Origin of the sequence: Rhizobium johnstonii 3841, assembly GCF_000009265.1 — a bacterium.
Taxonomy (GTDB): Bacteria; Pseudomonadota; Alphaproteobacteria; order Rhizobiales; family Rhizobiaceae; genus Rhizobium; species Rhizobium acaciae.
The window spans coordinates 517,315-870,021 of record NC_008378.1; the positions used below are offsets into that span (position 1 = coordinate 517,315).

The window sequence follows — 352,707 nt, forward strand, 5'->3', positions numbered from 1 at the left end:
GATCGAGGTCATGATCGCCCGCGACCTCTTGCCTGTGCTTTCGACGTTTTTCCTCGATGCCGTTGGGCAGGGGAAGAAAATTAGCGGGGTCGCCATCGGATACGACGGCCATCGCTTCGGCCTCGATGCCGAAGAGGCCGCCCCACAGGAATTCGACACGCCGGGAGAAAACCGGTTGTCGGATGAAGTAACCCCGAGCCGCAAGCGCACTCGGGGAGCAGCGAGAAGAAAGGCAACTACGCCTTAGACGCAACTAGGCACTCAACCGCCAACAGGAGAGCTGACAGCATGCCGATTTATCTTCAGATCGACGGTATCCAGGGGGATGCTACCCACGAGCAGCATCGCAAATGGATGGATATCGAAGCCATCCACTGGAATGTAGCCCGCAACATGAACACGTCCGCTGGTTCGGCGGCGAACCGTGAAGCTTCCGAGCCGACCGTTTCGGAAGTGATCCTCACCAAGGTCAGCGACTCCTCGTCGACCAAGCTTTTCCAGGAGGCCTGCTCGGGCCGTACCGGCAAGCGCTCCGTCATCCATCTCGTCACCACGGGCAATCCTGGCGACACCTATATCGAGTACTCCCTCGAAAATACGCTGATCGCCAGCTACTCGATCGATTCCAACGGCGACCGCCCGGTCGAGACGATCAAGCTGAACTTCACCAAGATGGAAGTGAAGTACACGCCTTACGACGACAAGCACTCGCCGCAGTCGCCGATGATCGCTTCTTACGATCTCGCGACCACCAAGGCCGCTTAAGGTTTCCCGACACAGGCAGTGCCAGCCCTGGCTGGCACTGCGACCCGTGTTTTCGGTTGTCTTTTCCATTCCTGGGGGAGGCCAATCAAACAGCTGTTTTCGCAGATGAGTTGAGAGACATCCTTGCGCTTTAGACAATGGAGATGATCGTGTCGGCTGCAACTGATCGTTTGAACGATATTCTTATAGAATTGCCCAAGTACAAATCCCAATGGGAGACGAATGTCGCCAATCCCTATGTGCGGGCTTACGATCTCGCCATCGACAATTACCAGAAAACCACAAAGGCCCAGGAAGCCCGCGACCGCATGCTGGCCGAGCTTTTCGTGTTTTCTGCTTCGGTCCTGACGGGCAGCATCATGATGGCCGCCTTCGCCACGACTTCGGTGCGTGTGCTGGCGGGGCGCACGGCGCTACGCGTGATCTGCAACAACAATCTCAACCGCACCTTCGACCTGATGCATGCCGCCGCCACCAGCAAGCCGGTGATGTTTGCGCTCGGTGGCGTGCTCGACGAGGCCAAGAAGCTCGCCAACAAGCAGGTGACCAGCGCTGCGGAAAAGCTGACGAGCAGCGCGCCGATCGCCTCTGCGCCGACCGCCCTCAATTTCATGACGCGGATCGCCGATTTCATCGACACCAACCACATCTGCGTGCATGATTTCGTCAGGGGCGTGCAGCAGGACAATTCGATCAGCGAGGCCAACAAATCCAGGCTTGCCGATCTGGTCGGCAAGACGCCGTTCTGCAATCCGCCGGAGAGCCGGCGCGTCGACGAAAACAGGCTGTCCCGGAAGATGGAGCTCTTGTTCCACATGAGCGCGGTTCTGGATTCCGACAAGCTCGTGACCTATGTGCCTGCCACCGGCGGGACCGCCGGCGGCATGGGCCGGGATATCGAATACAGCAAGAACGCCATTCCGCAGCTGCCTTCGGCAACGGATTATCCGAAGGCCACTTCGCCCCGCTTTATCGGCCGGCCGCTCCAGCCTTTCGAACCCGGTCAGCGTGTCGAATACGACAATATCGGATCGGTCGTGCGGGATCGCATCAATACGCTCAGCCGTCTTACCGGCAATTCATCCTTCTATCCCGAGCAGAATTTTGCCGAAAAGCTGCTGGTCGACCCCACAGGCAGCGCGCAATTGGCGAAGGCGGAGCAGATCATCAACCGTCTGTCCACCGAAGCGCGGCCCAAGCAGCTCACCGACGTCAGGATGATCTGAGGGGTGTCGATGCTGTTGACGGATCTCCTGAAGCCGCACGGATTGATGGGTCGTATGCGCTGGCCGCTGGTTGCGGCCGCTCTCGTCTGCGCCATGGCCGCAAGTGCTGCCGGCATGGTTGGCGCGTCTGATACCACCGATCAATCCCTGCTTCAGATCGAGCAGGTGGCGTCGCGCCTTTCCGGCACGCCTGCCGCTGTCGAAAATGTCGCGAAGGCTGCGGCCGATCGGGGCATTTCGGCGACTTCGGATGCGCAGCCGCTGCTTGAAACGGCGGCGCGGTCTTCCTTCAAGGCCGACAGCATGCTTGCCGAAATATCGAAAGCCGTGGGTGAGGCAGGCGACGGTGCCGCTGATCCGAGGGCCTTCGCCAAAACGGCAGCGGCTCTGGAAGAGGGACAGACGAAGGTCGCTCGCATGTATGAAGCGCAGGACCAAACAACGGCGAAAGACATCGAAACGCGTCTTGCCAACCCGGACAACGGTCCGCGTATCAGTCGGCTTGCCGATCTGATGGCCGGCCCGGATCTCGCCGTGGACACCGCTTTTACCGCACAGCTCATGTATCTCTGCCTTGAGGCTCTTTCCAATTCCGATGTCGAGACACTGGCGTCCGCTTCAAAGGACAAGCTGCAATCCGAAATGCAGGGCGTGATCTCGTCGCTGCGTTCGAAGAGCGAGAACGAAAAGCCGGTTCCCAAGGACATAGCGCGGGCGAACGAAAAGACGCGCCTGGCCTTTGTGCTGGCCACTCTGTCTCCGGAAGACGTCTCGGTGCTGACGGATTTCTACGAGAGCCCGGGTGGAAAGGCCAAGCGCGACGCGCTCATCGAAAGTTACAGGCGGGCGTCCGATCAGGCCAATACCGAAATGCTGGGGCAGTATTTCCAGGCACTGGCGGATTTTCTCAAAACCCATCCTCCGACGCAACAGCAGTAGTAATTCGGCTCCCAAGACGGAACGTGATGTTATGGACGATTTGCAATCCCTCGCCGCGGATTTCATCCAGGCGAACCGTATTCTGAAGATCGTCTCGCCGCTCGGCGAAGACCAGCTTCTGCCGGAGCGGGTGACGATCGAGGAAGGTATTTCCTCGCTCTTTGAAATCAGGCTTTCGGCCCGCGCCAAGAAGCCGTCCGTCAAGCCGGAGGAACTGATCGGCCGGCTGATGGATGTCTCCGTCGAGGTGCAGCAGGGTGACGATGGCGGCGGCGTGCGCCGGCCGTTCAACGGCCTGGTGACCGAACTCAACGAGGGGCCGCCCATCACCCGCGGCCTCAGATCCTATTCCATGGTGCTGCGGCCGCAAATGTGGCTCCTTTCGCGCCGTTCCGACTGCCGCATCTGGATGGATAAGACCGCGGTCGATATCGTCGAGACGCTGTTTTCCGAGCACGGCATCCCGGCGCCGGATACCTCAGGCGTGATCACACCACCGCCGCCGCAGCATTATTCGGTGCAGTGGAACGAAACGGACCTAGCCTATCTCACCCGCCGTTTCGAGGAAGACGGCCTGTTCTATTGGTTCTCCCATGAGGACGGCAAACACAAGCTGCATGTGGCCGATGGTGCAAGATCCTGGCTCGGTCCGTCGCCCTCGGCGCAGGGTGAGGGGCGGGTTCGCCTCGCGCAAGGCTCCTCGGATCGCAACCATATCAACGAGTGGAGCCGGCGCTATTCCTATGTGCCGGGCCAGCGGGCAGGCGCCGACTGGAATTTCGAAACGCCGCGCATGGTGCCGGGCACCATGACCCCGTCGCTGGTGCAGATGCCGGAAGCGACCAAGCGCGAGCTTTACGAATATCCGGCGCGCATTTCTTCCGTGACCGAGGCGGAGCGGGCGGAAAAACTCAGGATGCAGGCCTCCGAAGCAGATCACGACCGGGTCTTCGGCGCCTCCACATCCCGCATTCTGGAGGCGGGGCGCCGCTTCACCCCCTATGAAGTCGCCCATCCCGACCACGTCTATGAGGAACATGTGGTGGTCAAGGCGGTGCATACCGTCGTCGACCGTTCCTACGAGACGAACAGCAACGAGCCGGAATACACGAACACATTCGAGGCGGTGCCGTCGCGGGTGGCGATGACGCCGCATCGCGAGACGAAACGGCCGCGGATCGAGGGCACCCAGGTGGCGATCGTCGCCGGCCCTTCCGGCGAGGAAATCCATCCCGACCAGTACGGTCGCATCAAGCTGTGGTTCCCTTGGGATCGCAAGGCCAAGAAGGACGGTTCCGACACCTGCTGGGTGCGCGTCAGCCAGGTCTGGGGAGGCGGGACCTGGGGCGCCCAGGTCATCCCGCGCATCGGCATGGAGGTGATGGTCGCCTTCGTCGACGGCGATCCCGACCGGCCGCTGGTGACGGGCGTGGTGCCCAATCCCAGCAATGCAGTTCCTTACGACCTGCCGGCCAACAAGACGCGTATGGTCATGCGCTCGAACACGCATAAGGGCACTGGCTTCAACGAGATGACGTTCGAAGACGAGTCTGGCCAGGAAAACATGTTCTTCCATGCGCAGAAGGACCAGACGACGCGCGTACTGAATGACCGCACCAAGCGCATCGATCGCCACGAAGTTTCGGCGATCGGCGCCAACCGAACGGTCGAAGTCGGCGGCAACCAGAAACACGAAGTCGGCGGTTCGATGAACACCGTCGTCGGCGGCACGGGGCCGATGGCAATGGCGCTTATGGGGGCTGTCAGCGGTCTTTCCGGACATACGGCCGGGCTGCTGGCGCAGGCTGGGCAAATTGCAGGCGGCGGTGGGCCGGGGCTTGCCGCCTTTGCCGGCACGCTTGCGTCGTCGGCGCTTGGTTTCCTAGGCGCCGGTGGTCTTGGCAGCCGTGAAGGGGTCGTCTCGGGGCCAAGCCCGCGCGCCGATGCCGGTACGGCACTTGCCGGTTCAGGGACCGGTGTGGGCGATGCCGCCTCCGGCCTGTTTCCGCTGCCCGGCATCATGAACACCATCGTCGGCTCGTTCAAATCCGACACGATCGGCATCGCCCGCGCCGAGCAGATCGGCGTCAGCAAGGTGACCAATGTCGGCCAGACATCGCTGGAGAGCGTCGGAAAATTCAAGAAGATCGCCGTCGGCGAGGAATTCGTCATCGAATGCGGCGATTCCAAATTCATCATGAAGGCGAATGGCGAAGTGATCATCCTCGGCAAGACGTTCAACTTCGTCGCCACCGAACACTTCCAGATGCGCGGCAAGCCGATTGATCTGAACTGAGGAGGAAGTTCGCTTGGACCTGATCAACCGGCTTCCCTTTCCGGCTATGGCCTTCCGGCAATTCGACGCGAATGGGGATTTGGATTGCGTCGTGTCGGTTCGCGGCACTTTCGTTCACCGCCAGGGCGATGCGCTCGCCATCGCCTCGAAACAGGAAGACTTCCAGTGGGAGGATGCCTATGACGGCGATCCCCATGCCAGTCCTCTCCTGCGTCAGACCGATCTCACGCCAGAGAAGGTCGGAACCGACATCACTTTCCTCGGCAATGCTTACGCCCCGGGCGGCGAGCCAGCACCTTCATGGCAGGTCGGCCTACGCGTCGGGCAGCTTTCCAAAAGGCTCGAAGTCCATGGCGCGCGCTTCTGGCGCCCCGTCGTCAAGGAGAAATGGGCAGGCTTTTCGGCAAAAGAAGCAAAGCGCGAGCTGACGGATTGGCAACTGACCGAAGCCGAGCCGGCATCTTCGGTGCCGATCTGCTGGAGCAAGGCATATGGCGGTCAAATTCCCGGTACGGGCGACCCGGAAAACGAAACGCCAGCCGATGTCGAAGCGCGTAATCCGCTCGGTTGCGGCATCGTCAATCTCGACATGCCTTGGGATCAAGCGCCCGTCGCGGCGCCACAAATCACGTTGCCTGGCGAGAAGTTGAACTGGCGAGAGCCGGTCGAGCCGCAGGGACTGGGTCTCGTATCGCCCTGGTGGCGGTCCCGCCAGCAACATGCCGGCACCTATGACGATACTTGGCTCAACGAGCGCCACCCGCTTCTGCCTAGGGATTTCGACGCACGCTTCTGGCAATGCGCTCATTCGGATCTCGTTGTTATGCCGCATCTGATCGGGAACGAAGACTACCAGCTGGATCATCTGCACCCCAGCTTCGCCCTAGCCGCAGGGCGACTGCCGGGAATCACGCTGGGGGTCCGATGTGTCGGTCATGGGCGCGATGAGTGGTATCTGCTCTCGCTGGACGGCGTGCAACTCGACTGGCGGAACGATAGTCGCGTGATGCTGACCTGGCGGGCACGCTTTCCCCTTCAGGAGGCCGGCGAAACATCGCTGACGTTGACGCGGGTCCAAGTCAAAGCGACGGCCGATGCTGACGCCGATGAGGTTGCGGCATGAGCATCCCGCGCGACAATTACGTCGGCGAACCCGACTATCCGGCGACCTGGACGACCAGGCAGCCGCGCGAAGGTTTGCGTGATCTTGACGAGGCAAAGATCGTCTCGCTGTCGCCGGATGTTTGCCTGACGCCGGTCGGCTCCTCGGTTGTCCCCATCCCGTACCCGATCGTCGACTATTGCGGGCACGACATGGGATATACGCCTTCCGTCCTCTTCACCGGCAAGAAGGCCATGGTCATGCGATCCCGTACGACGCACGTCCATGGCGATGCGCCGGGAACGAGAAAGGGTGTCAAATCCGGCACCGTAGAAAATGTTTGCGAACCGATCGAGCATGCCGACCAGGTGCGCGCCGAGAGTTCTCATGTCATCCGGCATCTCGACCGCTTCTGGATGAACAATCGGAATACGCAGGGCGAAGCGATCTTCGTGCGTGGGACGCAGACATATGCGCCGCCGAAAGACGATGATCCTGTCCGAGGATCGCTGCGCTGGAACGGCAGCGATGAAGGCAAGATCATGAGCGATGCCTCGCCGGAGCTGCTGGTGATGGGCGCACAATATGCGCAGGCAGCACCGGCGACGGTACCTCAAACGGTTCCTGCGCCAGTTCGACCCGCCCCGGTGCCGCGACCCCCGGGGCAGGTCATCCGGCCGAATGTTCCACAGTGGAATAGGCCTCCACCCCGGCCGACCATCAAAGTCGGTAAATGGGTCGGAAGGCTCGGCCGATTTGGTAGGGCAATGACTGGTATCGGAGCTTTTATCGAGGGTATGTGGCCAACCTCGACGGCAATGCCGTGGTATGATGAAATGCCACAAGATGATTTCGAACGGGCGCTTTTCCGGAAGGCACGCGAACTTGAGGAGCAAGGCGTCGACGTTGATGACGTTCAGGAGTGGTTCCGATCCGAGCGCGCAGAGAACGCACGACGCCGGAGGCAGCAGGAGACAGAAGAACGGCAGCAACCGCAACCTCTACCCCAGACGCAGGGTGCGCGCGTTGATGAGGAAGGCTCACAACGTCGATGCATTGTTGGCCCCTACGAGGAGATCGAGCCGATATGTCGGGGCAATGCTCACCATATCGTTCCTGATATGGCCTATCGATTAGGGCGGCGACCTGGCAAATCCGAATATGATTCCACAGAGAATCGTATTCCCAACGCACCGACGCTTAACCAGGGGATGTCGATTTGTTTGCTAAGTCGGCAGCACGGAAGCGATAGCGAAGGATTGCATGGAATACTTCGACAACGGTTTGCAGAACTCGCAAGCCCTGTACCGGGGACAGCGCCTATGGGGGCAATATTAGCTGAAAGTATCAAAGTGATCGAGGATATTCCGGATTTGCCGGAAGAATGCAAAGCGCTAGCTACAGCCATGGCAACAGGCCAGGTCGCGTCAAAAACCGGATTTGCCGCTCCTGGGCGAACGAGGGAACGGCCACTTCCGTCCGGCGAAGCCGAAACAGTACTGAGAAGGGGACATTATTGATGAACGGCAGTGACTGGAAGGCAACAATTCAAGCCGCTGTGGCGTTTGATGTCGACCGCTTTGCGATATGTGTTGGCGAGCTTGAATACGATGATCCATTTACTGCGATCATTTCTTATGATGGGCGATTTTCTCAGCCGTGGAGCAGAACGGATGTTCAGCGCGAGATCGTCGATATCAGCTATATGGGAGCCGATCCTACGGAAGACCATGTCCCGGTAGCGCTCAGCAACGAGGGCGACGTCTATGTGTTGAAGGACGAGCATGCGGAGCGATCGAAGATCCCCGGAGCTGGGATTCTCAGCGAAGATGCTGAGGGTTTTGGGGCAGTCCATACGCTGGTCGTAGATGGACATAGCCAATATGTTGTCGGGGATAGCCGTCAACTCTATCGCAGAGAGGGCTTTGGAACATGGCAACGGCTTTCTGCGAACAAATCCCGCGAGGACGGTTATGAGGCCGAACATTTTGGAAAGGCGATTTCCTTGGACGGTTCGCTCATCGTCGAAAGTGTTCAAAGACCTTATTCTGCACCAAGCGCTGCGCAGCTCGATCCCAAAAGCTGGGAAAATGTCAGCCCGGAGCAGTTCCTGAAGATGATGAAGGAACAACGGTCCGAGCGCGTTACAAGGCCACGCATCCAACGCGTGTATCATTATCTCGACGGCGGTTTCTCACGATTATCCCTCCCCGAAGATTGCGTGATTAGAGGGCTATACCGCGACCCGGAGCAGCGTATTTGGTTTTTGGGCGGGGGAGGTCTGATCCTGCAGGGAACCATCGAAGGAGGATTTGAGAAGGTCGGCTTCCTCGGGGATACGGAAACGTTGTTCAGTGCCGCGTGGTGTCGTTCGGAGCTTTTTGCGGCCACAGACGACGGTCTTCGCCGATTTGACGGCCATAAGCTTGGCATCGTGAAACCCAAACTAAATTCCGCAGCTATAAACCGAAATATTCCTGCACCTCTGAAAATTCAATCTTTCGATAACACGCTGATATATTTCGACAGGAAGCATGGCGTGTGCAGGTGGGACGGGCAATCCTGGGATTGGTACGAGATCCCGCCGTCACTTCTGCAACGCGAGTTCAAAGGCTTGCCTGCCAGACAATAGGGCTCGTCTATCGTATCCTTGCAGCCATACCTGTTCATGGGCGGACATCGTCAGTACAGCCACCGGGATGCGGAGAAAGTCCCTGATCGCGATTTGAAGGAGGTACGACTGACCGCAGCAGTGTTTTTTGAAGCGCTAGGCAAACCCCACGAGTCCAGGAGGATTTCCGAGGCCGAAGCGGAAATTACCGCCACTGAGGAAGAAGATTTCGAGGAGCTCTACGGAGCATGGGAGCCAACGCTTTATGCCGCGGCCATGGCGGATGATCGATATTTTGCGCTTTTGATTGGCGGCCCGCGCTGGGACGATCCCTATACCATCATCCTGACGCGCGACGCGGAAGCGCAGACATTCTCGCGCCTCGATGTGCGGCGGGAATTGCGGGATGTCAGGGTCGTGCCGCGGGCCGGTGATGCAGGTGAGCCGTCTTATGTGACGCTCAGCCTGAACGGCGACATTTATGTGATCAGTCCCAAAGGCGCGGAGCATTCGGTCATTCCCGGGACCCAGGCCGAATCCGATGAAGCGCCGGAGATCCTATTCACCTCCATTCTGCCGGTCGGGGATCAATGGCTGGTTGCGGGCGGCGAAGGTTTTCTGAAGCTTGGCAAGGACAAATCCTGGCAGGATGTCTCCCCGTCGCCGCCGACGGAATATCCCTACAAAGTGCCCGATTGGACTATCCTCGGGACTAATCAAAACGGCGATATCTTCATTGTTGGCACGCAGGCGGCGAATGCGCGGCATTTCAATCTCTATCCCGGCCACCCTCTCTATCGGAAGGATATGCCTGATGAAGAGCGCTTCGAATTGAAGAAAAAACTTTACGCCGAAATGGACAGTTATCCGCGTTTGAAAACACTTTTCACCGGTCGGCCCGGCGCCTGGAAGCAGCAGGTGTTACCGGATCGTATCGCCCGGTCTCTTCCCGCTTATTCCTATGTTGCCGATGTCGAGAGCGACGGAGGCGAAGCCGACTATGTCATCGGTTCCGATGGCCTGGTGATGAAGGGTAATCCGCAAGCCGGCTTTACCGACATCTCGTCCATTGCTGACCGCGAGAAGAATTTCAAGGACGGCGTTTGCTGGCGCAACGAACTGATCCTTGCAACCGGCACCGAACTGTTCCGGTTCGATGGCCATCTTGCAAAGCCATTCGCGCCCAAGGTGAAGATGCGCTCTGCCCCCTTCGTGCTGCAGCCGAGCGCGATCTTCGTTCAAAACGACAAGCTCTACGTGTTCGACTACGGGCTTCGCTATTACACATTCGATGATCAGGGTTGGAATCAGTACGACATTCCGAAAGAGCTTTCGCAGAGGCCGTTCAAGGGTGGCGGCGGGAAAGGACCGCCTTGACCATATCGAGCGGCTGACGAGCATCTGGAGCCAATATGTCTGCTACCCCCCGGCGCCCCTTACAGGAAATATTGGATGAATTCGGACCGCTCAAAGACGGTATGGCGGTTGCTGCTTCGCAGGCTGAGGGCTATCGCGGGAAGCTGCCTGACGCGATGGTTGATTTCTGGATTGAGCATGGTCGCGGGCAATGGCGCGACGGTCTTTTCTGGATCTGCGATCCTGAGCCGATCATGCCTGTCCTGCATGCGCTGTTTGCAGGCGATCCGGAATTCGACGCCGCAAGAATGGTGCCCTTCATGCGTGATGCGTTCGGCGAAGTCAGCGTCTGGCATCCGAAGTTCAAGCTGATCACGCTCAAGATGAATCTCGGCACCGTCACCACCACAGACATTACCACCCACGTCATTGAAGGCGTACCTCCCTTCGACGACGATATGGCGGTAGCTGCCGCCGTGGACGCCAGCGTTTTCGATGGTCGTGGCTGGGTGGATGCTACCACTGGCAAGCCCGTTTTCGATGCGGTTCGCCGGCGACTTGGGCCGATCAGCGCTGATCAGGTCTATACTATGGTCCCGCATTTCCGCCTCGGCGGCGATGGCGCTGCCAGGGATTTTTCAATCGGCGGCTTCATCGAATATCTGGGCGTTCTGGCGCAGATAGGATCCTTTACGCTCGAACGCTATATCGATCCGAAGCAGGGTGGCCGAGGACCCTTTGGACATCTCGAGGCTGTCCGTACGATCGGACACGACCGTCTGATCGATAGGGACACACTATGACCGACACCGACACAAAGCTGTTGCGGACATTCATCGCCGACGAGAACGAAGCCTTTGCCGATCGGCGCCAGGGAAAATTCTGGCCTGCCAATCATTATCGCATCGGGCCCCTGGCGACCAAAGCTTCCGGGCTGCTCGATCCGAACGAGCAAATCGATTTCTATTTCCATTTCATGCGCATAGCCGGCGGCGCACCCTCCGTCGGAGACAGGGAAATGCCGCTGCTGCTCGAGGCCTACCGGCGCATGCTGCCGTTTCTCGATCTTGGCGGTGTCATCCCGATGTCGCGGCGGCACAAATTGCTGTTCGTGTTCGGTTTTGACGATACCGGCGCCCTGCCGAGCGGCGAGACGATTTCGGCCAAGGCGCTGAAGGCGCGGCTCAAGCTCATCGCGCAGGTCGGCAATTATACGACGATGCCTGCCCAGCGCGACAAGAAGGCAAAGTTTGTTCCTTTCGCCTACGAGGCGGTGCGCATTCTCGAGGTTTTCCAGCATCTCGGCTATCGCCACGACCGACGTTATGGCGAAGACCTCTACGATGTCACCAATCTCAGCTTCTGGGGTATGGTGTTTATCTGCCTGCTCAACAAGGCGACCCGTGCCGATCTTGTTGCCGATATGATCGAGGGCAAATATGATCTTATGCGGCGCGTCGAGCAACTGGCGATGCTGCACCGCTATATCGAGACAGTCCTGCCGGATATCGAGCCTGACGAAGAGCGTTTCCGCTCGCTGGCGCGGCAGCTCAAGGGCATCGAGCTGGCGCGCCGCAATGCCACCGAATCCGTCGCCCTGGCGCAAAGGCTGGGCCTGCCATTTGGCGATGACGAGGAGTGGGAAATCCATATTGCGGTCCCGCTGCGCGGCACCGAAGGTCATCCGTTGATCGCCAAGAACGTCGTGCGATTGCAGATCCGGCCGAACCCGGACTGGCAGTGGGAGCTGAGCGCGCGCATGGCCGAGCGTGGAGAGTACTCGGAAAGCGAAACAAAGAACTACCGGAACGATCTCGGTTTCCCAGTTCTCGGGCGCGGAAATCTTCATGCCTTTCCGACATGGCTGAGACAGGTGCGTGAGAAAAACGGGCTGGATTTCGACACCGGCGCCGCCGACATTCGTGTGGGCCGCAAGCGGGCGGCAGCCAAACTGCTCGTTCAATGGCTGGAGAGCTGAAAGCCGTGCCACGACCGCAGTGGCGTCGTGGCACGGTGACGGCTGTAAAACCGGCTCAGAAGGGATAGTGCTGGGCGGAATCCTCGACCGTGATCCAGCGCAGGTCGGTGAATTCGGCGATCGCCGCCTTGCCGCCGAAGCGGCCATAGCCGCTGCCCTTGACGCCGCCGAAGGGCATTTGCGCCTCATCATGCACGGTCGGGCCATTGATGTGGCAGATGCCGGATTCGATCCGCGCTGCAACGGCCATTGCCCGCTGGACATTCCGGCTGAAGACGGCCGATGACAGGCCGTATTCGCTGTCGTTGGCGATGCGGATTGCTTCTTCCTCACTGGTAACGCGAATGATCGGCTTGACCGGGCCGAAGGATTCTTCCGCATAGACGCGCATCTCGGGCGTGACGTGATCGAGCAGCGTCGCCTCGACCACGGTGCCGGAGCGCTTGCCGCCGGCCACGAGCTTTGCCCCCTTGGCCGTCGCATCGGCAATCAGCTCATCCATTTTCTTCGCCGCGTCGAGGCTGATCAGCGAACCGAGAACGACATGGCCGCGCGGATCGCCGGCCGGAAGCTGGCTGGCGCGGGCGGCCAGTTTGGCGACGAACTGGTCGGCGATCGTCTCGTCGACGATGATGCGTTCCGTCGACATGCAGATCTGGCCCTGGTTCATGAAGGCGCCGAAAATGGCGGCATTGACGGCACCGTCGATATCGGCGTCGTCGAGGATAACCAGCGGCGCCTTGCCGCCGAGTTCGAGGAGGGCGGGTTTGAGATGCCTGCCGCAGGTCTCGGCGATGATCTTGCCGACCTTGGTCGATCCGGTGAAGTTCACGCGCTTGACGGCCGGATGGGCAATCAGCGCGGCGACGATCTCGGGCGCATCCTCCGGCGCGTTGGTGATGACATTGACGACACCCGCCGGCAGGCCGGCTTCGGTCAGTGCCGTCGCGATCAGCCGGTGCGTGCCGGGGCATTGTTCGGAGGCCTTGAGGACGACGGTATTGCCGCAGGCGATCGGCATGGCGATGGCGCGGGTGGCGAGAATGACCGGCGCGTTCCAGGGGGCAATCGCCAGGCAGACGCCGGCAGCCTGGCGAACGCCCATGGCGAGCGTGCCGGGTTTGTCGGAAGGGATGATTTCGCCTGATATCTGCGTCGTCATGGCGCCGGCCTCGCGCAGGATGTTGGCAGCGAACATGACATTGAAGCCGGCCCAGGGCGCGGTGGCGCCCGTCTCCTCGATCATCAATTGGGTAAACTCGCCCACCTTGGAATCCATGATATCGGCGGCCTTCATCAGGATGGCGCGGCGCTGGCCGGGGCCGGTCTTCGACCACGCGCCGAAGGCGGCGGCGGCCGCATCGACCGCAGCGGCAGCATCGTCCAGGCTTGCCGCGGCGGCGCGGCTTGCGAGCTTTTCGGTGAAGGGATCGATGCGATCATAGGTCCGGCCGCCGGAGGCCGCGCGGTCTGCGCCGTTGATAAGCAGGGAAATATTCATCGGAGGTCTCCTTGGGACAAGAACTAGAAGCCGAGGACTTCGGCGTTGATGGAAGCTTCGAGGCCGCCGTCGGCGGCAAGATTGGCGCCGTTGATCCAGCGTGCGCCATCCGAGCAGAGGAAGAGCACGGCGGGCGCAATATCGGCGGAGGTGCCGGCGCGGCCGACGCGGGTAATGTCGCTATCGACCCTGGCGTCGCCGAGCACGGCGCGGAACTGCTTGAGAATCGGCGTTTCCACCGGCCCGGGGCTGACCGCATTCACCCGGATGCCGCGGTTTTTGAACAGCGGCTGATGGGCCGCCCGCATCGTCCAGAGCAGCAGCAGCTCCTTGGAGAGCGGATAACCTTCCTCGTCCTTGAGGCCGTGCTCAGTAACGACCGCCGCCACCTCGGGAAAGCCTTCAATGGCGGTGAGCGACTTCGCGCGCTCGAGATTGGCGCGCCAGCCGTAGCCGGCGATCGAGGCGACGTTGACGATGGCCCCACCTTCGCGCAGGCGGGGCGCCACGGCTTCGGACAGGGCGCGAAGCCCGTAGAAATTGACGGCGAGTGTCGAGACGACCCCGGTGCTGCCGGAAAGGCCGGCGACATTGGCGAGTGCGTCGAGGCGCGCCGGAAGCTGCGCGACGATCTCGGCAACGCCAGCGGCGGTCGAAAGATCGCCCTTGATGAAGGCAGCGCTTCCACCCACCGGTTCGCGCACATCGACGCCGATGACCTCGGCACCCATCTGGCCGGCCAGCTCCGCCGTGCGGGCGCCGATGCCGGAAGCGACGCCGGTCACCAGGATCGTTTTACCAAAAAGCATGAACGTCACCTTTCGCAAGAGAGTCCGGAAATAAGCCGGCTCATTCTTCCCATTTGATTTTATGCGGGCCGGGCAATTTCAGCCGATAGCCGACCGGCAGAAGTTGAAAGTCGAAGCGGCGCTCGATTTCGCCCCAGAGGCCGCGTGGCAGGTAGAGCGAGAAGATCACGGCGGTGGCGCCGAGGCCGATCAGGTACCAGACGCCGGCTGAACCGAAGACGGTCTCGATCACGAAGAACAGGATGGCGCCAAGGATCGCGCCTTCAAACTTGCCGATCCCGCCGACTAGCACCATGAAGATCATGTAGGCCGTCCACTGGACGCTGAAATAGGTCTTCGGCTGGAAGGTCGTGGCGGTCGCCAGCCACAGGCCTCCGGCGACCGCGATGCCGAAGGCGGCGAGCACGAAGAGCAGTCTCTTGGTGGCGATCACGCGCACGCCGACCGAGGTTGCCGCCTCCTCATTGTCGCGGATCGCCTGCATGGCCGCACCTGCGCGGCTGCGCATCAGCATGAAGAGCGCGCCGAGCAGGGCGGCCATGGCCGTCAAGGCGAGCCAGTAGATCGTTGCCCGCCGCGTTGCGCCGTCATAGACGTTGAGCGAGATCAGCGAGGTTCCCGTTTCCCCCTGGATGAGCCGGTCGAGGTTGACGAGCAGATGGGCGAGTTCCGCTATCACCCACATGCCGATCGCGAACTCGCCGCCCTTCAGGCGCAGCATGAACAGCGATAGCGGGATCGACAGCGCGCCGGTCACGATCGCGGCGGCAAACAGCGAGACGAAGGGATTGAGCCCCGCATCCGCCAGGCGGATGGTGAAATAGGCGCCGAGGCCGAAGAACACCTGCTGGCCGACCGAAACGAGCCCACCGAAACCGGCAAGCGCATTCCACATGGCGGCAAGGATCACGTAGATGAACAGGGCCGTCATCCGGTCGATCGCGCCGGCGCCGAGCACGGCCGGGGCAAACATCAGCAGGACGAGCACCGCGGCCATGCAGCCGAGCGCCACCCGTGACGATTTCGTCCAGCGTTCTATCGATATTCCGTTGGAGGCAAGGGTCGCGTTGGGGCTCATGTCGGGCTCCGGAGACGGGTGCGCAGGGAGGCGGCAAGTTTGTCGAGAACCGGCATGCCGAACCGGGATAGCCTGACGAAAAGCACCAGCAGGAACACGGCATGGCCGCCGATCAGGAAGCCTTGCGGATGCAATTGGGCGCCGAGCGATTGGGCAAGGCCGAGAACGATGCCGCCGGCAAGTGTGCCCCATAGCGATCCCGCTCCGCCGATGACGGCCGCCTCGAAGGCGAAGAGAAGCTGCGGGCCGCCGGAATAGGCGCTGAAGGTTGCCCGCATGCCCAGAAAAGCACCGGCGATCCCGACCGTGACCATGGTGATTGCGGTGGCGACGGCGTTGACCCTGCGGGCATCGATGCCGACCAGCCCCGCCGTATCGGGATCTTCCGCCGTGGCGCGGATCGCGCGACCGAGCGCAAAGCGGCTCAGGAAGAACTGCAGCCCGCCGAGAATAAGGACTGCCGTCACCATCATCATGACGGCAAGTTTGCCGACGTAGATGTGGCCCGGCAGTTGCCAGGAAGCATAGGACAGGTTGCCGATGAACGGCGCGAGCGAGCGGGTGTCGGCGCCGAACTGCTCGAACAGCAGGTTGTCGATGACGATCGACAGGCCGAAGGTCGTGAGGATCGGCAGCAGCGTGCCGCCGCGGGCGCTGCGTTCCAGAATGAAGCGCTGCAACAGCCAGCCGACCGCGGCCATGACCGGCAGCACGATCAGCAGGCCGGCGAAGGGCGGAATGCCGGCTTTGGCGGCCAGCAGCCACAGCCCGTAAGCGGCTGCGACCGCCAGGCTGCCATGCGCGAGATTGATGATCCGCATGACCGAGAACATGAAGGACAGGCCGCAGGCGATAACGGCGTAGTAACCGCCGAGCAGAATGCCCTGGAGCAGGGTGTTGATCACGATGCGCTCCTTTCGCCTGATGTCCGGTGCAATCCGAAATAGGCTTGAGTGACATGTTCGCGCGTGACGGCGGCGGCCGGCCGATCGAGGACGATGCGTCCTTCCAGCATGCAGATGACACGGCTTGCCACGCTCATGGCGCGGGCGAGATCCTGCTCGACGAGCACGATGGTCGTTCCCGAGGTGAGCAGCGCCTGCAATTGGGCGTAGACGCGGTCGACGACCAGGGGCGAAAGCCCGAGCGAGACCTCATCCAGCAGAAGAATATCGGGATTGCTCATCAGCGCCCGGCCGATGGCGGTCGCCTGCTGTTCCCCGCCCGAAAGATGTCCTGTCTTGGCGTGACGGCGCGGTTTCAGGTTCGGAAAGGCGTCGAGGACGCGATCGATACTCCACTCGCCCTTGCGGCCGGAGCTCTTTCCGAGAAGCAGGTTCTCTTCCACCGTCATCTGCGAAAACAGGCGCCGGCCTTCCGGCACCAGGGCGATGCCCTTGGCGATCCGCTTGTGGGACGGCACGGCAGCCAGATCTTCATCGTTGAGGAGGACGCGGCCGGAGGATGGCAGGTGGGCGCCGGCGATCGATCTGAGCAGCGTCGTCTTGCCGGCGCCGTTCGCGCCGACCAGCGCCAGCACCTCGCCCCTGGCAAGATCGAAACTGACCCCGCGCACCGCCTGGAGCAGGCCGTGGCGGACGTCGAGGTCGCGGATGGAGAGAAGGCTCATGCGGGCGTTCCTCCGAGATAGGCCTTGACCACCTCCGCATTGCTCATGACCATTTTCGGTTCGCCATCGGCGATGATCCTGCCGGCGTCCATGCAGATCAGCCGCTCCGCCACCTGCAGGAGGATATGAACGATATGTTCGATCCAGACGATGCCGATGCCGCGGCGGCGCAGTTCCAGGATGGTTTCCACCAGTTCGCTCGCCTCGCCATCGGTCAGGCCGCCGCCGATCTCGTCGAGCAGCATCAGCCTCGGCTGCGTGGCAAGCGCACGGGCAAGCTCCAGGCGTTTGCGGTCCAGCAGGCCGAGCGTGTCGGCGGGGCGGTTGGCGACGGCGAGCATGCCGCAGAGCGAAAGGGAATCGACCACGCGCTCATAGGCCTCGTCGCGGCTTGCGGCATTGCCGTGCGACGCGGCGACGAAGACATTTTCGAAGGTCGTCATGCCGCCGAAGGGCTTGGGAATCTGATGGGTCCGGACGAGCCCGGAGCGGCAGCGTTCCGCCGCCGTCCGGCGCGTGACGTCGACGCCGTCGAAGGTGATGCTTCCTTCATTCGGCGGGAAGGCGCCGGCGAGCACGCTGAGCAGGGTCGTCTTGCCCGCGCCGTTCGGCCCGACAATGCCGATCGCTTCGCCATCGCCCATGGAAAAATCAAGATTCTCCAGCACCACCAGCGCGCCGAACCGCTTGTGGATCCCCTTGGCCGAGAGAAAGGCTCCCCCCGGCCGTCTTTGAGCTTCCCGCTGCAGCACTGTGCGTTACCCGTTATAGGCGGTGAGCTTGGCGCCGACCGGGACGTTGGGGTCGGTGGCGTTTTCGGTGACGACGTAGTCGAGCGCGAATTTCGAGCCCTCCGGCGCTTTCACCCATTGCGTGCCGATGATCGGTCCGGGAGAGACGTTGGCGACGGGACCGCTGGTGAAGTCGACCTTGCCGGCGATGGTGGTGGTCTTCAGCGTGCTGATCGCCTTGGCGACGGCCTCCTTGCTCTTGACGTCTGTGCTGGCCTTCAGCGCATCGAAGCCGGCGTCGAGAAGCGCAAGGCTGGCGCCGAGCTGCTGCGTCCACTGCTTGCCGCTGGCCGTTTCATAGCCGTCGGCGAGTTCGGTGCCGGAGACGCCGGTGAGCGTGGATTTGTAGGGGAAGGCCTTGTGCCAATAGGCGGCGCTGCCGATGTTCAGGCCGAGATCGCCCAGCGCCTCGATGTCGGAGGGAAACAGGCCCGTCTTGGCGATCTGGCAGATCTTGATCTGCTGGGTGAGGCCCTGCTGTGCGGCCTGACGCCAGAAGGCGGCGAAGTCAGGCGGTATCGGGAACGAATTGAAGATCTCCACGCCCTCCTGCCTGAAGAGAGCGATCTGCGCCGTAAAGTCGGTGGTTCCGGTTTCATAGGCGCCGGGATCGACGATGGTGAAGCCGGCCTTGGAAAGCGCCGGCGCCAGATGGGTGCGGATCGCATTGCCGTCGGCGTCGTTGGGATACATGACGCCGACCTTCTTGTTGGTCTCGATCAGGTTCCATTGCGAAACATAAGCCTTGTGGAACTCTTCGACGCCGAAGCCGAAATGATAGGTCCACTTGAACGGCGAGGGTGCGCCCGGCTTGGCGCCGCGGCCGAAATACCAGGCTTCCCAGGGCATGACCGTCGAGAGGCAGGGAATGCCGGCCGCCTCGCAGGCGTCGGCCACCGGATTGATGGTTTCGGGCGTCGACACGGCAAGCATCAGGTCGATCGCCTGGTTGTTGATCAGGTCCTTCGCCAGCTGGCCGGCGCGCGAGGGATCGGACTGGGTGTCCTGGTCGAGAATGTCAACCTTCCAGGTCTTGCCGCCTGCCTGCAGGCCGTTCGCCAGGGCCTTGCGCGCCAGTTCCAGCACGTAGCCGTCCGTCTCACCGAAGCCGCCGAGAGGGCCGGTGCGCGGGCTGATGAAGCCGACCCTCAGCGTATCGCCGCTCTGAGCAAAGGCCGTGCGGCCGGAAAGCGCCAGCGCTGCACCGCCCGCCACGGTCGATGCGATGAAAGAGCGGCGGCTCAGCGATGCCGCGTTGATTTTTCCGCTGCGGAAAATGTCGTTCATGAATTCATTCCTCCCTCTTGATGCGGGCCTCCCAGCCCGGTCCCAGTGTTCATCTCGGCCGATCTATTCAGATCGGGTAGTGCCGTTTTCCCGAGGCCATGGTGATCCATCGGAGCTCGGTGAATTCATCGATCGCCGCCTTGCCGCCGAAGCGGCCGTAGCCGCTTGATTTGACGCCGCCGAACGGCATTTGCGGCTCGTCGGAAACAGTCGCCTCGTTGATGTGGCAGATGCCGGATTCGAGCCGCATGGCAACGGCAAGGGCCGCATTGACGTCGGCGCTGAAAACGGCGGCCGAAAGCCCGTACTCGTTGTCGTTGGCAACCGTCACGGCCTCGTCGACGCTGCCGACCCGGATAATCGCCGCGACCGGCCCAAAGCTCTCTTCGCGGTAGATGCGCATGGCAGGCGTCACGTGATCGATGACGGTCGCGTCCATCAGCGTGCCGTTGGCCTGGCCGCCGCAGACGAGCACTGCGCCCTTCTGCAGGGCATCATCGACGAGCGACCTGACGCGGCGCACGGCCTCAGTGTTGATCAGCGTGCCGAGCGGCGTGTTGCCGTCTTTGGGATTGCCGGCGACAAGGGTTGCGGCTTTCGTCCGGAACTTGCCGACGAAGCCGTCGGCGATCTCGTCCATCAGGATGATCCGCTCGGTCGACATGCAGATCTGGCCCTGGTTCATGAAGGCGCCGAAGGCGGCAGCGCTCACGGCCTCGTCGATATCGGCATCGGCAAGGACGATAAACGGCGCCTTGCCGCCGAGTTCGAGCAGGCAGCGCTTGAGATGCCTTGCCGCGGATTCGGCAATGATCCGGCCGACACGGGTGGAGCCGGTGAAGTTGATGCGGCGCACCGCGGGATGGGCGATCAGCGCATCGACGACGGCTGCGGCATCGCTCGGCGCATTGGAAACGACATTGATGACGCCGCGCGGAAAGCCGGCGTCACGCAGGACGTCGCCGATCAGGCCATGGGTCTTCGGGCAGAGTTCAGAGGCCTTCAGGACGACGGTGTTGCCGCAGGCAAGCGGCATGGCAACGGCGCGGGTGCCGAGGATAACAGGCGCATTCCAGGGGGCAATGCCGACGCAGACGCCTGCCGGCTGGCGGACCGCCATGGCAAGGCTTCCCGGAATGCCGGAAGGAATGATCTCGCCGGATATCTGCGTGGTCATCGCCGCCGCTTCGCGAAGAATATCCGCGCCAAGCCCGCAATTGATCGCCGCCCATTGGGCGGTGGCGCCGGTTTCACCGGTCATGGCGGCAATGAGTTCGGATGTGCGGGCCTCGAGGATATCGGCTGCGGCATTCAGAAGCCTGCGCCGTTCGCCCGGGCCGGTCTGCGACCAGTCCGGAAAGGCGGCGGCTGCTGCATTGGCTGCCCTCGTCATGTCGGCAACGGATCCTGCCGAGGCGATCGTTGCGACATCGCCGGTCAACGGATCGATGCGTTCGAAGGTGGCCCCTTCGGAAGCATTCATCGCCTCGTTGTTGATCATCAGCTTTGCCGAAAACACTGGTCCACCCATTCGTCCCGCATTGGCGCCACGTGATGACGCTTGCATTGTTGCCATGGGAGAAAACGAGCGGACGCGGCGCCACGAGGGCAGCCTGACCGTTCCTGCATCTGTTGAAGAGCCTCCTCCCAAAGGCTGGTGAAGAAGAGGTTACGCCGATCTGGCGCGGATGGAATGCGATTTATTGGGTTAATATTGTAATTATCCGGCGTTTGCCGCATTGTTTGTCATGGGAGCGGAGGAGAAGCGTTGGCGACGGACGGGGGGATTCATCACTATGCCAGGGGCGAGTGGCACGCTCCGTCGCTGTCGCACCGGCGTATCCGTTTCCAAAAGGGGATCTATGCCGATTTCCACCATTTCCTTCTGCTCGGCGAGGGGAGTGGGGAGCTTCATTTCGACAACGGCGAACATCGGCCGCTGCACGGACCGCTGCTTGCCTTCCTGCCGCCGCAGGCGCGGTGCGACCTGTCGATATCAGCCGGAACCGCGGCTCATCTGGTCGGCGCTTCGCCGCAGATCATGGTCGATGCGATCGGCGACAAGGTGGAATCCTATTCGCTGCGCATCTTCACCGAACAGCGAAAGCTGGTCGAGGCATTGGATCCCTTGACGGTCACTGAAATCCGCCCGCTGATCTCGGGCTTCGTGCGGGAACTGGGCGATCCCACCCGCTCCTCCTGGATGGTCGCATCCGCCTATATCAGGCTCATCCTGATGGCGCTGTGGCGCGGCTCCGATGGCGAGAGAAGCGAGCAGCGCGGGCAGGGCGAAGTGGGATCGATCCTGCAGAGATATCGGCAACTGGTCGAAGCCGGCTTCCGCCAGCACCGGCCGATCAGCGATTATGCCGCGGAGCTGGGCGTCACAGCCGACCGGCTGCATTCCACCTGCCAAAGGGCGCTCGGCCGCTCGCCGATCCAGCTCCTGCATGAACGCGTGGTGCAGGAGGCGAAGCTTAGATTGGAGCGATCGGCCCGCAATATCCAGGAAATCTCCGACAGCCTCGGCTTTCGCGACCCGACCTATTTCAGCCATTTCTTCAAGCGCAAGACCGGCCTTTCACCCGCCGGCTACCGCGAGGTCGCCCGCGCCTCGGCCGGCTCGGAAAACAGCATGCTGTCCTCGGGTTATGCGGATTGGCCTTAGGTTCGGGGCTCATTGGTCAAAGCAATGGCTTGCCAATCTCGGGTCACACAATCATGCTGCCGGAATCGTAAGCCGCGTAGGACTGCGATGCGCCGGAAGCAGTCGTTGCCCCGGCTTGAAGGAATGACCGATTTGGGGCCGACGGCGCACCGTCCGCTGCGAGGGCACCTGGCACGAGAGCGGACATGCGAGGCCTCGGTGCGAAGGTCCGGGATCGGCCCGGAGCAGTCGTAGACCACGAGTATGACGTACGGCTCGATTTGGCGCTCATCGCGGACGTCGCGCACCGACGCCTTCTCGACGCGAGTTAACCGGAAGTTCGCGTAACGACGGTGCCTCTCGCTTTCACAGGGAGGGGCCATGGGTGATCAATTTCCAAGCCAAGAGCCCGTAGGTCGATGGACGAACGGGCTTTTGCAGCGGATTGCCGTCACGAAAGGGCGGCGGTTGAACAATTGCAGTCTATCCAGACGATTTCGACGGGCGTCGCCGAAAGAGCTGATCCCAGATGTCGTACCCCGCAGGGACAATCCCGATCAGCAGTGCAGCGGCCAAATCGAACCGTGGAACAAACGCCAGGATGACCGCGCAGAACGCGACAAGCGTCACGAATGCAAATACTGCAAAAAACCGGCTTCTGTTCATCGGTCTATCCTTTCGGAATGGGCCAGACACTGCGTCATCTCTGTCCTCCATAGAGTAGATTCGGCAGCATGTAGACGATGCTCGGGAACAGATAGATGAACACCATGCAGAGAATGACGATCAACATATACGGCATCATGCCGCGGAAGATGTCTGTCAGTTTGACATGCGGAGGCGAGACGCCCTTCAAGTAGTATGCCGACATCGCCATGGGTGGTGATAGGAAGGCCGTCTGCAGGTTGATTGCCACGAGGATACCGAAGAACAGCGGATCGATCCCGAAATGCGGCAGCAGCGGAATGAAGATCGGGATGAAGATGACGATGATTTCAGTCCATTCCAGAGGCCAGCCGAGAATGAAGATGATGATCTGGGCCAGGATCAGGAACATCAGCGGCGACATGTCCAGGCCGGTCACGAAGTCACTGATGAACTGTTGACCGCCGAGATAGGCGAATACCGATGCGAAGGTCGCCGAACCGACGAACAACCAGCAGACCATCGCGGTCGTTCGCGCCGTCAGATACACCGACTCCTTCAGTCGCTGCCAGGTCAGCGCCCGATAGGCCGCAGCAAGCGCCAGTCCCCCCAATGCGCCGATTGCGGCGGCTTCCGACGGCGTTGCCAGGCCAAAGAGAATGGCACCCAGCACCGCAAGAATCAGAAAGGCGAGCGGCGCGAAGGATGTAAGCATCATCCAGGCGAGTTGGACCGGCGTGTGCTCGCCCACATCTTCTTTCGTTGGCCGCGGCGCCAGTTGCGGCTGCAGGATTGCTCGCACCACGACATAGATGAGATAAAACCCCGCCAGGGCGAGGCCGGGCAGGAGCGCCGCCGCATACATTCGGACAACCGAGATCCCGGAGGTGGCCGCATAGACGATCAGCAGGATGGAAGGCGGGATCAGGATCCCGAGCGTGCCGCCCGCGCAGATCACGCCCGTCGCGTAGCGCACGTCATACTTTGCCTTCAGCATCGCTGGTAGGGCGAGCAGTCCCATCAACGTCACCACGGCCCCGACGATGCCGGTTGCCGTGGCAAAGAGTGTGCAGGTGACCAGGGCGGCGACCGCCATCGAGCCGGGCACCCGGCGCGTGACGTTGAATAGCGTCGAGAACAGCCGATCGACGATGTTGGCTCGCTCGACGATGTAGCCCATGAACAGGAACAGCGGGATAGCCGTGAGCACGTCGTTCTGGATGACCGAGTAGGTCTGGTTGACGAACAGATCGAAGATCCGGTTGTTGAAGAAACCGCCGATCCAGGTCTGCGCCAGTGTAGCGGCATCGCCGCCGGATTCGAGCGCGCGGTCATAGCCGCGCCACATGCGGCCGGCATCGAAATAGGCATAGTATCCGAAGCCGACACCCAGAGCCATCAAGGTGAACGCCACCGGGAAGCCGAGGAAGATGGTGAGGATCAGGATGAGGAGCATCCCGACGGCAATATGTGCATCCGTCATTGAGCGTCCCGATCCCGTGGTTCACGTCCAGCGTCAAGTTCCCGCGACGGAAGGAAACCCTCGTCCTCGGACTTGAGCACGTCCAGGCTTTTTGTTTCCAGTAGTACCTTTTCCAGTTCTTCGACATCTTCGGCCTGCTTCGGCCATTCGCCCGTCCTTATGCAGAGAATGCAGCGGAAGACCTGCGCCACGCCCTGCAGGAACAGGAGAATGCCGGCGGCGACGATCACGGCCTTGAACTGGAAGATCGGCACACCGGCGGGACTGTTGGAACTGACCTCCAGGTAGCCCCAACTGCGTGCGGCATATTTCCAGCCCGAGAACACCAGCGCGGTTATACCGGGAAAGAAAAAGATGAAGTACAACACCAGTTCCAGCCTGGCCTGCGTGCGCGGTTTCCAGAGCCGGTAGATGAAGTCGCCGCGCACATGGCCATCACGCGAGAGGGTATACGCTCCCGCCATCATGAAGATCGTTCCATAGAGCATGTAGCTCAGATCGAAGGCCCAGGGGGTCGGCGCGCGAAAGAGGTAGCGTGCAACAACCTCATAGCCGACGCCGAAGGCCATGATGAGTATCCCCCACGCGAACACCTTGCCGAACCACGCCGACAAATCGTCGGCGAATGCAATGTAACGGAGCATGCAAGCGCCTCCCTAACCTCGATGAGGGACGAGGCCCGGAAATACCGGGCCTTCACCATCTATTTTCCGAGGTTCAATTTTCCGGGGAAATAGTGCTCATAGGCGAGTGCGAGATCGGCGGAATTCATCAATTCGTAGTACACGACCCTCTCCACCCACTGCCGCTGACTGTCGAGCACCTTCTTCATGAACGCATCCGCTTCCAGCGTGGGGATGATCGCATCCCAGGCCTTCAGTTGCGCATCCAGAATTTCCTTTGGAGTGCGGTGCACGGTCACGCCATGTTCGGCCTGGAGTTTTCGAAGGTCGCTTGAATAGTTGTCCATCGCGGACGCTGTATTCGCCGTGCTTGCTGCCTCCACGCCATATTCCAGGATCGCCTGCAGATCGTCAGGAAGGTCGTCAAACACATCCTTGTTGAAGAGGAACTCGAAAGATTCGCTCGCTTGATGGTAGGACGACAGCATGTAGTTTTTGGCGACATCCTGCGAACCAAACCGTAGGTCAGAGGAGGGATTGTTGAACTCGAAGGCGTCGATGACGCCTCGCTCCATTGCCGGCACGATCTCGCCGCCCGGAAGTTGAGCGACGCTCATGCCCATATTCTGCATGAGATCGGCGGCGAGCCCGACCGTGCGATATTTGAGGCCGTTGACGTCGTTCACGGTCGCGACCTGGTTCTTGAACCAGCCGAACGGCTGCGCGGGCATCGGGAAGCCATAGAAGCCGTAAAGGTTCAGCCCCATGATGTCCTGGGTGAGTTCTCGGTATAGATCCTTGCCGCCACCTTGATGGAACCATCCGAGCATGGTGGTTGCGCTGCCGCCAAATACCGGCCCGGTACCGAAGAGGGAAGCTGCCTTGTGCTTTCCGTACCAATAGACCGGAACGGTGTGGGCTGCGTCGATCACGCCATCGTTGACGCCGTCGAGCACCTGAAACGCGCCGACGACCGTACCGGCAGGCATTAGTTCGAACTTCAGGCGTCCGCCGGACATTCGTTCGACCCGTTGCACGTACTGGCGGGCAAAATCCATCCAGATGTCCGACGCGGGCCAGGATGTTTGCATTTTAATGACGGTGGGTGCCTGGGCCAGCACGGCCGGGGCGGCAAGAGCCCCAACTGCGGTTACTCCAACGAGCGTAGATGCTCCCAGCAACTCTCGACGCGATACTGCCTTTTTGGTCATTGTTCTTCCTCCCTGGATTGTAGTCGAATTCTCCCTGCATTTCCTGGTAGTCTGCTAAGTTGAACAAGAGGCCTCCCAACCTCTTCCTGATCAGTATCAACAACTGATTGTTCTCATTTGTCAATTATGCACACTTTTTGCAATTCTGACAGACGTTCAAGTGTTGTTGATGACAGCTTGGGGCTGTGGTCCAACGGCCAAGGCCCAGTACCGCTGCTCCGCGTTGTCCGGACTACCTCCAGCTTAGAAAGAAAAAGCTGCTTTCGCCCGTCGACGATGAACTGGAGCCATGTGCTGAACTGGAACTATGTGCTCGTTCTTGATCGCCTTCGTTCCAAGTCGATTAAGCCGACGAGAGCCGACGTCCACACATGGCGCACAGATGTCGTCTCGTCAAACCAATGCTATGGCCGCTTTCGGGGAGCGGCAACAATTGCCTCTATGACCGAGAAGAGGCGCAGCTGCCGAACACTGATTGCCCAATGAAAGTCCACAAAAGGCCCCTTAGCGGAAACCGCTCAAGTTGGCTTGACGTCAAAAAGCAGACGAAGCTCACGACAGTGCAAAAATCCTCACCTCTCTCCCGATGCCCTGAAGTTCCGCCATCCGGGAGGCCGATGTGATGCCGCTGTCGCGCAGGATCTCTGAAACCTGGGCATCCTCGACGATCGCCTCCGTCGTCATGATCACATTGGGATCGGCAAGGCCCTGGACGCGGGAAGCGATATTGACGGTTTGGCCGAAGTAGTCCTGCCGGTCGTTCAGGTTGACGGCGAGGCATGGTCCCTCATGGATGCCGATCTTCAGGAGAAGGTCGTCGCTGCCGTGTTCGGCATTCAGCCGAAGCATCGCCTCCCGCATCTTGAGTGCCGCCGCCACCGCACGGTCCGGGCTCGGGAAGGTGGCCATCACGGCATCGCCTATGGTCTTGACGACGGCTCCGGCCTCTGTGGCGACGATCTCGTGAAGAACCCGGAAATGCGCCCGCACCAGATCGAAGGCGGCAAGATCTCCGACGCGCTCGTAAAGCGCGGTCGAGCCCCTCAAGTCGGTGAAGAGGAAGGTCAGGCTGGTGATCTTGAGGCGCTGGTCGACGTCGAGTGTGTCGGTCCGATAGATGTCGCGGAAGCTCTGGTTCGTCAGCAGCCGCTTGGCTGTCAGAAAAGGCCGCCTGCGGCCCAGCAGGTCGTGCAGCTCTTCTCCTGCGATGCAGACGTTCGGCACCACTCTGCGATCGGTGTGGTTCTCAAGCGTGAGCCGCAGTGAGCCAGGACGCAGGGTCAGCGTTTCGTTCAGCGCATGCGTCCGACTGATGATCATCGAGAGGGTTTGACGTTCGTCGGTGGGCTCACCCTGCACGTCGATGAACTGCGCCGAGTGTGTCACCGGATCGAAGATGATGACGAACTGCGCCGGCAGTTGCAGGGAGACGAAGGCCTTTTCGCCCGGAGCCAACTCGATCATCTCCAGCTGGATGCGCGAAAACCTTGCTTCGAGATCGTCAGGCAGGTCGACCCCGGTGCTGAAGAAGATCTGGCGGTAGTACTCGAGCGGCGGCAACCGATCAGGATCGTGACCGGCAATCCTGCGCACGCGCGGGCTGACCGTGAACGTGACCTCGACCATCTCGTCGAGGGTCGGTTCGTATCCGGCGGCGCAGAGCGCGCAATGGTACGTCTCGTGGACAACGGTTTTGAGGGTTGCGCCGCTGTCGAGGACGCCGCCGCATCCCGGGCAAAGGACATTCCAGGTCATCTCGAATGCGCCTATGCGGGCTGCATGAAGAAACGCGGCGATGGTTTTCTCTTGGTCGAGATCATGCTTATCGGCGAAAGCGAGCGCATTGATGCGATTGAGTTCACGATCCGAGCCATGCGTGACGACGTTTTCGATGCACTCGACCGTCTGCGGGTCAGCCGCCTGTCGCAGGGAGGCAAAAAGGACGTCCACTTCGCTCATGAGACAAGTCTCCGTGTGCAGAACCCACGGCGGACAACGCCAGGATGGGGATCATAACACGGGGGTTACCCAATAGAAATCTAAAGGCTTGGATGCTGCTTGCTTCCCAAGCGAAGGCGGGTTTCAATTCCCCTTGTATATCCGCTTCAGCGCCGTCAGCAGCGCATCCAATTCGTCGCGCGAAAACAGGTCGATGAAACGCTGCTCGTGCCTATCGATCAGCGCACGCGCCCGCGCGAGCATTGCGTGTCCCGCCTTCGTCAGATGAAGTTCCTGGCGCCGGCGGTCGGCCGCGGAGGGGCGGCGCTCGATCAGGTCGCGGGCTGCCAGCCGGTTGACGAGGGCCATCATCGTCGCCCGGTCGGTGCCGAGCGTATTGGCAAGGTCGATCTGCGATGCGCCCGGATTGCCGGAGACAAGTTCCATCACCGCCAGCTGCTTCTGCGTTAGCGCCAGTTCCTCCATGGTTTCGGCGAAGTCGCGATAGACTGCGACATGCGCCATGCGCAGATGAAATCCCAGCAGGTCGCCAAGCCGGCCGACGTCGAGGCCCGGCGTCGCGGGCGCATCTTCGCCCTCGAAATCGTCCCGCGGTGATTTTGTCGCCATCGTTCGTTCTCGTCTCATCCAGGCGCCATAACCATCAAAATCAGCGGGTTAGTCAATATCCGTATTGCGGATTTCCCTGCGCCATTCGAGCGATCGGATTTGCCTTAAACAGCCTCTTGCATCCTGCCGGGAAAAGATATTAGTATGTGTTGCATACGAATTTGATGCCTGCTGCGGGGAGCGGCGGGCATGGGAGGAGAAAATGGCGCATTCCTTTTCCGGGATGGCTTCGTCGGCGGATTGCGGACTGGTGACGGATGATCCGATCCTTTACCGCGCCCGCGTCGCACCGGGCCGTCCGGCTCTGTTCGAGATCGCTACCGGCCGGCAGCTCACCTATGCCGAACTCGATGCGCGGATCGCCTGCTGCGCGGGCTTGCTGAGCGATGTGCTTGGAGCGCGCCGCGACGGGGCGCGTGTCGCCATGCTGGCGCGCAACTCCGTAGATTCGATCGTGCTTGCCTTTGCCTGCCAGCGTGCCGGCGCCATCTACGTGCCGCTCAACTGGCGCCTCAACGCCGCCGAGCTTCGGCCGATCCTTGCCGATTGCGCGCCGGCTCTGCTCGTTCACGACGAGGAGTTCGCGGCAACCGTCGCCAACCTTGCGGGCGCCGATCCCGAGATGGCGGTGATATCGATGGCCGACGGCCCGGCCGGGTTCGCCGCGCGGATCGAAGCGAGCCTTCCGGCCGCTCCGGTGCCCGCCGATGCCGATGGACCCTGCGTCCTTCTCTACACCTCGGGCACGACGGGGCAGCCGAAGGGCGTCGTTATCACCCGCCGCAACGCCTTTTTCGCCGCTATCAACTTTTCCGTCGTCGGAGAGATCGGGCCGAGATCCGTCGCGCTTTGCGACCTGCCGTTCTTCCACACGATCGGGCTGATCGCGGTGGCGCGTACCACATTGATGCTGGGCGGCACGCTTGTCGTCTCCGACCGCTTCACCCCGGCGCGCACACTCGCAGCCCTTGCCGACCGTCAGCGTGCCATCACCCATTATTTCGCCGTGCCGCAGATCGCGCTCGCCTTGCGCAACGATCCAGCCTATAGCGCCGCGGCTCTGGCCGGCCTGCATGCGCTCTTCGTCGGCGGCGCGCCGCTGACGCAGGCGCTGATCGAAAGCTATCTCGATGACGGCGTTGCGCTGGTCAACGGTTACGGCATGAGCGAGGCCGGAACGGTGCTGCACGTGCCGATCGACCGGCGCGCCGTGCAGGACAATCCCGGCAGCGTCGGTCTTCCGGCGCCGTTGCTCGACATTCGCATCGTCGACGAGGACGGCCGCGAGGTTGATGAAGGCGAGATCGGCGAACTCTGGCTGCGCGGGCCGGCCGTGACGCCGGGCTACTGGAACAAGCCTGAGGAAACCGCTGCCGCCTTCACCGACGGCTGGTACCGCACCGGCGATCTCGGCCGACGCGAAGCGAACGGCTTCTATCGCATCGTCGACCGGCTGAAGGACATGTACATCAGCGGCGGCGAGAATGTTTACCCCGCCGAGGTCGAAGCAGCACTCGCAAGTCATCCCGATATCCTCGATGCGGCGGTCGTCGGCATTCCCGATATCCGATGGGGCGAATGCGGCGTCGCCTATGTCGTGCTGCGGCCGGGTGCTGCGGCAACGGGCGATGAGATCGCCGGCCATTGCGCGGCAAGGCTCGCCGCCTTCAAGCGTCCGGCGCGCATCCTCTTCGTCGAGGCCATTCCCCGCACCGCCTCCGGCAAGGTGCAGAAACATGTCCTGCGCCAGTTCCATTCCGACGAAACCCTTCAACGACAGGCCCTGTGAAGCGGCCCCCCGGCATCACGCCGAAACCCATGGAGTAACCTCATGACTGAAGACAAATCGCCGGTTCTGGTCGAATTCGACAGCGGCATCGCCTTCGTGACCCTCAACCGTCCGGAAAAGCGCAATGCGATGAATCCGGCGCTGAATGCCCGAATGCTCGAAGTGCTTGACGAGCTCGAGGGCGACGAGCGTTGCGGCGTCCTCGTCCTGCGCGGCGCCGGCGAATCCTGGTCGGCCGGCATGGATCTGAAGGAATATTTCCGCGACAATGACGACAAGCCGCGTGACGTCACGCTGAAGGCGCGGCGCCAGTCCGGCAACTGGTGGGGCCGGCTGATGTATTTCGAAAAGCCGACGATCGCCATGGTCAACGGCTGGTGCTTCGGCGGCGCATTCACACCGCTGGTTTCCTGCGATCTCGCCATCGCCGCCGAGGAGGCAAATTTCGGCCTCTCCGAGATCAACTGGGGCATTCTGCCGGGCGGCAATGTCACCCGCGCGGTCGCCGAAGTGATGCGCCATCGCGACGCCCTCTATTACATCATGACCGGCGAACTGTTCGGCGGACGCAAGGCCGCCGAAATGGGTCTCGTCAACGAGGCGGTGCCGCTGGCGGAGCTGGAAATCCGGGTCCGCAAGATCTGCGCCAGCCTTCTCGAAAAGAACCCGGTGACGCTGAAGGCCGCCAAGGACACCTACAAGCGGGTGCGCAACCTGCCATGGGATCTCGCCGACGATTACATCTACGCCAAGCTGGAGCAGATGCTGTTTCTCGACAAGACCAAGGGGCGCGACGAGGGGCTGAAACAGTTCCTCGACGACAAAACCTATCAGCCGGGGCTCGGCGCCTACCAGCGCGACCGCTGAGCACGGGTCCGGTTCGCCGGGCCGTTCACGAGCCGATCATCGGGAGGAGTAAAGCAATGAAAATCCATGCCGCGGTGGCGCGTGCGCCCCATACGCCGTTTTCGCTGGAAAGGCTCGATCTGGAGGAGCCACGTGAGGGTGAAATCCTGGTTCGCGTCGTGGCGACAGGGGTTTGCCACACCGATATCGTCATGCGTGACCAGCACCTGCCGGTGCCGCAGCCGGTCGTGCTCGGTCATGAAGGCGCCGGCATCGTCGAGCGTGTCGGGCCGGGCGTTGCCAAGGTCAAGCCCGGCGATCACGTGGTCATGACCTTCAATTCCTGCGGTCATTGCCCGAGCTGCAACGATCACCAGGAGACCTATTGCCACGAATTCTTCCCGCGCAACTTCTTCGGTGCGCGTGCCGATGGTTCGAGCGGGCTCTCATGCGAGGGAGTGCGGGTTCACGGCAATATTTTCGGGCAATCCTCCTTCGCCAGCCACGCGCTGTGCCATGAGCGCAATATCGTGAAAGTGCCTGAGGATGCCGATCTGGCGTTGCTCGGGCCGCTCGCCTGCGGCATCCAGACCGGCGCCGGCGCGGTCATGAACGCGCTGAAGGTCGAGCCGGGAAAGGTGCTCGCGGTTTTCGGCATGGGCTCCGTCGGCCTTGCCGCGGTGATGGCGGCGCGGATCGTCGGCGCTTCACGGATCATCGCCGTCGATGTCAACGAGACGCGGCTGGCACTTGCGGCGGAACTCGGCGCGACCGACATCGTCAACGGCAAGGCGAGCGACGCGGTTGCCGCAATCATGGCGCTGACCGGCGCCGGCGTCGATTATTCGATCGATGCCTCCGGCGTGCCGGCCGTCATCGACCAATGCGTGCGGGTGCTGGCGCCGCGCGGCACCTGCGGAATCGTCGGGGCCTCGCCCCATGGCGCGACGCTGACGCTCGACCTCACCCATATCCTGTCCGGCGGACGCCGGGTCCGCGGCATCGTCGAGGGCGATTCCAATCCCGACGTTTTGATCCCGTTGTTGATCGACCTCCATCGGCAGGGCCGCTTCCCCTTCGACAGGCTCATCACCTTCTATGATTTCGCCGACATCAACCAGGCGGTGGAGGATTCGGAAAAGGGCATCGTGCTGAAACCGGTCGTGCGTCAGCCGGCCGTCTGACACCGTTCAAGGGAGGAAACAATGAACACCATCACCGCAATCGCCACCGATACCAGCCCCGATGTCATGAAGGCGCTGCTTGACCGGCAAAGGGCGTCTTTCCTGAAGGAAGGGCCGCCAAGCATCGACACCCGCATCGATCGCATCGACCGCGTCATCGCTCTTCTCGTCGACCATAAGGATGCGATCGCCGCTGCCCTGTCGGAGGACTTCGGCAGCCGCAGCGTCGAGGCGAGCCTGCTTCTCGATGTCTTTACCTGCGTCGGTTCGCTCAAATATGCCAAGGCCCATCTTGCCGAATGGCTGAAGCCCGAGCAGCACGAGGCATTGTTCCCGGACGCGGTGGCCGAAGTGGTCTATCAGCCGAAGGGGGTTGTCGGAATCCTCAGCCCGTGGAATTTCCCTTATCAGCTCGCCCTGGCGCCGCTTGCCGGCATTCTTGCCGCCGGCAACCGCGCCATGATCAAGCCGTCGGAGGTGACGCCGGCCTCGGCCGCCTTGATGGCGGAACTCATTGCCGGCGCCTTCGACGAAACCGAAATCGCTGTCGTTCAGGGCGGACCGTCGGCGGGCACGGCCTTTACTTCACTTGCCTTCGACCATCTGATCTTCACCGGCGGAACCGCGGTCGCCCATCACGTCATGCGCGCGGCGGCGGATAACCTGACGCCGCTGACGCTCGAGCTCGGCGGCAAGTCGCCCGTCATCGTCGGCCGCTCGGCCGACCTCGCCGACGCGGCGCGCCGCGTCATGACCGTCAAGACGCTGAACGCCGGCCAGATCTGCCTTGCGCCGGACCATGTCTATGTGCCCGAGGAAAGCGTCGAGGCCTTTGCCGGCCACGCGGTCGCGGCGGTCGGCGCGATGTATCCGGCGCTGCAGGAAAATCCCGATTACACCTCGATCGTCAATGCCCGCCATCTCGCCCGCATAGAGGGCCTGATCGACGATGCCAGGGCCAAGGGCGCGAGGATCGTCGAGATCAACCCGGCGGCGGAGAATTTCTCCCAGCAATCGGCGCACCGCATGCCACCGACCCTGATCCTCGATCCGACGGAAGAGATGCGCGTGCTGCAGGAGGAAATCTTCGGACCCGTGCTGCCGGTCGTGCCCTATCGCGATATCGCCGACGTCATCGATCGTATCAATGCCAGGCCGCGCCCGCTCGCTCTCTATTACTTCAGCCAGGATCAGCAGGAGGAGGCCCGCGTCCTCGACAATACGACCTCCGGCGGGGTGACGGTCAACGACTGCATGAGCCACGTCACGGCGGAAGGCCTGCCCTTCGGCGGCGTCGGCCATTCGGGCATGGGCGCCTATCACGGCAAATTCGGCTTCCTCGCCTTCTCGCACCCGCGCGCCGTCTATCACCAGAGCAGGATGGTGGAAGCGGAATACATGATGCGGCCGCCCTATGGCGATGCGATGCGTGGCTTCTTGGCGGCAGCGATCTGCAAGTAAGAGAGAAGTGGCGGACGGGGCCATCGGCAACCGCGGCTGCTGGCGGCATTGGATGGCCCTGCGGGGCCTTTACCTCATCGTCGCAGTGGTCGCGGCTTTCCTGTTGTCGCGTTGCTGGCGACCAGCCTGGAGACGCAACTGCTGACGAATATAGGCTGACGGGTCTGCGATTTAACGAAGCTCAAACCAGTATTGCCCTATGATTGGTTCGGTACATGTATTGGAAGGTGGATCCAACGCAGTGAATGGCATCTGGACGCAATTCGGTGGCAACCTGTCATTCGTGTGCCTGGCGATTTCGCTCTGGGCGCATTTCTCGATCCAATTTCAGAGTCGTTCGGTCACACAGGAAAAAATCGCCTTCGGAATCATAGCCGGCGGCGCCTCCATCGGATCCATATTGCTGGCCGTCGAAGTCAATCCCGGCATCTATATCGACATCCGCTTTTCGCCGCTTGCTTTGGCGGGCATGTTTGGCGGACCGATCGCAGCGGCTTTTGCCGCGTCGCTGGCGATGGTCTTCCGCTTTGCTGTCGGCGGCACGGCAATGATCGATGGCCTGATCGCAATTGCTGTCGCAACCGGGATTGGCCTGGCTGCCAATGTCTGGATCCGGAGGAGATCTGCCGAGCTCATGGACGTTGCGCTGCTGAGCCTCGCGCTCGGCGTTGCACTTATCGTATTGATGGCGGTGCTTCCCACACTGGTGCACGCCCGCGTATTGGCCATCATCGGTCTGCCGATGACGGTATTGAACTGCCTGGCGACGGCGCTGTGTGGTTTCGTTCTGTTGAAGACGCAGCAATGGGAGCTGGAGCGGAGCATCTTGGTGACCGCGTTTTCGCAGTCGCCCGACTATCTCTACGTGAAGGACAGAAACAGCCGGTTCATCACCGTCAATGAAAATATGAGCCGCCTTTTTCGTTTCAGAACCACGGCGGAGATGACCGGATTGTCGGATTTCAATCTTATATCGCGGCCGCGCGCCGAAGAATTTTACTATCTCGAACAGCAGGTCATGGACACCGGGGTGCCCCTGATCGACTCCGTCGAGCGTATCGAAGACAGATACCTGCTCGCCTCCAAGGTGCCGCTGAAGGATAGGCAGGGACGGGTGATCGGCCTTGCCGGCGTCACGCGTGACGTGACGGAGCGGACTGCCCTGGAGCGGGAATTGCGCAAGAGCAAGAACCTGTTGTCGCATGCGATGGCCGGCATGTCCGATGGCATCGCCATGTACGACAGCAAGGGTTTCCTCGTTTTTTGCAACGACCAGTATCGCACCGCCTTTCCGCTATCCGGGGACGCTCGCGTGGTTGGTGCGCATATCAGCGACATCCTTCGCCGTGTTGCCGAAACCGGCGAGCGCACCGGTATCCCGGACAATGACCGCGAGGAGTGGATCAAGGCCGCTAGCGCGACGTTGCATAGCAACAAGGACGAAGAGGTTCAGCTTCACAACGGCGACTGGCGCAGCATCCGGACAAGGCTTGCGGAAGACGGCACGGCGATGGCCGTTGTCTCGGACATCACGGCGACCAAGCAGGCGGAAATCGCCCTCAGGCTGTCGGCGGAGCAACTGAGGAATCTCGCCGAGACCGATGGGCTCACCGGCATCGTCAATCGCCGGGCCTTCGACGAGGCTTTCGCCCGCGAGACCGCCGGCAGCGCCAGGAAAAACACGCCGTTCAGCCTTCTGATGGTCGATATCGACCGCTTCAAGGCCTATAACGACACCTATGGTCATCCCGCCGGAGACCAATGCCTGCGTGTCGTCAGTAAGTGTCTGCGCCAGTCCGTAAGCCGCCCGGCAGACATCGTCGCACGCTACGGCGGAGAGGAATTCGTGGTTCTGCTGCCTGCAACCAGTGCGAAAGGGGCAATGATCGTTGCCGAGCAATTCGCGCGTCTCCTCAGCCAGGAGAATATCGTTCATACGGGCAGCGAATTCGGACGGGTAACCGCCAGCATCGGCATATCCTGCGCGACGGGGGCCACGTTGAGGCTCAACCCGAACCGCCTCCTGATCGAGGCCGATGCCGCGCTCTACGACGCCAAGACGCAGGGCCGCAATCGCATCCTGGCACATTCGCCCGAGGAGCGGCACTCCATGAAGGACGTCGGTTAGATCGAATCCTTGATAGGTTTTTCCTATCGAGCCATCGCGCGTGCGCCCTTGATGTTTTCCCCGCTTCGACAATACAGGGCGCATGGACACAAAATTCATTGGTAAGAAATCGGCGGCAGCCGGCGGCTGGGGCGCTTTGAAGAGCTGCGGCAAGCGGTTGCTGCAAAGCGGCATGCCGATTTCAGGGGCGCGGACGATGCTGAAGGCGAACCAGCCGGATGGTTTCGATTGCCCGGGCTGCGCCTGGGGCGATCCGGAGCACGGATCGTCGTTCGAGTTCTGCGAGAACGGCGTGAAGGCCGTCGCCTGGGAGGCGACAGAGAAGCGGGCCACGCCCGCCTTCTTCGCGGAAAAGACTGTATCGCAGCTTCGCCAGCTGACGGACTATGAACTGGAACTCAATGGCCGCCTCACGCATCCGATGCGCTACGATGCGGCGAGCGACCGCTACCTGCCGGTCGCATGGGAGGATGCCTTTGCCGAGATCGGCAGCATTCTGACGGGCCTCGACAATCCCAACCGGGCGGAATTCTACACGTCGGGCCGGGCGAGCAACGAGGCCGCCTTCCTGTACCAGCTGTTCGTACGCGTCTACGGCACCAACAATTTTCCCGACTGCTCCAACATGTGCCACGAGGCGAGCGGCATCGCCATGCGTCAGGCGATCGGGGTCGGCAAGGGGACCGTGTTGCTGGAGGATTTCGAAGAGGCTGATGCGATCTTCGTGATCGGGCAGAACCCGGGCACCAACCATCCGAGGATGCTCGGCGACCTGCGCCGGGCGGCCATCCGCGGCGCGCGCGTCGTCGTCTTCAATCCCATCCGCGAACGCGGCCTCGAGCGCTTCTCCGACCCGCAGGACAAGGTCGAGATGCTGCGCGGCGGTTCGACCGATATCGCCAGCCTTTATCTGCAACCGCAGCTCGGCGGCGACATGGCCGCGGTGCGCGGGATGGCAAAGGCCGCGCTGGCCGCGGAAGACGCAGCCGTCGCTGCCGGTCTGCCCTCCGTTCTCGACCATGCATTTCTCGCCGAACATTGCGCGGGTTTTGCGGAATACCGGGCAGCCGTCGAGGCGACGAGCTGGGCTGAGATCGAGGACCAGTCGGGACTGAGCCGGCAGGAGATCGAGCGGGCGGCCGATGTCTATATCGGCGCCCAGCGGGTCATCTGCACCTGGGCGATGGGCGTGACCCAGCATCTGCATTCCGTCTCGACGATCCGCGAGATCGCCAACTTCATGTTCCTGCGCGGCAATATCGGCCGGCCGGGTGCCGGCCTTTGCCCGGTTCGCGGCCATTCCAACGTGCAGGGCGACCGCACCGTCGGCATCAACGAAAAGCCATCGGACAATTTCCTCGATGCGCTGGAGAAGCATTTCCGTTTCACCGTCCCCCGCGAACATGGCCACAATGTCCTTGCCGCGATCGGCGCGATGCTCGACGGCTCGGCCGAGGCCTTCATCGGGCTTGGCGGCAATTTCGCCCGCGCCACGCCCGACAGCGCACTCGTTGAAAAGGCGCTTCGGCGGCTGAAGCTGACGGTGCACATCGCGACCAAACCCAATCATTCGCATCTCATGCCCGGCGAGACGGCCTTCATCCTGCCGTGCCTCGGGCGCACCGAGATGGATCTAAACGCGGCGGGCAACTCCCAGCTCGTGAGCGTCGAGGATTCGATGAGCATGGTGCATGGTTCCGCCGGCATCAATCGTCCGGCCTCACCGCATCTCCTCTCGGAAGTCGCCATCATCGCCGGCATTGCACAGGCGACGGTCGGCTCCGCCGTGGTCGACTGGGCAGAACTCGCCGACGACCACGACCGCATCCGCGATCATATCGAGGCGACCATTCCAGGCTTCGAAAACTACAATGCGCGCCTGCGCAAGCCGCGCGGTTTCCACCTGCGCAATACGGCAGCCCATCGCGAGTGGGATACGCCGGCAGGCAAGGCATCATTCTCTTCGGAGGCGCTTCCCGACGAGACGGTGCATCAGCGGGCGCGAAAGGGCGAAGGGCGTTTCGCCCTGCAGACGTTCCGGTCGCATGATCAATACAATACGACGGTCTACGGTCTCGATGACCGATATCGCGGCGTCTATGGGGAGCGGCAGGTCATCTTCATTCATCCAGCCGACCTGAAGGCGATGAATGCCGAGGCCGGTGACCGGGTCGACGTGGTCGGCGAGCATGATGACGGTATCGAGCGCATCGCTGAGAATTTCCGCTTTGTGCCCTATGACATTCCGCGAGGAAGCATCGCGGGTTATTATCCCGAACTGAACGTGCTCGTGCCGCTTAGCAGCGCGGGTACGGAAAGCGATACGCCCACCTCGAAATCCATCATGGTTTCCTTCCGCCTGCGAAAAGCCGCGTGAGCGAAGAGGCGTCCGACGTCGATCGTTTTCTTGCCCTCGTCGCTGCGGCGCAAGGCAGGGATACCAGGCTGACATCCATCCAGGCCGGTCTCCTTGTCGCCGCGGATCTGGGGATTGCCCGGGACAGCCGCGCCTTTGCGCGCATACTGGGGATCGCGCATTCTCTCGTGCTCAGGGAACTCAACGTCCTGGCGGAACGCGAAGACGTGCTGCAGATCGTGAAGCGGGATCCAAGGACGATGAGAGTGCACTACACATTGCCGCCGCGGGACGAGACGTAAACACCTCCGCGCCGCAGGCCACGGCCGCTAGCGGCGGATCACGCGCTTCCTGGTGTCGGAGGGGTATTCTCCATATGTGGTTTTATAGACTGCGGAAAACCGGCCGAAATGAAAGAAGCCCCATTTGAGGCAGACGGCCTTCATGGTCTCCTTGCTTTCGGGATCGAGCAGTTCCTGGCGCGCGGCACGTAGCCGAAGCGTCAGCAGATAGGCGGCGGGAGAGGTTCCTCTGAACGCACGAAAACCGGTTTCGAGCGCCCGGCTGGATACGCCGGCCGCTTCGGCCACCTTCGGCATGGTGATCGGCTGATCGATATTGGTGTGCATGAATTCGATCGCTCGGCGGACATGCCGGGGCGCGATCAGGGCCGGGCCATTCTGCAGGAAATGCGACAGCCGGTGCGGCACCAGGCGCACGACCAGATCGGCGAGCGCCTGCGTCATATGCGCCATGGCGATCGGCGACTGCAGCAAGGGGCCATCGTCGCGCATGCCTGAGATGATCGTCTCCGTGAGATTGCCGATCAACCGGCCTTCAGGCTTGGACAGATCCAGTTCCGGCAGCAGGTCGAGGGAGCCGCTGAACGGCATCTCGAACGTCTGGCCGATCGTCTGCAGGATGACGGGCCAGTTGATCAGCAACTCGTCGATGACGTTCGATTGCCCATGCATGATGACGCTGTTGGGTTCGAAATTGTTATAGAGAAGCAATTTTCCTTGCCCGGCCTCGGCGATGCGGGACGATCCATAGGTTACCCCCATGCCGCCGCTGCGCGGCACGACGATCGACAAATACTCCGCCGTATCGGCGGTCGGCTCGATATTGAACTGAAACTCCGCCTCATGATAACCGGTGAGTAGGACGGCTTTTTCACATACCGAGAAATCCAATCCCCAATGGAAGTCCTGGGCGCGGCCGACAGGCTCTGCATCAAATGCGCCAAAAGCCCCCCCGAGCGTTTCGACCATGTTGTCGAAGGACGAACCGCTAAATCGAAATGAAAATGGCGCAGCGCTATTTTCCGTCATCCTGCTCCCATTGTTCGATGTGGTTGTTTCGACATACCCTTCTCCACCGCTCGCAGGCCAGCGCGCGGCGCTTCATCAGAGCCGGATGAGCGGCCTTGGATGTATATTAGACGATTGTTGTATAGAGTGCAGCAGCTTGTAGCGGAGCAGGTCGATCTCCGCGTGATACCGGCATCGAGATCAGCGGTTTGTCCCAGTTGATGCAGGCCGAATTCGGGCATGGTAGAGGTCAAAAAGACCAACCCGTTGAATGCATTAGTTCCCATCCAGATCAGGAACTGACAGAACCCGCGGCCATTGGCAAGACGTCACGCTGCCGGCGATGACGACAACCCGCTGATAAAACGATTAAGCTGAAGGTGCGATTTTACAGCTGTCTCCGCCACGCCACAGGTTCAACCGCGGCGATCTGGCGAGATGCGCATGAGCTTGTCGAGAATGCCCCATTTGAGAGCCGCGCAGTCGCCTGCCGAAGGGTCTTAGTGGACCGCTTAAAGAGGGCCTTCGGCAGGCAGACAGGCATGCAGGCATACGCACGGGATGGAGTGCGTATGTACGAGCCCTTCCATCCTTTGGGGGTGATGGATGGACGGGCTTGGCTTTGGGACCGCAAACCATCATGGCCTTGGTCGAGATTGATCTTACTGTTCCTCAGCTATGGAGCAATTGTCACGTCCCGATTTTGTCGGCCAACCGGCTTTTCGTGACGCAGTCTGGACTGACCTTGCGCAAAATGTATAGGTAAGCACTTGCTTGAAAGCTGCCTGTCTTGCGCAACGAGCTGCGGAAAGTGGATAGAGATCTTCAATTTCCCAATGCGCACCAACGATGGGAACTTCGGCATGATGCCGCCGGGCACGATGCATTCGGTTCTTTGAGTTGAGTAATGATTTTCTTACTGAAGGCGCAAGCGACGGATCGTTTCCAACACGCCTATATCGATTTCAAGGCTATCGGTTTCCGTGACGCTCGCGGGCATCGCTCTGTCTCCGGGGATGCGGACTCCCTTGGAACGCAGCCGTTCCAATTGGGCCTTGGCGCGCTCCGGGAAATCCGAATCCGCGGCCATGGGGAATAGCGCGATCACGGTCATTCCCGCATTCACCGGGTGTTCGCCCGAAAGAAAGTGGCCGGCATCGAGCGACCACGCGGCACCGGAAAGACCCGCAGAAAGCATCTCGACGATAAGGGCGATATTGGCGCCCTTATAGCCGCCGAAGGGCAGGAGAGCGCCGAGCATCGCCTTGACCGGATCGGTGGTGATTGCGCCGGTCTCGTCGATGGCCATGCCGTGAGCGATCGGCGACTGTTCCTTTGCCGCCTCGGCAAGAGTTACGAAGGCCGTGGCACTCGTCGCCTGGTCGATGACGAGGGGCGGCAAGGGTTCGGGCAGAGGCAGGCCGAAAGCGAGCGGATTGGTGCAATAGACGCGCTCCCCGCCCTCGGCCGCCGCCATCAACGCCGGTCCGTTGGCGGCGGCGATGGATATCAACCCGTCCTGGGCGAGACGCCGGACGTAATATCCCAATTCCCCGGCGGTATAGCTGTTTCTTTGCGTGAAGACTGAAATGCCGAAGGTTTTCACGCGCGTCGTGAAGTCGTCGTAAATGAGGTCAAACCCGAGCTGCGCTATGCCGCCGTCCGCATCGGCCTGGATCAGGGCCGGCAGCACATGGTTGAAGCGGGGCTTGGCGTCTCCATTGATCCGCCCGTCGCGCAGACTGGTGAGATAATCGACGAAATGCGGAAAACCGAGCTCAGTGCGCCCGAAGCAGGCGGCCGACAGCGTCGCATCGACGAGCGCCTTCGCCATGGCCGGGCTGCCGCCGCAGGCGAGGCAGGCTTCGAGCGCCAGGTGGCGGAGCTCGCCGATCGGCATTCTTATCCTCTGCCCGGCCATCACAGCTCCAATGCGGCTCGTCCGCCCAGGCCGATCAGCGAAAACAGACGCGAGAAGAGTTTTGACATCGTGATTCCCAGGCGTCAGGCGGCCGACTTCCCAGTTCCGGAGATGGCGACGTGCCTGATATCGGTGTCGCCAACAAAACGGAAAGACGGCCGCATTTGGAGCGTCAAAGTGCGACCGAGAGGGCGCTGTCGCGTCGGGGGGCCACCTCCTGCGAGTTCACCATCGCGCCCGCGAGCTGGCGGAAGGTGACAAGCCCCAGTGCTTCCCCAGATGGTGAAACCACCCTGGCATCGTCGTGCGCCGCCGATGCCAGGATCCGGACGGCGTCTTCGACGGTCGTGCCGGATGCGATCGTCAATCCGCCTGGCACCGCACCGGAATGCAAGGATGTCATGATGGCATCGACCTGGATGACCCGGCCTCGATTGACCTCCTTGACGAAGTTGGCGATGTAGGCGTCGGCCGGACGCAGAACGATGTCCTGGCTGGTGCCCTGCTGGATGACTTCGCCATCGCGCAGGATCGCAATCTGGTCGCCCAGCCGAAGGGCTTCGTCAAGATCGTGGGTGATGAAGACGATGGTCTTCTTGATCTCCTTCTGAATGTCGAGAAGGACCGTCTGCATATCGGTGCGGATCAACGGATCGAGCGCCGAATAGGCCTCGTCCATCAGCAGAACCGGCGCATCGTTCGAGAGGGCTCGTGCCAGCCCGACGCGCTGCTGCATACCGCCCGATAGCTGGTTGGGATATTTGCTCTCGAAGCCCTTCAGGCCGACCCGCTCCAGCCAGCCCATGGCAACGTCAACGGCTTTCGAGCGCTCCATGCCCTGCACTTCGCGGCCGAAGATGGTATTGTCGAGAACATTCCGGTGCGGCAGAAGCGCGAACTTCTGAAACACCATTGCCGTCTGGTGCCGGCGAAACGTCCGCAATTCGGTCTCGTTCATTTTCACCACATCGACGCCGTCGACAAGCACTTCGCCGGCGGTTGGATCGATCAGACGGTTGATGTGGCGGATGAGCGTCGACTTGCCCGAACCCGAAAGGCCCATGATGACCTGGATGCGGCCCGAGGGTATCTCGACATTGATATCTTTCAGGCCGAGCACGTGGCCGTGCTTTTCGTTGAGCTCGGTCTTCGACAATCCTTTTTTGACGGCATCGACATGAGCGCCAGGATTGGGACCGAAGATCTTGTAGAGGTGGCGGATCTTGATGCCGCCGAAACGTTGATCAGCCATGGACGATCTCCCGATGCTTCTGGAGCCGCTTGCCATACGCCTGGCTGACCCGGTCGAAGATGATGGCAATGCCGACGATGGCAAGGCCGTTGAAAATACCCAGGGTGAAGTACTGGTTGGCGATGGCCTTCAGAACCGGCTGGCCAAGACCCTGGACGCCGATCATCGAAGCGACGACGACCATGGCGAGCGCCATCATGATGGTCTGGTTGATGCCGGCCATGATAGTGGGAAGCGCCAGCGGCAGCTGGACCTTGAACAGCTTCTGCGAACTCGACGTTCCGAACGCATCGGCGGCCTCGAGCACGTCCTTGTCGACCAGGCGGATGCCGAGGTCGGTCAGCCTTATCATCGGCGGGATGGCGTAGATGACGACGGCGATCAGTCCCGGCACCTTGCCGATGCCGAGCAGCATGACGACAGGGATCAGATAGACGAAGCTCGGCATGGTCTGCATGACGTCGAGGATCGGATTGATGATGCGCTGCAGCCGGTCGGAACGCGCCATCAATATCCCCATCGGAATGCCGATGGCGATGGACAGCACGGTACAGACGAAGATCATCGAGACCGTCCGCATCGTATCGTCCCACATGTCGAAATAGCCGATCAGCAGCAGTGTAACGAGACAGCCGAGGACGACCTTCAGGCTGCGGCTGGCAAACCATGCGATGACAAGGATGATTGCCGTAATGATCGGCCACGGCGTCTGCGTCATGAAGCGGTCGGCGGCGATCAGGAAATGCTGCAGCGGGGAGAAGAGGCTTTCGATCGCGTCGCCATAGGTGCGGGTAAATGCGCGAAAACCGTCATCGATCGCCTTCTTCAGATTGCGAAGGGCGTCGTCATCCATATGCGGGAATTTATAAAACCATTCCATTCGGTTCCCCTTTTTCTTCAAAGAGCCGTGGCAGTCTTTTTGATTTTATCGGCAGCGAAAGGCGGTGCGCATCAAGCGCACCGCAATAGTCGGCGTTAGAGCATGATGCCGAAAAGTGTGAGCGGTTTTCGGACGACATCATGCTCTCACTATTCAACTTAGAACAGGATTCAGATTTTAGGCCGAACAGGCCTAAAATCATCCTGTTCTAGAGAGCAGCTTCGATCTTCGTGGCTGCCTCAGGCGAAACCCACTTGCTCCACAGGTCCTTGTTTTCTTTGAGGAAGTGCTTGGCACCGTCCTCGCCGGTCGCCTGGTTGTCGGTCATCCAGGCCATCAGCTTGTTGACCGTGTCGTTGCTCCAGGAGCGCTTCGTCAGGTAGTCCATGACTTCAGGGCCGACCTTTTCCGAGAAAGGCTTTGCAACCAGGGTGACGATCTTGTCGACCGGCCATGCATTCGGCTTCGGATCGGGGCAATCGGCAACGGTATTGCAGCGCTTCCATTCGGCGGCGTCGTTCGGAACGCCGGCTTCCAGCTTGACCATCTCATACTTGCCGAGCAGCGCGGTCGGCGCCCAGTAGTAGCCGGCCCAGCCTTCCTTGCGTTCGTAGGCCTTGGAGATCGAACCATCGAGGCCAGCAGCCGAGCCGGTATCGACGAGGGTGAAGCCGGCCTTGTCGGCTTCGAAGGCCTTGTAGAGCTGCGTGGTCACGACGGTGCCGCCCCAGCCCTGCGGCCCGTTGTAGATGGCGCCCTTCTTGGAATCTTCAGGATCGGGGAAGAGTTCCGGATGCTTCAGCACGTCGCCGATGGTCTTGATGTCGGGATGGGCGTCGGCCAGATATTTGGGAATCCACCAGCCCTGCACGCCGCCATCGGGCAGCGGAGAGCCGACCTGGACGATCCGGCCTTCTTCCGTTCCCTTCTTGACGACATCAGGCAGCAGGTCGATCCAGGCCTCCGGTGCGATATCCGGCTGGCCCTTTTCGGCCATGGAGGTGATCGTGGGAACGGTATCACCGACGGTGATTTCCGCTTCGCAGCCATAACCTTCGTTCAGGATGAACTTGTCGAGGTTGGAGAGAACCTCCGCACTCTGCCAGTTCATGCTGGCGATGGTCACCGTGCCGCATTCGGCGGCGCTGGCGAAAGATGCCCCGCCGATCAGGCCGAACATCAGACATGTCGATGCGAATAGTTTTTTCATTCTCGTTCCCTCTGTTTAGCGGCCGGTTTTGCTGAGCGGGGCGCCGCAGGACCCACTCCAACGGTTGTCAGGAAGCGTCTCCCATACTCACCGATTTCTTGAATGCCGCCGATAGTCCCTTCGCGACCGAAGCGTCGAACCCGGCAACGCGCATGCCTTCGATGGCTGCCGCAGTCGTGCCGCGATAGCCGACAAAGGTTTCAACGACGTCATCGGGACATTCGTCGTGGCGCTCCAGCAGGCGGCCGGCGCCTGTGATCACCGTGTTGACGGCGCGGCGCGCAATCTCCGCCGGCAGGCCGTTTGCGACGGCGTCGCGCATCATGGCTGCCGCGAGCAGTGCCGGGAAAGCCGGTCCGGAACCGGAAAGACCGGTGAGGTAATCGATGTCGCTTTCCCTTGCGACCTCGTCCTCAGATCCGCATGCCTGAAAAATCGCGCGGACGAGTGCCCGGTCGTCTTCGGTGACATCGCGCGCGCCAATCCACGGCGTATAGGACTTGGCCACTTCGGCGGCGGCGTTCGGCAAAGCGCGGATGACGCGACCGGTGTTGTGGCGCTCGGAAAGCGCGTCCAGGCGGATGCCCGCCATGACCGAGATGATGAGCTTGCCGCCGGCATCGACATCGAGAGCATGCCAGTCATCAGGACGGACGGAGAGAAGGATCACGTCCGAACGGTCGGCAAGCGCCTGATTGTCGGTGGTCAAGAAAGAATTCGGGAAGCGGCGCGGCTGCTCACTGCGATAGGAAAGGGAGAGATTTCGAGGTTCGACCAGGCCGGCATCAAGGATCGAGCCGGCGATTGCTCCGCCAAGCCAGCCTCCGCCGCCAATGATACCGATCCTCAAGGAAACGCTCATCCCGGCCTTCCCTAACCCGGCCTGTAGCCATGCCGGGAGAAGAAGCGATCGAGCTCCCTCTGCTGCGGCACTTCGCCGGTGTAGATCGCGATATATTCGGGAATCCGTTTCATGCGGACGGCGAGTTCCTCCTTGGCTTGCATGGAGATGTATCCGATCTGCACGAGGTAAGTTGTTCGCGCTCGGACATCCGATGTCGCTTCTGGTAGCCCGAAGCGGATAAACATGCGCTTGAGCGCATCAAGCCGAAGCTGGTCGGCTTGCCGGACCTCGGCGAGAATCTCGTCGGACTGCAGCGCCCAACTGCGCACTGCGAATTCGAACCTGGCGTCGAACAGATCATTGTTGAGCCAGCAGTCGAAGACGTTGAGCATCGCCTCGGCGAGCGATTCGGCGTAGGCTTCGGACTGCTTGACGATATTGCCGGTGTTTTTGTCGCGCCACCGCGCCACGAGCCCGGCCAGCAGTTCCTCCCGGTCCTTGAAGAACCAGTAGAAACTCGTGCGCGAGAGGTTGAGCTTCTTCGCCAGCGGCAGAATTTTCACCGAATCCACGCCGGAATCCAGCAACGAGTGGTAAGCTGCTTCCAGCCATCCCTCCTGTGATCCGCGCCAGCCGGTGTCGTTCAATGCCTGATCCATGGGCTATCTCCTATCAAATTATCAGGCCGCGCACAAGGAAAATGTACATTGGTGTCGAAAACGGCGACCCATATGTTTTCAATATTGACACATATGTACATTGTGCTTAGCGTCTGCCCTGGCGTTTTTTAATCCGGAACCACAGCCCATGTCGAACGATCCCCTTCTTCAGCCCTATCAACTCAAGCATTTGACGCTACGCAACCGTATCATCGTGACCTCCCACGAACCGGCCTATCCGGAAGACGGCATGCCGAAGGAGAGGTATCGCGCCTATACAGTGGAGCGGGCAAAGGGCGGTGTGGCCTTGGCGATGACGGCAGGCTCGGCCGCGGTTTCCAGGGACAGCCCGCCGGTCTTCAACAACCTGCTCGCCTACAAGGACGAAATCGTGCCCTGGATCAGGGAAATGACCGACGCCGTGCATGAAGAGGGTGCGGCGATCATGATCCAGCTCACCCATCTCGGCCGGCGCACGCGCTGGGACAAGGGCGACTGGCTGCCGGTGGTGGCGCCGTCGCATCATCGCGAGGCTTCCCACCGCTCCTTCCCGAAGAAGATGGAAGATTGGGACATCGAGCGCATCATCAAGGATTTCGCCGACGCTGCCGAGCGCATGAAGGCGGGCGGCATGGACGGTGTCGAACTGGAAGCCTATGGCCACCTGATCGACCAGTTCACGTCGCCGCTCACCAACGAGCTCGACGGTCCCTATGGCGGCTCGCTCGATAACCGTTTGCGCTTCTGCCTCGATGTGTTCAAAGCGATCCGGCAAAGGGTGGGGAACGACTTCATTCTGGGCGTGCGCTACACCGCCGACGAATGTCTTCCCGGCGGCACCGGCAAGGGCGACGGCATCGAAATCTCCAAGCGCCTGAAAGAAAGCGGCCTGATCGACTACCTCAATGTGATCCGCGGCCACATCGATACCGATGCGGGTCTCACCGACGTGATCCCGATCCAGGGCATGGCGAGTTCACCGCATCTCGATTTCGCCGGCGAAATTCGCGCCGCAACCGATTTCCCGACCTTCCATGCCGCGAAAATCCCTGACGTCGCTACCGCGCGCCACGCGATCGCCTCCGGCAAGGTCGACATGGTCGGCATGACCCGCGCCCACATGACCGACCCCCACATCGTCCGCAAGATCATCGAAAAGCGCGAAGACGATATTCGACCCTGCGTCGGCGCCAATTACTGTCTCGATCGCATTTACCAGGGTGGGGCCGCCTTCTGTATCCACAATGCCGCCACCGGCCGCGAACTGACCATGCCGCATATCGTGGCGAAGGCTGAGGCCAAGAAAAAGGTCGTCATCGTCGGCGCCGGCCCGGCCGGTCTGGAAGCGGCGCGCGTCGCCGGAGAACGCGGCCACCAGGTCGTCGTTTTCGAAGCGGCGAACAATCCCGGCGGCCAGATCCGCCTCACCGCCCAGAGCGAGCGCCGCAGGGAGATGATCAGCATCATCGACTGGCGCATGAGCCAGTGCGAGAAATACGACGTCACCTTCCACTTCAACACCTGGGCGGAGGCCGATACCATCGCGGCCGAAAATCCCGATGTCGTCATCATCGCGACCGGCGGCTTGCCGCATACCGAGGTTCTCGCCAGCGGCAACGAGCTGGTGGTCTCGTCATGGGACATCATCTCCGGCGACGTGAAGCCTGGAACCAATGTGCTGATCTTCGACGATGCCGGCGACCATGCCGGCCTTCAGGCGGCCGAGTTTCTCGCCAAGGCAGGCGCCAAGGTCGAGATCATGACGCCGGACCGGTCCTTCGCGCCCGAGGTCATGGCCATGAACCTGGTGCCCTATATGCGGTCTCTGCAGAAGCATGACGTGACCTTCACCGTCACCTACCGTCTCGAAGCCGTCGAGAAGAGCGGCAACCAGCTCGTCGCCCATATCGGCAGCGATTACGGTGGGATCGCCAGGCAGCACAGCTTCGACCAGATCGTCGTCAATCATGGGACCATTCCGCTCGATGATCTCTATTTCGAGCTGAAGCCCAGCTCGAGCAATCTCGGCGAGATGTCGCACGACCAGCTTCTTTCCGGAGAACCCCAGTCCGTCATTCGCAATCCTGATGGCAAGTTCCAGCTGTTCCGGATCGGGGATGCCGTCGCCGCACGCAACACGCATGCCGCCGTCTATGACGGACTGCGCATCGCGAAAGATATCTGATCGCAGGAGCGGACCGCTTGCCGGCCGATCGACTCGGGAGGTGATGACATGAGTTTACGCAATGAAAGCCTGCAGATTTTCCTGGATGCGGCTTTCGTGGCTTTCGACCAGTTCGCCAAAGCCCCGGAAGCCCGCCGCTCGGTCCGTCAGATGTTTGCGGCGCTGGAGCGCCCGGGGGCTGCGCGGGCGGGAGAGGGAAGCCGATTGCCCGTGTGCGCTCAGCTTGATGTAGCGCTCTCGATCGATACGTCCTATCCTTCGCTGACGCAATTGATCGAGGGGTTCAAAGGCATCGAGCCAATGCTTGAATGGCGCCGGCGCACCAAGTATGACCACACGGCCAGCGACAATTTTGTCGATGGGCATGCTAATGCGATGATCATCGGCCCGGGAGGATTGGAGGAACGGAGCGACCTGTGGATCGGCGTGACGTTGATGGCGCCTCAGGTGCGCTATCCCGACCACGTTCATGCGCCAGAGGAGGTCTACCTCGTACTGTCCGAGGGAGAGTTCCAGCAGGGGGAAGGGGACTGGTTTTCGCCCGGCATCGGCGGATCCTTCTACAATGTCCCCGACATCAAGCATGCCATGAGGTCGCTCGACACGCCGCTCTTCGCCTTCTGGGCATTACTTGCCGAACGGCCAGCAGTTTAGAAATAAAGGGGGTTGCCCATGAAGATACTCGTCCCAGTCAAACGGGTTGTCGACTACAACGTGAAGATCCGGGTGAAGCCGGACGGCACGGGTGTCGAGCTTGCCAATGTGAAGATGTCGATGAACCCGTTCGACGAGATCTCGGTGGAAGAGGCGCTGCGGCTGAAGGAGGCCGGCAAGGCCGAGGAAGTGGTGGTCGTCTCGATCGGCCCTGCCAAGGCCGAAGAGACGCTGCGGACGGCACTTGCCATGGGCGCCGACCGGGCGATCCTGGTCGAGACCGACGATCAAATCGAGCCGCTCACCGTCGCCAAGATCTTGAAGGCTGTCGCCGATGCCGAACAGCCGGGGCTGATCATCGTCGGCAAGCAGGCGATCGACGACGACAGCAACCAGACCGGCCAGATGCTGGCGGCATTGATGGGAATTGCCCAGGCGACCTTCGCCTCGAAGATCGAGATCGGTGACGGCAAGGCTCAGGTCACCCGCGAAGTCGATGGCGGTCTGCAGACGATCGAGATCAAGCTGCCGGCGGTCGTCACCACCGACCTGCGCTTGAACGAACCGCGTTATGCCTCGCTGCCGAATATCATGAAGGCGAAGAAGAAGCCGCTCGACAAGAAGAGCCCTGATGATTTCGGCATCTCGACCACGCCACGCCTCAAGGTGTTGAAGACCGAGGAGCCGTCCGGCCGCAAGGCCGGCGTCAAGGTCAAGTCGGTCGCCGAACTCATCGACAAGCTCAAAAACGAAGCCGGCGTGCTGTAATCAGTTGGAACAGGAGCCATCATCATGACCATTCTTCTTCTGGCTGACCACGACAATGCAAGCCTGTCCGACCAGACCGCCAAGACGCTGACGGCTGCCGCAAAGATTGCCAAGGACCAAGCAAGCGATATCCACATTCTCGTCGCCGGCAAAGCTGCCAAGGCTGCTGCCGATGCCGCCGCCAAGCTTGCCGGCGTCTCCAAGGTGCTGCTGGCCGAAAGCGACGAACTCGCCAACAATCTGGCCGAACCGCTGGCCGACCTGATCGTCTCGCTGGCCGGCAGCTACGACACGATCATCTCGGCTGCCACCTCGGTCGGCAAGAATGTGCTGCCGCGGGTCGCTGCCCTTCTCGATGTCGCCCAGGTCTCGGAGATCATCGAGGTGATCTCGTCCGACACCTTCAAGCGGCCGATCTATGCCGGCAATGCCATCCAGACGGTGCAGGCAAGCGACGCGAAGAAGGTGATCACCGTGCGCACCGCCTCCTTCGCCTCTGCACCGGAAGGCGGATCGGCCACCGTCGAAGCGATCCCGGCGGTTTCCGATCCGGGACTGTCGACCTTCGTCAGGGACGCGCTGTCGGCCTCCGACCGTCCGGAATTGACCTCTGCGAAGATCATCATCTCCGGCGGCCGGGCGCTCGGCTCGGCGGAGAAGTTCAGGGAAGTCATCCTGCCGCTTGCCGACAAGCTCGGTGCTGCCGTCGGTGCATCCAGAGCGGCCGTCGATGCCGGTTATGCGCCGAACGACTGGCAGGTCGGCCAGACCGGCAAGGTGGTGGCGCCGCAGCTCTATATTGCCTGCGGCATTTCAGGCGCCATCCAGCATCTGGCCGGCATGAAGGATTCGAAGGTCATCGTCGCCATCAACAAGGACGAGGAGGCGCCGATCTTCCAGGTCGCCGACTACGGATTGGTCGCCGATCTCTTCGACGCCCTGCCGGAATTGCAAAAGGCGCTCTAGCGGGGGAGACCGAACGTGGCGCGCGTCGTGGGACGTCCAATGAAACCTGGTGCCGACCTTCTCCTGCACGATGACGAGAAGCCGGCATACATACGGCTGCACGACATCGGGAGGGAAAGACGTTCTCGGCCGTTGCAGGAATTCCTCAATGATGTCGGCGGGCTGATGTTGTCGGCCGAGGCTCCTGCCGTCGCCAGTTTCGTCGCGGGCAAGGTCCTCCAGAAACTGCTCAAGACCGGCAAGGTGCGTCCGGAGGGCGGGCCTCTTCCCGGCGCGCCCGAAGGGCTTGATGACGCCATCGGCCATCTTGCAAAATCGGGACGGAAATACGAGGCGATCGCCGGCCAGTTTCAGAGTCTCGCCGACAAGCTGCTCTGGAGACGCGGCCGCTCCGGTCCGTTCGCAAGCCTGAATTTTGGCAATACGCACTCCCATGCCGTCATGGTCGGTCCTGGCGGCATGGAGGAACGCGCCGATCTCAGGGTCGGCGTGATCTATATGGATCGCTATACAAGATTTCCCGACCATGTTCAGACGCAGCCCCGCGCCTTCATTCTGCTTTCGCCGGGTGAAATCCGCCTTGGCGATTCCGAGTGGTTCTCTGCTGGTGTCGGTACCGTCTTTGCGAATGACGCCGGCGAATCCTTCGCGATAAGATGCACAGCCCGGCCGCTGCTAGCGGTCTGGTGCCAGGTTGAGCGGGAGAGGTGATGGGGTCCTTGGCGAAAATGAGCCTGAGATGAATGAAAAGCGCGAAGGCGAGAGCATGAAATCTCGGCTGTGACGCAGCAGCAGATCGGTGAGAAGCCGGCCCCTTCGAATATGTAGCATCAGAATTCAATTTAAGAGGAAGGATATCAAAATGGACGTTCGCGCCGCCGTTGCCGTTCAGGCAGGAAAACCGCTCGAAGTGATGACCGTGCAGCTGGAAGGCCCGAAGGCCGGCGAAGTGCTGGTGGAGGTCAAGGCGACGGGCATCTGCCACACCGATGATTTCACCTTGTCGGGCGCCGATCCGGAAGGCCTCTTCCCGGCCATTCTCGGCCATGAAGGCGCCGGCATCGTCGTCGATGTCGGCCCCGGCGTCACCTCGGTGAAGAAGGGCGACCACGTCATTCCGCTCTACACCCCGGAATGCCGCGAATGCTATTCCTGCACCTCGCGCAAGACCAATCTCTGCACCTCGATTCGATCAACCCAGGGCCAGGGCGTGATGCCGGACGGCACCTCGCGCTTCTCGATCGGCAAGGACAAGATCCACCACTATATGGGCTGCTCGACCTTTTCGAACTTCACCGTGCTGCCGGAGATCGCCCTTGCCAAGGTCAATCCCGACGCTCCGTTCGACAAGATTTGCTACATCGGCTGCGGTGTGACCACTGGCATCGGCGCCGTCATCAACACCGCCAAGGTGGAGATCGGCGCCACGGCGATCGTCTTCGGGCTTGGCGGTATCGGCCTCAACGTGCTTCAGGGCCTGCGTCTTGCCGGTGCCGACATGATCATCGGCGTCGACATCAACCCTGATCGCAAGGCCTGGGGCGAAAAGTTCGGCATGACCCACTTCGTCAATCCGAAGGAGGTCGGCGACGACATCGTGCCCTATCTCGTCAACCTGACGAAGCGCCACGGCGATCTGATCGGCGGCGCCGACTACACCTTCGACTGCACCGGCAACACCAAGGTGATGCGTCAGGCGCTGGAAGCATCGCACCGCGGCTGGGGCAAGTCGATTATCATCGGCGTTGCCGGCGCCGGCCAGGAAATCTCCACCCGTCCGTTCCAGCTGGTCACCGGCCGCAACTGGATGGGCACCGCCTTCGGCGGCGCGCGCGGCCGCACCGACGTGCCGAAGATCGTCGACTGGTACATGCAGGGCAAGATCCAGATCGATCCGATGATCACCCACACAATGCCGCTCGAAGACATCAACAAGGGCTTCGAGCTGATGCACAAGGGCGAAAGCATCCGCGGCGTGGTCGTGTACTGAGCCATGAAGACGATCTCGACCGAAAATTCTCATGGCGGCACCCAGGGCGTTTACCTCGATCGCTCGGACGCCTGCGACTGCGACATGACCTTTGCGGTCTTCCTGCCGCCGCAGGCCAAAGCACGGAAGCTGCCGGTTCTATGGTACCTTTCCGGTCTGACCTGCACCCATGCCAACGTCATGGAAAAGGGCGAGTATCGGCGTCTTGCCGCAGAACTTGGCATCATCGTCGTCTGCCCCGACACCAGTCCGCGGGGCGATGCCGTCCCGGACGAAGCTGATAATTGGCAGTTCGGCAAGGGTGCCGGCTTCTACGTCGACGCCACCGAGCCGCCGTTCGTACAGAACTATCGGATGTACAGCTACGTCGTCGATGAATTGCCGAAGCTTATCGCCGCCGAGTTTCCGGTCGACATGGACCGACAGGGCATCTTCGGACACTCGATGGGCGGACATGGCGCGATCACGATTGCGCTCAAGAACCCCGGACGCTTCGGCAGCTGCTCGGCCTTCGCTCCGATCAGCCACCCCTCGGTCTCCGGTTGGTCAAAGCCGGCATTCCGGAAATACCTCGGATCGGATGAAACGGCCTGGCGGGCATATGATGCCTGCTCGCTGATCGAAGATGGGCACCGGTTCCCCGAATTCCTCGTCGACCAGGGGACGGCGGATAGCTTCCTGGAGGAGGGATTGCGCCCCGAAGAGCTCAGGCAAGCCTGCGAGACGGCCGGCATCAGCCTGCGGCTTCGCATGCAGGAAGGCTACGGCCACTCCTACTTCTTCATTTCGACATTCATGGAAGACCATCTGCGCTGGCACGCGCGGAGGTTGGGAGACTGATTGCAGAGCTTGGCCGGGCATATCGCAAACGGCCCAGAAGGGGAGGAGAAACCCATGACCAGCATAGCCATACATCCGGCAGTGGATTCAGGCTTTCGGGCGACTGACGCTGCTTTCGCAGGCGGGACGCTCGTCTGCAAGTGCGCAAGCAACCCCGTGAAGGTCAGGATCAAGAGCGACATCGCCCACAATCATGCCTGCGGTTGCACGAAGTGCTGGAAGCCCGAGGGCTTCGTCTTTTCAGTCGTGGCCGTTGCGCCGACCGAAAGCATCGAAGTTCAGGAGAATGGCGACAAACTCGCCGTCGTCGATTCCACAGCCTTGATCCAGCGCCACGCCTGCAAGGAATGCGGCGTGCATATGTATGGGCCGGTCGTGCGCGAACATCCGTTCCAGGGATTGTCGTTCGTCCATCCGGAACGCTTTCAGGAAAGCGGCTGGGCGAAGCCGGGCTTTGCGGCCTTCGTGTCGTCGATCATCGAAAGCGGCTTCGACCCCGCGAAGATGGATGCTGTCAGGGCGCAGTTGAAGACGTCCGGCCTCGAGCCTTACGATTGCCTAAACCCTGGCCTTATGGACTACATCGCAACCTGGATGGCCAAGAAGAGCGGCGTCCTGGCCGCGTGATTTGACCCAGGGGAGCGCCGACGCGGCGCTCCCCGACAAACCGCCGCTATCCGGATATCGAGATATTCCGTGATGCCGCGCGCCGGTCTGCCGGCGGCCAGGCTTCCGACGCCTGATGATCGAGGTTGATGCGCATAAGAACCGCATCAGCCTCGACTGCCAGAAATTCTCACAGACCCGCCACGATAATCCGCTTGGGGAACTCCGCGTCGGCCGTCGCCGCGGAACGTCGATCCTGGACAGCGCTTTGAAATGACGCCTGACGCGCGCCGGGGACACTTTACGCGGCATCATTGTGTATTTAAGAAATACTAATTGTGTACGCAGAGTACACAATTATTGACTCGTCACGGGAGGCGTGCCATCTTCACGGCGTAGAGCAACGAGCGGCCGGAGAGCGACGATGGCGAAGACACCGAAGAGCAATCTCTACGAAGATCTGAAACGGCAGATTTTGACGATGGAGCTGGATCCGGATGCCGATCTGGACGAGGCCAGTTTGAGCGAAAAGTACGGCCTCTCCCGGACGCCGGTCCGCGACATATTCCGTCGCCTTGCCGGTGAGGGTTATATCGACATCCGCGAGAACAGGGGCGCGCGGGTCATCCCGATGAACCACTCCACCCTGCGAAATTTCTTTCTTGTTGCGCCGATGATCTACGCGGCGATCGGCCGTCTCGCCGTGCAGAACTTCAAGCCTACTCAGCTTTCAGACCTGAAGCAGACTCAGGAGCGGTTCCGCGCCGCGAGCGAGAACATGGACGTTCTGGCGATGGTCCTCGAGAACAATCGCTTTCACGAAATCTTCGGCGAGATGTCAGGCAACGTCTATCTGCAGCCGAGCCTGGGCCGGCTGCTCATCGACCACGCGCGCATCGGCCACACCTTCTTCCGGCCGAGGAACGAGGACATGAAGCGGCGGCTTCAAGTGGCCGTTGGCCATCATGACAGCTTCATCGATGCGCTCGGCGCTCACGACGAAAATGCAGTCGTCGACCTCGTCTTCGAACACTGGGAATTGTCCCGCGAGAACATGGAAATGTTCATCGCCCCGCAAGGCCTCAAGGCGGACGCCTTCCTCGGCGGCCCCGCCACGCAATTATTGGAGAAATCGTCGTGAAGTTTGAGGGGATCTATACGCCGGCGGTGACGCCGCTCGACCAGAATGGTCAGATCGACAGGGCTGGATTTGCCGCCGTGCTCGAATCGCTGATCGAGGCGGGCGTCCACGGCATCATCGTCGGAGGCTCGACGGGCGAGTACTACGCCCAGAGCAGCCAGGAGCGTTTCGAGCTCGCGGCCTATGCGAGGGAAGTCATCGGCACGCGGCTGCCGCTCATTATCGGAACCGGCGCCACGCGGACCGAAGATTCGGTCGAATACGCAAAGGCGGCGAAGGAAATCGGCGCGGATGCAATCCTGGTGTCGTCACCGCCATACGCGCTGCCGACCGAACGCGAGAATGCGGTCCACGCCCTGACCGTCGACCGCGCGGCGAACCTGCCGATCATGCTCTACAACTATCCGGCCCGCATGGGCGTGATGATGGGCGAGGAGTATTTCTCCCGCCTCGGCAAGTCCAGGAACGTGATCGCCATCAAGGAAAGCTCCGGCGACATGGGCAATCTGCACCTGCTTGCCCGGAAATTTCCGCATATTGCTCTGTCCTGCGGATGGGACGACCAGGCGCTCGAATTCTTCGCCTGGGGCGCGAAGAGCTGGGTCTGCGCCGGCTCCAATTTCCTGCCGCGCGAACATGTCGCCCTCTACGAAGCCTGCGTGCTCGAAAAGAACTTCGACAAGGGTCGGGCGATCATGATGGCGATGCTGCCGCTCATGGATTTCCTGGAGTGCGGGAAGTTCGTTCAATCGATCAAGCACGGATGCGAATTGATCGGGCTGAATGTCGGATCGGTCCGCGCGCCGCTGCGTCCGCTCAACTCCGAAGAAAAGCGAACCCTTCAGACCGTCGTCGCCACGTTGAAGCGCACGGTCGCCCAGATCACCTCGGGAGTAAATCATGCATGAACCCTTGACCGCCTCCGAATACAAGGCGATCGCCGCCGGCCTTCAGTTTCCAACGAATGCCTTCATCGACGGCGCATTTCGTCCGGCCAATTCCGGGCAGACATTCACCTCGACGAATCCCGCGACGGGCGAGGTTCTCGCCGAGATCGCCGCATGCGACGCCACCGATGTCGACGCCGCCGTCTCCAAGGCAAAGCAAGCCTTCGACGACGGCCGCTGGCGGCTGCGTTCGCCAGGCGAACGCAAGGCGGTGCTCCTCAAACTCGCCAGGCTGCTCGAGGACAATCGTCACGAGCTCGCCGTCATGGAGAGCCTCGACAGTGGCAAACCGGTCGGCGAATGCCAGACGGTCGATGTTCCCGATACCATTCACACGATCCGTTGGCACGCCGAACTGATCGACAAGCTCTATGACAATACCGCGCCTGTCGGCGCCAACGCACTGACAATGATCGTGCGTGAGCCAGTCGGCGTCGTCGGATGTGTGCTTCCGTGGAATTTTCCGCTTTTGATGCTGGCCTGGAAGATCGGCCCGGCGCTTGCTGCCGGCTGCTCGGTGATCGTCAAGCCTGCACAGGAGACGACGCTCACCACGCTGCGCGTCGCCGAGCTTGCCCATGAAGCGGGCATTCCAGCCGGCGTGTTCAATGTCGTGACCGGCGGCGGCAAGGAGGTCGGCGAGCCGATCGGCATGCACATGGATGTCGATATGGTGGCCTTCACCGGATCGACGCCCACCGGCCGCCGCTTCCTGCGCTATGCAGCGGACTCGAACCTCAAGCGCGTCGTGCTCGAATGCGGCGGCAAGAACCCCGCCGTCGTCCTCGACGATGCCGAAGACCTGGACCTCGTTGCCGAGCAGGTCGTCAACGGCGCCTTCTGGAACATGGGCGAGAACTGCTCGGCCACGTCGCGTCTGATCGTTCATTCCAAGGTCAAGGACGAACTGCTGAAGCGCATCGGCGCCTATATGCGCGAATGGAAGACGGGCGACCCGCTCGACCCTGCAAACCGCATCGGCGCGCTTGTCAGCAAGGCCCATTTCGAGAAGGTGAAATCCTTCCTCGACGACGCCAGGAAGGAGAAGCTGACGGTCACCCACGGTGGTGAAACGCATGGCGGCATCTTTATCGAACCGACAGTGGTCGAGGGTGTGACGCCTGCCAGCCGTCTTTTCCAGGAAGAGATCTTCGGGCCGGTGCTTTCGGTGACCACCTTCAATTCGCTTGCCGAAGCAATCGCTCTTGCCAATGACACGAATTACGGTCTGACGGCGTCCGTCTATACCGGCAGCCTGAGGAACGCCATCAAGCTCTCGCGCGAGATCCGCGCCGGCGTCGTCACCGTCAACTGCTTTGGCGAAGGCGACGCCAGCACGCCGTTTGGCGGCTACAAGGAGTCCGGGTTCGGCGGCCGCGACAAGTCGGTCTTCGCCCATGACAACTACTGCGAACTCAAGACCATCTGGATCGATGTCTCGGAACGCTCGGTCGATGAGACCATCCGATGACCCGCCATGTGATCAAGCGCTTGCCGATCGACACCGGCGTTTCGGGATGGGAGGCGATCAGCGAACGCGCCTTTCCCGCAACAGCGCTTGAGCACGACATTACCGCGGACTGGCTAATCGTCGGCGGGGGGTTTGCCGGCCTGTCGGCGGCGCGCCGCCTTTCGCAATTGCGCCCTGAGGACAAGATCGTCGTCCTCGAGGCTCGCGAAGTCGCCAAGGGACCGGCCGGGAGGAATTCCGGCTTCATGATCGACGTGCCGCACAATCTGTCGTCAGGCGAATATTCGGTGGCCGACGAAGAGGCGACCAAGGACGAGATCAGGCAGAACCGTCTGGCGATTTCCTTCGCAGCCGATGTCGCGGCGGAATACGGCCTGTCCAGGGAAACCTTCGACCCGTCTGGCAAGGTGAATGCGGCAGCCTCCGAGCGGGGGCTCGGGCTTAACGACAACTACAGGAAGTCGCTCGAAAAGATCGGCGAGGAGCATCGCGTTCTCGATGCCGATCAGATGCGGGAGATGACCGGCTCGCGCTATTATCGCGGAGGGCTCTATACGCCAGGCGCCGTGATGATCCAGCCCGCCGACTATATTCGCGCCCTGGCGCGGGGACTTAGCTCAAAGGTCGCCATCCACGAGCATTCGCCGGTGCTGGAGCTTTCGCGCGAGGGCAGGTCCTGGAAGGCGAAATCCGGCCGAGGATCTGTTTCCGCGCCGAAGGTCATTCTAGGCGTGAACGGCCATATTCAAAGCTTCGGCCATTTTCGCGGACGGCTGATGCACATCTTCACCTACGCGTCGATGACATCAGCCTTTTCCCAGAACGAGTTCGGCGGCGATGTGACGGGCGCAGATCGTTGGGCGCTGCTGCCGGCCGACCCGATGGGAGCGACGGTTCGAAAGATCACCACCGATGGTCGTTCGAGAATCGTCATCAGGACGAGGTTCACCTACGACCCGAGCCTCCAGGTGTCCGAGAAGCGGGTCGCCGGCGTGGCGGCCGAGCAGCGCCGGTCGTTCGACGCGCGCTTTCCCGGACTGGAAAGCCTGCCGATGGAATATAGCTGGGCGGGTGCTCTGTGCCTCAGCCGAAACCATGTGCCGGCATTCGGCGAGGTCGAAGAGGGGCTTTTTTCCGCCTGCTGCGAGAATGGCCTCGGCACTGTCAAGAGCACGCTCGCAGGGATGATGGCGGCCGATCTGGCTGCCGGCGCGGGTAGCCCCGAACTCGACCGATACAGGAACCAGCCGGAACCGAGCAAATTACCTCCCGAGCCCTTTGCGTGGCTGGGGGTCAATTCGGTTATCCGCTTTCAGGAATTGCGTGCAGGCCGCGAGGGATGATCTCTCGCCGCGCAATATGAAGACTGCCCGCTCGCAGACTTCAATGACAATGGGAACGAAAAACAGGAGTAAGAACAATGAAGACTTTGTGGAAGGCGCTCTGCGCTGCTGCGATGATCGGGGTCAGCATCCTTCCTGCTCGCGCGGAAGAAAAGACGATCACCATGGGCACGATGTCGTGGGAGGACCTGACGCCCATCACCGGTATCACCAAGAAGGTTCTCGAAGACGCCGGCTATACGGTCAAGGTGACCGAGTTCTCCGAATGGGGCATCGCCTATGCCGCTCTCGCCAAGGGTGACATCCAGGTCCTCACCTCCCAGACGGACTATGTTGCGCAGGACTACTGGGACAAGAACAAGAACCGGCTCGAGAAGATCTCACCCGTTTCGCACGGCCTCTATCAGGGCGTCGCGGTTCCTAAATATGTCCCGATCGACTCGCTGGAACAGCTCAATGAAAACGCCGACAAGTTCAGCGGCAAGATCATCGGTATCGAACCAGGCGCCGGCCTGATGCGCGATACTTCGAACGCGGTCAAGGATTATGGCCTCAAGCTCCAGCTCGTCGAGGGCAGCACCGCCGCGATGACGGCGGCGCTGAAGTCCGCCTATGATCGCAAGGAGTGGATTGCGGTGACGATCTGGGAGCCGTCCTGGATGGTCCAGAAGTACGAGGTCAAGTACCTCAAGGATCCGAAGGGCGTATTCCCGCCGCCGCAGAGCTATTACTGGATCGGCCACAAGGGCTTCTCCGCAGAGAACCCGCATGCGCGTGAAGTGATGGCCAGTGTCTACGTGCCGATTGCCGACATCACCGCCATCAACGGCGCAGTCAATGAAGGCAAGACCATGGACCAAGCCGTGCAGGATTGGATCGGCGCGCATGCCGACCTGATCAAGCGCTGGGAAAACATCAAGAAGAACTAAACGCGTCGTGGCCGTCCGATCCGTCGGGCGGCCACCCTGAAACCTAATGAAGAAGCCAGCGCTGAATGGCTCAATGGGGATCGCTATGAAAACCGTAAATGCCGATATCAATGACGTCCTGATCGACTGCCAATCCCTTTGGAAAGTCTTCGGTGACAAGTCCGCTGCGGCAATGAAGTCGATCAAAGAGCGCGGCCTCGGCAAAAAAGAGGTCCTGAAGGAGTTCAACTGCGTCGTCGGCGTGTCCGACGCGAGCATTGAGGTCCGGCGCGGCGAAATCTTCTGCATCATGGGCTTGTCGGGAAGCGGAAAATCGACGCTCATCCGCCTTCTCAACAAGCTGATCACGCCAAGCTCCGGCAAGGTCCTCGTCAAGGGACGCGACCTCGCCGACCTGTCGCCGGTCGATCTCCGGCAGATGCGCGCCAGGAACATCGGCATGGTGTTTCAAAGCGTCGCTCTGTTGCCGCATCGGACAGTCCTGGAAAATGCGGCCTTCGGCCTCGAGGTTCAGGGAATTGCCAAGCCGGAGCGAAACAAGATCGCCGTTGCAGCGCTCGAGAAGGTCGGCCTCGCCGACTGGGTGAATCGATATCCGAACGAGCTTTCCGGCGGTATGCAGCAACGCGTCGGGCTGGCCCGCGCGCTTTCTTCCGACCCCGAGATCATTCTGATGGACGAGCCGTTCAGCGCTCTCGATCCACTCATCCGGCGTCAGCTTCAGGACGAATTCCGGCAGCTGACAAAGGCCTTGGGCAAATCCGCGGTCTTCATCACCCATGATCTCGACGAGGCGATCCGGATCGGCGATCGCATTGCGATCATGAAGGACGGCGTCATTATCCAGACCGGCACGGCAGAGGAGATCATCCTCAACCCGGCGGATGCCTATGTCGCCGAATTCGTCGCCGGCATATCCCGCCTTCATCTGATCAAGGCGCATTCCGTCATGCGCAGCGTCGCCGAATTCCAGCAGAGCGCGCCGAATTCCGACATCGCCTCGCTGGCGCGCACGACGCCGGACGCCGATATCGACGAACTCATCACATTGACGATGCAGTCGGAGCGCGATGCCATCGCCGTCGTGGACAATGATCAGATCGTCGGCGTGGTGACACCACGCAGCCTGCTGATGGGCGTCAAGGGAACCTCCACCCACGATCTCACGGCGGCGTCCCACAACTGGAGCTGATTGACATGGATAGTTCAGGCTTCACCGATCTTTTTGATGAATGGACGGACTCGGCGCTCGAGTGGGTGAGCGACAACGGCGAATTCCTTTTCGATTCCATCAGGCAGCTTCTCGAAGGGCTCTATGACGGGATCCTCTGGCTCCTGCAGCTTCCGCCTTTCTACCTGGTCGCGCTGATCGTGGCGCTCATCGGCTGGCGGCTGGTCAATGTCTGGTTCGCTCTGCTGAGCGGCGCAGCACTGGCGCTTTGTTTTTCCATGGGGCTCTGGCCGGAGACGATGAGCACCCTGGCGCTGGTATTGACCGCAACCGCACTCGCCCTGGCGATCGGGATCCCGATCGGGATTGCCGCCGGTTTCTTGCCCGCCCTCGATCGGTTCATGGAGCCCGGCCTGGATCTTATCCAGACGCTTCCGCCATACATCTACCTGCTGCCAGCGATCGCCCTGCTCGGCTACGGACCGGCGACGGCACTGATCGCGACGGTGATCGTCGCCGTGCCGCCGGCGATCCGCCTGACCTCTCTCGGTATCCGGATGACGCCCAAGGAGTTCATCGAACTCGGAGAGGCGCTCGGGATGACGCCGGCGAAGATGTTCTTCAAGATCCGCCTTCCCTTTGCGCTGCCGAGCATCATGGCAGGCATAAACCAGAGCCTGATGATGGCCTTCGGCATGGTCGTCATCGCCGGCATCGTCGGCTCCGGCGGGCTCGGCGAGACGATCTATGGCGCGATCAGAACGCTCGACATCGCGACCTCTATCAATGGAGCGATCGCCATCGTGGTACTGACGATGGTGCTTGACCGGATAACCCAGAGTGCAGCTCGCTTGGGAACGGGGAGGAAGTCATGAACCCATCCATCCTGCAGTTTTCGCCCGGCGCTTTCCTGGCGCCGTCAGTCGATTGGCTCAACACCAACCTGCATCCGCTGTTTGCGGCGATCAGCTATCTGATCGAAGCAGTCCTTTCCGGATTCGAGGCGCTCCTCCTCTTTGTGCCGCCCTATGGGCTTATCGCGATGGTCGTCGTCCTGGCATTCGTCGCCGTCGGTCTGCGCGCCGCGATCCTTGCGGGGCTTTGCCTGGGGTTCTGTCTCCTCATGGGGCTGTGGACGGCATCGATGCAGACCCTCTCCCTGGTCACTGTCGCGGTTCTGATCTCCGTGCTCATCGCCTTCCCGATCGGCGTCCTGTGCTCGCGCCACAAGACATTGGAGGCAATGGTTCGCCCGGTTCTCGATGTGATGCAGACCGTGCCGCCGTGGGTCTATCTCATTCCTGCGGTGATGATCTTCAGCCTTGGACGCGTGCCGGCAATCATCGCCACCATCGTTTATGGTATTCCGCCGATGCTCCGCCTGACCACGCTGGCGTTCAACCAGGTGCCGAGAGAATTCGTGGAACTCGGCAGCGCCATCGGCGCGCCGCCTCGTTCGGTGCTTTGGAAGATCGAGATCCCCTTGGCCAGGCAGACGCTCCTGGTTGGGCTCAACCAGTGCATCCTTCTGTCGCTGGCGATGGTCGTATTGGCCGGGCTCGTCGGCGCCGGCGGTCTCGGCGCGGAGGTGACGCGCGGCCTGACGCGCATGGAGATGGGGCTTGGCCTGCGGGCGGGCCTGGCGATCGTTGCAGTCGCCCTCCTGCTCGACCGACTGTCCCGCGGCCTGCTCGACCGCGACAGGCCACGGAAGGCAGGATGAGCAAGGACATGAAAAGATGAGAAACAGCTTCTTCTGTATCGATGCGCATACCTGCGGCAATCCCGTCCGGCTCGTCGCCGGAGGCGGTCCGCTGCTTCTGCATGCGCCGATCAGCGAGCGACGGGAGATTTTTGTCCGGGACCATGACTGGGTACGCCAGGCGCTGATGTTCGAGCCAAGGGGGCACGACATCATGTCAGGCGCGATCATCTATCCGGCCTATCGGGAGGATTGCGATTTCGCCGTGCTTTTCATCGAAGTGAGTGGCTGTCTGCCGATGTGCGGCGCCGGCACCATCGGCACCGTGACCGCCGCGATCGAGGAGGGGCTCGTCAAGCCGCGGGAGCCCGGCCGGGTTGCCATCGAGACGCCTGCAGGAAGGGTCGACGTCACTTATGAGGAGAAGGGCGGATATGTCGAAACCGTTCGTCTCCACAATGTTGCGAGCTATCTTCATGAGGCTGATGTCGAGGTCGATGTGCCGGGAATGGGCCGTCTGCGCGTCGACCTCTCATATGGCGGCAACTATTATGCAGTCATCGAACCTCAGGAAAACTGGAGCGGGCTCGACGGCATGACCGCATCCGACATCGTCGGTTGCAGCCAGAAGCTCAGGTCAGCGCTTGCCGATATCTGCGATCCCATTCATCCCGACGACGCCAGGATCCGCGGCGTGCATCATGCCATCTGGTGTGATCTCCCCGTCAACGACACTTCGGATGGGCGTTGCGCGGTCTTCTATGGCGAGAAGGCCATCGATCGCTCGCCGGGCGGCACCGGCACTTCCGCCCGCATGGCCCAGCTCTATGGGAAGGGACGGCTTACCGTCGGGTCGAGATTCCGGCATGAAAGCCTGATCGGAACCGTCTTCGAGGGCCGGGTCGAAGCCGAGGCACGCATTGGGCCTTATAGCGGTATTCTTCCAAGCATCGGAGGCTGGGCACGCGTCATCGGGCACAACACCATTTTCGTTGACGATCGGGATCCGCTAGCGCATGGCTTTCAGATCCGATGAGCGCGTTTCGTCTGAAAAGACGGGCGGCGCGGTAAGAGGCGGCAAGGAGATGACTATGCGACCCGAGCAGCATCGACGGGCAGATGACGCCGCGAAGTCGGCTGGTCGGCTCAAGGTAGGCTTCGTTCTGGCGCGATCGTTCACGCTGTCCGCTTTCGCGCTCTTCGTGGACACACTGCGGCTTGCCAGCGACGAGCAGGATCGTTCCGGAAGGGTCCTTGCCGACTGGCAGGTGATTGGCAGCACGCGGCACCTGATCACCGCGAGTTGCGGTGTCCAGGTCGCTCCGACGTCCGATTTCGTCGATCCGTCGAAGTTCGATTACATCGTGGTCGTCGGCGGCCTTCTGACGGTGGAGAACCCTGTCGACCAGGAGACCATCGCTTTTCTCAAGCAGGCGGACGCCAAGAAGGTGCCGCTGATCGGCGTGTGCACGGGGTCGTTCATTCTTGCTGCGGCAGGCCTGATGAACCGGCACGAATGCTGTGTGAGCTGGCTGCATTACAAGGAGTTTCGGGAGCGGTTTCCTGACCTCAGCGTTCGTTCCGACCGGCTCTTCAATCTCGATCGCCAGCGCGGATCCTGCGCAGGCGGCAGCAGTTCCGCCGACATGGCGGCATTGCTGGTCAGGAAATGTATCAGCCGCGACGCCGAACGAAACGCGCTGGAGGTGCTTCAGATCGAAAAGGCCCGGACTTCAGCGGACATACAGCCCCGGCGTCCGCTCTACGACGACTATGACGACGCCCGCGTCAAGGCGGCAATGATTACGATGGAACAGTTCGTCGATGGCAGCATGTCTATACAGAAGCTTGCCGCCACGGTTGGCCTGTCACGGCGCCAACTGGAGAGGATTTTCATCGACAAGACGGGGATGTCTCCTGCCAAGGCCTATAATCGTGTTCGCATGGAGCGGGCGAAATCGATCCTTGCCCAGTCGAAGGCGCCGTTGATTGAGATCGCGCTGGATGTCGGCTTTGAAAACGCCTCGCAGTTCACGCGAACGTTCAAGCGCACATTCGGGCAAACGCCATCGCAGCATCGTGCCGCTTCGAGAGCGCACTGAGCCCGCAATCTCGCAACATTTAAGTAAGTCCCTGTTATGCCGGCGTTCAGCGCTCGATGACCAGATCGCTGAGCGGCTTGGAGCAACAGGGCAGGAAGAAGCCGGCGTCGATTTCCCGCTGACGAATTCCGCCATTGTGGTTCATGTCGACCGTGCCTGACGTAAGTTTCGACTTGCAGGTGCCGCAGACGCCATTCGCGCAGGACGACGGGATCCTGACGCCTGACTTCTTCGCGCATGAGAGCACGCTCTGGTCGCCGGAGACGTCGATGCTGCGCGCCTGCTTCGAGAAAGTGACCTGAAAGACCTTGGCAGCTGCCTCCTGAACCGCGGGGATTTCGGCTTCGTCGACGACTGCTGCGTCGAAGCTTTCCTCCAGGTAATTCGAGCCGGGCACACCGAGTTCGGCGGCAATGCTGCGCGCGGCGGCCATGAACGGGGCGGGGCCGCAGCACATCACGGTTCGCTCGGCGATATCGGGAACCGCAAGCCGCATGTAGTCTTTCGAAATGCGACCGGTCAGACCGGGCCAGGACGGCTCGCCGGCCACGGTCTCCGGGAGGAAATGGAGGCGAAGGCCTTTCAGCCTGCGGGCGATGCAGGCCAGTTCGTCGCGAAAGATCAGATCCTGAGGCGTCCGTCCCGCGTGCATGAAGACGACGTCGGCAGGTTCGCAACTGTCGGCGAGTTCCCGCAGAATGGACATGACGGGGGTAATGCCGGAGCCACCGGACAAAAGCAGAAGCTTGCGTCCCGACGTCTCGGGCCTGACGAAGTGGCCGAGCGGCCCGTTCGCCTTGACGGTCGCGCCGGGAACTAGAGTGTCATGAAGCCAGTTGGAGATCTTTCCGCCGGGAACGCGCTTCACCGTCACGGAGAAAGCGTTCGTCCGATGCGGCGAGGAGGAGATGCTGTAGCACCTGTTTTCAGCATCTCCATCACGTTCCAGGTCGAACAGAAAGTACTGCCCGGCCTTGAACGCGAACCGCTTGCCTTCACGGGAGGCAAAGGTGAACGTCTTTACGTCGTGGGTCTCCTGCTGGACGTCGAGGCAGACGAGCGCGTCGTCGTCTTCAGGGTTCCAGACGTCGTCGAGGGCGGCCCTGGCTGCAGGCATCTGCGGGCTCCTAGTATCCATGGGCGCGCATCCGATCGATGTACCAGCTGGCAAACTTGTCGAGGTTCGTCTCGGAAAAGCGGGAGTAGGGGCCGGGCTGATAGGCCGGGTCGAGAGTGCCTGCATGGGAGCGCGCCACGAGATCGGCGTCCTGGTCGGTAGTCGCGACCCAGACATCCGTCAGTTTGTCGAGATCGTAATCCACGCCTTCGACGGCGTCCTTGTGGACCAGCCACTTGGTTCTGACCAGCGTCTTGCCCGCCGAGAGCGGGATGACGGTTGCCACCACGGCATGGTCGCCCATGAAGTGGTTCCAGCTGTTGTGGCCCCAAAGATGCGTGTCGCCGAGATCCTTGCGGGTCATGTGCCCAAGAAGCTTGGAGGATGCGGCGGTGGCGTCGTGAGTCTGGGATTCGCCGGCGCCTGCGATGATCAGCCGCTGGGTGCGGAAATTGGTGGCGCAGTCGGCGAGCTGCTCGACGGCCGCCGAGGGGAAGCCGTCAGACTCCCACGCGTTCGTCCGCTCTTCATACAGCCTGAAATGCTCCTCGGCCTGTTCGCGATCCTCCGGGCTCAGCGTCTCGGGGTCGAAGCCGAAGTCGAGATCGACGAAGGAGACGCAGAGCTCCGGATGGTTGGCGGAGCAATGGTAGCATTCGCGATTGTTTTCCATCGTGAGCTTCCAGTTGCCATCCTCGATGACATCCGTTTGGAAGGCAACCTTTGCGTTCCGGATGTCGTAGGGGGCGAGGCGCTCGGTCATGGCCTGTTCGAGGATAGCGATGTCCTCGGGCGGATTGTCGGAGAGACAGACATAAATCAGTCCGCCGATCGATTTGAAAGTGACGGGCTTGAGGCTCCGACACTCCTTGTCGAAGTCCTTGCCCATGTGAGGCGCGTACCTGAGTTCACCCGTCAGTTCATATGTCCAGGTGTGATAGGGACAGACGAGTTTTGAGACGATCGTCTTGCCCGGATCGAGAAGGCGGGAGCCGCGATGGCGGCAGACATTGTGCAGGACGCGAATTTCTCCGTCGTCGTCACGCAGAAGGATCAGGCTCGTCTTGCCGATATCGATCACCGTGGCATCACCGGGTTCGGGAACATCGCAATCGAGACCGACGCAGATCCAGTGATTGTGGAAGAAGACGTCGATGTCTGCTTCGAACACGTCTTCCCTGACGTAAAGGCCCGCCGGCAAAGAGTGACCGTTGGCACGAGCGTCGAGAAGGGCGGAAATGGAAGATGGGAGCTTGTTTAGCATCAGAACCTCTTATGCGAGAGTTTCCCGAGATTGCCCTTGCAGTGCCGTTGTTTCAACGGCATAAAAAATCAGGTTCGCATAAGTTATTGTCATGCGATGGGGAGTTCTGTGATGCACTTTAGAAGACGGATCCCGTCGCTGACGGCACTGGTGACCCTGGAGGCGGTGCTCAGAAAGAAGAGCTTCACCACGGCTGCGACCGAATTGGGTGTCACCCAGGCGGCGGTCAGCAGGCAGATTGCATTGCTGGAGGAGGAGTTCGGCCAGCCCTTATTCGTGCGCAAGCATCGAGCGATCGAGCCGACGGCGGCATGCATCAACCTCGGAGCCACGCTGGCCAAGAGCTTTGCCGATATTGCCGAGAGCGTGGAAGCGCTCCAGTCGCGCAGCCAGGACGTGTTGACCATAGGGGCGACCGTTGCATTCTCTTCCTTCTGGCTGCTGCCGCGGCTGGCCGAATTCCGCCGGGCGAACCCGGGCATCCTGGTGCGGGTGATATCCCAGGACAGCCCGATCGCTCTCGACGATGGAGAAGTCGATGTGGCAGTTCGATATGGTTTGCCCCCCTTCAGCGATAGCACCGTCATCGCCTCGCACGGCGACGTCATCTGCCCCGTCTGCTCTCCCGACTATCTCAGGCGTCGCGGAGATGGCGCGCTCGGCTCCGCCGACGAATTCATCGAAACGGACGTTCTCGATCGTTCCTGGTATAGCTGGGCGCAGTGGTTTTCGCTCACCGGCGCCAACCTCGAGGTAAAGCCGTCGCTTCGGTTCAACCACTACACCGAAACCATCGCAGCCGCGCGCGCAGGGCAAGGGATTGCATTGGGATGGCGTATGCTGGTGGGCACCTTTCTGGAGGATGGAACCCTGGTGCAGGTCGACGGCGGCGAGCTTGCCGCGGAGGATCGTTACAACGTGATCGTGCCCGTCAAAGCCAAGCGAAGCAACGCACGCGACCTTGCCGCCGCCTGGCTGACGGCATCATTGCACGGGTGATCGAAGCGTAGTCACAAACCCAGCCCCACGGTTGCCGTTCGGTGAACGCCTTTAGGGACGAAGGCGAAGCAATCTGCCAGTCCCAGGAAATCGGCCGCCAGGTGAATGACGGAAAGCCACATTTCCGTTCCCTGCAAGCTCGGTTCACCACCATCGGCAAACGGGAATCCTTCGCCATCCCGCCATCTATCCAGCGCCCTTGAGATGACCTTGCGGGCGATCGCCTCCCCGTCGGTCCGCCTGTAGTCGGTCTGCCGGGCAATCAGCAGCAGAGGATGAATCGTATCGAGCAGGTTGCACGCATTGTATTTTGCAGCAACGAAGCCCTTGTGGTTGCGATAGTTGAGATGAACCGTTTCGAGTGAGGCGTGCGGGTGGGGAAGTGCCACGCCGAACTGGGCGTAGGTGCCGCGAGTCAGGCGATAAAAGCCGTTCACCGGTTGAAGCCATCCTTCCGCCGCGGTCGGTTCACCCCACAGTCCTGAAACGCTGTTGGCGTTGCGGCCCAGCCACTCGAAGAGCGCCTGCCGTGAACGCCTGATGCCGAAATACCTAGCATTGAAGTACATGGCGGTTCCGATCGCATCGACCACGCTTCCGGCGTGCCATGCACGGGTCGACCAGGGCAGGGCGCTCAGCCATTCATCCAGCTCCCCGGCTCCGAACTCGACCGCATGGACCAGTTGGCGTGGACCGGAACCAAGCAGTTCAAGCGCATAGCCAACCGCAAGGACGTTATAGAGCGCCTTTGAATCATCCCTCAGCGCCTTGCCATGCATGCGCGCATGCTCTTCCGGGAAAAGGCCGGTCTCTCGGTCCTGAAGACCTTGGAGACGCTCGACTGTCTCCGCCGCATCGAGATCGGGCGGCAGGTGGCCGAAGCCGGCAGCGATCTCGATTGCATCGCAGAGATGCCGGATCGCCGGTCTGCGGATGCCGTCCGCTCCCAGCGATTCATAGGATCCTTGCGTTTTCCAGCGTGCCAGGATGTCCGGCCACTGGTCTTTCGCTTTCTGGCCGAGCCTCACCAATTGATCTTCGATGTCGCCAGTGCCGGCTTTCCGGGGCGTCGAGCCTCGGCTTCGCAGCACCCGGGCGGGTACGCCACCGGCAATCGACATGGCGGGAATATCTCCCGTGACCACAGCTCCGGCGGCGATCACCGCGCCGTTTCCAATTGTTGCGCCATCGAGGATCACGCAATTGGCGCCGATCCAGACATCGTCGCCGATCACGATGCCGATGCTGACGACACCCTGTCGGTGTATAGGAACGGTCGGATCGCCGAAGCCATGATTGAAGCCGACGATCGAGGCATGCGAAGCAATCCGCACGCCATTGCCGCACGTCACCGTGCCGGAAACACAGGCATAGGGATTGATGGTGCAATCGTCGCCGAGGATCACATGGCCGCGAACGAGCGCGTGCCCGGCGATCCACGACCGCTCGCCCATCGTTAGGCTTTCGGTGAAGATTGCGGCATTCTCGGCGATGTAGGACGTCTCGGCCAGCTCCGCACCGCATGATCGTCTGAGTTCCGTCTTTCGGGCGAGGTGAGTGGGATGACGGAGGTCAGACGCAATGTGTTCCCACGTCAGGTATTGAAGCCTGCGCGCTTCCTTCTCTTCGCTCACTGACGATTGCGGGCTATTGACGTGATCCATTCTGCTCCTCATTCCCGGGTTCAACCGCCGAATAATCGTCTGCCTTCAGCGATCAATTGCCTCGCTGCATCAGAAGGCCTGATCCGTCCAAAAGCAAGACTTCCGGCAATGGCGGCGCAGCCCTCGTTGAAATGGTTCCAATTGCTTTGATCGGGTCCGGCCTCCCGGCGACCGATGCGATCGCAAGCGCTCGTAGCGCTTTGCCGTGCGGCCGTGGCGTCCGGGTTCGCGATTTGCAGAGACGTCATGTGCCACCGATCATCGGCAACGCTGGGCCATCTGGAAACCTTGAGGCGAGTTATGCCGCGCTCAGAAGTTCAGCGCTAACCGGCATTCCCATATGAAAGCCCTGGACGCGGTCGATGCGAAGATCCTTGAGAAGGGAAAACTGTGCTGCAGTTTCGACGCCTTCCACCAGGATCGTATTCCCACGATTGCGGATGAGAGCAATCATGTCCTGAAGCATCATCAGACCGCGTGGGTTCGAGCAGTCGTGGAGGAAGGTTCTATCGACCTTGACCGTCTGAAACTCGATTGCCCTCAGCCACGACAGGCCCGCGAAGCCGCAGCCGAAGTCGTCAAGCCAGATCTCGACGCCGAGTGCCCGCAGATCGGCAATGCATTTAAGCACCTCCGACTGCATGTCCATGTCCAGGCCCTCGGTGACTTCCAAGGCCAGTCGCGACCCGCAGACCCCGCACCGAGCAAGGATATCAGCGACACTGGCAGCAAAGCCGGGGGAACGCAGTTGTATCGGTGACACGTTGACGCTGACGGTCGCCATGCGATCGGTCATCAGTATATCACGGCATGCCGTCTCGATCGCCCATCTGCCCAGTTCGAGGATAGCGCCACTTCGTTCTGCAACCGGAATGAATGTCTTCGGCGAAACCGCCGTGCCGTCCGGCATCCTGAGGCGCATCAAAGCCTCGACAGCTCTTGCTTTCCCGTTCGTCACGTCGAAGATCGGTTGGTACACGAGCGAGACCAGTTTGCGATCGATGGCGGCCGCCAGCAGCGGGACGAGCTTACCAGCATGGTCGTCGGGGCGAGGCAACAGCGGATCAAAACTACGAATGCAGTTTCGGCCACTTGCTTTGGCATTGTAGAGAGCGAGGTCGGCTTCACGGACTATTCGTTCAACTTTCTCTCCAACTTTCTCGCGGGTGAAGGCGACACCGATGCTGACGGTCACGGTCGACATATCATCTGGTCGCTCGTCGTGAGCAATCGCAAGAGACTCGACTTCCATTCTAATCTTCTCGGCGAGAGTCATCGCGACCTTGGGGAGGGCAGCCGGCATGACCACGATAAACTCCTCGCCACCATACCTGCCGATCATGCCATCGGACGACTCTACAACCGCCTTCAGCGCATTGGCGATGACAGTCAGACATCGGTCTCCTTCCTGATGTCCGTAGCGATCATTGAAGCGCTTGAAAAAGTCGACATCGATGAGGAACACGGAGAAGTCGCGGCGTTCGTCTTTCCAGGCGGCCCAGCATTCGTCTAGCCGCCGATCCAGGGCGCGCCTGTTGCTTATGCCCGTCAGGTAGTCAGTATGTGAAAGCTCGAGCAGTGACCTTCCACGCTCGGACGCCTCCCAGTGCTGGTGGCGAGCCTCCGCCGCGTTCAACAACACGTTTCGACGCTCCACGTTCAATCGCCAATTGACGAAAGACGTGAAGGTAAAGCACGAAATGTAGAACATCCCGAAGGCAAGCTTGTAGGTTTGGCTTGAAGGAAAAAATTCCACGATCGTAATGAAAAATGCGCATAGAACGAGGCCCGAGGTGATCACCGAAAGCCGGAACGGGAAACTGAAAAACAGGTTGGCGCCCATCATGAAGATGGCGCCGAATATCATGTAGTATGACATGGCGGTGACGTCGCGGGTGGCAATCGCCGGATAAAGCCAGCCTACATAGCCCACGAGCAGTGCTGCGGCGCATGTGATGTCGAGCCAAACGGTTTTCGCATTTGCCAGTCGCAGGATTTCGAACGCCAACAGCGCGATCGTTGCAACGGCGAATCGCGCGGCGATCGTCACAGGGGCAACATCGGGGATCAGCCATCGGTCGGGAAGTGCAAAGGCCACATAAACGGCAACCGCCATCCAAAGACCTTGCCGTGAGCTCCGCCTCCGGACAGCATCATTTTCAGTTTTCAGAGATTTGAGGGCCTCGGCGAATGAAAAGCTGGCGGTAGATTCGTCACTCTGGACATTAGTGCAAGCCGCGATCATGCAACGACGCTGGCCTGACAGCCATCTAAAGTATGTTGAAAAGTAAGCCATACTTCGGCGCCCTCCAAAATCGCGTTCGGCAATCTGCAACCGGTTTGTCTTATTGCTTAGCTTTGTTAGAGGGGTAGCATCTGACCCGCAAGAGTAGAATTACCCTTATCCCGTGTGGATTCTAGTCGCATCCTATTTCGAGGTTGATTATGCTTAACGCTATATCAAGGGGATCTCGAAATGGCACAAAGCCTGGTCTTGGACGGTGAAAGTCTTGTTGCGCCCGGCGAAATTCGTCGGGTGGCAAGGAGGGTTGCCGCCCCAGATCCCGGCCACCTGATCGTTGCCAGAGCCGAGCTCGCCCTCAGCCTTGACGTGTCGATCCGTCAGTTCAAGTCCGGCGTCGAGCCCAATGCGATCATCGAGCGTCTTGCCGAGGCCTTGCACCAGATACGGCGGCGCTTTCATCCGGAGGTGTGGGACGTCATCGTTCCGATCGCGCAATCCCATCCCGTTGCTCACTATCTTCATCAAGATCCATTGACCCGCTGGTCGTTTGAAAAACCGCGCGGCTATTCTGGCGACGCACGCCTTCTCGACTTCATATACGGCCGACCTGAAATCGAGGACGCCGTCTTGTCATCGAGCAACTTGGGACGTTCGATCTACGCCTACACTCGAAATGCTTCGTCATCCGTCGCGGTAAGGGAGCGTCGAGACATTCTGGCTCGCCGCGTTGACGAAATCGCTTCGGCCCGGCCTGGTTCCGCCGAAGTCCTCGCCATTGCTGCCGGGCATCTTCGCGAGGGGCCGTTGTCGCGCGCTCTCAGCGCCGGGACGATCAGACGCTGGGTGGCTTTGGATCAAGACCCGATAAGCGTTGGAACCGTCGCCCGCGATTTCGCCGGCACGTCCGTCGAGGCGGTGAACGGGTCGGTCAAATCCCTGCTCGGTGGAAGGCATGCGCTGGGAATGTTCGATTTCGTCTATGCCGCGGGTCTCTACGACTATTTGCCGGACGCGGTAGCCGTCAGGCTGGCCAGGAAGTGCGTCAGCATGCTGAAGCCTGGCGGCACATTCCTCTTCGCCAACTTCTCCCCGGAGACGGACGTCGATGGCTATATGGAGACCTTTATGAACTGGGCGTTGCTGTTGCGGTCAGAACGAGAGATGGGCTTGATCGCCAGTGAAAGCGTGACCGGGGCGGATGTGAAGGTGTCTGTTTGGCCCGGCTCAAACCGCAGCATTGTCTACTGTGAAATTCAAAAACCGGAGTAGGCCGCACGTCTGCCGTCCGATCCGGTAGTCTTTGGGTAGTCCGTTAGTTCAAAATCCGGGGGCGACCCTGTCAGAGGCTGCATGAGAAAGGGCGTGGCTGCTCTCCGCCACGGCCTTTGAGCTGTTTATCGGCCGGGACAAATGAGACGGCCCATGGCTGTGTCCAGTGTGGTCGTGCCCTTCACCGGCTCGCCCTCGAACCGGATCCAGCCTTCGTTGAAGCCATCGATCATACGCATCCGCGGGAGGGGGTTCTGCATGCCCTGATCGGTGAAAATCTGCTCCCAGGTGTCGCGGGCGACCGGCTCCGCCCGGACGGGTTTGCCGAGGATGGATGATAGGACAGCGGCGATATCGTTGGGCGTGACGCCCTCTGGCCCCATCAACTCGACGACCTGTTTGCCCACCCACTCGTGCTGCAGCAGTTCTGCCGCCTTGGCTGCGACGTCGAGGACAGAAACCATTGGATAGGGCTGATCGAGCGGCTGCAGGAAACTCGAGAAGACACAGGTCTCGCGCGCCGGCGCGATATCCCAGGCCGTGTTCTCCATGAACCAGCCGGCACGCAGAAAGGCGATTGGCATTGGCAAGGCAGATAACGTCTGTTCGACGAGACCAAGCTGGCTCAAGAGGTTCGGTTCTCTGGCCTGCGCGCCGATGGTGGAGAGGCAAACGACCTTGGCGGGACGAGACGAAAGAAGCGCGGTCTTCAGGGCCGCAATGACAGCGCGCACTTCCATAAAGCCAGGGGTCGGATCGAAGGTCGGCGGGATCAGCAGAAAGACGCCGTCGGCGCCGGCGAAAGCCTTGGTGAGCGCATCGGCGTCGGTCATCTCGGCCAAGGCCAGTTCCGCGCCTTTTTCCTTCCATTCCGCTGCTTTCTCCGCATTGCGCGCGACGGCGCGTATCGGCACCCCCGCCTTCAGCAGACGCGCGGCGACAATGCCTCCGACTTGGCCTGTTACTCCGGTGATCACAAACATGGTTAGACTCCTTTGCTTCCTGCACCGCCAGCAGGTTGGCGGTTTGTTATGCTGATCATGTCCTTTGGCAGCATTTGACTGAAGCGCGCTTCTGTCACATGATTGGTGACTAAAAATCACGGATGCCCGATGTTTGACGGACGATTATTGAATGGCGTGAGCGTACTGGCCGCCGTTATCGAGAGCGGAAGTTTCGCGCGGGCGGCGGAGCTAATGGGACTATCGGCCTCGGGTGTCAGCCGCGCCATTTCCCGACTGGAGGGGCGGATCGGTCTGCGGCTGCTCGACCGGACAACACGCACGATGCGGCTCACCGATGACGGCGCGCGGTTCTACCAACAGGTGGCCCCACTCTTGAGCGGCATCGAAGAGGCTGCGCAGACAGCTGTTGGCGCCAGACAGGCGGTGCGTGGCCGACTGCGAGTCAATGTCGACCCATATTTCTCACGCCTTGTGCTCGGCCCGCGGCTCGGCGCCTTCCTCGACCGTTACCCGGATATCCAGATCGAGGTCATCACCCGCAACGAGATCGGCGATCTTGTTGCTGATGGCATGGACGTCGCTGTGCGCTTTGGCGAGCCTGCACAACGGTCGCTTATTTCGCGCCTGTTGATGCAGACGCGCGTGATCACGATTGCGGCTCCCGTTTATATCGAGCGACATGGTCGGCCGGGCCGTCCACAGGATTTGAGTGAGCATACCTGTATCCAGTTCCAGGACCCGCTGACTGCAAGGCCTTTCGAATGGGAGCTTCGGCGGCGTGAAGAGGTCGTCTCGATCGAGACCCGCAGCCGCATTTTAGTCAACGATGCCGGCACGACCTTGGCGACCTGCCTTGCGGGGATAGGCATCGCGCAAGTCTTCTCACTCGGGATGGCGGATTATCTGAACAATGGGCAGCTCGTGAACCTCTTTCCCGACTGGTCGGACGAGACATTCCCGCTCTACGCCTTCTATCCCTCGCGTCAGCATGTTCCGGCTAAGGTCAGGGCCTTTATAGATTTCTGCGTCGAGATCATCGAATAGACGGAGGCGCCCCGTCGAGCGCCTCTGCTGGCTTAAGCCGGCCGCGGCTTTCTGGTTCTGGAAGTATCGTCTATGGGGTTCTTTCATGCTTGGGCGGAAGGCGAATTGCTATCTCCGGCCATAAGGCCCTTGTCATATGCGTTCTATGCGGACCGGATACTCGCCGCGCACCAGCAACGGCTCGAAGCCATCGTCGAAGCGGCCGAGCCGGATCAGCCCGTCCCAGCGATAATCCGCATGGAACAGGGCCAGATTACCCCACGGTTTGAAGTAGCAAAGGTCGCCCGGCTGCTCGTTTCCGAAAGCACCGCTGCCTTCTTCGGTCAGCTTGCGCGGCAGATGGACGATCTTTTCGTTCCTGCCGTAGTCCTCGATCTTAAGGTTCAGGGGCAGGATGGAAACGAGATCGCGCGCCGTCGGATTGTTGGAGAGTGTCGCGGTCAGGGTTAGATTGTTGAAGCCTATCCTGATCCTGACGCCTGTAGCCTCGGGACTTGCCGGGCCGCGCTCGTCCTGCCCTTGCGCCACGAGAGGGAGAGCGGCGGCCGCCAAGGTTCCGCCCAGCACCGCGCGACGGCTCATGAACTTGGATGTCATCGACATGGCGCGCCTTCCGTCAGACAGGTTGAGCCGTCGGCCGGAACAGGATTTCGTTGATGTCGACATCGTCTGGTTCGTTCACCGCGAAGGCGACCGTTCGGGCGAACGTGTCCGCGCTGATGGCGATCTTGCTGACGAACTCCTTGGTGCCCGCCTGGATGTCCTTTTCGCTGATGTGTTCGAGGAGTTCGGTACTCACTGCGCCGGGTGAAATGATCGTGGTGCGGATATTGTACGGCTTCACTTCCTTCCGCAGCCCTTCCGAGAGGGCGCGCACGGCGAATTTCGTCGCGCAATAGACGGTGGCACCCGGATCGACCACATGACCGTAGACGGAGGACACGTTGATGATGTGCCCCGACTTCTGCGCCTTCATGTGCGGAAGCGCTGCTGCGATGCCGTAGAGCACCCCTTTGATGTTCACGTCGATCATGCGATCCCACTCGTCAACTTTGAGCCGTTCGAGCGGCGCAAGTGGCATCAGGCCGGCATTGTTCAGCATCACGTCGATGCGACCGAACGCCTTGACGGCCGTGTCGACGAGCGTCTTGACTTGATGTTGATCCATCACGTCGGTTTGGACTGCCTTGGCTCTATAGCCCTTGGCGGACAGTTCCTCAGCCAACGCAGCGATGCGCTCGCTACGCCGCGCGCCGAGGACGACGGACGCGCCGCGCTCGGCAAGGTGACGGGCGGTGGCTTCGCCAAGCCCGCTGCTTGCCCCGGTGATGACGACCACTTTGTTTTCAATTCCTTGGGACATGTGATGATCTCCTGTTTTGAGGTTTCTGAAGGTTCAGGAAAGGCGACTGGCGAGCGCGGCGAGGACAGCCGAACCGGCGAGAAGGCAGGCGGCCAGAAGGAAGGTGCTCCACCATCCCGCGGTGTCGAAGAGCATGCCGCCAGCGAAAGCACCGCCTGCAATGGCCAATTGGATCAACGCCACTTGCAGTCCACCTGCCGCTTCCAACTCACCAGGAACGATAGCGGCCATCCAGGTATTCCAGGCGACCGGAAGCGGCGTCGAGAAAAATCCCCACATGACGAGCAGGGATGCCGTAACCGCCGCGAACGGCCCGAGAGCGATCAGCAGCAGGGCAAGGACCGCAAGAGCAGCCGGCAGTCCCACGAGAACCAGGAGGAGGTGGCGCCGGGGGATGAAGCCAATGACGGAGGTTCCAGCCAGTCCGCCGACGCCAAGGCCGAGAAGCACCATGGACAGAACATTCAATTCCAGTCCCGTGACGCCTTCGAGGAACGGGCGAAGATAAATAGACAGAGCGTTCTGGCCGATGAAGGCGAGACCGGTCGCCGCCATTCCTATCGCGAATGTGCGATTGCGCAGCAGCCCGAATATTCTGGCCACCGACGCGGTGGATGTCGCCGGCATCCTCGGCAGGACCACCAGTTGCCAGACGAGCGCTGCTATTCCGATCGGCACCGTAATGAAGAATGTGCCCCGCCATCCGATCAACCCGCCCAGAAAACTCCCGAGCGGCGCGGCAAGGACGAGGGCGAATGCGGTGCCGCCTTGAAGAAGCGCAATGGCCTTGGGCAGGTCACGGTCTGAAGCCAGGCGTGCCAGAATAGCCGTCGACAGCGACCAGAAGCCGCCGATCGAAACGCCGACCAGGGACCGCCCGACGAGAAAGACAGGGAAGTTGGGTGCGAGGGCAACCGCCAGGCTCGATGCGACAAGAACCGCCGTATAAAGCAGGACGACAGACTTCCGGTCGATCCTCGCCAGGAAGGCATTGCCGAAAAGGCTGGTGATGACCGCAAAGACTCCCGATACGGTGATCGCCAATCCGGCTTGCCCCTCTGACACAGAGAGGTCCCTGGCGATCGGGGTCAGAAGGCTCACAGGAAGAAATTCCAATCCCACCAGAAGGAACGTGAGAAGCGAGAGACAGGTCACAGCAGACCACGAGGTCGCCGTGTCGTCCGTCAGTGAGGTCTCATTCAATGTCAATTCGACGGTCATGCATGTGCTCCTGTCCGCTGCCCGATAGATAGCCGGACTGGTTTTGCGCGACTAGAAGCTATAATCTGAACGTCGTGATGAAGGAGATTCAACAATGCGGCGCGACGAGTTCACGGAAATGCGTGCGTTTCTGGAGGTGGCTCAGGAGCGGAGTTTCACCCGCGCTGCATCGAAACTGGGAGTCACGCGCTCGGCGCTGAGCCATACGATCAGCGCGCTCGAAGCCCGGCTTGGCGTCCGGCTTCTCTCCCGCACGACGCGTGACGTGGCTCCCACGGCGGCCGGTGCCCGGCTCATGGAAAGTATTCAGCCGCATTTCGAGAGCATCGCCGCCGGGATCAGTGCCCTCGGCGCGCTGCGCGACAAGCCTTCGGGCACAGTCCGCCTCGTATGTCCCGATGATGCCGTCGAGCTGGTCTTCCGTTCGAGGCTGCCGGCATTTTTACGGGATTACCCCGATATCACCGTGGAACTCATCGTCGACAACGGTTTTACAAATATCGTCGAGCGCCAATTCGATGCCGGCGTGCGGCTCGGCGAAGCGATTGCGCGCGACATGGTGGCCGTTCGCATTGGACCCGATATCTCTTACGCTGTGGTCGGATCAACCGATTATTTTGCGGCCCGCACTGTGCCTTCGACCCCGCATGACTTGACGGACCACAATTGCGTCAACCTGCGTCTTCCGACGTCAGGCGCTCTCTATGCCTGGGAGTTTGAAAAGGATGGCCGCGAGTTCAGCGTACGGGTGGAAGGCCAGCTCGTGATGAGCAACATAGGGCCGGCGATCAATGCCGCTCTCGATGGGGCGGGGCTGTCTTATGTGCCGAGGGATCTGATCAGGCAATATTGTGACAGCGGTCAACTGCACGAAGTGCTGGCGGACTGGGCGCCAACATTCCAAGGCTATCATCTCTATTACCCCAGCCGGCGCCATCCATCCCCTGCTTTCTCCGCCTTCGTTGAAGCTTTCCGCTACCGGTATCGGTAGCGGAAAACAGGCCGTGCGAAGCAGCGCAACCCGTCGCGCCTCTTGTTCATCGACAATTACCGGGCGCTGTCGATGATGGCGCCACCGTCGGGGGTAAGGCTGTATCCCGTAATGAATTGGGAATCCTTGCTGGCCAGGAACAGCACCACCGGGGCGATGTCGTCTTCCGGCGAGCCGAAACGAGCAAGTGCGCTCATCGGTGGAGGAACCTCCTTTTCTGCTGCGCCCCAAGTGTCCGCTACCGGCAGAACGTTGTTCACGGTGATCTTGTCGGCACCCCATTCGCGTGCCGCCGTGCGAGTGAGCGCGCGCACCGCCTCCTTGGCCATGTTGTACGGGCCGTACCCGGCCAATCCAATCGTGCCGGCCATCGACCCGAAGTTGATGATCCGCCCTTCTCCGCCTTCTCTCAGATGAGGATAGCAAGCCTGCATGAAGCGTAGATATGCGATCGGCCCGGTGTCGAAGTTCCGTTGCAGCTGCTCGACCGAAAGGTCGATGACTGAAGACAAGACCGCAGAACCATCGAAAGCATTGTTCACGAGAATGTCGATGCGGCCGTATTTTGCGACAACCTTGTCCACCGCGGCCGTGATCTGATCGGCTTCACCGACGTCGCAGACGACGCCGAGCGCGGTGCCGCCGGCTTCGGCGATATCCGCGACAACGCGTTCGACGCCTTCGGATGTCAGCGAAAGAACTGCGACCTTCGCGCCTTCGGCCGCAAACAGCTTTGCGGTGGCGCGGCCAATGCCGCGGCTTGCGCCAGTGATGACGGCAACCTTCCATTGAGTCGATCCATGTGTATCTCCATTTGATAAGGCTTGGGAATCGTCGAGGCGTCAGAGGACGGCGGCCTGGACGTAAGGGGAGGGGACGTCGCGAACGTCGTTCTGCGTGATGAACGAGGCGATCAGCAGCGCCAGGCCGATCGCCGCTGGCAGGGCGCCGACAGGTTTTCGAACGCCGATATGCGCGAGGCCCGATAGCAGCAGGTGAAAGAAGATGCCCGCATAGGCGAGATCGCTGAGCGGGACGCTGACGCGCGAAAGGATCGCGAGCGGGCCGAGGATCTTAACAATGACCATGAACGGAACGAGGTTGTTGGCGCTGTATCCGAGTTCCGTCAGCGCCTCACGAACCCACTGTTTCTTTGTGGCATACATGTAGGCTGAAGCGAGGTAGAGCACGGATAGAAGTGCCGTGCTGATCCAGTATCCGTAAAATTCAAGCATAAGCTCATCCCTGTCGCTGCTCACGCAGCAACATTCCTCTCGTCGAGTCTGTCGGTTTCTATGTGAGAGGCGCTCCTTTTACTGCGCCCTTGATGCACGGACGGAAAATGTCGTCTAAGGTCTATCTTTGCAAGTAGGATGAATTACTTGCAGCTAGTATGGAAAACCAGACTATGGCCGATGGCGAAATCAATATGCATGAGGAGATGCGCCGCGCATTCGCGTTGCTCTCCGGCAAATGGAAGCTGGAAATCATGTGGCTGCTCCATCAGCGGATCCACCGGTTTGGCGAACTGAGAAAGGCTATTCCCGGCATCACCCAACACATGCTGACGGCGCAACTCCGCGAGCTCGAAGCAGACGGACTCGTGTCCCGCACCATCTTTGCGGAGGTTCCTCCGCGCGTCGAATATGAGATCACGCAAAAAGCGCGGGGCCTCGGTCCCACCATGGAAGCCTTGACGGCATGGTGGAATGAGTACGGAAAGAGTGTGCCAGTGAAACCGAGCACACGCGGTCGGAAAGCGAGAGATGGCTGAGCTGCCTGTGGGTCGATTGCTATCCCTGCCGCAACCGCTTTAGCTATCGCTTCATGCGAATGATCGGAATGATCACATTGGCGCGTCAGCCGATGACAGCTATCGCAGTTCGCCCGGCGGCAAATTGGACCGATTATGCGCAGCTTCGGTCGGCGCGCGTGTTGGATTCTCTCCAGCAACTCACCGGCAGCTCGTCATAGCCTCCCACGGATCACATTCACGAAAAACTCGAACCGGACTTGTCCCAGCCTTCCTTGACCGTTTCCATCGCGACATTCGTCGATGTGCTGGCAACGTGGGGCAGCGTCGAGATGCGCTCGCCGAGGACGCGGCGGTAGCGGCCGATATCGCGCGTGCGGATCTTCAGGAGATAGTCGAACCTGCCGGCGATCATATGGCACTCTTCGACTTCGCTGATCTTCTTGATGGCATCGTTGAAGCTTTTCAGCGCGTCCTCGCGGGTATCGGAAAGCTTCACCTCGACGAAAGCAATATGGTCGAGCTGCATTTTCGACGGATTGAGGACGGCCTTGAAGCCTTCGATATATCCTTCGCTGATCAACCTTTTGAAGCGGATCTGGCACGGCGTCTTGGACAATCCGACACGCGCGGCCAGATCGGTGATCGACAGCCTGCCGTCCTCGGTGAGTGCGGTGAGGATCTTTCTGTCGAACTGGTCCAATTCACTAAAGATGTCGGTTTCAGTAGCCATTTGAACTCTCGCGGGCGGATTAATAAGTTCATACAGCCTGGAAACTGTTGAAATCAAGTGAGATTGCGATTTGTGATTATGATAGATTATCCGCCGGGCAGAAGAGTGCTGAAATCGGTATCGGCGCCGCGCTCAACACGGGGATCATTCATGCATAACAAAGAAACGGATGACGATCGCGCGCCGGATTTGCTCGCGCACTACCGGCCGCTGGCGATCAGGGCCGTGGCCGCGGCGCTCACCCTCAAGCGCGACAGACCGGAGGCGCGCCCGCTGCGAGAGACGGAATATTCCGGCCCAGCTTGCACGGACGATGCGCAGTGGGACGACGAGCCCGGCATCTCGTTCATCCGTTAAACCAGATATCGATTGATAGGTACCTTCATGTTGAACGCAGCGATGGACCCCGCCCCCTCCAACGATCCGACCGACGGCGCGCCATTCTCGGCCTTTGCCCCACCGATCCGGCCGCAATCCGAACTTCGCCAGGCCATCACGGCAGCCTATCGCCGGCCGGAAACCGAATGCCTGCCGCCGCTCGTTGCCGCAGCGCGCGTCTCCGAAGCAAAACGCTATGACATTCGCAGCACGGCCCGCAGCCTGATCGAGGCGTTGCGCGCCAAGCACAAGGGGACCGGTGTCGAAGGGCTGGTGCAGGAATATTCGCTTTCCAGCCAGGAAGGCGTGGCGCTCATGTGCCTCGCCGAAGCGCTGCTGCGCATTCCCGATACCGAAACCCGGGACGCGCTGATCCGCGACAAGATCGCCGAGGGTAACTGGACCTCCCATATCGGCGGCGGAAAATCCATGTTCGTCAATGCCGCCACCTGGGGCCTCGTCGTCACCGGCAAGCTCACCTCGACGGTCAACGACCGAAGCCTGTCGGCAGCGCTGACGCGGCTGATTGCGCGCGCCGGCGAGCCGGTCATCCGTCGCGGCGTCGATATGGCGATGCGCATGATGGGCGAGCAGTTCGTCACCGGCGAAACGATCGCAGAGGCGCTGAAACGCGCCCGGCCGCTGGAAGCGCGCGGCTTCCGCTATTCCTACGACATGCTGGGCGAGGCAGCGACGACGGGCGCTGATGCCGAGCGTTATTACCGGGATTACGAAAAGGCGATCCACGCCATCGGCAAGGCGTCGGACGGGCGCGGCATCTATGACGGCCCGGGCATATCGATCAAGCTTTCGGCCCTGCATCCCCGTTACGTGAGGTCGCAGGCCGGCCGGGTGATGAGCGAGCTGCTGCCGAAGGTCAAGGCGCTGGCCGTTCTCGCCAAGACCTATGATATCGGCCTCAATATTGACGCGGAGGAGGCCGATCGGCTGGAGCTTTCGCTCGATCTCCTCGAGGAGCTTTGCTTTGCCCCTGATCTTGCCGGATGGAACGGGCTGGGCTTCGTCGTGCAGGCCTATGGCAAGCGCTGCCCCTTCGTCCTCGACTACATCATCGATCTCGCACGCCGCTCCGGGCGCCGGGTCATGGTCCGTCTCGTCAAGGGCGCTTATTGGGATGCGGAGATCAAGCGTGCCCAGCTTGACGGTCTCGACGACTATCCGGTCTATACCCGCAAGATCTTCACCGACGTCGCCTACGTCGCCTGCGCGCGCAAGCTGCTCGATGCTCCGGATGCGGTCTTCCCGCAATTTGCCACCCATAATGCGCAGACGCTCGCCACGATCTATCGTCTGGCGGGCCCTGATTTCACCGTCGGCAAATACGAGTTCCAATGCCTGCATGGCATGGGCGAACCTCTCTACGACGAGGTTGTCGGAAAGGAAAAGCTGGACCGGCCCTGCCGGATTTATGCGCCTGTGGGAACGCATGAGACGCTGCTCGCCTATCTGGTTCGGCGTCTTCTGGAAAATGGCGCCAATTCCTCCTTCGTGCACCGCATCTCCGATCCGAATGTCTCGGTCGAGGCGCTGATCGCCGATCCCGCCGAAATCGTCGCAGCCATGCCTGTCGTTGGCGCGCCGCACGCGCAGATCGCCTCGCCGCGGGCACTTTACGGCAATGCCCGGGCCAATTCCGATGGTCTCGATCTCTCGAACGAGGCCACCCTTTCGGATTTGGCTGATGCGCTCATCTCCACGGCTGCTGCCCCGTGGCATGCGCTTCCCCTCCTTGCCGACGGCTCTACGGATGGGGTGACGCGCGATGTTCTCAATCCTGCCGATCACCGGGATGTCGTCGGCACGGTGACCGAAGTGAAGGTCGAGGAGGCAGCGCGTATCGTTCGCATGGCTGCGGAGCATGCGCCGCAATGGGCGGCCGTGCCGCCGGCCGAGCGTGCCGCCTGCCTGGAGCGGGCGGCCGATATCATGCAGGCCCGCATCAAGGTGCTGATGGGCATTGTCATGCGCGAGGCCGGCAAATCCGCGGCCAATGCCGTCGGCGAGGTGCGTGAGGCCATCGACTTCCTGCGCTACTACGCCGAACAGGCGCGCAAGACGCTGGGCCCCTCGCATGCGCCCCTCGGCCCGATCGTCTGCATCAGCCCGTGGAATTTTCCGCTGGCGATTTTCACCGGACAGGTCGCCGCAGCCTTGGTGGCCGGCAATCCCGTGCTTGCCAAACCTGCCGGCGTCACGCCGATTATCGCTTCGGAGAGCGTCAAGATCCTTCACGAGGCGGGCGTGCCTGTCGGTGCCCTGCAGTTCGTCCCCGGCAGCGGCCGTCTCGGCGCCGGTATGGTCGGGGCGGAGGAAACGGCAGGCGTTATGTTTACCGGGTCGACCGAAGTTGCCCGCATGATCCAGGCGCAGCTGGCGGAACGGCTGTCGGTGAGCGGCAAGCCGATTCCGCTGATTGCCGAAACCGGCGGCCAGAACGGCATGATCGTCGACTCCTCGGCTTTGGCCGAGCAGGTGGTGGCCGACGTCATCGCGTCAGCTTTCGACAGCGCCGGTCAGCGCTGCTCGGCGCTCAGGGTTCTCTGCGTTCAGGACGATGTCGCCGACAGGACTCTCGCCATGCTGAAGGGCGCCTTCCGCGAGCTGACGATCGGCCGTACCGATCGCCTGAGCATCGATGTCGGCCCGGTCATCAACGACAGCGCAAAGGCGGAGATCGACCAGCATATCGAGCATATGCGCGGCTTGGGCCGCAAGGTGGATCAGCTGCCGCTGCCCGAAAGTGCCGCGGCGGGAACCTTCGTTCCGCCCACAATCATCGAAATCAAGTCCCTGTCGGACCTGACGAAGGAGATCTTCGGACCGGTTCTGCATGTCGTCCGCTTCAAGCGAAACGGGCTCGACCGTCTGATCGACGACATCAACGCATCGGGTTATGGTCTCACATTCGGGCTTCACACCCGGCTTGATGAGACGATCGCGCATGTGACCAGCCGCATCAAGGCCGGAAACCTTTACGTCAACCGGAACATCATCGGCGCCGTCGTCGGCGTGCAGCCGTTCGGCGGCCGCGGCCTGTCGGGAACCGGTCCGAAGGCCGGCGGTCCGCTCTATATCGGCCGGCTGGTGCAGCGTGCGCCCGTGCCGCCGCAGCAGGATTCCGTCCATACGGACCTCGCCCTTCGTGACTACATCGTCTGGCTCGACAAGAAGGGCCTGTCGGGCGAGGGGGAAGTGGCGCGTGGATATGCGAGCCGCTCGGCGCTCGGGCTCGAACGCGAACTCACCGGTCCGGTGGGCGAGCTCAATCTCTACGCGCTCCATCCCCGCGGTCGTATTCTCCTCGTGCCGCAGACCGAAGGCGGGCTTCATCGCCAGATTGCCGCAGCCCTTTCGACCGGCAACCACATCGTCGTGGACGCGGGTTCCCTATCGAAGTCAGTCCTGGCAGACCTTCCGGCGGCTGTCGCCGGCCGGATCTCCTGGACCTCGGATTGGGAAAAGGACGGGCCGTTCTCCGGCGCGCTCGTCGAAGGGGATCGCGACAGGGTTCTCGCCGTCAATCAGAAGATTGCTCACCTGCCCGGTCCGCTGCTGCTGGTCCAGGCCGCGACGAGCGAGGAACTGGCGAGCGATCCCGAAGCCTATTGCCTCAACTGGTTGCTGGAGGAGGTGTCGACGTCGATCAACACCGCGGCTGCCGGCGGCAATGCAAGCCTGATGGCCATCGGCTGAGTAACAGGACGAGGGCGCAGAAAATGCGCCCCCGAAACTCTAGACGGAAAAGAGGCCCTCTTCCCGGAATTCAATCTCGCTTCCTCGGCCTATACGGCGTCGGGCGGCGATCCGCTGGCGACACGGTATTGCCGGCGTGAGGAACGACGATTGGAAAGGCAGTTTCGGGAAACCTCGCCGCCTTCATGTACTTGCTCGAACAAGTCTTTCCAGGTCATGGCATCCAAGGACTCTACGACGGCCTTGCGGCCTGCTTTCCCCTCCACAGGTTGCCGTCTTCGTCCGCAAGCGCCCCACCTCGACAGGCATGAAGAAGCCCATCCCAAGGATGTTCATGGGCAAAAGGCGTGTTCGGTCGTGCAGTGCGCGTAAAAGCCGCTTGACAAAAAGCGTTCTCCGCGACTATTGGGTAATCGATCACCCAAGGAGGATGGTGCGGATCGTGGCAGTATCTCTTTCTGACATCGCGGAACGTGCGGGCGTCTCGGTAAAGACGGTTTCCGGTGCATTGCACGGCGGCTCCGCCCGCATGTCGGACGATAAGCGCCAGAAGGTCAAGGCCATTGCGGAAGAGCTCGGCTACGTGACCAACCTTGCGGCGCGTGGCGTGCGACAGGGCTGGCTGCCGCTGGTCGGCGTTGTCTCCGACGGCCTCATCACTTCGCCCTTCGCCACCGAGATCGTACGTGGCCTCGACGGGGCGGCCCGCAGCGCCGGCATGGCGGTCTTTGCGGTCAACCACCGCAGCGGCCAATCTATCGGCTCGGTGCTCGACGAGGTGCAGCAGTTCCGGCCGCGCGCCGTTGCTTATGCCGCCATGTACCACAAGGATGTCGCGCTGCCGGACAGGTTGGCGGGCGCCGTCGGCGTCATGATCAACTGCCGAGAGGCTACCGGCCGCGTCACCGCGCTGGTGCCGGACGAAGAGGGCGGCGCGCGGGAGATCGTGCGTTATCTCCTCGTCGCCGGCCGCCGGCGCATTGCCTTCATCAACCTGCCAGGCATTCTCGCTGGCACGCTACGCGAGATGGGGTTTCGTGCGGCGCTTGGGGAGGCGGGCATCGACCACGTCGGGGTGTTTCCGGCGGTGCGCCGCAGCGTCTACAGCGACCGCGCGCCAAGCCTTGTTGCCTCTCATGTGGAGGCGCTTCTCAAATCCGGTCAACGGCCTGACGCCATCTTGTGCGGCAATGACCGCGTGGCGATGGAAGTCTATGCGGCGCTTGCCCGCGCCGGCCTTCGCATCCCGGATGATATCGCGGTGGCAAGCTTCGACAACCAGGTCGAGATTGCCTCGCGGCTGGACCCGCCATTGACGACGATGGCCCTGCCGCACCGCGCCATGGGCCGCCTTGCCATGGAGATCCTCCTGACCGAGCAGCCCGAACCGCCGCATCTGCATAAACTGCCGTTCCATCTGGTCGAACGGGCATCCGTCTGAACATCGAATAGTGCCAAACAGGAGGAGAATACGAAATGAGGATTTTAATGGGTAATCGTTTACTTTCCGCACTCTTAGCGTCCGCTGCCCTGGTCGCGACCGCGGGTTTCGCCGAGGCGAAGACCGTCATCCACGTCATGCACCAGGGCGATCCCGGCTGGGTGAAGGCCTATGGCGACGTTGCCACCCGCTTTGAGGCCGCCAATCCCGATGTCGACATCGAGATGATCTACGCGCCGCACGATGCCTATAACGAAAAGTTCAGCGCCGCCGTCATGGCCAAGCAGCTGCCCGATATCATGGAACTCGATGCTCCGTTCCTCGCCAATTATGTCTGGTCCGGCTATCTGCAGGCCGTCAAGCCGCTCATTGACAAGGACCTGCTCGATGACATGACGGATTCGAATATCGCCCAGGGCACCTATCCGATCGACAAGGACCTCTATGCGATCGGGCTCACCGACTCCTCGGTCGTGCTCTACGGCAACAAGAAATATCTTGAAGCCATTGGCGCCCGCATTCCGAAATCGGTCGATGATGCCTGGACCCGCGAAGAATTCGAAGGCTATCTCGAAAAGCTTTCCAAGCTCGAAGGCGTGAAGTGGCCGATCGACACCTTCCGAGGTTACGGCATCAAGACCGAGTGGATCACCTATGCCTACGGCCCCCTGCTCGAAAGCGCCGGCTGCGACCTGATCGACCGCAAGACTTGGAAGGCCAGCGGCACGCTCGATGGCGAGGCCTGCGTCAAGGCGCTGACGATGATGCAGGACTGGGTGAAGAAGGGCTGGGTCGTGCCGACTTCGTCGGGCACCAACCAGTTCTACGCCGAGGGACAGCCGGCCGCGCTCGCCATGGGCGGCCACTGGTTCTACGCGGAGGCATCGGCAGCGATGAAGGACAATATCGTCGTCATGCCGCTGCCGAAGATCGGCGACAAGGGCGTGAGCCCGAACGGAACCTGGATCTGGGGCATTTCCGCGACCTCGGAAAACCCTGAGATCGCCGGCAAGTTCCTGAGCTTCCTGCTGAAGGACAAGGAGTACCGGGAGTACGCCAAGACCCAGTCCGCCTATCCGGGCTTGAAGAGCTTCGCCGCCGGTTCCCCGCTCTATGCGGAAGGCGGTCCGCTCGCCGTCGCCTTTGAGCAGGCTTCCAAGACCGCGATCGCCCGTCCGCCGCACCCGGCCTATCCGACGATCACCTCGGCCTTCATGCAGGCCGTCGACAAGATCTTCAACGGTGGTGACGCGCAGGAAGCGCTGACGGCCGCTGCCAAGAAGATCGACGAGGATATCGAGGACAACGCCGGCTACCCGCCCTTCGACGAGCAGCAGTAAGGGGTTTTGACGGGGGCCGGCTCGTCCTGCCGGCCCTGGACCATCTCGGGAGGATGACCGATGAGGAGGAAACAATGACTTTGCAACAGACCTCCACGCCCGCTTTGCGACGTCCGGCCAAACGCCGCGACAACAAGCGGCTCTGGCAGGAAATGGCGATGATCGCGCCTGCCTTTCTGCTTATGGCGATATTCCTGATCACGCCGTTCCTCTTGTCCTTCTGGACGGCGATGACCAACCAGCCGCTCGTGCCGCGCCCGACGCCTGTGCGCTTCGTCGGCCTCCTGAATTTCGAGCGCGTCTTCACCGATCCGCTGTTCTGGACCTCGCTGTGGAACGTCACGCGCTTCACCGTCTGGGTGCTGCCGCTGCAGTGCGGCCTCGCCTTCCTGACCGCGCTACTTTTGCATCAGAAGCTGCCGATGCAAAACCTGCTGCGCGGCCTGTTCTTCCTGCCGGCGATCACCTCCATGGTGGTGGTCTGCGTCATCTGGGGCACGCTTTTCCAGTATCCGAGCGGCCCGCTCAACCAGATCGTCGGTTTCCTTTCCGGCGGCACGATTCAGCCGATCGACTGGCTCGGCGACCCCAACTGGGCGATGTTCTCCATCGTGTTGCTTTCAGCCTGGCAGGCCTATGGCTTTCAGATGATCATCTATCTCGCCGGCCTGCAGGGCATTCCCGAAGAACTATACGATGCAGCCCGCATCGACGGGGCAAGCGCGCTGCGCCGCTTCTGGCACGTCACCATGCCCGGCCTTCGCCCGACCCATGTCTTCGTGCTGGTCATCACCACGATCCAGGCCTTCAAGCTCTATACGCAGGTGGCGATCCTCACCCAGGGCGGCCCGAACGAAAGCACCGAAACCGTTGTCCACTACATGGTGCGCGCCGGCTTCGAGGAGCAGAAACTCGGCTACGCATCGGCCGTTTCCGTCATCCTCTTCGTCATCGTTCTTCTGATCGCGCTCCTGCAACGCAAACTCCTGAGGCGCTTCGATGTCTGATCTCGCTTTGACCCAGCCCGTCCCGCTGGCAATCGCAAGGGGCAACGGCAAGAGAAGCCTGCGCATCGTGCAGAGCCTCTGCATCCTGGTCATCGCGCTGGTGATGATCTCGCCGCTGTTCATGCTGCTGATCGCCAGCCTGAAGGACGACCGCTTCCGCATCCTCGCCGACATGGGCAGCTTCCGCGCCTTCTGGGTGAGCGACCCGACCCTGTCGAACTACAAGGAGATCGCCCATTTCTCCGGCGAGCTGGCCTATGGCCGATATCTCTTCAATTCGCTGGTGATCCTCGGCGCCACAGTCGTCTCGGGACTGGTCGTCAATTCCATGGCGGGCTTCGTTCTCGCCTGGGGCTCGCTGCGCGGCAAGGCGGCGCTCTTGGCGCTGGTCGTCGCGCTCTATGTCATCCCGCAGGAAAGCATCATCATGCCGCTCGTCGTCATGATGTCGCGGGCGGGGCTGACGGATACCTTCGCGGTGCAGATCCTGCCCTGGGTGGCAAGCCCGCTCTATGTCTTCCTCTTCTACCAGTTCTTCGCGCAGCTGCCGAAAGAACTCTATGAAGCGGCGGAAATGGACGGCGCGTCGGCCTTCCGCATCTACCGGTCGATCTACATGCCTCTCAGCCTGCCGGCGCTCGCCACGGTCTCGATCCTCATGGGCATCGAAAGCTGGAACCAGTATCTCTGGCCGACGCTGGTCACCCAGACCGACTATGCTCGGCCGATTGCCGTCGCCATCGCCACCTTCTTCGGACAGGACAGCATCTACTGGGACCGCGCCATGGCCGCCTCGGTGCTGATGATGATCCCGGTCCTCATTCTCTATCTGGCTTTCCAGCGCTGGTTCGTCAGTTCATTCGTCGGCTCCGCCGTGAAAGGTTGATCATGTCTCTGCAGGCAAAATCCGAAACGTCAGCACCTGAAACCATTGAAGCGGAGCTGCCTGAAGGCACGGTGCTGCATCTCTGGCTGAAGGCGCGCCATGCCGGCGTCGAGGCGAAGCTCTTCGTCGCCGTTGATGGCAACGACATCGGCGAGCCCTCGACCCGCCGCACGGGGGAATTTGAGTTCTTCGCTGTGACGCTCGCGAAAGGCGGCCGTGCCACACTGTCCTATGATGCGACAACCACAGCGCTCTCGGTCGCTTACGCCTTTCGGCCGGAAACCGTGATGAAGGAGGGCATCCGCGTCATGCACAGCGATGCCCGCACCGCCGCCCCCGACGTGCCCGACAGCTACCATTTCCGCCCGCCCTTCGGCTGGATGAACGATCCGAACGGTTTTGGACGGTTCGGCGGAAACGCTCACCTCTTCTACCAGCATTATCCTCATGAGCCGCGCTGGAACACTATGCACTGGGGCCATGCCGTCTCGAAGGATTTCGTCCGCTGGAGGCATCTGCCCATGTTCCTCTTCCCGGCGGCGCATCTATCGGAAAAGGACGATGGCCGCGGCGGTGCCTTCTCCGGCTCGGCGATCCCCGGCTCCGGCCCGGAAGGCGAGGAGATCCGGGTCTTCTACACTGAGCATGTGCGTGACCGGCAACCGGAAGAGCAAATCCAGCTTTCCGCGGTCAGCCGCGACGGCATTGTCGCTGGCCCGTCGGAAATCGTGATGCCGCTGCGCCCGGAAGGCTTGAACCTCACCACCGATTTCCGCGACCCCTATGTCTTCAAAGCCCCGGACGGGCGCTGGAAGATGCTGCTTGGCAGCCGCGACAGGCAGGGCGGCGTCGTACTGCTCTACGAAACCGCAGACGCGCAAGGCGCCGATGGCTGGACCTTCCTTAGCATCCTCCATCGTGAGGACGGTTTCGGCATGACGGCGGCGGAATGCCCCTGCATGGTGCCGCTTTCCGGCAAAAACGCAGAACCCCGCTGGGCGCTGATCTTCGGTCTGCTCACCAGCCGCGACCCGGCCACCGGCCGCCGCAACCTCACCTCCGTCACCGTCGGCGGTTTCGATGGTCGCACCTTCACTGCGGAGTTCGTGCAGGAGTTGGATTTCGGTTCGGATGCCTATGCCTTCCAGGCCTTCGTCGATGGCGACGAGCCGGTCGGCATCGCCTGGCTCGCCAACTGGACGGATTTTTCCAAGAAGGACGACTTCCCGACGACCATGACGCTGCCGCGCCGCATGCTTCTCGACGGCGACACCGTGCTGACCCCGCCGGTCGCAGCCGTCGAAAGCCTGCGTCACCAGTTGCTGGACGACACCGCGCTTGCCGCCGGCAAGACCGTGCCGCTCGGCACCGGCGCCGTCGAGATCGTGCTTGATCTCACCGCGCCGGGCGCCGCCTTCGATCTCACCTTCGATCATCCAGATGTCGATCTAGGCGTGAAACTCGATGCCGATGGTCTGGCGATTGTCTTCGACGCCCGCACCGGTATGACGCCGCCACGTTACGTCGCCACCGGCGCGAAACCGTCCAGCCTGCGCATCTTCCTCGATGCCGGCTCCATCGAGGTCTTCGCTGACAACGGCCGCTGGACGGGGTCCAAACGCATTCCGGGCTTTGCCGCCGCACGTTCGGCAACGCTCGCCGGCGCCGTCGCCGGGGCCGGCGTCTGGCAATTGAAACTGTGAGAGAGGACAGACAATGGCATCGGTAGCGATCGACCGGGTTCAGAAACAATACGGCGCGGCCTCCGTTCTCCACGGAGTTTCCGCAGATATCGAGGACGGTGAGTTCGTCACGCTCGTCGGGCCGTCCGGCTGCGGCAAGTCCACGCTTCTGCGCATGCTGGCGGGGCTAGAGGATATCAGCGGCGGAGAAATCCGCATCGACGGGCGCGTCGTCAACGACGTCGCGCCGAAGGAGCGCGATATCGCCATGGTGTTCCAGTCCTACGCGCTCTATCCGCATATGACGGTGCGCGAAAATATGGGCTTTGCCCTGAAGCTGCAGGGGCGCGATAAGGCGACAATCAACAAGCTGGTGAGCGAAGCCGCCGGCATTCTCGCACTTGAACCCCTGCTGGAGCGCCTGCCGAAACAGCTTTCCGGCGGCCAGCGCCAGCGCGTCGCCATGGGCCGCGCCATCGTACGCCATCCGAAAGTGTTCCTCTTTGACGAGCCGCTGTCCAACCTCGACGCCAAGCTGCGGGTGACCATGCGCAGCGAGATCAAGGAGCTGCATCAGCGCCTTGGCACGACCATCGTTTACGTCACCCACGACCAGATCGAGGCGATGACCATGGCCGACAAGATCGTCGTCATGCGCGCCGGCCGCATCGAGCAGATCGGCAAGCCGCTGGATCTCTACGACCGTCCAGATAACACCTTCGTCGCCGCCTTCATCGGCTCGCCGTCGATGAACCTCTTCGAGGGCGGCATCAGCGACGGCAGCTTCCGTATCGGAGGCGGTGTTTCCCTGCCGCTTCCGCCGCAATTTAGTCACAGCGCGGCGCGCACCTACGGCATCCGTCCTGAGGACCTCGACATTGCGGAGACGGGCATTCCGGCCACCGTGCTGACTGTCGAGCCGACCGGTGCGGAGACCCATCTTTCGGTGCGTGTCGGCACGCAGACGGCAACCATCGTGCTGCACCGGCGGGTGGATATAAAGCCCGACCAGCAAATTCACCTCGCGCCCAAATCCGAGAAAATCCACCTCTTCTCCGCCGAAGGCAATCGGATAGGCTGATCCCCCGGCGCCTCTCGCTGAGCCGCGTCCGTCATTTGACGGGCGTGGTTCGGTGCCGGTGCCATCCAGCCTTGCGACGTCTTGGTATTGGGTGTTCGGCCCTTCAGTTGATCGAATTGGCCAATTGCGCGGCGATCTGTTGCCACGGTTCGAATCTCTTCAAGAGCACCAAACGGGCGGGGCTTAAGGCTCAGTCGTGCCGAGTGCTGCGAGTCTTTCTCGCAACACCTATGTGGGAACTGGTATCTCGGAAGGATTTGGCTGGATTAGAGCGTTTCAGTTACGGTATCCGTAGGACTGCGAAGCGATTTGCGCGAGCGGGACAGCTAGACAGCACGTCCGCATCTCCTAAAGCAGGACCTTGATGAACGCGGATATGATAGCCGCCAGGGCGGTGGAAAATGGATTCCATGCGATGGATTGCGGGAATTATCGTCGCCATGACAATGCAGGCGTGATCACGATCGAGATAAAGAGGATGTCATTCCTCCTCATCGATGAGAGGCAAGGATTGCGACCGCGCCTCATATCGCGGTTGTTCAAAGACATATCCCTCACAAGCGGGAGCGGCCGCTTGCAGGGTCTTCTTCGTGACCGCAATCCCAATCATTGAGTCCTGACGCGATTACCACAGCCCAGCCAATTTACGCAGGCGGCCGACCGGCGGTATCAAGTTGCCATGCCAATCAGCAAGGCAATAGCGATCCTACGGGACGGGTGGGCATTCGCACGATCCGGCCTGTATCGAAGCTCTGGAGCGAGCACTTGCCAGGACGACGTTGCAGCGGGTTGCATAGCTCGTTCGCCGCTCAGCAAACAGAGGCTGTGATCGGCTGCAAGACTGACCCGAACACCCGCCTGCGGACGCCCGAAATCCGTTCGCTGCAAGGTACCGACGGCGGCGACGAAATAAACGATGTATCAAAAGACCGAAATCTGCACAAATGCAGGTCCACGCACCAATGCCACTCCGGAACTGAGCATTAGCGGTCGAAATTCCGTTTCCTGCACATCTCTGCCAACGTCATTTTATTGGGATTGTTCGCAATTGGTCGGCGCCATTCCGACCGCCGGCATCGCTCCAACTTTTGACCGTCAATCATCCTTTTGCCGCATCCCTCCAGGCGCGCTCGAACGGCAGGCGCCAGGCGTGCGGGGCAATGAGTTGGTGGATCGACTTCGGCCCCCAGCCGCCCTGGTCGTAGAGGCGTACGGGCGGTGGGTTATCGAGGAGAGGTTGGGAAACCTCCCAGAGCCGCTCAATACCCTCGGCCGTAGTGAACAGCGTGTGGTCACCGCGCATGGCGTCGAGGATCAGACGCTCATAAGCCTCCAGAACTTCGCCAATCAGGCCGGTTTCGCTCATGGCGAATTGCAGCGAGAGCTTGTCGAGCCGGAAGCCCGGGCCAGGGCGCTTGCCATAGAAGGAAAGCGAGACCTTGGAGGAATCAGCGAGGTCGAAGGTGAGGTGGTCAGGGCCCTGTGCCCCCACGCCAGATCCCGCAGGGAACATCGATTTCGGGGGCTCGCGGAATGCGATCGAAATAATGCGCTGCCCCTCGGCCATGCGCTTGCCTGTACGCAGGTAGAAGGGCACTCCGGCCCAGCGCCAGTTGTCGATCGCGCATTTTAGGGCGATGAAGGTGTCAGTGTCGCTTTCGGGATCGACGCCAGGCTCATTACGGTAGCCAATGTATTGGCCGCGCACCACGTCGCGCGGCTCAATCGGCAACATGGAGCGGAACACCTTGTTCTTCTCTTCCGAGATTGGCGCAGGCTCAAGCGCAGTGGGCGGCTCCATCGCCATGAAGGCGAGGATCTGGAAGAGGTGGGTCACCACCATGTCACGATAGGCGCCGGTGGTCTCGTAAAAGGCGGCGCGAGTGGAAAGGCCGAGCGTCTCCGGGACGTCGATCTGCACATGGTCGATGAAGTTGCGGTTCCAGATTGGTTCGAACAGGCCATTGGCAAATCGGAAGGCCAGGATGTTTTGCGCCGGCTCCTTGCCGAGGAAATGGTCGATGCGGAAGATCTGCTTCTCGTCGAACACCTCGTGCAGCTTCTTGTTCAGTGCAACGGCACTAGCAAGGTCCGTACCGAAGGGCTTTTCCATGATGATACGGGAGCGTTCAGTCAGCTCAGCCTGGGCGAGGAGTTGCACGGCTAGAAGGGCGGCACTTGGTGGCACGGATAAATAATGCACGCGCCGCGTCTCGGCGCCCAGTGCTTCCTCGGCCCTGTCGACCGCTTCCTTGAGAGCATTGGCGCCTGCTGCGAGCGGGACATAGTCGAGCGATGCGGCAAACGCTTCCCATTCGGACTGCGAGAACTTGCGAGTCAAGAACTTGTCAAGCGAGTCACGGGCGATGGTGCGGAAGGCATCCGCGTCGATATCGTCGAGCGAGACGCCGATAATGCGGCAGCCTGGGATGAAGCCCGCATTGGTGAGGTGGAACAGCCCGGTCAGTAGCTTGCGCCGTGAGAGATCGCCTGTTGCGCCGACGAGCACAACGACCTGTGGATAGCCAGGGCCAACCCGAGTTGAATTCTTGCGCAAAACACTCATCCTCAAGTCTTCCGTTGTCCCTTGGGGATGGAGGTCGACCCCAGCTCCGCGCTGCCGCGAAGCGGCTATCTTCGTGCGTGATGGCATGACGTTGAAGCTCACCCCTCTGAGGTTAAATAGAGGCATGGATTGCGTAGCGGAGCAAGGGGGCGGCGATACCGTCCCGAAGTGCCGCATCTTAGCGACTTCGGTCGCTCGTTTGTCGACTTTCTCGATACCAAGGTCTTGAGCACCTCATTTAGTTAGATGGCCCAACTCAGAGGCGCAGGGCGGTCATTGACAGCAAATTCAACGCTGCCAGCGCTCGGGGCTCCGATATCAGTTGCCTTTGAATGCCGTTTGTCAAAGATCGAGTTTTGTAGTCAGGGCAGCGTGCCATCCGAAGGTGACGCCCTCGCCAGCCAGCCATTCAAACCGTCGAACCTTGCTGCGTATTAAGGCCAACAGGATGGTCACGAGTTCGAACCTTTCAAGGCGGCCAAGCTGAAGGTGCCCAGAGGGACGAAAACGCTCCACCATTCACCTGCCGGGTTCCTTTTGTTTTCTGCCTGACCGAAGAGGCTTGGGCTTGGGAGCGCGTGGATCAATTTCTGCGAATAAAGCTGAAACGTTCACCGAAAGAACCCTCGCAAACGCCTCGAGCGTTGCGACGGTGACATTTTCCATGCCTCTCTCGACCCGTCCGACATACGAGCGGTCGATCTCGGCCTCGAGAGCCAGTCTTTCCTGAGAGAGACCTTTGGCCACACGAAGTCGTCTGAGATTCCAGCCGATGGTTTGTCGAACGTCCATCCCATAACAAACGCATATTCACGGCTTGACAATCGACGGACTGATAGTCCCATATTAAAGCTGCAAAAAAGGACGCTCCCATGGAACTCCGTCAGCTCTCCTACTTCGTCGCGGTGGCCGAGGAACTGCACTTCGGCCGGGCGGCCGCCAAGGTGCGCATCGCCCAGCCGGCGCTCTCCAATCATGTGCAGGCACTGGAGCGCGAACTTGGCTGCGCGCTGTTCATCCGCTCGACCCGGCGGGTGGAACTGACGCGGGCAGGGGAGATCTTCCACGAACGTTGCGTCGGGATCTTGAGCGAGGTCGATCTGAGTGCCGAGATCACCAGGGCCGTGGCCGGCAAGACGATCCGGCAGATCAGGATCGGCACCGTCTATCCGGCGACCACCGGCGTGCTGCCGGCTTTTCTTGGAAAGATCGCCCGCAAGTATCAGGATATCCGCATCCATATATCAAGCGGCAACACTGGCGACATCATCCGCGGCCTGGAGAACGGCCAGATCAATCTCGGCTTCATCAGACCGGTGGAAAACATCGGCTCCTTGCGCTTCTCCTCGATCGCCCATGAGCGTTATCTGTTGGCGGTGGCCCGCAGCAACCGGCTGGCGGAACAGGCGGAGATTTCCATCGACGATCTGCGCGGGGAAAAGATCATCGCCTTCAATCGCAAGAACCTCTCCTACACAGAACGGTACTTCAACGAGAAGTTCGAGGAATACGATCTGACCCGCAACATCGCCTACAGTTGCGACGACACCTATTCGCTGGTGTCGCTGGTCTCGGCCGGCCTTGGCATCGGCTTTGCGCCGGAATGGACCGAGGGCCTGCCGAACCGGGCCTTCGAGCTGAAGGCGGTCAGGGGCATCGACTTCAGGATCGGGCTTGGTGTCGCCTGGAATAAAGAGGATCCAACCGCCTCGCGCGACGACATCGTCGATATCGCCCGCTCATTGGCACGGCCGGCCAGGTAAACGATCTGCGCTGCGGTTCAGCTGTGACGCGAGCGATGTGACGCCGCCTCGCGGATCTGCCATGTCCGCCTGCGTCTAAACCTCCCCTGCGATTGCGGGCGATCGCGTCCTGCCCCGGCTTTTGGTCCTGCCAGGCTCGCGCCGCCGGCAACGGCTTTGCCGTCCTCCACTGCGTTTCGGCCCTGCGGGTGCAGGCAGCACTTGCTGCCTGGCTTTCGGACCGCCGTAGCAGGTCGCGATGGCCGCGACCTCGAAACGGAGGTTCCAACATGAGCAGGAAGCAATCCAATCAACGATCCGATATCTACAGCCGCATCACCAACACGATCATCGCCGACCTCGAACAGGGCGTGCGGCCATGGACCAAACCCTGGACGACGGGACATGCGACAGCCGAGGTCAGCCGGCCACTGCGCCACAACGGCCAACCCTATTCCGGGATCAACGTCCTGCTGCTGTGGTCGCAAGCCATCGCCCGCGGCTTTGCCTCATCACGCTGGATGACGTTCCGCCAGGCAATCGAGCTCGGCGGAGCCGTTCGCAAGGGCGAAACCGGCACGACCATTGTCTTTGCCAGTTCCTTCATCCGCACAGAGACGACCGATACAGGCACCGAGATCGAACAGGATATTCCATTCCTCAAAGCCTACACGGTGTTCAACACCGACCAGATCGCCGGTCTCGACGGCTGCTTTGACGACGTCGCGCCTCACCAGGATCCGCTGAGCCGCATCGGCGATGCCGGCCGCTTCTTTGCCAATACCGGCGCGCTGATCCGGCATGGAGGGACAGCTGCCTATTACGCCGCTCAGCGTGATTACATCCAGATGCCATGCCTGGATGCCTTTAGGGACGATGCCGCCTATGTCGCCATCCTCAGCCACGAGATCACCCACTGGACCGCTGCACCGCGACGGCTTGATCGCGATCTCAGCCGCTACGCAAAAGACCGGAGCGACCGCGCCCGCGAAGAACTGATTGCCGAACTCGGCAGCGCGTTTCTCTGCGCCGATCTTGGCATCGTCCCAGAGCTCGAACCACGCCCCGACCACGCAGGCTATCTCGATGGCTGGCTCAAGGTTCTCCACCACGACAAGCGTGCCATCTTCTCGGCGGCAGCACATGCGCAGCGCGCCGTCGACTACCTGCATTCCTTGCAGCCGGAACTCGACGAGGAGGAGGAGGCGTGAGCCGTCTCTTCCTTCACTCAACTGTCTCCTGCGGATACCGATCACCGCATGACCCGATAGCCTCGCGACCGCTTCTTGCGTAAAAGGGTGAGCAGGAGATCGACGGCTTTTGCCTCGCTGTCGAAGACGTGGATCTTCTGCTGCCCGCGGCTGCCGATGCGTCCCCAGCTGCGCACCAGCGATGTCCCGCCGAAGAGGTTCGGCTCGATCGACAGCGCGTAATAACGAGCCATGTTCTTCGATGGATCGATACGTTCGATGTAGAGACGATAGGGCTCTCGTGTCATGCCGGCAGAATCGCAAAGACCAGGCGGCGGCGTCCAACGACATTTGTGAATCGATGAGGCCCGATCGATTCACGTTGGTGATGTCGCCTCGTCAGATCTGTGATGCAGTGAACAATCCGGAAAATTCCGGATCGGCATAATATCGCAACTTTGTCGCAACGATCGGCCGCTGGCCGGCGATGAACAGCAGCTCGGTCTCGGCATGCATATTGCGGACTTCGTCGGGCGTCAGCAGCGGGCGGCCGACATGCTGCTCGGCAAAGGAGAGGCCGCTCTTTTCCGAATCGAGTGCACGGGCCGCCGTGTTGAACACCACGGTCTCCTGGCCAAGCAGATCGGAGACCAGACGGGCGCTGTCGTGATCATTGACCCCGAACACTTGCAGCACGCCGGCGTTGGACAGAAACGTGCCGGCGCGCTGGCGATAGGTGGCGCGCAGCTGATGAATGTCCTGGACGATTGGCCAGAGTTGCACACCGTAGCCTGCCATCAATCCCATGGCGCGTTCGATCGGCGCCAGATGACCAAGGGCGGCAAACTCGTCGAGAAGGTAGAGAACAGGCGGCGCGGATGGATGCGGCGAGGGTGCGGTCCGCGCCATCTCGGTCAGGCTCTGGGCCACCAGCAAACGCAGCCAACGCGAATAGGCCGCAAGCCTGTCTGGCGGCAAGACCAGAAACACGGTCGCCTTGTCTGCCTTGAGGTCACCGAACCGAAAATCCGATCGTGACAGCACCTCGGTCATGCGCGGACTGTCGAGGAAATGCGTATGTCGCTGGGCCGCCGACAGCACGCCGCTGGCTTCGCGATCCGACTTGCCGAGATGGCGGTTGGCGGCACGGGCGACCAAGCCGTTCACCGCGTCACTGTCCTGCATTGCGTCCAGCACGGCACGGAACGCTTCTGGCGCCAGCGTCAGCAAATGCCTGAGCGTGGTCAGCGTGCGCCTGTCGTCCGACTGGCTGGCGATCACATGCAGCAGCAATCCCGCGATCAGCGCCTTGGCTTCCTCGTTCCAATGGGCGTCCCCCGAAAGACCGGGTTCGTCGAACACCAGTGCGTCGGCCAAGGTGGAGACGTCTTCGGCGACATCGACGCTGTCTTTATCAACGCCGTCCATCGGATTGAAGGCAGCCGAAGGTCCGCCGGTGACGCCGAACGGATCGAGGATATGAACCGGCCCGAACTTCTCTCGTGCCTCACCGGCGATCTTCGCATTCTCGCCTTTCGGATCGATGCAGATGATCGAGCGATCGGCTGTCAAGAGGTTCGGGATGATGGTGCCGACACCCTTGCCGCTGCGCGTCGGCGCCATGGTGAGCAGATGAGCCGGTCCGCTATAGCGAAGAAGCCGGCCGGAGTTGTTCGCACGGCCGATCAGCAATCCGCCTTCTGCCTTTGTCAGAGGCGCAATCTCTCTTCGGCCGGCAAAGCGCGCCGACCCATGCGTGTCGGCGTCGCTCGCTGTCGCGAAATGCGTGATCAGCGGCTCGGACAAAAACCGGATAAGCAGCACGACGGCAAAAAGCATGAATATCCAATCGCCGATATGCCAGATGACGTCACCTCTGCTGCTGCCAAGGATCACGCGTCTGAGGTAGTCGATCCCGAAGTAGACGGTAACGATGACGATGACATAGCCGACCGCACCCTTCAGGAACGACCTGGCATATCGAAGCGGAAAGCTGATGAACGCGACGATGGCCCAGAGCGGATCGCGGGCCGCCATGTGCATCATGTTTGCGAAGGCAATCTTGATCTGGCTGGCATGGATCATCATACCGCACTCCCACTGCCGATATTGCCGATAGTCGGCTCATTTGCCTGCGGCTTCAGCAGATCGTCGAACAGATCCCGATCGCCATCGCGGGTGAGGAATTTTGGCAGTTCGGATCTGAGCCAGGCTGCCAGTCCTCCGCCGATGTGAACGTCGCGGTCATTCGCAAGCCGATGCAGCACCAGGGCGCCGATCAGCACCTTGCGGCGCGTATCGATGGCGCGCTCCTGCTTGCCGAGACGGATCTGCAATGTCTTGCGCTGCGCCTCCAGCTGGGCGAGCCGTTCGCCGATGGTTTTGCGTGCCATGATGATCTTCTCCCTTGTTCCCATTGAGCCATTGGCCGCGGCAATGAACGGAGGGTGTCTCCGCTGCCGGCGTGCCTCGATCGAGGTTGTCTCGACGAGCGGCCTTTCGAAACCCGCAAATCTGCGCGTGGAAGCAACCGGCTGAACGGCTTACGAGGTCATGGGGAGATTGCCGCGTGCTCCCACCAGTGCCCGAAGGAGCAAAGCGACGAAGGCACAAGGGCGCACTTACGAGTTGCGGGGCAACTCAAAGCGCGGGCCGGCGGCCCGCTAACAAAGGGGACAAGCGATGGCGATCTATCATCTCAGCATGAAGCCGATCGCCCGCAGCGGTGGCCGCAGCGCCGTGGCGTCCGCCGCCTATCGTGCCGCCGAGCGGCTGACGAACGAGCGTGATGGGCTGACCCATGATTTTAGCAACAGGACAGGTGTCGAGCATGCCGAGATCGTCTTGCCGGCTCGCTCTTCTGCCTATTGGGCGATGAAGCGATCCGCCTTGTGGAATGCCGCCGAGCGTGCCGAGAAGCGAAGTGACGCCCGGATTGCCCGCGAATTCGAAATCGCCCTGCCGCACGAACTGACGCCGGATCAACGCCTGGCGCTGACGCGGGCCTTCGCCGCCGATCTCGCCAACCGCTACGGCGCTGCCGTCGACTTCGCGATCCATCGGCCAGGCGAGGCAAGCGATATCAGAAACAGCCACGCGCATCTGATGATGACGACGCGCCAGGTGACGGAAGCCGGTCTTGGCGACAAGACGTTGCTCGAGCGGGAAAACAGGTGGCTTCTCGCCAATCACCTGCCGCCATCGCAACTGCAGCTGAAGGATCTCAGACAGGCCTGGGAGCATCTTGCCAACACGCACCTTGAGAGGGCCGGCCTCGATATCCGTATCGACAACCGTTCGCATCTGGAAGCCGGGATCACGATCGAGCCGACCGAACATGTCGGTGTGCATGCGACTGAGATCAATCGGCAGGGTGGGGCAGTCTCGCGCGTCCGCATCTCACCGCAATCGGCCGAGCGAAATGCCGAGACCATCCGGAGGCGCCCGGATGAAATCCTGAAGCTGATTACCAACGAAAAGAGCGTCTTCAACCGCTATGACATTGCCAGGGCTCTGCATCGATACGTCAATGACGATCCGCAAACCTTCCAGAACGCTTTTGCCGCGGTCATGGCGTCGAAGGCTCTCGTCGAGCTCAGACCCGACAGTTCAAGTCTTCGCGGTCGTGACGGCGAGGCACGCTATTCGACGGTCGAGATGGTGGCGATCGAGGGCGTGATCGCCAGCAATGTCACGGCGATGAAGGCGCGCCAAAACCACGGTGTCTTCAAGCGGCATGTGGATGCCGCGATTGCCGAACAGGACAGATCGATCCAGGCGGGAAATCCTTCACCGGGGCAGGGGCTGTCGGCGGAACAGCGCCAGGCGATCGAGCATGTCACGGGTCCCGGTCAGATCGCTGTCGTGATCGGCTTTGCCGGTGCCGGCAAGAGCACGATGCTGGCGGCTGCCCGGCACGCCTGGGAAGCGCAAGGTTATCGTGTTCATGGCGCGGCATTGGCCGGCAAGGCGGCGGAAGGCCTGGAGCAATCGTCCGGGATCGCGAGCCGCACCTTGGCATCGTGGGAATATAGCTGGCAAGCTGATCGCGGTCGGCTCAATGCTCGGGACGTCTTCGTCATCGATGAGGGCGGCATGGTCGGCAGTCGTCAGCTCGCCCGCTTCGTCGACGAGGTCAAACGGGCCGGCGCCAAGCTCGTCCTGGTCGGAGATCATGAACAGCTTCAGGCGATCGGAGCGGGCGCACCGTTCCGGGCGATCGCCGAAGCCGTCGGCCATGCGCAACTGTCGGAAGTCCGACGTCAAAGAACCGATTGGCAAAAGCAGGCCTCGATTGACTTCGCATCTCACCGGACCGCAGCCGGACTGTCGGCCTACGAGGCACGGGGAAGCGTTCATCTGAAGACGGATCGCGCTGAAACGCTGAAGGCGATCATTGCCGATTACGTCGCTGACCGATCGGCCAATCCCAACGACACGCGCATTGCCATGGCCCATCGACGCGACGACGTCCGCGCCATCAATGCCGGCATTCGCGCTCAGTTGCAGGAGCGCGGTGAGCTGGCAAAGGGTAGCCACCCGCCTGGCGATAAAGGTGAGGAACTGAGCTACCAGACCAACAATGGGAAGCGATCCTTTGCACGTGGCGACCGCATCGTCTTCCTGGAGAACAATCGCGATCTCGCCGTCAAGAATGGCATGCTGGGCGAGGTGATCGCCGTCGCGCCGGACGCAATACAGGTTCGGCTTGACGGCAAGGCGCAGACGCCAGATGGGCAACGCCAGGTGATCATTCCGGTGAATAGTTACCAGGCCTTTGATCACGGCTACGCCACGACGATCCACAAGACGCAAGGCGCTACCGTCGACCGGAGTTTTGTTCTGGCGTCGACGACGATGGACCGGCATCTGACCTACGTCGCGATGACCCGTCATCGCGAGGAGGTGCAGCTCTATGCGGGACTGGATGCGTTCAAGACGCTGCGCTCCCTGACGGAGGCACTCAGCCGCTCAGGCGTGAAGGAGACGACGCTCGACTATACGCATGACTTTGCCAATCGGCGCGGCATGGAGGATCGCCGGGGGCAGGGCGAGAGTGAGGTCGCATCTCAGGGAATCAGCAAAGGGATACAGCACATTCCGGACACGGCGGTTCCCAAGCCACTGCAGGAGCCGCGGCCGCCGACACCGCTCGCAGCCCGCAGCATCGCCGATGGCGGCTCTCCGCACCAAGACCGCAATGACGATGAACGCCGCGTGCTCGTTGCGGCCGTGAAGACCTATGCGATGAGCGTGGAAGCGGTTGGACGGTCAAAGGCGATGCCGGCATTCGACCGAGATTGGGCCGCGGCAAAGCAGCTTGCGCCGCAGGTGTTCAACGACGCGCCAGCGGCAATGGACGTGTTGCGCGGCCGCATCCTCGATGAGAACGCCGATCCGGTCGCGCTCGCCAGTCAACTCAGCACTTTGCCCGAGGCGATCGGTGCGCTGGCCGGCAAGACCGGCCTGTTCGGAGACAACGCCGAACGCAAACACGCGCTTTCAAGGATCGATGCGCTGGCGTCGCATGTCCGCCAATCCGGCAAGACCTGGCAGCGTCGCCTCGCAGCCGAATGCGGCGCGGAGCGCTGGAAGCGGGAAAAGCAGGACGTGGTCGAGGTTCTGGGCCCGAGCCGCCGGAGCGAGGCGCTGCTGCGCCAGCTCGATGATCTGCCCTATGCCGACAAGGCAAAGTTCGTCGAGCAACTGGCGGGGACGCCGGAGGGCCGTCGCGCGCTTGCCGAGGCGAAGGACATCGTTACTGCGATCGAAACGCGCTTCGGTCGCGCCGATCCCTCAGATCTCGCAGAGCAGCTGAAGCGAATGGGGCCGGGTCGGGCTGGGGACATCGAGCGGATCAGCCAGGTTGCTCGCCTTGCCGATCGTAGTCATCGTGCGGAGCTCACCCAGCAGATGGAGTTGAAGCGATCACTGAAGCGCGGCAAGTCCTTGGGGCTTGGGATGTAGACGTCTTGGCTCGCCCAGGGATTTCGAGGAGCTGCCTGTCGTTTTGCGAGCCCTGCCCTTGGGTCTCGCCGCCTTTGGCAAATTCAAAAGTCGCGTATCCGCGCTGGCGAGAGACGCAGTTCCGAAGGCCTGCCGCCCTCGCGGCCGCGCCGGCGCGCGTAACCACGCCGGCATTGACCCGCTCCGTGATCAACGCTCTCTCGTATTCGGCAAGCGAGCCGAACAGGCTGACTAGAAACGCACCATGCTGATTCCTTGTGTCGATCGCCTCCGTCACAAAGCGTAAGGCGACGCAACGTACTTCCAACCCTCAAACGATATGGATCAGGGGAGAGAGCGATCGACCTAACCGCTCGGGTTTCCAGACAACCGACACCTCGCCGTTGCGCAATTCCTTGAGGCAGGTGTTCCAAATCTGTCCGACTAGTAACACAACGTTCGCATCATTCCCTCAAAATTTGGTTTGCTGCGACATCCTTGTCCTTCTAGGGACGTTTTAACAGAAGAAGTAATGTGGGGTGCAGGAGATCTAGTGCTAGATCCGGTATAGGTCGAGCATGCCGAGCATATGATAGAAGTTATCCATATTATGGCGATTTTCTGTACAGCGTTCACTTGACTTCCTCCACATCATTGCTAGGGCTCCGCCCCGGCGTTGTATCCTCGACATTGCCTCCTCAAGCCGATCAGAGGCTGGTTTTTGCCGCGATCGATAATCAAAATATGTCGTAGTGACTACGCAGGTTTGAAGCTTTGGATCAGCTTTTTGTTTTCTGGTGTACCGGCGTTTTGACCTGCTTTGACCAGCCGTCCGTAAACTTTGACTATTCAAAGGAGGACCGCATGCCGCTGAAGATATCTATCGTTTGAAACGGATCTTTCGGTTGCCGCGAAGCCGATATCATCGACGATTGCGGTCTTGTTGTGCGCTTTAACGATAGTCGGTCCGTCGGGAAGGGTGGCTGCGCACCGACGTGATCGCGGTCTGCACGGCCGGCCGGCGCTCTCGATAGTTAGATAGCGCTGGTGGCGCGAAAAGCCAACGGTCGCGTCGGCCTCGGAGCTTTGGTGCATGCGGAACGCAATGAAGTTCACGGAACTCAAGACGAAACTTGATCCGGCGCTGGATGACTTTTCGACGACTATACCGCAGAGTTTGCGATGTTTGCCGCTGAGACCGAAAAGACCGTCAAGCGCATGCCACCACGACCGGATCTCCAGCTTCAGTCAATATCGTCCGAGAGTTCCGTCCTGCCGAGCTCCGGATTGATGGCGATCACTTATGTAATTGAAGAGGTGTCGAAAACCGGGACCAAAATTTCCTGGCAAGCTAGAGATCGACAGCGACAGCTCGTCACCGAATGAAGATGAGATTGCGTACCGGATTGATAAGAACCTGCAAATACTTTCAGAATGGCCCGTTGCGTTGCGACTGTCGGACCAATCGCGGTTACCAAGGAATGGTTGTTCCATCATATGCGAAGAAACCGCCCGTATGGTGTGGTGTCAAATCGTCCAGCATCCGCAATATTCGCTTGGCGGCTTCATCAGGCGCTGAACGCGGGTGGTCCGATGCGAATGGATCGGACAGTTGAGTTATGACGGTCCCGGGATGCACGGTCACAAGCAAGGACAATGGGTTCGCCCGGGCCACTTCTATTGCGGCTGTGTGAACGATCTGGTTGAGCGCAGCCTTCGACGAGCGATATGAAATCCAGCCTCCCAGCGCATTGTCGCCGATCGATCCCACCCGCGCCGATAGGAGGGCGAAAATTACCCGCTTCTTCTTTGCGAGCAGCGGAACGAAGTGCTTGACGACGAGAGCGGGTCCAACGGCGTTGACGGCAAACTGGGCCATCATGGCATTTTGCGAAATCTGGCGTATCGACTTCTCCGGTCCCATGCCGTCAATCGTCAAAGCACCTGTGGCACAGATGATGAGATCAAACTCATTCGACTTGAGCATGTCCGCCGCGCGCTGCACGGAATTCTCGTCCGTAAGGTCGAACCCGTTCTCTTGACGAGAAAGGCGGGCAACCTTCGCGCAGTTGCTGTCCATTTCCAACTGCCTCGAAATCGCATTTCCGATTCCTCCGCTGGCTCCAGTGACCAAGGCAGAATACCCTGCATCTAATGATCGCATCAGCGTTTCGGTCATCCGGGGTTCTCGAGATTGCGATTCATTGTCGTCAGGAGGCCGGTTTCAACCGCGGGCCAGCATTGTGAAACGCGCCTGATCCGATACAGATGCTTCGAACAGTCCGGCGAACGCGGTTGTGAGCGTCTTGGCTCCCTGCTTCCGGATGCCGCGCATTGCCATGCACATGTGCTCCGCCTCGATCATGACGGCGACACCTTTCGGGCGTAAGCTTTCTTCAAGAGCTCTCGCGATCTGAGCAGTCATGGTTTCCTGGGTCTGCAGCCTGCGGGCATAGAGATCGACGAGCCTTGCCATTTTTGAAAGACCGAGCACGCACTGCTCGGGAATGTATGCGATATGAGCAATCCCATGGAACGGCACCATGTGGTGCTCGCAATGGGAATGAAACTCGATGCCTCTGACGAGCACCATCTCGTTGTAGCCACCGACTTCGGAAAAAGTCTTCGAAAGCACATCCTGAGGCTCCGTTGCGTATCCGGAGAAGAGTTCGCGATAAGCCTTTGCCACCCGCTTCGGAGTATCGAGCAGACCTTCGCGTGATGGATCGTCTCCGGCCCAGCGTATTAGCTTACGCACCGCTTCCTCAGCCTGGTGTTGAGTTGGACGTTCCGAGGCAGCCACCGGGCATGCATTGGTGACAATGGCATCCATAAATCTCTCCGGAATTAACAAGCGACTGAGCTTACGTCCCTTGCCGGGTTCCGGATCAAAACTGCCGATCTGCAAAGTAGCGCAACTGTCAGATTGGTTCTGGATACGCTGGTGGTCTGGATTTGGTGAAGAGGTCGTGATTGCGACAGTCGATTTAGTGCGGACCCTGTTGACTTGTTCCGTCACCTGCAACCAGTGCTCAGGCCACCTGTCGGATATCTTTTGGTATGACGTTTCAGCCGTTCAGCCAAAGCAAAGACGCGTTCAGCACGGAAGCAAATCCCACCCATAGCGCATAGGGAAAGAAGCAAAAACGCGCGACCTTATCTCTTGCTATCGCAATAAAATAAAGGATGAGAAGCAGTAGGCAGAGGATGACCGCCAGGCCTAAAGACATTGCATGCGCCCCAAAGAATAGTGGCGTCCACAGCCAGTTCAGTATCATCTGCCCAATCCAGATCTTGATGGCCCGGCCTTTGACGCCCTCGATAAGCCACGTGCGCCAGCCCGCAATTGCAATAAGGATATAGAGTGTGGTCCATGCCGGACCGAAAATCCAATTTGGCGGATTGAAAAACGGCTTGTTCAATGAGGCATACCAGGCCCCTGGTTGAATGGTTAGGCCGATCACCAGCCCGACGCCGATCACGACAAGGAGAAAGAGGCCCAGCATCATTGCGCTGGTTGTGCGGTAGGAGGGCATTGTATCTAATTCTCCTGAAAGTCCATCAGCGCGTCAAGGGATATTGCCAGTCTGTGTTTTCTCTTCACTGCTGTGGAAACTCAAGCTTGCGAACGTCGTAGCCGAGTTCGCGCGCCTTGTTGATCATTCGATGCAGCTTGTTTTTCGAGGGGATGTTCCTGGAGTAAATCCACAGGTTCGTCATCGACGGGTTGGCGCTGATAAACCAGGATTTGTCAGGAGATTTATACAAGACCCAATAGTTGAAAGTGATCAGCCAGGGGTATCGAACCTGCATCTTCGCATTTGTTGTCCCGAAATCCTGGATGGTCCCGGTGCCGCGGACGGTCTTCAGTCGACCTTGGGGCGTGTCGACTCTACAACCGTCTTCGATGAGAATCTCATCTGGCGATTTGCCTTGTCGGTAGCTCGAATAGCCCGCAACGCAGCCGTCGGTCAGGAACATCGGTGTCCGCCCGACCTCCAGCCACGTCCCGCGATAGTGATCCCGTCCCACTTTAATCACGTTGGGTGTGGCGTACGCAGCGGCGGCTTCGCCAAGGATGAAGAGCACCGCCAGCAGAAGCCGGCCCGCACGATTGAGACAATGTTTCATGAATACCTCCCCGGTGTTGGGTGCTCAGGCACCGCTGAATAAAGCCTCGACTGGCGTGAAGTTCCCGCATATCGCAGCGTTACGAAGGCCATCAGACTTGCCACGGCGAACGCGTTCAAGTTGAGGAGTATCGCAAGGTCTGTTTGCGTCCAAACGTGCAGCGGCGCGCCGATAAAACCCCGTGAAAACACGAAGGCGGCAAAAACGAGGACAGCCATTCCACGTTGCCACCACTGTTCGTCTTCTCGAAATGAGACTGCAACGAGCATTAAGCAGGCCGCCAGAAACAACTCAGTACCGGAGTGTTGGCCAAAGAGCTTCGTTTCGAACAGAGTGTCAAACGTACCGACCAGCGGAAGGGCGATCCTTGCAGACAGCGGCGAACGCCGGGCTATAAAGGGGATCGCCAGAAAGAGCGGCGCTGCGGCTAAGGTGCCAAGAGAAGCTGTTACGCCATTGCCTACCAAATACCAAATGTAGAGCGGGTAAAACGGCTTGTTCAGGAGAATGACCCAAGCAACCGTTACGGACGCCGTTGTCAATGGATCAAGCTTGGCATGTGCAACTGCCATCATGGTGTTCGTCCCAGAAGGTAGTGGCCGACACCCCAGATAGCGCCCCTGTCATGGCCGAACATGCCAGCCGTCGAAAGAAAGAACAGTCTCCAACGGCGCTGCCAAAGAGATGCGTCCCGGCCGTAGATCTGCCTTAAGACTGGCCGGATGCGATCGATGTACCGATCGAAATTGGCGAGCCAGTCAAGAGAAGTGCGGCGATAATGCGTGCCCGACCAGCGCCATTCCATTTCCACTTGGAATAGATCGCCGAATCGGTGCGGCAGGTCATGGGCCGGCATGATGCCGCCGGTGAAGAAGTGCTGGGCGATCCAATCGGCAGGGTCGGCGCGGTCGAAACGATAGGATCGGTCTTTGTGCGTGAAGATGTGCAGGAACAGCTTGCCGTCAGGCTGGATCCAGCGGTGCACCCGCTCTAAAAGCGCCCGCCAGTTCGACATATGCTCGAACATCTCCACGGAGACGACGCGGTCATAACGCTGGTCGGTGGCAAAGTGGTTCATGTCGGCGGTGATGACGCTCAGGTTGGTCAATCCGAGTGTTTCGGCGCGGGCAAGGATGTATGCGCGCTGAGAGGCGGAGTTTGATACCGAGGTGACGCGCGAATTCGGGAAATGCGTGGCGAGATAGAGCGACAGCGAGCCCCAGCCGCAGCCCAGCTCAAGAATACTCATGCCATCTTCGATGGCGGCGTGGTTCACGGTCTCGGCAAGAGCAAAGGTTTCGGCCTCGTCAAGCGTCGTGGTATCTGTCGGGTATAGACAGCATGAGTATTTTGTCTGCGCCCCGAGCGCCAGCGCGAAAAAGGCGGCCGGCACCTCATAATGTTGGCGGTTGGCCTGGTCAGTATGCGTGGCGACCGGAAAATGCCCCATCGTGTCGACAAAGACCCTCTCGGCCTCAGCTGACGTCGCCGCCAGTCTGCGCTTGGTGCGGTTGCAGAGGAGCTCGATGCCGGCGAGCGTCATGCTGTCGTTGAGCGGGGCTCGCTCGGCAGTCTTGATAGCGAAAGCCATCACATTCATCGCTCATCTCCTTGTGGGCGCTGTCTTCGAGGTGCTGGGAAAAAGGCGTTGACGCGGCTCTGCAGGGCGCGGAACTTTTCGCCGCGCGAGCGCAGCATGTGCTCTTCGAGCGGGGGGATGCCGGAGACATGAACGAGCAGCCAATACATCAGCAGCGGTGCGAAGATCGACAGCCAGCTCGAGATTGGCGCTGCAATCGCGAAAAGTGGCCAGCAACACCAGAAGAGCCATTCGAAGAAATAGTTGGGGTGGCGCGAATAGCGCCATAGGCCAGCCTCGCAGACCTCTGTCTTCGCCTGCGGTGTTTTCCGGAAGCGCGCCAGCTGCACGTCGGCGATCGCCTCGCCGACCAGCGCAACAGCAGCGATCAAGACAGCGATCCCATCATGCAAACTTGGGAAGGCGATATCATTGTTCGCTGCGAGATAGACGGCCAGCACGAGCACGAATGCCGCTAACGCCTGGATCTGGAGAAAGAGGAATAGCCGCCATGCGGCGCTATCACCCCACTCCGCTATAAGCCTTGCATAGCGGGGATCTTCGCTACCGCCTCTGGTACGTGACCCGATATGGCCGCCGAGCCTCAGTGCCCAGGCGGCGATGATGATCATGAGGGCGATGCGACGATCAACGTCCCCATTCGAAAAAAGCGCCGCGGTCATACCGCCGACGCCTACCGCGGCGGTCCAGATCGTATCGATCCAGCCACTCAAGCCCGTGAAACGCTGAATCGCCCAGGCGATGGCCATCGCAAGCGACAACAAGATTGCAATGAGAACTAGAAGAGACAAATCCATCGTTTTTCCATCGGGTGGATTGCTAACGAGCTTCTCTACGGCCTTGCACACAGATCAGTTTTTCCGCGCGCCTGGAAATTCCTCAAAAAATTGCGCAGCCAGCAAAACTAACCTGAGCTCCTCTTCGTAGAGGCGGTCTGAAAACAACTGCATTGAGAGCCGGCAACGGCTCACACCGAGAGGTTATATGGAATTTGATAATCGGAACGCTGGCGGACGGCGCCGGAATATAGCCGTGGTTGGAACCGGCATTTCAGGCCTTTCGGCAGCTTGGCTTTTGTCTCACCGCCACGATGTTACTGTTTACGAGGCTGCGAACCGGATTGGTGGTCACAGCAATACGGTGGAGTTCGAGAGCGCGAGCGGACCAGTTGCGGTTGATACCGGCTTTGTTGTCTATAACGAGGTCACGTACCCGAATCTGACAGCTTTGTTCCGCTTGCTCGACGTGCCGACGGCTGCGTCCGACATGTCATTTGCCGTTTCGCTGAACGATGGTGCCTTCGAATATTCCGGCGGCACCGGCCTCGGTTTATTTGCTCAAAGATCAAATCTCGTCAGCGCGCGCTTCTGGTCGATGATACGGGATTTACTTCGCTTCTATCGCACCGCACCGCGCGATCTTGCTATGATGGGCAACATGTCGCTTCATGACTACCTATGCCGCAACGGCTATGGTCGACCTTTCCGCGACGACCACCTCTATCCGATGGCCGCCGCAATCTGGTCGACGCCGGCCATGGAGGTGGGCAACTACGCTGCTGCCAGCTTCGTGAAATTCTGTCGCAATCACGGCCTTCTCGAACTCTGGAACCGGCCAATCTGGCGAACGGTCAAGGGTGGCAGCCGTGAATATGTGTCGCGCATTGCCAGCCGTTTCGCCGACCGGATAAGGCTTTCGACCCCGGTGACGGCCATCCGCCGGCTGTCGGGGCGAGTGGAAGTCCGGGATGCCGGGGGTGCAAACCAAGTCTTCGACGACGTCGTGATTGCCACCCACGCGGATCAGGCGCTCCGCCTGCTGACTGATGCAACGGACGACGAACGGCGCATCCTTGGTGCGTTTCAATATTCGCGCAACGAGGCCGTGCTCCACGGCGATGCCAGCCTCATGCCGAGGCGGCGCGGTGCGTGGTCAAGTTGGAATTATATCGCCGACACCGAGGATGCACCCGCACAGCCGTCGATCACCTATTGGATGAACAGGCTGCAGCCACTTGGCGCAGCGCCTCCAATATTTGTGACCCTCAATCCACGTCGCGAGCCGCGCGCTGACAGCGTTATTCTGCGTGAAGTCTACGACCACCCTGTCTTCGACCTTGGAACAGACAGAGCTCAGCACGAAGTCTGGTCGCTGCAGGGGGTAGGCAATACCTGGTTCTGCGGCGCGCATTTCGGGTCAGGGTTTCATGAAGACGGCATTCAAGCCGGGCTCGCGGTCGCTGAAGATCTCGGCGGCCTGCGCCGGCCCTGGCAGGTAGCGCAGGAAAGTGCCCGGATTATTCGCAAGCCGCTGATTAGGCCCATCGATGTTCCGATCGACGGGACAGTGCTCGCATGACACCGGAATTTCGACCAAGTCCCAGTCATCCGGCCTTTATCCGCGCAATCCACGCACGGCACAGGCTAACGCGCATCGTTAAGAGTCATCCATCTTCGGGCGTATCGGCGCCGCCTGTAAAAATTGTTGTTCCCACGTCGGATACAGACCGGATTCCGTCTCAGCTGGAGATTGAAGTCTATGAGCCCGCTTGAAGATATCTCTGGCGAGCAGGTCTCGAATCTTCCGTCAATCACAAGTCTTGGCGCCATTGTGGTAGCGCATATGGTCCGCAGCCTGCGGTTCGGCGCGCTTAGAATCGCGCTGCTATCTGGGGCGGTGGTCGATAAAGTCGGCCCCGAGCCCGGGCCTGATGCAACGCTTAACATGGAGCGCTGGCGGGCGATCCGGCGTATGGTCACCGCCGGCGATATCGGCTTTGCGGAAGGCTATCTCGAAGAGGACTGGACGACCCCGGATCTGACAGCATTGATACGGCTGGCCGTCAAAAACGGCGATGCGCTGTCTCTGGCAATCGACGGCAATCAGGAAAGGTTCGACGCCTATCGCGGCAGCATCGACTTCATCCGGAAATATGTCTTTCCCGGTGGCTTTCTGCCATCAGATGAGGTGCTAAGGGCTGAAAAATCTGAAGCTGACCGAGATCGAGCATTTCGGCAAATCCTACGCCCGAACTCTGCGTGAATGGAGGGTACGTTTTCACGCGCGTTGGTCAGCGATCGCTGACCAAGGATTCGACGAGCGCTTTAAACGGCTCTGGAACTATTAGCCTAGTTACTGCGAGGCGGGCTTTGAGGAACGAAGCATCGATGTAGGCCTTTACACGATCGAACATGCTTGAATCGCACCTTAAGGAGAAACGGAATGAACCCGATGATGCCGATGGTCGTAGTTTTGGCTATTGGGGCTGCAAGCATGGCAGCGGCTGCTGACATCAACGGTCAGTGGGCGCGAGGAGACGGAAACGCAAAGGTGAAGATCGCACCGTGCGGTTCAGATGTCTGCGCTGTCAACACATGGATCAAGCCGGGGACGCCGAAGGAGAAGGAAGGCGACAAGCTTGTGATGTCGATAAGACCAGACGCCGAGGGTAGCTATTCGGGCACCGCTTTCGATCCGCAACGTGACATGAGCTACAAGCTGACGGTCACCGTCGATGGCAACAAGATGACCACGAAAGGCTGTGTGGTCGCTGGTTTGCTTTGCAAAGCTATCGACTGGACGCGCATTGACTGAGGTGCAGGATTTGTAATGAGAAAAAATGTGAAAACCTATATTGTCGCCTATCTTGCAACGCTGATCGTTTTCGTCGCGATTGATTTCGTCTGGCTTGGAAGCATGGCAGATCGCCTTTATCGCCCAACTTTGGGCGAAATGCTGGCCCCTGAATTCAGGCTGGCTCCGGCCGTCGCCTTTTACCTCATCTACGCGGCCGGACTGACGTTTCTGGCTGTCAGGACAGGCTTGATGTCTGGCTCCGTGGTCACGGCCGCTCTATACGGCGCCGCCGTTGGCTTTACAGCGTACGCAACCTACGACTTAACAAACCAGTCGACGCTTAAAAATTGGTCGACGACTCTAACGATGGCCGATTTGCTTTGGGGTAGCGCCTTATCGGCTGTTTCAGCTGGCGCGGCTTTTTGGATTACGCAGCGCGTTGTGGGAACACTGGATAAGACGTGATGAGGTTCCGTAGGGGATATGCTGACTTCGCATTGGCAGATGATCCGTCGCGTGTTCAAATTTTTCATGTCGCTTTTTTGATCCGCTCAGGTTCTCACGCGTAATCCACGTCATGAACATGCGATTACCGTTCCGATCCGGACTACGTCGAGGGACCCGTGCTAAGGCAGTCGCCTGGCACTTGCCGGGTTTGGAACGAAAGGTCGGCGCCTTGGAGGAAGAGAAGCAAAAATTGGATGCCGCACGGATCAATTCATTGATGTCGGCCGTGGGAAAGTCGCGCGACATCGACTCATTCGAAATTCTGTACAGGCACTTTTGCCCACGCGTCCGTTCTTACATGGCCCGTCTGACGAGAGGCAATCGCATACTCGCTGAGGAACTGACCCAGGAAACCATGATGCGCGTCTGGTATAAGGCGGCGCTGTTCGATTCATCAAAGGCGCAGGCATCGACCTGGATATTTGCGATTGCGAGAAATCAAATGATCGATGCTGCCCGCAAAGGTGCCCATCCCGAATTCGACGTTAACGACCCCGCATTTGTGCCAGATGAGATGGAAGCAGCGGACGTCAAGATTCAGCGGCAACAGAACGCGCAGGAGCTGCATAATGCGATGCTCACATTGAAACAGAAGTACGTGGAAGTCCTTCGGATGTCATTCTTCGACGGTCTGACCCACACAATGATAGCAGAAAGACTAAACCTCCCACTTGGAACGGTAAAATCGAGGATACGGCTTGCATGCGAGAAATTGCGGATGGCGATTCAGGACGATGCCAAATGATTGAACACCATCTGGATGACGACATGCTCCTGCACTACTCCGCCGGGACACTGGCGGAGGGTTGGAGCGTCGCAGTTGCGACCCACCTCGCACTTTGCCCGTTATGCCGCACGAATCTTGCGATGCTCGAAAACGTGGGGGGCTACTTTCTTGAATCCCAAGACGCAGGCAAAGACGATGTGACAGCAAGCTGGCAAAGCCTCCGAGCGAGGATTGAAGCTGGTGAGATCGAGAAAGTCGTGCCAATCAAGAAGCACACAGCCGCCAACAACACTTACCCCGAGCCACTGAGGTCTTATATCGAGCAAGCTGGCGGGTTGAAGTGGCGCAGACTGGGTCGCGGCGCAGCGCAGATGATTATACCGACCGACGACAATACGACGACCGTCCGATTGCTGAAGATTCCTGCCGGTCAGCCCGTTCCGGAACATTCCCACGAGGGCTCTGAACTGACGCTTGTTCTCGATGGCAGCTTCAGCGATGAAGTCTCGACGTTCGCGCGAGGCGACGTCGAAATGGCAGATGGCGATCTCATGCATCAGCCACGAGCCAGCGCCGGAAAAGACTGCATATGTCTTGCCGTCACTGACGCGCCTCTGCGCTTCAAAAGCAGGTTTGTGCGCTGGCTGCAACCTTTGTTGGGAATCTGATCGTCAATAGAAATCACGACGTCGAGAAGCACACAGAAGAGCGCCTTTGAGGTGCCGGGACGCTATGGCGTCCCGGCTTTCTATTGCAAGATCAGTCGGTTGATTTGTCTGGCGTTTCTTCGATACCTGACCGCCATCCGAGTTCCTCGCATAGCTTTTCTCCAGCCGTTATCCCTGTTCGGAGGTCTTGAAAGGGGCCTTCAAGAATTGTGGTTTCGCCACGAAAGACCACAATGACATTTTTGGTCACCGGATCGTAGAAAACCGTCATTCCATACTCATAATTCACGATCTGCTCCTTCCCTGACTTAACAGGGGCCGGCGGGCCGGCGCCGACCCCCTGCGGACCTCACTCGGGTCCGCATCAGCTCCTGGGGTGCGGAGCCGGTCCGATCGCGGGTAGGACTTCCGCTCGGAACGAATGTTTTACGTCAAACAGCTCCGGCAGATCAGAACCGTTTCAACTCTGTTGACGATACCAGCAATTTCATTTCGCGGCCGCCCATCGGGTACCGCATTGAGATGGGAGGAAACATCGAGGAGTCACTGAAGGCTAATGTCGCCTTGGTGAAGGTCTTCCGTTGATGATCGCGGCCATGTTGATCGTCATCAATACCAAGGTGCGCAGTCTGTCTACGATGACGATGGCAATGCTGTCCGCACCGCTTGGCCTTTCTGGGGTGGGCCCCACCTTGTTCTTGTTCAATCAGCCGTTCGGCCTCAACGCCATTCGGGTTGATAGGACTGGCCGGTATTTTGATGCGCAACACCCTGATCCTAACAGAGCAGATAAAGGAGAACCGGGCGGCAGGCCTTGTTGATTATCACCCGTCATCGAGGTGACGGTGCAGCGGACACGACCCGTGATCCTGACGGCTCTCGCGGCGATCCTCGCTTTCTTCCTCTGGCGCATTCTGTGTTCTGGGGGTCGATGGCCTATACGCCGATCGGCGAACGACCCCGTGATGATCCTGCTCTTCCTTCCTACCCTCTACGCTGTGTGGTTTCGGATCACACCACCCAAAGTAGACGGGAAAGCGCAAGCGATCGAACGTCAGGCGCAGCCGATGGCGCTCGCGGCGGAATAGGCGCCTTCGTGCCACGTACCATGATCCCGCGGGGCCGCTCGGGCACGGAAGTCGATATGTGGCGCCAACGTATACTCGATGTGGCGGAACAGCACTTTCGCCACATCGGTTTTCAGAAGACGACAGTGGCCGATATTGCGAAATGCCTGAAAATGAGCAGCGCGAATGTATACCGTTTTCCCCTCCAGGATGGCGATAAATGCCTCAATATCTCCCACTTTCAGACCGCCGATATCCGCAAGGCATCGCCCGCCGCCCGCCCGCCGATGTCCCTGGTTTCCTGAGGGGGATGTCTCCTGAGCGGACGCCTTCGGAGATCTCTCCGATATGCCAGGGAACCTGGGTGCTCAATGAGAGCAGGCAGAAGGTGATTGCTCAGGCTAAGGCGTGCCTACCAGTGCAGCGTTCAGGCCGATGGTTCCCTTATCGACCGCGTCGAGAATCGGTTGGTATTCATGCCGCCGCGTGCCATCCATCGCGGATATGGCGGTAGCCTTCGCGATAGACCGCTTCCGGTGTCTCGGAAAAGTCGCGCCAGACCTTTGTCGCGGCGGCGAGCTCCTTGAGCGCCCTGCCGAAGGCCTCGATTGTCAGCCACCCGTCGTAGCCGCTCGCGCGTAGCGCCCTAAACGTCTCCGCCCAGGGAATGTTGCCGCGCCCCGGTACGCCGCGGTCGTTCTCCGAAATGTGAACATGCACGATGCGGTTGCTGTTTCGCGTGAACGCGCCGATGGGGTCGGTCTCTTCGATATTGCTGTGGAACGTGTCGTACATGGCGCGGATATGCGGATGTCCGACCGCGTCGATATGGACCGCAAGATCGTCCATCGTGTTGAACAGGTAGCATTCGAAGCGGTTCAGCGCCTCAAGCCCGATCGTTACGCCGTGCTTTGCTGCATGATCGCCGATCGCGCGTTGTGAGGAAATCGAGCGCTTGAGTTCCGCCGCGCTCGGCCCGCTTCCTGAAAATTTGCCGAGCGTCGAATGCAGCGGCCCGCTCAGCATCGTTGCGCCCAGCGCATCGCTGCAGTCGATGGCCCATTTCATGTAGTCGATGCCGCGTCTGCGGGTCGCAGCGTCGGCGGCGATCAGGTTCATTTGCGGATCGCCCATGGCGGAAACGGCGGTCCGTTCCAGGCCGATCCGGTCCAGCATGTCTGCCAGCCGATGGTAGTCGTCGGGTGTGCCTGAAAAGATCGGGATCTCGACACCGTCAAACCCCGTATCCTTGATGTCGCGTAACAGTGCCTCGTGTTTCCGGCCGACACTTGTCGTCCAGAGGAACATGCACATGCCGATCTTCATCTCCCCTCCATTTGGCCCTGCTGCCACTGTGCGACGATTTCAACGCCCTATTACTTTTCCAGATCTGGTCATACCAAATCTTCGAATTTGGTCAAGCCAGTTAATTGCACGCTTGGGATGCCGGATTCGCGCCTAAGCGGGAAATGCAGGATTAAATATCGATCGTTTAAAGAGATATCGACCTTTTGGCCCCGTCTTGCAGAGGGTTAAGAATTGAGCTAGAGCTTTCAAATAACGAGAAGTGGCCAAACCAGATTGCCGAAGGCGGCGAGAGTGGCCAACGATAACATGACCTTTGCCGCCCGATTGGCGGTGAACCGAGCTGCACCTGTCTGGGAGGACCTCATGCATCTTTCGACACATAACTGGATGCGGGCCGAACCGCTCGCCGTCACGCTGAAGCGCATCAAGAAATATGGCTACGAAAGCATCGAGATATCCGGCGAGCCGGCGCAGTACGACGTCCACGAGACGCGCGCGCTGCTGAAGGAGCATGGCATCCGCTGCTGGGGCGCCGTTACGCTGACGCTCGGCGAGCGCAATCTTGCCGCCAGGGATGAAGGCCAGCGCGCCAGGTCAGTGGACTATGTCAAGAGCGTCATCACCATGGTCAGCGAACTCGATGGCGAGATCGTCACCCTGGTGCCGGCGACCGTCGGAAAGGTGGTGCCGGATGGCACCGAGGAGGAAGAGTGGACATGGGTGGTGGACGCTACCAAGGAGTGTTTTGCCCATGCCCAGAAGAGGGGCGTGCGCATTGCCGTCGAGCCGCTCAACCGCTTCGAGACCTATTTCTTCAACCGTGCCGCCCAAGCGCTGGCGCTCGCCGATGCCGTCAGCCCCGAATGCGGGGTTTGCCTTGATGCCTTCCACCTGAACATCGAGGAGGAAGACATGTATGAAGCGATCCGGCTCGCTGGAAAGCGCCTGTTCGATTTCCACGTCGCCGATAACAATCGGTTTGCCGCCGGCCTCGGCCAGCTCGACTGGCCGAAGATCATCGGCACGCTGAAGGAGATCGGGTACGACGGCGCCGTCACCAACGAATTCGTCGCTCCGGTCGACCGCACGCCGGCTTCAAAATATCCGGACATGGTCGAGCGCAACCCCGTCGACATTCCCCCGGAGCAGCTGAAATTTATCCAAGACCACGGCTCGAGCCTTCTCACTGAGAAGTTCTACGACGATCAGATGCGGATCACTGCCGAGACGATCCTGCCGCTGATCAAGTGACGAACGGAAAGACATATGCCCTGCGGCTCGCGGGCCGTGAGGGGCAGGGGATCCGAGACATGCGCATCAAGACCATAGAGGCCTGGTGGATTAAAATTCCCATCGAGGCGAACCGTCAGCACCGCAGCGACTTCGGCCGACTGACGACCTTCGATAGTGCGATCCTGCGGATCGAAACGGACGACGGCATCGTCGGCTGGGGAGAGGGCAAGAATGCCGCGGGCAGTGCGGGCACTTATGGCACGCTGGTACACATGCTCAATCACGAGATTGGGCCGAAGCTCATCGATCGCGATCCCGCCGACATCTCCACAATATGGGAGATGCTCTATAACGGCGTACGCCACGAGACGGCGGCGAGTTCGGGTCACGCCATGCCCGAGATCGCGCGGCGCGGCCTGTCCGTCGCGGCGATCAGCGCGGTCGACATAGCGCTCTGGGACATTCTCGGCAAGTCGCTCGGCGTCCCCGTCTGGAAGCTGCTGGGTGGGCGCAAGGCGGACAGGTTGCCCGCCTATGCCTCGGGCGGTTGGGAGAGCGTGGACCGGATCGGCGAACAGCTCCGGTCCTATGTCGCGGCCGGTGGTTTCAAGTCGGTCAAGATGCGCGTCGGCGCGATGGATCGTGCGCTGCATGTCTCGGCATCGCGCGTGCGGGCGGCTCGCAAGGCAATCGGCCCCGACGTCGACCTGATGGTCGATGCGCACGGCACCTATACTGTTGCCGAGGCAAAGCGCTTCATCCAGATGGTCGCCGATTGCGACCTCGCCTGGTTCGAGGAGCCGGTGATAGCGGATGACAAGCCGGGCATGGCGGAGGTGCGCGCGGCTGGGAACGTGCCGATCGCTGCGGGCGAGAGCGAGGCGACGCGTTTTGCCTTCCGAGATCTTGCCATGCTTCGGGCCGCCGACATATTCCAGCCGGATCCCGCCTTCTGCGGCGGCATTACGGAGGCGATGCGCATCAGTTCGCTCGCCAGCGCCTTCAACCTCCGTTTCGCGCCGCATCTTTGGGCCGGCGCGCCCTGCTTCTTCTCCGGCCTGCACTTGTGCGCCGCTTCCCCGGCAAGCTTCATCATCGAATATTCGCTCGGCGCCAATCCGATGATCCACGATCTTGTCGAGGACACTGTGTCGGTGAAAGACGGTATGGTAGAGATCCCGGACAGGCCTGGCCTCGGCTTCACGATCAATCAGCGGGTCCTGGAGACTCACGCGCAAAGACAGTGACGATGAAAGAAAATTCCCTCCTCTCCGATCTCGCGGCCCATCTTTTCTCGAACTCGAGCGGCAACGGCCGTACGCCTTCGGAGCGAGAGCTTGCGGAGCATTTCGGCGTCAGTCGGGGCCAAATTCGTGAGGCACTGGCCATTCTGGAGGCCATGCGCATCGTCGAGCGCCGGGCCAAGTCGGGCATCTATCTGACGACCACGGAGGCGAGCGTGGAGGCAATGGCGCTTTTTGCCCGCGCCGGCGTGCCGCTTGATCCTATCCTGATCTACGAGACCGTGGAGCTTCGCAAGATCCATGAGATCAAGGCCGCGGAGCTCGCCTGCGATCGGGCGACGGAGGAGAATTACCAGCACTTGCGCGATATCCTCGCGGCGTCGGAGGCGAAGCTTGCCGCCGGCGAGGGGCTGGCGCGCGAGGACCGAGATTTTCATTTGGAGATCGTCCGGGCCACCAAGAACAGCGTCTTCCATCGGGTGTGCAGCGTCTATTACGTCATGGGCGAGCACCGCCTGCCGATCTATTTTGCCGACGCCGCCCGCAGCCGGCGCTCGCATGAGGAACATATCCGCATCTACGAGGCGCTGCTTGCCCGAGACGGCAATCTGGCCCAGGCGCTGATGAGCGCACATCTTCAAGGTGCGGAAAGCTATTGGAAGGGTCTCATCGGTGGTCCAGCGACGTCAGCCGGATAGGCGCAACCGGCGGGAGGGCCGATGAGCTTCATCTTTTCCACACATCCCCTGCACCCTGCGGCCAAGTCCATGCTTGAGGCTGCGGGTGATCTGCGCGTCGCTTCCGCGCCCGATCCCGAAACGTTGCTTAGAGAAGGCCGCGGCGCGGGCATCGTCGTCGTACGCGCGCCGATCCCGCCGGCCTTCTTCGAGGATGCGCCGGCGCTTCGCGCTGCGATCCGCCATGGCGCCGGGCTCGATATGGTGCCGTTGGATGCGGCGACCCGCGCCGGCGTGCTTGTCGCCAACGTCCCGGGCGCCAATGCCTCGACTGTCGCCGAGCACGTCTTCCTCGTGACACTGGCCCTGCTTCGGCGCTTTCGCGCGATGGACCGCGACCTGCGTCAGAGCGGCTGGGCGGCGGGCCGCGCCCAATCGGACACGGCCGTCGACCTCGCCGGCCGCACCATGGGCATCATCGGAATGGGCAATGTCGGCAAGGCGATCTTGAAGATCGCGAAGTTCGGTTTCGGCCTGGAGGTGGTCGCCACGAGCCGGTCGCCGGAAAGCGTGCCGGACGGCGTGCGTTTCCTGAAGATCGATGAGCTTGTGGCGACGGCCGACATCGTGTTGCTCTGCTGCCCGCTGACGCCGGAGACGACCGGCTTGCTCAATGCCGGTCGCATCGGGCGCATGAAGCCCACGGCCATTCTGGTCAACGTCTCGCGCGGCCCCGTCATCGACGATGCGGCGTTGATCGAGGCGCTGCGCGATGGTCGCATCGGCGGAGCCGCGCTCGACGTCTTCGCAACGCAGCCGCTGCCGCTCGACCATCCCTATTTCGGCTTTGACAACGTCATCGTCACGCCGCATCTCGCTGGTCTGACGGAAGAGAGCATGATGCGCATGGGAACAGGCGCGGCGAGCGAAGCCCTGCGCGTCATCAAGGGCGACTTGCCCGTCAATTTGCGCAATCCCGAAGTGGTAGAACACTACCGCCGGCGCTTTCCCGCATAGCGCCTCGTCGCGACAACTCGAAATGCTCACTGCCCCTGCCGTGCCGCCGAGACCGCTGGCATCCTTCGGACCGATCAGGTCAGCCCGCGTGCCGCAGGCTTACACCGCTTCCGGCGTCAAACAGCACGACCTTTTCCGGATTCCACGAAAAGCGAACCGTATCCTCGATCCGAAGCGCCGTCTGTGTCGGCACGGTCGCGTGGATGAACTTCTCGCCGGTGCGCAGCGTCACGATCTTTTCGACGCCATGGTTCTCCACGTCGTGGACCCGTGCTTCGCCGGGCGCGCCGCTGTCGAGAAAAATGTCTTCGGGACGGATGCCGAAGGTGAGCGGGCGACCGTCTGTCGCGATCCCGTGTCCGTTGCCGAGGGGCAGCCGATAGCCCTCGCTGGCCACTGCCTCGCCGCCGGCGAGCGTGCCGGCGATCAGGTTCATCGGCGGCGAGCCGACCGCGCGCGCGACGAAGGTGTTGACCGGGTTTCCGTAGATCTCCTGCGGCGTACCCGTCTGCACCAGTTGACCATTGTTCAGTACGCCAATCTTGTCGCCCATCGACATGGCCTCTATCTGGTCGTGAGTGACGAAAAGGAAGGTCGCGCCGAGGTTCATCTGCAGGTTTTTCAGCTCGGTGCGAAGTGCCTCGCGAAGCTTCGCGTCGAGCGCCGAAAGCGGTTCGTCCATCAAGAAGACCCGCGGTTTGCGCACGATGGCCCGGCCGATCGATACGCGCTGCATCTCGCCTCCCGACAGCCGGTCCGTCTTGCGGTCGAGCAGATGTTCGATGCGCAGAGTCTTGGCAACGCGGTCGACGCGCTCCTTGATTTCTCCGGGTTCAACGCGGCGGATACGGGACTTCAATGGAAATTCCAGGTTTTCCCGCACCGTATAGCGCGGGTAAAGCGAATATTGCTGGAGCACCAGGGCCACGTCGCGCTCGGCGGCACCCCAGTCGGCGACGTCCTGCCCGTCGATGAAGATCTGGCCTGCGGTCGGCTTCTCGAGACCGGCGATCAGGCGCAGCGTCGTCGTCTTGCCGGCGCCGGTCTGTCCGAGCAACACGAAGAACTCGCCGTCAGCAATGTCGATGTTCAGGTTTTTCAGCGCCGTGTGGCTGCCGAAGGTCTTGGTGATGCCCTTGAGTTCGATATGCGCCATCAGAGTCTGATCCCCAGCGACGAGCCGGTCGCGGTGTTGAAGAAATGTGCCTGGGCGGGGTCGATGCGTGCCCAGACGGCTTCGCCGGGACCAGGCACGAAACCGCTCTTGGTGCGTGCCCTGATCATCTGGTGGCCGACCTTCAGGTCCACGATGTCGTGCGAGCCGAGAGGCTCGATGATATGCGCCTCGACCGGCATGAAACCCTCGCGGGCCTCGCGTGAAACAAGCACGCCCTCAGGCCGGACCCCGAGTGTCAGCTTGCCGTTCTCGGCCCTTGCGTCAGAGAGGCGGTTGGCCAGCACGGCGGGGAACTCGAAGCCCGTCGTCCCGTCGCCGACCTGCACGCTGGTATGGCTGCCCGTTTCGCTGACGGTCGCCGGCGCCATGTTCATGACCGGGCTTCCGACGAACTGGGCGACGAACGTGTTGGCGGGTTGCGCATAAACCTCTTCCGGCGTGCCGACCTGCTGAAGGATGCCCTCGTGCATGATGACGATGCGGTCGGCGAGCGACATGGCCTCCACCTGGTCATGCGTCACGTAGATGGTGGTTGAACCCTGCTTGATATGCAGGCGCTTGATTTCCGCCCGCATCTCCTCGCGCAGTTTCGCGTCGAGCGCACCGATCGGCTCGTCCATCAGCATGGCCTTTGGCCGTCGCACCAGCGCGCGGCCGATTGCGACCCGCTGCATGTCGCCGCCTGACAGCGCCGAAGGCTTGCGGGCCAGCAGACCGGTGATGCGCAGCACACCGGCGATCTCGCGGACCGACGCATCGACATCGGCACGGCTCATCCGGGTAGCGCGGAGCGGGAAGGCGATGTTCTCGTAGACCGTCATGTGCGGATAGAGCGAGAAGGATTGGAACACCATGGCGATGTCCCTGCCGGATGCCTTGATATGCTGCACCGGCTGACCGTCGATCAGAATGTCGCCGTCGTCGATCGTTTCCAGCCCCGCGACGGCGCGCAATGTCGTCGTCTTTCCGCAGCCCGATTGTCCAAGCAGCACGATGAATTCATTGTCGGCGATGGCGAGATTAAGGTCTTTGATGACCTGGACGGCACCGAAATATTTCTGGATCCCGAGAAGTTCTATCTGCGTCATGAATGGCTGCCTTCGTCTGGTTGCGCGTCCCGCGGGATTTTGGTCGTCACCATGAAGGCAATCAGTCCGACGAGCGTCATCGTCATGCCGTAGCGATGCAAAAACAGGTTCCAGGGCTGGCAGAGCGCGATGATGCCGAGGATCATCAGATACTGCGAAGCGGGTTCGAGATATTTCTGGTTTAAGGCGCGGAAGGTCATTTGCGGATCGCTCCGAAGCTCATGCCGCGCAGGAGATGGTTCCTGAGCAGGAAGGTGAAGATGGCGACCGGTAGCAGGAACAGGAACGTGCCGGCGGCAATGACCGTCCAATCCGGCAGGCCTGAGCCGACCTGGCTCGGAATGAAGGGGGGAGCGGTTTGCGCGCGCCGGTTCGTCATGATCAGCGCAAATGCATATTCGTTCCAGGCCGTGATGAAGCAGAAAACCGCGGTCGCGGCGATGCCGGTCGCCGCTTCCGGAATGACGATCTTGAAAAATGCCTCCATCCGCGTGTAGCCGTCGACGAGCGCGGCCTCCTCGTATTCCTTCGGGATCTCGTCGATAAAGCCCTTCATCAGCCAGACGGAGAAGGAAAGGTTGAAGGCCGTGTAGAGGATGATGAGGCCCCAATGCGTGTCGTTGAGACCGACGACACGGTACATGAGGAACATCGGGATCGCCACGACGACGGGCGGCAGCATGCGCGTCGACAGGATGAAGAAGAGAAGGTCCGCCTCCCCCTTCACTTTGAAGCGCGAGAAGCCATAGGCTGTGAAGGTCCCCATGCCGACAGCCAGCACCGTGGACGTGATGGCGACGATCAGCGAGTTCATGAAGCGGTTCGGATAGCCGGAGGGCTGCACCTCGCCGCGGCCGGAGCGAACGATCTTCTCGCCGCCGTCGAACACCATCCGCTCCCACCAGGGCGCGGCGGCATATTCTTCAGGAGTAGGCGCCCCGCGCAGTTGCGAGCGCTTGGTGAAGAGCTTCACGAAGGGCGAGAGTTCCGGCTCGAAGAGCACCGTCGGCGGAATGGTGGTGGCGAGGTTGCGCGGCTTGAAGGCCGTCGAGGTGATCCAGTAGATCGGCGCCAGGAAGATCAGCGTGATGACCAGTACGGCGGCGATCGCCACCCGGTTCAGCGCGCGTTCGGAGCGGGTTTGGACGGCAGCCATCTCAGCGCTCCTTCACTTTGTTGAGGTACTTCACGTAGATGTTGGTGATGGCGAGAACCATGACGAGCACGATGTAGGCGAGTGCGCAGGAGCGCCCCGTCTGCCATTCCTGGAAGGCCATCTTGTAGAGCCGGATGGAGATCACCTCGGTCGTCGGTTGGCTGGTCAGGATGTAGGCGAGGTCGAAGGTCTTGAAGGCCTCCATCGTACGGAAGATGATTGCGATCATCAGGATCGGCGCCACCAGCGGCAGCGTGATGCGGAAGAAGGTATAGAACGGCCCCGCCCGGTCGATCGCCGCTGCCTCGTAGAGATGCTTCGGCACGGCCGAAAGGCCGGCAAGCGACAGCAGCATCACGAAGGGCGACCACATCCAGATGTCCGTGATTGCGACCGCATAGAGCGCCATGTCCGGATTCGACAGCCACTCGAAGGAGCCGAGGCCGAGTGCGTAGTTGATGATGCCGAAGGACGGGTCGTAGAGCAGCTTCCAGAAGAGGCCGACCACGGCCATCGAGAGCATCATCGGCAGCAGCAGCAGCGTCGTCAGAAGACCCTTCAGCGGGATATCGCGGTTGAGCAGCATCGCGGTGCCGAAGCCGACGATCACCTGCCCCGTCACAGAGACGATCACATATTTCGCGGTAATGGCGAAATTCGACCAGATGAAAGGATCGTTCAGCAACTCGCGGTAGTTCTGCAGACCGACGAAGTTGGCCGGCGCGTTCGACGAAGCGCGAAAGTCGGTGAAGGAATAGCCGAGCGAATAGATCAGCGGAAAGATGTTGAAGACGATCAGGAACAGGATCGTCGGAATGATGAAGAGATTGCGTATCCGGATGTCGCTCATGCCGCGAGATGCGGCACGCGATTTCGTGTCCAGCGATGTCATGACTGCGGTGGCCAATCCTCTCCTCCTCCGAGAGTTCGGCGCGCCGGATGCCGGAATGGCATCACGATGCGCGAAGTTGATGCCGGGCGCCGCGCCCTCTCGAGCCGCGCCTTCGGCGCGGAGATGCAGAATGAAATGGGAGGGGCCGCGGCCCCTCCACTGAGCGCGCTTGCTACTTGTGGCGTCCGTATTTCGCGAACGTCGCGTTCCAGTCCGCTGCCAGGGATTCGAGCGCTTCCTTCGCCGTGCCTTGGCCGGCGGTGACGAAGGGATAAATGCGCTGGTTCATCTGGATCAGCAGTTCGGCATATTCAGGCGTTGCCCAGAAGTCCTTCACCTTGAACATCGTCTCGTAGAAGGCCTTGTTATAGGGTGTCGCGTTCTGAAACTCCGGCGATTCAAGCACCTTGGCGCTTGCCGTGTAGCCGCCGAGTTCGGCCCACCGCTTCTGGGTCTCGTCCTTGATGAACCATTCGAGGAATTTCATCGCCTCTTCCTGGTTTTTTGAGTATGAGATGACCGATATGCCTTGGCCGCCGAGCGCTGCGAATTGCTCGCCGTTCGGGCCTGCCGGATTGGCAAAGAAGCCGGTAACCTTGGCGTTCGGGTTGGATGCCTCGTTCACCAGGGCCGGGAAGAAGGCGAAGTAGTTCATGCTCATCGCCGCCAGGTTCTCGGTGATCGCCTGGTTGTTCTCGACGAAGAAGGACTTGGCCCAGCCCGGAGGTGTAAAGCCGTAGAGCTCGCGATAAAGCTCGAGCGCCTTGACGTTCTTCTCGGAATTGATGATGCCGTCGACCTTGTAGCTCTGGTAGTCGCCGAGTTCGCCCCCAAACGAGAAGATCGCGTTCTCGACACCCATGACGAGGCCGTCATAAGAGTTGTCGGTGTAGATGGCGATTCCGTATCGCTTCTGGTCTGGACGGTGGAAGAACTCGGCGATGTCACGCATCTCTGCCCATGTCTTCGGCGGGGCGAGGTCGTAGCCGTATTTGGCCTTGAACGCCTCCATCTCCTTGGGATCTTCGAACCAGTCTTTGCGGTAGGACCAGCCGACGGCGTCGCCTTCGGCCGGAATTGACCAGTATTTTTTCGAGTTCGACGGATATTCGGCGTAGTATTTCACTGTTGCCGGGGCCATCACCTGGGTCAGATTGTGCTTGGTGAAGAAGTCGGTCAGATCGACGTAATGGCCGGCTTCTGACGCTGCCCCGATCCACTGGCTGTCGCCGACGACCATGTCATAGGCTGAACCCTTGGCGTTGAACTCGGTGAAGGCCTTGGTCTGGAAGTCGGCCCATGGTGTGGTCTCGACCGTGACCTTGACGCCGGTTTGAGCCTCGTATTCGTTGGCGAGTTCCTGAAGGTAGTTTGCCGGGTCCCACTCGGCCCAGAAGATGGTCAGTTCCTGGGCCTGTGCGGATGTTCCGCAGGCCCACATCAATCCGACACCGGCCAACAGACCGGTCATAGTTTTGCGCATAACGTTTCCTCCCATTTATGCACGCTTCCCGCTTCATCGCGGGCCTCCCGATCTGGCTTCCCGATCCTCCTGGGTGGTGTTCGTGCTGGGGTCCTCCTCGACCCCTAGCACGTTTCAGATCTCAAGCCTGAATGTCATTACCTTGATCTGGTATTACCAAATGCCATTATCGTCAAGCGCAACCTCGGAGAGCTTTCATCAAAGGCTCGTCTTCAGGCTTTCGACGTCTTTCCCCCGCTTTTGCGGGCCTGCCGACGCAGTCTTGTCGGTCCGTCTCACATTCATCATCGCCGATCCAGACCACAATACAAGAATATATTACCGGCATTGGTCTAACCAGTTGGTGCGCCAAGTCTGGGCACGCCACGTCATGCCTCGCTCCCTGCCTGCCGTAATGCGGTATCGACTAGCGCCTTGGCCGCCCACTCGGCAACAGACTGCGCGCCCTCCGAGGTCAGGCCCCAGATATCCTTCAATACGATCAGCACCTCGACGCCGAAGACAAGCGAAAGAGCCTGTGCAAGGCGTTCCCGGGATTCGGGCGGCAATGTGCCCTGCAGGGGGGCAGTCACGCTCTTCAGCAGGTCGATCCGGTGGCCGCGCTTGAACAGCGGCTCGTTGCCGAGCGTGCCGGCCTGGCGCTGCGCCCACTGGTCCAGCGAAAGTTTCAGCGCCGCCTTGAAGGTGGCCTCGAACTCGTCGATGCGCGGCATCGCGGTCGCCAAGAGGTCGGCAACGCGGGTGCGTGCATCCGGACTGTCGGACGACCAACTGAGTATCGGCCCCAGAGCCTCATCCACCACGGCATGCACGAGCGCGGCCTGGCTCGGAAAGTAACGATAGGCCGTCGCCCGCGACACTTCGGCAGCCTCGGCGACTTCACTTACCGACGGAGTGATGCCGGACTGCATGAGCCGCGTTGCCGTTTCGAGCATCAGTTTTCGCGTTCGGGCACGCGGGCCTCGCTCGGTCCTGGCTGTTTCGTTCTGTTGACGTGAGACATCCATGTCTTTATGATACGCACGTCTCACAATTTTGCAAGGGCCCGTCGCTTTGCCCCGAACGTGAGATATGCCGGGAGGAAATCCACCCGGTCGCGGAGGGGAAATGAAGCAGATCTACGTGGTCGGCACGGCCGACACGAAGGGCGAGGAGCTTGCGTATCTGGCCGCTTGCATCGAAGCGGCGGGCGGGGGTGTTGTCCGCGTCGACGTCGGCATAGGCGAGCCTGCGACCGCCGTCGATGTGAAGGCCGACGCAGTGGCGGCGTGCCATCCGGACGGGGCGGAAGCCGTTCTTGCCAGCGGGGACCGCGGAACGGCGGTCGAGGCGATGGGCGTTGCCTTCGCGCGCTTCCTCGTGGAGCGCCGGGACATCGCCGGCGTCATCGGTATCGGTGGGGGCGGGGGCACTTCGATCATCACCGCAGGCATGCGCCAATTGCCGCTCGGTCTGCCAAAGATCATGGTCTCGACGCTCGCATCCGGCGACGTCGCTCCCTATGTCGATGTTTCCGACATCGTGATGATGCCCTCGGTCACGGACATGGCGGGCCTGAACCGGCTGAGCCGCGTCATCCTTCACAACGCCGCCCAGGCGATCACCGCCATGGCCAGCCGGCCGGCTGAGGTGACGGCATCGAAACCGGCCCTCGGGCTTACCATGTTCGGCGTTACCACACCTGCCGTATCCGCCATGGTCGAGCGCCTCCGAGCGGACTATGATTGCCTGGTCTTCCACGCCACAGGCACGGGTGGGCGGGCGATGGAGAAGCTTGCCGACAGCGAACTGGTCTCAGGCGTGCTCGACATCACGACGACCGAGGTCTGCGACCTGCTTTTTGGCGGCGTCCTGCCTGCCACCTCGGACCGTTTTGGCGCCATTGCTCGCACGGGCTTGCCCTATGTCGGCTCGGTCGGTGCGCTGGACATGGTGAACTTCTGGGCGCCGGAGACCGTCCCGGAGCGTTATGCCGGCCGGCTTTTTTACCGCCACAACCCGAACGTCACCTTGATGCGCACGACGCCGGCCGAATGTGCGCAGATTGGCCGCTGGATCGGCGACAAGCTCAATCTCTGCCACGGCCCCCTACGCTTCCTCATTCCCGAAAAGGGCGTTTCGGCCCTCGACATCGAAGGCGGTCCGTTCTTCGATCCGCAAGCCGACGCCGCGCTTTTTGCCGCGCTCGAGGCGACGGTGAAGCCGACGGCATCGCGACGTATTATTCGCCTGCCGCTCCATATCAACGACCCGCACTTCGCCGAGGCCGCCGTCGCGGCCTATCGTGAGATCGCCAACCCCTGAGAGACAAATCGATGCCAGCCATACCGCGCAAGACCATCCTCGAAAAATTTCACGGCATGATCGCAGCCGGCGTGCCGATCGTCGGCGGCGGCGCCGGCACCGGCATCTCCGCCAAGGCCGAGGAGGCTGGCGGCATCGACCTCATCATTATCTACAATTCCGGGCGCTACCGCATGGCGGGGCGCGGTTCGGCGGCCGGACTGCTGGCCTATGGCAATGCCAACGAGATCGTCAAGGACATGGCGCTTGAAGTGTTGCCGGTCGTGAAAAAGACGCCGGTTCTCGCCGGCGTCAACGGCACGGACCCCTTCGTGCTGATGCCGCGCTTCCTCGCCGACCTCAAGGCAATGGGCTTTTCCGGCGTACAGAACTTCCCCACAATCGGCCTCTTCGATGGCCGGATGCGGCAGAGTTTCGAGGAGACCGGCATGAGCTACAATCTGGAGGTCGAGATGATCGCCACCGCCCACGGGCTCGACCTGCTGACGACACCCTATGTCTTCAACGAGAGCGAGGCTGTCGCCATGACCGTCGCCGGCGCCGACATCATCGTGGCGCATATGGGCGTGACGACCGGCGGCACGATCGGGGCCACCTCCGGCAAGTCCCTCGATGACTGCGTCGATGAGATCACCGCGATCACCAAGGCGGCACGTTCCGTGCGCGACGATGTCATCGTGCTCTGCCATGGCGGCCCGATCTCCATGCCGGAGGATGCGCGCTACGTTCTCGAGCGTTGCCCTGGCTGCCACGGCTTTTATGGCGCAAGCTCGATGGAGCGCCTGCCGGCAGAGGCGGCAATCCGCAAGCAGACGGAAGATTTCAAGGCGCTCGCGATCGGCGCGGTCGTCTGAGGAAGGATGTGGAGGAGGCGGTTTCATGGTAAAGGACAAGTACTTCATCTATCCGAAGGATGTGAGCGCCTTCGGCTTCGACTGGGGCAAGCTGTCGCTGACTGTGGCGCCCGAGGTCAACGGCGCCAGCCGGTTTTCCGGCGGTGTCGTCGAACTGCCGAGCGGCGAGGGCCATTCCCGCCACAATCATCCTGGCGCGGAGGAAATCATTTTTGTGATTTCCGGCGAGGGCGAGCAGATGGTCGAGGACGAGACGGGTAATCCGATCACGCGGAAGGTCGCCAGCGGCTGCACGATATATGTTCCGGAAAGCCGCTTTCATTCGACGAAGAACACCGGCGACGGGCAGATGCTCCTCTTCGTGGTCTACTCACCGGCGGGGCCGGAGCTTGCGCTTCGCGATTTGCCGGACTTCCGCCTGCTGCCGCCAGGCTTCTGAGGCGACGCATCCATTTTCTGGGAGGAAAGACAATGAACGACAATGCAGGGCAAACAAGGCAGGCCGCCGTGACGCCGTTCGATACGGCCAAGCTCGACCGTCTCATGGAGGAAGCCGGTATCGACGTCGTCGTCGCCACCTCCAAACACAATACGCAATATCTCATGGGCGGTTATAAGTTCATCTTCTTCGCCGCCATGGATGCGATCGGGCATAGCCGGTACCTGCCGATGGTGATTTATGAAAAAGGCGCGCCCGATCACTCCGCCTATGTGGGCAACCGCATGGAGGGCGCAGAGCACCAGAACAATCCATTCTGGACGCCCGCCGTGCATACGGCGACCTGGGGCACGCAGGATGCCGCCGGGCTCGCCGTCGAGCACCTGAAGAAAATCGGCAAGACCGGTGGGCGCATCGGTATCGAGCCAGCCTTCCTGCCATCCGACGCCCGCGACCTGCTTGCCTCTCGGCTGGATGGCGCTCGATTTGTCGATGCCACGCATGTGTTGGAGCGGTTAAGGGCCGTCAAGACGCCGGATGAACTGGCAAAGCTGAGACGCGCCTCCGAATTGATTACCGACTCTATGCTGGCGACGATCGCGGCGGCCCGCGCCGGCTCGACGAAGTTGGAGATCATCGAGCAGCTGCGCCGGGAGGAAACGAACCGCGGCCTGCACTTCGAATATTGCCTGCTGACCCTTGGCTCCAGCCACAACCGCGCGGGCTCGCCGCAAGCCTGGGTCGAGGGCGAGATTCTGTCGATCGATTCCGGCGGCAACTATCACGGCTATATCGGTGACCTCTGCCGCATGGGTGTGCTCGGCGAGCCGGATACGGAGCTGGAAGACCTTCTGGCCGAAGTCGAATGCATCCAGCAAGCGGCCTTCGCCAAGGTCAGGGCTGGGGCTGCGGGCAGGGAGATGATCGTGGCAGCGGAGGCCGAGCTCAAGGCCTCGCCGTCGGCGGCCTTCACCGACTTTTTCTGCCATGGTATGGGCCTCATCCCCCACGAAGCGCCTTTCCTCATGACGAACCACCCCGTCACCTATGATGGCATCGATGCCGACAAGCCGCTGGAAGCCGGGAGTGTGATCTCGGTCGAGACGACGATGCTTCACCCAAAGCGCGGATTCATCAAGCTGGAGGATACGCTTGCCATCACCGATGGCGGCTATGAAATGTTCGGCGACCGTGGCCGCGGCTGGAACCGCGGCGGAGCGTAATTGCAGGCCCAACCGCAAACAAGGCCCGGCGGATGTAACCTGCCGGGCCTCTTGTTCCTTGGTGCCGTCGTCTCAGGTGTGGTGGATCTCCGTTCCCAGCACCTTCAGGCATTCGCGGATAAAGGCGGCGAGCGCCGTCCAGCCCTTGGCTGAAACCATCGTGCCATCGACATAGGCTTCGGTTGGCGAGAGGTCGATATAGGTCCCGCCCGCCAGGGTGACCTCCGGTTCGCAGGCCCCAAGCGCACCCACCTTCTTGCCGCGAACGACACCGTCGACCGCGATCAGGATCTGGACCCCGTGGCAGATGGTGAAAATCGGCTTCTTCTTCTCGTGGAAATGACGCACCATTGCCTGCACCCGCTTGTCGGTGCGGATATATTCCGGTCCACGCCCGCCCGCGCAGTAGACGGCATGATACTGGTCGAGCTGGTTCTCGGCCTCGGAAAACGTCTTGTTGATGGTGACGTTGTGCCCGAGTTTTTCGGTGTAGGTCTGGTCTCCCTCGAAATCGTGCAGCGACGTCCTGAGGATGTCGCCGGCCTTCTTGTCCGGGCACACGACGTGCACAGTGTGGCCGACCGCCTCCATCGCCTGCTGATAGACGAAGATTTCGTACTCCTCGGTGAAATCGCCGGTGAGCATCAGGATTTTCTTGCCTGGCATGGGTTCTCCTCCTCGTTGTCAGGTCGGGCAGGTCCTTGCCCGGCGCGGTTGCTCAGATTTCGTCGAATGCCGGCAACAGCCGGTCGCGCGAATGTTCGATATGAATGCGCATTGCGTTCGCAGCCGCGCCCGGGTCGCGCGCCGCAAAGGCATCGAGCAGCGTCTGATGCTCGGCGAGCGCCTCCTCGGTGACGCGGCGATGGAACATCAGGCGGAAGATATGGAAATGCGTGTGCTGGAATGTCAGCATCTCGCGGATCAACTCGTTGCCGGCAAATTCCATGATTCGGTCGTGAAAGATGGCGTCCTGGCGAGCGAAGGCCGAATAGTTCGCTCGTTCGTCCCTGTTGTCGCTGCGTGTCATCACGCCCGCGGCCTCGGTGAGAATGGCCAGCTTTTCGTCATTCATCGCCTCGGCTGCCTTCGCAGCGCCGGCGGGTTCCAGCAGCAGGCGCAGTTCATAGAGCTCGTCGAAGCGGTGGCGCGTGATCTGCGGCGCGGCACGATAGCCAACGAGATGCTGCTTGACGACGAGGCCTTCGCCTTCAAGCCGGCCGAGGGCTTCGCGGATCGGCGTATGGGAGACGTTGAACTCCTTGACCAGGTTGTCGACCGTGATGCGCGTCCCCGGTGCAATCTTCAACGACATGAGCTGGTTGAAAATTGCCTCGTAGACGTCGCCCGCCAGGCTGTTGGCGCGCGGTATCTGGGTTGTGCCCGTTGAGGGTTCCTTCGGTCTCGTCGAAATCATCTGCTGCCTTGCCTCTTGACAGGTTCAATCGCTAGCACGATGCTGCGGCCAAGACAATCCTATATCCTATACGATTTAATATAGGGAGGAAAAATCATGCGCGTATCCGAAACGGCAGCGCTTGCGCTTGCCACCCGCCTGCTGGAAGAGCATGGCGCACCGCGTGACCATGCGGCCCTGCAGGCTCGCGTCCTGGTAACGGCGGAGATGAAGGGGCACCCCTCGCATGGCCTGTACCGGCTTCCGCGGCTGGTCGAACGGATCGAGCGCGGGGTCATTGACCCGCAGACGAAGGGCACCCAGCGCTGGCGCGCGGATGCGGTGCTGGAGGTGGAGGGTTCGTCGGGATTTGGCCCCGTCGTCGCCATGGCCGCGATCGAGCGGCTAGCGCCTCACATTCCGGATCTTGGCATCGGCCTTGTCGCCGTGCGCAATGCCAACCATCTCGGCATGCTTGCGCAGTATGTGGAGGCCATCGCCGCAATGGGTTTCGTCGGCATCGCGCTCTCGTCGAGCGAGGCGCTGGTCCATCCCTTCGGCGGTACCCGGGCCATGCTCGGCACCAATCCCATCGCCATCGCCGTGCCCACGGCCGAGGAACCGCTCGTGCTCGACCTGGCCACCAGCCTCGTGCCGATGGGCAGGATCCATCATCACGCGGCGACCGGCAGACCCATTCCCGAGGGATGGGCGCGCGATGCGGCCGGCAACCCGACGACCGATCCGGGGCGTGCGAAGGCCGGCGCGATTGCGCCCTTCGGCGACGCGAAGGGCTACGGGCTCGGCATAGCCATGGAGCTGCTGGTGGCAGCTCTTGCCGGCTCGGCGCTCGCGCCGGATGTGCGCGGCACGCTCGACAGCCAGTCGCCATGCAACAAGGGCGACGTCTTCATCTTGATCGAGCCCAGTCTGGCGCCGGGACTGCCGGCGCGACTGTCGACCTATCTCGATGCCGTGCGCGGTTCACCACCCGCCGGCGCTGGCGAACCGGTTCTCGTCCCGGGCGATCGTGCCCGCCGGCGGCGGGCGGCGGCGAGCCGCAACGGGTTCGAGATCGACCAGCGCCTCTGGGAAGACCTCAACGCGCTTTCGCGCCCTCGCATTCTGGCCTTCGAGGGACAAGGATCATGAGCCTCTTTGCCGCCCTGAGGCTGCCGCAGGAAATCCTGTTTGGCGTCGGCCAGCGCCATGCGCTCGCGAGCGTCGCCAGCAGAACCGGCCGGCGCGCACTCGTCTGCACGGATGCGCGTTTTGCCGCAACACCGGTCTTCGCGGAGATGATCGCCGCGCTCGAAGCAGCCGGCATTGTCGTGCTGGTGCATGACCAGACGCTGCCGGACGTGCCGCAAGATACGGTCGCGGTTTGCGTTGAGGCCGCACGCGGTTTTGAGCCCGATATGGTGATCGGCATCGGCGGCGGCAGCTGTCTCGACATGGCGAAATGCGCTTCGCTCCTGCTCGCTCACGGCGGCGCGCTCGCCGATTATTACGGTGAGTTCAAGGTGCCGGCGCCCGTTCTGCCGGTCATCGCCGTGCCGACGACGGCAGGCACGGGCTCCGAGGTGACGCCGGTCGCGGTTGTTTCCGATCCTGACCGTATCCTGAAGGTTGGCATTTCCAGCCCATATCTCATCGCCGCAGCGGCGATCTGCGACCCGGAACTGACCTTGTCCTGCCCGCCTGGGCTTACGGCGATTGCCGGTGCGGATGCGTTGACGCATGCCATCGAAGCCTTCACGGCCATGCGCCGCCCCGGCGATCCTGAACTCGCGCAGCAGCATGTCTTCGTCGGCAAGAGCGATCTCTCCGACCAGTTCGCGCTGCATGCCATCCGGCTCCTCAGCCGGAGCTTGGAAAAGGCCTTCGTCGACGGCTCCGACATCGATGCGCGCGCCGATGTGATGATGGGCGCGCTCGCAGCCGGCTGCGCCTTCGGAACGGCGGGCACCGCTGCGGCCCATGCCGTGCAATATCCGGTCGGTGCCTTGACCCATACGCCGCACGGCCTCGGGGTTGCGACCATGCTGCCCTATGTGATGACATATAATCGCCGCATCGCGAGCGCGGACATCGCCATTGTCGGTAGGGCGCTCGGCCTCGATCCGACCGGAGTGGAAGACGACGCAACGGTTGCCGATGCCGCGATCGGCGAGGTGAGCCGCCTCTTCGCCGCGATCGGCATCGCGCCGACACTTGCCGGGCTCGGCCTGCCGGAAGACAGGATCGACTGGGCCGCGGAGCAGGCGCTCGGCATCGGCCGGCTGATCAAGAACAATCCCCGCTCCTTCGATGCGGCCGCCATGCGCGGCTTGGTACGTGCCGCCTATGACGGCGACCTGGCCGCTTCCGCCCTCTGACCTGGGAAACCATCATGAACCTCAACCAGCATTCTCCGCATCCAGACCACGATTCCTTCGAGCTCAGCGCGTTCTCCCGCGGCCTCTATATTGGCGGCGCCTGGCGGCCTGCGGCGGGCGAGGCTCGGATCGAGGTGATCGACCCCTCGACCGAGGCGGTCATAACCGCCGTGCCGGATGCGACCCTTGCGGATGCGGCAGCGGCCGTGGAGGCTGCCGCACGCGCCGCGGAAAGCTGGCGCGAGACTCCGCCGAGAAAGCGTTCCGAGATCCTGCGCCGCTGCTTCGAACTTATGGTGGAGCGCTCCGAAACGATTGCCAGGCTCATTTCGCTCGAGAATGGGAAGGCGTTGCGCGACGCGCGCGGCGAGGTGGCCTATGCGGCGGAGTTCTTTCGGTGGAACGCCGAGGAGGCGGTGCGCATCTCTGGTGAGTTCGGCCTTGCCCCGGCCGGCGGAAACCGCATCGTCGTCGATTACCAGCCTATCGGCATCTGCGTTCTCATCACACCGTGGAATTTCCCGGCCGCGATGGCGACCCGCAAGATCGCTCCTGCCCTTGCCGCAGGCTGCACCGTCATCCTGAAGCCGGCGAGCGAGACGCCGCTGACGGCCTATGCACTTGCGGCTCTCTACGAGGAGGCTGGCGTGCCGCCGGGCGTCGTGAACGTGATGACAACATCGACGCCAGGCCCCGTCATCGCCGCGATGCTGGCCGACCCGCGCGTGCGAAAACTTTCCTTCACAGGCTCGACGGGCGTCGGCCGCACGCTTCTGGCGGAAGCGGCGAAAAATGTCATCTCCTGTTCCATGGAACTCGGCGGAAACGCGCCGTTCATCGTTTTTGACGATGCGGACATTGACGCGGCGATCGAGGGTTTGATGGTCGCGAAAATGCGCAATGCGGGTGAGGCCTGCACGGCTGCAAACCGCATTTATGTCCAGTCCGGTATCCACGATGCTTTCGCCGAAAAATTTACCCGACGCATGGCTGCCCTCAACGTAGGCCCGGGTGCGGATACGGATACGGAATGCGGGCCGATGATCACGCGCAAGGCGGTGGAGAAGATCGAGCGCCTTGTTACCGACGCCATTTCGCGCGGCGCGCGCGCCCTCTGCGGCGGACGAACATTGGCAGACCGCGGCTTTTTTTATCCGCCGACGGTGCTTGTCGATGTTTCCCCGGCCTCCGACATGGGTTGCGAGGAGATTTTCGGTCCCGTCGCGCCGCTCTACCGTTTCGAGAGCGAGGCCGAGGTCATCGCTGCCGCCAACGATACGGAATATGGCCTCGCCGCCTACATCTATACCCGCGACATTGGCCGCGGCATGCGCGTCGCCTCCAAGGTCGAGGCCGGCATGATCGCGCTTAATCGTGGACTGGTCTCCGATCCCGCCGCTCCCTTTGGCGGTGTGAAACAGAGCGGCCTTGGACGTGAAGGAGGGCAGCATCACGGTATCGCGGAGTTCATGGAAGCCAAGTACATTGCGACAAGTTTCTGAGGGAGGAACCTGTGGCCGCCGATCCGTTCCGCATTCGTGACCATGTCGCAGATTTCGACGCGATCGTCGGCGATATCCGTGCTCGTAGCCTTGCAACGCGGCGCACTGTCGCCATGGAGGCCAACATCGCCTATGGGGCTGGGCCTGGCGAGACGCTCGATATCTTCCTGCCAAACAGTGCCGGCTCGGACATGCCGATCCACATGTTCATCCATGGCGGCTATTGGCGGATGTTTTCCAAGGAGGACTATTCCTGCGTCGCTGAGACCATCACCGGCGCTGGCGCGGTCGCAGCCATCGTCGATTATTCCTTGATGCCCACGGCGAGAATGGACGTCCTGGTTGGTCAGGTCCTGAAAGCCAAGGCTTTCCTGCTGGCGCATGCCGATCGTTTTGGCGCCACGTCAAAGCGGTTTTCCGTCAGCGGCCACTCCGCCGGTGCACATCTTGCAACCTTTCTCTTCCATCGCTCGCCAGCGCCTTCGGGCGTAGTTGCTGCTTTCCTGCTTGGCGGGCTATACGATCTCGAACCCTTGCAGACGTCTTTCCTGCGGGACGAGATCGCCTTGAGCGACGAGGAGGTGCGACGGTTTACGCCCATGCATCACGAGCACGATCCAGCAACGCGTGTCGCTATCATGACCGGCGAACTGGAAACTGATCCGTTCAAAATCCAGGCAAACGCGTTCAGGGACATTCTTGCCGCCCAAGGGCTTGAGGTGCGGGCATCGAAGGTCACAGACGGCAATCACATGAGCACGGTACGCGATCTCGCCGTCGCTGGCACGCCTGCGGCGGCAGCATTGCGCGCCTTGATTGCCAATAATGCCGGTGAGGAACCGAAGCGATACACCTTCCCTTGACCGCCGGTTTTTCGTGAATCGAAGTGTGATGCATCGGCTCCTATGGCCGGTACCAAGTCGTGCCGATCCGCGTCGTCGAACGTCGCGCAAAGGCCGACCGTGTCCTAAAAATCGGCGACTTTGCCCCAGGCGGATCCCCCGAAGCGGTCGGGGTGGTAAGGCCTGGGATCGACGATCGGCTCATCGCCCGTGACGATATCGGCAATCAGATGTCCGGCGCCCGGCCCGATGCCGAAGCCGTGGCCGCTGAAGCCGGCAGCGAGGATGAAACCGGGTAAGGTGGCGATCTCGCCGATCCCCGGTACGCCGTCGGGCGTGCTGTCGATATAGCCTGCCCAGGTCGCGCTGATATCGGTCTTCTTCAAGGCGGGCAGAAGCTCGAGTGCCCGCGCATGGGTGAGGGCAATGGTGGCCTCGTCGACCGTCGGGTCGAGGACGCGCATGCGCTCCATCGGCGTCGGTCTGTCGAGCCGCCAGCGTGCCAGAGATTCGTGGCCGGAGCGAAACCCTTCCAACCCGCCGGGTGCGAGACTGCGCCAGCGCCGGGCGAACATCGGCAGGAACTGCCGTGCGAAGCGGAACTGCTGCGGCGTCGGATCGACTCGGGCGCGGCCGCTGATCGCCAGCGTGTGGCCGCCATCGCGGCGTCGCGTCACCGAAACGGCGGATGTGTGCAGCGCATCCGGAAGGCTGCCTGCGCCCGGAGATACGGAGAGGATCGAGGAGCGTATCGAGGCTTGCGGAAATCGAATGCCGAGCTGGCGGCAGAAGCAGGAGGCCCAGGCGCCACCGGCGAGGACCGCGATTTTCGTGCGGATCGTGCCGTGCTCGGTGACGACGCCCGAGAGCCTGCCGCCTTCGACGTCGAGGCCGCGGGCAGCACAGGACTGATGCACCGTGCCGCCGAGTTTCAGGATCGCACGGGCGACGGCCGGCGCAGCGCTCGCCGGATCGGCGGTGCCGTCGGTCGGCGAAAAGACCCCGCCTTTCCATGATGTGCCGGTGGCATGCCCGCGTTCGGTTGCCTCTGCGCTGCTCAGCATATGCGTCGTGACGCCGACCGAGCGGGCGAAATCGCGCCAACGGGCCCAGCCGGACAGTTCCTGGTCGCTATTGCTGAGATAAAAGAGGCCGCAGCGGCGGAAGCCGGTGTCCTCACCGGTCTCAGTGGCGAAGCGCTCCCACAGATCGAGGCTCTTCGTCGACATCGGCAATTCGCGGGCGTCGCGGTTCTGCTGGCGGCACCAGCCCCAGTTGCGGCTCGATTGCTCGGCGCCGATCAGTCCCTTCTCGATGAGGGCCACCTTCAATCCGCGCCGGGCGAGATAATAGGCGGTGAAGACGCCGACGATGCCGCCACCGATGACCACGACATCAGCAGTGGAAGGCAGTTCCGGCGTGGTGTCGACGCGGTTGAGCGGTGCGGGCATGGGAGAATCTCCGTTTTAACCGTAGTGTAGCGGATCCGACGCCACGGCTTTGCCGGAGATCGGTTGGTGGCAGCAGAAGATTCCGTGTTGGGAGGACGCCAGCAGCCGTTTGTGCTTCGGCCTGTCTCGTAACGCGATCGACAGGCCAGCATCCTGTGTTAAGGTTGATGCCAGAAAGTAGCAGCATAATATGCTGTGTGATTGGCGATCTCGAGCAAGTGAGGGCGTGTGGGATGAAACTCGACCGGATCGACGTAAAAATTCTCTACGAACTGCAGAAGAACGGCCGCGTCACCAATGTGGAACTCGCCGAACTGGTCAATCTCTCGCCGAGCCCCTGCTTGATGCGGGTGAAGAAGCTGCAGTCGGAGGGTTATATCGAAGGTTATTCGGCCCAGATCAACGTCAGCAAACTGGGGCAGACGCTGACGGTGTTCACCGAGATTACCCTGAAAAACCACCGGCAGATCGACTTCGCCCGCTTCCTGGCGGCGATCGAGAAGGTCGACCAGGTGATCGAATGCCATCTGGTTTCGGGCGGCTACGATTATCTGCTGAAATTCGTCACCGCCGGGATCGACGAATACCAGACGATCATGGAGCGCCTCACCGATATGGACGTCGGCATCGACAAGTATTTCAGCTTCGTCGTCCTGAAATCGCCGATCATCAAAGCCCACATGCCGCTAACCACCTTGTTTCCGCATTAGCCGGCGAGAGGACCGCAGCCGGGCACCCGCTCAAACGCAAGATTTCGGGGTTCCAGACCGACCTCACCCCGTTGTCTTTCCCCGATCCAACCGGTCCTAAGCAGATGCCGATTCTCTGTCGCAGGTTGTTCTCCCTGTAACAATAAGCTTCATACTGATTGGAAGGACTTGCGACAGAATTTCGGGCTTGCTTTCCAAAGCCATGTTCGCTGCCACCTGCAGATCTCGTGCCGTGGTGCCCAGGCTTTTCAACACGACCTGACCGGGTGCGCGCCATGTCTGGCAAGCGTGCAGGAGATCGACGCTCAGTGCCGGCAATAGGCCCGCACCAGTTCCGGATCCTGCTGGAGCCCGTCGAGCCAGGCCGGATCGAGCGTCGGCACCGATGAGAAGAGCAGTTGCGAATAGGGGTGCTGCGGCGCCTTCACCGTCGAGGAGGTGATTTCCTCGACCTTCCTGCCTCCATACATCACGACGATCTCATCACAGATCGCCTCCACCACCGAGAGGTCGTGGCTGATGAAGATGTAGGAGAGGCCGAGTTCGCGCTGCAACTCCTTGAGCAGGTCGATGACTGCGGCGGCGACCACCGTGTCGAGCGCCGAGGTAATCTCGTCGCAGAGGATCAGCTTCGGATCGGCGGCGAGCGCCCGCGCGAAGTTGACGCGTTGCTTCTGCCCACCCGAGAGTTCGCCCGGCCGGCGATGGCGCAGGTTGCGGGGCAGGCGCACCATGTCGAGCAGTTGATCAATCCGGGCGTTCCGCGCCTTTCGATCCATGCCGTGGTAAAAGACCAGAGGCCTGGCGAGGATGTCCTCAACCGATTTTGCCGGGTTGAGTGCGGTATCGGCATATTGGAAGACGATCTGCATCTCGCGCAATTGATCGCGCGAGCGTTCGCGCGCGTTGCGGCGCAGTTCCGTCCCGTCGAAGACGATCTTGCCGACTGCCGCCGGCAGGATGCCGGCGATGGTCCGGGCAAGCGTCGACTTGCCGCAACCGGACTCGCCGATGATGCCGAGATTGCGGCCTTTTTCCACCTTCAGGCTCACGTGCTCGACCGCGCGAACGAGCGGCAGGCCGTCAGCCTGGCGCTGTCCATAGCCCGCGACCAGATCTTCGATCCTCAGCAGTGGAGCCGTCGCGGGTTCGGCGGAGCCAACTGCGCCGCGCGGTTTCGGCTCGAAGGCTGCGAGCAGCTCCCTGGTATAGGGGTGCTTCGCATTGTTGAGGATCTCGTCCGTGGTGCCGGCTTCCTGGGTCTCCCCGCCTTTCAGGACCACGATGCGGTCCGCGATCTGCGCGACGACGGCAAGGTCGTGGGAGACATAAACGCCTGATATGCCGCCCTTCTTCATGACCGACTTGAAGGCGCGCAGCACTTCGATCTGGGTCGTGACGTCGAGCGCCGTCGTCGGCTCGTCGAAGATGACGAGGGTCGGGTCGCCGATCAGCGCCATGGCAGCGGCCAGACGCTGCAGCTGGCCGCCGGAAACCTGGTGGGGATACCGGCTGCCGATCGTCTCGGGGTCCGGCAGGGACAGCGCCCGGAAGAGCTCGACGGCTCGGGCGCGCGCCTGGTCCGGCGACATCAGCTGGTGAATACGGGTGACTTCGATCACCTGGTCCATGATCGATGTGGCCGGGTTGAAGGCGGCAGCTGCCGATTGCGGGACATAGGCGACTTCGGTGCCGCGCACCTTGGCGCGCTGCTTCTCGCTGAGCGTGACCATGTCCTTGCCGCCGACCGAAACGCTGCCGCCGGAGATGCGACAGCCCGCACGCGTATGGCCCATAAGGGTCAGGGCGATGGTTGTCTTGCCCGAGCCGCTCTCGCCGATCAGCGCGACGATCTCGCCCTCGGCAACATCGAGGCTGACACCCTTGATGATTTCGACGCGTCGGCCGGAATCGGTGGTGGCCTCGACCTTCAGGTCACGGATTTCGATGAAATTGCTCATGACACACTCCGGTCGCGGATTTTCTGCGGCAGGTTGTCGATCAGCAGGTTGACGCTGATCGTCAGGCTGGCGATGGCGAGCGAGGGAAACATCACCGCCGGCGCACCGAATGGCAGGCCGCCGATGTTCTCGCGCACGAGCGCACCCCAATCGGCGTAGGGCGGCTGGACGCCAAGGCCGAGGAAGGAAAGTCCGGAAAGCAGCAGAACGATGAAGACGAAGCGGATGCCGAGATCGGCAAGCACCGGTCCGACGATGTTGGGCAGGATTTCCGAACGAATGAGATAGAGGGTGCTTTCGCCACGGATGCGCGCGACGGTGATGAAATCCATCGCGTTGATGTTGACGGCGAGCGCCCGGGCGAAGCGGTAAGCGCCTGGGATGTAGATCACCGACAGCGTCATGATCAGCACCGGAACCGAGGAGCCGACGGCAGCGACGACCACCAGGCCGAACAGCTTGCTCGGGATGGAGTTAAGCGCATCGAGAAAGCGGCTGAGGATCGTGTCCAGCCAGCCGCCGGCGACCGCTGCGATCATGCCGAGCACCACGCCGCAGAAACAGGCGATCGTGACCGCCGCCAGCGAGATGCCGACCGTATAGCGCGCGCCCATCAGAATCCGCGAGAGCATGTCGCGGCCGAGATAATCGGAGCCGAGCCAGAGTTCCCGGCTCATCGGGCCGAAATAGTCGAGATCAATAATCTCGCCGACGGGGTAGGGGATGACCCATGGTGCGAAGATCGCGACGAGCGCCCATAAGAGGATCACAGTGAAGCCGATCGCGCCGACGATGTTGAAGCGATAGCCAAACCGGGTTCCGGACAGCCGGCCGGAGGTGGTTTCAGAACTGGTCATGGTCATCGGAGCCTCGGATTGGAAAGGATGGCGATGATGTCGGCGATGGTGATCAGCAGCAGATAGCCCAGGCAGAAGATCATCGCGCAGCTCTGGATCAGCGGCAGGTCGCGGGTGGCGACGGCATCCAGCATCAGCTTGGCGATACCGGGATAGTTGAAAATGGTCTCGACGATGATCACGCCTCCAAGCAGATAGGACAGCGAAAGCGCAACGGCATTGACGATCGGGCCGAGCGCATTCGGCAGTGCATGGCGAAAGACGATGCGCGGCCGGGAAGCGCCCTTCAGCAATGCCATCTCGACATAGGGCGTGTTGAGCGTCTCGATGACAGCCGCCCGCGTCATGCGGATCATCTGGGCCGAGACGACGAAGGTGAGGGTGATCACGGGCATGGCATAGACCCGCAACAGATCGGTCAAACTGTGGACCTCATTGGCGAAAGAAAGTGCCGGCAGCCATTTCAGATAGACGGCAAAGATGAGCGCCGCGGAGGTCGCGACCATGAACTCCGGCACGGAGATGACGCCGATGGTGATCACCGTGACAATCCGGTCGTAAAGGGTGCCGCGCAGCATCGCCGCAGTGATCCCGAGCGTCAGCGCGATCGGTACGGAGAAAAGCGCGGTGACGCCGGCAAGTTTCAGCGTGTTGACGAAGCGGCCGGCGATGAGAGCGGCGATCGGCATGTCGTTGGCATAGGAGGTGCCGAGGTCGCCTTGCAGCAGCCCGACTAACCAGCGCAGGAACCGAAAGAGCGCCGGTTCGTCGAGATGCATGGCCTTGCGCAGGCCTTCGACGGCTTCCGGGGTGGCGGCTTGGCCGAGCAGGATCGTCGCCGTATCTCCAGGCAACAGCGTTGTCGCGAAGAAGACGGCGAAGGAGACGATCACCAGGGTGATCACGGCGACGAACAATCTGCTCAGTACAAGGGATAAGACCTGGCGGTTCACGGGCGTCTTCCCTTTGCGTTCGAGTTGAGTTCCATCAAGGCAGATGGACGAACTGGGGCGCGGCTGCAGCCCCAGTCTCCTTTGCTGCATCAGGCTTCAAGCCAGACATATTCCGCGAAAGCGTATCCCATCTGGCCGCCGAGCGGGTTGGCTTCCAGGCCCTTGAGCTTGGCGGTCGTGGCATCGACGTTCGAGATATAGGCCGGAATGATAGTGCCGGCTTCCTGGGCGACCATGCCCTGCATCTCGTTATAGATCGTCTTGCGCTTGTCTTGATCGAGAGAGCCGCGCGCCTCGATCAGCATCTTGTCGAACTTCTCCGACTTGTAGTGGCTTTCGTTCCACGGAGCGTCCGAGGTGTAGAGCAGGGAGAAGAGGATATCGGGTGTCGGCCGCGGGTTGATATTGCCGAAGTGGATCGGCGCCTTGAGCCAGTAATTGTCCCAATAACCATCGGATGGCACGCGCTGCACATCGAGCTTCATGCCGATTTCGGCGCCGGCCGCCTGGATGATCATGGCCATGTCGATAGAAGAGCTCGCCGCATCGGAAGCGATGATCGGAATGGACTGGCCAAGCACGCCGGCCTTTTCGAAGTGGAACTTCGCCTTCTCGGGATCGAAGGCTCGCGCTTTCAGCTCTGCGTCATGATAGAAGTTCGCCGGCGAAACGGGTTGATCGTTGCCGACTTCACCGAGACCGCGCAGTGCCGATTTGACGATCTGTTCGCGGTTGACGAGATATTTCATGCCCTCGATGAAGTCCCGCTTGTTGCCGGGCTCCATATCCAGTCGCATGTTGAGATTGGTATAGTTGCCGGACGTCGTCTTAGACAAGGTGAAGCCGTCGCCCTGGGCCTCGACGAGGCGCATAGAGCGCGGATTGATCGTGGCTGCGAGATGGATGTCGCCCGCAAGCAGTGCGTTTACACGGGCATTGTCGTCGCTGATCGCGAAATATTCGAAGGAATCGACGTTCGGGCCGGATTTCCAGTAATTCTTGTTCTTGATCCCGACCGACCGAACGCCTGGCTCGAATACTTCCTTGACGAAAGCGCCGGTGCCGTTGGCCTTGGTGAAATCGGTCGTGCCGTCGGAAACGATCATGAAATGATGCATCGACAGAATGGTCGGCAGGTCGGCATTCGGGCTGGCGAGCGTGATCTCGACGGTCTGTTTGTCGATGGCCTTGAACCCGGTCATCTGGGCGGCGATCTTGGCGACCTTCGAACCGACGGATGGGTCGAGATGGCGCTTCAGCGAGAAAACCACGTCATCGGCGGTCAGCGGCTTGCCGTCGTGGAAGGTGACGCCGGTCTTCAACTTGACCGTCCAGGTCTTCGCATCCTTGGACTCGATTGCGTCGGCAAGCTCCATCTGCGGCGTGCCTGATTTGTCGAGGAAGGTAAGGCGGTTATAGAAGGAGCAGCACCGGACATAGTCGGTGGAGAGCGACGCCTTGGCGGGGTCGAGCGTATCGGCCGTGGAGGACGACCAGCCGGCCGCTTTGAGCGCGCCGCCGGAAACGGGCGTGGCGGCGAGCGCCTTGCCGGCACGGCCAAGCACGAGCCCGCCGGCTGATATGGCCACGCCGCCCGCAAGCATCATATGCAGCAATTCACGACGGGTGGCGCCACGACGAATGGCGCTTTCGACCATGGCGTCGTCGGAGCTGGTCCAATTGGTGATTTTGTCGTTCATCTCATTCCCCTTTTCTTGTGTGGCGGGCTGCCCGTTGCGGGCAGGCCCGATCTGCTTTCAAAGTCGGGCGCGCGCAGCGGCCACGGCATCGGCAAGGCCGGCCATGGAGGTGAAATGGTAATCGGGTTTGGTGAACTCGGCCGGTTCGATCGTGCCGCCGTAACCCTTCTCGGCATGCCGCCGCTCGATCCAGCAATTGGTCAGCCCGAGTTTCCTGGAAATCCCGATATCGTGGTACTGGCTCTGGGCGACATGCAGGATGTCGTCCTTCGAATGTCCTTCCGAGGCGACGTAGTCGAATACCTTCTCGAAGAAGGCGGGATCGGGTTTCTCGGTGCCCGTATCATCCGCGGTGAAGGCGGCATAAAAGGGATTGCCGAGTTCCTTCTCGAAGAAATCGAAGGCCCAGCGGCGGGCGTTGGTCATCGCCACGAGGCGGTAATCCTTCGCAAGACTTGCCAGCGCCGCGGCGCTGTCTGCAAAACCCTTCCAGCTCTTCGCCGAGTCCCGCAGCCGTTCGCCATATTTTTGCTCAGTGGGCAGGCCGAGCTTCGGCGCGATCGCAAGGTAGACGCGCACGAGGTCGTCCGGAAAGAGATCGGCATCCTTGGAGTAGCGGGCTGCGCGGTAGAGGCTAAGCGCTTGCTCGCCGTCGACTGTGCTTCCGACCTCGGCCGCGATCTCGGCGAAGCAGGTCTTGAGGCCGCCCTCGAAGTCGATAAGCGTGCCGACGACGTCGAAGGTCATGTATTTGAATTCCGAAAGGCTCTTGCTCACGTGAATTCCCCAGTGTTCGGCTCCGATGGGAGCTCGGCTTCTCGAAGAAGAAAATTCTGTTCCGCTGGCGGGGTCATTGTCCCGCTCTTGTATGGGAAGGCCCGCATCTGCCGGGATCCAGGCCTTTCGTTGTCTTCAGTTTGTCACCTGCACTGCGCCGGATTCGCCGAATAGACGCCATGAGGCGGCACAAAATACCGAATCTGACGGTTTCCCGATATTCTCAGGCCTGCAGCGCCCGACGCACATCCGGGTCCTCCAGCGTCTCGTCCAGCGTCATGCGGGTGCGCTCGACGATCGCGTCGATCTCCGTTTCGGTGCAGCAGAGCGGCGGCGCATAGCCGAGCACACCATTGCCGAAGGCGCGGATGACGAGGCCGTTCTCCCAGGCGCGATCGAAGATACGGCGGGCGGGTTCGGCAGATGCCGGCAACGGCGTTTTGTTCACCTTGTCGACCACGAGCTCGACGGCGGCGAGCATGCCGCGGCCGCGGACATCGCCGACGAGCGGATGATCCCTCAGAGAATCCAGGCCCTGCATCAGCCGCGCACCGGCCCTGAGGCCGTTTTCGAGAAGGCCGTTTTCGTAGAGCTTCAGGACTTCCAGGCCGACCGCGGCGCTGACGGGATGGGCCGAATAGGTATAGCCATGGCCGACGGCAGCAGCACCCGCGCCCTCGGCAATCGTTTCATAGACGTGATCGGCCATCAAGACAGCGCCCATGGGGACATAGCCGGAGGTGAGGCCCTTGGCTGTCGTCATGAAATCGGGCACGACCTCATCCTCGGTGCAGGCAAAAAGCGGGCCGGTGCGGCCAAAGCCGGTAATCACCTCGTCCGCGACAAAAAGGATGTCGTGCGAGCGGCAGAATTCACGCATGGCTTTCATCCAGCCTTTCGGCGGAACCAGAACGCCGCCCGAGCCCTGGATCGGCTCGACATAGAAAGCGGCAACGCGTTCCGGCCCGATCGCCTCGACCTTGCTTTTCAGCGCCGCAAGCGAGGCGTTGATGATCGCCTCCGGATTGTCGCCCACCGGGTTGCGATAGGCGTAGTGAGACGGAATCTTATGCTGCCAATCGAATGGAACGCCGAAGCCGGCATGGAAGGCAGGCAGCGCTGTCAGACCCGCACCGACCGTCGAGGAGCCATGATAGCCCTGTTCGACGGAGATGAACTGATCGCGCTCGGGCCGTCCACGGGCATGCCAGTAGTAGCGGATGAAGCGGATCGTGCTGTCCACCGCATCGGAGCCGCCGAGCGTGAAATAGACATGGTTGAGATCGCCCGGTGCGCGGTCGGCGAGTTCGCCGGCAAGCCGGATCGCGGGCTCTGAGCCGAGGCCGAAATAGGCCGTCGCATAGGGAAGCTCGCGCATCTGCCGGGCTGCTGCCTCGACGATGCTTTCGTGGCCGTAACCGGCATTGACGCACCAGAGGCCGGCGAAGCCGTCGATCAGCTGCTTGCCGGAGGCGTCGGTGACCGTCGCGCCCTTGGCCGAGGCCAGCACGCGCACGCCAAGCTTTTCATGGCCTCGATAGGAGGCGACAGGATGAATGAGGTGGGCGCGATCGAGTTCGATGAGGGAATTGCTGTACATGGAGATCTCCGGATCAGCCGAGTGCCTGGCTGGCGAGGGCAAAGGTGGTGGCGGTCGGATCGGCGGTGTCGCGAACCAACGGCTTTTTCATGGTGATTCCGCCGCCGACATGGGCGAGCCCCTGTTCGGCGAGCCATGGGGAAAGCCCGGTCTCATCAGTGGTGTCGACCCTGAGGAACCGTCCGGGCCGTCTGGCGATGAAATGTTCGATGAGTTTCCTGGCCTGCCCGAGGTCGGCGGCCACCACGGGTCCGATCACTTCGCCGCGGCCGAAGGGACGCAGGCAAGCGAACCCGGAAACGTGGCCGTCGCGGCGAATGACGGCGAATGCGCCGATCCCGGCGAAATAGGAGAGCAGCCCTTCGCGATCGGCGCCGAAGGCAAGTCGGTCGAGGGCTACGATAGCAGGGAGGTCGGCGTCTGTAGCCGCTTGCGTTTCCGCCGACGCGGCGATGTCTCCGGCAAGGCCCTGATGTTGTGCCACGGTTCCCGTCTCGTGGAAGCCAAGCTTCTGGTAGAGCGGCAGGCCTGCCGTCGTCGCCACCAGCCTCAGCGGCCGGTCTCCGGCGATCAGCAGTGCGGCGTCCATTAGCTTGCGGCCGAGGCCCCTGCCGCGCATCGTCTCGTCGACGATGACCATGTTGATGGTCGCACAATCTTCCTTATACGGCGTGACGAGGACGGTGCCCACGACCTTGCCGTCCTCGACCGCAACCATCCCGTCGCTCAAGGCGAGCGCCAACTGCCAGTCTTCCGTCCGATGCGGCCAGCCCGCCTGTCTTGAGAGCGCGACGGCGGCTTCCAGATGGTCGGGGCCGAACGGGACGATTTCGATCTGACTTGCTTGCATGGGAGCGTCCTTCATGTCGTGCCCGCCAGTCTGGCGGAGCGCCGGCGGGCAGATCGTCTGAAGGCCATGGTTCAAGCAGTATCTTATGGCTTTGCTGTCATCGGCCACCGCATCTTATGCTAGAACCGATCGATATCATCGGATCCGGGGCCCGTCAGTGCATCATCGCCAGCGCTGCCGTAAAGAAATCTTCGCCTCCGAAGTTTCCTGATTTCAACGCCAGAAGCATATCGCCCTGGGCATTGCCGACGGTGCGCAGCACCGGCACGCCGGGCGCAATCTCCGGGCCGATAAGAAATGCCGGAATGGCGAGCCGGTCGACGGCAGCGCCCGAGGTTTCACCGCCGGCGATCACAAGGCGCCGCACGCCTCTCTCCACCAGTTCGGCTGCGATGATCGACGTCGCGGTTTCGATCGCGTGGCCGGAGGCCTCTCGTCCGTACAGCGATTGCAGCCGGGATACGGTTTCAGGCGCCGCACTCGCGGCGATGACGACGGGGCCGGCGGAGATGCGCTCTCCGGCCCAGGAAATCGCCGTGGCGATCTCATCCGGACCAGCAAGCAGCCGCTCCGGATCGAGCCGCAGGACGGGCATCGACCGTTCGGCGACGTCGAGCTGATGGAGCGTCGCCTTGGAGCAACTGCCGGCAACGATCGCTGAAAGTCCGCCCACGGGGCGAATGGCGTCCGCCGTTGTCGCGCCGCCGGAGGATATCCGGCCGGAGCGGACGAGCGCACGGGCCAGGCCGAGGCCGAGGCCGGACGCACCGGTGGACACCGGCGTTTCGAGAGCGACCTCGCCGAGCGTTTCAAGATCCCGTTCGAAAATCGCATCGGCGATAACAGCGGTGACGCCTGCGGTGCGAAAGGAATCGAGCCTCGCCTTGACGGCGCCGGGTCCGGCCGCGATGGTCGTGAGATCGATCAGCCCGACAGCGTTGCGCGATTGGCGGGTGAGAACCCGAACGAGATTGGCGTCATGCATCGGATTGAGCGGGTGGTCCTTGAGCGGGCTTTCGTTCAACGGTTGTCCGCCGACGAAGAGATGGCCAAGATAGACGCTGCGCCCTGTTTCTGGAAAGGCGGGCGTCACCAGCACGACGCCGCCACCGGCCGCCTCGCTCAATGCCTCGGTGACCGGACCGATATTGCCGGCATCGGTGGAATCGAAAGTCGAGCAGATCTTGTAAAGCACATGGCCGGCGCCCCGCTGGCGCAGCCATCGCTCGGCGCTCGCCGCAGCCGCCACGGCGTCCGAGGCCGGGACGGAGCGGATCTTCAGGGAAACGACGACGGCATCGACATCCGGCAGGGCGAGCGACGGGTGGGGGATGCCGACCGTCTGCACCGTGCGCAGGCCGTTCTTCGTCAGTGTGTTGGCAAGGTCGGAGGCGCCCGTATAGTCGTCAGCGATTGATCCGAGGAAAATAGCCATCGTCTAGCTCCGTGCAAAAGGTTTGAACCAGCCAAGACCGTCCAGTGTGTGGCCGCGCGGGATGTATTCGCAGCCGACGAAACCGTCATAAGCCAGGCGGTCGATTTCGCCGAACAGATAGGGATAGTTCAGTTCCTCCCCCTCAGGCTCATTGCGTGACGGCACGCTGGCGATCTGGATATGGCCGGTGATCGGCAGCAGACGTCGCAACGCCATAGTGACGTCGCCACGGATGATCTGCCGGTGATAGATGTCGAACTGCAGCTTCAGGTTCGGCAGGCCGCATTCGGCAATCAGCCGCTCGGCCACGCCGAAGTCGTTGAGGAAATATCCCGGCATGTTTCGCCCGTTGATCGGCTCGAGCAGCAGATCGATGCCCTTTTCCGCAAGCCGCCCGGCGGCATAGGTGACGGAGCGCCGATAAGAAGAGGCGGCGTCTTCGTCATGACGGTCGGCGATGCCTGCCATCAGGTGTAACCGTCTGACGCCCGTTGCCGCCGCATAGTCCAGTGCCCGCTCGACATCGGCTTTCAGCGCATCGAACCGTCCGGGAAGAGCGGCGATGCCACGTTCGCCTGCTGCCCAGTCGCCCGGCGGCAGGTTGAACAAGGCCTGCTGCAGATTGTTGCGGGCAAGCCGTTCGGCGATCGCCTCCGGAGCGGCTTCATAGGGAAAAAGGTATTCGACGGCGGCAAAGCCGGCATCGGCTGCGGCGTCGAAGCGATCGAGGAACGACCATTCGTTGAACATCATCGTCAGGTTGGCGGCGAAAACCGGCATGTCTAGCGTTCCTTTTAGAGGCTCTGCGGCTCTTTGGTGGAGCTGGGCAATTCAGCGCCGGAAAGCTTGGCGTAGAGCCGCGCGAGCGAGGAATCGTCGTCACGGCCCATGCCCGCCCCGGAGGCGGCCAGATACATCTGCAGGGCGGCTGCCGCGAGCGGTACCGGATAACGCTCGGAGCGGGCCATGTCTTGGACGATACCGAGATCCTTGACGAAAATCTCGATGCTGCTGAGCGGCGTATAGTCTCCGGCCAGCACATGCGGCACGCGGTTTTCGAACATCCAGGAATTGCCGGCCGAAGCCGTGATCACCTCATAGACCTTGTCGAGGTCGAGGCCCTGCTTGGCGGCAAAGGTTATGGCCTCACAGGCGGCCGCGATGTGCACGCCGGCGAGAAGCTGGTTGATCATCTTGAAGGCAGCACCTTTTCCGGCCTCGTCGCCAAGCTCGTAGACCTTGGCGGCCATGGCGTCGAGACCCGGGCGCGCCGTATCGAAGGCCTGTCTGGAGCCGGATGCCATGATCGTCAGTTCGCCACGCGCCGCCTTGGCCGCGCCGCCCGAAATCGGCGCGTCGAGATAATGCAGGCCGAGAGCCTCCGTCCGCTGTGCCAGATCGCGCGCGACGGCGGGATCCATGGTGGCCGACGAGATAAAGACGGCGCCGGGCTTCATCGCATTTGCGACGCCTTGGGGCCCGAACAGCACGGCCTCGGTCTGCGCGCCGTTGACGACCACGGAGACGACGATGTCGGCATCCTTTGCCGCAGCGGCGGGGGTCGCCGCGCCCCGTCCGCCATCGGCGACGAAGCGGTCCACCGCCGCCGGCGTGATGTCATATCCAACGACATCGAGCCCGGCGCGCTTCATCGACTGGGCCATTCCAAGCCCCATGGAACCAAGACCGATGACGGCCGCGATAATGTCGGGACCTGAGTTTTCAGCAAGCGGTGACATGAGGAGCTTCTCCAGTCTTGTGAGAGAGGTCTGCGCCCCTCCGGGTACCATCCCGGAGGGGCTATTGTTCAGCGATTGACGCTTTTCGCCGGAACCGTCAACACGGCCAGCGAACCAATGACTAAGGCAGCCGCCAGCAGATACATGCCGGCGCTGTTGGTGCCGGTAAAGTCTTTGAGATAGCCTACCAGAAACGGCCCGAGAAACCCGGCGAGGTTGCCGACCGAATTGATCCAGGCAATGCCGGCCGCAGCGCCCGTGCCGGCGAGAAAAGCCGTCGGAAGCGACCAGAACAGCGGCGCGCAACTGATGGCGCCGGCAGCAGCCAGCGACAGGCAGACAATCGAGACCGTCGTGCTCGTCGCCATCGTCGCCGCGACGAACCCACCGGCGGCGATGAAGGCCGGGACGACGAGGTGCCAGCGGCGTTCGCGCAGCCTGTCGGCGGAACGTCCGAGCGCCAGCATCACGACGAATGTGCAGATATAGGGGATCGCGGAAATCAGGCCGATATTGAGGTTTCCGTTGACGCCCGAGGCCTTGACGATGGTCGGCATCCAGAAATTCAGGCCATATTGCCCGAGCACGAAGCAGAAATAGATCAGGCACATCAGCCAGACGCGACGGTCGGTCAGCGTTGCGCCGATGCTGTGCGGGCTTGCTGTCTTGGCCCGGTTCTCCGCCTCGATATTGGCCGTCAGCACGCGCTTTTCCTCATCGTTCAGCCATTTCGCGCCCTGGATCGTATCATCAAGGTAGAAGAACGTCGCAACGCCGAAAAGAATAGCCGGAATGGCTTCGATCAGGAACATCCACTGCCAGCCGGAAAGTCCGTGCGTGCCGTGGAAACTATCCATCAGGAGACCCGAAAGCGGATTGCCGAAAATGGCGGATATCGGGATCGCGGACATGAAGGTGGTGATGATCCTGGCGCGGCGATGGGCCGGGTACCACGCGGTCAGATAGAGAATGATGCCGGGAAAAAATCCGGCTTCGGCAACGCCCAGCAGGAAACGGAGGACATAGAAGACGGTTTCCGAAGAGGTGAACATTAAGGCGGCGGAAATGATGCCCCAGGTGACCATGATGCGGGCGATCCACACCCGCGCGCCAACCTTGTTCATGATGATGTTGCTCGGCACTTCAAACAGAAAATAGCCGATGAAGAAAATGCCGGCGCCGATGCCATAGGCGGCTTCCGAGAGGCCGAGCTCGCTCGACATCTGCAGCTTGGCGAAACCGACATTGACGCGGTCGAGATAGGCGACCACGTAGCACAGCATCAAAAACGGTACGATGCGCCAGAATACCTTGCCATAGGCACGGTCTTCGAGCGTCTGGGCGGGATGTAAGCCAACAACTGGCGCTTGCGTCTGCAGCGTCATGATTTTCTCCTCCGATTGTTGCCGCGGTCTCCTTGAGATCCTACCGCGGCACGCCATGCCACTTTTTGGCAGCGCTGCCATTCTTATTAATCCATTTTGGCAGCGCTGCCAACGGCAAATTGGTAGCGCTGCCAAAAAAACCTTGCTTCTTGGCGGTAGCGGTGAAAGATGGGGCAGAGCGGTGGTCATCGGGCGGGCAGGCCGGGCAACCACCTCAACAGTCGGGTTCAAACGTAACGATGGAATTCAAACATCAACCGACGGTGACGCTTGCCGAGGTCGCGGAAGCGGCCGGTGTCGGCGAGAGCACGGTGTCGCGCGTACTGCGCAACCACGGTTCGTTTTCCGGCAAGACGCGGGAGCGGGTAATGGCCGCCGTCGAGCGGCTGGGATACGTGCCGAACCGGATCGCAGGAACGCTTGCCTCTACCGGTTCGCGTCTTGTCGCCTTCGTCATTCCCTCTTTGTCCAACATCGTCTTTCCCGATGTGCTGCGCGGTGCCAGTGCCGTTCTGGAGGAAAACCGGTATCAGGCGGTTTTCTCCGTGACCGACTATGATCCGGGCAAGGAGGAAGCGCTCGCCGCCGCGATGCTTGCCTGGCGGCCGGCGGCGGTCATGCTGGCGGGATGCGAGCATACCGAGGGCACGGTGAAGATGCTGCGCGCCAGCGGGTGTCGGATCGTCGAACTGCTCGATCTCGACGGCGATGCTCTCGACATCGCGGTCGGCTTCTCGAACCGCGCGGCTGGACGGGAGAGCGCTGCCTTCCTGCTCAAACAGGGGTATCGCCGGATCGGCTATGTCGGTCACGACCTGAACCGCGATACCCGTGCCGGCAAGCGTTTTTCCAGCTTTTGCGAAACGCTCGATGCGCATGACACCCAGCTCGTCGCCCGTGAAATTCTCGCCGGCGCTTCGTCCGTGGAAAATGGCAGGCTGGGGCTGGAGCGGCTGCTTGCCCGGACGGCCGATCTCGATGCGGTTTATTTCTCCAACGACGACATGGCGCTGGGCGGCTATTTTCACTGTCTGGCCGAGGGGATAGCGATCCCCTCGAAGCTCGCCATTTTCGGCTATAACGGCCTCGATATCGGCCGGGCAACACCGCAGCCATTGTCGACCATCCGAACGCCGCGCGTGGCGACGGGGCAGATCGCCGCGCAGCTGATCGTCGCCAATGCACCGCCGCAGGCCGTCGATCTCGGCTTTGAACTGATCGAAGGGGCAACCGCCTAATATATTGGAGGAACTGTCATGTCCGACGCGCGCCTGCGTGAGGAAATCTGCCGATACGGCCGCTCGCTGTTCGAACGCGGGCTGACGCCCGGTTCGTCGGGCAACATATCGTTGCGGCTGGAGGATGGCGGCTGGCTGGTCACGCCGACCAACGCCTCGCTCGGCTTTCTCGACCCGGCACGGATCTCCAGGCTCGATGCCGAAGGCCGGCTTCTGTCCGGCGACAAGCCGACCAAGGAAATTCCGCTGCATACGGCCCTTTACGATACGCGCGGCAGCGCCCGCGCCATCGTCCATCTTCACTCCACCCACGCGGTGGCACTGACCATGCTGCCGGAGATCGATCCGCGCGCCGCCCTGCCGCCGATGACGCCATATTATCTGATGCGCGCCGGCGAAACCGCGCTGGTGCCCTATTATCGTCCGGGCGATCCGGCGGTGGCCGATGCCATCCGCGGGCTGGCGGGCAAGTATTCGTCGGTGCTGCTGGCCAATCACGGACCTGTTGTCGCCGGCGACAGCCTGGAGGCGGCGGTCTTTGCGACCGAGGAACTGGAGGAAACGGCGAAGCTCTATCTGCTGTTGCGCAACCTCAATCCCCGTTTCCTCAGCCCGGCGCAGGTGGCCGATCTCGTCAACACGTTCGGCCTCGACCTTCCGTCGCATCACGATCACGATCACGGCGGCGATTGAAGGCGTCACTCCGCCGGCCGTTGACCGCGGGCAAGCGCGCAACCTTCTGCCAAACCCTGCTTTCGATACGATAGATTCTGCTTCCGATGCCGCCAATTCAGGCGAGTTGCGGGCGAAGCGATGCCTATGATTGTGATAGTTCCGATCGTTCAAGGATACGCAGATGACGACGTTCCGTCCGAAATACATCACCTTCGACTGCTATGGCACGCTGACCAACTTTCAGATGGCGGAAGCGGCGCGCGACCTCTACGGCGAAGAACTCGACGAGCCACGCATGGCGGAGTTCATCAAGAATTTCGCCGCCTATCGGCTCGACGAGATCTTGGGCGACTGGAAACCCTATGCCGAGGTGGTGCACAATTCGCTCGAGCGGACATGCAAGCGCAACGGCGTGACCTTTCGCGATGAAGCCGCCCGGATGATCTATGAGCGGGTTCCGAGCTGGGGGCCGCATTCGGATGTTCCAGCCGGTCTCGCCAAGGTCGCCAAGGAAATCCCTTTGGTCATCCTCTCCAACGCCATGAATTCGCAGATCATGTCGAACGTCGAAAAACTGGGCGCGCCCTTCCATGCGGTCTATACCGCCGAGCAGGCGCAGTCCTATAAGCCACGCTTCAAGGGCTTTGAATATATGCTCGATATGCTGGGCTGCGGGCCGGAAGACGTGCTGCATTGCTCGTCCTCCTTCCGCTACGACCTGATGTCGGCCCACGATCTCGGCATCAAGAACAAGGTTTGGGTCAATCGTGGCCACGAGCCGGCCAATCCCTACTACGGTTATGTCGAAATCCCTGACATCTCGGGCCTGCCTGGCGTCGTCGGGCTCTGACGGAGACACGCGGATGCAGTTCGAATCCTACTGGCACGACACGGCACCAGCCTTTGCCGGCGGCGCTCAAGGCCCCGTCGAAGGACATTACGACGTCGCCGTCATCGGCGCCGGCTTCACCGGGCTTGCCGCGGCGCGCCAGCTCGCGAAGGCCGGCGTCAAGGTCGTGGTGCTGGAGGCCGAACGGGTCGGCTGGGGAGCGTCGGGACGCAATGGCGGCCACCTCAACAACGGGCTCGCCCACAGTTTCCTGTCCGCCAAATCAGCACTCGGCGTGGAGCGAGCCGTCGCCCTCTACAAGGCGTTCGACGATTCCATCGACACGATCGAGGCGATTATCGCCGAAGAGGGGATCGACTGCAATTTCCGCCGCGCGGGCAAGTTGAAGCTTGCCTCCAAGCCGCAGCATTTCGATGCCATTGCCCGCAATTTCGAGGCTGTTCACAAAGAGGTCGATCCGGACACCGCACTTCTGACGGCGAGTGATCTGAAAAGCGAGGTCGGCTCGCCTTTCCATGGCGCCATGCTCTCGAAGAAGAGCGCGATGATGCATATGGGCCGCTATGTCGCCGGGCTCGCCACTGCGGCCGCCCGCCATGGCGCCGTCATCTTCGAAAGGGCGGCGGTGACGGCACACCGGCAGGGCAACGGTCGCCATAGCCTTGCGACCGCACGCGGCACCGTCACCGCAGACCACGTCCTGGTCGCGACTGGCGCCTATACGCCGTCGCTCTTTAATTATTTCCGCCGCCGGATCATTTCCGTCGGCAGCTTTCTGATCGCGACCCGTCCGCTGACCGACGCCGAAATCGCCGCTACGATGCCGGGTAACCGGACCTGTGTGACGTCGATGAACATCGGCAACTATTTCCGGCTGTCGCCCGACAGGCGGCTGATCTTCGGCGGTCGCGCCCGGTTTTCCGCCACATCGGATCAGCGCTCGGACGCGAGGAGCGGCGACATTCTGCGCGCCAGCCTGGCTGAAATCTTCCCGCAGCTTGCCGGCGTCGAGATCGACTATTGCTGGGGCGGGCTCGTCGACATGACGAAGGACCGCTATCCGCGCGCCGGCTATGTCGATGGTGTCTGGTATGCCATGGGCTATTCCGGCCACGGCGCCCAGCTCTCCACCCATCTCGGCATGATCATGGCCGACGCCATCCTCGGCAAGGTCGACCGTAATCCGATCAAGGGGCTCGAATGGCCGGCCGTTCCCGGCCATTTTGGAAAGCCGTGGTTCCTGCCGCTCGTCGGGCTCTATTACAAGACGCTCGATCGCTTCCAGTAACGGGCCGGAGGCAGGACTGGGATGAGCACCTGCGCGGCGCTCAACTATCTGGCCTCACTGACTGGATAGATCCTGAGAATCCCAAGGCGGTTATCAGTCGTGATCGCTGCAATACCCGCTTCATATGCCGCGCGGACGATTGCCTCATGCAATTGCTCGGGTTCGCTCTCTCCGGTAAGGACCTCCAAACAGATTCTCACCGCCGTGAGGAATTCCTCACCATCGTCGGTGGGCCATTCCTTCAGCAACAGTTGGGCAGCCTCGTGAGCGGTACGGATCACCTTGCGATCTTTCCCTTCGGCAAAAACAAGAATTATCGTTGGGAACTTTCTCACCATATCGAATCTCATTGCCCCTGAACTCCGCGGGACGACCAGTGCCAATGCCGGGCCATGGTTCGGACCGAGATTGGCCGCACATGCTCGTCAACCATCTTCCGCGTCATCTCGACAATCACGTGCCTATCCTCCGGTTGGTGGGAAGGAGGAGTTCGCTAGATTGGCTTTTAGCTCGCGGGCTGCCGCCTCAAGGAGTCGCTTGAATTCTTCGGAGGTCACGCCATCCGCGCGCATGACGATAGCGATTAGTGGATCACGAAGAGCTTCAGTTATCGTCAGCTCATCGTTCTTTCCGGCAGTTGCGCCAACGGGGCAACAATATTCCGAGGAAAATAGCGCGATCATGGACATACCTTACATTCGGGGTGTTTTAAGAGAGCGCAGCTCGGCTTGATCGCCTTTGAGGTCCAATATCCATTGGCGTCCCCGGGCGACCGAGTGTCTCGAAAGGCAGTTTTGGGCGATCTGCGACGCGGCAAGGCCGGCGACCAATGGGTTGTCGACGGTGGCCGGCAGGGTGCGAAAGCTGTCGTCGGTTGCGACTTGGGTGGCGCAATGGCAGACGGAACATGCGTCCTCATGCACCAGGACCAAAGGACCTGCCATGCAATAGTTTGCCGAGCGGCCCACATGCAGATGAGGCGGCAGGCCGGCTTTCAATGCTCGGCAGGCCGACAGGAGATCTTGGGCTCGACGAGAATCGTCGCCGGCGAGGATGAAGAACGGGTTATTAGCGTAGTCTGCGATTAACCGCAGCGCCGAGGCGCCTTCCGCAAATTCCGGCAGCGTGAAGACATAAGCCGAGAAACCCGCGGCCAGATGGGTCGCCAGCCTGTCCGTCTTCAGCCAGCCGACATCAGCCTCGCTTGCCCAAGGGAGACGGTTCAAATCGTTCTCATTGATACGATCCGCATCCACGAGAAGGAAATGGCGCGCGCCGAGGGCCGCAAGCTGGATGGCGATCTGTGAGCCCAAGTCGCCGCATCCGATGATGACGAAGTCGATATCGCCAAAGCGTGCGATGTCGCGTTGCCGATGGAGAGGCGTCAGTATGGCGTCGTGGTGATCGATTGCGGCGGAGTCATATTCGTCCTCCGCCGGCATATCGGAAGCCTTCAACGAGACGACGAATGCAGATCGGGTAACATGGGGGCTCTGTTCCTCGACAGAATCGGCACTATTGCCGGTGAACAGAGCCCCCTGGCCGCCCCGCCCAAGGCTGTGGGTGACGAGGTTCGGGAAGTCGACGGACGCGGTGGCGGCCGCCGATAATCGTTTGAACCGATAGTTGACCATCACATCGCCTCCATCTCGCTGGGCGCAACTCCGCGGATCGTCGCGGCGTAGTGACCGTAATCCTCGCCCATCGCATGGTCGGGGGTCTTCACGATCACGTGGAATTTGCCGTCGTACCAGAGGCTGACATTGTCGCCGCTGTCATCGATCTCTCGCCGGCCCATCCGAGGATCGATCGGCTCCTTGCCGCGCAGCAGCATCTGTCCGATATCCCAGGCTTGGCGATCGAGAACTCGCTGGCGCTCGGCAAGATGCGCCTGCCGGTGCGCAATGGGTTCTTCGGCAAGCAACTGGCTGACGAGGAACAAGATCCGACTGCTCCAGGAAGGAATGGCGGCGATGTCTGGGAGGTCGAGGAGGACATCGCCGCCGAGACGTTCGATACCTTTCCGAGCGATGTCGACAAGCGGGACTTGCCGCGCGGCATAGGCGATTATGAATGCCGCTTTCCGGGCGCGGCGCTCAGGATCCGCCTCGGTGGATAGGCATGCCATGCGCAAGGCGCACTCCCAGGGAATGGTGTAGGCCGTATGCAGGATGCTCTCGAGCGTCTGTAAGTCCTTCTTGTATGGGGAAACATATTGGAACTCGCCGGGCAGGGATGCCGCCGCCGATGTCGTATAGAACCCGAGCAGGATATTCCCCGCCTCATGAAGCAGTTGGGCCGCTGTCGCGGCATGATCGCCGGCGCGCAATCTCTCTCTGGAAAGGACGATGAGCGCGCTGCCCGGCAATTCGTTCGAACTCGAAAAGGAGCACTGCGGTTCGCGCCGCACGCCAACGTAAAGGGTGTGCAGGCCGGCGATCAGACGCTGATGGCCGTACTCGTCCAAGTCCGCGATCAATGCGAAGGCCTTCTCCAGATGGTCGGCGATTCGATCCAATTCCGCATCGTCGGTGATCGGATAGCCGGGCCGGGGATAGTCCGGCATGCATTGGCGGAGGAGGGCTTGCATGATACGGCTTCGCACCGGACTTTCGATGTGCACGAGGCCGATGCCGCAAGAGAGCCGGCACGCTGTCTGACGTTCGAGTTCAAGATCCGATGCGATCAGATCCGGCTGCAGATAGCGGCCGACGACCTGCACATCGGGGCGGGCTGCCTGCCATTCCAGACTGCGCGCGAGCGCACCCATCCAGGCTGCAAGTACGGATGAACGGTAAGGGTCGGCACCGACCGGTCCGGCAACCGCTGGCGGAAGCTCCGGCAGGCGAGTGTATCCGCCATGTGCAAGGTCGGGGAAATAACCTGACAGTGCCTCTACCCCAGCCGAACAACCGGCGAGCTTCGAAGCCGCCGCAAGCGTGCGGCCATATTGGAAGCGTCGCTTCAAGAGGTTGCGTGTTGCCACGCGCTGCAGGGAGACGGAACTTGCCATCAGAGGATTGCGCTTGAGCAGGAGGCGCGCCTCATCTGCCAACTGTTGTATGCGGGACGCGGACATCGGCAGCCTCCGTGAGTTTGTCTTCGGGCGGATCAAGGTTGCATGTCGGGCGAAGATGCCCCGGTGCGGGCCGGCTTCGTCGAGCATCGGAACGGTATGTGCCGTCCGTTGAGAGGCACTATTGCCCAAGGGCGTCATTCGCCCGCCAGTACCGCGTTAAAAATCCGTAAAAAGGTCGTAAACAAAGAAAAAGCCCCCTCGATAGAGGAGGCTTGGAATCTTTCGAAAAGCATCCCCGGGCTTCAGATGGCCAGAGCTGCCTGTACCGCCGCCCGCGCATTTGGCAGGCCTGATCCAAAGAAATAGGCCATCTCGACGGCGTCCTCGCTTTCGGCGTTCATGCAATCCGCCGTCAATTTCCTCGTTCCGGGCGCGACAATGGCGTCCAGGCGGGATGCGGTCTTCAGAATCGATTTCACTTGGGGCCCGGAGAGGCGGTCACCCAGATTGTGGCGGCTTTTGTAGGCCCGCTGTATCAGGGCACATAGCCCGCCCACCTGCGCCGCCGCGCCTGATGTGCCTCCGAAGGTGGTGTAGTATCCGCCCCCGATGCCGGGATTGGTTCCGAACGGCACGACGGCCGACCACGGATCGGAGCCATGATCATAGCCGAAAATCCCCGATAGGTCGGTCGTCAGCAGCGAGAAGTGCGAATAGCAGTATTCCCGCGTTCGAAATGCGCTGTAGTCGTGCTGCGCGGCAAATGGAGAAAGCCGGTCGAGGCGCAACTGATGCCTGTTGAAGACCTCCCCGTCGTCGGAGGGGGAGACAACCGTCAATCCTTCGCCGTAATTACTGTAGCCCGAACGGAAACCTTCGACGGTAACGGCTCCAACTGCAATGACGCCGTTGTTGTCGGCGGCAAGATTTGCCGGATAGATCAGCTGGCTCTCGCCACTGTTTCCTGCGGCGCAGACGATCGGGATGTGCCGGCTGATCGCGAGGATGAGTTGTTTGAGGACATGCCATGGGCGATCCGGATTGGAGCCTTTCTGCGCAGCCTTCGGCTCCAGTTCAGGCCCACCCTGATCAGCAAGGGCAATGCGCGTGAACAGATTGGCGGCATCCTGGTTTTTCCACAATTCCAGGTCGGCCTTCAGCTCGTTCTTCGGATCAACGATGCTGTGTTTCGGGTCAGGCAGACCGCGCGGCAAGACGATTACGTCTGCTTTCTGAAGATAGGCGTAAAGGAAGGCCGCAATGAACTGCCTGACATCGTCTTCGAAGGATGTTCTGATCGAGATAAGCCTTGAGAAAGGGTCAACGCCGAAATAGGGGATAACATTGCGATTGCCGCTCGTCCGCAGCTCGTCGCCATTCCCGTAGAAGGCTCCTTCCGGCGGAAGGCTTGGCGTGCCTTCTTCCGCAACAACGGCGGGTTCGCCGACGATCAGCCCTGCGCAGCAGGTACCATGCGACGCAAACAGCGATTCCGGATTATAGAGCCGCCGGAGGACACCCTCCGACGCGGCGTATTCGGCAACCAGATCACCAAGATAGTCCCGATCGTCGTTCGAAAGGCCCATATTGCCGAGCGGAGCAATGTCGAGCCCGGCAAAGAAGGCATGTCTTTCCTCGCGGTCGAAGGACGTGGTCGTATCGAGAATTTCGAGCACGCGGGCGCCGTAACGATGGGTCGTCAAATCGATTGACGCCTCCCGGTCAAGCCGGGTTGCCAGATTGGGATGATCCGGAGATACGCCGACATCGATCAGCGCGACCCGTGCCGGCCGCAACGGGCCGGCGGAAACGATGGCATCCCAGACCGTGCCGGTGATGAGGGGATCGGGGAGCGCGCGTGCGGCGCTCGCATCGGGCGCTGGAGGCATCGGCGGAGCCGATCCGTATTCCGCGTCGACTACGCCAAGAGCAGTCAGGTGCCAGAGATAGTAGTAGTTGATCGGCGCGGGCTCAGGCATTTTTGTTTGATCCGTCATGGTTGTAACCCTATTGAGCAGCGGTTGGAGAATTCAGACCCATTCGTCGTGTACGGCCTGGAACAGAGGCCCGAACGCGTCGTGGAGGTAGGGAGCGAAGCGTCGGGCGAGATCTCGCCCTGCCTGCGTATCGCTCGGATAGTGCAGGCCGGCCCATTCGCGATTTTCGGCAACGTTCTGGGCGATGCGGGCAAGCTCGTCGGTGGCCGGATGTTCCGGCAGGATCGTCGAGAACGCAAAGGCGATCGAAAAGCACTGGAACGAATGGTTGCTGGGATAGGACTCGTGGACCGGCACGGCCAGCAACGGCCGCAGCATGGGCTCGAACTGGTTTGGCCGCAGCCGATTGAACTGGCTCTTGTAGATCAGTCCGACATATTCGCAGGCCGTCAGGATCGCCTGGAAAAGCCCTTCTGTCTGCTCGAAACCGCCGAGATCCTCGATATGCAATGCGCGGGTGAATTCCCCGACGGAGATCGTCGACTCGATTTGGATGTCGGGCAGGCGCCGCACGCGTTCGCGGTCGCGGCGCTGCATGGAGAGCAGCACCGTCGTTTCGAGGCGGGTATAATCCGGGCCGGGCGGCGGAAGTATATCCAGCATTTCCCAGGTGAAGCGCCGCGCCGCGGTATAGGCGTTGCGTGACGGCTGCTGGTGCAGCCTGCGCAGCTCGAAGGAGGGGATAAGCTGCGACACGCCGAGGCTGGCGCCGTCCATCGTCGACTTGTTCTTGTTCTTGTTTTTATTCTTATTTTTGTTCTTGTTTTTGTTCAGCGATGCCTTGTTGAGCACCGACTTATTCGCCACGCTCGTGAGGACCGAGGCTACGGCCATCGTCGCCATCATGGGCCCTGCCAGAGGCGATGCATCTTCACCCGTGCCGGGGAAAAGCGCAGGTTCGGAGACTGCATCAGGTGCTGCCGGCGACGCACCGGCGAGAGGATCGGCACCGGCATCGTCCCTGGGTTCGCATGGGAGGACCGTATCCGGCTCAATCCTGAATTTATAACTGTTTAGAAATAAAACTAATTTTGATTGCGATTCGTGGGCAGTGTCCGCTTCCATTGCAGCCTCCTTGCGCGATGATGTGAAGAATTGTCCGGGGCTCAGCGCAGCTTGGCGCCGGCCTTGAGCAGGCCGTCGATCAAGATCTGGCCGCCGCCTGTGTCGAGCAGCGGATAGCCGCTGCCGCGGAAGTCGTTGATGGAGAAGCCGCCCTCGACTGCCTCAAGACGCTGCAGGTAATGCCGCGCGCTGCCGAGATCGTTGGAATGGGCATGACTGGAGGCAAGATAGCGCAGCAGGCTGTTGAAGTTCGGCCGTGCCCGCAAGGCTTCTTCGCCTGCAGTTATGGCTGCGGCATGATCGCCTGCAAGCGCTGCCGCGATGCATTTGGTCGTATCGAAGTAATATTTATGCGGGCTGTAGACGCCGAGCTCTTGTACCCAACGCGCCATCGCCACCGCCTTGTCGGGCTGGCCTGCATAGCAGTGCAGCATCGCGTAGAGGTCCCAACCGAGCGGCAGGGCCGGATTCAGGCGGATCGATTTTTCGAACAGGTTGGCCGCATAGTCGTATTCGCCGAACAGGAACGAATGGACGTGGCCGACGAGCGCGAGCGACACGGAATTCTGCGGATCGAGTTCCAGCGCCTTGCGTGCATAGGCCTGGGCTTCCTCGATCAGATGCGCGTCCAGCGCGTTGAAACGTTGGCCGACCTGGAAAGTCCGAATGAATGACAGCCAGGCAAAAGTCGATGATCGCGGCTGATACTGGATCTGTTCTTCCAGCCGCCGTTCCGCGTTATCGAGGTCGTCGCGCGACAGCCGAAAAATCGCATTGACGGCGTCGATCAGGAGACCGTCTTGCGACAATCGGCTGTCGGTTGCCTGGATCTCCTGGAAATAGGCCAGCTGATCGACGGCCTGGCTGATCAGCGCAGCGGCGATGCCGAACTCGCCCCGCTCGAACTGCGTGCGGTTGATTGCCTGACTGCCCAGCCAATGAATACGGTTGTTGATCAGGTGCTTCATCACCAGCTCGATCAGCACCATGTCACCATCAAACGTCAGGCGAAGCTGTAGGCATATGGGAAGGCTGATCTGCTGTTCGTTCTCTTCAATATGCGGCAAGGTGAAGGAGAGGTCGGTGACGCCAAAACCCAGCCCATCGATGATGGCTTTTGCAATGAGGTTCTGGAACCGTGTCGCAGCAATTTGTCCGCCCTCTCCGGCACCCACCACGATGGGGGACTGAAGAGCCATCATCCATTGCCAATCACCACCAACCCGCCGCCCATATGGGCCGCTGCTGGCGATGTCCACGGGTTTGCCTGTTCTCGACGTATCCGGGGCGCCTGTTAACGGCAGCAGGGCGGAATGTTTGGCGATATCGCGGCTCGGCTGCTGTCGCGGCTCGAAGACGTCGTGGACTTGTCCTTCATCGAGGCGGCGATACCAGTTTTGCCGTTCCAGCGCCAACCAGTCCTCGAATTCGGGATCGCGGATGTCGATGCCTTCGAGCAATTCGTCGGTGACTTGATCTGGAGACCGCTCCGTCCGAATCATCAGGTCGGTATCGAGCAGGAGTCGGTCCGTATCCAGCCAAACGGTATTCTTATCCGCAATCAAGAGATCACGTGCCGGTCCCAGACTCTTATGAATGTCCAAAAGCGCCTGGCGTAGACTGGCTGCCGCCTGGTCGTCGGAGCGATCGCTCCATAACTTGTCCCTAAGCCAGATTCTCGAGCGCGAGCCCCGGGTGGACAATGCAAGCATTGCCAGAAGAGCCTGTGCCTTTTTGGATTTCGGAGCAACCGACCGCCCCCCGGCGTCCACAAGGGCAAAAGGCCCGAGCAGGAACATCCGAAACGGATAGTGCTCCTTGTTCATGCGATCCACCGGCCCCGCCCCCGCTGCCTCCGATACGCTCGTTTGGCGGCCGGAAGATCTAGCATCCAGGGGCCAGTCTGCCACAACTTCGGCTCCTGACAAGCAACCGGGAAGGGAAACCGGGATTGCGAAATGTAACTCTATGCTATGACGATGATCGAGCTGAAGCATAACCGGTTGAAATCCCTCTGCGTAACTTCGCAAACCGGCCGTAGCATCCTGCCGTCAAAGCAGCGTCAAAGAAATGTTGTTTGGGCACCGTAATTTTGCAGGCATCCGCCAAAGGCTGCGGAGTACTTAAAACGAAGTGTCGGAGTTGCTCCAGCAGGAGCATCGACAGTCGCTCCGATCATCCAGCGCCGGGATGATGTCCCGGCGCTCTTTTGTTTTCCTGTAGTCAGGCGAGCCCGCCGATGTGGAAGCTCTTCATTTCGAGATATTCCTCGATGCCGCACTGCGCGCCCTCGCGGCCAAGACCGGATTGTTTGACGCCGCCGAAGGGAGCGACCTCGGTCGAGATCGCCCCTGTGTTCAGGCCGACCATCCCGAATTCGAGCGCTTCGGCGACACGCCAGGAGCGTTTCAGGCTCCCGGTGTAGAAATAGGCCGCAAGCCCGAAGGGCGTGGCGTTGGCAATGCGGATCGCCTCTTCCTCGTTGTCGAAACGGAAAAGCGGGGCAACAGGTCCGAAGGTCTCTTCGCTGGCGAGCTGCATCTCGGTCGTCGCACCGCCAAGCACCATCGGCACCGCATATTGATCGCCTTCAGGCATGAAACCTGCCGTGGCGAGGATCCTCGCTCCCTTTTCCACCGCATCGTCGACATGTCGCCTGATCTTCTCGATCGCCGCCTTGTTGATCATCGGCCCGATATCGGTGCCTGCATCCGTGCCGGCCCCGACCTTCATGGCCGATACGCGCGCGGAAAGTTTGGCGGCAAAGGCCTCGTAGACGCCGGACTGGACGAGAAGCCGGTTGGCGCAGACGCAGGTCTGCCCGCCATTGCGGAATTTCGAGGCGATTGCGCCTTCCACGGCCAGATCGAGATCGGCATCGTCGAAGACGATGAAGGGCGCGTTGCCGCCGAGTTCGAGGCTGAGCCGCTTGACGCTGTCGGCCGCGCCGCGCATCAGCAGCGAGCCGACGCGGGTCGAGCCGGTGAAAGAGATCTTGCGCACGGTCTGGTTCGCCATCAGTTCGTCGCCGATGCCGGCCGGCATGCCGGTGACGATATTGATCACCCCCTTCGGGATGCCGGCGCGCTCCGCCAATACACCGAGCGCCAGCGCCGAAAAGGGGGTCAGGTCCGATGGCTTGACGACGACGGTGCAGCCTGCGGCGAGCGCCGGCCCGACCTTGCGGGTGATCATCGCATTCGGAAAATTCCACGGCGTGATGATCGCCGACACGCCGACAGGCTCCTTCAGAACGACGATCCGCCGGTCCGCCGTCGGCGAGGGAATGGTCGTTCCGCCGATGCGGCGCGCCTCCTCGGAAAACCATCTGATGAACGAGGCGCCATAGCGGATTTCGCCGCGCGCTTCCGTCAGCGGCTTGCCCTGCTCCCTGGTGAGGATCAACGCCAGATCCTCGATATTGTCGAGCATCAGATCGTGCCAGGCTTCCAGCAATGCGCCGCGCTCGGCATTGGTCTTTGCGCGCCATGGACCAAAGGCCTTTTCCGCCGCCACGATTGCCGCCCTCGTATCGGCTCCGTCCATGTCGGGTACCGTGCCCAGCACATGCTGGGTCGCCGGATCGATCACCTCGATCGTGTGCCCGGCCGCGGCCCCCCGCCATTCTCCGTCGATCAGTCCCTGCTGACGAAGCAGGCTGCTATCCCTCAATCCGTTCATTCTGTTCTCCATTGATCAGCCGAGTGCCGAAAGCACCGATGCCGTGATCGCGTCGGTCTTGTCCTTGCCGGGAATCGAGCCGATGCCGCGTGCCGTCGTCGCCTCGATTGATGCCATCACCCTTGCTGCGGCAGCCGGTTCTCCGAGATGCTCCAGCATCATTGCGCCCGACCAGATGGCGGCGATCGGATTGGCGATGCCGAGATCAGCGATATCGGGCGCCGAGCCGTGGACCGGTTCGAACATCGATGGCGCCGAGCGATCGGGATTGATATTGGCGGAGGCGGCAAAGCCGAGCCCGCCCTGGATGGCGGCGCCGAGGTCGGTCAGGATGTCGCCGAACAGGTTGGAGGCGACCACGACGTCGAGACTATCAGGCGCCATGACCATGCGGGCGGCCATGGCGTCGATATGGTAGCTGGTCACCTCGACATCTGGATATTCCGCAGAAAGCCTCTGGGTGATTTCGTCCCAGAAGACCATCGAATATTTCTGGGCGTTGGACTTCGTCACCGAGGCAAGCTTGCCGCGTCGCGCACGCGCCTGCTCGAAGCCGAAACGCAGGATGCGCTCGACCCCCTTGCGGGTGAAGATCGAGGTCTCGACGGCCACCTCATTATCGGTGCCCTGGTGGACGCGGCCACCGGCGCCGGAATATTCGCCCTCGGTATTTTCACGGATGCAGAGGATGTTGAAGCCATCGGACCGCAACGGCCCTTGCACACCCGGCAGCAGCCGGTGCGGGCGGATATTGGCATATTGCACGAAAGCCTTGCGGATCGGCAGCAGAAGCCCATGCAGCGACACGGAATCCGGCACTTTGCGAGGCCAGCCGACGGCGCCGAGCAGGATGGCGTCGAAGGATCTGAGTATTTCGATGCCGTCGGCGGGCATCATGCTGCCGTTCTCCAGATAGTAATCGCAGGACCAGGGATAGCTGGTTGCGTCAAGAGAAAATCCGTTCAGGCGAGCTGCCTTTTCGAGTACGGCCCAGGCGGCTGCCGTCACGTCGCGGCCGATGCCGTCTCCGGGCAGAAGGGCGATTTTGTAGGTTTTCATCGCAGATCCTCACAGGCTGATGAGCACACTCTTGCTCTTGCGGTTGGCGAGATAGGCGTCGCGGCCGAGATCCTTGCCGATGCCGGACTGCTTGTAGCCGCCGGTCGGCAGGATATGGTCGCGTGAGCGGCCGTAGCGGTTGACCCAGACGGTTCCGGCCTGCAGGCGGCGCGTCACGCGGATGGCACGCGAGAGATCGCGGGTGAAGAGGCCGGCGGCAAGCCCGTAGGCCGGATGGTCGGCGAGGCTCAGCGCCTCCTCCTCGTCCACGAAGGTCTGAATGGTCAGCACCGGTCCGAAGATCTCCTCGAGAACCGCCGGCGATCTTGCCGTCACGCCCGAAATCAGGGTCGGTGCGTAGAAATAACCTTCGCGGTCGAGCCGGCGGCCGCCGGTGAGGCACTCCGCACCGCCGTCGATCGCGGCACGGATGATACCGTCCATGCGGGCGATCTGGCGTTCGGAGATGACGGGCGAATAGTCGGTCGCCTCATCCCAGGTGGGGCCGGGGCGGATGGCCGCCAGCCTCTCGATAAGTGCGGCTGCGAGCGCTTCCGCCACCTTCGCCTCGACGATGAGGCGGGATCCGCAAACGCAGGCCTGACCGGCGTTGGAGAGAATGCTGCCGGCAATTGCTGCCGCCGCAAGCTTAAGATCGGCATCGGCGAAGACCAGTTGCGGGCTCTTGCCGCCGAGTTCGAGCGTCATCGGCTTCACGCCGGTGCGGGCGATGTTGGTCATGATCGCCGCGCCGGCCGCGGTCGAGCCGGTGAAACTGACCTTGGAGATGCCGGGATGTCCGGTGATCGCATTTCCCGTGGTCGGGCCGTCGCCGAGCACGATGTTGACGAGACCGGCCGGCAGGCCGGCCCGCACCGAAAGTTCGGCGAGATAGAGCGTCGAAAACGGCGTCATTTCCGATGGCTTCAGCACCACCGCATTGCCTGCCGCCAGCGCCGGACCGAGCTTCCAGCCGGCCATGGACAAGGGAAAATTCCAGGGTGTGATGGCGCCGACGACGCCATAAGGTTCCGTCATGATCATCCCGAAGTTCGCATCGTCGGTCGGGACGAGGTCGCCGCCTTCCTTGTCAGCGAATTCGGCAAAGAAGCGGATTTGCTCAGCGGTGACGGCGATATCGCCGGCGACGAGATGACCGACGGGCCGTGTCGAGGAGAGCGCTTCGAGCCTGGCGAGGGTTTCCGCCTCGGCTTCGATCAGGTCCGCCCAGCGCTGCAGCGCCACGGTGCGCTCGCGCGGCCGCACACCACCCCAATTGCTTGTCTTCAACGCTTCCCTGGCGGTTTCGACGGCGTGATCGACAAGGGCCTCGTCGGCCAGCGGGCAGCCGGCATAGGCCTTGCCGTCGGATGGACGGTGCATGTCGATGACGGCTTCGGCCGGAACCAGCCGGCCGCCGATGAAATGTCCGACGGGCAGGGAAATCGTGTTCGGATCGAAGCTGAGTGTCATCGCATGTCCTCGGGATGGGCTGAGACAAGCCTAACCGGGGAACCCGAGCAGCATGCGTCGACCGGCGATGCCGCAGCGGCGAAAAATTGCGTTTTCGCCGCCGCCACAGTCAAATCTACGGCGTCACGTCACGGTCACGTAGATCTTGCGTACCGTCTCGATCGTCTTCCAGACGCCAACGAAGCCCGGCTTCATGACGAAGCTGTCGCCGGCCTTGTAGACCACCGGTTCGCCACCTTCCGGCGTGAGTTCGATCAGGCCGGAAAGGATATGGCAGAACTCGAACGTCTCACCCTTGATCGAGCGCGTCTCGCCGGGTGTCGCTTCCCACACGCCGCTATGAACCGTCTCGCCGCGGGCAACGTCCTGCGCCCAGGTTTTGAAGGCCGGATTGCCCGAGATCAGCCGTTCGGGGAGGGGGCCGGACTCGCGCGGCGCGAAGGTCGGGTTGGTGTCGATCGTCTTGAGGAGGGACATGATTTTGCTTTTCCTAGGTTGAGAACTCAGTAGCCGCGGTTGCGATCGACCAGGCCGATCGGATCGACGCCGGCCTGGTGCCGCTTGATGTTGGCGATGACGGCCGCCGCGGCGGTTTCAGGCTGGGTGACGCTCGCAATGTGCGGCGTCAGCAGGATCTTCGGATGGTTCCAGAAGGCGTGGTCCGCAGGCAGCGGCTCCGGATCGGTGACGTCGACGACGGCGCCGGAGAGATGCCCGGCGTCGAGCGCGTCAATGAGCGCCTGATGATCGAGTTGAGCGCCTCGGCCGACATGGACGAGCGTGGCGCCGGCCGGCAGTCCGGCAAAAAGCTCGGCATTCAGGAAGCCGCGCGTCTCGCCCGTCAGCGGCAGCAGGCAGACGAGAATGTCGGTGGTTGCAAGCAGAGTATCGAGGCCGTCGCGGCCGCTCAGGCATCGGACGCCGTCGATTTCGCGCGGGCTGCGGCTCCAGCCCGAAAGCGGAAAGCCGAAGGGCTGCAACCGCTCGAGCACGGCGCTTCCAAGCATGCCGAGGCCGAGCACGCCGATGCGGCGTTCCGAGGCCTGCCTAGGAGCGATCGTCTGCCAGGTCCGGCGCCGCTGCTGGTCGAGATAGGCCGGCAGGTCGCGATGCAGCGCAAGGACTGCCAGCGTCACATATTCCTGCATCATCCTGATGATGCCGTCCTCGACCATGCGCACCACCTTCACCGACGCCGGCACCGCATCGATACGGAGCTGGTCGATGCCGGCGCCGATCGAAAACAGGATTTGGAGATTGCGATAGCGTGCGAGATCCTGCGGCACGGTCCAGGTGATCAGGTAGCGCACGGCGTCCCGTTCGACCGACTTGGGATCCATGGAGAAGGCAATGTCGGGCAGTTCGCGCGCGAAGGCTTCGGCGAATATGGCGCCGCGCTTCACATCGGAATTGAAGAGAAAGGTCATGGCGTCGGTTCCTCGATCATGTCATCAGGCGCAACGGCGGCCGAGTGCCTCGATCATCGCCTGGCAGGCGAGCAGTTCGCCGGCGAGGATGAATTCGTCCGGCTTGTGGGCGCGGCCGATGTCGCCGGGTCCGCAGATGATTGCATCGATGCCTGCGCGCTGAAAAAGCCCGGCCTCGGTGCCATAGCTGACGGCGGCGAGCGGCTCGAGACCGGTCAGTTCGCGGAGCAGAGTTGCAAGAGGCGCATCGGCGGCAAGCGAAAGTGCCGGATAGGCGCTGAGTTCGCGCCATTCCACCTGAAAGCCAAGCTGCGATAGTCCCTCGGCCGCTGCCCGGAGCGGCGCCAGAAGCGTGATCGGATCGACGCCGGAAATAGCCCGCGCTTCGAACTCGGCCTCGCAGGTGTCGGGAATGATGTTGACCGCCTGGCCGCCCTTCAGCGTGCCGACCTGAAGGGAGGAGTAGGGCGGTTCGAAAACATGCTCGAAAGGGCCGCGCGTGAGCCGTTCGGCTTCGGCGCGAGCGCAAGCCAGGACGTCGGTAATGGCATGGATTGCGTTCAGTCCCTGGTCCGGGCGCGAGGAGTGGCCGGACCGGCCCTTGACCGTCAGCCGGGCCGCGGCCTTGCCTTTGTGGGCGCGGATCGCCCGCATGCCGCTCGGCTCGCCGATGATCGCGCCAAGCGGAGTTGCGCAGAGCTCCGGCAGGCGGGCGATCATGTGCGGCACGCCGCGGCAGCCGGCTTCCTCGTCATAGGAAAAGGCAAGGTGGACGGGGCGGCGAAGCGGTGTTTCCGCCAGCACTGGGACGGCGGCGAGAACGGCGGCCAGGAAACCCTTCATGTCGGTGGCGCCGCGACCGTAGAGGCGGTCCGCTTCGGCGCGCAGCCGAAACGGATCGCTGGTCCAGCCGCCTTCGGCGGCGGGGACCACGTCCATATGGCCTGAGAGGATATAGCCCGGCTCCCCCTTCGGGCCGATCGTGGCGAAGAGGTTCGACCGGTCGCCCTCCGGGCCGGGGAGCTCCGTCACGACGGCGCCGTGGCTTTGCAGATAGTGCCGAATCCATGCGACGATCTCGCGGTTCGGCGTGCCGACGACGGAGGGGAAGCCGACGAGCCTTTCGAGAATTTCAATGGCCTGCATCTCCGACCTCACAAGCATGCCCTGCCGCCGACGGAAACGACAATTCGGCCCAGCGAGATGTTAGAGGTGTTTGCAACTGGGCTGAGGGAGGTGACATTTCCGGGCTCTCACAGTGAATGGCGACTCCGGGCCGCTGGATCTGTCAATGAGTCTAGAGGGAGGCGCAGGCGTTACTTGCCGAAAGCGCATCGGGATTTGGTCGATTGTTGTGTTTGCGCAGGCTTCACCAGTGAATTGTATCGAACGATCTGTTCTAATCTGGACGGAGAAGTTTCCGGGCGCAGACTTGGCCAAAAATGCAGCAGGGGGCGGGAGTGAGTGAACTGACATCCGAATCCAGGTTCGTCGATAGTTTCGAGACGCATATCGCCGGGATCGACAGCGTCGCCCTCGACCAGTTGCATGCACTTTCGATGACCGTCGCATGGCCGCATCGCGGTGAGGACTGGCAGTTCCTGCGGGAGTTCGGACAGGGCATCGTGGCGATCGATGACATTGGCCGTATCCTGGGCTCCGCGATGTGGTTTCCCTATGACGCGCAATTTGCCACGGTCGGTATGGTCATCACCTCGCCGCGTCTTCAAACCAATGGCGCCGGGCAATGGCTGATGGGCCACGCGCTGAATCAGGTCGCCGGGCGGAGCCTCGGGTTGAATGCGACGCGCGCAGCGCGCCGTCTTTATCGGTCCCTGAATTTTGTTCGGGAGGCGCTCGTCTTTCAATGCCATGGCGAAGCGATATTGCCGCCGGATGTGGCACCGCCGTCCGGTGCCGTGATACGGGCCGTGGAGACTGGCGATCTGGAAGCGATCGCCGAATTGGATTGTGTGGCCTTCGGCACGGATCGCAAACTGCTCCTGGCCCGACTCATGGCAAGTTCCAAGGGCATCGTGTTGAGCCGCGCCGGCCGGATCGAGGCCTTCTCGCTTTGCCGGCGGTTCGGGCGTGGCCATGTCATCGGTCCCGTTGTGGCGCGCAGCGACGCAGACGCGATCGCCGTCGTCCGCCCGCATGCTGCCGAGCACGCAGGGGCGTTCCTGCGCCTCGACACACGCGAGCAAGGCGGAGCCTTTTCCGATTTCCTCTCCCGCTGCGGTCTTCCCGTCTACGATATCGTGACGACCATGTCGCTCGGTGGCCCTTGGCTTCCGGTTGCCGGACGCGCAGTGGCGCCCGAGCCGAAGACCTATGCGCTCGTCAGCCAGGCACTCGGTTGACGCAAGCCTACTGAAGATCGTTTCGGGTTTTAAGCGCCGGGACAGATGGGGAGGCGGGTCAGAGCCTGCTGACGTTCGAATTCGGGCCGGAACGAGCGGTATTGCCAGAAACCCTCCGGGCTTTCCTTGCGGTACACGGTCTCGAGCCAGAACACTGTGTCATCGGTCGGCAAGACAGGATGCCACGCGTACCATTCCGACCAGATTTTTCCTGCCGGGTCGCTGTCCATGATCGCCACTCGCCTCCTCATCATCGGCGCAACTCGAACATCCGTGCGGCACAGGAGCCGTTGCGATCCCGGCGTGCACGGGCAAATGTTCTATTGTGGAGAATAACAGGGAGAGAATATTCTTCAATGGAGATCATTTTCCCGTATTGCGCGAAGTCTTTCTTGTCAGCGGTCGGGGGATGTTTCAGGTTGTAAGATGTGGCTCTTTGACGAATGATTTCGTCGGTGGATGCAACGCCTCGATTGGGCTTCGGCACCGGGCAATGAGCTGCGGTGTTCAATCACCACTGATCTGTTTGCGTGATAGTTGGATGGCTTAGCTAATCGAACGCAGCCCGAGATAGGCCGCCAGACTGACGGCGGAGAGGGCGATCGTCAGCCTGGGTCTAGCATCGTCGAACATCGCCGCCAGCGAAAGGCCGAGCATCAGGATGACGGATTTTGCCCAAAGCTCCTGATCGGAGACGGTGAAAGCGATTGCCGCCAGAAAGACGGCGCTTGCGACGATCGTCACAGGGGCGGATTTCTCAGCGAGATCGCCGCCTGGGAAATACGGCAGGAGAAAACGGCGCATGCTCAAGCCTGAAGCGACGCTCAGAAGAAGACAGGTCAAGACAAGTTGCAACATTAAGGTCGTCGCCGATCGATCTGCAGATGGCCTTGCGGATGCAAACCGCATGCCAGCCTCAAAGCCGCAAATCCTCATCCGACAGAGGCAATGTCGCCGCCTGCATGGCTATTTCCTCGGCGTCGCGATCCTTTTTTCGGCAATCGCTTGCCTGTCCGGTCCGCGGATGGCGTTTTTTCGTCCGATGCCGAAACCGGCTTGAGCTGATGCAATGATTTTTATATAGAGAATTATCTATCGTCTTAATTCCGGAAACGAGATCTTTTCATTGGACCTCTCATCGATCGAGATATTCCTCGCCGTTGCCAGCGACCGTAGTGTCACCAAGGCTGCCAAGGCTGTCGGGCGGGTTCCGTCGAATGTGACGACGCGCGTCCAGCAATTGGAGGAGGATCTCGGCGTTTCCCTCTTCAGCCGTGACGGTAAGAAGATGACGTTGACACGCGAGGGTGAGACGTTTCTCGGCTATGCCAACCGGCTTATGGCGCTTGCGCTCGAAGCGCGCCAGGCCGTGCGGCCTCTCGCCCCATCGGGGACGTTGCGGGTCGGCACCATGGAGAGCACGGCGGCAAGCAGGCTGCCGGCGGCGCTGACGCAATTCAATCAGATGTGGCCTGATGTGTCGCTTCATCTGACGATGGGAGCGTCCCGCGATCTGACCCGCGACGTCCTGGCTGATGTCCTGGATTGCGCGCTGATTGCCCGCCCGCCGAAGACGATGCGGGAGGAAGATTCAGGTTTCGATGCCGAACTCAAGGCGCTCGAGATCGAGCCGGTCTTCGTCGAGGACCTGTTGATCGTCTTGCCGTCCGGGCATCCCTCTATCAAATCCGCCGCCGACCTGCGTGTCGGGTCGCTCGCCGCTCTAGAGCCCGGCTGCACCTATCGCCGGATCGCCGAAAACTGGGCGCGCAAATCGAGCGCGCTGCCGACGAGCGAACTCGGCTCCTACCACGCGATCCTGGCGAGCGTTGCGACCGGGAATACGGCGGGTGTCATGCCGCGATCCGTCCTTGACCTCATGCATTGGCCGACGCCTGTCCAGACCCATCAGCTAGGCCCTGTCGAGACGTTGCTCGTCTACCGCAAGCATGATCGCCCCAGCGCGTTCAACGCATTCCACGAAGTTCTCAGCGCGACAAAGGGCAGAGATGTCAGGCTGGCGACAAACTAGCCTGCACGCCTCTCTCCTTCGCCGCCAGATAATCCTCGCTCAAATTGGTCTTGTCATGCAGTATCCCGTTTCCCCGAAGGTGGGACCGAGCCGCTTCCGCCGCTTTCGCTTGTTCTCACCGATATTGGCGGGAGCGACCTTACGAGAGCGATTGATTGCATGTCTCGGTGCTTTGCTGGCCATTGGTTTCACGGGCGTCATCAGCGGCTATCTGTTCGGGCAGGGGCCGCATCTTCCCTTGATCGTCGCGCCGATGGGAGCGTCCGCGGTGCTTCTTTTCGCGGTGCCGGCAAGCCCGCTGGCGCAGCCTTGGTCGATCATCGGCGGCAATACCATTTCCGCTCTGATGGGAATCATTGCCGCCTATTTCATTGGTGATCCGATCATCGCGACCGGTGTCGGCGTTTCGCTTGCCATCGGCGCGATGTCCTTCACGCGCTGCCTTCATCCGCCGGGAGGAGCCGCCGCACTAACCGCCGTGCTCGGCGGCCCGGTCGTTGCCGGCTGGGGATTCCTCTTTCCCTTCGTGCCCGTCGCTTTGAACTCCTGCATTCTCGTCGGCCTTGGCCTGCTGTTCCACAAGCTTTCCAAGCGGAACTATCCGCATGTCGTTCCAAAACCGGCAGAGAACACCCATCAGACGATCGACCTGCCATCCATGGTGCGGGTGGGTTTTCGCGAGGAGGATGTCGATGCGGCCCTCGAAGCGCTTGACGAAACCTTCGATATCGACCGGGCAGACCTTGGCCGGCTGTTGCAGCAGGTCGAGCTGCAAGCGGCCATCCGCTCAAACGGCAAGATCAGCTGTGCCGATATCATGTCGCGCGACGTGATCGCCATTGGCGAAGCTTCGGAGCCGGATGTCGCACGGCATCTTCTCTTGAAGCATAATATCCGCACCTTGCCGGTGAAGGACCCAGAGGGTCGCCTCGTCGGTGCTGTCGGCTTGCGGGAGTTGTCCATGGGCACCGAGATAATCGCGCATGCGATCTCGAGGCCGGCGGTGGCCAGACCTTCGGATCCTGCTCTGTCGCTGTTGCCCGTTCTGACGGACGGGCGCACGCATGCCGTCATCATTGTCGATGACGATTACCGCATTCTTGGCCTGATATCGCAGACGGATCTGCTGAGCGCAGTAGCGCGACTGCTGCCAAAGGCAGACAATGCGATTCCGGCGTTGGCCTGAGCAGTCGACGTGGAACGTAGCTGGAGAAAAAATCGGTGCTGATCGAGCGCGATGCAAATGGCGATTTTATCCTGGAATCATCGGAACTGGCGGAGCGGTTCGGCCTGTCGCTGGCCGATCTTCGCCGCCACATGCGCCATGGTTCCGTCGTCAGTTCCGTGGAAATCGGGACTGCTGAACACGAGGGGACGAAACGGGTGTCGCTTCGGCTCGGCAACAGGCTTTGGCAAGCCGTTCTGAACGATGAAAATGAAGTGCAGCAGGAACAGATGACCGTTCTTCGGGGTAAACCCTCCGGACGGCATCCGCGCTGACACAATCATTATGTGTGGTCCCGCGCGGTACTTACTACGCGCAGGCACGGCATTCCCTACCGCTCGCTGGCTTCGAAGAGGCCGCGGGCCGCCTCGACCATCGACTGCAGGTGATCGGGGTCGCGTACGCCCTGCCGGTAAAGCTCGATGATGATGCTCGCCATTCGTTCGGCTTCGTCGCTGTCCCTTGCCACCCCGTAATCGGCGCTGAGCCTGTCGAAGACGCGCTGGCAGGTTTCAAGATCGCGGGAGTCCAGCGGCACCTGCGATCGGTTTTTGATCGTTTGAACCATCTCTATTCCCTCAGATGAGGCCCGCCCAGCGAGGCCGGCGGGCCGGCAAACGCCTTAGAAGTCCATGCCGTGGCCGGCGGGCATTGGCGGCGGCGCGTCCTTCCTGGGTTTCTCGGCGATCATGGCTTCCGTCGTGACGAGAAGGCCGGCGATGGAGGCCGCATCCTGCAGCGCGGTGCGAACCACCTTGGCCGGATCGATGACGCCCTGCGCATAGAGGTCGCCATATTCGCCCGTCTGCGCGTTCCAGCCGTAGGAGAACTCGCTTTTCTCGCGCAGCTTGCCGACGATGACCGAGCCTTCCGCTCCGGCGTTTTCGGCGATCTGGCGAGCCGGCGCCTCGACCGCGCGGCGAACGATGTCGACGCCGACGCGCTGGTCGCCATTGGCGGTCTCGACATTGTCGAGCGCCTTGACGGCGCGCAGCAGCGCCACGCCGCCGCCCGGTAGAATGCCTTCCTCGACCGCCGCGCGGGTTGCATGAAGCGCGTCGTCGACGCGGTCCTTCTTTTCCTTCACTTCGACTTCCGTCGAGCCGCCGACGCGAATGACGGCAACGCCGCCGGCGAGCTTGGCAAGGCGCTCCTGCAGCTTCTCGCGGTCATAGTCGGAGGTGGTTTCTTCGATCTGAGCCCTGATCTGGGCAACGCGACCTTCGATGTCGGACTTGGCACCTGACCCATCGACGATCGTCGTGTTTTCCTTCTCGATCGAGACCTTCTTGGCACGGCCGAGCATGTCGAGCGTGACAGATTCGAGCTTGATGCCGAGATCTTCGGAGATGACGGTGCCGGCAGTCAGGATGGCGATGTCTTCGAGCATGGCTTTGCGACGATCGCCGAAGCCGGGCGCCTTGACGGCAGCGATTTTCAGGCCACCGCGAAGCTTGTTGACGACGAGGGTAGCAAGAGCTTCGCCTTCGACGTCTTCAGCGATGATGAGCAGCGGCTTGCTGGATTGGACGACGGCTTCCAGAACCGGCAGCATCGACTGCAGGTTCGAGAGCTTCTTCTCGTGGATGAGGATATAAGGGTCTTCGAACTCGACCCGCATCTTGTCGGCATTGGTCACGAAGTAGGGGCTGAGATAGCCGCGGTCGAACTGCATGCCTTCGACGACTTCGAGTTCGGTTTCGGCAGTCTTTGCTTCCTCGACGGTGATGACGCCATCATTGCCGACCCTTTCCATGGCTTCCGCCAAAAAACGGCCGATTTCGGCATCGCCATTGGCGGAGATCGTGCCGACCTGGGCGATCTCGGAATTGTTGGAGATCTTGCGGGCGTTGGCCTTCAGTTCCGCGACGATGGCGCCGACCGCAAGATCGATGCCGCGTTTCAGATCCATCGGGTTCATGCCCGAAGTCACCGCCTTGGCGCCCTCCTTGACGATCGCCTGGGCCAGCACCGTTGCAGTCGTGGTGCCGTCGCCGGCGACGTCGCTGGTCTTCGAAGCAACTTCACGGACCATCTGGGCGCCCATGTTTTCGAACTTGTCTTCGAGTTCGATTTCCTTGGCGACGGAAACGCCGTCTTTGGTGATGCGCGGCGCGCCGAAAGACCTTTCGATCACGACGTTGCGGCCTTTCGGGCCGAGGGTCGCCTTCACGGCGTTGGCCAGGATGTCGACGCCACGCAGCATCTTCTCGCGAGCTTCGGTGCTGAATTTGATTTCTTTAGCAGCCATGTCCTCACTCCTTCATAGGCGGCCAGAGCAATTCCAGGAAAAGTGCGACGCGGTTTTCCGTTCGGAATTGCGTTAGAAATAAAAGGTTGGAGCGGTTCTGCGTTTCCATGAAAAGCTGAAACGTTCCGGCATTGACGGATGTCCGCAGGGATCTCAGGCGGCCTGCTTCTTTTCGCCCTGGCTTTCGATGATACCCATCACGTCGCTTTCCTTCATGATCAGCAGGTCTTCGCCATTGATCTTGATCTCGGTGCCGGACCACTTGCCGAACAGGATGCGATCGCCGGGCTTGACATCGAGCGCCAGGATCTGGCCGGCCTCGTTGCGTGCGCCGGGGCCGACGGCGATGACCTCACCTTCTTGCGGCTTCTCCTTGGCGGTGTCGGGAATGATGATGCCGCCCTTGGTCTTTTCCTCTGAATCGACCCGGCGGACGAGAATGCGGTCATGAAGCGGTCGGAACGACATATCTTCCTCCATCGACAACAGTGATGACGTGGTTCCCTAGCCGGACCGGATGACCAGTCCGGGCGGGTGCGCGGGGCTCGCGCGCGAGCCTTGCGAGAATGATTTGGTTCGATGGTTTTGCAATTCAAGAGGGGATAGAAGAAAATTGGCACTCCCTGCCCGCGAGTGCTAGCGCCTGGCAGGGAACAGAAAATCGCTTCCCGCGTTCGAATAATCAAGGCGATGGCGCCGTGCCGGAGGCGAGTGTCGAGCGCCACTGAACTTGAATCCGGATTTCGGCATTCCCAACTCTTTGGTGATCGAGGCTTGCTTGAGCTCGGTCATCGTCCCACGTCTTTTTGGAGTGAGTGACATGGAAGAGAAGACCAATATCATCAAAGACCTCAGTATCGAGGAGCGCGAGGAAATTCTCGTCGATATCGCTCGTACGCTGGAGGACACGGCGCGTGAGGCCCTTGTCGAAGGAAATACGCATTTTGCGGCACTCTCCAACAACATGGCCGAAGCGATCCGCGTCAACGCCGATGAACTCGCCCGTGACGATCCAGAAAATGCCGAGCTCGTATTTCAGCAGGCAACAGCGATGATCTCGCAATTCGAGGCCGTGCACCCCTACCGGATGGTGAGTATGGTCGTCCATTGATCGCCGGATGCGCGGCCCCGCCTCGATCCCGTAAGCCCACGGTGAAGGCCGTCTTGCGATGACGTGCTGTTGACTGCCAGTCCTAGTGTTAACGCTAGGAGTAGTCATATGACGAAGCATCCAATTGAGGTGATCACGTCTGTAGAGCGCCGTCGGCGCTGGTCACGCGAAGACAAAGAGCGCCTCGTCGCTGCCTGCTTTGAGCCGGACGCGGTTATCTCTGAGATTGCTCGCGCAGCCGGTATCCATGTCAGCCAATTGTTCCGTTGGCGCAAGGAGATGTGCCTGATCGAGGAGCCGAAGACCGAGATGGGAACCGTGTTGGTGCCGGTGATCGTGTCCGAGACCGCGTCGGCAGCCTCTCCCGTTCACCCGGAACCGGCCACCACATCCCATCCTCGTCGGAAGCGCAGCGATGTAACGATCGAGCTGGGTCGGGGTCGGCGTGTCCGCGTGGATAGCGACATCGACACCGAGGCGCTGGGCCGGATTCTCGATTGCGTGCTGGGGCTAAGATGATCCCGGTTCCTGTTGGCGTGAAGGTGTGGTTGGCAACAGGTCATACCGACATGCGCAAAGGCTTCCCTGGTCTGTCGTTGATGGTGCAGGAGGCGTTGAAGCGTGATCCGATGTGCGGCCACCTGTTCGTGTTCCGCGGCCGCGGTGGTGGCCTGATCAAAGTGATCTGGCATGGCGGCCAGGGAGCCTGCCTGTTTACGAAGAAGCTGGAGCGTGGACGCTTCATCTGGCCATCAGCGGCCGATGGCACGGTGGTGATTACGCCCGCGCAGCTCGGCCATCTACTGGAAGGTATCGACTGGCGGATGCCGCAAAAGACCTGGCGGCCGACGTCGGCCGGATAAGCAAAAACACTGGAATGACGGGGTCGAATATGATTCCATCCTGTCATGAGCAATGCGACTGAAGAGCTTCCGGACGATCTTGCCAGTGCCCTCGCACTGCTGGCCCAGGAACGCGCTCGACGTGTTGCAGCCGAAGCAGAAGCAGCGACCGCCAAGGCTGAAGCCGCCAGTGCAAAGGCACTCGCAGTGCGTTCCGAGGCGCTGATCGCGCGGCTAAAGCTGGAGATCGACAAAGTTCGTCGTGAAATCTATGGCAGCCGGTCCGAGCGTAAGGCGCGGCTCCTTGAGCAGATGGAACTACAGCTCGAAGAACTCGAGGAAGACGCCGGCGAAGATGAATTGGTCGCGGAGATCGCAGCCAAAGCTTCAGCCGTCAAAGCCTTCGAGCGCAAGCGCCCATCACGCAAACCGTTTCCCGAACACCTGCCGCGCGAGCGCGTCGTAATCGCTGCCCCAACGAATTGCGCCTGCTGCGGATCAACCAAACTGTCGAAGCTTGGTGAGGACATCACCGAGACCTTGGAGGTCGTCCCGCGCCAGTGGAAGGTTATCCAGACGGTGCGGGAGAAGTTCACCTGCCGCGAGTGCGAGAAGATCACCCAGCCTCCCGCACCCTTCCATGTGACGCCGCGCGGCTTCGCCGGGCCGAATCTCTTGGCGATGATCCTGTTCGAGAAGTTCGCCCAGCACCAGCCGTTGAACCGGCAAAGCGATCGCTATGCCCGCGAGGGCATCGACCTCAGCCTGTCGACACTGGCCGACCAGGTCGGGGCTTGTGCCGCGGCACTGAAGCCGCTGCATGGGCTGATCGAGGCGCATGTGCTGGCCGCAGAACGGCTGCATGGCGACGATACCACCGTGCCGATCCTTGCGAAGGGCAAGACCGATATCGGTCGCATCTGGACCTATGTCAGGGATGACCGGCCGTTCGGCGGACAATCACCGCCGGCCGCCCTTTACTATGCCTCGCGCGACCGGCGGCAGGAGCATCCCGAGCGCCATCTGAAGAGCTTCACCGGCATTCTGCAGGCGGACGCATATGGCGGCTACAACCCGCTGTTCAAAGTGGATCGCGATCCCCTTCCACTGACGCAGGCGCTGTGCTGGGCGCATTCCCGCCGCAAGTTCTTCGTGCTTGCCGACATAGCCAGCAACGCCAAACGCGGAAAGAATGCTGCCGCGTTCTCACCGGTTGCGCTGGAGACGGTTAAGCGCATCGACGCCCTGTTCGACATCGAGCGTGAGATCAACGGACTGGCCGCCGACGAACGCCTGCAACGGCGTCGCCGCGACAGCCAGCCGCTTGCCCTAGAGTTCCAGGAATGGCTGCGGGCCGAGCGGGCAAGGCTGTCGCGCAGCTCTCCGGTTGCCGAGGCGATCGATTACATGCTGAAGCGCTGGGACGGCTTCGCGTCATTCTTGGAAGACGGCAGGATCTGCCTCACGAACAATGCTGCCGAGCGAGTGTTGCGAGGCTTCGCCGGACCTGAGTCATTGTGCGCTCCTTCTCTAAGTATCTGTAAACATTGGAAGCGTCTCCGTGTCAGCAATGCGACACGGGCGGCCCTTCAGGGCTATCGCGGCTTGGACCGTCGCAGAAGCCAGGTCGCTGACCCTGATTTGATACGGCGCACCGCGAACCACCTGTTCGGCGGACAACACCTTCATCTTTATCAGATGGCGTATTCGATGGTTAGTTACGCCTAATGCCGCCGCAGCCTCAGTCATGGTCAGCCATTCGCCGTCTTTGTCGGCTGATTTGTACGCGTGGATCGCACGTACCCGCCTTACAGAAGCGACCCGATGGGCGGTCCAGGTTTTTCCTTGCCCCGTTGGCATGCCCATTCGATTCAGCGACGCGGCGATATGTTCATCGGACCAGCGACCAGCCATGCTGCGCATCACCGCCAGGGCATCCTCAGTGGTGGCACAACCGTGTTCACCGGTCTGAGGCTTACGGACCTTGAGTTCCGAATGCTGGCCGCCCTTCCAATGGATCGTCAGCACGACGTCACGCACCGCATCGTCGACATCAACGACAATGTCGGCGATGAGTGTACGCAGCAGTTGCTGGCGCACGCGCATGGTCACATCGGGCGACTCCCAGGCAGCTAAGAGATTGTCGGCCAAGTTCGCGAAAGTGCCTGGATCGACCGCTATTGTCGAAGGACTGTCGGCAGGCTTGCGCTCCTCCAGATCCCGCACGCGGCGTAATGCAGTTTCCCAATTCTTCTCAAGCTGCGCGGCGATGAGACGATTGTCGGGATCGCATGCCGCATAGCGACGCTCAGCCAGGCTGGCCTCGTAGCGAGCCTGTTGTAGCTCCAGGTCGTGAATGTGCCGCTGGTCTTCTTGCCGCTCCCGGTGCATCCGCTCTGCTTCAAAGGTCGCTTCGATCGCTAACGGTTCTACCGCGCGCAACAACTCGCGCGCAACCGCCGCATCGACCTTCGGGCCACCGAACGTCATGCACCGGGGCAAGCCCATCATTAGATTCTGCTTGTCGCAGCGATAGACAGGATTGTGTGGATTGCCCGTATAAGCAACACTCAGCCGCCGCCCACACCGTCCGCAGGTCAGGAGTCCCGATAATAACGCTTTGCCGCCACGGCCCGATTTAGTCCCGCCCGAGCGGCCATAATTATTGAGCGCCAATTGCTGTTGGTTGCGCTCGTACTCGTCCCAACTGATGTAACCTTCGTGATGATCCCGGATCATCACCTCCCAGGTGCCGACAGGCTTGCCATGCCCATAGCTGCGACGCGCTCGTCCATCAACGATGGCAGTCCGCTTCTCGCTCTTCCCATAGACGTAGACGCCGGCGTAGAAGGGGTTTTTGAGGATGCCGATTACATTGCGATAACGGACCGGCGTCCAGACGAAGTTGGTCATGCGCCTTTCATCCGAAGGCCGCGGAAAGTGGATTTGATCTTTCGTCATCGACAGCAGCACCTGACGCGCGCTTCCAAGCTCGTGGAAGCGTGCGAATATAGATCGGATTACGTCTTGCAGACGCAGATCGGGGTCCAGTCCAAGCCCCGCCTCCCGATGCCAAATGTAGCCGAACGGAACGGAAAGTCGCAATTCGCCACGGCGCGCTTTCGATCTGGCGGCATCGAGCATGCGGGCTCTCAGCACGCCAAGTTCGAACTCGCTGATACTGCCCTTCATCCCCAGCAGCAGACGATCATTGGGCCGACATGGATTGTAGACACCATCGTGATCTATGACGCGGGCTTCAACGAGGCCACATAGTTCGAGCAGATGGTGCCAGTCGCGGCCGTTACGTGCGAGCCGTGAGGCGTCGAAGCATAAAACGGCACCAACTTTGCCGGCGCACAGCAGGGCGACGAGACGATCGAAGCCGGGGCGCGCGACCGTTCCGCTGGCGGAGCGTCCGAGGTCATCGTCGATGACCTCAACGTCGAGAAAGCCGCGCTGTCGTGCGACGTCAACAAGGTCATACTGCCGTCGCTGGCTTTCCAGATTGGTCATCACCTGTGACTGAGTGGACTGCCGAACGTAAACGACGGCCTTGCGTTCAAGCAGCACTGTCGGAATCAGATCAGTGCTGATCATCGTTGAGCTCCTCGACGGCCAGACCGGCCGCCTGCATCAGCAGGCAAGCCAGTGTTGATATCGCCTTCTTGCGATCCTTGTCGCTCAGTCCGTCGAGCGTGCGGGTTTTGAATATCAGGTCGAGCTGCCGGCCCGACGCCGGCACCAGCGTGTTGCGGGATCTCATCATCTTCCTCCTGAGTGATTCTATGTTCACCTCGGAAGAGTGCCGCCTTCGCACCGCCTGAGACCAGTCTGTTCAGTTCGATCAGCGCCGCAAGATCGACGCGTGCCGTTCCCATGGTCATGCCGCTGCACACCACAGGATCTATCATCCACCCCGAAATCGCGATCACGACACCTGTCGGTCCCAAAACCTTCAAAAACCGACCTGTCGCTCGTTCTTCGACGCGCCGAACAGACACCTTTTGGCCGAAATACGGATGCCAGCGATAATGGACTTCGACTTCGTCGCCGACATGGGCAGAATGAACGGGGGATTGCCCTCGGCAGGAAGTCATGGCTCTTCGCCGGATCGGATCGCGGCGCTGACCGCGCCGCCTTCATGGCCACGCTGATCATGACGGCCAAGCTCAACGACATCGATCCGCAGGCATGGCTTGCTGACGTTCTCGCCCGCATCGCCGAGCACCCTGCCACGTGCCTCGGAAAACTACTTCCCTGGAACTGGCAGTCTCAAGAAAACGCGCTGGCTGCCTGATCTCTGCATGGCAGCTAGGCTGAATGGTAGACCATACCACTTGTGCCAAGACCTACTTTTCCCGACACGCGAACGTTGCAGATGCCGGACTCATCATTCAAAGTGGAACCAAAGGGGACGATTATGGGCATTGGCGGTTGGTTCAGAGGCGACAGGGGCAAGGATAGAGATGACCAAGGCGTTACGGTCGAGCTGACACCAATCGGAGGACCGCCCGAGCTAGACTTCCTTTTCATCGAAGTTCCGGCGGTCGATATCCTTAGGGCAATCGATGGATGGAAATGGCTGTCTCTGGTGGGTCTGACCGTTATCGCGGTGTCGGCATTTGGCGAGGTATTTCTCCGCGACGGGACTGGTGCTGTCTTTCAAATCGACACGATTGAAGGAAAGCTCTCGAAGGTAGCCAACTCAATCCGTGAGCTGACCGCTATGCTTCAGAATTCGGAGGCAAGAGACGAGCTTTTGTTTGGGGGACTGGTAATCGGCGCTCGCAACAGAGGGCTGATTCTCGAACCCGGTGAATGTTACGATTTCAAAATCGCCCCGATTTTGGGCGGACAAATGAGCGTTGATGAAATTGAGAAGCTTTCGTTCACAGTGAAGCTTCACATTGCGGGCCAGCTCCACGAACAGGTCAAAGATGTTCCCCCTGGAACCACAATCGATCAAGTAACTATTTCGTCTTGAAGTCCACTCTCGATGAATTTTTCTTTAGCCCCTCAATGCATTCGCAAAGAACAGCCATTCCGCCAAGCCATGTCACTCGCGGCCTTCACCGGATGGCTACTCGATCCCCCGCTCAAATCAATCGCCCGCCACGCGGAACTCTCACTGTTTGCGAAGGTTATTGGATCACAATATCGAAAGGTGATCCATGACGACTTTCAAATCCAGCGTGCCGCCCGAGAGCGGCACCGACGACGCGCGGTCCGCCGATACTGAACGGGCCGAGACCGATCGCAAAAGGGCATTGGAAATTGCCCGGCGCAACGCCAGCTCGGCATTAGATCGTGATAGCGGCACCGAAACCGAAACCCCAAGCCTGAAGCTTGCAAAGGAATATCTCAGCCTCGGCGGCCACCGCCGATCGATGATCGACGACAATATCACCGATGTTCGCCAATGGGACGAGGATCCGCCGGAGGCCGAACGGTTCTGGAAGGAACGGGTGGAGACGCTTCCAAAGGATCAACGCAAGCAGGTGGAGGATTTTCTTCCAACCATCAACACGCCCTGAAAGGGCGGCCGAGCCGCTCTTCGGACAGCTCATTCCAATGCGCGGAGCAGATCATGGCTATAGACAAGCACGAGCAGATACGCCAGCGCGCCTACGAAATCTGGGAGGCCGAAGGCCGCCCGGATGGTGCCGACCAGCGCCATTGGCTGCAAGCCTGCGACGAACTGGCCGGCGAGGATGAGCATGAGACGCTGCAGGACCTGCTCGATGAAGACGACAGGGATGATGCGGCACTGCTTCAAGGCGCCGGTGAGAGCGGCGATTTCGATCGGCCACGAACGAGGCCTGTTCAGGCCGCCAAGGCTTCCGTGCCTGACATCGAGATGACGACGGGAGAAAAGCCTTCCCGGCGGAAGATCAGGAAGACCGAGGGACCGTGATCGCCATGCAGCATCTCGACCATGCCATCCAGATCGCTCTCACAGCCCATGAAGGCCAGGCGGACAAGACCGGCCGGCCGTTCTTCGAGCACTGCCAGCGGGTAGCCCTTCTGGTTTCCGGTGACGAGACGCGAACGGTCGCCTACCTTCACGATGCGGTCGAGAAGGGCAATGGCTGGACTCTCGACAGGCTGAGGGAAGAAGGCTTTCCGCCGGCGATCATCTCCGCTGTAAAGGCTCTGACACGGCGGCCGGACGAGCCGGATGACGACTTCGTCAGACGTGCGGCATCAAACGCGCTGGCCTTGCCCGTCAAGCGGGCCGACCTCGAAGACAATCTCCGGCAGGCCGAACAGGCCGGCAAGAAAACGGAAAAATACCAGCGCGGCCTGGATCTCCTGCGCGACATCAGGAACGGATCATAATTTTGCACAGTTCGCAGGTAACGGCCATCGAGGGCGGCAATCGGCGAGCGCCCACTACCCGCCTCCCTGGCATGCACCGAAAGCCGTCTTGGCCTAGTTTCATGCTTTGTTGGTAAACCACACCGTCGGCGCGCCGAGCACGCCTCCCGTGCGCATCGCCGTCTTCAACTCGTCCAGCTTGCTGAATGCCTGCGCCGCTTCAAGCGTGGCAAACTCGTGGGTGACGGTAATATCGTTCGGATTGTCGATGGAGCGATAAACGGCTTGCGCCGTCACCCCATTGGCCTTCTGCACCGGCGAGAAGGCATCATATATCTTGCGCCAGACGGCGTAGTCGGAGACCTCGTGCCTCACGAATAATGTCGTCATATCATCCTCCCGCGTTGCATTTTGCAAATTTGGTTGAGGCGTGTGCTACGATTGCACGAGGAACGTCATGGTCTCCGGCAAGACGCCGTCACTCGCCATCGCATCGGCCGCCGCCTTGGTCTGCATGAAGGCCATCAACTTTTCCATGTCTGCAACGTCCATGACCAAGCCGACGCGGTTGGACGTCTGAGGGTCTGTAAACGTGCGAATGTTCGTGACGCCAACGGGTTCCAATACCTGTTTGCGGATGGGTGAAGCTAGCCAGTGTTTCGTGTCTTTGACGTCGTGATAGATCATTATGGTGGGCATTGCGGTCTCCTTTCATGGCCTCAAATGAAATCTGAGTATATCACGACGAGTGGCTGGATTTTAATTCAATAATATTGCCTGGAATGGATTTTCTGATCCGCTGATCGAATATATCAATGTAATTATTGTAAGTAATCCGAAAATATTATGTTCTTCAGCCGGTTTTGCCGCGCGAAAGTTCCGGAAGTTTGCGACCGCCATCGGAGTGCTTTCAATCGCCTCTGCGACGCCTTGACGTCAAGCGACGCGCCCACGTTCGAGCGGTTGTCTAAGCTTGCGGACTTCACAATATTGGTTGAGGCACCAATCCTGCAATCGAACATGCCTCGGCGCGTCAGAGACAGAGGTTTAGAATGATCGAACGCCAACCATTTGATCTCAAGGCCTATGGGCGCGACATCGGAACAAGGCCATGCTTTATCTGCGGCTTGGTCAGGAACGACCCTGCCTTCTTTCATCATCGCGTTTTTGAAGACGGTGAGACGATCATTTTCCTGAGCAAATATCCCACTCTGCCGGGCTATTGCCTCGTCTGTCCGAAGGAGCACCGGGAGGATCTGGCGCGGGACATGTCGACGGATGAATATCTTCGACTGCAGGAGAAGGTGCATGTGTTGTCGCGCGCCCTCAAAAGCCTGTTCGACGCCGAGCGAATTTATGTGCTTTCTCTCGGCAGCCAACAAGCCAATAGCCACCTGCATTTTCATGTCGTTCCCTTGCCCTCAGGTGTGCCGCTTGAAGAGCAGCAATACCATGCACTGATGGCGGAGCACGGGGTTCTGCAAATCCCTGGCGATCAAATGGCACAGCTGGCGCAGCGCATTGCCGAAGCATACCGTTCAGAGTTGACCGCGCGATAGTCAACCGCCTGGCCCGCGGTCGAAACCCGGAAACCAGTGCCTCCAAGCTACGTCCCGAGGGCGAATGCCGGCACTTGCACGCCTTTCTCGCGAAAGAGGCGCTCCACCTCGTCGAGGCGAGGATAGGCCGGTGGGTTATCGAGCGCTTTTGCCCAGTTCTCACGGCTGGGCAGGGCCATCGCGGCGGTCACGAGCACGGTGGTTCCGGGGCCGATTTCACCGCGCAACTGCGGCAGCAGGGTCTTGGCGTGGATGAGATTTGTGTTCGGTATCGGGCTCATCGCATGACCGGCCCTCCGATTGGGCGATAGATCGACGATGGCGCTGACGTCGGTCTGTCCGTACCAGACGGCCCGGCCATCGCCTACATCGGAGCGGTCGGCATTGAAATCCGCGCGTTCGATCGCAAAGCCGCCCTCGATGGTGCTGAGGGCGCGCGGCGTGGCGATGCGGTGAATGCGAATGTGCCATGGGTTTTCGGGAAGCAGCCAGGTTTCGATGGTGACATCGCTCCAGGGGCGCCAGCGCGAATAGAGCAGGTCGCCAGCGATCAACGCCTCTTCGAGGGTTTCGCGCATGCGGAAATGGACGCCGTCGTCGGAGAGGCCGAGCATGCCGTCGAAGCTTGCGGCGGAGAAATTCCGGTCGTCGGCTTCGACGTTGAAGGCGTAGCGGGTGGAATAGACGAATTTCGAATATTTCTCGTTTGCGCCGAGCATCTTGTCGTGCTGTTGCCCCGAGGAGAGCACGACCACGTTTCCCGGCGTGTGCATGGCGACCATTCCTGCCGGCTTCAGCGCAACCGGCTCCGGGAATTCCGGCTGCGGCGCCTCCTCGGCGGCCCAGAACGGATGATCCCCCGGAAGAGCGAGCGGCAGGAAGAATTTCAGCGCCCAGTAGGGCGAGCCGGGAGAGTTGTAACTCTCGCTCATGAAGAGGTTCGGATAGCCGTAGCCGACGGAAAGAACGCCGTCGCGATCGGCAATCGGCATCGCCGACCACCAGCGGATATGGCGCATGTAATAGCCCTTGATCTCCGCCCAGGGCAGCGCTTCGACGCCGGCAAAGGCAAGCGCGCCCCAGAAGCCGCCCGCCGCAAAGCGGTAGGTCTGGCTGCGGCCGAAGGCAAGGGCCGCGCCATCGGGGCCGAACCAGTGGCGGATATCGCTGGCGAAGATCTCGGCGCGACCCCGGAAGCGATCCTTGCGCGCCTCGTCGCCCTTGGCCAGCACCGCATAGATCATTCCGTAGAAATGCATGGCGAAGGGAATGTAATGATCGACCCGCCGGACCGGCCCGTCGCGATACCAGCCTTCTCCGAGGTCGAAGGCCTCCAGTTCGTCGAGATAGGCGAGGGTTTTCGGGTGATCGAACGCCACGCTCACGCGTTCCAGCCCGAGATCGATGAGCACACGGAAGAATTTCCAGTTATTGTCGATGAATTCCAGCTCGCGCGCTCTGAGAAGATAGGCGGCGACCGTCTTCTTCTCGCTGTCGTCGAGCGGTTCCCAGATGTGCTCGGGCACGAGTGCCAGCGCGAAGCCGACGGCGGCGAGCTCGACCAGCCGCTGATTGCGGTCGGCAAGATCGCCCCAATATTCGGGATGAGCGGGATTGGTGCCGTTCGCCAGCCCGCGGCGATAGAGATCCCAATGCGGAAACGCGCCGCCGCCCGCAACGAGCGGAACGATCCCCCAGAGCGGCCGCGCAAATCCCTCCAGATCCGCCGCCGCCCGATCGAAGATCGCGCCGGCCGCGCCGAGGCGCACACGGGCGCCGCCTTCGGAAAAATACGGCAGCAGCGGCTCGAAGAGATCGGTGACGGCCTTGGCGAGGTCGTCGCGTGTCTTCAGGGGATTGCCGAAAAGCGGATTGGCCCGGGCGGGATCATATATCATTGTCAGGCTCGAAATTCATGAAAAACAGGATCGGCCGCGGGCAGATATTGCCCGCGGCCGTCGACATTTCTGGACGCCTACTTGATGGCCTTCACGCCTTCGGTCATTTCCTTCAGCCCGTCATCGACGGAGGTGCTGTCGGTCATGATCGCGTCATGCACCCGGTTGAGTACGACCTCGATCTTGGCGGCGTTCGGGTTGACCGCCATCTCCAGGTAGGCTTTCGACGGCTTCAGCGCCTCCATGCTGGCCGCATCCTCAGGAAAGCCGGGTGTTGCCGCGATCTTGGCGCTGACATCATCCGTCTTGAGCGCAGGGAAGGTGCCCGTCGACGCGATGACTGCCGCGCCCTCAGGACCGGTGACGAACTTGATGAAATCGAGCGCGGCATCCTTGTGGTCGGAATTGGCGTTGACCGCCAGGCCGGAAATCTGCGCAGCGGTCGTGCCTGTTGCCACACCGTCGGGATGCGGGAACTTGACGATGCCCCAGTTCTTGCTCTTCGATTCACCCGATTTCACCTTGGTGATCTGGGTGCCGACGAACCAGGTCCCCATCGGCAGCATGCCGATCGTGCCATTGAAGAACAGCGCCGAATAATGTGTGTTCGACGTCTTCAGGAAGGCATAGGAGGGAATTGCGCCATCCTTCTGCAGGGTCAGCGCCCTCTCGTACCAGGGCTTCAGGAAGCCATAGTCGCCGTCAACAAGCGTGTGTTTTCCGTCGAGGATGCCGGGCAGCTGAACGGTCGACCGCCAGGTATGCAGAAGCGCGCCGTAGGTCTTGTTGGTGCCCATGCCGCCCGAAAGCTTCTCGGCGGTCTCGTCGAACTGCGCCCAGGTCATGTCATTGGTGGGGTAGGCGACGCCTGCTTTGTCGAATATATCCTTGTTGTAATAGACGACCCAGAAGTCGGAGCGGAACGGCAGGGAGTAGATCTTGCCATCGATGGTCAGTTCCTCGATCAGGCCGCCAAAGGGAGCCGAGTCGATCTTCTGATCCTTCACGAAGCCGCTGAGATCGGCGATGTTACCGGCGCGCACCAGATTGGTGTAGCCCGGCACATCCTTGATGGTGACGATGTCGATGTCCTTGGAGCCGCCCGTCAGCTGCGTCGAGATCATCTGCTGGTAGTCTTGCGAGCCGAGGTCCATCGGCTCGAACTTCACGTTAGGGTGTTTGGCCTGATAGGCCTCGATCAGCGGCTTGTAATAGGCGGTCTTGTCCCAATCCCACAAAGCCCATTTGAGCGTCACGGCGTCCTGGGCAAACGCTGCCCCGGTCGTCATCGCCGCCAAGGTGAATCCTGCCACGGCAAGTTTCACCTTCCCCCCGAATTTATCCAAATACATTCCCGTTCTCCTTCCCTGGATCATCTCTGGATCAGTTATTTTATGAAGCGTCTCGTCTATGCGGTTCGCGGTGCGGCTGTGTTGCGTTTGGCAGGTCTAGAACCGTCACCGCCGCCCGATGGACGCCGAATGCGACGGCGAACATTCCGAGTGAAAAATTGAAAGTTGCCGGCATGAACACCGAAACCGGATAGAAGAGGACATGGGCCAGCCAGAGGCTGGCGGTAAAGGCGAGTGCTGCAAGCGCCGGGAGCGGACGGATGACGGAGGCGAGCGCGGCCAGGCGCAGCAGCCTGAGAGCCGGCAGATCGCGCATCACCATCAAAACGAAGAGATGGCAGGCGAGGACCGCGACGAAGGCGGTGGCGACGAGCGCGATCGTCAGCGGGGCGCTCAGCAACAGATTGTCCCGCGCGCCGGCGCCATAGGTTGCGATCGCATAGAGGCAGACGGCGAGAGCGCCCGCCAGCGCCAGGCCCCAGGCGGTGGCGCGCCAGAAGTAGCGCAGAAAGGCTTCTGTGAAGTCCCGCAGCAGATAGGTGTTGCGGTCTTCCACGAGGGCCACCGAGACCCGGGCCGTGGCGGCGAGCGCTGCCGGCAGCGTCACGACGAAGAGGCCGGCCAGGATGAAGAGGATGTTCAGCTTCACCATCTCCCACCACTCGCGGACGAAGATCTCGGTAAACAGGGCAAGGCCGGTCCTCTTCGGAGCATCCTTCGAAATGCCCGGTCCCTCCCTTGTCCACATGTCCCGCAACCACTGCATAGCCGTCTCCCGCAGGCGTCTCAGTATAAAATCGAGCGTTCCGTTTCCTTGTCGAACAGCTGGGCATTGGTCATATCGGCAACCAGCGTCGCCTCTTCGCCGATATCGGGCCGGTAGCGCGGCGAGACGCGGGCGATGAGATTGCGCCCGCCTGCCACCATGTTCAGATGCACTTCCGAGCCCATCGGTTCGGCCAGCTCCACGACCGCCTTGAGAGGCGCCAGGTTCTCGGGCGCGATGTCGGCCGGCGGCAGCTCGTGGAAATTCTCCGGACGGATGCCAAGCACCAGTTCGCGGCCCTCGTAGGGGGCGATCCTGCCCTTGTCGAAATGAGCAGGCAGCGGCAGTTCCCGGCCGTCGAAGACGGCGACGTAGCCGTCGCCCCGGCGCAGAATGGTCGAGGGCAGCATGTTCATCTGCGGCGCGCCGATGAAGCCGGCGACGAACATGTTGACGGGGCGATCATAGAGGTTCTGCGGCGTATCGACCTGCTGGATATGCCCGTCCTTCATGACGACGATCCGGTCCGCCATGGTCATGGCCTCCACCTGGTCATGGGTGACGTAGATGAAGGTGGCGTTGAGGCGCTTGTGCAGCTTGGTGATTTCGGAGCGCATCGTGCCGCGCAGCTTGGCGTCGAGGTTGGAAAGCGGCTCGTCGAGGAGGAAAACCGCCGGATTGCGCACCATGGCGCGGCCGAGCGCGACGCGCTGGCGCTGCCCGCCCGAAAGCGCCTTCGGCTTGCGGTTCAGGAGATGAGAGATGTCGAGGATCCGGGCGGCGTCCTGCACCTGGGCGTCGATGAAGTCGCGCGATACCTTCCTGAGCTGCAGGCCGAACGCCATGTTCTTGTAGACGGTCATATGCGGATAGAGCGCATAGTTCTGGAAGACCATGGCGATATCCCGATCCTTGGAGGGAACGTCGTTCATGACGTCGCCGCCGATCTTGAGCTCTCCTCCCGATATTTCCTCGAGGCCGGCGATCATCCGCAGCGTCGTCGATTTGCCGCAGCCGGAGGGGCCGACCAGAATGATGAATTCCTTGTCTGCGATCTCGAGGTCGATGTCGTGGACGACGGTGAGCGCACCGTAGCTCTTGTTCAGCTCTTTAAGCGAAATGCTGGCCATCGAGTTCTCCTGAATTCACCAATAGGAAGACCAGCTGCGCGAAAGGCGCGTCAAAGCTTCCATGTAATAATAATCTCCCCAGGAGACGCATTCATCGACACCCTCGCCGCGGCAGGTGTTGAACGGCGATTTCTTCGAATAGGTGGCGTGCAGCACCAGGCCGTTGGAGACGGCAGAGTCCTTGACCGCATAATGATCCGCTAGGCTCTTCACCATGCGCCGCGCCAGCATGCGATAGCGTGCAGCCGGTTCCGGTTCGACGAGATCTGCCATTTCCAGAAGGCCGCAGGCGGTGATCGATGCCGACGAACTGTCGCGCGGCTCGCCGTCGCCGTCCGAAAAGACGAGGTCCCAATAGGGCACCATGTCGGCCGGGAGCCGGTTGAGATAGAAGGCGAGCAGCCGGTCGAAGGTTTGGCGATATTCCTCGATCCGCTCATAGCGATAGGAGAGCGCCATGCCAGCGATTGCCCAGGCCTGTCCGCGCGCCCAGGCGCTGTCGTCCCTGTAGCCCTGCTTGGTGGCGCCGCGCACCGGCGCTCCGGTGACCGGGTCCATATAGAAGGTGTGATAGGTGGAATCGTCCGGCCGAACCGAGTTGGCGAGTGTGGTGCGGGCGTGAATGAGCGCGATCTCGCGGTATTTCGGATCGCCGGTTTCGCGGCTCGCCCAGTAGAGAAGCGGCAGGTTCAGCAGGCAGTCGATGATGTAGCGGTATTCCTCCGCCTTGCCCTTGCGGCCCCAGGCCTGGATGAACTGGCCGATGGGCTGGAAACGCTCGATCAGCTGGTCGGCGGCCAGGATGGCGGCCCTGCGGCCATCCTCGTCTCCGACGAGCTTCCAGGCGGCGATGCAGGAGGGCGAATAGAGAAAACCCATGTCGTGATGGTCCGTCTCGATGCGGTTCACGATCCGATGCAGGAACGACTGGACCTGGATCTGCGCGGCATCCCGGAAAACCGCCTCGCCGCTGTGCTCGAAAGCGAGCCACAGCTCTCCGGGCCAGAAACCTGCGGTCCATTGGTCGTTCGCCACCGCGGGATAGAAATTTCCGACGCTCGAATGGTTCTGCGAGGCATGGGTGAATTGGGGGAGGTTGCGCCTGATCTGCTCGACGGCAAGATCGAGCGCGGCTTTGACCTCCGGATCGGTGATCGGCTGCGGGGCGACGGACGAGACGGCGTTCATGGATTTAACCCTTCAGTCCCGTCGAGGCGATGCCCTCGACGAAGAAACGCTGGAGAGAGAGGAAGACGACGAGAACCGGAATGAGGGCGACGACCGAGGCCGCCATGATGAGCCCGTATTCGGCCGAATATTGCGAGATGAACATGCGCAAGCCGATCTGGACGGTCTTCAGCTCGGTCTTGGTCAGGTAGATCATCGGCCCGAGAAAATCGTTCCAGGTGGTGACGAAGGTGAAGATCGTCAGCGTCGAGAGCGCGGGCTTCGACAGCGGCAGCATGATGCGCGCCCAGATCTGATACTCGTTCATGCCGTCGATGCGGGCCGCCTCGCAGAGCTCGGTCGGGATCGACATGTAGAACTGCCGCATCAGGAAGACGCCGAAAGCGGTGAAGGCCTGCAGGCAGATCAGCGCCAGATGGGTGTTGTTGAGGCCGAATTCGCGCATCAGTAGGAATTGCGGCACCATATAGACCTGCCAGGGCATGGCGATGGTGGCGATGTAGCCGAGGAACAGGGTGTTCTTGTAGGGGAAATTCAGCTTGGCGAAGGCGTAGGCGGCAAAGCTGGAGGTCAAAAGCTGCAGCAGCGTGACGATGATGGTCAGCTTCGACGTGTTGTAGATGAACAGCGCAAGCGGGATCTTCGTCCAGATATCGACGTAGTTCTGCCATTGCGGCTCGGACGGTATCCACTCGATCGGGAAGGCGAAGACATCGCGGCTGAGCTTCAGCGATGCCGATAGCATCCAGGCAAAGGGCATCAGCATGATGAGCGTGACGGCGATGACGATGGCGTAGATCGCGACCGATCTGACGGTGACCTTGCGTCCTGCGATCCTCATTCGCCATCCTCCCTCTGGCGCCGGAACTGGAAGACGGTGACCGCGAGCACGAGGAAGAACAGAACGAGCGCAACCATGCTCGAATAGCCGAGATCCCAGGAAATGAAGGCCTCGTTGTAGATGTGGTAGACGAGGACGAGCGTCGAGGTGCCGGGCCCGCCCTGGGTGATCATGTAGATCTGATCGAACACCTTGAAGGACTGGATCGTCAGCATCACGGTGACGAAGAAGGTTGTCGGCCCGAGCTGCGGCACAGTGACATGGATGAACTTCTGCCAGGAATTGGCGCCATCGAGATCGGCGGCCTCATAGAGCTCCGAATTGATGCCCTGCAGGCCGGCCAGGTAGATGACCATGTAATAGCCCATGTTCTTCCAGATGCCGAAGAGGATCACCGTCACCATCGCCCAATGGCGATCGGCTGCCCATCCCGGCATGTTCTTGGGATCGAGGCCGAGCGTGTAGAGGATCATGTTCACCGGTCCCATTTCGGGATTGAAGATCATGTTCCAGACGACTGCGACGGCCACCAGCGAGGCGACATAAGGGAAGAACATCGCCGTGCGGAAGAAGTCGCGCCCCGCGATCTTCTGATTGAGGAGAACGGCGAGGCCGAGCGCGCAGATGAGCGTCGCCGGCACGGAGGCGACCGTATAGATGACTGTGTTCCAGAACGCCGCGATAAAGGCCTTGTCATCGAAGAGCCGCCAGAAATTATCCAGCCCGGCGAAGGTGATCGCATTCGAACCGTCCCAATGCATGAAGGCGAGCACGAAGGCGAACAGGATCGGGCCGAGCGTGAAGACGGCAAAGCCGATGAAATTCGGGGCAATGAAGGAATAGGCGACGAGCGCGCTGCGTATCCTGCGCTGGCGCTTGGACAAGACGGCGGCCTTTCGGCTTGGGATTGCCGGAGCACCATCCGTCGCGATGACCGAATTCGATAGGGACACCGATGCCTCCTCTTCCTCCCGCAACGACATAGCACATATCCGGTATTGGTCAAACAAGTTCTGAATAGATCATACGAATTTTATGGAAAGCGAAAAATACATATGATAGGTGAGCATGCAGACCAAACACCCATCGATGCTTTTCCGGTACGGGGAGAGACATGTTCAGCGAGATTTCAGGGGAGCTGCCGGATGTGCTGGGCGATTTCACGCCCGGGGCGGTCTGCTCCGATCGCGCCCGATGGAGCACTGTGCCGCAAGCGGTACGGGATCTGGTCATTCAGGAGGCCGAAGAGACGCTTGCGCGCGCCTGGCCGCTGATTGCGGCCTCGGACTACCAGGAGTTCACCGCAACGGGCAACCGCTCGCGCTTCGAGGAGCTTTATTTCACGCGGCGGCGGATGCTGAACAATCTGGTGCTCGGTGAACTCATTGAAGGCAAGGCGCGCTTCCTGCCGAAGATCGTCGATGGCATCTTCCTGATCGCGGAGGAGAGCGGCTGGCAGCTTCCGGCGCATAACGCCTATGAACGAAGCGGCGCGCGCTTGCCGCTTCCCGACAATTCGCAGCCGGTCGTCGATCTCTTCGCCGCCGAAACGGCCGCCCTGCTTGCCACCATCGTCGCATTGCTTCGCGACGAGCTCGACGGCATCAGCCCCGAGATTACGGCACGCGTCGAGCGCGAGATCGAGATCCGCATCCTCTCGCCCTATCTCGGCCGGCATTTCTGGTGGATGGGCCGCGGCGAAGAGCGGATGAACAACTGGACGGCATGGATAAGCCAGAACGTCCTGTTGACGGTCTTCTCCCTGAAAACAAGTCAGCCCACGCGTCACGCCGTCGTCAAAAAGGCGCTCGGCAGCCTCGACGCCTTCCTGAAAGACTATGCCGAGGACGGAGCCTGCGAGGAGGGCGTGCTCTACTACCGTCACGCCGCGCTCTGCCTGCATGGTGCTTTGACCATCCTGGATAGGGTGGCGCCGGGCCTGTTCGGCCGATTTTGGCAACAGCCGAAGATCCGAAACATGGCCGAATATATCGCTCACATGCATGTGGTCGGCCGCTACTATTTCAATTTCGCGGATTCTTCCGCTGTGGTCGAACCCTGCAGCGCGCGGGAATACCTGTTCGGACGGGCGGTCGGCTCTGAGATGCTGGCTGAGTTCGCGGCATCCGACAGAGCCGCTTCAGACAATCCGCACCTGCCCGGGGAATGGAACCTCTGGTATCGCGTGCAGGAACTGCTGGCCGGCCCGACGCTTCCCGCTGCCGCCCCGCCGCATCCTGCATCCGGGCGCGATATCTTCTATCCCGGCATCGGCCTGTTCATCGCCCGCGACGGGCAGTTTTCGCTTGCCGTCAAGGGCGGCAACAATGGCGAAGGCCACAATCATAACGATGTCGGAAGCGTGACGCTTTACAAGAACGGACGTCCGTTCCTGATCGATGTCGGTGTCGAGACCTATACCGCAAAGACCTTTTCGGCGCGGCGCTACGAGATATGGACGATGCAGTCGACGTTCCACAACCTGCCGACATTCGCAGGCGTCATGCAGTCCGCCGGCGAAGCTTTTGGCGCGCGCGATGTCGAGGTTGGGTTCGACGAAGGGAGCGCGCGCATATCGCTCGATATATCGGGCGCCTATCCCCCCGAAGCGCAGCTGCACAGCTACCGCCGCGTCGTTTCCCTGCTGCGCGGCCGCCATGTCGAGATCGTCGACACCTATGACGGCGGCAAGCCGGCGGTCCTGTCGCTGATGACATGCCTGGCGCCGACCGCCGGCCCGGACAGGATCGACCTGGCCGATCTCGGCAGCATTTTCGTCGAGGGCGCCGGCGAGATCGAAATCGACGAAATCGTCGTGGACGACGCCCGGCTGAGATCGGCATGGCCCGAGAAAATCTACCGGCTGCGCCTGCCGTTTGCCGGCAGGCTGCTGAAAATGCGGATCGTCTAGAACCGGATGATTTTAGGCCGGGTCGGCCTGAAATCTGAATCCTGTTCTAAATTAAAGAGTTAGAGCATGATGCCGTCCGAAAATCGCTCACACTTTTCGGCATCATGCTCTGGGGAGGGCGAGCATGGAATTGACGCTGAAGATCGTGGATGCCGATGGGGCGGTGCTGGCGAGTTCCACAGGCCGGGACGAGACGTTCCTGGTCTATCGCCAGAGCTATCGCGAAGGCGATCGCGTGGTCGTGGAGGTCTCCGAGCCTGGGCATGTCTTCCTCTCCCTTGATGGCGCGATCCAGCCCGGCCTGGTCTATATGAAGGAATGCGCCTATTCGCTCGCCGTGCCCTTCGGCGACAAGCGCAAGCCCTATTCGCCGAATGCCTTCAGGGGCGATATCCACCGGCTCTCAGCGCGAAGCACGCGCCCTGACGAGATTGTCCATCGGCGCAATCTCGCCCTGAACCCCTGGGACGATCACGCCAATCGGGCTCTGTTTCCGCATGCGCGCGCCAATGTCGAGACCCGGGGCGAAGCGGTCTTTGCGGCGCGCAACGCGATCGACGGCGAAAAGGCCAACGATGATCACGGCTTCTGGCCCTATACGAGCTGGGGCATCAATCGCGATCCGCAAGCAGCACTGACGGTGGAATTCGGCAGGCCGGTCAGGATCGACGAGATCGTTTTCTATCTCCGGGCCGACTTTCCGCACGATTCCTGGTGGGAGGAGGCCAGCGTCACTTTCTCGAACGGCAAGACCTCCTGCTTTCCGCTGGTGAAATCAGGCGCCGCCCAGGCCTTTCCCATAGAGCCCTGCATCATCGAATGGGTGGAACTGCACGGCCTGATCAAGGCCGAGGACGCCTCGCCCTATCCGGCGCTGACCCAGATCGAAATCTGGGGAACGGAGGCGCCGGAGACCGGGACGTCGCGGTTGCGGTCGAAGACCATTCCGGAAGCGCCGACGGGCGCGCTCGTTGACGACGCTTAGGGTGATCGCATCTCCTTCTGAACAGAGGCCAAGCATCAGCTGTGGAAACCGTGTCGCGCTTCCGCCGGACCGCCTGCCCATGCTAAGGAGGTCGGATGCGACTGCTTGTGGTGGAGGACAACAAGGATCTGGCGGCCTGGCTGGGTAAAGCCCTGCGACAGGCGCAATACGCTATCGACATTGCCCATGACGGCGAGGACGCGGAGCATATGCTCAAGGTGGCGGAGTATTCGGCGATGATCCTCGACCTGGCGCTGCCCAAGCTCGACGGATTGACGCTGTTGAAGCGATTGCGGCAGTCCGGAAACAAGCTGCCGGTCATCATCTTGACCGCCAATGCGAGCCTGGACGGCCGTGTTGCAGGGCTTGACAGCGGTGCCGACGACTATCTCGCCAAACCCTTCGAAATCGCCGAGCTCGAAGCGAGGATTCGTGCAGTGGTCCGCCGCGGACAGGACCGGGCATCATCCGAAATCACCGTCGGCAACCTGCGTTTCTCCGGCGGGACGCGGCAGTTTTTTGTCGCCGACGAGTTGCTGCAACTGACGCCGCGCGAATATGCCGTGCTTGAGCAGCTCGTCATGAAGCTTGGCAACACAGTCTCGAAAGCCGCCCTTTCTGAAAGTGTGTTCGGTTTCGACGACGAGGCGGATCCGAGCGCCATCGAAATCTACGTCCACCGGCTGCGAAAGAAACTCGAGAGCAGTTCGGTTCAAATTGCCACGTTGCGCGGACTTGGTTATCTCCTCAGACATGTCCAATAGCCTCGTCACCAAGGTGGGCGCGACGATCGCGCGGCTCAGCCAGAGCCTGAGGGTGCAGCTGCTCTGCTGGGTGCTGCTGACCCTGTTAGGGGCGATCGGCTTCAATCTTTACGACAGCTTCTGGACGGCTGACGCCACAGCAAAGCTGGTGACGGATCGAACACTTCTGGCATCGGCCCGCGTCATTGCCGAAGCCGTCCGCGTCGATGAGGGCGGCAACGTTCAGGTGGACGTACCGCCTTCCGCGCTGGAGATGTTTGATACGGGCTTCGGCGACGGGGTGTCTTATCAGGTCATCACCGCATGGGGCAGTCTGGTCAGCGGCTTTCCCGACCTGCCGTTGCCGGCCGTCCAGCGGACCGGTGAGGATCGTGCGTTCCACGGTGCCGATGTGCGCGTCCTGATGCTCGATCATCCCGTCGTCGGCCTTCCCGATGACGGCGCGATCTCCGTCACCGTCGCCGTTACGCATAACAGCCAGTATGCGATGCGAAGGCAATTGTGGCTCTCGGACTTTTCGAAGCAGTTCGTGCTCGTCTTCGTCGCAAGCCTGGTGACCATCCTTGGGCTCCAACGGGGCCTGGCCCCTGCGCTGAGACTGCGGGACGCTCTGCGCCAGCGCGGGCGCAACCGTCTCGATCCGCTGCCGCCGGAGATGGTACAGAGCGAACTGCAGCCGCTCGTTCACGCCCTGAACGACTACATGGAGCGCGTCCAGAACCAGATGGCCGCGCAGCGACGGTTCGTATCGAATGCTGCGCATCAACTGCGAACCCCCCTGGCGCTAATTTCGACCCAGGCGAGCGTGGCGGCCCGCGAAGCCGATGCAGCTCGCCGCGACGAGGCGCTTTTCGCCCTTCGCACCAGCACGAAGCAGATTTCGCGTCTCGCCAGCCAGCTACTTACCTTGTCGCGGGCCGAGCCCGGAAGTCGGCGCCCGCGCAGCGATGCGACCGACCTTACGAAGGCTGCCCGCGAGATCCTGGAATCGCATGCCGAAGAGGCGCTCAAGCGCAACATCGACGTCGGCCTGGAAGCAGTGCGCCCTGTCATTGTCGACGGCGACGCGACGATGTTGCGCGAGATGTTGGTCAACCTCATAGACAATGCGATCCGCTATACCCGCCCGAATGGACGGGTGACCGTCGCCGTCGGGCAGGCGGACGGCAACGCCGTGGTGACCGTCGAGGACAACGGGCCGGGTATTCCAAGCGGGGAGCGTGAGCAGGTTTTCGAACGATTCTACCGGGTCATAGGGATCGAAGGCGAGGGGAGCGGTCTGGGACTTGCGATCGTTCGGGAGGTTGTCGAAGGCGCTGGAGGTTCAGTCTCGCTCGAAGATGCGGAAGGCGGTGGGCTCGTCGTGACGGTGCGGCTGCCGCTCGCTTAGACCTAAGTGCATCAAGTGAAAAGAAGGCCGGGCATGCACCCGGCCTTCTGTTCGATCCACCTTGGGAGGAGGTCGATTGGATCACTGGGTATCGAGGTGCTGCTGCGGACGCCATTTCGCCAGGCGGTTCTCGATCAATGTCATGATGTATTCGGCAAAAAGCGTGACGACCATGACGAGGAGGATGGCCGCGAACATGCCGGCCGCATCGAAGGTACCCTTGGCGATCGAGATGAGCTGACCGATCCCAAAGCGGGCGCCGACGAATTCGCCGACGATTGCGCCGATGATCGCGAAACCAAAGGACACGTGCAGACTGGCGAAGATCCAGCTCATCGCCGAGGGAATGACCACCGTGCGGGTGACCTGCCAGTCCGAGGCGCCGAGAATGCGGGCGTTGGCGATCATATTGCGGTCGGCCTCGCGCACACCCTGGAAGGCGTTTGCAAAGACGACGAAGAACACCATGATGAAGGCGAGAGCAACCTTGGAAGGCAGGCCGAGACCCATGATCATGATGAAGATGGGGGCGAGAACGACGCGCGGTATCGAATTGATCGCCTTGATATAGACGGAGAAGATGTCCGACAGGAAGCGGTTGCGGCCAAGACCGATGCCGACGAAGACGCCGGTGATCGAACCCGCGAAGAAGCCGATCAAGGCCTCCTCCATCGTCACCCATAGATTATACCAGAGCGAACCTTCCGTGGTGCCTTCGGTTGCCCATTCGTAGAGGCGCTGAACGACGCCGCTCGGGCTCGAATAGAAGAACGGATCGATCCATTGCATGTTTGAGGACAGCTCCCACATGCCGATCACGAAGACCAGGATGGCGATCTGCCAAAAGCGCACCAGCGTTTTGCGCCGGCGCATTGTCTTCAGCGCCGATGCCTCGATTTCCGTGTCCGAGGTGCCCGGCCGAAACATGGTGGCCGAACCGGCCTCAAGTGTGATGTGTGCCATGATATCCTCCCTCAGGCCGCTTCGCTCGCGCGGCGGTAGCTGGTCTCCACCTCCTCGCGGAGGTCCTCCCAGATCGTCTTGCAATAGTCGATGAAGCTCTGCTCGTAGCGGATTTCCTTCACGACGCGCGGACGGGGGAGATCGATCGTGTAGACCGACTTTACCGTCGCGGGGCCGGCGGTCAGGACATAGACCTTGTCGGCGAGCGCGACGGCCTCTTCGAGGTCGTGGGTCACGAACACCACCGAAGCCTTGCGCTCCGCCCACAGCTTCAGGAGTTCTTCATGCATGACGGTGCGGGTCTGCACGTCAAGAGCCGAAAACGGCTCGTCCATCAGCAGAATCTCCGGCTCGTTGATGAAGGTCTGTGCCAGGGAGACGCGCTTGCGCATGCCGCCAGAAAGCTGGTGGGGATAATGATGCACAAACTTCGAAAGGCCGACGCGGGCCAGCCAGTCGCGTGCGCTCTTTTCCGCTTCAGTGCGCGACTTGCCCCGAAACAGCGGACCGGCCATGACGTTGTCGATGACGTTCTTCCAGGGAAAGAGTGCGTCGGTCTGAAATGCGAAGCCGACACGCGGGTCAATGCCGGTGATCGGTCCGCCCATCAACCGGACTTCACCGGCACTCGGGCGTGCGAGACCCGTCACGAGGTTGAGCGTCGTCGATTTGCCGCATCCGGTGGGGCCGACGACGGCGACAAACTCTCCGCGGGCGACCGTCATGTTGAAATCGCGCAAGGCCGTAAGGGACTTGCCGGTGGGTGAGACGAAGCGGCGGCTGACGTTGATCAGCTCGATCGCCGGGATCTGGTTCTTGTCATTTTGCATGATGATACCTGAGGCGTGCTTTGGGCGCGTGCACGCAATGCCCATGGATCGATCGGGAGGTCGCTTCCGGCTGGAGCCGGAAGCGATGCGACGCCTTACTTGACGTTCTTGACGAATTCCGTCGTGTAGGTCTTGGAAAGGTCGATCTGCTTGCCCTTGACGTTCTTGGAGAACTCCGAGAGCACGGCAAGTACGGTCTTCGGACCGTCTTCCGGCATGACGCCATCGGGTGTGAACATGCCCTTGCCGTCGTCGAGAGCCTTGATGTAGCCGTCCTTGTCGCCGACGTAGAAGTCCTTCGGCATCTTGTCCGCGATCTCGGCGGCGGAATGCGTGTTGATGTAGCGCAGCGTCTTGACGAAGGCGTTGGCGAGCTTCTGTGCCTCTTCCTTGTGCGCGTCGACCCAGGAGGCTTCCATGTAGAGCGAGGCGGCCGGATAGGTGCCACCGAGCGCCTGGCGGGTCGACTCGACCGTGCGCATATCGACAAGCACGCTTGCCTCGCCGGTCTTGATCATGCGCGAGATCGTCGGCTCGGTCGTCATGCCGGCCTGGATCTGATCCTGTTGCATGGCCGCGATGAAGGTGCCACCGGCGCCGACTGGAACCGTCACGACGTCGCCGGGCTTCAGGCCGGCCTTCGAGGCCATGAAGAGGGTCAGGAAGTTGGTGGACGAGCCGAGACCGGTGACGCCGAGGGTCTTACCTTTGAAGTCGGCTGGAGATTTGATGTCAGGATACTTGCTCGAAACCATCTCGACTTCGCCCGGCGCCTGGCTGAACTGGACGATGGATTCGACGAATTTGCCTTTGGCCTGCAGGTCCACGCAATGGTCGTAGAAGCCGACCACGCCCTGGACGGCGCCGGCCAGAAGCTGGTTTTCGGCATCGACGCCGGCAGCTTCGTTCAGGAGTTCGACGTCGAGACCCTCGTCCTTGAAATATCCGAGCGATTCGGCAAGCTTGGCGGGCAGATAGATCTGCTTTTCATAGCCGCCGACCATGATGGTGATCTTATCGGCCGCATGTGCGGCGCTGGTCGCGAAAGATGCTGCGGCGAGAAGCGCCGAAAAAGCGACGGTGTGAAAAAGGCTGCGTGAAGAACGCATGGAAATCTCCTCCTGTGGTTTGCTAGCATCGTCGTCTCGCCACCTTGACCCGTGTCTCCTCCACGATGCTGCCCCTTCCTATGACGTCGAAGCTTTCAACTAGCTTTCAGTCGCGGATGGGTAAGCAGCCCGTCGAATTCCATCCATGCATCCCTCATCGCGGGAGCAACGGGCGCACAGTCATTTCTTAAGCCAGATGCGCCGTCGCTTCCACAGATGTATTTCCCAGACGGATCTCTTTCCGAGCGCATGCGGCAACCATCGCGGCAAGCGCTTCAACGTGAAAATTGCGAGAGAATATGTCCGCGACCGTGATCCCGATCTGGCGGCCGGCGGCGAGCAGTCTATGAACCGACGGGCAGCCTTGACCGTGCCGCGCTCGGCGGGCCGTCATTAAGGCGGTTCCAGGCGCGGCGGAGCTGCCGCGCCGAGCCGAAGCCGGCGCGCATCGCGACGGCCTCCATGTCCAGCCGTGAACCGGCGAGCATCTCGCGGGCAAGAGCCACGCGCATAAGGTTGACGAAATCCGTAACGCTCATGCCCGTCTGCTCGTTGAACAGCCGTGAAAGGTTGCGCGGGCTGGCACCGCTGAGGCGCGCGAGCGAGGCGACCGACCAATCCTGAGAGGGGTTGGCGACCACCGCATCCTGCGCGCGGTGAATGACCGGGTGGATATGGTTGCGACCTTCGAGCCAGGGCGAAAGCTGCGGATCCGAGCCGCCGCGCCTGAGATAGACGACAAGATATCGCGCAACCGCAAGCGCGCAGGCATGTCCCGCCGCTTCGGCAACGATATGCAGCATGAGATCTATGCCGGCGGTGATGCCGGCGCTGGTGAGGCGGTCTCCATCCTCGACATAGAGCCGGTTGTCCCGGACGCGCGCGGTGGGTGCGAGTCTCACCAGATCCTCTATGCAGGCGTGGTGGGTGGTGCAGTCGCGGCCGTCGAGCATGCCTGCTTCGGCAGCGAGCAATGCGCCCGAGCAGATCGAGACCAGACGAATTCCCGGAAGAATGGCGCGCTTCAGCCATGCGACGATGGCAGCCTGCTCGGCGCGTTCCTGTTCGTCCCACGGGCGGTTGTTATCCATCGGGGCATCGGCGCTGCCGGCAATGACGACAAGCGCGTTATCGGGCAAGCGCTCGGGTAACGCGGCGACGCCCGTAACGGCAAGACCGATCGAGCTGCCGACCGTCGCCGATGGGCCGATATAGGTCACGGTAAAACGCACCGTGTGCTGTTCGAGGTTCGCCTTGCGCAGCACTTCGATCGGGCCGGCCACGTCGAGCAGCAGCACGCGCGGCGGCACGACGACGAAGACCGGGATATCGAAGGGCTGCGCGGCGTCGGTCATGCGGCGAGCGATTTTTCGCGCCCGGCCAAGGCCTGTTCGACGGTCGCGATCCGAGCGAAACGGCCCGACAGGACCAGTTCGGTCCGGTCCCGGATTTCCCTCGCGCTCCAGGTGCGTCCTGTGACGTCGGTCATTGGAAAGGTCAGGGTCGCTTCGCCGACATAGTCGACTTGATAGCCGAGATCCGAGGCATGGCGGGTCGTGGTCTCGCAGCACTGTTCGGTGCGGATGCCGGAGACGAGGATACGGCGGACGCCGTTCTCGGTCAGCCACACGTCGAGACCGGAACCAACCAGGGCGCTATGGCGGTTCTTCCTGAACGTCGCCTTGGGAGCGATCCTGAGCGGGGCGAGTGTGCTGACGAACCCGGATGCTTCCGAGAACGGACCGTTTTCATCGACATGGAAGATCTGGATGATGGGTATTCCATCGACTTGCGCGCCGTCGATCAGAGTCTGCTGACGGTCGATATAGGCGGAAGCGAGGTTTTCATCCCAGTAATCGCGGTGTCTGAAGGACTCCTGAGCGTCGATAACGAGAAGGACAGTATCATGGCCGGACATTTTTTGCTCCATGCAGGTTGATCATGAAGTCATATTCGGCGATTTGAAGACAGGGGAAAATGCGCGCGCCGGACAAATAACGGACAATTCGCGCCAATAGCCACGCTCAGGAGCGGCCTTGCGCCAAGAGCCTCGAGCCACATCCGGCGCCTGCCGGCCGTGCGCACATAATCAGTCCGGCTTCCACGCAATTCCGGATCGGATGTCAACTCGTAAAGCTTCGCAGATCCCTCAGCAGGTTGCGGTACCTGGCCTGGCTGCCGACCAGATGGTCGCGCATGGCGTTGCGGGCGGCCTGGTCGTCTCTGTCTGAGATGGCGACGACGATTGCCTCGTGCTCCCTGTGGATCAGCTTTCGATAGGCGGTCTGTTCGGCCGTCCTCGATTCCGGGACGAGCCTCGACTGCGGGATGATCGCAGAGCCCTGCGATTCCAGGAACTGCCTGAACAGCGGATTGTTCGTGGCCTCCGCGATCGCGGCATGGAGCTCGAGATCCGCATCGCGAATGGATTGATCGCTCTCGATGCATTGGAGGATTTTCCGGTGACATTCGAATATCGCTTCCTCCTGTGCCGGCGAGCGGCGTAGGGCCGCTAGGCCCGCCGCCTCGATTTCGACAGGTGTTCTGATCTCGAGGACCTCAAGATCGGAGGCGACGCGGGCCTTGTCGACTTTCCGCGCGGAGAGCGCCGGATCGGCACCGAGTACGAAAATCCCCGCTCCCTGGCGCACCTCGACAAGCCCGTCGGAGCGAAGCGCTGCCACTGCCTCGCGCACGACGGTTCGGCTGACGCTGTGCGTTTCGGTCAACTCGTGTTCACTCGGAAGCTTGTCACCGGCAGAATACTGGCCGCTCAATATGGCTTGCCGGAGGCTTTCGCCGACCTGTGAGACCAGCGACCCGGAGCCTTTGCTGCGATCCTTCATCTGCATAGCCACGCCTGACCCCCGCATCGGCTTTGATCCGCACGCCCGTTCAAACGCGCGGCATTGCGAAATTCACGATTCATCACACATGTATGACAAATTTCTCCATCTTTCAATGGACGAGCGGCGCCGGCGCTTTGTTCCTTGACTGTTTCCGCGGTCCGATGAAAATCCGGCACTGCGCTTTCTCTCAAGCTCCCGACGCTGTACTGGCTTACGGCCATGTCACGACCTTGCTTCACGATGTACAGGCGACTGGATATAATCAAAATTAATCGCTATGATTAGAAGTGATTGACAAGGAGTTTTCGATGGAGACCAAGGTTCTGACCGCCCATGTTCCGCTGTCGCTTGCGCAGAAGGTCGATCAACTCGCGTCGCGGCTCGAACGCTCGCGTGGCTGGATCGTCAAGCAGGCCCTGACGGCATGGATCGACCAGGAGGAGGAGCGCCGGCGTTTGACGCTTGAGGCGTTGGCCGACGTCGATGACGGTAACGTTGTCGATCACCAGTCTGTCCAAGCCTGGGCCGATAGTCTTGACGGCGACGCGCCGATTTCGTTGCCTCGGTGATGGAACTCAAATGGACGAGCAAAGCGGTCTCCGACGTTGCCCGCTTGTACGACTTTCTCGCTCCTGTAGACCGCCTCGCGGCGGCTCGAACCGTCCAGGCACTGACGAAGGCACCTGCGCGGCTTCTTGATCAGCCGCGCCTCGGCGAGCGGCTTGAGGAGTTCGATCCTCGGGAGGTCCGCCGCATTCTCGTCGGCCGTTACGAGCTGCGCTATGAAATCCAGCAGTCGACGATCTATGTGTTGCGGCTTTGGCATACGCGTGAGGACCGATAGAAGCGCTCACAACCGCCTGGTCGACTCTCCGCGCACGAACCTCGGCGTCAGGATAAAATCCTGCGGCGGCTCTGCGGCCCCCTCGGGGCTTGCTATTCTTGCCAGCAGACGTTGTGCGGCCAATTCGCCGAGCTTCTGCGCATCCTGCACCACCATCGTGATGCGGGGTGTGATGACGTTGCTCCAGGGCACGTCGTCGACCATCGCCAGCGATACGTCGTCAGGGCAGCGGAAGCCCATCTCCTGCATCACCTGCAGTGCCGCGAGGCCGGTCATGTTGTTGGCGCCGATGATGGCGGTCGGCCGGTCGCGACGGGTCAAGAGGCGCATGGCCTGTGCATGGCCGCCGGTCCTGGTGTAGCCGCCTTCGACCACCAGCGAAGGATCGATGTCCACACCGGCGCCGGCCATCGTGTTCATGAAGCCCTTCAGGCGCTCGTCGGCAGTGTGCAGGCCGCTCGGCCCGGAAATGAAGCCGATCCGCCTGTGGCCGAGCTGCAGCAGATGTTCGGTCAGGATGGTGGTGGTCAGCGGGTTGTCGGAACCGACAAAATCGCGTTCCGCCCCCTCCACCTTCTGGTCGAACATCACGATCGGGGTTTTGAAGTCGCGCAGGAACGTGGCGTACTCCTCGCCGTGCCCGTTTGCCGCCAGCGCAATGCCGGCGATCTTCTGCGCTTCCAGCCGCTCCAGCAGCGCCCGTTCGAGATCGGCCCTGCCGGAGGAGTCGGCGATCAGGACGAAATAGCCGTGGTCGAGCGCCTGGTGCTCGATCTCTCGACGGATGTCGCCGAAGAACATGTTGCCGAGATTGGCCGAAACGAAACCGATCAACGAGCTGCGTCCGCGCGCCAGCGTCTGGGCCACCGGGTCGATGCGGTAACCGGTCGATTTTATCGCCTGCTGGATGCGGTCAAGCGTCTCGACGCCGACCCGCTTCGGGCTGTTGAGTGCCAGCGAGACGGTCGAGATGGAAACCCCCGCAAGGCGCGCTACGTCTCGTATCGTGGTCATGTCTGTCGAACCGGTTCTAATGCCTTGTTATGTCCGATTTTATTGGTTGGCGCAACATTTATGCTTCAAATCCGTTGTTTAACTGGGTTTAACTTGGTGATCTTGCGATCACGAATTTCGACTTGACAGACATCGGATCAGGCGAGATGATCATTCACCGAACCGGTTCGATATGATGTTGAGCCGGAAAACAGGGAGGAGAAACCTGTGACGAGTTCGGAACGCCAGCCGGAAAATCCGGCATCGGGAGGGGCGGAGAAACACGCCTGGTTCAGCCAGGATCGCCTGGGCATGTTCATCCATTGGGGCCTCTATGCCTTGGGAGCCCGGCACGAGTGGTTGAAGAACCGCGAAGAGCTGACCGACGAGCATTACCAGCGCTATTTCGACAATTTCGATCCCGATCTCTACGATCCCAAGGAATGGGCCCGCCGGGCGCGCCTTGCCGGCATGAAATATGTCGTGGTGACGACCAAGCATCATGAAGGCTTCTGCCTGTGGGACAGCAAGGTGACGGACTACAAGGCGCCGAACACGCCCTGTGGCAAAGATCTGCTCGCGCCGCTTGTCGAAGCCTTCCGCGCCGAAGGGCTCAAGATCGGCTTCTACTATTCGCTGCTTGACTGGCACCATCCCGATTTCCCGATCGACGTTCACCATCCGCTGCGCAACCATCCCGACGCCAAGGCCCTGAATGCCGGCCGTAACATCGCCAACTACGCGGCCTATATGCGCGAACAGGTGCGCGAGCTTCTGACCGGCTTCGGCCGCATCGACATCATCTGGTTCGATTTCAGCTATCCCGGGCGCGAATATCGCGGCCTGCCCGGCAAGGGGCGCGCCGATTGGGAGAGCGAGCGGCTGGTCGAGCTGGTGCGCGACCTGCAGCCCGGCATCATCGTTAACAACCGCCTCGATCTGCCGCCCGGCAGCCTGCCCGACGTAACGACGCCGGAGCAATATACGCCGCGCGTGGCCCCCGCCATCACCAGCCAGGGGGTACTCTGGGAAGCCTGCCATACCTTCAGCGGCTCCTGGGGTTATCACCGCGACGAAGATACCTGGAAAAGCCCGGAACAGATCATCCAGCTGTTGATCGATTCCGTCGCACTCGGCGGCAACCTGCTGATGAATGTCGGCCCGACCGGCCGGGGCACGCTCGATGCGCGCGCCATCAGCGCGCTCGAGGTCTATCAGAACTGGATGGCCGTCAACGGACGTTCCATCTATGGGGCAGGGCCATCCCGCTATCCGGTGCCGGCCGGCTGCCGCTATACCCAGCGCGGCAACCGCCTTTATCTGCATGTCTACAATTGGCCTTACCGCCACATCCACATCGAAGGTCTCGCCGACAGGATCTCTTATGCGCAATTCCTGCACGACGCCAGCGAGGTGCACTGGCTGAGCCATGCCAAAGATGTGGATTCCAATATCGGCGTGACGGTGCCGGAAGGCATGATCACGCTCGAACTGCCGGTCCGGCGCCCGGACGTTACCGTGCCGGTGATCGAGATCGTCCTGAAGGCGTGAGCTCGATCGCACTCGCGTGTCCTTTGCGTTCATGGAGGGAGGAGAAACCCATGAAGGTTCTGAAGAAAACGCTTTTGCTTGCCGCTATAGGCAGCAGTCTTTTTGCCACAGCCGCATCGGCCGAGCAGGTCAACCTGACCTGGCAGATGTGGACCGGCTCCGAAACCGACACCAAGAGTTGGCAGCACGTGGCAGAGATGGTGACGGCCAAGTATCCCGACATCAAGGTGACGCTGACGACGACGGGCTGGGTCGACTACTGGACGCGGCTGCCGGTGCTGGCGGCATCGGGACAGCTCGCCGACATCGTTTCCATGCAGTCGCTGCGCATGCCGAACTTCTATTCGCTGCTCGAGCCCCTGAATGACCGGATCGAGGCCGATAAGTTCGACGTCGCCGCCTTCACCCCTTCGATCATCGGCGGCATGTCCGTCGACAAGCAGCTCTACGGTCTGCCCTACGACGTCGGTCCGTGGGTCATCTATTATAACCAGGATGCGCTCGAAGCCGCCGGCGTCCCGCTGCCGAAACCGGGCTGGACGCTTGCCGAGTTCACCGATGCCGCCAAGAAGCTGACGAAGGACGGCAATTACGGCTTTGGCGTCACTCCGACCAACTATTCGGTCCTGGCCGCGGCCTGGGGCGATAAATACGTCAACGACGCCGGCGAGCTTGACTTGACCCGTGCGAGCGCAGTTGCCGCCGCCGACAGGCTGATCGGATTTGCCGCCAAGGATAAGATCGCGCCGCTGGTTCCCTCGGGTGGCGCAGATCCCGGTGATGTCGTCCAGGGCCGGTTCAATTCGGGCAACGTCGCCATGTATATCGATGGTCCCTGGTCGATTATCGGCATGAAGGACCAGGCTAAGTTCAAGATCGGCCTCACCACCCTGCCGCGCGACGAAGGCGAACTCTCGGCCGTCACAGCAGGCTCCGGCTTCGGTATTTCCACGACCAGCAAGAACAAGGATGCGGCCTGGAAGGCCATTCAGGTGCTGACAAGCCCCGAAGCGCTGACCTATCTTGCCGAAGGGGGGCGCGCGTTGCCGGCGCGCACGGCGGCGCAATCGGCCTGGTACAAGGTGGCGGCCAAGGACATCACCAATGGCGGCGAGGCCATCGACTATTCCCTGGCGCACTCCGTGCCCTACGTGATCACCAACAACTGGGCAGCGGTGGAAAACCTCTTCAACCAGTATTTCCCGCCGGCTTTCGCCGGCAGCGCCGACGCCAAGCAGACGATGGAATCCATCCAGAGCCTTGCGCAGCAATAGAGCCAGCGCGTCCGACAGGACGCGCCGTCGCTTCAAAATCTGCGCATGATCCTTTCGGGAAATCGATTCCGATTTTCGGGTCATGCGCCAGCTCTCGCTGCGGCAGGACCTGCCGCGCATGGAGGAAGACATGTTGCAAAGCGCCGTTGCCGAAGTTCCCTTGCAGCCCGGTCAGCCACGGCGCTTCCTGATGCCGGAGACGCAAACGGCCATGCTGTTCCTGCTGCCGAGCTTCCTCGGCTTCATGGTCTTCATGGCCCTGCCGATCCTGGCGTCGCTGGCGCTCAGTTTTACCAACTGGCAGCTGATCTCGACGCCGTCCTTCGTCGGCTTCCAGAATTATATCAGGCTCTTGACTGTCGATCCGGCCTTCTACACCGTACTCCGCAACACGCTGTTCTTCGCCGTCGAGTATCTGGCGTTGAATATTATCGTCTCGCTGACGCTCGCGGTCTGGATATCGAGCCTGAAGCGCGGCAAGGCGATCTTCCGGGTGATCTTCTTCCTGCCGACCTTCACGCCGACGATCGCAGCATCGGTGGTCTGGCTGCTGATCTTCACGCCGGACGGGCTGGCCGACACCATCGTCCGCGCGCTCGGCCTCGGCCTGCCGAATTTCCTGCTGAGCTCGACCTGGGCCATGCAGGCGGTCGTGCTCGTCACCCTGTGGGCGAATGTCGGCTACAACGTCGTGATGCTCAACGCCGCGCTCGACCTCGTGCCGAAGCATTATCTCGAGGCGGCGACGATCGACGGCGCCAATGCCTGGCAACGCTTCTGGCGCATCCGCCTGCCACTCATCTCGCCGACCGTCTTCTTTGGCACCGTGATGACGGCTATTACCTCGCTGCAGGTCTTCGACGAGATATTCGCGATGACGCGCGGCGGCCCGGGCTCGGCGACGGCGACGCTCGGTTTTGCCATCTACCAGAAGGGCTTCACCAACTTTCAGATGGGCTATGCCTCGGCTCTCGCCTGGGTGATGTTCGTCATGATCATGGCGCTCACCATCCTGCAATTCCACATGCAGCGCAAATGGGTGCACTATGACGATTGATCCGACCTCACTGCATCCGCATTCCGTGTCCCAGCATCGTCACCGCATATTGCGGCGCGTCGGCACCTTCGTCAGCTACGCGGCACTTTCGCTGATCGCGCTGCTTTTCCTCTTCCCCTTCTTCTGGATGGTGTCGAACGCGGTGCGCTCCAATGCCGAGGTGATGGCCGTGCCGGTCCGCATCTTCCCTGAGGAGTATCATTGGGGAACATTCGTCGAAGCCCTGGTTTCCCTGCCGTTCGGAACCTTCCTGTTGAATTCCTTCGTGGTCGCCTGCGGCGTTACGGCGATCGTGATTGCGGTATCCTGCCTGTCCGCCTACGCCTTCGCCCGCCTGAGGTTTCCCGGCCGGGAGGGGCTGCTGCTTACCTATCTCAGCACGCTGATGATCCCGCAGGTGATGCTGGTCATTCCGCTCTTCCTCATCGTCAGCAAGTTCGGCTGGATCAACACCTATCACGGCATGATCCTGCCGGTCGCCTTCAGCTCTTTCGGCACCTTTCTGCTGCGGCAGTTCATCCTCGGCATTCCCAAGGATCTCGACGAGGCGGCGATGATGGACGGAGCTTCGCGCCTGCGTATCCTGGTCACGGTCATCGTTCCGCTTGCCATGCCGGCCATCGGCCTGCTGGCGCTGTTCACCTTCATCGCACAATGGAAGAGTTTCCTCTGGCCGCTGATCGCCACCAGCGGCGTCGAAATGGCCACGCTGCCGCTCGGGCTCACCCTGTTCCAGACACAGCAGGGCACCGCGTGGAACTACATCATGGCCGGTGCGACGATCTCCATGGTGCCTGGTGTCATCCTGGCCATCGTGCTGCAGAGGGTAATCTACAAGGGCATTACCGTCAGCTCCGGCTTTGGTGGGCGCTAATCTTCATAAGAACAAAGATTTAAGCGCATCGCATCAAGTTTGGTGTGATGCCCTTCAAGTCCGGTCGATCGCCGCCGAAATCATATCCTCGCGCTTGACTTTTGCTTCCGGAAGAAAAGTAAAATTTAACCAAAATTTGAAATAACCCTTTCATATTCGAATTGCGCAGGGGAATTCATGAAAACGGCTACGCTTGCATCCATCGCCTTGGCGATATCGATCTCTGCTGCCCATGCCCAGACGATCGGAGTTTCGATGTCCGGTCTCGACAAATTCAGGACGGCGCTTCTAAACGGCGTCGTCTCGCATGGGCAGACGATATCCGGCCTCAAGCTCGTCACCGAGAATGCCAATGGCGACAAGGAGCTCCAGAAGCAGCAGGTGCAGAAGCTCATTGCCGACAAGGTCGACGCGATCATTCTTGCCGTCTCCGATGGCGACCTCGGACCGCAAATGACCAAGATGGCGGCAGATGCCGGTATTCCGCTGGTCTACATCAACAACGTTCCTTCCAACCTGCTGGACCTGCCTGATAATCAGGTGGTAGTCGCCTCCAACGAGAAGGAATCCGGAACGCTGGAGACCAAGCAGGTCTGCGCGCTCCTCAAAGGCAAAGGCCGCGTCGTCGTGCTGATGGGCGAACCCTTCCACGCCGCCGCCCGCGCCCGCACCCAGGATATATCAGACGTCATCGCCACCCCGGATTGCAAGGGCCTTCAGATCGTTGAGCGGCAGGCCGCCTATTGGTCGAGCGATTATGCCGACCAGCAGATGCAGGAATGGCTGCAGGCCGGCGTCAAGTTCGACGCGGTCATTGCCAACAATGACGAGATGGCGCTCGGCGCGATCCGGGCCATGAAGAAGAACAATATCCCGATGAAGGACGTCGTCGTCGCCGGTGTCGACGCGACCGACGACGCGCTCGCCGCGATGGTGGCTGGCGATCTCGACGTGACCATTCTCCAGAGCGCTGTCGGACAGGGCGCTGCCGCTGTCGACGCCGCCGTCAAGCTGATCCGCAAGGAGAAGGTGCCGCGCGAAAACAACGTTCCCTTCGAACTCGTCACACCTGAGAACATTGCCACCTATCTGCCGAAGAGCCAGTGAGCATAAGAGGACTATGATGTTGCATTTCTGGAATAAATTCGGCATTCGCGCACAGATCACCTCCGGCTTTGTGCCGCTGATCCTGTTGATGAGCCTGCTCACGGTCAGCGCGATCTCGGGTATGAACGGGCTCGCCTCGATCTTCTCGTCCTATCGCGCCACGGCCGGCCAAAGTCTCGCCATCTCGGACTACAGCGACCAGCTGAACGAGATTCAGATGTCGGCGGAAGCCTTCCGCTCCACGCCGACGCAGGCTGTCGTCGACCGCTTCCGCGCCGGCGTGAAGGCGTTCGACGCCGATGACCCGCGCTTTGCTGGCAACAAGGACCTGCAGTCCGGTCTTGCGGCGATCCGCCAGGACATCGCCACCTATGGCAAGGCTTTCGAAGAAATAGTTGCCCTGCAGGCCAGGCGTGATGCCTTGATCTCCAAGGTCACCGAATTCGGCCCCTGGACCAGTATTGCGCTCAACGACGTCGTGCGCAGCGCCTGGCGCCAGAACGATGTGCCGCTGCTGCAGATGACGGCGGCGACACTGGAGGCCTTGAACCGCAGCCTCTATTTCTCCGAACGCTTCGTGCATTCCGATGATTTTGCCGCCTACGACACGGCGCAGGCAGCACTGGCCGAAGCGGTCACGCTCAACGAAGCCGCCGCCAAGGCCGCGAAGAACGAGCTGCAAAAGAAGCGCCTGATGGGCGCCGGACAGCTGATGCAGAACTACACCGCCCGTCTCGGCGACATGAAGGACGTGCTGCAGGCCTCGGGCAACATCCGCCAGACGCAGCTCAGCGTGCTCGCGCCGAAAATCTCAGGCGGCTTCAAGGATCTGCAGGCGACTGTTACCGGTGCGCAGAAGACCCTTGATGGTTCGGTGGACGCAACGGTTGCCTCCGCGACCAGCACGACGCTGATCATCAGCGGGCTGCTGATCGTCATTGGCCTCGTCCTTTCCTACTTCGTCGGCCGGTTGATTTCCTCGGCGGTGCGCAACATGGCCCAGTCCATGGAGCAGCTTGCCCGTGGTGAGGAAAGAATCGTGATAACGGGCGTCGAACATCGCCACGAGCTGGGGGCCATGGCGCGTTCGCTGAAGGTTTTCCAGGAAACGGGGCGCGCCAAGCTGATCGCGGAAGCCAATGCCGAACGCGCCCGCCTGGCGGCCGAAGAAGAGCGGCTCCGCCAGGAGGCCGAGCGGCTCAGCGACGCGCAGGTGATGGAGCATGCCTTCCGCCAGATCTCAGTCGGGCTGGACGCGCTCTCGAAGGGCGACCTCACGGTCCGCGTCGGCGAAGTCGACCATCGCTATGTCAGGATCCGGGATCATTTCAACAACTCGGTCGCGAGCCTCGAGGAGGCGGTCGACGCCGTCATTCGCGCGGTCGGCACCATCCGCTCCGGCCTTGCGGAAATCTCCACCGCGTCCAACGATCTCGCCCGCCGCACCGAGCAGCAGGCAGCCTCGCTGGAGGAGACCGTCGCGGCGCTGGGTGAAGTGACCCGCGGCGTCAATGGAACGGCGGAGGGCGCAAGCCGCGCCCAGGGAGTCGTGGCGACCGCCCGCACCAATGCGGAAAAGGGCGGCGAGATCGTTGCCCGCGCCATCGATGCGATGACGGAAATTCAAAATTCGTCGTCCAAGATCGGCAACATCATCAGCGTCATCGACGAGATTGCCTTCCAGACCAACCTGCTGGCGCTGAACGCCGGCGTGGAAGCGGCGCGCGCCGGCGAGGCAGGCAAGGGCTTTGCCGTCGTCGCCCAGGAAGTCCGTGAACTCGCCCAGCGCTCAGCCAATGCGGCAAGGGAGATCAAGCAGCTGATCTCTACCTCCTCGGCGCAGGTCAAGACCGGCGTCCAGCTGGTGGGCGAATCCGGCCTCTCGCTCGAACAGATTGTCGAGCAGGTCACCGCCATGAATGCGACCGTGGCCGAGATCGCTGTTGCCGCCCGCGAGCAGGCGACAAGCCTGCGCGAGGTCTCGGCTGCCGGCGACCAGATGGACAAGGTGACGCAGCAGAACGCCGCGATGGTCGAGGAGACCACGGCGGCCGCCCAGAGCCTGACACATGAAACCGAAAGCCTTGCCGAATTGCTGCGGCGGTTCAGAACGGGCAGCGGCCGGGTATCGGAACATCGCCATTACGCGATGGCATCCTGACGTCCTGCCGATGCAGGCAAGAAAACGCCGCCGCCTCGAAAGGGCGGCGGTGAGCGGTCATCGGCCAGCGTCGCCTCAGTGGCTCTCTGATGCGGGACCGTGAGAGTGGCCGGCAATGCTCTTGCGAACATGACGAACTGCCGCCCAGACGGCGAAGAGCACGAGCGGGATGGCGCCGAGAACGGCGAGCTTCGTCACGTGCGGATCGACCCCCAGTTCGGAAATGCTTTCCAGGCAGATCTTTGCGAGGCCGACGGTGTAATAGGTGATGGCGATGACGGAGAAGCCTTCGACCGCCTGCTGGATATGCACCTGGATGCGCGCCCGCTCTTCCATCGACGTTAGCAGCGACGCGTTCTGATCTTCGAGCTGAACCTGCACGGTGGTTCTGAGCAGGTCTCCCGCCAGGCTCACCCGTTCGGCCAGTTCATCGAGGCGGCGTTCGGCGGCGTGAACCGCGCGGACGGCCGGTTGAAAGCGCCGGTCGATGAAGGTGCCGATCCGCTGGCGCTGCTCGACGCGTTCCTCGCGCAGCTCCGACGATCTGCTTGCGACGATCTCGGCATAGGCTTTCGTCGCGCCGAAGCGGTGGCGGGCGAGCGCGGAGAAATTGAGCACATCCGACGAGAGCTTGGTGACCTCGGAAAGCAGGGCCTTGTCGACCTTGACCGCACTCTGCATATGCGCGATCAGCAGGTCGAGGCGCCGGTCGAAGACGGAAAGCTTCGACACCGTCTCGCGCGCCATCGGCAAGGCCAGCAGCGCCATCATCCGGTATGTCTCGATCTCCAGAAAACGCCTGACCATGCGGCCGGTGCGATAGGCATTGAGGTTGCGGTTGAAAAACAGGAATTCCACAAAGCCGCTGTCGGTCAGCCGGAAGTTCGAATGCACTTCCGCGTCGCCGCCGCCGACCTGAGAGGCGACATAGTCGAACTTCGGTTTTTCTGGACGCTGCCCGTCCTTCTCGTCGCGCACCAGCACGCGGACGGCTGCGATGACCTTCCCGTCGATCTGGCGGCAGCAGGCCTGAAAGGCTTCAGGCGGATTGCTGCCGGGGTCGGCTGATGCCGGAACGACGAAGGTCAGGGTGAGGAACTCGGTATGGGCCTCCCACTTCAGCCGGCCGTCGCCGATGCGGCCGATGCCGTGGTTGCCTTCGCGGGTCGTGGAGACATCCTCCAGTCCCGGCAGGGAATTTGGTATCTGAGGAGGGGCATTTTCTCCGACGATAGCGACGTGCCACACATCCGTGTCGCCATCGAAGTAAAGCGACGGCCGCGCGTGGAGCTCGTTGTGAAGTTCCCTTCGCAGCGGATGCTCGGAGCCCATCGGCATGGAAATGCACCTCTATGCGGTAGACAGTCGCTGGGTCGCCTGATGTAATCGGGTTGCCGGCATTTGTAAGTTGACCATGGCGCCTGCGAGCCGGCGAAGGCCGACAACGCCTATAGCCTCTCCCGAACCGCATGTCACCATGCCTTCGCCATCGGTGCGAAGGCCGGCATTCGCTCGGCCGCGCGTGGCTCCATGACCGCTTCGCCACAGATGACCCGCGATAGACCGCGCATCCGCATCGGTAGATCTCCGGCGTTGCCATCGACAATTCGAAACTGGTCGAAGTGTCCATGGGGAAAGGAAAAGCCACGGCCCTGTTGCGAGGCCGTGGCTGCTGCATGCGCGCATGATGCGGGACAACGCGTGACCGGTTACTTGGCGGCGAGCGCCTCGTTGACCTTGTCGACGTCGGCATTCATTGCCTTGAAGGTCTCGTCGAGGGAAAGCTCGCCGACGATCAGCTGGCTCATCCTCTGGACGATGAGCTGATAGATGGCGGAGGATCCCTTGAGACGTTCCAGGTCCCGGGCTGCCTGCGGCACGCTATTGCGGCTTCCGAGGAAGACGGCCATGGCATCCTTGGCATTCTTGCTCTCGAGCTTGTATTGCGGGTCCTTGATGTCAGCGCCCGTCAGGACGACGTAGTTTTCAGCGATTTCACGCTGGACCTTTTCAGAGCCGAGGAACTCGATGAACGCGGCCACGGCCTCCGGAGACTTGGTGCGCTTGAAGCCGACGATCGCGGTGCCACCGGGCATCGCATAGCAGCCGGCATCGCCGCACGGCGCGCTGATCGCCGTCCAGTCGAAGGCGTCGCCGATCTTTTTCTGGAACGGATTGACCATCCAGTTGCCGGCGAGATAGGTCACGACGTTGCCGTTGACGAACTCGTCGCCCATGTTCTTGTACTGGGTTCCGCCGGCAGCACCCCACATTTCCTTGGGGAAGGAGCCGTCCTTCGTCCAGCCGTAGAGATCCGTGACATAGCGCTTGGCGGCATCGTCGGGGAAGAAGAACTTGCCGTCCTTGACGTAGTTCGAGCCATAGGAGAATGCCGCGCCGGAGAAGCGGTGGCCCGAGCGGTCCATCGTGAAGGGGATCTGGGCACCGGTCGCCTTGGCGACGCGCGCCGAGGCTTCGACGATATCCTTCAGCGTGGCGGTAGGTTTCGGAAGCGGTTCGCCGGCCTGTTCGAACAGCGTCTTGTTGACGAAGGGCAGGTTGAAGGTCTGCGATGCGATATAGCCGTTGATCGACTGCGGATCGTTGACGCCGGGGAAGCGAAGCGTGTTCAGGCTGTCGCCGTGCAGCTTGGCGAAACCATCCGGGTCCTTCATGTAGGGGCGCATGTCGAGGTAATAGGGGGCAAGCTGCCAGTCGGTGATTTTGGCGATATCAGGGCCTTCGCCGACGGCAAGCTGCACTGGCAGCTGCTTGGCGACCGCATCATAGCCCGAAGAGACGAAGTTGACCTTGACGTCGGGATGCGCCGCCTCGAATTCCTTGCTGAGCGCTTCCATCCGCTCGACGTAAGCCTGGTCGTCGTCGGTGAACAGAAAGGTGATCGTCTTGGTTTCCGCCATGGCCGCGCCGGCCCAGGCGAAAGAAACGGTAGCCAGCGCCAGTGCGAAGGCCCCTGAGAGATAGGTTTTCATTTTCATCCTCCCATGAAAACATTTTCATTAATCGCGGCCTTAGCCATCGATAAATCAATTTCATATACTTGACATTCGTTCCGTCAAGCTATTTTCTGCGGCAATAGCGATGTTTTTGAGCGATTTGCAAAAATAGCGCGCACAAAAACCTAATGAAAATATTTTCATAGGATTGCGGAGGAGGCGGTCTGTGAAAGCAGAATACATCAAGCAGCCGGACGATATGGCGCCAGCCTACAGCGTGGCCGAGGGGCAGACGATCACGGCATGGGCCGTTTCCGGCCTCATCGCCAGCTATTTTCCCGGCGAGCCCGCGCCGGCCGAAGACCGCGTAAACTATCGTTTCATCAACGGTTTCGTCGATGTCGGCGACCTGCCCTGCCGCAAGGCCTTCTGGTCGACCATGGTCGGGCGGCCGCTGCTACCCGACACCGCCTGGCCGACCGAAAGCCTCAATCTCCCCGGCCCGAACCGTCGCGTCGAGTTCACCGGCTTCTGGCACGTACCGACGCATCTCAGGCGATGGCTGAAGGGCACGTTCAGAACGGAGACCGCGCGAACGCTCAATCTCAGACTGAAGACCTGCGGCGGCGTTCGCATTTGGGTCAACGGACAGGAGGCGGTGCGCTTCGAACCGTTCAAGCGCAACACCGAGAGCGCAACCGACATAAGCCTGCCGCTTAAAGCCGGCGACAACCGGATTCTCGTCCATACCGAAGACCTCGCCGAGCGCGACACGACATGGTTCTTCGAACTCGAGATGCTGGACGAGGAGCCGCTCTGCGTGCTGCTGCCCGTATCGCTGGACCAGCATGAGGTCCGCGAGCTGGAAGCCCTTGCGCGCGGTGTGCGTCCGGCTCGCGACGTCTTCGTCAATCAGCCGCTGGAAATCATCTTCGGCACCGCGCCCCAACGCGACCTGCCGGTGGAGCTCAAGGTCGTCGGCCATGGTCACGAGCGGCCCGTTCTCGCGCATTCCCGACTGACGCTCAAGGCCCATCAGTGCAGCCTCACGGCCGACGACGTCTGCGGCATTCCGGACGGTTATCATGGCGTCCACATGACGGTCGGCAGCGGCACGGGCTCGGTTACGCGCGTCATCGATGCCGCCTTCATGAGCAGCATTTCGCCGTTGCAGGCCGAGGCGTCGCTCGCCGCCCGCAAGCGGCAGGCACTGGAATACAGCGCCCGCTTCGGCGCCAACCGCGTCGGGCGCCTGATCGCCATGATGGAAACCGGTCACCACGACCAGGAAAGCTTCAACCGCATCATCGATGCGACGCTCGCCTCCATCGATGCACGGGAGGATTGCTCGGATTTCATCATGGTGCCGCTGTTGTGGCTGCTCGGCGCCTATGCCGACCGGATGCCCGATGCCGTGGTCGACCGCATTCGGCATTCCCTTCGCTCCTACCGTTACTGGGTCGACGAGCCGGGCAACGACGCGATGTGGTTCTGGAGCGAGAACCATGTGCTCTGCTTTCATACGAGCCAGCTGCTGGCGGGACTTCTTTTGCCCGACGAGGTGTTTTCGGCCTCGGGCAGGACGGGGCGGCAGCAAGCGGAAATCGCCGCCGAGCGGCTCGGGCGCTGGTTCGACAGCGTCGAAGCCCATGGGTTGGCGGAGTGGAACTCGGCCGCCTATTACCCGATCGATTTCATCGGCCTGCTGGCGCTGGAGCGCTGGGCCGAGACGGCGATGTCAGCACGCGCCCGCTCACAGATCGATCTGATCTTCCGGATGATCGCCCTTCATACGCTCGCAGGCGTTCCCGCCGGATCGCAGGGCCGCGCTTACGACAAGGAGTTGCGCGCCGGCCCGCTGACCGAGCTCGCGCCCTTCGCCCAGGTCGCCTTCGGAACCGGCTGGCTGAACAATGGTGTCGCGGCATTGACCATGTTCTGCGCCGGCAGCTACGAGCCGCCCGCCGATCTGGCCGAGCTTGCGGCGCTCTCGCGCGCAAGAAGCGTCGAAGCGCGCTACAGCCAGGGACTCGAGAGCGGAAAACTCGTGCTGTTCAAGAACGAGGCGGCGCAGCTTTCGACGGTCGTCGATCACAAGACCGGCCAGAAGGGACACCAGCAGCATGTCCTCGACATCCGGCTGGCCGGCCACCCGATGGCAAGGCTATGGGTCAATCATCCCGGTGAGGACGATCCCTGGGGCAATCAAAGGCCGTCCTATTGGGCCGGAAACGGCATCCTGCCGCGCGTTGCCCAGCATCGCGACGTCGCCCTGCTGATCGAGGACACAAGTGACGCACGCCATGCATGGACGCACGCCTATATCGGCCGCGACGGGCTGGACGATCTGATCGTCGAAGACAAGTGGCTCATCGCGCGATCGGGCCGGGGATTTTCCGCGCTCTGGGCGTCGAACGGCCTGGAGCTGATCACCAACGGTCCGACCGCCGGCCGCGAGGCGCGTTCCTACGGGCCGCTTTGCGGCTGGGCCGCTATCGTCGGATGCGGCGATGGCGACGCCTTCAAGGCGTTCGTCGAACGCCTGGGCCAGACGACGGTTTCCTTCGATCCCGAGCTTCGGCGTCTCTCCCTGACGCCGCCGGGCGGCCCGGCGATCGACCTCTCCTATGCCGACGGTCTTTCGATCGGCGGCGAGGCGAGGCCCTTCACCCATGATCAGCCGCACCCGATCCTCACCCACGACAGTGCAGCCTCCGGCGCCGGCACTGACGGGCCGTTCTACTCCTGAAAATATAGGTCTCCAGCATGAACACAACATCTGTCGATAACGCCGCCCTCCTGACGACGATCGATCGCGTGGCAACGGCTTTCAGCCGGCTCAGAGGCATCAAGGAAGGTCTCGTGACGGGAAATTCCGCCTCCGGAATCCAGTTCGACGAATGGGACTGGGAAGTCGGCGTCGGTCTTTACGGCTTCCTGCGGCGCGCCATTTCCACCAATGATCAGAAAGCGCTGCAGGAACTCGTCGCCTGGTATGCCGGCCAGATCGAACGCGGCTTGCCGCCGCGCCAGATCAACAGCACGGCGCCGATGCTGCCGCTTGCAATCCTCGTCCAGCATGTCGACCGTCCCGATTTTCGTGCTCTCGTCGAGGACTGGGCCGAATGGCTCGTCAAGGAACTGCCGAAGACCGAAGACGGCGGCTTTCAGCACGTCGTCAAGGAGCGTCTCAACGAGGGCGAATTGTGGGACGATACGCTGTTCATGGCCTGCCTGTTTCTCGCCCGGGCCGGCGTGCTCTGCGAGCGCAGCGAATGGATCGACGAGGCCGTCTATCAGTTCGTGATCCACACCCGCTACCTTTCCGACCCGGTCAGCGGGCTCTGGTATCATGGCTGGACCTTCAACGGGCGGCACAATTTCGCCAATGCCTTCTGGGCGCGCGGCAATGCATGGATCACCGTCGCCATCCCCGAGCTCTTCGACCTCGTTCCGACGCTTGGCGAGAAGGACCGGCGTTTTCTGTCGAATGTTCTCGTCAGCCAGGTGCGCTCTTTGAAAGCATACCAGCGGCCGGACGGCATGTTCACGACGCTTCTGGACGATCCGTCTTCGCCGCTGGAAACCTCAGCCACGGCAGGCATTGCCTATGGCATATTGCGCGCCATCGATGCCGGCATTCTCGACAAGGACGACAGGGCCTATGCGGAGCGCGCGCTTGCGGCGGTGCTGGCGCAGATCGACGAAGAAGGCGTCGTCCACGGCGTCTCGGACGGCACGCCGATGGGCCATGACCTCGATTTCTACAGGCGCATTCCGAACGTGCCGACGCCTTATGGCCAGGCGCTGACCATGCTGCTCCTGACGGAAGTTTTTCTCGAGAACGGCAATCGCCAATGAGCCCTCTATCTCTCGTCGCGATCGACCCGGCGCAGGGCGACGATACGGTGCGCCTGCAGGCGACCATCGACGGCCTGTCGGCTTCGGGCGGCGGACGCGTGGAGCTCATGGCCGGCATCCATATCTGCCGCGGGCTCCAGCTCAGATCCGGTGTCGACCTTCATCTGGCCGCCGGCGCGATCCTGCGTCCCGTTCCGGACTATGCCGCCTATGCGCATACGAGTGTTTCGGTGATCGCCGAAAAATCGGACCGCGGGATGATCGTTGCCAAGGATGCACGGCGGATCAGCCTGACGGGGGCGGGCCGCATCGAAGCCGGTTGTGAGAGCTTCATTGTGGGAGACGACGAGACGGTGGGAACCTTCATCCCGGCCGAATTTCGGCCTCGCGTCGTCGTCTTCGAGGGTTGCGACGAGGTCGAGATCAGCTCCGTCCATATCTGCCGGTCGCCGATGTGGACGCTGCACTTCGTCAACTGCACCGATGTCGCCGTCAGGAACGTGACCATCGACAACGACCGCCGCCTTCCCAACACCGACGGCATCGTGCTGGATGCCTGCCGCGGCGCCGTCATCGAGGACTGCCGGATATCGACGGCCGACGACGGCATATGCCTGAAGACGAGCATCGGCCCTGATCGTGTCGCCATCGGGCGATGCGAGAATATTCTCGTCCGCCGCTGCTCCGTTCAGAGCCTCAGCTGCGCGTTGAAGATCGGCACGGAAACGCATGGCGACGTCACCAATGTCGTGTTCGAGGATTGCAGCGTCTCATCCTCCAACAGGGCGCTGGGTGTCTTTTCCCGCGACGGCGGCCGGATATCGAACGTAAGGTTTTCGAGAATTGCGGTAGAGTGCCGCGAGACCCCCGATGGTTTCTGGGGCTCGGGGGAGGCGCTGACGGTCAATGTCGTCGATCGTGTCGCGGAACGCACGGCGGGCGCCATCGAAAATCTCATCGTCGAGGACATCACCGGTCGGATGGAGGGGGCGATCACGGTCATTTCGACCTCGTCGGCCGGCATCCGGAACGCATCGTTGGCGCGCATCGCTATAGACCAGCAGCCGGGCCAACTCGGCACGGCGCGGTCCTACGATTTGCGTCCAACGAACGCCGACCTTTCCCCGAAAGCCGATGGCGGCGGCCGCGCCAATGCCTGGACCCGCGGGTCGGACGGGCGAGTGATCGGTCTTGAGCACTATCCGGGAGGAATGCCGGCCGTCTACGTGGCTGATGTCGCCGGGATATCGATGAACGAGGTGCGGATCACGAGGCCGACACCCCTGCCGCAAGGCTGGAACAAAAACGACGCTGTCTTCGAAACGGCGGCACCTGATGGGAGTGGGACATGGCAGAACTAAAACTTTCCAGCGTCAACAAGTCGTATGGCTCGGTCAAAGTCCTGCATGACGTCGAACTCGATATCCAAGACGGCGAGTTCGTCGTCTTCGTCGGTCCGTCGGGATGCGGCAAGTCGACCTTGCTGCGTGTAATCGCCGGCCTCGAAGAGGTCACGGAGGGCGCAATCGCGATCGGGGGCCGCGACGTCAGCGCGCTCTCGCCGGCAGAGCGCAAGATCGCAATGGTCTTCCAGTCCTACGCGCTCTATCCGCATATGAGCGTTCGCAAGAACCTCGCTTTCGGCCTGGAGAACCTGAAATTCAAACGCGCCGAGATCGAGGCGCGGATTGCCGAAGCCGCCAGGATGCTGGCGATCGAACCCTATCTGGACCGGCGCCCGAAGCAGCTTTCGGGCGGCCAGCGCCAGCGCGTGGCGATCGGCCGGGCCATCGTGCGCGAACCTGACATTTTCCTCTTCGACGAGCCGCTGTCCAATCTCGACGCCGCCTTGCGCGTGCAGACCCGGGCCGAGATCACCAAGCTCCACCGTGAGATCAAGACGACGATGATCTATGTCACGCATGACCAGGTCGAGGCGATGACGATGGCAGACAAGATCGTCGTGCTGCGCGCCGGGCGGGTCGAGCAGGTCGGAGCGCCGCTGGACCTGTTCGACAGCCCGCGCAATCTCTTCGTCGCCGGCTTCCTCGGCTCGCCGCGCATGAACATCATCAAGGGCAAGGTCGCTGGCATCGAGGAAAGCGGCGTCGTCATCGATGTGGGCAATGGTGGCAAGGTCGTCAGCGATGTCGATCCCGCCGGCATTGCGGTCGGACAGGCTGTTCTCGCCGGCATCCGGCCCGCGCATTTTTCACGCTCCAGCGAGCAGGGCTTGCCGTTCATCGTCCAGTATCACGAGGGCCTCGGCACCGAGACCTATGTCTATGGCAACCTTGCAGGCCATGACGAGCAGATCATCATTCATGAGGCCGGCCACTTCGCGCCGGCGCCCGGTGATCACATCCTGATCGACGCCGCCCCGGGCCGGGTTCATCTGTTCGATCCCGAAAGCGGCCTGGCTTTTGCCCGGCGGCCCGGGCAGGGGAGGCGCTGAACATGGCGGCGCTCAAGGCAGGTGCATTGCTGTCCCAGACAGGGGAAACGGCGATGAGAGTGGTCGAAGCCCCGATAAATGTGATCGAGCGCATCTTCGGCCGCAAGCGTATGCCATGGCTGTTCCTGGCGCCGAACCTCGTTCTGTTCGCCATCTTCACGTTCCTTCCGATCGCGATCGCGATCGGGTACGCCTTCACCGGCGGCACCAATCTTTTCGTCTCGGAGCGTCCCTTCGTCGGCTTGGATAATTTCCGCACGCTGCTTTCCTGCGGCAATTATCTGCAGCCGGGAACCTGCCAGGAATCGCTGTTCTGGACGGCTGTGTGGAATACGCTCTGGTTCGTGGCCCTCAATGTCGTCGCCACATTGCTGGTGGCGCTGATCACGGCGCTGATCCTCAATCGGGCGATCGTCGCGCGCGGCTTCTTCAGGGCGATGTTCTTTTATCCCGTCCTGCTGTCGCCCGTCGTCATCGGCCTCATCTGGAAATGGTTTCTCGATCGTAACGGGCTGCTGAACGCTTTCTTCCAGATGATCGGCATCCCCCCGGAGATCTTCCTGCTCGACGTCGGCTGGTCGCGCTTCTTCGTCGTCGTGGTGTCGGTCTGGTTCCACATGGGCTTTTACACGCTCATTCTGCTCGCCGGCCTCCAGGCTATCCCGAAGGAACTCTACGAGGCTGCCTCCATCGATGCCGCTTCGCCGCGCCGCACGCTGTTCAGGATCACGCTTCCCCTGCTGGCCCCGAACCTCTTGGTCGTGTTCATTCTTTTGATGATCAAGTCCGTCCAGATCTTCGACGAGGCCTGGGTTCTGACCAATGGCGGCGGCCCCGGCACGGCCAACAGCTTCATCGTCCAGTATATCTACCAGATGGCATTCGGCAGCGATCTTCGCCTCTTCGGTCTCGCATCCGCGGCATCGGTTCTCATGGGGCTGGTGCTTCTGGTTCTCACCCTCATACAGCTGCGCGTCGGCAAGCGAATGGAGTCCTGAGATGAACCCGATCAGCTTTTTCACGCGCACACGCCGGGCCGGACGCATCGATATAACCGACATATTGTCATGGGTCTGGCTGATCGGCGGAACCTTCGTGGTGTTGCTTCCGGTCCTCTGGGCGGGCCTCTCCTCGCTGAAGCCGGCCGCCGAGATCACCCGGTTTCCGCCGACGCTGCTTCCTCGGGCCGCCGTCGAGCAGACCGTGCCCGGCTTCGACAAGCCGCTGAGCCTCTGGAAGGTTACCGTCGACGGCCAGATGCGCGAAATGGCCATGGTCCGCCGCATCGGCCTCAAGGCCCAGATGGTCGATCCCGCAAATCCGGGACCACCCGTCAGCGTCGACGTCAAGGGGATGACGCCGGTGCAGAAGCTGACGGTCGCCACGCAGAATTACACCGATCCGCTAACGCGCTTCAACTTCCTGACCTTCCTCAAGAATTCAGTGTTCGTCACCTTCGTCGCAACGCTTCTGACGCTCATCGTCAACGCCATGGCGGCCTTCGCCCTGTCAAAATACAAATTTGCAGGGGATACGACGGTCTTCGTCATCATCATTTCAACGCTGATGATCCCGCTCGCGGTCGTCATGGTGCCGGCCTATCTCGTCATCGTCGGGGTCGGGCTTGCCGATAACCTCTGGGGCGTCATCCTGCCGACGGTCGCCTCTCCGACCGCCGTCTTCCTGCTGCGGCAATATATGCTGACCATACCCGACGAGCTGATAGAGGCGGCGCGCGTCGATGCGGCGAGCGAATTCTGCATCTTCTGGCGCATCATCCTGCCGCTGACGGCGCCGGCGCTCGCGGTGCTGGCGATCTTTTCCGTACTCTGGCGATGGAACGACTTCCTCTGGCCGCTCATCGTCCTCAACAGCCGCGAGAATTTCACCCTGCAGGTCGGCCTGAATGCATTCCAGGGAGAGTTCTCGGTGCAGTGGCACTATATCCTGGCGATGACGTTCCTCAGCCTGCTGCCTGTCACCGTCGTCTTCCTGTTCCTGCAGAAATACATCACCACGGGCATCGCCGGAACAGGCATGAAATGAGCGGCAAGGCGTGGAGCTAGACCTCCCCGCAATCGCCGAACGACCCCTACCACGTCTTCCTCCCGGCTGAGGCGCGTCGCATTGAACCTGGTTCATGCGGCGCGTTTCGGTGTTTGTCTTTGTGCATGGCTCTCAAAATCGTCGTCCATTTTGTGGGCGGCTCCGCGGCGAGCGTAGCGATTGCCATCGGGGCCGGCGGTCTCCGCGACCTGATGGGCGGCCGTTTTAGGCTATGTTGACGACGATTTCAAAATGCTACGGCGTCCTGCAAATATCACAAAACGGTTTCGAAGAGCGGGATCAGGGCCGCGCCGATTGCGCCGGGGGCATCGGTTATCTGTGCCACGGCAAGCCTGGGAACATCGCGTAAAACGCCATGCCGAGGCAGATTGTTGAAGTCTGTGCGTTCGATCAGCATTCTCGCCAGTGAATGCGGAAGCTCGCCGCCGAGGACGATCAATGCCGGATCAAATATTGCGCAGATCGCATTAATGGCTCGATTGTGGGCCGGCGTGACGCGGTCGACCCACTCCGTGACACCATCCCAGTCCATCAGCTTCTCGTCCTTCAGGTCTCTCAGGGTCAAGTTCGAGCGCCCCTTGGAACGAAGATGTTCAAGCAGGACGCCGAGTGCAGGGCGTTCCTCATAGTCCTGACGTCCGAAGAGAACGGAAAATTCGCCGGCGTTGCCGAAATTGCCGCGAAACGGCATGCCTCCGGAAACCAGGCCGCCGCCATAGCCATGAAGATGGGCGATGTAGGCGAAATCCGCGACATCCCGGCCGACACCGAAAATGGCTTCCGCCAAGGCTGCGGTCCTGGCGACATTGTCTGCCCAGACCGGCAGGCCAAGTTGCTCTCCAAGCAAAGGTGCCAGGTCGATCAATGACCAATGAGCGAGCGGCAAGGGGCAATTGAAGGCCGTCTCCAGCATACGGTGGCCGGCGACGGCCAGGCCGACGCCGAGGACGTCACGCCGTTTGGCGCCCCGGCGGGCAAGAAGCTCTTCGACCGCCGCTTCGATCCGCTCCATTTCAGCGGATAGCGAGGAGCCCGCCTGTGGGATTTCCATTTTTTCCAAAGGCTCGCCGAAACCCATGAGGCAAAGGCCGATCGAACCGACGTTCACGGAGATGCCCAGGGTTAAACACCATTCTTTGCGAAGGGTCAGCTCCGGGCTGGGCGGTCCCGGGCGCCGGGTTTCCGAATGGGAAAAGACGAGCATTCCTCGCTCATGAAGCCGCGCGACGATCCTGTGCAACGATTGCTGGGTGAGATCGAGCGGCTCTGTCAGGTCGGAGCGCTCGATCCCCGGAGACTTCCAGATCAGCCGCAACAGATCACGCTCGTTGCGGGAAGCTACGCGCACGGGTTGTGTGTCTCGCAAAAAATGCGCGGCAACATGGTTTAGCGGATCATACTTCATTTTCGGTTCGTTTTAATTTACACTGTGAGTGTGAACCACATTGGGAGGGCATTTTGCTTCTGTCAAACAGGGAATTCGATCCCCGGTTTGCCGGCTCTGCTTACTTCATCGAGGTTGGCCAAGCCAGCCGAATGACAGCAATTCACGAAGGTGGAGGTGATCGTGCCCCATGCGTTTGGAAGGCACGATATCGGCGACGCAGCGATCTCAAGCGAGATGGAGCGCTTGATAGGCGGGTCGGGGTGTGGAAGAGGAAAGAACCGAGTTGCAGATATCGTTGAGATCCGAAAATACGGCGCGCGCTCCCGAGCGTGACGCATACGGGTTTGCGCCAACGCATGAAGGCAGTGACTTCGAGTCGATGGTTCGTGCCTATTCTGCAGGCTACGGGGTGTTTGGCGCGAAGCCGCTGAGCAACGACCGGGCCTTTGCCTGGGCAGCGGACTTGAGAACAAGTGAGGCATTTACGGCACTTCATTCCGTCTATCAGAGCTCCTGGACAATACGAACGCTCGATGAGACGCCGCAACACCTTGCGTTTTACATTCCGCACACGGGATCCTTCCGGCTGTCCATTGGAAGAAAGGTGGTTGAAAGTGGAGCGGGTCATCTTCTCATGGCCAACAACCACGAAGCTGGCGATCGTTTCATCCAAGGCCCGCACTGCTCGGATGCTCTCTTCCTGGACTGGAAAATTGTCAGGCGAATGCTCGTTTCACTGGTGGAAACGCCGATCCTCGAGTCGCTTGACCTTGAGCCCGTTGTGGATCTCGCAACACCATCGGGTCAGCTTATCGGCAGTCTGGTGCAGACGATCGTGCAGGGCATGCGCAATGGCGGTCCGCTTCTGTCTTCACCTCTGGCCTTGGCGGCGATGAGTGAAACGCTCGCTAACCTTGTGATTCGGTTTGGCCGCCACCGTCTTTCCGGCCATTTGGAAAAACAGAAAGTGTGTTTGGTCGCGCCGTGGCATGTCCGGCGTGCTATCGACTATATGCACGCCAATATCGCAGAGCCCCTCACCATGACGATGGTTGCCGATGGTGTCGGTGTTTCACTTCGCGCGCTGCAAACCGGTTTCAGGGCCTTCCGGGGAACTTCACCGGCCGGTTACTTGCGCACGATCAGGCTGCAGGCAGCCCGCGACCAGTTGCAGGATCCGATGAATCAGCGATCCGTCCGCGAAATCTGCGCGATGTGGGGTTTTTCTCATGCCGGCAGGTTCTCTATTATCTACCGCAGCGCCTTTGGAGAAAGCCCGCGCGATACGCGCCTGCGGGCTGAGCGCTTGCGATAAAGAAGGACGCCGAAAAGTGTGAACGGTTTTCGGACAACATCATGCTCTAGAGCCTTTCCGGGTTAGATTGAAGCATTCTGTGGGCTCAAACGGAGTCGGATGGTCGACCGGCTGGCGCGCGTCGTAGCCCGGCTCTACGGCCAAGCCGGCCGGTCGATCAGCCGGCCCGTTTCAGCCAACCCGAAGGGCCGGGCATCTTCCCGCCAGGATCAAAGGAGATCGGCTCGGACGTACCTGGGGGTATGCCCTTCGCCAATCGCCTTTGCCCTGACGAAAACCTGCTCCGGCAGAATGCTTCAATCTAACCCGGAAAGGCTCTAGGAGCGCGGCGGTGCGATGCTGCCACGCAGGACGAGATGGCATCCGAGTTCCAGGCGATGGGCCGGCCGCTGCGGATCGTTGGCGATCAGCCTCTGTTCGATGAGCGCCAAAGCGGCAGCCCCGAGCTTGTCTGTGGGAACGCTGACCGTCGAGAGCGGCGGACGGCTGAATTCGCCGGGGACGATGTCGTCGAATCCCAGGACAGAAATCGCTTCCGGCACGCGTATGTCACGATCGGCCAATGCCTTCAGGCAGCCGAGCGCCAGATTGTCGGCCGCGCAGAAGACGGCGGTCGCCCCTTTCACCGTGGCATCGCGGTCGAGCAGCGCGTTGATGGCAGCCTCGCCGTGCCTGGGCTCATATCCCTCGGCCTCGACGACCATATTATCAGGCACCGGAAGCTGGGCGGCAAGATAGGCATCGGAAAAGCCGTCATATCGGCGCTGGATCGTCGTGCGGCCTTTCCATGTCAGATGCAGAATGCGGCGATGCCCGAGCGCCAGCAGGTGCTCGATGCCGAGCCGCGCCCCGAAGCGGTTTTCGGGGGTGACCGTATCGACCAGCATGGCGGGGTCTTCGCCGTTGACGATGACAACAGGCATATCGGGGGAGGCGAGGCTTCGGATCAGTTCCGGCTGATCGTCGTTCAGGACCACGATGCCGTCAGCGCGCTCCGCAAGCGCGAGCTGCCTGACCTGCGCGCCGTCGATGCGCCGGCCGGTGCTGACAAAGGGTACGATCCTGATCCCGCGGCGCTCGCACTCCCGTCGAAGGCCGTTGAGGATCGTCCAGCTCACCAGGTTGAGGTCGCTCTCCGGCGCGGCATCGTCGGGAATGGCGAGAAGCAGGACGCGTAAGGTCGCGATCGTCGCTTTCTTCCGCCGGCGGTCGAGGTAACCTAGGCGTTTTGCCGAATCGAGAACCCTCTCGCGAACCTCGACCGTCAGCGGCGCGGTTCCGTTCAGTGCGTGCGAGGCTGTGCTCAGCGATACGTCAGCATCGCGCGCGACATCCTTGAGATTGACTTTGCGTTCCACTTTTTCCGTCACGAATTGAGGTCGTGCCTTCGAAGGCATAGCTAACTCGATGTTTTTACATAAAAACTTCAAAAAATCTACGTGTTTGGCGCGGAATTATTCGTCATTCGGCCATCAGTGAGGTTTGGCAAGCAGGCCGTTGAGCAGCAGGTCGAAATAGGCCTGCAGGAAGGCCTCCTTGTTGGGAGTGGGCACGCGGCGGTCGTCGAATATCAGCCGCAGAACTGTTGTCGTCAGGATGGGCGCGACCACGATTTCGGAGAATTCCACCGGAACTTCGCGAAACTCCCCTGACGCCACACCCTCGAGAATGAGAGAGTCGACCTTGGCGATGATCGGCTCAATGAACTGATCGTGGTGGCGGTCGATCAGGTCGGGGAACCGGTGTCCTTCCGCAATGACGAGCCGCGTCAGCTCGCGGGTCGTGCGATCCTCGGCGATTTGTTCGTAGAGCAGGCCGAGAATGGAAATCAGCCGGTCGGTGGCGCTGCCGCTGAGGCTCTCGGTGATCCCCAGCAGTTCCTGAAACGGCACGGAGAAGTGGTGGATCATGGCTTCGAAAAGCTTCTCCTTCGTCTCGAAGTAGACATACACCGTACCCTTGGTGACGCCGACCCTGTCGGCGATGTCTTCGACGCGTGTGCCCGCGAAACCGCATCGCACGAATTCCTCGAAGGCGGCATCCAGGATCTGGATGGGCCGCAGCGCTTTCTGTTCCGCGCGCGTGATCTTCTTCTGAGCTGCCATTTGCCTCGCCTCCCTTGTTGCGCACGCCCTCGTCCCTGCGGGCGCAAAGCTTCATTGACTAATGGGTCAGTCAATTATATAGCAGCTGCCGTTGAGAGCAAGAGGTCAACTATGAGAACCATTCTGGTCGCCACAGCGATCGTATGCGCCGTCGGTCTCGGATCATGCAGCGATGAGCGCGGGCCGACTGAGCCAACCGCACGGCAGGTCGGTGTCGTCGTCGCCAAGCCTGAGCCGCTGGTCCAAGGTGGCGCGGTCACCGGCGAAGTCCGCGCCCGTGTCCAGACCGATCTGTCCTTCCGCGTCAGCGGCAAGATCGTCGAGCGGCTGGTGGAAGTCGGACAGTCCGTGAAGGCGGGGCAGCTCCTCGCGCGGATCGATCCCGAAGAGCAGAAGGCCGAGCTGGATGTGGCAGCTGCCAATCTTCAGTCGGCTGAGGCGCAGCAAACCCAGGCGCAGCTCGCATACGACCGCCAGCAGAGCCTGTTTCGAACGCAGGTTACGACGCGTGCGGCACTCGACCAGGCGCAGGAGGCGCTTCTGACCGCACAGGCATCGACGAAGTCGGCGCAGGCGCTGTTGGAAACCGCTCAGGATACTCTGTCCTACACAGAGCTGAAGGCGGACGCCGACGGGATGATCACCGCCCGCAATGCCGAGGTCGGGCAGGTGGCGCAGGCCGCCCAGGTCGTCTTCACGCTTGCCCATGACGGCGACCGGGATGCCGTCTTTGAAGTGGTCGAAAGCGCGTTCCTGCGGCCGATCGACGGCGACGGGACCGTGGCCCTTCTGTCGAACCCCTCGCAGAAGATCGCGGCGAAGGTTCGCGAGATTTCGCCGACGATCGATTCCTCCACCGGAACCATCAAGGTCAAGGTCGCGATATCGAGCGACGCTGCGATCCCTCTCGGCGCTCCCGTCGTCGGAAGATTCAATTATGTCTCGCAGGACGTCATCCAGCTTCCCTGGTCCGCCATGACATCCAAGGACGGCAAGCCGGCCGTCTGGATTGTCGATCCCGCATCGTCTGCGGTTTCGGCAAGGGCAGTGGATGTCTCCGGCTACGAGACCGGCAGCTTCATCGTCAAGTCAGGCGTGTCGGACGGAGAGGTCGTGGTGGCCGACGGAACCAAGTTCCTCAGGCCGGGTGAAATCGTGTCTTATGTCAAGGAAGCTTCCAAGTGATTATTCGTCCCAAGATAGTCGCACTGATGATGGGTACGGCCCTGATCTCCTCCTGCACGCCGCAGGAGGAAAGCAAGGAGGAAGCGCCCCGTCCCGTGCTGTCGACGACGGTCAAGCCAACGTCGTCTTCGAGCTTAAGCCTGACCGGCACGATCGAACCGACGATCGAGACCGAACTCGGCTTCCGGATTCTCGGGCGGATGATCGCCCGCAACGTCAATGTCGGCGATCTCGTCAAGAAGGATGATGTTGTTGCCGCCATCGATCCGCTGGCGCTGGAGCTTGCCGTGCGCAACGCGCAGTCGGACGTAGAGAACAGCGACGCCCAGCTCAGGAACGCGGTGACCACAGAGCAGCGCCAGCGCGCGTTGCTGGAGTCGCGCTCAGGCACCGAAGCCTCGCTCGAAGAGGCCGAACAGGCAAGGCGGACGGCGGCCGCAGCCGTCGCCAAGGCACAGGCCAATCTCGACAAGGCCACGGAGCAACTCGGCTACGCGCAGCTTCGGGCGGAATTCGACGGGGTGGTGACGGCGACCTCTGCTGAGGTCGGACAAGTGGTGTCGGCCGGCCAGACGGTCGTGACCATCGCACGGCCGGATAAGCGCGATGCCGTGGTCGACGTACCCCAGGCAGCCGCCCAGAAACTGAAGATCGGCGCGCCCTTCGAGGTGATGCTGCAGCTCGATCCGACCATCCGCACGTCCGGGATCGTGCGTGAAATAGCACCAGAGGCGGAGACCTCCACCCGCACGAGCAGGACCAAGATCGCGCTGAGCGATCCTCCCGCGACCTTCCGGCTGGGCTCGGTCATATCAGCCTCGGCAACCATTGCAGCCGATCCGCAGATCGTCCTGCCTTCCTCCGCAATCCTTGTCGGCAGCGACGGCCCGAGCGTCTGGATCGTCGATGCGCCGGCCAGGAAGGTATCGCTTCGCCGCGTGAAGATCGACGGCGACGTCGAAGACGGCGGCAGCGTCCGCGTCACCGAGGGGCTCGCCCCCGGAGAAAGGGTCGTCGTGGCAGGCGTGCATAAACTTGAAGATGGCCAGGCCATCAGGATCGACCAGGAGATCAGCCAGTGAAATCCTTCAACCTTTCCGACTGGGCGCTCGAACACCGTTCGCTCGTCTGGTACTTCCTGATCGTCTTCATTCTCGCAGGCGCTTTCTCCTACGTGAAGCTCGGCCGCGAGGAAGACCCGAACTTCACAATCAAGACGATGGTGATCACCGCCCAGTGGCCCGGCGCCTCCGCCGAAGAAGTGACGCGGCAGGTGACCGACAGGATCGAGAAGAAGCTCCAGGAACTGGAATCGCTGGATTACACCAAGAGCGAGACCGTTGCCGGCCAGACGACGGTCTTCGTCGAGCTGCTGCCGACGACCAAGGCAAAGGATGTCGCTCCCACCTGGCTGCGCATCCGCAACATGATCGCCGACATCAAGGGCGATTTCCCGACCGGCGTCGTCGGTCCTTTCTTCAACGATCGCTTCGGCGACGTGTTCGGAAATATCTACGCCTTCACCAGCGACGGCCTTACCCAGCGCCAGCTTCGCGATCTCGTGGAAAACGCCCGCTCCGAGGTCCTGACCGTTCCCAACGTCGGCAAGGTCGATGTGGTCGGCGCCCAGGACGAGGCGATCTATCTCGAATTCTCCACACGCCAGATCGCAGCACTCGGGATCGACCAGCAGTCGGTCATCCAGACCCTGCAGGCGCAGAATGCCGTCACGCAGTCCGGCTTCGTCGACGCCGGGCCGGAGCGCATCGCCTTGCGGGTGAGTGGACAATTCACGTCCGAGGAAAGTCTGAGATCGATCAATCTTCGGGTCAACGACCGCTTCTTTCCGCTGACCGACGTTGCCACGATCAAACGCGGCTACGTGGATCCGCCGTCGTCGCTGTTCCGGTTCAACGGCCAGCCTGCGATCGGGCTTGCGATCGGCATGAAGCAGGGCGCCAATCTTCTGGAGTTCGGCGAGGGGCTCGACGCGCAGATGAAACGTGTCGTCGCTGACCTTCCGATCGGCGTGGATGTCCACCGTGTTTCCGATCAGCCGGCCGTTGTCGACGAAGCGGTGTCCGGGTTTACTCGCGCGCTCTTCGAAGCGATCGTCATCGTGCTGATCATCAGCTTCATCAGCCTCGGTCTTCGCGCCGGCATGGTGGTGGCGATCTCCATTCCGCTCGTCCTGGCGATCACCTTCGTGGTGATGGAGTATTCCGGCATTTCGCTTCAGCGCATCTCGCTCGGCGCGCTCATCATCGCGCTCGGGCTGCTTGTCGACGATGCCATGATCGCCGTCGAGATGATGGTGGCCCGCCTGGAGGCGGGCGACGATCTCAGGAAGGCCGCCACCCACGTTTATACGTCGACCGCCTTTCCGATGCTGACGGGAACGCTCGTCACCGTAGCGGGCTTCATTCCGGTTGGTCTCAACAACAGCGCTGCCGGTGAATTCACCTTCACGCTTTTCGTGGTCATCGCGGTTTCGCTGATCGTCTCCTGGGTGGTGGCGGTGCTGTTCACGCCGCTTCTCGGCGTCACGATCCTGCCGAAGACGATGAAATCGCATCACGAGAAGAAGGGCCGCTTCGCCTCGGTCTTCTCCCGGCTCCTGGGCCTGGCGATGCGCTGGCGCTGGGTCACCATCATTCTGACGGTCGGCGTTTTCGGGCTTTCGATTGGCGGCATGGGGCTGGTGCAGCAGCAGTTCTTTCCCAGCTCGGACAGGACCGAGCTCATCATCGACTGGAACCTCCCCCACAACAGTTCGATCGCCGAAACCAACAGGCAGATGGCCAGATTCGAAAAGGAGATGCTGGCCGACAACAACGATATCGATCATTGGACGACCTATGTCGGCCAGGGCGCCCCGCGCTTCATCCTGTCCTTCGACGTGCAGACGCCCAACGTGTCGTTCGGACAGACCATCATCGTCACCAAGGGGCTCGACGTGCGCGACAAGGTGCGGACGGAACTGCAGGATTATCTGACCAAGACCTTCCCCGGCACCGACGCCTTCGTCAAGCTTCTCGACATCGGTCCGCCGGTCGGCAAGCCGGTCCAGTACCGGGTCAGCGGCCCTGATATTCAAAAGGTCCGCGATCTCTCCCAGAAATTTGCCGGCGTCATCGGATCGCACCCGCTTCTGGCGAACATGGTCCTGGATTGGAATGAGCCGTCTCGCGTCGTGAAGGTCGATGTCCTGCAGGATAAGGCGCGCCAACTCGGCGTATCCTCCGAGGATATCGCCACCGCCCTTAACGGCATCGTCGAAGGCTCGACGGCCACCCAGGTTCGAGACGACATCTACCTGGTCAACGTCATCGGCCGCGCCAGGGCATCCGAGCGCGACTCCATCCAGACGCTGCAGAATCTTCAGCTTTCCACCTCCAACGGCAAGGTCGTGCCGCTCTCCGCCGTGGCCAATTTCCGCTATGAGCTCGAGCAGCCGACGATCTGGCGTCGTGACAGGCAGCCCACCATAACGGTCAAGGCGGCCGTCGTCGGTCCGACGCAACCGGCTACGATCGTCGACCAACTCAAGCCCAAGGTGGAAGAATTTCAGAAAAACCTTCCCGTGGGATACAAGGTGGAAGTGGGCGGGGCGGTCGAATCCAGCGCCGACTCACAGGGGCCGATCGTGGCGGTCGCTCCGCTGATGCTGTTTGCGATGGCGACGATCCTGATGATCCAGCTGCAAAGCTTCAGCCGCCTCTTCCTGGTGTTCGCGGTTGCGCCGACGGCCCTGATCGGCGTGGTCGCAGCACTTTTGCTGAGCAATGCTCCCATGGGCTTCGTCGCGATCCTCGGCGTGCTGGCTCTGATCGGCATCCTGATCCGCAACTCCGTCATCCTGGTCGTCCAGATCGAGCACCTACGCAGCGAAGGAATGGCGCCCTGGCAGGCGGTCATCGAGGCCACTGAACACCGCATGCGGCCGATCATGCTGACGGCCGCGGCGGCCACGCTGGCACTTATCCCGATCTCGCGCGAGATCTTCTGGGGGCCGATGGCCTACGCCATGATGGGCGGCATCGTCGTCGGAACCGCGCTCACCCTGCTGTTTCTGCCTGCGCTCTACGTCGCATGGTTCAGGATCCCGAGGGATGAAGGTGTTCAGGCCGAAGCCGCGGCAAAGGCATGAGCATGGGCCTTTACGTCCATCGCATGCGGCCGCCGCGGCGGCTGCATGTCCTGGTCTCCGAGGAGAGAGCTCGATGACGGAACAGCGTTTGAACGGGTTTCCGATGGGAGCCAAGGCGATGCTGGTCGCAATCGGCCTGGCGATGCTCGCCGGTTGCGCCACGAGACCGTCGCCCGATGTGTTGAACCCGGTCCATCAGCCCGTTCATCTCCCAGCTCATCTGAATGCATCGCTTCACTCCGATGAAGCCGCCCCAAGCCGGGTGAGTGTGCTCGCTGCGACGAACAGGAGCCTCGACACCGCACGCGGCGGGTTCGGCAGCACCTGGGCTGACAATCTCACCTACGAGCAATATGCGTTTTCGGTCCCTCCCGGCCGGAAGGACACCGCGATCACCTATCCGACCTCGAGACCGGATCCCGAACGCCAATTTGCCGTCATCGGGCGCAAGCAGCTTGCAAAGGACGCCTTCGTAGAGGAGGCGCTCCGCTCTACGCAGTCCGACGGCACTGTCGGCATCTTCGTGCATGGCTATAACTATAGCTATCAGGAGGCGCTGTTTCGCACCGCGCAGATCGCCGCGGACGCCAACATTCCGGGCTCTCCGATTCTGTTTTCGTGGCCTTCGGCCGCAGCCGTCGCCGGCTATGTCGCCGATCGCGATGCGGCTCTCTCCTCGCGCAGCGATCTCGACTCGCTTGTGACCTCGCTCTCGGCGTCAGGAAAGGTGAAACGCATCATCCTTTTCGGACACAGCATGGGCGGATTTCTGGTCATGGAGACGGTGCGCGAGCTCAAACTGCAGCATCGCGACGACGTCATCGGCAAACTGGCGGTGATCCTCGCCGCCCCCGACATCGACGTCGATGTTTTCCGGTCCCAGCTGAAGGATATCGGGCGGATGCCGATGCCGATATCCCTTCTCGTTTCGAAGGACGACCGGGCGCTGGTGGCCTCGAGCTTCATAGCGGGAGAGCGGGCGCGCGTCGGACGCCTCGATATCGACGATCCCGTCATCAGGGAGGCTGCCTTGAAGGAAAGGCTTCGGGTCATCGACATCACGTCGATCCAGGCATCCGACGGGCTGGGGCATGACCGCTACGCATCGCTCGCCAAGTTCGGCGCGCAGCTTGCCTCCTTCGAAAGTGGCAGGCGGTCGAGCGCCGGTGACGTCGGCGCCTATGTCTTCGATGCCGCCGGCGCCGCAGTCGCAAGTCCGTTTCGTCTGGCCGGGCGTGTCGTCGGCTCGCAATGATGAGAACTGGCCGCTGTTGGCGCGCTGCGCAATCCGGCCTTCGCGTCCTGACCGAATGAAAAGCGCCCGGCAATCGCCGGGCGCCTCATCCGACTGCGCGATGATGTGATCACGATAGGCGAGGCGCAAATTCGTCATGGAGAGATTGATCGCTTGCGAAGCCTGAACGCTCGGCAGCCAATGGGTCGCAATTTCTTCAGTGGAGGCGTTCGTCTTTCGAAGACCGTCGACCGCGAGATAGGCGACAAGACCAAAAAGAAGAGCTATGCCGCTGAAAATCGATAGCAAGCTCGATTTTATGTTTGGACGACGCATCGAAAGTCCTCATCGAACGCCGGCTTCATACCGGGTTGGCCAAGGAATTTTGTATCGAAATGAAATTTAACGATTTGTTCCATATGTAAAAATGCCGTTTACCAGTTTTCCTGAAAATCGCCGCCGCCTTCGTGCTGAGCCTCCCGCTGATTGAGGAAAATGCCTATCGATGCGGCATCAGGAATGACGGGAGCCAGAAATGATGAAGCGCATATTTTCCGCCCTTCTCGCATTGATCCTTCCGATGCAGGTCGCCGTTTCGCAACCCGCCGATGAAGCGGGGGCACGCAAAGCTCGGACTATCGCCCAGCTTCAATCGGAAGGCGTGCCGACCATCGATCATCTGCCGACCATCGAGCCCGAGAGCGAGAGCATCCGCCGAAATACAAAGGCTGTTGTTCAGCGCACGGTTGCTCTTGCGATCGTCGCCGTGAAAGGCGAGACCGGCGACCACGAAATGGGTCAGGCTCTCATCCGGCAGTTCGACGCGGCAAGCTTTTTTACCCCGAAGGAACGGGCGTTCATGGACGATCCCGATCCCACGGATCAGGACCGGGCGAACTTCGCCTGGCGCTACGAGGGCGTGCACGTCATGTTGTGGGCGCTCGGGATCAGCTCCGATCTCGAACGTCCCGACCATATTTGCGACGTGCCATTCATTGCGAACACGCTGCGCAAACTGGGGACGGACGGGTTGATGCGTCGCGCCAAGCTTCGTCCGCAGAAAGAGCTGCTGGACGCCGCCGACCTCATTTACCGCTACGATTGGGCCGCCGTGAACGCGCGGCTGAAGGGAGAGGAGCCACCTGCCGGATTGGACAAGGGCGTGGTCTACGAACGGCATTACGCCCTCAACTGGCTGATTGGCTACATGGACCAGGATTGGGACGATATTTCCGCGGACACGTGATGCTACTGGGCGCCCGGTCAGGCCCCGCACCGACGCGGTGATGCATGTTTTACGAAATAGCATTATGATCGGCTGAGCGCCCGACCGGCGAAGGGATTGGCCCCGCGGATATATGATCCGGTGCGGGATGGAGAGGATAGCTGGATTTGGAACGGCTGAAGGATCTGGAGAGCGATTTCGCGCAGGCAGGTGGCGGTACCACATCGCCTCCGTATGAACGGCCCGGCGTCGTGGCCGCCGCCGTTTACCAGCATGGGCAACGCATTCGCGACATCAGGATAGAAGAGGCCGGCGAATGGCGAAGCCGGGAGAATGCCGTTGTCTGGATTGGCCTGCACGAGCCGGATGAAGTGCTGCTGCACCAGGTTCAGGCCGAGTTCAATCTCCATGCCCTGGCGATCGAGGACGCAGCGCAGCCTCACCAGCGCCCGAAGCTGGAGATTTATGGGGACGCGATGTTCATCGTCGCCCGGACCGCCCATATGAAGGATGACGAAATCGTCTTCGGCGAAACGCATCTGTTCGTCGGTCGCGGTTATGTCGTTTCCGTCCGCCACGGCGACTCGTCCTCCTATCTGGCCGTGCGGCAGCGATGCGAGGCCACGCCGGCGGCACTTGCCCATGGCGAGAACTATATTCTCTATTCCATCCTCGATTTCATCGTCGACAACTACATGCCGGTCATCGAGGTCGTGCAGGAGGAGGTCGAGAAGCTCGAGGATTTGGTGCTGCGCGAACAGCTGGAAAAGTCCGACATCGAGCGGCTTTACCTGTTGCGGCGCAAGCTGCTGCGGCTGCGCAACGCCGTGGTGCCGCTCGTCGATGTCTGTCGGCGGTACGAGCACATCGATCTTCCCGGTATGGATCCCACACTCCAGTCCCTCTTTCGCGATGTGACCGATCACGTGCGCCGGGTTCAGGAAGATATCGATGCGTTGCGCGAGGTCCTTGCCTTCGCCTTCGAGGCCAGCGTGATGATCGGCCAGACGGAGCAGACGGCGATCGCCCGCAAGCTCGCCGCGTGGGCGGCAATCCTCGCCGTTCCCACCGCGATCGCCGGTATCTACGGGATGAATTTCAACGATATGCCGGAGCTGAAATTCCAGTACGGCTATTTCGTCGTGCTTGGCGTCATCATCACCTTGTGCCTGGGCCTCTTCGGTTTCTTCCGTCGGAAGAAGTGGCTCTAAACGGCCGCTGGTTGAGCGCGCGCATCGAACGATATACGACCTTTTCCATCGACGTCATTTATGAGGTTTTTATAAATCTCATCTGTCATCCGCATGGAATTGATATGCGGATCTGCCCATGTCTCTCCGTAAGGAGGATCCGGTCATGTCCCTGGAAAAAGATTTCGGCCATCGCCAAGCCGGCGTTGTTGCAGATCCGTTTGTCGTGCATGACGTGGGCCTCTCCGAGGTGCCGCTGGCAGTTCAGTATCTTGCTTCTTTCATTATGGCGGTAATGGCCACGGCGATTGCCGCCGGCTTCGACCGATATGAGGCCATTCCGAACCTATCGCTGATCTACGTCTTGCCGGTCGTCATCAGCAGCGTGGCATTCGGCATCGGGCCAGCACTGCTTTGTGCACTTCTCGGCGCCTTGGCATACAATTTCTTCTTCACAGAACCCCGCTTTTCGCTTGCTGTCGCGGACACAGCCAATATCTGGGCGATTGCTCTGCTCTTTATCGTTGGTTGCATAACCAGCGCGATCGCCTCCACGAGGAGGCGGGATGCAGCAGAACTCGATCGCTACCGCCGGCGTGAGGAGAAGCTGCAGATTTACGCTCGCCAGATGATTGCTGCAGTCTCCGCACGGGAAGCGACAAGTCTTACTCGGTCCGCCTTGGTCTCTCTCTTTCAAGCGCCCGTCGTCGTCATTCGCGCCGGGAAAGACGACCACCTGAAGATTGAAGGTGAGGGCAACCTTTCTTCCATGGAAGCCGAGGCGGCAAGAACTGCAATGACGTCGCAGTCGATTGTCAACGGCGGCGTTTACCCATTCGACGAATCCCGGTTCGATTTCTGGCCGGCTCAAAGTTCAACCAACCGGGCCGTCGTCATCGGGGTTGCGTTCGATCCGGAGCGTCGTCCGGCCAATCCCGATGCGACGGTCGGGATGATGGGTCTCGTTCTTGCCGCAACGATCGACCGCTGCAATGCCTGAGATGCTCATGCGGGACCACGCCTCTCAGGCTGCCTCATATATGAGATTGGGCGAGACGATCCATTCTCCCGGCTTTAGGGACAGCACATCGATCCTGCCTGCTGGATCCCGCTTCGCGACGCCAACGAAGCGGTAGCGACGCCCATGTGCGTCGAAGACAGACGTTGCAACGGCTCTGCCGGAAACTTGCGCGACGACGGGGCCGTCCGCGCGAATGCCCGAAAGGATGAAGTACTCATGAGGGATGCTTCGGCTGACCATCAGACCGGCCTGTCCGGGCGACGATCTTTCTCGCCCTGTTGCTTGGTCGCATCTGTCGCGGTCAGGGACTCTGGGGCACGTTCGCATGAAGGTGACGACGCTTCCTTTCGGCGCCGACTTTTTCTGATCTCCACGACGAATGGTTTCTGTTGGGGACGCATATGCTAACCTTCTCTCCCGGCTACTCGAAAATGCATTCGACTTGGCCCAGCGGCCCGAAATCGGCGGCAACATGCTGTCCCGCATGAACGCGGAGGACCCTCGTGCAGGCGCCCGTCGCGACGACATCGCCGGTCTGAAGTTGCTTGCCACGAGAGGAGAGGGCGCCAGCCAGCCAGGCCACAGCGTTCAGGGGATGCCCCATAACAGATGATGCATTTCCCGAAATCCCGACCTCCCTGAACAGGAAGACATTGACGTCGAGCTTCCCAAGCGCGGAGAGATCGACCTCAGCCGTCTGACTGCCCCGAACGGTCGCGACGTGCAGACCAAAATCTGCGATCGCGGAATTGTCGCCGGCGAACGCCCGACCCGTGCGACGTCCGATGATGCCGATTGCCGGCCGGCATGCAGCAACAGCATCGGCAACGGTTTCCAGCGAAATGGGCTCGTCAGCATCAGGAAATGCTCGCCGCATCGTGAATGTAAATTCGCACTGGGCGCCGATGACGCCCGGCGGCAATCGAAACACCGCCGTTGCGGATGCAAGCGCGAGAGCCGGGATCGCCGAATAAATCGGCTTGGTGAGCCCCAGCGCACGGCGGGCGGACTCGCTGGATCCGACGATAGCGTATCCCTTGCGCTCAAATCCGAGAGCGTCCTGGGCTAGGGCCTGGATGTCATAGGCCTCCCGCTCGGAGTCGATCAGATCGAGCGGCAGGTCGCAAAGCGCATCATGCAGACGACTTTTGGCAAGGATTTCGGCCGTGGTGTCTTTGAGTCCGAAGTACATCACAGTAACTCCATATCCGTTCAGCAAGTTTTGGATGCTGTTAAGAATGGAGATCAGCCCATAGCTATTCCATGCGCTGGGCGGGCGCGTGAGATTAAAATGTCATAGTGGTCCCAGGGCTTGTCCGATGGCCAGACTATCCTTCCGTCAGCACAGGGCATTCAGCAGCCGATCCTGATGCCTTCGAACATAGTCCATGTCGCTCGAATACAGCTGAGCATCTCCTGCAACCATGTCCTCCACGAATGTCTCATCTCCGGCCGCCGCTCTTGCCAGCATGAAATCGATGAGCGCCTGAAGCCGCCGGCAGATCATCTCGGGGAGCTGGAGCCGTTCCTCCGCCGTCGCCCCATAGGCCGTGCAAAAGACCTCCGCCCGCCGGAGCTGATCGTCGAGGCCGAAGGTCACGTCGGGATTGGCGGGATCGGAGAGCGGCGCCCAGCGGTAAACCGAATAGGCCAGATCCCATAGGCGCGGTGCGGGATGGGCGGTATCGAAATCGATGATCCCGACAGCCTCATGGTCTGCCGTAGCGACGTTGTAGGGCGCATAGTCGCCGTGGCATATGATCTCGCGCGGCTCCTGGGGCGGCAGCATCCATGTCTGGATCTCGCGGTCCGATTCGATAAACCCTTGAGATGCCGAGTGAAAATCGCGTAGAAGCCTGGCGGAGGAAAGCAGCATGCGCTCCGACCCGACAAAATGGTCGCTCAAGTCTTCGCAGACGCGCCCGCCGACATAACTGACGACTTCCTGGTTCCCGGTTATTTCAATGGGATCAGGCGCTCCCGGAAAGCCTCTGCTGCTCAGATGGCGCAAAAACCGGTGCACCGTCGGCGTCCATGCGCCGGAAGGCCTGATCACGGTGTTGCCGTCACGCCAGATCTGCCCGGTTCGTCCGCCCTCCAATAGTTTCATTTTCCGGTCTCCAGACGTCCTCTATGCGAATTTCAGCTTTTCGATATGGGCCTGAACGGTCGCGCCAAGGTTTGTCTCATGGCAGTTCCGGTAGAACGCCACGACGTCGGAAGGCATTCCGTCGGGGATGGGGACGAAGTCTTCAAGCCGCAGGTCGCTTGAACCGCCGAGTTGCGGATCGGCCACCTGGCTCTCGCTCAAACTGCCGACACGATCGGCCAGGGCTTGGAAATAGTCGAGGTTCTTATCCACCGCCGAAGGAGAGTACGTCCGGCCGTGCGCAGGGATAACCAGTCTTGCATCGAGGTCACGTATCCGCTCGAGCGAGGAGCGGATCAAGCGAAGGTCGTCTGCATTTTTGCTCCAGACTTCGGGGATGGGGTATTCCACCGCGTCGACGGCCAGGCAGATGCGAAGTTCGGGAATCCATACAGCGATATGGTCGGGCGTGTGTCCTGGCGTATGAATGAGTTCCAGCGTCAGATCGCCGCCGTTGAGGGTCATCGAGCCGGAGAAGGTGATATCGGGGCCGATGAGGTCGACGTTCCGGAACCTCGACTCCTGGCTCGCCTTGTCCCTCAGGATCTCCTGTGCGGAAGGGTCGCCTAAGCGGTCGAGCGCGGCGGCATGCGCGATAATCGGAGCGCGCCCCACAATGGCGGCATTTCCCCAGAAATGATCCCAATCCATGTGCGAATTGATCACGATCAGCGGACGAGCGTTTGTCTGTGCCTCGAGCAGGTCCAGCGCCGCCATGCAGAGTTCGGGCGTGCCGAGCGTATCGATCAGCACATTGAACCTCTCGGTCCGGACGAACACGGCATCAACTTCGTCCCCCGCCCTGACGATCACGATTCGATCATCGAGTTCGGGATATGAACACAATTCCACCGATGGATTCACGTCTGGTCGCCTTTATTGCAATCGCAGTGATTCATTCGGATACATCAAGTCCCGTTCGGGCGCCTGCTCTTTCAGAACGGGGCGGGGCTTCCCGTCTGATTTGGCTTCCGCTCTACCGGAACATGTACATCCCAACGTCTCATCACGGTGTTGGGCACCGAGGCCGTGCATATGACCATCACGCTCGGTTTCGAGCGGCCATAGCTCTTCGGCGTCCACCGTGTTTCGAGCGGAACCGCGCATCGGGGAACCAGCGTCTTCATGTTAGGCTCCAGCGCGTCCCATTGCTGATGCCCCTTGGCGTTCTCCTGCGAAATGAAGCGCCTGGCCTCCTCGCGGATTTCGAACAGGCCATGCGTGTCTTCAGTGGATCGATCGGTCTCTATGCTCCAGGAGGCGAGGCACAGTGCGCAAGCCGACAGGGCGGCGCTAAGGCGTATCGATCGAAGCAATGGTGCGCAGTCAGCAGCCAAATGGGTCACCCTCCCGGGAAGCGGAAGACTATCCAAATACGGCACAAACCTTCAAGGTCCGTCTGCGGAAATCCAGGGCCTTTGATGCGCGAACGGAGCGCATCCCATCGATCCGGCGCCAGTGCGGCCGACGATGTCTGCACATCGCGAATTGGCAGTTTCAGTGGAACAACCGCGGCCAACGGAAGTTTGCCTTCAAACCAAACTCGAGCGGCGGCCGATGTCAATCTCTCCAAACCAGGGTGTGTTGAGCACCCCACCCCGGATCTATTATGTCAATCCACTCCTTCTTCAGGGTATCGATGCGTGGCGCGAGGTTTTCGACCATGCTGCGGATACCGGTTTCGATCGTGTGCTGACCGCACCTCTCTTCGATCGGGGCGGGGAGCGCAGCATCTTTGCGTCCCAAAATCTGAAGCGCCTCGATCCTCAACTGTCGCTCGGAAGTGCAGTGGAGGATGGGGTGGCGCGCCTGACGGACGCTGCCCGCAAGAGCGGCGTCGCCCTGATGATGGACCTGATGCTCGACGGCAAGGCCCGGGATCCCAAGGCAGGCTTTCGCCCGGTCGATCCAAGGCTCTCGCCATTGGACCCGGCGGAGCCGATGACTGCGATGGGGGCGGAGTCTCGATCCCGGCTGTTGGAAGAATGGGCCGAACGGCTGCGGGGGCTGGCCGATCTCGGCCTCTCCGGCTACCGGGCGCTTGGGATTGATCGCATTGCGCCGGCGGCGTTCAAATCGTTGATTTCGGCGGTGCGCGAGAAGGCGGACGCGCAATTTCTCGCCTGGACGCCCGGCACTGATTTTGGGGCGAGGAGCGCGGTCAAGAATACAGGCTTCGACGGATGTTTTTCATCGATGGCCTGGTGGGATTTCGACGAGAGATGGTTCGTCGAAGAACACCGGGTCCAGAAGCCGCTCGGCTGGCAGATCGCTTTTCCGGAACCGCCATTCGCCAGGCGGATCGCACACGGAACGGAGAGTCGCGAAATCCTCGAACGACGCGCCATAAGGGCGCTGCGCCTTGCCGCCTCGCTCGGCGGCGGCCTGATGGTTCCGATGGGCTTCGAATATGGCGCCGCCACACCGCTCGATCCGACCCATGGGAATGGAACGGGTTTGCGGGGGCTGCGCCACGATCTCGCTTTCGATATCTCCTCCGAAATTCGCCTTGCGAACACGGAGATCGGCAAGGCTCCCCATGCGCTTGCATCATCGCTTCGGCTCATCCGCAACGCCAACGGACCGGTCTCAGCGCTGCTGCAGTCTGAGGCGGAAGACCTTCGTAGCACCGAGAATGTGCGGTTCATCCTGCTCAACAGGGACCTTCGGAAAAGTGCGCTCGCTCCAGTGACCGCACTGCGCGAAGCGGCCTCCGGTTTTCTGCCCGCCGCAGCCGACGGGACGGCTCTGCGGCTGCGGGCAGGGGAGACCCTGGTGGTCGAAGGCAAGGCGCCGGCGCCGATCACATCCCGGCAGATCCTCGACGTCGCTCAGGCGACGGCGTCGCCGCGGCTCGCCATCGAAAACATCATGCCGCAGGTCGACGGCGGGCGCTTTCCCGTCAAGCGGGTGGTCGGCGACACCGTCACCGTCGAGGCGGATATATTCGCCGACGGCCACGACCCGATCGCCGCAGTCCTGCTCTGGCGGCCGCTCGATGCGCCGGATTGGAACGAGACGGAGATGCAACTGGTCGAAAACGACCGCTGGCGCGCCGAATTCCTGCTGGAGCGCATTGGACGCTACGAATTTGCCGTCGAGGCGTGGAAGAACGCGTTTGCGATCTTTCGCTACGAGCTGATGAAGAAGAACGATGCCCGGCTGGACCTGAAGCTCGAACTGCAGGAGGGGTTGAACCTCGTCCGCTCGGCTGAGGTGCATGCAGGTGCCGCGCTCCGCGCCGAATTAAAGGCCCTCGTCGACAGTCTCGAAAGGGCGTCCGATGCCGAGCGCACGACAATTCTGCTCGATGCCGGAACATTGGAATTGATGAACAAGGCGGACAAGCGGCCGTTTCGGCTTCGCTCGACGGCAAGCGCCGTCGATGCCGAACGCAAGGAAGCTGCCTTTGCCAGCTGGTACCAGATCTTCCCGCGCTCGCAGAGCGGCGATCCGGACCGGCACGGCACCTTCGACGACGTCATCCCGCGACTGCCCGTCATCCGTGACATGGGCTTCGACGTGCTCTATTTCCCGCCGATTCATCCGATCGGCTCGACCAACCGGAAAGGCCGCAACAACAGCCTGAAAGCCGGACCGGGCGACCCCGGAAGTCCCTATGCCATCGGCTCCGAGGAGGGCGGCCATGACGCCATCCATCCCGAGCTCGGCGAGTTCGAGGATTTCCGTCGGCTGGTGGAGGAGGCAGGCCGGCATGGCCTGGAGATTGCTCTCGACCTCGCAATCCAGGCGTCGCCGGATCATCCCTGGCTGAAGGAGCATCCCGGCTGGTTCGACTGGCGTCCCGATGGCACGATCAAATATGCCGAAAACCCGCCGAAGAAATACGAGGACATCGTCAACGTCGATTTCTACACAAGAGATGCGCTGCCTTCGTTGTGGGTGGAGCTCAGGGATGTCGTCCAGCTTTGGGTGGACCAGGGCGTCAAGCTGTTTCGTGTCGACAATCCGCACACAAAGCCCTTTCCGTTCTGGGAATGGCTGATCGGCGATATCAGGGGCCGCCATCCCGATGTCGTCTTCCTGTCGGAAGCCTTCACCAAGCCGAAGGTTATGTACCGGCTGGCAAAGATCGGCTTCTCCCAGTCCTATACCTACTTCACCTGGCGCAATGCCAAGTGGGAGCTCGAGCAATATATGCGGGAGCTGACGGAGGCGGCGCCGAAGGAATTCTTCCGCCCGCATTTCTTCGTCAACACCCATGATATCAATCCGGATTTCCTGCAGAACGCGCCGCGCCCGGCCTTCCTGATCCGCGCAGCACTTGCCGCCACCCTTTCGGGATTGTGGGGCGTTTATAACGGTTTTGAACTTTGCGAGGGGCGTCCCGATGCCAAGCGCAAGGAATATGCCGACAGCGAGAAATACGAAATCCGCGCCTGGGACTACGACCGGCCGGGCAATATCATCGCCGAAATCAGGACGCTCAATCGCATCCGGAACGAAAACACCGCGCTGCATTCGCATCTCGGGCTGACGCTGCTGAATGCGCGAAATGACAATATCCTGTTTTTCGAGAAGGCAAGCCGTGCCCGCGACAACGTCCTGCTGATCGCCATCAGCCTCGACCCCCACAATTTCCAGCAAAGCGACGTCGAGCTGCCGCTCTGGCAGTGGTCGCTGGGCGACGGCGGCTCGCTGGATGCCGAAGATCTGATCGGCGGGCATCGTTTCAAGTGGACCGGCAAATGGCAGAGCATCAGTCTCAATCCTGAGGTCCTGCCCTATGCGATCTGGCGTATTCGCTCAAGGGAGGCATGAATGGACACGATGAATGCAGATAGCGCGCCGCAGCCGCTCTGGTACAAGGATGCGATCATCTACCAACTGCACATCAAGTCGTTCTACGACGCCAATGGCGACGGGGTCGGCGATTTCGCCGGCCTGCACCAGAAGCTCGATCACATCGCAGCCCTCGGCGTCAATGCCATCTGGCTTTTGCCTTTCTTTCCCTCTCCGCGCCGAGACGACGGCTACGACATCGCCGACTATGGCAGTGTCAGTCCCGATTACGGGACGGTCGAGGACTTCCAGGCTTTTGTCGACGCCGCCCACCAGCGCAATATCCGCGTCATCATCGAACTCGTCATCAATCACACCTCCGATCAGCATCCCTGGTTCCAGCGTGCGCGCCAGGCGCCGGCGGGATCGCCAGAGCGCGGCTTCTACGTCTGGTCCGATACCGATCAGAAATTTCCGGAAACGCGGATCATTTTCATCGATACGGAAAAATCCAACTGGACATGGGACGCCGTCGCCGGCGCCTACTACTGGCACCGCTTCTATTCCCATCAGCCCGACCTCAATTTCGATAGTCCCCTTGTCATGGAGGAATTGCTGAGGGTGATGCGCTTCTGGCTGGAAACCGGCATCGACGGTTTTCGTCTCGACGCGATCCCCTACCTCGTCGAGCGCGAGGGGACGATCAACGAAAACCTGCCGGAAACCCACGCGATCCTCAAACGCATACGCGCCGCGCTCGATGCCACCCATCCCGGCGTGATGCTGCTTGCCGAGGCCAATCAATGGCCAGAGGACACACGCGAATATTTCGGAGAGGGTGACGAATGCCACATGGCCTTCCACTTCCCGTTGATGCCGCGCATGTATATGGCGATCGCCAAGGAGGACCGGTTTCCGATCACCGATATCCTGCGCCAGACGCCGGAGATTCCAGACAACTGCCAATGGGCGATCTTCCTTCGCAACCACGACGAGCTGACGCTCGAAATGGTGACCGACGCCGAGCGGGATTATCTCTGGGAGACCTATGCATCCGACAAACGTGCCCGCATCAATCTCGGCATAAGGCGGCGCCTGGCGCCGTTGATGGAGCGCGACCGCCGGCGGATCGAGCTGATGAACGCGCTTCTTCTCTCGATGCCGGGAACGCCGGTGATCTATTACGGTGACGAGATCGGCATGGGCGATAATATCTATCTCGGCGACCGGGATGGGGTGAGGACGCCGATGCAATGGTCTCCGGACCGCAATGGCGGTTTCTCCAGGGCAGATCCGGCGCGTCTCGTCCTGCCGCCCGTCGCCGACCCGCTTTATGGCTTTGAAGCCGTCAACGTCGAGGCGCAGAGCACAGACGCGCATTCGCTGCTCAACTGGACGCGCAGAATGTTGGCGTTGCGCGGCAGGCATCCCGCCTTCGGGCGTGGCACGCTGCGGTTCCTTTCACCGGAAAATCGCAAGATCCTTGCCTATCTCAGGGAGTATGAAGGCGAGGTCTTGCTTTGTGTTGCCAGTCTCTCGCGGCTGCCCCAGGCCGTCGAACTCGACTTGTCGAGCTTCGAGGGGCGCGTTCCCATTGAACTGACCGGCATGTCGCCGTTTCCGCCGATCGGCCAGTTGACCTATCTTCTGACCTTGCCGCCCTACGGTTTCTTCTGGTTCCAGCTGACGGCTGATGCCGATCCGCCGGCGTGGCGCACCGCACCGCCGGAACAGCTTCCCGATCTGTTGACGATGGTCCTCCGGCGTAGCCTGCTCGACCTCGTGGATGAACCGGGTCATGCACGTATCCTGAGCGGCGAAATCTTGCCCGCCTATCTCTCCAGGAGGCGATGGTTCGGGGCAAAGGACCAGCCGCTTCAGGCCGCCCGACTGATCTCCGTGACACCAATCCCATTCGCCGACGGTGTCGTCCTCGGCGAGTTGGAGGTCGTGCTGCCGAACCACAGCGAATCCTACCAACTGCCGCTCGCGGTCGCCTGGGACGATGCCCACCCTTCCGCGCTTGCCCAGCAGCTTGCGCTTGGGAGGATTCGCCAAGGTAGACGCGTCGGTTTCCTCACAGATGGATTCGCCGTGGAGGCAATGGCGCGCGGCATTCTGCACGGACTTCGCGACCGCTCGCGCACCACCGGCCGGACCGGCACGCTCGAATTCCTTGGGACAGAACAGCTCGACAGTCTCGATATCTCAGGTGAGCTGCCGGTGCATTGGCTATCGGCTGAACAGTCCAACAGCTCGCTGCTCGTCGGCGACGTAGCGATGATCAAACTGATCAGGCACATCTTCCCGGGCATCCATCCGGAAGTCGAGATGACGCGCTATCTCACCCGCGCCGGCTATGACCACACAGCGCCGCTGCTCGGCGAGGTCGCGCATACCGATTCCAGCGGACGCCGTTCCACCTTGATCATCGTCCAGGGCGCGATCCGCAATCAGGGTGACGCCTGGAACTGGATGCTGAACAATCTGCGCCGCGGGGCCGACGAACTGGTCCTGAACGATCCGGCGGTCCAACCAGACGACGACGTCTTCCGGTCGCTGATCAGCTTCGTCGCGATGGTGGGTCTCAGGCTCGGCGAATTGCATGTCGTGCTCGCTGCGAAGACCGGAGACGAGGCCTTCAGCCCGGTGGTTGCTGGCGACAGCGAGGTCGAGGCGATGAGGAAGGCCGTTGTCGGGGAACTCGCCTATGCCATGTCGAAGCTCGATGAACGCGACGAGAATGCCGATCCCGCAATCGACCTGCTCGCAGCACCGCTTCTCGAGCGTCGTTCCGAACTCGCAGAGCTCGCCGGGACGCTGGCGGAGAGCTCCCGCTATACGCTGATGACACGCACGCATGGCGACTTCCATCTTGGCCAGATCCTCGTCAGCGAGGGTGATGCCGTCATCATCGACTTCGAGGGCGAGCCCGCGAAAAACCTGACCGAGCGCCGCGCCAAGACGAACCCGTTGCGTGATGTCGCCGGGCTTTTGAGATCGCTGAGCTATCTCGTGGCCACCGCGCAGCTCGATAACGACGCGGTCATCGAACACGACAACGAGGTTCGCCGCGAGGCGATCGCTCGCTTCGGGCGCAATGCCGAGGAGGCCTTTCTGGATGCCTATTCGCAGGCGGTCTCCGTATCGAAAGAGCTTGACATGCCGCCCGATCAAAGACGGAGGATTCTCGATGCTTTTCTTCTCGAAAAGGCCGCCTACGAGATCGCCTACGAAGCTCGCAACAGGCCGAAATGGCTTCCGATCCCGCTATCCGGCCTTACCGAAATCGTATCGCGTCTGGCGGGGGTCACAGCATGAATGTTGAGCGCTCGGAACTTCTGGCGGGCATCGGACAGGATGCGCTATGGGCCTTGATCGAGGGGCGCCATGGCGATCCCTTTTCGATCCTCGGCCCCCACCAAAGCGGCGGCATGACGATCGTGCGGGTCTACCTGCCCGGTGCGGAAGCGGTCGATCTCATCGATGCGACGAGCGGCCGGGTGGTTGCACCGTTCAGCATCGCCCACCCGTCCGGCTTGTTTGCGGCGACGGTCGCCTCGAGGACGGGATACCGGCTGCGGATCACATGGCCGGATGCAGTTCAGATAACCGAGGACCCCTACAGTTTCGGTCTGCTGCTCGGAGAGCTCGACCTTCATCTGATATCGGAGGGCACCCACTACAGTCTCAGCCGGACGCTCGGCGCGGTGGCTATGTCGATCGACGGGATATCTGGCGTTCGTTTCGCCGTCTGGGCTCCGAATGCGCGCCGCGTCTCGGTTGTCGGCGACTTCAACGCCTGGGATGGGCGGCGAAACCCGATGCGGCTGAGACCGTCGGCGGGCGTATGGGAGCTGTTCATCCCCCGGCTGGCACCCGGCGAAAGATACAAGTTCGAGATCGTCGATGCTGAGGGGACCTGCCTTCCGCAGAAGGCCGATCCGGTGGCGAGGGCGAGCGAGGCCGCCCCATCCACCGCCTCTATCGTCGCATCGTCGACGCCGTTTCGATGGACCGATGACGGCTGGATGAAGGGCCGGTCCCGGCAAGACAGGCTGGAGGGCGCGTTCTCCGTCTATGAGGTGCACGTCGGCTCCTGGCTTCGCGATCAAAAGGACGGCAACAGGTCGCTCGACTGGGTCGAACTCAGCCAGCGGCTGGTTCCCTATGTCAGCGACATGGGCTTCACCCATATCGAGCTGCTTCCGATCATGGAGCATCCGTTCGGCGGCTCCTGGGGCTATCAGCCGCTCGGTCTGTTCGCTCCCACCGGCCGATACGGGACGCCTGAGGATTTCGCTTATTTCGTCGACCGGTGCCATGGCGCCGGGCTCGGCGTCATCCTCGACTGGGTGCCGGCCCATTTCCCCACAGATGTCTGGGGGCTTGCCCGCTTCGACGGCAGCGCGCTCTACGAGCACGAAGATCCGCGCGAAGGCTTTCACCGCGACTGGAACACGCTGATCTACAATCTCGGCCGCAACGAGGTGAAGGGCTTCCTGATCGCCAGCGCGCTGGAATGGCTGGAGCGCTACCATATCGACGGTTTGCGGGTCGACGCCGTTGCCTCGATGCTCTACCGCGACTACAGCCGCAACGAGGGCGAATGGATTCCCAACCAATATGGCGGTCGCGAGAATCTGGAAGCGGTCGAATTCTTCAAGCACCTGAACAGCATCATTCACGAGCGCTGCCCGCACGCGATGACGATCGCCGAGGAATCGACGGCCTGGCCCGGGGTGACGAAGCCGCCGGAGCAAGGGGGGCTGGGTTTTGACATCAAATGGAACATGGGCTGGATGCATGACAGCCTGAGCTACATCGAGAAGGATCCGATTTACCGGAGTTACGCCCACGGCACGATGACCTTCGGCATGATCTATGCCTATTCCGAACGCTTCATTCTGCCGATTTCACATGACGAGGTCGTCTACGGAAAGGGCTCGCTGCTGACGAAGATGCCGGGCGACGAATGGCAGAAATTCGCCAATCTGCGCAGCTACCTCGCCTTCATGTGGGGCCATCCCGGCAAGAAGCTTTTGTTCATGGGGAGCGAAATCGCTCAGCCGAGCGAGTGGAATCACGACGGGTCGGTGACCTGGGATGTGCTGGACCAGCCTCAGCATGTGGGGATCCAGCGGCTGGTGAAGGATCTGAACGGCCTTTACGGGGACGAGCCGGCATTGCAGTTCGGCGACTTTCATTCCGAGGGTTTTGAATGGGCGGCAGCCGACGACGCCGTCAATTCCGTCCTCGGCATGCTCCGTTATGCGCCCGACCGCGCTTCGTCGGTGCTGGTCATGTCAAATTTCACACCGGTGCCGCGTTACGGCTACAGGATCGGTGTGCCCAGTGACGGTGTGTGGATCGAGCGGATAACGACGGATGCGCGGGAATATGGAGGCTCGGGCCTGGTCAACGGCGCGGTGTCGAGCGAACCCGTGCCCGCCCATGGCAGGCCCGTCTCCCTGTCCCTGACGCTGCCGCCGCTATCGACGATTTTTCTGCAGGGGCCGTCGCCCTGACCGCGCGGCCGCGGAACGGTCATCTCGGTCACGGTTCCATCGTCACCTGAGACGACCATAGACAGTCATCTCGGTGGCGGTTTCACCGTCACCTGAGATAATGGATATGCGGGCGCGAATGATAGGGAGAGGTTTCGATACGGGCCTCGACGGAGAAGACATTCCTTAAAAGATCCTCGCTCAACACGTCCTGCGGCGCGCCGGAGGCGACGATCCTGCCATGCTGCATGATGATCAGCTGGTCGCAGAACATGGCGGCATGGTTGAGATCGTGCAGGGCGACGATGCTGGTAATCGGCAGGCCGGAGACGAGCCGCATCAGGCCGATCTGGTGCTGGATATCGAGATGGTTTGTCGGCTCGTCGAGGATCAGCTCCTGGGGCGACTGGGCGAGCGCCCTTGCGATATGGGTGCGCTGCTTTTCGCCGCCCGACAGGCTCTGCCAGCGATCGTCGCGTTTCTCCGCCATGCCGGCGCGCGCCAGCGCCTCTTCGACCGCCTCTTCGTCGGCCCTCGTCCAGCCCGAGAACATCGATCGGTGCGGAAACCTTCCGAGCTTGACGACGTCGACCACCTTCAGGTTGGCATTGGTCGTCGCATGCTGCTCGACGAAGGCGATCCGCCGGGCAATCGAGCGACGGCTGATCGTGCCGATATCGCTGCGGTCGAGCGTGACGCGGCCGGAATGCGGCCGCTTCAGGCCGGCGAGAATCCGCAGCAACGAGGTTTTGCCCGAGCCGTTCGGCCCGAGCAGGCCGAGCATCCGGCCAGGCTGCGCCTCCATGGAAACGCCATCGAGAATGGTCTTCCTGCCAATTTTCCAGATGAGGTTGTCGGCCTTGATGCTCATGATGCGCGCTGGAACCGGTAGAGGATGATCGAGAAGAAGGGGACGCCCACCAAGGCGGTGACGACGCCGATCGGCAGGATCTGGCCGGGAATGAGGGCGCGTGCGGCGATGTCGGCGAACACCATGAAGATCGCCCCCGCGATGGCGCAGGCCGGCAGGAGACGAATGTGGAGCGGCCCGACGACGAAGCGGGCGACATGCGGCACGACGAGGCCGACGAAGCCGATCGAGCCCACCATGCTGACGATTGTGGCCGTCATCATCGCCGTTAGCGCGAAGAGCACCATCCGCGCACGGCCGACATTGACTCCGAGCGAGGATGCCGCCTCGTCGCCAAAGGCGAAAGCGTCGAGCACGCGGGCATAAAACAGGCAGCCGACGAGGCCGATGCCGACGACGACCGAGACCAGCGCGAATTCCGGCCAGCGCACGCCGCCGAAACTGCCGAGCAGCCAGAACATGACGTCGCGGGCCTGCTGCGCATTGGCCGAGGTGGTGACGATATAGGAGGTCGAGGCGTTGAAGAGCTGCGATGCGGCGACGCCGGCAAGGATGGTGCGATCCGCGCCGCCGCGCGTGCCGTTCGAGAGCAGCGCCACGAAGAAGAAGGCTGCGAAAGCGCCGGCGAATGCGCCGGCCGAGAGCGACACCGCGCCCGAGCCGATCCCTAGGATGACAATCGCGACGGCGCCGGTGGAGGCGCCGGCGGAGATGCCGAGCACATAGGGTTCGGCAAGCGGGTTGCGCAGCAGCGACTGCATGATCGCGCCCGACAGCGCCAGACCCGCGCCGCAGAAGGCGGCGACGAGCGCGCGGCTCAGGCGATAATCCCAGATGACGGTCTCATGGATGCGGTTCAGCTCGATCGCGGTCCATCCGAGCCGGTTGGTGACGGCCGAAAACGTGGTTGCAAGCGGGATCGGCAGGTCGCCGATCCCGACGCTGACGCCAATGGCGATAGCGATGAGGCAGAAAGAGGCGAGGAGCAGTGCGAGGACGGCTCCCAGCTGCCGGAAGATACGGCCCGCTTCAGTCACTTCAACAGACCGAGAGCCTTCAATTGGCCAGCCACCTGCTCAGCGCCGTAGACCGTGCGGACGGTCGGGTTCATGGCCTGGCCGTCCATGATCACGATCGCCTTGTTCTTGACGGCGGGGATCTGGCTGACGGCCGGATCGGTGTTCAGGAAATTGATCTTGGCCTCCGGCTTGTCGAGTTCCCAGCGGTTGCGGTCGAGACTGGCGACGACAATGACGTCGGGATTGGAGGCGATGATGCCTTCCCAGCCGAGCGTCGGCCATTCTGCTTCCGCCGATATCGCATTGTGGCCGCCGAGCAGGTCGGCGATAAAGCCGGACGCGCTGTTCTTGCCGCCGAGATAGGCGTCGGCCGACGGACTGGGGCTGGAGAACCAGAAGACGTAGGAAAGGTTCTTGCCGTCCTTCGAAACGCTGGAGCGAAGCTTGGCTTCGCGCGCCTTGAAGTCGGCGATCAGTGCCTGGCCGCGATCGGCGACATCGAAGATCTGTGAGAGTTCGTCGATCTCTTTGTAGAGAAGATCCATGTTCCACAGCTCGGCGCGGCTGCCGTACTGGTCCTTGACGTCCTTGGTGCTGAGGCAGGTGCTGGGCGAGAGATAGGTCGCGACGCCCACCTTGTCGAAATCTTCGCGCTTGGCGATCTTGCTGTTCGGCCCGACCAGGCTTGGCAAGGCCACCGCCACGAAGTCGGGATTTTCGGCGAGCATCGATTCGAAGGTCGGCATCTCGACGGTCAGAAGCTTGACCTTGGCATTGGCTTCTGCGAGCTGCGGCAGGACCTTGCTCGGCCAGAAGGCCGTGCCAGCCATCTTGTCCTGAAGGCCGAGCAGCAGCAGAATTTCAGCGCTGTTCTGGCCGAGGCCGATCACCCGTTCGGGCGCCTTCTGGAAAGTCACCTGCGCGCCGCAGTTTTCCAGTGTCAGCGGGTAGGTCGTCGAACCGGCCAAAGACGGATTTGCGGCAAGGCCGATGATGGCGGAGAGGCCGCAGGCGGCCAGAAGCGATTTAAGGCTGGTCACGAAGAAATTCCCCGGTGCGTGAGTATATCCGGCCGCCGTATAGCCTCAGAAACAGGCAGAAAACAAGACCAAACAAATCAACTTATCGCAAAATTGCAGCGCATTGCGGCGAGGGCAACGTGCCATCATCCGTTGAACTGCAGCAGCGTTCGCCGTCTAAACAGGGCTGACCGGTGACAGCGACTTGCTGTAGACTTCGAGGATCGCGGCAAGCTCCTTGAGGATGCCGGAGAGCGGAAGCGTGCCCTTTCTGTTGAACGCCATGTCGTCACGTTCGAAAAGGGCAAGGCAGATCTCGTTCGAATCGTGGCGCGACTGGTAGGCGAGACCGTCCGGCCGGTCGGCATGGTCCCAAAGCGCGTCGGTCCAATGGCCGCATGGTTCGTAAGGGCCGGTGGAAATGGCATTATCGGTGCCGAGTGCCTGCAGGCCGGTTCCGTGCATGCGCACGATCCTCAGCGGTCTGATACAGCTGAGTTCGCTGATGGCGCGGGTGGTGATTTCGGTCATGGACACCATCAACCGCTGGGGATTGCGCAGGATCGTCTCCACAAGCGCTCCCCTGCGGCTCATCCCGACATAGAGAATTCCGAAACGTCCGCTGGCGCTGTCGAAACGATTGGTGGCGGCAATCCCGGGGCCGGGTCCAAAGAAGATGGGATCGAGATGCGTCCGATGGACCCTATGGAGAACCTGCCCGGCCGCAATGAGGTCGATCGGCAATGGCGAATGGGCGAGCCAAGGGGGCGGGGGCAGTGCAGCTCCCGACGGCCCTCTGCCTGCATTTGCCGGCATCAGGCAAAGCCGTCGGAGGTTTCAATGCGGATCAGACGCCGGACTGCTTCACGATCGCCGTCGCGGAGCGCCTGCAGGGCTGTCCGACCACCGAGAGCCGTATCGGAAGCAAGCAGAAAATCCAATGCGACCCAGGGACCGGCGGCGGCAAAACCACGCACGACGTCGGAAATCCCCCCGATCACCTCACCTTGATCCAGCTGGCAGAGCGGATAGCGCCAGTCGCTGCCCTCGCGTACGGCAAGCAGCGTGCCAGCCCGCCGCCTCTTGTCGACCGCCTGCCTGCTGATGCCGAGGATACGTCCGGCGTCCTCGGCCGACATCGTCCCTCCGGCCCGTTCGACAAGATTTTGCCGATGCTCGACGTTACGAGCCAGCGCCGGAACCAGCGGGTCGAGATCGTTTATCGCTGCGCCCACCATATCCGAGCGGCTGAGAAGCTGTGCCAACGAACCGGCGTCGGTCGGGGCTGAAAGCGCGTCGGCGAGGTCCTTTGCCGGCACATTCGCCGAAATGCGCTCCAGCGCCGATGTCGCACGCCGCAGAAACGCGGTCCTGATGGAATTCGGCTCTTCCTGCACTGTGACGGGACCGGATGCGTGGCGGGCCATTGAGCGGCTCCTCGGTTGACAAGGTATTTATATGGTTATTCATGGTATGAAGTCAACCTCTGGTGTGGTGCTTGGATGGCCGTGAAGAGGAACGGCCGGCCCCGATCCTCGGTGCGGGATCGGAAGCCAATTCGCCCCGATGTCTACAGCATCAAGGTAAAGCTCTCAAACATGTTCAGGTCAGCTTTGCCACGAGCTTGGCATAGTCCGAAAACGTCAACCGTTCGCCTTTCCTGCCTGCCTCCTCGGCGAGCTGCAGCACACGGATGGGGAACAGGATTGCGGCGCGGTTGGCGTCCGACAGTTCATGGTCGTCGTCCTCCTCGACTGCCTTTGTGGCTTTCGAGAGCGCGGCATTGAGTTCCCCGCTGGTCAGCAGTTCCTTCTCGACGATCGCATCACATATCGCCGCCATGGCCATGATCAGGCCCTTGAGCTGGAGGTTGGCCGTATTCATGAGAACTCCGAGGAAACGAGAGGATCTGCGATGGTGACGCTCCGGCGCCTCGCCGATTGCGCCGGGGATATTGCTGCGTCAGTCCGTTTGAACCGGTCGGATCGTGTCGATGGTGACCACACCGTCGACGATCCCGCGCATGACATCGCGCCTGTTCCGATCAATCTCGATGACGGTGTAGAGCTTGTCGTCCCGAAAGGCGCTGGCATTAACCGTCGTCACATCCTCGGCGGGAGCCGCATCCACTTCCATGAAGTCGAGTTCGCGCGCCGCTGCGACGATCCTGGCGTCACCGGGCGTTCTGGCGGCGACGACGACGGTACCATGTCCGGGGGAATTGTCCCATCGCGGATCGTCGGGTGCGGCGACCGGCTCCAACCGGTAGATGTTGAGCATCTCGCCGCCAGCGTCGGGCGACGCTTGCACAGCCGCATCCTTAATTTGCGCCTGGCTCTCGACCGACTTTCCAAAGGTGGTTGGGCTGGTCGCGTTGTTGATCTCTTCCTTGCCTGTCCTCGAGACGTTCGACATGTCGCTCTCCATTGTCAGGACTGAAACGACAGCCGGCAGGCAAGTGTTCCCCCGCGCACGAAAAACCGCAAATTCCGGCCAGACGGTTTCCAGCGGGCATTTTCGATACCTGCAACTACCGGGCTCATTTTAAGCGTTGAATCATGATAAGCTGTATACGGGAAGGCCCATACCATTTTCTGAGTTGAGCGCTAAATTACCGATCGTCGAAGAGGGGGATTTTCGTGAGCAACCAAACTAGCGAATTCGCGCGCGAAAGCGTTGCGGTAGACAGCCTCAATGGGCATGACCACAAAACAATGGCGTTCGACGACGCCAGCGCACTTCTGGAAGTCCTCGTCGCGGTCAGGCGCGGCGACTTCTCCGTACGGATGCGGTCCGACCTGACAGGCCTCACCGGCAAGGTCGCCGATGCCCTCAACGACATCATTGCCGCCAATCAGCGCATGGCCCAGCAGCTCGAGCACGTCGGGCAGGTGGTCGGCCGAGACGGGCGAACGAGCACGCGCGTGCGTTTCGGCCTGTCGGACGGCTCCTGGTCTGAAATGGAAGGATCGATCAACGGTCTGATCGACGATCTCCTGTGGCCGACGACGGCCGTCACGCGCACGATCACCGCGGTCGCCAAGGGGGATCTCTTGCAGACCGTGCCGCTCGACGTTGACGGGCGGGCGCTCAAAGGCGAATTCCTGCGCTCGGCCGATATCGTCAATACGATGATCAAGCAGCTGAGCGTCTTCACATCGGAAGTGACGCGCGTCGCGCGCGAGGTCGGCACGGACGGAAAACTCGGCGGTCAGGCGCAGGTGCCGGAAGTGACCGGTGTCTGGAAGGACCTCACCGAAAGCGTGAACTCGATGGCGTCGAACCTGACGGCGCAGGTGCGCAATATCGCCGACGTCACGATCGCCGTTGCGAATGGCGATCTTTCCAAGAAGATCACCGTCGACGTGCGCGGCGAAATCCTGCAGCTCAAGGAAGCGATCAACACCATGGTCGATCAGCTCAGATCCTTCGCTTCGGAAGTGACGCGCGTCGCGCGCGAGGTCGGCACCGAAGGCAAGCTCGGCGGACAGGCCCTGGTGCCGGGCGTCGCCGGCACCTGGAAGGACCTGACCGATTCCGTCAACGCCATGTGCGGCAACCTGACCGCCCAGGTCCGCAACATCGCCCAGGTGACCACGGCCGTGGCGCGCGGCGACCTGTCGCGCAAGATCACCGTCGACGTCTCGGGTGAAATCCTGGAGCTCAAGGAAACCATCAACACGATGGTCGACCAGCTGAACGGCTTTGCCGGCGAGGTGACGCGCGTGGCACGCGAAGTGGGCACCGAAGGACGGCTCGGCGGCCAGGCGCAGGTGCCGGGCGTCGCCGGCACCTGGAAGGACCTCACTGACAACGTCAATTCCATGGCCTCGAACCTGACCGCGCAGGTGCGCAACATCGCCGAGGTCTCGACCGCGATCGCCAATGGCGACCTGTCGAAGAAGATCACGGTGACGGTGTCGGGAGAAATCCTCGAGCTGAAGGAAACGATCAACACGATGGTCGATCAGCTCAATGCCTTCGCGTCGGAAGTGACGCGCGTTGCCCGTGAAGTCGGTACCGAAGGACGGCTCGGCGGCCAGGCCAATGTGCGCGGTGTCGCCGGCACCTGGAAGGATCTGACCGAGAATGTCAATTCCATGGCCGGCAACCTGACGGCGCAGGTGCGCAATATTGCGGACGTCTCGACCGCGATCGCCAATGGCGACCTGTCGAAGAAAATCACCGTCGACGTGAAGGGCGAGATTCTCGAACTGAAGGAAACCATCAATACGATGGTGGACCAGTTGAACGCCTTCGCCTCCGAAGTGACCCGCGTCGCCCGCGAAGTGGGCACCGAGGGCCGGCTCGGCGGCCAGGCCAATGTGCGCGGCGTCGCCGGCACCTGGAAGGACCTGACCGACAGCGTCAATTCCATGGCCTCCAACCTGACCGGGCAGGTGCGCAACATCGCCGAAGTCGCGACTGCCGTCGCGCAGGGAGACCTTTCCAAGAAGATCACCGTCACGGTGTCGGGCGAAATCCTCGAACTGAAGGAGACCATCAACACGATGGTCGATCAGCTCAACGGCTTTGCCGGTGAGGTGACGCGTGTGGCGCGCGAGGTCGGCACCGAAGGACGGCTCGGCGGCCAGGCCAATGTGCTCGGCGTTGCCGGCACCTGGAAGGATTTGACCGACAGCGTCAATTCCATGGCGGGCAACCTGACGGCGCAGGTGCGCAACATCGCCGAAGTGTCGACCGCGATCGCCAATGGCGATCTGTCGAAGAAGATCACGGTGTCGGTCTCGGGCGAAATCCTCGAGCTCAAGGAAACTCTGAACACCATGGTCGATCAGCTGAACCGCTTCGCTTCCGAAGTCACGCGCGTCGCGCGCGAAGTCGGCACCGAAGGCAAGCTCGGCGGTCAGGCGCAGGTGCCGGGTGTCGCAGGCACCTGGAAGGACCTCACCGAAAACGTCAACTCCATGGCCTCCAACCTCACCGGTCAGGTCAGAAACATCGCCGAAGTGACGACCGCCGTGGCGCGCGGCGACCTGTCGCGCAAGATCACCGTCGACGTGAAAGGAGAAATCCTCGAACTGAAGAACACCATCAACACGATGGTGGACCAGTTGAATGCCTTTGCCGGCGAAGTGACGCGCGTCGCCCGCGAAGTCGGCACCGAAGGCAAGCTCGGCGGCCAGGCGCAGGTATCCGGCGTCGCCGGCACCTGGAAGGATCTGACCGACAGCGTCAACTCCATGGCCGGCAACCTGACGGCGCAGGTGCGCAACATCGCCGAGGTGGCCACCGCCATCGCCAATGGCGACCTGTCGCGCAAGATTACGGTCGACGTGCGCGGCGAAATCCTGCTCTTGAAGGATACGTTGAATACCATGGTCGATCAGCTTCGCTCCTTTGCCGGCGAAGTGACGCGTGTTGCCCGCGAAGTCGGCACCGATGGCAGGTTGGGCGGCCAAGCCGTCGTTCCCGGTGTCGCCGGCACCTGGAAGGACCTGACCGACAACGTCAACCTGCTCGCCGCCAATCTGACGACCCAGGTTCGAAACATCGCCGAAGTGACGACGGCCGTGGCGCGCGGCGACCTGTCGCGCAAGATCACCGTCGACGTGAAGGGGGAAATCCTCGAACTGAAGAACACCATCAACACGATGGTGGACCAGTTGAATGCCTTTGCCGGCGAAGTGACGCGCGTCGCCCGCGAAGTCGGCACCGAAGGCAAGCTCGGCGGCCAGGCGCAGGTGCCTGGTGTCGCCGGCACCTGGAAGGATCTGACCGACACCGTCAACGTCATGGCCGCCAACCTGACCGAGCAGGTCCGCGGCATCGTCAAGGTGGTGACGGCGGTCGCGAACGGCGACCTCAAGCAAAACCTCACCGTCGCATCGAAGGGTGAGGTGGCCGCCCTTGCCGAGACCATCAACAACATGACCAACACGCTTGCGACCTTCGCCGATCAGGTGACCACGGTTGCGCGTGAGGTGGGCGTGGAAGGCCGCCTCGGCGGTCAGGCGAATGTTCCGGGTACTGCGGGAACCTGGAAGGACTTGACCGGCAACGTCAACTTGCTTGCCGCAAACCTGACGACGCAGGTGCGCGCCATTGCCGAGGTGGCGACCGCCGTCACCAAGGGTGACCTGACGCGCTCGATCAAGGTCGACGCGCGCGGCGAAGTGGCCGAGCTCAAGGACAACATCAACACGATGATCGACAACCTCCGGCTCACCACCGAGCGCAACACCGAGCAGGACTGGCTGAAGACCAACCTGGCGCGCTTCACCAACATGCTGCAGGGGCAGCGCGACCTGACACTGGTCGGCAAGATGCTGCTGTCGGAGCTGGCGCCGCTGGTCGGCGCCCATCAGGGGGTCATCTACCAGGTGGATGCCGACGAGCGGCAGCCGGTCCTGTCGCTGCTTTCCGTCTACGCGAAAGGCGGCGAGGCGGCGCACCCGGCCCGCCTCGAATTCGGCCAGGGACTTGTCGGCCAGTGCGCCAGCGACGCCCGCCGCATCCTGGTCACCGACCTTCCCGACAACGTCGTTCCGATAAGCTCCGGCGTGTTCATGACCCTGCCGAGAAGCGCCATCGTTCTGCCGGTGCATTTCGAGGGGCAGGTGAAGGCGGTGATCGAGCTTGCCTCCGCAGGCGAATTTACCGAGCTGCAGCTGTCCTTCCTCGATCAGCTGACGACATCGATCGGCATCGTCCTCAACTCGATCGAAGCGACCATGCAGACCGAAGGCCTGCTCAAGCAGTCCCAGCAGCTCGCCGCCGAGCTTCAGACGCAGCAGCGCGAGCTGCAGCAGACCAACGAGCAGCTCGGGCAGAAGGCGCAGCAGCTGGAGGAGCGCAACGTCGAAGTCGAGGCGAAGAACCAGGAGATCGAACAGGCCCGGCGCGCGCTGGAAGAGAAGGCGACCGAGCTGGCGCTGACATCGAAGTACAAGTCCGAATTCCTCGCCAACATGTCTCACGAGCTGCGCACGCCTTTGAATTCGATTCTCATTCTCGGCCAGCAGCTGGGAGAAAACCCGGATGGCAACCTCTCGGGCAAACAGGTCGAGTTCGCAAAGACCATCCATGGCGCGGGGACCGATCTGCTGAACCTCATCAGCGACATCCTCGACCTGTCGAAGATCGAGTCAGGAACGGTCTCGGTCGATGCCGAGGAGATCTCGGTCAGCAACCTGCTCGAAGTCATGGCCCGGCCGTTCCGGCACGAAGCCGAAAATCGCAACCTGTCGTTCGCGGTCGAGGTCGGCGCCGATATCACCAAGAGCATCATCACGGATTCGAAGCGCCTCCAGCAGATCCTGAAGAACCTGCTGTCGAACGCCTTCAAATTCACCGCGCAGGGCGGTGTGACGCTTCGCGTCGCATCGGCAACGAGCGGCTGGTCGTCCGACCATCCCTCGCTCAAACACGCGCCTTCGGTCATTGCCTTCGAAGTCGTCGATACCGGCATCGGCATACCGCCTGAAAAACAGCGCATCATTTTCGAGGCGTTCCAGCAGGCGGATGCCTCGACAAGCCGCAAATATGGCGGCACAGGCCTCGGCCTGGCGATCAGCCGCGAACTGGCAAACCTGCTCGGCGGCGAGATCCAGCTGCGCAGCACCCCCGGTGTCGGCAGCACCTTCGTTCTCTATCTGCCACTCACCTATGTCGGCGCCGGCGCAGTTGCGCCGAAGTCCGTTCCGCCGGCAAATGTCGTGGAATTCGCCGAGGCGGCAGCACACCGCCGCGCCGAAAAGCCGACCGAACATGTCGAAGACGATCGCCATCAGATAGCGGCCGGCGACTCGGTGCTGCTCGTCGTCGAGGACGATGCGCATTACGCCCGCGTCCTGGTGGATCTCGCCCGCGACAATGGATTCAAGGTTCTGGTGGCGATGCGCGGCAGCGATGCGCTCGCACTCGCGCAGGACTACAGGCCGGCGGCGATCTCGCTCGACATCTTCCTGCCCGACATGCTCGGCTGGACGGTGCTGAGCCAGCTCAAGCAGAATCCGCAAACGCGGCATATTCCGGTCCAGATCATCAGCCTCGACGAGGATCGTCAGCATGGGCTGACCCGCGGCGCCTTCGCCTTCATGAGCAAGCCGACGACCCCGGAAGGCCTCGGCAAGGCACTGTCGCGATTGAAGGCCTATGCACAACCGCGCCGCAAGCATCTGCTGCTCGTGGAGGACAACGAGGCCGAGCGTCTGAGCGTCACCGCCCTTCTCGGACATGACGACATCGATATCACCAGCGTCGGCTCCGGATCGGAGGCTCTCGCCGCCCTTCGGCAGAATTCCGCCGATTGCGTGGTGCTCGACCTTTCCCTTCCCGACATGTCCGGCTTCGACGTGCTGGAGCAGATGCGCGACGACGCCGAGATCGGCGAGGTGCCGGTGGTCGTCTTCACCGGCCGGGAGCTTTCCGCCGAGGAAGACGCGGCGCTGCACAGCATGGCCCGCAGCGTCGTGGTGAAGGGGGTCGAGTCGCCCGAACGTCTCCTGGATGAGACGGCTCTGTTCCTGCACCGGGTGGTCGCCGACCTGCCAGCCGCAAAACAGGCGACGCTGCAGGAACTGCACAGCTCGGACGAGGATCTGGTCGGCGAGACGGTGCTGCTCGTCGACGACGATGCCCGCAACATCTTCGCGCTGAGCAGCGTTCTCGAACGCCGGGGAATGAAAGTCCTGACCGCGACGACCGGCAGCGAAGCCATCGACGTCATCAACAACGAACCCTCTGTCGCGATCGTGCTGATGGACATCATGATGCCTGGAATGGACGGCTACGAGACGATGCAGGTCATCCGTTCGGAACCCCGGTTCCGGCGGTTGCCGATCGTGGCGCTGACGGCCAAGGCGATGAAGGGCGACCGCGAGAAATGCCTGGAAGCGGGCGCGTCCGACTATCTGGCGAAGCCGGTCAATACCGAACAGCTTCTGTCGGCTCTTCGCATGTGGTTGCATCGCTGAGGATCTGGCCATGAACCCCGTCAACATCCTCCTCGTCGACGACCAACCGGCAAAGCTCCTGAGTTACGAGGTCATTCTCGAAGAGCTCCAAGAAAACCTCATCAAGGCGCAATCCGCTCGCGAAGCCTTCGAGCACCTATTGCGCACCGAAATCGCGGTGATCCTCGTCGATGTCTGCATGCCCGAACAGGATGGGTTCGAGCTCGTCAGCATGATCCGGCAGCATCCGCGCTATCAGAACACGCCGATCATCTTCGTTTCCGCCGTCATGCTGGCGGAACCGGACCGGCTGCGCGGCTATGCGGTGGGCGCGGTCGACTACGTTTCCGTCCCGATCGTACCCGAAGTGCTGAGAGCCAAGGTGCGGGTCTTTGCCGATCTCTACAGGAAGACGAGGGAACTCGAACGCCTGAACGTTGAGCTGGAGGCGCGCGTTCACCAACGCACCGCCGAGCTCGAGGCCTCGGCAGCGCAGTTGCGTGAGCTCAACGAGGAGCTCGAGCACCGGATCGATCAACGGACGCGGGAGCGCGAAGAAGCGCTCGCACAACTGTTCGAGGCGCAAAAACTCGACACGATCGGCCACCTGACGGGCGGCGTGGCGCACGACTTCAATAACCTCCTGATGGCAGTTCTCGGCAGCCTCAACCTTCTGAAGAAGCGGCTTCCGGCCGATGAACGCAGCGAACGCCTGGTGACGAATGCGATCCAGGCGGCCGAGCGCGGCACGGCGCTGACCCAGCGCCTGCTTGCCTTCGCACGCCGCCAGGAGCTCAAGCCGCAGGCAGTCGACTTCTTCAGGCTGTTCGAAAACGTCGAGGATCTTCTCGCCAAGGCGGTGGGGCCGCGCATCGAAATCCGCAAAAGCATCCCGGCGGATCTGGCGCCCCTCCTAGTCGACAGCAACCAACTGGAACTGGCGCTGCTTAACCTGTTCGTCAATGCGCGGGATGCGCTCGAAAGCGGCGGAGCCGTGACGGTGGCCGCGGCGGCAGCCGAAGACGCCCGGCCGGCCGGCCTCGCGGGCGGAAATTACATCAGGATTTCGGTTTCGGACGATGGCGAGGGGATGGACGAGGCAACGGTCTCGCGTGCCGCCGAACCGTTTTTCACCACCAAAGGGGTCGGCAAGGGCACCGGTCTCGGCCTGTCGATGGTGCACGGCCTGGCAGCGCAATCCGGCGGCTCGATCCAGATATCGAGCGTCAGGGGCAAGGGCACGACCGTTTCGCTGTGGCTGCCCGTTGCCGAGACATTCGTCAAGGTGCAGCCTCCCGTCGAGCCTCCGGCGACGGAGCCTTTGAAACCGGCGTCGCGGCCGCTTGCCATTCTGGTGGTCGACGACGACGCTCTTGTGAGGACGGGAACCGTGGCGATGCTGGAGGATCTCGGGCACCTGCCGCAGGAAGCGTCTTCCGCTTCCCAGGCTTTGGAATTCTTTGCCGACGGACAGGGTTGCGATCTCGTCATCACCGATCATGCCATGCCGGGCATGACGGGCGCCGAGCTTGCACGTCACCTTCGCTCCTCCTTTCCAGGCCTGCCCATCATCCTAGCCTCGGGCTACGCCGAGTTTTCCGAAGACCATGGCCTCGGCCGGATGCTGCGGATGAAGAAGCCATTCACGCAGGAACAGCTTCAGGCAGCGATGGATCAGGCGCTCTCGGGCAAAGTCGCGGCGGCTTGACGATCGAAGTGGGGATGTACTGGGTGTGTTGCGTTCTGGGCCAGTTCTAACCCTCGTCGCTTTCAAACTGCCGCCCGGCATAGAGGATGCGGAGGACAACAACCTCGGTGGGCTCAACCACGAACGCCACGCTTACACGGCTCTCGAAACCGACAATGCGTAACCCGGGTCGGACATGATCGCGGATGCTGCCGCGCTCGGGGTACGTTTCGAATCCACTTACAAAGGTCTTGATCCGTGCCACGTAATCGCGGGCGACGGTAGAAGATGCGGATGTCTTGCGGACGAAACTATAGATGCTCGCCAAATCCAATTCCGCCTCATCAGTAAGGCGGATACTATAGCGCTTCATCAATCTTCTTCCCGATCGATTTCGTCCATGCGCGCTTCGAGGCGCTTCCAGACCTCATCGAGGGGCTTGGCCTTGGTGGGATCGGCCTTGTAGGCATCATAGGTGGCCGCAACTTCTGTTCGCAGCCAATGCTCGACGGCATTCTCGCGTTCCTGCAAAGCCCGAAGTCCCTCGCGTATGACTTCGCTCTCCGAGGCGTAATCACCGTTAGACACCCGCTGTTTAACGCGCTTCGCCATTTCCACGGGCAACGTGATGCTCATCTGTTGCGTCGAACGCATCGATTACACTCCTATTTTGCAGGTTTATAGCACGCGATAGGATAAAATCCTACTCCCGATAGGATGGAATCATACTCTTAGGGTGTCTGCCGGCGGCGCGCCTCGCGACGGGGCCGCTTTGCGCTCTCCGTGCCTGCGAAACTTTTTGCCCTGACAAAAGTTACCCAAATCCCAACCCCATTTCATCGAAGGCTTTCCTTTGACCCAAATGACGTTCGGACCGGCATTCACCGAAGAGGGTGTTCTATTCCGCCTCTGGGCTCCCCTGCATGAAAGCGTGTCGTTGACGATCGAATGCGCTGATCCGCGGCCGATGCAGGCGGTCGAGGACGGCTGGCACCACTATACGGTCGCGGATGCCAGTGTCGGTAAGCGCTACCGCTTCGTCCTGCCGGACGGTCTCGAAATACCAGATCCCGCCTCGCGGTTTCAGCCGCAGGATGTGCACGGGCCGAGCGAAGTGGTCGACCTTTCCTTCTATCGCTGGAAGACGAGCGACTGGACGGGGCGCCCTTGGGAAGAGATGGTGATCTACGAGATGCATATCGGCAGCTTCACGCCGGAGGGTACTTTCAAGGCCGCGATCGAGCGGCTCGACCATCTGCAGGCGCTGGGCGTTACGGCGCTGCAGATCATGCCGCTGAGTGAATTTCCCGGCCGTTACAGCTGGGGTTATGACGGCGTGCTTCCCTATGCTCCGGACAGCAGCTACGGCCGGCCGGAAGATTTTATGGCGCTGGTGGACGCAGCGCACCAGCGCGGCATCTCGGTTTTCCTGGACGTGGTCTACAATCACTTCGGGCCTGACGGGAACTATATCCCTGCCTATGCGCCGCTCTTTACCGACCACCACAAGACGCCCTGGGGCAACGGCATCAACTACGATGGCGACGGATCGGAGATGATCCGCGAGTTCATCATCGAAAACGCCATCTACTGGATCACCGAGTTCAGGCTCGACGGTTTCCGCTTCGATGCCGTCCACGCCATCAAGGACGACAGCGCCGAGCATCTGCTTCACGCGCTTGCCCGCCGCGTCAGGGCCGCGGCCGGCGACCGGCATGTTCATCTGATCGTCGAAAACGAGGAGAACGACAGCGACCTGTTGACGCGTGACGAAAACGGGGAAGTGAAGCTGTTCACCGCTCAGTGGAACGACGACGTGCACCATGTGCTGCATATCACTGCCACCGGCGAAACCTTCGGCTATTATGCCGATTACGCCGGTGACGCCGGCAAGCTCGGCCGGGCGCTGGCGGAAGGTTTCGTGTTTCAGGGGGAACATATGCCGTACCGCGGCGGAAGCCGCGGCAGGCCGAGCGGCCATCTGCCGCCCACCGCTTTCATCTCCTTCATCCAGAACCATGACCAGATCGGCAACAGGGCGCTGGGGGATCGGGTTCTGGCTTCGAGCCCGGCTGATGTCGTTAGGGCCGTCGCCGCCATCTACCTGCTGGCGCCTGAGATCCCGATGCTGTTCATGGGGGAGGAATGGGGCGCCACAGAACCTTTCCCCTTCTTTTGCGATTTCGACGAGGATCTGAACGAGAAGGTCAGGAAAGGCCGTCGCGAGGAGCTTTCCCGTCTCCCGGGCTTCGACGCCGACGATCTTCTCGACCCGACAGCGCCATCGACCTTCGCCGCCGCCAAGCTGGACTGGTCGAAACTCGCCTCTTCCGAGGTCCTTGGTTTTTACAGGACGCTTCTCGACCTCCGGCACAGCAGGATCGTGCCTTTGCTGAAAGGCGCTGGCGCCGGGAACGCGGTCTATCGCTCGGCGGGAAGCGCGCTCGCGGTGGATTGGACCCTGGCGCAAAACCGGCGTCTTCATCTGCACGCCAACCTCGGCGCCGAGGCGGCGCCGCTCGTCTCGCAGCGGAGCGATGGCGAGACGATCTTCCGTCTCGGCGGCAGCGATGGCGGCAATCTCGTGCCCTGGACGGTGATCTGGAGCATCAGCGAGGCGTGACGGCGTGCTGACAGGAAGGCGATCGAACGATGAAATCTGCTGAGCTCGACAAGCTCGCCCGCCGGCACGGCATCAGCCTGACGAGGCCCAGTCCCGACAATCGGGAGGTGGCGATATCAGGCGAGACCAAACGCAAGATCCTCTCGGCACTGAAGATCGACGTGCCGGGAGCGGCAGATCACGAGACCGGCGCGCTGCGGTGGAAGCCCAAGCCTGCGGCTAAGAAGATCGCCACGTCATTTCTGCCGGATTTCCTTTCCAACACGCGCGTCTGGGGGATAAGCCTGCAACTTTACGAACTCCGTTCGGCACGCAACTGGGGCATAGGAGATTTCGAGGATCTGTCCGATATGGCGGATCTCGCGGGATCGCTGGGCGCCGATTTCATCGGCCTCACCCCGCTTCATGCGCCGTTTCTCGCCGATCCCGAGCGTTGCAGCCCTTATGAGCCCTCGAGCCGCCAGCATCTCAACCCGCTCTATATCGCGGTCGACCGGTTGCCGGGTTTTGCCTGCAGTCCCGAACTCGAACGGCAATTGGCAAGCCTTCGCCAAACCGATCTCGTCGACTACGCCGGCGTCGCACAGATCAAGCTGACGGTCCTGCGCGATCTCTGGCCGGTCTGGCGACAGCGCAGCCTGATTGACGAGGCCTATGATCCGGCCGATTTCGACGCCTTCGTCGTGCAAGGCGGTAACAGCCTGCGACTGCACGCGCTTTTCGAATGCCTGTCGTTTTCCATGGTCGAGCGCGGGGCGGGCGCCGGCTGGCAAGGGTGGCCGGCCGATTTCCAGCGCTTCGACAGCGCCGCCGTCGCCGAATTCGAGCGCGGACACGTGGACGATGTCGGTTTCCACATGTGGCTGCAGTGGCTTGCCCACCGGCAATTGATGCAGACGGCGGACCGGGCGCGGAAGGCCGGCATGCGGATCGGGCTCTATCTCGATCTTGCCGTCGGGGAGGCGGTCGACGGCTCGGCGACATGGAGCGAGCCGGATATCTATGTCGCGAAGGCCACGATCGGCAGCCCGCCCGATCCATTCGCCGTGAACGGGCAGGACTGGCATCTCGCCGGATATCTGCCTTCCGCGATCGCGGCGGGAGAAATGTCGCCTTTCCGGCGCATGGTGAGCGCTGCCATGCGATATGCGGGCGCCATCCGTATCGACCATGCCGCAGCGCTTCGCCGCCTCTTCCTGGTGCCATCGGGCAGCGGGCCGGACGGCGGCGCCTATGTGCGCTATCCCGCGGATCGGCTTCTGCAGATCCTCGCCGAGGTGTCCACTGAGCATCGATGCCTCGTCATCGGAGAAGACCTTGGACTGATCCCCAAGGGATTGCAGGACGATCTGGCAGCCGCCCACATTCTCTCCTACCGCATCCTTTCCTATGAGCAGGACGAGAAGGGCTTCAAGCCGGTGGACGTCTATCCCGTCCTGGCTTTGGCCTGCATTTCGACGCACGACCACCAGACCCTTGCCGGCTGGTGGCGCGGCGCCGACATTCAGGCCCGGTGCGAACACGGCATCGTGCCGCCCGATCTCACTGAAAAACATCTCGAAGACCGCAAGTGCGAGCGGAGGAACCTGAAAGCGGTGCTGAAGGCTGCCGGCCTCGAACTGCCGGCCAGGCTTTCCCAGGCGCGGGCAAGCGAGGAGACGCTGAGGGAATTGACCGTCAGCGGCTATCGCTTCATCGCTAGGACGCCCTCGCTTCTCGCCGCGGTCCGTCTCGCCGATCTCACCGACGAAAAAGGGCCAACCAATGTGCCAGGCACCAGCGACAGCTATCCGAACTGGAAGCCGAAGCTATCGGTTTTGCTCGCGGATCTGATGTCGAGCCCGCTGCTCAAGAGCGTGACGGCGGCAATGCGGGAGGAACGGCCGCGGGAGTGATTAAGGCCGGGCGAGCCGTCCGCTTCATCATTGTCGTTCGATAGGACCCGCCGCGCATATGGAAATCGCTTCGCGCAGGGAACGAATAGGAAGCCGGCGAATTTTGAAGGAATAAGGACAGGCATTGCCGAGATGAGGACCAGTCCGCTCTCGCCGCTTCAGATGCGGCGACCAATATTGATGGGAAACAAGACCATGACGAGCGCATTCATCCTTATCGCATTGGCTCTGATCATCATCTACGCCGGCCCCACGCTGCTGTTCATCTGCGTCGGATATGCCGATTACATGCTGGAGCGGCGAAGGCATATGGTGGCGTTGAAGCACGCCGTGAGGCGTCGCAGCGACGAGTTTTAGAGCCTTTCGCGGGAAAACCGCTTCGCACTTCTTCTGGAGTGGCTAGAGGTGAGATGGGAGTCACTCGTCCGCGGGGCGCCGCAGGATTCAATTGCGCATTTCCGACACTCGCCCGCGCAACAAGTAGGCGAGCGCAAAGACCACCAGGAAGGGGTAGACGAGCACGATCATCGGCAGACCGGCAGCCAGCGCATCGTCTTGCATATAGATGTTGAGGACACCGGCTCCGAGCACTAAGGGGTACAGCGGCGCAAATTTGTCGAACCACATCCTGAAAGGCCCCGCCAGGAGAAGAACGAGCGCCGGCAGAATGAAAATGCCGAGATTTCTTGCAACATTCATGAGCTCAGGACCGAACGGTTCGGTGGAGGAATAAAGTCGGCCCACCTGGCGGGCCGACCACAGAGCAGCGATTGCGGCCCCGGCATATCCGGCTGGTCTTGCTAGCATCGCCCGAACTTCCTTTTGTTCACACGCCGCGTTGGTACGGTTCATCCGTTCATCATATCCGCGCATATTCTCGGATTTACCAGTTGGTCTCCGAAAAATTCAACGTCAACGTGAGAGGATAGGCGACTGCATGCGCTTCGACGGAACGAGGCGATGGCGCCTCGTTCCGGTTTCGGGCCGAAGTCTCGCCTGCATTGATGTCTCCGGCCAAATTCTGGAACAATGTCTGTCGTCCCATGTTACATTGACGATAAAACCGAGTGCCGCGCGAAGACAAGGCAGCTGGAGGGATCGATGAAGCGGAGCATAGCATTTGGGCTGGTTTTTGCGGTTGTGCTTGCAGGCTGCACCACCAGCGCAGGCAACTATTCGTCGGCCGGACTGGCGCCCATTCCCGGCAGCATCACGTATAGTGGCCAGCCTCGCACGAAGTTGACGAAATCACCCGCGGGCTCTTCCTTCCCCCACACCTTCACAGATCAGTGGGGACGCGAGGTAGAGGAGATCTACATCATCCAGCCCGACCGGAGCTTGCTGATCGCCGCGCGTCACTACCGGCCCGTCTTCTCGCTCGACGACGACTAGAACAGTATGATTTTAGGCCCGGCCGGCCCTAAAATCTGAATCTTATTCTACATTAGATAGTTAGAGCATGATGTCGGCTGAAGACCGCCCGCTTACACCTTTCGGCATCAAGCTCTAGGAAGGAGAAATGATCATGCCGCGCCGCAAGAGCACTGAGACGACGATCCTCGACACTAAGGGGGCCAAGATCGGCGACCCCGTTCCGAAAGCCGTCATCGATACGAATACGGCCTTCGTCGGCGTTCCCCGGCAGCCTGATCATGACCTGGGCGAAGAGCTCGGCGTGCTGCGAAAGCAGATCAGCGCTCTCCAGCAGCAGGTCCTCGATGCTGCCCGATCGGCAAAGGGAAATGCCGGCAAAGCCATGCGTCAGACGGAGGCAACGGTGAAGCTCTACCCGGCCTCGACGCTTCTGCTCGTCGCGGCTGTCGCCGGCGCGCTTGCATTCGCCGTTCGTCGCGCCGCCCTGCCGCGCCATCGGCATCAACCCGCACTGCGTGAGTTAAGGGATCTCTACGACACGATCCGCGAGCGCCTCTGACAAGATTTCAGGATTGTCAGCATCACGATTATGGCCGACCCTTCATTATCGAAGAGAGGGGATAGGCATGTTCGACATCATCATACGAAGCGCTCTTGATATCGTTGGGCGAACTGAGCGCCTTATCGATGCAATGAGGCGACGGCTTCAGAATGACGACCTCGACGAAGTCCAGGTCTACGAGCTTGATCATGAGATCGAGCGGCTCGGGGACGTGGTTTTCAATGTGGACGAAGCCGTTCGATCGTTGGCGCGCACGGTCGAATGCTGGCCGCAGGCCGCTCTCGCACACGGGATCCGTCGGACATTGCATTGACGGTTGATGGCCGCTTTGGCAACTGACGCGTCACCAATTCCGCCCTGAGTTGGCAGTGTCGATTCTGCATGTCACGCCGATGTCACGCGACCGTCGCAGCAATATGTGCTTGATAGACACCGTTAGGCTCAGACCAGGGCGCGGTGGGGCTAAAATTGCTTTTTTCGTTGGGGCATCGCAATGACCTTGAAAACCTCGGGGGAGAAATCTCAACCCCATGAATTCATCTTTCCGGTTCACACCCGGACGATCGCAGAGATCAGGTACAATAGTCTCAGCCGCATCATGACGGTGGTCTATCACGACGGCCATTCCTGCACCACTTCCGGCATACAAGGCCCCGCAATGCTGAGGATCCTCGCCCAGCGTCCGTTGGAGCGCTCTCCGTTTCTGTTGCAGACGGTCATCTGAGGGGGAAAAGACTGGCCGACCCTTGTCGGCCAGTGCGTGCGTATAGGGTCGCCGCTTGTTAAATCGGCATGATCGTGCATCCATTTCCCGCGGCCTGCGTTCATCCCCAATAGCCAGACACATGGAGGGAACGCCGATGACCTTTCCACCACCGAAGACCGAATCTCCCGCGCAGCGCTTCGAAGAGGCGACCGCTGCCGCACGCGACGCTTTGGAAAGGCTGATTGCAGCCGCCAATGAAGCTGGATGGGGCACCGAGGAGATAACTGCGGCACTGCTTAAGGCCGCGCAGTTTCTGAGCGATGCCAACAAGAGAGATCCCGATCCGGCCGATGATCCCTCCATCAGCGACGCACCTGCCAGACAGGAGCAGATTGGTCACGGCGAGCTCTACGATTAGAGGGCGTAGCGCTGGTTTTCCAACGCAATGAGACAAGGGTTGCCGGAATTCATGTCGAGTGTCACACGTCTTTGCTCTCGGAACCCGTTCGCAATATGCAGAGGCTCGCTAGCCATGCGCAGGGACGAGTTGCAGGACTATTGTCAGCGCATGAGCAGCGCGACCAAGCCAACCCGGGAGTTTACCCCGAGCTTGGAATAGATGTTTCTGAGGTGGGTTCTGACCGTTTCGTAGCTGATGTGATCGGCTATGGCCACCTCTTTTGGAGAATGGCCCGAGGCAATGCTTGATGCGATCCGAATCTCCGTCGCAGTCAGTTTGTAGGCTTCCATTAGGAAATCTCGCCGCTCATTGAGTGGCGTGGCCACCATCGGCTCAACAATGACGGCCACGGTCGGCCCCTCCACGAACTCAGTGAATGCATCAGACTGGAGCCGGAGGAGTGTGATGCGATAGCTAGCCTTGTCCTTCCCATTTGCAATCGCCGTATGCGGCCTTGTTTGCACACCCTTTCTGGAAGTCAGGAAATTAAGAACGGCAGTCGACCTCTCGCATTGAAGTTCGAGCTTGCCACTCGGGGCGACTTGCACAGGAAAGCCAGCCGCCATTAAGGCTTCCGCGCTCTTATTCCATTGACGTGCTCGCCCTTGCTCCGAAACGTAGATCAGTCCGACGCCGATGCTATCAAACAGGGTTTGCGTCGTCTGTCTTTCCGGGGCGAGTAGATCGCGCTTCCGGATGAAGTCGAAAGCTCTTTTCAAATGAGGCGCGAGTATCGTGTAACGCCCGGCTGCCTCTTTGTTGAAATCGGGGTCGGCTGACGACGTGCAGGTCGATAGGACGAAGGTGCGGGTTTCCTCCCGAATGATCGAGACACCGATGCTCGTCTCGCATCGGGCCTGTCCCTTCAGCCAATCATTGTAGAATTCCGATTTGAGCAAGTCTTCGCGTGGAAAGATTTCGTCTCCGCAGACACCTTGACCAACCGGCACAAAGCTCAATCTCGGAATCCAGGGGTTCACTGCGGCAAAGTGGCTGCTGAACTGGTCGACCTCATTCCTCGAAAACCCCGATACGAAGGGAACATGGGCCACAGGCGAGGCCAGATCGTGGTAATGGAGGGCAGCCTTGCCATTCGGCGAAGTTTGCGCAACGCGATCCAGAAAATCCTGCCAGTTGCACTCACCGAATAGACTTCCATAGATCAAATCTATCAGCTCAGATGAAGCGTCTTTTGACTGGAGCATGATCTTTCTGAAAATCCCACAGCGAGTATTTTCGGTATTAAATAACGTTGGTCAGGCAAAGACAACAGCAACCCCATGTAATATCAAGCCGGCGGCCATGGGCATTTGTGACCGATCGCAATGCGGTACTACTCGCTGCTTCGCAAAGCGATGGGGGTATAGCCAACTCCATAGGCCTCACCGGCCAATCGTGGCGACGGAGCCGCGCAGGACGAGGCTCGTGCTGACGCGTAGACGTTCGACGGCAAGAGGGGTGCGTTCGATACGGGCGATGAGCCGCTCGCCGGCGAGCTTGCCCATCTCGTAGACGCGCTGGTCGACGATGGTGATCGGCGGAACGGTGACGCTGGTCCAATCGGCGTCGAGAAACGATATCATCGACACGTCCTTGGGGATCGACAGGCCGAGCGATTGCAGCGACTTGAAGATGCGCAAGCCGACGAGGCTGTCCGATGCCAGCAGCGCCGTCGGCGCAGCACTGTCCGAGAGCAGTCGTTTAATCACGCCGTCCGTCTGATGCTGGTCCGTGGCGCCGAGCCTGACATAATGAAGAGGGTTCGGCAGACCCGCCTCGGTCAGGACGCTGACAAAACCTTCCACGCGTTCGCGCACGGCGGAATTCGAGATCCGCCCGATATCGGTGAGCCCACCGCCCTCGGCATCCATGGCAGAGACGTAGGCGAGGCGGCGATGTCCTTGCCCGATCAGATGCCGGGTCGCCGCGATGGCCGCATCCCGGTCGTCGCCGGTTACGGCGTCGACATCGAGTTCGGGGATGGCCCGGTCGAACAGGACGAGCGGCACGCCGGCGCGGCGGATGTGGTGGAGATGATCGATACTGTCGCAACGGGCCGGCGTGACGATCAGGCCATCGACGCGTTTGCCGATCAGGAGGTCGACGGCCGATCTTTCCGCATCGAGCTCTTCGCCCGAATTCGCGATGATGACGTTGAAGCCCGCAAGACGGGCCGCATCGCTGATGCCGCGCACTGCCAGGCTGAAGAAAGCGTTCTCGATGTCGCCGACCACGACCCCGATGATGCCGGATCTACCGGTGCTCATGCTGCGGGCGAGTTCGTTCGGGCGATATTCGAGGGCGGCCGCTGCCGCCATGACCTGATCTGTGATCTTGGCGCTGACCACGCCGTAGCCGCCGAGAACGCGGGCGGCCGTGGCCTTCGAGACCTTTGCGGCCTTCGCGACGTCGGCGACCGTAACTGAACGTTTCGGATGAGCGGAATCTTCCATGGGCCGAGGACTACAAGAGTTGTTGACGACCGGTCAATTGACGGATATCAAATATGTTGTGAGACCGGTCTCTTTATATCAGAGACCGGTATCTTGTCCATAAAACTCTACCGCACTGCGCGGCAGGGCAGGACGACCGACAATGCCGACAAGAGCATTCCTTTCAGAGCGGAGAACGACGATGAAGCCTTTTCTATTTTTTCCGGCCATCATGGCACCGTTGCGGGCCGGCCTTGTCACATGCCTTCTTGCGATGGGCGCAGGTTCTGCGGCCGCCGTCGACAATCCCTATAACCTGATCGAGCCCGGTACTATCAGCGTCGGCACGATGGGCGATTCCAAGCCCTATACTTTTGCGACCGCGGACGGCCAGTTCACCGGTTTCGATATCGAGCTGTTTCTTAACGTCGTCTCCCGCCTCGGCTTTCAGAAAGACAAGGTGACGTTTACGGGTCAGGAATTTTCAGCACTCCTGCCGTCGGTCGCAAACGAAAGGTTCGACGTTGCCGTTGCGGCGATCGGAACCACCGAAGCCCGCAAGAAGACCATCGACTTTTCCGACGGCTATCTTGCCGGTTATCTCTCCGTCCTGACCCCGGATGCCGGTATAAAGGATGCAGATGGCCTCAAGGGCAAGCGTCTCGGCGTCGTGCAGGGGACCTTGCAGGAGGTCTATGCAGCCAAGAATTTCGGGGGAACCGATCTGGTGAAATTTCCCGACAACAATTCCGCGGTGGCCGCCCTCAACAACGGAACGGTCGATGCGCATTTTCTCGACTACGAGGCCGCCAAGCAATATGGCGAGCGCTATCCCGCGCTGAAGGTTGCCGTGAATATCCCGTCCTTCGATGCGCCTGCTGGCTTCGTGGTCCGAAAAGGAAATGACGCCTTTCGCACGGCGCTCAACGGCGCGCTTCACGATGCGATGCAGGACGGCACCTGGAAGACCCTTTACGAAATGTGGTTCCCCGGCTCGCCGATGCCGGAACAGTATCTTCCCAAGAAGTGACGCCGCAAGCCGCCCGCTCATGGCGGGCGGCTTACCAAGGCTCTGCCGGACGGCGGCGTCTGCGCCGGGCAAGAATTCATGGGGATCTGAATGAACTGGCTTGAAAATCTGCGCCGCAGCTTCCTGGACTGGGATGCGATGGCGGAAGTTCTGCCGAGCATGATCAGCGTCGGCCTGAAGAACACGCTGATCCTGGCCGCTGCCTCGACCGTGCTCGGCGTCATCATCGGTATGGCGCTTGCCGTGATGGGCATCTCGCAATCCCGCTGGCTGCGGCTGCCGGCGCGCATCTACACCGATATTTTCCGCGGGCTTCCGGCGATCGTCACGATCCTGATCATTGGCCAGGGTTTTGCCCGGATCGGACGCGAGATCTTCGGCCCGTCTCCATTTCCGCTCGGCATCCTGGCGCTCAGCCTGATTGCCGGAGCCTATATCGGCGAAATCTTCCGATCGGGCATTCAAAGCGTCGAGCGCGGCCAGATGGAAGCCTGCCGGGCGCTCAGCATGAGCCATGGGCAGGGCATGCGCCTGATCGTCATCCCACAAGGCATCAGGCGGGTTCTGCCGGCGCTGGTCAATCAATTCATCGGAAACGTCAAGGATTCCAGCCTTGTCTACTTCCTCGGATTGCTCGCTTCCGAGCGGGAGATCTTCCGGGTCGGCCAGGACCAGGCCGTCGTCACCGGCAATCTGTCACCGCTGCTGCTGGCGGGCGTCTTCTATCTCGTCATCACCGTGCCGCTAACCCACTTCGTCAATTATATCGATGCGAGACTGCGGCTCGGAAAACAAGGCCGCGGCTCGGGTGTTGCGAGCGGATTGGTCGAGGTAAGCGAGTTGCGGGCCGCTGCCGGCCCCCTTCCCACGGGCACGGCCGAGGAGAGTACGCCGCGCTTCAAGGGCGGGGCCCTGAACATCCGGGACCTCACCATGGCCTATGGCGATCTCGACGTGTTGAAGGGTGTCGATCTCGACATTGCCGCTGGTACGGTCACCTGCATTATCGGCCCTTCCGGCTCGGGCAAGTCGACGCTGCTGCGCTGCATGAACAGGCTTGTCGAGCCGAAGGGCGGCGACATCCTGCTCGATGGCGAGAGCATCCTGGCGATGAAGCCGGAGAGGCTGCGCCGGCGTGTGGGCATGGTGTTCCAGCACTTCAACCTGTTTCCCGACCACACGGCACTCGAAAACGTCATGCTTTCGCTGACCAAGATCAAGAAGATGCCGAGGCAGGAGGCGCGGCGCATCGCCGAGGCGCGTCTGGCCGAGGTCGGTCTCGCAGAGCGTAGGGATCATCGACCCGCAGGTCTGTCAGGTGGGCAGCAGCAGCGCGTCGCCATCGCCCGCGCGCTGGCCATGGATCCGGAGATCATGCTGTTCGACGAAGTGACGAGTGCGCTCGATCCCGAACTGGTGAAGGGCGTGCTCGACCTGATGGCCGCCCTCGGCCGCCAGGGCATGACGATGGCCGTGGTGACTCATGAGATGGGATTTGCCCGCAGGGTGGCAGACCAAGTCGTCTTCATGGATGAGGGCCGCATCGTCGAGGCCGGCTGCCCGCAGCAGATCTTCGACAATCCCAAAAGCGAGCGGCTGAAGCGCTTCCTTGCTGAAGTTCTCTGAAGCGCCTCAGGCAACGCATGGTGCTCCCGGTCGTCCTCACCCCGGGCGTGCCGGATTTCATTCGACCTAGCAAGAGCAGAAAACAAGGTTATCGACATGAACGCTTCCATCAAACCTTCGAAGGTCGTCGTCATCGGCGGCGGGATCTTTGGCGTCTCGACGGCTGTCCATCTGGCCCGGCTCGGGGTCCGCACCGTGCTCATCAATGATGGCCCGCTTGCCAACGGCGCCTCTGGCCGTTCGCTCGCCTGGCTCAACTCGGCGCGCAAACGCACCGATGCCTATCACCGGCTGCGGTTGGCCGGCATAGATCGCTACCGCACGCTGGCCGTCCGGTATCCCGATGCGCCGTGGCTGCGCTTCGACGGCGGCCTGACCTGGGATGCGGACGATGCCGGCAACGAGATCGCCGAAATCTTCGACTATGAGCGCGATCTCGGCTATCACGCGCAATGGCTCGCGCCGCAAAGAATTGCCGCGGCGACGCCGGGTGTCGATGCAAGTGTGGTGACGCGGCAAGGCGCGATCTTCAACCCCGGGGAGGGCTGGGTCGATCTTCCGTCCTTGATCGGCACGCTCGTGAAAGAATTCCGTACGCTGGGTGGCGAGATCGTCACGGACGCGGGTCGCGCGATGGTCGATGTCGAAAGCGGGAGCGCCCGTGGCGTGATCACGGCAGACGGCATGCGCCGGGATGCTGATGCCGTGCTGCTTGCTGCCGGCGGCGACGTTCCCGCAATCGTGGCCGAGGCCGGCCAGCATATCGGCGATTCAACGCCTGTCGCCCTTCTCGTCAGGACCAAGCCGATCCGCCATCCGCTGAAGGCCGTGCTCAACACCCCTCGCGTCGCCATCCGGCCGACGCCCAACGGTGGCTTCGCGCTCGACGCCGCCTGGTCCGAGGAAGAGGTGAGCGTGAAGCCCGACGGCAGCTATGATGTCAGGCAATCGACGCTGGAAGGATTGCTGCGCGAGGCCTCCAGGGTTCTCGAAGGCAATCCGGTGCTGGAGGTCGAAGATTATGGTGTCGGCCCGAAGCCCATCCCTGGCGACGGCGAGCCCGTCTTCGGCGAACTGCCATCGATCTCGGGTTATTTCGTCGCCTTCAGCCATAGCGGCGCCACCCTCGGCCTGATTGCCGGCGAACTGCTGGCGGACGAGATCGCCACCGGACACCGCCATCCGCTGCTGGCGGACTTTCGGCCGGAGCGTTTCAGCGCGTCGCAAAGATGAAGGCAGGAGCGGAGGCCGATGCATCCTTCTGAGCCGTCGAGCGTTCTATCGCCAGGAACAACTGGAGACACATCATGTTCAAGGACGAACTCGGGGACACCGGCGCAAACAAGGATATGCGCGACGGTGTGGAAACCGCGCCGGCCTCCTTCGAAGAGGCGAGCATCAATCCTGATCTTATCAGACGTGAGGGTTTCGCCAGCGAGGCCGAATATCGGGCATATATTGCGACGCTCGGTGGTCACGCTTCCGTTGGAGACACCGTCGAGGAGCCTCTCCCGATCTACGAAGGTCATGTCCTGGAAGGCCGTCTGCAAGAACTGCGAGAAGAACTCGAAAACCTCCGCGCTCGCCTTCATGTGATCCAACATCAGGCCGCGACCGTCGTTACGGAGAACGTCCGATGGGCCGATGCCAGCGCCCATGCGCAGCTCGGCAATCAGCCTTGGCTCAAGCTGGCAGGTGCAATGGCGGCGGCCTTCGTCGTCACCAGGGGCATCATGCGGTTGCCTCTGGGAGCCGTGGCGACGACGGCGCTACCGTTGGTGGCGGCGGCGATGAACCGGAAGCTCGCCCGGTGAAAGTCGTCAGCTTCGATGACTGTTCAGGCGAAGCCGATTTCCGCGAGCAGAGGCAGGTGGTCCGAGGCAATCCTTGTCAGGCGGTTTTCCAGGACCGCCGCCTTTTTGACGATGAGATCGTCCGTGACGAAGATGTGGTCGAGGCGCATCAGCGGGTAGCGCGAGGGAAAGGTCGCTCTCGGCGCGGCGCCGCCTGCGAGCTGGACGTCTTTCAATGACCGCGCGGCAAGTCGGTAAGTCGCCGATGACGGAATGGCGTTGAAATCGCCGCAGAGGATGGTTGGAAGAGGTTCATCCGCCGTGCCGCGCAGCCAGCCGGGGTTCAGCAATGTCGTCATCTGCCGGATGCGCTCGCGGCCACGAAGGCCGAGATGGGTGTTGACGACCAGCAGTTTTCTGTTGCCGACCAGTATTTCGACGGAAATGGCGCCGCGCTGTTCGCCGATGGATGGCAATGGTCCGGCCTTGACCGCGCCTGTCGGCAGCGAAGTGATGATCGCATCGCCATACTGCTCTTCGGCGATCGACAGCGCCGGATGGAAATGAGCCTGCATCTTCAAAAGCGAGGCGATCGCATGGGCCTGGTCGACGCCGCCGGTCCTGCGCCTGAGGACGTCGACCTCCTGAAGAGCGACGATATCAGCCTCAGCCTCGGCGATGACAGAAGCGATGCGGCCGGGATCGAGCTTCCGGTCGCCGCCGATACAACTGTGCACGTTATAGGTCAGGAGTTTGATTGATTTATCCGGCATGGGCCCGCTGAACTCGTTCCCCGGGGGAACACAAAACTCGTTTGATCGTTCCCGATGATCGGACTATGGCGCTCGCACTCCTGAGGACAATCGATGAGCTTGAAAAGCATGATATGGAATGGACTGCTCGTTGCTGCCCTTTGTCTTGCGGTCTTTCTCCTCTATCGGATCTTCCAACAATACAGCCTCGATCAGATCGTCCAATCGGTTCGCAGCATCCCTTTTTCGACCTTTTGCACGGCACTTCTCTTTGCGGCGGGGTCCTATCTGTGCCTGAGCTGCTTCGATCTCCTGGCGATCCGTTCGCTCGGCAAATCCTTGCCCTATCCCAGGATTGCGCTGGCGTCCTTCATCAGCCTGTCGCTCGGCCACAATATCGGCTTTGCCGGTCTCAGCAGCGGCGCCTTTCGCTATCGTTTTTATTCACGCTGGGGGCTGACGGCGGAGGACGTGGCGAAGATCATCCTGTTTTGCGGCGTCACGGTGGGGCTTGGGCTGATCACGCTTGGCGGTCTTGCCATGATCATCAATCCCGGCGATGCCGGGCGCCTGCTGCGCATCGATCCGGCAAGTGTGCGCATCTTCGGCTTACTGGCGCTGGTCGTGCCGGCGGTCTATGCGGGCCTGGCTTTTTTCATCCGCGGCACGTTGCGGCTGTGGCGCTGGTCGTTTCAGCTACCGCGATTTTCGATCGCGATCGCACAGGTCGGGGTCGGGACGATCAATTTCATGCTCGTCGCCGCCTGCCTGCACCAGATGCTTTCGGCCTTCGGCGACGTTGCCTTCTTCAGGTCGGTCACGGCTTACGTGCTTGCCAATTTGGCGATCCTTGCAACGCATGTTCCGGGCGGTCTCGGCGTGCTCGAGGCCACGATCTCCTATGTCGTGCCGAAGGAGGCGTCGATCGGCGCGTTGATTGCGTTCCGCTGCGCCTATTTCTTCATTCCGCTGGCGCTCGGCACGACCCTTCTCGTCATCAGCGAGGTCGTTTTCCGACGGGCGTCACGCGGGGCGAATGAGGCGGCGGACGAGCGTGCCGAGGCCCAGTCGGTTTAAAACTGCGAAGGGTCGAACCGGGTCGAAGATCGCCGTGCCTGAAATCGGTGAAATGCTGCCCGACAGCTCGACGGTGAATTCCCGTAAACCCCGAGGCCCGTCATTGAGCGCGTCGACCGCCTGGATCAACGAGCCGCTTTGCATAATGGCTGCGGCAAAACTTTCCGGGGTGGTTCCGAGATATTCCGAAAGCAGGCAATTGCGCAGGTCCGCGATCGCGCGGCGATGCTCGTTGTTGCCGGCCTCGAACAGCATGTCGCATTCGCCATCCAGCCCTTCCGAGCGATTGTTGAGGTTGGAGGAGCCGATGCGGACCAGCTCGTCATCGGCGATGATCAGTTTGGAATGGACGAGCACCTCCACCTCGCCGCTCTCTTTCGCCGTGACTGGCCCGGGCACGATTGGCCCGGGCACGACGGCATAGTAGACGCGCAGGCGATCGGCGCGATCGGCGCGTTTGAGGCGGCGGATGACTCGGTCGCGATTGCCGCCCATGACAATCTTTTCGATCAGCCCATGAGAACTGCGCGTGCAGATGATGACAACTTCGGGGCCGTCTTCCTCCTGTAGCCGCGCGGCAATGGCGTCGGCGACGCGGAAGGAGGCGAGATATTGCGCCTCGATGTAAAGCTGCCGCCTCGCCCGGGCGACGACGTCCAATGTCATGGCGATGCCGTCGCTGACGCCGGGGCGAAAAGCGGTCGACGGCTCCGTCGGCGCCAAGCTGACCGCGATCTCCCTCATCGAAACGGCGAGATCGTCCGGCCAGGCGAAGGGGACATTTTCGGCCAGCGGCAGGTGGCTTTCGCCGGTGGCGTTTTCCCAGCGCTGCCTGACGATATCGCCGATCAACCTGGCGGCGTCGCCGGTGACCATTGCCTGAACGTCATGCAGCGGATCATAGGAAACGCCCTTGGGGTCGCGCCGTAGCTTATCCTTGGCGCGGTGGAGCCAGGTGTCCCACCGGCGCGACGTCAGGTCTATGCCGCCGATGAAGGAGACGGTATCGTCGATAGAGACGAGTTTTTGATGGTGGCAGCCGCGCAATGTCGGCTGAAGTTCGAAGCGCAGATCGATCCGCACATTCCTGGGAAAGTCTTTCTTCCGCAGCGGCTGCAGGGACTTGCCAGAATAAACGGGACCGAGCGCCCAGATGAGGATGCGTATTTCGAGCTTCGGATTTGCCGCTGCCAGGGCATGCAACAGGTCGGCCAGCGTTTCGTCTGACTTATCGGGTTCCAACCGGATGTTCGGATTGAAATCCCACCCGACGATCCAGATGGTGCGCCGCGCCTGCCGCAACGCGCGCGCCAGCTCTGCGAAATAGCTGTTGCCGTTGATCAGGAAGGCCGCCTTGGCAGCGCTCCCTTCCAGGGACAAGGCGCTGTCCTCCTGTTTTTGGCCGTCGCCCGGCCGTTGTGATTTTGTTTGGGGCAAGCTCGGGTTATTGAAGATGGTTTCGAATGTCGTCATGATTGCCTCGGCCTCTAACTGGAGCACAAACGCCCGGAATTTGCCTGGGTTCCCCCATAGCGTCGGCCAGTGGTGCGCTACGGGCAGCCTGCGATGCAAAATGTAAGGAAACGAGATGTCACAACGAGCCGGCAGCGCCGATCTTCCCCTTCACGGGGGACGCGTACCGCATTGGCTCGGCGACCGGATGACGCGGTTGGGAACACTGATCACCGAGGCGATCGTCCATCATTACGGCCGCGACGAATTCCTGCGCAGGCTCGCGCATCCCTTCTGGTTCCAGTCCTTCGGCGCGGTCATGGGCATGGACTGGCATTCCTCCGGCATCACCACCAGCGTTCTCGGCGCGTTGAAGCGCGGGCTGAAGCCGCGTGCCGGCGAGCTCGGCCTGCATGTTTGCGGCGGCCGCGGCGCGCATTCGCGGAAGACCCCGCAGGAGCTCGTCTCGATCGGCGAGCGGGTCGGCCTCGACGGCGAGGGGCTTGCGACCACGAGCCGTCTCATCGCTAAGGTCGATAGCGCCGCCCTTCAGGACGGGTTCGACCTTTATCTGCACGGCTTCATCGTCGCCGATGACGGCCATTGGGTGGTTGTGCAGCAAGGCATGAACGGCGATAAGCGTCAGGCCCGGCGTTATCACTGGCTGTCCGAAGGGCTGGAGAACTTCGTCGACTCGCCGCATGCGGCAATCGAGGGAAGGAGCCAGGGCGAGATCGTCAATCTTGCCGACCGCCGCGCCGAACGCTCGCGGCGCGGTCAGCTCGATCTGCTGGCAACCCTCGGGCCCGACCGGATCATCCGCGAAGCCGCCGCACTCCTGCGTGCCGAAGCGCCGACGCCCGAACCCGCCGAACAGCCGATGCTGCCGCACCTGATCATGCCTGCGCATCACGACGTCCGCGAGAGCGACGTCAACATGCGGCGCCTGCATGGAAATCTGGCTGCCGCCGCCGACCGCGGGCCGGCGGATTTCGAAGAGCTGCTGCTCGTTCCAGGCGTCGGCGCCCGCACGGTGAAGGCGTTGGCGATGGTGGCGGAAGTCGTCCACGGCGCCCCCTGCCGCTTTTCCGATCCGGCGCGCTTCTCGATCGCCCATGGCGGCAAGGACCGCCATCCGTTTCCGGTCCCGCTCAAGGTCTATGACGAGACGATCGCCGTGATGAAATCGGCGGTGCAGAAGGGCAGGCTCGGACGCGAGGAGGAGTTGCAGGCGCTCAAGCGCCTGGACGACCAATCCAGGCAGCTGGAACGCTATGTCACGGGTCCAGACCTCAAGGAAATCATCGCCGGCGAATTCCGCCAATCCGCCGATTTCGGCGGCCGCAGTGTCTTCGGCTGGGAGGAGCCGCCTGCAGAGTAGGGCGCCTCTTTATGCCACTATCTTAACTCGCTGAGCCGGGAAGGATGACCTCACCGTTTTCCTCACCATCCCAGTACCGGATGGAGGACGCCGAAACTTTGATAAGAACGATCCCGGGAGTGTCCACACCTTCGGGAAACCACCGCTCGAGATCGGGCACCCAATGTTCTTCGAAAGCCGCCTTCTCCCGCACCAGCGAGGCGAAGCCCTCGACAGCAATGAAAATCCCCGGTTTGCCGAGCAGGCTGGGAGGCGCCGTGAACGTCAGCGAGACGGTGTCGATACCTTCGATCTCCGTGATTTTGCTGGTGTCTTCATACGAAAAGAACCAGGAATCCCCGTCATATTCGACGTCGCCGTTATTGCTCATCGGTCGGGCCGAGATGCGGCCCGACCCGGCGTTCGTCGACAGCATGCAGAAATCGATCTTCTTCAGTTGCGAGGATAGGTCTTCGAGGGTCATGGACGCCATTGCGATCTCCCGGGTTCGAATGCTCGGGAGTAGCGTGCAAGCGTCCAAATTGTTCCGTGGAAAGCCCACGTGACTAAGCCTCCATCCGTTTGGTGTATTCCCGCACGGTTTAAGGATGGAAGTATGCAGGAATTCCAGGAGTTACAGCAGCATCCTATGCAAAGCCCGAAAGATAAGGCGCTGTAGCCTCAATGGCCGTCGGGCGGGACGGCTTCGACCGGAACCGTTTCTTTCAGGTTCTTCCGGTGGAAGATGAAGAGCCCCGCAACGACGATGATTGCGGCGCCGACGATGATCTGCGTATCGGGAATATCGTTGAAGAAGAGGTATCCGAGGACGATCGCCCAGAGCAGCAGCGTATATTGCAGCGGCGCGAGCAGCGATGCCGGCGCGAGCTTCAGCGAGCGGGTGATAAGCAGATGCGCGCAGGTGGCAACGATGCCGAGCAGCAGCATGCCGGACCAGTCGATGAGCGTTGCCGGCTGCCAGTGACCGATGCTCAAGACGATGCCGGTGACGAGCGCGGCGATCGTCTGCCACGTCACCAGCGTCGTGTCGCTGGTCGAGCGTAGATAGCGGCTCATCACCAGCGACAGCGCAAAGGCAAGGCTGCCGGCAAGACCGAAGAGCGATGGAAGCGACAGCATCGCCGTGGACGGACGCAGCGCGATGACGACGCCGGCAAAGCCGATCAGAACGGCGAGCCAACGGCGCCAGCCGATCTTCTCTCCGAGAAAGAAATGCGAAAGCGCCGCAATATAGATCGGTCCGGCCATATAGAAGGTCATGACGTCTGCGAGCGGCAGATAGGCGACGGCAGCGTAAAACAGCGCGACATCGCAGGTCGCCATCAAAACACGGATGAACTGCAGGCCCTTTTGCTCGACGCGGAACAAGGCCATCGGCCCTTGCCGGAGGATCATTGGTCCGAGCACGATGAAAGCGCCGACAGAGCGGATCACCAGCACCTGGCCGACGGCAAAGCTCGCAACCAGCCATTTGCCCATAGCATCGTTCAGCGCAAAGAGCAGATCGCCGAGCAGCATCAGCACAACGCCAGTCATGATCAGGTTTCCGGCATTGGCTACGCCAGTCTTGGTCGTCATCTCTCGCATCCTCGCAAAGCAGCCGCGCATGCGCGGCCGAGTGCGGCTTCTGCCTTAACTCTGCCGATGTCAAGCGCATCGATGATACGGTGAAGCAGACCACCGGCGCGGTGGATCATACCTAAAGCGCCCAATCATCCCAATTCTGGACTTCGGCCGCTTTATCCTCGCGGCAAATGGTTTCCAGCGCCAGCGAGGCACGACTGGAGTGCCTTTGTTTATGCCGCAGGATCGCAAATTGGCGGGACGGCAGAGGGAAGCGCGCCTTTACCAGCAGACCTTGCGTCAAGAGCGGCGCGGCCACGGCACCTGAGACGACCGTCGCGCAGAGGCCCTCTCTTGCTGCCGATATAACCGCCTCGTTCGACGGCAGCTCAAGCGCGACAGCCAGATCTGCGGGGACTATGCCGAGAATGGAAATCGCCGCCTCGAAAGCCGACCGGGTTCCGGACCCCTTTTCCCGCATGACCCATTTTGTGCCCGAAACCAGGTCTGCCGGTGCAATTGGTTTGCCACGCGCCCAGGGATGGCGTGGACCGACGACGACAAGGAGTTCGTCCTCGGCAAGCGGCTGAACATGCAGCGCCGGCTCATCAACACTGCCTTCGACGAAACCGACTTCGGCCAATCCATCGAGTACCGCTTTCGCCGCCGTGGTCGTGTTGCCAATCATCAGCTTCAGGTCAATGCCCGGGTAGCGGATCTTGAAACGCATCAGCATTGCCGGCAGCCAGTAGCTGGCGATCGTCTGGCTCGCAAAAACCACCAGTTCACCCTTTTGCAAGCCGCCGAGATCGGAGAGGACGAGCGCTGCGGCCTTTGCGCGCGCCAGCGTCGCTTTAGCCTCCCCCAGAAACACCCGTCCTTCATATGTCAGCTCTATGCGTCGTCCGACGCGATCGAAAAGCTCGACGCCATAGGAGGTCTCGAGATTGCGGATAGCCGAGCTGACCGCCGATGGCGTCAGCCCGATCGCAAAGGCGGCTTTGGTCAGATGCTCGCGTTCGGCAACCGCGACAAAAATGGAAAGCTGCTCAAACGTCATTGATTCAATCGTTCGATTTTAGCGAATGAACCATGCTATACTATTCAATGGAAGTCGACAATTGAGTGTGGGAGATTACAGTCCTCCGCAAGGTCTCGCTGATGATCGTTTCCGCCTCACGTTCCCTGTCGCTTCCTGCCGTTCTGCCGGGGCTTGTCCTGTGTGCGGCAGTCACGCTCTCTGCCTATCTCGTTGAACAGTTGCAGATGATGATTTTCCGCTCGCATTGGATCGAGAGCCTCGTGCTCGCCATTCTGATCGGCATTGCCGTGCGCTCCTCGGTCTGCCTGCCGCAGACCTTCATTCCCGGCATCCAATTCGCCGCCAAGACGCTGCTGGAGATTGCGGTCGTGTTGCTCGGCGCCTCGCTCAGCACGGCTGCCATCAGGCAGGCTGGACTGCCACTTGTCGGTGGAATTGCCGTTCTGGTCGCTCTGTCTTTGGTCGGCAGCTTTGTTATCGGGCGGCTCTTCGGGCTGTCGGCCAGCCTGGCGACGTTGGTTGCTTGCGGCAACTCGATCTGCGGCAATTCCGCGATTGCCGCCGCAGCGCCGGTGATCGGCGCCAAACCGGACGATATCGCGGCCTCGATAGCCTTTACCGCACTGCTCGGCATCGGGGCGGTGCTGACGCTGCCGCTTCTTCATCTGCTCTTGGGTCTCAGCGCCGTACAATATGGCGTTTTCGCAGGCCTGACAGCCTATGCCGTCCCGCAGGTCTTGGCGGCCACGGCCTCTGCCGGAGCCGTCAGCATCCAGGTCGGCACGCTCGTCAAACTGATCCGCGTGATGATGCTCGGACCCGTCATCCTCGTGCTCGGCGCAGTTCATGGCCGCCGCCCTGGCGGTTCGCCAGTCAATCTCCGCCATCTTCTCCCATGGTTCATCATCGGTTTTGCAGCCATGGCGACGCTTCGTTCCCTCGACGCGATCCCGGCGCCGCTGCTGCCCGGGATGGCGGCTGTCTCCGCCGCCTTCACCGTCACCGCCATGGCCGCTTTGGGCCTCTCCGTCGATGTCAGATCCGTCGCCCATACCGGCGGGCGTGTCCTCGCAGCGGCGGCGCTGTCGCTGTTGGCGCTGGGGGCTCTCGGGCTTTGCCTGATCGGGCTGCTGAATATCGTCTGATCGAGGTGATATGCCTAAAATACTTGCAAAGATTCCGGTTGCCTTCCAAACGCTCAGCGGCTAGCCTGTATATACAGGTCAGACGGAAGCAAAGATCGTCATGCGGGTCATCTCCTCACAACAAGCTGCGGATCTTCTCGAAGACGGGATGACCGTCGCTGCTTCCGGTTTTGGAGGATACTGCCATCCCGAGGCCATCACCGCTGCTGTCGAGGAGCGTTTCCTGGCTTCCGGAAAACCCCGCAAACTGACGCTTCTGTTTGCTGCCAGCACGGGCGATCGTCAGACGCGCGGCATGGGGCACTTCGGTTATGAAGGCCTGGTCGCCTGTGTGATTGCCGGGGGATGGCGCGGAACGCCGCGCCTTGGAAAGCTTGCAATCGAGGAAAAGATCGAAGCGCATTGCTGGCCGCAGGGCGTCATCGCGCAACTCTATCGAGCGATTGCGGCGGGTCAGCCTGGCGTGGTCACCCATATCGGTCTCGGTTCCTTCATGGATCCGCTTCATGGCGGCGGCCGCATGAATGCGACGACACCGCGTCCGCTTGTCGAGCGCGTATCGTTGCGCGGCAAGGAATGGCTGCTTTACCCCTCGATGCCGCTCGACTGCGTGCTCTTGCGCGGAACGACGGCCGACGAAGACGGGAACATCACCCTCGAAGACGAGGCCTTCCCGCTCGACGTGCTCGCCATGGCGCAGGCGGGCCGAAACTCCGGAGGTGTCGTCGTCGTGCAGGTCAAGCGGATTGCCGAGCGCGGCTCGCTGCAGCCGAACGATGTTCGTATCCCGGCGGCGCTCGTCGATTATGTCGTCGTCTGCGATGATCCGTCCCAGCACGGCGTCAGTTTCGCCGAGACCGACAATATCGCCTATACCGGGCGCGTCCGGATGGCGGTGAGCCGGCTGCAGCCGGCGCCGCTGTCGGTCGATAAGATTATTCAGCGACGTGCCTTCCTGGAACTGGCGCCGCTGAACCGCCCGACGATCAATCTCGGCATCGGCATTGCCGCCGGGATCGGCCGTATCGCCAGCGAAGAGGGATTCGACGATTATACGGTGACGATCGAATCCGGCGTCATCGGCGGCGTGCCCGCCGAAGAGCTGTCCTTTGGCGCCGCCGTCAATCCGACCGCCATCGTCCCACAGGCATCGCAGTTCGATTTTTACGACGGCGGCGGCCTCGATATCGCCTTTCTCGGCATGGCCGAGGTGGATCGGCATGGGGCGGTCAATGTCAGCCGCTTCAACAATTCCATCGTCGGGGTGGGCGGATTCACCAATATCTCGCAGACGGCCAAGCATGTTGTTTATCTCGGCGCATTTTCGGCGGGCGGCGCGCAAATTGCGGTTGCCGACGGCAGGCTCGAGATCATCCAGGACGGCCGCCTTTGCAAGATCGTCGAGGCTGTCGACCAGATCAGTTCGAGCCCAGCTTTTGCGCCGGAGGGACAGTCACAGCTCGTCGTCACCGAGCGGGCGGTTTTTCGGGTGATCGGCGGATGCTTGACGCTGACGGAGTTTGCCCCCGGCATCGATCTTGCCGCCGATGTTCTCGACCGCCTGCCGAAGGGCATCGCGGTGTCGGACCAGCTGAAGCAGATGGATGCGCGCCTGTTTTCGACCCATGCCATGAAGGACTTTGCCCCATGAAAATCGTTGGAGCCGCCATCATCGTCACGGGCTCGGCAACGGGCGTCGGGGCGGCATGCGTGAAGCAATTCGCCGAGAGCGGCGCCCGGGTGGTTATCAACTACAGCCGCAGCAAAAAAGAGGCCGATGAGACCGGCGATATCTGCCGCAGTCTGGGCGCGGAGGTCGAGATCGTCCAGGCCGACGTTGCCGATGACGCGGCCTGCCGCCGGATGGTCGCGATTACCGTCAATCGATGGGGGCGGCTCGACGCCTTGGTGAACAATGCCGCGATGACGGTCAAATCAGATCCTTTCGATCTGGAGACATTGTCGGCCGAAGATTTTCAGAACGTTTTCGGCGTCAACGTCATCGGCGCTTATCAGATGTGCCGGGCGGCGGTACCTGCGATGCGGGACAGCGGCGGCGGTGCGATCGTCAATGTCTCATCCAACGTTGCCTTTACCGGCGGCGGCAGCTCGCTTGCCTATACGGCCTCCAAGGGTGCGCTGAATGCGCTGACTTTGGCCTTGGCGCGCACCTGCGGTCCCGATATCCGCGTGAATGCCGTTTGTCCTGGCATCATCGATACGCGCTGGATGCGCGACACGCTCGGGCCGGATGCCTATGGAGCCATTGCCAAGCGATTTTCGGAAACCGCGCCGCTCGGCCGGGTCGCGACACCGGAAGATGTTGCCGGCGCCATTGTCTGGCTTGTTCAGGGGGCAGACTTCGTCACCGGCGAATTGCTTTCCGTTGACGGCGGCATCCGCCTGTCCGGTGGCGCTCGCAAACCCGCGGCATCCGGGGGAGCCGCATCGTGACGCTGTCGGCCCAATCCATCCTCGACTTTCCGGTGCCGCAAGCGACACATGTGGTTACCGCCAGGGATGCCATCCTTTACGCCCTCTCGACTGGCTACGGCACCGACGCGCCCGACAAAAAGACATTGAAGTATGTCTATGAACGCGATCTCGTGACCGCGCCGACCCTTGCCAATATCGTGGCGCATCCAGGCCCATGGATGCAGCAGACGGGCGTCGACTGGACGCGTCTGGTGCATTCCGAACATCGCCTGACGATCCACCGGCCGGTTCCCCTCGATGTGCCGCTGATCTCCCGGTCGCGCGTCTTGTCGGTGGTCGACCGCGGCGTTGAGAAAGGAATGTTCGTCAGCTTCGAACGCCTGATCGCAACCGTGGACGGTGATGAGCCAATCGCGACCATCGTCCAGACCAATGCGTGCCGCGGCGACGGTGGATGCGGCTCAGTGGGATCTGCGCCCGAACCCTTGCCGAAAGTCCCGGACAGAGAGCCGGACCTTGAATTCAATGTCGACATCCCTGACAACGCCGCACTGCTATATCGCCTGAACGGCGATCTCAATCCGCTGCACGTCGACCCGCAGGCAGCCGGCAGGAGCGGCTTTGACCGACCGATCCTGCATGGGCTCTGCAGCTTCGGTTATGCGGGCTACGCCATTGTCGCTGCCATCGATCCAAGCATGGGCAGCGGCTTGAGCGCGATTGCGGCGCGTTTCAGCGCGCCGATCTTTCCCGGCGAAACGATCACCGTGCAGATATGGCGCAACGACGCCGAGATTCGCTTCCGAGGCCTCGTTGCTGCGCGCGGCGCGACCATCCTCGACAATGGCATGGCGAGGTTGTCATGACGAAAGCGGTCAAGCCGGCCGCCGGCGAGGCGCGCCATTATATCAGGATCAAGGAGCAGATCCTGGCCGAGATCGCCGAGGGCAAGCTGCAGCCGGGAGACCGGGTATCTTCTGAAAGCGAATTGGTGGCGGCATTCGGCGTCAGCCGCATGACGGCGAACCGGGCGCTGCGGGAGTTGATGTTCGAGGGTGTTCTCAAGCGATCCGCCGGGATCGGAACCTTCGTGTCGCCCAAGCACCTCGACGTCGATCTGCTTCAAATCCGCAACATAGCCGACGAAATACTGGAACGGGGCCACAAGCATCAGGCGATGGTGATCAAGGCCGGCTTGATGAAGGCGGATGCCAACGTCGCCGATGCGCTCGAACTCATCCTCGGCGCTGAGGTGATGCATTCGCTGATCGTGCACATGGAAAACGACCAGCCCATTCAGGTCGAGGAGCGCTACGTCAATCCGCTGGTCGCGCCCGACTATCTGTCGGCCGACTTCCGCAGTATGACGCCGCACGAATATCTGACGGAGGTGGCTCCGATAACGGCGTTCGAACATATCGTCCAGGCCGTCAAACCGGATCCGGCCATACGCAAATATCTCGGCCTCAGGAATGATCACCCTTGCCTGCGCGTCTTTCGAAGAACCTGGTCAGGCGAGGCCGTCGTGACCTGCGCGCTGTTATACTATCCCGGCGCGCAATACCGGCTGGAAGCACGGTCCACCAAGGGTCCCTCCAGGCCCGTCGCCATTCTCGGAGAGAAACAGTGAGCGCCACCAATTCTCCGTCGATCATCTTCAGCGCGGCGCCGCCGACGATCGAGGACATCGCAGCAATTGCCCGTCGTCACGCAAGGATCGAGGTATCCGCCGAGGTCGAGGCCCGGATTGTGGCCGCGCGCGCCGTCGTCGACCGCTATACGGAAAGCGACCTGCCGGTCTATGGCCTGACGACGGGACTTGGAGCGGGGGTCGATACACGACTTGCAACGGAAGATCTGGTGGCGTTCCAGCTGCGTGTGCCGCAAGCCCGCGCGGTCGGCGTTGGAGAGCCGCTTGCCCGGGAATCCGTGCGGGCGATGATGGCCGTCAGGGCCGCCGGCATGGCGGCGGGCGGTACCGGCGTTTCGCTGAAAGTCTTCCAGGGTCTGATTGCCGCCATCAATGCAGGTGTGCATCCCGTCGTCCCGTCATTGGGCTCGATCGGTGCGGCGGATTTGGCGCCGCTTGCCCATATGAGCCGGGGCCTCCTGGGCTTCGGTGAGATCGAGCTTGGCGGCGAAGTGCTGCCGGCCGCCATCGCCCTTGACAGGGCCGGCCTGAAGCCCCTCGAATTCGCGCCGAAGGACGGGCATGCGCTTGTTGTGGCCAACAGCCTCTCCATCGGCCTCGCCTGCTTGACGCTTGTGGATATCGAGCGGCTCTTCGATTGGTCCCTGAAGGCGATTGCCATTAGTTTCGAAGCGTTCCGGGCCAATGTCAGTGCCTTCGACGACCGCGCACTGGCTGCAAGACCGGCCTTTGGGCAGCGCCGCGTCGCCGCTCAGCTGATGGAGCTTCTTTCGGGCAGCTCCTTGCTTACCGCCGATGCAGCAAGGCGTCTGCAGGATCCTTTGAGCTACCGCTGCACGCCGCAGGTCTGGGGCGCGTTGAGGCATGCGATCGATGAGGCAAGGCAGGCGACTGACATAGAGCTCGTCAGTTCCAGCGACAATCCTGTCGTGATCGCATCCGAAGGCGTCATTCTTTCGCACGGCAATTTCGACATGACCGCCTTTGTGCTCGCCTGGGAAAGGCTGGGGCAGGCGATGGCGCATTGTGCGGCAGGCACCGCCTATCGGATCATGAAGATCATGTCGCCCGGCATGTCCGACCTCCCACGCTTTCTGACCCCGATGGGCCAGAGCCGTACTGGTTTTGCGACCGTGCAAAAGACCGTCTCGGCCATGGAAGCCGAAATCCGCCACCTGGCCATGCCGGTTTCGCTTTCGCCCATTCCTGTCGCCGATGGCGTCGAAGACCAGGCATCGATGGCTCCGAGCGTTTTGGCAAAGGCGCAGGCGATCGTCGAGCGCCTGCGCTATCTGGTCGCCATCGAACTGATTGCTTCGGTGCAGGCCGTCGAGCTCAGAGGCGTCTCGGGCGAATTGGGCAAAGGATCGGCGCAAGCCTATGCCTTTGTCCGCACCCACGTCCCGGCGCTTGAAGAGGATCGCGCGCAAGGGCCGGATTTTGCGACAATTGCCGCATTGATCGGGCTTGGCCCGCAATAAGCCGGTTCGCCACTGCCCCGGCAAGAAGGGCAGGGCGCCGACCGGTCATGCTGACGGTTATTCCGGGGAATGCCGTCAGTCCGTTCATTGAAAAGTCAACAAGAGGGAATGACTATGAAAAATTGGACAAAAGGCATCTTTGCAGCCGGCATCATGGCAGCCGCCATGTTCCAGTCTGCATCCGCAGAGACCATCAAGGTCGGCAGCAAGAATTTCACCGAGCAGTTTATCCTCGCCGAAATGTACGCCGCCGTTTTGGAAAATGCCGGCATCACCGTCGAGCGCAAGATCAATCTCGGCGGCACGCTGATTGCTCACCAGGCATTGGTGGCCGGCGAGATCGATCTCTATCCGGAATATACCGGCACGGCGCTCGCTTCTGTCGTCAAGGGTGAGATGTCGACCGATGCCGAGAAGGTCTACACGCAGGTCAAGGACTTCTACGCCAAGCAGTTCAACCTCACCTGGCTGAAGCCGAGCGGCATCAACAATGGCTATGTCATCGTGGTCCGGCAGGAAACGGCGCAGGCCAACAATCTGAAGAGCCTGTCGGATCTCGCCAAGGTTTCGAAGACCCTGGTCTTCGGCGGCGGCGCTGAATTTCCGGACCGCGCCGACGGCCTGCCCGGCCTGAAGCGTGTTTATGATGCCGAGTTCAAGGAGTTCAAGCAGTTTGCCAAGCTCGGCCTTCGTTATGATGCGCTGGAACAGAAGGACATTGACGTCGCCAATGGCGCCGCGACCGACTGGCAGATCGGCTCGAAGAATCTCGTGCCGCTGGCAGACGACAAGGGTCTGTTTCCGCCCTACTACGTGGCGCCCGTTGTCCGCCAGGACGTGCTGAAGGCCAATCCGAAAGTTGCCGAACTGCTGGAGGCGGTCGGCACCCATCTCGATAACGAGAAAATGCGGGTCCTCAATGCCAAGGTTGAGACCGATCACGAGGAAGCCAAGGATGTGGCGGTCGAATTCCTCAAGGAAAACGGCCTGCTGCCGAAGTGATTGTCACGCCCGCGGCCGGGTATCGATCCGGCCGCGACCTGGCGTGGCGATCCTTTTAGGTGTCTGTTCGAAAATCCGTCCGTTCAGCAGCCGGACAGGAATGTGGAGAAGCGGGAAATGCAGGAAATCTGGATCGATTATCTCAACGCCCTCGATGCCAAGGCGCTGGCGCTGACGAATGACGAGATTCTCGATGCTGTGTCGAAAGCGCTGGATGCGCAGGGCAGGGGCGAAACCGTCATCGAGCCGCGTGTTCATCTTGTGCCGGAGAGCTCCGACAAAGGCCATTTCAACGTGCTTCGCGGCTATGTCAAAGCGCTGAACTATGCCGGCGTCAAAGTCGTCGGCGATTTCGTCGACAACTATAAGGTCGATCTGCCCTCGGAGCTTGCGGTCCTCAACCTGTTCGACCCGAACACCGGCGTGCCGAAGGCCATCATCGACGCAACTGCTATCACCGACATGCGGACCGGCGCCGTGACCGCCCTTGGCGCAAAATATCTCGCCCGCAAGAACAGCAAGATTCTCGGCCATATCGGTGCCCGCGGAACCTCCTACTGGAACGTTCGCCTTCTCGATCATCTCTTCGACTTCGATGAAATCCGCGTGCATTCGCGCCGCCCGGAAAGTCGCGATGCCTTCGCAAAGCGTCTTGAGGCGGATCTCGGCAAGAAGATCATCGTCACCGACAATTGGGAGGATTGCCTCAAGGGTGCTGATATCATGGTCGAGGCCAGCCGCCTGCCGGAACCGGCGCCGCTGTTCAAGACGGAATGGGTGAAGAAGGGAGCCTTCGTCGTGCCCTATGGCACGATGAGCGCGCTTGAATTCGATCTCACCGATATCATGGACAAGGTCGTCGTCGACGATTGGGGACAATGCGGCCCCGGCAAGCCGTTTGGAGCGCTTCGCCGTCACGTCGACGAGGGCAAGGTGACGGCCGAGAACCTGCATGCCGAAATCGGCCAGATCGTCTGCGGCATGAAACCCGGCCGCGAGAGCGACGAGGAGACGATCCTGTTCTGGCATCGCGGCCTCAGCACGACCGACGTGGCGCTCGGCGCCGCCATGGTCGATAAGGCAAGAGAGATGAATATCGGCCAGCGCCTGCGGTTCGCATAATTGCCATGGTGATGTCCAAGCCAATCGCCTGTTCGAGAATGTATAATCTCAGCCCGCACATTCGTGGCCTGTGGGACGCGCTGTTTGCGCTGGTCAGCGTGCATTCCGGCGTCGAGCTCGAAATCATCGCTCATGCAGCACCGGCGCCGCTGGCGGAGCTATGGGCGAGGCCGGACATGGGAGCGGTCTTTATGTGCGGCTATCCGTTTTCGCGCATGCCCGAGGGTGCGAGACCGGTTGCCCTTGCCGCACCCGTCTCGAGCGAGGCATGGACTTTGGACCAGCCGCTCTATGCCAGTCACATCCTGGTCGCCTCCACCGGGCCGGTGAACGCGGTGGCGGATCTCGCTGCGGCACGCTGGGGCTGGACCGTGCGCGATTCCCAATCGGGCTACCATGCGGCGCGCTCCTACCTTGCCGGCCGATTTGCGGGCACGATGAAGCAGAGCACGACGGTCGGACCGCTGCTCAATCCCTCAGGCATCGTCGCAGCCCTCAAGGAGGGCAGGATCGATGCGGGCGCGATCGACGCTTATGCCTTCCAATTGTTGTCGCTGCACGAACGCGACGCGATCGATGGTCTTCGTATTCTGGCGACGACCGATCCGCTTCCCGCTCCGCTATTGGTTGCCGCGCAAACATTGCCCTCGGACATCGCCACGGCGTTACAGCAGAGCCTCGTGACGTTGCATGAAACGCCTGAGGGAGCGGCGGCTTTGGAACGGCTCGGCCTCAGGCGATTTTCGGCGGTCGCTCCGTCGGCCTACGATGTCCTGCCGCAGAGAGCCGACGACGCCGATCGCAGATTGGGGATCTCATGGTAGACAGGCGAACGAGCGCTCGGACGCGGAGGTCTCGATGATGAAATGGGTCCCTAAACACCTCGACCGGCTATTCGAAGCGCTGTTGGAGCACCTGTATCTCGTTTTTTCCTCGGTCGGCATTGCCCTGGTGATCTCGCTGATCGTCGGGATATGGGCGGCAAGGCGACCGCGGAGCTTCGCGGTTATCATCATCTTCACCGGTATCTTGTTCGCCGTGCCGAGCCTGGCGCTGTTTGCGCTTCTCATTCCCATTATGGGGATCGGGGCGGCACCTGCCATTACCGGTCTTGCCGCCTACTCGCTGATGATCCTGATCCGCAATATCGGCATGGGGTTTCAGGCAATTCCGCGTGACATACTCGAAGCTGCCGATGGCATGGGCTACGGCACCGCGCGCCGGATCTGGGAGGTCGAGCTGCCGCTGGCGATGCCCTATATCGTCGGCGGTATCCGCATTGCCATGGTGACGGTCATCGGCATCGCGACCGTTGCCGCCTATATCAATGCCGGCGGCCTCGGCGTCATCATTTTCGAAGGCATCGACCAGCGGTTTCCCGAAAAGATCATCGCCGGCGGGCTGCTGACGTCATTTCTGGCGCTCTTTGCCGACTACTGTTTTGCATCCTTCGAAAAGCTGCTGCGCCGGCGCAGTGGAGGTAAAGCAGCATGATCGTTATCGATGCATTCAGCTGGATCTTCAATAACTCCGGTACCTTCTTCAACGCTTTCAATCGCCATCTTCTGATGTGCGTCCTATCGCTTGGCATCGCTTTCGTCATTGCCGTGCCACTCGGATTTGCCGTCGCACGGGCACCTCGCGCCGCCTTTGCAGTGGTCAATATTGCTGGCGCCTTGCGCTCCATACCGAGCCTTGCGATCCTGTCGGCGGCGATGCCGTTTCTCGGCATCGGATTGTTGCCGTCGGTGGTCGCCCTCATCGTCCTTGCGGTGCCGCCGCTGCTGTTGAGCACGATCATCGGCATCCGCGAGATCGACGCCTCGGTGATCGATGCGGCAGATGGAATGGGCATGAGCGCCGGTCAGATGCTGTGGGAGATCGAACTTCCCCTGGCCGTTCCGTCGATTCTGTCAGGCGTCAGGACGAGTGCCATCCAGGTCATCGGCGGGGCCGCGCTGGCCTCCTTCATCGGCGGCGGCGGGCTTGGCGATTTCATCAATGCCGGCATTGCGATCATGAACATGCCGCGCCTTCTCGTCGGAGCGGTTCCGATCGCCCTGCTCGCGATCTTTGCGGAACTGGCGTTCGGCGCCCTGGAGCGCGTCTTCACTCAACGGCGCTAAGCGGCCGAAAGCGGATATCAGGATGATTCATCTCGACCATGTTACGAAGAATTATGACGGAAGCGGCCAGCATGCGGTCGACAATCTCGATCTCCTGATCGAGACCGGTACGACGGTTGCCCTGATCGGTCCTTCGGGCTGCGGCAAGACCACGACCATGCGCATGATCAATCAATTGGAAACACCCACGGCGGGGCGTGTGCTGGTCGATGGCAGAGATATCGCCCGGGTCGATCAGAAAGAACTGCGCCGCAGCATAGGTTATGTCATCCAGCAAGTTGGTCTGTTTCCGCATATGTCGATCGCGCGCAATGTCGCGACCGTGCCGCGGCTTCTCGGTTGGGAAAAGGCGCGCAGCGATCGCCGGGTCGACGAGCTGCTGGATCTCGTGGGTCTTGATCCGGCCATCATGCGGCAGCGCCTGCCACACGAGTTGTCGGGCGGACAGCGTCAGCGCGTCGGTTTCGCGCGTGCGCTCGCCGCCGACCCTGCCATCATGCTGATGGACGAACCGTTCGGCGCGATCGATCCGATCACCCGCGTTCGGCTTCAGGACGAATTCCGCGATATTCTCAGGAAGGTGAAGAAGACCGTCGTCATCGTCACCCATGACCTCGATGAGGCAATCAAGATGGGCGATCGCATCGCCATCATGCGGGATGGCCGCCTCCTTCAATATGATACCCCGCAGGAAATCCTCGCGCGTCCCGTCAATGAATTCGTCGAGAGTTTCCTCGGTCCTGACCGGGCCATAAAAAGGCTGAGCTTGATTGTCGTATCGATGATCATGACCGCGCCGGAACCGTCGAACGGCGATGCCGAGATCGCCGCTGACGCCACGGTTCACGACGCCTTGGCGCTCATTCTTTCCGGGGAGATGCCGGGCCTGCACGTCAGAGCCGCTGACGGGACGCTTGCGGGATATTTGTCTCGTGACACTCTATTGCGCGCCAATCGGCTGTAGAGCAATTCCACCAAAGTGCGCAGCGGAAGAGCTTCGGCTGGGGTCGTTTGCGCAACAGGGCGATATCGCCAGTCGCCATGCATGAACCCTTCGAACGCTCGCAGGCGGGCATCGACCGCCACAGCGATGGATGAATGTGAAATATATTTCACCGTATGAATTATATTGACAGCGCTCTGCCGTTGCGATTATCTGCCCATACCGGACTTCGAGGAGGAACTCCGGTCTTCAATGGATCATCGGCAGCCGCTGAGGCGCCGCCGGATATTTGGGAGGGGCTTCGGCCTCGAGGAGGAAACTTGCGCAAATTTCTAAGCACGACCGCATTGGCGGTCCTTACATCGACGCTTTTCGCCGGCGCGGCCAGCGCGGACGCGGAAAATCCGTTCCGCTGCAAGCCCGGTGAAAAATACGTCATGAACGTCATGGTATCGGGCGTCGAATATTGGTTCCCGGTCTATGAAATGTTCAAGCAGGCCGGTCAGCAGCTCGGTTGCGAGACGGCCTATACCGGCACGCCGGAATATGACGTCAACAAGCAGATCGCCACTTTCGACCAGGCGCTGGCCCAGAACCCGGCCGGTATTCTCGTTCACCCGATGAACTCCGACCCGTTCATCGAGCCGATCAACCGGGCGATCGACCAGGGCACGGCGGTCGTGACCTTCGCGGCCGATGCGCCGCTTTCCAAGCGCATCTCGTTCGTCACGTCGGACAATACCCGCGAAGGCACTTATGCGGCCGACGCGATTGCCGAAAAGATGGGTGGCAAGGGTGAGTATGCCGTTCTCGAAAATCCGGGCCAGGACAACCACGACAAGCGTATCGCCGCCTTCATCGCCCGTATGGAGGAAAAATATCCTGATATGAAGCTGGTCGGCCGCGCTGCGTCCAACCAGGACCCGAACAAAGCCTATCAGGGTCTGATGAGCTTGGTGCAGGCACATCCGAACATTGGCGCCGTCTTCATGCCGGAAGCGAATTCGGCCATCGGCGCTTCGCAGGCCAATAAGGAAAGCGGCGGCAAGATCCTCGTGATGTGCGCCGACGTCAACGCCAACATTCTCGACATGATCAAGGCGGGCGAAGTGTTCGGCTCGATCAACCCGAACCAGGGCATGCAGGGTTACATGGGCTTCATGCTCCTGTGGCTTGCCAAGCATCCGGAACTCATCGACCCGATGAACGACGCCAAGCGCGTCGGCTTCAATCCGATGAGCATTCCGTTCGTCGACAACGGCTTGTCGATCGTCACGGCTGCCAATGCCGACGATTTCTACTGGGACAAGTATCTGAAGCGGCGGGGCACCAAAGGCATCGAGGAGTAAGCCTTTGTGCCGGCTGTCCGGGGGCAGGAAACTCCGGACAGCCACCGCGAGCGGGAGGAGGAGACGATGATGGCGTCGGTGCCGGTTTTGGAAATCCGCAATGTCAGCAAGCACTTCGGTGCGGTGAAGGCGTTGACGGAGGTGAGCTTCAGCCTGGAGAAGGGCGAGGTTCATGCGCTTTGCGGCGAAAACGGCGCGGGCAAGTCGACGCTGATGAACATCATTGCCGGCGTGCTGCAGCCGACCGAGGGGGATGTTCTCGTCGATGGCGCGCCGGTAAAGGTGACGTCGCCGGCCGTGGCGCAATCGCTCGGGCTTGGCCTCGTGCATCAGGAAATCGCGCTCTGCCCCGATGCGACGGTGGCCGAGAACATGTTCATGGCCGCGACCAACCGCCGCCGCTCGCCTTTCATGAATTATGGCCGGCTGGAGCGGGATGCGCAGGTCGTGATGAACCGTCTGGCGCCGATCGACGTGCGCCGCAAAGTCGGCGACTTGTCGATTTCCAGCCAGCAGCTTGTCGAGATCGCCAAGGCGCTGACGCTCGATTGTCGGGTGCTGATCTTCGACGAACCGACGGCGGCTTTGACGGAATCGGAGACGCAGGTCCTGTTCGCAATCATCCGCGACCTCAAGGCGCAGGGTATTTCGATCATCTATATCAGCCACCGCATGGCCGAAATCTTCAGCCTGTGCGACCGGGTCACCGTGTTTCGCGATGGCCGTTATGTCTCGATGGAGAAGGTGGCGGACGTGACGCCGGATGATGTTGTGCGCCGCATGGTCGGGCGCGAGATCACCCAGCTCTATCCGGAAAAGCAGGCGCCGGCGGAGCGGACCGATGAGATCATTCTGAGCGTCCGCAATCTCGGCGACGGCAGCCGCTTCACGGATGTCAACTTCGACCTGCGCAAAGGGGAAATTCTCGGCGTCGGCGGGCTGATCGGCTCAGGCCGCACCGAGATAGCCGAAGGTATTTGCGGGTTGCGGCCGGTCATCGACGGCAAGGTGCAACTGCATGGACAGCGGCTGCGGGCGCGCTCCTATGCGCAGGCAGCGCAGGCGGGCGTCGTCTACCTGTCGGAAGACCGGAAAGGCTCCGGCATATTCCTCGATCTTTCCATTGCCCAGAACATTGCCGTTCTCGATTTGAAATCGCTGACCGGACCGCTGGGACTGTTGAATTCCAAGGCCGAGGCGGATCGTGCCCACAACCTGGTCCGGCGGCTCGGCGTGCGGATGGGTGGCATCGACATGCCGGTGTCGTCGCTGTCGGGCGGAAACCAGCAGAAGGTGGCGATTGCCAAGCAACTGGCGGTCGATCCCAAGGTCATCCTGATGGATGAGCCGACCCGCGGCATCGATGTCGGCGCCAAATCGGAAATCCATCGGCTGCTGCGCGATCTCGCGCGCTCCGGCATCGGCATCGTCGTCATCTCGTCGGAACTGCCGGAGCTTCTCGGTCTGTGCGATCGGGTGCTGGTCATCCACGAAGGCACCGTGGCAGGCGAGGTCGAGGGCGAGGCGATGACGGAGGAAGCGATCATGCGGCTCGCCTCGGGTATCGGCGGTCACAACAATTCAAAGGCATCAGAGCATGCCGCATAGGGAAAAAGCAGGGGCAGGAGACAGGGTCATGGCGGACGCTACATTGGCAACGGCACATCAGGCACGCGCGCCCGGCTGGAAACGGCTGGGGACGATGCGCGAGGCGGGACTGATCGCGATCATCCTGGCGCTCTGCATCGTCATGAGTTTTGCCTCGCCGCATTTTCTGACGCTCGGCAACTTCCGGGCGATGCTGATGTCGTTCTCGGTGGAAGGGATCGTCGTCGTCGGCATGACCATCCTGTTGATCGTCGGCGGCATCGACCTGTCGGTCGGCTCGGTCGTCTGCTTCTCGATGGTGCTGTCGGGCTCGCTGTTCCTGATGGGGCTCGATCCGTGGAGCGCATCTCTGATCGGCATTCTTGCCAGCGGCCTGATCGGCTGTGCCATGGGCTTCTTCGTCACGGTCGTCGGGCTCAATCACTTCATCACCTCGCTTGCGGCGATGGTCATCGTGCGCGGTATCTGCCTGATCATCACCAAGGGCACGCCGCTGTCGCTGTTCACCTTGCCACCCTCGTTCAAGGCGGTCGGGCAGGGCACATTCTATGGCGTCCCCTATGTGATCCTGATTTTTGTTGCGGTCGTCGTGCTGTTCGATTTCCTGCTGCGCCGGGCAACCGCCTTCCGCAAGGTGTTCTACACCGGCAGCAACGAGAAGGCGGCGCTCTATTCCGGTATCAAGACCAACCAGGTGAAGTTCTGGGTGACGGTGCTCTGCGCCACGCTGTCCGGTGTCGCCGGGGTGATCTACATGTCCCGCTTCGGTGCCGCGACCCCGACCTTTGGCGTCGGCATGGAACTCAACATCATCGCAGCCGCGGTGATCGGCGGTGCGTCGCTGAATGGCGGCTCCGGCACGATCCTGGGCGCAATCCTCGGTATTGCCCTGCTGTCGGTCGTAACAAGCTCATTGATCTTGCTCGACGTGTCTGTCTATTGGCAAGACATGATCAAAGGCTGCATTCTGCTTGCCGCCGTCTCGATCGACCATTTCCTGCACAAGCGGAAGGCTGCCTGATATGCCGATAGCCAAGCTCAAACCCGCAAATGCGCCGCGCGAGGAAATCGTCATCGCCCGGCAGATGCACCAGGCTCTGGTCCTGCATTTCCTCGAGGGACTGACACAGGCGCAGATTGCCGATCAGCTCGGCATCTCGCACGCCACCGTCAACCGGCTGATCAAGCGCGGCCGCCAGCTCGGCCTGGTCGAGATCAAGATCAAGTCGCCGGTCGAGCCGCTGGTCGATATGGAAGAACGGCTACGCGCACTTGGCGGCATCGGCCGCGCAGTGGTGGTGCCGACAGTGTCCGACAATCCGCAGACGGCGCTTCAAGCCGTCGGCGAAGCGGCTGCAAGGTTGCTGCTGGAAGAGATCACCGACGGCGATACGATCTGCATCACTGGCGGCAAAGGGGTGAGCGCCGTCGTTGCCGGTCTGCAGCCGCCGCGTCGGTTCAATGTCGAGGTCATTCCAGCAACCGGCTGCGTCCAGGGTAAACACTATACCGACGTCAATCATGTCTCGACCTTGATGGCCGATCGGCTTGGGGGACGTTCCTACCAGATCCATGCGCCCCTCTTTGCCGATGATGCCGAGCAGCGGGCGATGCTGATCAACATGCGTTCCGTCGCAGACGTTTTCAAACGGGCGCGCGAAGCGAAGGTAGCGGTGGTCGGCATCGGCTCGATCCTGTCGGACGATTCGAGCTATTACGACCTGCATCCGTCCTCGAGCACAGACCGCGCTGCGATCGAGCGCTCCGGCGCCTCCTGCGAATTGCTGGCGCATCTGCTCGATGATCATGGCCAGGTCTGCGACTACAGCCTCAACCGTTCGCTGGTGTCGCTGACGCTGCCGGAATTCGCCTCGATCCCCACCAAGATCGGTGTGGCGAGCGGGCCGAACAAGGCAGGCCCGATCCTCAGCGTTCTGCGCGGCAATCATCTGGATACGCTGGTGACCGATGAGGCGACGGGTGCGCGGGTGCTGGCACTGGCGAATGGCGAAGGAAAATGGGCATGAGCGGACAGCAATTGACACGTGAGATCGGCAAATCGGGCGTTTCCGCCTCGGCGGTGGGATTGGGCACCTGGGCGATCGGCGGCTGGATGTGGGGCGGAACCGACGAGGCCGAATCCATCGCCGCAATCCGGGCATCGCTCGATGCCGGCGTGACGCTGATCGACACGGCGCCGGCCTATGGGCTCGGGCGTTCCGAGGAGATCGTCGGCAAGGCGCTGACCGGGCGCCGCGACAAGGCTGTCATCGCCACCAAATGCGGCCTTGTCTGGCATACGCAGAAGGGCCGTCATTTCTTCGATCAGGACGGCAAGCCGGTGCACCGTTATCTCGGCCGCGACGCGATCCTGCATGAGGTCGAGGAAAGCCTGAGGCGGCTCGGAACCGACTATATCGACCTCTACATCACCCATTGGCAGGACCCGACGACCCCTGTCGAGGAAACGATGAGGGCGCTGGAAGACCTGCGTACATCGGGCAAGATCCGGGCGATCGGCGCAAGCAATGTCAGCCCCGACGACCTCAATGCCTATATCGCTGCCGGTGGTCTCGATGCGATCCAGGAGCGGTTCAGCATGATCGACCGGGAGATCGAGGCGGAGCTTCTGCCGCTGACCAAGGCCAACAGCATTGCGACGCTGAGCTACTCGTCGCTGGCCTTGGGGTTGCTGTCCGGCACCATCGGTCCTGACCGGGTGTTCTCAGGCGACGACCAGCGCAAGGGCAATCCGCGCTTTTCGGTCGACAACCGCCAGAAGGCAGCGGCGCTGGCCGACGCCATCCGGCCGGTCGCCGAAAAACACGGCGCCAGCATCGCCCAGATCGTGATTGCCTGGACGCTGGCGCAGCCGGGCGTCACCTTTGCACTTTGCGGCGCGCGCAATCCGGTACAAGCGCTCGACAATGCGCGGGCCGGGACCGTCCGGCTGGATGCGGCCGATCTTGCGGCCATCGATACGGCCATAGCGGCGAAACTGACTGACATGGACAGGTAGCGGATCGCCATCATGAAACGGCAAGAGATATTGGACGGGCTCCGCCAGAGCCCGAAGGTGGACGTCTGTGTCATCGGCGGCGGCATCAACGGCATCAGCGTCTTTCGGGAGCTGTCGCTGCAGGGGCTGAACGTGCTGCTCGTCGAGAAACACGACTATTGCTCCGGGGCCAGTTCGGCGCTGTCGCGCATGGTGCATGGCGGGCTTCGCTATCTTGAAAACGGCGAATTCAAGCTGGTGCAGGAATCGCTGGTCGAGCGGGACCGGCTGTTGCGCAATGCGCCGCATTACGTCGCGCCGCTGCCGACGACGGTGCCGGTGTTCGATATCTTTTCCGGCCTCGGCAATGGCATCGTCCGCTTCCTGGGTCTCAGCCGCCGCCCGAGCCGGCGTGGCGCTATCGCCATCAAGGCAGGCCTGAGCATCTATGATTTCCTGACCCGCAAGCGGGCACTGATGCCGCGCCACCAGTTTCGCGGCCGACGCACGACGCTTGCCAAGTGGCCGGCGCTCAATCCCGACATCAAGAGTTCCGCCACCTATTTCGACGCCTGGGTCAGCCATCCGGAGCGGCTCGGCATCGAGCTTCTGCAGGATGGTCTATCAGCAGAGTTCGGGGCGATGGCGCTGAACTATGCGGAACTGCGGCGGACAGAGGATGGTCAGTACCGTGTCGAAGACCAGATCGGCGGCGCGTCCGTTGCCGTCAAACCGGCGCTGATCATCAACGCCACCGGCGGCTGGATCGACATCGCCAATCAGACCCTGTTTTCGCCGGAAGCGCGGCCGGCTCCGCTGATGGGCGGCACAAAGGGCTCGCATCTGATCGTCGACAATGCGGACCTGCGCGACGCACTCGCCGATCACATGATCTACTATGAAAACGAGGACGGGCGGATCTGCATCCTGTTTCCCTATCTCGGCAAGGTTCTCGTCGGTTCCACCGATATCCGCGTCGACGATCCGGAAACGGTGCGCTGCGAGGCGGACGAGCGGGACTATATCCTGCAATCGCTCGCCTTCGTGCTGCCTGATATCGCCGTCCGGCCGGAACAGATCGTTTTCCAGTTTTCCGGCGTGCGGCCGCTGCCGGCCAGCACCGACAGTTTTACCGGGCGCATTCCGCGCGATCATTTCTGCACGGTCGTAGAGCCGAAGGATGGCGGCCCACCGGTTCTGTGCATGATCGGCGGCAAGTGGACGACATTCCGGTCCTTCGGGGAACTGGCCGCCGACATGGCTCTGGAACGGCTAGACAGGCAGCGCCGTGTTGCGACAACCGATCGGCCGATCGGCGGCGGGCAGGCATTTCCCGCCAACGCGCCTGTCTGGCTTGCGCAGGCGGCGGCCAGCAAAGGCCTTTCCATCCGGCGCATGGCTGAGCTGTTTGCCCGATACGGCACGGACGCGGAGGCGGTTGCCGGTTTCATCGCGGCCGGCCCCGATGCAGTGCTGCCGCACGCCGGCTACTCGGTGCGCGAATTGCAGTTCCTGATCCGCGGTGAAGCGGTGGAACATCTGGACGACCTGCTTTTACGGCGCACAACGCTTGCCGTTTCGGGCGAGCTTACGCTCGACATGATGGATGCCGTACTCGACCTGCTGGCGCAGGAAAAGCACTGGACGCTCGCGCATCACGCCCGTGAGCGCGACCGTTTTCTCACCCTTCTCACCGAACGCCACGGCGTCGACGAAGACATGCTTTCCGCAAGGAACGAACCAAGGAGCATAGAATGCGACACAACAGCAAAGTCCGGATGAACCGGCTGTTCGGCGGCGGCCGCTGCCTCGACGTGGCGATCGATCACGGCGTCTGCAACGAACCGTCCTTCCTCAACGGGCTGGAGGATATTCAGGCCGTCGTCAAGGCCCTGGTTTCTGCCGGGCCGGATGCGATCCAGATGAATTACGGCCAGGCGGACCTGCTGCAGGACGTGCCCGGCAAGGACAAGCCGGCGCTGGTCATGCGCATCGACATGGGCAATCCCTATAATCGGATCCGCCACCGCGACATGTGGGCGGTGCTGCAGAACGAGGCCGAACCGTTGATCGGCGCGATCGAAATGGATGCAGCCTGCGTCGTCGTCAACCTGTTCATGCTGCCGGACGAGCCGGACCTGTTCCGCCAATGCGTGCAGAACATTTCCCGCGTGCGGGCCGATTGCGACAAGTATGGCATGCCGCTGATGATCGAGCCGCTGGTGATGCAGCCGGTCACCGAAAAGGGCGGCTACATGGTTGATGGCGATGCCGACAAGATCGTTACGTTGACGCGGCTTGCCCGCGAGATGGGGGCGGATATCGTCAAGGCGGATCCGACCACCAATGCCGAGGATTTCCACAGAGTGGTGGAAGCAGCCCGTTGCCCGGTCCTGGTGCGCGGCGGCGGCAAGGAAGATCTTCGTGCCGTCTTTGACAAATCCGCCGCCTTGATGCGGCAGGGCGCAATGGGCATGGTCTATGGGCGCAACATCTATCAGCACGCCAATCCGAGTGCGGTGGTGGGCGGGCTGATGGCGATCGTGCACGAGGGTGCGAGCGGCGAACAGGCCTTTGCGCTCTACCAGCAGCGCTGAGCAGCGATCTCGAACCTTGGGAGGGGTTCTGCATGGGAAACTATCTTTTGGGGCTCGACGCCGGAAACACCGTCATCAAGGCGGTGATTTTCGACCGGGCGGGCAACGAGATCGCAGCTGCGTCCGAAGAAGGACACAGCCGCATGCCGAGCCCGGGGCATGTCGAGCGGGGTCTGGACGAATTATGGGCGAATGCCCGCCAGGTCATCCGCGCTTGCATCGAAAAGGCAGAGATCCAGCCGGAGGAAATTGCCGCGATCGGTTGCGCCGGGCATGGCAACGGTCTCTATGCGCTTGATCGCGACGGCGCTCCGCTGCTCGGCATCCAGTCGCTCGACACGCGGGCGGCCGGGCTGGTCGATGAATGGCGAGAGGCCGGCGTTGGTGACCGGACCTATCCGATTGCTCGCCAGCGTCCGTGGCCATCCCAGACGCCGACATTGCTTGCCTGGCTGAAGCGTCATCGGCCGGATCTGTTCAACCGCATCGGTACGGTGTTCTTCTCCAAGGATTTCGTCGTCAACCGCCTGACCGGCCGCCGCGTCAGCGAGGTGTCCGACATGTCGGGGGCCGGTCTGCTCGATCTTGCCGCGCGCCGCTACGACAAGGGGCTGATGGAAGCCTATGGATTGGACGATTGCATGGACCTCTTGCCGCCGCTCATCGAAAGCGCCGACATTGCCGGTACGATAACGGACGAGGTGGCGACGCAAACCGGGCTTGCCGCCGGTACGCCTGTGGTCGGCGGGCTGTTCGACGTTGTCGCCTCGGCGCTCGGCTCGGGCGTTTCGCGCACTGGCAGCGCCTCGATCATTGCCGGCACCTGGAGCATCAACCAGGTCGTTATAGATAGTCCCGACCTCGACGGGCCGGTCTTCATGTCCTCGACCTTCGATCGCAGCCGTTACATGGCGATGGAGAACAGCGCCACCTCGGCTGCCAATCTCGAATGGCTGGTGCGGGAGTTTTTCGAAGGCGTGCATGCGGAAGGCGTTTCGCCCTTCGATGCCTGCTGCGCACTGGCCGGGGCGATCGAGCCCGCGGCAGACGACCCGCTCTACCATCCGTATCTCTATGGCGCCCAGCAGGACGGCCACGCACGCGCCGGCTTCTACGGCATTGCCGGCTGGCACACCAAGGGGCATCTGGTTCGCGCGCTTCTCGAGGGTGTCGCCTTCGGTCATCGCCAGCACATCGAGACGATCCGAAAGGCCGGCGCGGTGTTCAACGAGGCGGTGCTCTCCGGCGGCGGCTCGCGCAGCCTGATCTGGCCGCAGATCTTTGCCGATGTGCTCGGCGTACCCGTCACCGTCGCCCGCTCGCGCGAAACCGGTGCACTGGGGGCGGCGATCGCGGCCGGAACCGGTGTCGGCGTCTTCGCGGACTTCGGCGCTGGTGCTGCGGCCATGGTCCGGACCGAGCGCCATTATCGCCCGGATGTCTCGCTTGAGGCGCATTACGCGCGGCGCTACGCTCTCTATCAGGATATCGCCGAAGCGATGGCACCGCTCTGGCGGCGTCTGACGGCGGTCCCGCCGGCGGCAGCGGGGGCGGCGGCGTGAATATGCGTGTGAATGATGCAGCCATTGATGCGGCCATTGATGCAGGAACCTACGATTTCATCATCGTCGGCGCGGGATCGGCGGGATGCGTTCTGGCCAACCGGCTGTCGGCCGATCCGAAAAGCCGCGTCCTGCTGCTCGAAGCCGGCGGCAGCGACCGCTATCATTGGGTGCATGTGCCGATCGGCTATCTCTACTGCATGGGCAATCCACGCACCGATTGGATGATGAAGACGGCGGCGGAAGCCGGACTGAACGGTCGGTCACTGCCCTATCCGCGTGGAAAAGTGCTGGGCGGCTGTTCGTCGATCAACGGCATGATCTACATGCGCGGCCAGGCGGCCGACTACGACGGCTGGCGGCAGGCGGGCAATTCCGGCTGGGGCTGGGACGACGTGCTGCCCTATTTCCTCAAATCCGAGGACAACTATCGCGGCGAATCGCCGATGCATGGGGCAGGCGGCGAATGGCGGGTGGAGAAGCAGCGGCTGTCCTGGCCGATCCTCGATGCCTTTCGCGATGCGGCCGAAGAACTCGGTATACCGAAGACCGACGATTTCAACGATGGCGACAATGAAGGCTCGGGCTATTTCGAGGTCAACCAGCGCGGTGGCCTGCGTTGGAACACGACGAAGGCCTTTCTGCGCCCGGCGATGAAGCGGCCCAATCTGCGTGTGCTGACCGGCGCCGAATCCGAGCGGCTGGAATTCGACGGCAGGATGGTGACCGGCGTGCGGTTCCGGCTGAACGGGCGGAGTCATCTGGCTCGCGCCGGTCGCGAGGTCATCCTGTCTGCCGGTGCGATCAATTCACCGAAAATCCTGGAGCTTTCCGGGGTCGGTCGACCGGATGTATTGTTCGCTGCCGGACTGGACGTCGTCCATGAACTTCCGGGTGTCGGCGAAAACCTGCAGGACCATCTGCAAATCCGTACGGTCTTCCGCATCGAGGGCGCAAAGACGCTGAACCAGCTCTATCACAACCTGTTCACCCGGGCGGGCATGGGGCTTGAATATATGCTGCGCCGGTCCGGGCCGCTGTCTATGGCGCCGAGCCAGCTCGGTATCTTTGCCAAGAGCGATCCGGCTGTTGCGACCGCCGATCTCGAATATCACGTGCAGCCCTTGAGCACCGACCGGCTCGGCGAGCCGCTGCACAAATATCCCGCCGTCACCGTCTCCGTCTGCAATCTGCGGCCGGAAAGCCGGGGGACCGTGCATGTCGGCGGCCCGGACTTTTCCGTGGCGCCGGAAATCCGCCCGAATTATCTTTCGACCGTCGGTGACCGGATGGTTGCGACGAAATCGATCTGGCACGCCCGCCGGCTTATGGAGGCCGGTGCGATCGCCAAGTACCGGCCGCAGGAGATGCTGCCGGGCACAGAATACCAGAGTGACGACGACCTGATCCGTCGCGTCGGCGATATCGCCACAACGATCTTCCATCCGGTTGGTACCTGCAAGATGGGCAGCGACATGATGGCGGTTGTCGATCCGCAATTGCGGGTGCATGGGCTGGCGAAACTGCGGGTGGTCGATGCCTCGATCATGCCGACGATCGTGTCGGGCAATACGAACTCGCCGGTGATCATGATTGCCGAGAAGGCCGCGGAAAGCATTCTATCAGGGGTGTGATGAGCTCTTCGCCGTGATGAACTCCTCGCATTGTCTAAAGCGAATGCGTGGAACATCCTTTTGTCAGAGACAAAATGCTCAGTTTGCCGCGACTGCGCTGGCGTGAGCGTCGTCACGCGTAATATTCGGAATTTCCATGGTGCTGACGTTAAACGACACGCCCAGGCCTCGATTGCCTGCGTTTCGGCTTAAAGCACGTCGCACAAAACTGTGCGTTTTGCGACAACGACATGCGCAGCAAAAAGAGCTGTAGCACGAAGAGCGAATCTGAAAGATCGCGCCGCGCTGTAGAGTACGAAGGCATTCGCGCCTGCGGCTCGTGATGATGAGCCCAACCCGCTCAATGCAGGTTGGGCCATTTTTGATCAGAGGGTCGAGACGTTCTCAGCCTTCGATTTTCCGGTCTTGCGATCCTGTCCAACTTCGAAGCTGACCTTGTCGCCTTCGCGGAGCGACCCGCCGCTTTGCAGCGCAGACACGTGAACAAAAACGTCCTGCCCGCCACCCTCAGGGGTGATGAAGCCGAAGCCCTTGTCGTCATTGAAGAATTTAACGGTACCTGTCGGCATGAGATAACTATTTCCTTGTATCGTTCAGCGATTTGCGAAGGCGAAACTATAGCTTCGGGGCTTCTCTATCAACCCTTTAGCACGCCGACGGCTCTTTGAATGTAAAAAGATATCAGCTCCGACGAAGGTCAATGCGGCTCGTAACAACCGATCGACCTGTAGCGGGGTCGGTATCGACGGTTGTGAGGCGCATGCCCGATGCCCCGGTTTTTTCGATTGTCATCTGCGCACGGCGATCGCCATTGACCTCTTTCGCCCATTTGATCGCGAGGCTTATGGCATTACCCGCGCGCTTTCCGCCAAGACCCGCGGTACCTGTGCCCGCGCCCACGTAGGAGCCGGTGTAGCTGTCACCGCTGGCCTTGAGGTTAGCGCTGATGACACGGGAAAAAACGACGAGACTGGTGCAGCGCCCATTGAGCGCAAGGGAGCTCGCATTCGCGTCCGACGTGAAACGGCAAGTGACTTTAATGGTGGGTGCATTTGTCCGCACTTTCACCGTACCGTTGCCGCTCCAATTTCCCGCCAGTGTTTTGAGGAAGGCGGATTCGTCGGCGTGGGCCGCACCGGCGGTGAGCATTGACGCCGTCGCTGCGGCGATGGCGCAGGCAAGGATCTTAATCATCTGAGTAACTTTCGGGCCGCGTAACATCCGCATCATGACGCTCGGCTCTTCGAGGATGAGGGTGTCATATAACCGCTCGGCGATGATTTGGTTCCGTATCGGAGGCATTCGATCGCGTTCCCAACGCGGCGCGCACGTTTTCAACAAGATCAATGGACCAAAGATGCCCACGCACGCTCAAAAGGATTGCCGATCTCCCGTCGCAGCCTTTAGATCGGCCTTACACAATGAGATTGTGGAAGCCGGCCGGAATGACATCAATTCCGCTATAGCGCCCAGCGTCTTTTCAGATGCGCAAAGGACGCCGCAGCGCTTTGAATTGCTGCCTCATTGGCCGCTGCCTGAGCTTGCCAGCCCACTGCGCTGTCACATATGAGGGGTCCGACGCCATTGCCTTCACTTGTTCTTCCTGGTCGCCCGCTTTCGTTGGCGCGCAACGTTATCTCCACGCCGAATGCTTACTTCTGGGCAACGCCCATTATCCTGGCGCTGGCTGTGTTTCTATTCGTCTCGGAAGCACCAGGCGTGATCCGCGATTTCCAGATCAGCCAGAACCCATTGACGCTGGAAAATGGCGATGTTCAAAACGGGCGATGCACGACACGCAAGGCAGTCTTTACCGATTGCGATGCTCGCCTTGTCTACAGCTACGGCGGACGAGACTACGACACCGAGGTGGAGGTCATGTTCGTCGATTTCCATACTGGCGACTACGAAACCGGTCTTGTGATATCAGCCGATCATCCGGAACTTGCGACGATGAGCCTGGGTCTGGACATGCTCTGGAACCGGATCATCACGCTCACTGTGTTCGCGCTACTGTTTGGCGGCATGGGCTTGGGGATGATATTTCTCGCTATCCGCATCTGGTGGGTCAAAGGCCAATTGCTTCGGCCTGCCATGCTGACCCCCGTTCCGGTCGAGATCACCGCATTCGATCGCAAACGCGGCGTCCTTTCCATCACCTATAACGACAAGATTGCCGACGACAAAACGGGGCGATCAGCTTACACGCGCATGAAGAATGGAGAGGAGCCTCTGATCGTCGGTGAAGCCAATGGCAAGGCGATCGGGCTGGCCGTGAGGCACGGCAATACGGCCCTGCCGGTGCTTCTCGACGATCGTCTGCAGCGCATAGAGCTTACGGATAATGAGCGCAACGCGGCTCTCGCACCCTTCGCGTATCAGCAAGAACACGACCAGAGTGTGCCGATCTTGATTGAAGAACCAAAAAGGGCGGTATCGATCTGGAAGCGGCTGCAGGCTTTCTTCGGTGTGTTGCTTCTGATCGTTGTGGGTGTGGTCGGCTTCTGGCTTTGGTATGTCACGACCTCCACGACAGCATTCCAGTCGCCTGGCATGGACATCAACAATCTCATGCCAGCGCCGTTGAACGAGTGGGGATGCGAGCAGCTGAAAAAGCGTTTTAGTCAGGATCGCGCGCCGTTTGGTTGCGTCGCCGACGATTATACGAGCTGGAAATAGAGAGGGGGGCCCGCTGTTTGACCGGGCCTTCACGGTGGGTGGGGGACCGGAGCGGCACGAAACCGCGTCACTCCGGTCTCCGAGCGTAAAACGTGTGCCACCCATCGCCGTCACGGTTGACCCTGTGTGCGTCCCATTCAAGAGCCAGGCCTGCCTCCTTGATGCACAGCGCGAAATCGTCCCGGCGCCAGTAGGACATGTGGTAGGCGCCGCTCGTCTCTCCGTCCCCATCACGCATCGACACCAGGAAGACGCCTCCCGGGCGTAGCGCAGCGACGATCTTTTCGAGAACCGGGCCGGTCTGGTCACGAGGCGCATGGATGAGGACACAGAGAGCGACCACCGCGTCATAGGGGCCGCCAAGGTCGTCGGTGATGACGTTGAGGAGCTCGCCCTTCTTGCCGCGCGCCGCCTGCAGTTCTAGAAACCGTCGCGTCGCATCGGTTCGCCTTACCGAAACGCCCTGTGTCTCGAGGAAATCCGCATCCCATCCGGCCCCCGACCCGATCTCAAGGATCTGGCCGCCCTTGCCGGCGGCGGTAGCGACCTGACGCAGTGCCGCCTCGAGGCTCGGCCAGGGAAACTGATCAACGATGCGACTATAGTCATCGGCGCAACCTTCATAAGAATCGATCGTGCGTTGGGTGTTGGCCAAGGTGGCGGATGAGATGTTCATTTGACCTCCGGATGTTCGCATTTGGGCGCCGCTCGGGGGCGCCATATAACCATCCTCGGCCTAAGGCCGGCATAAGCACATCAGGCAACATACCTAGATGATGAAATAGGAATGCAATGCCTGTGTCGTGCGAACGACAGATACAGGAAGGGCATAGCCAGACAAGCGAACCTTAGGCCGGATCTACGATCCGGAGCCGGTGGGCCATGGCGGCCGCGGCGCCGCGGCTGGGGACGGAAAGCTTGCTCAGGATGTTGGAGACATGAACGCTCGCCGTTTTCGAGGAAATGAACAGATTGACGGCGATCTCGCGATTGCTCTGTCCCGCGGCGAGAAGCCGGAGCACCTCGAATTCCCGATCCGTCAGGCCGAGGGGTGCCTTCGGCATGTCACCCTCCTTCCCGTTTCCAAGATCAATGCGGGCCTTTTTGGCGAGGGTCTCGATCTGATTGCCGAGGAGGGAAGCGCCGGTCGAATGGGCAAGGTCCGCGCCTCGCCGGAAATGGCCCGCACCCTTCGCGCGCTGGCCGGCACTCACTGCAGCACCACCGGCCTGCATAAGGGCATATGCCTGCCGAAAGGGCTGGCTCAACTCAGCCCAGCTTTGGGCAACCGCTTCCCACCCCTCGAGGTCGGAACCCGTCGAGCGCGACATCTCGGCCAGGATGCCCAGCCGCTCGGCTTCCTCCACCACATTGCGGCACGGGGACCGAGCGGCAAGGTCGGCGAACTGCCGCGCCACATCTTTCTGGTTCGTATCAACGGCAACGCGCATTGCCGAGGCCAGGAGTGGCCAAGAGACGCGTCCTTGTTTTTCGCAATGGGTCAAGACGGATCTTACCAGGATCGCAGACTGATCCATGTCACCCGCCAGCGCGCGGCTTTCGATGTCAAATCTCAAAAGATTGGCCGCCATGGGACTCGCAACCTGAGGGCCGGGTGGCAGACTGCGCAAGGATCTCGCCGCAACGGCAATTCGATCCGAGTTCCCCAAGACCAAGGCGATCTCCGCCTGGCATTCGAAAACATGAACGAGGCCGAGCGGTAGCGGATCCAATGCCGCCATCCGCTCGCATGTCTCAATGGCTTCGGAAACGCGGCCCAAGGCGAGGAGGGCGCGGCACAAAGGCGAACCGATTATCGCCCCGATATAGCGTGCCTGGCCGAACTCGACCGTCCGCGCAAAGATCGCCGGTCCGATTTCGGCGACCTGAGGAAATTGTCCCGTCTCAAGCAGGGCGCGAAGCAATGCGGCGCCCGCCAGCACCTCGACTCGTCCGATGGACGCCTGCCTGGCGCGGTCAACGACGCTCCAGAGGTCATCGATGTGGTAACTGCCCGATGCCATCTCCAAAGACTCCGCGACGATCAGTGCCTCTATGCGGTACTCCTCGTCATCGAGCCTTTCAGACAGATCCTTCAGTTCGTCGCCCAAGCGCCTGGCGCGATCGAACTCTCCCCTTAGTATCAGCGCGCGGGAAAACTGCCCCAGTCCGTCCGCGCGCAGCCTTGTGGAATCTAGCGCATGATCGAGCGCGCGCTCGAGATCGGCGATCTCGCCTGGGATAAGCGCGTGTTGACGCATCACCGCGCGCTGCAGAAGAAGCGCTGCCAGTTGCTCCTTGTCGCGACCGACATCCACTTCGGCGAGTGCGCGTTCGACAAAAGCCAGCCCCTGTTCCGCCTCCGCTGCCCAGCAGGCGGCATCGGCAGCGAGTTCCAACACCTTGCAGTGATCCGCGCCGATCACGTCAATCGCATCATCGACCTCGGGCCATACTGCCAACACGAGCTTCAGCATCTCCATCTGGTCTGCATAAGCGAAAGTGGCAGCGGCCTCAGTGGCGGATTGCCACGCCCATCGCAGGCAATTCTCGGCTTGGCCGGCGCCGTACCAGTGGCGCGCGAGCGCAACGGAATGCCAAACCCGGTAGCTTGAAACCGGTCCGTGTTCGAGCACGTCCGCATAGGCGCGATGGATGGCCACCTTTTCGCCGGCGATCAGATCACCCCGCACCGCTTCGTGGATAAGTGCGTGGCGGAACGCATATCCGTCATGATCAGGCACCAGGATCCCAGCCAAAATCGCAGGACGCAGCCATTTTGCCAATTCAAGGTCGGCCTTGTTCGCGACGCTGCGAAGAAGCGCATGAGTGATATGCGGGCCGCCGAGCGCCATCACCTTCAACAGCTCGGCCGTCGACGCCGGCATGTCCCTGACGGCTCTCAGCAGGTAGTCGTTGAGCGAACCAGGAAAATCTCTGCGCAAGCCTCCGCTCGCATCGATGAGTGCCTCCGTGAAAAGCGGGATTCCGCAGCACCGCGCATGGACCTCATTGATCAGTGCAGGTGTTGGCGGGCGTCCCAGGAGCCCCTCGAGTTGCACGGCGACCTCCGCACGCTGAAGGCGGGGAAGCGTCAATACTTCGGCACCCCCGGACAGTGAGAGGTCCGCGACGGTCGTCCGCAGGGCGTTGGTGGCGCTGGTCTCCTCGGGTCGATAGGTGACGATCAGCATCAGCCGAATTTTCTTCAGCCGTGTCGCGAGGAAACGAAGCAGGTCGCAAGTTGCCTGGTCGGCCCAGTGAATGTCCTCGATGACCACCACGAGCGGCGTCTCGCGCGCCAGCTCCTCGAACAACTTTCGCAGCACCTCGAACAGCCGCGCTCTTGCGATGCCCGCATCAAATCTTTCGGAGTTCTCGCCGAATTCGGGAAGAAGCCAGGCCAGTTCTCGCGCACCCTCGGCGCCCACAAAGGATTTGACTGCCGGCGCGCCGCGCAACTGAACAAGTTCATGCAGCACAGCCGTTACCGGCGCGTAAGGCAATGCCGATTCCCGCTGCTCAATGCACCCGCCTTTCAGAATCAGGGTACGGCCGGACAGTCGGTTGGCAAACTCTTCAACCAACCGCGTTTTGCCGCCGCCTGCTTCCGCCCCGACAAGAAAGCAACGTTGCCGCCCGCCGGACACATCTCGGAAAGCGGATTCCATCGAATCGAGTTCAACTGCACGGCCTGAAAACCGAGACCTTCTGAGGGATGTCGACACAAGATGCTCCGAAACCTGAAGTTCGAGATTAGCAGAGATGAAGACATAGTCATCCCGACGGTGCAGAGTAGCGATGTGGAGATCGCAAGCGCCGGCGATGTTCAGTCCCCGGAATCCTGACCTGCATCCGACTGGATCACTTTATGCCGCGGAAGTGGTTTTTGCGGCCTGTCATACTCAAAATGCCCGATGCGGCACCACCCACCTTAGCCAGAGGATAGGGAACACGCAGACGTCGAGTGACGTTCGCGTGAAAGCCTGCAGGTACGAAGATTTCGCTGCTTCACCCAAGCCAAGAAAGGATGCCGCCAAGTGACTGAACGTATGATCAAGTTTGACGACGTCGAGATTGCCACGCAGGCTTTCGGCAACCCGGCGCATGAGCCGATCCTGCTCATCATGGGCGCCATGGCTTCAATGTTGTGGTGGCCGGACGGCTTCTGCCAAAAGCTTGCTGATCACGAGTTTTATGTCATCCGCTACGACAATCGAGACACCGGCCGCTCGACGATCTACCCGCCGGGGGAGCCGCCCTATGCAATGGACGACATGGCCGAGGACGCCATAAGGGTACTCGATGGCTACGGCTTAGACCGCGCCAATCTGATCGGAATGTCGTTGGGCGGCACGATCGCCCAGATCGCCGCACTGTCAAATCCGAAGCGCGTCAAGACACTAACGCTGATCTCCACCTCACCGGTGGGCGTTGATACCAGCGCTCTACCCCATACCACCGACGCCTACATGGAGCACGCAGCGACGGGTGAGCACGTCGATTGGACAGACAATGCCCAAGTGATCGAATTCCTCCTAAAAGATACCCAGATGATCGCCGGTTCGGCGCACCTTTACGACGGACGGCAGGCGCGCGCCTTCGTTGAACGTGACGTCAAACGGGCCAAAAACTTCGTCAGCGCCACCAATCATTTCATGCTGAAGGGCGGCCAGGCCTTAAAGGGCAAACTGGCCGAACTTGCTGCGCCCCTCCTTGTCATACACGGAACGGCCGATCCAATTTATCCCGTTGAGCACGGCGAATTGCTGGCACGAACCGTCAAGGGAGCGAAGCTCATTCGGATCGAGGGCGGTGGCCACGAAATTCATCTCCAGGATTGGCGGGAGATCACTTCTGCCATCGACGCCCATTGCCGTCCGTAGCTTGATGGCATTAGGAACCAGGCAGGCCGTGCCGACCAACAGCTACGCCCTTCCGTACATCCGGCTCGCGCGCAGCAGGCGTTGCGAGTAGGGGTGTTCGACCGCACCTCTTCGCAGGGCGCCGACATCGATCTGTTCGACGATCTCGCCCGCTTCCATAATGGCGACGCGGCTGCACATGTGCGAGACGACGGCGAGATCATGGCTGACGAGCAGATAGGTCAGACCGCGATTGGTGCGCAGATCCTGGAGGAGATTGAGGATTTCGGCCTGAACGGACACATCGAGCGCCGATGTCGGTTCGTCGAGAAGCAGAACGTCAGGATCCAGCATCAGTGCGCGGGCGATCGCCACGCGCTGGCGCTGGCCGCCGGAGAGCTGGTGCGGAAATCTGTAGCTCAGCGCCGGATCGAGGCCGACCGATCTCAGGACGGCGTTCACGTCGACGGAATTCGTATCCAGGCCCTGGTTGCGCAGCGGTTCTTTCAGCTGCGAGCGGATGGTCTTGCGGGGATGGAGGGATCCGTAGGGGTCCTGGAACACCATCTGCACCCGGCGGAAGAATGGCCGACTGCGCCGTTGATTCAACGGCTCGCCTTGAAGCTCGATCCGGCCGTCATAATTGGCGTTGAGGCCGGAAAGCGCCCTAAGGACAGTCGACTTCCCGCAGCCGGACTCGCCGACCAGGCCGAAAGCAGTTCCCTTTTCGATGGCGAAGCTTACGTCTCGAACGACAGGCCGCTGCCCGGGTCCGAAACGGACCGTAAGATTGTCGATTTTAATCACCGCGGCGGCTCCAATGCGAATTCTTCAAGCCAGGCCGGATCTCGTTTCAGGATCGGCAGCCGGGCAGGGGGATCTTCGATCGTCGGCAAGGATGCCAGCAACCCTTGCGTATAGGGATGTCTGGCCTTGTCGAGATCGCGCGCCTCGAGCACTTCCACGACCCGCCCCGCATACATGATGAGGACGCGATCGCAGAAATTCCGGATGAGATTGAGATCGTGGCTGATGAAGATCAGCCCGAGATTGCGGCGCAAGACGAGTTCGTCGAGCAGGGCCAGGATCTCGAGCCTCACCGTCACATCGAGTGCCGACGTCGGTTCGTCGGCGATCAGCACTTCGGGTTCGGCAATCAGCATCATGGCGATCATCGCCCGCTGGCCCATCCCGCCCGAGATTTCGTGCGGGTAAAGGCGGGCCACACGCTCCGGATCACGGATCTGGACGGCCTCGAGCATATCGAGCGCCTTCTGCCAGGTCTTCTTGTTGCTCGTCCTCGGATGATGGAAGCGGTAGGTCTCGGCGATCTGTTCGCCGATCCGCATGACGGGATTGAGCGAATATTTCGGATCCTGAAGGATCAGGCCGATCCGCCGCCCCCTGATCGTCATCATCGTTTTTTCGTTCGCCTTGAGCAGATCGACGTCGCGAAAGCGCATCCGCTCGGCATTGACGATCGCGGTCGGTGGCAGCAGCTTCATGATGGCGCGGCCAACGGTCGACTTTCCCGACCCGGATTCACCGACGATCCCTAGCTTTTCCTGTCCAAGCGAAAAGCTCACGCCGCGCACGGCCCGCACCTGTCCGCCGCCGAAGGCGATTTCGAGGTTCTGAATATCGATCAGGTCAGTCATTCCGAACCTCGGGGATCGAGAACATCGCGAAGCGCATCGCCGACGAGGTTGAAGGCGAGGCTGACGAGCGCAATGGCAATGCCGGGTGCTGCGATGACCCAGGGGCTGTCGAGCATGAATTCACGTCCGCTGGCGGCCATCGAACCCCATTCCGGCCATGGCGGCTGCGCGCCGAGGCCGAGGAAGCCGAGACCGGCGGCAGTGATGATGATGCCGGCCATGTTGAGGGTGACGCGGACGATCACCGAGGGAATGCACATCGGCAGGATGTGACGAGTGATGATCGCGATTGATGTCGCGCCCTGCAGGCGTATGGCGGCGATGTAATCCGCCTTGCGAAGGCTGAGCGTCTCGGCGCGCGCAAGGCGCGCTATCGGCGGCCAGGCCGTCAGTGAAATCGCGATGATTGCATTGGTGATGCCTGGACCGAGCGCTGCGGCAAAACCCAGCGCCAGCACGAGGCCGGGGAAGGAGAGAAAAATATCGGTGACGCGCATCAGGATTTCATCGACGATGCCGCCGAAATAGCCCGAGACGGTGCCGATCAGCAGGCCGAGCGGGGCGACAATGACCGTGACGAGCATGATGATGTAGAGCGTCGTGCGGGCGCCATAGATCACCCGTGAAAAGACGTCGCGGCCGAAATTGTCGGTGCCGAGCCAATGGCTCGCCGATGGCGCGGCAAGCCGTCCGGCCATGTCCTGAACGATCGGATCGTAGCTCGTCAGGAGCGGGGCGGCCAGCGCCACGACGATCAGCAGCAGGATGATGGCTAATCCGGCCAGCCCAAGCGGGTGCAGGCTGAATTTCCGCCAGCCCTGGTGAATTTGCTGCGCCGATGACTGGAACCAGCCTCGAGGCTCCGGTGCGAGCAGCCAGTTGCGAAGGCCGCCGATGTTGACGCTGTTTGCGTGCTCAGAGGAGATCGTCATGGCGTCACCGTGTCCTCGGATCAAGAATGCGATAAAGGAAGTCCGACAGGATGTTGATCGTCAGGAAGACGGCGCCGATCGTCAGGACCGAACCCATGACCACGTTCATGTCGTTCATCTGCAGCCCCCGGGTCAGGTACTGACCGAGCCCCGGCCACCCGAAGACGGTCTCGATCAGCACCGCGCCTTCGAGCAGACCGCCGAAGGTCAGCGCCATGATCGTCAAAAGCTGCACGCGGATGTTCTTGAATGCGTGGCGCCAGACCACCTTGCGGGTGCCGAGCCCCTTGGCCCGCGCCGTGATGATGTATTCCTGGCTCAGTTGCTCCAGCATGAAGCTCCGCGACATGCGGCTGATATAGGCGACGGAATAATAGCCGAGGATTGCCGCCGGAAGGATGATGTGGCCAAGGGCGTTGTAAAACACGTCCCATTGGCCCTGAATCGCCGCGTCGATCAGGAGAAAGCCCGTCATCGGCGTGACGAGGCCTTCATAGAAGACATCGATCCGGCCCGAGGCGCCGACGAGCTTCAGCTTCGCATAAAAGACGAAGAGCGCCATCAGCCCGGTCCAGAAGATCGGGATCGAGTGGCCGGCAAGGGCGACGATCCGTGCGATGTGGTCGATAATGGTTCCGCGCCTGACCGCAGCGGTGATCCCTAAGGGAATGCCGACGATCGCTCCGATGATCATGGCGATGATCGCAAGTTCGATCGTCGCGGGAAAGATCGCCATCAGATCGGTGAGGATCGGCTGGCCCGTCGTCGCCGACATGCCGAGATCGCCTGTGGCGATCTTGCCGACGTAGGACAGGAACTGCATCCAGATCGGCTGCCCAAGACCCAGCTCGTTATAGACGCGATCGTAAACCTCCTTGCTGACTTCCGCCCCGGTGATGGCGAGCACCGGGTCAGCGGGCAGCAGGCGGCCCATCGAGAAGGTCAGGAAGAGCAGGCCGAGCAGCGTCGTCACGACGGCCACGACGCGTCCCGCCAAGCGCCGCAGCAGGCTCAGTGCCGGGTGAGGGGCCGCCTCGGCGAACCCGCCGGCCGGGGAGGGCAGGCTGCTCCCCCCCTTCGATGTGATATCGGCGCTTGCCACGGCTTTCTACTCCTTGGTCACGTCGTGCCAGCGCGTCGACCATGTCGTATGCCCGTGATAGCCCTTCACGTTGGCGCGCATGACATAGGGGTCGGTTCGCTGGAAGAAGATGACCAGCGGCGAAGCCATGCCGGCATAGATGCCGTCCATCTTCTTGAAGATGTCGGTGCGCTTTTCCGTGTCGCGCTCCTTCATTGATTGGTCGATGAGCGTGTTGAGCTCGTCCACCTTCATGCCCGTGCGCCATAGGTAATAGCTGCCGAGGCGTGCCTCGTCGCTATTGTCGGGGTTGAAGGCATATTGCGTGGCGACCGCGAAGGGATCGGGCAGACGGGCGCCGGAATTGCCGAGCAGCACCTCGAATTTGCGCTCGCGGAAAGCGGGCGTGAACTCGCCGGGCACGAGATCGAGATCGATGCCGGCGGCGCGGGCACTCGCCTGCAGCGCTTCGGCGAAGGGCAGGGTCGGGGCTCCCGACGGATTGAGCACCTTCTTCAGGCCATTGGGATATCCGGCCTCCGCCAGCAGTTGCTTGGCCTTGGCGGGATCGTAATCGTAGCGCACCTCCGCCTCGCCGGGAGCGCCGATCATGCCGCGCGGGATCATCGACTGCCAGGGAAAGCCCGTATGGCGCATGATGTTGCCGGAGATCGCTTTCCAGTCGAAGGCATGCTGGAAGGCCTCGCGAACCTTCGGCTTCTGCAGATCCGGGTCTTTCTGATTGAGGGCGATATAGTAGAAGCCGAGACCCGGGACATTCTCGATGACCATGTCCTTCTTGGTAGCGAGTGCATCGAGATCGCCGCTTGCCACATACTGGCCGACATCGACGTCGCCGGCTTCGAGCTGAAGCCGGAGATTGCCGGATTCCGGGATATGACGAGCGACGACGCGCGCCATGGCCGGCTTGCCGCCCCAGTATTTCGGCTGCGCATTGAAGATAGCGACATCGTTCGGCCGCCACTGCGCCAGACTGAATGGGCCACTGCCGGCGGAATTGGCGGAAAGCCAGGCGCCGCCGAAATCGCCGTTCGCCTCGTGCGACAGAACCGTCTTCTTGTCGACGATGCCGATCGACGAGCCCGCCAGCGAATAGAGCACCAGATCGGTATTGACCGCTTGCGGCAGCTCGATCTCGAGCGTGTGTTCGTCTTTTGCGCGAACGAGCTTTTCGACGTTTTCAGGTGTGAAGCCCCAGAGCGCGATGTCCGTGGAGCCGACCTGGCCCATCTTGATGACGCGCTGGATCGACCAGGCAGCATCCTCGGCGGTCACCTTGTTGCCGCTCTGGAAGACGGCGTCGTCGCGTAATGTCAGCGTGATGATCTTGCCATCCGCCGAGACGCTCCATTGCGTCGCGAGCATCGGCTTCAGCGTTTTAAGATCGTCCGGCGACAGTTGCACGAGGTTGTCGTAGAGGTTCGAGATCAGCTCGGAAACCGTGCGGGCATTGTTCTGGGCCGGATCGAGCGTCCTTATGCCGGTGAGATTGGTGCCGATCACCAGCATGTTGGGCGGCGAGGCCGCGAAGCTGGGCTGCGCCGTCGTCAGGGCGCCGGCAATTGCGATCGTTGTCAGTACTTGTCTCAGCATCTCAAGACCTCCCAATCCTGTTGTTTGTGGATAGTGTCGAAATCAGCCGGCCGCCTTTACGGCCGGCTGGTCTGAATGAGTTTGAATGTCGCCTTCGGCCTCCCAGCCTTGAAGCAGCCGATGAAGCTCCTCGCGGTCATGCTGGTCGAGCTGCGGCAATCCCGGCACACGCACGGGACCGACATCGAGACCGGAATAGGTGACGGCTTCCTTGACGACGGTCACGTTCGTGCCATTGCGGAATTTGGTTCGCATCCGTTCGAATGGCTCGAGCTTGTTGACGACCGCCCTGGCGGCGGCAAAATCGCCTTTTTCAAGCGCAGCGTGGACCGCAAGCGAGAGCTTCGGCGCCACATTGACGAGGCCGGACGTGAAGCCGCGGGCGCCGGCTGCGGTAAATGTCGGCGCCCAGCTCTCCGCCAGGCCGCAGACGAACAGCGCGCCGCCGGGGCTCGCCGCCGGGATCGCCCTCGACAACAACATCAGATCGGTCGTGGCGAATTTGATGCCGGCAATATTGCCGTGATTTGCGAGGCGGACGATATCGGCGACGGCGAAACCATCCGCCCTGACATAGGCGATGAGCGGCAGGGACGAAGCATCCGCAAGATTGCAGAAATAGTCGATCTGGGCCGCAGGTGCCGCGAAAGGATCGACGGGCTGATGTGACATGACGGCGGATGCGCCGATCGCGGCCGCATCTTTCGCCATGCCGATCGCCTCGCGCAGCGACCGGCCGATCGCCGCCGTCACCGGCGCCTTGCCGGCAACGCCTGAAACCGCCGCTTCGTGGACGATCCTGATCTCCTGCGGCGTCAGAGCATAGAATTCTCCGGTATTGCCGGCAGCGACGATGTTGTGAATACCCGCCGCCGCCACCCGCTCATAGACCTTCGCCGTGATCCGGGGTTCGACTTCACCCTTGCCGTCATAGGCGGTGACCGGAACACCCGATACGCCTGTAAGCGCCTTGCGCATGGTTGCGATGCTCATCTTTCTTCCCCGTTATCTTTCCATCAATCCGCCGTCACCCGAAGGGTGATCGGCACGCCGTCACCCGGGGTGATCGGCACGCTGTCATCCGACGGGATGATCCCCGAAGCGGAAGGGCGGCAGGCCCTCTGCATCCACGTCGAAGGCGATCACCGTCCCCGCTTCGAAACGTCCGGAGCGGTCCGTCGACAGGCTCGTGACGAAGAGGGCGCGCAGATTCGGCCCTCCGAAACACGGCATCGTCGGTGCGGGGACTGGCAGAATGTAGATTTCGACGATTTCGCCTTCGGGCGATATTCGGTTGAGGCGACCGGCGGAAACGCCGGCACTCCAGTAGAACCCGTCACGATCGGTTGTCGCTCCGTCCGGCCGACCCTCGTCTTCCGTGAAGCTACGAAGCCGGCGCCCATCGCCGAGGTCGCCCGTATCAGGATCGAAGTCGAATGCCTGCAAGAAGCATTGCCGGCTGTCGGAATGATACATCCGCCGGCCGTCCGGCGACCAGGCAAGGCCGTTGGAGCTCGTCAGTCCGGTTGCAACGGTCCGGGTGCGGCCATCGGCGCCCACGCGGTAAAGTGCGGCCTCATCGGTCTGCGGCTTGGCTTCGCTGAACGAGCCGATCCAGAAGTGCCCGTCGGGGCCGACCTTTCCATCATTGAGGCGGCAATTGATGTCGCGTCCGACCGGATCGCACAGAAATTCGAAATCTCTTGAGACGGGATCGAAGAGATGGACGCCCGTCTGAAGCGCCACGACGATCCTGTGATCGCGGCAAAGCCCGAGGGCGCCGATTGCAGCCGGCATGTCGAAGCGGTCGATCTTTCCTGAAGGCGAAAGCCGGACGAGTGCCGGCGCCAGAATATCGACGAACCACAGAGTACCGGTCTCCTCGTCCCATACCGGCGATTCACCGACCGTCAGCGGTTGCTGGATAACGGAACGGACGTCCGGGCGGATGATCCGAGGCGCCGTCATTCAACCGTCTCCGGGCTCTTGGCCAAGCCATCGGCGTCGCGCATGCGGATGGTGCCGTCGTGATTGATCTCACAGAACCCGCCACCCTGGAACGCCAGCGCGACTGGCCCTTCGGATCCCTCTTCGATCAGGGCGTGGTCACGCGGCCGGTCCTGTGGCTGGTAGCCCAATCGTGTCGCCAGATCGTTCTCCCACCACTTCTCCTCGGTGTCAGAAACGCCGTAGACCACTGTTGCTGCGATCAACGGGTGCGAAAGCCCGATCCTGACCAATTGCGCCAGGTCTCGCGCGCTGATCCAGATCGCAATCGATCGTTCGCTGTTAGGATAGGTGCCCGCATTGCCGATGCGGATGGAAAGAGAGCGAATGCCCGACGTGTCGTAGTAAAGTCCGGCCACAAGCTCGCCCCAGCATTTGGAAAGTCCATAGGGGCTGTCGGGGCGCATCGGGTCGAGCGGCGACACGAGCTGGCCGCGCGGATAAAAGCCCGTGGCATGATTGCTCGATGCATAGACGACCCGCTGGACCTTGTTGATCCGCGCCGCTTCGTAGAGATTGTATGTTCCAAGCACGTTCGCGTGCAGAATGGCGTTCATGTCCGTGCCGCTTGCAATACCCGCCAGATGGATGACGCCATCGATATCCTTCAGCGCAGCCGTCGCCTCGTCGAGCTTTGTAAAGTCGGCCCTGACGAAATTCTCGTTTTCGCCAAGCTCGTCGGGCTCCTGGAGATCGATCAGGCTGAGGTGCTCGAAATGCGACCGAAGAAGCGGGCGCAGCAGCGTCCCTACACGTCCGGCAGCACCCGTCACAGCGACCCGTTTCATCATCTCTCCTCCCATTATCGCTCAAACGCCCTGGAACATGCGGGCGCGAGCATTCAGTATGTGTCTTTTCATCGCATCATGCGCTTCGGTTTCCCGGTGCGCGAAGATCGCCTCGACGATCACCGCATGCTCATCCTGGACGCTGCGGATCTGTTCCGGCGTCCGCTTCAAGCTCAAGCTTCGCGTAACGGAATGCCCGATGGCGAAATGCGGCTTGAACCACTCGCGCAGGGTGATGTGGAACTGGTTGCCGGTCGCCATGGCAATTGCATCATGCAGAGCCTGGTCCTCCTCGGCGCCAAGCTCGCCGTTGCGCAAACATTGCTCGATCGACAGAAGCGCTGCCGTTATCCGCTCCTTGTCGACCGGTTGCCAGTTTCGCGCTGCAAGCTCCGCCGCCTCGGCTTCGAGACCGGCGCGGAATTCGAAGAACCGCTGGACATCGGCCAAGGAGCCGACCGGCACCATTTTCAGCATCGACGAATCCGGCCTTTGCCTGACATAGGAACCGGAACCCTTGCGCGAAACGACCAGGCCATCGGCTCTCAAGCGTTCGAGCGCTTCGCGCACGACGGGTCTCGATGCGCCGAAATCAGCGGCGAGCTTCGTCTCCGGCGGCAGCCGTTCGTTCACCGGAAAGTTGCCGTCGGCGATCATCCCCACGATCTTCTCGTAGATGATGTCGCTGAAGCGCGTTGCGCCCCTGTTCGAAACGGCATCGACGGCGAATGTTATCATGGTCCTTTTCTCTCGACGCCGCGTGCGCCGGGTCAGCGGCCGCACCCTGGGCTGTCGCCGGCCATGATGTTCAGGGCGGCGACAGCATCTGACAGATTCAACGTTTTTCGTCCTGCTGGCCGTATTTCAGCGGCACAACGTCGCATTTCAATGCAGCATGGCTACAAAATTTGTAATTATCTGTCAACTCTTGTAATCATTTGAGAACGTGTCTATGGTTTCGGTCGTAGCGCCGAGGAGGGCGTCAGCGTCGGGTCGGGAGCCCGCCGCATCAGCCGGTGCAAAGGCTGCGCCGGCACAAAAGGGAGGAATTCGATGGCCAAAGAAATACTGTCGCGCGGCGTCACCCGCCGCGCCGTGCTTGGTGGCATGGCTGGTGTCGCGGCGCTGTCTATCGCCGGTCGCGTGTCTGCCGCAGGCGGTGAAGCGCCGGCCCTTGCGCAGCTCGCCAAGGATGGAAAGCTGCCGCCGCTCGCCGAGCGCCTGCCGAAAAAGCCGATGGTCGTGACGCCGTTCGAGAAGGTCGGCACCTATGGCGGTTCGCTGCGTCGCGGCCTTCGCGGTTCATCCGACCATAACGGCATCCTGCGTATGGTCGGCAACCAGAGCCTTGTGCGCTGGAACCTCGATTTTACCGCCGTGCAGCCGAACCTTGCCGAGCGCTGGGAGGTCAGCGACGACGCAACACAATTCACGTTCCATCTCATCGAAGGCGTGCGCTGGTCCGACGGTCATCCCTTTACGGCCGATGACGTCGTTTTCGCGATCGAAGACTGCGTCAAGAACACCGAGCTCTACAGCTCGACGCCGGCGCAGCTTGCCGTCGCCGGCAAGCCGGTCACCGTCGAGAAGATCGACGACTATACGGTGAAGTTCACCTTTGCCGCGGCCAACGCGCTTTACCTGGAAAACCTCGCCACACCGCTTGGCCAGCATCCGACGCTGTTCCCGAAGCATTACTGCAGCCAGTTCCTGCCGAAATATAATCCCAATATCGAGGCCGATGCGAAGAAGGCCGGCGTCACCAGTTGGACGGAGCTGTTCCGCAGCCGTTGCGGCGACATCGAGATCCCGTCGCGATGGGGCAATGTCGACAAGCCGACGCTCGATCCATGGGTGGTCAAGGAGCCCTATGCCGGCGGCGCGACGCGCGTCGTCATGACCCGCAACCCTTATTTCTGGCAGGTCGATACCGAGGGCAACCAGCTCCCCTACATCGATGAAATCAACTTCGGCATCTCGCAGGACGTCGAATCGCTGATGCTGAACGTCATCTCTGGAAAAATCGACATCCAGGAACGTCACATCAGCGTTCTGGCCAACAAGCCGACGCTGTCCAAGAACATGGAAAAGGGCGATTATCGGCTGCTGACGCTCGTGCCTTCGGCCTCGCAACAGTGCCAGATCTATTTCAACATCACCCACAAAGATCCTGCCATGCGCAAGATGTTTGCCGACAAGGCGTTCCGGCAAGCGCTTTCGATCGGCATCAATCGCCAGGAGCTCATCGACATCGTCTATTTCGGACAGAGCGAGCCCTACCAGGCCGGGCCGCGTCCGACCCATCCCTGGTATAACGAGACATACGCGCGCCAATTCACCGAATTCGACGCCGACAAGGCAGGCGCGATGCTCGATGAGGCCGGCTATAAGAAAGGCGGCGACGGTTTCCGCCTCCGGCCCGACGGCCAGAAGGTGTTCTTCTCGATCGACGTCATTCCGACCCTCTATCCCGACCTCGTCGATGCACTGGAACTGGTCAAGGCGCATTGGGCTCAGATCGGTATCGACATGAAGGTCAACACGATCGAGCGGGCGCTCTATTACACCCGCGGCGACGACAACGCCCATGATGCGGCGGTGTGGCCGGGTCCTGGCGGTCTCGATCCGATGCTCGATCCGCGCGATTTCTTCGCCTTCCATCCGCAGGGTTCGCGGTACGCCATTCCATGGACGCTTTGGTACACCTCCAACGGTGCACGCGGCGAAGAGCCGCCGGAAAGCCAGAAGAAGCGCATGATGCTCTTCGACGAAGCGCGTTCGACGGCCGATCTCGACAAGCGCGGTGCGATCATGAAGCAGATCTTCGACATCGCGGCCGAGGAATTCGAGACCGTCGGCCTTTGCCTTGCCGTCGGCGGCTTCGGCATCATCCGCAACAATCTGCGCAATGTTCCCGAGAAGGAGCCGGATAGCTGGTCCTGGCCCAATCCCGGTCCGGCAATGCCGCAGCAATTCACCTTCACGAGCTGATTTTCGTCTTGAGCGCCGTGCCATCAGGTACGGCGCTTTCTTTCAGTACGCCCTCCGAGATGCCTTGCCGGTCCTGACCGCCGACAAGGCCCGGGAGGCGGCGTTCAATGCAAGAGGCGCCTCATGCTGGTCTTTATCGCCAAACGCTTCCTATGGATGATTCCATCGCTGTTTGCCGTCAGCTTCCTGGCTTTCGTGCTGATCCAGCTGCCGCCGGGCGATTATGTCACGACCTATATTGCGACGCTGGCAGCATCCAACGAAATCGTCGATCAGAACACGGCGGCGCAATTGCGCGAGCGCTTCGGCCTCGGCGACCCGATGCTCGTCCAATATTTCAAATGGATGTGGGGCATTCTCACGCGCGGCGATTTCGGCATCTCCTTCGAATGGCAGCAGCCGGTCTCGGACCTGATCTGGGAGCGCATGGCGCTGACGCTCGTTCTGGCCCTTTCGACATTGATCGCCACCTGGGCGATCGCGCTGCCGATCGGCGTCTATTCCGCGGTGCGCAAATATTCGATCGGCGACTATTTCTTCACCGCCTTCACCTTTTTCGGCCTGGCTGTTCCATCCTTTCTGCTGGCGCTGGTGCTGATGTACATCGCGGCGGTCGAATTCGGACAGGATGTCGGCGGGCTCTTTTCGCCGGAATATGAGAACGCGTCCTGGAGCTTCGCCAAGATGGTCGACCTCTTCTCGCATCTCTGGCTTCCCGTCATCATCCTTGCCGTCTCCTCGACGGCGAGCCTCATCCGCGTCATGCGCGCCAACATGCTCGATGAATTGCCGAAGCCTTACGTGACCACGGCACGGGCAAAAGGGCTCTCTGAGTTCCGGCTGCTGATGAAATATCCTCTGATGATCGCGCTCAATCCGTTCATCTCGACGATTGCCTGGCTGCTGCCCAATCTCATTTCCGGCTCGGTCGTCGTCGCCATCGTCCTCAATCTGCCGACGGCCGCACCTTTGCTGCTGCAGGCGCTGATGGCCCAGGACATGTATCTCGCCGGCGCCTTCGTTCTGCTGATCTGCGCGCTGACGCTGATAGGCTCTCTGATCAGCGATATCCTGCTTGCGCTGGTCGATCCCCGCATCCGGTTGGAATAGGAGCCTCACGTGGCCGACATCCCCATTACAAATATTCAGCCGGATCGCGCCGCCGTCGCGTCGCAGTGGCAGCTCATCTGGTGGGCTTTCCGCCGGCACCGGCTGGCCATGGTGGCGCTGGTCGTCACCGTACTGATGTATATCGTCGCCGTCATTCCCGGCTTCTTCGCCATCAACGATCCGTACCTGCAAAATGCGCGGGCGACCTTTCACCCGCCGCAGAAATTGCATCTGATCGATACTGAGAACGGCTTCTCCTTCGGCCCGCATTATTATCCGATGAAGCTGACCCGCGATCCGGAAACGCTGGCCGCCATCTACAAGGAAGACACGACGAAACGTGTCGATGTCCAGTTCTTTGGGCGCGGTTATGAATATTCCGTGTTCGGCCTGTTCAGGACCAACATCCATCTGATCGCCTCGCCCGACAAGACGACGCCGCTGCTTCTGTTCGGCGCCGACAGGCTTGGGCGCGACGTCTTCAGCCGAACGGTGCAGGGCTCGCAGATTTCGTTGTCGATCGGCCTCGTCGGCGTCTTCTTCTCGCTGATCCTCGGCATCGTGCTCGGCGGCATCTCGGGGTACTACGGCGGCCGCATCGATTTCTTCCTGCAGCGGGTGATCGATTTCGTGCTGTCGCTGCCGACGATCCCGATCTGGCTGGCAATGGCGGCGGCCCTGCCGCAGGACTGGCCTGCGACGCTGCAATATATGATGATCACGATCATCCTGTCGCTGACCGGCTGGGCGCAGCTCGCCCGCGTCGTTCGCGGCCGCTTCCTGTCCTTGCGCACCGAGGAATTCGTCGCCGCCGCGAGGCTCGACGGCGTTCGCGAAAGGCGCATCATCTTTCGCCACATGCTGCCGAGCTTTGCCAGCCATATCATCGCGTCGATCACGCTTGCGGTGCCGGCGATGATCCTTGCCGAAACCTCTCTCTCCTTCCTGGGGCTCGGGCTACAGCCGCCGACCATCTCCTGGGGCGTGCTTCTGCGCGAGGCCCAGAACATTCGCTCGATCGCCACCGCGCCATGGCTCTTCATGCCGGGCTGTGCCGTCGTGGTCGCCGTGATGGCGCTCAACCTTCTCGGCGACGGCCTGCGCGATGCGGCCGACCCCTACAACAAATGAGGCCGGCATGACCGATATTCTTCCCATTGCCGGCAGGCCGCTGCTTCAAGTGAAAAATCTGACGGTCGAGTTCCCGCTGCGCACCGGCGTCTTTCGCGCCGTCAGCGATCTGTCTTTCTCGATCGAGCCGGGCAAGACGCTCTGTGTCGTCGGCGAAAGCGGATCCGGCAAGTCGGTGACGGCGCGTTCGATCCTGCAGATCGTCGATGCACCCGGCCGCATATCCGGCGGATCGATCATGCTGAACGATCAGAACGGCGGCTCGATCGATCTGACCAGCCTCAATCCGCGCGGGCGTCAGATCCGAGCGATCCGCGGCCGCGACATCGCCATGATCTTCCAGGAGCCGATGTCGTCGCTATCGCCGATCCACACGGTCGGCAACCAGATCGTCGAGGCGCTTCGCCTTCACACCCGGATGAGCAAGGCAGAGGCGCGCGCTGAAGCCATATCACTGCTCAGCCAGGTCGAGATTCCCTCGCCGGAAAAAGCGCTGGACCGATATGCCTTTCAATATTCCGGCGGGATGCGCCAGCGCGCGATGATTGCCATGGCGCTCGCCTGCAAACCGCAGCTGCTGATCGCCGACGAGCCGACCACGGCCCTCGACGTGACGACGCAGGCCGAAATTCTCGACCTGATTGCCCGGCTGCAGAAGGCCAAGGGCATGGCCGTTCTCTTCATCACGCATGACATGGGTGTCGTTGCGCAGATCGCCGACGATGTGCTGGTCATGCACAACGGCGTCGCCAAGGAATATGCGCCGGTCGAGCAGATCTTTCATGCGCCGAAAGACGACTATACCCGCATGCTGATTGGCTCGGTGCTGAAGCTGGAAGCGAAGGCCGAAATCCGGCTGGCGCGCCCGCCGCTCGACACGACGGCGCCACCGATCCTCGAACTGCGCAATGTCTCGATGGATTTCGGCGAGGTGAAAGCGCTGGACGATGTTTCCATTTCGCTTCTGCCGGGCGAAACGCTCGGCATCGTCGGCGAGAGCGGATCCGGCAAGACGACGATGGGTCGCTCGATCATGCGGTTGATCGATCCGACTGCAGGCGAAATCCTCTATCGCCGCGCCGACGGCGACATCATCGATCTGGCAACGGCAAAAGGGCAGACGCTTGCCGCCGCACGGCGGGAATTACGGATGGTGTTTCAGGATCCTTTCGGCTCCCTCAACCCACGCATGACCGTCTCCCAGATCATCGGCGAGCCGCTGCTCGTCAATGGTGTTGCAAAGGGGCGGGCGCTGGAAGAGCGGGTTTGTCACTTGATGGAGCAGGTTGGCCTCGATCCGAGGGCACGCGAACGCTACCCGCACGCCTTCTCCGGCGGCCAGCGCCAGCGCATCGGCATTGCCCGCGCCATCACGCTTAATCCGCGCGTCATCGTTGCCGATGAGGCGACCTCGGCGCTCGACGTTTCCGTGCGCTCGCAGGTGCTCGACCTGTTGATGCGTCTGCAGGACGAACTCGGGCTTGCCTATATCTTCATCAGTCATGATATCGGCGTTATCCGCTACATGTGCGACCGTGTGGGCGTCATGTACAAAGGCCAGCTCGTCGAAATCGGCGACGCGGAGAAGGTCTGCCGCACACCCGAGCACGCCTATACGCAGGCGCTCATATCGGCGATTCCGCGCCCTGATCCGCGTGATCGCGATCAATCGCGGCGCTTCCGCTACGTCGCGCCGGACATTTTGAAGAATGGGAGTTTTCAGCGATGAAAATCACCGGGATCCGCACTTTTCTCATGCATGTCGGTCAGCCCGATCCCGCGAACTGGGCTTCCGACCAACGTTCTGGCGGTGGCGCCTCCAAGCAGTTCGGCGGCACCAGAAACTGGCTCTTTCTGAAGATCGATACCGACGAGGGCATCACCGGCATCGGTGAATGCTCAGGCTGGCCGCGCGTCGTCGAGACGGCGATTCATGATCTCGCCCCACTCCTCATCGGCGAAGATCCGGCCCATACCGAACGGCTATGGCAGAAGATGCATATCGCGATGATGGGCCATGGCATGCTCGGAACGGTCGGAGGCGGTGCGATGACCGGCATCGACATGGCGCTATGGGACATCAAGGGCAAGGCGCTCGGCGTGCCTGTCTGGATGCTGCTCGGCGGCAAGGTGCGCGACCGGATCCCGATCTATTCGCATGCGAATACGCCTGAGCGCGCGCTTGCCATCAAAACGCGCGGCATAAAGGCGATCAAATGCGGCGGCGTCGCCGATCCGGTTCGCAAGGTTGCTGCGCTGCGCGACGCCGTCGGCGACGACATGGACATCGCCATCGATCTGCATGGGCCGCCGTGGCTGACGCCTGCGGATGCCTGCCGGCTGGTGCGGACGCTCGAACCCTATGAATTGATGTGGGTGGAAGATCCGATCGCGCCGGAGAATATCGACGGCTACCGGCGTATCCGCGACGCCGCGCATGTGCCGCTTGCCGCCGGCGAGCGCTCGGCGACCATCTTCGGCGAGCGTGAGCTCATCGAGAAGGAGCTGGTCGACGTCATCCAGCCGGACACCGGCCGGGCCGGCGGCATCACCCAGATGAAGAAGATCGCGGCCATGGCTGAAGCCCATCATATCCAGATGGCGCCGCATTCGGGTTCGCTCGGGCCGGTGGCGGAATATGCGGCTTTGCATCTGCTTGCAGCGATCCCCAACGCCCTCATCCTCGAGCGCCTCGACGACGACTGGGACGGCCGCCGCCAGACGATCGTGCCGCATCCGCAACAGGTCGACGGCTTGATCGCCGTTCCTGATGGCCCGGGACTTGGCTGCGATATCGACGAGGCCTTCGTGGCGCGCTTCCCCAGCAACGGCAATGTCTCGGTGCCGCAAAGTGCCGGTGCCTACAATCCCGGAACCGACAATGAGCATCTCTACGTGCAGACGCGCCAGTCGCGTCGCACCTATTTCAATCGCTAGAAGGACATAAAGATGAAGATCGACCGCATGCGGGTTTTCATGACCCGCGACAAGGACCGTCCGCGCGTGATCGTCGCGCTCGACACCGATGACGGGCTGACGGGTTGGGGCGAATGCTACAATCACGGCCCCGACAAGGCGCTGCCGCCGCTGCTCGATTATCTCTACGGATTTGTCTCCGGCCAGGATCCGACACGCGTGGAGTATCTCGTCAATCTGCTGATCCAGCAGAGCCGGTTTCCGCCGGGGGCGCTTGGCCTTGCCGCGATCTCCGCGCTCGATCACTGCCTGTGGGACCTTGCGGCCAAGGCAGTGAATGTCCCGGTCTACAAGCTGCTCGGCGGCGAAGTGCGCGACCGCATCAAGGTCTACGCCGGTGTCTATACCGCACCGGATGCGCCGGCGGCGCGCGACGAGTTCGATCGTCTGAAGGAGGGATGGGGGTTCACCGCCTTCAAGCTCAGCCCCTGGCGGATCGACATGCACTCCAACCGCTGGGGTAATGTCGTGAAAGCCTCGGCGGATTATTTCCGCTCGCTTCGCGAAACGGTCAATGACGAATACGAAATCGCCTTCGATGCCCATGCGAAGATTTTCGAGCCGATCGCCGCTCGCCAGCTCGGCAATGCGCTGGCGCCTTATGATCCGCTGTTTTTCGAGGAGCCGCTGCGTCCTGAAAATATCGAGGCCTGGGGCGACCTGAAACAGGGGCTCAACTGCACACTTGCGACCGGCGAGTCGCTCTATAACAGAAACGAGTTCCTGCGGCTGCTGCAGGTCAAGGGCGCCGACCTCATCCAGCCCGACATCTGCGTCGTCGGCGGCATCAGTGAAATGCGCCGCATCGCCACACTCGCCGAAGCCTTCTTCGTCGGCGTGGCGCCGCACAACCCGATGGGTCCGCTTGCGACGGCGGTCAACGTTCATTTTTCTGCGGCGGCGCAGAATTTCCGCATCCTCGAATACCGGCTGCCAAAGGGACAGGCTTATGTCTATGGCGGCCTCGATATCGAGAAGCGGGAGGGGGAAACCCGCTACGTCGTCGATCCCTATCTGCCGAAGGACGGCTATCTGGAGCTGCGTCCCGACCGGCCGGGCTGGGGCGTCGAAATGGACGAGAAGGCGATGGAAGAGGAAGGTTACATCCATTGGCAGCGACGCGTGCCGAAGCGGCCCGACGGCTCCTACGCCTTTGCCTGAGGGCATTGCCCGCTTAAAACAGGAGCTGGCCGCCCGCATGGCGCGGCCAGCTCCCGCAGGCGACGCTTCTAGAGCATGAAGCCGAAAAGTGTGAGCGGTTTTCGGGTGACGTTATGCTCTAACTATTTAATTTAGAACAGGATTCAAATTTTAGGCCGACCGGCCTAAAATCATCCTGTTCTAGGCATCTTTCGGCAGCACTGAGCGAACCCTTGCGATGAAGACATGGAAGTCCCGCATGTAAGTGCGAAGGAAATCGGCGGTTTTGTCGTTGGTGACCTCGCCGTCATCGGTGATCAGCCCCGGTGTAAACTGGATGTAGGCTTCCGGGGCATTCATCTGGGGAGAGTTGCAGAAACTGAGCACACTGCGCAAATTCTGCTGGGCGACTGCCGTGCCAATCGCGCCCGGCGACGTGCCGATCACCGCTGACGGCTTGCGTGTGAACGAGTTGGTGCCATACGGGCGGCTCGCCCAGTCGATGGCGTTTTTCAGCCCGCCGGGTATGGATCGATTGTATTCGGGCGTGACGAACAGCACGGCGTCGACGGCCGCGATTGCCGCCTTGAATGCCTTGCCAGCCGGAGGGTAGTCGGCGTCATAGTCGTAGCTGTAGAGCGGCAGGTCCTTGAAGGATATCTCCGACATTTCAAGTTCCGGCGGGGCGAGCCGCACCAACGCCTTGGCGAGCTTGCGGTTGATCGAGCCCTTGGCGAGGCTGCCGATGAGATAGCCTACTTTATGCGTGGTCATGGGGTTCTCCAATATCTCGCATGATAAAGGACGTATCATACGCAAGAAGGGTTTTCCTGTCCTTCGATCGCAAGTCACTAATCGCCGAGGAACGTGACCGTCTCGTCGAGCGGGGCGCGGCCTGTACGGGCGTAACTGACCGTGGGGTCTTCGTACCCGATCGACATGCCGCAGAAGAGGATGAGCCCGTCCGGGGGTGACAAGACCTCTGCGACCGTCTCGCGAACCTGCGACCACGCCATCTGCGGGCAACTGTGCAGACCTTCGGCGCGGAGCAGCAGCATGACGGTCTGCAGATACATGCCGACGTCGGCCCATTGGGGTAGGCCCAGCTCACGGTCGATGTAGCAGAACAGGGCGGCGGGCGCGCCGAAACAATTCCAGTTGGCGATTGCTGCCCGCTGGCGCGCCTCCCAGTCCTCGCGCGCAATGCCGAGCGCGCTGTAGCGCTCCTTGCCGAAGGCGGACCGGCGCTCGCCGTAGGGGGGCTTCAACCCGGCCGGGTACATCTCGTACTGCCGCTTGTCCCAGGCGTCGCCATGAGCCACGCGCTCGACGGCGGTCGTCTTGAGCTCTGCCAGCGGTGCGCCGGTCATCACGTAGGTGTTCCACGGCTGGATATTCGATCCTGACGGCGACCAAGCTGCGGCGGACAGCACACGCTCAAGCACCTCCCTCTCCACAGGCTCGTCTTTGAATCCGCGCACCGACCGTCGACTTTTGACTGCCTCATATACGTCCATGATCGCCTCCATGCCGCCGGCCGTTCGTTACGTCCATGCTCATGGCCGTTTCCTCCTGACTGTTCCGTTCCTGATGTGGTTCATTATCTCCATTCGCAATGGAGGCGTAATCACACCGTGGTCTAGGAGGCATACATCAAACGTACATCAGGGATCGATGCGTTCGGGGGGGCATGTGGGCGAAGCATCGCGGGACTCCCGCGCCACGGGCATCCAGGTCTGGAATGACGCCCCTGAACGGACTCAGCTTGGCGCTTACGCTCAAGCCGCAGTCATCTTTTTCGCCGTCTTCGCCATTGCGCTGCTCTTCGTTGCCGCGGCACCGATCCCGAGTTGCCGACAAGATCATGCTCCAATCATGAGCCGCAAGAGCAACGCTTCGTCATTTTGTCAGGCGCCTACGGCTCGGACGCGTTCCACTGGGGAGCGAGGATGCCATCCGAAGATCTCGGCGAGCGTATCGAGCATCGCCGTGGCCGCGGCGGATTGAAGTGAATAGTAGATCGTCTGGGCAGCCCTTCGCGTCTGCACGAGTTCCTGTTCTCGAAGAATTGCCAAATGCTGGGAAGTCGAAGATTGGCTCAATCCCACCTCGTCGGCCAGGACGCTGACGGACATTTCTCCTTCGGCCAACAGATGCAGAATGTGAAGTCGTTTGGCATTCCCCATGGCCGAGAGGAAGTTTGCCTCGTTGTCGAAGGCGTTGGTTTCAGGGGAAGGCGCGGCTGACGATTGATTGTTCAAGGCGAGATCTCCTTTGGGGAATCAAAGCCGGGTACCTGGTCTATCCCCGAGCTTTAATTTAGAGATAACGCATGGGTGCGGGGCCGAAACCCATTATCGGCGCCGCATCGTCTTTTCCGGCGCGAATCGGATACGGCGCGCATCAAATGGACAGCGACGGCAGATCATTCTCGAGGCCGGCATCCTTCGCCTATAAGCTATCGCGGGCCGACCTGGCGCATTTGCGTGGGCAGCGTTTCCCAGGCCCGGATCAGTTCGCCGATGGAGGCCGCCTCCATCTTGTGCATGACATTGCTGCGATGCAGCTTGACCGTCACTTCGCTGATGCCGAGGTCGAAGGCGATCTGCTTGTTGAGGCGGCCGCGCGCCACTTCATGCAGGACCTCGCGCTCGCGCTGCGTCAGTGTCTCCAGGCGCTTGATATTGCGCTCGGCGATCGCGGCTTCCGCCCGTCGCTCGGCATCCATCGCAATGCCGGCAGTCACGGCGTCGAGCAGGGTCTGGTCTCGCACCGGTTTGGTGAGAAAATCCACGGCACCGGCCTTCATCGCCTGGACGGTCATCGGGATGTCGCCATGCCCGGTCAGGAAGATGATCGGCTTGGAAATGCCGTTTTCGGCCAGATGGCTCTGCAGGTGAAGGCCGCTTGCGCCTGGCATGCGCACGTCGAGGATCAGGCAGCCGGGGCTATCCAGTATATCGGCGTCAAGCAATTCTCGGGTCGAAGCAAAACTGGTCGACTGGAAACCCGCCGACTGGATCAGCTCCGACAGCGCTTCGCGGACCGATGCGTCGTCGTCGACGATAATGACAAGCGGCCGGTTGTCTTCATAACTGCATTGCAATGATAACGGCGCCGATCTCCGCAGCAACGGCTGGTCAACTCTCATGTCAGCCTCCATCTGTCGATTTATGCAAAGCGTTGGCAATGGCCGCCAGCAGGGCCTGGGCATCGAAGGGCTTGCGGAAAAATCCGCTTGCGCCTTGAGCGCGTCCCTGATCGGCTATCTCGTGGCGGCCCGTGATCATGAATACCGGCAGCTCCGGACGCGACTTCCTCACCAGGTCACGAAGTTCGAAGCCGTCGATACCAGGCATTCCGATATCGGTGATGAGCAGGTCGAGGTCCGACAGCCCGTTGACGAGCAGCGAGCCCGCCGATGAGAAACTGCGGGCCACATAACCCGCAGATTCCAGAAGGTCGCCCATCGATTCAAGCAACCTTGGATCGTCATCGACAATTGCCACGACGTGTCTTGTCTTGTTCATGTTTCAATTCCCTCCCACTCGGCGCGAGTGGGTTATCGGTATTTCCAATCTCTCCGCGATCCGCACCAGATCGGCGAGCGATGCCGCGGCCATTTTCTGCATTACGTTTCTTCTGTGGATCTGCAGCGTCACTTCGCTGATCCCCAATTCGGCTGCGGCCTGCTTGTTGAGAAGACCGCTGACGACCAGCGGCAGCACCTCGCGCTCGCGCGGCGTCAGGTCGAGATAGTGTTGTCTCAGCACGTCGATCTCGGCGCGCTCGGCTCTCTTTTCCCGATCCTGAGCAATCGCCGCGTGGATTGCCGCCATGAGATTCGCATCGCTGAACGGCTTGGTCAGGAAGTCCACCGCGCCATGCTTGATCGCACGCACGGAGGAGGGAATGTCGCCGTGTCCCGTAATGAAGACGATCGGCGGATGATCCCTGTCGGCGATCTGCCTCTGCAGATCGAGGCCGTTGATGTCAGGCAGCTCGATATCCAGCACGAGGCAGGCGGGCACGTCCGGCTTGTCCGCTCTCACGTAGTCGCAGGCCGATTCGAAGGCGATGGCATTCATGCCGTGCGAGTCCAGCAGTTCGCCGAGCGCTTCCCGGATACGTTCATCGTCGTCGACGATGAAGACGATATGGTCGTCGGCCGTCATGGCGCCGCCTTCGTTTCAATAGGCAATGTGAAGATCAACGTCGCTCCGCAAGGATTGTTCTTCTCGGCCCACAATCGTCCGCCGTGCAGTTCGACGATCGAGCGGCAGATGGCCAGCCCCATGCCCATGCCGTTTTCCTTGGTCGTAAAGAACGGCTCGAACATCTTTTCGGGAAAATCGATGCCCTGGCCGCGATCGCTGATCTCGGTCTGGAGGATATTCCCGATCTGGCGTACGCGGATTTCGATGACCCTGTCGCCTGTCGTGGCGTCCATTGCCTCGATGCCGTTGCGGATGAGATTGATCAGAACCTGCTGGATCTGAACGCGGTCGATTGAGACGAGCGGAAGGGTGGCATCGACCTCCACCTCCATCCGAACGTGACGACGCCAGGCCTCGTCGGTCATGAGGTTGCGCGCTTCATTGACGATGCCGGAGAGCGTCGATGGGATCCTCCTATCTGCGGATTGCTTGAACAGAGCGCGAATGCGGCTGACGACATCCGCCGCCGAGTTGGCATCCCGGATGATGCGCTCGACCGTCCTCTGTGCCCGCTCCATATTCGGCGGCTCGGCCATGAGCCAGCGCTGGCAGGCGTGTGAGTTGGCCACGACGGCCGCAAGCGGCTGGTTCACCTCGTGCGCGATGGAGGCTGAAAGCTCCGCCAGGCTCGCCACCTGGCTCGCCCGTGCAAGACCCTCTCGCGCTCGACGCAGATCTTCCTCCGCGTGAACCTCACCGTCGATATCAAGGCAGATGACATTCCACTGGACGATGACGCCTTCGGCATTGCGCATCGGTGCCGCACGCGTCTCGACCCAGCGATATTCACCATCATGGCGCCGCAGACGGTGCCTACGCGCATAGGGCTCGCCAGTGGACAATGAACGGGCATAGTTTTCTTTGACCCCTGCCACATCGTCGGGATGAACACCGGCATCGAGTGTGCCGTCCAGCCGGGTTTTGCCCGTTCCATCCAACTCTTCGAGATTATAACCGAGGAAGTCGCGCAGTTGCTGGCTGCGATAGATCGGTTCTCCATCAGGTGCTGCGCAATCGATCATTGCCGGCAGCGTTTCAACGAGCTGCCAGAGCGATCGTTCTCTCTCTCGCAGTGCCTCCTCGACACGCAGTTGATCGTCGATGTCATGAGACAGACCATACCATTGGACGATCCGGCCGCTCTGATCCCGCAGCGGCTCCGCGCTGCCTTTCACCCAGCGGTAGACGCCATCGGCGCGCCGCAGGCGATATTGGCTGGAGAAACGCTGCCCGGTGGCGAAGGAATGGTTGAGCGCTTGCTCGAGGCCGGCTGCATCGTCGGGATGGACGGCGGCCTCGATGAGCGCCGCCAGCCGGCTGACACCCGGCTTTTCCGTATCGGCAATGTCGAGACCCAAAAAATCGATCAGGCGCTGATTGAAGAAGGTTGGAGCGCCTTCCGGATCGAGCCGCCAGAGCAGGCTCGGGACCATGTCCACGAGTTGGGAAAGCTCCCGTTCCCGGTCGCGTAGCGCTTCCTGCGCGCGCATCTCGTCGTCGATGTCGACGGAGATGACATACCATTGCATGATAGCGCCGCTTTGATCGCGCAGCGGCTCGGCTCGGCCATCGACCCAGCGATAGGCTCCGTCGAAACGGCGCATGCGATATTTTATCGAGAAGGGATCGCCGCTGGTGAGGGAATGATGAACCGTCTCCAGCAACCTCGATGCGTCATCGGGATGGACGAGGGTGTGAATGACCGAGGAGAGGCGGCTCATGCCAGGCTTGTCCATATCGCCCACATCGAGACCGAAAAAGTCGATCAGGCGCTTGTTGAAGAAGACCGGCTCGCCTTCCGGCGTCAGGCGCCTGATCTGGACCGGGACCATGTCCACGAGCTGCGACAGCTCGCGTTCGCGGTCGCGCAACGCCTCCAGCGCGCGCACCTCCTCGTCGATATCGAGGGAGACGCCGTACCATTGCACGACCGTTCCGTCGTCATCGCGTCGCGGCTCCACCCTGCATTCGGCCCAGCGGTAGACGCCATCTTTTTCAAGCCAGCGAAACCGCATGACGGAGCCGCCGCCGATTTCGAAACAATTGCGTAGCGTGCGCTGCACGTCGGGCGCATCCTCGGGATGAATCAGCTGCTGCAGCAACTCGTCGATACGCGGTTCGGCCCGCGCGTCGAAATTGGCGATGACGGCGCGGAAATGATCCTGGTAGCGTTTGTTGAAGTAGGTCGATCCGCCTGTCGGTTCCACGCTCCATATTCGGACCGGCACGGCGTCGATCATCTGCAGAAGCTGTTTTTCGCTCCGCCGGATGGCCTCTTCGGCACGCATCTGATCGTCGATATCATGACAAAGGCCGTACCACTGGACGATCTTTCCGGCCTGATCGCGCATCGGCTCGGCTCGGCTCGACATCCAGCGATAGAGACCATCGGCGCGCCGCAGCCGATACCGCATGACGAAGCTCTCGCCGGTGGCGAGGCAATGGCGAAGGGCGTCCCTGAAACCGGCTGTATCATCGGGATGAACGGTGGCCTGCAGGACCGCCTCCAGCCGGCTCATGCCTGGCCTGTCCGAGTCCGCCACGTCAAGACCGAGGAAATCGACCATCCGCCTATTGAAGAAGGTCGGCTCGCCCTCGGGTGTCAGACGCCAGACATGGCTTGGAACCATGTCCACGAGTTGCGAGAGTTCCCGTTCCCGGTCGCGTAACGTCTCCACGTTCTGGCGCAATGTGAGCACTGCCAGCTGGTGCTGTCGGGATATGGCGGCGACAATCAGCGCCGAAAATGCCGAGATGGCCAGAAACAGCTGCAGCATGATCTGATTGTGTTTCTGGGATTCGGGATCACCGGCAAACTGGCTGGCGCCTGTTATCGTGAATACCGCCGTGATCAGAGCAAGCAGAGCGAGCGATACCGCGGCGCCCTTGAACTCGAAGCGGACCGCGGCCCAAAGAAGAGGGGGCATGATGATATAGGCAAAAGGAAGGTAGCCGCTCAGTGAAAGAGCCGCGACACCGAGAAAGATCAGCCCCAGGACGCAGGCTTCCACCCATTGCGCGGCCGAGAACTGCGTCTTGCTGCGCCAGCTGTGAAAGAGGACCAACGCCAGCGGCGAAACGATGAGGACACCGGTTGCGTCTCCGATCCACCATAGCGGCCAGGCCGTCGCAAAGGATTGCGATTGGATCGCGAACCAGGCAAGCGTGGCACTTCCCACGGTCGCGCTCACGATCGGTGCAATTCCGGCAGCCAGGATGACAAATGTGAGAACTTCCTGCAGAGTTTCCAGCTGACCCGGGTGCTTCAAGGTCCGGTTGACCAGCCATGCCGCGACCATTGCTCCAAGAGCGTTGCCGGCATAGATCAGGAAGGCCGCGGGCACGGGGCTGGAGAACCACAGGAAATTGCTGAACATCTCTGCCAGGCAGCCCGCCAGGATCCACCATGGCCAGCTGCGCCTGGAGGCGAGGATGAGGGTCGCGACGAAAAGCCCGCCCGGAGGCCAGATGGAAATACCCGTTCCCGGCACGATTGCCAGCGACTGAGCGAAGCCGCAGGCGAGTACATAGGCGAGGAAGAAAAGCCCCAGATGCAGGAGCTGGGGACGGTGCGACCAGACGCTCAGCATCAACTGCTCCTGCCGGACAGAGAGAACCGGGGGATCGTCAGCATTTCCTGCAGCAGTCGTTCTCGATTTTGGGGCTGGCGAGCTCATGTTACAAAGCGTAATCCCGCCGCACCACAACCGCAACTCATGGAAACCCATGCATTGCGCGGAAATGTAGCCGGAATGTTCGGGCGAACGACGGATCTGAAGACTGTTCAGTTTTCCCGATGGCGCATCCTAGACTTCAGGCTGGTTCCGCTATGCCCAACGGCTAGGGCGCCAGACCTCAGGCACGATGGAAGGCGTCCGGCTTTCCGGTCATTGTCGATCCGCGTGAGGCATTGCAGAAGACATGCAGCAGAGGATGCCGATATGAAAGTCACGGTTGTGGGAGCAAGCGGTCTCATCGGAACGCGGCTCAGCGAGAAGTTGCGCCGATCGGGCCACGACGTCGCGGCCGCATCATTGTCGCTTGGCGTCGACACGGTTACCGGCAAGGGACTGGACGTGGTGATGGCGGGAACCGAAGTCGTTGTGGACGTGACGAATGCCGCATCGTTTGGTGACAGTTCGGCGTTCGATTTCTTCAAGGCGTCGACGAAGAACTTGCTCGCAGCTGCGGCGGAAGCCGGCATCAGGCACTATCTCGCACTCTCGGTCGTTGGCACGCCGCACCTCGTGGAGAGTGACTATTTTCGCGCGAAAATGGTGCAGGAAAATCTCATCCGGGCTTCAGGCCGACCCTATACGATCCTCCGCTCCACGCAATTTTACGAGTTCATAAACGGGTTGATCGACATCGGGGCTGAAGGCAATGTCTTTCGGTTGCCATCGGCCTTCATGAGGCCGGTCGCAGCCGGGGATGTCGCCGCATTCCTGGCGGAACTGGCAGCCGGCGCTCCTTCGGGCGATGTCGTCGAAATCGGCGGCCCGGAGCAGTTCGGCATCGATGAAATCGCCCGGATCTATCTCGCCGCGAACGAAGACGAACGGCAGGTGATAACCGATCAATCCACGTCGTATTTCGGAGTCGAACTGACCGACGACGCCCTCATTCCCGGCGCCGGTGCGCGCATGGCGCGACAGACGCTTTCCGACTGGCTCAACCAATCGATGGGGGAGTAGGCCGTGCGGCTTTTCTTCCGGCCGGTTGGAGACTTAAGATCGACCCGCCACAGAACGTTCATCTGGCTGCGATTAGAACCCTCAAAGGCTCACCGCAATCTTTGAATAGAGATGAACGGGGGTTCAAGGCTTGCCTCCTGAAAGATTGGCGGCGGGTACAATAATGAGCGAGCATATTCCGTGTCGGTTGAGCAGCGTTTAACCCAGCCGCCTAGATCAGTGCTTCGGGGATGCCCCAAGGTTGACAAAAAGACATCCATTGCCGATCTCTATCTGGGTCAGAAGGTCGGCCCTTACCTCTTCGCCAACAACCGCTTTTATGTGCCGCCACTTTTGGCTCTTCGGATGTGCGGGCACCGGTACGCCCTCTCGCAAGAACAGCGTCACTTCAGGAGCTTCATCTGATTTGTAGATGCAAATTCTCACCGGCTCACATCCCTGTTGACAGCAAATATTGTGCACTGCAAAACAAGGGATGGCAAACATTCATTTGCCGGGTAAGTCAACGTTGGGCCGGTGTAGACCCGTGATCGTGAGGCGCACCCTGCCGCCCGATGCTGAGGCCGGCGGAAGGTCGAGGGGCGCGACGCCGGAGGTTCGGATGTTTTCACCTAAGTCGCCGGGGTTCATCACTCGAAGCATTCAAGAAACCTTTATGAAGCTCAGGGTTGAACTAGTCGCACCCCGCTCCAAATCCCGTCGGCAGCAGTCGAAAAGGAGGGGAGGCGCACATGGGCAACGCACAGATCGATCGGGTCGGTCGGGTGAGATCAGGCTTGGGTTTCATTCTCGTCCTCGTTTCCCTGCTGTCCAGCCCTCAATCCTTCGCCGCACCCGCCGATATCGGCGGCTTGACGGTGATCCTGCCCGATGCCGCTTCCGGCTGGAGGAAAGCCGGCAAGGGCAATCTGTTCATGCTGCAGAAAGATTTTCCGGAAACGGAGGACGACAAGCGCGGCAATGCTCTAATTCAGATCACCAAGCCGCTCCCGGCAGCGCGCAGTTCCCTGCAGGCCGGCATGAAGACCTTCGTCGCGACGCTGCCCGACATGGCGAAGGAAGATATCCTGATCAAGCATTACGGGGTCACGGTGAACGGCTACGATATCCGCGTGGAAGAACGCTGCTGCGTTCATCAGAAGAACGTCAGTATCAGCCAGATCGTCGTCGGCATCGCCGGCGACAAGCGGCAGGCCTTTCTGCAGCTGGTGCTGCTGAATGTGAGCGGCGACAGAAGCAGTAGTGCCGAGGCCGATTTCGCAAGCCTCGTGCGCTCGGTGAGGCTTGATCCTTCCGACAAGGATTTCGATCTGGTGCCGGCGAGTGACGACGGCGGGCTGGACGGCGTCTTCACCCATCTCGATACCGGTCTCCGGCCGAACGTCTTCGGCGGTATGGATTTCTATTCGGACAGCACGATCACCATGTTCGACCCGAAGGGGCTGTTCGGCACGGAGCTGCCGAAGGGCGGCCGGAGCATTGCCGAACATTGCAGGGACACCCCGACAGATTGCGGCCTCTACAAGCTTGCCGGCGGCGGGTTTTTCTTTTCCGCCGGGTCGATCGAAATGCGCAGCGTCACCTCCGCCTACGGCACGATCGAGATCGAGACGAAGACATTCTCGAAAAAAGGGGAGGACTTGATGATTGCCGACGCAGACTACCGCGCCGTGCCGCCATTTGATGAGGGCACGACGCTCGACGGCGAATGGGTATCCACCTTCGCCTCGAGCGGGATGACGGCGACCTCATCGGGATCGGTGGCTTCCAGCCATACGCTGAGGCTTCATCGAAACGGTACTTTCGAACGCACAGGCTGGTCGCGCGCCTCGATGACGAACGAAATTGGCGGATCGCAATCGGGCGTCACCACGTCAAGCAACCGGCCGGGCGCAAGCGGACGCTACAAGCTTTCGGGATACCGTATCGACCTGACCGATGCGAGCGGCAAGACGGAGACCATGAGCATATTCGAGCCGGACAAAGGTTCCGACGGGCTTCTGGTGATCAACGGCAACAACTACCTGAAGGACGATGAGAAATAGAGAGGAAGCGCCCAAGCTATTGATACATTAGGCTTATATAGCGACGCGGTTAACCTCCCGATCGGCTGGAAAGCCACCGTGGTTAGTCACTTCGAGTGATCGGCAATGCGCGAATCACTTGAAATCTGGCTCATGTCGCCAGCCGCCGCGATGGGCTGAAACGGGCGGTTTGGTTAAGCATTTGTAAATTGGTAACGAATCGAGGCATATAGTAACTGCGCAACTGAAGCGCTTTCGTTCAAAATTGCGCAGTTACTTGGGAAAAAGATC

Annotated in this window: 316 protein-coding genes and 4 pseudogenes (1 of these 320 only partly in view); 170 read left to right on the plus strand and 150 right to left on the minus strand. The window is 61.2% G+C overall.

Annotated elements, in window-relative coordinates:
• The 11 genes from tssH to RL_RS35345 all read left to right on the plus strand — a co-directional run.
• Window positions 1-247, plus strand: the end of a protein-coding gene (gene tssH, locus RL_RS35295) for a type VI secretion system ATPase TssH (RefSeq protein ID WP_244432416.1). Its footprint begins 2,318 nt before the window's first position; 247 of the gene's 2,565 nt are visible here — the last part of the coding sequence; the start codon falls outside the window, past its left edge; it ends in the stop codon at window positions 245-247.
• A 41-nt stretch (window positions 248-288) separates the two neighbouring features.
• Entirely contained in the window at window positions 289-765 is a 477-nt protein-coding gene (locus RL_RS35300; RefSeq protein ID WP_003575677.1) for an Hcp family type VI secretion system effector, read from the plus strand.
• 149 nt (window positions 766-914) lie between these two features.
• Window positions 915-1,991: a hypothetical protein gene (locus RL_RS35305; RefSeq protein ID WP_011649240.1), complete on the plus strand. Its 1,077-nt coding sequence runs from the start codon at window positions 915-917 to the stop codon at window positions 1,989-1,991.
• Window positions 1,992-2,000: 9 nt separating this feature from the next.
• A complete protein-coding gene (locus RL_RS35310) occupies window positions 2,001-2,930 on the plus strand; it encodes a hypothetical protein (protein ID WP_122330936.1) in 930 nt (309 codons plus the stop codon).
• Window positions 2,931-2,961: 31 nt separating this feature from the next.
• Window positions 2,962-5,226 carry a type VI secretion system tip protein TssI/VgrG gene (tssI, locus tag RL_RS35315; protein ID WP_011649242.1) on the plus strand — a complete coding sequence of 755 codons (2,265 nt, stop codon included), beginning with the start codon at window positions 2,962-2,964 and terminating at the stop codon, window positions 5,224-5,226.
• 13 nt (window positions 5,227-5,239) lie between these two features.
• On the plus strand, window positions 5,240-6,349 hold the full coding sequence (locus tag RL_RS35320; protein WP_011649243.1) for a DUF2169 family type VI secretion system accessory protein: 1,110 nt from the start codon (window positions 5,240-5,242) through the stop codon (window positions 6,347-6,349).
• Window positions 6,346-7,848, plus strand: coding sequence for a DUF4150 domain-containing protein (locus RL_RS37080; RefSeq protein ID WP_011649244.1), 1,503 nt, complete (start codon window positions 6,346-6,348; stop codon window positions 7,846-7,848). The genes RL_RS35320 and RL_RS37080 overlap by 4 nt, the downstream gene beginning before the upstream one ends.
• On the plus strand, window positions 7,848-8,960 hold the full coding sequence (locus tag RL_RS35330) for a hypothetical protein (RefSeq protein WP_003550958.1): 1,113 nt from the start codon (window positions 7,848-7,850) through the stop codon (window positions 8,958-8,960). The genes RL_RS37080 and RL_RS35330 overlap by 1 nt, the downstream gene beginning before the upstream one ends.
• 93 nt (window positions 8,961-9,053) lie before the next feature.
• A complete protein-coding gene (locus RL_RS35335; RefSeq protein WP_244432417.1) occupies window positions 9,054-10,316 on the plus strand; it encodes a hypothetical protein in 1,263 nt (420 codons plus the stop codon).
• A gap of 35 nt (window positions 10,317-10,351) precedes the next feature.
• A complete protein-coding gene (locus tag RL_RS35340; protein WP_011649247.1) occupies window positions 10,352-11,098 on the plus strand; it encodes a GAD-like domain-containing protein in 747 nt (248 codons plus the stop codon).
• Window positions 11,095-12,273 (plus strand): hypothetical protein, encoded by a 1,179-nt coding sequence (locus RL_RS35345; RefSeq protein ID WP_011649248.1) that lies wholly within the window; start codon window positions 11,095-11,097, stop codon window positions 12,271-12,273. The genes RL_RS35340 and RL_RS35345 overlap by 4 nt, the downstream gene beginning before the upstream one ends.
• 55 nt (window positions 12,274-12,328) lie before the next feature.
• Here RL_RS35345 and RL_RS35350 read toward each other — a convergent pair whose 3' ends face one another.
• From RL_RS35350 to RL_RS35385, 8 genes are all read right to left on the minus strand, one after another.
• The gene (locus RL_RS35350) at window positions 12,329-13,774 is read right to left on the minus strand and encodes an aldehyde dehydrogenase (protein ID WP_011649249.1); all 1,446 of its coding nucleotides are present in this window, start codon (window positions 13,772-13,774) and stop codon (window positions 12,329-12,331) included.
• Between the two features lie 23 nt (window positions 13,775-13,797).
• On the minus strand, window positions 13,798-14,583 hold the full coding sequence (locus RL_RS35355; protein ID WP_028744008.1) for a coniferyl-alcohol dehydrogenase: 786 nt from the start codon (window positions 14,581-14,583) through the stop codon (window positions 13,798-13,800).
• A gap of 40 nt (window positions 14,584-14,623) precedes the next feature.
• Window positions 14,624-15,661 (minus strand): branched-chain amino acid ABC transporter permease, encoded by a 1,038-nt coding sequence (locus RL_RS35360; protein ID WP_011649251.1) that lies wholly within the window; start codon window positions 15,659-15,661, stop codon window positions 14,624-14,626.
• Window positions 15,658-16,566 (minus strand): branched-chain amino acid ABC transporter permease, encoded by a 909-nt coding sequence (locus tag RL_RS35365; RefSeq protein WP_011649252.1) that lies wholly within the window; start codon window positions 16,564-16,566, stop codon window positions 15,658-15,660. Before RL_RS35365 ends, RL_RS35360 begins: the two co-directional genes overlap by 4 nt.
• The gene (locus RL_RS35370; protein ID WP_011649253.1) at window positions 16,563-17,291 is read right to left on the minus strand and encodes an ABC transporter ATP-binding protein; all 729 of its coding nucleotides are present in this window, start codon (window positions 17,289-17,291) and stop codon (window positions 16,563-16,565) included. The genes RL_RS35365 and RL_RS35370 overlap by 4 nt, the downstream gene beginning before the upstream one ends.
• Window positions 17,288-18,043 carry an ABC transporter ATP-binding protein gene (locus RL_RS35375; RefSeq protein ID WP_011649254.1) on the minus strand — a complete coding sequence of 252 codons (756 nt, stop codon included), beginning with the start codon at window positions 18,041-18,043 and terminating at the stop codon, window positions 17,288-17,290. Before RL_RS35375 ends, RL_RS35370 begins: the two co-directional genes overlap by 4 nt.
• A gap of 6 nt (window positions 18,044-18,049) precedes the next feature.
• Window positions 18,050-19,369 carry an ABC transporter substrate-binding protein gene (locus RL_RS35380; protein WP_011649255.1) on the minus strand — a complete coding sequence of 440 codons (1,320 nt, stop codon included), beginning with the start codon at window positions 19,367-19,369 and terminating at the stop codon, window positions 18,050-18,052.
• Window positions 19,370-19,436: 67 nt separating this feature from the next.
• Window positions 19,437-20,900, minus strand: coding sequence for an aldehyde dehydrogenase (locus RL_RS35385; RefSeq protein WP_011649256.1), 1,464 nt, complete (start codon window positions 20,898-20,900; stop codon window positions 19,437-19,439).
• Window positions 20,901-21,137: 237 nt separating this feature from the next.
• Between RL_RS35385 and RL_RS35390 the strand changes: the two genes are divergently transcribed.
• The gene (locus tag RL_RS35390) at window positions 21,138-22,037 is read left to right on the plus strand and encodes a helix-turn-helix transcriptional regulator (protein WP_011649257.1); all 900 of its coding nucleotides are present in this window, start codon (window positions 21,138-21,140) and stop codon (window positions 22,035-22,037) included.
• A 462-nt stretch (window positions 22,038-22,499) separates the two neighbouring features.
• Here the strand turns inward: RL_RS35390 and RL_RS35395 are convergent, their stop codons facing one another.
• The 6 genes from RL_RS35395 to RL_RS35420 form a co-directional block, all read right to left on the minus strand.
• Window positions 22,500-22,682 carry a hypothetical protein gene (locus RL_RS35395; protein ID WP_028744015.1) on the minus strand — a complete coding sequence of 61 codons (183 nt, stop codon included), beginning with the start codon at window positions 22,680-22,682 and terminating at the stop codon, window positions 22,500-22,502.
• 34 nt (window positions 22,683-22,716) lie between these two features.
• A complete protein-coding gene (locus RL_RS35400; protein ID WP_041937010.1) occupies window positions 22,717-24,144 on the minus strand; it encodes a TRAP transporter large permease in 1,428 nt (475 codons plus the stop codon).
• A complete protein-coding gene (locus tag RL_RS35405) occupies window positions 24,141-24,788 on the minus strand; it encodes a TRAP transporter small permease subunit (RefSeq protein ID WP_011649261.1) in 648 nt (215 codons plus the stop codon). Before RL_RS35405 ends, RL_RS35400 begins: the two co-directional genes overlap by 4 nt.
• 59 nt (window positions 24,789-24,847) lie before the next feature.
• The gene (locus tag RL_RS35410; RefSeq protein ID WP_011649262.1) at window positions 24,848-25,978 is read right to left on the minus strand and encodes a TRAP transporter substrate-binding protein; all 1,131 of its coding nucleotides are present in this window, start codon (window positions 25,976-25,978) and stop codon (window positions 24,848-24,850) included.
• 552 nt (window positions 25,979-26,530) lie between these two features.
• Window positions 26,531-27,937, minus strand: coding sequence for an adenylate/guanylate cyclase domain-containing protein (locus RL_RS35415; protein WP_011649264.1), 1,407 nt, complete (start codon window positions 27,935-27,937; stop codon window positions 26,531-26,533).
• 123 nt (window positions 27,938-28,060) lie between these two features.
• A complete protein-coding gene (locus tag RL_RS35420) occupies window positions 28,061-28,546 on the minus strand; it encodes a MarR family winged helix-turn-helix transcriptional regulator (RefSeq protein WP_041937011.1) in 486 nt (161 codons plus the stop codon).
• Between the two features lie 202 nt (window positions 28,547-28,748).
• Between RL_RS35420 and RL_RS35425 the strand changes: the two genes are divergently transcribed.
• The 7 genes from RL_RS35425 (at window position 28,749) to RL_RS35455 (ending at window position 38,612) form a co-directional block, all read left to right on the plus strand.
• The gene (locus RL_RS35425; RefSeq protein WP_041937012.1) at window positions 28,749-30,335 is read left to right on the plus strand and encodes an AMP-binding protein; all 1,587 of its coding nucleotides are present in this window, start codon (window positions 28,749-28,751) and stop codon (window positions 30,333-30,335) included.
• A gap of 42 nt (window positions 30,336-30,377) precedes the next feature.
• On the plus strand, window positions 30,378-31,202 hold the full coding sequence (locus RL_RS35430) for a p-hydroxycinnamoyl CoA hydratase/lyase (RefSeq protein WP_011649267.1): 825 nt from the start codon (window positions 30,378-30,380) through the stop codon (window positions 31,200-31,202).
• 56 nt (window positions 31,203-31,258) lie between these two features.
• A complete protein-coding gene (locus RL_RS35435; protein WP_011649268.1) occupies window positions 31,259-32,365 on the plus strand; it encodes an NAD(P)-dependent alcohol dehydrogenase in 1,107 nt (368 codons plus the stop codon).
• A gap of 21 nt (window positions 32,366-32,386) precedes the next feature.
• Complete coding sequence (locus RL_RS35440) at window positions 32,387-33,826, plus strand: coniferyl aldehyde dehydrogenase (protein WP_011649269.1); 1,440 nt, start codon at window positions 32,387-32,389, stop codon at window positions 33,824-33,826.
• Between the two features lie 199 nt (window positions 33,827-34,025).
• Entirely contained in the window at window positions 34,026-35,954 is a 1,929-nt protein-coding gene (locus RL_RS35445; protein WP_011649270.1) for a diguanylate cyclase, read from the plus strand.
• Between the two features lie 82 nt (window positions 35,955-36,036).
• Entirely contained in the window at window positions 36,037-38,331 is a 2,295-nt protein-coding gene (locus RL_RS35450) for an FdhF/YdeP family oxidoreductase (protein ID WP_011649271.1), read from the plus strand.
• Entirely contained in the window at window positions 38,328-38,612 is a 285-nt protein-coding gene (locus RL_RS35455; RefSeq protein WP_011649272.1) for a hypothetical protein, read from the plus strand. The genes RL_RS35450 and RL_RS35455 overlap by 4 nt, the downstream gene beginning before the upstream one ends.
• A 27-nt stretch (window positions 38,613-38,639) precedes the next feature.
• Here RL_RS35455 and RL_RS35460 read toward each other — a convergent pair whose 3' ends face one another.
• The 7 genes from RL_RS35460 to RL_RS35490 form a co-directional block, all read right to left on the minus strand.
• Entirely contained in the window at window positions 38,640-39,641 is a 1,002-nt protein-coding gene (locus tag RL_RS35460; protein WP_011649273.1) for an AraC family transcriptional regulator, read from the minus strand.
• An 895-nt stretch (window positions 39,642-40,536) separates the two neighbouring features.
• Window positions 40,537-41,541 carry an Ldh family oxidoreductase gene (locus RL_RS35465; protein WP_011649275.1) on the minus strand — a complete coding sequence of 335 codons (1,005 nt, stop codon included), beginning with the start codon at window positions 41,539-41,541 and terminating at the stop codon, window positions 40,537-40,539.
• Between the two features lie 172 nt (window positions 41,542-41,713).
• Window positions 41,714-42,793, minus strand: coding sequence for a quaternary amine ABC transporter ATP-binding protein (locus RL_RS35470; protein WP_011649276.1), 1,080 nt, complete (start codon window positions 42,791-42,793; stop codon window positions 41,714-41,716).
• Window positions 42,786-43,673, minus strand: coding sequence for an ABC transporter permease (locus tag RL_RS35475; protein WP_011649277.1), 888 nt, complete (start codon window positions 43,671-43,673; stop codon window positions 42,786-42,788). The genes RL_RS35470 and RL_RS35475 overlap by 8 nt, the downstream gene beginning before the upstream one ends.
• 208 nt (window positions 43,674-43,881) lie before the next feature.
• Window positions 43,882-44,883, minus strand: a complete 1,002-nt coding sequence (locus tag RL_RS35480; protein ID WP_011649278.1) for an ABC transporter substrate-binding protein — start codon at window positions 44,881-44,883, stop codon at window positions 43,882-43,884.
• A gap of 67 nt (window positions 44,884-44,950) precedes the next feature.
• Window positions 44,951-45,745: a pyrroline-5-carboxylate reductase family protein gene (locus RL_RS35485; protein WP_011649279.1), complete on the minus strand. Its 795-nt coding sequence runs from the start codon at window positions 45,743-45,745 to the stop codon at window positions 44,951-44,953.
• Between the two features lie 11 nt (window positions 45,746-45,756).
• A complete protein-coding gene (locus tag RL_RS35490) occupies window positions 45,757-46,386 on the minus strand; it encodes a TetR/AcrR family transcriptional regulator (protein WP_011649280.1) in 630 nt (209 codons plus the stop codon).
• Between the two features lie 148 nt (window positions 46,387-46,534).
• Between RL_RS35490 and RL_RS35495 the strand changes: the two genes are divergently transcribed.
• The 18 genes from RL_RS35495 (at window position 46,535) to RL_RS35580 (ending at window position 65,201) form a co-directional block, all read left to right on the plus strand.
• Window positions 46,535-48,571 carry an NADH:flavin oxidoreductase gene (locus tag RL_RS35495; protein ID WP_011649281.1) on the plus strand — a complete coding sequence of 679 codons (2,037 nt, stop codon included), beginning with the start codon at window positions 46,535-46,537 and terminating at the stop codon, window positions 48,569-48,571.
• Between the two features lie 48 nt (window positions 48,572-48,619).
• Window positions 48,620-49,225 carry a dimethylsulfoniopropionate lyase gene (locus tag RL_RS35500; protein ID WP_011649282.1) on the plus strand — a complete coding sequence of 202 codons (606 nt, stop codon included), beginning with the start codon at window positions 48,620-48,622 and terminating at the stop codon, window positions 49,223-49,225.
• A gap of 18 nt (window positions 49,226-49,243) precedes the next feature.
• Window positions 49,244-49,993 carry an electron transfer flavoprotein subunit beta/FixA family protein gene (locus RL_RS35505; protein WP_011649283.1) on the plus strand — a complete coding sequence of 250 codons (750 nt, stop codon included), beginning with the start codon at window positions 49,244-49,246 and terminating at the stop codon, window positions 49,991-49,993.
• A gap of 24 nt (window positions 49,994-50,017) precedes the next feature.
• Window positions 50,018-50,959, plus strand: a complete 942-nt coding sequence (locus RL_RS35510) for an electron transfer flavoprotein subunit alpha/FixB family protein (RefSeq protein WP_011649284.1) — start codon at window positions 50,018-50,020, stop codon at window positions 50,957-50,959.
• A 15-nt stretch (window positions 50,960-50,974) separates the two neighbouring features.
• Window positions 50,975-51,670: a dimethylsulfonioproprionate lyase family protein gene (locus RL_RS35515; RefSeq protein WP_028743879.1), complete on the plus strand. Its 696-nt coding sequence runs from the start codon at window positions 50,975-50,977 to the stop codon at window positions 51,668-51,670.
• A 151-nt stretch (window positions 51,671-51,821) separates the two neighbouring features.
• Window positions 51,822-52,949 carry an S-(hydroxymethyl)glutathione dehydrogenase/class III alcohol dehydrogenase gene (locus RL_RS35520; RefSeq protein ID WP_011649286.1) on the plus strand — a complete coding sequence of 376 codons (1,128 nt, stop codon included), beginning with the start codon at window positions 51,822-51,824 and terminating at the stop codon, window positions 52,947-52,949.
• A gap of 3 nt (window positions 52,950-52,952) precedes the next feature.
• On the plus strand, window positions 52,953-53,789 hold the full coding sequence (fghA, locus tag RL_RS35525) for an S-formylglutathione hydrolase (RefSeq protein WP_011649287.1): 837 nt from the start codon (window positions 52,953-52,955) through the stop codon (window positions 53,787-53,789).
• A 54-nt stretch (window positions 53,790-53,843) separates the two neighbouring features.
• Window positions 53,844-54,416: an S-(hydroxymethyl)glutathione synthase gene (gfa, locus tag RL_RS35530; RefSeq protein ID WP_011649288.1), complete on the plus strand. Its 573-nt coding sequence runs from the start codon at window positions 53,844-53,846 to the stop codon at window positions 54,414-54,416.
• A 403-nt stretch (window positions 54,417-54,819) separates the two neighbouring features.
• Window positions 54,820-55,536: a GntR family transcriptional regulator gene (locus tag RL_RS35535; protein WP_011649289.1), complete on the plus strand. Its 717-nt coding sequence runs from the start codon at window positions 54,820-54,822 to the stop codon at window positions 55,534-55,536.
• A complete protein-coding gene (locus RL_RS35540; RefSeq protein ID WP_011649290.1) occupies window positions 55,533-56,444 on the plus strand; it encodes a dihydrodipicolinate synthase family protein in 912 nt (303 codons plus the stop codon). The genes RL_RS35535 and RL_RS35540 overlap by 4 nt, the downstream gene beginning before the upstream one ends.
• A complete protein-coding gene (locus tag RL_RS35545) occupies window positions 56,437-57,954 on the plus strand; it encodes an aldehyde dehydrogenase (protein ID WP_011649291.1) in 1,518 nt (505 codons plus the stop codon). Before RL_RS35540 ends, RL_RS35545 begins: the two co-directional genes overlap by 8 nt.
• On the plus strand, window positions 57,951-59,297 hold the full coding sequence (locus tag RL_RS35550; protein WP_011649292.1) for an NAD(P)/FAD-dependent oxidoreductase: 1,347 nt from the start codon (window positions 57,951-57,953) through the stop codon (window positions 59,295-59,297). The genes RL_RS35545 and RL_RS35550 overlap by 4 nt, the downstream gene beginning before the upstream one ends.
• A gap of 77 nt (window positions 59,298-59,374) precedes the next feature.
• Window positions 59,375-60,226, plus strand: a complete 852-nt coding sequence (locus RL_RS35555; RefSeq protein ID WP_003562208.1) for a glycine betaine ABC transporter substrate-binding protein — start codon at window positions 59,375-59,377, stop codon at window positions 60,224-60,226.
• Between the two features lie 46 nt (window positions 60,227-60,272).
• Complete coding sequence (locus tag RL_RS35560) at window positions 60,273-61,418, plus strand: quaternary amine ABC transporter ATP-binding protein (RefSeq protein ID WP_032993476.1); 1,146 nt, start codon at window positions 60,273-60,275, stop codon at window positions 61,416-61,418.
• 5 nt (window positions 61,419-61,423) lie between these two features.
• Entirely contained in the window at window positions 61,424-62,272 is an 849-nt protein-coding gene (locus tag RL_RS35565) for an ABC transporter permease (protein WP_011649294.1), read from the plus strand.
• The gene (locus RL_RS35570; protein WP_011649295.1) at window positions 62,269-63,120 is read left to right on the plus strand and encodes an ABC transporter permease; all 852 of its coding nucleotides are present in this window, start codon (window positions 62,269-62,271) and stop codon (window positions 63,118-63,120) included. The genes RL_RS35565 and RL_RS35570 overlap by 4 nt, the downstream gene beginning before the upstream one ends.
• Before the next feature lie 16 nt (window positions 63,121-63,136).
• Window positions 63,137-64,135 (plus strand): 4-hydroxyproline epimerase, encoded by a 999-nt coding sequence (locus RL_RS35575; RefSeq protein ID WP_011649296.1) that lies wholly within the window; start codon window positions 63,137-63,139, stop codon window positions 64,133-64,135.
• Window positions 64,136-64,190: 55 nt separating this feature from the next.
• Entirely contained in the window at window positions 64,191-65,201 is a 1,011-nt protein-coding gene (locus RL_RS35580) for a GlxA family transcriptional regulator (protein ID WP_011649297.1), read from the plus strand.
• A gap of 46 nt (window positions 65,202-65,247) precedes the next feature.
• Here the strand turns inward: RL_RS35580 and RL_RS35585 are convergent, their stop codons facing one another.
• Together RL_RS35585 and RL_RS35590 are read right to left on the minus strand one after the other, a co-directional pair.
• Window positions 65,248-66,318: an FAD-binding oxidoreductase gene (locus RL_RS35585; protein WP_011649298.1), complete on the minus strand. Its 1,071-nt coding sequence runs from the start codon at window positions 66,316-66,318 to the stop codon at window positions 65,248-65,250.
• A 10-nt stretch (window positions 66,319-66,328) separates the two neighbouring features.
• Entirely contained in the window at window positions 66,329-67,582 is a 1,254-nt protein-coding gene (locus RL_RS35590) for an aromatic ring-hydroxylating oxygenase subunit alpha (protein WP_011649299.1), read from the minus strand.
• 111 nt (window positions 67,583-67,693) lie between these two features.
• On the opposite strand from RL_RS35590, the gene RL_RS35595 reads away from it, so the two are divergent.
• Window positions 67,694-68,581: a LysR substrate-binding domain-containing protein gene (locus RL_RS35595; protein ID WP_032993479.1), complete on the plus strand. Its 888-nt coding sequence runs from the start codon at window positions 67,694-67,696 to the stop codon at window positions 68,579-68,581.
• An 11-nt stretch (window positions 68,582-68,592) separates the two neighbouring features.
• Here RL_RS35595 and RL_RS35600 read toward each other — a convergent pair whose 3' ends face one another.
• Both RL_RS35600 and RL_RS35605 read right to left on the minus strand, forming a co-directional pair.
• On the minus strand, window positions 68,593-70,245 hold the full coding sequence (locus RL_RS35600; protein ID WP_011649301.1) for an acyltransferase: 1,653 nt from the start codon (window positions 70,243-70,245) through the stop codon (window positions 68,593-68,595).
• A 298-nt stretch (window positions 70,246-70,543) separates the two neighbouring features.
• A complete protein-coding gene (locus tag RL_RS35605) occupies window positions 70,544-72,541 on the minus strand; it encodes a putative bifunctional diguanylate cyclase/phosphodiesterase (RefSeq protein ID WP_011649302.1) in 1,998 nt (665 codons plus the stop codon).
• 180 nt (window positions 72,542-72,721) lie between these two features.
• Here RL_RS35605 and RL_RS35610 point away from each other — a divergent pair, with 180 nt between their 5' ends.
• Window positions 72,722-73,759 (plus strand): class I SAM-dependent methyltransferase, encoded by a 1,038-nt coding sequence (locus RL_RS35610; protein ID WP_011649303.1) that lies wholly within the window; start codon window positions 72,722-72,724, stop codon window positions 73,757-73,759.
• A 125-nt stretch (window positions 73,760-73,884) separates the two neighbouring features.
• On the opposite strand, the gene RL_RS35615 is transcribed toward RL_RS35610, so the two are convergent.
• Window positions 73,885-74,742, minus strand: a complete 858-nt coding sequence (locus RL_RS35615) for an NmrA family NAD(P)-binding protein (protein WP_011649304.1) — start codon at window positions 74,740-74,742, stop codon at window positions 73,885-73,887.
• A gap of 129 nt (window positions 74,743-74,871) precedes the next feature.
• Between RL_RS35615 and RL_RS35620 the strand changes: the two genes are divergently transcribed.
• Window positions 74,872-75,768: a LysR family transcriptional regulator gene (locus RL_RS35620; protein WP_011649305.1), complete on the plus strand. Its 897-nt coding sequence runs from the start codon at window positions 74,872-74,874 to the stop codon at window positions 75,766-75,768.
• Window positions 75,769-75,900: 132 nt separating this feature from the next.
• Here the strand turns inward: RL_RS35620 and RL_RS35625 are convergent, their stop codons facing one another.
• The 3 genes from RL_RS35625 to RL_RS35635 are packed head-to-tail and all read right to left on the minus strand — an operon-like array spanning window position 75,901 to window position 78,352.
• Window positions 75,901-76,371, minus strand: a complete 471-nt coding sequence (locus RL_RS35625; protein WP_011649306.1) for a cyclophilin-like fold protein — start codon at window positions 76,369-76,371, stop codon at window positions 75,901-75,903.
• A 13-nt stretch (window positions 76,372-76,384) separates the two neighbouring features.
• Window positions 76,385-77,131, minus strand: a complete 747-nt coding sequence (locus RL_RS35630; RefSeq protein WP_011649307.1) for an SDR family oxidoreductase — start codon at window positions 77,129-77,131, stop codon at window positions 76,385-76,387.
• A gap of 33 nt (window positions 77,132-77,164) precedes the next feature.
• A complete protein-coding gene (locus tag RL_RS35635; RefSeq protein ID WP_011649308.1) occupies window positions 77,165-78,352 on the minus strand; it encodes an MFS transporter in 1,188 nt (395 codons plus the stop codon).
• A 94-nt stretch (window positions 78,353-78,446) separates the two neighbouring features.
• Between RL_RS35635 and RL_RS35640 the strand changes: the two genes are divergently transcribed.
• Window positions 78,447-79,343 carry a LysR family transcriptional regulator gene (locus RL_RS35640; protein ID WP_011649309.1) on the plus strand — a complete coding sequence of 299 codons (897 nt, stop codon included), beginning with the start codon at window positions 78,447-78,449 and terminating at the stop codon, window positions 79,341-79,343.
• A gap of 56 nt (window positions 79,344-79,399) precedes the next feature.
• On the opposite strand, the gene RL_RS35645 is transcribed toward RL_RS35640, so the two are convergent.
• Window positions 79,400-80,116: an SDR family NAD(P)-dependent oxidoreductase gene (locus RL_RS35645; RefSeq protein WP_041937014.1), complete on the minus strand. Its 717-nt coding sequence runs from the start codon at window positions 80,114-80,116 to the stop codon at window positions 79,400-79,402.
• A 69-nt stretch (window positions 80,117-80,185) separates the two neighbouring features.
• A complete protein-coding gene (locus RL_RS35650; RefSeq protein ID WP_011649311.1) occupies window positions 80,186-80,578 on the minus strand; it encodes a DoxX family protein in 393 nt (130 codons plus the stop codon).
• A gap of 158 nt (window positions 80,579-80,736) precedes the next feature.
• Between RL_RS35650 and RL_RS35655 the strand changes: the two genes are divergently transcribed.
• On the plus strand, window positions 80,737-81,117 hold the full coding sequence (locus RL_RS35655) for a winged helix-turn-helix transcriptional regulator (RefSeq protein WP_011649312.1): 381 nt from the start codon (window positions 80,737-80,739) through the stop codon (window positions 81,115-81,117).
• A gap of 217 nt (window positions 81,118-81,334) precedes the next feature.
• On the opposite strand, the gene RL_RS35660 is transcribed toward RL_RS35655, so the two are convergent.
• Window positions 81,335-81,829 carry an Lrp/AsnC family transcriptional regulator gene (locus RL_RS35660; RefSeq protein WP_011649313.1) on the minus strand — a complete coding sequence of 165 codons (495 nt, stop codon included), beginning with the start codon at window positions 81,827-81,829 and terminating at the stop codon, window positions 81,335-81,337.
• 150 nt (window positions 81,830-81,979) lie between these two features.
• On the opposite strand from RL_RS35660, the gene RL_RS35665 reads away from it, so the two are divergent.
• The 9 genes from RL_RS35665 (at window position 81,980) to RL_RS40945 (ending at window position 93,971) form a co-directional block, all read left to right on the plus strand.
• On the plus strand, window positions 81,980-82,186 hold the full coding sequence (locus RL_RS35665; protein ID WP_028743890.1) for a hypothetical protein: 207 nt from the start codon (window positions 81,980-81,982) through the stop codon (window positions 82,184-82,186).
• A gap of 27 nt (window positions 82,187-82,213) precedes the next feature.
• Complete coding sequence (putA, locus tag RL_RS35670) at window positions 82,214-85,921, plus strand: trifunctional transcriptional regulator/proline dehydrogenase/L-glutamate gamma-semialdehyde dehydrogenase (protein ID WP_041937015.1); 3,708 nt, start codon at window positions 82,214-82,216, stop codon at window positions 85,919-85,921.
• 430 nt (window positions 85,922-86,351) lie between these two features.
• Window positions 86,352-87,362 carry a LacI family DNA-binding transcriptional regulator gene (locus RL_RS35675; protein ID WP_011649316.1) on the plus strand — a complete coding sequence of 337 codons (1,011 nt, stop codon included), beginning with the start codon at window positions 86,352-86,354 and terminating at the stop codon, window positions 87,360-87,362.
• 47 nt (window positions 87,363-87,409) lie between these two features.
• On the plus strand, window positions 87,410-88,702 hold the full coding sequence (locus tag RL_RS35680; RefSeq protein WP_011649317.1) for an ABC transporter substrate-binding protein: 1,293 nt from the start codon (window positions 87,410-87,412) through the stop codon (window positions 88,700-88,702).
• Between the two features lie 74 nt (window positions 88,703-88,776).
• A complete protein-coding gene (locus RL_RS35685; protein WP_003550718.1) occupies window positions 88,777-89,709 on the plus strand; it encodes a carbohydrate ABC transporter permease in 933 nt (310 codons plus the stop codon).
• Entirely contained in the window at window positions 89,702-90,595 is an 894-nt protein-coding gene (locus RL_RS35690; RefSeq protein ID WP_028743894.1) for a carbohydrate ABC transporter permease, read from the plus strand. Before RL_RS35685 ends, RL_RS35690 begins: the two co-directional genes overlap by 8 nt.
• Window positions 90,596-90,597: 2 nt before the next feature.
• Window positions 90,598-92,298, plus strand: a complete 1,701-nt coding sequence (locus tag RL_RS35695) for a beta-fructofuranosidase (RefSeq protein ID WP_011649319.1) — start codon at window positions 90,598-90,600, stop codon at window positions 92,296-92,298.
• A gap of 13 nt (window positions 92,299-92,311) precedes the next feature.
• Window positions 92,312-93,358: an ABC transporter ATP-binding protein gene (locus RL_RS35700; protein WP_011649320.1), complete on the plus strand. Its 1,047-nt coding sequence runs from the start codon at window positions 92,312-92,314 to the stop codon at window positions 93,356-93,358.
• 364 nt (window positions 93,359-93,722) lie between these two features.
• Window positions 93,723-93,971 carry a hypothetical protein gene (locus RL_RS40945; protein ID WP_041937016.1) on the plus strand — a complete coding sequence of 83 codons (249 nt, stop codon included), beginning with the start codon at window positions 93,723-93,725 and terminating at the stop codon, window positions 93,969-93,971.
• Between the two features lie 486 nt (window positions 93,972-94,457).
• Here the strand turns inward: RL_RS40945 and zwf are convergent, their stop codons facing one another.
• Entirely contained in the window at window positions 94,458-95,924 is a 1,467-nt protein-coding gene (zwf, locus tag RL_RS35710; protein WP_011649321.1) for a glucose-6-phosphate dehydrogenase, read from the minus strand.
• A gap of 519 nt (window positions 95,925-96,443) precedes the next feature.
• Window positions 96,444-96,716, minus strand: coding sequence for a helix-turn-helix domain-containing protein (locus RL_RS38835; protein WP_011649322.1), 273 nt, complete (start codon window positions 96,714-96,716; stop codon window positions 96,444-96,446).
• 80 nt (window positions 96,717-96,796) lie between these two features.
• Here RL_RS38835 and RL_RS35715 point away from each other — a divergent pair, with 80 nt between their 5' ends.
• On the plus strand, window positions 96,797-97,687 hold the full coding sequence (locus RL_RS35715) for a LysR family transcriptional regulator (protein ID WP_011649323.1): 891 nt from the start codon (window positions 96,797-96,799) through the stop codon (window positions 97,685-97,687).
• Between the two features lie 269 nt (window positions 97,688-97,956).
• Window positions 97,957-98,877 (plus strand): ArdC family protein, encoded by a 921-nt coding sequence (locus RL_RS35720; RefSeq protein WP_011649324.1) that lies wholly within the window; start codon window positions 97,957-97,959, stop codon window positions 98,875-98,877.
• A gap of 41 nt (window positions 98,878-98,918) precedes the next feature.
• On the opposite strand, the gene RL_RS35725 is transcribed toward RL_RS35720, so the two are convergent.
• The 3 genes from RL_RS35725 to RL_RS35735 form a co-directional block, all read right to left on the minus strand.
• On the minus strand, window positions 98,919-99,164 hold the full coding sequence (locus RL_RS35725; RefSeq protein ID WP_011649325.1) for a WGR domain-containing protein: 246 nt from the start codon (window positions 99,162-99,164) through the stop codon (window positions 98,919-98,921).
• A 91-nt stretch (window positions 99,165-99,255) separates the two neighbouring features.
• Complete coding sequence (locus RL_RS35730; protein WP_041937055.1) at window positions 99,256-100,941, minus strand: type IV secretory system conjugative DNA transfer family protein; 1,686 nt, start codon at window positions 100,939-100,941, stop codon at window positions 99,256-99,258.
• A complete protein-coding gene (locus RL_RS35735; RefSeq protein WP_041937056.1) occupies window positions 100,941-101,249 on the minus strand; it encodes a hypothetical protein in 309 nt (102 codons plus the stop codon). Before RL_RS35735 ends, RL_RS35730 begins: the two co-directional genes overlap by 1 nt.
• 289 nt (window positions 101,250-101,538) lie before the next feature.
• Between RL_RS35735 and traA the strand changes: the two genes are divergently transcribed.
• The gene (traA, locus tag RL_RS35740) at window positions 101,539-104,823 is read left to right on the plus strand and encodes a Ti-type conjugative transfer relaxase TraA (RefSeq protein WP_011649328.1); all 3,285 of its coding nucleotides are present in this window, start codon (window positions 101,539-101,541) and stop codon (window positions 104,821-104,823) included.
• Here traA and RL_RS38840 read toward each other — a convergent pair.
• From RL_RS38840 to RL_RS35780, 8 genes are all read right to left on the minus strand, one after another.
• Window positions 104,759-105,100 (minus strand): recombinase family protein, encoded by a 342-nt coding sequence (locus RL_RS38840; protein ID WP_244432425.1) that lies wholly within the window; start codon window positions 105,098-105,100, stop codon window positions 104,759-104,761. The two genes, traA and RL_RS38840, sit on opposite strands and share 65 nt — an antisense overlap.
• Before the next feature lie 1,173 nt (window positions 105,101-106,273).
• On the minus strand, window positions 106,274-106,981 hold the full coding sequence (locus RL_RS35750) for an SDR family NAD(P)-dependent oxidoreductase (protein WP_173364466.1): 708 nt from the start codon (window positions 106,979-106,981) through the stop codon (window positions 106,274-106,276).
• Window positions 106,982-107,026: 45 nt separating this feature from the next.
• Entirely contained in the window at window positions 107,027-107,635 is a 609-nt protein-coding gene (gene folE / locus RL_RS35755) for a GTP cyclohydrolase I FolE (RefSeq protein ID WP_011649331.1), read from the minus strand.
• A 235-nt stretch (window positions 107,636-107,870) separates the two neighbouring features.
• A complete protein-coding gene (locus tag RL_RS35760; protein ID WP_011649332.1) occupies window positions 107,871-108,338 on the minus strand; it encodes a TspO/MBR family protein in 468 nt (155 codons plus the stop codon).
• Between the two features lie 64 nt (window positions 108,339-108,402).
• Window positions 108,403-108,783, minus strand: coding sequence for a lipocalin family protein (locus RL_RS35765; RefSeq protein ID WP_244432426.1), 381 nt, complete (start codon window positions 108,781-108,783; stop codon window positions 108,403-108,405).
• A gap of 146 nt (window positions 108,784-108,929) precedes the next feature.
• A complete protein-coding gene (locus tag RL_RS35770) occupies window positions 108,930-109,508 on the minus strand; it encodes a hypothetical protein (protein WP_011649334.1) in 579 nt (192 codons plus the stop codon).
• Window positions 109,505-110,533 carry an SAM-dependent methyltransferase gene (locus RL_RS35775; RefSeq protein ID WP_011649335.1) on the minus strand — a complete coding sequence of 343 codons (1,029 nt, stop codon included), beginning with the start codon at window positions 110,531-110,533 and terminating at the stop codon, window positions 109,505-109,507. The genes RL_RS35770 and RL_RS35775 overlap by 4 nt, the downstream gene beginning before the upstream one ends.
• On the minus strand, window positions 110,530-111,330 hold the full coding sequence (locus RL_RS35780; protein ID WP_028742908.1) for a DUF1295 domain-containing protein: 801 nt from the start codon (window positions 111,328-111,330) through the stop codon (window positions 110,530-110,532). The genes RL_RS35775 and RL_RS35780 overlap by 4 nt, the downstream gene beginning before the upstream one ends.
• Before the next feature lie 187 nt (window positions 111,331-111,517).
• Between RL_RS35780 and RL_RS35785 the strand changes: the two genes are divergently transcribed.
• From RL_RS35785 to RL_RS35810, 7 genes are all read left to right on the plus strand, one after another.
• Window positions 111,518-112,891: an NAD(P)/FAD-dependent oxidoreductase gene (locus RL_RS35785; RefSeq protein ID WP_011649337.1), complete on the plus strand. Its 1,374-nt coding sequence runs from the start codon at window positions 111,518-111,520 to the stop codon at window positions 112,889-112,891.
• 180 nt (window positions 112,892-113,071) lie between these two features.
• The gene (locus RL_RS35790; protein ID WP_011649338.1) at window positions 113,072-113,575 is read left to right on the plus strand and encodes a hypothetical protein; all 504 of its coding nucleotides are present in this window, start codon (window positions 113,072-113,074) and stop codon (window positions 113,573-113,575) included.
• Window positions 113,568-113,660: a hypothetical protein gene (locus tag RL_RS40950; RefSeq protein ID WP_244432427.1), complete on the plus strand. Its 93-nt coding sequence runs from the start codon at window positions 113,568-113,570 to the stop codon at window positions 113,658-113,660. The genes RL_RS35790 and RL_RS40950 overlap by 8 nt, the downstream gene beginning before the upstream one ends.
• Before the next feature lie 104 nt (window positions 113,661-113,764).
• On the plus strand, window positions 113,765-114,127 hold the full coding sequence (locus RL_RS35795) for a DUF2147 domain-containing protein (protein WP_028742909.1): 363 nt from the start codon (window positions 113,765-113,767) through the stop codon (window positions 114,125-114,127).
• 27 nt (window positions 114,128-114,154) lie between these two features.
• A complete protein-coding gene (locus tag RL_RS35800; RefSeq protein ID WP_041937058.1) occupies window positions 114,155-114,574 on the plus strand; it encodes a DUF2177 family protein in 420 nt (139 codons plus the stop codon).
• A gap of 211 nt (window positions 114,575-114,785) precedes the next feature.
• A complete protein-coding gene (locus tag RL_RS35805) occupies window positions 114,786-115,361 on the plus strand; it encodes a sigma-70 family RNA polymerase sigma factor (RefSeq protein ID WP_011649341.1) in 576 nt (191 codons plus the stop codon).
• On the plus strand, window positions 115,358-116,011 hold the full coding sequence (locus tag RL_RS35810; protein WP_011649342.1) for a ChrR family anti-sigma-E factor: 654 nt from the start codon (window positions 115,358-115,360) through the stop codon (window positions 116,009-116,011). Before RL_RS35805 ends, RL_RS35810 begins: the two co-directional genes overlap by 4 nt.
• 91 nt (window positions 116,012-116,102) lie before the next feature.
• Here RL_RS35810 and RL_RS38845 read toward each other — a convergent pair whose 3' ends face one another.
• Entirely contained in the window at window positions 116,103-116,300 is a 198-nt protein-coding gene (locus RL_RS38845) for a hypothetical protein (RefSeq protein ID WP_011649343.1), read from the minus strand.
• A gap of 212 nt (window positions 116,301-116,512) precedes the next feature.
• Here RL_RS38845 and RL_RS39620 point away from each other — a divergent pair.
• Both RL_RS39620 and RL_RS39625 read left to right on the plus strand, forming a co-directional pair.
• Window positions 116,513-117,099 (plus strand): annotated as a pseudogene (locus RL_RS39620) (efflux RND transporter permease subunit); the annotation flags it as partial.
• A gap of 56 nt (window positions 117,100-117,155) precedes the next feature.
• A complete protein-coding gene (locus tag RL_RS39625; RefSeq protein WP_041937019.1) occupies window positions 117,156-117,383 on the plus strand; it encodes a TetR/AcrR family transcriptional regulator in 228 nt (75 codons plus the stop codon).
• Window positions 117,384-117,552: 169 nt separating this feature from the next.
• Here RL_RS39625 and RL_RS35830 read toward each other — a convergent pair whose 3' ends face one another.
• A complete protein-coding gene (locus RL_RS35830; protein WP_041937020.1) occupies window positions 117,553-118,404 on the minus strand; it encodes a sugar phosphate isomerase/epimerase family protein in 852 nt (283 codons plus the stop codon).
• A gap of 345 nt (window positions 118,405-118,749) precedes the next feature.
• On the opposite strand from RL_RS35830, the gene RL_RS35835 reads away from it, so the two are divergent.
• Genes RL_RS35835 through RL_RS35850 form a run of 4 tightly spaced genes read left to right on the plus strand, consistent with a single transcriptional unit; the run spans window position 118,750 to window position 122,557 of the window.
• The gene (locus tag RL_RS35835; RefSeq protein WP_011649346.1) at window positions 118,750-119,637 is read left to right on the plus strand and encodes a sugar phosphate isomerase/epimerase family protein; all 888 of its coding nucleotides are present in this window, start codon (window positions 118,750-118,752) and stop codon (window positions 119,635-119,637) included.
• A gap of 59 nt (window positions 119,638-119,696) precedes the next feature.
• On the plus strand, window positions 119,697-120,866 hold the full coding sequence (locus tag RL_RS35840; protein ID WP_041937021.1) for a mandelate racemase/muconate lactonizing enzyme family protein: 1,170 nt from the start codon (window positions 119,697-119,699) through the stop codon (window positions 120,864-120,866).
• Between the two features lie 2 nt (window positions 120,867-120,868).
• On the plus strand, window positions 120,869-121,561 hold the full coding sequence (locus tag RL_RS35845; RefSeq protein WP_086935639.1) for a FadR/GntR family transcriptional regulator: 693 nt from the start codon (window positions 120,869-120,871) through the stop codon (window positions 121,559-121,561).
• A gap of 21 nt (window positions 121,562-121,582) precedes the next feature.
• Window positions 121,583-122,557 carry a hydroxyacid dehydrogenase gene (locus tag RL_RS35850; protein WP_011649349.1) on the plus strand — a complete coding sequence of 325 codons (975 nt, stop codon included), beginning with the start codon at window positions 121,583-121,585 and terminating at the stop codon, window positions 122,555-122,557.
• Between the two features lie 79 nt (window positions 122,558-122,636).
• Here the strand turns inward: RL_RS35850 and RL_RS35855 are convergent, their stop codons facing one another.
• The 7 genes from RL_RS35855 to RL_RS35885 form a co-directional block, all read right to left on the minus strand.
• On the minus strand, window positions 122,637-123,713 hold the full coding sequence (locus tag RL_RS35855) for an ABC transporter ATP-binding protein (RefSeq protein ID WP_011649350.1): 1,077 nt from the start codon (window positions 123,711-123,713) through the stop codon (window positions 122,637-122,639).
• A complete protein-coding gene (locus RL_RS35860) occupies window positions 123,713-124,822 on the minus strand; it encodes an ABC transporter ATP-binding protein (protein ID WP_011649351.1) in 1,110 nt (369 codons plus the stop codon). The genes RL_RS35855 and RL_RS35860 overlap by 1 nt, the downstream gene beginning before the upstream one ends.
• A complete protein-coding gene (locus tag RL_RS35865) occupies window positions 124,819-125,022 on the minus strand; it encodes a hypothetical protein (RefSeq protein ID WP_003549717.1) in 204 nt (67 codons plus the stop codon). The genes RL_RS35860 and RL_RS35865 overlap by 4 nt, the downstream gene beginning before the upstream one ends.
• Window positions 125,019-125,978, minus strand: coding sequence for a carbohydrate ABC transporter permease (locus RL_RS35870; RefSeq protein WP_003549729.1), 960 nt, complete (start codon window positions 125,976-125,978; stop codon window positions 125,019-125,021). Before RL_RS35870 ends, RL_RS35865 begins: the two co-directional genes overlap by 4 nt.
• Before the next feature lies 1 nt (window position 125,979).
• Window positions 125,980-126,885, minus strand: coding sequence for a carbohydrate ABC transporter permease (locus RL_RS35875; RefSeq protein WP_003549731.1), 906 nt, complete (start codon window positions 126,883-126,885; stop codon window positions 125,980-125,982).
• Between the two features lie 157 nt (window positions 126,886-127,042).
• Window positions 127,043-128,353 (minus strand): ABC transporter substrate-binding protein, encoded by a 1,311-nt coding sequence (locus RL_RS35880; protein WP_011649352.1) that lies wholly within the window; start codon window positions 128,351-128,353, stop codon window positions 127,043-127,045.
• A gap of 368 nt (window positions 128,354-128,721) precedes the next feature.
• On the minus strand, window positions 128,722-129,360 hold the full coding sequence (locus RL_RS35885; protein ID WP_011649353.1) for a TetR/AcrR family transcriptional regulator: 639 nt from the start codon (window positions 129,358-129,360) through the stop codon (window positions 128,722-128,724).
• Between the two features lie 100 nt (window positions 129,361-129,460).
• On the opposite strand from RL_RS35885, the gene RL_RS35890 reads away from it, so the two are divergent.
• Genes RL_RS35890 through RL_RS35905 form a run of 4 tightly spaced genes read left to right on the plus strand, consistent with a single transcriptional unit; the run spans window position 129,461 to window position 133,173 of the window.
• The gene (locus RL_RS35890) at window positions 129,461-130,657 is read left to right on the plus strand and encodes a Tm-1-like ATP-binding domain-containing protein (protein WP_011649354.1); all 1,197 of its coding nucleotides are present in this window, start codon (window positions 129,461-129,463) and stop codon (window positions 130,655-130,657) included.
• Between the two features lie 11 nt (window positions 130,658-130,668).
• Window positions 130,669-131,511 carry a phosphoenolpyruvate hydrolase family protein gene (locus RL_RS35895; protein ID WP_011649355.1) on the plus strand — a complete coding sequence of 281 codons (843 nt, stop codon included), beginning with the start codon at window positions 130,669-130,671 and terminating at the stop codon, window positions 131,509-131,511.
• Between the two features lie 25 nt (window positions 131,512-131,536).
• Window positions 131,537-131,950, plus strand: coding sequence for a cupin domain-containing protein (locus tag RL_RS35900; RefSeq protein ID WP_011649356.1), 414 nt, complete (start codon window positions 131,537-131,539; stop codon window positions 131,948-131,950).
• Window positions 131,951-131,982: 32 nt separating this feature from the next.
• Entirely contained in the window at window positions 131,983-133,173 is a 1,191-nt protein-coding gene (locus tag RL_RS35905; protein WP_011649357.1) for a M24 family metallopeptidase, read from the plus strand.
• A 72-nt stretch (window positions 133,174-133,245) separates the two neighbouring features.
• On the opposite strand, the gene RL_RS35910 is transcribed toward RL_RS35905, so the two are convergent.
• Window positions 133,246-133,839: a DJ-1/PfpI family protein gene (locus RL_RS35910; protein ID WP_011649358.1), complete on the minus strand. Its 594-nt coding sequence runs from the start codon at window positions 133,837-133,839 to the stop codon at window positions 133,246-133,248.
• A 52-nt stretch (window positions 133,840-133,891) separates the two neighbouring features.
• Window positions 133,892-134,590 (minus strand): GntR family transcriptional regulator, encoded by a 699-nt coding sequence (locus RL_RS35915; protein ID WP_011649359.1) that lies wholly within the window; start codon window positions 134,588-134,590, stop codon window positions 133,892-133,894.
• A 96-nt stretch (window positions 134,591-134,686) separates the two neighbouring features.
• Between RL_RS35915 and RL_RS35920 the strand changes: the two genes are divergently transcribed.
• The 4 genes from RL_RS35920 to RL_RS35935 are packed head-to-tail and all read left to right on the plus strand — an operon-like array spanning window position 134,687 to window position 139,312.
• On the plus strand, window positions 134,687-135,721 hold the full coding sequence (locus RL_RS35920) for an Ldh family oxidoreductase (RefSeq protein ID WP_011649360.1): 1,035 nt from the start codon (window positions 134,687-134,689) through the stop codon (window positions 135,719-135,721).
• The gene (locus tag RL_RS35925; RefSeq protein ID WP_011649361.1) at window positions 135,718-136,947 is read left to right on the plus strand and encodes an iron-containing alcohol dehydrogenase; all 1,230 of its coding nucleotides are present in this window, start codon (window positions 135,718-135,720) and stop codon (window positions 136,945-136,947) included. The genes RL_RS35920 and RL_RS35925 overlap by 4 nt, the downstream gene beginning before the upstream one ends.
• A gap of 14 nt (window positions 136,948-136,961) precedes the next feature.
• Window positions 136,962-138,449, plus strand: a complete 1,488-nt coding sequence (locus tag RL_RS35930) for an NAD-dependent succinate-semialdehyde dehydrogenase (RefSeq protein WP_011649362.1) — start codon at window positions 136,962-136,964, stop codon at window positions 138,447-138,449.
• 11 nt (window positions 138,450-138,460) lie between these two features.
• Complete coding sequence (locus RL_RS35935; protein ID WP_011649363.1) at window positions 138,461-139,312, plus strand: alpha/beta hydrolase; 852 nt, start codon at window positions 138,461-138,463, stop codon at window positions 139,310-139,312.
• A gap of 104 nt (window positions 139,313-139,416) precedes the next feature.
• Here the strand turns inward: RL_RS35935 and RL_RS35940 are convergent, their stop codons facing one another.
• The gene (locus RL_RS35940; protein ID WP_011649364.1) at window positions 139,417-140,742 is read right to left on the minus strand and encodes an NAD(P)/FAD-dependent oxidoreductase; all 1,326 of its coding nucleotides are present in this window, start codon (window positions 140,740-140,742) and stop codon (window positions 139,417-139,419) included.
• 233 nt (window positions 140,743-140,975) lie between these two features.
• On the opposite strand from RL_RS35940, the gene RL_RS35945 reads away from it, so the two are divergent.
• Window positions 140,976-141,452, plus strand: a complete 477-nt coding sequence (locus RL_RS35945) for an Lrp/AsnC family transcriptional regulator (protein ID WP_003549758.1) — start codon at window positions 140,976-140,978, stop codon at window positions 141,450-141,452.
• Window positions 141,453-141,757: 305 nt separating this feature from the next.
• Here RL_RS35945 and RL_RS35950 read toward each other — a convergent pair whose 3' ends face one another.
• From RL_RS35950 to RL_RS36000, 11 genes are all read right to left on the minus strand, one after another.
• A complete protein-coding gene (locus RL_RS35950; RefSeq protein ID WP_011649366.1) occupies window positions 141,758-143,413 on the minus strand; it encodes an ABC transporter ATP-binding protein in 1,656 nt (551 codons plus the stop codon).
• Entirely contained in the window at window positions 143,410-144,276 is an 867-nt protein-coding gene (locus RL_RS35955; RefSeq protein ID WP_011649367.1) for an ABC transporter permease, read from the minus strand. Before RL_RS35955 ends, RL_RS35950 begins: the two co-directional genes overlap by 4 nt.
• Window positions 144,273-145,223 (minus strand): ABC transporter permease, encoded by a 951-nt coding sequence (locus tag RL_RS35960; RefSeq protein WP_011649368.1) that lies wholly within the window; start codon window positions 145,221-145,223, stop codon window positions 144,273-144,275. Before RL_RS35960 ends, RL_RS35955 begins: the two co-directional genes overlap by 4 nt.
• An 89-nt stretch (window positions 145,224-145,312) precedes the next feature.
• Window positions 145,313-146,923: an ABC transporter substrate-binding protein gene (locus RL_RS35965; RefSeq protein ID WP_011649369.1), complete on the minus strand. Its 1,611-nt coding sequence runs from the start codon at window positions 146,921-146,923 to the stop codon at window positions 145,313-145,315.
• 57 nt (window positions 146,924-146,980) lie between these two features.
• Window positions 146,981-147,700 (minus strand): HAD-IA family hydrolase, encoded by a 720-nt coding sequence (locus tag RL_RS35970; RefSeq protein ID WP_011649370.1) that lies wholly within the window; start codon window positions 147,698-147,700, stop codon window positions 146,981-146,983.
• Between the two features lie 223 nt (window positions 147,701-147,923).
• Window positions 147,924-149,300 carry an aspartate aminotransferase family protein gene (locus RL_RS35975; RefSeq protein ID WP_011649371.1) on the minus strand — a complete coding sequence of 459 codons (1,377 nt, stop codon included), beginning with the start codon at window positions 149,298-149,300 and terminating at the stop codon, window positions 147,924-147,926.
• Between the two features lie 13 nt (window positions 149,301-149,313).
• Window positions 149,314-150,150 carry a GNAT family N-acetyltransferase gene (locus tag RL_RS35980; protein WP_028742930.1) on the minus strand — a complete coding sequence of 279 codons (837 nt, stop codon included), beginning with the start codon at window positions 150,148-150,150 and terminating at the stop codon, window positions 149,314-149,316.
• A gap of 154 nt (window positions 150,151-150,304) precedes the next feature.
• A complete protein-coding gene (gene otnK, locus RL_RS35985) occupies window positions 150,305-151,585 on the minus strand; it encodes a 3-oxo-tetronate kinase (protein ID WP_011649373.1) in 1,281 nt (426 codons plus the stop codon).
• A 3-nt stretch (window positions 151,586-151,588) separates the two neighbouring features.
• A complete protein-coding gene (gene otnI, locus RL_RS35990; RefSeq protein ID WP_011649374.1) occupies window positions 151,589-152,365 on the minus strand; it encodes a 2-oxo-tetronate isomerase in 777 nt (258 codons plus the stop codon).
• A 14-nt stretch (window positions 152,366-152,379) separates the two neighbouring features.
• Window positions 152,380-153,324 carry an L-threonate dehydrogenase gene (gene ltnD, locus RL_RS35995; RefSeq protein WP_011649375.1) on the minus strand — a complete coding sequence of 315 codons (945 nt, stop codon included), beginning with the start codon at window positions 153,322-153,324 and terminating at the stop codon, window positions 152,380-152,382.
• 68 nt (window positions 153,325-153,392) lie between these two features.
• Window positions 153,393-154,709: an MFS transporter gene (locus RL_RS36000; protein WP_041937022.1), complete on the minus strand. Its 1,317-nt coding sequence runs from the start codon at window positions 154,707-154,709 to the stop codon at window positions 153,393-153,395.
• A 239-nt stretch (window positions 154,710-154,948) separates the two neighbouring features.
• Between RL_RS36000 and RL_RS36005 the strand changes: the two genes are divergently transcribed.
• The 4 genes from RL_RS36005 to RL_RS36020 all read left to right on the plus strand — a co-directional run bounded on the left by RL_RS36005 (window position 154,949) and on the right by RL_RS36020 (window position 158,760).
• The gene (locus RL_RS36005) at window positions 154,949-155,947 is read left to right on the plus strand and encodes a LacI family DNA-binding transcriptional regulator (RefSeq protein ID WP_028742933.1); all 999 of its coding nucleotides are present in this window, start codon (window positions 154,949-154,951) and stop codon (window positions 155,945-155,947) included.
• Between the two features lie 18 nt (window positions 155,948-155,965).
• On the plus strand, window positions 155,966-156,640 hold the full coding sequence (locus RL_RS36010; protein WP_011649378.1) for an aldolase: 675 nt from the start codon (window positions 155,966-155,968) through the stop codon (window positions 156,638-156,640).
• A 163-nt stretch (window positions 156,641-156,803) separates the two neighbouring features.
• Entirely contained in the window at window positions 156,804-157,472 is a 669-nt protein-coding gene (locus RL_RS36015) for a haloacid dehalogenase type II (protein WP_011649379.1), read from the plus strand.
• A 13-nt stretch (window positions 157,473-157,485) separates the two neighbouring features.
• A complete protein-coding gene (locus RL_RS36020; RefSeq protein WP_011649380.1) occupies window positions 157,486-158,760 on the plus strand; it encodes an NAD(P)/FAD-dependent oxidoreductase in 1,275 nt (424 codons plus the stop codon).
• A gap of 44 nt (window positions 158,761-158,804) precedes the next feature.
• Here RL_RS36020 and RL_RS36025 read toward each other — a convergent pair whose 3' ends face one another.
• From RL_RS36025 to argE, 13 genes are all read right to left on the minus strand, one after another.
• Complete coding sequence (locus RL_RS36025; protein ID WP_003549782.1) at window positions 158,805-159,110, minus strand: DUF982 domain-containing protein; 306 nt, start codon at window positions 159,108-159,110, stop codon at window positions 158,805-158,807.
• A 111-nt stretch (window positions 159,111-159,221) separates the two neighbouring features.
• Window positions 159,222-159,443 (minus strand): hypothetical protein, encoded by a 222-nt coding sequence (locus RL_RS38855; RefSeq protein WP_003549783.1) that lies wholly within the window; start codon window positions 159,441-159,443, stop codon window positions 159,222-159,224.
• Between the two features lie 9 nt (window positions 159,444-159,452).
• Complete coding sequence (locus RL_RS36030) at window positions 159,453-160,397, minus strand: ThiF family adenylyltransferase (RefSeq protein WP_011649381.1); 945 nt, start codon at window positions 160,395-160,397, stop codon at window positions 159,453-159,455.
• Window positions 160,394-161,977: an aKG-HExxH-type peptide beta-hydroxylase gene (locus RL_RS36035; protein ID WP_011649382.1), complete on the minus strand. Its 1,584-nt coding sequence runs from the start codon at window positions 161,975-161,977 to the stop codon at window positions 160,394-160,396. Before RL_RS36035 ends, RL_RS36030 begins: the two co-directional genes overlap by 4 nt.
• 104 nt (window positions 161,978-162,081) lie before the next feature.
• Window positions 162,082-163,776 carry a S8 family serine peptidase gene (locus tag RL_RS36040; RefSeq protein WP_011649383.1) on the minus strand — a complete coding sequence of 565 codons (1,695 nt, stop codon included), beginning with the start codon at window positions 163,774-163,776 and terminating at the stop codon, window positions 162,082-162,084.
• A 33-nt stretch (window positions 163,777-163,809) separates the two neighbouring features.
• Window positions 163,810-164,841: a phosphatase PAP2 family protein gene (locus RL_RS36045; protein WP_041937023.1), complete on the minus strand. Its 1,032-nt coding sequence runs from the start codon at window positions 164,839-164,841 to the stop codon at window positions 163,810-163,812.
• A gap of 41 nt (window positions 164,842-164,882) precedes the next feature.
• Window positions 164,883-166,838 (minus strand): hypothetical protein, encoded by a 1,956-nt coding sequence (locus RL_RS36050; protein ID WP_011649385.1) that lies wholly within the window; start codon window positions 166,836-166,838, stop codon window positions 164,883-164,885.
• 226 nt (window positions 166,839-167,064) lie between these two features.
• Window positions 167,065-168,522, minus strand: coding sequence for an NAD-dependent succinate-semialdehyde dehydrogenase (locus RL_RS36055; RefSeq protein WP_028742935.1), 1,458 nt, complete (start codon window positions 168,520-168,522; stop codon window positions 167,065-167,067).
• A gap of 15 nt (window positions 168,523-168,537) precedes the next feature.
• Window positions 168,538-169,581 carry a tartrate dehydrogenase gene (locus RL_RS36060; RefSeq protein WP_011649387.1) on the minus strand — a complete coding sequence of 348 codons (1,044 nt, stop codon included), beginning with the start codon at window positions 169,579-169,581 and terminating at the stop codon, window positions 168,538-168,540.
• 9 nt (window positions 169,582-169,590) lie between these two features.
• Window positions 169,591-171,054 (minus strand): aldehyde dehydrogenase family protein, encoded by a 1,464-nt coding sequence (locus RL_RS36065; protein ID WP_011649388.1) that lies wholly within the window; start codon window positions 171,052-171,054, stop codon window positions 169,591-169,593.
• A 123-nt stretch (window positions 171,055-171,177) separates the two neighbouring features.
• Entirely contained in the window at window positions 171,178-171,531 is a 354-nt protein-coding gene (locus RL_RS36070) for a cupin domain-containing protein (RefSeq protein ID WP_011649389.1), read from the minus strand.
• A 26-nt stretch (window positions 171,532-171,557) separates the two neighbouring features.
• Window positions 171,558-172,481 (minus strand): 2-hydroxyacid dehydrogenase, encoded by a 924-nt coding sequence (locus RL_RS36075; RefSeq protein ID WP_011649390.1) that lies wholly within the window; start codon window positions 172,479-172,481, stop codon window positions 171,558-171,560.
• 24 nt (window positions 172,482-172,505) lie between these two features.
• Window positions 172,506-173,627, minus strand: coding sequence for an acetylornithine deacetylase (argE, locus tag RL_RS36080; protein WP_011649391.1), 1,122 nt, complete (start codon window positions 173,625-173,627; stop codon window positions 172,506-172,508).
• Window positions 173,628-173,923: 296 nt separating this feature from the next.
• Between argE and RL_RS36085 the strand changes: the two genes are divergently transcribed.
• Window positions 173,924-174,844: a GNAT family N-acetyltransferase gene (locus RL_RS36085; RefSeq protein WP_011649392.1), complete on the plus strand. Its 921-nt coding sequence runs from the start codon at window positions 173,924-173,926 to the stop codon at window positions 174,842-174,844.
• A 29-nt stretch (window positions 174,845-174,873) separates the two neighbouring features.
• Here the strand turns inward: RL_RS36085 and RL_RS36090 are convergent, their stop codons facing one another.
• Window positions 174,874-175,098, minus strand: coding sequence for a hypothetical protein (locus tag RL_RS36090; RefSeq protein WP_003549821.1), 225 nt, complete (start codon window positions 175,096-175,098; stop codon window positions 174,874-174,876).
• Between the two features lie 292 nt (window positions 175,099-175,390).
• Complete coding sequence (locus RL_RS36095; protein ID WP_026160252.1) at window positions 175,391-175,702, minus strand: hypothetical protein; 312 nt, start codon at window positions 175,700-175,702, stop codon at window positions 175,391-175,393.
• Between the two features lie 268 nt (window positions 175,703-175,970).
• Here RL_RS36095 and RL_RS36100 point away from each other — a divergent pair, with 268 nt between their 5' ends.
• The 3 genes from RL_RS36100 to RL_RS36110 are packed head-to-tail and all read left to right on the plus strand — an operon-like array spanning window position 175,971 to window position 178,376.
• Window positions 175,971-176,876, plus strand: coding sequence for a LysR family transcriptional regulator (locus RL_RS36100; protein WP_011649395.1), 906 nt, complete (start codon window positions 175,971-175,973; stop codon window positions 176,874-176,876).
• Window positions 176,877-176,931: 55 nt separating this feature from the next.
• Window positions 176,932-178,062 (plus strand): HPP family protein, encoded by a 1,131-nt coding sequence (locus RL_RS36105; RefSeq protein WP_011649396.1) that lies wholly within the window; start codon window positions 176,932-176,934, stop codon window positions 178,060-178,062.
• A 35-nt stretch (window positions 178,063-178,097) separates the two neighbouring features.
• Entirely contained in the window at window positions 178,098-178,376 is a 279-nt protein-coding gene (locus RL_RS36110) for a DUF6522 family protein (RefSeq protein ID WP_003549828.1), read from the plus strand.
• A 56-nt stretch (window positions 178,377-178,432) separates the two neighbouring features.
• Here RL_RS36110 and RL_RS36115 read toward each other — a convergent pair whose 3' ends face one another.
• From RL_RS36115 to groES, 3 genes are all read right to left on the minus strand, one after another.
• Window positions 178,433-178,669 carry a hypothetical protein gene (locus tag RL_RS36115; protein ID WP_011649397.1) on the minus strand — a complete coding sequence of 79 codons (237 nt, stop codon included), beginning with the start codon at window positions 178,667-178,669 and terminating at the stop codon, window positions 178,433-178,435.
• 54 nt (window positions 178,670-178,723) lie between these two features.
• Window positions 178,724-180,352: a chaperonin GroEL gene (groL, locus tag RL_RS36120; RefSeq protein ID WP_011649398.1), complete on the minus strand. Its 1,629-nt coding sequence runs from the start codon at window positions 180,350-180,352 to the stop codon at window positions 178,724-178,726.
• A 153-nt stretch (window positions 180,353-180,505) separates the two neighbouring features.
• Window positions 180,506-180,820, minus strand: a complete 315-nt coding sequence (gene groES, locus RL_RS36125; RefSeq protein ID WP_011649399.1) for a co-chaperone GroES — start codon at window positions 180,818-180,820, stop codon at window positions 180,506-180,508.
• A gap of 352 nt (window positions 180,821-181,172) precedes the next feature.
• Between groES and RL_RS36130 the strand changes: the two genes are divergently transcribed.
• The 4 genes and pseudogenes from RL_RS36130 to RL_RS36145 all read left to right on the plus strand — a co-directional run.
• On the plus strand, window positions 181,173-181,463 hold the full coding sequence (locus RL_RS36130) for a hypothetical protein (protein ID WP_041937024.1): 291 nt from the start codon (window positions 181,173-181,175) through the stop codon (window positions 181,461-181,463).
• Window positions 181,464-181,571: 108 nt separating this feature from the next.
• Window positions 181,572-181,982 (plus strand): IS66-like element accessory protein TnpA, encoded by a 411-nt coding sequence (locus tag RL_RS36135; protein ID WP_011649401.1) that lies wholly within the window; start codon window positions 181,572-181,574, stop codon window positions 181,980-181,982.
• Window positions 181,979-182,326, plus strand: coding sequence for an IS66 family insertion sequence element accessory protein TnpB (tnpB, locus tag RL_RS36140; protein WP_011649402.1), 348 nt, complete (start codon window positions 181,979-181,981; stop codon window positions 182,324-182,326). Before RL_RS36135 ends, tnpB begins: the two co-directional genes overlap by 4 nt.
• A gap of 45 nt (window positions 182,327-182,371) precedes the next feature.
• Window positions 182,372-183,808, plus strand: a pseudogene (locus RL_RS36145) (IS66 family transposase); the annotation flags it as partial.
• 27 nt (window positions 183,809-183,835) lie between these two features.
• On the opposite strand, the gene RL_RS38865 reads toward RL_RS36145, so the two are convergent.
• Both RL_RS38865 and RL_RS36160 read right to left on the minus strand, forming a co-directional pair.
• Window positions 183,836-185,905, minus strand: a complete 2,070-nt coding sequence (locus RL_RS38865; protein ID WP_011649403.1) for a recombinase family protein — start codon at window positions 185,903-185,905, stop codon at window positions 183,836-183,838.
• Window positions 185,892-186,071, minus strand: coding sequence for a hypothetical protein (locus tag RL_RS36160; RefSeq protein WP_025393262.1), 180 nt, complete (start codon window positions 186,069-186,071; stop codon window positions 185,892-185,894). Before RL_RS36160 ends, RL_RS38865 begins: the two co-directional genes overlap by 14 nt.
• A 306-nt stretch (window positions 186,072-186,377) precedes the next feature.
• Here RL_RS36160 and RL_RS38875 point away from each other — a divergent pair.
• From RL_RS38875 to RL_RS36185, 5 genes and pseudogenes are all read left to right on the plus strand, one after another.
• A pseudogene (locus RL_RS38875) lies at window positions 186,378-186,605 on the plus strand (transposase domain-containing protein); the annotation flags it as partial.
• A 123-nt stretch (window positions 186,606-186,728) separates the two neighbouring features.
• Window positions 186,729-187,292 (plus strand): T6SS immunity protein Tdi1 domain-containing protein, encoded by a 564-nt coding sequence (locus tag RL_RS36170; protein WP_157865254.1) that lies wholly within the window; start codon window positions 186,729-186,731, stop codon window positions 187,290-187,292.
• Window positions 187,293-187,479: 187 nt separating this feature from the next.
• Complete coding sequence (locus RL_RS36175) at window positions 187,480-187,842, plus strand: hypothetical protein (RefSeq protein ID WP_011649406.1); 363 nt, start codon at window positions 187,480-187,482, stop codon at window positions 187,840-187,842.
• A gap of 53 nt (window positions 187,843-187,895) precedes the next feature.
• Window positions 187,896-188,222: a DUF2934 domain-containing protein gene (locus RL_RS36180; protein ID WP_011649407.1), complete on the plus strand. Its 327-nt coding sequence runs from the start codon at window positions 187,896-187,898 to the stop codon at window positions 188,220-188,222.
• 5 nt (window positions 188,223-188,227) lie between these two features.
• On the plus strand, window positions 188,228-188,647 hold the full coding sequence (locus RL_RS36185; protein WP_011649408.1) for an HD domain-containing protein: 420 nt from the start codon (window positions 188,228-188,230) through the stop codon (window positions 188,645-188,647).
• A 99-nt stretch (window positions 188,648-188,746) separates the two neighbouring features.
• Here RL_RS36185 and RL_RS36190 read toward each other — a convergent pair whose 3' ends face one another.
• Both RL_RS36190 and RL_RS36195 read right to left on the minus strand, forming a co-directional pair.
• Window positions 188,747-189,016, minus strand: coding sequence for a hypothetical protein (locus tag RL_RS36190; RefSeq protein WP_041937026.1), 270 nt, complete (start codon window positions 189,014-189,016; stop codon window positions 188,747-188,749).
• A 45-nt stretch (window positions 189,017-189,061) separates the two neighbouring features.
• A complete protein-coding gene (locus tag RL_RS36195; protein WP_011649410.1) occupies window positions 189,062-189,325 on the minus strand; it encodes a hypothetical protein in 264 nt (87 codons plus the stop codon).
• 353 nt (window positions 189,326-189,678) lie between these two features.
• Between RL_RS36195 and RL_RS36200 the strand changes: the two genes are divergently transcribed.
• Window positions 189,679-190,185, plus strand: a complete 507-nt coding sequence (locus RL_RS36200) for an HIT family protein (RefSeq protein ID WP_011649411.1) — start codon at window positions 189,679-189,681, stop codon at window positions 190,183-190,185.
• Between the two features lie 47 nt (window positions 190,186-190,232).
• Here RL_RS36200 and RL_RS36205 read toward each other — a convergent pair whose 3' ends face one another.
• From RL_RS36205 to RL_RS36235, 7 genes are all read right to left on the minus strand, one after another.
• Window positions 190,233-192,083 (minus strand): DUF2264 domain-containing protein, encoded by a 1,851-nt coding sequence (locus tag RL_RS36205; protein ID WP_011649412.1) that lies wholly within the window; start codon window positions 192,081-192,083, stop codon window positions 190,233-190,235.
• Between the two features lie 77 nt (window positions 192,084-192,160).
• On the minus strand, window positions 192,161-193,435 hold the full coding sequence (locus RL_RS36210; protein ID WP_041937027.1) for an ABC transporter substrate-binding protein: 1,275 nt from the start codon (window positions 193,433-193,435) through the stop codon (window positions 192,161-192,163).
• A gap of 40 nt (window positions 193,436-193,475) precedes the next feature.
• Window positions 193,476-194,201 (minus strand): DUF624 domain-containing protein, encoded by a 726-nt coding sequence (locus RL_RS36215; RefSeq protein WP_011649414.1) that lies wholly within the window; start codon window positions 194,199-194,201, stop codon window positions 193,476-193,478.
• 20 nt (window positions 194,202-194,221) lie between these two features.
• The gene (locus tag RL_RS36220) at window positions 194,222-195,331 is read right to left on the minus strand and encodes an ABC transporter ATP-binding protein (protein WP_011649415.1); all 1,110 of its coding nucleotides are present in this window, start codon (window positions 195,329-195,331) and stop codon (window positions 194,222-194,224) included.
• Between the two features lie 15 nt (window positions 195,332-195,346).
• Window positions 195,347-196,519 (minus strand): glycoside hydrolase family 88 protein, encoded by a 1,173-nt coding sequence (locus RL_RS36225; protein WP_011649416.1) that lies wholly within the window; start codon window positions 196,517-196,519, stop codon window positions 195,347-195,349.
• Window positions 196,520-196,523: 4 nt separating this feature from the next.
• Window positions 196,524-197,360, minus strand: a complete 837-nt coding sequence (locus tag RL_RS36230; protein WP_011649417.1) for a carbohydrate ABC transporter permease — start codon at window positions 197,358-197,360, stop codon at window positions 196,524-196,526.
• Complete coding sequence (locus RL_RS36235; protein ID WP_017991455.1) at window positions 197,357-198,343, minus strand: carbohydrate ABC transporter permease; 987 nt, start codon at window positions 198,341-198,343, stop codon at window positions 197,357-197,359. The genes RL_RS36230 and RL_RS36235 overlap by 4 nt, the downstream gene beginning before the upstream one ends.
• Window positions 198,344-198,474: 131 nt before the next feature.
• Here RL_RS36235 and RL_RS36240 point away from each other — a divergent pair, with 131 nt between their 5' ends.
• The 4 genes from RL_RS36240 to RL_RS36255 all read left to right on the plus strand — a co-directional run bounded on the left by RL_RS36240 (window position 198,475) and on the right by RL_RS36255 (window position 203,410).
• Window positions 198,475-200,271: a heparinase II/III domain-containing protein gene (locus RL_RS36240; protein ID WP_011649419.1), complete on the plus strand. Its 1,797-nt coding sequence runs from the start codon at window positions 198,475-198,477 to the stop codon at window positions 200,269-200,271.
• 124 nt (window positions 200,272-200,395) lie between these two features.
• The gene (locus RL_RS36245) at window positions 200,396-201,256 is read left to right on the plus strand and encodes a carbohydrate-binding protein (protein WP_011649420.1); all 861 of its coding nucleotides are present in this window, start codon (window positions 200,396-200,398) and stop codon (window positions 201,254-201,256) included.
• Between the two features lie 95 nt (window positions 201,257-201,351).
• Window positions 201,352-202,020, plus strand: a complete 669-nt coding sequence (locus RL_RS36250; protein ID WP_011649421.1) for a response regulator — start codon at window positions 201,352-201,354, stop codon at window positions 202,018-202,020.
• On the plus strand, window positions 202,010-203,410 hold the full coding sequence (locus tag RL_RS36255; RefSeq protein WP_041937028.1) for a sensor histidine kinase: 1,401 nt from the start codon (window positions 202,010-202,012) through the stop codon (window positions 203,408-203,410). The genes RL_RS36250 and RL_RS36255 overlap by 11 nt, the downstream gene beginning before the upstream one ends.
• An 81-nt stretch (window positions 203,411-203,491) precedes the next feature.
• On the opposite strand, the gene RL_RS36260 is transcribed toward RL_RS36255, so the two are convergent.
• From RL_RS36260 to RL_RS36285, 6 genes are all read right to left on the minus strand, one after another.
• Window positions 203,492-204,373, minus strand: coding sequence for an ABC transporter permease (locus RL_RS36260; RefSeq protein WP_011649423.1), 882 nt, complete (start codon window positions 204,371-204,373; stop codon window positions 203,492-203,494).
• An 11-nt stretch (window positions 204,374-204,384) separates the two neighbouring features.
• Window positions 204,385-205,203: an ABC transporter ATP-binding protein gene (locus tag RL_RS36265; RefSeq protein ID WP_041937062.1), complete on the minus strand. Its 819-nt coding sequence runs from the start codon at window positions 205,201-205,203 to the stop codon at window positions 204,385-204,387.
• Between the two features lie 95 nt (window positions 205,204-205,298).
• A complete protein-coding gene (locus RL_RS36270; protein WP_011649425.1) occupies window positions 205,299-206,312 on the minus strand; it encodes an ABC transporter substrate-binding protein in 1,014 nt (337 codons plus the stop codon).
• A gap of 344 nt (window positions 206,313-206,656) precedes the next feature.
• On the minus strand, window positions 206,657-207,667 hold the full coding sequence (locus RL_RS36275) for a GlxA family transcriptional regulator (protein WP_011649426.1): 1,011 nt from the start codon (window positions 207,665-207,667) through the stop codon (window positions 206,657-206,659).
• The gene (locus RL_RS36280; protein ID WP_011649427.1) at window positions 207,664-208,242 is read right to left on the minus strand and encodes an isochorismatase family protein; all 579 of its coding nucleotides are present in this window, start codon (window positions 208,240-208,242) and stop codon (window positions 207,664-207,666) included. The genes RL_RS36275 and RL_RS36280 overlap by 4 nt, the downstream gene beginning before the upstream one ends.
• A 193-nt stretch (window positions 208,243-208,435) precedes the next feature.
• The gene (locus RL_RS36285) at window positions 208,436-209,164 is read right to left on the minus strand and encodes a FadR/GntR family transcriptional regulator (protein WP_028742963.1); all 729 of its coding nucleotides are present in this window, start codon (window positions 209,162-209,164) and stop codon (window positions 208,436-208,438) included.
• A gap of 305 nt (window positions 209,165-209,469) precedes the next feature.
• Between RL_RS36285 and RL_RS36290 the strand changes: the two genes are divergently transcribed.
• Both RL_RS36290 and RL_RS36295 read left to right on the plus strand, forming a co-directional pair.
• Window positions 209,470-209,730: a CopG family ribbon-helix-helix protein gene (locus tag RL_RS36290; protein ID WP_028742964.1), complete on the plus strand. Its 261-nt coding sequence runs from the start codon at window positions 209,470-209,472 to the stop codon at window positions 209,728-209,730.
• Window positions 209,730-210,005, plus strand: coding sequence for a type II toxin-antitoxin system RelE/ParE family toxin (locus tag RL_RS36295; protein WP_028742965.1), 276 nt, complete (start codon window positions 209,730-209,732; stop codon window positions 210,003-210,005). Before RL_RS36290 ends, RL_RS36295 begins: the two co-directional genes overlap by 1 nt.
• Window positions 210,006-210,011: 6 nt before the next feature.
• On the opposite strand, the gene RL_RS36300 is transcribed toward RL_RS36295, so the two are convergent.
• The gene (locus RL_RS36300) at window positions 210,012-211,019 is read right to left on the minus strand and encodes a LacI family DNA-binding transcriptional regulator (RefSeq protein WP_011649431.1); all 1,008 of its coding nucleotides are present in this window, start codon (window positions 211,017-211,019) and stop codon (window positions 210,012-210,014) included.
• Window positions 211,020-211,226: 207 nt separating this feature from the next.
• Between RL_RS36300 and RL_RS36305 the strand changes: the two genes are divergently transcribed.
• From RL_RS36305 to RL_RS36330, 6 genes are all read left to right on the plus strand, one after another.
• The gene (locus RL_RS36305; RefSeq protein ID WP_011649432.1) at window positions 211,227-212,549 is read left to right on the plus strand and encodes an alpha-L-fucosidase; all 1,323 of its coding nucleotides are present in this window, start codon (window positions 211,227-211,229) and stop codon (window positions 212,547-212,549) included.
• Between the two features lie 50 nt (window positions 212,550-212,599).
• Entirely contained in the window at window positions 212,600-213,823 is a 1,224-nt protein-coding gene (locus RL_RS36310) for an ABC transporter substrate-binding protein (protein WP_011649433.1), read from the plus strand.
• An 82-nt stretch (window positions 213,824-213,905) separates the two neighbouring features.
• Window positions 213,906-214,880, plus strand: a complete 975-nt coding sequence (locus tag RL_RS36315) for a carbohydrate ABC transporter permease (RefSeq protein WP_173364467.1) — start codon at window positions 213,906-213,908, stop codon at window positions 214,878-214,880.
• Window positions 214,870-215,754, plus strand: a complete 885-nt coding sequence (locus tag RL_RS36320) for a carbohydrate ABC transporter permease (protein WP_011649435.1) — start codon at window positions 214,870-214,872, stop codon at window positions 215,752-215,754. Before RL_RS36315 ends, RL_RS36320 begins: the two co-directional genes overlap by 11 nt.
• A 177-nt stretch (window positions 215,755-215,931) precedes the next feature.
• Window positions 215,932-216,861, plus strand: a complete 930-nt coding sequence (locus RL_RS36325) for a substrate-binding domain-containing protein (protein ID WP_011649436.1) — start codon at window positions 215,932-215,934, stop codon at window positions 216,859-216,861.
• Window positions 216,862-216,877: 16 nt separating this feature from the next.
• Window positions 216,878-219,022: a methyl-accepting chemotaxis protein gene (locus RL_RS36330; RefSeq protein ID WP_028742969.1), complete on the plus strand. Its 2,145-nt coding sequence runs from the start codon at window positions 216,878-216,880 to the stop codon at window positions 219,020-219,022.
• A 75-nt stretch (window positions 219,023-219,097) separates the two neighbouring features.
• Here the strand turns inward: RL_RS36330 and RL_RS36335 are convergent, their stop codons facing one another.
• The gene (locus RL_RS36335; protein ID WP_011649438.1) at window positions 219,098-220,360 is read right to left on the minus strand and encodes a DUF3422 domain-containing protein; all 1,263 of its coding nucleotides are present in this window, start codon (window positions 220,358-220,360) and stop codon (window positions 219,098-219,100) included.
• 371 nt (window positions 220,361-220,731) lie between these two features.
• Window positions 220,732-222,015, minus strand: coding sequence for an ABC transporter substrate-binding protein (locus RL_RS36340; RefSeq protein WP_041937064.1), 1,284 nt, complete (start codon window positions 222,013-222,015; stop codon window positions 220,732-220,734).
• Between the two features lie 190 nt (window positions 222,016-222,205).
• Between RL_RS36340 and RL_RS36345 the strand changes: the two genes are divergently transcribed.
• From RL_RS36345 to RL_RS36370, 6 genes are read left to right on the plus strand one after another with little or no spacing between them, the layout of a single operon-like run.
• A complete protein-coding gene (locus RL_RS36345; protein WP_011649440.1) occupies window positions 222,206-224,728 on the plus strand; it encodes a hypothetical protein in 2,523 nt (840 codons plus the stop codon).
• A gap of 17 nt (window positions 224,729-224,745) precedes the next feature.
• The gene (locus tag RL_RS36350) at window positions 224,746-225,840 is read left to right on the plus strand and encodes a glycoside hydrolase family 88/105 protein (RefSeq protein ID WP_011649441.1); all 1,095 of its coding nucleotides are present in this window, start codon (window positions 224,746-224,748) and stop codon (window positions 225,838-225,840) included.
• Complete coding sequence (locus RL_RS36355; protein ID WP_011649442.1) at window positions 225,837-227,201, plus strand: glycoside hydrolase family 28 protein; 1,365 nt, start codon at window positions 225,837-225,839, stop codon at window positions 227,199-227,201. The genes RL_RS36350 and RL_RS36355 overlap by 4 nt, the downstream gene beginning before the upstream one ends.
• Complete coding sequence (locus RL_RS36360) at window positions 227,189-228,295, plus strand: ABC transporter ATP-binding protein (protein WP_011649443.1); 1,107 nt, start codon at window positions 227,189-227,191, stop codon at window positions 228,293-228,295. The genes RL_RS36355 and RL_RS36360 overlap by 13 nt, the downstream gene beginning before the upstream one ends.
• A gap of 2 nt (window positions 228,296-228,297) precedes the next feature.
• Window positions 228,298-229,293 (plus strand): carbohydrate ABC transporter permease, encoded by a 996-nt coding sequence (locus tag RL_RS36365; protein ID WP_011649444.1) that lies wholly within the window; start codon window positions 228,298-228,300, stop codon window positions 229,291-229,293.
• Window position 229,294: 1 nt separating this feature from the next.
• Complete coding sequence (locus RL_RS36370; protein ID WP_011649445.1) at window positions 229,295-230,341, plus strand: carbohydrate ABC transporter permease; 1,047 nt, start codon at window positions 229,295-229,297, stop codon at window positions 230,339-230,341.
• Window positions 230,342-230,615: 274 nt separating this feature from the next.
• Here the strand turns inward: RL_RS36370 and RL_RS36375 are convergent, their stop codons facing one another.
• Entirely contained in the window at window positions 230,616-231,767 is a 1,152-nt protein-coding gene (locus RL_RS36375) for an ROK family transcriptional regulator (RefSeq protein ID WP_011649446.1), read from the minus strand.
• Between the two features lie 244 nt (window positions 231,768-232,011).
• Here RL_RS36375 and RL_RS36380 point away from each other — a divergent pair, with 244 nt between their 5' ends.
• Window positions 232,012-233,064, plus strand: a complete 1,053-nt coding sequence (locus RL_RS36380; protein WP_011649447.1) for an AraC family transcriptional regulator — start codon at window positions 232,012-232,014, stop codon at window positions 233,062-233,064.
• A 317-nt stretch (window positions 233,065-233,381) separates the two neighbouring features.
• Here the strand turns inward: RL_RS36380 and RL_RS36385 are convergent, their stop codons facing one another.
• Window positions 233,382-234,461: a LacI family DNA-binding transcriptional regulator gene (locus RL_RS36385; RefSeq protein ID WP_173364468.1), complete on the minus strand. Its 1,080-nt coding sequence runs from the start codon at window positions 234,459-234,461 to the stop codon at window positions 233,382-233,384.
• Between the two features lie 75 nt (window positions 234,462-234,536).
• Complete coding sequence (locus RL_RS36390) at window positions 234,537-235,169, minus strand: TetR/AcrR family transcriptional regulator (protein WP_011649449.1); 633 nt, start codon at window positions 235,167-235,169, stop codon at window positions 234,537-234,539.
• A 111-nt stretch (window positions 235,170-235,280) separates the two neighbouring features.
• Here RL_RS36390 and RL_RS36395 point away from each other — a divergent pair, with 111 nt between their 5' ends.
• From RL_RS36395 to RL_RS36410, 4 genes are all read left to right on the plus strand, one after another.
• The gene (locus RL_RS36395) at window positions 235,281-236,354 is read left to right on the plus strand and encodes an efflux RND transporter periplasmic adaptor subunit (protein ID WP_011649450.1); all 1,074 of its coding nucleotides are present in this window, start codon (window positions 235,281-235,283) and stop codon (window positions 236,352-236,354) included.
• Window positions 236,351-237,436, plus strand: a complete 1,086-nt coding sequence (locus RL_RS36400) for an efflux RND transporter periplasmic adaptor subunit (RefSeq protein WP_011649451.1) — start codon at window positions 236,351-236,353, stop codon at window positions 237,434-237,436. Before RL_RS36395 ends, RL_RS36400 begins: the two co-directional genes overlap by 4 nt.
• Entirely contained in the window at window positions 237,433-240,504 is a 3,072-nt protein-coding gene (locus RL_RS36405) for an efflux RND transporter permease subunit (RefSeq protein WP_011649452.1), read from the plus strand. Before RL_RS36400 ends, RL_RS36405 begins: the two co-directional genes overlap by 4 nt.
• Before the next feature lie 73 nt (window positions 240,505-240,577).
• Window positions 240,578-241,759, plus strand: a complete 1,182-nt coding sequence (locus RL_RS36410) for an alpha/beta hydrolase (RefSeq protein WP_011649453.1) — start codon at window positions 240,578-240,580, stop codon at window positions 241,757-241,759.
• Between the two features lie 87 nt (window positions 241,760-241,846).
• Here RL_RS36410 and RL_RS40955 read toward each other — a convergent pair.
• A pseudogene (locus RL_RS40955) lies at window positions 241,847-242,074 on the minus strand (methyl-accepting chemotaxis protein); the annotation flags it as partial.
• Window positions 242,075-242,273: 199 nt separating this feature from the next.
• Here RL_RS40955 and RL_RS36415 point away from each other — a divergent pair.
• The 3 genes from RL_RS36415 (at window position 242,274) to RL_RS36425 (ending at window position 245,153) form a co-directional block, all read left to right on the plus strand.
• Complete coding sequence (locus RL_RS36415; protein ID WP_011649454.1) at window positions 242,274-242,984, plus strand: DUF4272 domain-containing protein; 711 nt, start codon at window positions 242,274-242,276, stop codon at window positions 242,982-242,984.
• Between the two features lie 146 nt (window positions 242,985-243,130).
• Window positions 243,131-244,174, plus strand: a complete 1,044-nt coding sequence (gene corA, locus RL_RS36420; RefSeq protein ID WP_011649455.1) for a magnesium/cobalt transporter CorA — start codon at window positions 243,131-243,133, stop codon at window positions 244,172-244,174.
• 145 nt (window positions 244,175-244,319) lie between these two features.
• On the plus strand, window positions 244,320-245,153 hold the full coding sequence (locus RL_RS36425; protein ID WP_011649456.1) for a DUF4118 domain-containing protein: 834 nt from the start codon (window positions 244,320-244,322) through the stop codon (window positions 245,151-245,153).
• Window positions 245,154-245,595: 442 nt separating this feature from the next.
• Here RL_RS36425 and RL_RS36435 read toward each other — a convergent pair whose 3' ends face one another.
• From RL_RS36435 to RL_RS36445, 3 genes are all read right to left on the minus strand, one after another.
• Entirely contained in the window at window positions 245,596-246,393 is a 798-nt protein-coding gene (locus RL_RS36435) for a 2-keto-4-pentenoate hydratase (protein WP_244432420.1), read from the minus strand.
• Between the two features lie 120 nt (window positions 246,394-246,513).
• Window positions 246,514-247,284 carry a phosphotransferase enzyme family protein gene (locus RL_RS36440; protein ID WP_011649458.1) on the minus strand — a complete coding sequence of 257 codons (771 nt, stop codon included), beginning with the start codon at window positions 247,282-247,284 and terminating at the stop codon, window positions 246,514-246,516.
• 21 nt (window positions 247,285-247,305) lie between these two features.
• Window positions 247,306-248,187 (minus strand): MBL fold metallo-hydrolase, encoded by an 882-nt coding sequence (locus tag RL_RS36445; protein ID WP_011649459.1) that lies wholly within the window; start codon window positions 248,185-248,187, stop codon window positions 247,306-247,308.
• A gap of 693 nt (window positions 248,188-248,880) precedes the next feature.
• On the opposite strand from RL_RS36445, the gene RL_RS36455 reads away from it, so the two are divergent.
• From RL_RS36455 to glgB, 3 genes are read left to right on the plus strand one after another with little or no spacing between them, the layout of a single operon-like run.
• Window positions 248,881-252,105: an alpha-1,4-glucan--maltose-1-phosphate maltosyltransferase gene (locus tag RL_RS36455; RefSeq protein ID WP_041937030.1), complete on the plus strand. Its 3,225-nt coding sequence runs from the start codon at window positions 248,881-248,883 to the stop codon at window positions 252,103-252,105.
• The gene (treS, locus tag RL_RS36460; protein ID WP_011649462.1) at window positions 252,106-255,387 is read left to right on the plus strand and encodes a maltose alpha-D-glucosyltransferase; all 3,282 of its coding nucleotides are present in this window, start codon (window positions 252,106-252,108) and stop codon (window positions 255,385-255,387) included. It abuts the gene before it with no gap.
• A complete protein-coding gene (gene glgB / locus RL_RS36465) occupies window positions 255,384-257,594 on the plus strand; it encodes a 1,4-alpha-glucan branching protein GlgB (protein ID WP_011649463.1) in 2,211 nt (736 codons plus the stop codon). The genes treS and glgB overlap by 4 nt, the downstream gene beginning before the upstream one ends.
• An 88-nt stretch (window positions 257,595-257,682) precedes the next feature.
• Here the strand turns inward: glgB and RL_RS36470 are convergent, their stop codons facing one another.
• From RL_RS36470 to RL_RS36500, 7 genes are all read right to left on the minus strand, one after another.
• Window positions 257,683-258,444: an ABC transporter ATP-binding protein gene (locus RL_RS36470; protein ID WP_011649464.1), complete on the minus strand. Its 762-nt coding sequence runs from the start codon at window positions 258,442-258,444 to the stop codon at window positions 257,683-257,685.
• Window positions 258,441-259,481 (minus strand): FecCD family ABC transporter permease, encoded by a 1,041-nt coding sequence (locus RL_RS36475; RefSeq protein WP_011649465.1) that lies wholly within the window; start codon window positions 259,479-259,481, stop codon window positions 258,441-258,443. The genes RL_RS36470 and RL_RS36475 overlap by 4 nt, the downstream gene beginning before the upstream one ends.
• Complete coding sequence (locus RL_RS36480; protein WP_011649466.1) at window positions 259,478-260,503, minus strand: ABC transporter substrate-binding protein; 1,026 nt, start codon at window positions 260,501-260,503, stop codon at window positions 259,478-259,480. The genes RL_RS36475 and RL_RS36480 overlap by 4 nt, the downstream gene beginning before the upstream one ends.
• A gap of 156 nt (window positions 260,504-260,659) precedes the next feature.
• Window positions 260,660-261,298: an RES family NAD+ phosphorylase gene (locus RL_RS36485; RefSeq protein WP_011649467.1), complete on the minus strand. Its 639-nt coding sequence runs from the start codon at window positions 261,296-261,298 to the stop codon at window positions 260,660-260,662.
• Entirely contained in the window at window positions 261,298-261,909 is a 612-nt protein-coding gene (locus tag RL_RS36490) for a helix-turn-helix domain-containing protein (protein ID WP_011649468.1), read from the minus strand. The genes RL_RS36485 and RL_RS36490 overlap by 1 nt, the downstream gene beginning before the upstream one ends.
• A gap of 175 nt (window positions 261,910-262,084) precedes the next feature.
• The gene (locus tag RL_RS36495) at window positions 262,085-262,366 is read right to left on the minus strand and encodes a hypothetical protein (RefSeq protein ID WP_011649469.1); all 282 of its coding nucleotides are present in this window, start codon (window positions 262,364-262,366) and stop codon (window positions 262,085-262,087) included.
• A gap of 78 nt (window positions 262,367-262,444) precedes the next feature.
• On the minus strand, window positions 262,445-262,909 hold the full coding sequence (locus RL_RS36500) for a hypothetical protein (protein ID WP_011649470.1): 465 nt from the start codon (window positions 262,907-262,909) through the stop codon (window positions 262,445-262,447).
• A gap of 212 nt (window positions 262,910-263,121) precedes the next feature.
• Here RL_RS36500 and RL_RS36505 point away from each other — a divergent pair, with 212 nt between their 5' ends.
• Together RL_RS36505 and RL_RS36510 are read left to right on the plus strand one after the other, a co-directional pair.
• Complete coding sequence (locus tag RL_RS36505; RefSeq protein ID WP_011649471.1) at window positions 263,122-269,421, plus strand: HAMP domain-containing protein; 6,300 nt, start codon at window positions 263,122-263,124, stop codon at window positions 269,419-269,421.
• Between the two features lie 10 nt (window positions 269,422-269,431).
• On the plus strand, window positions 269,432-271,108 hold the full coding sequence (locus tag RL_RS36510; RefSeq protein WP_011649472.1) for a response regulator: 1,677 nt from the start codon (window positions 269,432-269,434) through the stop codon (window positions 271,106-271,108).
• Between the two features lie 46 nt (window positions 271,109-271,154).
• Here the strand turns inward: RL_RS36510 and RL_RS36515 are convergent, their stop codons facing one another.
• Together RL_RS36515 and RL_RS36520 are read right to left on the minus strand one after the other, a co-directional pair.
• Window positions 271,155-271,460 (minus strand): type II toxin-antitoxin system RelE/ParE family toxin, encoded by a 306-nt coding sequence (locus RL_RS36515; protein WP_011649473.1) that lies wholly within the window; start codon window positions 271,458-271,460, stop codon window positions 271,155-271,157.
• Complete coding sequence (locus RL_RS36520) at window positions 271,460-271,741, minus strand: type II toxin-antitoxin system ParD family antitoxin (RefSeq protein ID WP_011649474.1); 282 nt, start codon at window positions 271,739-271,741, stop codon at window positions 271,460-271,462. Before RL_RS36520 ends, RL_RS36515 begins: the two co-directional genes overlap by 1 nt.
• A 199-nt stretch (window positions 271,742-271,940) precedes the next feature.
• Between RL_RS36520 and treZ the strand changes: the two genes are divergently transcribed.
• The 3 genes from treZ (at window position 271,941) to RL_RS40340 (ending at window position 275,962) form a co-directional block, all read left to right on the plus strand.
• Window positions 271,941-273,710 carry a malto-oligosyltrehalose trehalohydrolase gene (gene treZ, locus RL_RS36525; protein WP_011649475.1) on the plus strand — a complete coding sequence of 590 codons (1,770 nt, stop codon included), beginning with the start codon at window positions 271,941-271,943 and terminating at the stop codon, window positions 273,708-273,710.
• 29 nt (window positions 273,711-273,739) lie between these two features.
• Window positions 273,740-275,605, plus strand: coding sequence for a 4-alpha-glucanotransferase (malQ, locus tag RL_RS36530; RefSeq protein ID WP_011649476.1), 1,866 nt, complete (start codon window positions 273,740-273,742; stop codon window positions 275,603-275,605).
• A gap of 195 nt (window positions 275,606-275,800) precedes the next feature.
• On the plus strand, window positions 275,801-275,962 hold the full coding sequence (locus RL_RS40340) for a hypothetical protein (RefSeq protein WP_165422426.1): 162 nt from the start codon (window positions 275,801-275,803) through the stop codon (window positions 275,960-275,962).
• Window positions 275,963-276,049: 87 nt separating this feature from the next.
• Here the strand turns inward: RL_RS40340 and RL_RS36535 are convergent, their stop codons facing one another.
• The gene (locus RL_RS36535) at window positions 276,050-276,457 is read right to left on the minus strand and encodes a hypothetical protein (protein WP_244432421.1); all 408 of its coding nucleotides are present in this window, start codon (window positions 276,455-276,457) and stop codon (window positions 276,050-276,052) included.
• Between the two features lie 249 nt (window positions 276,458-276,706).
• Between RL_RS36535 and RL_RS36540 the strand changes: the two genes are divergently transcribed.
• The 5 genes from RL_RS36540 (at window position 276,707) to RL_RS36560 (ending at window position 278,665) form a co-directional block, all read left to right on the plus strand.
• Window positions 276,707-276,997 carry a hypothetical protein gene (locus RL_RS36540; RefSeq protein WP_041937032.1) on the plus strand — a complete coding sequence of 97 codons (291 nt, stop codon included), beginning with the start codon at window positions 276,707-276,709 and terminating at the stop codon, window positions 276,995-276,997.
• A 133-nt stretch (window positions 276,998-277,130) separates the two neighbouring features.
• Window positions 277,131-277,538 (plus strand): hypothetical protein, encoded by a 408-nt coding sequence (locus RL_RS36545; protein ID WP_011649480.1) that lies wholly within the window; start codon window positions 277,131-277,133, stop codon window positions 277,536-277,538.
• 67 nt (window positions 277,539-277,605) lie between these two features.
• On the plus strand, window positions 277,606-277,854 hold the full coding sequence (locus tag RL_RS38900) for a hypothetical protein (RefSeq protein WP_028743001.1): 249 nt from the start codon (window positions 277,606-277,608) through the stop codon (window positions 277,852-277,854).
• A gap of 180 nt (window positions 277,855-278,034) precedes the next feature.
• Window positions 278,035-278,265 carry a hypothetical protein gene (locus RL_RS36555; protein WP_011649482.1) on the plus strand — a complete coding sequence of 77 codons (231 nt, stop codon included), beginning with the start codon at window positions 278,035-278,037 and terminating at the stop codon, window positions 278,263-278,265.
• 136 nt (window positions 278,266-278,401) lie between these two features.
• Window positions 278,402-278,665: a hypothetical protein gene (locus RL_RS36560; RefSeq protein WP_011649483.1), complete on the plus strand. Its 264-nt coding sequence runs from the start codon at window positions 278,402-278,404 to the stop codon at window positions 278,663-278,665.
• Window positions 278,666-278,808: 143 nt separating this feature from the next.
• On the opposite strand, the gene RL_RS36565 is transcribed toward RL_RS36560, so the two are convergent.
• Window positions 278,809-279,912 carry a LuxR C-terminal-related transcriptional regulator gene (locus RL_RS36565; protein WP_011649484.1) on the minus strand — a complete coding sequence of 368 codons (1,104 nt, stop codon included), beginning with the start codon at window positions 279,910-279,912 and terminating at the stop codon, window positions 278,809-278,811.
• Between the two features lie 177 nt (window positions 279,913-280,089).
• Window positions 280,090-281,160: a LacI family DNA-binding transcriptional regulator gene (locus tag RL_RS36570; protein WP_011649485.1), complete on the minus strand. Its 1,071-nt coding sequence runs from the start codon at window positions 281,158-281,160 to the stop codon at window positions 280,090-280,092.
• Window positions 281,161-281,341: 181 nt separating this feature from the next.
• On the opposite strand from RL_RS36570, the gene RL_RS36575 reads away from it, so the two are divergent.
• The 4 genes from RL_RS36575 to RL_RS36590 all read left to right on the plus strand — a co-directional run bounded on the left by RL_RS36575 (window position 281,342) and on the right by RL_RS36590 (window position 285,609).
• A complete protein-coding gene (locus RL_RS36575; protein WP_011649486.1) occupies window positions 281,342-282,169 on the plus strand; it encodes an ABC transporter substrate-binding protein in 828 nt (275 codons plus the stop codon).
• A gap of 90 nt (window positions 282,170-282,259) precedes the next feature.
• Window positions 282,260-283,795 carry an amino acid ABC transporter permease/ATP-binding protein gene (locus RL_RS41085; RefSeq protein ID WP_011649487.1) on the plus strand — a complete coding sequence of 512 codons (1,536 nt, stop codon included), beginning with the start codon at window positions 282,260-282,262 and terminating at the stop codon, window positions 283,793-283,795.
• A gap of 96 nt (window positions 283,796-283,891) precedes the next feature.
• A complete protein-coding gene (locus tag RL_RS36585) occupies window positions 283,892-285,028 on the plus strand; it encodes an NAD(P)/FAD-dependent oxidoreductase (RefSeq protein WP_011649488.1) in 1,137 nt (378 codons plus the stop codon).
• A gap of 74 nt (window positions 285,029-285,102) precedes the next feature.
• Window positions 285,103-285,609, plus strand: a complete 507-nt coding sequence (locus tag RL_RS36590; RefSeq protein ID WP_011649489.1) for a hypothetical protein — start codon at window positions 285,103-285,105, stop codon at window positions 285,607-285,609.
• Window positions 285,610-285,632: 23 nt separating this feature from the next.
• Here RL_RS36590 and RL_RS36595 read toward each other — a convergent pair whose 3' ends face one another.
• A complete protein-coding gene (locus tag RL_RS36595) occupies window positions 285,633-286,361 on the minus strand; it encodes an endonuclease/exonuclease/phosphatase family protein (protein ID WP_011649490.1) in 729 nt (242 codons plus the stop codon).
• A 93-nt stretch (window positions 286,362-286,454) separates the two neighbouring features.
• On the opposite strand from RL_RS36595, the gene RL_RS36600 reads away from it, so the two are divergent.
• On the plus strand, window positions 286,455-287,417 hold the full coding sequence (locus RL_RS36600; RefSeq protein ID WP_011649491.1) for a lysylphosphatidylglycerol synthase domain-containing protein: 963 nt from the start codon (window positions 286,455-286,457) through the stop codon (window positions 287,415-287,417).
• Here RL_RS36600 and RL_RS36605 read toward each other — a convergent pair.
• Window positions 287,364-288,890 carry a phospholipase D-like domain-containing protein gene (locus RL_RS36605; RefSeq protein WP_011649492.1) on the minus strand — a complete coding sequence of 509 codons (1,527 nt, stop codon included), beginning with the start codon at window positions 288,888-288,890 and terminating at the stop codon, window positions 287,364-287,366. The genes RL_RS36600 and RL_RS36605 overlap by 54 nt on opposite strands.
• Before the next feature lie 115 nt (window positions 288,891-289,005).
• Here RL_RS36605 and RL_RS36610 point away from each other — a divergent pair, with 115 nt between their 5' ends.
• Complete coding sequence (locus tag RL_RS36610) at window positions 289,006-290,250, plus strand: DUF763 domain-containing protein (RefSeq protein WP_011649493.1); 1,245 nt, start codon at window positions 289,006-289,008, stop codon at window positions 290,248-290,250.
• Between the two features lie 22 nt (window positions 290,251-290,272).
• Here the strand turns inward: RL_RS36610 and RL_RS36615 are convergent, their stop codons facing one another.
• The 3 genes from RL_RS36615 to RL_RS36625 form a co-directional block, all read right to left on the minus strand.
• The gene (locus RL_RS36615; protein WP_011649494.1) at window positions 290,273-290,722 is read right to left on the minus strand and encodes a pyridoxamine 5'-phosphate oxidase family protein; all 450 of its coding nucleotides are present in this window, start codon (window positions 290,720-290,722) and stop codon (window positions 290,273-290,275) included.
• 188 nt (window positions 290,723-290,910) lie between these two features.
• Complete coding sequence (locus tag RL_RS36620; protein ID WP_041937033.1) at window positions 290,911-291,828, minus strand: DMT family transporter; 918 nt, start codon at window positions 291,826-291,828, stop codon at window positions 290,911-290,913.
• 121 nt (window positions 291,829-291,949) lie between these two features.
• Window positions 291,950-292,873 carry a LysR family transcriptional regulator gene (locus RL_RS36625; protein WP_011649496.1) on the minus strand — a complete coding sequence of 308 codons (924 nt, stop codon included), beginning with the start codon at window positions 292,871-292,873 and terminating at the stop codon, window positions 291,950-291,952.
• A gap of 65 nt (window positions 292,874-292,938) precedes the next feature.
• On the opposite strand from RL_RS36625, the gene RL_RS36630 reads away from it, so the two are divergent.
• The 21 genes from RL_RS36630 to RL_RS36730 all read left to right on the plus strand — a co-directional run bounded on the left by RL_RS36630 (window position 292,939) and on the right by RL_RS36730 (window position 316,509).
• The gene (locus RL_RS36630; protein ID WP_011649497.1) at window positions 292,939-294,000 is read left to right on the plus strand and encodes a YeiH family protein; all 1,062 of its coding nucleotides are present in this window, start codon (window positions 292,939-292,941) and stop codon (window positions 293,998-294,000) included.
• A gap of 100 nt (window positions 294,001-294,100) precedes the next feature.
• A complete protein-coding gene (locus RL_RS36635; RefSeq protein WP_011649498.1) occupies window positions 294,101-295,651 on the plus strand; it encodes an acyl CoA:acetate/3-ketoacid CoA transferase in 1,551 nt (516 codons plus the stop codon).
• Window positions 295,648-296,454 carry an SDR family NAD(P)-dependent oxidoreductase gene (locus RL_RS36640; RefSeq protein WP_011649499.1) on the plus strand — a complete coding sequence of 269 codons (807 nt, stop codon included), beginning with the start codon at window positions 295,648-295,650 and terminating at the stop codon, window positions 296,452-296,454. The genes RL_RS36635 and RL_RS36640 overlap by 4 nt, the downstream gene beginning before the upstream one ends.
• Window positions 296,451-297,302, plus strand: a complete 852-nt coding sequence (locus tag RL_RS36645; protein WP_011649500.1) for a MaoC family dehydratase — start codon at window positions 296,451-296,453, stop codon at window positions 297,300-297,302. The genes RL_RS36640 and RL_RS36645 overlap by 4 nt, the downstream gene beginning before the upstream one ends.
• Window positions 297,299-298,066 (plus strand): histidine utilization repressor, encoded by a 768-nt coding sequence (hutC, locus tag RL_RS36650; protein ID WP_011649501.1) that lies wholly within the window; start codon window positions 297,299-297,301, stop codon window positions 298,064-298,066. Before RL_RS36645 ends, hutC begins: the two co-directional genes overlap by 4 nt.
• Entirely contained in the window at window positions 298,063-299,568 is a 1,506-nt protein-coding gene (gene hutH, locus RL_RS36655; RefSeq protein WP_011649502.1) for an HAL/PAL/TAL family ammonia-lyase, read from the plus strand. Before hutC ends, hutH begins: the two co-directional genes overlap by 4 nt.
• Before the next feature lie 69 nt (window positions 299,569-299,637).
• Window positions 299,638-300,570: a glycine betaine ABC transporter substrate-binding protein gene (locus RL_RS36660; protein WP_011649503.1), complete on the plus strand. Its 933-nt coding sequence runs from the start codon at window positions 299,638-299,640 to the stop codon at window positions 300,568-300,570.
• A 117-nt stretch (window positions 300,571-300,687) separates the two neighbouring features.
• Window positions 300,688-301,692, plus strand: coding sequence for an ornithine cyclodeaminase family protein (locus tag RL_RS36665; RefSeq protein ID WP_011649504.1), 1,005 nt, complete (start codon window positions 300,688-300,690; stop codon window positions 301,690-301,692).
• Between the two features lie 5 nt (window positions 301,693-301,697).
• Complete coding sequence (locus RL_RS36670; RefSeq protein ID WP_028743033.1) at window positions 301,698-302,516, plus strand: phosphate/phosphite/phosphonate ABC transporter substrate-binding protein; 819 nt, start codon at window positions 301,698-301,700, stop codon at window positions 302,514-302,516.
• Window positions 302,517-302,553: 37 nt separating this feature from the next.
• A complete protein-coding gene (locus tag RL_RS36675; protein WP_003550062.1) occupies window positions 302,554-303,186 on the plus strand; it encodes an ABC transporter permease in 633 nt (210 codons plus the stop codon).
• Window positions 303,183-303,818, plus strand: a complete 636-nt coding sequence (locus RL_RS36680) for an ABC transporter permease (RefSeq protein WP_011649507.1) — start codon at window positions 303,183-303,185, stop codon at window positions 303,816-303,818. The genes RL_RS36675 and RL_RS36680 overlap by 4 nt, the downstream gene beginning before the upstream one ends.
• A gap of 22 nt (window positions 303,819-303,840) precedes the next feature.
• Window positions 303,841-304,782: an ABC transporter ATP-binding protein gene (locus tag RL_RS36685; RefSeq protein ID WP_011649508.1), complete on the plus strand. Its 942-nt coding sequence runs from the start codon at window positions 303,841-303,843 to the stop codon at window positions 304,780-304,782.
• Window positions 304,783-305,081: 299 nt separating this feature from the next.
• Window positions 305,082-306,110, plus strand: a complete 1,029-nt coding sequence (locus tag RL_RS36690) for a substrate-binding domain-containing protein (protein WP_003550068.1) — start codon at window positions 305,082-305,084, stop codon at window positions 306,108-306,110.
• 69 nt (window positions 306,111-306,179) lie between these two features.
• The gene (locus tag RL_RS36695; protein WP_041937034.1) at window positions 306,180-307,718 is read left to right on the plus strand and encodes a sugar ABC transporter ATP-binding protein; all 1,539 of its coding nucleotides are present in this window, start codon (window positions 306,180-306,182) and stop codon (window positions 307,716-307,718) included.
• A gap of 28 nt (window positions 307,719-307,746) precedes the next feature.
• Entirely contained in the window at window positions 307,747-308,739 is a 993-nt protein-coding gene (locus tag RL_RS36700; RefSeq protein WP_003562677.1) for an ABC transporter permease, read from the plus strand.
• 1 nt (window position 308,740) lies between these two features.
• Entirely contained in the window at window positions 308,741-309,745 is a 1,005-nt protein-coding gene (locus tag RL_RS36705; RefSeq protein ID WP_011649510.1) for a sugar-binding transcriptional regulator, read from the plus strand.
• Complete coding sequence (locus RL_RS36710; protein ID WP_011649511.1) at window positions 309,742-310,737, plus strand: aldo/keto reductase; 996 nt, start codon at window positions 309,742-309,744, stop codon at window positions 310,735-310,737. The genes RL_RS36705 and RL_RS36710 overlap by 4 nt, the downstream gene beginning before the upstream one ends.
• A gap of 12 nt (window positions 310,738-310,749) precedes the next feature.
• Window positions 310,750-312,498 carry a glycerol-3-phosphate dehydrogenase/oxidase gene (locus tag RL_RS36715; RefSeq protein ID WP_011649512.1) on the plus strand — a complete coding sequence of 583 codons (1,749 nt, stop codon included), beginning with the start codon at window positions 310,750-310,752 and terminating at the stop codon, window positions 312,496-312,498.
• Complete coding sequence (locus RL_RS36720; RefSeq protein WP_041937036.1) at window positions 312,471-313,313, plus strand: class I fructose-bisphosphate aldolase; 843 nt, start codon at window positions 312,471-312,473, stop codon at window positions 313,311-313,313. The genes RL_RS36715 and RL_RS36720 overlap by 28 nt, the downstream gene beginning before the upstream one ends.
• Before the next feature lie 32 nt (window positions 313,314-313,345).
• Entirely contained in the window at window positions 313,346-314,875 is a 1,530-nt protein-coding gene (locus tag RL_RS36725) for an FGGY-family carbohydrate kinase (protein ID WP_011649514.1), read from the plus strand.
• 2 nt (window positions 314,876-314,877) lie between these two features.
• A complete protein-coding gene (locus RL_RS36730) occupies window positions 314,878-316,509 on the plus strand; it encodes a GMC family oxidoreductase (RefSeq protein ID WP_049778482.1) in 1,632 nt (543 codons plus the stop codon).
• Between the two features lie 365 nt (window positions 316,510-316,874).
• Here RL_RS36730 and RL_RS36735 read toward each other — a convergent pair whose 3' ends face one another.
• Together RL_RS36735 and RL_RS36740 are read right to left on the minus strand one after the other, a co-directional pair.
• Window positions 316,875-317,078 (minus strand): cold-shock protein, encoded by a 204-nt coding sequence (locus RL_RS36735; protein ID WP_003550088.1) that lies wholly within the window; start codon window positions 317,076-317,078, stop codon window positions 316,875-316,877.
• A 112-nt stretch (window positions 317,079-317,190) separates the two neighbouring features.
• Complete coding sequence (locus RL_RS36740) at window positions 317,191-317,811, minus strand: hypothetical protein (RefSeq protein ID WP_032993139.1); 621 nt, start codon at window positions 317,809-317,811, stop codon at window positions 317,191-317,193.
• A gap of 264 nt (window positions 317,812-318,075) precedes the next feature.
• On the opposite strand from RL_RS36740, the gene RL_RS36745 reads away from it, so the two are divergent.
• The gene (locus RL_RS36745; protein WP_011649517.1) at window positions 318,076-319,188 is read left to right on the plus strand and encodes a hypothetical protein; all 1,113 of its coding nucleotides are present in this window, start codon (window positions 318,076-318,078) and stop codon (window positions 319,186-319,188) included.
• Window positions 319,189-319,255: 67 nt separating this feature from the next.
• On the opposite strand, the gene RL_RS36750 is transcribed toward RL_RS36745, so the two are convergent.
• Together RL_RS36750 and RL_RS36755 are read right to left on the minus strand one after the other, a co-directional pair.
• Window positions 319,256-319,864, minus strand: coding sequence for a class I SAM-dependent DNA methyltransferase (locus RL_RS36750; RefSeq protein WP_086935641.1), 609 nt, complete (start codon window positions 319,862-319,864; stop codon window positions 319,256-319,258).
• A gap of 172 nt (window positions 319,865-320,036) precedes the next feature.
• A complete protein-coding gene (locus RL_RS36755) occupies window positions 320,037-322,916 on the minus strand; it encodes a helix-turn-helix transcriptional regulator (RefSeq protein ID WP_011649519.1) in 2,880 nt (959 codons plus the stop codon).
• A 312-nt stretch (window positions 322,917-323,228) separates the two neighbouring features.
• Between RL_RS36755 and RL_RS36760 the strand changes: the two genes are divergently transcribed.
• Complete coding sequence (locus tag RL_RS36760; protein WP_011649520.1) at window positions 323,229-324,074, plus strand: alpha/beta fold hydrolase; 846 nt, start codon at window positions 323,229-323,231, stop codon at window positions 324,072-324,074.
• A 42-nt stretch (window positions 324,075-324,116) separates the two neighbouring features.
• Here the strand turns inward: RL_RS36760 and RL_RS36765 are convergent, their stop codons facing one another.
• From RL_RS36765 to RL_RS36805, 9 genes are all read right to left on the minus strand, one after another.
• Window positions 324,117-324,860 (minus strand): ABC transporter ATP-binding protein, encoded by a 744-nt coding sequence (locus tag RL_RS36765; RefSeq protein WP_011649521.1) that lies wholly within the window; start codon window positions 324,858-324,860, stop codon window positions 324,117-324,119.
• On the minus strand, window positions 324,857-325,711 hold the full coding sequence (locus RL_RS36770; RefSeq protein WP_011649522.1) for an ABC transporter ATP-binding protein: 855 nt from the start codon (window positions 325,709-325,711) through the stop codon (window positions 324,857-324,859). Before RL_RS36770 ends, RL_RS36765 begins: the two co-directional genes overlap by 4 nt.
• Window positions 325,708-326,643 carry an ABC transporter permease gene (locus RL_RS36775; RefSeq protein ID WP_011649523.1) on the minus strand — a complete coding sequence of 312 codons (936 nt, stop codon included), beginning with the start codon at window positions 326,641-326,643 and terminating at the stop codon, window positions 325,708-325,710. Before RL_RS36775 ends, RL_RS36770 begins: the two co-directional genes overlap by 4 nt.
• Window positions 326,644-326,647: 4 nt before the next feature.
• Window positions 326,648-327,745, minus strand: a complete 1,098-nt coding sequence (locus RL_RS36780; protein ID WP_011649524.1) for an ABC transporter permease — start codon at window positions 327,743-327,745, stop codon at window positions 326,648-326,650.
• Window positions 327,746-327,751: 6 nt separating this feature from the next.
• Window positions 327,752-329,338 carry an ABC transporter substrate-binding protein gene (locus RL_RS36785; RefSeq protein ID WP_003550102.1) on the minus strand — a complete coding sequence of 529 codons (1,587 nt, stop codon included), beginning with the start codon at window positions 329,336-329,338 and terminating at the stop codon, window positions 327,752-327,754.
• A 42-nt stretch (window positions 329,339-329,380) separates the two neighbouring features.
• Window positions 329,381-330,331, minus strand: a complete 951-nt coding sequence (locus RL_RS36790; protein ID WP_011649525.1) for a dihydrodipicolinate synthase family protein — start codon at window positions 330,329-330,331, stop codon at window positions 329,381-329,383.
• A gap of 84 nt (window positions 330,332-330,415) precedes the next feature.
• Entirely contained in the window at window positions 330,416-331,306 is an 891-nt protein-coding gene (locus RL_RS36795) for an SMP-30/gluconolactonase/LRE family protein (protein ID WP_011649526.1), read from the minus strand.
• Entirely contained in the window at window positions 331,303-332,133 is an 831-nt protein-coding gene (locus RL_RS36800; RefSeq protein WP_041937037.1) for an NAD-dependent epimerase/dehydratase family protein, read from the minus strand. Before RL_RS36800 ends, RL_RS36795 begins: the two co-directional genes overlap by 4 nt.
• A gap of 21 nt (window positions 332,134-332,154) precedes the next feature.
• Window positions 332,155-332,868 carry a FadR/GntR family transcriptional regulator gene (locus RL_RS36805; protein ID WP_026160238.1) on the minus strand — a complete coding sequence of 238 codons (714 nt, stop codon included), beginning with the start codon at window positions 332,866-332,868 and terminating at the stop codon, window positions 332,155-332,157.
• 318 nt (window positions 332,869-333,186) lie between these two features.
• On the opposite strand from RL_RS36805, the gene RL_RS36810 reads away from it, so the two are divergent.
• From RL_RS36810 to RL_RS36835, 6 genes are all read left to right on the plus strand, one after another.
• Entirely contained in the window at window positions 333,187-335,124 is a 1,938-nt protein-coding gene (locus RL_RS36810) for an ABC transporter substrate-binding protein (RefSeq protein ID WP_011649529.1), read from the plus strand.
• 123 nt (window positions 335,125-335,247) lie between these two features.
• Window positions 335,248-336,234 (plus strand): ABC transporter permease, encoded by a 987-nt coding sequence (locus RL_RS36815; RefSeq protein WP_003550108.1) that lies wholly within the window; start codon window positions 335,248-335,250, stop codon window positions 336,232-336,234.
• 9 nt (window positions 336,235-336,243) lie between these two features.
• The gene (locus tag RL_RS36820) at window positions 336,244-337,365 is read left to right on the plus strand and encodes an ABC transporter permease (RefSeq protein ID WP_011649530.1); all 1,122 of its coding nucleotides are present in this window, start codon (window positions 336,244-336,246) and stop codon (window positions 337,363-337,365) included.
• A gap of 7 nt (window positions 337,366-337,372) precedes the next feature.
• Window positions 337,373-339,094, plus strand: a complete 1,722-nt coding sequence (locus RL_RS36825) for an ABC transporter ATP-binding protein (protein WP_011649531.1) — start codon at window positions 337,373-337,375, stop codon at window positions 339,092-339,094.
• Complete coding sequence (locus tag RL_RS36830) at window positions 339,091-340,302, plus strand: mandelate racemase/muconate lactonizing enzyme family protein (RefSeq protein WP_011649532.1); 1,212 nt, start codon at window positions 339,091-339,093, stop codon at window positions 340,300-340,302. The genes RL_RS36825 and RL_RS36830 overlap by 4 nt, the downstream gene beginning before the upstream one ends.
• Window positions 340,303-340,314: 12 nt before the next feature.
• A complete protein-coding gene (locus tag RL_RS36835) occupies window positions 340,315-341,502 on the plus strand; it encodes a galactarate dehydratase (protein ID WP_011649533.1) in 1,188 nt (395 codons plus the stop codon).
• A 180-nt stretch (window positions 341,503-341,682) separates the two neighbouring features.
• On the opposite strand, the gene RL_RS36840 is transcribed toward RL_RS36835, so the two are convergent.
• From RL_RS36840 to RL_RS36870, 7 genes are all read right to left on the minus strand, one after another.
• Window positions 341,683-342,255, minus strand: coding sequence for an NADPH-dependent FMN reductase (locus RL_RS36840; protein WP_028743053.1), 573 nt, complete (start codon window positions 342,253-342,255; stop codon window positions 341,683-341,685).
• A gap of 77 nt (window positions 342,256-342,332) precedes the next feature.
• A complete protein-coding gene (locus tag RL_RS36845; protein ID WP_011649535.1) occupies window positions 342,333-342,998 on the minus strand; it encodes a nitroreductase in 666 nt (221 codons plus the stop codon).
• 390 nt (window positions 342,999-343,388) lie between these two features.
• Window positions 343,389-343,742, minus strand: coding sequence for an ArsR/SmtB family transcription factor (locus tag RL_RS36850; protein WP_011649536.1), 354 nt, complete (start codon window positions 343,740-343,742; stop codon window positions 343,389-343,391).
• Between the two features lie 197 nt (window positions 343,743-343,939).
• Window positions 343,940-344,632, minus strand: coding sequence for a response regulator transcription factor (locus tag RL_RS36855; RefSeq protein WP_011649537.1), 693 nt, complete (start codon window positions 344,630-344,632; stop codon window positions 343,940-343,942).
• Window position 344,633: 1 nt separating this feature from the next.
• Window positions 344,634-345,011, minus strand: coding sequence for a response regulator (locus tag RL_RS36860; protein ID WP_003550117.1), 378 nt, complete (start codon window positions 345,009-345,011; stop codon window positions 344,634-344,636).
• Between the two features lie 3 nt (window positions 345,012-345,014).
• Complete coding sequence (locus RL_RS36865) at window positions 345,015-345,656, minus strand: response regulator transcription factor (protein ID WP_011649538.1); 642 nt, start codon at window positions 345,654-345,656, stop codon at window positions 345,015-345,017.
• Window positions 345,653-349,288, minus strand: coding sequence for a PAS domain-containing protein (locus tag RL_RS36870; protein WP_011649539.1), 3,636 nt, complete (start codon window positions 349,286-349,288; stop codon window positions 345,653-345,655). Before RL_RS36870 ends, RL_RS36865 begins: the two co-directional genes overlap by 4 nt.
• A gap of 351 nt (window positions 349,289-349,639) precedes the next feature.
• Here RL_RS36870 and RL_RS36875 point away from each other — a divergent pair, with 351 nt between their 5' ends.
• Both RL_RS36875 and RL_RS36880 read left to right on the plus strand, forming a co-directional pair.
• Window positions 349,640-350,392, plus strand: coding sequence for an SDR family oxidoreductase (locus RL_RS36875; protein WP_011649540.1), 753 nt, complete (start codon window positions 349,640-349,642; stop codon window positions 350,390-350,392).
• Between the two features lie 731 nt (window positions 350,393-351,123).
• Entirely contained in the window at window positions 351,124-352,437 is a 1,314-nt protein-coding gene (locus RL_RS36880) for a hypothetical protein (RefSeq protein WP_011649542.1), read from the plus strand.
• Window positions 352,438-352,707: the final 270 nt, after the last annotated feature.

Coding starts and splice junctions, on each gene's coding strand:
- RL_RS35925 (WP_011649361.1), top strand. CDS start 135,718: ATGAGCCTCTTTGCCGCCCTGAGGCTGCCGCAGGAAATCCTGTTTGGC.
- RL_RS35915 (WP_011649359.1), bottom strand. CDS start 134,590: ATGATTTCGACGAGACCGAAGGAACCCTCAACGGGCACAACCCAGATA.
- RL_RS36575 (WP_011649486.1), top strand. CDS start 281,342: ATGAAGCCTTTTCTATTTTTTCCGGCCATCATGGCACCGTTGCGGGCC.
- RL_RS35860 (WP_011649351.1), bottom strand. CDS start 124,822: ATGACGCAGATAGAACTTCTCGGGATCCAGAAATATTTCGGTGCCGTC.
- RL_RS35870 (WP_003549729.1), bottom strand. CDS start 125,978: ATGGCTGCCGTCCAAACCCGCTCCGAACGCGCGCTGAACCGGGTGGCG.
- RL_RS36565 (WP_011649484.1), bottom strand. CDS start 279,912: ATGCTCCAGTCAAAAGACGCTTCATCTGAGCTGATAGATTTGATCTAT.
- RL_RS36130 (WP_041937024.1), top strand. CDS start 181,173: ATGGAAGAGAAGACCAATATCATCAAAGACCTCAGTATCGAGGAGCGC.
- RL_RS35895 (WP_011649355.1), top strand. CDS start 130,669: ATGCCAGCCATACCGCGCAAGACCATCCTCGAAAAATTTCACGGCATG.
- RL_RS36535 (WP_244432421.1), bottom strand. CDS start 276,457: ATGAACCGTACCAACGCGGCGTGTGAACAAAAGGAAGTTCGGGCGATG.
- RL_RS35945 (WP_003549758.1), top strand. CDS start 140,976: ATGAAACTCGACCGGATCGACGTAAAAATTCTCTACGAACTGCAGAAG.
- RL_RS36035 (WP_011649382.1), bottom strand. CDS start 161,977: ATGACGCCCTTGGGCAATAGTGCCTCTCAACGGACGGCACATACCGTT.
- RL_RS36135 (WP_011649401.1), top strand. CDS start 181,572: ATGACGAAGCATCCAATTGAGGTGATCACGTCTGTAGAGCGCCGTCGG.
- RL_RS36665 (WP_011649504.1), top strand. CDS start 300,688: ATGCAGGAAATCTGGATCGATTATCTCAACGCCCTCGATGCCAAGGCG.
- RL_RS35665 (WP_028743890.1), top strand. CDS start 81,980: ATGCATAACAAAGAAACGGATGACGATCGCGCGCCGGATTTGCTCGCG.
- RL_RS35905 (WP_011649357.1), top strand. CDS start 131,983: ATGAACGACAATGCAGGGCAAACAAGGCAGGCCGCCGTGACGCCGTTC.
- RL_RS36600 (WP_011649491.1), top strand. CDS start 286,455: ATGAGCTTGAAAAGCATGATATGGAATGGACTGCTCGTTGCTGCCCTT.
- RL_RS36605 (WP_011649492.1), bottom strand. CDS start 288,890: ATGACGACATTCGAAACCATCTTCAATAACCCGAGCTTGCCCCAAACA.
- RL_RS36620 (WP_041937033.1), bottom strand. CDS start 291,828: ATGACGACCAAGACTGGCGTAGCCAATGCCGGAAACCTGATCATGACT.
- RL_RS35675 (WP_011649316.1), top strand. CDS start 86,352: ATGGTGCGGATCGTGGCAGTATCTCTTTCTGACATCGCGGAACGTGCG.
- RL_RS36335 (WP_011649438.1), bottom strand. CDS start 220,360: ATGCCGATGGGCTCCGAGCATCCGCTGCGAAGGGAACTTCACAACGAG.
- RL_RS35980 (WP_028742930.1), bottom strand. CDS start 150,150: ATGCAAGCAAGTCAGATCGAAATCGTCCCGTTCGGCCCCGACCATCTG.
- RL_RS35535 (WP_011649289.1), top strand. CDS start 54,820: ATGGCGAAGACACCGAAGAGCAATCTCTACGAAGATCTGAAACGGCAG.
- RL_RS36200 (WP_011649411.1), top strand. CDS start 189,679: ATGATCGAACGCCAACCATTTGATCTCAAGGCCTATGGGCGCGACATC.
- RL_RS36275 (WP_011649426.1), bottom strand. CDS start 207,667: ATGACCGACGCCGCGCAGCCCTTCGATATCCCGGTCTTCGTCGTCGTG.
- RL_RS36785 (WP_003550102.1), bottom strand. CDS start 329,338: ATGCTGAGACAAGTACTGACAACGATCGCAATTGCCGGCGCCCTGACG.
- RL_RS36495 (WP_011649469.1), bottom strand. CDS start 262,366: ATGAATACGGCCAACCTCCAGCTCAAGGGCCTGATCATGGCCATGGCG.
- RL_RS36415 (WP_011649454.1), top strand. CDS start 242,274: ATGATGAAGCGCATATTTTCCGCCCTTCTCGCATTGATCCTTCCGATG.
- RL_RS36775 (WP_011649523.1), bottom strand. CDS start 326,643: ATGACGATCTCCTCTGAGCACGCAAACAGCGTCAACATCGGCGGCCTT.
- RL_RS35950 (WP_011649366.1), bottom strand. CDS start 143,413: ATGAGCAATTTCATCGAAATCCGTGACCTGAAGGTCGAGGCCACCACC.
- RL_RS36730 (WP_049778482.1), top strand. CDS start 314,878: ATGCGTGTGAATGATGCAGCCATTGATGCGGCCATTGATGCAGGAACC.
- RL_RS35485 (WP_011649279.1), bottom strand. CDS start 45,745: ATGAGCGTTTCCTTGAGGATCGGTATCATTGGCGGCGGAGGCTGGCTT.
- RL_RS36840 (WP_028743053.1), bottom strand. CDS start 342,255: ATGACCACGCATAAAGTAGGCTATCTCATCGGCAGCCTCGCCAAGGGC.
- gfa (WP_011649288.1), top strand. CDS start 53,844: ATGACCAGCATAGCCATACATCCGGCAGTGGATTCAGGCTTTCGGGCG.
- RL_RS35880 (WP_011649352.1), bottom strand. CDS start 128,353: ATGCGCAAAACTATGACCGGTCTGTTGGCCGGTGTCGGATTGATGTGG.
- RL_RS35725 (WP_011649325.1), bottom strand. CDS start 99,164: ATGACACGAGAGCCCTATCGTCTCTACATCGAACGTATCGATCCATCG.
- RL_RS35625 (WP_011649306.1), bottom strand. CDS start 76,371: ATGTCGATGACATCCAAGTTCATGAGCCGTCGCGCGGTGCTGGGCGGA.
- RL_RS36005 (WP_028742933.1), top strand. CDS start 154,949: ATGGAATTCAAACATCAACCGACGGTGACGCTTGCCGAGGTCGCGGAA.
- RL_RS36705 (WP_011649510.1), top strand. CDS start 308,741: ATGCCGATAGCCAAGCTCAAACCCGCAAATGCGCCGCGCGAGGAAATC.
- RL_RS35475 (WP_011649277.1), bottom strand. CDS start 43,673: ATGGAATGGTTTTATAAATTCCCGCATATGGATGACGACGCCCTTCGC.
- RL_RS36825 (WP_011649531.1), top strand. CDS start 337,373: ATGACCGATATTCTTCCCATTGCCGGCAGGCCGCTGCTTCAAGTGAAA.
- RL_RS36610 (WP_011649493.1), top strand. CDS start 289,006: ATGTCACAACGAGCCGGCAGCGCCGATCTTCCCCTTCACGGGGGACGC.
- RL_RS35465 (WP_011649275.1), bottom strand. CDS start 41,541: ATGGCCGGGCAGAGGATAAGAATGCCGATCGGCGAGCTCCGCCACCTG.
- RL_RS36695 (WP_041937034.1), top strand. CDS start 306,180: ATGGCGTCGGTGCCGGTTTTGGAAATCCGCAATGTCAGCAAGCACTTC.
- RL_RS35435 (WP_011649268.1), top strand. CDS start 31,259: ATGAAAATCCATGCCGCGGTGGCGCGTGCGCCCCATACGCCGTTTTCG.
- RL_RS36195 (WP_011649410.1), bottom strand. CDS start 189,325: ATGCCCACCATAATGATCTATCACGACGTCAAAGACACGAAACACTGG.
- argE (WP_011649391.1), bottom strand. CDS start 173,627: ATGCAGGCCATTGAAATTCTCGAAAGGCTCGTCGGCTTCCCCTCCGTC.
- traA (WP_011649328.1), top strand. CDS start 101,539: ATGGCGATCTATCATCTCAGCATGAAGCCGATCGCCCGCAGCGGTGGC.
- RL_RS35735 (WP_041937056.1), bottom strand. CDS start 101,249: ATGGCACGCAAAACCATCGGCGAACGGCTCGCCCAGCTGGAGGCGCAG.
- RL_RS35395 (WP_028744015.1), bottom strand. CDS start 22,682: ATGAACAGAAGCCGGTTTTTTGCAGTATTTGCATTCGTGACGCTTGTC.
- RL_RS35385 (WP_011649256.1), bottom strand. CDS start 20,900: ATGGGTGGACCAGTGTTTTCGGCAAAGCTGATGATCAACAACGAGGCG.
- RL_RS36000 (WP_041937022.1), bottom strand. CDS start 154,709: ATGACGCTGCAGACGCAAGCGCCAGTTGTTGGCTTACATCCCGCCCAG.
- hutC (WP_011649501.1), top strand. CDS start 297,299: ATGACGAAAGCGGTCAAGCCGGCCGCCGGCGAGGCGCGCCATTATATC.
- RL_RS35490 (WP_011649280.1), bottom strand. CDS start 46,386: ATGGATCAGGCATTGAACGACACCGGCTGGCGCGGATCACAGGAGGGA.
- RL_RS35910 (WP_011649358.1), bottom strand. CDS start 133,839: ATGCCAGGCAAGAAAATCCTGATGCTCACCGGCGATTTCACCGAGGAG.
- RL_RS36595 (WP_011649490.1), bottom strand. CDS start 286,361: ATGCCGGATAAATCAATCAAACTCCTGACCTATAACGTGCACAGTTGT.
- RL_RS36455 (WP_041937030.1), top strand. CDS start 248,881: ATGTCAATCTCTCCAAACCAGGGTGTGTTGAGCACCCCACCCCGGATC.
- groL (WP_011649398.1), bottom strand. CDS start 180,352: ATGGCTGCTAAAGAAATCAAATTCAGCACCGAAGCTCGCGAGAAGATG.
- otnK (WP_011649373.1), bottom strand. CDS start 151,585: ATGGCTATTTTCCTCGGATCAATCGCTGACGACTATACGGGCGCCTCC.
- RL_RS35585 (WP_011649298.1), bottom strand. CDS start 66,318: ATGCCTGCAGCCAGGGCCGCCCTCGACGACGTCTGGAACCCTGAAGAC.
- RL_RS36245 (WP_011649420.1), top strand. CDS start 200,396: ATGGAATTGACGCTGAAGATCGTGGATGCCGATGGGGCGGTGCTGGCG.
- RL_RS35850 (WP_011649349.1), top strand. CDS start 121,583: ATGAGCTTCATCTTTTCCACACATCCCCTGCACCCTGCGGCCAAGTCC.
- RL_RS36260 (WP_011649423.1), bottom strand. CDS start 204,373: ATGGCACACATCACACTTGAGGCCGGTTCGGCCACCATGTTTCGGCCG.
- RL_RS35560 (WP_032993476.1), top strand. CDS start 60,273: ATGAAGAAGCCAGCGCTGAATGGCTCAATGGGGATCGCTATGAAAACC.
- RL_RS35955 (WP_011649367.1), bottom strand. CDS start 144,276: ATGACCATGACCAGTTCTGAAACCACCTCCGGCCGGCTGTCCGGAACC.
- RL_RS36675 (WP_003550062.1), top strand. CDS start 302,554: ATGAAATGGGTCCCTAAACACCTCGACCGGCTATTCGAAGCGCTGTTG.
- RL_RS36560 (WP_011649483.1), top strand. CDS start 278,402: ATGACCTTTCCACCACCGAAGACCGAATCTCCCGCGCAGCGCTTCGAA.
- RL_RS35640 (WP_011649309.1), top strand. CDS start 78,447: ATGCGGCGCGACGAGTTCACGGAAATGCGTGCGTTTCTGGAGGTGGCT.
- RL_RS36225 (WP_011649416.1), bottom strand. CDS start 196,519: ATGAACGCCGTCTCGTCCGTCGCCCCGCAGCCGATCACCGATCCGGAG.
- RL_RS38835 (WP_011649322.1), bottom strand. CDS start 96,716: ATGGACGTTCGACAAACCATCGGCTGGAATCTCAGACGACTTCGTGTG.
- RL_RS36660 (WP_011649503.1), top strand. CDS start 299,638: ATGCCGTCAGTCCGTTCATTGAAAAGTCAACAAGAGGGAATGACTATG.
- RL_RS36170 (WP_157865254.1), top strand. CDS start 186,729: ATGGGCATTGGCGGTTGGTTCAGAGGCGACAGGGGCAAGGATAGAGAT.
- RL_RS36085 (WP_011649392.1), top strand. CDS start 173,924: ATGCAGCAGGGGGCGGGAGTGAGTGAACTGACATCCGAATCCAGGTTC.
- RL_RS38855 (WP_003549783.1), bottom strand. CDS start 159,443: ATGATCGCGCTATTTTCCTCGGAATATTGTTGCCCCGTTGGCGCAACT.
- RL_RS36735 (WP_003550088.1), bottom strand. CDS start 317,078: ATGCCGACAGGTACCGTTAAATTCTTCAATGACGACAAGGGCTTCGGC.
- ltnD (WP_011649375.1), bottom strand. CDS start 153,324: ATGTCACCGCTTGCTGAAAACTCAGGTCCCGACATTATCGCGGCCGTC.
- RL_RS36635 (WP_011649498.1), top strand. CDS start 294,101: ATGCGGGTCATCTCCTCACAACAAGCTGCGGATCTTCTCGAAGACGGG.
- RL_RS36215 (WP_011649414.1), bottom strand. CDS start 194,201: ATGCAGTGGTTGCGGGACATGTGGACAAGGGAGGGACCGGGCATTTCG.
- RL_RS35565 (WP_011649294.1), top strand. CDS start 61,424: ATGGATAGTTCAGGCTTCACCGATCTTTTTGATGAATGGACGGACTCG.
- RL_RS40340 (WP_165422426.1), top strand. CDS start 275,801: ATGACGAGCGCATTCATCCTTATCGCATTGGCTCTGATCATCATCTAC.
- RL_RS35660 (WP_011649313.1), bottom strand. CDS start 81,829: ATGGCTACTGAAACCGACATCTTTAGTGAATTGGACCAGTTCGACAGA.
- RL_RS36060 (WP_011649387.1), bottom strand. CDS start 169,581: ATGAAAACCTACAAAATCGCCCTTCTGCCCGGAGACGGCATCGGCCGC.
- RL_RS35595 (WP_032993479.1), top strand. CDS start 67,694: ATGCACTTTAGAAGACGGATCCCGTCGCTGACGGCACTGGTGACCCTG.
- RL_RS36075 (WP_011649390.1), bottom strand. CDS start 172,481: ATGACCTTTCTCTTCAATTCCGATGTGAAGCGCGGCGCCATATTCGCC.
- RL_RS35355 (WP_028744008.1), bottom strand. CDS start 14,583: ATGCTTTTTGGTAAAACGATCCTGGTGACCGGCGTCGCTTCCGGCATC.
- RL_RS36325 (WP_011649436.1), top strand. CDS start 215,932: ATGAAAACGGCTACGCTTGCATCCATCGCCTTGGCGATATCGATCTCT.
- RL_RS36865 (WP_011649538.1), bottom strand. CDS start 345,656: ATGACGGCCGACGACCATATCGTCTTCATCGTCGACGACGATGAACGT.
- RL_RS35470 (WP_011649276.1), bottom strand. CDS start 42,793: ATGGCTGATCAACGTTTCGGCGGCATCAAGATCCGCCACCTCTACAAG.
- RL_RS38900 (WP_028743001.1), top strand. CDS start 277,606: ATGTTCGACATCATCATACGAAGCGCTCTTGATATCGTTGGGCGAACT.
- RL_RS35920 (WP_011649360.1), top strand. CDS start 134,687: ATGCGCGTATCCGAAACGGCAGCGCTTGCGCTTGCCACCCGCCTGCTG.
- RL_RS35750 (WP_173364466.1), bottom strand. CDS start 106,981: ATGACCGAAACGCTGATGCGATCATTAGATGCAGGGTATTCTGCCTTG.
- RL_RS35380 (WP_011649255.1), bottom strand. CDS start 19,369: ATGAACGACATTTTCCGCAGCGGAAAAATCAACGCGGCATCGCTGAGC.
- RL_RS36710 (WP_011649511.1), top strand. CDS start 309,742: ATGAGCGGACAGCAATTGACACGTGAGATCGGCAAATCGGGCGTTTCC.
- RL_RS36590 (WP_011649489.1), top strand. CDS start 285,103: ATGTTCAAGGACGAACTCGGGGACACCGGCGCAAACAAGGATATGCGC.
- RL_RS36485 (WP_011649467.1), bottom strand. CDS start 261,298: ATGCCGGCAAATGCAGGCAGAGGGCCGTCGGGAGCTGCACTGCCCCCG.
- RL_RS36670 (WP_028743033.1), top strand. CDS start 301,698: ATGGTGATGTCCAAGCCAATCGCCTGTTCGAGAATGTATAATCTCAGC.
- tnpB (WP_011649402.1), top strand. CDS start 181,979: ATGATCCCGGTTCCTGTTGGCGTGAAGGTGTGGTTGGCAACAGGTCAT.
- RL_RS35865 (WP_003549717.1), bottom strand. CDS start 125,022: ATGACCTTCCGCGCCTTAAACCAGAAATATCTCGAACCCGCTTCGCAG.
- RL_RS35590 (WP_011649299.1), bottom strand. CDS start 67,582: ATGCTAAACAAGCTCCCATCTTCCATTTCCGCCCTTCTCGACGCTCGT.
- RL_RS35770 (WP_011649334.1), bottom strand. CDS start 109,508: ATGATGGCAGTTGCACATGCCAAGCTTGATCCATTGACAACGGCGTCC.
- RL_RS35965 (WP_011649369.1), bottom strand. CDS start 146,923: ATGAACGACAAAATCACCAATTGGACCAGCTCCGACGACGCCATGGTC.
- RL_RS36095 (WP_026160252.1), bottom strand. CDS start 175,702: ATGTTGCAACTTGTCTTGACCTGTCTTCTTCTGAGCGTCGCTTCAGGC.
- RL_RS36350 (WP_011649441.1), top strand. CDS start 224,746: ATGAACACAACATCTGTCGATAACGCCGCCCTCCTGACGACGATCGAT.
- RL_RS35550 (WP_011649292.1), top strand. CDS start 57,951: ATGACCCGCCATGTGATCAAGCGCTTGCCGATCGACACCGGCGTTTCG.
- RL_RS36860 (WP_003550117.1), bottom strand. CDS start 345,011: ATGAACAAGACAAGACACGTCGTGGCAATTGTCGATGACGATCCAAGG.
- RL_RS35790 (WP_011649338.1), top strand. CDS start 113,072: ATGAGCCCGCTTGAAGATATCTCTGGCGAGCAGGTCTCGAATCTTCCG.
- RL_RS35780 (WP_028742908.1), bottom strand. CDS start 111,330: ATGGATTTGTCTCTTCTAGTTCTCATTGCAATCTTGTTGTCGCTTGCG.
- RL_RS36615 (WP_011649494.1), bottom strand. CDS start 290,722: ATGGCGTCCATGACCCTCGAAGACCTATCCTCGCAACTGAAGAAGATC.
- RL_RS35635 (WP_011649308.1), bottom strand. CDS start 78,352: ATGACCGTCGAATTGACATTGAATGAGACCTCACTGACGGACGACACG.
- RL_RS41085 (WP_011649487.1), top strand. CDS start 282,260: ATGAACTGGCTTGAAAATCTGCGCCGCAGCTTCCTGGACTGGGATGCG.
- RL_RS35480 (WP_011649278.1), bottom strand. CDS start 44,883: ATGAAAAAACTATTCGCATCGACATGTCTGATGTTCGGCCTGATCGGC.
- RL_RS36160 (WP_025393262.1), bottom strand. CDS start 186,071: ATGAGATCCCGCAACACGCTGGTGCCGGCGTCGGGCCGGCAGCTCGAC.
- RL_RS35575 (WP_011649296.1), top strand. CDS start 63,137: ATGAGAAACAGCTTCTTCTGTATCGATGCGCATACCTGCGGCAATCCC.
- otnI (WP_011649374.1), bottom strand. CDS start 152,365: ATGCCGGTTTTCGCCGCCAACCTGACGATGATGTTCAACGAATGGTCG.
- RL_RS35940 (WP_011649364.1), bottom strand. CDS start 140,742: ATGCCCGCACCGCTCAACCGCGTCGACACCACGCCGGAACTGCCTTCC.
- RL_RS35370 (WP_011649253.1), bottom strand. CDS start 17,291: ATGAGCCTTCTCTCCATCCGCGACCTCGACGTCCGCCACGGCCTGCTC.
- RL_RS35760 (WP_011649332.1), bottom strand. CDS start 108,338: ATGCCCTCCTACCGCACAACCAGCGCAATGATGCTGGGCCTCTTTCTC.
- RL_RS35785 (WP_011649337.1), top strand. CDS start 111,518: ATGGAATTTGATAATCGGAACGCTGGCGGACGGCGCCGGAATATAGCC.
- RL_RS36725 (WP_011649514.1), top strand. CDS start 313,346: ATGGGAAACTATCTTTTGGGGCTCGACGCCGGAAACACCGTCATCAAG.
- RL_RS35655 (WP_011649312.1), top strand. CDS start 80,737: ATGGAAAACCAGACTATGGCCGATGGCGAAATCAATATGCATGAGGAG.
- RL_RS35445 (WP_011649270.1), top strand. CDS start 34,026: ATGATTGGTTCGGTACATGTATTGGAAGGTGGATCCAACGCAGTGAAT.
- folE (WP_011649331.1), bottom strand. CDS start 107,635: ATGGATGCCATTGTCACCAATGCATGCCCGGTGGCTGCCTCGGAACGT.
- RL_RS36815 (WP_003550108.1), top strand. CDS start 335,248: ATGCTGGTCTTTATCGCCAAACGCTTCCTATGGATGATTCCATCGCTG.
- RL_RS35400 (WP_041937010.1), bottom strand. CDS start 24,144: ATGACGGATGCACATATTGCCGTCGGGATGCTCCTCATCCTGATCCTC.
- RL_RS36870 (WP_011649539.1), bottom strand. CDS start 349,288: ATGCTGAGCGTCTGGTCGCACCGTCCCCAGCTCCTGCATCTGGGGCTT.
- RL_RS36720 (WP_041937036.1), top strand. CDS start 312,471: ATGCGACACAACAGCAAAGTCCGGATGAACCGGCTGTTCGGCGGCGGC.
- RL_RS39625 (WP_041937019.1), top strand. CDS start 117,156: ATGTGGCGCCAACGTATACTCGATGTGGCGGAACAGCACTTTCGCCAC.
- RL_RS35500 (WP_011649282.1), top strand. CDS start 48,620: ATGAGTTTACGCAATGAAAGCCTGCAGATTTTCCTGGATGCGGCTTTC.
- RL_RS40945 (WP_041937016.1), top strand. CDS start 93,723: ATGAACGCGGATATGATAGCCGCCAGGGCGGTGGAAAATGGATTCCAT.
- RL_RS36265 (WP_041937062.1), bottom strand. CDS start 205,203: ATGCAAAATGACAAGAACCAGATCCCGGCGATCGAGCTGATCAACGTC.
- RL_RS36500 (WP_011649470.1), bottom strand. CDS start 262,909: ATGGAGAGCGACATGTCGAACGTCTCGAGGACAGGCAAGGAAGAGATC.
- RL_RS36295 (WP_028742965.1), top strand. CDS start 209,730: ATGGAACTCAAATGGACGAGCAAAGCGGTCTCCGACGTTGCCCGCTTG.
- RL_RS35835 (WP_011649346.1), top strand. CDS start 118,750: ATGCATCTTTCGACACATAACTGGATGCGGGCCGAACCGCTCGCCGTC.
- RL_RS36370 (WP_011649445.1), top strand. CDS start 229,295: ATGAACCCGATCAGCTTTTTCACGCGCACACGCCGGGCCGGACGCATC.
- RL_RS36055 (WP_028742935.1), bottom strand. CDS start 168,522: ATGAACGGATTGAGGGATAGCAGCCTGCTTCGTCAGCAGGGACTGATC.
- RL_RS36285 (WP_028742963.1), bottom strand. CDS start 209,164: ATGCAGATGAAGGATCGCAGCAAAGGCTCCGGGTCGCTGGTCTCACAG.
- RL_RS36360 (WP_011649443.1), top strand. CDS start 227,189: ATGGCAGAACTAAAACTTTCCAGCGTCAACAAGTCGTATGGCTCGGTC.
- RL_RS35695 (WP_011649319.1), top strand. CDS start 90,598: ATGTCTCTGCAGGCAAAATCCGAAACGTCAGCACCTGAAACCATTGAA.
- RL_RS36235 (WP_017991455.1), bottom strand. CDS start 198,343: ATGTCGTTGCGGGAGGAAGAGGAGGCATCGGTGTCCCTATCGAATTCG.
- RL_RS36680 (WP_011649507.1), top strand. CDS start 303,183: ATGATCGTTATCGATGCATTCAGCTGGATCTTCAATAACTCCGGTACC.
- RL_RS36545 (WP_011649480.1), top strand. CDS start 277,131: ATGCCGCGCCGCAAGAGCACTGAGACGACGATCCTCGACACTAAGGGG.
- RL_RS35430 (WP_011649267.1), top strand. CDS start 30,378: ATGACTGAAGACAAATCGCCGGTTCTGGTCGAATTCGACAGCGGCATC.
- RL_RS36385 (WP_173364468.1), bottom strand. CDS start 234,461: ATGCCTTCGAAGGCACGACCTCAATTCGTGACGGAAAAAGTGGAACGC.
- RL_RS36800 (WP_041937037.1), bottom strand. CDS start 332,133: ATGAAACGGGTCGCTGTGACGGGTGCTGCCGGACGTGTAGGGACGCTG.
- RL_RS35460 (WP_011649273.1), bottom strand. CDS start 39,641: ATGACGGAAAATAGCGCTGCGCCATTTTCATTTCGATTTAGCGGTTCG.
- RL_RS35605 (WP_011649302.1), bottom strand. CDS start 72,541: ATGGCTTACTTTTCAACATACTTTAGATGGCTGTCAGGCCAGCGTCGT.
- RL_RS36240 (WP_011649419.1), top strand. CDS start 198,475: ATGTTCAGCGAGATTTCAGGGGAGCTGCCGGATGTGCTGGGCGATTTC.
- RL_RS36835 (WP_011649533.1), top strand. CDS start 340,315: ATGAAGATCGACCGCATGCGGGTTTTCATGACCCGCGACAAGGACCGT.
- RL_RS35415 (WP_011649264.1), bottom strand. CDS start 27,937: ATGAGCGAAGTGGACGTCCTTTTTGCCTCCCTGCGACAGGCGGCTGAC.
- RL_RS35340 (WP_011649247.1), top strand. CDS start 10,352: ATGTCTGCTACCCCCCGGCGCCCCTTACAGGAAATATTGGATGAATTC.
- RL_RS36625 (WP_011649496.1), bottom strand. CDS start 292,873: ATGACGTTTGAGCAGCTTTCCATTTTTGTCGCGGTTGCCGAACGCGAG.
- RL_RS35840 (WP_041937021.1), top strand. CDS start 119,697: ATGCGCATCAAGACCATAGAGGCCTGGTGGATTAAAATTCCCATCGAG.
- RL_RS36355 (WP_011649442.1), top strand. CDS start 225,837: ATGAGCCCTCTATCTCTCGTCGCGATCGACCCGGCGCAGGGCGACGAT.
- RL_RS36280 (WP_011649427.1), bottom strand. CDS start 208,242: ATGGAGCAAAAAATGTCCGGCCATGATACTGTCCTTCTCGTTATCGAC.
- RL_RS36365 (WP_011649444.1), top strand. CDS start 228,298: ATGGCGGCGCTCAAGGCAGGTGCATTGCTGTCCCAGACAGGGGAAACG.
- RL_RS36205 (WP_011649412.1), bottom strand. CDS start 192,083: ATGATATATGATCCCGCCCGGGCCAATCCGCTTTTCGGCAATCCCCTG.
- RL_RS36390 (WP_011649449.1), bottom strand. CDS start 235,169: ATGGCAGCTCAGAAGAAGATCACGCGCGCGGAACAGAAAGCGCTGCGG.
- RL_RS35765 (WP_244432426.1), bottom strand. CDS start 108,783: ATGTTCCTGACCGACGGCTGCGTTGCGGGCTATTCGAGCTACCGACAA.
- RL_RS35600 (WP_011649301.1), bottom strand. CDS start 70,245: ATGGATCACGTCAATAGCCCGCAATCGTCAGTGAGCGAAGAGAAGGAA.
- putA (WP_041937015.1), top strand. CDS start 82,214: ATGTTGAACGCAGCGATGGACCCCGCCCCCTCCAACGATCCGACCGAC.
- RL_RS36190 (WP_041937026.1), bottom strand. CDS start 189,016: ATGACGACATTATTCGTGAGGCACGAGGTCTCCGACTACGCCGTCTGG.
- RL_RS36065 (WP_011649388.1), bottom strand. CDS start 171,054: ATGACACTCAGCTTCGATCCGAACACGATTTCCCTGCCCGTCGGACAT.
- RL_RS36375 (WP_011649446.1), bottom strand. CDS start 231,767: ATGAAGTATGATCCGCTAAACCATGTTGCCGCGCATTTTTTGCGAGAC.
- glgB (WP_011649463.1), top strand. CDS start 255,384: ATGAATGTTGAGCGCTCGGAACTTCTGGCGGGCATCGGACAGGATGCG.
- RL_RS35345 (WP_011649248.1), top strand. CDS start 11,095: ATGACCGACACCGACACAAAGCTGTTGCGGACATTCATCGCCGACGAG.
- RL_RS35610 (WP_011649303.1), top strand. CDS start 72,722: ATGGCACAAAGCCTGGTCTTGGACGGTGAAAGTCTTGTTGCGCCCGGC.
- RL_RS35830 (WP_041937020.1), bottom strand. CDS start 118,404: ATGAAGATCGGCATGTGCATGTTCCTCTGGACGACAAGTGTCGGCCGG.
- RL_RS35350 (WP_011649249.1), bottom strand. CDS start 13,774: ATGAATATTTCCCTGCTTATCAACGGCGCAGACCGCGCGGCCTCCGGC.
- RL_RS35885 (WP_011649353.1), bottom strand. CDS start 129,360: ATGGATGTCTCACGTCAACAGAACGAAACAGCCAGGACCGAGCGAGGC.
- RL_RS36340 (WP_041937064.1), bottom strand. CDS start 222,015: ATGAAAACCTATCTCTCAGGGGCCTTCGCACTGGCGCTGGCTACCGTT.
- RL_RS35570 (WP_011649295.1), top strand. CDS start 62,269: ATGAACCCATCCATCCTGCAGTTTTCGCCCGGCGCTTTCCTGGCGCCG.
- RL_RS35720 (WP_011649324.1), top strand. CDS start 97,957: ATGAGCAGGAAGCAATCCAATCAACGATCCGATATCTACAGCCGCATC.
- RL_RS35420 (WP_041937011.1), bottom strand. CDS start 28,546: ATGGCGACAAAATCACCGCGGGACGATTTCGAGGGCGAAGATGCGCCC.
- RL_RS35690 (WP_028743894.1), top strand. CDS start 89,702: ATGTCTGATCTCGCTTTGACCCAGCCCGTCCCGCTGGCAATCGCAAGG.
- RL_RS36510 (WP_011649472.1), top strand. CDS start 269,432: ATGAACCCCGTCAACATCCTCCTCGTCGACGACCAACCGGCAAAGCTC.
- RL_RS36395 (WP_011649450.1), top strand. CDS start 235,281: ATGAGAACCATTCTGGTCGCCACAGCGATCGTATGCGCCGTCGGTCTC.
- RL_RS36520 (WP_011649474.1), bottom strand. CDS start 271,741: ATGCGTTCGACGCAACAGATGAGCATCACGTTGCCCGTGGAAATGGCG.
- RL_RS35405 (WP_011649261.1), bottom strand. CDS start 24,788: ATGCTCCGTTACATTGCATTCGCCGACGATTTGTCGGCGTGGTTCGGC.
- RL_RS36515 (WP_011649473.1), bottom strand. CDS start 271,460: ATGAAGCGCTATAGTATCCGCCTTACTGATGAGGCGGAATTGGATTTG.
- RL_RS35555 (WP_003562208.1), top strand. CDS start 59,375: ATGAAGACTTTGTGGAAGGCGCTCTGCGCTGCTGCGATGATCGGGGTC.
- RL_RS36830 (WP_011649532.1), top strand. CDS start 339,091: ATGAAAATCACCGGGATCCGCACTTTTCTCATGCATGTCGGTCAGCCC.
- tssI (WP_011649242.1), top strand. CDS start 2,962: ATGGACGATTTGCAATCCCTCGCCGCGGATTTCATCCAGGCGAACCGT.
- RL_RS35360 (WP_011649251.1), bottom strand. CDS start 15,661: ATGAGCCCCAACGCGACCCTTGCCTCCAACGGAATATCGATAGAACGC.
- RL_RS36795 (WP_011649526.1), bottom strand. CDS start 331,306: ATGACGGCGCCTCGGATCATCCGCCCGGACGTCCGTTCCGTTATCCAG.
- RL_RS35505 (WP_011649283.1), top strand. CDS start 49,244: ATGAAGATACTCGTCCCAGTCAAACGGGTTGTCGACTACAACGTGAAG.
- RL_RS35310 (WP_122330936.1), top strand. CDS start 2,001: ATGCTGTTGACGGATCTCCTGAAGCCGCACGGATTGATGGGTCGTATG.
- RL_RS36770 (WP_011649522.1), bottom strand. CDS start 325,711: ATGACTGACCTGATCGATATTCAGAACCTCGAAATCGCCTTCGGCGGC.
- RL_RS36185 (WP_011649408.1), top strand. CDS start 188,228: ATGCAGCATCTCGACCATGCCATCCAGATCGCTCTCACAGCCCATGAA.
- RL_RS36470 (WP_011649464.1), bottom strand. CDS start 258,444: ATGAGCATCAAGGCCGACAACCTCATCTGGAAAATTGGCAGGAAGACC.
- RL_RS36410 (WP_011649453.1), top strand. CDS start 240,578: ATGACGGAACAGCGTTTGAACGGGTTTCCGATGGGAGCCAAGGCGATG.
- RL_RS36220 (WP_011649415.1), bottom strand. CDS start 195,331: ATGGCCAGCATTTCGCTTAAAGAGCTGAACAAGAGCTACGGTGCGCTC.
- RL_RS36880 (WP_011649542.1), top strand. CDS start 351,124: ATGGGCAACGCACAGATCGATCGGGTCGGTCGGGTGAGATCAGGCTTG.
- RL_RS36320 (WP_011649435.1), top strand. CDS start 214,870: ATGACGATTGATCCGACCTCACTGCATCCGCATTCCGTGTCCCAGCAT.
- RL_RS36855 (WP_011649537.1), bottom strand. CDS start 344,632: ATGAGAGTTGACCAGCCGTTGCTGCGGAGATCGGCGCCGTTATCATTG.
- RL_RS35330 (WP_003550958.1), top strand. CDS start 7,848: ATGAACGGCAGTGACTGGAAGGCAACAATTCAAGCCGCTGTGGCGTTT.
- RL_RS35495 (WP_011649281.1), top strand. CDS start 46,535: ATGTCGAACGATCCCCTTCTTCAGCCCTATCAACTCAAGCATTTGACG.
- RL_RS35300 (WP_003575677.1), top strand. CDS start 289: ATGCCGATTTATCTTCAGATCGACGGTATCCAGGGGGATGCTACCCAC.
- RL_RS36585 (WP_011649488.1), top strand. CDS start 283,892: ATGAACGCTTCCATCAAACCTTCGAAGGTCGTCGTCATCGGCGGCGGG.
- RL_RS36230 (WP_011649417.1), bottom strand. CDS start 197,360: ATGAGGATCGCAGGACGCAAGGTCACCGTCAGATCGGTCGCGATCTAC.
- RL_RS36010 (WP_011649378.1), top strand. CDS start 155,966: ATGTCCGACGCGCGCCTGCGTGAGGAAATCTGCCGATACGGCCGCTCG.
- RL_RS36115 (WP_011649397.1), bottom strand. CDS start 178,669: ATGGTTCAAACGATCAAAAACCGATCGCAGGTGCCGCTGGACTCCCGC.
- RL_RS36425 (WP_011649456.1), top strand. CDS start 244,320: ATGTCCCTGGAAAAAGATTTCGGCCATCGCCAAGCCGGCGTTGTTGCA.
- RL_RS36250 (WP_011649421.1), top strand. CDS start 201,352: ATGCGACTGCTTGTGGTGGAGGACAACAAGGATCTGGCGGCCTGGCTG.
- RL_RS36790 (WP_011649525.1), bottom strand. CDS start 330,331: ATGAGCATCGCAACCATGCGCAAGGCGCTTACAGGCGTATCGGGTGTT.
- RL_RS35620 (WP_011649305.1), top strand. CDS start 74,872: ATGTTTGACGGACGATTATTGAATGGCGTGAGCGTACTGGCCGCCGTT.
- treS (WP_011649462.1), top strand. CDS start 252,106: ATGGACACGATGAATGCAGATAGCGCGCCGCAGCCGCTCTGGTACAAG.
- RL_RS35975 (WP_011649371.1), bottom strand. CDS start 149,300: ATGTACAGCAATTCCCTCATCGAACTCGATCGCGCCCACCTCATTCAT.
- RL_RS35410 (WP_011649262.1), bottom strand. CDS start 25,978: ATGACCAAAAAGGCAGTATCGCGTCGAGAGTTGCTGGGAGCATCTACG.
- RL_RS35795 (WP_028742909.1), top strand. CDS start 113,765: ATGATGCCGATGGTCGTAGTTTTGGCTATTGGGGCTGCAAGCATGGCA.
- RL_RS36255 (WP_041937028.1), top strand. CDS start 202,010: ATGTCCAATAGCCTCGTCACCAAGGTGGGCGCGACGATCGCGCGGCTC.
- RL_RS35890 (WP_011649354.1), top strand. CDS start 129,461: ATGAAGCAGATCTACGTGGTCGGCACGGCCGACACGAAGGGCGAGGAG.
- RL_RS36440 (WP_011649458.1), bottom strand. CDS start 247,284: ATGAAACTATTGGAGGGCGGACGAACCGGGCAGATCTGGCGTGACGGC.
- RL_RS36045 (WP_041937023.1), bottom strand. CDS start 164,841: ATGGAAGCGGACACTGCCCACGAATCGCAATCAAAATTAGTTTTATTT.
- RL_RS35810 (WP_011649342.1), top strand. CDS start 115,358: ATGATTGAACACCATCTGGATGACGACATGCTCCTGCACTACTCCGCC.
- RL_RS36105 (WP_011649396.1), top strand. CDS start 176,932: ATGCAGTATCCCGTTTCCCCGAAGGTGGGACCGAGCCGCTTCCGCCGC.
- RL_RS35510 (WP_011649284.1), top strand. CDS start 50,018: ATGACCATTCTTCTTCTGGCTGACCACGACAATGCAAGCCTGTCCGAC.
- RL_RS36845 (WP_011649535.1), bottom strand. CDS start 342,998: ATGGACGTATATGAGGCAGTCAAAAGTCGACGGTCGGTGCGCGGATTC.
- RL_RS36875 (WP_011649540.1), top strand. CDS start 349,640: ATGAAAGTCACGGTTGTGGGAGCAAGCGGTCTCATCGGAACGCGGCTC.
- RL_RS36740 (WP_032993139.1), bottom strand. CDS start 317,811: ATGCCTCCGATACGGAACCAAATCATCGCCGAGCGGTTATATGACACC.
- RL_RS36025 (WP_003549782.1), bottom strand. CDS start 159,110: ATGAGATTCGATATGGTGAGAAAGTTCCCAACGATAATTCTTGTTTTT.
- RL_RS36715 (WP_011649512.1), top strand. CDS start 310,750: ATGAAACGGCAAGAGATATTGGACGGGCTCCGCCAGAGCCCGAAGGTG.
- RL_RS36555 (WP_011649482.1), top strand. CDS start 278,035: ATGACCTTGAAAACCTCGGGGGAGAAATCTCAACCCCATGAATTCATC.
- RL_RS35775 (WP_011649335.1), bottom strand. CDS start 110,533: ATGAATGTGATGGCTTTCGCTATCAAGACTGCCGAGCGAGCCCCGCTC.
- RL_RS35425 (WP_041937012.1), top strand. CDS start 28,749: ATGGCGCATTCCTTTTCCGGGATGGCTTCGTCGGCGGATTGCGGACTG.
- RL_RS35580 (WP_011649297.1), top strand. CDS start 64,191: ATGCGACCCGAGCAGCATCGACGGGCAGATGACGCCGCGAAGTCGGCT.
- RL_RS36020 (WP_011649380.1), top strand. CDS start 157,486: ATGCAGTTCGAATCCTACTGGCACGACACGGCACCAGCCTTTGCCGGC.
- RL_RS36640 (WP_011649499.1), top strand. CDS start 295,648: ATGAAAATCGTTGGAGCCGCCATCATCGTCACGGGCTCGGCAACGGGC.
- RL_RS35440 (WP_011649269.1), top strand. CDS start 32,387: ATGAACACCATCACCGCAATCGCCACCGATACCAGCCCCGATGTCATG.
- RL_RS36180 (WP_011649407.1), top strand. CDS start 187,896: ATGGCTATAGACAAGCACGAGCAGATACGCCAGCGCGCCTACGAAATC.
- RL_RS35930 (WP_011649362.1), top strand. CDS start 136,962: ATGAACCTCAACCAGCATTCTCCGCATCCAGACCACGATTCCTTCGAG.
- RL_RS38865 (WP_011649403.1), bottom strand. CDS start 185,905: ATGATCAGCACTGATCTGATTCCGACAGTGCTGCTTGAACGCAAGGCC.
- RL_RS35650 (WP_011649311.1), bottom strand. CDS start 80,578: ATGCTTGAATTTTACGGATACTGGATCAGCACGGCACTTCTATCCGTG.
- RL_RS36330 (WP_028742969.1), top strand. CDS start 216,878: ATGTTGCATTTCTGGAATAAATTCGGCATTCGCGCACAGATCACCTCC.
- RL_RS36310 (WP_011649433.1), top strand. CDS start 212,600: ATGAAGGTTCTGAAGAAAACGCTTTTGCTTGCCGCTATAGGCAGCAGT.
- RL_RS36750 (WP_086935641.1), bottom strand. CDS start 319,864: ATGAACATCTCATCCGCCACCTTGGCCAACACCCAACGCACGATCGAT.
- RL_RS35715 (WP_011649323.1), top strand. CDS start 96,797: ATGGAACTCCGTCAGCTCTCCTACTTCGTCGCGGTGGCCGAGGAACTG.
- groES (WP_011649399.1), bottom strand. CDS start 180,820: ATGTCGTTCCGACCGCTTCATGACCGCATTCTCGTCCGCCGGGTCGAT.
- RL_RS35630 (WP_011649307.1), bottom strand. CDS start 77,131: ATGTCCCAAGGAATTGAAAACAAAGTGGTCGTCATCACCGGGGCAAGC.
- RL_RS36490 (WP_011649468.1), bottom strand. CDS start 261,909: ATGGCCCGCCACGCATCCGGTCCCGTCACAGTGCAGGAAGAGCCGAAT.
- RL_RS36700 (WP_003562677.1), top strand. CDS start 307,747: ATGGCGGACGCTACATTGGCAACGGCACATCAGGCACGCGCGCCCGGC.
- zwf (WP_011649321.1), bottom strand. CDS start 95,924: ATGAGTGTTTTGCGCAAGAATTCAACTCGGGTTGGCCCTGGCTATCCA.
- RL_RS36210 (WP_041937027.1), bottom strand. CDS start 193,435: ATGTATTTGGATAAATTCGGGGGGAAGGTGAAACTTGCCGTGGCAGGA.
- malQ (WP_011649476.1), top strand. CDS start 273,740: ATGAAATCTGCTGAGCTCGACAAGCTCGCCCGCCGGCACGGCATCAGC.
- RL_RS35855 (WP_011649350.1), bottom strand. CDS start 123,713: ATGGCGCATATCGAACTCAAGGGCATCACCAAGACCTTCGGCAGCCAC.
- RL_RS35900 (WP_011649356.1), top strand. CDS start 131,537: ATGGTAAAGGACAAGTACTTCATCTATCCGAAGGATGTGAGCGCCTTC.
- RL_RS36175 (WP_011649406.1), top strand. CDS start 187,480: ATGACGACTTTCAAATCCAGCGTGCCGCCCGAGAGCGGCACCGACGAC.
- RL_RS36015 (WP_011649379.1), top strand. CDS start 156,804: ATGACGACGTTCCGTCCGAAATACATCACCTTCGACTGCTATGGCACG.
- RL_RS35450 (WP_011649271.1), top strand. CDS start 36,037: ATGGACACAAAATTCATTGGTAAGAAATCGGCGGCAGCCGGCGGCTGG.
- RL_RS36040 (WP_011649383.1), bottom strand. CDS start 163,776: ATGACGGATCAAACAAAAATGCCTGAGCCCGCGCCGATCAACTACTAC.
- RL_RS36270 (WP_011649425.1), bottom strand. CDS start 206,312: ATGCGTTCTTCACGCAGCCTTTTTCACACCGTCGCTTTTTCGGCGCTT.
- RL_RS36300 (WP_011649431.1), bottom strand. CDS start 211,019: ATGACCACGATACGAGACGTAGCGCGCCTTGCGGGGGTTTCCATCTCG.
- RL_RS36570 (WP_011649485.1), bottom strand. CDS start 281,160: ATGGAAGATTCCGCTCATCCGAAACGTTCAGTTACGGTCGCCGACGTC.
- RL_RS36090 (WP_003549821.1), bottom strand. CDS start 175,098: ATGATGAGGAGGCGAGTGGCGATCATGGACAGCGACCCGGCAGGAAAA.
- RL_RS36050 (WP_011649385.1), bottom strand. CDS start 166,838: ATGCTTCAGCTCGATCATCGTCATAGCATAGAGTTACATTTCGCAATC.
- RL_RS35700 (WP_011649320.1), top strand. CDS start 92,312: ATGGCATCGGTAGCGATCGACCGGGTTCAGAAACAATACGGCGCGGCC.
- RL_RS35615 (WP_011649304.1), bottom strand. CDS start 74,742: ATGTTTGTGATCACCGGAGTAACAGGCCAAGTCGGAGGCATTGTCGCC.
- RL_RS37080 (WP_011649244.1), top strand. CDS start 6,346: ATGAGCATCCCGCGCGACAATTACGTCGGCGAACCCGACTATCCGGCG.
- RL_RS36745 (WP_011649517.1), top strand. CDS start 318,076: ATGAGGGGTCCGACGCCATTGCCTTCACTTGTTCTTCCTGGTCGCCCG.
- RL_RS35680 (WP_011649317.1), top strand. CDS start 87,410: ATGGGTAATCGTTTACTTTCCGCACTCTTAGCGTCCGCTGCCCTGGTC.
- fghA (WP_011649287.1), top strand. CDS start 52,953: ATGAAGACGATCTCGACCGAAAATTCTCATGGCGGCACCCAGGGCGTT.
- RL_RS36315 (WP_173364467.1), top strand. CDS start 213,906: ATGCGCCAGCTCTCGCTGCGGCAGGACCTGCCGCGCATGGAGGAAGAC.
- RL_RS35685 (WP_003550718.1), top strand. CDS start 88,777: ATGACTTTGCAACAGACCTCCACGCCCGCTTTGCGACGTCCGGCCAAA.
- RL_RS36540 (WP_041937032.1), top strand. CDS start 276,707: ATGAAGCGGAGCATAGCATTTGGGCTGGTTTTTGCGGTTGTGCTTGCA.
- RL_RS36810 (WP_011649529.1), top strand. CDS start 333,187: ATGGCCAAAGAAATACTGTCGCGCGGCGTCACCCGCCGCGCCGTGCTT.
- RL_RS36290 (WP_028742964.1), top strand. CDS start 209,470: ATGGAGACCAAGGTTCTGACCGCCCATGTTCCGCTGTCGCTTGCGCAG.
- RL_RS35845 (WP_086935639.1), top strand. CDS start 120,869: ATGAAAGAAAATTCCCTCCTCTCCGATCTCGCGGCCCATCTTTTCTCG.
- RL_RS36070 (WP_011649389.1), bottom strand. CDS start 171,531: ATGTCCCTCCTCAAGACGATCGACACCAACCCGACCTTCGCGCCGCGC.
- RL_RS35545 (WP_011649291.1), top strand. CDS start 56,437: ATGCATGAACCCTTGACCGCCTCCGAATACAAGGCGATCGCCGCCGGC.
- RL_RS35730 (WP_041937055.1), bottom strand. CDS start 100,941: ATGATCCATGCCAGCCAGATCAAGATTGCCTTCGCAAACATGATGCAC.
- RL_RS36685 (WP_011649508.1), top strand. CDS start 303,841: ATGATTCATCTCGACCATGTTACGAAGAATTATGACGGAAGCGGCCAG.
- RL_RS35520 (WP_011649286.1), top strand. CDS start 51,822: ATGGACGTTCGCGCCGCCGTTGCCGTTCAGGCAGGAAAACCGCTCGAA.